The organism is Pseudoalteromonas sp. NZS37 (assembly GCF_015864265.1).
GTDB classification, from domain to species: Bacteria; Pseudomonadota; Gammaproteobacteria; order Enterobacterales; family Alteromonadaceae; genus Pseudoalteromonas; species Pseudoalteromonas arctica.
In genome coordinates this window covers 1-461,373 of record NZ_JADYXL010000002.1, presented here as the reverse complement: position 1 = coordinate 461,373, position 461,373 = coordinate 1, and the positions used below count along the sequence as shown (strand labels likewise).

Genomic DNA, 461,373 nt, shown 5'->3' with positions numbered 1-461,373 from the left:
TCAAAAAGAGTTAACAGCCGCATTTGCTGAGGCAAAGTTACCGCATCGGTTAGATTTGGGTACATCGGGCATTATGATTGTTGGATTAAACGCCAAAGCATCAAAGCATCTTAATAAACAGTTTCAGGCGCGTACTATCCAAAAGCGTTATGTAGCCATGTTAGAGGGTAGCTTAGCTGTTGATGAGGGGGAAATTACTGCACCAATAGCAAAAGATAAACTGCTTTTTCCGCGAGTTAAAATTTGCCAAACGACGGGCAAAGTAGCGGTGAGTGAATATAGTGTGCTTGAGCGGCTTAAACAACCGTGCAGAACCTTAGTGCAATTTACGCCCGTTACCGGACGTCCCCATCAATTACGAATACACAGCCAGTTTATAGGGCACCCAATTTTAGGCTGTGATTTATATAAAAGTGCGCAAAGTGAGTACATGGCGGGACGCTTACAATTACATGCCAGCGATTTATATTTTGAACATCCAACAACAGGTGAAAAGATTCATATTAATTGTCCGCACCCATTTTAGATAAACGAGATATTCTATTTTTTCGTTTCACCTTTTTTTGATTTTTCCCTTGAAGTTCTAACACCTCACCCCATATTAAGTGCATAACGCAGACACTTTGCAAATTGGAGATATATAAATGACTGCAGCACAAAAAGAAACATTAGGCTTTCAAACAGAAGTAAAACAATTATTAAACTTAATGATTCATTCTCTTTATTCTAATAAAGAAATATTTTTACGCGAACTTGTGTCAAACGCATCAGATGCGGCAGACAAGTTACGCTTTTTAGCGCTATCTCAAGGCGACCTTTACCAAGGTGATGCCGATTTACGTGTTCGTATTAGCGCAGATAAAGAAGCAAATACAATTACCATTTCTGATAATGGTATTGGTATGACACGTGATGAAGTAATAAGCTCATTGGGTACTATTGCAAAGTCGGGTACTGCTGAGTTTTTCAAAAACTTAACGGGTGATCAAAGTAAAGATTCACAATTAATTGGTCAATTTGGTGTTGGTTTTTACTCAGCATTTATTGTTGCTGATTTAGTAACTGTTCGTACACGTAAAGCGGGTGAAACAACCGCTTACGAGTGGGAATCTCAAGGTGAAGGCGAATACACGCTTCAAGAAATTGAAAAAGAAGGCCGTGGGACCGACATTATTTTACATCTTCGTGATGAAGAAAAAGAATTTGCTGACGATTACCGCTTACGTGGCATTGTTACAAAATACTCAGACCATATTTCAACACCTGTACAAATGTTTAAAGCAGAAGTACCAGAGTCTGAAGGCGAAGACGGCGAAAAAATTCCAGCAGTACCAGGTGAGTGGGAAAGCATTAACCGTGCAACTGCATTGTGGACGCGTGATAAGTCAGAGCTTTCTGATGAAGAATACAAAGAGTTTTACAAGCACGTAAGCCACGACTGGGAAGATCCACTTAGCTGGGCACATAATAAGGTTGAAGGTAAAACTGAATACACGAGCCTTTTATACATCCCTAAAAAAGCACCTTTCGATTTATGGAACCGTGAACGTCAAAGTGGCTTAAAACTTTACGTACAACGTGTATTTGTAATGGATGATGCTGAGCAGTTCATGCCAAGCTACCTTCGCTTTGTAAAAGGGTTACTAGATTCAAACGATTTACCTCTAAACGTATCTCGTGAAATTCTACAAGACAACAAAGTAACGCAAGCTATTCGTAAAGGGTGTACATCGCGCATTATTAAAATGCTTGAGCGTATGGCTAAAAACAAAGCTGACGATTACCAAGTATTTTGGAATGAGTTTGGCCAAGTAATGAAAGAAGGCCCAGCTGAAGATGCGGCAAATAAAGAAGCCGTATGTAAGCTACTACGTTTTTCGTCTACTCATACCGATTCAGAAACGCAAGATGTGTCGCTTGAGCAATATGTTGAACGTATGAACGAAGACCAAGACAAAATTTACTATGTAGTAGCTGATACATTTACTTCTGCGAAAAATTCTCCTCATTTAGAGATTTTCCGCAAAAAAGGGATTGAAGTATTGTTACTAAGTGACCGTGTTGACGAGTGGATGATGAGCCACTTAACTGAATTTGCTGATAAGCAACTACAGTCAATCACACGTGGTGATTTAGATTTAGGTAAGCTGGACGACGAAGAAACTAAAAAAGCACAAGAAGAGTCTGAAAAAGAAATGGCAGGCCTTGTTGAGCGTATTAAAACAGCACTAGGTGATGACGTTAAAGAAGTGCGCTTTACGCACCGCTTAACAGATTCTCCAGCATGTGTTGTAAGCGACGACAACGACATGAGCTCACAAATGCAAAAGCTAATGGAATCTGTTGGTCAAGCAGCCCCTGAAGCAAAGCCTGTGTTTGAGCTAAACCCAGAGCATCAACTTGTTAAGCATTTGAATGACGAACAAGATGAAGATAAATTTTCACAGTGGTCACATGTTTTATTAGACCAAGCATTACTTGCAGAGCGCGGTACACTTAAAGATCCAACAGGATTTGTTACTCGCCTAAACAAACTAATGCTTGAACTAAGCAAGTAGTCAGTTAACTATTTAGTTAATAAAAGTATAAATTATATACTTTAAATAAAAGGGAACGTATGTTCCCTTTTTTAATGCGCTGTAAATACATCAACAACTCATCAATTAGTATAAGTTGCTTGAGTATCGGCGGCGCTTGTGGAAGAATTCAGGCTTTAAAATAAATATCCATACTAGGGGACAATAATATGCGCATTATTCTTTTGGGCGCGCCGGGTGCAGGCAAAGGTACTCAAGCTCAGTTTTTAATGGACAAATACGGTATTCCACAAATTTCTACTGGCGACATGTTACGTGCAGCAATTAAAGAGGGCACGCCATTAGGCTTAGAAGCAAAAAAAGTAATGGATGCTGGTCAACTAATTTCTGACGATATTATTATTGGTTTAGTAAAAGAGCGTATTACTAAAGCTGATTGTGAGAAAGGTTTTTTACTTGATGGCTTCCCACGCACAATTCCTCAAGCTGATGCGATGAAAGAAAATGGCGTAGTGGTTGATCACGTTATTGAATTTGACGTGGCTGACGAAGTGATTGTTGAACGTATGGGCGGACGTCGCGTTCATCCTGGTTCTGGTCGTGTTTACCATATTGTATATAATCCACCAAAAGTGGAAGGTAAAGACAACGAAACTGGGGAAGACTTAATTGTTCGCGCTGATGATACTGAAGAAACAGTACGTAAACGTTTAGGTATTTATCACGAGCAAACTATGCCATTAGTTGATTACTACCAAGCAGAAGCTGCTGCTGGTAATACTCAATACCACAAACTAGATGGTACACAAGCTGTTGAAGCTGTAAGTTCACAACTTGGTGAGCTTTTAGGTTAATTATAAAAGCACATTAAAAAACCGCCAATTGGCGGTTTTTTGTTTTAAGGCTGTTTAGCATTGCTTAATCAGAGCTATTTAATCGGCTTTACAACGTTTCAAGTTTCTCAATTACGCTGTTGTATTCTGGTTCAGTTGAAAGGCTACTAACTAATTGTTTATAAATGACGTTATGGCTTTCATCTAAAATAAATACAGTTCGCGTTAATAAGCCCATATCTTTAATAATCAATCCGTATTTTTGGCCAAAATCGCGCCAAACAGAATCTGATAACGTAGTGATTTTATCGATATTTTCAGCTTTGCAAAAACGCTTTTGAGCAAATGGTAAATCAGCACTAATTGTTAGCATTACAACACTTGGAAATTGCGAGGCTACTTTTTCATTAAAATGCTTAGTTTGCAGGCTACAAATACCTGTATCAAGACTTGGCACTACACTTATCAATACAGCTTGGCCTTTGTAATCCTCAAGTGTCACAGGGATGAAGTTGTCATCAACTACTTTGAAATTTGGCGCGCTATCTCCAACAGAGATCCCTTTGCCTAATAAAGTGACTGGTTTGCCTTGTGCAGATACTTTTCCTATGTCTAGCGTGTTTTCTGGGTAATCGGCTGCAATAGCCACAGAGCAAAATGCGCTCAAAGCAAAGGTAAGTGAACGTAACATAAGGTATTTCCTTTTAAATTAACGCAATGGGCGTCAGTGTATTATACTGCGCTATAGTAACCAAGAGATTATACCGCCCTGATGAAGTTGGGATTAGTTCTGCAATATAAAAATTGTAACTGTGCTAAACTTTGATTAACATGAAGTTACAAAATATATCTTCAATAATAAAAATAAAAACCATCATAAAATGATTTTAATGCTCATTACTGGTTTAGAAACAGAGAGATAATATGTCAACATCGGTACTAATATGTGATGACTCAAAATTAGCTAGGCGTCAGCTAGCTCGTTCATTACCTGAAGATTGGGATATTAAAGTTGAATTTGCACTCGACGGCGTTGATTGCATAAAGCAAATAAAGTTAATTGAACCAGAAATACTTTTTCTCGATTTAAACATGCCTGAAATGGATGGGTATGAAGTATTAATCGCTATGAAAGAACAGGGGCTAAACATACTCACTGTTGTTGTCTCTGGTGATATACAGCCAAGTGCACATCAAAGAGTGCTTGAACTGGGTGCTATCGATTTCATTCAAAAACCATGTTCCCCCGAAAAACTAGCCAGCATAATTGAACACCATGGGATTAAAGATAAAGCCATGCGTGAGCGTCTCTCTCATTCGCTTGGAGAGCAAGTCGACCCTGATGTTCGGGATATATACCAAGAACTCACTAACGTTGCTATGGGACAGGCTGGGGATTTACTTGCACGTCTTCTTAATGTGTTTGTAGAGCTACCAATTCCTAATGTGAATATTTTGGAAGTTAATGAACTCGATATGGCGCTGCAGTCTATAGATAATAATGCAGCTACATCGGGTGTGTGCCAGGGCTTTATTGGCGGTGGCATTTCGGGCGAGGCACTATTACTTTTAAATGATTCAAGCTTTAAAGAAATAGCTTCTTTGATGAATTATGACGGCGAGTTAAACGATAAAATTGAACTTGAGCTGCTTATGGATATTAGTAATATTTTGATAGGCGCTATTTTAACGGGTCTTTCAAAACAGCTCGATATGTCATTTAGCCAAGGGCACCCAATAGTACTTGGCCAACACAGAGATGTATCTGAGCTGGTTAAATCAAACAAGTCACGTTGGCAACGCACCCTTGCTATAGAGATTAGTTACGGTATTGAAAACCATGATATAAATTGCGACCTCATGCTGTTATTTACTGAAGATTCACTTAAAACTTTGAAGTATAAAGTTGCTTACCTATTAGAAGATTAAGTTATGGCTGCAGATTTAGAAATGAATGAGATCCATTGGCTTATGGATATGTTTAATACCGTTGATGTAGGCCTTGTAGTACTTGATAGAGATTATAAGGTGTGTGTATGGAATGGTTTTATGGAAAACCATTCAGGGCTTCTACCAAGCGCAGTAAAAGATAAAGACCTATTTGATTTATTTCCAGCAATAGACGAAAAATGGTTTAGAAGTAAATCAGAATCGGTTTTTGTTTTAAAAAACCGCTCTTTTACGATTTGGGAGCAGCAGCCATACATTTTTAGGTTTAAAAATTATAGACCTATTACTGGTAAAGCTGATTACATGTATCAAAATGCGACATTTATCCCTCTTACAAATACGATGGGCGAAGTTAGCCATATTTGTATTATTTTGTATGATGTAACAGATGTCGCGGTAAATAAAAAAGAGCTTGAAGAGTTAAACAAAAAATTAGAACAAGTAAGTCAAACAGATAGCTTAACGCAGCTTGCAAACCGTGGACACTGGGAAGGTACGCTACGCCAAGAGTTTTTGAGAGTTAAGCGAAGTGGTGGCTGTAGTACATTATTAATGTTTGATATTGACCACTTTAAAAAAATAAATGATGAATATGGCCATAGCTGTGGTGATGAATCGCTTCGTCATTTATCTAACTTACTACGTACGACGCTGCGCGAAACTGATGTTGCAGGGCGTTATGGCGGTGAAGAGTTTGCAGTAACATTACTTGATACAGATAAAGAAGGCGCTTTTGTATTTGCTGAGCGTTTAAGGGTATTGATTGAAACTAACCCTGTTAAGTATAAACACTTTGAAATAACAATGACGGTAAGTATAGGGCTGGCTGGTAGCAGTAATGATTTTAAAAATCATGAGCGCTGGATAGAGGCTGCAGATAAAGCACTGTACCAATCTAAAAATACAGGGCGAAATAAAGTAATAGCCTACGAAGATATAAAAAATGACGCTTAAGCGTCATTTTTTATATCCAGAATTTAGGGTTAAATAATACCGTGTTTTTATAACCTGCTGAGCAAACCCAATCAGTATGAAAATTTTATTGCTCTTCATTATTGTGTTGTGTGTCGAGAGTCATCTATTGGGCATTGACCAATCATTGAAACCTCACCAGAATTTGACTCTTGCTCTAGTTTTACTTTAAAGCCCCATAATCTGTAAAGATGCTTAAGCACTTCCTCGTGCGAGTTTGCTAAAGGAATGTTGTTATGAGGTACGTAGCGTAGGGTTAGTGAACGGTCACCTCTAATATCAACGTCATATACTTGAATGTTAGGCTCATGATTACTCAAGTTGTACTGTGCTGAGAGCGCTTCTCTTACTGCTTTATAGCCGTTGTCGTTATGTATTGCGCCAATTTCTAAATGGGGATTATTAGTATGGTCAATAATAGTAAATAATTTAAAATCACGAATTAACTTTGGCGATAAAAACTGGCTAATAAAACTCTCATCTTTAAAGTTTTCCATTGCAAAATGCAGTGTATCTAGCCAATTACTGCCTGCATATTCAGGAAACCAGCGTTTATCTTCTTCAGTTGGGTGCTCACATATTCTGCGAATATCAACCATCATATTAAAGCCTAAAGCATATGGGTTAATGCCTGAATAATACTTACTGTTATAAGGTGGCTGATAAACTACGTTGGTGTGGCTTTGTAAAAATTCTAACATAAACGAGTCGGTGAGTTTTCCCTCATCATATAAGTGATTAAGGATGGTGTAATGCCAAAAAGTTGCCCAACCTTCATTCATTACTTGAGTTTGTTTTTGTGGGTAAAAGTATTGCGAAATTTTACGAACAATACGTATCACTTCACGTTGCCAAGAGTCGAGTAATGGGGCATTTTTTTCAATAAAATACAAAATATTTTCTTGGGGTTCAGAAGGGAAATGGCGTACTTTCTTTTTGGTTTCTTGCTGTTGCTCAGGAATAGTCCGCCATAATTCATTTACTTGCGATTGAAGGTAGTCTTCACGCTCTTGTTGACGTTTTTGCTCTTCAAATAACGATATTTGTTGTGGACGTTTGTAGCGATCGACTCCGTAATTCATTAATGCATGACATGAGTCGAGTAGGGCTTCTACTTGTGTAATACCGTGCTTTTCTTCACAGCGACTTATGTAGTTTTTAGCAAATACCAAGTAATCAATAATTGAGCCAGCATCGGTCCAGGTTTTAAATAAATAGTTACCTTTAAAAAATGAGTTATGTCCGTAACATGCATGTGCCATTACAAGCGCTTGCATAGGTAGGGTATTTTCTTCCATTAAGTACGCAATACAAGGGTCTGAATTTATCACTATTTCGTAAGCGAGACCCATTTGTCCGCGCTTATAATTTTGCTCTGTTTGAATGAACTTTTTACCGTAAGACCAATGGCTGTAGCCAATAGGCATGCCAACGCTTGAATAAGCATCCATCATCTGCTCTGCGGTTATCACTTCAATTTGATTAGGGTAGGTGTCTAACCTGTAGTGAGCTGCAACACGGGCAATTTCACCTTGGTACTCATCTAATAAATCAAAGGTCCAATCTGGGCCATCACTCAATCGTTTATCATTCATAATGCTACCTCGCTTTTGGCTATGCAGAGTTTTGCTGTTGACGACCTTTTTTAAATAGCTCCCTAAAAATTGGGTAAATATCTTCAACGCTTTGAATATGCTGTATGGCGAAATTATTATGGCTGTGTGTTATAGATTCATATTCGCGCCATAGGCTTTGATGAGCACGAGTGGTTATTTCAATATAAGCAAAATAGCGTACTGCGCTTAAGAGCTTATTACGCAAAATTTCACCACACTGCGGAGTGTCGTCTGCCCAGTTATCGCCATCAGAGGCTTGTGCGGCGTATACATTCCACTCATTTGCGTGGTAACGCTCTTTTATTATTTCGTTCATTAATTTAAGAGCGCTTGAAACAATAGTGCCGCCAGTTTCTTGGGAATAAAAAAACTCTTGCTCGTCTACTTCTTTTGCTTGTGTGTGGTGGCGAATATAAACAACTTCTATGTCTTTATAGCTGCGCGTTAAAAATTGATAGAGCAAAATATAAAAACGCTTTGCCATGTCTTTTGTTGGCTGATCCATTGAGCCTGACACATCCATAATACAAAACATCACGGCTTTGCTGGTGGGGTGAGGGCGCTTTTCGTAATTACGAAAACGTAAATCGTAGTTATCAATAAACGGGACCGATTTAATTTGTAGTTTTAATGCTGCAATTTCTTTTTGTAATAAAGCAATTGCCGCTTTATCGTTATGTGGACCAGCAAGCAGCAGAGCAAGTTGTTCTTCGAGCTCTTTTAAACGGCGTTTTTTACCTGCACTCATGGCAACACGCCGTGCAAGCGAGCCTTGTAATGAGCGGACAATATCAATATTGCTAGGCATACCATCACTACAAAACCCTGCGCGATGGGTTTTCATTTGCACTAACTTATCAAGCTGGTTCTCTTGTAAGTTAGGAAGTTCTAAATCTTCAAACAGTAAATCAAGGTATTCATCTTTTGATATCGAAAATACAAATTCATCTTGCCCTTCGCCCGAATCGCTGGCGTCACCTTCACCGGCACCGCCGCTTTGTCGGCCTGTAGGGCGCTCAATTTTATCACCTGTAGAAAACTGATCGTTACCAGGGTGAATTTGTTCTCTATTCCCGCCTTGCCCTTGATGAAACGTGGGTTCGCTGATATCGCGCTGTGGAATAGAAATACTCTCACCAGAGCTTGAATCGGTAACGCTGCGCTTGTTAATCGCATCTGAAACCGCTTCTTTAATTTGCTTTTTATAGCGCCTAATAAAGCGCTGGCGATTAAGCGTACTTTTATTTTTTCCGTTTAAACGCCTATCTATAAAATGCGCCATATTGACCTCCTATATACTACGACTATGAAGGTTATTGCGATTTTCTAACCCGTAAATACCACTCAGAAAGCAAGCGAACTTGTTTTTGTGTATAGCCTTTTTCGACCATACGGTTCACAAAGTCTTCGTGCTTTTGCTGATCCTCTGCAGACGTTTTAGTATTAAACGAAATTACGGGGAGCAAATCTTCGGTATTAGAGAACATTTTTTTCTCAATAACCGTGCGTAGTTTTTCGTAGCTTGTCCATAGTGGGTTTTTACCGTTGTTGTGCGCACGGGCACGCAGTACAAAGTTCACTATTTCATTTCGGAAATCTTTAGGGTTAGAAATACCCGCCGGCTTTTCTATTTTTTCAAGTTCGGCATTAAGTGCCTCACGGTCAAATAGTTGTCCTGTATCAGGGTCGCGATATTCTTGGTCTTGTATCCAAAAGTCTGCATAAATAACATAACGGTCAAAAATATTTTGCCCGTATTCTGAATACGATTCTAAATAGGCGGTTTGCAGCTCTTTGCCTATAAACTCAACATACTGTGGAATTAAATAGCCTTTTAGAAAGCTTAAATAACGCTCTTCTATTTCGCTTGAAAATTGTTCGCGCTCTATTTGTTGCTCAAGTACATAGAACAAGTGCACCGGATTTGCGGCAACCTCAGTGGTATCAAAGTTAAACACACGAGATAAAATTTTAAACGCAAAGCGAGTAGAGAGCCCCGTCATGCCTTCATCAACACCTGCGTAATCACGATACTCTTGATACGATTTTGCTTTAGGGTCGGTGTCTTTTAGAGTTTCGCCATCGTATACCCGCATTTTTGAATAGATACTTGAATTTTCTGGCTCTTTTAAACGTGATAGCGTCGTAAATTGCGCCAATGTTTTAAGTGTACCTGGTGCGCATGGCGCGTTGTATAGCTCGCTGTGCTCAAGTAATTTGTCGTAAATTTTAATTTCTTCAGTTACACGTAAGCAGTAAGGTACTTTTACAATATAAACACGGTCTAAAAATGCTTCGTTGTTTTTATTGTTTTTAAAAGTTTGCCACTCAGACTCATTAGAGTGAGCGAGGATCATGCCATTAAAGGGCAGAGCACTAATGCCTTCTGTGCCGTTGTAGTTACCCTCTTGTGTTGCGGTAAGTAAAGGATGCAGCACTTTAATAGGTGCTTTAAACATTTCTACAAATTCCATCAGCCCTTGGTTAGCTAAACATAAAGAGCCAGAGTAGGCGTATGCATCAGGATCGTTTTGGGCAAAGTGCTCAAGCTGGCGAATATCGACCTTACCCACTAGCGCCGAAATATCTTGGTTGTTTTCATCTCCTGGTTCGGTTTTGGCAATGCCTATTTGGTTTAAAATTGAGGGGTAGCGCTTAACCACTCTAAACTGGCTAATATCACCATTGAATTCTTTTAAGCGTTTGCCAGCCCAAGGGGACATAATGGTTTTTAAGTAGCGCGGTTTAATACCGTATTCTTGCTTAAGTACGTCGGCGTCCTCTATTGGGTCAAATAATGCAAGAGGATGGTCGTTTACCGGAGAGCCTTTAATTGAATAAATAGGCACTTGTTGCATTAAATATTTTAGTTTTTCAGCAATGGATGATTTACCCCCACCAACAGGTCCAAGTAAATAAAGCACTTGTTTGCATTCTTCAAGCCCTTGGGCGGCGTGTTTTAAATAAGAGACTATTTGCTCAATGGCGTCTTCCATACCATAAAAATCAGCAAAGGCAGGGTAGCGCGCAACTACTCTATTAGAAAATAACCGGCTTAGTCGTGCATCCGTTGCGGTATCTACCATGTTTGGTTCGCCAATTGCCATGAGTAGGCGTTCTGGTGCGCTGGCGTAGGCAGACTTATCGGTTTTACAAATCTCAAGAAATTCAGCGATACTGTATTCTTCTTCCTGTGCCGCTTCGTATCGTGCTTGGTAATGCTCAAAAATCGTCATAATAACCTCCGAAACCCGCTGTAAAAAGGTGCTTACCTTTTAAAGTCTAGTCACGAATGTGTATTTTTGTGCAATAAAATTAAAAATTTAAGTGAATTAGCTCTTCTTGATTTCCAATTTGCTTAAGTAACTATAGAGTTAGACTACATTCACTTATTCAAATTATAATTTGAATCATAAGCTGCAAAAACCTAGCTAAATAAGGGAGAGGGCTTATGAGATGCTCATTCATTAGAATGGTATTTCTTCTGGAAAATCGGCACAAGGGTTGTTCTCATTAATAAACTTGATTCTAACCGGTTGTATTTGTTTTTCTATTTCTATCATTAACTCACTAACAAACATAGTAAGTTTAATTATGTCATCTTGAGTAATTTCATGTGAAAAACCATCAATAGTTTTACCATTACGATGAACACAATCATGTCGAATAGAAATAGATTTTTCTAGATAGCTGCGCTTATTAGTTAGAATTTTTGATAGTTTGATTTGAAAAACATTTTCATAAATATCTATGACCGCAGCCAAATTATGGTACAAAATCTCATTAAGCCGACCTTTAACTTTATCGTATATAAAGTTTGGATTCATAATGTAGTTTTGCAGGGTATATTTTTCATTTTTTAGCTTATCTGAATTTATAATGAATGATTTAAGCAGTAAGTCAGAGTTAAGAATGCAATGCTTTATAGTGTCAGAAAAGTAAGTTTCTAAATTAACTATAGACTGTGTAAATAGCAACCTATTGATGAAGGCGCTTTTGTTAGTTACCTCAGATATCGCGGTGTTGAGTAACTGCTCCTGATTAAATATAACACTGTTAATATATGATTTATATTCAGCCTCATAATCACTTGTTTTATATGCATTCTGAATGTTGTAATCATAATTTGAAGAGTGATTACTAGACCAAATATGAATGTTATGACTATTTTGACAGTTAGAGCAGTCGATTGTGATTAAATCGTTAGTCGAATCTAATGGGGAAGTATAGTTATAGGTGTTTTCATCACCGCATTTATCACAATAAAAAGCTATCAAAGTTATATTCCTTTATTCAGTATATTCTCATAAGGGTTTATTCAAGTGTAAGCGTACTAAAGTATATTCGTGATTCCTATTCCCCTCAGAGTTATAAATTTATAATTATATATTACCTAGATTCAGATTTTTATTTTTTTATTATCTAGAGGTGGGGTTTATTCAAACTCACAGCAATAAAATTAAAAATTTAAGTGAAAAAAGATCATGTTACTAAAAGCGTTTTATTAAATGATGAGGCGCTTAGGTGTGATAAACAACAAACAAAAAAAGACGCCTAAGCGTCTTTTTTACATTAGCGTTTAAAGGCTAATTAAGCGAAGTTAGCGTTCGCGAATTCCCAGTTAACAAGCGACCAAAAACCTTTAAGGTAATCTGGACGAACGTTACGGTAATCAATGTAGTAAGCGTGTTCCCATAAATCCACTGTAAGGATTGGAGTAACTCCATCATCAGTTAATGGTGTAGCAGCGTTAGATGTATTAACGATGTCTAGTGAACCATCAGCAAGCTTAACTAACCACGTCCAGCTTGAACCAAAGTTATTTACTGCTTTGTCATTTAATGCATCTTTAAACGCATCAAAAGAACCCCATTTAGCGTTGATTGCATCAGCAACTGCGCCAGTAGGCTCGCCGCCGCCGTTTGGAGATAAGCTGTTCCAGTAAAAAGTATGGTTCCAGATTTGTGCTGCGTTGTTAAATACGCCGCCTTCTGATGAACATACGATCTCTTCTAGAGATTTGTTTTCAAACTCAGTACCAGGGATTAAACCATTAAGCTTAACCACGTAAGTGTTGTGGTGTTTGCCATGGTGAAACTCTAGTGTTTCTTTTGAAATATGTGGCTCAAGTGCGTCGATTGCATATGGTAGTGACGGTAGTTCAAATGCCATTTTTTTATCTCCATCTTCTTTGGTTGATAGTCCATTTGGTAATACGTAATGCCTGTTGAAACAGAGCAGTTACCTATACCAAGCGGTAATATAGTGTTACTATAATTGTTGAGTATTTTACTCAAGTTTAAGCAAACAGCAATGCTATTGCGAAAGACTATTTCAATTGCGGCTTTATTTGCCCATATTAAGTTATATATTTGTGGTCACGATGAGTTATTTTCAAGACCTAAATATATTTAGCTATCGTTACTTTGAGGTTGTAGATGGAAACCATTGATAAAATTAAACAGCAAATTTCAGAAAACCCAATAATCCTTTTCATGAAAGGGTCACCAAAATTACCAAATTGTGGTTTTTCTTCACAAGCATCGCAAGCGTTAATGTCATGTGGTGAACCATTTGCATACGTTGATATTTTACTTAATCCAGACATTCGTGCTGAGCTTCCAGCATACGCAAATTGGCCAACATTCCCGCAATTATGGGTAGATGGCGAATTAGTTGGTGGTTGTGACATTATTATCGAAATGTTTCAACGCGGTGAATTACAGCCGTTAATTACAGAAACTGCTGCTAAATATAAAGAAGCTGACGCAGAGTAATTTATTACTCAACCTGCTATCAGGTTATTAAGCCCTTTAAACACAAAGCCACTTTTTAAGTGGCTTTGTTGTTTTTAATTTTTGTGAATTTACGAATAGGGAAGGCTCACTTGTACGTTTAAACCGCCCTCGATTTTGTTATGTAAACTTATATGCCCCTGGTGCGCTTCTGCGATTTCTCTGCATAAGGCCAACCCTAAACCACTCCCCGTACTTTTCGTTGAATAAAAGGGCACTAAAGCATTTGCCATTACTTGCTCGCTCATTCCTTTGCCGCAGTCACTCACATTTATAACACAAGCTTGGGGTACAAACTCGACCTGAATATGTATTTCATTGGAATTGGAACCTGACTCGTGTGAATTTTTTAATAAGTTTATGAGCAGCTGCTCGAGTTGGGCTTGATCAGCTTGTAATTCATTGTGTGAATTTTTTATTTCGTAGCTAAATTGCCAGTGATTTTTTAAATTATTGAGTGTGTTTTGCCAGTTAATCCGTGTTTTTTGTGGCTGAGGTAATTTAGCAAACTTGCCATAGCCTTGTACAAATTCAGTTAAATGACTAATTCGCTCATCAATAGTTGCAAATACACGGGCAAGGCGGGGCTCATCGACTTTATTTGCGAGCAATTGTGCGCTGTGTAACATGGACGACATAGGGCCGAGTGAATTATTTAATTCGTGGCTAATAATGCGTATTACTTTTTTCCACACCGCAACTTCTTGACGACTAAGTTCACGGGTTAACTGTTTAAATATATATAAATGATGCTTTTGATTATTAAGTAAAAACTCCCCAGTGGCTAAATGCCAAGTTTGCGAGTCTTGATTCTCTATTTCTATATTAAAGAGGCCATCAATACCGTGCTCTATAGCTGCTACTAATTGCAGAGGCGAATTTTCGAGTAATTTACTTAGCTGCATACCTTCAAGGCGAGTTGCGCTATTAAATAAACTACGGCTAATTAAATTACTAAATACCACCGTATTATTATCATTGACCAGCAATAACGCTTGCGGCGAGCTTTGCAAAACTTTATCAAGCATTAACTCGCGCTGGTAAATCCATTGTTTTTCTTGGCGAAGCTGTTTTGCGGTTTGATTATAAAGTTGGCATAGTTTTCCAAGTTCATCATTACTTTTATACGCAAGCAAACTCGAGAGCTCACCATCTTTAAAATTAAGTAATCCGGTTTCAAGCGATTGCATGCCAAGCTTTATTGGCTTGGTGAGAGCTCTTGAAAGCAGAGTGCTAAATGTAAGCGTTAGTAATATTAAAAACAGAGTGTAGTAAATATCAAAGCCACTTAGCGCGGCAATAATAACAACAGGCAGCGCGCTACAAAGCCCGCAAATTAATACAACCTTTTGGCTTAGGGTAAAGTTGCTAATAATGTTTGGCATTAATAATCAATACCCATTTTTTGTAATCGACGATAAAGAGCTTGTCGGCTTAAACCAAATTCACGGGCCACTTTGGCTATAACACCTTGATGAGCGCGCATTGCGTGTTCTATTTCCTGTTTGGTAGGCTCTGCTTTTGCTTCTTGTTGAGCAGTAACCGGTGACGATAGTGCAAAGTCATCGACTTTAAGCGCACCTGTAGGTTTTAGTACCGCTACACGCTTACAAGCGTTTTCTAGCTCTCGAACGTTACCCGGCCATTTGTAGTGTTGAAGTGCTTGCTCTGTGTTTATAGTCAGCTCTCGGTGAGGTAAAAAATGGCTAATAAGTGCTAAAACATCATCTTGCCTTTCGCTAAGGGCAGGCACATTGAGCTCAATTACATTAAGACGATAATATAAGTCTTCCCTAAATCGACCTTGTTGAATTGCTTGTAGTAAGTTTTCGTTAGTAGCCGATATAACCCGCACATTTACCTTTCGTGTTTGTGTTGAGCCTAAACGTTCAAACTCGCCGGTTTGTAGTACGCGTAGTAATTTTATTTGTCCTGAAAGTGGTAAATTACCAATTTCATCTAAAAATAACGTACCGCCATCAGCTGCTTCAAATCGACCAATACGTTGTTTGGTTATCCCCGTATATGCTCCGGCTTCAGCGCCAAAAAGTTCGGCCTCTATAAGTTCTTGCGGTAGTGCACCTGCGTTTACCTTAATAAAAGGCTGCGATACAAGCGGGGAGTTTTTTTGAATAATATGCGCAATACACTCTTTGCCACTCCCATTAGGGCCTGTAATTAATGCAGATATATCAGATTTAGCCACTTGAAGCGCCATAGTAACCAGTCGTTCCATCGCAGTACTTTTAAATATTAGCCCAGCAAGGTCTGCGCTTTTAAATGTACCTTCACGTTCTTGTTGATGGCGATTATGTGTCGCCACTATTTTTTTAGCACTGCCTAGCTCTATTAAGTTACCGATACAAACTAGTAGTTTTGCATCATCCCAGGGTTTTGGTAAGTAATCAGCAGCACCGGCTTTTACAAGCTCAATGGCGGTGGCAAGTTCGGTCCAGGCTGTAATAAGTATAATAGGTAGGTGTGGGTTTATTTCTCGTAGTTCATAAAACAACGCTTTACCTTCTTCGCCAGAGGTGGTGTCGCTGGTAAAGTTCATGTCTTGAATTACAAGCTCAATTCGCTGATAGCGAACTATTTGCAAAGCATCAAATGGATTTGTTGCAGTGACTACCGAAAAATCGTGGATCTCGAGCAACAATGAAAGTGCGTCGAGTACTGCTTGGTTATCATCAACAATGAGTATTTTATGAGTCATAAGTTATTTTTATAATTTTTTAATGGCTACACTGCCTTACTAAGCAGTGTAGCATAGTGATTTACATATTATTAAATAGTGCGAGTTGCGATACTGGGCGAAATATTGGCAGCGCGTTTAGCCGGCGCTAATACTGCAAGTAAACTCATTAAAAATACGGCAATGGCGGTAACGGCTATATAACTTGGCGGTAGTGCGGCTACAGAAAAATACTGCATTAACATTTTCCCAAGTAGTATTGCTGTTACTACACCTAAGGCTAAACCTAGGCTACAAATTAATGCATTTTCTACTAAAAAGTAGCTAACAATAGCTGACTTTCTTGCGCCAAGTGCTCTGCGTGTACCAATTTGCTTAGTACGTTTGCTAATATTAAATAAGGTTAAGCCAAAAATACCGAGAGCGGTTATAAGCACTAAAATAGTGATTAATACTATGAGCATGCGCATCATAAGGCGATCTTGAGCGGTATACTCATTTTTTAATTCATCAAGCCCTTTAATGTTGTTAATAACGCGTTTGCTGTAATTTTCGAGCATAGCATTTTCTATTTCTTTCATTACAGCTGCTCGCTGACCAGGCTTAGTACGAACGGCAACTTGTGCATAACTTGCTGCTTTAATATAAGGAATAAACGCAAGATTATCGGGTTTACTGTCTTTGAGCCACGGGCCTTTCATTTTTCCGATCACGCCAATAACTTTAAGTGGTAGGTCACCAAAATAAACTATTTTCCCTAAACCATCTCCATCAGGGTAGAGCTCATCAAGTAAGGCTTTAGTGACTATAGTGACGTTGGTACGCTTTTGTGTAATTTCGTTTGTAACGAGCACTTCATCTTCGGTAAAGTTTCGCCCTGCAATTAAGTTAACGCCGTAGGTATTAATTGCGTGGTCATCTATAAAAATATAAGCGGTCCTGACACTTAGGCCTTCTTGTGGAGCAGGTTTTAAATTAAAGCTCGAAGCGCTGCCACCCCCTGATAGCGGAATACTACTGCTTAATGCGGCATCAACTACGCCTGGCATTTTTCTAAGCATGCTTTCATCAAGCTCAAACTGCTGGCTTAAGTTAATATCAGTACCAAAGGTCATTACATTAAACTTAAATATATCTTGCTCAGGGTAGCCCGTTTCTTGGTTTAAATAACTAATTCTATCTTGAATGATAAATGCAGCATTACTGACTATAGCTGTGGTAATTGCAATTTGAATTAGCAGTAATACAGCCCCCACCTTTGAGCGGCATAAGGCGTTAAATATAGGTTTTATTTCTAACATTGTGACATTCCTTATTGGCTCTTAAGATAAATAGCAGGATTGGTTTTACATACTAACCAAGCTGGGTACAAACCAGCTAAAATGCAGGTTGTAATTGCAATCAATGGGGCGCTCAATAGCATGGTTAAATCCATTGTCGCTAAGTTTTCATAGTAGTCGTAGCTTTGCCCTACGCCCATTAAGCCAAGTTGTGCTAGTACAATTCCTAGCATGCCACCTATAAAGCCAAGCATGGCGACCTCAACTAAGTGCTGTAAAAATATTTGCCTTTTACTAGCACCTAATGCGCGTCTTACACCTACTTCTGGCGCTCTGCGTAAAAACTTAGCTAAAAGTAAACCTAAAATATTGGCTAAGCAGACACCTAAAAACATAAAGCTCAGGCCCACTAAAATTTTATTGTCTTCGGTGACGACGTTGTTGTATTGCATCCATTGGTTTACATCGCGAAGTTTATACTCAAGTTCTTTACGATTAAATCGACCACGTTTTTGTTGTTCTTGCATATAGGCTAATAAGTAATTTTGATAGGCTTGTTTTTGTTCAAGCGTATTTAGCTCTGCCCAAAACTGGATCCATACTTGTTCAGATTGCAGTTTATCTGCAAAGGTTGGTGTGTTTTCGTGTTTCCATCCATTGCTATTGCCCCAACTTACTAGCTCTTTTGTCTTTATTAAGCTAAAGGGCATAAATAACTCTTCTACTTGATTAAATGCACCGTTATTTAAATCATAATATTTAATATTGAGAGGCCAATGGTTAATAACACCAACTACTTGATAGCTTGCATCATCTAAGTAAATCAGTTCTCCGACAGAGTTTTTTCCTGCAAATAGTTTATCGTTTATCTCTTGGGTAATAACAACCACAGGTGCGGCTGAGTTTTCTTGCTCTTTGCTCCAAGCCCCTCCGTATAAAAATGACAAATTAAACATGCTAAAAAAGTCAGGCGTTGTCATGCGAGCATTACCTATAAAAGGTTTTATTTTGTCGGAGTCTAAATAAACTGAAAAGCCGGTACGCATCATAGCCACTTTTTTCTCTGACGTGGGTGCGTTTAATAAGTTCTCAGCATCTTGATAGGTCAGTTGCAGTGGCATGTTATCTTCTGTCCACCACGTACTACCATCGTCCATTGTTTGTAATTGCACACTGTAAAGTTGGCTGCTTTTTTCTGGGATAGGATCGGCCGACATCATGTGATAAACACTAAGGCTGGTCATTGTTATGCCTATACCTATCGCAATGGCAAGTACCATTAAAAAGCTAACCAGTGGGGTGCGCTTGAAGCTGCGCCAACTTAAATCTAAATAATGAATAAACATTAGTTAAACCCCCGATGCTGTTTTTATAGTTTGCGCGCCTTGATAAAGTGTAAAGTCGGCAAGTTGCCCATCAACTACTTGAATATTACGCGGAGCACGGCGGGCTAATTCGCTATCATGCGTTACCATTACAATAGTGGCACCGTCGCGATTTATTTGCTCAAGTAACTCCATAACTTGGCGAGCCATTAAGCTGTCAAGGTTACCTGTTGGCTCATCGGCAAGTAAAAAACGAGGTTCACCGGCAAGCGCACGGGCTATTGCCACACGTTGTTGCTGGCCACCAGAGAGTTGTTGAGGTAAGTGTTTAGCGCGAGATGCTAAACCAACTTGTTCAAGGCATTGTTCAATTCGACGTTTTCGCTCATTTGCTTTAATCCCTCTGTAGCGAAGAGGAACTTCTATGTTTTCATATAAATTTAAATCGGGGATCAAATTAAAGCCTTGGAATATAAAGCCAATTTTTTGATTACGTAAATCAGCACGTTGGTTATCGTTTAGGCTGCCAACATTAACGCCATCTAACAGGTACTCACCTTCGTTAAAAGGCTCGAGCATACCTGCAATATTTAAAAAGGTTGTTTTTCCTGAGCCGCTAGGACCGGTAACAGCAATAAATTCGCCTTCGTTTACTTGCAGGTTAAAGTCTCGAAGCGCATGGGTCTGTACCATTTCTGTTTGGTATACTTTACTTACATTGTTCATTTGTAACATGGTTGTTCCTAATTATTTTTAGCGTTGGTTGAGAGCGTCTGTTTAATTTAATAAAATCGTGTTGGCTTGCTTAAAGTCGCTGTAGCTTGAAATAATAATTTCATCGTTTTCTTTAACACCGCTTAAAAGCTCAACCGCATTAATGCTGGTGGCGCCTATTGTAATAGGAATGCGCTTTGCAATATTGCCTTCTACCTTGTAAGCAAAAATTCCGCCTTGCTGCATAAAAGCGCCGCGTTTTACCTGCATTACACCTTCTCGGTTGTCGAGTAAAATACGTGCAGTTAAGCGTTGGTTTTGACGGATGTTGTTAGTAACAGCTTTAAATCGGACGCGTGCTGTTACTTCACGATTATTAACTTCTGGTGATATGGCGGATAAATTCCCCATCACTGTTTCATTGCCTAACTTAAGCTCTACTTCCATACCGAGCCCTAATTCGTTTGCGTAACTTTCAGGAACTTGGAGTTCGGCTTCAAAATTACTTAAGTCGACGAGAGTCATAAGAGGTTGGCTTTGCGTCACAGCGGCTTTTTGTTGCACTAATAGGTTACCCACGATCCCTGTAACGGTAGCCTTAATAGATAGGTTGCTTACTTTTCGGATTAAGTCATCAACAATAAGTTGTTGGCGGGTCACATCACTTTTAGCAGCTTGTAGTTCAAAAGCGAGCGTGTCTTTGGCAAGCAATACCTCTTGCTGCGCATGCTTATAGGAGAGTCTTGCACGTGATAAATCATCAACTGCTTTTTCTAGATCAATTTGGCTAATTAAGTGCTTTTGTATTGATAACTGTGCGCGACGATTTTCGCGCTCAGCGGCGTTAAGCTCGACTTGTGCCATATCGAGTGTTTTATTTAAGGTGAGTGTTTGGCGTCTTGCTTGCAAATGTTGCCTTTGCTGTTCGCCTTCAAGTCTTTTAAGTACAGACTCCTGTTGCTTTAATTCATTAGTTAACTCAGGGCTTTGCAGCAGGGCAAGTGTGTTGTCTTGCTTTACTGTATCGCCGGCCTTTACTTTTAAATCTATAAATCCACGTTCTGGACTGTAGATTTTAGGAGCATTAGCAGCAACAATTTTACCACTGGCGGCAATGTCTCGAATGAGCGCCTTAACATGTACTTTTGCAATCTGTACTTTTGAGCGGCTAATAGAGCTTTTAGCGCTATGGCTCGTTAAAAAAATATAAGCAATTGCAGAGACCACAATGAAAACAATCGCAGTGATTATCGCGTATTTTTTATAGCTTATAGGTGCCTTTACTTGTACGTCTTGTGCGCTGGTATCTTTAATCATTTAATTTCCCCTAAATTGCTTTTATGTATTTTTCGCACAGCAGCAATAAAGCTGCTGTGCAAATAGCGGCAATAGGAGAGAGTAAAAATAAGCTTAGAGTAAACATAGTAATTCCAATTAGCGATTATATATAAAGTTATACGATTAATATGCCAACTATTATAGCCTTGATATTTAAGTGATTTTATTTTTTTGTTATTGAAATTTATGTCCGCGGACAGTTTATGTGTCCGCATCGGACATAGTTTTAAATAAAAATTCACTATTAACGTACAAAAAATGACATGAACTTTCATAACTATACTAATGAGCAGCAATAATCGGGGATGTTAAGCCATTAAAGTAATGAAATGGCATAAAACTATCTAAATGTTAACTGAATAGCCTCTCTAGCGCTGAATACTTATTCACTTTCGGTTGCCTTTACGTTTACGTAAGCTGGCGCGCTGAAGGCTCATGTTTTTTACAATATGTTAAACTTGACACCAGTGTCATGAAAAAATAGTGGTTAAAATAACGCTAAATGTTAAAAATAATGATAAAAAGAAATCTTGCTATGAAGTGAGAAATATTCAAGAATGTGAATATGTATTCAAAGTGCTATTGACTCTATTTAAGATAGAGGCTAGTTTTGTCCGTCTGTTAGCAAATCGTCGAGCAGTTCATCCACGCTAACAGTGCAGCAAGGGGAGGGGTCTATGTTATACGACTCAAAGTTAGAAAAAGAAAATTGTGGCTTTGGCTTAATAGCCCAAGTTAATGGTCAAGCTAGTCATAGGCTTATTCGTACTGCTATTACGGGGCTTGATCGCATGCAGCACCGTGGTGGTATATCTGCCGATGGTAAAACAGGTGATGGCTGTGGTTTATTATTACAAAAACCAGATAGCTTTTTCCGTGCTATTGCTAGTGAACATAACTGGCACTTAGGCAAAAACTACGCAGTGGGTATGATATTTTTAAATTCAGACCCTGTTTTAGCGCAAGCTGCAAAACAAATACTTAGCGAAGAATTAGAAAAAGAAACGTTAAATATTTTAGGTTGGCGCGTTGTGCCAACCGACCCATCTATGTTGGGTCCTATTGCTGTACAGCAATTACCAGGTTTTGAACAAATTTTTGTTAGCGCGCCAGAAGGTTGGCGTTCTAAAGACTTAGAGCGTCGCTTATATGTAGCACGCCGCCGCGCTGAAAAGCGCATTGTTGATGACGAAGCTTTCTATATCGCAAGTCTATCTGGTTTGGTAACTATCTATAAAGGCTTAATGATGCCTGCAGATTTACCAAATTTTTACCTAGATTTAGCTGATATTCGTATGACGAGTGCGATTTGTGTTTTCCATCAGCGCTTTTCTACTAATACTCAGCCGCGTTGGCCTTTAGCTCAACCTTTCCGCTATTTAGCACACAATGGTGAAATTAATACTATTGAAGGTAACCGCCAGTGGGCACGCGCACGTTCATATAAGTTTGCGTCACCGCTTATTCCTGATTTACAAAGCGCAGCGCCGTTTGTAAACGAAACCGGCTCTGATTCATCAAGCCTAGATAATATGCTTGAGCTATTTTTAGCTGGTGGCATGGATTTATTCCGCGCTATGCGTATGCTCGTACCACCTGCATGGCAGAAAAACCGTGCAATGGACGACGATTTACGTGCATTTTACGACTTTAACTCTATGCATATGGAACCATGGGATGGCCCGGCAGGTATTGTTATGTCGGATGGTCGTTTTGCGGCGTGTAACCTTGACCGTAATGGACTTCGCCCAGCGCGTTATGTAATTACACAAGATGGCTTTATTACGCTTGCATCAGAAGTGGGTATTTGGGATTACACTGCCGATGAAGTAGTTGAAAAAGGCCGTGTTGGACCAGGTGAATTATTAGTTATTGATACTAAGCTTGGCAAAATTTGGCACTCAGATGAAATCGATCAAGATTTAAAGTCTCGCCATCCTTACAAGTCATGGCTTGAGGAGAACGTTAAGCGTTTAGTTCCATTTGAAGAGCTTACTGAACAAGACGCCGGTAATCGCTCATTTGATGACGAAACGCTAGCTAAATATCAAAAAATGTTTGGTTATACCAACGAAGAGCTTGATAGTGTTATTCGTGTAATGGGTGAAAACGGCCAAGAAGCAACCGGCTCAATGGGTGATGACACGCCATTTGCAGTGCTTAGTGAAGGGCATCGTTCGCTTTATGATTACTTCCGCCAAAAATTTGCGCAAGTAACAAATCCACCTATCGATCCACTGCGTGAAAATCATGTAATGTCACTTGCGACATGTATTGGTAGTGAGCAAAACGTATTTAACGAAACAACAGGCCATGCTAAGCGCCTACAGTTTGATACGCCAATTTTAATGTACGCAGACATGCAGCAGCTATTAAATGCTGATGAAGCGCATTACAGCTACTGTAAAATTGATATTACCTACACAGTTGAAGAAGGTTTAGAAAATGCGGTAACGCGTATTTGTGACCAAGCACAAGAAAAAGCAGCCGCTGGTTGTATCATGCTTATTTTAACTGACCGTAACTTTAATGAAGCAAATTTGCCGATTCCAGCAGCTATGGCTGTAGGTGCGGTACAAAAACGATTAGTTGATAACAATCTTCGCTGTGAATCAAACATTATCATTGAAACCGGTAGCGTGCGTGATGCGCATCAGTTTGCTGTGTTATTAGGCTTTGGTGCTACGGCAATTTATCCATACCTTGCGTATGAATCGTTAGTTGCGATGAGCGACAGCAAAATTATTAATAAGTCGTATTGCGAAGTAACTCTTGCTTACCGTAAAGCCATTAACAAGGGCTTATACAAAATCATGTCTAAAATGGGCATAAGTACGGTTGCGTCATATCGCTGCTCAATGTTGTTTGAAGCGGTTGGTTTATCTGACGCTATTGTACAAATGTGCTTTAAAGGTGTGGCAAGTCGCATACAGGGCGCATGCTTTACCGACTTTGATGACGATCAGCAAAGCTTACACAAACTCGCTCTAAGTAAGCGTAAATTATTAAGCCACGGCGGCTTGTTTAAGTACGTACATGGCGGCGAGTATCATGCTTATAATCCTGATGTAATCCAAACCCTGCAAAAAGCAGTTCGTTCTGGTGAATATAGTGATTACAGTGAATATGCAAAACTTGTTAATACGCGTCCTATTGCCACTTTACGTGACATGCTTGCGCTTAAAATTCCAGAGCAAGGCATTAGCATCGATGATGTAGAGCCTGCAGAAAACCTATACAAGCGTTTCGATTCAGCAGCAATGAGTATTGGTGCATTATCGCCAGAAGCGCATGAGGCTCTAGCAATTGCAATGAACCGCTTAGGTGGTTGTTCAAACTCTGGTGAAGGCGGTGAAGATAAGCTGCGTTATGGTACCGAGAAAAACTCGCGTATTAAGCAAGTTGCTTCAGGTCGATTTGGCGTAACGCCGCATTACTTACGCAGTGCTGACGTTATTCAAATTAAAGTAGCGCAAGGTGCAAAACCAGGCGAAGGCGGTCAATTACCGGGTGAAAAAGTAACCCCATATATTGCTAAGCTTCGTTATTCTGTTCCAGGTGTTACATTAATTTCGCCACCACCACATCACGATATTTACTCAATTGAAGATTTAGCACAGCTAATTTTCGATTTGAAACAAGTAAACCCTAAAGCACTTATTTCTGTAAAACTGGTTTCAGAACCAGGCGTAGGAACCATTGCGACAGGTGTTGCTAAAGCGTATGCCGATTTAATTACTATTTCTGGCTATGATGGCGGTACAGGCGCAAGCCCACTTACTTCAGTTAAATATGCAGGTAGCCCATGGGAGCTAGGACTTGCTGAAACGCAGCAAGCCCTTGTTGAAAATGGACTGCGTCATCGCATTCGTTTGCAAACAGATGGTGGCTTAAAAACAGGTTTAGATATAATTAAAGCGGCAATTTTAGGTGCAGAAAGCTTTGGCTTTGGTACCGGCCCAATGGTTGCGCTTGGTTGTAAATACTTACGAATTTGCCACTTAAACAACTGTGCAACCGGTGTTGCAACACAAGACGAAACACTTCGTCAAAAGCATTACCACGGCTTACCAGAAATGGCGATGAACTACTTTAAGTTTATAGCGCAAGAAGCACGTGAAATCATGGCAAGCTTGGGGGTTGTAAACTTAACTGATTTAATCGGTCGTTTAGATTTGCTTGAAGCCATTGAAGGCAAAACAGCAAAACAGAAGAAAATTGATTTATCTTCCGTAATTGCTCAGCCTAATAACCCAACTGGCGAAACACTTTATTGTAGTGCGCCTAATAGCTCACATTATTTAGGAAAACTTAATGAGAGCCTACTTGCTAAGGCGCAAGACGCAATTGATGCTTCAAGCGGTATCTCACTAGTAAGTCGTATTTGTAATACGGACAGATCGGTAGGTGCAATGCTTTCTGGCTATATTGCCGATAAATATGGCAACCAAGGTATGGCGGCAGATCCTGTAGCAATTGAGCTACACGGTACTGCCGGTCAATCATTTGGTGTGTGGAATGCCGGTGGCCTTGAAATGACACTGGTTGGCGATGCAAACGATTACGTAGGTAAAGGCATGGCGGGCGGTAAGCTAGTTATTCGTCCACCACTTGGCTCTTCGTTCGAAAGTCACAAAGCCACAATTGCAGGCAACACATGTTTATACGGTGCAACAGGCGGCAAACTGTTTGCTGCAGGTTGTGCAGGCGAGCGCTTTGCAGTTCGTAACTCAGGTGTGCAAGCGGTTGTTGAAGGTGTAGGTGACAACTGTTGTGAATACATGACGGGCGGCGTTGTATGTGTACTGGGCAATGTAGGCGTTAACTTTGGCGCGGGTATGACAGGTGGTTTTGCTTATATATTAGATGAGCGAAATGATTTTGAAAAACGCATTAATCCAGAGCTTGTCGAAATAGTAACACTAGACGAATTAACGTCGCATCAAGAACATTTACGCGGCTTAATTGCTGAGCATTTAGAGCTTACGGGTTCGTGCAGAGCAGAAAGTATTTTGGCTAACTTTGAATTGTACTTACCGATGTTCAAATTAGTAAAACCAATATCAAGTGACGTAAAAAGTTTACTCGGGCATCGCGCTCGCAGTAGTGCCGAACTACGTGTTCAGGCGCAATAAGGGGGCAGTATGAGCGAAAATGTATATCAATTTATAGACGTGCAGCGTGTAGACCCACGCAAAAAACCAATCTCGTCACGTAAAAAATCTTTCGTAGAAATTTACGAACCCTTTTCAGAGAATCAGGTTAACTCACAAGCTGACCGTTGTTTAGATTGTGGTAACCCATACTGTGAGTGGAAATGTCCAGTACATAACTACATTCCACAATGGTTAAAGTTAATACGCACGGGCCGTATTATAGAGGCGGCTGAGCTTTCTCATCGTACAAATAGCTTACCAGAGGTTTGTGGGCGTGTTTGCCCACAAGACCGATTGTGTGAAGGCTCGTGTACGCTCGATGAAGAGTTTGGTGCGGTTACAATTGGTAATATTGAAAAATACATTACTGATGAGGCATTTAAAATGGGCTGGAAGCCTGATATGTCTTATGTAACATGGACTGACAAAAAAGTAGCCATTATTGGTGCAGGCCCTGCAGGTTTAGGGTGTGCTGATATTTTGGTGCGTAACGGCGTTAAACCAGTGGTGTTTGATCGTCACCCAGAAATAGGTGGACTACTCACATTTGGTATTCCTTCTTTTAAACTTGAAAAATCAGTAATGCAAAAGCGCCGTGAAATTTTCACTGAAATGGGCGTAGAATTTAAGTTAAATGTTGAAGTAGGTGTTGATATTACACTTGATCAAATTTTAGCTGATTACGACGCTGTGTTTTTAGGGGTTGGTACGTATCAGAGTATGCGTGCAGGTCTTGAAAATGAAGATGCAGCGGGTGTTCACGATGCATTGCCGTTTTTGATTGGTAACACGAACCGTGTAATGGGCTACGACGAGACAAAACAACCGTGTATTGATATGGCTAATCAAAAAGTAGTTGTACTTGGCGGTGGTGATACAGCGATGGACTGTGTGCGTACGTCTATTCGACAAAATGCTGCAAAAGTAACGTGTGCTTATCGTCGTGATAAAGAAAATATGCCAGGCTCTAAACGTGAAGTTAAAAACGCGAAAGAAGAAGGCGTTATATTTACGTATAACGTTCAGCCTAAAGGCATTGTACTGAACGATAAAGGTAAAGTGACCGGCGTTAAAATGGTTAAAACTAAATTAGGTGAACCTGACGCAAAAGGCAGAAGCCGTGCTGAAGAAGTACCTGGTTCAGAACATGTCATTGAAGCTGATCAAGTTATTATGGCGTTTGGTTTCCAACCTCACAAAATGGATTGGTTAGAAAAATACGATGTAGAAATAAACAACTGGGGCGGCATTAACGCACCAGAGCAAGGTGAGTTTACACATCAAACTACTAACCCTAAAATATTTGCTGGTGGCGACATTGTACGTGGTTCAGATTTAGTGGTAACTGCTATTTTTGAAGGACGTAACGCTGCAGAAGGTATTATGGATTACTTAAAAGTTTAATTTTTCGTTTTAAAATAACGATATTTAAAGCAAGCCAAGTGGCTTGCTTTTTTTATTTTTTTTATCCAAATGTAATGTCAACGTAATTAGCGACAAATGGGGCTATATTTATACCACCTTTTGTATGGCTTTCTTGAACAACACCTTTTGTTAGTAACTTCATGTAGAAACCTTATATAGTAACTTTCAGAGAAACTGCTTTGTTATTATGGGTTGTTCTTTCTAAGCCAAATGCGATTTCTTTGGGTATCTACTAAGCGGCTTTCAGGGCTCGTTTCATATATATAAACGTTATCGACACTTCTTTCTTCTATGTCGTTTATATACTCTAATACCAATTCGCTTAATTAAGTGATCTATTTTGAGATAACAAAATTATGTCGATAATGAGGCTAAAGTTTCGCTACTTAGGTGTTCTTGGCAATTACCTCTACATTGCTTTGTATTCATGCAGTCGTATCTCGAAAGTTTTAACGCAGTTAGCGCCAAGTTCAATCCTTGAAATTGATTGAGTATTATCGCGGATTGGTATATTGCGTGTATTTTTTTGTAGCGGCACTTTTATTGATTAATGTGTTGTTTACTCGGTCCAAGCACAATTCATAGAATAGTTACTACCATCTTTAACTATGCAGGTTTAAATTATTTTTTGACTACCAGTCAGTTCGATTATTGCAGGAATAAAAGGGCGTACTTATATAATTTAGCAAATGGTATTAGTGCCAAGCAATTTAATATCGTAAAAAAGGTACTTACCTGAGATAAATGCAAGAGGCTAAAAATAAGTGCACAATTGTCAGTGCTAATTACTAACCTTAATAGTTGATTTAAATATAAAGTAGGTTCATTATTGCACGCTGTTTACGGTTTGCTTACTTTATATCTATAAGTTTGCTTTTATACATTAATAAATAAATAGAAATTATGTACGAATATTCAAACAATTTAGAAAGGAAGCTCATTGTTCGGTTCTTTTCCTCAATAGGCTTTATAGCAACGTTTTCGATGGCTAGCTTAGCATTTATTAACAGTAGCTATTTATTAGCATTTACTTTGGTTGTTTCTTCGTTTGTTTACTTATCTGCGTTTAATATAGGTAGAGGTGTAGAGAAGTCTGCAACTGTAATTTTATATAACCTGTATGCACTGATGTTTTATCTTGTACTTACAGGAGGAGCACAAGGTACAGGGCCTATATGGATATTTATAGTGTCTCCTGTTACTTATTCAATTCGAGGGCTTAAACGAGGGACGTTTGATATTGTTTTATTTTTATCGGCAATTGTTCTCGGTTTCTATTGCGCTGATACATTTAATATATATGACTACAATCCTGAGCAGTTTCCAGTCAGAATCATACTCGCTTTTATAATTGTTGCATCGCTGAGTGGTTATTACGAATTTTCAAGAGAAAAATACAGCAGTAAATTAATTGCTTTAAGCCAAAAAAATGAATTTTTAGCAACTATAGATCCACTCACTAATCTGCCAAACCGTCGTTTCACTATGAATAAGCTTATAGCTTTTAAAAATGAGCTTAAAAATAATAATATTCCGTTTGTAATATTATTAGCTGATGTAGATAATTTTAAAAAAATTAATGATCAATTCGGCCATGATTTTGGCGATGAAGCTCTTATCCATTTAGCCAAAACATTTGAAAATAATATTCCGCAAAATGCGATTGCTTCACGTTGGGGCGGTGAGGAGTTTTTAATTGTGATTCCAAATGTAACCATTGATGATGGCGAGCTCGTTGCAGAAAAAATCCATAATGCCCTTAAAGCTTCAGCTGTAAGCTTATTTTCAGATAGTGTAAATATAACGCTAAGTATTGGCATCACAGCTGCAAACGCTGAGCGCTCAATTGACCTAGATATTAAGCATGCTGATGAACTACTTTATAAAGCAAAAGAGCAAGGTAAAAACAGAACGTGCTCTTTTTAAATGTTTATTTACTTTAATCCATTGAAAACGAATCAAGGGATGGCCTTATTTTAGCCTTTCTGCGTTTTAAGCTCATGTAGCATATTACAATACACGCAATCTGCATTGTAATTAAAACCCAATAACTAACACCTAAATCACTTAGTCCATTTATTTTTTCGCTAGTAAAGTAATAGGCCACAACGATTAGTTGAAAAACTAAAAAGCTATTTAAAAACTTAAATAAACGTTGTTTAAAACAAGTATGTTTATATTTACTAAATATAATTAAACAGGTACTTAGTACTAATAACAACCAACTTAAAATTATACAAAAATCAACTAAAGTACTGTGCATTATTTAATCCTTGAAGACGTTATTTACTAACACATTAGGCATGAGCCATTATTAGTTCTTTAGCATTTGCTTTAGCTGTTTTGCTTATGTTATCGCCGCCAAGTAAACGGGCTATTTCATTAATACGGCCATCTTTATTTAAAGGCAGCATATGAGTAAACGTTTCGCCTTGTGCTATTTCTTTAGCTACAAAAAATTGCTGATGTGCACTACTGGCAACTTGCGGTAAATGAGTAACACAAATTACTTGAGTTGATTTACCTAATTGGCGTAATAACTTACCTACAGCAGATGCCGTTGGGCCAGAAATACCTACATCAACTTCATCAAAAATAAGTGTTGGGGTTGTTACTTTTTGGGCAATAATTACCTGTATAGCAAGACTTATACGAGAAAGCTCACCACCTGATGCTACTTTAGCTAATGGCTGAAGTGGTTGTCCCGGATTAGTTGATACTAAAAACGAGACATTATCAAAACCTAGGCTATTCGGTGTACGATTACTCTCTTGAGTTAAGGCTATTTCAAAAACACCGTTTTCCATTGATAAATTAGCCATGCTTTCACTTATTAGTGTGTTAAGTGTATTAGCATACTCGCAGCGGCTTTTACTTAATTCATCAGCAGTTTGCTTGTAACTAAGTAACGCGCTTTCTATTTCTGACTCAAGCTGCTCCAGACGATTACTATTATTACTTATTGACTCAAGTTCTTGAGCAATCGATTGATGAAACTCAACTAACTGCTGTGGTTTTATATGATGCTTACGCGCTAAATCCATCGCTCCACTTAGCCTATTTTCTACTTCAACTAAGCGTGCCGGGTCTAAATCTGCTTGCTCAGTGTAATTGCGCACTTCGCGGCTTGCTTCTTCAACTTGTACAGCGGCTTCGCTAAGCATAGCAGCTACGCTTGCTAAACTTTCGTCATATTGAGCCAGTTCGGTAAATTGTTGAGCGCTGTGCTGTAGTAATGAGCAAGCGTTTTGCTCATCACTTTCATATAAGTGTTGTAACTCACGTTGGCACGATTCTAATATTGTTTGGCTATTGCTTAGTTTGTAATGCTCAGCCTCAATTAAATCAAACTCATTTTCTTGTAATGCAAATTCATCAAGCTCAGCAACTTGATACTCTAACAATTGTTTTTGCGCTGCTTGTTGCTGCTGTTGTTGTTCTAAGTGTTTAAATTCTTTTTGTAAGTTAGCAAACTGTTTATAGTTTTTATTTACTGAGTTTACTAAGTGGTGATGCCCTGCATAGGCATCTAAAAGCTGTAACTGATGCTCAGCTTTTAATAAATATTGGTGGGCATGTTGTCCATGAATAGATATTAAATATTGACCAAGTTCTTTTAATTGTGATGCGGTAACTGCACTACCATTAATATAGCTTTTACTACGGCCATTTTTACAAACAACACGACGTAATAAGCACTCGTTGTCAGAAGTGCTTAGCATATGTTGCTCTAAAAATGCTTGAGCAAGCGGTAGATCTGTTAAGTCAAATTGTGCACATACTTCCGCTTTATCAGAGCTTGGGCGAACTGCTGATGCTTCAGCGCGCTCACCTAAGCATAGCGATAGGGCATCAATAGCAATAGATTTACCAGCACCTGTCTCACCTGTGATCGCAGTCATACCGCTGCGCCATTCGGTGCTTAAATTACTTACGATTGCAAAATTTTTAACTTCTAAACCAATTAACATACTGTTTATCCATCCAGTCAATTAACTGTTAATTTATACAGTGTTTTGGTTTTTTGCAAATTAATTTTTTATTATTTAAGCAACACTTACATCTTGAGTAAACTGTGTATCGGAAGTTTGGGAAGATGCATCAATTTGATCATCAACAATATCAGTAGGTTGTATACTCTCTTCGGTTTTAAGCAGAGCAATGAGGGGAGGTAATGTATTAATATAAAAACTCTTATTGTACAAAATTCCTTGCTGGGGCAACTCAGATACAAAGTACTGTATATTATCAATCAATGGTTGAATTATATTTGTTTGATTGATTTTAATTAACTCGTTGGACAACGTATTAATTAGTAGGTCGGCGGTATCTTCAAGCTGTTGCAAGTTCTCGTCTGTATGTGATTGAACAACAAAAAAATTATTTACAATAGCTTGAATGCGAGGAACGTATTTTGGGCGAATTATTTTAGCATCAAGTAGATCATTAAGCTTTGCTTTAAGGCGCGTATTTACATGCGAAACACGTTCATTAAATAGCTTTTTTCTAGCTTCTATCGCTTTTTTACGGTTACTCTCAATTTTGAGGTAACTGTATAAAAGTGTAATTAATAGCAGTAAAGCAAAGAATACTACATAAGTCATTGCTACTCGTTCCTAAATTAGTTGATTATTATTTTAAGTCGCCATTTTGCTTTATAGTACTAAATTTGGCAATAAGAATAGGGCGTGTTTACCTTTCAGGATTAAGATTTGTTCAATCTAGGGGGGATTTAATCGCGGCGCGAGGTTTGAAACCTAGTGGGCTAAGTAAAAACCGAGCAACAAAGAGTCAATCGCCCCTAGAAAGAACCCTGAGGGCAGCGCATGTTTGGCCTTTATGTTGCGTTATCGCCTATTTATGGGGAATAACCACACAACACAGGCTCTGCCTTGTCTAAATACCAAATATGCAGCTGCAAATTTAACCTCGAAAGATAAACAGGCCCTAGTACAAACGACTACCCCAATTCAGTTTTGTACGTAAAACGTTGTAGTAAGAGTAATTTTTTGGATGAATTAAGCGCAATTGTTTATCGGCTTTTTTAATTACTACCTCATCGCCGGGTAATACGGCTAGCACTACGTGGCTGTCGCAGCTTACCTGTAGGCTATCTGTATTTTCTAGGCTTAGCTTTAAACGAACTTCATTATCGGCATCTACCACTAAAGGTCTGCTAGATAAGGTATGAGGAAACATAGGTACTAACGATATAGCATTTAGTTCTGGCGTTAATATTGGACCGCCACCTGAAAGTGAATACGCCGTAGAGCCTGTCGGGGTTGATACTATTAAACCATCGGAGCGCTGAGAAAACACAAAGTCATTATTTATAAAAGCTTCAAATTCAATCATGTGCGCTACTTTATCGGCATGAAGTACCGCTTCGTTAACGGCTGAGTTTGCACTTTTTAATTCGTTGTGGCGATATACTTCTACTTCTAATAAAAAACGTTTTTCTTCAAGATACTCACCACTGAGCACTTGCTCCAAGCTCGCTTCAAACCCTTCGGGGTTTAAATCAGTTAAAAAACCAAGGTTGCCTCTATTTACACCAATTACAGCAATGTTAAAGCGCGCAAGTACGCGTGCTGCGCCAAGCATGTTACCGTCACCGCCTACAACAATGGCTAAATCGGCTTGTTCACCTAAGTCGACTAACTTAACAAGTTTGTCATGCGGAATATCGTCTAACTGACTCCCTGTGCGTTTTTCTACTATTACCTCAAAGCCAAGCGCAAGTAAAAAGGTATGTAAACGCTGAAGGGTAGCAGCGGCTCCTGGGTGATTAGGTTTGCCAATTAGGCCTATGGTGTTAAAAGGAGAGTCCATAATGTACGCACAAAGAGATTTAATAATAGTAGAGTAACTCAAAACAGAAGTGTTTGAAAATACAGATTATAGCAATATTATAAACCTTCAATTTTATTCGTAGTGAGTTAGCTGCACGACTTGAAAAAGAACTAAACGCCCCGATATCTCTTTCATGCAACAAGATGTAGATACCATGAAACTAAACCCACGAGATCAGCAAATTTTTTCAGCTGTTATGAACATGTACTGTAATGGTGAAGGCTTGCCTGTTCCATCAACAAAAATTGCCAAGCTCAAAGGCATGGCAGTGTGTTCGGCTACGGTTCGTAATGCTATGGCTCGCTTAGAAAAAGTGGGCTTATTGTATTCACCTCATACATCCGCAGGGCGAGTGCCGACAAATGAAGGGTTTGATTATTGGTTTGACGAATTTTTTGTGCTTGCTGATATTGCTAATTATTGGCAACCACAGCAGTCACAACTCGTTGAGCTAGCGCATGGTTTAAGCCAAAAATATCAAGTATGTTGTTGTGTTGGTTTACCTCAAGCCAGTTCACAGCAAGTGTTTAGAGTAGAAGTGCTTGATTTTGATTCTACCGACTGGCTTATTTTATTAATAGATAGGGCAGGGCAGAGTCACAATATTTGTATTGATAAACCTCATGATTCGTCAGACTCTGTTCGTTATCAATTTGCCACGTGGTTGAATACTGTATTTAGCCAACAAACCTTAATGGAAGGTTTGTACCGTATGCAAGCTATGGCAAATACAGCGCCTCGAAATTGTCATGATTCGCTTAATCAATGGACGCGACAACTAAGCCAAAAATTAGGCTCAGATAATAGTATTGTTGTTGGTGAAAATTACCTCTACAAACAAATAGACTGCGAACAAAGTTTAAATATTGGTGTTTCGTTTTTAAATTATGTAGAAGATAAGCTTGCTTTTAAAAATGGTGTATCGGTACTTAATAGCGAAAAATTACCTTTTACTGAGTGCGATGAATTAATTGTAATAAGCGTGCCGTACTTTAAAAATCAAGAATATCAAAGCCGTTTTTGTATCATTTGTCCTAAATCAGCGCAGATTGAAGAAATAATTCAAGAATTTAAATTAATTGAGGCATCTAACTCTTGAATCTTTTTATTCAATCCCCATAATTACCGCAGTTGTAAAGAATTGGAGCACGTATTTTATGTCTGAGCAGACACAAAACCCTGAGCAAGAAGTAGAATTAAACGAAGAAATTTCTAAAATGCAGGCTGATGTAGAAGCAGCAGTAGAAGCCGCTGATCAGCATGCAGAACAAGAACAAAGCCCTGAAGCAGAAATTGCGATGTTATATGCAGAGCTTGAAGCTGCAAAGCAAACAATTGCTGATCAAAAAGACGGTGTTGTTCGTGCCGCAGCAGATGTAGATAATATTCGTCGTCGTGCAGCACAAGATGTAGAAAAAGCGCATAAATTTGCACTAGAAAAATTTGCTAACGAATTACTACCTGTAATTGATAACCTTGAACGTGCTATTGAATTTTCTGATAAAGAAAATGAGACACTAAAGCCGTTGCTTGAAGGTATCGATATGACGGTTAAGAGCTTTAATGACGCTGTTTCTAAATTTGGTGTTGAAATTGTAAACCCACAAGGTGAGCAGTTTAATCCAGATTTTCATCAAGCAATGTCAATTCAACCAAGTAACGATGTAACACCTAATACAGTACTTGCTGTTATGCAAAAAGGTTACACATTGAATGGTCGTTTATTACGCCCTGCAATGGTTATGGTTTCTAAAGCTGCTGACGCTTAATTAATTTAAGGTTATTAGCTTTGATAAAAATGCCTCATATTGAGGCATTTTTTTTGTCTTTTTTATAGTGAATTAGCTGTACGAGCATAGTGAGTAATACAGCACTAAACATTAAACTTGAAAATGGCACTGCGCTTTTTGCGTGCATAATGGCGAGTAGCGGGCCAACTAATGCACCACTACCAAAACGAAGTGTGCCAATTACGGCCGTTGCTGTACCTGTGTTTCTTTCAAACTTCATCAATATTAGCGAATCAGCATTACTTGCAGTGACACCTAAACTCATCATTAATGGCGCAATAGCAGCCACAATATAATAAAGTGATAAGTGCAATAAGCTAAATGTTAACAGCGAAAGGCCCGATACAAACCCACATACAAGCCCAATATAGAGCATTTTTCGAGAGCCCAGCCTTGGTACAATTCGCGTATTTAAAAAGTTACCAAACATCAGCGCCATTACATTAAACGCAAATAACACACCAAATAATTGTTCTGATACTTCATATAAATCCAAATATATAAAAGGTACTGAGGTTAAAAAGCAAAAAAATCCAAACGATACAAACATAGAACTGAGTATATCCGCACGTGCGTCTTTATTACTCAGTACAGTCTTATAGCTGTCAAAAAACAGAGCGAGGCCTTTCTTCTCATTTTTATGAATAGGTATATCTATTAAATACACTTGTACAAACGCTAATATTAAAAAGCTATATCCAGCAAGAACCAAGAATATGGTTGACCAAACAGAAAATCCTAAAATAAACGAACCAACAGAGGGGGCTACTAACGGTGCTACCATCATGATCATCGACACATACGACATTCCCTTGGCTGTATTTTGCTGATAAATATGGCGAATAATACCCGGTACGACTACGGTAGCTGCCGCTCCCGTAAATGCTTGCACTGCTCTAAGAGTCCAAAACGCATGGATTTCGGTTGTAAATGCGAGTGCAAGTGAGCTTGCGCCAAATAGGGTTAAGCCAATACGTGCGAGCTTACGGCGGCCAATTTGATCGGCAATAGGGCCAAAAAATAACATCCCCAATGAATAACCCGCTAAGTAAATACTCAACGATATTTGTACATTTGGCATATTAGTTTGTAAATCGCTTGCAATTACTAGCATGGCAGGCAAATACATATCAATAGCCAAAGGAGTAATCGCCACGATACTGGCTAATAAAGGCAATAAAATACGGGTATTAAAAGACGAGGCTGAGGCGTCCATGTGTAAACTCAACAATCACTAAAAACAAGGGCTATAGTGTAACAGGGCATTGTATTTGGATAAACTTAGTTTGCCTGCTAAGTTTATCGTCTTATCGCATCCTTTTAATATAAAGGTATATAAAGCAAATATTTTAAATTGGTACTGTGTTTGCTATTCTACAAGCAATAAAAAATTCATTACTAAAGAGAATTATCATGAAAAAACTAGTACTTGCAGTATTAGCGACAGCCGTTTTAGTCGGTTGTAAAACGTCACCAACAGGACGCACTCAAATAGCGCTTTACTCAGATCAACAAATGAGTGAAATGGGCACTGCTAGTTTTGCAGATATGAAAAAAAGCCAACCAATTAATAAAGATGCAAAAACAAATGCATATGTAAATTGCATTGCTGAAAAAGTAGTGGCTGTATTACCAAAAGAATACGCGTCGCAAAATTGGGAAGTAGTTGTATTTGAAGATGAATCTGCTAACGCTTTTGCACTACCTGGTGGTTACATTGGGGTTCATACGGGCTTATTAAAAATAGCCACCAATCAAGACCAATTAGCAACAGTGCTAGGGCACGAAGTAGGGCACGTAATTGCTGAGCATTCTAATGAACGTGTTTCACAAAGCTCTATTTTAGATACCGGTATGCAACTTGGTAGTGCAGCACTTGAAATGGGTAACATTCAATACCGTAATGAAATTATGCAGGGTCTAGGCTTAGGCGCACAGTATGGTGTTGTTTTGCCATTTAGCCGTTCGCACGAGTCAGAAGCTGATGAAATTGGTTTAGATTTAATGGCTGAAGCAGGCTTTAATCCACAAGAATCAGTAACCCTTTGGCAAAATATGAGTGCAGCAGGTAGTGGTACAACACCTGAGTTTTTATCAACTCACCCAGCGCCAAGCAGTCGTATTAAAGACTTACAAGCACAAATGAGTAAAGCACTTAGCGAGCAAAGTACAGCTAAAGCACAGGGTAAAAACCCACAATGTAAGTTGTAATACCAACCTGCATAAATCTTTGATCAATTTAACGAATTAAATTGCACTATAACGTCGTTAAAAATTTTTATTTAGAACAACTAGATACAAAAATTTTTGCCTAGTTCTAGCGTAATTTTCTTAACGTTAAATAGACCCCATATATAAGCAGATTGGTATAATTTAGTTTAATTACTAAATAAAAACCCCTGTGAGTAATTACTTACAGGGGTTTTTGTATTCAGTACTCACCTTTATTTAGTTGTAAGCGCTTTTTGTAATACATTTTTAAAGCGTTCAAAATCTTCAATGTGCGGCAGGTGCCCTAAGTTATCTAGTTCGAATAATTGTGCGTCAGGAATAAGTGTTGCAGCGTGTTTGCCTAATTTATCGTATCGACCAAGCTCGTAATCAACATCATCTTTTTTCCAGTTACGGCCTGGACCGGTTCTATCGCGTGTACCAATAATTAATTTAACTGGCACAGTTAAATCTTTAAATTCGGTTATTACAGGTTGAGTGAAAATCATATCGTATGTTTTTGCATTCACCCATGCCATTTGTTCTTTATCTGGGCCTTGTATTTGCCCTGTTATAAAGTCAGTTAAGGCTGAATATGTTGTATTCCACTTACCATCGTAGTAATTTTTTTGCTGATAAAGTTTAACGCCTTCCGGTGTTTTTGAAAGCTCGTTTTTATAGAAAAAATTAGTATCTTTGTAATCAACATACTGCAAGTAGTTTTCAAGCCCAATAGGGTTTAATAAAATTAGCTTTTTAGTGGCGTTTGGGTACATTAATGCAAAACGACTCGCTAGCATCCCGCCCATAGAGTGCCCAAGTACAATCGACTCTTTAATATTAAGTGAATCTATTAACGCGTGAGTATGATGAGCAAGCGTCGCAAACGAATACTGGTAATTAGTTGGCTTAGACGACTTGCCAAAACCAATTTGATCAGGGATTAATACCCCATAACCTAAAGATTGCAGGTATTGCGCAGTTGTAGTCCAGTAGTCGGCGTTAAAATTTTTGCCATGCATAAGTGTAACTGTAGGCATATCGGCTTTAGTTGGCTTTAAGTAAATATAAGCCATTTTTAATGATTGTTTTTGTGACTCAAGTGCAAAGTAATTTACCTTAAAATCGTATTCGTAATTGCTTAATAGTGCATCATAAGAAAGGGCGGATGTATCTTGAGAAGGGCCAGCTAAGGCATTGTTTGTTAGTACTAATAAAGTAGAGAAACAAATAACTTTAATCGACGACATTCAGTTACTCCTATTAAAGGCGAGCGCTTGGCTTAAAAAGAAGTACAACAATAACTAAGTATTTAAACCTGTTCAATTAAATGTTTTACGTGGACGAAAAAAAGCGAAGCTAAAATAGTGCTTCGCTTATTATTACTGAGTAAAGAGCTGATTGTTGAAGCTTAAAATGTCCACTCAATATGGATTTGTGGTACAGATTCAGTGACTTCAGTACCTAATTTGTTGTGCCAGTATTGTAATTCCATTCCCAGCAGTAGTGTGTTTTCTTTCATTTGAAGGGCGTGACCCATATCCCACACTAAAATAGGCTGTGCTAGTATCCAAGCTTGTACATCGTTACCAAATTCATCTTCACGCTCTGCGATGTATTCAGCGTGGCCTTTAAAGCTAAACTTTTGTGAGCCAATAGTGAAAGGATATTCAAAAGCTACATCAAGCATCCAACTATTAGTTTCAATAGGTGCGCCGCCTTTTGCTACACCTTCACTATCGTCAATGTAGGCTGTGAACAGCGTTTGAAAAAAGTTAAACCCAGGTACATCCCAGCTTAATTTAACACCTGGTAGATACTTCATTACTTTTGCATCACCAGCAACGTTAATACCGCCCGTTAGGCCAACATCTAATAATGCGCCAGAGCCAATTTGCTTACCAGTGATGGCAGATAAACTAACCGTTGAGTACCACTCACCATAAAAATCAGCATCTTGGTAACCGTCATCTATATCGTCTTTACTGTAATCAATAAAAAAGAAATTATCGCCGTAGTCATAGCCCGATGCATGTTGAAGCGAGTAAACAGTGGTGTCTGACTCTTGCTTAGAAAATGGATTTTTTTGGCTGCCATTATTTATATGTACTGCTGTACTGCTCCAATTGGCAGCGAAAGCCGACGATGATAAAGCGAGAGAAGTAAGGGTAATAAAAGGGAGTAATTTTTTAAATTTCATAACTGTTTATAACTATAATTTTAGTGACACGCGGAAGCGGCAATTATAGCAGAAGAGATTGATTTGTTGATCGCTAATTTAACACATGTTGCAGCCTACTTAATAAGCTGCAACATGTAATGACTCAATTTATTACGCTTTATTACGGCGTAAACAAATAATAGTAATCGCCGTAAATGCTAAAATAAAACAGTAATAAGAAGACGTTGATACTTCCCACGGGCTAATTTTAAACGTAGCGCCTAACAGTAGCGCTTGTGCGCCATAAGGCAATGAACCCTGTGTTACACAAGCAAATATATCAAGCAAACTTGCAGAGCGTTTACCGCTTATTTCACCATCATCTGCCAGCTTTTTAGCAATAGGGCCAGCAACAATAATAGATACGGTATTATTAGCAATACACATATTACTTGTCATAACCAATGCTGCAATACCTAATTGATCGGCCACTTTACGGTGCCATTTTGCGATGATTTTAGTTATGGCTTGAATTTTTTGGGCAATGAAATCAAGGCCACCGTTAATACGAATAAATTCAGATAAGCCACCAATAAACATTGATAGTAAAAATATTTCCTGCATATCGGTAAAGCCTTTGTAAATATCTTTTACAAAGCTTGCGCCTTCATAACTTCCTGTAAAGCCCATTAATGCAGCAAAAATAATACCGCTAAACAACACGACAAATACGTTCAAGCCAGCAACTGCTAACACTAAAATAAAGGCATAAGGAAGTACTAACCAAATATCGTAATCTTTGGTCTCAACTACTTGTGCTGCAGGTGTTAAGTAAAACAACAAGCCAATAGTTAGTATTGCAGCAGGGACTGCAATTTTAAGATTCTCTTTAAACTTGTCTTTCATTTCACAGCCCTGCGTTCGCGTAGCTGCAATAGTGGTGTCGGAAATAATTGATAGGTTATCGCCAAACATAGCGCCAGATACAATCGTACCTGCCATTAATGCTGGATCTATACCTGTTTTAATTGATACCGCATAAGCAATAGGACCAATCGCACCAATCGTTCCCATCGACGTACCCATTGCAGTAGATACAACCGCTGCAATTAAAAATAAGCCAGGGAGCAATAACGCAGGTGGAATAAGAGATAAGCCTGCATTTACTACCGCATCTACACCACCGGTTGCACTGGCAACAGCAGAAAACGCACCTGCAAGTAAGTAGATTAAACACATGGTAATAATATTGTTGTGTCCGGCACCTTTAATAAAGGTCTCTACACACTCGTTTACTGTGCCTTTATTTAAAATAAACGCAAGCATAATGGCGGGTAATATAGCCACTGGAGCAGGAAGTTGATAAAAAGCGTAGTCAACCCCTTGCGATTGTAAATATAAACCAGAGCCCAAAAATAGTGCTACAAAGGTTAAAAGGGGTAGTAAAGAAAGTATTGCTTTATTTTTGTTAAATGATGGCTGCATCATAATCCTCGAAACCAGTTAATTTACAACAGCCAAAAATTCCTCTTTTAGCTGAATTTAGCAAATCTACCTACTATGTTAATCATTAACAAAATTAGGAGAGTGCAGCGCCCGCAAGCCAAAGACCAAATCGACGCGAAAGAGAAGTTTAAATGTATAGATGGCTAAAGTAAACTGGTATTGTTATTATTATTAAATTAAAAGGTCACCTGACTATTGCATGACTTTTAGATAATATCTACAAAGTAACGCTATTTTCAGCGATTAATATTTGTCCAACTGCATAAAAATACCTAAGCGCGTATTTGTAATGCAACGGATATATACTTAGATTAGTAAAAAACGGATCCAAATTTAAATTAGGTAAAAACAATGACTACAAATCGAATAGGCGTTTTTGGTGCTAATGGCAGAATGGGCTTAGCTTTATTAGAAGCAGCGACAATTAAAGAGCAAACACAACTTACAGGTGCATACGTTCGTAGCAGTTCATCGTTATTAGGTATTAATGTAAATCAAGTAAATAGCGCCGCCGATAACAGTGTTAGCTTTAGCGAAGAAACCACAATAGATAATGTAGATGTTTTAATCGACTTTACGCTTCCCGCTGGTATGAAAAACCATTTAAAAACCGCTGTAGCACAAAAAATTCCTATGGTTATTGGTACAACGGGCTTAACAAGCGACGATATGGCACTTTTACACGATGCCGCTAAGCATATTCCTATTGTATTTGCGCGAAACTACAGTGTAGGAGTCAATGTACTACTGAACCTTGTGCAAACCGCAGCGACCAAATTTGGTGACGATTTAGATATTGAAATATTTGAAGCGCATCATCGTCATAAAATCGATGCGCCATCGGGCACAGCATTAGCCATTGGCGAATCAATTGCACAGGCTAAAGGCTGGGACCACGACGAGGTTGCTGTATATGACCGCAGCCAAGTGGAGACCGCTAAATCGCAAAATGAAATTGGTTATTCGGTACTAAGAGGGGGCGATATAGTAGGTGAACACACCGCATACTTCGCCACAATGGGCGAAAGACTCGAATTAACCCATAAAGCAAGTTCAAGAATGACATTCGCTCTAGGTGCTGTAAGGGCTGCAAGCTGGTTGAAAAATAAACCTGTAGGACTTTATGATATGCAAGATGTACTAGATCTGAAGTAGTTTAGTTACTTTTTTAACTGTTTGGGTCTAATTTTGCCTACAGTGACTTGTTTGTAACAATTTACTAAATAATATTAGACCTAAAAGCTAACTTAATGTAATATGCAGCCAATTTGCCAAAAATTACTAAATGCGTGTTTCCAATTATACCCAAGTGGCTAGTAAATCCGGGGTTTCAGTGGGAATAAAAATAGTTTTAGGCAAGAAAAAATGATTGAAGGTTGAATGCTTTACATCTGCATCATTTAAGACTGCGTAAAACAATTTAAGCTCACAGAAATCTGGTTTTGACGATCCCTCTGGGTATTGGCGGGGTGTTAAGCAATTGCTTACTCCCGTTTTTTACTGTTAGGAGGTTTAACTTGACTAAATCCGCTCTGTTAGTCCTAGAAGACGGCACAGTGTTTCGCGGTACTGCAATCGGCGCTGACGGCATGTCAGTCGGTGAAGTAGTATTCAATACGTCTATGACTGGTTATCAAGAAATTTTGACTGATCCATCATACGCGGAACAAATCGTAACTTTGACGTACCCACATATCGGTAATACGGGTACCAACAGCGAAGACGAAGAAGCGAATCAAATTTGGGCTAAAGGCCTAGTGATCCGTGATTTGCCACTGCTAGCAAGTAATTTTCGTAACGAGCAATCGTTAGATGATTACTTAAAAGAACGTAATATTTTAGGTATTGCGGACATCGACACCAGAAAGTTAACTCGAATTTTGCGTGATAAAGGCGCACAAAACGGGTGTATTATTGCTGGCGACGAGCTAGACGAAAATAAAGCGCTACAAGCCGCGCAAGCCTTCCCAGGCTTAAAAGGTATGGATTTAGCAAAAGTTGTCTCAACCAAGGAAAATTTTGAGTGGCGCGAATCAAGCTGGACATTAGGCGAAGGATTTAAAACCCTTGATGCTGCTGATGAAAAGTTTCATGTTGTTGCCTACGACTTCGGTGTAAAGCGTAATATTTTACGTATGCTTGTAGACCGTGGCTGTAAACTTACAGTAGTACCAGCGCAAACCTCTGCCGCTGACGTACTGGCTTTAAACCCTGATGGTATCTTCCTATCTAATGGCCCTGGCGATCCTGAGCCATGTACTTACGCTATTGATGCAATTAAAACCTTTTTAGAAACCGACACACCAATTTTTGGTATCTGTTTAGGTCATCAGTTATTAGCCCTTGCCTCAGGTGCTAAAACAGAAAAAATGAAATTTGGCCACCACGGCGCTAACCACCCAGTTAAAGACCTAGACCGCGATGTAGTTATGATCACAGCTCAAAACCATGGTTTTGCAGCTCAAGAGTCAAGCCTGCCAAGTACGCTTCGTGCTACGCACAAATCGTTATTTGACGGAACGCTTCAAGGTATTCATCGTACAGATAAACCTGCGTTTAGCTTCCAGGGTCACCCTGAAGCAAGCCCTGGTCCGCACGATGCAGCCCCATTATTTGACCACTTCATCGATTTGATGCAAGCGCGTAAACACTAATTTAACTGGAGTAATAATGCCAAAACGTACCGACATAAAAAGCATTCTTATCTTAGGCGCAGGCCCAATTGTAATTGGTCAAGCTTGTGAATTTGACTACTCTGGTGCTCAAGCGTGTAAAGCACTTAGAGAAGAAGGCTACAGAGTTATATTAGTTAACTCAAACCCTGCAACTATCATGACCGACCCTGATATGGCTGATGCAACATACATCGAACCAATTCACTGGGAAGTGGTAGAAAAAATTATTGAAAAAGAAAAGCCAGATGCAGTACTGCCTACAATGGGTGGTCAAACGGCATTAAACTGTGCGCTTGAACTAGACAAGCACGGTGTATTGGCTAAACATGGTGTTGAACTAATTGGTGCAACGGCTGATGCAATCGACAAAGCAGAAAACCGTGAACGCTTTGACGTAGCAATGAAAAATATTGGTCTTGAATGCCCTCGTGCTGAGATTGCTCACTCTATGGATGAAGCCAAAGACATCATAACGCGCATTGGTTTACCATGTATTATCAGGCCTTCTTTTACTATGGGCGGCACCGGCGGCGGTGTAGCGTATAACTTAGAAGAGTTTGAAGAAATTTGTGAACGTGGCTTAGATTTATCGCCAACGAACGAATTACTAATTGATGAATCACTGATTGGTTGGAAAGAGTACGAAACAGAAGTTGTACGTGATAAAAACGACAACTGTATTATTGTTTGTACCATTGAAAACTTTGACCCTATGGGTGTTCACACTGGCGATTCAATCACCGTTGCACCAGCGCAAACGCTAACCGACAAAGAATACCAAATTATGCGTAACGCCTCTATGGCAGTATTACGTGAAATTGGTGTAGAAACTGGCGGTTCTAACGTGCAGTTTGGTATTAATCCTGAAGATGGCCGTATGGTTATCATTGAGATGAACCCACGTGTATCACGTTCATCTGCATTAGCATCAAAAGCAACGGGTTTCCCAATTGCTAAAATTGCAGCAAAACTAGCAGTAGGTTATACGCTTGACGAGCTTCAAAACGACATTACTGGTGGCAAAACTCCCGCGTCTTTTGAGCCTTCAATCGATTACGTTGTTACAAAAATTCCTCGCTTTAACTTTGAAAAATTTGCCGGTGCAAACGACCGTTTAACTACGCAAATGAAATCAGTTGGCGAAGTAATGGCAATTGGTCGTAACCAACAAGAATCATTACACAAAGCATTACGTGGTCTTGAAGTGGGTGCAACGGGATTTAACCCGATAGTTGCGCTTGATGATCCTAAAGCAAAAGAAAAAATAATTCGTGAACTACGCGAGCCAGGCGCTGAGCGTATTTGGTACATTGCCGATGCAATGCGCCATGGCATGAGTGTTGATGATGTTTACGAACTGACTAAAGTTAACCGCTGGTTCTTAGTACAAATAGAAGACATTTTAAAAGACGAAGCAAAAATAGCGAAAGTAGGCATGGCGGGTTTAAATGCTGACTTCCTACGTAAACTAAAACGCAAAGGCTTTGCAGATCCGCGTATAGCAGAAATTGCAGGTGTATCTGAAGCTGAAATTCGTAAAAAACGTCATTTATTAAACATCGTGCCAGTATACAAACGTGTTGATACGTGTGCAGCAGAATTTAGCTCAGACACTGCTTACATGTACTCAACTTACGATGAAGAGTGTGAAGCTAACCCAACAGATCGTGATAAAATCATGGTTATTGGTGGTGGTCCAAACCGTATCGGTCAAGGTATTGAGTTTGATTACTGTTGTGTACATGCCTCGCTTGCGCTTCGCGAAGACGGTTACGAAACTATTATGGTTAACTGTAACCCTGAAACGGTATCTACCGATTACGATACATCTGACAGGTTATACTTTGAACCAATTACGCTTGAAGACGTACTCGAAATCGTACGTGTTGAAAAGCCAAAAGGCGTTATCGTACAGTACGGTGGTCAAACACCACTTAAGCTAGCGCGTGAGCTTGAAGCCAATGGCGTACCAGTGATTGGTACTTCACCTGATGCGATTGACCGTGCAGAAGACCGCGAACGTTTCCAACAACTTGTTGAGCGTTTAAACTTACTTCAGCCAGAAAATGCAACAGTAACTTCAACCGAAGAAGCCTTACTTAAGTCAGTTGAAATTGGCTTCCCATTAGTTGTACGCCCGTCGTACGTACTAGGTGGTCGTGCAATGGAAATTGTATACGACGAAGATGATTTACGTCGCTACATGACCGAAGCTGTACAAGCATCAAACGAAGCACCTGTATTACTGGACCGTTTTTTAGATAACGCGATTGAAGTTGACGTTGACGCAATTTGCGACGGCGAGCAAGTAATTATCGGCGGTATCATGGAGCACATTGAGCAAGCGGGTGTTCACTCGGGTGACTCAGCCTGTTCATTACCAGCACATTCTTTATCACAAGAAGTGCAAGATGTAATGCGCAAGCAAGTAACCGACATGGCGCTTGAACTTGGTGTTGTTGGCTTGATGAATACACAGTTTGCAGTAAAAGAAGACAAAGTGTACTTAATCGAAGTTAACCCACGTGCTGCACGTACTGTACCGTTTGTATCTAAAGCAACCGGTGTGGCGCTTGCAAAAGTAGCTGCACGTTGTATGGCTGGTCAGTCTTTAGCAAGCCAAGGTATTACTAAAGAAGTGATCCCTCCTTACTACAGCGTTAAAGAAGTTGTTTTACCATTTGCTAAGTTTCAGGGTGTGGATCCAATCCGTGGTCCTGAGATGCGTTCAACAGGTGAAGTGATGGGTGTTGGTGATACTTTCGCCGAAGCATTCGCAAAAGCACAATTAGGTGCAAGCAACACTTTACCACGCGGTGGTCGCGCGCTATTATCTGTTCGTAATAGCGATAAGCCACGTATTGTTGAATTAGCCAAAATCATGACCGACTTAGGTTTTGAACTTGACGCAACTGGTGGCACGGCACAAGCTCTTGAAGAAGCTGGCATTGAAGTACGACGTGTAAACAAAGTATATGAAGGCCGCCCGCATATTCTTGATTATATCAAGAATAAAGAGTACAGCTATATCGTTAATACCACCGAAGGTCGCCAAGCGATCGAAGATTCGAAGGTGTTACGTCGTGGTGCATTGCAAAATAAAACCAACTATACGACAACCTTGAACGCGGCATTCGCTAACTGTACTGCTAATAAAGCAGATGACCGCAGCAAAGTGACGTCAGTTCAAGAGCTACATCTGCGATTGAACTAAGGAAATGTGCCAAGGCCAACTAGGGCCTTGGTGTTAAGTGAGAAAAGTATGCAATCAATTCCGATGACAGTTCGTGGCGCAGATTTACTGCGTAAAGAGCTTAACGAATTAAAAACAGTTACCCGTCCTAAAATCGTAAGTGATATTGCGGTTGCACGTGAACATGGTGACTTAAAAGAAAACGCTGAATACCACGCTGCGCGTGAGCAACAGGGTTTTTGTGAAGGGCGTATTCAAGAAATTGAAGCTAAACTTTCAAATGTTCAAATTATCGACGTAACTAAAATGCCAAATACCGGTAGAGTTATTTTTGGCACTACGGTAACTATTGTAAATATAGAAACCGATGCTGAAGTAAAATACCGTATTGTGGGCGATGACGAAGCAAATATTAAAAACAACTTAATATCTGTTAACTCACCGATTGCACGTGGCTTAATTGGTAAACAAATGGACGACGCAGTGTCTATTCAAACGCCAAAAGGTATTGTTGAGTTCGAAATCATTGAAGTTGAGTATCTTTAACGCATAACTCACTTTAACGTTTTTAAATAAAAACCGATGTAATTACATCGGTTTTTTTATGTCTGTAATTTAACCTTTAATGGTAGGCGCGTTTGTACAGTATTCATATTCTATAAATATGGTCTATGTTGGTATAGTAGGTACTTATATCAATTTACTAAAAACATGAGCATTTAGCGCATCAAATAACTCGCTGATTTAATGTAATTGGTATTAACGTATTCTCTAAAAAGGAAAATATATGCCTAATATACTTTACCCAGCGCCTTTAAAAGTAGGATCAAAAATAGCAATTTGTTCACTTTCATCAGGCCTTAAAGAAAAGTACCATGCACGGTTAGACATTGTTATTAATGGATTAAAACATCGAGGGTATGATGTTGTTGAAGGAGAGTTTTTACGTCAAAGCAAACCGCATGGACAGCTTAACGCTAAAGCGCATGCTCAGCAGTTAATGGGTTTTTTATTAGATGATGAGATAGATGCAATTATGCCTCCATTTGGTGGCGAGCTTGCAATGGAAATACTGCCCCTACTTGATTTTAATGCAATTAAAGAAGCAAAGCCTAAATGGTTAGTTGGGTTCTCTGATGTAAGCACCATTGCATGCGCACTCACGGCAAAATGCCAATGGGCAACACTACACAGCGCTAATCTTATGCAGTTACATCCTGACGAAAAAAGTCCTTATTGCCTGCAAATATTTGAAACACTAAGTTATGAAGCAGGTAGCAAATTTGAGCAAGCCCCGTCATCGCATTATCAAAAAAATAGACCTGATTACGTACAAAACCCAAATGCATTGTTTGAACACTCAGAAGTTACTCAGTGGCAGTGTTTAAATTACTTTGATGCACGCACTATTGAAATGTCGGGTCGTTTATTTGGTGGGTGCTTAGATACAGTCGGCTTATTACTCGACTCTCCATTTTTGGCACTACATGAATTTAAAAAACACAGTGCACCCGAAGGGCTTATTTTATACCTAGAAAACTCAGAGCTGACGCCAACAACCGTTGCACGGTTTTTACTTTCATTAAAATTAGCAGGTATATTTGACGATATAAACGGTATTATTATTGGTCGCAGCGTGATCACTCAAGGTCAAGATGCTTCTTTTGATTACCGCCACGCGCTTGATGTTGCACTAGGTGGGTGTTTATTTCCTGTGATTATTGATGCCGATATTGGTCATGCTCCACCTAACTTAAATTTAGTAAACGGCGCTACTTGTACAATCACCGCTGACATAAATGAAGGTAAAGTAGTCAAAGCCTCATTAAATACCGAGCTTTGTTAGAAGTTTATTCACTTACCTTTGATAAGTAATTAAGTTAAAGGGTATAATAAGCCCGCTTTTATAGCGCTTTAGTTATAAAAGTACATTCTCAGGGCGGGGCGAAATTCCCCACCGGCGGTATGTTTAATGTTATTTATAACTTAAACGAGCCCGCGAGCGCTTTATTTAACTTATTTTTTAACTAGGTTAAGTAAAGGTCAAGCAGATCTGGTGAGATGCCAGAGCCGACGGTTACAGTCCGGATGAAAGAGAATATGGCTTATTATACTAATATCAATTTTATTAAAGACACGATCATTGTATCGCGTTAAGTGAGCTATTTTTCTAGCGTTATAATAGGTCACTAATTTAATGCCGTTGGTATAACAGTGTGCGCTGCTTTTTGCTGCGTGCTTTTTGTTATTTTATTTAAGCTATTTTGGTAGTGATCGTTTTAAATTTAAAGCGATATATTACTGATCCTTTCACAGTCCTGAATCTATTATTTTTTATTTGGAATATAATGATGATTCAGTCTCTACTTACTCAATTCGGCGAAAGCCATATCCGCGTACAAAGCGCAATTACTGCACTACAGCAAGGGCAAGGCGTACTTGTTGTTGATGATGAAAACCGTGAAAATGAAGGCGACTTTGTATTTTCAGCTGAGCATTTAACGGCTTCTCAAATGGCCGAAATGATCCGCGAAGGCAGCGGTATTGTTTGCTTATGCATGGGGGAGGAGCGCATTAAACAGCTCGACTTACCGCAAATGGTAACCCACAACACAAGTCAAAATAACACCGCTTATACAGTCACTATTGAAGCTAAGCATGGCGTTACAACAGGCGTGTCTGCTGCTGATAGAGTAACTACTATAAAAGCAGCGACAGCCGATAACGCTAAACCAAGTGATTTATCGCGCCCTGGGCATGTATTTGGTTTAAAAGCACAAACGGGCGGCGTATTAGTTCGTCGTGGTCATACCGAAGCATCCGTTGATTTAATGCAGCTTGCCGGCTTAAAACCATTTGGCGTAATTTGCGAACTAACAAATCCAGATGGTTCAATGGCGCGCTTACCTGAGGTGAGTGATTATGCTAATAAACATAATATGACCGTGGTTTCTATTGAAGATTTAGTGCAATACATTCAGGCTGCACAGCTTCAAGTAAGTTAAACTGCTTTAAAGCAAAAAACCACTTATTTAAATAAGTGGTTTTTTAATATTGTTATCATTTAAGTTTATAACGTATTACTTATAAAACCTGAATAACTTGCTCTTTTGCCAAGCGAGATTTAGGTAATTTAGCATTATAGTCTTCTGCGCTATCGTGATAGCCAAGTACTAATGCTACGTCGCACACGTAACCATCAAGTTCTTTTTCAAAAACTTCGCCAATCAGCTCGGCATCTACGCCTTCCATTGGAGTAGAGTCAACACCTAAGCGTGCAGCTGCATGCATAGTGTTACCCAGTGCAATGTAAGTTTGTGCTTTAGTCCACTCTTCATTAACGCCTTGCTCATCAGTATTCATATCAACAAACGCGTAAGCACCAAAAGCTTGTTCGCGATTTTCTGCTTTAGTACGACCATTTTTAATATCTGCATCAATGATTTGTGCGTAATCATCGCGGGTATATTTAGGGTTGTGAGCAAATAATATTATATGCGAAGCTGTTTTAATGTGTGGCTGGTTAAACGCAAATTTATTAGCAAATGTACTATGCATACGCTCTTTAGCCTCATCTGATTCAATTACGATGAATTTCCAAGGCTGCGAGTTAATAGATGAAGGAGACAGGCGCATCGCTTCGTAAATAACGGCTAAATCGTCTTGAGATACACGTTTCGTTGCATCATAACGTTTTGCTGTGTAGCGCTTTTCTAAGTCATTAATAATAGGGTGAGTCATTAGTTTTTCCATTGAGTAGGTGTTTTACCAGTATTTACTATGTTGAGTCAGTTTTAGTAAAAACAAACCCTTTTAAAAATTTATTACAAAAATAATATCGTGCTTTTAAATCACTCTACTTACTTAATACAATCGATATATCTACGTAACGTAAGGCTTATCAATATAGCTATGTGCGGATAGTAGAGGATTATTACAATATGATAAACAGGTATATGGTTGAATCATTATCAAATATTATTAGGCAATAGTTTCTTTAATAAATATAAATACAGCAAAAGCCACCCCGAAATATTGGCTGGAGACGCCAATTGCATTGGCGCCTTTAATCAATTCAGGTATAAATAAGGCGTGTAATATTTATAGAATTAAAAAACCTTCCAACACTATTTTGCCAATAGAGCGACCTTCTTCAAGTTCTGTGTGTGCAATACGCAGGTTAGCCGCATTTATAGTGCCTAAGTTTTTACCAATCGTGGTTTGAATGTAGCCTTGGTCAATCAAATCGGCAACATGATTTAATAACTTACTTTGCTCAATTAAATCTTTGGCATTAAACATTGAGCGGGCAAACATAAATTCCCAATGTAGCGATAAGCTCTTCATTTTTAATTTGCTAACATCTAATGACTCAGGATCGTCAATCATTGCAATTTTACCAAATGGTGCAAGTACCTCTGTATACGCTTCAAAGTAAGTATCAGTACTATGCAGGCTTGCTACATGTGTTACCGAGCCAATGTTTAATGCGTCAATTTGAGCAGGTAATGGTTTTGTATGGTCAACGACATAATCTGCGCCTAGTTTTTTAACCCATGCTTGAGAGCTTTCGCGCGATGCAGTGGCAATCACCGTTGCGCCAGTAATCGCTTTAGCAAGTTGAATAAAAATAGAGCCAACGCCGCCTGCGGCACCTGTTACTAAAATAACCTCGTCTGATTTTGTTGTTGCATCAGCAGCTTGTTTTACAATGTTTAAATGCTCAAATAATAATTCGTACGCTGTTATTGCAGTAAGTGGTAATGCAGCCGCTTCAGCATCGTTTAAGCTCTGCGGTTTAAAACCTACAATGCGCTCATCCACTAATTGAAATTCTGCATTACTACCTGGGCGGGTAATGTCACCTGCGTAATAAACCGCATCACCGAGTTTAAATGCCGTTACAGCATCGCCGATTGCAACAACTTCACCAACTGCATCCCAACCAATAACTTTTACTTCACCCTCAGCAGGGGGTATAGATGCACGCACTTTGTAATCTGCTGGGTTAACTGCAATTGCTTTAACTTTAATTAATAAGTCGCGACCTGTTGCAACTGGCTGTGGTAATTCAACATCAATTAACGATTCAGGATTAGAAACAGGAAGAGATTTTTTATAACCAATGGCTTTCATAATAAATGTCCTAATTTGTTTACGTATAAGGTGCAAGCCATGCTTTGGCTAGCTGATGGATATATAGTAGACCTTGCTTTAATGTAGATAAACCGCATAATCGTTGAATCATTATCAAATATAAATAGATAATATGAACATAGAAGATTTAAAACTTATTTTAAAAGTCGCTGAGTTTAGAAGTATTACGCTAGCAGCTGCTAAGTTAGATATGCGTACAGCCACAGCAAGCGCCGCTATTAAACGCGTGGAGTTAGCGCTTGGTAGCGAGCTGTTTGTTCGTACCACACGTCATTTGAGGTTGTCGGCTGCTGGGGAGCGCTACATACCACAATGTGAACAGGCTCTAGCAGTGCTTGAGCTCGCAAAACAAAACCTTAAAGGTGAACACGACGAAATAGAAGGCGAATTGCGTGTTGCACTTTCATCTGACTTAGGGCGTAACTTGGTGATCCCATGGATTGATGAACTCATGGACACTTATCCAAAGCTAAGTTTAAGAACCCATATAAGTGATAGTAATATCGACTTTTATCGTGACTCAGTTGATATAGCACTTCGTTATGGCTCGCCTAATGATGCAAGTGTTTATGGTTTTAAAATTTGTAACGTACCGCGCTTATTATGTGCAACTCACGAATACCTCTTACAAAACGGGACTCCCGTGCATCCTGATGATTTAGCGTCGCATCAAGGTTTGTTTTATCAGTTGCAGGATATTATAAATAATACGTGGGAATTCAGTGATGGTGAGTCAAAATATAAAGTTAAAATGGATGGCAGGCGCGCCTCAAACGATGGCGATTTAGTCAGGCGCTGGTGCGTTGCAGGTAAGGGCTTAGCTGTAAAGTCGGCTCTTGATATGGCCGACGATTTACTCAATGACAGAGTGGTTACTGTAATGCCAAATTATCAACATGTTAATGGTGAACTTTGGCTTATTTGCCCAAGTAGGCAGTCAATAACCCCTGCGGTGCGTTTACTACGTGATGTATGCAGAGCAAAATCCCAAGCTATTTTGCAGCAGTTGGTCAATAAAGGAATTATTGATAAAAGCGTATTAAAGGATTAATACGCAATCAGATCAACTTAGCTTTTTATTAAAAAACTCAACGGTACGTTGCCATGCAAGCTCGGCATTGTCTTTATCATATCGACCTGTCGAGTCGTTATGAAATCCATGATTTGCCCCTTTATACATATGCATAGTGTATTCAACATTATTAGCTTTTAAATCTTGTTCGTACTGTGGCCACGACGCGTTTACACGTTTATCCAGCTCGCCCAATTGAATCATTAATGGTGCTTTAATGTTTTTACGTAAACTTTCGCTGGCGGGAGTACCGTAAAAAGGCACGCCGGCGCTGATTAAATTACTATCTACTGCCGCTAAATAATTAACAATGTAGCCACCAAAACAAAAGCCCACAGCGCCGAGTTTACCGTTACTGTTATCATGCGATTTTAAAAAGTGTGCTGCGGCTACAAAATCGTTTTGAATTTTAGCGCGGTCCATGATTTTTTGCATAGCGCGTCCTTCATCATCGTTACCAGGATAGCCACCCAGTGGAAAGAGCGCATCGGGTGCAAATGCAATAAAACCTACCTTTGCTAAGCGTCTTGCTACATCTTTTACGTATGGGTTTAATCCACGATTTTCGTGTATCACAAGCACAACAGGAAGTTTACCTTCTATGTTTTTAGGGGTTGCTAAGTAACCTTTGCCTTTACCGTGCCCGTTTGGCGAATCGAATTCTTCGTACGTTGCCGTTATATCGTCATCGTTAAACGACACTTGTTCAGCCAGCGCGTAATTAGGTAATAATGCTGATGTAAGTACAGCCATTGAAAAACCAAGTGCAGCAAGCCCTCCGAGTTTTTTCATAAAAGTACGACGGTCCATTAAACCGTGGGCGTATTCGTCATACCAATCAAAGGCTTCTTGAGGAATGTGATCAGAGGGAGATGTATTCATGGCTGTTCCTTAATTTTATTATGTTATTTAAATACCATAACGTATTAGGAATAAAAAACGAGCAATATTTTCTCTCTTTTTATCGAATTATTAATAAAGCCCAAATACTTATTCTCTTGAAGATATTTCTTTATTATCAAAATTTAATATGTCCTTTATCGTTAGTTCACTCAAGTTTCTACCATCTTTTAATTTAATTTCTACAGTAGTTAGGATATAAACTTGAATACTTAAAACAAGCATAAATGCTGGCATTAAAATATAGAATAGATGCCCTACATTGTTAGCTTTATATTCTCTTTTAACTGTTTTATAAAAAGAGCTAATATTCAAGTAATATAAGTAGAATGATAACAACAATAAAATAATGCTAATTGATAAGTAGATGTAGCTAAGTGATTCAGATGAATTAGCTCTTAAAAAGCTAATTGTAGATGTATAAAAAATTAGACCGACTAATCCAAAATTTCTAATTGCATCAAAGATATCTTTGATTTTTGTTTTCTCATCGTGCCATTGTGCCATCTTAATAAAGTCTTTTTTGAATGCGAAATAATAACTTACACTTGGTTCATAGTTATTTCAAATAAAAAACTCGGCATAGTATGCCGAGCCTTTTTGGTTGGGATGTTACTTAATTTAGCTATTTGTAGGCGCTGGTTGGGCATCTACTAGTGGTGGCTTGCCACGCATTTTACGTACTAATCGCTTAGTATCTTCTAGTGCAACATACTGGCACGGTATAAGTATTAGTGTAATTACTGTGGCAAATAACACACCAAAAGCAAGTGATACAGCCATTGGGATAACAATTTTAGCTTGTAAACTCGTTTCAAAAATAATTGGCATTACACCAATAAAGGTAGTGATTGAGGTAAGTAATATCGCTCTAAAGCGACGAGCACCGGCTTGCATTACAGCATCCTTAATCGAAACACCTTCAGCGCGGGCTTTGTTTACAAAATCGACCATAACGAGGGAGTCATTTACGACCACACCCGCTACAGCAATAATGCCAAACATAGATAAGCTACTCATGGTCATACCTAAAATCATATGCCCAAACATCGCGCCAACTACACCAAACGGAATAACCGACATTATAATAAGTGGCTGCGAGTAAGAGCGAAGCGGAATGGCTAACAAGGCAAATATAATCATCATTGATATACCAAAATCACGAAGCTGCTCTGAAGCGCTATCCATCTCTTCTTGAATGCGCCCAGCTACATCACTTGTAACGCCAGGGTAGCTTTTAAGTAATGTTGGTAAGTATTCATCACGAATTTCTTCTGCAATCGCAAATGGTTCGGCTTGGTCGGTATTTACCGCAGCCCATACGTTTACAGTACGTTTAGAGTTTTCGCGGCGAATACGGTTTACACCGTCAACCAGCTTAACTTCGGCTACTTCACTTAGCGGTACTTCAGCGCCTGTAGGCGTAATAATACGCACACTTGCTATGTCACTTATTGAGTTACGTTCGTCTTCTGGATAGCGGATCATGACTTTAATTTCTTCGCCTTCACGCAATATTCGCTGCGCTTCTAAGCCGTAGTAACTAAAGCTAACTTGCGATGCGACATCAGCAAGCGTTAAACCCATGCTGTAAGCGAGTGGTTTTAAATCAAGTTGCACTTCGTCGGTAGCGCTTTGCATTGAATCGTTTACGTCGCCAACGCCTTCCATTGTTTGTAATTTGGCTTTTAATTTACCAGCCACTTCTTTTAGCTCGTCAGCATTTTTGCCTTCAAGTTTAAAGCTAACGTCGCCATCATCTCGTCCGCCATTCATTATACTGTCTTGAATGGTCATGGTTTTAATGCCTGGTAAAGCGGGCATTTGCTCACGCCATAATGCACTTAGGGCAAAGGTGTCGATAGGGCGTAAGTCAGGCTCTACCAAAATGGCCATAATATTTGCTTGCGTTCGTCCGCGCAGGCTTACCGATAAATCGCGGATCATCGGTTTACCGTATTGCTCTTGTAGTTGCTGATCGACCTTTAACAACACGCTTTCTATTTTACGTGCAGTTTCAAGCGTTGCTTGCTCAGATGAAGCAAGGTTCATCTCTATATCAATACGGGGAAAGTCGTGCGGTATTTTAGGGTTGGGTACAAACTTAACTAAACCACCTGCAAACATACCTGCGCTTACAATAAGCAAACACATAAAGCCAACAATTACGGTATAGCGGTAGTGAATACAGCGGCTAACAAAAGGAAGGTAGTAGTTATTCACAAAGCCTTTTAAACCACTATCAATTACCATACGTAAGCGATGTAATAGGTTTTTAGGATTTGGTTTACGCGGGTTCATTGCTGCAATATGCGCAGGTAAAATAAGTTTTGATTCAATGAGTGAAAAAATCAAACATAAAATAATCACGCCACCAATTGCCTTAGAAAAAGCAGCGCCAGGGCCTGTTGCGAGTGTTTGAGGTAAAAATGCCGCAATGGTTGTTAGCACACCAAAGGTTGCTGGCATCGCAACGCGTTTTACACCGCGTACAACGTTATCAAGTGTGTGGCCGTATTTTTCTATTTCGGCACTGGCTGACTCGCCCACAACTATGGCGTCATCAACAACAATCCCGAGTACAAGTATAAAGGCAAAAAGAGAGGCTAGGTTAATTGTTACATCTAAAAAGCCAATAGGCATAAACAAAAAGGCACCCAGAAAAGACACCGGTAAGCCCATCATTACCCAAAATGCCAAGCGTAGCGGTAAAAATAGTGCCAGTACTATCATTACTAACAAGCCACCCCAAATCATGTTATCGACCATCATATCGAGTCGACCTTCAAGGTAGTAAGTTAAATCAACAATAGGAGATAGCTTAACACCTGCAGGTAAAAGCGGCTCTTTAGCCGCCATGTAGCTTTTAAGAACTTTTGCTACATCGGTAATATCTTGATCTTTTGATGCGTTTACTTCAAACGAGAGTGAATTTTTACCATTGTATTTTGAATATTGTAGACCTTCTTCAAAGCCATCATTAATAGTTGCAACATCGCCTAAATAAATTTGTGCGCCATCAGCAAGGGTAATAAGGGGGAGTTTTTCAAACTCAAAACCACGGTAGGCTTGTTTTTCAACACGCATCGAAATATAACCGTTTTCAGAGCGTATTTGCCCCGCCGACATATTGGCCGAAAAGTTTTGCACAGCGCCTGCAATATCTCTAAATGTTAAGCCGTACTCGCGCAGTTTATCAGGGCTGACTTCTATACCAATTTCGTATTCTAAGCCGCCGTTAAAATTAACAAGATTCACGTGAGGCAGTGCTTGTAACTCGTCTTTTATATCGTTGCCAAGCTCTTTTAACTGGTAGTTACTCATGTCGCCATAAAGCGCGAGTATCATTACTTCTTGCTCAAACTTATCGCGGCGAACAACAGGGCGCTCCATTCCCGCAGGAAAGGTGTTTATTGAATCAACTTGTACTTTAATTTCATCAAGTACTTCTTGTGGATTGTATTGTTCTTCTATTTCAATCCACGCTTGTGAAAAACCACGGTTAGAGTAAGTAATTAGGCGTTTAATGCCTTCAATACCTTCGAGGTTTTCCTCAACTTTTATGGTTATTCCTTCTTCAACTTCTTGCGGGGCTGCACCTGGGTAAACCGCTTGTACGCTTATCCAGTTACTTTCAAACTGTGGGAACATTTGTTTGCGAATGGTCATCGCCATTAAAATACCGCCCACTAATATAAATATCATTAGTAGGTTGGCAGCAACGGGATTTCGGGCAAACCATGCTATTAACCCTGTTTCACGAGTGTTCATGATTATTCCTCTTTCAGCGCAAGTTGAGTTACATCAGTTTTATCAGGCGCAATATCTTCAACTTTTACTGCCATACCTTCAGTTGGATACTCAAGCGCTGAGGTAACAATTTGCTCGCCATTTTTTAGCCCTTGGCTGGCTATAATCATGCCGTTTTTTTCGCGTATAATATTGAGAGTTTTAAACGATAATGTTAAATCGTCATTTAAAATTACAATTTTATTATCTTTAACTAAATGATGCGCAACAATAATTGCGTTATCAAGCGGGCGACCTTCAATGGTAGCGTTAATATATGAACCAAAACGAAGAGGGCGTGTTTTATCGCCATAAGGTGTTGCAAGTTGTGCAACCAAGTAGCTCATACGGCTTGTTTGATCAACCACACCTTCGGTGCGAATTACTTTGGCTTGCCACATTGTTTGCTTACCCGCGTATTCTGCGTTAAATGTAACATTTGAGCCTACGCCGCCATTTTTTAAATATTGTAGTTCTTGGTCGGCAACGGGTAAACGTACCTCTGCAACTGAGGTTGCACTCAATGCACCAAAACTATTACCTGGGTTTACTACTGAACCCAAGCTAATTGTGCGTTCATTAATAATGGCATCGTATGGGGCTTTAATATAAGTACGTTCAAGATTGCGGCTAGCACGTTTAACACTTGCTTGAGCAGAGCGGTAACGCGCTAGTTTTTCGGCCAGTTGTGGTTTACGTAAATAAAGTTCTGAGGCAATAGCTTCGCTTGAGTCCGATTTAATACGCTCCCATTCAGCTTTTGCTACATGTGCTTGTGCGCGTTCTATTTCAAGTGCTGAGCTTGCTTGTGCTAAACCTGCTTGCGCTTCAATAAAGTCTGCCTCGTAATCATTTGCATCAATTCGTGCTAAAATATCGCCTTGCTTTACAAACGCGCCTTCAACAAATTGATCTGATACCGAAATAACTTGCCCACTAACTTGTGCTATCAGCTCGGTACGGTCCTTTGGTTTAACAATGCCGTACGATTTAACATCGAGCGTTATAGAATCTAAAAGTATGCTTTGTGTTGCAACTAAAGGGCGTAAATCTTGCTCTGGCTTTTCTTCGGGTGGTTTTTTCATTGCCATAAAGGCGAAAGCTAAAGCAATACCGCCTGCTAAAACAGCAATTGGGAGTATTATTTGTTTTGTAGTAGCCACAAGGCATTCCTTCATAATTGGTGGTGACAGAGCAATAATACGCAATAAAGTGTTTACAAGGCGTTTTAAGATGTAACAAGGCATTACATATGTACATTACAACTCAACATGCGGCTAATTACGTTCCTAAAAAGGAATTAAAGTAAGTGTGTTTTATTCAGAGGATATTATGAAAACCGAATCGATGAGTTGCAGGCTAGGCTGCGGCGCATGTTGTATTGCGCCAAGTATTAGTTCGCCTATTCCAGGTATGCCAAATGGTAAAAAGGCCGGAGAGCGCTGTATTCAGCTGGACGAACGTAATTTATGTAAGTTATTTGGTGATTCAAGCCGACCTAAAGTATGTAGTGATTTTAGCGCCACATTTGATGTGTGCGGGTCAACAAATGCACAAGCTTTAGCACTTATTACAGAGCTTGAAGAGCTAACTTAATCCTCGTTTTTAATACACATCTATTTACAATATATTATTAATAAAAATCTTCATAAGGTTAATAAAAGCAGTCGTTAATTTATTTAATGGCGAAATATTAGACATATTTAACTTTGTTGCTAATATAGGAAATTGTAAGATACTTTTTATAAATCTCATTTATAGGTGATTTCGTTCAATCTTAATTTTTAAAAGGAAAGAAAAATGAAAAATTTACTTACAGCATTTACATTAGGTGTGACTTTATTAGGTTGTTCAAACTTACCCATTAAAACCGATATTAAAGAAGGCCACTTTAGACTCGAAAACTTTAAAAGAGAGCAGGGAGTAGATCTAGAATATGTCCACTTGATGTGCTTTAACAAAAAACCTACACAATGGGCTGAACCAAAGCAGTATATCAGTGGTGATCATGATTTATGGGTAAAGGCGAGTGTTTCAAACCCTGATGTTTTAAATAGTCAAAAAGAAGCTTTTGTTAATTTTAACGTTAATTTAGATTCTGATAAAAGCTACATGCTAAATAGAAAAAGGGAAGGGGATAAAATATCAATCTGGATACAAGAAGTTGAAACCGGTACGGTTGTTTCGCAGGTTCTTACAGATGAGCTTAGTCGCCCTTTACAAATTGATAATGAGCTAAGAAAAAGACAATGTCGTTCTGGTTCAATATAAGCTGAGTAATCAAAGCTCTTAATATTTAGTATGCCGTTTATTTTTTGCTGAATATTTATTCAAAGACCTGTCTTAAATAAACAGGTCTTTGAATGTGATAGCTCAATTCTACCAACTATACGTTGCGCTTAACGTATATTGCTCACCTCGCCCTGGTGTACCAGGTATCTCTTCAAACGATTCACCCCATAAGTTATCTGCTGCTAAAGTAATAAATAAGTTTTTTAGCATTGGCGGCGTAATTTTTAACGTTAAATGGGTAAATAAAGCATCGTCGTCACTACCGCGCAGCGCATTTTCGTGCTGTTTGCGCCACTCGTTATCTATTCTAAACTGCAATATATCAGTAGGATTCCACACTGCGCCGAGTGTTAGGCGGTGATCAGGAAAGTTTAATGCGTAAAAACTAGCGTCAATATCTGCCGCACCGTAATTTTCTGATTTATGAAGGTAGGTGTAACTCGCTACAATTTCGGTGGTTTCAAAGTGTTTAGTTGCTAAGAACTCAATGCCCGTCGTATTTATATCTACAGGGTTTGCAAAGCGCGCAGAGCTTGAATCAAAATTAAACGTCCAATCGGTTAAGTTGTCATCTTTGCGATAAAAAATAGCCGAATTAAGTTGCCAAGTTTGCTCATCAACTAATAAACCTAGCTCTAGGCTTTTAGTCGTTTCGCGCTCAAGATTGTAATTACTTCTAAATAACCCGCCTGAATCACTTCCGCCAATGGCGGTATAGCCTGCTACTTGGCTTGCCTCTGCGTACGATAAATAAAACGTGCGCTCAAAACCTTTGCTGTTTTGTGTATTAAGCGTTATATCACCAATAAGTGACAGTTCAGAGTCGTCTCTATTTGTATCGTCAAACGCAGCGCCTAAACGAAATGTAAGTTGTTTATTATCCTCAAGCGCCATTTTGTATTCAGGCAATACGCTTAATTTATAATACTTACGAGAGGTAAAGTTGTTTTCAAGCGTGGTAGATTCAATTGAGTCGTCAATAAACTGTGCTGAATAATTTACAGCAAATACATCGCTTTGAGCATGATGCCCCGATAGCGCTAACGACTTCACTTCACTTTTGTGAAACGCTTCAAAAGAGCTTGGATTTTCGCGAGAGTAAATATAATGATCGTCGTGTGTGCGGTAATAAGCCGACACTTCAAAGTTACTGTCCTGCGCATAACTTTGCTTATGGTTTAGCATTAATAAGCGGGTTTCTAGCTCTTCTGTTTCGTTAACGCCAAATGGTGTGTACAAATTTGGCCAGCCAAAAAACTTATCTTGTGAGCCAAAAAACAAATCTGTTTGAGAATCAGCGCCAGCTAATTGAACGCGACCCGATGCACGCGTAAAGTCGTGATCGCCGTTATCAATAGTGCCATCGCTTTGTGAGTGAGAAATCTCACCTTCAAAACCAAGCTTCCAATCCTTTGCGCCTTCAAGGGGCATACTTACAGCTGCATGTAAGCTTTGTAAGTTAAAATCGTTTGTGCCAGTACCTACCGATACACTGCCGCCCGTGCTAATTGGTTTCCAGCCAAACGATACAGTGCCTACAGAGCTATTAGCACCATTAAGTGCATTGTCTGCGCCTGTTAAAATATAAGGGCCGGTAAGCATTTGCGGTGCAATAGGAATTTCAGCAAAGTAATGCCCAGACTGTGGGTCAAGTAAAGTAGCACTACCAACTCTAAAGCCGGTATTTTCAAAAATACCGCCACGTATAGTTACATCGGCTTGCGCTTCAGCCATATTACGTGATTGTAAATCAACACGTGGGTCATACTCTAAATTAGATACTGGAGAGTCAAATGTACCTACAGGTAATGTGTTTGCAGTGGGCGATGCCTCAACCGTTATTTTTTCGATTGCCGGTGATGCTTCAGTTTTATCAGTTACAGCTTCGCCGTAGGCAAAACTGCTCGCGCTGCATAGCAGTGCAGGGAGTATAAAGTGCGGTGACCATTTCATGTTGTGTGTCTCATTTTTTATATGCAATTACGGTAACAATTAAATTCAGAACACACTTTTAAGGCGTGATAAAATAATTCAATTAAACAACTGCGATTTTGGCGCGATTGTACATTAATTCATTAAAAACTGCATTTGATTATCATTTGCAACGTTAATGCATCTAACAAACTTGGTCACATTTATTATGAATATAAAACAGCAAGATACTATTTACTTTTCAGGTGGCTGCCTGTGGGGCGTGCAAGAGTTTTTAAAGCACTTACCTGGTGTAATAAGTACTGAAGCAGGGCGGGCTAATGGAAAAAATGATAACACACAAGGCGAATACGACGGTTATGCTGAGTGTGTAAAAGTAATATTTAGTACAAAAGAGGTTAACTTAAACGAGCTGTTTGGCTTCTTTTTTGAGATTATTGATCCGTATAGCGTTAACAAACAAGGGGATGACGTAGGCCCTAAATATCGCACTGCCATTTATAGCAAAAGCCAAGATCATTTAAAGGTTGCTAGCAATTATATAAGCCAGCGAAGTGATGCCGATAAAATTGTGGTAGGGGTAGAGCTGCTAACTAACTACGTGCCAAGCGATCCTGAGCATCAAGACCGCTTAACTAATCACCCTGATGATTACTGTCATATACCGCTTGAGTTACTGCATAAGTATAAATCGTAAATTTAACGCGGTGTTTTTGTAGACGTGCAGCTTGCTGACGTGACGAGCGCAGCTCGTAATTTAAGGTTGAATATAGCGTTAGGTAAAGGTAAGTGATTAGAAGCTATCGCTTCTCGCGCAAGCAAGCTTAGCGCCTACAGGTAAAGTTTAATCCGGTGTTTATTTTGTTGACGTGCAGCTTGCTGACGTGACGGGCGTAGCTCGTAATTACTTTATTTTAAAAGTTCCAAAAATACACACCTACAAAAAAGCTCACATACTGTGAGCTTTTTCAAAATTTACTTATAGCTAATTTTAACTTACTGCTGCTTTTGCGGCGGGAAGTTACTTAAAATTTCGCTCACTGTTTTGTTAATTGATGCTTCACGCTTTTCTGGCGATTGATTTTTCTTTAATCGACCTTCTTTTGCGCCGCGCCATACTAGCTGGTTAGATTCACGATCTACAATATCGATAATCAGTGTACCCACTTCGTATTCACGCGCAGTTGTATCGCGTTGAAAACCAGTACCCCAATAACCCCAATGCGGGCGGTAGTTTATATTGAAGTTATCTACTTCAAGCTCTTTATCTACCGATGCATGATAGTTAACAAGTACATCAGCTTGCGCTGCATCAACTAAACTCATACCTAGTGTTTGGCTCAATTCTGCATTAACGGCAGTGCGAACACGCTTTTCCATTAGGCCATTAATTTGATAGTTATTTGTGTCTTTAGTTAGGCTGGCGTTTTCTACCCAAGCAAATGTTTTAAAATTACTAAAGTTAGCTGATTTATCGTAATCCCAATCTGGGGTTTGTGTACAGGCTGTAAGAAGTGCTAGCGCTGCAACAATAAGTATATTTTTCATTACGTTTGCTCCAATAAAATGCATTAATTTAAAATAACACACATAGTTTAAATGTGTATTATTTAAACGTCCTAAATATTAGTCTAATTGTCAGGGCGTGTTGACCTTTCGTGGTTGAATTTGCAGCAGTATGTTTGGTATTTGGGCAAGGCAGAGCCTATGTAGTGTGGTTATTCCCCATAAATAGGTGATAACGCAGCATAAATGCCAAACATGCGCTGCCCGAAGGGTTCTGCCTAGGGGCAATTAACTCTTTGTTGCTCGGTTTTTACTTAGCCCACTAGGTTACAAACCTCACGCCGCGATTAAATTGCCCCTAAATTGAACAAATTTCAATCCACAAAGGTCAACACGCCCTAAGGCTGAACGACTAATTAACCTCTGTTAATTAGTCATCAGTAAAAGTTTAATGTTCAACTTCAATCCAATCTTTTTCATCTACCCAGTTTTGTGCACCGTCTTTTACCGAGCGAATAGGCACAATGTAGTCACAACTTATTTGTGGTTTAACTGAGGCAAATATAGGCACAAAACCAAAGCTTAGTGCGGTTTCTATAATTGCTTTTTGATTTTGTGGGTCAATGTCGGCCGCTTCATCTATGTAAATAGGTATACGGTATAGGTTTTGTTCCTGGTCACTTAATAAGTAACGAATAAACAACATGCCACACAATAACTTAATCGTAATACGTGTGCCGTTTGAACCCGCCGAATCTATTTTTTCAAAGTGCTCTGTTTCACCTGCGCGGTTAACCACTTCAAATCGAATATCAAATAAATCGGTAAGTGTTAAGCCCGCTTTATCTGAGGCGAGTTTAATTAAGTGATCTTTCGCTTCGTTTACCGCATTTTCGCTGTACGGTTCTTGGCTAAGTAAATCAAGCGTGTCGCCTTGCTCAAACTGATGCGACGTGCTGATAATTGTATCTATACTATCAACCAGCATTTTGCGCGGTATGACGTTAATTTTAAACGCTTGCAGGTTTGAAATACGGTGCTGGCTTATGCCTTTATTAAAGCTATTCATTTCGCGGCGAAGGCGGTCTAAATCTTCTCGCAAGCCTTTAATAGTTGCGGCCACCTCGGTAAGCGCAACGCGTGCTTGGCGCTCAACAGCGTCGCGTTCGTTATCAATATTATGAAAGGCGCTTATTAGCTTTTGGTATTTAGTGTATTCGTCATTTTCGTTATCGAATTTAGTAATACCTGCGTTATACACATGCAAATAGGTGTTGCGCACGTTTATGTCAAAATTACGCAGCTCTTGGCAGTCTTTATTAAAATGATGAACAAGGTCGCTTAAGTTATCAAAGTCGACCGTAATATCAATCATGTACGGGGTCACTTTGCCGCTGTATAAATCAAGCGTGTGGTCAATTCGCTCGCTTTTAACTTGGCGTAAGCGCTCAGTTTGGCGATTAATTTGCTCTTGTTTCGATTTAATTAACGAGCGACGATCGGCAATTGAGCCACTATTTTTTTGAATATCTTGCAAGTAGTCGTCAACTTGTTCACGCTCAGCTAATAATTGCTCTTTTAGCGTGGCTTGCGCTTCAACCGACTGTTGCATTATATCAAACTGCTCTAAGCGTTTTAGGGCGCTCTCAGCGCTCATAAGCTCATCGTATAGCGCGTCTTTTTCTTTTTGCTTGTCGGCAACGTTTGCTGCAACATCGCGTTGTTGTTTAAATTCTTTAAGTGAATGCTCAAGTGCATTTAGCTGAGCGGTTAATTGCTCCTTGTTTTCGCCGCTTTGCATTTGCACCGGCGAGAGCTTTTTAAGCTTAATGCTCGCACCTGGCAGAGTTAGTACACCGCCTTTAACGTTTTCGCTAAGTAGCGATAAAAATTCACCAAACGCATCTTCGTCATCAATGGTTATATCGCCATTAGTGGTGGTTGCAAACGAGAGAATATCTGGGTTTAAAATCCGCGATATTTCTTCTACTTCTTTTAACGAGAGGTCTTCGCGCATGCGGGTAAACAAATTAAACTCAAGGTTTTTAAGTTGCAGCTTTAAGCTCTTAATTTGTTTTTGTGTTTCGCTAATGCGGTAGTCAAGCGTATGTAGGCTTTGCCCTTGTGCGCTGGTTATAGAGTGCGAAAGCGACTCGTAATCTTGCTTTAACTGAGTCAGGCTGGTTTTAAGCGTGGCTTTATTTACCAGTTCAAATTCGCTTTTAAGCGCATCGTAATCTAAAAACCACTGCTCAATTTGAGTTTGTCTGCGCTCTATATCACGCGATTGCTGTACGTATAGGCTTTGCTTTTGCTCAAACTCGTGTTTTTCGTGCTCTATATCTTCAAGCGCTATACCCAGCTCATTAAGTTGCGATTCTTGATAGGTATCAAAATCAATCAGTGCTTGGTCAATTTTAGGCGCATACGCGGCTAATTTACCTTTAAGCACGGTTTGGTTTTCAAGCATTGATTCAAGCGCGGCTATTGGCTCTTGCATTGACTCAAGGGCTTTTAATTCGCGTTTTGAGCGATTTACTTTATCAAACGAGCGACGCCATACTTCATAAAAATCGACCTTAGAGTTCGACATATGGCGTTCAAACACGCGTAGCATAAAGCGTTTTACGTCGCTTGCGCCTAATTTGTGTAAGTTAAGAATACGTCTAAATATTTCTTTATAAATAGAAGAGTCTTGCACATTATTAAGCGGGATCATTTTTAGGTTAATGTCGCCGTCAAAAGGCGTTGCGCCGCCAGTAAGTAGCGCGTTGAGCTCTTGTGCTTTAAGCTCAATAGGATTGTAATTAAGCGATTTTAAATGGTTGAACAGCTTGGTAAATTTAATAATAGTTTTACCTTGCGTGTACTGCTCTAAATCAAGCTTTCCTTGATAACAAAAGTACTGATGCGCGTAACCGGCAATTTTACCAAGTCCCGCAACGCCTATTACTACCGAGCCATGAGGCAAGTTAGCTTCTAGTAAAATGTACGACTGATCGGATGAAAAATAAAACTTACGGGTTTCATCTAAATCGTGTCCGTCCCATTCTGTTAAGCGTAAATCGTTAATAAGTGGAAACTGCAGGGCGTTAATAACCGAGCTTTTACCTGTGTTATTTGGCGCGCAAATAGAGCTGCTTTTATCAAGCGGGATCACACATTTTGCATAGCCTGCGGTGTTAAGTAGGGCGAGTTTACTTAGTCCGTATAGATTTTTCATTCCTCGTCCTCTGTAATATAGGTTTCTTCGTTTACTTCCATGAGTGCATCTATGTAGCGGTGAATTGGCGCTTGTAGCATAAAGCCGCCTTCTACTTCACGGGCTAAACCTAAGCGCACCATGCGCAGGTAAACGTCTTTGCGCAAATCAGATCCCGAAAATATCTCAAGCTGATCAAACAAATGTTTGTTAATTTGCACCAGCGTTTGCATAAGCTCTAAATCGTTTACGCCGTCAAACAATGCGCGCATTGGGTCTTTACCCGTATTGGCGTAGTGCTCAATTAAAATGTAAATAGTGAGCGCGATAGCGCGAGATATTTTGCCCATATTGGGTGTGCTTTCGTCGCTACCAAAATAATAAAAGCCACGGCTGTCGCGTTTTAAATCGTTACCTAAAGCGGTAAATAGGGCGGTGTAGTCTTCTATGTGTTGGTCAAGCTCTTGCCACATTACGTTGTCTTGCTCGCAAATGTGATAACCCGCTACTAATTTTTTATTAATGGCTTGTAGGTGGGTTAGCTCGTCTAAGTTTATGTGTGTCATGGTTTATTTACCTGCCTTTGAATCTGGCTGAGGCTCTGAATTAAATGGATATAAAGAAAAGTGCTGACCGGCAATTTTTACGCGGGCTTTTTCATCGCTTTGAATTATTTTAATATCGCTGTCGCTGACTAATTTTTGATACAAAAATAGCATTTCGTCGGCATCGAGATTTGGGTAGCTTTCGTCTAAAAATTGCAGCAAGGGCTGAGCCTTTTTGCGTTTTTTATTAAAGCGCTTAGCAAAGCTGGTTTTAACATCGTTGTAGTCAGGAATATTAGGCGTAACAAATGCAGGCACGTCTTGTTGATCTGGCAATTGGTATTCTTCGTGTTCAAATTCAACCAAGCTTGCCATGTAAGCCACAATATGACGTTGCTGACCAAGCGAATATCGCTGTGCGTCGCTCACAAAATGTGGCTGTACAGCACTTAGCATGTTGTCTACGCCATTTTTGCGCACAAGCCCAAGTACTTTGGCTGCTTGGCGAGTAATTAAGTTATTACGGCGTAACTCTTCGCGTAGCGGCATAAGCATGTCGGCACTTTTACGTAAGCTTTCTCTACCCACTAAATGCATTTCGAGTATACGGGTACGTAATTGCTCAAGCATGCGTTTGTCGTTGTACGCTTTACCTGAGCGCTCAATGTGCAGTATTTGCTTACTTATTTGCTCCTCAATGAGGGTAAAACATGCATGAAATTCACCGCGAATATCAACCATTTCAAGCATTGGCTCTATGTATTCGTCAAACGCTTCTATTACCGCTTTATAACGCTTTTGCAGCGATTGCACCGCATTATTTGATTTAGCTTGTTCAACAATATTTAAAATAGCGTTTTCGTTGTGCGTATAGAGCTTCATTATTTTACGCACCCGATCATCCATAATGCGGCTGTAGCGGCGTAAATCGTCAAAGTCTTCTATTTCGCCAGCGTTATCTAGGCGGTTACCTAAACGTGCTAGGTCGTCTACTAATACGCTAATTTCTTGCGCTAAGCCTAAATGCTCTTCTTGCAGTAAAAACGTAGCAAAATCGGCAATGGCACGATTTATTTCAAGCTGAGAAGATTTAGCCAGTGGAATTAAAATATCTTGGTTTAACAAACGATTTGTTTCTTTATAAATGCGTTCGTTTGACCACGTAGGCTGCTTTTGCTTAATCGCGTTTTGTACGTCTTTTAGGCTAAAGTCAGCCATTTTAAAACGTTTAAATAATAGCTCTAATACACCCCAATGTTCGGTTATGGTGTTTAGCAGCTTTTTAGCTGGGATCATAAGAGGTTACAACATCCTAGTATTTTATTATTGAGTTCTTTTAGAAGACTCATTATTACGTATTTTTAATTAACCTTGTCTGTATATAGTATTCGTTTTTAAGACCATTTAATAATAGTTTTTGCATAGAGGCAGTGCTAAAATTCGCGCCGAAAATAGGCACATGAAATGGAATGTTATTTGTGTGTTCTTTAAAACTATATCAAAGGTTGTTTAACTACCATGGTTTCCTCGATTATTCTAACCCTGATAGCGATTGCATTTTTACTGATCGTTATAGAAGATATAATCCATGTAAATAAAGCTAAAACCACGCTGTTTTTTGGTACGCTTTGCTGGATTCTTCTTTTTATATACCCTCTACACGGGCAAAGCCCCGATACAATTCAACATCTTTTAAATGAAAATATTTTAGAAATTGCCTCATTATGGCTGTTTTTAATGGCTGCAATGACCTTTGTAGCGTATTTAAATTCAAAGGGGTTTATAGAAAATATTGTGCACCGCGTTATGCCAAAAAGTATTAGCGAAAAAAAGCTCATGTTTTTGGTGGGTGGTTTTGCGTTTTTGTTTTCGTCGATTTCAGATAACGTAACAGCGACGCTTATATCGCTCGCGGTTGTTATGTCGTTAAAACTTGAACCTAAAAAACTCATTAAATACGCCACGCTTATTGTGTTTGGGGTTAACTCAGGTGGGGTATCGCTAATAACAGGTGACGTAACCACACTAATGATATTTTTAGATGGCAAAGTAACCATTGCTCATTTATTACTACTTATAGCGCCAGCACTTGCAAGCGTTATGCTGCTAGCCGCGTTACTGTCTATAGGTATGAAAGGGCGAGTTGAGTTTGCTGGTGCAGGTAAAACCCGCATTGAAAAAACCGACATAACCATTGCTGTTATATTTTTATCTACCGTAGTGAGCACACTTATGCTGAGTGTAGTTTACAGCGTACCGCCTTTACTCACCTTTTTGTTTGGCTTATCAGTGATGTTTTTAGTCGCGCAATTTTTAATGCGCAAAAAAGACATAAACAAAGACATAATCGACTTTGTTCGCGATATAGAATACGACACATTATTGTTTTTTGTAGGTGTACTTTTACTTGTAGGCGCACTTAAAGAAATTGGTATGTTGAGTAAATTTACCGACCTATATACGGTAATGGCACCCGAGTACGCAAACTACTTAATGGGCATATTATCAGCAGGGGTCGATAACGTACCGCTTACTGCTGCTTTATTAAAAGCCGATATAGTAATGAGCCAACAGCACTGGTTGTCGTTTACGTATGCAACGGGCGTGGGCGGTTCAATGCTTATCATTGGGTCGGCTGCGGGCATTATTGCCATGAGCAAAGTTAAAGCGCTTACCTTTATGAGCTACTTGCGTTTATCGCTGCATTTATTAATTTGTTACACGGTTGGGTATGCGGGCTCGTATTACATGGGCAGTTTTATTTAACTCATAAATTATTAAATGCTTGACAGCTAGACGTCTAAACGATAACTTTCAAAGCCCCGCTACTTAGTGGGGTTTTGTTTTATTGGCCATTGGTTAATAAAGCATTCAGAAGAGGTGCGATACTTAGGTACTTAATGTTAGGCGACGAAAGCCGATGATCATTAAGGAGGGAAGTACTCGCCGAGGAAAATAATGATACGTCGTCATTGTTTTTCGGTTTATGGGGCTGAATCCTCAAAACTGTCACCAATATAGGTGGAGAGCTTCTGGCAGTGGACTTATCTTCAAGCATTCCTTTGCCAAGTTCTTCTTGTTTTATTGCGATTTGGATATCGCGAAAGGAGACTAAATGACTACCCAATCAGCGCCACAAACAGTGCCTAAAACAGAGTTAAGCGCAAAATCAGATTACATCGTTGCCAAATTTGGCGGAACCAGTGTTGCAAACTTTGAAGCGATGAGTCGCTGTAGCGAAATTATTGTTGCAGATAAAAGCGTACGTATTGTTGCCGTGAGCGCTAGTGCCGGCGTAACTAACCACTTAGTTGCACTGTGTAAATCAAGTATTACCTCAAGTGAGCGCCAAGAACACATAAACGGCGTGCTTGCTATTCAACACGCTATTTTAGATGAGTTATCGCTAGATGCCGATTTAGCGGTTGGCTTTAACGAAACCCTAAAAGCATTTCAAACGTTGGCTCAAGAGTCACTAACAACCGATCAGCAACACGACGAGCTACTTAGCTTTGGTGAGCGTTTGTCGTCGTATTTATTTGCTCAGGTGCTGCGTTTACAAGGTTTAAACGCCGATCGCTTTGATGTGCGCAAGGTACTTAAAACCGACAGCCAATTTGGTAAAGCAACGCCCAATGTTGCAGCTACAGCGCAAGCCGCTAAAGAACATTTAATCCCGTTATTAGATGAGCAGGTAATTGTGACTCAGGGCTTTATTGGCAGCGACGAGTACGGTCAAACAACAACGCTTGGACGTGGTGGGTCTGATTACAGCGCCGCATTATTAGCTGAAGCAATTAACGCTAAAAGCGTGCATATTTGGACCGACGTAGTGGGTATTTTTAGCACCGACCCGCGTTTGTGCGCAAAAGCGACACCCATTGCACGTTTAAGTTTTGACGAAGCCGCCGAAATGGCGACCTTTGGCGCAAAAGTATTGCACCCAGCAACTATATTACCAGCAAGCCGAAGCCACATTAATGTGTTTGTTGGATCTAGCCGAGAGCCAGAGCGTGGCGGTACGTGGATTGAGCGCGAAAAGTCGCAGCAACCAGGTATACGCGCAGTAACGCAACGTAAAAACCAAATATTGCTTACGCTTAAAAGCCCAGAAATGCTACTAGCAAGCGGCTTTTTAGCACGCGTATTTACACTATTAAGTGAATACAATATATCGGTAGATCTGGTAACCACATCAGAAATCAGCGTAGCTATAACCCTTGATAACGCGCAAAACGCATCGCGCCCAGAGCTTGATCAAGAATGCCTAGATAAGCTTGCAGAGTTTTGCCATGTTTCGGTAGAAAACAACCTAACACTGGTAGCACTTATTGGCTCTGAGATTCAATTACGCCAACACGAAATGAACTTAATGAGTGTACTAAAAGACTTTAACATTCGATTAATTTGTCACGGTGCTAGTAAGCACAACTTGTGCTTTTTAGTAGAGCAAACTGAGTCAGATAACGTAGTGCAGTCTATTCATAGCCGTTTATTAGAAAACGATTTTGCTGCGTAAGTAATCGTTATTCAGGAAAAGCACCTAGTAAAGTTACCTAGTAAAACTACCTAGTAAAGTTACTTAACAAAGTCGGTTAATAAAAAGCATCGCCAGTCGGTGCTTTTTTTATGCACCACACTCACATCAAAACAAACATTGTTGTCACTGCTATCAGCTACAGTAATGCTATTACTGCAAGCGCTAAGCTTTGCACTATGTAATTCGTCAAACACATTGGGGCTAAGTAATTTTGCAATAGGGCGGCTGGTGGCTTTAGCAAGTGACTCTTTTAATGTCCAAATTCTAAAAAACGTATCTGCTTGGGCTTGGGTATTAGTAGGCTCAGTGATAAGTGTAATTTCATCATTATGATAAAAATGCTTAGCGAGCTTTTCAAACGGGCGCTTTAGGCTTACTTTTTCAATATCAAACCCAAACTCACTTTTATCAAAATTTAGCGCAACCCCAACTAAACCATGCGAGTGCGAAATACAGGTATTAATAACATCATCACCCACGTGTATTTGCAGTTTTGAGCTTGCCTCGTCAAATTCGGTACTCATTTTATTAAGCGCTACGTGCGCATATTGCGGCTGCGCTATTTTAATAAGGTGTTTTAACAATAACCGCGTAGCTAAATACTCTTGCTTAGCTTGCGGACTTTTACGGCGGTTTATAATAGTTAACTCAAATGGGCTTAAGCAATCGGGCAAATTAAAGTCACTAAGCTCAAGTGTTTTAGCATTAAATAATAAAATACTGTTACTCGCTAAAGACAAGTTTGCCAATTGAGTTGAAGTAATACTCAAGGCATTTTTAAAATAGTGTTCAGTCATAAAAGCCCTAAAGCAAAAGAAGTCGCTGATATTGTGAGCGGTTAGTGCCACTAATAAAGGCTGGGTACAATTTTATTACTCAGCTGGCATGAAATATGGTTTAATTCACAATAATCAAAATAATAACAGATTTGTAGATGTATGGCACAAGTGCGTGATGGGTTTCAAAGCCGACTTGGTTTTGTTTTAGCCGCTGCTGGCGCAGCAGTGGGTTTAGGTAATATTTGGGGTTTTCCTACGCAAGCGGCCAACCATGGTGGCGGTGCATTTTTACTGGTTTACTTTATTGTTATATTTTTACTTGCGCTTCCTGCGCTGTATACCGAACTTTATTTAGGTCACAAAGCACAAGCTAATCCTGTAAAAGCATTGGGCGATGCATGGCAAAACACTAACCGTAAAGTAGGTGCGGCAGCAGGTTATATTGGCCTTGCGGGCGCAGTTGTTATGCTAAGTTTTTATTCAATAGTGGCAGGGTGGATGCTCTCGTACGCTATTGAACCCATAACCACCTTTTTTGGGTTTACAGGCGCAAGCGAGTTTTTACATAGCGACTCAGTGCTGCGTAATTTTGTATTTACGCCGCTTATGCTTATTTTAACTGCCAGTATTATTTTAAAAGGTGTTAAATCGGGAATCGAAACCTGGTCGCGCCGTTTAATGCCACTGCTACTCGTATTGCTTGTTGGTTTAATTGCCTACATTGCAACACTTGATGGCGCAAGCGAAGGCTTTGCCGCGTATTTAATTCCTGATTTTAGCCAAATACTCGACCCTAATTTAATTATTGCTGCAATGGGGCAAGCGTTCTTTTCGCTCTCACTAGGAGTGGGTTGTATGATGATTTACGGCTCGTATTTACAACCAGATGCTAATTTACCAAAGCTTACAGTAGGTGTTGCCTTACTTGATACTGGCGTTGCTTTTTTAGCGGGGTTACTTATTATTCCTGCTATTTATGTGGCGCAGCACAACGGTGTTGAAGTATTTAGTGGTGGTAAACTGATTGGCGAAGGGCAGCTTATTTTTGCTATTTTACCTGAGCTATTTAGCACCATGGGTGAAATTGGTTTATTAGTCGGTTTATTGTTTTTTGTATTAATGTCTATCGCATCGGTTACGTCAACTATATCGACCACCGAAATTCCGGTAGCGTTTTTAGTTGAAAATCACAACGTTAGCCGCACCAAAGCAACATGGGCAGTAAGCGCCGTTGTACTTGTGTGTGCAAGCGCAATTATACTAAATTTTGATTGGTTATTTGGCTTAGTTATTATGCTATTTACCCAATACCAATTGCCGCTTATGGGCTTGTTTTACTTTATTACGGTAGGTTGGATGTGGCAGCGTGGTAATAAATTACATCAAGCAACAACCGGCGTACATTACTGGTTTGCTCAGTATATTCGTTTTGTTTGCCCAATATTAATGACCTTGGTATTTGCAAACGTTGCCTTTGGTTAATTTTATCTAAGCCCTAAAATAAATTAATAAAGCGAAGTGAGTTTAAAACGCACTTCGCTTTTTTTGTGCCTGTTATTTAGGTGTAGCCAAGGTCTTTATAAAACCTCATTAGTCAGAGGCCTACCTTCATTTACTTCAAGCGCGTTAAGTAGGGTTGTGTTTGCTATTTCGGTGAGTGCTTCTTGGGTAAAAAAGCCCTGATGGCCTGTTACTAAAACATTTTTAAAGCTCACTAAGCGAGAAAATATATCGTCTTGGTTTATTTCGTCACTATGGTTTTTAAAAAACAGCTCCGACTCTTGCTCGTAAACGTCGAGCCCTAAATACCCTAGTTTTTTAGTTTTAAGTGCATTAATGCACGCTTTGCTGTTAAGCAGTGCACCGCGAGAGGTGTTAATAAGCATAACGCCGGTTTTCATTTTACTAAATGCCTCATCATCTATTAAATGATGAGTTTGCTCCGTTAGGGGGCAATGCAAAGAAATCACATCGCTTTGGCTAAGTAAGGTATCTATATCGGTAATTGTATAATTGCCAGGTTGTGCGTAGGGGTCGCACACTAATACTTTAGCGCCAAAGCCATTTAAAATGTTGCACAGCGCAAGGCCAATTTTACCGCAACCTACAATACCCACGGTTTTATTGTGCAAGTTAAAGCCTAGTAATCCGTTTAAATCAAAATTGTCTTCGCGTACGCGGTTATACGCTTTATGGGTTTTACGGCTAAGCGTTAGCATAAGTGCAATACAATGCTCGGCTACTGCTTCTGGGCTGTATGCTGGTACGCGTAATACTTTAATTTTATGTGCTTTTGCTGCAGGTAAATCAACATTATTAAATCCTGCACAGCGTAGCAAAATAGTATTTATGCCTTGGCTTGCCAGTTGCTCAATAACGGCGGCGTTTACGGTGTCGTTAACAAACACGCATATGGCATCAAACCCGTTTGTTAAAATGGCCGTTTGTTCGCTCAGGGCTTGTTCAAAATACGTTATTTTTATATCGCGGTGACCGCGTGTACTTTGTTCAAAAAAAGGCAGTTCGTACTTTTGAGTACTAAAAAAAGCAATGTTCATGGTAATAGCCTCGACGCTTAAGGAGTATTATTTATTACTAATACAATAAACTACTTTATAAACCTGTGCTTTAGTAACACGCATTTTATTGATTTAAATTAAGCCCTAATTTATGCCTTAGCCGACGTAAACAAAGGTATTTTTGACGATACTTTTTTACCACCTCTGGCAGCGCTTAACTTTGCGGCTTGCAGTAGGTTGCTTTCTATTACTTGTTTAAGTGTTTCGGGCTTAGTACGTGGTGCATAGCGTGCAACAAGTTGCCCTTGTGAGTTAATTAAAAACTTAGTGAAATTCCACTTAATTGCACGATTTTGCGAAATACCCCGCGTATGCGACTTTAAATAATTAAACAACGGATGTGTTTCTGGCCCATTTACCATTACCTTACCAAATACCTCAAACGAGGTATTAAATTGATCTTGGTAAAAGTCTTTAATGGCTAAATTATCAAGCGGCTCATTTTGGCCAAACTGGTTACACGGAAACGCAAGCACAGTAAAACCATTGCTTTTGTATTGCTGATAGAGCTTTTCGAGCGCATTTAATTGCACCGAAAAATTACACTTACTCGCTGTATTAACAATAAGGACGGTTTTGCCCTGTAATTGGCTAAGAGAAAAATTTTCGCTGTTAAAAAGTGGTGCATTAAATTGATAAATATTATCCATAGGTTACCTACTTACCTTTCCCGCTAAGGAAATTTTATAAAGACTTTCATTCGCTTTTTTATCGACCGGTTGACATAATCGAGGTCTAGTTTCTAAGTTATCAGTTAAATAGGTCATTTTTATGTCAATGAAAGTCGCATTTATAGGTTTAGGCGTAATGGGTTACCCAATGGCGGGGCATTTAGCAAAAGCAGGGCACAGCGTATGCGTTTATAACCGTACTCAAGCTAAAGCTCAAACGTGGACTGCAGAATTCTCAGGAAGCTTTGCATCAACCCCGCGCGAAGCTGCCAGCAATGCCGACATTGTATTTATGTGTGTTGGTAACGATGACGATTTACGCTCAGTAGTGTATGGCGACGACGGCGTGTTAGCGGGCATGTTACCGCACACTGTTTTGGTTGATCACACCACAACTTCTGCCGAAGTAGCACGTGAAGTCGCTGCAAAAGCGGCTCTGCAAAATATCGACTTTATAGATGCGCCTGTATCGGGCGGACAAGCTGGCGCCGAAAACGGCGTATTAACGGTTATGGCGGGTGGTAGTGAAGCTGTATTTGCTAAAGTACAGCCAGTTATGGCGGCGTTTAGTCGTTTTAGCCAATTACTAGGCGGCGTTGGCTCGGGACAACTTTGTAAAATGGTTAATCAAATTTGTATTGCTGGTGTAGTGCAAGGTTTAGCCGAAGGCTTACATTTTGCCAAGCAAGCTGGGCTTGATGGCGAAAAAGTTATAGAAACCATTTCTAAAGGTGCTGCCGGTTCGTGGCAAATGGAAAACCGTTATAAAACAATGTGGGCAGGGGAATATGAGTTTGGTTTTGCCGTAGATTGGATGCGTAAAGATTTAGGCATTGCACTCGATGAAGCTAAAAACAACGGCGCTACTTTACCAATGACCGCAACGGTCGATCAATACTACGCCGATGTACAAGCACTCGGCGGCGGCAGATACGACACCTCAAGTTTACTAGCACGCATTGAAGCACTGCATAAAAAGTAACGCTGTAGACGCGAAGCTTGCTTGCGTGACGGGCAAAGCCCGTAAAGTGATTTATTCACAAAGAGGTTTAGAGGCGCTGCGCTTTTAGAGGAAGTAATAAGTCTAAAACGGTTGTTGCTTTTATGTTTACTTATTTATTTCTCATTCGCTTCTCTTTGTGAATAGAGTTTTATTTAAGTAATTAAAAGCTGTGCTTTTCACGTGAGCAAGCTCTACGTCAAAGTGTAGATATCAGTTTTACTTTGTAGACGCGAAGCTTGCTTGCGTGACGGGAAAAGCCCGTAAGATTTATTCACAAAGAGGTTATGAGGCGCTGCGCTTTTAGAGGAAGTAATAGATCTAAAAAACTATTGTTTTTATGTCTTCTCATTTACTCCTCATTCGCTTCTCTTTGTGAATAGAGTTTTATTTAAGTAATTAAAAGCTGCGCTTTTCACGTGAGCAAGCTCGACGTCTACCGCCAAAGTGTCGATATGAGTTTTACTTTGTAGACGCGAAGCTTGCTTGCGTGACGGGCAAAGCCCGTAAAAGTGACTTACTCACAAAGAGGTTATGAGGCGCTGCGCTTTTAGAGGAAGTAATAGATCTAAAAAAGATTGTTTTTTATGTCTTCTCATTTACTCCTCATTCGCTTCTCTTTGTGAATAGTGTTTTATTTAAGCAATTAAAAGCTGTGCTTTTCACGTGAGCAAGCTCACCATCCACCGTTAAAGTGTAGATATCAGTTTTACTTTGTAGACGCGAAGCTTGCTTGCGTGACGGGCAAAGCCCGTAAAGTAATTTATTCACAAAGAGGTTATGAGGCGCTGCGCTTTTAGAGGAAGTGATAGATCTAAAAAGATTGTTGTTGGTCTTTATGTTTTCTCATTTACTCCTCATGCTTTTCTCTTTGTGAATAGTGTTTTATTTAAGTAATTAAAAGCTACGCTTTTCACGTGAGCAAGCTCAACGTCTACACCGAATTACATGCTTTGTGCGTAGTTATACAGCGCCTTTAAAATTGTAAGATTTTTTTCGCTGTCGTCATGCTCATGCGCTAGGTTCTCAAGGGTGATCATAAAATCTTGCGCATTAATCGATGGTTGATCTTCCCCGTGCATTAACTTGTTTTGGCAATACTGGCGCCATTGGTCAAGCTCTTGCTGGTTTAGCGTTTCAGGCCAGTTACGGGCGCGGTATCTAAACAACAATGTATTAAACTTTTTATCTTCAAAGTCTAACTTCAATCCAGCCAATTCATCTGGTTTTGCATCACGAATAATCGCAAATTTAGCTTTATCAGCATGGCTTGTAAACCCATCGTAAAGTAAGTAGTCAACGTTAGTGGTTGCGCTGTAATCGCCTTGTTCGTTAAACACTTCCGTTACTTTATCGCGAAGGTCGGTATTGGCTTTTAAAATAGCTAAGTTAGCTAAGCACTGCTCGCGGTCAATGCCTAAACGGGCTGCGTTTTCAGGTAATAATGTTTTAGCTGGGGCTAAAATAGGGCACTTGTTTAAATGCACTAGTTTTAAGCCAACAGGTAAATCGTCCTCGGCTAAATCTACACGTTTGGTGTATAAGCGTTTGCGTAACTCTTCTACGTTTAAATCAATGAGTACTTGCGGGTTTTGGGTTAAATCAAAACAAATAACCGCGTTTTTATTAACCGGATGAAAGCTCATTGGTGCAACCCAGCTTGTACAGCCTTGTGTTGCAGGTATGCGCGACGTGGTATGCACTAGCGGCGTCATGTTAAATACATCAACCAATTCAGCAAGGGCTTTTTTATTACGCAAACCAAAAAAGAAGTTATACAGCTTTGGTTGTTTTTCTTTTATTAGTTTAGCCAGTGCAATAGTGGCGGTTACATCGCTTAGCGCATCGTGCGCTGCGGCGTGTTCAATACCATTAGCTACGGTTAAATGCTCTAGCTTAAAGCTTGGGCTGCCGTCTTCTTTTAACGGCCATTCAATACCTTCAGGGCGCAGTGCGTAACACGCACGTACTAAATCAATAATATCCCAGCGGCTATTGTTATTTTTGTATTCACGCTCGTATGGGTCATAAAAGTTACGGTAAAAGCTATAACGGCTTACTTCGTCATCAAATCGAATACTGTTATAACCGGCAACACAGGTGTTTGGTACACTAAATTCGGCATGAATTTTTGCTATAAACTCAGCCTCAATCAGGCCTTTTTTCATCGCCACTTGTGGTGTAATACCCGTAATTAAACACGCCTCAGGGTGAGGTAAGTAATCCGCTTGCGGCTTACAATATTCAATAAGTGGCTCGCCAATAATATTTAAATCAAGATCGGTACGAATACCCGCAAACTGGCTCGGCTTATCCTTTTGAGGGCTCGCTCCCCAAGTCTCGTAGTCGTGCCAATAGATTGTTGCTTGATTTTGCTCTTGATATGCCATGCTGAAAACCCTGAGTAGTTAACTTTAAAGCGCCTAAATACGCGCCAAGTTACTAAAATAATGAATTATTTAGATTATGGCATATGGGCGAGGGAGTTTATAGGTTTGGGTGAGGATTTAAAAGAAAGAGAAATATTGTGTTTAACGGCATTAGTATTTATTACAAGACTAATTTAACAACCAGAATGAATTTTATTAAATATATATTGCTTTATTCTTCGTAATTAAATTACTTTGATATTATTTAAGGACATAGAGGTTTAAAATGGATCTAATATTTAGGAAATTAAAAGAGGTGAGTTCCTTCATCTCAGAGCAGTTGAATAGAGATTTTTTAAACTTGAAGAAAATCATCAAAAATCATTACTTGCTAGTAACTAGTATCGGAGGATTAATTTTTACGCTTATATGCTATTCATATACGGTTATATTTTATAGAGGCTTTGGTATTAATATATTTGAATTCTCCGATATAACGGAGATTTATAGGTTAAGTGCAAATGGAGATATTACTACTGTTTTAATTGCTACATTTTTTTTGCTTATACAATGCTACTTTGCATTTTTAATGTTTCACAATAAGAAAATTAATTATTTTGGTATAGCTATCTCTATGATGCTTTTTATCATTTATATGTTACCGATCATTAAAGTTATTGACTTGCATGAGCAAAGAAAGAACTTCGCTAGATATGATATAAAAAATAAGTGGTCAACTGACTTAAAGTGCGTGTCAATATTATCATCTACAGATAAATTTATGCTTCTATGGGAGCATACAGACGATAAATTTTTAGCCGTAAATATAAATAATGTGATGACGGTGAAAAAACGATTAGCATCGAAACCTGAATTTTCTTATAAATCCGACATAGCAAAGCCATCCCTGAATAACAACGTAAAATCATTGCTGACAGAAAAAAGCATACTTGAACAAAAACTTTGGAGTAGTAATTTAAAGAACAAATGTAATCTTGACTTAGATCCATTCCAAGTTAATTAATAAGCGGGCATTAGACTAAAGTCTATAAGTTAATTTTCTTCACTTATTAGGTTTGTTTTAATCGTTTGTAGGTTTTGTGTTAATTCTCTAAAGTTCAATTGTCGGCAACAAGTACGACTTAACCAACAGGACTACGACCATGAAACTTACTCTTATCAAAACTATCGCTCTTAGCTCACTACTTACATGTTCAGCTGCTGCAATGGCTGATCAAAGTGATTACAAATTAATGGTTATTGAAACTGCAACAGCGCCACAGCCACTTGAGCAATCATTTAATAGCTGCGCACTGAATGTTAAGTCAAAAAATTACGCTGAAGCTGAAGCAATTTGTACTAAAGCAATCGCACTTTTAAAAGACGCAGATGGCCCTAAATTTAAAGTACGCCAACTTACATCGTTTGCATTAAGCAACCGTGGTGTTGCACGTTTAAAAGCGAATAACGACACTGCTGGCCTTGCTGATTTATACGAAGCAAACCAAATGTCTAAAAGTGCAATGGTATCGCATAACTTAACTCGCGCTAAAGAAGACTTATCTTTGATAAGCGCTTTATAAAATACTTAAAAAAGTATGATATAAAATAGCGAGAGTAAAAAAGCCCATGTTAGGTTAATTCCTAACATGGGCTTTTTTGTTTTATTTTACGCGTGAGTTAATACTTTAAATACGTTAATTGAGTAGGGTGTGTATTTATAATTAATATTTTGGGTATGCTTGTTTAGGCTACACGAATATAATACGAGATAACCGTATAAAAAATAATAACCCTTCTGCTTTGCTTGTTTTGAGCAAGGCATCATTAAATAAATATTGAGATTTAAACCATGGCACCAGGAACCAGCCTAAGCGTACTTGAAATAAGTGCGATATTTTTATCAATTACCGCGTTACTCACCTATGTAAACCATCGCTTTATTGGCTTGCCAACAACCATTGGCGTTATGGTTATTTCGATGCTTTTGTCTATCGGCGCTATATTTTTGGGCTTTTTAGGGTTTGATGACCTTATAGATTACGAAGTGAGCTTGCTCGATCAGTTAGATTTTACTGAAGTTTTGCTTGATGGCATGCTCTCTATGCTACTTTTTGCTGGGGCGCTGCATGTAAATGTTAGCGATTTAAGGCGCTATAAATTACCAATAGGTATTTTGGCCTGCGTTGGTACGTTGCTATCAACGGTTATTATTGCTGGTGCACTTTATTTAGTTCTTCCTTTGCTTGGTTTTGATTTAGCGTTTATTTGGTGTTTACTGTTTGGCGCATTAATTTCGCCAACCGATCCGATTGCGGTAATGGGTATTTTACAATCTGCGGGTGCGCCTAAAAGTATTGAAACCGTGATTGCCGGTGAATCGTTGTTTAACGATGGTATAGGCGTGGTTATTTTTGTGCTTTTATTGGGTGTTTTATCAAGTGGTGATATTCCTACAACCTATTATGTAGCGCACACGCTGGCGGTTGAAGCCGGTGGCGGTATTGTTTTTGGTTTGGTATTAGGTGGTATTTTATATTACTTACTTAAAAGTATTGATAGTTATCAAGAAGAAGTACTACTAACTCTAGCGGGCGTTATTGGTGGTTATGCACTTGCTAGCCATTGGCATTTGTCGGGCCCACTTGCAATGGTAATGATGGGGTTAATGGTGGGTAATCATGGTCGTAGTATGGCTATGAGCGACAAAACACGCCATTACGTTGATTTGTTTTGGGAGCTGATTGACGAAATTTTAAATGCCATTTTATTTGTACTCATAGGGCTTGAAGTCGTCATGATTGCATTTTCGAGTAATTTGTTTATTGCTGGTGGCTTAACTATTTTAATAGCATTACTCGCACGTTTAATCGTTGTGGGTATAACAACCACTACATTTAATAAGCAATTAGAGTTGCCATCTGGCGCATGGAAAGTTTTAACCTGGGGTGGCTTGCGTGGTGGTATTTCGGTTGCATTGGTATTGCAGTTACCTGATGGGAACGAGCGGGATATTTTATTGGCTCTTACTTATGCGGTTGTGGTGTTTTCTATTTTAATTCAGGGTTTGAGTATTGGTAAAGTAGCCAAAACTATCCGTTAGAAATAAATTGGTTAGACTAAACCTGTTAAATGTAATTTTTTAAAAAGCGTGTGAAATAGCTGTATTTCACACGCTTTTTATTTTTCTTATAAAACAAAAGGGCAATTAAAACGTAAAGCTGAGCTGCACACCGCTGTAAATATGTTCTTGTGCTTCCCAGTAGTCGCCATCTATTTGGCGCGCACGGGTAAATACTTCTATTTTAAATGGCTTAAAGTGATAACCCGCACCTATACCTGCGTAACCGTCTATGTCGTTGTTCGATTTTTCTATTTGGTAGGTGTTATCGCCTCTATCGTTTTTAAAGGCAAGTTCGAACAGATCTAAGCCAAGCTCGGCGTATATAAAAAAGTCATTAAAATAACCAAGCTTCATTCCGTTGTCCCACGTTATAAATTCTTCTTGCTCGCCTTGTTTATTATCGATTACTGCCGCGCCAATTGCGCTGGTAAAAACAACACCAAAGTTACTGTAATTTTGCTTAACCATCATTTCTACACCTGCAGATGTAATGCTGCTATCACCATTAAATTCTGATTTTATAAACATACCGGTGTTAGGCATGTTGTTACCGAGCAAAAGCCTTGCGTTAGCATTTTGGCTAAATGATAAAAGCGTGCTTAATAAAACAAAAAGAGGAAGTGTGTGTTTCAAAAAAGTTAACCCATTAATGATGAAAAGTTACCAGAGCTACAATTATAAATACATAACTTAGTATTGCATGTAATTAAATGTATAAATTTGTTTGATTGTTACTCAGCTATGCAAAAACAAGGTGCTTAAAATAAAACCGACTAAATAAAAGCATAAATAATTATATGTATTTTAAAATGCAAAGTAGCGATTTTAGGCACGGAAGATGGTGCGTAAGTTATTTAAATATATAGAAAAAGTTTAAACGTATTAGACTAAGGTCTATAGGTTAATTTTTCTCACTTATTAGGTTTGTTTTAATCGTTTGTCGGGGTTGTGGTAATTCACTAAAGTTCAGTTGTCGGCAACAAGCACGGCTTAACTAATCAGGAATATGACCATGAAAACACTTATCAAAACTATCGCTCTTAGCTCACTATTAACATGTTCAGCTGCTGCAGTAGCTGATGCAAGTGATTACAAATTAATGGTTATTGAAACTGCAACAGCGCCACAGCCACTTGAGCAATCATTTAATAGCTGCGCACTGAATGTTAAGTCAAAAAATTACGCTGAGGCGGAAGCAATTTGTACTAAAGCAATCGCGCTTTTAAAAGACGCAGATGGCCCTAAATTTAAAGTACGCCAACTTACGTCATTCGCATTAAGCAACCGTGGTGTTGCACGTTTAAAAGCGCATAACGACACTGCTGCACTTGCTGATTTATATGAAGCATCAAAATTGTCTAACAGCTCAATGGTATCGCACAACTTAACTCGCGCTAAAGAAGAGTTATCGTTATAAAAAACCTTTATAACGCGTTTTATAAAGTGCTTACTACAGCATGATATAAAATAGCGAGAGTAAAAAAGCCGATGTTGGGTTAAACCCCAACATCGGCTTTTTCGTGTTTATTAACTTTGTATAGTGTTATACCAATCCGCAATAATACTTAATCATTTTGCGGGGCTAAACGTGTCGCTACCTGCGTTAAAAAATTCTCATTTAGAACAACCAAATAGCGAATTTTTTGCCTAGCTATCAACACGTTTTTCCATCCTCAAAATAGATCACTTAATTAAGCGAATTGGTATTATTAAAAAATAAAAAAATGTATTTTGCTATTTATTGTTTAGTGATTTGCGTGGTTTTTAACTAATTGTAATTACTAAGTATTTTTATAGGTGTTAGACTAAAGTCTATAGGTTAGATTTATTCACTTATTAGGTTTTTTTTTATCGTTTGTGGTAATTGAGCTAACACTCTAAAGTTTAGTTGTCGGCAACAAGTACGACTAACAAATACCAATTTTATTAAAACATGATTATTTTAGCGAATTAAATAACTCACTAACGGCGTTAAAAAATTACTTATATAGAACGACTATATTTCATAATTTTTGCCTTGTTATTAAGCTATTTACTTGACGCTAAAAAAGATCACTAGTTTAAACAATTGCCATAACAGGAATATAATCATGAAATTTACACTTTTAAAAACCATCGCTCTTGGCTCATTATTAACTTGCTCAGCTGCTGCAATGGCTAAACAAGGTGACTATAAATTAATGGTTATTGAAGACTCTGTAACTGCAGCACCCGCATTTGAAAAATCATTTAATAGCTGTGCTTTAAATGTTGAATCAAGAAACTACGAAGAAGCAGAAGCTATTTGTACACAAGCAATTGCATTACTTAAGCAAAGCCATGGTCCGCGTTTAAAAGTACGTGAACTTACATCGTTTGCATTAAGTAACCGTGGTGTAGCGCGTATTAAGGCTCAAAAAGACACTGCTGGTATTTCTGATTTATATGAAGCGGTTCAAATTTCTAAAAACTCACTTGTAACACATAACTTAACTCGCGCTAAAAAAGAGTTATCTTTATAAGAATGCTTGCATAAAGCGCTTATAATTTAGCGAGAGTATAAAAGCCCATATTAGGTAGCACCTAATATGGGCTTTTTTTGTATGTTTGAATAACCGTAGTTACCTATTAAATACACTCTTTTTAATAAAGCAGCTTTACTGAATAATAGTGCTTTTAAGAGTGATTTTTAAAACTTTGTTTTACTAATTTATAGTAGTAAGTACTTGTTACCTAAAACATAGATCTATAAATATAAAAGTATAGGTAAAAACATTATTTTTTGACGTGACTTAACTATTCAGTAAAACGGGATTATTTTATTTAAGTTATTGTTTTTAATTGACAATAAAGCCTAATATCTTTGACTTTAGTCTGTTTTTATTTAAAAATCGAAATGATATATATTTTATAGTATTAACGACACGTGAATGCTAATCACTGTTTTGTGATAAATAGCTAGATATTACCTTTGTTTTAATTTTTAGTCCCACCTCCACATTACTAATAATTAAACACGGAATAGAGTAGTTATTAACTTGCGCAATAAAAATAAAAAGCGCAAATAAAGGGATTTAAAAATGCAATTCAAACTAAAAAAAATAGCTGCCTTGTTATTCGGGGTGGGTATTAGCCTTTCTGTATTTGCCGAAGATATAGAGCTATACGTAAACCATAATGTTAAAACCGATGAAAACCCTCGTGTACTTATTGTGTTTGATACTTCAGGAAGTATGAAGACTAAGTTGCCTAATGGGGGACCTAGAAAAATCGATGCTGGTATAAGCGCTATGACCCAATTAGTAAATGATAACAGCTCGATTGATTTTGGTTTAATGCGTTTTAATGGCAATGATGGTGGTTATGTTATGGCTGGCCTAGGCTCCTCACATGATAAAATATTGGGTCAAATAAAAAAGCTGCCAGCTAGCGGGAATACACCTATCACTGAGACCTTATGGGAAGCTTACCTATATATGACGGGGCAGACGGTTTGGTATGGGCAAAATACGGACAAACGCGATACTACGATTGAGAGAGAGCAAAGTGGTAGTGATATACCTCGTTATGTTTCTCCTTTTCAACAGGCTGTTGGTGCAGATGAGCGTTGTGATAACTCAATTAGCTTAATATTAATGACTGATGGTGATCCGACACAAGATATTACCCGAAATGATGATATAAGAGCTTTATACAAATCTACTTTTGGTTCATATCCTAGTACTACAAGTAATAGTTATTTAGCCGCTTTAGCTCAGATAATACATGGCACAAGAGATGTTGAAGTTGACTTGTACGAGACCACGCCAGAGGTTGCTGATACCGGACGCGTTTTTACTATCGGTTTTGGTAGTGGCATGAGTACAAATGGTAAAAAGCTATTAGAAAAAACCGCTTTATTGGGAGGAGGCGAGTACTTACATGCAGATACATCGACTGAACTTTCTGAAGCGCTTAATAATACAATATCGAAAATACGCGAAGTTAACGATAGTTTTTCATCTCCTACGGTAGCAAGTAATAATGTTGACCAAACACGTAGCCGAGAGTCAATTTACTTTGCGATGTTTTACCCTGAAACAGGCGCACGTTGGAGCGGAAATTTAAAAAAGCTTAAAGTGTCTGGTGCAAATATAGTCGATTCAACTGATAAAATAGCTCTTGATGAAAATGGGTTAATTGATGAGAAAGCGCGAACTTTTTGGCTGCCAACTAATAAGCCTGCAGATGGGAATTTAGTAGCTCAGGGTGGCGTAAATTTACTTTTATCAACTTTAGACCCTGATAGCCGTAAAATTTACATAGATAAAACGGGCAGTATTATTGATTTTACTTTTGATAAAGTACAAACCATTTTAAATTTAGCGACAAGTACAGTTACCGATCTTGCCCCTGATTTGATTCCTAATATCGGGTTAACTTTACAGGAGAGTGATATTAACTGGGCACGAGGGGTTGATGTTGATAATGAAGATGGTGATGACTCATCAGTAGATCAGAGAATCAATATTTTTGGCGACCCTTTGCATTCAAAACCGGTATCTATAGATTACGGCGATGGAAGTATTCATATACTTGTTGGTACCAATGCCGGCTTTTTACATATGTTCGAAGACAAAGGCGATACTGTTGAAGAAAAGTGGGCTTTTACACCTGCTGCCTTATTAAAAAACATTCCGGCTTTGCGAAGTAATCTTGCAAATACAAAAGTGTATGGCATGGATGGCCCTATAAGTGTGTTCTTTAATAATAAAAGTTTAAACACTGATGGTTTAAATGATGGCGTTGTTAAAGCAAGTGAGGGCGATGAAGTTTGGGCATTTACAGGCATGCGCAGAGGCGGTAAAAATTACTATGCGCTGGACATAAGTGACCCCAAAAAACCTAAAAAATTATGGAATAAGCCAATTGTTGGTGGCTCAGAAGAGTTTAAATATTTAGCACAAACATGGTCTAAGCCCCAAATTGCGTATATTAAAGCGTTTGGTGAGGATCCATTGCTGATATTTGGCGCAGGCTACGATACAAACAAAGATAATGCGATTAGAACAACAGATGAAACCGGGCTAGGTATTTACATTGTTAATGCTAAAACTGGCGAAAAGCTATGGGCGCTGACTCCAGATGAACATGGTTTTACCGGAGAGCACAGTATTGCAGCGGATGTAACTACGCTTGACTCAGATTACGACGGGTATATTGACCGAATTTATGCAACCGATACTGGCGGTAATATTTGGCGTGTAGATATTCCTAGTGACGATGAAAGTGATATAACTCATTTTAAGCTTGCGGAGCTTGGCAGTACATTAGCGTCGCAAGACAGACGTTTTTTTTACAAACCATTAGTTGCTAGAACGCTGTTTAGTAAAGTTACTAAAACCAATTATGATGGTGAAATGATCACGACTCGTTTAGACACCCCGTACGACGCAATTGTGATAGGCAGCGGAAATCGCTCAAACCCACTTGCTACTAATGAGCAAGATCAGCTGTATATGATCCGTGATGAAAACACCCTAACAAAAATATTTACTGAATTTCCAGCCCCAATAGTGCCAGATGATTTAATGAAAATGAATGAAGACCCATTTGGTAACGCACTTGATGACGTTGATAAATTTGTTAACCTTGAAGTTAAGTTAGCCGAATTTAAAGGATGGCGATATGAATTAGGGACGGGCGAAAAGTCCCTTGCTGCAGCAACAGTCGTTGGTGGGGTTGCTTACTTTACTTCCTTTACGCCTGCATCTTCATCATCAACTCAAAACCAATGTTCGTTAACGGGTGGCGGTGGTTCGCTTTATGCCTTTCATTTGCATTATGGAACGAAGGTTTATGACGATGTGAAATTTGCAACAAGTAATGATGTACCAGATACACCGAAACTATTTTTTGGGGAAGGCCCGTCGTGTGCAGATAATGATGCGGATGGTAAGTGCGATTGGGATGATGCAACGGATGTAACGCAAGTTAGTCAGTTTTATTTAATAGGCCCTGGGGTTAAAGGTTCTGATAAGCCGATAAAAGCTATTGAAATACTTGGGCCAAATTTAAATGTTGAAGGTGGAAAAGTTAAGCTAGTAAATGGCGCCGAACCAATTGGTTTTGGCTTTAAAACCCAACAAACATATATTTATAAACGCGAAGAAAACGATAGTCAGGCACATTAAAAACACGATGTTATAGACATAAGCCACCTTAATTAGGTGGCTTTTTAATTTTAAGAGCGAATCAAAAATGCTGATGGTTTGCTTATATAATTGTTTTATAGTTATCGAAGCGCTCTAAATCAACCCATGTATGATACACATTCGTTTACAAAATACTGCCTATCACTCAAGCCCTTTATTTTAGGTACCTGTAGTCCATATTAGTCAACAATAGCTGGTCTTAGTTATATTTAATTAACAAATGTAAGAGCAAAATTTAACATGACGTGTCACCATATAGGTACAGGGCATGTTAACTTGTTGCCATCCCCCCATAAATATTCAATAAATTTCTGTTGTTTAAATTTACTTGTTATTTATTAAAGTAACCAATTCAATTTATAACAATATGATTTTTAATAATAATTAAAGTGCAAAAAAGGAAGTCTTTGTATGTTTTTTAAAAAAAGTCAGTTAGCTATTTCATTAGCGTTTACGCTAGGCCTTGTTGGATGTGGCGGCGGTGGCGATGATAAAGTGGTCGTTGTAGAGCCAGTTGTAGCTAAGCCTGACCCTATAAAAGTAGACCCCGTAGAAGTTAACACTATCTCTCTTACTGGAAAGGTTATTGATGGCTATGTATCTGGTGCAATAGTATGGCTAGATATTGATGGCGATGGTACTTTTGATGAGCAAACAGAACCTTCTGTAGTCTCTGAAGAATCGGGTAATTATAGTTTTAATTTTACAGAAGAGCAGGCGCTGTGTGTGCCGTATTCAACTATGTATGTTGATGTACCGGTTGGTGCAATTGACGAGGACTTAGGAGAGGTAACACAAGCGTATCAAATGTCATTTCCGCCCTCAATTGAGGCTTTGACTGATGAAGATATTCGAAATATATCCCCTTTAACAACCGTTATTTGGGAGCAGTTGAGCCTTCAATTACAAAAAAGTGGTAACAATAATTTAAGTTGTGATGCACTTAAAGAAAATACTGAGCTACTTGCAAACCTTCAAAGCGAAATAACAAATGTTATGCAAAACTTGGTTGCGCATTATAATTTGTCGACAGAGCAAATTTACTCAGATTTTATCGCTACTAACGACAGCGACGCTTACGACAGAGCACAAGCAATTGTTAAGGGACTAAAAGCGGCCTATAAATTCAAGCAAGAGCTAGATGCTCAGTATCCTGATGCAGAAGAAGTAAGAGCAGTGATTTACCAGGACACAGCAAAAGATGCAGAGTATGGATTTGAAAATGCATGGTACCGCGATAAAGTTATTTTTGCAGGCGCTGAACTTATTTATGAGCAAGTAAAGCTTCAAAATACAGACGAACTCGACAAAATTGACGTTATTTTGTCTCGATTGGATTCAACAGATACGCCTTGGGGCGAAGAATCGTTAAATGGAAAATTAACAGTTAGAGACGATGTTTACATTAACGCCGATCGTACTTACCGATGCTCTAGCATTGAGAACGTTAGTTTTGAGCAAAGCAATGTGCTTTATGGCGTTGATAATACAAGCCCATCGGTTAACTTCCCAACAGCAGATGAATGCGTTAGTGCTAATTTAGATACACCGTTCGAGCGAGGTTTTAGCATTAGCTATACTGAGTCGGGATCGTTTTACCAAACTGACTTTGCCTTTAGAGAGGAAAATGCTGACTTTCAAACATTATCTAATTGGGTAAATGTTAAAGACAAAGCTGCTGATTTAAAAACTCAAGATTTAGTTACTGTACTCGCTGCTATGCCTTATAAGTTTGATGACGAAACATCTATTGATGCTAGCTTTTGGCGTAAATATAAAACCACAGATAATGTACGTATTACAAAAACGATTGAAGGGAAATGGTTTAGAGATACCCGCCGAGAAGATGGAACAATGCTGCATGAGTGCGGTGAAAATGGTGTTGACTGGGTGCAATGCGAATAATTTAAAAAGCACTTCAATAAATATTAGCTTAATGCCAGTCAGTTAATAACTGACTGGCATTTTTTTGTTTGAAAAAGCTTACTTTTATGTGCGGTTATAACTATATACCTGATGAACACTATTTTTAATCTGTTTTTCACTTGGGTTTACTGTAAAATTACTGGGTTAACATTTGTTAAGTAATACTTACAATTGTTATTGCTCATTAAGTATTTAAACTAATTTAAGTAGAGCTTATGATTTTTTATATTATAGGGTTAAGTTTACTTGTTATTATTTTATGCGTTGCGCTTTATGTAATTTACAGCAATGTACATAAAAGTCGGGTAAGAAAATCCAAGGAATACAACGTACTGTTTGATAAAGACACGATAGTGGATGATTTAATCACTCAACTAACAGAAAAAAATCAAACACAAGAAAACCAAGATAAAACAGCTAAAGGTAAAGAAGAAATCCTTGCAACATTTGTTGAGTTACATCGCTCTGGTAGCTTTTGCGCACATTTGAGTGAACAGGAAATTATTTACTTTGTTAAAAAGAAATTAAACATGGAGAGTAGTAAAAATGGATAGCGAAAAAGCAGTCCCAGCAGTAAAAAGTGGCTCATTTATGAGTCGATTTGGTCGTCGTAATGTAATTGTTGTTTCATCAATTGTTGTTGTATTAGCGGTAATTGCAACGCTGACATCGCAAGTTGTTTCATGGAATGAAGCTGATGAGCGTTTAGTCCATCAATCGGCTTTTACAGGTAACTTAACCGTAATAAATCAAGCCGGCCCTTATTTAAAAGCGTTTGGTACTACATCGGCTTATAAAAAAGTAATTTCGATTAATTTTACGGGCGATGCCGGTGCAACAGCAAGCGCAATTGTACCGCTAATACCCATTCGATTTTTAGATACGACAACGGGTGGCGCACGCGGTGTTTCTCGTTTTAGATTGCCAGGCAATGTACCAGCAGCAGAGTCGGGTGCTCTACGTGGTTTACTTAAAATACACGAAGAGTTTGGTTCACAAGAAACATTAATATCTAATTTATTAATGCGTGCAACCACTGAAAATGTAAAAGCGTCGGCGCGTATGATGTCGGTAGAGCAGCATTACTCTGGTGGTAATGGTCAATTAAGCCAAGATTTTGCTGATCAATTAACAAACGGTATTTTTGTTACTGAACAAATTATTAGTACGGGTGAGCGCGATAAATCTGACGATTTAGGTAATTTAAGTAAACAGCAGCGCGTCACTATTAATATTAAAATGGATGATGAGGGTAATACACTGCGTAACGCACCTATTTTAGGCGCTTACGGTATTACAGTAGTTGATGCCAGCATTATTGATATTGACTACGAAAGCAAAGTAAATGCTCGTCTTGAAGCCCAAAAGCAAGCTGCTGCTGATGAAGCGCTAGCGCGTCAAAACCTTAAAAAAGCTGAGCAACAAGCACGTACCGAAGTGGCTTTAGGTGAACAAGCAATTGCTAAGCAACGTGCTGAATCTGAAAAGCTAAAAATTAAAGAGCAAATTGATGCTGAGCGAATTAAGGCAAATGCTATTATTTCTGCGCAGCAACGAGTGGCTGTAAAAGCGGAGCTTGCAAAAGAGCAAGAAGAGATTTTAAAGCAACAACGCTTAGAAGCATTAGGTATGGACGTTTTAGCTGAAGCTCGTTTAAGAGCTAAGTCTGCGGCACTTGATCCAAAGTATGTATTTGATGAAACGTTAAAAGCAGAAGTTAAAATTCAAACTGCTTTATTTACAAGCTTAGGTAATAGCCGTTTAGTGCCTGAAATTGTAATAGGCGCAGGCCAAGGCGAGCAAAGCAATGGCTCTGAATTTATGCGTTTATTAGCCGCTGACGCTGCATTAAGCCTTAAGAAACGTTTAGAAAAAGATAAAAAATAAATAATTACTAAATATATAAACAATATTGAGGCTTAGCCTTTAAATATTATATAAACAATAAAAACGCTGGCCAATAAGCATTGGTCAGCGTTTTTTATTGTGCGTATTTTGCTATTGTACTGTTTAGGTAAGCTTTGTGGCTTATTAAACATGTATTTAGGTAATAAAAGGTAAATAGTGAGCAGTTATGGATTCGAACAGTAATCAGTTTATTTTAGATTTAGGGCAAGAGCATATTACTATTCAGCGTCGATATGAAGCGCTGGGAGCGTTTAACGATTTTTTAATTGCAGTGTGGTTTTTAATTGGCAGTTTTTTCTTTTTAAATGATGCATTAGTGCAAAGTGGCACATGGTTGTTTATAGCGGGCAGTGCTCAATTACTTATAAAACCTGTTTTGAAATTGATCAGCTTAGTGCATGTTAGTCGGGTATTTCATTCAAATAAAACTCCATAAATAAAACATAAATACGACTCATGATGAGTTCAGTTATTATGGCTAATAATTTACCGGTATAAGTTATTTAAATATCAAGGATTGAAAAGTGAAAGTACTTAAGTGGATTGCAATTGGAATAGCTACTTTATTAATTATAGGCTTACTAATTCCCGAAAAAATAATGATTCCGGTACAAGGTGCTACAAGTAAAGATTGGAACCATAATACATTTTGGTATGAACCTTGGGGTAGGTCGGGTGTGCACAAAGGGATTGATATTTTTGGCAAAAAAAATACTCCCGTAGTTGCCTCAACAAGCGGTGTTGTTATATTTGCAGGTGAGTTAACTCGCGGTGGTAAAGTGGTTGCGGTGCTTGGGCCTAAATGGCGCGTGCATTATTTTGCACATTTAAATGACTACTCGGTAAGTACAGGTGATGTGGTAAGCATAAACAGTCAAATTGGCTTACTGGGCGATACCGGAAATGCCGCAGGAAAACAGCCTCATGTGCATTATTCTATTTTATCGTTAGTGCCTATGCCGTGGCTTTTTACAACGCAAAACCAAGGGTGGAAAAAGATGTTTTTTTTAAGCCCACATAAAAAACTCACTGCTAAATAATAATTTTAGCTGTTAAATCAAGATGTTTAACAGCTAAAATCCGTTAATAAACAAGCGTGTATTTAAGCTAAAAATTAGCCTGCAACTGGGGTTTTACCCGCGCGAATATTTTTAATGCTTTTAATAAACATATAAATACAGGTCGTGATTAAACAGCCTGCTAAATAAAACACAATACCGTTGGGTGCATCAGATAAATTTGCAGCGAGCATAGGGCCAAATACCGAACCAATACTGTAACTCAAAAGCATTACCTCAGTTGCCGATACTATTTTTGCCATTGGCAATGAGTCGCACGCAAGTGTTATAGCAATCGGGTAAAGTGCAAAGCTGCATGCGCCTAGTATTAAGTAGCTTACTATTAATCCTGCTAAAGTGTTTGCTTGTAATATACCCACAGCACCGGCTGCGCCTACTAAACAAAACATACCCATCAATAAGCTTTTTTCAAGCCGAGTAGATAAGTAACTCACAAGCGGCTGCACGACCATGCCGCCTAAAATAATAACCGCCATAAGTGTCCCTGTGTACTGAGCTTGATCAGCCTGCGCTGAAATATAAACCGGCATTAAGCCGTAAATAGGGCCGAGTAATAAGCCCGATGCTAAGCATCCGAGCATTGCAGGGTGGCTTAGTGTTTTTATTTCTTTTAGTGGTAGTTTTTCAAGGTGCTGTTTTTCGGGCTGACCTTTGGTTATTAATAAAGGGGCTAAAATAGCTAAAAATAATAGCGAGGCTACAAATAAATAAGGCGTTGAACCTTCGGTGCCAAGCGGCCCTATAGCAAGCTGGCCTACGGCGCTGCCCCCATAAAGTGAGGTCATGTATAAGCCCAAACGTTTAGCACGCGACTTTGCTGTGTTGGTCATTAATAACCAAGACTCAACAACGACAAACACACCGGCAACAGCAAAACCTGCTACAAATCGTGCAATTAACCAGTTAACGGTATTTGGCAGTGCAAGTTGTGCAAGCACGCTTGCTATTAATAGGCTTAAAAATAATATAAATGCGAAGCGATGACCAATTTTTACCACAATGCGCTCTATTGTGGTTGCGCCAATAAGTAAGCCAAAGTAAAAAATGCTCGCAAGCCAAGGCGCTAGGTTTTCATCGAGTTTAAATGCGGGTAACGACAGCGGAATAAGGCTCATTAAAAAGCCGGATGCGATAGCAAAAAATGACAGCCCGATAACGGGTGCTAAAGGGTTATTAGAGGTGCTTGTGGCGGCTGATTCGGCCATTTGTGTTTATCGACTCTTGAAGGTAAATAACCACTGTTTTAAAGTTTGAGAGGTTACTTTAATAATAAAATTTGCGCGAATTTAGAGCCAAATTAAAAATAAGTAAAGTGATATTTTATTAAACAATATAAATAAACTTTAAAACGATCGTTTTGGTAAATTATCGGATCTATTATGCTTTTTATTGTAGTGTTTTTATGTAGATATTGTTTTATATTTGTGAGCATTTATTAGGGCGTGTTGATCTTTGTGGATTGAAATTTGTTCAATCTAGGGGCGATTTAATCGCGGCGCGAGGTTTGTAACCTAGCGGGCTAAGTAAAAACCGAGCAACAAAGAGTTAATCGTCCCTAGAAAGAACCCAAAGGGCAGCGCATGTTTGGCATTTATGCTGCGTTATCGCCTATTTATGGGGAATAACCACACTACATAGGCTCTGCCTTGCTTAAATACCAGACAGTCTGCTGCAAAATCAATCACGAAAGGTCAACACGCCCTAATGTTAAACCCTATGTAAAATAGGGTTTAACCGTTTTTTAAAGTGATAAAATTAGCACTTATTTGTTTATTGCATTACTAGTGCAAGGTGGTGATATAAACCAATACCAACAATCACATTAAACGGAAAAGTTACACCGAGAGAGCTCAGCATAGCAAGACCAATATCGGCTTTAGGAATTGCCGCTTTTATTGCAGCGGGCGCGGCTATGTAAGAGGCGCTGGCTACTAAACTTCCCAATATAACTACCGAGCCTAATTCTAAATTTAAAAGTGTGCCTACTGCTGTGCCAATCGTGCCTAAAAATAGCGGGGTCACAATAGCAAATACCGCTAGTTTCCAATGTTTCCAGGGGATAGGGCGAAGAGTTTGCGCGGCTACTAAACCCATTTCTAGTAAAAATAATGCCAACACAACCTTAAAGCTACTTGTTAAAAGACTCGTTACTTGGCTACCTTGCACCGTGCCGTACATCATACCGATAACCACACCGCCAACGAGTAAAATCACACTTTTGTTCGTGAGAGTCTCGTGCCAAAGCGCTTTTAATGATAGCTCACTGCTTTGGCTGTTTTCTTTATCAAGCTTTCGGTAAAGCAATAAACCAACAATGATTGCAGGAAGTTCTAGCATCACTAAATACAAGGTGACTTCTGCGCCTACTACCAACTTAGCTGACTCGGCATAGGCGAGTGCAACAGCAAATGTACCTGCACTCACTGAGCCGTAATGCGCGGCAATACTGGCGCTATCAGCAACAGAGAGTTTAATCACGTATTTTAAAATAGGGTAAAGCATGAGGGGTATAAATGCACCAAGCAGCATTACCGACCCCATTTCGGGCAGTAGTTGCCAGCTTAAGTTACCGTGCAGTACCATCCCGCCTTTTAAGCCTATGGTTAACATGAGTAATAAACTTAATGTGTCGTAGGTGGCTTTTGGAATGGCTAAGTCCGAGCGTAAAATACCCGCTACTAATCCTAAAATAAAAAACATAACAACAATATCTGGCACTGGCTTTCCTTACTAGGTGGTAAATTAAGTGGCGCTATTGTAGATAAAATTTTGTATAGTAAATAATAAAATAAATGCGAGTTATGTATAGATAAATATCTATAGCTGATTTATTAAGTGCAGTTTGTTAGGTTTATGAGGTAGGTATGGATTTACGACATATATCGTTTAGGTTGCTTGAAGTATTTATGAGCGTGGTTAAAACGGGTTCTATAAGCGAAACCGCAAGGCGCTTACACTTAACGCAGCCAACGGTATCGCTACAAATAAAGCGATTACAAGAAGCGGTAGGCGAGCCGTTATTACTTATGCAACAGCAAAAGCTACACGTAACCGATGCCGGGCTTGAGCTATTTAAAACCTGCCAGCAGGTATTTGGTCATTTTGAAGACTACCAAGATTATTTAACCGAGCTTAATGGTGGAGCACGGGGTCGGTGTAAAATTGCCATGGTTAATACAGCGCAATATATTTTACCAAAATTACTTGGCCCCTATAGTAATTTACATCCCCACGTTGAACTTCCGCTTGAGATTGGTAACAGGGCAGAGGTGCTTGATAGGTTTGAGCGAGGAGAGGACGATATTTATGTATTTAGCCACCCGCCGTCGCTTGAACACGCACAAGCTGCGCGCTTTTTGCATAATCCACTTGAATTTATAGTGCCGTTAAACCACCCGCTAGCTCACGTAAAAGCCGTTAAATTAACTGATTTAATGCAGTATCGCTTTTTACTCCGAGAAAATGGCTCAGCGACCCGTATGTTATTTGAAAGCGAGTTACAAAGCCGAGGCTTAGTGCTGAGCGATAGCGTACAAATGGCGAGTAATGAAGCAATACGCGTTGCAGTTGCATCGGGGATGGGCATTGCGGTTTTATCACGCCATGTACTTGCAACAGACGATACAAGTTTTAAAATTTTAAACGTAACCGATACCCATTTAGCGAGTCATTGGTATTTTGTAATGCGAACAGATAGGCACATATCGCATGCTGCACGTAACTTTTTAAAGTTTGCGCAGCAGCACGTAGAGCAATATTTAGATACGCAGTGGGTGCGTAATGAGTTACATAACTTACACTTAGATTAATCTTAAATTTTATTAATTAATATCGGGTGTTGAGTCTCTTAAAATAAGCTTTGGCTGAAACACGTGCTTTACTGTTATGCCGCTTTTTTTATAAATGTCTTTAAGTACTAAGTTAGCCGCAGCTCGGCCCATTTCGGGAACTGGGTTATCTATTGTAGTAAGCGTTGGGTAGAGGTAATTGGTAAAAATTACGTTATCGAACCCAATAATGGCTAAATCTTTTGGTAGGTTAAAACCGTGTTCGCGGGCGTATTTCATAGCACCCGATGCCATTTCGTCATTGGCACATACAAGAGCAGTTATTTGCGCTTTATTTTGAATAAAATGCCTTAAGCCGTCGCTGCCACCAGTTTCTTTAAAGTCACCTACATAATATAAGTTTTCGTCAAAGGTGATGTTGTATTCTGCTAGTGCTTGTTTGTGACCTTTTAAACGATTTGACGCATCTTCTTTAAACTGCGGGCCTGCTATGTACGCAATGTTTTTATGACCTTTGTTGATCATGGCTTTAGTGGCTAAATAGCCGCCCATTACGTTGTCGAGGCTAATGCAGTTTTCTTCAATTTCTTTAACGTAGCGGCTCATTAAGTAAATAGGGGTTTTGCCTTTACTTAACTCAATTAGATACTCGTTTGATACCGCTTCTACGTGGGCAATAATAGCGTCGCAATTACGGCCTATTAAAAATTCAAAGCCGCTTTTTTCTTTTTTCTCGTCACTGTGCCCAGGGGTAATAATAACGTGTTTACCCGCAATACGAAGGTGCTCTTCAATGGCTGACATCATTTGACCAAAAAACGGACCATCCAACTCAGAAACTAAAATACCGACGCTGTTTGTAGTGCTAGACGCCAAAGAGCGAGCAATAGAACTTGGCTGATAGCCTAGCTCTTTCATTGCTTCTAATACCTTTTTTTTAGTTTTTTTGCTTACGTAGTCGTTGTCGTTAAGCACCCTTGAAACAGTTGATAAAGACACACCTGCCATTTCTGATACTTGATAAATTGTCGCCATTGATGTCCTAGCTTATATGTGTTTTTACTCGCGCTTTATAAAAATATAAAGCGCGAAGAATCATTAAAAGTTAATTTACACATTACTGCGTCTAATTGCTAAGTCTTCTGTTATTTTTTGCGTCATCGCTGAGGTAAGCGGATAAATAAGCATCAATGCGGCGCCTAAAAAAGCAAATGCGGCAGGTATCCAGCTCATAAGTAACTGCATACCAGGTAGGGCTTGGGTAATTGTTAGCTCATCCATGCCGTTATAGCCGTAGCCTGCAAGTACCACTAATACTAATGCACCTGCAAAACCACCACCGGTTTTTTGTACAAACGTACCCGCAGAATAAATAAGCCCTGTTGCGCGGCGTTTATTTTTCCACTCTGAATAATCGGCTGAATCGCCAAGCATACTAAAGAACAATGTCGGCATCATGGCGGCAAAAAATTCAGCAGCGCAACCAAAGGTAAATACTGCAACTAGGTTATCGCTAGGTACCCAGTAAAATGCAGTAGTGAGTAACCCGCTTAGCATTAATGATGCAATAAAGAGGTTTCGTTTACCCATTATTTCGGCCAGTTTACCTGTGGCAAGTGCGCCTAATATAGATACAATCAATAAGGCAATAAAGTATTGCCCAGCCATGAGTTCATTAGCTACGTGGTATTTAAAGTAATATGCAATTACGCCGTATTTTATGCCATTAAACATCATGGTTAAAAAACCAATACCGAGTAATACCAGCCAGGGTTTGTTGGTCAGAAGATCAACCATGTCGCGCTGTGATCCCGTTAAGCTTTGCTTATCTTTATTGAGTAATTTTTTAATAACGAATGTCATTGCAGCCATAACAAGGGCAAAAAATACGCCGCTGTATAAATCGCGGTAATAAAAAAACAAGGTAGTAGCAAGCAAAGGTAGGATTATAAATGGCAAGCTTTTGGTTAAATCAAATAACTCTGATTTTAAATTCCCTTCATTTGAGGCGTGCGGTGTTACACGCTCTTTAGTGGTCGCAAACGTTATAATCATTAAAATAATAAGTAAGCTGGCAAATAAGTACATAGTAAGCTGATAGCCTTTAGCGTTGTCGCCGCCACCAAAAAATGCCACTAGCTCAGGTAAAAAACCCATAACCAATAAACCACCAGTAAACGCACCTGCAAACCTAAAACCAGAGAGCTTTGTGCGCTCTGTGTCGTCTGGTGTCATAACGCCCATAAGTGCCGAATAGGGCACGTTACTTACGGTGTAGGCAAGCGTTAAACCTATGTAGGTTACGTAGGCATAAATAAGTTTGTTGGTGGTGCTAAAGTCGGGTGTAGTAAAACACAACACCATAAACAAGCCCAAAAATGGTGCCGAGTAGAGTATCCATGGGCGAAATTTACCAAAGCGCGACTGCGTTCTGTCGGCAATCATACCCATAATAATATCGGTTACGCCATCAGATAGCCTTACCACTAAAAACAACATGGCAGCGGCAGCCGCCGATATGCCAAATGTATCGGTGTAAAACACCGCTAAATAAGCAAGCGCGCCGCGCCACACTAAGTTAGCGCCGGCATCGCCCATGGCGTAACCGACTTTTTCGTATAAAGGGAGTTTGTTCACAGTGTGTGTTCTTATTGTTATAAGCCGATAATTTATCGGCTTGTTATGAGTTTAGTGTACGCTTTACCGCTGGCTTTAACAGTTCGTTTTTGTGTGTTGTAGTCTACGTGTACTATACCAAAACGTTTTAAATATCCTTCAGCCCATTCAAAGTTATCCATTAGGCTCCAAGCAAAGTAGCCATCTACTTTTACGCCTTGCTCAGCTGCATTATGTAGGGCATTTAAATGCTCGTGGTAATATTCAATACGGTCGTTATCTTTTACTTCACCGTCTTTAAATTCGTCAGCCATGGCTGCGCCGTTTTCGGTAATGTAAATAGGTGGTAGGGTGTATTTTTCGTTTAACGATACAAGTAACTCTGTCAGTGCTTTAGGATAAATTTCCCAGCCTATATCGGTCATTGGCGCTTTATGTGGCAGCTCATGGTAAAAGTCGGTTTCGCTTGCTTGATAATGCATGCGGGTATAAAAGTTAACCCCTAGGTAATCTAGTGGTTGAGCAATTATTTCCATGTCGCCATCCAAAATGTCAGGGCGGTGGGCTTTAGGTAACTGATTAATAATATCAGGGTATTTACCTTGCATTACAGGCTGCATGTACCATTGGTTTATGTAGTCATCAGCAAATGCAGTCGCTTTTAAATCTTCTTCGCATTGGGTAACTGAGTAACAAGGCGTAAAGTTAAGTACAATACCGTTTAATGTATTTGGGCTATTTTTAGCAAGTACTTGCATAGCCAATCCGTGGCCTAGCAATAAGTGGTGCGCAGCTTTACGACCAAACTCGCGACCTACAATACCCGGCGCATGTACGCCTATTTCGTAACCTAAGTAAGAGCTACAAAACGGCTCGTTTAAGGTGGCGTAAGAGTGCACACGATCACCAAATGCTTTTGTAATTAAATCTGTGTAATGCGCAAATTCGTAAGCGGTGTTACGGTTTAGCCAACCGCCTTCGTCTTCAATATGTTGTGGTAAATCCCAGTGGTACAGCGTTACAAAAGCTTTAATGTTACGGCGTTTTAATTCATCTAAAATGTCGGTATAAAACTTAACGCCTGTCGGGTTTAGGTGGCCATTTTTAGTCATTACGCGCGGCCATGAAATAGAAAGTCTGTAAGCGTCTACACCTAATGACTCAATTAAGTTTATATCGTCTTTCCAGCGAGTGTAGTGCTCGCAGGCTACATCGCCATTTGAATTATCGACTATTTTGCCTTCTTTACTGCAAAAGGTATCCCAAATACATGGCAAGCGATCGGTTGCGCCGCCTTCAATTTGAAATGAGGCCGTAGCTACACCATAGGTAAAATTTTTGGCTAAAAGGGGTGAGCCACTAGGTAAAGATAATTGTTTCATTAAGAGAAAACCTCTGCTTCTTTTTTGGTAAAGGTTGCTTTGTATAGAGCGTGTATTAAATTCAATGTTGGAAGCGCTTCCATATTTAATTTGATTAATCACTAAGGATGGTATTTAATAACTTTAAGGAAGCGCTTCCATATTTAGGTTAGTGGCTATTGCTAAGTAGGTCAATAGTTAAATTTAAATAACAAATAGGTGCTGCACAAAAACACACTGACACAACACAGGGCTATAAAAATGAAAAAAAGCTTAAACACTAATAGGTTACGAATGCTCCCTATTTTAATAGGCGGATTATGCGTTTTAAGTGCGTGTAATAAACAAGAGGTTAACGCTAATAATAGCCAAGGCGCCGTAGCCAAAAATACTGAGCATGAGCAAGGTAATTTATCACTTTGGCCAACGCTTAAAAGCAAAGTAGTGAAAACGCCTGAAATTGAAAATACGATTGCACAATATTTAAAAATAATGACGCTTGAGCAAAAAGTAGCGCAGATGATCCAACCTGAAATTCGCGATATAACCGCTGCAGACATGCGCAAATATGGCTTTGGTTCTTATTTAAATGGCGGTGGCTCGTTCCCGAATGCTGATAAGCATGCAACGCCAGCCGATTGGATAACACTTGCTGAAAGTATGTATCAAGCATCGGTTGATGACTCAATTGATGGCAGTAAAATTCCAACTATGTGGGGCACTGATGCGGTACATGGTCATAATAATGTGATTGGCGCGACGTTATTTCCGCACAATATTGGTTTAGGTGCAGCAAATAATCCTGCATTAATTGAGCAAATTGCAGCAGCTACGGCAATAGAAGTAATGGCAACAGGGATAGATTGGGTATTTGCACCAACAGTTGCTGTAGTGCGCGATGACCGATGGGGCAGAACGTACGAAGGCTACTCAGAAGACCCTGCAATTGTACGTGAATATTCAGCCGCAATTGTAAACGGATTACAAGGCAGAGCTGGTGATGATTTTTTAAGTGACAAACGCGTAATTAGTACTGTTAAGCACTTTTTAGGCGATGGCGGCACGGTAGATGGCGACGATCAAGGTGACAACATTGATAGCGAAGAAACGTTATATAACATTCATGCGCAAGGTTATATAGGAGGCTTAACCGCAGGTAGCCAGTCGGTTATGGCATCGTTTAATAGCTGGAATGGTAAAAAAAATCACGGCAATCAATACTTACTTACCGATGTACTAAAAACAAAAATGGGTTTTGATGGCTTTGTTGTAGGCGATTGGAACGGGCACGGACAAGTTGCCGGCTGTACAAATGAAAGCTGCCCGCAAGCTGTTAATGCCGGGCTTGATATTTTTATGGTGCCAACGGGTGCTTGGAAACCACTTTATGAAAATACAATTAAACAAGTAAAAGCGGGCACAATAACAATGGCGCGAATAGATGACGCCGTGGCACGTATTTTACGCGTTAAATTACGCGCGGGTTTATTTGATAAACCAAGCCCCGCAAATCGAAAATATTCAGGTAAGTTAGAACTAATAGGTGCACCTGCACATCGCGATATTGCCCGCCAAGCGGTACAAGAGTCGTTAGTACTGCTTAAAAACAACAACCATTTATTACCGCTTAACCCATCAAGTAACATACTAATTGCAGGCGATGCGGCCGATAACATAGGCAAGCAATCGGGTGGTTGGAGTATTACGTGGCAGGGAACTAATAATCAAAATGCAGATTTCCCTGGGGCAACGTCTATTTATGCCGGATTAAAAACGCAAATAGACTCTGCTGGCGGTAATGCTATTTTAAGCCCAACGGGTGAATTTAATACCAAACCCGATGTAGCCATTGTTGTATTTGGTGAAGAACCATACGCAGAGGGGCATGGCGATAAAGACAACCTTGAGTTTGAACGTAACAATAAACGCTCTCTTAAAATATTAAAAACATTAAAGCAGCAAAATATACCGGTTGTTTCTGTGTTTATATCGGGCAGACCAATGTGGGTTAACAGCGAGCTAAACGCGTCAGATGCATTTGTAGCAGCATGGCTTCCTGGCACTGAAGGACAAGGCATTGCAGATGTTTTATTAGCGGATGCAAGTGGGCAGGTACAGTACGACTTTAAAGGTAAATTGTCTTTCTCATGGCCTAAATCGCCACTACAAACCGCAGTAAATAAGGGCGATGCTGATTACTCACCATTATTACCCTATGGCTTTGGTTTAACATATAAAGATGAAAGTACGCTTGCCAATAATCTAAATGAAGACTCAGGTGTTGATATTAGTAACCTTGCGCCGTTGTCTATATTTAATGGCAGTTTTAAAACGCCGTGGCGTTTGTTTTTAAATTCAAACAGCGAGCAGCACCAAGTAGCAAGTAACAGTGTAAAGCTCGGTGGCATTACTTATCGCACTGAAGACAAAGCGATTCAAGAAGATGCGATGCAATTTAACTTTGATGGCACTGCATCCAGCTACATCGAAATTAATAGTAACTTTACCGAAGACAAAGTGGCCTACATTGAAGCAAATTCGGCCCTTAGTTTTAGCTATAAAGTAAACCAAATACCTAGCTCACATACATACCTTGCAATGAAGTGCGAACAAGGTTGTGGCGGCGAGCTTGATATTACTAATGAGCTTGAAAATGCTGATTTAAATACATGGCAAACCATGAGTATAGATTTAACCTGTTTTGCTAAAAAGGGCGTTGATTTTGCCAGAATAACCAGCCCTTTTATTATTAAAACGGCAGGAGAGCTTAGCGTTTCAGTTGCAGATATTAGCTTTGAACCACAAAGCGCTAAAAGCGCCGTGGTTAAGTGTGAATAATAAAACGTAAAAGTTGTTGTGTGTACCCAAAGCCCTAAGGGCGTGTTTATCTTTGTGGATTGAAATTTGTTCAATCTAGGGGTAATTTAATCGCGGCGCGAGGTTTGTAACCTAGTGGGCTAAGTAAAAACCGAGCAACAAAGAGTAAATTGCCCCTAGGCAGAACCCTACGGGCAGCGCATGTTTGGCATTTATGCTACGTTATCGCCTATTTATGGGGAATAACCACACTACATAGGCTCTGCCTTGCCTAAAAACCAAACATACTGCTGCAAATTCAACCACCAAAGAACAACACGCCCTAATAAGGGCTTTTTTTATGCTGGGCAATATTGTTTTAAAAACTCATGATGAGGCGGTAATTGGCTAACGCGCTGTTCTATTTGCTGTTTAATACCGTGTAAAAAACGGGTGAGTTCTTCATCACTCATCATGCTGGCTATTAAGTGATGTTGATTAGGCTCAATACCTTGACCAAGCATTACTTGCACCCACGAGTCGACTCTAAAAATGTCGCCATCGTCTAAAAATACACGGCCGGTTTGTTTAAACAAATCAATTTTATGTTGAAGTGTTTTTGGCACCTCCATGGCGCTACAGTGTTGCCAAAACTCACTGTCATCGCGATTAGTTACTTTGTAGTGCAGCACAATAAAGTCGCGAATATTTTCTATTTCACTTTTAAGCTGTTTGTTGTATTCGTCAATGGCGTGATTGGTAATGCCATTAAACGGAAATAAACGCATAAAGCGAATAATACCCGACATAATTAAGTGAATGCTGGTGGACTCAAGTGGCTCTACAAAACCGCTAGCAAGGCCAAGTGCTAGGCAGTTTTTGTTCCAGCCTTTTAAGCGCCGGCCTGTTTTAAATTTAATAATACGCGGCTCTGTAATAGCCTCACCTTCAATGTTATTTAATAGTAGCGCTTTGGCTTGTTCGTCATCCATATATTGGCTGCAATATACTAATCCGTTACCTACACGGTTTTGCAGCGGTATACGCCACTGCCAGCCGCTTTTGTGGGCAATAGATCGGGTAAGTGGCAATACGGTATCGCTGGTGGATTTTGTTTGCACGGCAATGGCGCTGTTACACGATAATAAGTGCGACCAGTCTTCGTAGCCAGTATGCAATGCTTGCTCTATTAATAAGCCTCTAAAGCCGGTGCAATCAATAAAAAAGTCGCCATTAATATACTCGCCACTATTTAAAGTTAATGACTCTATATGGCCTGTTTTAGTGTTTTTTACTACTTTTTGTATTTTACCTTCAATACGTTTTACACCTAATGGCTCTGAAAATTCACGTAAAAACTGCGCGTAACGCGTGGCATCCATATGGTAGGCATAGTTAATGGGGTTTTGCTGGTTAAACGCAAATTTACCGGCTTTAGCCGCTTGCAGCTCGTAGCAGTAATCGCCAAATGGGTTGTTTATTCCAAGTGCTTTACCTTGCAGCCAAAAGTGATGAAATTCACCCGCCCAACATTCTTTGCCCGTTGCGCCAAATGAGTGAATATAATGCGTGTTTTCATCGCCCCAGTTTTCAAAGCTAATACCTAATTTAAAACTAGCTTGAGTGGCTTTCATAAATGCTTGCTCGTTTATACCCAGCAATTTATGAAATGTACGAATAGGCGGAATTGTTGCTTCGCCAACGCCCACAGTGCCAATATCGTCAGATTCAACAAGGGTTATGTTTATATTGCTGCCAACTAATTTAGCAAGTGCTGCTGCAGCCATCCAACCTGCAGTGCCGCCCCCAGCAATTACTACGTTTTTAACAGCGTTTGTTTTAGTCATTATGTGGCTGCCCATTATTTGATAAAAGATGATTTAAAAGCGCGCGATTACTTGGCAGTCCATTTAAGTACTGCGCTATTTTTTCGCGGTTTTGCTGATAATAGTAATCCCCAGCACGTGGGTCGTTAAATGCATTTTGTGCAGATACTGTTTGTGTATTAAAGCCCATGCCATATAAAACGTATTGGTAACTGCTTGATGAAAACACTTCTTCGTTTTCAATAAAATCAAAGCGGCTAGGGGGTTGAAATTGCCAAAGTTTAAGTAAGTTTTGCAGGCGCTCGGGCGCGGTATTTAAATTACTAATATCTTGCCAATAAGGAGTGTCGTTGCGCTCGCTTAGCACATAATGAAGTTTTAAAAACTCAATAACGCGCTGCCAACGAGTACTAAAACGGTCATTAAAACGCGTTTCAAGCTGGCTCATGTGGGTGCGGTTTTGCGGTAGCTGCTCGCTTATCATGCTAATTGAAAGCTCAACCATGGCAAGTGCTGACGCTTCAAGAGGCTCTAAAAAGCCAGCAGACATACCCACGGCAACACAGTTTTTAATCCAAAATTTTTGCCTGTAACCAGGGCTGAATTTTAATACGCGGTAGTTAAGTTGCTCAGCTCGTTGCTCACTGGTGCTTTTGGCTATGTAGCTTTTTAGTGTACTTGTTGCGCTTTCATCGCTTTGATATTTACTACTAAATACATAACCTGTACCACGGCGCGTTGGCAGGGCTATATCCCAAATCCAACCGTTACTTTGCGCTGTAGATAGCGTAGCAGAGGCGATTGGTTGATCGGCGTGTGCATTAGGTATTTGCGCCGCAACAGCGCTGTTATTAAATAAAATATGATCTTGCGCTATAAACTCACTATTAAAATGCTCACCAATTAAACGAGCGCAAGAGCCTGAGCAATCTATAAATAAATCACCCGTTATATCGCCATTATTATTTGTTTTTAATGAGGCAATATAGCCATGATCGTCGTTAATAACCTCGGTTACATCGTCAATAATATGCGTAACGTTTAGGTTTTTAACACAGTGATTTTTTAAAAATTCAGCAAATTTACCCGCATCTAAATGATAACCATAGTTGGTAACTGCTGCATATTCAGGTGTTTGTAATTGCTTTGGTGCAAGTGCTGCTTGGCTTACAAAGCTTTGCATATTAACAACGTCGGCAAATTTTTGGTTAGGTGCAATGCGTTGCCAGCTGGCGTGTAAATTAGTGTGCTCGTAGCCTTGTGGATTCATAAAAGGGTGGTAGTAGTTTTCTCCCTCACTGAGGTTGCGCCAATTTATAAATTTAGAACCTTGCTTAAATGACGCGTCGCACTGGGTTATAAAATCACTTTCTTTAATGCCAATACGTTGTAGCGTGTTACGCATTGACGGCCACGTACCTTCGCCCACGCCCAATATAGGCACATTTGCCGACTCCACTAACGTTACATTAAGGTGCGGGTGTTCGGCGGCTAATAAGCCTGCGCTTAGCCAGCCGGCAGTACCACCACCTAAAACGACTATTTTTGTTACTGGTTTGGTCATGAGTTAACACCCTAAAGTTGATAACAATTAAACTAGCATCAATACTGTTTTAAATACAAAAAAGCCGCTAGTAAAAACTAACGGCTTTACTTTGTATTACCTTTAGAAGTTGTAACGCATACCAATATTGTAACGTGCACCTAGCTGTTGTAGGTTCCACAATTGTACTGACGTACGGCCATGTTCGCGGCTGTTTTGTTCAGTAATATTAAGGCCTTCAACAAAAAACGATAGTTGCTCGCTGTAGTTGTACGCAACATTAAAGTCGATTTGATAATATTCTTCAGTAAAGCCTGGCTCATTTACGTATCGAGCTGCGCTATTTAAAAACTTATCACGCCAGTTGTAAGCAATACGTGCTTGAAAATCGTCGTTTTCGTACATTGCAATAAAGTTAGCTGTATCGCTTAAACCCACTAGTGCAAATTGTGTTGTAGTAGGGTCGGCGTTTACATCAAAGTCGATGTCGCCATTAACTGTGGTGTAGTTTGCTTGCACACCAAAACCGCTTTCACCAAAAAAGTGTTGAAAGGCAATTTCAAAACCATCAATGGTGGCATTTTTATTGTTGGTAGGTACTTGCGCTGTAAATTCTAGTAATGGGTCATCGCTGTTAGCAATTACATCGTAAGCGGCTTCAAACTCTTCGTAGGTCATAGAGTCAAAATCAACGTTGTTTTCTGTAGCGGCAACCATTTGAAATAAGTTTGAATCGGTTAGGGCAAGTCCGCGAGATTCTAGTTCAGCAATGGCAGCTTGTGCGCGAGGACCCGCTGTTGCATCGCGTAATCCGTAGTAGTTTTGCGTCATTGGTGTTAAACCAATAAAGTTTTCGATGTCTTTAGTGTAATAACCTACCGACACATAACTTGTTTCTGCAAAGTACCACTCAGCCGATACATCAATATTGTCTGATTCAAGCGGCACTAAGCCAGGGTTACCCGTTGACGCTGTAGCCGGTGAAGAACCCGCTAAAAGAGTAGGGGCACCCGGTACACCAACAGTCGCTGCTGAACTTAAGTTGTCGTAAGTTGGGCGAGCAATTGTTGTGCTATAAGAAAAACGCGCTTTCACGTTTTCGATTACTTCTATGTCAAAGTCAAAGCTTGGTAAAAAGTGATCGTAGCTAGATTTAAGCGTGAAATCTTCTTTATCTGAGCCAAAGCGAACGTTAAAGTCGTTATTACCTTCCCATGCTACTGCGTTAGGTAAGTCGATATTAGCCGTTGAGGTAATGTCAGTAGACTCTTGGCGTGCGCCAATAACAATGTTGTATGGCATATCGCCAATGTAACCATTGTAAGTAAATTGCACAAACGCTGCGGTTATATCTTCTTCAATGGTGCGGTTAGTTGCAAATGCGCCATCGGCTGCAAAATTAAAGCCGTATTCTTCACCTGCCCAGTAACCAATTTGCGATGCGCTGCCGGTATAACCTTGGTTGAACGAGCCCGATGTATCGTAGTCGTCAAACTCAGCTAAAAAGTTTGTTGGGTTTAGGTAGCCATCAGGTAGTTCGCCTGGGTTTTCTATACCCCAGTTACCCATTGTATTACGTGTAAGTGATTGCAGTGAATGGCTTTCCATAGAGCGAGACTCTATACCAAAGTCAATTGCGCCGTTTTCAATTTCGTATTTACCATGGATTCTAAATTCTGTGATTTCAGACTCTTGGCGAGCAAAGTTAGAATCTAAAATAGACGTACCCACATCAGAGGCATCTAACGTGTTATTACAATTTAGGTTGTCTCGGCGGCAATCATCAAAATCGATACTCATTGATGGCAGTTCGCGGCTAAAATCAACTTCTTGTGCGTTAACTACGTTTGCGCCCAAGCCTGCGTTTACCCAGCTGCCGTAAGGTGCATCTGGTTTGCTAGTGGCTTTTGAATTGTGCGCATCAAACATAAAGCTCAATTCTGAATTAAAATAGTATTCAACGTTTAAACCAATAGAGTCGTTTTGATTAACTTGGTTTAGCTCTTGAAACGCTAAGCCTAAATCGCGTGTTTGCTGATCGCGACGTTCTTCTCGGTAGTAAATAGGGGTTTTTACCGTGTTGTCGTCAAATGTTAGCGCGCTTTTGTAGTTATCCATCCATATTGATTGCTCAGCACGGGCTTCGAATAAATCTTGCTTAGAATATGTGTAATCAAGCGTGGCTGTTAAATCGTCAATTGGGCTGTACTGCAGCGTTAATTGTGCGTTTGTACGAGTGCGTTCTCTGTCGGCAATGGTGTAGCGCAAATCTGATGGCATTGAATAAAGCTGGCCAACGGCGGGTGCATTAGTTAAAACAATATCGTCTGCTGCTTGTGGGATTGTGCCGTCAAAAGCAGATGTATTCCATTGATTTACAAACGCACCTGTTGATGAGCTATCGCGCTGTTGCATGCTTGCAGTTAACGAGGCACCAAATTTAGCTTCACTGTCGGTCCAGCTAATTAAGCCTGAAAGCTCTGGTGTTATGTCATCACCAACACGGTTTGTTGAGTCGTGTAATGCTTTTACGCCAATGCTTGAAACAAAGCCTGGATTGTCGAGTGGGCGAGCGGTATTAATATTAATTGTTGCGCCAATACCACCTGATGCAATGCTAGCTTTACCCGTTTTATATACTTCAACCGATTTAACGCTATCAGACGCTAAGTTTGCAAAGTCAAATGCACGAGAGCTGGGTGTACCACCGCCTGCAGGCAAAGATGCCGCCGGCATTGTACGCCCGTTTAGGGTTACCATATTGTAGTCGGGGCCAAAACCACGAACCGTTACTTTAGAGCCTTCACCATTTGAACGATCAATCGACACACCCGTAATACGCTGTAGCGACTCGGCTAAGTTGGTATCGGGGAATTTACCAATATCTTCAGCTGATATAGCATCTACAACACCTGCGGCGTCGCGTTTTAGCCGAGTTGACTCTTTAATACTGCTTTTAAAACCAGTAACTTGAATTACTTCAACATCTGTATTTGCTTCTTGTGCATATACAGGTAAAGAGATTGATGCGCCTAAAATCAGAGATAGGCTGGTCGCTATCTTTGTTTTTCTTACAATATGGTTGGACATTCGGTTTCCCTCGCACTTTTATCATTATTATTAACAGCTGTATGGGGCTGTTATTGTGTAATTATAAACATTGTCAAATGTATGGAAGCGCTTCCAGAAAGGTTTATTTAACTGAGCTTTGTGGAAGCGCTTCCAGAAATGCTAGTTTAAATTTTAAATAGGGTCAACTATTGTTTTAATAAAATGAGACTAAATTGTTTTTAAAATGTATGTTTTTTAGATTTAATTTTATTTAAATTATAAATTACAAGTGGTTATAAAAAACTGTTTGAAATAGTGCTGTAACAACATTTTATTATAAGAAAACCAATTATTGATTAATTTAGTTATTTACACACTTTTATAAGGTGTTTAAATCAGCTTTTAATACAAGCTAAAATTAATAAATTGGCCGTTGGTCACTCAACTAAAAAATAGGCACATTTACTGACTTTGCTAAAAATGCCGATGTAGTGGTTATGCACAACGCAATTGATGAAAACGCATCAGACGGGGCTAAAAATTTACACATTACCCCAAGTCAAATCACTAAGGTACTAATTGAGGCTGCACCTAAAACGGCGGTTCTATCTCATTTTATGAATCGGTCATTAAAAAATCAGCAATTGTTTAAAAAATCGTTAATTAAATCACTAAAAAGTAACGTAGTTTTTGCAGAAGATGGTTTAAAAATAAACTTATAAAGTATTGCGCATAAGAGTGTTGCGGGTCGCTAGTTTTATCGCTATTTTAAAGGCTCTCTCATAGATGGATTTTATTATGCGCATTAAATTTTTAGCGAGCTTTTATTCTTTCTTCTTGTTTGCACTGTTTGGTTGTGACGATCAAAGCATGGCAATGCAAGATAGCCCTCAGCTAAATAGTAATGCAAGTAACTTACCCTCTGATCTCAAAGTAAACACACCTCCAGCAGCTCAAACAAACGAACCCGCTTTAGTGGTCGGTATGCTAGCAACACATTGTAAAAGTAATGAAGCAGCCTACATTAACGCAAAAATGCATAAAGTTGTGCGTAACCCAGATGAAAGTACAGCCTACAAGTTAGAACCTACCGATAAAGTGCTTTCTATTTGTGTTGCAAAAGATGACTCATCGCTTAGTTATCGATTTGGTAGAGTTAATGACATAGGGCTTGAAAAAGAAGCAACACCGGATGCTCCATTTGGTAGTTACTACAGGCAAGTAGGGCGTATTGGCGAGAGTATTTTATTTTTTAGTAACGGCGAATATCATTATTATATTATTAACTCAGGCGGTATGGGCAGCGGTGTAACCGTTAATGTTTATAAAAACGATACATTAATAACTGAGCTGTTTTCGGGTAATGATCCTTACGATGATTTTGTTATAGCAACCGATTTAAATTTCCCTAAAAAATTGGTTATCGAAAAACAGCCATTTAATAAGCAAATGCAGTAAATAATGACTCCACAGCAGCAAAACGTAATAGAGCAAGGGCATTGGTTTAAAAACCGTAGCGCTTATTTAAAAAGCTTTTTATTAACGCAGGGCAAAACGCTCTCGCTAAAAGCTCAGCAATCATTATTTTTGCGAGGTGATAAGCACGATGGAATTTATGCCGTGCTTAGCGGCGTGGTGCGTATTAGTGGCGTAAGTAACGAAGGCAAAGAAGCCGTATTGAGCTTTATTGATTCATCACTGTGGTTTGGCGAAGTTACCTTGTTTGATGGTGGCCTGCGCACTCATGATGTATATGCACAAACTGATGTTGTGCTTTTTTACGTGCCCCAACGCGCGCTTGAACAGCTATTAAACGAACAGCCACAATATTGGCAAGAGTTTGGTTTATTGCTGGCACAAAAGTTACGCCTAATGTTTACCTCAATGGAAGATCACGCCCTGTTAAGCGCTGAGCAAAAAGTATGCAATCGGCTTTTAATGCTAAGTGAGCATACAGAGCACTTAACACCGCTTGTTTTATCTCAACAGCAACTTGCTGATATGACCTACCTAACGCGCCAAACTATTAATCAAATACTGCAACAGCTTGTTAGTTTAAAAGCTATTAGTTTGGGGTATCAACGCATAACTGTTTTAGATAAACAAAAGTTACAGGCCCGAGCTACACAAGCTTAAATAGAAGCTGCTTTATTTAGTTGGAACCAAAATTGCTACATAATATGTAATGCAACAATGGATTTGAGCTAATGACTACAATAACCTTTAAAAATCAATATAGTAATTATAACTCTCCAACAGTAAATAAAGCGGCAGGTTCAAGCGAAGTTGCGGCAACTAATACCCTCCCTAATGAAAAACCAAATGATGCTAAAGGCATAATCTCAACGCCAAAAGATCAAACGTTTTTAGAAAGTGCCCAAGAAGCGCTGGTTTATCAGCGCTTAGGTGTAAACAAAAACAAAATAGACGAGCTAAAAGCGACAATAGAAGAGCTCATTAAAGAACAGCAAAGTGAGGGCGCAGACCCTAGCGCAATTGCTGATAAAATAGAGGAACTTCAAAAAATGCTTGAGCAAGAGTATCAAAAAGGGCGCGAGCGAACGGATATGAAAGGTGAGTATGAGCCGGGTAAAATAATTTCTGCATTTGTTTAATTTACAAAGTGTCGGATACCTGACATTGTTGTTGTGTCTACTTTTGCTAAAGTAAGTTTTATATATAAAAATAAAGGCAAAACAATGAAAACACTTCAACAGCAGCTTGGTAAATATGGTTTGTATCATCGTTCTAAACGTAATGTACTAACGCATTTTTTTGGTATTCCGCTCATTGTATTTGCAGCGTTGTGTTTACTAGCGCGCATTCAAATTCCCCTTGGTAGTGTAGTAATTGATGGCGCACAACTTTTTGTATTAGCGTCGGTTGTTTATTATTTTATGCTGAGCTTTTCGCTTGGCTTTATTATGGCCGTGATATTCACCTTACTCCTTGTTGCTGCTCAGCCCATTGCAGCAATGGCTTTTTGGCCTTGGTTGAGTATTGGCGTAGGTGTGTTTGTATTTGGCTGGGTATTACAGTTTATTGGGCATTATTACGAAGGTAAAAAACCGGCGTTTGTAGATGACCTAATTGGTTTAATTATAGGCCCTTTGTACGTAACTGTTGAACTACTATTTTTAATGGGTTTTTACAAAACATTAGAAGATGAAGTAAACGCAATAGCTGGCCCTACAAAGGCTTAACTAATAAAAATTAATTACGGGTGCTTATGCAATATAATAATAAAACCGTGTGGATCACCGGCGCATCATCAGGCATTGGTAAAGAGCTTGCTATACAATTTGCTGAGCTTGGAGCGCGTGTTATTTTATCGGCGCGCAATGTAGATAAACTAAACGATTTAAAAGCAACGCTTAAAGGCGAAGGGCACTTAGTTATATCGCTTGATTTAGCCCAGCCAGAACACGTACTGAGCACAATAACAGCAAAAATGAACGAGCTTCCTGCAATTGATATTTTAATTAATAACGGCGGCGTATCGCAGCGTAGCTTATTTTTAGAAAACGACTTTAACGTGTATCGCCAATTAATGGAGGTTAATTACTTTGGCTTAATTGCACTTACTAAAGCTTTACTGCCTGCTATGGTGGCAAAGCGCAGTGGCTCAATTGTGTCTATTAGTAGTGTGGCGGGTAAAGTAGGTTCAAAATTTAGAACGGGTTATTCGGGTTCTAAATATGCGGTTGTTGGTTTTATGGATTGCCTACGTGCAGAAGTAGCACAACATAACATTCATTGTTTAACAATTTGCCCTGGCTCTATTAAAACAGCAATTGCGCATAATTCACTAAACGAGCAAGGCATAGCGCAAAATAAACCAGAAGAGTCGATAGAGAATGGCATGGATGTAAGCGTAGCTGCTACAAAAATGATTCGTGCCATAAGTAATAAAAAAGACGAAGTGATTATTGGCAAAGGTTTAAGTGGTTGGGCGCCTACAATTAAGCGCTTTTTTCCTACTTTGTTTAATCGCATTACTGCAAAAACAAACTATAGGTAGCGTCGTTTATTTCAAAGGCGTAAAATGCCGTAAATTTGATCAATTTAGAAAAGGATTCTAAATGAAGTATTTATGGTTGAGCCTGTTTTTTATTGTATTAATTTGGTCTGGTATTAACCCAAAAGATCAATTTACATGGCTGCTTGAAGTTATCCCCGCAATTATTGGTTTAGTGCTGCTAGCAAGTACCTATAGCCACTTTAAACTTACCCCTATTTTATATACATTTATTTTAGCGCATTGCATAGTGCTGATGATTGGCGGGCATTACACCTACGCCGAAGTCCCTTTTTTCGATAACCTATTTGGTAGCGAGCGTAATAACTACGACAAAGTAGGGCACTTTTTTCAAGGGTTTGTACCTGCACTACTAGCACGCGAAATTTTACTGCGCAAAAAAGTAGTAAATGGTCGAGGCTGGTTAATCACCTTTGTTATTTCGGTATGTTTAGCATTTAGTGCTTTTTATGAATTAATAGAATGGTGGGTTGCAGTATTAAGCGGCGAAAACGCAGAAGCATTTTTAGGCACGCAAGGTTACGTGTGGGATACCCAATCAGATATGGGACTGGCGTTATTTGGGGCTATTTGCTCATTGTTAGTACTTTCAAAAGTACACGACAAACAGCTAAAAAACGTTAAAGATTATTTATAGGCTATAGGAACGTTCTATAGAAATGTTTATAAAAACATTGATAAAAAAGACTATTAACTTATGAGCGCAAACATTAGTAACTACTCAATAAGCACAGACAAAAGCAAACTTAACTTTAACGTTATTTATAACTTTATTGCTAATAGCTATTGGGCCAAAGGCATTCCTAAAAGCGTAATGCAATCAGCAATTGATAACTCAATGTGCTTTGGTGTTTACAGCGCTCATAACGAACAAGTTGGCTTTGCCCGAGTAGTGACCGATAAAGCAACCTTTGCCTATTTAGCCGATGTATTTATTACCACGCACTTGCAAGGTAATGGGCTGAGTAAGTTACTTATTAAAACAATAGTAGAGCATCCTGAGCTACAAGGGCTCAGGCGCTTTTTATTAGCGACTTCTGATGCGCATGGCCTTTATGCACAATACGGGTTTAAATCAATAGACAACCCCGCACTACTAATGCAAATAAGTCCTGAGAATGTGTATGGTAAAAACAATCGTGATACCTATTAAATGGGGGAAGAGTAAATTCCGTCTAATGTTCTTGTTAGCTGTGCATTACACCCAAACATCATCTTCTGCTGTAAGTTCGCTACCTGAATCACCAGTATTAACAACACCTTTAGGTTCAACTATCATGATTTTACATTCTGAAGTTGCTATAGGTTTATGTTCAATGCCTTTAGGGATTACAAACATTTCACCTGATTCTAATGTAACGACTCCATCGCGAAATTCAATGTTAAGGCACCCTTCAATTACAATGAAAACTTCGTCAGTATCCGGGTGATCATGCCATACAAATTCACCTTCTACTTTGACCAATTTAAACTGATAGTCATTCATTTCTGCAATTACACGAGGAGACCAATGATCTGTAAACTTAGTAAACTTTTCTTTAAAATTGATTGCATTCTGTTTCATGAAAAATTCTCTATAGCTAGTACTGCTAGCGCCCGCATAAAATGCGGATAATGCTTGGCTAAAATTAGCGAAGAATGAGCGTCAGCCAAGCGTTTGACGTCATTTTTGATGCGCTTGTTAAGTTACCTATTTAGACGGTATAAGCCACATTCATTAGCCCATTTTTCAATTTTTTCTGCGTGTTTAGGATTACGTAAATAGAAAACATTAGTGTCGTCCCAGCTTTCAAAATATACAGCCTCCAACTCAGGCAGCATCACTTTATAAAAATGACTACTATCTACATTATGTGGAGCGCACATTAGGTAAGCTTCTTTAGCTGCGTCCGAGGTGAATTTGCGAAACTGTGGTTTAGCTGAACTCCAACGACCTTTAAATGTAAAGTTTAGAACCTCAGTGTTGTCGATTAATTTTTTCGCAAATTTAACGAATTTTGCATCTCTACTTTGTTGCTCCTCATCAGCAACATCAGATAAGTATTTAATTGAGTCTTCTGCTCCCAACCAACGATCGAAAACCGAAACCGCCATGTAAGTATATGCATCTGTATCTTCTGCAGCATACAACTTATCAAGATCTGGATACTTTTCTCGCAAGTCTATTTGAGATTTTATATCCAATGCCAGAAATTTACGCATATCTTCCTTGGTAACTTAACGAGCCTGTAGATTAACTCGTTTTTAAATTTTTTTATTGATAAATAAACCATAGCTGAGTTCCTATTTTGGTTCAATTGATTACTGTATTTTTACGTAGAATATTGAAGTGTTTGATATTGTTTTAATTAGCGTTTTGGAAGGGGGGGACGGGTGTTTGAGTGGCTTTTATTTAGGGTAAAATGGCTTATCCTTCTTAATGCATCGTGTTTTACAGCTTTTCTATATTATGAACAAGGCAATACAGTTGCCGCAGCGTGAAGTAAGGTATTCACTTTCATTTGACCCCGTAAGGTCAATTTATTCATACCTTTGTTCACTGTAATGTACCGCTTTTTATTTAAAGGAAAGTCCGTTCAAGGTAATTAGGATGGGTGTCATCCTAATTTTGCATGAAGCGGGACCGAGCAGACTGTTTTAGTCCTCCTTGATTGGATTGTTAGCAATACATTGCACGCGCTTCATGAAACCACCTTTAGTTAAAACCTGTGAGCCTGATGGAAAACTATTAATGAGTAAATCACCATTTTCTAGTAACCAAGACGATTTAGGCTTACCAACCAAACTGTATAACTTTTGAATTTTGAAATCATTAGAGATTAAATGCAAATCTCCGTAGTTTGACATCATATGTGCTAAGCCTGACGTTACTACCAAACCAAACGGCATTTCGTAAATATCTTCAACATTCATTTCTTTGATTAGTGTAACTTTATCACTTTCATCAATTAACAGTAATTCACCGCCAAACTCACCACGATTACTACCAGTGATAATATTATTGCCTAAATTTATAATTATTTCTGGCTGTATGATTTGATTCTCAATTACTGCTTTATTTTCTGAATTATGTGATCTACTAGGAAAAGATTTTTTGTATTTACCCGTTGTTCTATCAATTAATTCAAATAACCATGGCTTTTGAGATAAGTCTGTTGTCCCTAGTTTATCAAAAAATTCTTTTACGCCAACTTCTGATACTTCTCTCTCTGCACTTCCTTTAAACTCTGTTTTATTTGGATACTTTGATGCGTCATAGCCGCATGTAATATCCTCAAAGATATTCGCAGAAATAGAGAATGAGCAAAAAAGTAAAATAAATATGAATATTTGCAACTGACTCTCCTTGTATTGCTAACGAGCCTGTAGATTAACTCGTTTTTTATTTATTTTTATTGATAAATAAACCATAGCTGAGTTCCTATTTTGGTTCAATCGATTACTGTATTTTTACGCAGAATATTGAAGTGTTTGATATTGTTTTAATTGGCGTTTTGGAAGGGATTATGGATGCTTTAGTCGCTTTATTTTAGGTTAAAAGGGCTTACCCTCATTAATGCATCGTGTTTTTCAGCTTTTCTATATTATGAACAAGGCAATACAGTTGCCGCAGCGTGAAGTAAGGTATTCACTTTCATTTGACCCCGTAAGGTCAATTTATTCATACCTTTGTTCACTGTAATGTTCCGCTTTTTATTTAAAGGAAAGTCGGTTCAAGGTAATTAGGATGGGTGCCATCCTAATTTTTTTGATGGCGTAGACCACGCACCAAAGTACGCAGTTTAATAAAACTGGGGGCAGCGTACGACTCGTCATAGCCTGTGGTATCACCAGTAAAGGCTCTTGCAGAAGCTCAAAAACAAAAGGAATAAACATTGCCTTAGGCAATGACTATTTAGCGTCACAAGGTTTAGTGTCATTGAGAGATATTTGGATCAATATTCATTACGGGATATGAACCGCCCATTGCGGACCCGCATGATGGGTGGTGTGGGGGCTGGAGGTTAGAGACCTCCGGCTGCCCGATTATCACTCTATTTATCCGTCGCTATAAATGTCTAATAACTTAACACGATTGGTATTATTTAGCTTTTTTTGCCTCTAGAGTTTCTATTTCACTCCAGATTTTTTCGGCTTCGGCACTTAACATGGCAAAGCTTTTAATGTCGCCTTTTCTTTGTGCCTGCATGCCTTGCTCTAGTTTTACGTCGTATTCTTTACGCAGTTTTTTTACGGGATCAGGCTTTAAAAATGAAAACATTAGTATTCTCTTAATTTATTAAATTATATGTATTTAGTGTACGCATTAATTGGCTTAATAGTTCTTTGTTTGGTGAAAATGTTTACTTTGCGCTTTAAAAGCGCAAAGTAAACACGGTGTAGTTATTAACGTACTGTGTGCTAGTTCTGGTTCTAATGCTTACGTTTCTGGCTCTAGGCGTTTAATACCTTGGCCATCAATACCTAAATAAATAAAACCATCACTGCCTTGAGCTAGGCTACGTACTCTGCCTATTCCATCGAGTATTTTATATTGCTTAACAACCTTGCCCTTTGAGAGTTCCAGCGCGCTAATAAAAGCAAACTTCATGGAGGCTAGTAATAGCTTACCTTTAAGCTTTGGGTATTTATCACTCGTTACATACAATATATCGGAAGGGGCTATAGAAGGGGTCCAGTGTAATACGGGCGATTGCATGCCGTCTTTTTCTTTAAGGTCGGTAAACTTGGTACCGCTGTAGTTAACGCCATAGCTTACTAGAGGCCATCCGTAGTTAGCGCCTTTATTTATTATATTAAGTTCATCGCCGCCGCGCGGCCCGTGCTCGTGGGACCATAAAATATTATTTTGATTATCAAACCACATGCCTTGTGGATTACGGTGCCCATAAGACCATGTCGCATGTTTTGCATCTTTTTGTTTAACAAACGGATTGTCGCTTGGGATACGGCCATCATCGTGTAAGCGATAAATTTTACCGCCGTCACGGGTGAGATCTTGCGGGTTTATGTCGCGCGAGCCGCGATCGCCAATTGAAAAATAAACATAACCTTCATTATCAAACACAATACGGCTGCCGTAGTGTTGGCCTTTGGTACTATTATGCTCGCCTTTGTATAGCAATTGCTGATCAGACAACTGCGTATGATCGCTACTTAGCTTGGCGCGCATTAAGGCGGTGTTACTTCCGCTCCCTTTGCCCTCACTACTTGAGTAACTAAAGTACAGCCATTGGTTTTGCTTACTATCGGTGTGTAGTGATAAATCAAGTAATCCACCTTGGCCATTAGCGTCAATGTCGGGCAGCCCAGAGACTTTAGTTAACGTAGTGGTATTTTTAGGTAATAAAAATAACGTTCCACTGCGCTCAGATATTAATAAATCACCATTAGCTAAAGGCTCAATAGCCCAAGGTACAACCACACCTTCTGCCGCTGTTACTGCGTTAACGTTAAGCGATAAAGTATCGAGCTGTTTATAGTTTTTTACGTAATCGCTTTTTGCATGCGCGGGTGCGTTAATAGCAAATATAGCAACGGCTAAGCCTGCACTTATTAGTTTAGGGAGTGTGTTATGTGACATTAAATTTATCATTATGGCTTCCAAAATTAATCCAATCTTACATAACCTTAACATGGCATAAATAAATTTGTTAAGCGTTGAGTTGAATGAAAAACACACACTTATATTTTTATACGATGACCTTTTAACAGAAAATTGTTTGTAATTAGCGCTAATAAAAAATTGAATAATTACTCTATTGGGGTTGAAAACTAAAAATTTCAGCGTACACTTGTGCGCTGAAGTTTGAGCGTACACGTGTAAGTTCAAACGTTAAGTATTTTACGACCCAAGAGATTAATAGTGATGATAATTAAAGTATTAAACCAATTTTCAAAATGGTTTTTACACCATCAAAGTTTTGCAGGCTACATAGAGCCAATAATGCAGGTGTTTAAACCTGCGTGGCGTGCAGGGCAGTTTAGAGCGCAAGTAGTTAATACAGTTGTGCTTGATGGCGGCTTTTTAAGTGTGCAACTTAAGCCTAGTAAACAATGGCGGGCGCATACATCAGGGCAGCATATAAGTTTAACGCTTGAAATTAATGGGCGATTATTAACACGCGTTTTTACCGTGGCCTCAAGCGCTAAGCAATTTAAAAATACTGGGTTAGTGCGTTTACTAATCAAAACAAATACGCAAGGGCGCTTTACTGGCTTACTCAGCAGCGCATTAAAAGCGGGTTTGTGGTGCAATATTTCTGCGCCAAACGGCGACTTTGTATTTAAAAATACACATACACCGGCTACTTTTGTTGCCGGTGGGTCGGGTATAACACCTATGCTGGCTATGCTTGATGATTACTTAAGCCAAACTACGCAAAAAGTGTCGTTGGTGTATTACGCAAAAGCTACTGAGCATCAATGTGTTGATGAGCTGAGTGAGTTTGTGGCGCAATTTGAGCATTTTTCGTTTTTATTATTAACGCGTGAGCAATCAAGCGATATAACCAGCAATATTAAGCCGTGGGAAAATCCAGACATTTACTGCTGTGGTCCTGCAGCATTTATGCAAACGGTGGGCGATTTTGCTAAAACGCATAAGCTAAATTACTACCAAGAGGCCTTTGGTTTGGCGCTGCCTACCTTAAACGACGACAGCCAATTTAATGTAAAAATTAACGCCAGTGCCCATGTTGTATCGGGCAACGATGTTTTACTGACTCAGTTTGAAGAAAAAAAGCTACCCGTTAAACGCGGTTGCGGTATTGGTATTTGTCATCAATGCCAATGTATTAAAAAGTCAGGCGTGGTACGTAATTTAAAAACAGGTGAATTGAGTGACAACGGCGAGCAATTAATACAACTTTGCGTAAGCCAACCTGTTAGTGATTTGGAGTTACAATTATGAAAAACATTAACTATGACATGCTCGCAAGCGAGCTAGATGCCATTAAAATGGACACCCTTGGCAAAGTAGGCCAACAAGATGCTGACTACATTCGCTCTGTTGTGCGCAAACAGCGAGTGTGTGAATGGAGCGGGCGAATTTTGCTAATGCTTGGTTTTATTCAGCCTTTATTGTGGGTTGCAGGTGTATTGCTATTAGCACTTGCTAAAATTTTAGACAATATGGAAATTGGCCACAATGTAATGCATGGTCAATACGATTGGATGAACGACAAGCAACTTAACTCACAGCATTATGAATGGGACATAGCGTGCGACGGGCAAAGTTGGCACCGCGTTCATAACTTTGAGCACCATACGTATACTAATATTATTGGTAAAGACAGAGACTTTGGTTATGGCTTGTTGCGCCTGAGCGATGATTTTAAGTGGCGTTTTAAAAATGTATGGCAGTTTTTTACGTATATTAATTTAAGTGTGCTATTTCAGTGGGGCGTGTCGTATCACGAGTTGGCTGCAGAGCGTGTTTTTATTGGTAAAAAGAAAGAAAACCGTGAAGGGCTTGTTTCACACTCTACATTAAAGCAGCGCTTTTTTAGTAAAGGCGCTCGCCAATTAATTAAAGATTATGCGATATTTCCGTTACTTGCAGGGCCTTTATTTTTATGGGTATTGGCCGGTAATTTAGTAGCAAACTTAATCCGTAATTTATGGACATCAACCATAATATTTTGTGGTCACTTTACTGAAGAAACCGAAACTTTTAAACAAGAAGACTGCGTAAACGAAGCCCAAGGGCAGTGGTATTACCGCCAAGTACTGGGCTCGTCTAATATTAAAGGACCGCATTGGTTTCATGTTTTAACAGGGCATTTGAGCTGCCAAATAGAGCATCATTTATTTCCTGATATGCCGTCTTCGCGCTACCAAGAAGTTGCACCTCAAGTACAAGCTGTTTTGAAAAAACACGGTATTGATTATCATACAGGTGGTTTTTTTAGACAGTATACGTCGGTGTTAAAACGTATTATTAAATATTCGTTTAAATAAACATGTTTTAATTAACGAATGAAAAAATCGGTCTGTGTAACTACACTGACCGATTTTTTTGTTTATTGCACTCAATACGGTTGATTAGTAAACAGCACTTGCAAAAAATTCTCATAGTTAATTAAAAAAGCCTTACTTTAGCTATGGTTAAATAGCGTGTGATTGTCATACAATGGAGGGAAATAGACCACACAAGAGAGATTAAAATGGCCGCATTTGGTACCGTGTTTATGCCGCAGATGATTCAAGCTCGTTTTTCTGATAATAAATGGAGCGAGAGCTCAATTGTCCCTTCCGATAAACTTGAACTTCATGCTGGTGCGCACGTTCTTCATTATTCAAGTACATGTTTTGAAGGCTTAAAAGCCTTTCGCCATGAAGATGGTTCTGTTTATCTTTTTAGAATGGATGCAAACATTGCACGCATGCAACAAAGCTCAGCGCTATTAAGCTTACCGAGTTTTGACAGCGATATGCTAAAAACGATGATTATCGATATTATGCGCGAATACGCAGATGAAACGCCATTACCACCGGGCTCTATGTATATTCGCCCAACGCACATTGGTACTGAGGCTGCAATTGGTAAAGCGGCTGCGCCATCAATGAGCTCACTTTTATATACGTTACTATCGCCAGTAGGTGATTACTTTGCCGGTGGTGCAACTGCACTGCGTGTATTGCTTGAAGAAGATGGTATGCGCTGCGCTCCGCACATGGGTATGGTAAAAAGTGGTGGTAACTACGCCAGTGCACTAGCACCTATTAGTGCTGCACGAACTAAGTATCAAGCAGATCAAATTTTATTTTGCCCAGGTGGCGACGTACAAGAAACCGGTGCTGCTAACTTTATACTTATTGATGGCAACGAAATTATTACTAAAGCGCTTGATAGCACGTTTTTACACGGTGTAACGCGTAATAGTATTTTAACCATAGCCAAAGATTTAGGTATGACGGTAAGCGAGCGTAACTTTAGCGTTACTGAGCTACTAGAGCGTGCTGCTAAACCAGGTACTGAAGCGGCGCTTTCGGGCACTGCAGCTGTACTAACTGCTGTGGGTACGTTTATTCATAACGATAAAGAATACAAAGTAGGTACTGGCGAGCCGGGCCCTACTACAGCGCGCCTTCGCCAAGCATTGAACGATATTCAATGGGGTAAAAGTGAAGACAAGCACGGCTGGTTAACTAAAATCTAATTATAGATTTAATCGCAACTCGCATTAAAAAGCCACCTAATCGGTGGCTTTTGTGTGTTTGGTTACTTTAAGCTGTGCTTATTAGAACTTCATTTCTATTTTACCGTACACGTAGCGTCCGTTAAATCCATACGGCGAGAAGCTAGAGTAAGCAAATAAACGTGAGAAGGTGGTTACATCGTCAACATTTTCACGGGTTGCATCTGGGTAAACATCAAAAATGTTATTAGCACCTAAGCTAAGCGATACGTTTTCACTAAGCGAGTAGGCGACATCTAAGTCGGTTATCCATTTAGGCTTAAGCACTTCGTTACGTTCAGGGTTGTCTGAAGGGTCTTGAGTTTCTCCGTAACGCGTTGTTCTAAGAGTGGTACGTATGTCGTCGTTAGTCCACGTAGCGCTTAAGTTGTACTTATTACGCGGTGTACTTACTTCAAAACGACGCAGCTCAGTGCCTGAGAACAAGTTGTCTTGATCAAACCCTGCACCTTGAAGCTCTGCTGGTGGGTCAATAATATTTGTTACTTCATTTTTGCCGTAGTTATAACCTAGGTTAAAGGCTAAATCGCCGTAACCATCAGTTGCTACATTATATGAGGCAACCACATCCACACCACGGGTTTTACTGTCAATTGCATTTAAGAAGAAACGACCTTGGTTAGCGCCTGTGCCTTGAAGTAGATCGGCAATAGCATCGCCCGATAAGTTGTTTGATAGCACAATGCGGTCATCAATTAATATTTGGTAGTAATCAACCGATAAGCTGAAATTAAAGTCGGTAGACCATGTAAAACCAACGCCGTAGTTTGTTGCTTCTTCAGCATCAAGACCTGGTGAGCCCAGTGCTTTTGCTACATCGCTGCTTGGTGCGAACGTACCTGTTTCGGTTGGTTCGCCATCAACAAATACAGTGGCCACTGAGGTAAAGTATTGTTGCTGCAATGAAGGTGCTCTAAAACCAGTAGATACTGAGGCGCGTAGTGCTAAGTCTTCAGTTAATGAATAACGAGTCGCAATTTTACCGTTAAGTGTATCGCCAAAGTCTGAGTAATCTTCATAACGGGCGGCAACCGCTAAATTCCAATCGTCGGTTAGGTAGGTTTCAAGGTCTATATATAAGCTCACGTTGTGGCGGCTGTTATCGCCCTCTGATTCGGGTGTAAACCCCGGGAATACTTGTGCGCCCGCTGCGCCAAATGGGCCATCAACTGGGTCGGTTACTGCGCCTCCTGGGCCAAATGTGCCTTGTGCATATGATGCTTCTTCGCCTGCATCTATTTGGTATCCTTCGCGGCGATACTCAGCACCTACAGCTACGTTTACAGAGCTTTCTAAAAAGCTGACGTCTACTTCGCGGCTAAAATCAACGTTTAAAGTAAGTTGATCGTAGGTAAGTGTTCCTGCATCAAAGCTTGTTTGGCTAGTAGGGCCATATGAGGTATTTAAGCTATTTATAACACCAAACTCAAATGCATCTTGACCATATACGGCCGATACATCGTAATTCCATTCACTTACAAAACCTTTAGCGCCAAGTGCCAGTGAAAAGTCATCTATGTCTGAGGTAATAACAGGTAAAAAGCCATCAGGGTATACTTCTTCTATATTACGGCTATCGCTTGCACGGCGATAAAACCCGCCGCCTTCGCCTTCACGTTTGCTGTAAGAGCCAAACGAATATAAATCAACTTCGTTTGTTAACTGGTAACCTGCGTTATAAAACATTGAAAAATCTTCAACATCGCCATTACCAAAGTTATGGTTGTAACGATTTACGGTAAGTTCACGTGGGTCTAGCGCACCATCTACTGAACCGTCATCTATGCGTGCGTAGTTTTCACGGTTATCGTAGTCTGAGCGGTTAGTTGAATGGCGGTCGCGGTATTCTGTTGAGATGTTTAAAAAGCCATTATCGCCAAGCTCAAAACCCATATTACCTTGCAGCGTTAATGTTTGACCATCGGTTAAAGAGCGATCGCCTCCTTCGGTAAATGCTAAATTACCATCACTGCCTTCAGATACAGATTTTAGCTGTGGTACACCGTCCATTTCGGTTACGTTAGCACCATATATAGCCGCAACTGAACCACCGCTGCTGGCACTTTTAAGTACAATATTAATAACACCAGCTATCGCATCAGAGCCATATTGCGCTGCTGCACCATCGCGTAATACTTCAATACGGGCAATAGCATTTGCAGGTATCGCATTTAAGTCAACCGATGATGAACCACGACCCGTTGAGCCATTTAAGTTAAGTAATGCGTTGCTGTGGCGGCGCTTACCATTAACAAGCACTAAGGTGTGATCGGGTGCTAAGCCACGAAGCTGAGCGGGACGTACATGGTCGCTGCCATCAGTAAGTGATGCTTGTGGGAAGTTAAAGCTGGGTAATAAACTGCTAAGCAGGGCATTCGTTTCAGTAAAGCCTGAATTTTTAAGTGCATCTGCACCAATTATATCGATGGGTACTGCGCTGTCTTCTACTGTACGGCCTAATCGGCGAGAGCCAATTACGCTTATTTGTTCGATGTTTTCTTCTGCTTTAATGTCTTGCTCTGCAGCATTTACGCAGAGCGAACCAAGTAGTGCAGCAGACGCGCTCATTGCGAGTAATATTTGTGGTACCGATTGCTGTAATTTAAATAACGGTTTTCTATTCATGCTGTATTTCCCCATACCCATTGAATTATTTTAGTTTTGTACAAAAAGCTCAAACCTCTTTGTTACCTTGAACATATACTTAATTAACAAAGTCAGTCAATTGAATAACATTCAATTAATTTAAGGGTTTTTATAATTACATTTGGTTGTTTTTTATAATGATCATTGTTTTAGTTATATAGCGGAGGTAATTGCTAAGTAATTGATGGATAATGAATTATATTTAAAAGTTAAATTTAACGTTTAATTAACTGGTAAGATGAGATGGGTGGTTTAAATTAATTATGGGTAGGGAACCATTTTTATTGGGCTGGCAATAAATAGCTGTTGAGCTATAAATATTTTTTAAAATTTAAAATACAAATAAACCCAATAAATGTTAACTAAATTAACATTTAATGGGTGTACTATAAATTATGTACTACTTATTAGAACCTATACTTTAAAGCATGAAGCAATTTTGTTTTTATAAGTAATTGGTATAAAAAAAGAGTGCTAAAAATAGTGTTAAAATTTAATTTTTCCAACAAGCATATCTTTAAACATTACCCAATCTCCCCATAAACTGTAAAAAGGGTGTTTAAAAGTAGCAGGGCGGTTTTTTTCAAAAAAGAAATGTCCGACCCACGCAAACCCATATCCAATAACAGGTAATAGCCATAATAAACTGTAGTGTTGTTTTAATAATGCTATTGCGATTACAGCAAGAACGAGGGTGCTTCCTATAAAATGTAAGCGGCGGCAAATCACATTGCGATGCTCTTTTAAATAATAAGGGTAGAAGGCTTTAAAGCTTTTAAACGTGGGGTTTGTACTTTGCATAGTGTGCTCTTTTATTGTTTTTTATTTTAATGAGGGTCGTGCTATTAAAGCGTAAGTTTACATTTGTTTACAGCGATAAATGGCGCTTAACGCATCTAAATAGACAAAAGGGCTAAAAGTTAATAACTTAGGCGCACTATTAATAAATAAGAATGGAACTCAGGATGTTTAAACACACTCTAGCATGTGCTGTAATTGTAGCGCTTAGCGGCTGTTCAGAGCCAACTAATACGGTAACTCAAGAAGAAGTAAAAGCACCAATGAAGCAAGTTAACGCAGTTATATACCCAGAAACAAAAAAAGGCGATATCGTAGATACCTACTTTGAAGAAGCCGTTAGCGACCCATATCGTTGGCTTGAAGATGACATGAGCAGCGAAACTGCCGATTGGGTTAAAACGCAAAACAATTTAACGTTTTCTTATTTAGAACAAATCCCTTATCGCGATAAGTTAAAGCAGCGCCTTGAAAAACTAATGAATTACGAAAAAATAGGCGCTCCTTTTACTGAAGGCGATTACACCTATTTTTATAAAAACGATGGCCTGCAAAATCAATATGTTTTGTACCGCAGTAAAGATGGCGGCGACGTTGAAGTATTTTTAGATCCAAACAAGTTTAGTGAAGATGGTACGACGTCTATGTCGGGTTTATCGTTTTCAAAAGATGGCTCATTACTCGCGTATCAAATATCTGAAGGTGGCAGCGATTGGCGCAAAATTATAGTTATTGATGCACGTACCAAAGAGCAAGTTGAAGAAGCGCTTGTTGACGTTAAATTTAGTGGCATTGATTGGTTAGGCAACGAAGGTTTTTATTATTCAAGTTACGAAAAACCTAAAGGGAGTGAACTTTCGGCTAAAACAGATCAGCATAAAGCGTATTACCATAAGCTAGGTACTGCACAGTCTGCTGATAGTGTTGTATTTGGTGAAACTGATGAGCAAAAACATCGCTATGTAGGCGCTGATGTAACTCATGACGGCCGTTACCTACTTATTTCAGCTAGTACGTCTACGTCAGGCAATAAGTTGTTTATAAAAGATCTAACAAAAGAAAACAGTGAGTTTGTAACGGTTGTTGGAAATACTGATTCAGATACATCAGTTATTGATAACGAAGGCAGCAAGCTGTTTTTAGTTACTAACCTCAATGCACCAAACAAAAAAGTAGTGACGGTTGATGCAAGTAATCCAAGCCCAGAAAATTGGGTTGATTTAATTCCAGAAACCAAAAACGTACTAAATCTTACAAAAGGTGGCGATACCTTTTTTGCCAACTACATGGTTGATGCTATTTCACAGGTAAAACAGTACAACAAAAAAGGTGAGTTAATTCGCGAAATTACATTACCAGGCGTGGGTACTGCACGTGGTTTTGGCGGTAAAAAAGATCAAACAACGCTTTATTATTCGTTCACTAACTACAAAACACCAGGTACTACTTATACGTTTGACGTAACTACGGGTGAATCGGGTGTTTATCGTAAATCGGCTATTGATTTTAATAGCGATGATTACACGTCTGAGCAAGTGTTTTACACCTCAAAAGACGGTACTAAAATACCGATGGTAATTACCTATAAAACAGGCATTAAGCTTGATGGTTCAAACCCTACTATTTTATACGGTTACGGTGGTTTTAATATTAGTTTAACGCCAAGCTTTAGCCCCGTTAATGCAGTATGGCTTGAGCAAGGTGGTGTGTACGCCGTTGCTAATATTCGCGGTGGTGGTGAGTACGGTAAAGACTGGCACAATGCCGGCACTAAATTGCAAAAGCAAAATGTGTTTGACGACTTTATTGCCGCAGCTGAGTATTTAAAAGATAAAAAGTACACGTCTAAAAAGCGCTTAGCACTTCGCGGTGGATCTAATGGTGGTTTGTTAGTTGGCGCAGTAATGACGCAGCGCCCAGACTTATTTCAGGTTGCTCTACCTGCTGTAGGTGTACTTGATATGCTGCGCTACCATACATTTACTGCCGGCGCTGGCTGGGCATACGACTACGGTACCAGTGAGCAAAGCAAAGAAATGTTTGAATACATTAAAGGTTATTCACCACTTCATAATGTAAAAGCAGGTGTTGAGTATCCAGCGACTATGATTACAACCGGCGATCATGATGACCGCGTTGTCCCTTCGCATTCGTTTAAGTTTGCAGCTGAGCTTCAAGCAAAGCAAACGGGTAATAACCCAACGCTTATTCGCATAGAAACCAATGCGGGGCATGGTGCAGGTACACCAACGAGTAAAACAATTGAGCAGTATGCTGATATATTTGGTTTTACGCTATATAACATGGGCGTAGAGTCGTTATAAAAGCGCTTTAACAAAATAGCTAACTTTAATAGCTGAGCAAAAAGGCCGAGTAAATTTAATTTACTCGGCCTTTTCAATGAAATTGGTATTACTACTGCATAGGTGAAAACAATCGTTGGTATGTTTTATAGGCGTACTCGTCGGTCATTCCGCTCAAATAATCGCAAATTATACGCATCCCTTGGTTTTGCTTTTGTGCTTCTATGTATTGTGCTTGTGTTGTTTCGGGCAATAAACGCAGCGGATCGCTAGCAAACGCGGTAAATAACTCTATTAGTAAGTTTTGACCTTTGAACTCTATTTGCTGCATTTCGGGGTCACGTATTAAACGTTGAAACACAAAATGCTTAAATATTTGCAATACATTGTCGTATTGGGCATCTAATTTAGCGGTGTACTTTAAAATAGGGCATTCAAAGTCATCGTTTTGAATATCTAAATGTATATGAATAATAAAGGTATTAACCAGCTCACCTATGGCATCTTTTCGCTCATAATCATTTTTTGAAAACAAACGCTTGGTGAGTGACTCAAGCATGCTGTTTAACCAGTCAAAATTTAGTGCTTTTAAATGGGGCAGAGCATGGGTTTGCCAATCGTCTAACGTAAGTACATGGGTTGCAATGGCATCTTCTAAGTCATGAACGGCGTATGCTATATCGTCGGCATGTTCCATTATGGCGCTGTCGAGCGATTTATACGTTGTTTTAGCGCGGTACTTATCAATAGCGGCATGATTACCCAGCAACGTTTTATCGTTTTGACTCAGTGGTTCTACTATCCAATTGAATATGGCTGCATCGTCGTTGTATAACCCTTTGGCAGGTCGCCAATCATCTGCTTTTATAAATGCACGACCGGTTGCGGCATCGGGAATGGTATGCCATAGCGTGTTAATAAATGCGGGGTATTTTATAAAACCTAATAAAGTACGACGAGTTAGGTTCATACCGTGCCCGTTACTGTAGGGCTCAAGTTTTGCAACTATGCGCAGTGTTTGTGCGTTACCTTCAAAACCACCGTGATCGCGCATCATGTAATTTAGCGCTATTTCACCACCATGACCAAAAGGCGGATGGCCAATATCGTGCGCTAAACACAGTGTTTCGAGCAGTCCGGTTGATGGAAAGTGCGTAAAGTCGCCATGTTGCGCTTTTAAATGGCGCAATATACCAGTACCAATTTGCGATACTTCTAAAGAGTGGGTAAGGCGAGTGCGGTAAAAGTCGTTAAGGCCAATGCCCATAATTTGGGTTTTAGCTTGCAAACGCCTAAATGCAGCTGCATGAATAATACGCGAACGGTCGACCTGCCACGGCGAGCGGTTATCGTTAGGACGATGTTTATATTGCTCTATTATTCGGCTTTGCCATTGTTTATCCATACTGCTTACTCACACATAGTTAATATTATTAAACTTTGCCCAGTATACCCATGGACTTATAAATTGCGAATGAACAAATGCACTACATAGGCTCCGTTTTATCTAAAATTCAAGTACACTGCTGAAAATTCAACCGTAAAAGGTCACCAAACCCCAGTTATTCGCGTTTATAAAGTGGCTTAGGTATAATGCGCCTTCGTATGCTTGTGTATAAACCATGCATAACTAAGTTTAATAGAGAGAATAGATGTTAAAAACGATTTTTAAGCTTTTACTAACTGTATTTTTTGTTTGGGCGCTTGCATACCCGTTTATACAAAGTGACGATGTTGAACTAGATGAACAAACGTCAGAACAACCAAAAAAAGTGAAGAAAAAAGAAAAACCATTACATAATGTAAAACTGCCAAAGTTTTCAGAATTTAGTGATGTTAAAGAAAAAAAACATGCATTTTTTAGCTTTATTCGTCCGCACGTTGAAGCCGAAAATAAAAAAATATTACAGCAACGCGCTAAGCTTCAAATTGCACGATTAATGCTTGAGGATAACGAGCCACTGCAATCTAAGCAAAGCAAAGATATTATCAAAATTTTAGAGTCGTACGATTTACCAACAACGCTTGATACTTTAACGCTTAGTCTTGCATTGCGCCGTGTTGATATAATTCCTAAAGAATTAGCGCTTATGCAAGCTGCAAACGAATCTGCATGGGGCACTTCGCGTTTTGCACGTATTGGCCTTAACTTTTTTGGTCAGTGGTGCTACACAAAAGGTTGTGGCATGGTGCCAAAACGCCGTAATACCGGGGCTGCGCACGAAGTTGCTGCGTTTAAATCGGTAAGAGCTGCTATAAACTCTTACTTTAAAAACATAAATACGCATCCTGCTTATAAAGATTTGCGCGCAATACGTGAAAACTTACGTCTTGAGCAAAAACCAATTTTAGCGACTGAACTTACACAAGGTTTAATGTCTTACTCTGAGCGCGGTGAAGCGTATATAGAAGAGTTAAACACGATGATTAGCCAAAATAGAGCCTACTTTGATGAATAAATACATTTTTAATTGTACCAACGCTATTGTGTTAGTACTGCTGAGCATTAGTGCGTTTAATGTAAATGCGAGAGAATTTGTGATGTCGTATGACGGTTTTTACGACCGCTTAAAAATTGTTAACAAAGGCGATTTTCAATATGCGCGAGTTAACTTTTACATTAGTGATATTGGTACTAATGAAACATGTGCGATTAAAAGCGGTACTATTTTAACCGAAAGAAACGAGTATCCACTTAACTTTACCGATAAAGCACAATTACTATTGCCGTTCGATAAGCAGCTTGATACCGATAAAGCGGTTATTGTAGTAGAGCCGCTCAATCCTGTACACGATTGCCAATTAAAGCTACAAATAGAAGCAAACGAACTTGAAGGTTTAGCATTTTCAAAGCAGTCGTTATATACCATTAACGAAGAACTTGATGAGCTGTTAACTGATTTGTCGGGCTTTTTTGTAAGTAAATTAATGTGGTTTTTATTACCAGAGCAAAAGGGCGTAGCAGTTACATTTAAAAGCCCAATGCAATTTGATGATAAGAGCATAACGTGTGAAAAGTCAGTGTGTTATTTTGCAGTTGAAGATAGCTGGGAAGATGATAGCGCAGTGCTTGGCGATATATCGAACGTTATTAAAGTAACGCCTTGGATTGTTAAGTAGCTCACATACAAAAAGCGGCATTTAGCCGCTTTTTTTGTACCAAAATCAGTACTCTTTTTTAGTCTTTGGTTTTTATTTAATAAGTGGTGCTGATGAATCGCGCTGCATTAAAGTAGGTTCAAAAAAGCGATTTATAACAAGGTTTTTATTTTGATATACGTCTTTAAGTACTAATTTAGCAGCCATTTCGCCCATTTTCCCGACCGGATTATCTATGGTCGTGAGTGTAGGGTATAGGTAGTTTGCAAAAATAACGTTATCAAATCCAACAATCGATAAATCAATTGGTAAGTTATAACCGTGCTCTCGTGCATACTTCATGGCACCGGAGGCCATTTCGTCATTGGCGCATACCAGTGCAGTAAAGCTAAGTTTTTCATCAATAAAATGTTTTAAGCCTTTACTACCGCCAGTTTCGTTAAAGTCGCCAATATAAAAAAGCGTAGGATCAAATTTAACACCAGCCTCTGTAAGCGCTTGTTTGTGACCTTCTAAGCGGTTAAATGCATCGGCTTTAAACTGCGGGCCTGCAATGTACGCTATTTGTGTATGGCCTTGATTTAATATCGATTTAGTGGCTAGGTAGCCACCTAGTTGGTTATCTAGACTGATACAGTTGTCTTTTAGTTGCTCTACGTAACGGCTCATTAAATAAACGGGTGTAGAGCCTTGGCTTAGTTTTATTAGGTAGTCGTCTGAGACGGCTTCTACGTGCAAAATAATGGCATCGCAGCGTCTGCTAATTAAAAACTCAATGCCTTCTTGTTCTTTGTCTTCTTCACTGTGTCCGGTGGTAATAATAACGTGTTTACCCGCAGCACGAAGCTCTGACTCAATACCTGCCATCATTTGGGCAAAGAAAGGACCATGTAACTCAGACACTAAAATACCGACACTGTTAGTACAGTTAGAGGCTAAAGATTGCGCTATTGAATTAGGCTTGTAGCCAAGCTGCGCCATAGCATCAAGCACTTTTTGTTTAGTTTTATCGCTTACACGGGTATTTTTGTTCATCACGCGAGAAACGGTGGCTAACGATACGCCCGCAAGCTCTGAGACTTGATAAATTGTTGCCATGTTATTTGTTCACTCGCTTATCCTTAACTACTTCGGCTAAATAATACCTTAGAGTATATATCTTAACTAGCTGTTAGTTTAGATTGAATATTTTCAACAACCTGATTAGTCAGTGTATATTTTTTCATTATGTAGGCAACAAATAATGAGCCAAAAGCAGGTAGTACAGTGAATGACAGTAAAATACCGTGTTGGGTATCAATAGTTTGTACTGCATCGGCCTGATAACTGTAAAAAGATAACAACCAGCCTGCAATTGCGCCGCCTACAGCCACGCCCATCTTAATAAAAAATATAACGCCTGAATAAACCAAACCCGTAATGCGTACACCTGTTTTTTCATGCCCGTAATCTATGGTGTCGGCCATTTTTGCCCACAACAACGGGGTTGCCATATCTAAAAAGAATTTCCATAAAATAAAGGCAGTAAATGCGAGTACTAATTGATCTTTACTAACAAAGTAACTAAAACCACAAATAGCGGCGGCAATAACTTGTAAGCTTATATAGGCCTTTATTTTGCAAAAGCGTTTTGCAAGTGGTTGAGCTAAAGCACAACCTACCATGCTGGCTGCAACACCTAGCGTCATAAATAAGGTGATTAAATCGTCTCGACCTAAATAGTATTTTACGTAGTAAACAGCAAGCGTAAGCCTTAATACTTGCCCGGTAAGTAAAAAGAATGCAGCTAAGCAAAGTGTTCGCCATTGATCGTTTTTAATTAATGCTTTAACACTTTGGGCAAAAGGAATGTTTTGCTCTTTAGGCTGTTGTATACGCTCTTTTGTGCCTAAAAAACAAAGTAAAAACAGTACAAAGCCCAAAATGCTCATTGCAGTCATTGTGTATTGATAGCCCTTGGCAGCATCGCCTTGGCCAAAATACTCAACCATTGGCATAGTACAACCCGCTACTATTACGCCGCCTAACATACCAAATACAAACCGGTAAGACTGAATAGTCACGCGCTCTTTTACATCAGCCGTAAGTACGCCGCCCAATGCACAATAAGGAATATTGATAGCGGTGTAGACAACCATAAGCAGAGTGTAAGTAGTAAAGGCATAAATTATTTTATCGGTGCCTTCTAAATCGGGCGTAGTGAACGCTAAAATACTAATAATGGCAAAGGGAAGGGCAAGCCACAGTAAATAGGGGCGAAAGTGCCCCCAGCGCGTATGTGTTTTATCAGCAAGGTTGCCCATTAACGGGTCGGTTACGGCATCAAAAATACGCACTGCTAAAAACATAGTACCTACAACAGCAGGCGATAAACCCACTACGTCTGTGTAGTACAGCATTAAAAACATCATAACTGTTTGAAAAATAATATTACTGGCGGTGTCGCCTAAGCCATACGCTATTTTTTCTTTTACACTGACCATGATTGTTTATCCCGCTTTATACTTGTTTTTAGTTGTGGGTATACTCTTATCTTTTAGAGATGAGTTCTTTATAAGCTAAGCCACTATTTTTAATGGTGCGTTGCTGCGTCTTATAATCTACATACACAATACCAAAACGTTTTAAATAACCTTCTGCCCACTCAAAGTTATCCATTAAGCTCCAAGCAAAGTAGCCATCTATAACAACACCTTGTTCAATCGCATTATGAACCGCATTTAAGTGATCATTATAGTAATTTAAACGATCTAAGTCGTTAACTTCACCATTATTATATGTATCGGGCATGGCTGCGCCATTTTCTGTTATATAAATAGGCGGTAGGGTGTATGTTTTATTTAGCGATACGAGCAAGTCGGTGAACGATTGCGGATAAATTTCCCATCCCATATCAGTTAACGGACCTGTAGGTGCAATGGGTTCATAAATGTCAGTAGGGTGCGCTTTATAAATTTGGCGGGTATAAAAGTTAATGCCTAAGTAATCAATTGGCTGAGAAATTAATTCCATATCACCAGGGTGTATGTCTGGTAAATGATTGCTTGGTAATTGGTTTATTATATCGGGGTATTTACCATCCATTATTGGTTTCATGTACCACTGATTTAAGTAGTCATCAGCGTATTTGGCACTGTCTATGTCTTGCTGAGCATCAGTAAGTGGATATGCGGGTGTAAAGTTAAGCACAATGCCGTTTTGAGTATTAGGCGATGTTTTATTTAGCACGTTCATGGCCAGACCATGAGCGAGTAATAAGTGATGAGCTGCTTTTTTACCATACTGCTTACCGACCAGGCCCGGGGCATGTATGCCAATTTCGTAACCCAAAAACGCGCTGCAAAAGGGTTCGTTTAATGTAGCGTAAGAATACACTCGTGTTCCAAATGCGTTAGTAATTAGTTCTACGTATTGCTCAAATGCATAAGCTGTTTTTCTGTTGAGCCAGCCGCCTTCATCTTCAAGGTGTTGCGGTAAATCCCAGTGGTACAAAGTAACAAAGGCTTTTATATTTTTTCGTTTTAGCTCATCTAAAATATCAGTATAAAACTTAACGCCTACAGGATTTAACTTTCCGTCTTGAGTCATCACGCGAGGCCATGAAATAGAAAGCCTGTAAGCATCAACACCTAGAGACTCTATTAAATCTATGTCTTGTTGCCAATTGTTGTAATGATCGCAGGCAATATGACCATGTGAATTGTCAGCAATTTTACCTGCAGTACTACAAAAGGTATCCCAAATACACGGTAAGCGATGCTCATACCCGCCCTCTATCTGAAATGATGCTGTAGCTACACCATAAACAAAGTCTTTTGTTAATAGAGGTGAATTAAATGGTAATGATATTTTTGTCATTGGTTACAAACCTTTTTGAGAACTTAATTGCACGCTTAGCGCTTATTTTTACTGACTTTCAGCGGGTACAAAACATTATTAAAAATAAAAGTTGTTGAAATATGTAACATGTTCGTATTTAATTAGCCGTGAAAGCGCTTACATTTTTAGATTAATGTTAATTAATCTTCAGGTCAACTCTTAAATACTGCGCCTTAGCGGGGGTTGTATTAATTACTTACTGAAGATCAATTTATAATAATAAATTGCGGAGAGCACATGGCTAGTTCAGCACCACTGACATCACACACACAGTCGCAAAACCACCAAGATAAAAACTATGGTTTTGCACTTACATCTTTAACTTCACTGTTTTTTATGTGGGGTTTTATTACTTGCTTAAATGATATTTTGATTCCGCATTTAAAAGCGGTTTTCGATTTAACGTATGTACAAGCAATGCTTGTGCAGTTTTGCTTTTTTGGCGCTTACTTTTTAATGTCACTCCCTAGTGGACACATTGTTAAAAAGCTTGGTTATAAAAAAGGAATCGTGGTTGGGCTTTTAATTGCGGCAGTAGGGTGTGTCTTATTTTACCCAGCAGCGTCTTTACATAGTTATCCTGTATTTTTATTCGCTTTATTTGTACTTGCCAGTGGCATAACGTTATTACAAGTATCTGCAAATCCTTATGTAAGTTTGTTGGGTTCAGCAAAAACAGCGTCGTCTCGTTTAACGCTTACTCAAGCTTTTAACGCGTTAGGTACTACGGTTGCACCATCATTTGGTGCTCTGTTAATTCTGGACTCAGCGTCAGATGCCTTTTTAACACCGGCACAAAATGCAGAATCAGTACAACTTCCTTACCTCCTTTTAGCTGCAATGCTTATTTTACTAGCTGGTATTTTTGCATGGCTTAAATTGCCAGACATTATGAGTGAACAAAAAGAAGCGGCTAAAAACTCAGAAAAAATTGAAGGCAGTGCATGGCAATACCGTCACCTAACATTAGGTGCTGTGGGTATATTTATGTATGTTGGCGCAGAAGTGGCAATTGGTAGCTTTTTAGTAAGCTTTTTAGCGCAAGAACATATTGCAGGACTAAAAGAGCATGCTGCAGCTCATTACATCACTTATTATTTTGGTGGTGCTATGGTTGGGCGTTTTATTGGTGCTGCTGTAATGCAAAAATTACCCGCTGGTAAAGTACTTGGCTTTAACGCAACCATGGCTATTATTTTAGTCGTTATTGCCATGAGCACGTCGGGTCAATTAGCAATGTGGTCAATACTATTGGTTGGTTTATTCAATTCTATTATGTTCCCCACTATTTTTAGTTTAGCGTTAAATGGGCTTGGTAAGCATACAGCTCAAGGCTCTGGTATTTTGTGTTTGGCGATTGTGGGTGGTGCAATAGTGCCACTTTTACAAGGTGCACTTGCTGATAGTGTGGGTGTTCAACTTTCGTATGTTTTACCTATTTTATGTTACATATTTATCGTGTTCTATGGTTTAAGCGGTAGCAAACCAGTTCAAGCGCAGGAGACTCTATAATGAAAACCCCTTTTACACTTAATAAAATAGCCTTAGCAACATTAATTGCATCAGTAGGTACTTTATCGGCTTGTTCAAACGACGCAGTAACATCGGTTGAAACTAATGAAACGTTATCTAAAACAGCGCAAATTTGGCCAAAACTTAATATTGCCGTTAAAAAAGATGCCGATATTGAAGCTAAAATAGTTAACTATTTAAAAGCCATGACACTTGAGCAAAAGGTTGCTCAAATGATTCAGCCAGAAATTCGTGATATTACCGTTGAAGACATGCGTAAATATGGCTTTGGTTCATATCTTAATGGCGGTGGTGCATTCCCTAATGGTGACAAACATGCAACACCAATGGACTGGGTAGCCTTAGCAGAGAGCTTTTATCAAGCTTCTGTCGATGACTCAGTTGATGGCAGTAGTATCCCAACTATGTGGGGCACCGATGCAGTACATGGCCATAATAATGTAATTGGTGCCACGTTATTTCCGCACAACATTGGTTTAGGCGCGGCGAATAATCCTGATTTAATCGAGCAAATAGCGTCTATTACCGCAGTAGAGGTAATGGCTACGGGGATAGATTGGGTATTTGCACCCACAGTTGCCGTAGTGCGCGACGATCGCTGGGGCAGAACGTACGAAGGCTACTCAGAAGATCCAAAAATTGTACATGATTACTCAGCAGCCATAGTAAATGGCTTACAAGGTAAAGCCGATGGCGACTTTTTAAGTGACAAGCGTGTAATTAGTACCGTTAAACACTTTATTGGCGACGGTGGCACGGTTGATGGGGATGATCAGGGAAATAATATAGATAGCGAACAGTCGCTATTTGATATTCATGCCCAAGGTTATGTAGGTGGCTTGTCTGCAGGTAGCCAATCGGTTATGGCATCGTTCAATAGCTGGAATGGCGTTAAAAATCACGGCAATAAATATTTACTTACTGATGTATTAAAAACACGAATGGGTTTTGATGGATTCGTAGTAGGCGATTGGAATGGCCATGGGCAAATTGAAGGCTGTACTAACGAAAGTTGTGCACAAGCCGTTAATGCTGGCCTTGATATTTTCATGGTCCCAACAGGTGCCTGGAAGCCTCTTTATAACAACACAATTGCGCAAGTTAAGTCAGGCGAAATTAGTATGTCGCGTATTGATGACGCAGTGAGCAGAATATTACGCGTAAAACTTCGCGCTGGTTTATTTGATAAACCAAGCCCGGCTAAGCGTCTTTACTCTGGAAAAACAGAGCTAATTGGTGCCCAAGAGCACCGCGAAGTAGCACGTCAAGCTGTGCGCGAATCGCTTGTATTACTCAAAAATAAAAATAACCTATTGCCTATCGCAGCTAATCAACGCGTACTTGTTGCAGGTGATGGTGCTGATAATATAGGTAAACAGTCGGGTGGTTGGAGTATTACGTGGCAGGGGACTAATAATAAAAATGCTGATTTCCCTGGTGCTACTTCGATATATAAAGGGCTTGAAGAGCAAATATCTGCAGCAGGTGGAAGTGTTACTTTAAGTGCTGATGGCACGTTTGAACAACGTCCTGATGTTGCTATTGTTGTATTTGGTGAAGAACCTTACGCAGAAGGGCACGGCGATAAAGATAACCTTGAGTTTGAGCGCGGAAATAAAAAGTCATTAGCACTTTTAAACTCGCTAAAAGAGCAAGGCATTCCTGTTGTATCGGTGTTTATATCAGGTCGACCTATGTGGGTTAACAGCGAACTTAACGCATCTGACGCGTTTGTAGCTGCATGGTTACCAGGTACAGAAGGCGCAGGTATTGCTGATGTTTTATTAAAAGCGGCAGACGGCACCATTCAAAATAACTTTAAAGGTAAATTATCGTTTTCTTGGCCTAAATCAGCGGTACAAACTGCGGTTAATAAAGGCGATGAAAATTACGACCCATTACTCCCTTATGGTTTTGGTTTAACGTACGGCGATAAAAACGTGTTAGCTGACGACCTTGATGAAGACTCTAAACTTGATAACTCAGGGCTTACGAGTATGGATATACTTGTTGGTGCACCTGTAGCACCATGGCGCTTATTGTTAAAATCGGGCAATGAGCTTTTAGATGTATCGAGTAGTACTCATGAATTTGGTGCAATTAAATACCGAACTGAGGACAAAATAGTACAAGAAGACGCGCGCCAATTTAACTTTAGCGGTGCAGAAAAAGCCAGTGCTGAAATAGTAACAAGCTTTGCAGAAGATACCATTGCCTACGTTGAAGCCGATAGTGTGATTAGCTTTGATATTAAATTAAACGAAGCACTAACGAGCGATATAGCACTTGCTATGACTTGCTCGGGCGAATGTGGTGCAAGCATTGATTTAGCAAACGTTGTAGATAAAAGCATTGAGAATAAATGGCAGTCAGTATCAATCGATTTAGGTTGTTTTGCTGATAAGGGTGTTAATTTTGCAAACCTAACAAGCCCATTTAGCTTACGCAGCAATGGTAAAGCGTCAATTTCTGTGGCTAATATTCAGTTTGTGCCAAATAAGGCAGGCGAAGCTACACTGTCTTGTAAGTAGTTTATTAACTCTATTGTGTGTATACCAAAGCCCTTCGAATGAAGGGCTTTTTTTATGTAGAGGATTAATACTAACCTGCATAAATACTTGAGCTAATTGATATAACTAAATAGGAACAAGTCGCTATAAATACAAAGGGTTACCACGTTTTTATAGGAGGAACCTTTTTTATAATAGCTTGTAAAATAATTAGCACTGCATTAAGAGGTTTTTTTCGTCAAAGCTAACTACTTTATCTCTGCCGGTTTCTTTAGCAAGATAAAGGCGTTTATCAGCCAACGACAGTAAGTCTTTTACACTCATTTTACCATTTACAGAGTGACTCACTCCCGCGCTCACAGATAGTTTTATATGCGCGTTTTGATAATAAAACGGATGCTTAGAAATATTTTCACGTAAGTGCTCTGCATATTCTTTAGCTGCTCGTAGGGAATAGTCTGGTAGTAATATTGCAAATTCTTCACCGCCTATTCTGGCGCAAATACCCTCATCAATAAATTGCTCTTTTATGTGCTGCGCAATCCATTTAATTGCTTGATCGCCCGTGTCGTGGCCGTACTTATCGTTTACATGCTTAAAAAAGTCAATATCTAGAATAATTATAGATACATTTATATCATTGTTATTAGGTTGTTTAAGGACTGCTTTGGCGTTATTAAAGAAACCTCTGCGATTAAATAACTGTGTAAGAGAGTCGGTATTGGCAAGGTTCGATAGCGTATATTCACTATTAGAAAATAACAAAAATGGCAGTATAAGAGCACTCAGTGTGGCTAATAGTAAATGACTAATAAGCACAATTTGCAAAGGGGTTGCTACATCTTGAATACTCGAACTAAGTACCGGTATTGATAGAAATATAGCATTTAAAAACATAACTCCACTGTGCACTAAAAAGCAGGTAATTAACGCCTTTTTCTGGGCTTTAGCAACAAAGCTCATGCTTTTGATTAAATACGCTGTGTAAATAAATAATCCGGCAATTACTAAACTCGTTAGCATTTTTGCTGCACCGAAAGGATAAATTGCCAATAACAATAAGCTAGAAAAACCAAATATGCAGTAAAGAGGCATTAAGCTAATATTTTGTACGTTTTTGTATTTATATAGTCCAACAATAATTAAAAGTGGGCTAGTAATCATTGAAACACTAGCTAAATAGTGGGTTATTAAAGGAAGATCTATGAATAAGCGCAAACATGCTAGTATTTCGGCTAATGCGAATGTGGCACAGGCTAAACCAAATAATAAAAAAGATGTTTGTTTTTTATATTTATAAATTGAGAGAAAAAATAAGCTTATGAATAAGTTAAGGATAAAAGAGAAGAAGATCACAGTAGGCAAATGAAACATGATTTATTCTCTTTATTATAAAATGATGAAATATATATTTAACTAACTGTTGTAATTATTATGTATTAATAAGAAAAGGTCAATTCAGTTAAAAGGATTGCTTTTTCAATTTTCATATTTTACCTCAAGAATTATTAACGCCCGCTAAACCAAACTCTCTAAAGCTGATTTAATATCAGGATGATGAAAACGATAATTATGAACGAGTGCCTTTTTAGGGACTACAAATTGCCCGGTTGTTAGTAAGTCTGACATTTCGCCCATTAAGAGTTTAAGCACTGCCGTTGGCATGGGGATAAATGCAGGGCGTGATAATGCCTCGCCTAAGCTTTCACTAAATTGAGCGTTGCTTACCGGATTTGGTGCAGTTGCGTTAACTGGGCCAGATATTTCTGGATGCTTAATAATAAAGAGTATTAGCTGAATCATATCGTCGATGTGTATCCACGACATTCCTTGCTCGCCATTACCAATTGGGCCGCCTAAACACAATTTAAAAGCGGGTAGCATTTTACTTAATGCTCCACCTTTTTTAGCTAAAACAATACCCGTGCGCAAAAGGCACACTCTGGTGTGTTCTGATTGCGCGAGTAGCGCTGCATTTTCCCAGTCTTTACAAAGCTGGTGGCTAAATTCGTCGTGTGGGTTTTCAAAAGTTTCATCAATAGGGTTACTATTTTGTCGACCATAAAATCCAACGGCGCTTCCAGATATATAAGTATGCGGGGCAGTGCTACAAGCTTTAATAGCTTCACTAATTTGTTGTGTAACACCAATACGGCTGTCGCGTATTATTTGCTTTTGTTTGTCGCTCCAGCGTTTATTTACAATAGGTTCGCCAGCTAGATTAATAACAATATCAACAGTGTTAAAATCTACTGCATTGACATTGCTTACGGCTTTAACTTTATGGCCTAATAATACGTTTGCTTTAGTCGGATTTCGGCTAAGCACAGAAACAGTATTATGATGAAGTAAAAAAGGGCATAAGTGCTTACCAATTAATCCCGTCGCGCCAGTAATAAATATATGCATTATTAATCCTTACAATAAAATAGTAGCAAGTGATTAAAAAACATACTCGCTAGCAAACAGCTTTGCAAATTTATACGTAAAACAGGCTTTTATGATCACTTCGTAATTATTTCATTTAATTACCTTTTGCCTTACACTAAAGCCATATCATTAATAAAAGGGTTAATAAATTGGCAAGTTTAACTGGAGTAAATAAAAGCTTAATAGTTTTTGCTTCCTTAGTGGTCGTACTCGCGGGGATAAAAGCGGCAAGTGTAATTATTATTCCGTTTATTTTGGCGGCGTTTATTGCCATTATTTGTAATCCGCTTATCAAGTTTTTTGCGCGCTACCGAATTCCTAAAGGTATTGCTGTTATGTTGGTAGTGCTTATTATAGTTGGCTTAGGTGTAAGCCTTGGCGGGCTTGTAGGGCAATCAATAAACGATTTTTCGCAGCAACTTCCTGAGTATAAAACACAACTCAAAGAAGAATTTGTATGGCTTGTAGATTTAGCATCTCAATACAACATACTGATTAATAAAGAACAGTTAATCAATATGTTCGACCCAGGTAAAATGGTTGATGTAGCCACTAATATGCTCACCGGTTTAGGTGGCGTAATGGCAAACATGTTTTTAATTATTTTAACCGTTGTTTTTATGTTGTTTGAAGGGCCAATGCTGAGCAAAAAAATACACATGGCACTTGAAGATCCCGATAGCAAAATGAAGCAAATTGACCGCTTTTTAGAGTCTATTAATTCATATCTGGCAATTAAAACACTAGTAAGTTTAGGTACGGGTATTATTGCTGCGTTTTACTTATGGATTTTAGACGTTGACTACTTTGTGCTGTGGGGGGTATTGGCATTTATGTTCAATTACATTCCTAATATTGGGTCAATTATTGCGGCTGTACCGGCTGTATTACTTGCGCTTATTACTCAAGGTCCGTTAATTGCGGGATTGGTTGCTGCAGGTTATTTAACAATAAATACGGTGATGGGCAATATTGTAGAGCCTAAGTTTTTGGGCAAAGGGCTGGGTCTTTCAACGCTAGTGGTATTTTTATCATTAATATTTTGGGGCTGGTTATTAGGTACTGTGGGTATGCTTTTATCTGTGCCCTTAACTATGATTGTAAAAATAGGCTTAGAAGCCAGTGCTGAAGGTAAGTGGGTTGCCACTCTACTAGGCAGTGGCGAAGACGTTGCTAAAAATAACTAACATCTATAACTATCAAGGGCTGTAAAATTAAAGCCCTTGATGGTGAAGTTATCAGTAAATACAGGGCTATTAATTAACAAACAATTTAATAGCGTCATCCACCGCGTTTATTGCGCCTTCTAAATATCCTGCTTCTTGTTTTGCAAACTCACTCGCTACAAAATGAATGTTCAAGTTATTTAATTGCCCATCTAAGCCTGAAAAATCAAATTCTGGGTGCTGCGAAGGCTGAGTTTGATCGTCTCTATTAGCTACAAACTTATCGTCTGCCCAGTCTTTAATAAAATACCCCGTTGCCTTTTCAGCATCTTTACCATAAAAGTAGCTAAGCTGCTGGGCACAGGCTTGAATTAATTGCTCTTTAGTTACTTGGTTTCGTGATAAGTAGGGCACACCTATAAAGCCAAATAATGCGGCGTAATTGCCATCTTCAGCACTGGCATCGTGAATTTCGACCATTGGGCCTACGCGACTAAAGCATTGCCCTGATAAGTTTTTATCACGCCAAAATGCATGTTCAAAAGTAGCTATAAATTTGGCTTGTCCTGCCATCCATGTAGGTACACTACTAAGGCGGTTTATGAGCGTTGGAGTAGCCCATAGTTCAGGTGTTAAGTGTGTTGTAACCATACGAGCAGGAATAGCTGAAATTAGTTTTTCAGTAGTAAAGTGCTTTATATTACCTAAGTGATTAACTGTAATTTGCCAGTTATTATCACCTTTTTTAAGCTCAGTGACATTGTGTTCTAATAACACTGAATCAGGATTAAGTTGCTCGTATAAGGCAGTTATTAGGGTATTCATGCCGTGCTTAAGCCTAAATAACTGCATATCTCCAGCACCTGCAATTTGTTGAGGCTGCTTGGAGTTAGGTGCTTGATATAACACATCACCTTTGTTGTATTGCTCAAATATACTTAAGTGGAGTGACTTTACTAAAGCTTGGATTTTTGGTTGGTGAGGAAATATCCACGTAGGACCCAAATCAAAACTAACATCGTTATTTATTGGTGATTGCGCAGCAAAAATTCGGCCGCCTAATTGCGATTTAGCTTCCAGTAATAAGTACTCAATATTAAGCAGTTGTAATTTATACGCACTGTATAAGCCGGCCAGTCCGCCACCTATAATTATTACTGGTTTAGTCATTTGTTTACCTATTAGCTATTTAGCAATCTACTAGTAGGTAGTTTGTTTTGATATGAATAAATTGTCAAGTAGGCTAAAGGGAACGAGTAGATAAACGTAACTAGTTTAGTGTGCTTAAGTTACGTTAAAATGGGTGTTTTAGTGATTCTGTAAATTGATTTATAAGCTCTATTTCACAGAGTTTATAGCTAATGGCCGCTGTTGTCGCATTAGGAAGTTTTATTAAGTAACGCCATTGGCAGGCGCTCTCAAGGTACTTTTCGTTATTTTTAATGCTGCGCATAAATAACGGCAGTACTTGCGTATTACCTGTGCTTTCTTGTGATTTAGTTAGCTCATATTTGCGCTTTTGTATCCAACTGCCTTGTGCTTGCTTTGCTTTATCAATCTGGCTATCTAGGCATTGAATATACCGCTTAGCTTCATCGGTTGTTGCTTTAGCGGCTAAAGTACATGCTTCATTTGCAAAGCTGTACTGGCTTGTAGCTAATAGCACAATGGCAGTTAGTTTTAATAAATAGTTACTTTTTGTCATTGTAATTAAACTCTAAGATAAATTGAGCGCCGGCTAAGTTATCAGCATCGGTAATGGTAAGCGTCCCGTTATACGACTTAACTAAATCAGATACAATCGCCATGCCTACGCCGTGTCCGCTTTCGTATGTATCGAGGCGAGTACCACGTGTAAGTAAAGATTCACGTTTATCCTCTGGCACACCAGGGCCATCATCGCTAATTCCAATACACAGAGTTTTACTTTGGATTACTTGTATTTCTACTTGCGAGCGGCACGCTTTACAGGCGTTATCAATCAAGTTACCGAGTAATTCCATTAAATCTGTTTGGTCACCTAAAAAGTAATCTTTTTCGGTTACGGTGCAGGTAAAAATAATATCTTTATCACGGTATACTTTTGCCATAGCACTGAGTATTGAATCGAGTACTGGCTTAATAGGTGTTTGCTTTTTCCACGTGTCTGATGCACCGGTTGCAGCACGCTTTAATTGGTGCTCGATCATCACATTAATTCGGTCGAGTTGTTCTTGTGCATCTGCATCGTTTGCCAATGGACTTGATTTAAGTACTGCAAGCGGTGTTTTAAGTGCATGAGCAAGGTCGCTCAATGAGGCTCTATAGCGCTCTTTTTGGCGCTGTTGCGACTCAAGTAGCAAGTTTAGGTCTGCTTTTATTGTTTGCAGCTCTACAGGGTAGAGGCCTTTAATTTCTTGAATATCACCCGATTCAATCGCTTTTATTTCTTTATCGAGTCGTTGGAGTGGGCGAGCGCTCCAAATGAAACCAATCGCCATTAGGCCTGCAATTGCAATCCCCATGATAAACATCCAATCTACTAGGGTTTGCTTAAAGCCATCCATTATACGAAGTAGAGCGTCGTTACGTTTGACTAATATAAAGCGAGCTTGTTCTGATTGATCTATGTTGTTTAAAATTACAGTCAGGCTAAGTTGCCAGTACGCGGTATTATTATACTCCACACGCCTGAAGTCGGCGGCACCGGCTTTGGTCTCTATTTGTTGAGGTACATAGTTTAAATTTACAGCCGATTCTGAGTTCCAAACAGGGTCATCATCGCGGTAAATCATTGCGTAGGTGTCTGAATTTAATCTGTTTAACTCAGGCGCTAAAATAGTGCTGGGCATAATAATACCATGCTCAGTAAAGTCGACTTCAGATATTAGCGAGTAGAGCTGTGCCTCGAGGGTTTTTTCTGTCGCATCAACCAGTGAAGCGTAATACGCTTTGCCAATTGAATAAAATAAGATAGGGAGTGCGACTAATAAAACAAAGACAAGGATAAATCCTTGCCTTATTTTTAACGATATTTGCGGTATTACCACTGGCTTTTAAGCCTGTAACCACGCCCACGTAGTGTTTCTACTGGGTTTAGTACGCCTTCAGGGTCAAGCTTTTTACGCAAACGTAGTACAAATACTTCAATTACGTTTGAATCAAGGTCGAAATCTTGGTCGTAAATATGCTCAGTAAGTTCTGATTTAGAAATTACTTTTTGCGGATTTACCATTAAGTATTCAAGTACTTTATATTCGTAAGCTGTAAGGCTAAGTTCTTTATCATCAACCCATACTTGTTGTGAACGTGTATGAATTTTAATTGGACCCGCAGTCATTTCTGGATTTGCTTTACCAGCACTACGGCGAATTAATGCATTACAACGTGCAATAAGTTCTTCAACATGAAATGGTTTTGTAAGGTAGTCATCTGCACCTGCATCTAAACCTTCTACTTTATCCTGCCAGCGATCGCGCGCTGTTAAGATTAAAATAGGGATGGTAATGCCTTGTGCTCGTGCTTTATTGATTAGCTCAATACCGTCTATTTTAGGTAAACCTAAATCAACTACGGCCATATCAAGCGGGTATTCTGTAATGTGGAAAAGACCTGCTTCACCATCGTGACATAAATCCACGCTGTAACGTTCTTTTTCTAAAGCATTACGTAGGTTATCTGCTAAATGTAAATCGTCTTCAATAACTAAAATTCGCATTTGTTAATCCTTTTTCACTTCGCCGGTTTTTTTATTTATATGTAAATCAACGACGTGGCCGTCAGATTTGAGTATTCGTACGGTATAAAAATCTGTTTTTTCGGTAATTTTTAAGGTCTTACCGCCTATTGTTTTCTTTGCAAGTATTACGGCTTTCTTTTTGTCCACCTCAGCATGAGATGCTTGGGTGGCCGTCGCTGCTTGAGCAAAGTTAGCTAAGCTAACACAAGCAATAAAACCGAGGCTTAATAATACGCGCATAATGGAAAACTCCTAGACCAGACCCACTTAGTTTAATTAACTAAGTTACTAAAATTCAAGTAAAAACGCTAAATTCGCTTTTATCTCAGTAATTTTAATTAAAATCTTGTGAACAAACCCTGAATTACAGTGCAACACACGCTCTTAGGGTTTAATACACTTTTAAGCAGGGAACACTTTTTTGAAAGGTTTAACAATTGTATTTTCATAGATGCCAGCGGCAACGTAAGGGTCAGCTGCTGCCCACTCTCGAGCTGCTTCTATTGACTCAAACTCAGCAACAACTAATGAACCGGTAAAACCTGCTTCTTGAGGATCTTCACTATCGACTGCCGGAAATGGACCCGCAGTTAATAAACGGTTTTGTGAATCAAGCTCACTAAGGCGTGCTAAATGTGCCGGGCGTGCTGCTTTTCTAAGCTCTAAGCTGTTTTCAACGTCTGTTGAGTGAATCATGTACAACATAAGGAATCTCATAAAAATTGTTAAATTTGATTAACGCAATACTACCACAGCGTTGAAAATTGGTGAATTAAAAGCGTATTTACACAGGTTTACACTTCGATTTTATTTTTAAGCTGTAATTGCTTGAAAATCTCTGTGTAACACTGGTAGAGTCGCTGAAATATACAAAATAATAAAAAGGTTTTATGCATGAGCGAAAATAGAGAACGATTTAGTTCCCGTCTCGGATTCATAATGGCAGCGGCAGGTTCGGCTGTTGGTATTGGCAATTTAGTTGGTTTTCCGGTTTCTGCTACCAAAAATGGTGGTGGCGCATTCTTATTAATTTACGCTTTATTTGTCGTATTTATTTGTTTACCAGTCATGATGGCTGAAATGGCAATGGGTCGTAATGCTCAAAAAGATCCACTTGGTTCGTACAAGCTATTATCTAATAACGATAAAAAATGGAAGCTAGCAGGTTTTTTAGCGGTGCTTACACCATTTATGATTGCTGTGTTTTATATGGTAATTACAGTTTGGATTTTTGGTTACTTAACGCAAACAGGCCTCGGTAATTTAGATTTACTTGCAGATCCTGGCCACTTTGGTGTTTTTATTAATAGTTACACTGTGTTTGGTTATATGGCCGTTGTGGTTATTATTGTTAACTTAATTTTATTAGGGGGTGTTAAACAAGGCATAGAAAAAGCCGCTAAATTTTTAATGCCAGCCTTACTTTTCATGCTACTTGCTTTAGTTACTTATGTATTAACGCTTGATAACGCAATGGCCGGTGTTAAATACTACATTATTCCTGATTTTTCTAAGATGAGTGCAAGTGTACTTAATGGCGCATTAAGCCAAGCGTTTTTCTCGCTATCGCTGGGTATGGGTATATTAATGACTTACGCGTCGTACATTTCTAAAAAGGATGACATTGTAAGTAGCGCTAAAATGGTCGCTATTACAGACTCACTCGTTGCGTTTGTAGCGGGCCTAATGGTGTTGCCCGCTATATTTAGCTTTGATCCAAACACAGACCCATCAGCACTTTCTGACTCGTCTGTATCAATGATTTTTGTATACCTACCTAAAATATTATTAGCACTGCAAAATGATATTGGTTATGTAGGTGCGTCTATTGTTGCGTTCTCATTCTTTTTATTAGTATTTTTTGCAGCGATTACTTCACTTGTTTCAATAGTAGAAGTACCGACAGCAACACTAAGTGACCGTAAAGGTATTAGCCGTAAAAAAGCATTGGGCATCCTTACACTTTCAACCGGTGTACTTACTATTTTATGTACAATGTCGTTTGGTATGATTGACAGCCTTACTTCGTTCACCAGTTATGGCGGCGTTAATAAGAGCTTTTTTGATATTATTGTTGATGTATTTTACGACACAATTTTACCGCTTAATGGCTTAATGGTGTGTTTGTTTGTAATGTACCGCTGGAAAAAAGCACGCTTAACACAAGAGCTAAGCTTAGGTTCGCCTAATTATGCGGGAAGCTTGATGGAAAAGTACGTTAACTTTTCACTTTCAACGTTTATTCCTGTCATTCTAGCTGTGATATTTATAAATACAGTGGCGACTAAGTTTTTTGATTTAAAAATATTTGGTTTTTAAATAGACCTCTTTAAAAGCTTATTGAATAATAAAATGCCGCTCAGTTAAGCTTAGCGGCATTTTTTATAGGCGTTTTTAATTATTAAAGGGATTTAAAATGAATAAAATTATTATTGGGTTTGCTTTTGCTATTTCATCATTTGGCGCATTTGCACAAAGCGCTGATGGTTGGCCAGAAGGCGGTGCAATGCACACGGGCAATACTTATAATTTAGAGGGCAATAGATACAAAACTAAAATCAGTAAAATGATGGATGAAATCTACCCACAACTAAATGACGATTACCAAGTAGATGCAGTTAAAGCACAAATAAAAGCATGGGAGCAGTATATAGATGCTACATGTAACGTTGTTGGCATAGCAACGGGTGCCGGTGGCTCTTGGCCCTCAACGTATAGTGTTAAATGCGAAAGAAGCCTAAGTTATGATAGATACTTTGCGACTAAAAATGCGCTAAAGTGTGTTAATAGATTAAGCAAAGAAGAGTTTGTAGGACATAGCGAAAAGTTAAATTGTTTAATTCAAACATTAAATATAAAAATATTTTAAGACCTACATAGCGCTACAGCTAAATTATACAGTTAGCTGTAGCATTTTAGGCTTTATAGCAACTCAATACTTACTGTTGCGCCTTTTTCGATATTGCCGCTTTGTGCTGGCACTACAATTAAGCAGTTAGCTTTACTAAGCGACGAAAGTACACCCGAGCCCTGTTTATTAAACGGGGCAACCACTAAGTCACCTTGCTCGTTAATTGTTGCAGTACCGCGTTGAAAGTCAGCTCTGCCAGGGCGCTTTTTAATAACGGATGTAGTAACCGCGTTAAATCGCATTTTAGGGTTTACTTCACCAAGCCCCGACAGCTTTTGCAGTGCAGGCTCTACTAACTGATTAAACGTAACAGCAGCCGACACAGGGTTACCTGGCAAGCCAAAAAAGTAACTGTTAGCTAGTTTACCAAAGGCAAAAGGTTTGCCTGGTTTCATGGCTATTTTCCAAAAGTGTATTTCGCCAATTTCGTTGAGCACTTCTTTAGTAAAGTCGGCTTCACCAACCGATACACCGCCTGAGCTTATTACGGCATCGGCAAGTTCGTTCGCTTTCAAAAATGCATTAGTGATGAGTTCTTTGTCATCAGGGATAATTCCTAAATCAAGCACGTCTATATTTTTTTGTTGCAGCGCACTAATAATAACAGCGCGGTTGCTTTCAAAAATAGCGCCTTGCTTAAGCGGCTGACCAGGTTCTATTAGCTCATCGCCTGTAGAAAGTACGGCTATTTTTAAGTTTCTTACTACGTCTATATTGGCAATTCCCAAAGATGCAAGTAACCCCACATCAACGGCTTTTAATTTATCGCCTGCTTTTAAAATAACATCGTCAATTGCAATATCTTCACCAGCAAAACGCACGTTTTCATTTAGCTCAGGTTGCGCAGTAAACGTAATTTTATCGCCATCAACCGAGGCGTTTTCTTGCATTACAACGCCGTTAGCGCCTGGTGCAATGGCGGCGCCGGTCATTATTCTTACGCATTGCCCTGGGGTAAGCGTTTCTTCAAAAACTTGCCCCGCAAACACGCTACCTACTTGTGTATAGGTTAAGCTTTTATCTGAAATACATAGCGCATAGCCATCCATTGCAGAGTTGTTATGAGCTGGTACGTTTATAGTTGATTTAACATCGCTTGCTAAAACGCGATCAACGCTTTGCATTATAGTGATGGTTTCAACGTCTTTAACAGGCGTTATCGAGCCAAGTATATTTTGTATTGCAGTTTCAATTGGCAATAAACCGGGTGCATTGCAAACATCGTTCATATATATTGCTTACTTAAATCATTTTATTTTGAAACAATACTTATAATGTCAAAGCTTTACAATACATGGTTGGGTTATTTTTTGCTTATAGCATGCATGCTTTCGTGCGGCGTAAACGCAAAAGAAACGCTGCAAGTAGCCGTAGCGAGTAATTTTAAAACTGTATTGCAAACCCTACTAAAAAAATCCCCATTACCTAATGTTGACGTGAAAATATCAGCCGCTTCTAGCGGTGTTTTATATTCGCAAATAGTGCATGGTGCGCCATTTGATGTGTTTTTATCGGCTGACGATTTTCGACCGCAATCACTTATTAAAGAAGGTTATGCCGAGCAAAGTAGCTTAATCACTTACGCGTTAGGCGAACTTGCTTTGTGGCAACCCAAAGCTGAAAAAGTAAATGATAAAGTAGCCATTGCTAATCCACGTTTTTCACCATACGGGCGTGCCTCAGAGCACTACGCTAATAACCATTTTAAAATGCCAGTAAATTATGTGTACGGTAATAACATTACGCATGCTTTTCAGTTTGTTGAAAGCGGTAATGTAGGAGTAGGGCTGGTGGCTGTTTCATCGCTAAAGGCGGCTTACAGTAACACGCAAGATCAAAAATATTTAGATTATACCGTGCTGCCTACCAATCAATATCCCGATATAATTCAACAAGGCGTTATTATTAGCTCGACTAAAAAGCGTGCTAGCGCTAAGCAACTCATGCAATTTTTAATGACGCAGGCTACGCAGCAGCAGTTAATTGAATTAGGTTACAGAATAAAGGACAACAATGCTTCAAAGTGATTTAACCGCGCTGTGGTTAACTATAAAACTTGCCTTTATAACCGCAGTGCTCCTTCTTGTTTTTTGTATTCCGGTGGCTTACAAGCTCGCTGGCTATAATGGTAAATTTAAACCATTTTTAGAGGCATTAATTGCAATGCCTTTAGTGCTGCCGCCTACGTTATTAGGGTTTTACTTACTTGTTTTATTTTCGCCTGATCACGCTTTTGGGCAGTTTTGGTTTTGGCTAACGGGTACACAGCTTGCGTTTAGTTTTCAGGGTGTGGTTATTGGTTCGCTTTTTTATTCGCTGCCTTTTGTAATGCAGCCTCTTGTGGCTGGGTTTAAGCATATTAATCAAACCTATAACGAAGCTGCCATTGCGCTTGGGTTAAGCCCGTTTAAACGCTTTGTGCATTTAATTATTCCGCTTTTAAAACCCAGTATTGGTAGCGCATTTGCTTTAGGCTTTGCGCACACATTGGGTGAGTTTGGTTTGGTATTAATGATTGGCGGTAATATTCAGGGGCAAACACAGGTGGTGTCTATTGCGCTTTACGACCATGTTGAATCGTTAAATTATACGGCGGCACATCAGCTTTCACTTATTTTACTGGCTATTTCGTTTGCCTGTTTAGTGCTGTTATTTAAGTTTAATAAAAGCATTGTAGGGGTTAAGCAATAACATGATTAAGTTAAGCCTTTTTAAAGCACTCAATAATTTTGATTTAGATATAAACCTTGAGCTTGAGTCGTTTAATGTACTCGGTGTTTACGGGCCTTCTGGCTCGGGTAAGTCAACATTACTGCGTTGTATTAGCGGTTTAGAGCCGGCAAAAAATGTTTATGTAAACAATCAGCCAGTGCATGAGCTGCCAAGCGATAAACGCGGTATAACGCTTCAGTTGCAATCGTGCCCGTTGTTTCCTCATTTAGATGTGGCAGGTAATTTAGCGTTTACACAAAAACACTGCGGGAATAAGCAAACCAGCTTAACGCTAGAATACGTTGTTAAAACACTTGAATTACAAGACTTACTAAACCGTGATGTACAAAGCTTATCGGGTGGCGAACGCCAACGTGTAGTATTTGCGCGTACGCTGTTAGCAGGTCAAAAATTTATAATGCTTGATGAGCCTTTTAGTGCGCTTGATTGGTCATTGCGTTTTAAAACGCTCACTAAACTTAGCGAGTTTGCAGTTAAGTTTAATATTAAATTTATAATAGTAAGTCACTCATTAAAAGAGCTGCTATTTTGCTGCGATACCCTTATTCAGCTTGATAAAGGTAAGGTGATAAACCAAGGTGCAAGTGCACACGTTGCAAAAGCTATTTATGCAAACGACAGGCAAACACCGCTGAGCTTAATTAATTACAATGTGGTTAAATTTGATGAAGACTACGGGCTATATCAACTACAATTACAGCAAAGTGAGCAGCCGCTTTTTGTGCTTCCTGCACTTGTAGATAGCAGTAATAAGCTAATTATAGAAAGTGAGCAAATGTCGTTTAGTGCGTTAAAGCCTGAGCAAACAACGCATAGCAATGTTTTAAAGTCGGTATTAACTCAGGCTGAGCTTATTAATAATAAATGGCAGTTAACGCTTAATGTAGATGGGCAAACATTGTATTGCTTGGCATCAAGACGAGTGTGGGACAAAAACGACTTTAAAGTGGGCGATGTGCTTTATACAACAATCAGTAATCTAGAATAACTAAATGCTGCACACCGCACATTGACTGTTTTTAGCTATTTTAAAACGATTAAACTCCATGCTTAAACCATCCACCAGCAATAAATGTTTGTCTAAGCCACTTGGCAAACCAGCAAGCATTTTTAGCGCTTCAGTAGCCTGAATACTGCCTATTAGCCCCACAATTGGGGAAAGCACGCCGGATTCAGAGCAGCTTTGTGTTTGTTCACTAAAAAATTGTGATAAACAGCCATAACAATGGCTGTTTTCATCCATAGTAAAACACGCGACTTGTCCTTCCATACGTATTGCAGAGCCTGACACTAGCGGAACTTTAGCGTTAAAACAGGCGCTATTAAGTGCATTGCGCGTTGCTAGGTTATCTGAGCAATCAATCACTATATCAATGTTATTAAATAATTGTTCTGTAGAGGTACTTGCATCAAAAAATGCCTCAATGGTGTTTATGTCTATTTCACTATTAAGCGCGTTAAGCTGTTTTTTAGCAGCACTGCATTTTGAACTACCAATATCACTTTCTTTATACAGTATTTGCCTTTGCAGGTTGGTCACGTCTATTTCATCGTTATCAACTAAGGTAAGCGTGCCAACGCCAGATGCCGCTAAGTATTGACCTACCGCACAACCAAGCCCACCCACACCAATAATTAAAGCATGCGATTGCCATAGTCGCTCTTGTCCGTCTATATCAAGCTGCGGGAGCATAATGTGCCGTGAATAGCGCAGTTGCTGCTGGTAAGTTAGCGGTGTTTTTTGCATTTTCAAACTTCTCATACTTTTTTTGAACAATACCAAGTTGTTAAATCCAAGAGCAAGTAGTAACGCTTTTTATTTGCACTCTAACAACCCAGAGCCCTTCACTCATATAGTGCAACTATAACGTATAAAAACAGCTGTTGCATGTAACCATATGAAATTTATAGTTTTTAATTAGTGGCTTAGTAATTGCTATATCGGGTTAACTTAAATTTAACAAAAATTGGGCTGCTACTCGTATAAAAGGGTGGGGCATTAATAAAACAATAATACGTTTACGAGGAAAATAAACATGCAACCGAGTTCTGGGTTTAACCTAATATCGTTTAGCGGAAAAATGAAAGTATTACATCTGAGTTGGATGGTCTTTTTTGTGTCATTTTTTGTATGGTTTAACCATGCTCCTTTATTAGGTGCCATAGCGGGTTCACTTGGTATTACCATGGCACAGGTTAAAACATTACTAATTTTAAATGTAGCGTTAACTATTCCAGCGCGTGTTGTGGTGGGTATGCTAACCGATAAATTTGGTCCCCGTATTGTTTACGCGGCACTACTTATTAGCTGTAGTATTCCATGTTTTATGTTTGCTATGGCAACTACATTTGAGCAAGCAGCAATAGCGCGTTTTGCTTTAGGCTTTATTGGTGCTGGCTTTGTTGTAGGCATTAGAATGGTGAGTGAATGGTTTCCTGCTAACGAGTTGGGTATAGCAGAAGGTATTTATGGCGGCTGGGGTAATTTTGGTTCAGCAGCTGCGGCTATGTTATTGCCAATTATTGCACTAATGTTTGGCGGCGAAGATGGCTGGCGTTATGCAGTAGGTTTAACCGGTGTATTAAGCGTTATATTTGGTGTTATTTGGTACTTAAATGTAACCGATACACCAAAAGGCGGTACATACTTTAAGCCTAAAAAAGTAGGCGCAATGGAAGTTACCAGTAAAGGCGACTTTGTATTACTGCTTATTATGAAAATCCCTATGTACGGCGCATTAGCATTACTTACTTGGAAGCTTTCGCCAACCGGTGCTAACTTAATTTCGGCTAATTTTGTACTTGCTGTGTATGCTTTTTTAGTCCTACTTTATATTTACGAAGTGTATAAAACCTTTGACGTAAATGGTCATATTTTTAAAGAGCCTGTACCTGAGTCGCATCGTTATGAGTTTAAGCAAGTGGCTGTTTTAAATATTTTATATTTTACAACTTTTGGTTCTGAGCTTGCGGTTGTTTCTATGTTGCCGCTGTTTTTTATGGATGTGTTTGCGCTTGATATGGTGTATGCCGGTATTTTAGCCTCTGCTTATGCATTTATGAACTTAGCATCTCGCCCAGGTGGTGGTTGGATTTCAGATAAATTGGGTCGCCGTATAACACTTATCGTACTTACGATGGGTCTTGCTGTTGGTTATTTTGTAATGGGCTTGGTTGATGCATCGTGGCCTTTATGGCTTGCTGTAGTAGCTGCTATGGCATGTTCGTTCTTTGTGCAAGCCGGTGAAGGCGCCGTATTTGCGGCAGTACCACTAATTAAGCGTCGTTTAACTGGGCAAATTGCTGGTATGACAGGGGCTTATGGTAATGTTGGTGCAGTAGTTTACTTAACGGCATTGTCACTTGTTGATTATCAAACCTTCTTTTTCATTATTGCGGGTAGTGCATTACTTGGCTTAGGCGCACTATTTTTTATGAAAGAACCTGATGGCCATATTACCGAAGTAAATGAAGACGGCACCGTTGAACTTATTTCAGTGACTTAAGGCATTATTGACTATGTTTGATGAAACACACCACGCTAAAGCGCTTGAAAATGAACTCAATGTTTCATTTGGCGGCCACAGCGCTAAAGGGTTAAAAGCAGAAAACCAAGATGCGTTTGCTGCTCTTAATACCAAAGCGCAAGAAAAAGAGTCTAAAGGCGTTATTGCCTGCTTAGCCGATGGGTGTTCATCAGCAAAAAATGCGAAACAAGCGTCTCAACTTTCGGTTACTCATTTTATAAATGAGTATTTAAATACCCCCGAAAGTTGGGCGGTTAAAAAGTCAGTGTCGAAGGTGTTAGCAAGTTTAAATCAGTGGCTTTATTCGCAATCAGTTAATTACAATCACCTTGGTCAACGCCAAGCCGATTGGATGACCACTTTTACAGCACTTATTTTAAAGTCGGCAACGGGTTATATATTTCACTTAGGTGATACGCGTATTACCCGCCTACGAGGAAATAAAATAGAGGCAATAACACGGGATCACAAAGTAAATGATACGCTAACACGTGCACTTGGCGCACAACTTCATCAAGAAATAGATGTATACGAGGTTGACCTAAAAGCAGACGATATTTATATATTAACCTGTGATGGCGTACACGATGTGCTCCCAAGTAGTGATATAGCTAAATTAATTAATGAGCACACTAATTTAGAAAATGCAGCTAAAGCAATTACCGAACTTGCATTAGCGCGAGGCAGTGACGACAACGTAAGTTGCTTACTGGTAAAAGTAGAAAATATTGCCGAGCAAAAGTTAGATGAACTTTATCATTCGCTAACACGACGAAAAATTCCACCTGCGCTTAATGTTGGGCAAAAAATTGATGACTACACGGTTATCCGTAAATTGCATGCCAGTAGTCGCTCGCATATTTATTTAGTGCAACAAGCGCCCGATATACCGCCAGTGGTTTTAAAAGCACCTTCGGTTAATTTTGAAGACGATGTGCACTACCTTCAAGGCTTTATAAGAGAAGGCTGGGTTGGGCAACGCATAAACCATTTAAATGTGATGAAAGTACTGAGTACGCAATCGCAAAGTCGTTTTTTGTATCATATTTGTGAGTATATGGACGGACAAACACTGAGTGATTGGAAGCACGACGTGCCGCACCCAGAAATAACCCAAGTACGCAGTATTGTTGAACAAATAGTACATGCACTAAGGGCGTTTCAGCGACTCGATATGGTACATCGTGATTTAAAACTCGATAACGTAATGATAGATGCGCACGGCAAAGTAACGCTCATTGATTACGGCACAGTAAGTGTTGCGGCTATGGACGAGTCGGTTAAACAAATTGCGGATGATTGCCCGCAAGGCACTGCCGACTACACCGCACCCGAAACACTTATTACTATGCACGCCGATTTTAAAAGTGATTTGTTTTCACTTGGCGTTATTGCATACGAGTTATTGTGCTCAAAATTACCTTACAAACCACTGCCACTTAACCACGTAGCGCCAAAAGATTACAGCCATTGGCACTACACAAGTATTCGTAAATACAGAGCCGATATTCCGTTTTGGTTAGATCAAGCCCTTATGAAAGCGCTTGCCCCTAAACCTGAGCTCAGATACCAAGCTTTTTCTGAGTTTATAAACGATATCAACAAACCTAATCCTTATTTAGAAAGTACCGCTAATAAAAGCTCAATAATGAAACGCGATCCAGTTATGGTGTGGAAATGTATTTCGCTGTGTTTATTTATTGCTTTGGTATGTGTATTAATAATTAAAACTTAGAGAACCAAAATGCTTAACTATAAGAACAACTTACCTATTATTTTTATACTGGGTTGCTTCACTGCGCCTTCAATAAGCCAAGCTTCGCAAACTGATCTTGATTTTAGACTGCGTTTTGAAAGCGTTGATCAAGAAAATGCCTTAAAAGATGCAAGCGGCTTAACACTTAGAACCCGCTTAACGCATCAAACAGACGAGGTGAATGGTTTTTCAGCCCTTATTGAAGTAGAAGACATTCGCAGCCTATTGGGCGTAGATGATTACAACAATACGGTGGGGAAAAATACTAATTACTCTGTTATTGCAGACCCAGAAAACACTGAGATAGACCAAGGTTTTGTTAAATATGTACGCGATGGTTTATCGCTAAAAGTAGGGCGCCAAGTAATAGCCCTTGATGGGCAGCGATTTGTTGGGCACGTAGGTTGGCGCCAAGACAGGCAAACCTTTGATGCAGCAACCGTTAATTACGCATTTAATAACATAGATTTACAATACAGTTATTTAAATAAGCGTAACCGCATATTTGCTGACGATAAAGACATTGAGTCGTCCGATCATCTAATTAATGCAAGCTTTAAAACAGACTACGGTAAAGTGGTTTTATACAGTTATTTATTAAGTGACGATGCTATACAAGACCACAGTTTAGACACTTATGGCGTTTCTTTTAACGGTAATAAAACCCTAAACGACATAAAGTTTTATTACAAAGCGGAGTATGCAACGCAGTCTGCCTCAACAAGCGTGAGTGATTTTGATGCCGATTACTATGCACTTGAAGGCGCTGTTGATTTAAATGGTTTGGGCACTAAAACAGTAACATTAAAAGTCGGCATAGAGTCACTTGGCTCTGACAATGGCGATTACGGCTTTGCAACACCACTTGCCACGCTGCATAAATTTAATGGTTGGGCAGATACATTTTTAAATACACCCACACAAGGCTTGGACGACACCTACATAAGCTTAAATGGTAAAGCGTTTGACGGAAAATGGCTGGTGGCTTATCACAGTTTTGATGCTAATGAGCAATCAAATGGGGTTGACGATTTGGGTACTGAACTAAACGTACAATACGTTAAACCTATTAATAAACAATACGCAGTGGGTGTTAAATATGCTGATTACTCAGCGGGCGATACTGCAGCTAATAAAGTCGATACTCAAAAATTGTGGGTATGGATGAGCGCTAAATTTTAATCCTCTTTATCTTCTAATATTTACTTGTAATTTTTAGCGACACAAGATGGTGCAATTGCACCATCTTGTTGAGCTTTATGCTTTTCACCTCTGCACCAATGTAGCCAACTTGCTGATTTTAAATGCTTATATATTTGGCTTACATATTGCTATAACAAACCTATAACAAATTATTCGATTTCAATTTTAGTCAATTACTAAAATAGGTATCACTTTAAGGTGGGTAAATGCTAAGCAAGCAGCGTGTTGTAGTGGTAGGAAACGGAATGGTGGGGCACCATTTTGTGCAGCAGCTAGTTTCTCAAAATCAGGCTGATGAGCAATTTGAGATTACGGTACTCAGCGGTGAAGACCGTTTAGCGTATGACCGCGTACAACTATCGTCTTTTTTTAAAGGTAAAACCGCAGACGACCTCGCACTTACATGCAATAAAACCTATGACGATTGGCAAGTACGCTTTCATACTCATTCTAAAGTGGTTGACATAAATCGTGATGCGCAAACTGTAACGACCGCTAAAGGGGAGTCGTTTGAATACGACAAGCTTGTGCTTGCTACAGGTTCATTTCCATTTGTACCTCCTATACCGGGTAAAGATCGTGAGCATTGCCTTGTTTATCGCACCATTAACGATTTACACGCAATAAAAAACTCAGCCCACGGAAGCAAAGTAGGCGTGGTAATTGGTGGCGGTTTACTGGGGCTTGAGGCTGCAAACGCATTAAAGCAACTGGGTCTGCATACTCACGTAATAGAATTTGCACCGCAACTTATGGGCGTACAAGTTGATGCGGGTGGCGGTCGGTTACTAAAAAACAAAATTACAGATTTAGGCGTTACTGTGCATACATCGGTAGCAACCGAGGAAATAGTAGAGGGTGAGAACTGCCGTTACAAAATGTGTTTTAAAGGCGGTAAAACCCTTGAAACCGACATGATTGTATTTTCGGCGGGTATTCGCCCTTATGATAATTTAGCCCGCGAGTTTAATTTAGAAATAGGTGAGCGCGGCGGTATTGTTATTAATAACCACTGCCAAACTAGCGACAAAAACATATACGCGATTGGCGAATGTGCACTATGGAATAACTTTATTTTTGGCTTAGTGGCACCCGGTTACGCTATGGCTAAAATAGCAGTTGGGCATATTTTACAAGATACGCAGCAAGGTACTTTGCAAAGTACTGGCTTAGACAATAAAGCCGATGAATTTAGCGGTGCCGATATGAGCACCAAGCTTAAATTAATGGGTGTTGAAGTGGGCTCTATTGGCGATGCACATGCACGCAGCGAAGGCGCAATAAGCTATTACTTTGAAGACCAACCCAATGGCATTTATAAAAAAGTAGTCACTAATTCACAAAGTAATAAGCTGATTGGCGCGGTACTTGTTGGCGATACCAGCGATTACGATAATTTACTGCAATATCATTTAAACGACATTGAACTTACCACCGCCCCCGAAGCGCTCATTATGCCCCTTGCTGGCGACATAGCAGAGCTAAGCGCCGACGACCTGCCTGATGACGCTATTATTTGCGCTTGTCATAAAGTAACTAAACACACCATTGAACAAACAGTCGCTAAAGGCTGCATAGATTTGGCAAGTGTGCAGCAAAGCACCAAAGCCAGTACAGGCTGTGGAGGTTGTGAAAAACTCGTTCAAAACGTAATAAGCAGCGCACTCGCTAAAGCAAGTAACACTATTAACGTAGTTACCCTTAATGAGCCTGTAAAACAGCCCGCATAAATTAAAGCACACTAAAAGAGAGCAGTATGGCAACCGCAAACACGTCACCAACTATAAATAAAACGAGTTTAAAACAAACAACATGTGCTTACTGTGGTGTAGGGTGTGGTGTTGATATTTCACTTTTTAATAATGTGCCAACCAAGCTTGAAGGCATGCGAGAGCATCCCGCAAACTTTGGTCGTTTATGTGTAAAAGGCACCCATTTGCTCGACACCACAGGCAGTGATAACCGCTTAACGTCACCCCTTATTAATAATCAAGCTGTTACGTGGGATGAAGCAACCGACCACGTTGCCAATAAATTTAACGACATAATACAAAAGCACGGACCCGATGCTGTGGCTTTTTATGTATCAGGGCAGTTACTTACTGAAGATTACTACATCGCGAATAAATTAATGAAAGGCTACATAGGCTCAGGCAATATTGATACAAATTCGCGCCTGTGTATGTCATCTGCTGTGGCAGGTTATAAACGCGCTTTTGGTGAAGACGTAGTGCCGTGTACCTACGAGGATTTAGAGCAAACTGAGCTGCTTATTTTAATTGGCTCTAATGCAGCGTGGACTCATCCGGTTTTGTATCAGCGAATGGAGCGTGCAAAGCAACTTAACCCAAATATGAAAGTGGTGGTTATTGATCCGCGAAAAACTGACACCGCTGAGCTTGCCGACACATTTTTAAATATAAAACCAGGCAGTGACGCCGCGCTTTATAACGGCTTACTTAATTATTTACATGAGCATAACCACCTCGATACGCAATTTATTGCTCAGCACACAAACGGCTTTGAAAGCGCGCTGCAAGAGGCACAAAAGTGGAGCTGTGAGGCAGTTAGCGACTTTTGCGATATAGCAATTGAGCAAGTAACTGAGTTTTACGCGCTATTTGCTAACAGCCCAAGTGCGATTAGCTTTTACTCAATGGGTATAAATCAATCAAGTTCGGGTGTAGATAAATGCAACGCTATTATTAATGCGCATTTAGCCTCAGGTAAATTACTTAAACCAGGCAACGGTCCGTTTTCGATTACGGGGCAACCCAATGCGATGGGCGGGCGCGAAGTAGGTGGTTTGGCTAATCAGTTAGCGGCGCATTTAGATATTGAAAACGAAGCACATCAATCACTTGTACAACGCTTTTGGCTCTCGCCAACGATCGCTAAAAAAGCAGGCAGCAATGCCATCGATATGTTTGATGAAATAGCCGCAGGAAAAATAAAAGCAGTGTGGGTAATGGCAACAAACCCAATGGTGAGCTTGCCCAATAACGCCGCTATTAAAAAGGCATTAGAGACCTGCGAGCTGGTGGTTGTATCTGACTGTATTGCAAAAAGTGATACGTTAAAATTTGCCGATGTTGCTTTTCCATCAACCGGATGGGGTGAAAAAAACGGCACAGTAACTAACTCAGAGCGCAGAATATCAAGGCAGCGCCCTTTAGTAGCGCCTTATTCGGGAGCTAAAAACGATTGGCAAATTATGTGCGAAGTCGCTAAAAAAATGGGCTTTGAAGGGTTTGATTTTACAGACCCAAGTGGCATTTTTGAAGAATGGGCACAATTAACTGACTTTGAAAATAATGGCAGCCGATTATTAAACCTCTCTGGTTTAGTTGGGCTCACAAAAAGCCAGTACGATAACTTAAAACCCATTATGTGGCCTGTTGTTAAAAATCAGCCTTATAAAAACGGTCAGGTTTTTACAGATAACCAATTTAGCACCGCTGATAAAAAGGCGCGCTTTATACCTATAACGCCTCAATTACCGGTACAACAAACATCAAGTGATTATCCGTTTGTAATGAACTCAGGACGTATACGCGACCAATGGCATACCATGAGCCGCACGGGTAAAAGCACTGCGCTTTCATCGCATATTACACGCCCGTATATTGAAATTAATCCGCTTGATGCCAGTAAATTAGCAATTAAGCAAAACGATTTAATAAGTGCGATTGCCCAAACGGGGCAGGTTACCGCGCATGCAAAAGTAACCGATTCCGTGCGAAAAGGTGAATGCTTTATGCCTATTCATTGGAACAAGCAATTTGCGTCATCAGCAACAGTAAGTGGGTTGTATCAATCGGTAGTTGACCCTCTATCTGGTCAGGCTGAGTGCAAACACGGCGCTGTTAATATAGTTAAGGCACCCTTTGTGCAATATATGCAGCTGTTTGCTAAAAACGAGCTTGTTATAAACAGTGATTTTTGGCTCAAAGTTAATGCTAGTAATTGCTTTAATTACCAATTGGCGCTTAATGAGCCACAAAGTGATTTACTGTATTACTGCCAAACCTTAACCGGTTTACAAGGGCAGTGGTCGGCTATGAATTCGGCAAAAGCCATGCATGTGCAGTGTATTCAAAACGATCAATTAGCGTTTGTTGGTGTTATTTCTAATGAGCAAAAAGAAATATCACTTGAGTGGATAAACCATTTATTTGCAGAGCCATTACTGACCTTTACACAGTTACAGTCTTTGCTTTATGCAACCCCCGATGAAGAATTTACCCAAGGCATGCAAGTGTGTAGCTGCTTTAAAGTAAGAGAGCAGCCAATTATAAACGCCATTAAAAACGGTGCAAACACAGTCGAGCAATTGGGGTCTGAACTTAAATGTGGGACGAACTGCGGTTCGTGTAAAACACAATTAAGCCAATTAATTAAGCAACATGCTACGCAAAAAGCGAACAGTATTAATGTTGCGGTTGTAATGTAAAGAAAAAAGGAAGCATATGCTTAATGATCAATTTGGTCGGCAGTTTAACTATTTGCGCCTCTCAATAACCGATGTATGTAATTTTAGTTGTAGTTATTGTTTACCAAACGGGTATCAGTGCGATACGCCGCGTAATTTTTTAAATAAAAACGAAATAAACACCTTAGTAAATGCGTTTGCAGAGCTAGGTACTAAAAAAGTGCGTATTACAGGTGGCGAACCATGCTTACGAAACGACGTAACCGATATTATAAAGCTTTGTAAAAACACGCCCGGCATAGAAAAAGTAGCCATTACTACCAACGGCTTTAATTTATTAAAGAAAATTGATGAATTTGCAGAAGCAGGGCTTGATGCGCTCAACGTCAGTATTGATAGTTTAAATCCGAGTATGTTTAAACTCATAACAGGGCACGACAAACTTAACCTTATTTTAAAAGGAATTGAACGCGCGGTAGAGCTGGGCATAAAAGACATAAAAATAAATGCAGTGCTTGCCAAGCAGTTTAATAAAAACCAATTGAAGGATTTTTTAGCGTGGGTAAAGCACCACAAAGTTACAGTGCGCTTTATAGAATTAATGGAAACCGGTGACGGCGCAACCTTTTTTGAAGAAAACCACTTAAGTGGGCAAACGGTTAAAGCCCAATTACTCAACCAAGGTTGGTTACAAGTCGTTAGGGGAAAATTAAATGGACCCGCTGAGGAATTTTGTCATCCTGATTACGATGGTCGTATTGGTTTAATAATGCCGTACAGTAAAGACTTTTGTAAAAGTTGTAATCGCTTAAGGGTGTCGGCACTGGGTAAATTACACTTATGCTTGTTTGCCGAGCAAGGTATAGATTTACGCGAGCTACTAAACGAGGATGATACTGCAGCAACCGTAAAGGCTATTCGAGCTGCTATGGGCAATAAAGAAATAAGCCATGAGCTAGATAAACGCTTAACAGGTGCGACAACTCACTTAGCCATGTTAGGTGGCTAACATGGGAGCTGATGTGAATACTCATATAAAAGCTAATATGAAAGTTAAGCGAGATTTTACAGGCGTTGTGCTTGCTGGTGGTAAGTCATCAAGAATGGGCACAGACAAAGCCGATTTAGTTTTAAAAAATAAAACACTATTGCACAATGCGTATGATTTATTAAAAGACGCAGGTGCTAAAAATATACTAATAAGCCGCAATGTTATAAATCCGGTCAAATCATTGAACCATTATTCGCCGAGCGATTATCCCTCAGAAAAGTACGTTAAAGATGTATACCCCAATAGTGGACCCCTTGGTGGAATTTATTCCACATTATTAGCCACCGAGCACGATTTACTTATTACTGCGGTAGATATGCCACTACTTACAAGTAGTTTGTTAAACACAATAGTGCTGGCTTCTCAGTCAAATAACGTACAAAGTGTGAGCAATCAATTAAATGAGTCACAAATACATGCTTGGCACTTTGAAAATGAACCTCTACCGCTGTATATTCGTAATACAAGCAGTGTAAAAAATCATTTAAAACACATACTCACAAACGCAAACAGTCATAAATCAATAAAACAGTTTACCCAAAGCATTGGTGTGCAAACGCTTTTATGTAATAAAGCGCATGCATTAATAAACACCAATACACCGGCGCAATTTAAAGCTGTAAATGAGCATTTTGACAAAAGCATTAACCAATTGAGAAAAACATTATGAGCCACACAACTGAGTCACAAATAGCCTTAAACATTGCCGTGCTTACAGTAAGCGACACGCGCGATGCGATTACCGATACTTCTGGTCATTACTTAATTAAAGCGCTAACTGAGGCGGGTCATCACTTAGCGGATAAAGAAATTGTAAAAGATGATGTTTACCAAATGCGCGCTATTGCATCGCAGTGGATAGCCGATGACACCATTCACGCTATTTTAGTGACTGGTGGTACAGGATTTACTGAACGTGATTCAACACCTGAGGCATTTGCGCCGTTGTTTGATAAAAGCGTAGACGGCTTTGGTGAGCTATTTAGACATATATCGTACGGTGAAATTGGTAACTCAACTATTCAATCTCGTGCATTGGCAGGGCTTGCTAACAACACCGTTATTTTTTGTATGCCAGGCTCTACAGGCGCATGTAAAACAGCGTGGACAGGCATTATAAAAGATCAACTTAACTCAATGCATAAACCGTGTAACTTTGTACCGCACATTACCATTGGTAAAAAGTGTGAATCGCGTGAGCAATAGTATGCTAAGCCACGTAGACGAAAACGGCCAAGCTAATATGGTTGATGTATCGCTCAAAGACGTAACCCTGCGCGATGCCTCAGCTGAAGCATTTATTAGCATGAGCAAGCTTGCCTTTGAACAAGTAATGCTTAATCAAAACAAAAAGGGCGATGTGTTAGGAGTGGCACGTATTGCGGGTATTCAAGGCGCTAAAAAGTGCGCTGATTTAATCCCGCTTTGTCATCCGCTTGCACTTACTAAAGTAGCTGTTGATTTTGAACTTGATGAAGCAAACAGCCAAATTAAAATAACCAGCTACTGCAAACTTGCCGGTAAAACTGGGGTCGAAATGGAAGCGTTAACAGCGGTATCTGTTGCTGCGCTTACTTTGTTTGATATGTGTAAAGCAGCCGACCCACTAATGGAAATTAGCGGCATGCGCGTTACTCAAAAAGCTGGGGGCAAAAATGGCAGTTGGCAGCGAGATTAATCCAAACGATGCTATATCTAGCGCCCAAAATGTAGAGTTATTGTTTTTTGGGCAACTAAAAGAGCGCTTGAAGTGCAGTAAATTAAGCCTTGAGATTACGCAGCCGCTTAGTATTTCAGAGCTTAAATTAAGATTAGTTAGCCAATACCCGCATTGGCAACCGTGGCTGGAGGAGCGTGAGCTACTTGCAGCGCTTAACCAAACTATGTCATCAAGCGACGAAATAGTGAAAGCCGGGGATGAGCTTGCCTTTTTCCCGCCGGTTACAGGTGGGTAATGAGCATACATATTCAAGTACAAACCGATGATTTTAATGTAGGTGACGAGCACAATATGCTTTGTAGTAATAATAAAAGCGATGGCGCTGTTGTCACCTTTACAGGTTTGGTAAGAGAGTTCAGCAGTGGCGATAACGTTATTGCACTTGAGCTTGAGCACTACCCAGGTATGACCGAGCAACTTCTTCAATCTATTGCAGAGCAAGCACAAACTCGCTGGCAACTAGCGCGAATATGTATTATTCACCGCGTTGGTTATTTAGCACTTGGTGAGCAAATTGTATTTGTTGGCGTAACCTCCCGCCACCGCCAAGCCGCGTTCGAAGGTGCACAATTTATAATGGATTATTTAAAAAACCACGCCACGTTTTGGAAGAAAGAGCACTTTAAAGACTCATCAAATTGGGTTGAGTTTAAACAAAGTGACAAACAAGCGCTGGGTAAATGGGAAGAGTGATGCAGATATTTCATTACTTGTGCTCTACAGAGGTTATATAGCTCTCAGTTTGCGTGTGAAGTCTGCGTTTTTCGTGTTATAAATCAGCAATGTTAGATTGTTAGCTCGACCCAAGTCTGGAAGACATATGCGCACATCAAAAATGTTATATTTTACAATATTATTACTTGTTCTACTTTCAGCTTTTCTTGCTGTATGGGTATATGATTTAAAAGAAGGTAAAGATTTACTAAGCTTTACCATATCAACAGTAAGCTTTTGTATAGCCGTATTAGCTTTATTTATTACTGTTAGAACATATACATCAATTGATAGTGTAAATAATATTAGCAAAATGGAAGGTAACATTTTAGATAATGAAAATTACGTAACCTCACTTCCAGAGTTAATTAATCAGTTTAAATCCCAAGATGAAAATACACTAGAGAAAGAAATTTTTGACTCTATTGAGCATAAACTAAAAAAAGAGTCAGAAACCGCCGTTCTTTTTGCCGATACCCTTCAGTATATAATTGACCTAATTGTTTTATTTCCAGCTGTTTTTAATGCATCAGAAACTAACAAAGTGCTTTATAAAAAGCGTATGGATACAATTTTGTCAGAAGTTGATAGGCGCTGTGAAATATTGCACTCGGTGAGTAAAGGTAATTCAATTCAAATAACGGAAACAATAAAGCTATTTAAAGCTGTTGTGTCTTACCAAAGTTTTGTAGCTGATGATAATTTTAATATTCATGCAGACTTACTTCATGTGAGAGGTCCAATTCTTCGTAACCCAGTGACAAAAACCATTTACCATAATTACCTAGGTTTGTATTACAACAAAAAAGGCATGCATTTGTTACGAGAGTCGCTAAATATGAACTCTGTAGATATTTTGTCGATTGATGGTTTAGAGCTGGCTCAAAAAAATATTAATACTATAGAGCCATCAATACTTGAAGAAGTAAGTATGTATCTTAAATCTGCCGCTGAGCAGTTTGATAAAGCACTTAGAGTATCTAGCGAAGATGTTATGTGGCCTGGTTTTATTAATTACAATAAAGCACGTACGGTATATTTTTTAGCTTTACTATCAAATAGCGAACTTAATTGGTTAGATATTCTCGACGAAGCAATAGAGTCTCGCAGCAGGTTAAATCGACTAATTGACGAAATTTTAATGATAGACAGATCAAAACCAGCCAATATTGTTAGCACACATTTAAGAGAATTTTTTCTGTATCAAGAAGAGTTAGCACGTACAGTAAAATTGAATATTTTACTGTCGAATAAGCTAACCAGACAAAATAATGCACCTATTATATATAAAGGGATTAATATCTCTGATATATCAAACGAAAAACTAACTGACTTATTTGTTTCAATACAAAAGTTTTCTACAGTTAGTATTTACCAAGAAAAAATCATAAGTCGACTTAAGAATAACCTCGCTGTGACAAACTAACAAAGCTTCAGCGAGAAAGTAGGGGATATACTATTTTTACGGCTTTTGCTCATCATAAAAAAGCCACCTACCTATGCATGAAAAGTCATAGCAAGAATAAATGGCTCTTTATTAAAATGTTTTTTGGACTGAGCTTATTTTATTACACTTTTCCAATGCTCAAATCAGGCATTAAATTGAGCCTGTTATGGATAGCATGATGGATGAAAGATAACTTAGTTCGCACCGCTTGAGTAAGTACAAATGGGTAGGCATCGGCAAGTCCCATGCTGCGATTTAGTGAATTTAGAATGATCGAAAATTCCATCCAAGTATCTAAAATAGCATCAATCGATGTTTGTGAATTAAAGTAATAAGCACTTTGTGGCAATCGAAGCTCGTCTGCTTCATCTAATTCAAACTCATTACCCGTTGTTGAGCCTGTAATTGAAAAGTTTTTGGCTGTTTCTAAAGTATCGATAATATGCATGTAATGCGCCCATGTTTCTGCCCAGTCTTCATAAGGGTGCATAGTAGCGTATTCACTAATAAAGGTTTCATGCCAGTTAGCTGGCGCACCTTGCTTGTAATGAGTATCGAGCGCTTGCTGGTAATCTAATTCGTCATCACCAAAATATTGCTTACATAAAGTATGTTTTTTTGGTGAATTTGCGATTAGTTGATCAAAATAATAATGACCAAGTTCATGGCGAAAATGACCAAGTAAAGTCCGATAACGCTCACCCATTGCTATTTTAGCTTGAGAGCGTGCTACGTCGTCTGCTTCAGCTAGGTTTATAGTGATATGCCCGCAATCGTGTCCTGTAAATACAACGTCCTGACCTATAATAGGGCTTACAAAGTGATCGCTTACGTTACGGTCTGCTATAAAATCGAAGCTTAATCCGCTTTCAGGTTCTTGAATCGTTGTATTTAAAGGGAGTGATAATGATTTTAATGTATACAAAGCGCGACGTTTTGCTGTCTCCATTTTTTTCCATAATGGAATATGTTCAACAATACTTAAATCGGGCACCGTTTCATTAAAGCGGCACGAAAAACACAGCACTTCGTCTTTATCGGCAACAGGTATAAATGTGTCTAAATTAACCATACCATTGCATACGTGATACTGAGCGTTGTTATCACATTTTTTATAAAAAACGTCAGGCGCTTCTGCTTTGTAAAATAACCCCGATTGCTCATCAATTTCATAGGGTTCAACTTGGTCGAACTCATCATCAATACCCACGGTTCTACCGCAAGCCAAACAATGGCTGCTTTCAAAAAATAAAATAAGTTGATCTGTGCAATTACATTTAAATGTTTTCATATGTTACCGAATAAAAAAGAGACCGTATAAACCACTTTTACTTAGCGCTATGCTATTGGAGGATAGTGGTTAAATCCTTTTTAAAAGTTCAGACTTTTTAATATTAAATTCATCATCACTCAACGCATTAGAGTCGCGAAGTTGTGCTAACTTTTCAATTATTTGAAGCGTTTCGTCTACCGAGTATTGCCCCACAGTATTATTAGCCGGTGCTTCAACTTGGTTTGGTGTTAACGATGCAAAATTCGGCTGCGTTACTTGCTGCGTAAAGTCTTTTTGTGGTTCTGGAGGCGTTGGCGTTTGCCCTGAAATTAATGGCAGGGTATTTACATTAATTGTCCCCCACTGACTGTTAAATGTAAGAGAGGTATTATTGCCTTGCTGTTGGCTTACACCACCAATATTATGATCTAACGTGTCGTATACGCTCACTTGTCCATTTAATTCAACGGCTAAGCGATTAGGGAATATAGCGTAGCGAATATTATTTTGCGCACCACTGCTAAATGGGCTGCCTAGATTACCTGGCCACCATTGATTGCTGCCAGGCGTTCCTGCAGGAATAACCGGGAATATTTGGTTATTGCTCAATATATTAGCAAGTTCGTTGCACAAGTTATCAACGGTTGATTTTAAGCCGTTGTTAAACATGTCGCCAACCATTGTCATTCCGCCACGCATCCATTGACCAGAACCACCAAGTTCTGGGCAATTAAACTGTGCCATTGAGCAACCGCCGTTATTAACGCTAACTAACATGTGAATTACTGCATCGTGACTGAGGTTATAACGAGATGCTATACCATTAACTAAGTTTTCACCGACATCTGTTAGCTTTTGCATAAGAAAATATCCTATTAGGTAGATTGGGTTGATTTAAAAAATCTGAAAATATGCTAGGCCGTGTTGATTTTTGGGATTGAAATTTGTTCAATCTAGGGGCGATTTAATCGCGGCGCGAGGTTTGTAACCTAGTGGGCTAAGTAAAAACCGAGCAACAAAGAGTCAATCGTCCCTAGAAAGAACCCAGGGGCAGCGCATGTTTGGCATTTATGCTGCGTTATCGCCTATGTATGGGGAACAACCACACATCATAGACTCTGCCTTGCTTAAATACCAAACACACTGCTGCAAATTCAACCACCAAAGAACAACACGCCCTAGTGCTGCATTACCTTTAGCATTGATGATAATGAAAAATTAACAGGTTAGTGAGGTGTGCTGGTTTTTCAAATTGGACGTGTTCTGTTTTGTTTGAAATTAAAACACACCACTGCAAAACTAATCTTTAAAGTAAGCATCTATGTATTAAAAGTTGCTTGTTTTATCTCATCGAGATTGTTAGTTTTACTGTAACGTAAGCGGTTAAAAATCGATCTAGTATAGCACCGTTACTTACTTTAACAGCAGCTTTATTGTGAACTATTTCTTACTATTTAATGATTATTTTTAATGATTTTTAAACTCTAAATAAATACTTTTAATTATAACCGTTTAGCGTTATAAATAACGGAGTAAGTATTTTGAAAAATTAACTTTATTTGTTTTATTTCAATATTTTAAATTAATTAGCTTTAATTGTAAGTTATTTTAAAGCACTATTTTGGTGCATTTTCTGCACCATTAAAAATCTAAAATTGATGGTTTAAATTACACTAAGTTTACTATTTATTGAATTGGTGTGTTTTTCCTATTAATTAGGTCAAAACCTTTATGCATAACGTTGCTTTGTGCAAGAGCCGCGAGTGGATGAACAGTACTACTTAAGCAAGTCTTTTGGTATAAAAATTGCACAAGTGAATTAGTCCAAATAATATTTTCAGCGTTATATTGTGGCCATACATTATTAAAGGGGAATTAATAGATGACAATTACAGTTGGGATTTCGCACCATACTCAGTATAAATACGATCGGTCAGTTAATATGGGGCCGCATATATTCCGATTACGTCCAGCGCCACATAGCCGTACAAAAATTAAAAGTTATTCTTTAAAAATAGTTCCAGAAGATCATTATATAAATTGGCAACAAGACCCTTTTGGTAATTACCAAGCGAGGGTGGTGTTTAACAAGCCAACTACCGAATTTAGTTTTACAGTTGATTTGGTCGCCGAACTAACGGTTATTAATCCTTTTGATTTCTTTTTAGAAGATTACGCCGAAAACTTCCCGTTTGTTTACGATGCTATTTCAAAATCAGAACTCACTCCTTATTTAAAAAAACGTAAAGCCAGTCCAAAATTTAAAGAATTAATTGAATCTTTAAATCCTAAAGAGCCGCTTAGAAGCGTTGATTTTTTAGTGGCTGTTAATCAAGCTATTTATGAATTAGTAGGTTATGGCATTCGTTTAGAACCCGGTGTGCAAACGGCAAACGAAACAATAAGTAAAAAAACAGGTTCGTGTCGTGATTCTGCTTGGTTGTTAGTACAATTGTTTCGTCATTTAGGGTTGGCATCTCGATTTGTATCGGGTTACCTAGTACAGCTAACCTCAGATCAAAAATCACTAGATGGCCCAAGCGGTCCAGAAGAAGACTTTACCGATTTGCATGCATGGACCGAGGTGTATATTCCGGGTGCAGGTTGGATAGGGCTTGATCCTACCTCGGGTTTATTTGCTGGTGAAGGTCATATTCCATTGGCGTGTACGCCAGAGCCAAGCTCGGCAGCGCCGGTAACAGGCGGTATAGACGACTGTAAATCTGAGTTTAGCTTTTATAATAAAGTAACGCGTGTACACGAAGACCCACGTGTTACTAAGCCGTATTCTGAGGCGCAGTGGGCGGCAATTAACCGCTTAGGTCAGCACGTTGATAATGTTTACAATGAAGAAAACATCCATTTAACCATGGGCGGCGAACCTACGTTTATTTCTATTGACGATATGGAACATCCTCAGTGGAACACTGATGCCGATGGTAAAGAAAAAAGAATATTAGCTCAAAATTTATTTGTAGAAATGAATAAAGTATACACAAAAGGTGGCTTTACTCATTACGGACAAGGTAAATGGTATCCGGGTGAGCCATTACCACGTTGGCAATATGCGTGCTATTGGCGCAAAGATGGTGAGCCTTTATGGCAAGATGCTGCACTATTAGCCGATCCTAATAAAGATTATAAATTTGATCATACCGATACTAAAAAGTTTGCTGATAAACTGTGTGACTCACTTGGTCTTGAAACCAAGGCACTTACTACGGCTTATGAAGATATTTTATATCACATGTGGCAAGAAGCTTCATTACCTACCGAAATAAAGCCTGATCAACCAGAACTTCTTCATGCAATGAGCCGAAAAGGCTTTTTAGCTAAAATGGATAAAGGCATAGAAAAGCCTGTTGGCTATGTTCTACCTTTAAAATGGAACGATAGTAAAAACTGTTGGCAGTCGTGTACGTGGGAGTTTAAACGGGGTCATTGTTTTTTATTACCGGGTGAATCACCACTTGGTTATCGCCTACCTTTAGACAGCCTTGAGTGGAGCGGCAATATTATTGACCGCGACCCGTTTGATATTCCAGAAAATTTTACCAAAGCTAAAAAGCTTAAAAAGGGCTTTATTGGTAAAGAAATGGTTAAAACTGCGCTTGTAATGGAAGTGAGAGAGGGGCGTTTATATATATTTATGCCACCAACAAGTCATTTTGAACATTACATGGGTTTAATAAGTAGTATAGAGAGTGTAGCAAAAGAACTTAAAATGCCGCTTGTTATTGAAGGCTATAGCCCACCTAAAGATAGCCGCGTAGAAAAATACGCTGTAACGCCAGATCCAGGTGTTATTGAAGTAAACATTCATCCTTCAACATCGTGGGATCAATTAGTCAGTCGAACTACAACGTTATACGGTTTAGCAAAAGAATGCCGATTAGGTACTGATAAGTTTATGGCAGATGGTCGCCATACTGGTACTGGTGGTGGTAACCACGTAACGCTTGGTGGCGAAACACCTGAGCAAAGCCCATTTTTACGCAGACCTGATATTTTAAGAAGTTTTATTACCTATTGGCAGCATCATCCTGGTTTGTCGTATTTATTTTCGGGGCTTTTTATTGGTCCTACAAGCCAAGCGCCGCGAGTGGATGAAGCCCGTGATGAAGTTTTATACGAGTTAGAAATTGCCTTTTCGCATATGCCCGAAGGTGAGGTGCCTGAACCTTGGTTAGTTGATAGGTTACTTCGTAATTTATTGGTGGATTTAACGGGTAATACACACAGAGCAGAATTTTGTATAGATAAGCTCTATTCACCCGACTCAGCCACAGGTCGTTTAGGGATTGTAGAATTTAGAGGCTTTGAAATGCCTCCACATTCACAAATGAGCTTAGTGCAAATGCTACTGTTGCGTACTTTACTTGCTTGGTTTTGGAAAAAACCTTACCACAAGCCATTAATACGTTGGGGTACAGAGTTACACGACAAGTTTTTATTACCACAATATGTAGAAAACGATTTAGCTGAAGTAAGCCGCGATTTACAACAAGCAGGTTTTCAATTTCAGTTAAGTTGGTTAAATCCATTTTTTGAATTTAGGTTTCCGGTATGTGGAACGCGAGAACTTGATAACGTTACACTTGAGCTTAGAACCGCAATCGAGCCTTGGCATGTACTAGGCGAAGAGGCAAGTGCGTCGGGTACGGCGCGCTATGTAGATTCGTCATTAGAAAGAGTGCAAATAAAAGTACAAGGAACAATGAGCGATCGCTATGTTGTAACGTGTAATGGTCGAAGAGTGCCGCTTAAACCGGTTAAAGGTAAAGCAAAAGATGAAATGGTCGCGGGTATACGATACAGAGCTTGGCAACCACCTACAGCGCTTCACCCAACTATTGGCGTACATGCTCCATTAGTTTTTGATTTAATCGATACGTGGGAAGGTCGTTCAGTTGGAGGCTTTGTATATCATGTGAGCCATGCTGGGGGTCGTAATCCTGAAACGCTACCGGTTAATGCATTTGAAGCTGAAGGGCGCAGAGTTGCAAGATTTTGGGAGCATGGGCATACACCATCGTTACTTGCATCAGCAGAACCAAGCTGGAGCCCATCGGCGGTTACGCATAGTTTTCAATCGGCGCAAAGTGCAAGTGAATACGTGGTACCTGATGAAGAAAGTAGTAATCCTGATTATCCAAATACCTTGGATTTACGCAGGCAGCCTAACTTTAAATAATAATTGATAGTTGTGTCATTCCACTTTGAAATTATTTAAAGTGGAATGACTAAATATTTTTAAAGCATCATTATGAACACGGCTATTTACTATAAATTGGAGCACTTTCAGCTTGTATATTAACAATAACGCGATGCCGGAATTGCCTGAGTGGTTGTCTTTATACCTTGATAAATCACATGGACATGATGAATTAGCAAACCACAGTGGTTTAAACCCAGAACATTGGGATACTTTATTTAAGCGTTTAGCTAGCCTAACAGCAGACGATGTTAGTAGCCGCGCTACAGAAATTAGCCAATTACTACAAAATGGCAATATTAAAAATGAAAGTAATAAGCAATGGCACTTCGACCCGTTGCCTTTTATGTTATCAAAAGCTGATTGGACGTTGCTTGAAGAGGGAATAAAGCAAAGAACCCTTTTATTAAATAAAATTCAGCAAGATATTTACGGTGATCAAACTCTTTTAGTTGATGGTCACATTCCTGCAAAGCAGCTTTTTCAAGACCCTAATTACTTACGCGAAGGTTTTAGTTTACCTAGTAACGAATTAACACTTTTTTTTACTGCATTAGATGTTTACCGCACGCCTACAGGCGAATTTAAAGTATTAAGCGATCATTGTCAGTGCCCTTTAGGCTTAGGGCTATTAATTAAAAGCCGTATTATTGCAAGGCGTGTAATGGCTGAAGAATTTGCAGAATGTAATGTTCAGCAAATTAAAGAATTTCTAAATCTATTCCAAGAGGGTATTAATGAATATACCCATTATATGGATGACCCACGAATTGTAATTCTAACCCAAGGAATTGATGATCCTAACTACAACGAGCATGCATTTCTATCTACCTACTTTGGCTATACATTAGTACAAAGCGCCGACTTAACCGTACGTGGTGGTGACGTTTGTTTAAAATCGTTACAAGGCTTGGGTAAGATTAATGTCATTTTACGCTGGGTTTCTGATCGTTGTATTGATTCTTTAGAGCAAACTGAATATTCACTTCATGGTATTCCGGGCTTATTACAATCGGTACGACAAGGGTCTGTTAAGGTTTTAAACCCGTTTGGTAGTGGTGTGCTCTCGTCACCTTCAATAAAGTGCAACTTAGAAAAGTTATCGCAGCAAATTTTAAAACAGCCGCTGTTGTTGGGTGAGCCAAATTACTTAAATGTAAAAGAAGCGCAAGCCGTTGATTGGAATAACCTCGAACTACTATCAGCTATAGACCCTACACTCAAGTTAGATGGAGTGTTGGACGAGCAAGAAATAAAGCTACTTATTAGCAAAGAACCCGATAATTACTTTTTCCAAGAAAAGCCTTCTTTTAGCAGTGCACCATTTTGGCATGACGGGCAATTAATCTCCAAGCCAGTGGTGTTTAGGTGTTATGCATTAACCACAGAAAATGGTGTAGAAGTACTTCCTTCAGCACTGTGTTTTTCAAACGAAAAAAGTAACAACCCAAGAGTATCTGGTTGGATCAAAGATACATGGATAAATACAGCCGATAGAGTTGATTTAGGCGAGCATAATCCACCAGTACCCATTAGAAAAAGAATGGATGTGACGCTACTCGAAGGGGTTATTTCGAGCCGCACGGCTGAGCACCTTTTTTGGTTAGGTCGATACTTAGAGCGCTGCGAAAACACCATACGTATTTTGCGTATTTTTATAGACAAGTACACCGAGTTTTCTGTTTACCCAGATTCAATACGAAAAAGTATAGTTGCACGGCTTTCAAATGCTATTAAGTCGCAATATATTGTTTATCCATATGTAGAACCTGATTTAAAACTAGATGGCATTGATGTAAACCTGTCGAAAGAAACCGCTTTTCAACTGCTTGCAGACGAGCAATGCGCTGGCAGTATTATTAATACATTAAAATATATTGCGAATGCGTCGGTGCAAATTCAAGAATTACTGTCCCATGATAGTCGCCGAATAATTGATGATATTAGTGAGCAAATTAAGATATTTAAAAATGTAAATATTAATATTCCAACGCGTGCAATGCAAAGCAGCCTAGATAGAGTTATAGGCTCAATTATGGCTTTTAATGGCTCGATTACAGATTGTATGCCAAATAGTAACGGCTGGTTTTTACTCGAAATGGGTAGAAGAGTAGAGCGTAGCTTACAAATTACATCACTAAGTGCGGCTTTATTAACCAAAGAGTTAGACGAGCCCGAAGAGCTTGGCTTACTTGAAGCCGTGCTAAGTTGCCAAGTTAGTTTAGTTACGCATAAGCGCCGATACAGAATGTATCAAACCATTGGTACAGGGCTTGAGTTATTACTTTTAGATGCTGAATACCCACGTTCTTTATTATTTCAGTTAGAGGAAATTAATAAGTTGTGTAAGCATTTACCCACAAAACGCAGACAAGGCGTAATTGCGGCACACGAAAAAGCAATTTTACTGTCTAAAACAAGTTGTTATGTAACTGAGAAAGATTACCTACAAAAAAGTGAAAATGGACAACGTAACCAGTTAATCGAATTTAACCATAATACGCGTATGAACTTAGATACATTTTGTGATGTATTATTACTACAGTATTTTTCTCATACCCAAACGGCAAATAAATTGAACTGGACTAATATTGAGCAAGCTCAATCGTGAAATATAAAATAAAGCACTCGACTACATACAACTATTCAGACTTTGTTAGTTTGTGTCAAAACCAAGCGCGATTAACGCCAAAAACGAATCGCGGGCAAATATGCCACAGTAGTCGTGTAGAAATTGAACCTACACCGACTTACTTACAAACATTTACTGATTATTTTAATAATCAGGTAACAGCGTTTGAAATAGCAATACAGCATAAAAAACTTAAAGTAACGATGATCAGCGAGGTAGAACTGTTAGTCGGCGCTAATAGTAATTTAGAGAGCGTTGATATTGCTTGGCGAAAAGTACGTGATTTATTGGTTAAACCAAATACAGCGGAATTATTAAAAACGTCTGAATTTGTACTACCTTCACAGCTTATTCCAATAGATAAAGGAATTAAGGAATACGCATTAATTTCGTTTGATGCACACAAAAATATAATTTCTGCATGCAAAGATTTAATGGCACGAATTTTTCATGAATTTCATTATGATCCTGGTTTTACAACGATTAGTACGCCTCTGAGTACTGTTTTTGCACAAAAAAGGGGCGTTTGCCAAGACTTTGCACACTTTGCGCTTGCATGCTTACGCAGCGTAGGGTTAGCAGGTCGATACGTAAGTGGGTACATAGAAACCATGCCGCCAGAAGGCGAAGAAAAGCTAGAAGGTGCAGATGCAACTCATGCATGGTTTGCGGTATTTGTGCCAGACTTTGGTTGGGTTGATTTTGATCCTACAAATAATGTTTTACCACGCGATCAGCATATTACTCTAGCCGTAGGGCGAGACTTTTCTGACGTAACTCCTTTAAAAGGCGTGGTATTTGGTGGCGGTAGTCAATTGCTTGATGTAGCGGTTGATATGATTCGAATGGAATAGGCAGTTTAACTACGTCATATATTATGATGGATAAGGTGAAAGAGTGTATGAAAATTGATTGGAAAGCGTACCAAACAAATGGTTTCTTTGATGAATTAATTGATGCACAAGGAAACGTTAGATCGCATGGTAAACAATTAGCACAATTTTTTGCTAATTTATCAGCAGAAGAATTAGTAAAGGCCAGAGCGGTTGCTGATTTAGCAATTAAAGAAATGGGTATTACCTTCACGGTTTACAACGAAGGTAATATGATTGATAGAGCCTGGCCATTTGATATTATTCCGCGAACTATTGGTAAAAAAGAATGGCAAAGCGTAGAGGTTGGTTTAAAGCAACGTGTTGAAGCGCTTAACCTTTTTATAGATGATTTATACCACGACCAAAAAATAATAAAAGATGGTGTTTTTCCAAAAGGGTTGCTAGAAAAATCAGTTAACTTTCGTCAGCAATGCGTGGGAATAAACCCGCCAAATAAAATATGGGCGCATATTTGTGGCTCAGATTTAGTACGCGATGGTAGCGGTACAATGTATGTGCTTGAGGATAACCTGCGTGTTCCTTCTGGTGTATCTTATATGCTTGAAAATCGCTCTGTAATGAAGCGTGTATTCCCTGAATTATTTGAGCAAGTGTCTATTTTACCTGTTGATGATTACCCCTCACAATTATTTGATATGCTAGCGGCAATGTCGCCTCGTCCACAAGATAAACCAGAAGTTGTGGTACTTACGCCAGGGGTATTTAACTCCGCTTATTTTGAACATTGTTATCTTGCCCAAGAAATGGGTTGCGAACTGGTAGAAGGACGGGACTTAGTTGTTGAAAAAGATGATTGTGTATACATGAGAACAATCACAGGGCTACAACGAGTTGATGTTATTTATCGTCGTATTGATGATTTATTTTTAGACCCAGAAGTCTTTTTACCTGACTCTCAACTGGGCGTTCCTGGTTTAATGCGTGCTTGGTCTAAAGGCAACGTTGCTTTGGTTAATGCACCAGGCGCAGGTGTTGCTGATGACAAAGTAGTTTACGCTTACGTACCTGAGATGATTAAGTACTACTTAGGCGAGGAAGCTAAGCTTGCTAATGTCCCAACGTTCAAATGTTTAGACCCGAAAGAATGCGACCATGTGATTAAAAATATCGATAAGCTTGTTGTTAAACCAGCAAATGAATCTGGTGGATATGGATTATTAATTGGACCTAAATCGACTAAAAAAGAACAAGAAGCGTGTATTGCTCAAATTAAAGCGGACCCACGAAACTGGGTAGCTCAACCAACATTAGATTTATCAACAGTACCAACATTTGATGGTAATAAACCAGATGGTCGACATACCGATTTAAGACCGTTTATTTTATCATCAGGTAAAGATACGCAAGTTACCACTGGCGGATTAACGCGTGTTGCTATGGTTAAAGGCTCTTTGGTGGTTAATTCATCACAAGGTGGTGGCAGTAAAGATACTTGGATTGTTGACGAAGAGGCTAAATAATATGTTATCAAGAGTAGGCGAAACTTTATATTGGGTATCTCGATACATTGAGCGTGCGGAAAATGTAGCTCGTTTAATCAACGTTAACAATTTACTGATGATGGACTTACCCAAAGGCGTATGTACCGGCTGGGAGCCATTAATTGATATTATTGGTGTGCGTAAAGCGTATTCAGAAAACCATACTGATTTTACTGAACAAAAAGCATTAAGGTATTTACTTGTTGGTAGTGATAACAGCTCGTCAATTTTAAACTCTATTACTTCGGCACGAGAAAGCGCGCGTACAATCCGCGATGTAATACCTCGAGATGTATGGGAAGAAATTAACTCTCTTTATTATTATGTAAAAGATAATCAAAAAGAAGGGATAACAAAGCGCGGACGTTTTGATTATTTAAAAAAGATTATAGATTCAGCCCATCAAATATTTGGGGCGTTAGATGCCACAATTAATCATGATCAGGGCTATGTTTTTATCCGCTTTGGTTCGATTATAGAGCGCGCAGACATGACATCGCGAATTTTAGATATTCGCTCTGCTACGTTAATTACTAATGAAGAAGAAGTGAAGCCGTTTGATAATATTCAGTGGATCAGCTTATTGCGCTCATTAAGTGCTTATCAAATGTATCGCCAAGAAATGGGCGTTAGAGTACAGCGTGCAGATGTAATAGAATTTGTGATGCACAGCAAAGTATTCCCACGATCTATTTTATTTTGTATGAATGAATTAAAAGCATTGGTTTTACCTTTGCCAAACTCAACAGAAATTATTAAATCAATTGATAATGCAATTGTTGAGTTAGAAAATAAAGACGTACGAGTACTTAAAAATGGTCTGTTGCATGACTTTATCGATGAAATACAAATAGACTTAGCTGGAATACATAACGGACTAGCCGAGACGTATTTTTTAAAGCAAGCAGAATAATAAAAGCTGTATATTGTGAAATGACTGCTTAGGGCGTGTTGAACTTTGGTGGTTGAATTTGCAGCAGTATGTTTGGTTTTTAGGCAAGGCAGAGCCTATGTAGTGTGGTTATTCCCCATTAATGGGCGATAACGCAGCATAAAGACCAAACATGCGCTGCCCTCTGGGTTCTTTCTAGGGACGATTAACTCTTTGTTGCTCGGTTTTTACTTAGCCCACTAGGTTACAAACCTCGCGCCGCGATTTAATCGCCCCTAGATTGAATAAATTTCAATCCACAAAGATAAACACGCCCTAGTCTTGAGCGGTCATTTTTTTGCTTAAATTTATTTATAATAATTTTAAAACCTGCATAATTAATCTTTACTTCCTCATCCGTTGGTATCGCAATGAAAATCATCTCGACTAATATCTCTAAAATTAAAACTCTTATTCATAATGGTAAAGAGGTGAAAACGGGAATATTCAAAACCCCAACTAACGAACCTGTTGTTATTGAAAAACTAAACATTATAGGTGACGAGCAAGCTGATTTAGTTAATCACGGCGGGGTAGATAAAGCGGTATATGCTTTTTCGCACAATCATTATGAGTATTGGAAACAAACCCTCGAGAATGATGATTTAGCAGTAGGTGCCTTTGGCGAAAACTTCACGATTTCTGACCTTAATGAAGCGAATATACACATAGGTGACCATATTCGAATTGGTACTGCACTGCTTGAAGTAAGCCAGCCTCGTGTACCCTGTTTTAAACTCGCTATCGCCCTTAATAATAAAAACAGCCTTAAATTGTTTACGCAGCATTACTGCACTGGCGTTTATTTTAGGGTACTAGAGCAAGGCGTTGCAAAAACGGGTGATAGTGTTGTTATCGAGAAGAAAGCCTCGCACGACATATCAGTTAAAAAACTGTTCCAGGCATTTTTTGATAAAAAATACGTAGGTTATGAAGACATACTTTTAGAAGCATTAACTTTGCCAGAGCTTGCTGTAGAGTGGCAAGAAAAGCTAAAGAAGAAGCTTGCTATTAAAAGTGAATAAAGCAGTTTAAAACTGTTTTATTCCCGCGCTATCATTCTTTAAAAAGTGTTGCTGCAACCTATTTATTAAACTTTGAAGAACAGGTCCTGTTGATTGGCTTCTTGAAACAACGCATCCCACAGGAGTAAGCCAACCGCCTTGTTCATGAGTAACGGGTAGCGTTACCACTTCAGCTTGGTTTATATACCTCTTAATAGCAAGCTCGGGTACAAGCGCCCAACCAATACCCTGAACTACTAAGTCGATAAGGGTTTGATGTATATTTGCGTACCAAATTCTAGAGCTAATTGCGTAGCTAAACCATAACTCTTTTTGGCTAAGGCTGCGATGAACACATTGCCTATGGGCTTTTAAATCATTGCTTGTTACAGCCTTTAGCTTTGCAAGCGGGTGTTCTGGTGATGAAATCGTTAAAAATCGAGCTTGACCTAATAGAAAAAAATCCATATCAACTTTTAGTTCCCCATCACTATAAATGATACCTACTTGTGCTTTTCCTATTTTTACTAAGTTTTCTACATCGTCAGTTGTTGTCGATATTATTTCGAAATTAGTAATCGGGAACTGATCAGCAAGTGGGGCAATCACTTTTAAAATATCTTGATTATTTAGGCTTTCATCAATAGCTATAATTACCTCATGCTCATAATTTTTTGCTAATGCATCCACTTTTTGGTCAAAATATTTTTGCTGATGAAGTATAGAGTATGCGACAGGTAACAATGCCTTGCCGCTAATCGTTAAGCTGGGTATATTTTTATTACGCGTAAACAATGTTTGATTAATCGCTATTTCAAGATTAGAAATAGCTTGGCTAATTCCCGATTGTGCACGGTTAAGCTTTCGGGCTGTTGCCGAAAAAGATCCTGTTTCTACCACGGTTACAAAAATTTTTAGTTGCTCAAAACTATACATATCATTCAACTTAAAGGTGAGTACTTATTTGCTCATCTTATCACTAAAGGTGATGGCTACTAACTTTGCAAATAATTAAATTATGTCACTATTATTTTCTTTAATTATTTGGCGTAAAAGGGGTTAATTATGGATGCAAAAATGGGGTCGCTAGAGAGGATGTTTCAGGCTGTTTTGTTTGAAGTATTAGCGGTAACGCTGTCGATTATTGGTTTGGCTGTATTTACAGAGCATGCAATATCGGCTTTATCTGGCACTATGATTATAATTGCAACGATTGCGATGTGTTGGAATTTTGTTTTTAATTGGTTTTTTGACAAAGTAGCTACCGGTGCAAAAGAGCAACGTTCTGTATTATTCCGTATTTTTCACGTAATTTTATTTCAAGGCGGGTTACTTGTTTTTACTATTCCCGTAATGGCGAGCATTTTAAACGTAGGCTTATGGGAAGCATTAATAATGGATATCGGCGTAACTTTTTTTATAACCCTTTACGCTTTTACTTTTAACCTAGTGTACGACCACACACGAGCCTATATTTTTCATTCAAAAAATGCTGCATGTTAATACACTTTTTAAATATGGGATGACTTAACAAAGTTTTGTATTTAGCTGCTGATGTATTTGCCAATGCACCAGCACTTTTAGAGGCGTAATATTACCCAAGTTTGCTTTATAGTGGCAAAAAACTAATAAAGGATCTTTTTATTAAAAGTGAATAAAGCTAAATATCAATTGTTATTTATAGAAGAGCTAGTAAAAAAGATAAAATCTGCTATACCTAAGGTTATAAATACTATCATTATTATAGTGTTATTTAAAAATTGTTGGGTTAGTAGCTAAAATAGGTGTCGTATATGAATATCTCAAGAAAACTGATGCTTATTGTAGTATTAACTGCAGCAGAGATAAGTATTACTGTCTACTCAGCTTTTGAAATAGCTAAAGGAGCTAAGTTTCATCAACTTAACTTTCTTCATTTAAAGTATACACATCAACTTACCAAGTCAGTTAAAAAAATAGAAAATGATATCCCCATAGATATAAATACCATTGAGTCGGATATATTGTTAATTAGGCAGCAACCAATTGAATGTATTGAACAAATAAACCCGTTAAATTATGCTGTTATGAAGGTTATTAACACAGAACATACATTAACAATCTGTGAAAACGATATTGAAATTGCTGATAAAGCCTTATTGTCAGTTAATCAGTATAAAAAGGGGGAACTTAGTAGAGACGCTTTTTTACTAAATCTTAATACTTCGCTAAGTGGCTTTAATAAAAACACGGAGCTGTTTGAGGAACCAATTAGAAAAACAGTATCGTTTATACTAATGACGTTAATTCCACTTGTTATAATCATATCTTTTTTTAATATTCTTTTTATAAGTTATCTTTCTCGCACAATATCGAGCTCTATTCGAAATCTAACTCTACTTTTATCAAGTAAGCCCGAAAACAATATTAATCTAGACGATGAACTTGATATAAAAACGTCGGGTGAATTAAAAGCACTCGTTATCGCGGCCAGACAGCGAATTAAAAATGATCTTTTAAATATTGAAAACAGTATTGAACTCAAAGAGATTATAAACAGCCAGACAGCTTCCCTGCAGCAAGCAAATGATGAGCTTGCCCAGTTTGCTTATCGGGCTTCCCATGACCTGAAGTCACCGCTGTCAGGGGCTAAATCCTTAGCGCATTTTGTTATTGAAGATATAAAAGCGGGAGACACAGAGGAAGCAAGCCGAAATGCACTGGTTATTTATCAACAAATGGAAAAGTTAGAAACACTTGTTGTTGATATTTTATTGTTAGCCAAAGCTGAAATTGGTAATGAGGATAAAGATTTAATTGACTTTAGTCAGTTAATTATTGATATGAAAGAACGACTGTCTTGGCTCATGAAAGATAACCCTTGTACGCTCGAAACAACAATTAATTTATCAGTACCTATAAGGTCGGAAAAAGCGCGTTTTGCTCAAATTATTGAAAACTTAATTTCAAACGGGTTGAAGTATTACGATAGAAATAAAGACTCGCCTTATGTCCGCTGTGATATTTTTAATGAGCAAGAGACGTTTTTTATTACTGTTACAGATAACGGAATGGGAATACCACAAAAGCATCAAAGTGAAGTGTTTGATATGTTTAAGCGATTTCATGCACAGACAAGTACGGGGTCTGGTTTAGGGATGGCGCTGGTTAAAAAACATATTGAGTATTTAAATGGTGAAGTATCACTGCAAAGCTCTGATGAAGGTACGACGTTTAAAATAATAATACCAATGGATAAGCTAACATGACAAAAATTAAACCCCCTATATTAATTGTCGATGACAATGAAGTTGACCGGTATATTCTTAAAAGATTAATTAAAGAGGCTGAATTAGATCTTACAATTTTTGAAAAAAAAGATGGCCAGGAAGCATTAGAATTTCTAGAAAATTATGAAGCTAACAGAAAAGAGTACCCTGATGGATTTCCTCCAATACTCATATTTTTGGACATCAATATGCCAAGAGTCAATGGTATTCAGTTTTTAGAAGAGTTTTCTAAACTGAGGAAGATGATAGAAATCAGCTCTTGTGTGGTTATGATGTTTAGCTCATCAGAAAGAGAAGAAGAAAAAAAGATTATAATGTCACACGATTTTGTTAAAGGTTACCTTGTAAAAGGAAGCTTTCAGGCAGCAGAGTTAAAAGAAAAAGTATTGGCTGTCATCGGTCAGCATTTGAAAAAACACAGCTGATTTGCATGTGTTTTAGGTTTTAACCCGCTAGGCTGTGCCAATTGGAGAGCCTTTAGTTTGAGTATGTGGCACAAACCAAAGGTTTTTAGCTTAAGGTTACACAGGTGTTTGATTTAAGCTTCAATTTTACAAAGGCTCAAAATAACCTATTTATTAAAGGCTTATTTTTTTACTATAGTCATCGAGCAGCAAATTAATTTCGTTTACAGGCATAGGCTTTGAAAAGAGAAAACCTTGCAAGTAGTCTATATTTAATTTTTTACACAGCTGATGCTGGGTTTCAGTTTCGATTCCTTCAGCTACCACAGAAAAATCTAGTTTCTTCAGCATTAAAGATAAGCTCTCGATTATTTTTAATCGCTTATTATTTTCTCCACCTAACGATTGCATGCTTTTGTCTAATTTTACTATATCAATAGGGTAGGAAATAAGGTGAGATATGGATGAATAACCCATACCAAAATCGTCCAAAGCAATCCTAAACCCTTTATTAGACAGAGAAGTTAATATCTCAATCACTTCTTTACTGTTTTCCATAAAAGCTGTTTCTGTTATTTCCAGAATAATACTACTGGTTTTTAAATTGTATTTTTCGACCGTCTCTAATAGATACGTTTGTAAAACTTCTCTTTGCAGCTGTATCGGTGAAATATTAATAGATAGAGTTAACGGCGTTTGATAGTCTTTCTGCCACAAAGATAACTGCTTTAAAGCGCTCGCAATTATCCATTTTCCAAGAGGGGCTATTAATCGGCACTCTTCAGCAATAGGAATAAACTCATCGGGGGTATAATTAACGGTTGTATCTGGCCAACGGATAAGGGCTTCGACACCTGTCATTATTTGTGTTTTTGAACAATAAACAGGTTGATAAAATAGCCTAAAGTTTTTTTCCTCTATATGCTCTTTTATACTATTTTGAATATCTACCCGACGACTAAATTCATATTGATATTGTTCTTTGTAAAAGCTTATTCTACTTTTACCACTTTGCTTTGAGCGATACATTGCAATATCAGCACATTTTAGCAGTTCATGAGATTCAGTAGCATCATTTGGGTATATGGCGCTTCCAATGCTAACACTGCAATTTAAAGTTCTGCCTTCATGCAAAAAGGGTTTAGAAACTTCTGCTAAAATTCTATTTGCTATCATACCTATTTGATTAATATTGCAAATTCCACCTATTATAACTGCAAATTCATCGCCTCCTAAGCGTGCAAATCCTTCATTTTGCCTCAGGCAACTATGAATCCTTTCTACTGTTTGTATTAAAATTTCGTCGCCGACACTATGCCCAAGCGTATCATTAATATTTTTGAAGTTATCTAAATCTAAAGCAAGTAATGCCACGCAGTTTTTAGCACGTTTATTGTTAGCTATCATTACTTTTAGTATTTCTTCAAAATGATATCGATTAGACAAACCAGTAAGCTGATCCCGTTCTGCCATATGCTTTACAGCAAGATAACTGTTGTGCATACGTTGTTCTGCCTCGAAGCGTTTTTTGGCATATATAAGCGCTTTATTTAAACTATCCCTCGTTATATCACCTTTTGGTAAAAAGTCTTGAGCGCCTGCTTCTATACACTCAATAGCCAAAGCTGAGTTCTCTGAGGAGCTAATCATGATAATTGCGGTGTTACCGAGTTTAGGCTTTGCACGCATTTCAATTAGCATTTCAATGCCATCTTCTTTAGGCATATTATAATCGAGTAGTATTATATCAAAGTGCGTGTCTTCAATGGCTTTCAAGCCCTCGGATACGCACGTTACCTCGGTAATGTCATGATGATGAGAGCCATCAGAAATAAGCATTTTTTTAATTAATTTGCGATCAACTAAGTCATCATCAACAATTAAAATATTCATAAGTTCCTTCTAAGAGCAGCATCTACATGATGCTCGTTTATAATTGATAATTTCATAGTTAAACTTTGGGCCAATAAATAGTGAATGTACTGCCAAGTTCCCCATCGGAGGCTACTTCAATTTTGCCCCCATAATTAATAATGAGCTTATTGGCAATACAGAGTCCAATGCCGCTCCCTTCAACATCATCTCGAGATTGCAATGTCTGAAATAACTTAAATATGAGTGAAAAATATTTAGGGTCAATTCCAGGGCCATTATCTGTTATCTCAATAATGTAATATTGATTAGAGGGGATAAGTGAAATATCGATAACCGGGTGCTCTTTATTGTTATGTTTTATTGCATTACTAATAAGATTTTGAAAAACAGTTTTAAAAGGGATCAGCGGTATATCGAGTACTTCGTTATTGGCGTGTATATCAACAGTGACAGCTTGTGGAACTTCTAAAATTTGTTCTATATCTTGGTAAATACTTTCTAAAGATATGTTTGCATGAGTTGAATCACAGCTATTTATTCTCGAGTAGCTTAGTAAATCTTCTAGCAGTACTTGCATTCTATTAGCCCGGCTGAGCACAAGCTGAAAGTTTTCTAGGTGCTCTTGAGGGAGTAAATCTTTACAGTCATCATAAATCCACTCTAATAAACGTTTTATAGCATTTAATGGTGACTTTAGATCGTGTGAAGCAATACTGGTAAATTCATCTAGTTCATCGCTCATTTTTTGTAATTTTTTGATTAGGCGATCTTTTTCAGTTTCGTCTTTTTTTAGCTCGCTAATTGTTGAGTGAAACTTAGAACTGTTTATTTTATCTAATGAATTTTTACGTTGGACTAACTGATTAACAAAGTTTTTTTGTAAACTATTTAAGATTAATTTTTCTTTTTCGGTAAGTAGTGAATCACTTGCTCGGTCAAATATAAACCATCCAAATTTAAGGTTTGAGGGCAAAATAATAGGTGATACCACTCTAAATATTTTAGGAGCATGCTCGATAATCGATTCATTAAAAACGTCATCAGATAGTTGCTCTTTAGCTACTGTTATTTTTGAACCTGATTTATATAGCTCGACAGCACGTTGAGGCAGGTTAGCAACAATAGAGAATGAGCTTGCATCAAAAATGTTTAAAATTAGCTCAGCAAAGCTTTTTAAGCTTGTTTGAATGTCATTATCAAGAGAAGTCGTTAATTGCTGCTCATCTATTAATGATACACCTTCTAAATAACTCTCTACATTGGGCATTCAAACTCCTACAACAGTATTAAATAAATATGCCTCATTAAAATGAGATGCAACAAATGATTAACTTATTGTAGTTGATTATTTTGAATGTGTTGAATTATTCACTTTATAAATTAACGCCAAATTAAAGCCTTACCTTATTATAGTCAGTAGCTTATGAATCTATTTTCTAATAAGGTAAAACTAAGTCTGATCGTGAAATTTATGACTGAATAAATAAGTATTATGTTGGGTAGTGTTCTTACTAAAGATCAACATGCCCAAGTAAAAACAGCATATTTAATCGCTCATTTGTATAATTGTTTGCGCTACGCTAAATAAGGTTTTATGCGTATCCATTGCTTGTTTTTGTAGCTGTTTATGGGCTTGCTCTTCAGTGAGCTTTAACTGCTCAATAAGTATGTACTTGGCTTGGTGAATTACCTTTTGCTCACTAATTACTTTTTTAGCATCAAGTAACGCTTGGTTTATTTGTTTAATATGCTGGCTTTGCTCGATAATTAAATCGTACATACTTTTATTACTATTGAGCTTATCGGCCGCTATGTTTTGGCTCACTTCTGGCTCTGGTTGCTTAACGGCTAATTGGCCAAAAGTAGGGGCTATGTGTTGCTCTACCATATTGTTAAGTACCTGCTTATTTGTATTTAAGCTACGTTGAGCACAGGCTATTTGCATTGCTGCGGTATCAATTAACTGATCTGCTATATTTTGTTCAATTTTGTGCATTATATCTATGCGCGTAGTGGTTACTTCGTACCATACTTCGCTCAGTTGTGAGAGCGGTTGAGCGTTCTCGTCATCGAGCTTTTGCAGTAAACTTCTAAGTTGCTCTACCTGATTATTAACCTGATGCGTTGTTAGTGTGCCAAAACATTTTAAAAGGTGCGCATCGGCGTACTCATTAAAAAAGTCAAAGCTGTGGTTTTGCTCTTGTACAAAATGCGCGAGTTGTTGTTTTTGTTCTGTGGTAAATTTACTCGCTGCAAATGCTTGTGCACCACAGGCACGCTCTTGTCCTGCGTATTCTTTACCTTGCATAAAATTAAAAAATGCGACTAATAAGCGCGTTATTTTGGGATCGCTTGCGCCATCAGCTGCCTCTAAAATAATATTGAGTAAACTAGCAATTAACTGAGTGAATGACTGCGTAGCATGTACCGCACTAATGTTTTGTTGTGCTATTTGCTTGCGCAATACCGGTAATGCATCGAGTGCTTGTAAGCTATAGGTAATTAAATTAAATAACCGAGTATGGCCAGTATCGGCGTTGTCGTTTATAAATGTTTGCTTAAGTGAATCATAAAAATCAGTTTGTGCGCTGTTGCTTAAAGGGATCTGCTCTTGTAATTGGCTTTTGAATCGCTCGCGATTTGAGGCCAAAAATATATTACTCATCGCGCGCTCTTTTTGTAACTGGTGTACAAAATCGCCTAATTTAGTAAGCGAGGCACAACTGTTTTGTAATTGCTTTAGGGCATGTATTTCTTGATATTTAGCCGCTAATAAAAACTGTTTTGTGAGAGGATTGCTTGTCGCCATTGGTATTATTCCACACTTTTTTGTTTTTAAAGTGCAACCACTGTTCCAATCATTAATAAATTTCATCATTGAATTTAAAATCAAGCTAATACAATTGCTTAAAGTGTAATTTTTGTTTATCACTGTATTTCTATAATTTAAATTGCCATTACTTTTAACTTATTTGGTGCATTTAAACATGTTATTGCACACAACTTGAACCCAAATTAAAAACAAAAAATGCGCCTACTCCTGGGGAGGTAGTAAGCGCGAAAAGTGCATTATTCATTATCTATCATGCGTTAACATTAATACTGTTTAGTAACTCTGGGCTGATAGCCATTTTATGATTTATTACTTCGCCAATCATAATTAGGGTAGGGCCTTGAAGGTTGTGTTTATCATGCTCACTTACAACATGCTCAAGCGTACTGGTAATTACTTTTTGCTTAGTGGTAGTGGCATTCTCTATTAGTGCAATGGGTGTATTACTTGGCCAGCCCACTGATTGCAAACCGTTGCTTAGCGCTTGTAAGCGCGAAAGCCCCATATAAACCACTAAAGTAGGGTTGTTGTTTCCTGGCATAAACGCGTAATTTTGCCAATGAGGTTGCTTGTTAGGATCGGCAAACTGCGCCGTTAAAAATGTAACACTACGCGCTACATCGCGTGCTGTTAGCGGAATACCTGTATAAGCAGAAGTCGCACAAGCCGTTGTTACACCCGGAACAATCGCAAAATTAATATTATGCTTAGTTAGCGCATCGGCTTCTTCGTTAATACGTGCAAATATACTCGGATCACCGCCTTTTAAACGCACTACGTTTAAGCCTTGTTGTCCGTATTTAACCAGTAGTTCGCAAATGTTAGCTTGGGTCATCGAATGCTTACCAGCACGTTTACCTACAAATACCCGCAGGGCTTTATTAGGAAGCGTTTTTAATAAATCATCGCTTACTAACCAATCGTATAAAACAATATCGGCGGTATTAATTAATCGCTGCGCTTTTACCGTAATTAGCTCAGCGTCTCCTGGGCCCGCACCAATTATATAAACATTGCCGCTTTTAGCACTGCGACTATTTGAGCTCGTTAGCTTAGCAACAAGCTTATTTAGCCACACGTTTTCAATACCCGAAAAATAAGACAATACACTCATACTATTCCCCTAAGCCACAGCTGTTGTAACTTTTGGTTCAGAGCTTATAAATACACTGCCGTCTTCAATTTTTGCATTAAAAACCGGTAAGTGTATTGCTTCTGCTTCTAAGCATTCGCCTGTTTCTAGGCAAAAGTGTTGCTTATATAAAGGCGATGCGACAACTAATTTATTGTCGATTGAGCCAATAATGCCACGTGATAATACATTAGCTTTGCCAATCGGGTCGTAGTTACTAATAGCAAACACAGCCGTTGGATTTTGTGGAATGTAAAAAATAGCCACTTGCTGATTATTAACTAATGCGCATACGCCGCTATTAGCCACTAGGTTGTCGATTGTTCCAATATTATGCCAAGACATCAGCTTGCTCCTCTTCAACTTCCATTACTGGAATACGGTTTTGTTTATTACGTTGCTCACGTTTTTCGGCTTCTGTAGCAGGGCGAATTTGGTTACGCTCTTGCACAAATAAAATGTTGTCGTCGGTTTCGGGGCTATTAACAAACTGGCGGAATCGTTTGGCAGAATCTGGGCTTTCAATTGCTTTTTTCCACTCACACGCATAGGTTTGTGTAATTAATTCCATTTGCGCTTCTAACTCGTCGCAAATACCTAAGCTGTCGTCAATAACTACGCTTTTAAGGTAGTCTAAACCGCCTTCAAGATTTTCCATCCATACCGACGTACGTTGTAATTTGTCAGCTGTTTTAATGTAAAACATAATCACGCGGTCAATGTATTTAATCAGTGTTGGCGTGTCTAAATCGGTCGCAAATAAATCAGCATGGCGAGGGCGCATACCGCCATTACCACACACGTATAAGTTCCAGCCGTTTTCGGTAGCTATAATGCCAATATCTTTACTTTGTGCTTCGGCGCATTCGCGGGTACAACCCGATACCGCCATTTTAAATTTATGCGGTGCACGTAACCCTTTGTAGCGGTTTTCTATTTCTATTGCGTGTCCAACGCTGTCTTGCACACCATAACGACACCACGTACTACCCACGCATGATTTAACGGTTCTAAGAGACTTACCATAAGCATGACCTGTCTCAAATCCAGCTTCTATAAGTCGCTCCCAAATAACAGGAAGTTCTTCTAAGCGCGCACCAAATAAATCAATACGTTGACCACCAGTGACTTTGCAGTACAGGTTAAAGTCTTTTGCTACTTGTCCAATTACAATGAGTTTGTCGGGGGTTATTTCGCCACCAGCAATACGCGGTACTACAGAGTACGAACCATCTTTTTGCATATTTGCTAGGTACGTATCGTTAGTGTCTTGTAAGCCAACATGGGCGGGTTCTAAAATGAAGTCGTTCCATGTTGAGGCTAAAATAGAGCCAATGGCAGGTTTACATATTTCACAGCCATGACCGCTGCCGTGTTTAGTTAGTAAGTCATCAAAGCTTTTAATGCTTTCTACTTTTACCATATGCAGTAGTTCTTGGCGTGAATACGCAAAGTGCTCACATACATGGTTGTTAACTTCAACTCCGCGACTTGCTAATTCGTTATCAACAACTGATTTTAGTAACGCAGCACAACCGCCACAGCCGCTTGCTGCTTTAGTGCATGATTTTACCGATGCTAAATCGCATGAGCCGCCATCAATCGCGCCTACAATGTCGCCTTTACTCACATTGTGACACGAACAAATAGTGGCGGTGTCGGGTAGGGCACTGCCAGATAACGACGGCGCGCCGCTGCTGTCTGGTAAAATTAAACACTCAGGGTTTTCAGGTAAGTCCATGTCGTTAAGCATGTACTGCAATAAAGTATCGTAATCGCTGGTATCGCCAACAAGTACAGCGCCCAGTAATTTATCGCCTTTTTCACTTAGTATTATTTTTTTATAACAGCCGCGAATAGCATCTTGATATATAAGTTCTTTGCAGTCTGGCGTTTTTGCATGAGCGTCGCCAATTGAGCCTACTTCTACGCCTAATAGCTTAAGTTTGGTGCTCATATCGGCACCTAAAAACTCAAGCTCGCCACCACTTAATTGACTCGCTGCAACGCGCGCCATGTTGTAACCCGGCGCTACTAAGCCAAATAGTTTTTTGTCCCACAGGGCACATTCACCAATGGCTAAAATATCAGGATCTGACGTTTGGCATTGATTATTAATGATAATACCGCCGCGCTCACCGAGTTCTAAATCAGCAATTTTACCTAGCTGATCATACGGGCGAATACCGGCAGAGAACAAAATCAGATCTGTTTCTAAAAATGACTCGTCCGAAAAATTTAATCTAAAGCGACTGGTTTCGCCTTTTACTATTTCGCTGGTTGCTTTTGATGTATGTACTGTTACGCCAAGTTTTTCTATTTTATTTTTTAGTAGCGTACCGCCTTGTCCATCAAGTTGAACAGCCATAAGTTGTGGCGCAAATTCAACTACGTGGGTATCAAGCCCTAGTTGCTTAATGGCGTTTGCGGCTTCAAGCCCCAACAAACCACCACCAATAACAACACCGCTTTTACTTACAGCGGCACTGGCTTTTATTTGTTCTAAATCTTCTAATGTGCGATACACCAAACAATGGGGTTGGTCGTTACCTTTTATAGGCGGCACAAACGGAAATGAGCCTGTCGCGAGTATAAGTTTGTCGTACGGGTATTGCTCACCGGTTAATGTGGTCACTATTTTTGCTGATCTATCAATGCCCTCAACCCACTGGCTGGTATGCACATTAATATTGAGTTGTTTATAGTTGTCGTGAGTGGTAAGTGCTAAATCGGCGGCGGTTTTGCCATCAAATACACTTGATAAGTACACGCGATCGTATGCAAGATTTGCTTCTCCGCAAAGTACAGTAATGTCTGCGTTGGCATCGCTTTGGCGCATTTGCTCAACAAAGTGGTGTCCGACCATACCATTACCAATAATGAGTATTTTTTGCGAGGTTTGCATAGGGCATTCCTTAAAGTGACGGTTTAAATACAAATAACAAAAAAGCCCGCCACAAATACGCAATATGCATAACTGTGTGCGGGCTTCTTTGCCGATGGTTGCTAATAGCTATTGTGCTCACAACCTAAATTTTTGCCGTAAGTAAAACGGGCTTGTTAATAGAATGTTTGCAAAAATACAGCCAGTTTTTTAAGTTATTGTTTAAATAGTATTTAATGTGTTTTTAGAGTGAGGATAAAACTTGCTTTGTTATATGTTGGTGCGCGTCTGGCACTAAGAGGGTGCAAGTATTGTCATTGTTTTGTGCATTATCAGTCAATAAAACACCCATTATCATTGATTGTGTATTGAGTTAAATTTAACCCATGAAATACGCACACGAATTACGAGCAAAATGACTAACACAAACTCAATAGATGCTTCACCTTTTCACGAAGGCGAGCTGGCAATACAAGACAAACTCGGTAAACGAGAAATAATGGCAACATTTGGCAAACGTGCCGTGCGCTCATTTATGCCAAAGCAGCATCAAGCCTTTTTTGAGCAGTTACCATTTGTGGTTGCAGGCAGTGTTGATGAAAACGCCGATGTGTGGGTATCTATTGTTTCAGGGCAGCCAGGTTTTTTAAACTCCCCCACACCCACGTCGTTATTAATGACCCACGCGGTTGATAAAAACGATCCCTTACATGGCACGTTAAATATTGCCGGCTCGCCAATTGGTTTATTAGGCATTGAGCTAGGCACGCGTAGGCGTAACCGTTTAAATGTGCGCGTAGGTGAGGCAATTAGTAATAATAAAGTGAGTTTTAATGTTGATCAATCCTTTGGAAATTGCCCGCAGTATATTCAAACGCGCGACTTAACGTTTAATAGAGATCCTTTACTTAAAAGTAATGCGGTACAAAAAGTTGAATTTAATACACTTGATAACGCAGCTAGTGCGTTAATTGACACCGCCGATACATTTTTTGTTTCGAGTTTTATAACCGCTAAAAACAATCCAAAAATTGAAGGGGTTGATGTTTCTCACCGTGGTGGGTTGCCGGGCTTTGTAAAGCGCGAAGGTAACACATTAACGATTCCTGATTACGCAGGTAACAATTTTTTTAATACCTTGGGTAACTTTTTATTAAACCCAAAAGCGGGTTTGTTATTTCCTGATTTCGACACGGGCAATGTATTGATGCTTACCGGCAGCGTTGAAATTTTATGGGACGGGCACCCAGCGCTTGAAGGCTTTATTGGCGCAGACCGAGGCTGGAAATTTACCCTCACCAAAGGAATGTGGCTTAAAAATTTACTCCCGTTTAGTGCCAAATTTGATGCTTATTCCCCTAACACTAAAATGACAGGCACATGGCTTGAAGCTGATAAAAATAAACAAGCAGAAAAACTAAAACATACGTGGCAGCCTTTAAAAGTAACTAAAATAATTAAAGAAAGTAATGTAATTACCTCCTTTTATTTAGAAGGGCATAACAATACAACCTTGTTACCGTTTAAAGCTGGGCAGCACTTAACGGTCCAAATACCAAGTAAAAATAGTAGCAATAACAGTAATAGCAAACCTGTTATTAGAACCTACACCGTGTCATCAAGCCCTCATGAACTATTTTATCGGTTATCTATTAAAAAAGAACTCAGTGGCGAGGTGTCTAACTACTTTCATAATAACGTAAATGTAGGCGACGTTATTTTAGCTAAATACCCACAAGGGCAGTTTTTTATTGACCCAACCAGTACCAAACCAGCGGTATTGATTGGTGGCGGAATAGGCATTACACCGATGATCTCAATGGCTAAACATATTGCACACGAAGGGTTAAGAACCCGCTATACACGCCCGTTGCATATTTTTCACAGTGCTAAAAATGCCCAGCAGCGTGCGTTTTATAACGAGATGAAAACACTTGCAGATACGAGTGGCGGGGCAATTGATTACTACTCACTTTTATCTCAGCCTGAGCTTAATGAAAAACAAGGCGATGGCTTTAATTTAAAAGATGAGAGCTTTAATTTAAAAGACAAAAGCTTTGATTTAAAAGGGCGCATAAATGCGGATGTGTTTAGATACTATTTACCACTTGATGATTACGAGTTCTTTTTATGCGGACCTGCTGCGTTTATGCAGCACGTATATAACGAACTGTTATTGCTCGGTGTGCAGGATAAAAACATATTTGCGGAAGCATTTGGACCCTCCAGTATTAAGCGCAAAGTACTTAACACAAACGAAGCGCCTAATAAAAGCAAAGAGATGAGCGTTGAAGAAGCAGACAACACTGTAATTAAATTTAGCAAATCGGGCTTTGAGCAGCGCTGGAATAAAGGCGATAACACTATACTTAATGTAGCCGAATCCCATGGTTTAGAACCTGAATTTGGCTGTCGAAATGGCAGCTGCGGCAGTTGCGCCGTAAAAATAAACGCAGGCGCTGTAGTGTATCGCAATAACGTAAGCTACCCAGTAGAGGCAGGGCAGGCGCTAATTTGCTGCGCCGTACCGGCTAAAGGCGTTGAGGAGCTTGATTTAGAGCTATAGTTATCAATATAGAGCTTGAACTTTAAAAGCATATGGTGGGTGCTGGAGGTTAGAGACCTCCATTTTACCCTTTTATATGTATAGTTCGCGTTTAACGCAGCTACGAAATAGTTTATATTTTTCTAACAGGTCATCAGTTAAATTTATGATTTCAAGTGCATGCTTATTATACTTCCCAATATTATCCTCTTCCCCACCACGATCAGGATTAAGCTCGGGATAAAGGCAATATATTTGATTTTCCATAGCGACATGTGAGGGGTGATGGAAAAAATGGAGTGCCGTCCAGTTCATGATTTTTGATAAGGATTGACCAAATTCAGTAAATTTTACATTTAATTCTGCATTGAGAAAATCGTACTCAGTTTCTTGTGAATAATAGATAAAGTCTTGCAATCTTACTTTATCACTCCTGCTATATGAATGATCGCTCGTTAGCGAGGATATATATTCTGTTAGATAGAATTCTTCGAAGCCTTTAGTTATTTTTTGATAAAGCTTAACATCATGTTCTCGTGATAATGTTTTCTTCTCTATTTCATTATCAAATATTCCATTTACTTCTATTTTTGTTTTTTCTCTTTGTAAAAGTATATTATGAATTAATCCCAAAGTGATAAGTGCTAACCCTACTAGAGAATCATAATTTCCAATAATTCTAATATTAAATTCTTTTGTGAAAATTTCATTTAAAATATTTTGTAGAATTGAAGATGAGGTTAAACCAAGTCCTGCAATAATGACAGCCCAAGTAACCTTGTTGGAAAATTCGGGGAAAAACAACCGAAATACTTTTTCTATTTTGACCCAGTTGATAGATTGAACTCCTTGTAGATGTACGTATATTCGTATTTACTTAATCGACTAACAATTACACGATTCACTTAAAGCTGATATAAGAATTATACTTCCATTGCCTACTAAAATAATACTAAACCAAGGTTGTCCTGAAAAGTATTTCCTAAGTTTTATTAGGCTTATTTTGAATATAGCGTACCAAAATACATTTGCAGCTGGCTCTACACATTATTAATGTAAGTTATTGGCAATCATAAATATCATTAAAGAAAGAGTTAACCTATACAAAAAAAGAGGCTTAATAGCCTCTTATAAAACAGTATTAAAAACTTAAAACTAAGCGAGTAAACCTGCTTTTGTTTCAGGCATTGCTATAAAACCATCAAGTTTACGAACGTTGTTTAGCCATCTTAAAATATTGGGATATTGCTCAAGTGATACGCCGCCCTCTGGTGCGTGCGCTATGTACGAAAAGTTGGCAATGTCGGCAATAGTTGGCTGAGTGCCTACTAAGTACTCGCGATTTTGTAAATACGCATCCATTGTTTTAAATAATGTGTGGGCAATGTTTATCGCGTTTTGATGATCAAGCTCTGCGCCAAATACAGTAACTAAACGCGCCGAACACGGACCTGAAGCCACAAGCCCTGCAGCAACGCTCAACCAGCGCTGAATGTGCGCTTGAACAGTTACATCTTCAGGGTACCAGGTTCTGTTAGCATCAAATTTTTGTGCCAAATACAGCAAAATAGCGTTTGAATCGTTAATTACGTCATCGTTATGTTTAAGTACGGGTACTTGCCCAAAAATATTCATTTTTAGAAAGTCAGCTTGCTTTTGTGCGCCGTTTTGCAATGCAACATCAACCATATTTACATCAAGATTTAAAAGCGATGTAAATAGCTCTGCACGATGTGAATGACCAGATAAAGTAAAACGGTATAGCGTTAGGTTGCTCATGGGTTGTCCTGTTTTTTAATTTTGAATAGTGGTTTTTAATAACGCTATTCTTTCACTATTATCAGTTTTGAAAAACCAAGCTAGTAAGGAATTAATGTCAATGCTATATTGACAATCATGGATACTATTATTGGCATTAAAACAATCATCGCGGTTGTTGAAACAGGCTCTTTTACAGCCGCAGGCGACAGGCTAGGGCTTTCAAAGGCACTGGTTAGTAAATACGTGGGCATTGTAGAGCAAGACTTAGGGGTTAGATTATTTAACCGCTCTACGCGCAGAATTTCGATTACCGAAGCGGGGCAAAGTTATTACGCAAGCGTAGTGCCTGTAATTGAAAGCTACAGCGAAATGCTCGATAACTTATCGGGTCAAACAGCGCTTGCTAGCGGCAAGCTTAGGGTGAGTGCGCCGGTGTCGTTTGGCGAATCAAATCTTGCGCCGTTAATGCCTGAGTTACTGAGCCGCTACCCTGATTTAAGTATTGATTTAGTGCTTTCAGACAAAACAATCGATTTGCTAGAAGAGGGGGTTGATTTAGCAATAAGAATTGGCAGTGTGTCTGACTCTAATTTAATTGCGCGGCAAATTACCAGTTACCCTTTAATTTTATGTGCATCAGCCGAATACATTCAGCGCTTTGGCGCACCAGCGAGTGTTGATGAGCTTGAACAACACGCCACAGTGATTGATAGCAACTTTAAAATAGGTCGCCATTGGCCTCTAGTTTCACCTAGTGGTGAGGCATTAACGGCAAGCGTAAACTCGCGTGTTTCGGTTAATAATCCACAAGCTGTAAAAGAGGTGGTTGTAGCGGGTGGCGGTATTGGCTTAATCCCTGAAATAGTGGTGAGAGACGATATTGCATCAGGTAAGCTTGTACAGGTTATGCGGGACTATAAAACCTTTGAGTTTGGCTTATTTGCTATTTATCCGCATAGAAAGTTTGTGGCTCAAAAGGTTACGTCGTTTATTCAGTTTTTATTTGAAAAGTTTGAAGCTAAGCCAAAAACAAAAAAGCCTAAAATCAGTTAAGTGATTTTAGGCTTTTTAAAGTGGGTCATTAAAATATAATTTAAAACAGTTGCTTACTTAAAAGTGGTGCTTACTTAAAACAACCACTTACTTTAATATAATAACTGGCACATCGTTGTTTTCGAGCATTTTAATGGTATTACTGCCCACAAAAAACTGCCTTAACTTAGAGTGCCCAAAAGCCCCCATAACAATCAAATCAATGTTATTTTGCTCTTTGTATTGCATTAACGAGTCAAAAATATTGCCCTCTAAAAAGCTTGCAGACACTTCAAAACCCATACTACTAAGCTTAAACTGAGCGTTAAGAAACTTCTCTTCTAAGTTCTTCTCATTATTATTAATACTCACTAAATGACAATGAAGCCCATGTAATAAACCGCCATCAATGACTTGTTGCAGTGCTTTGTCGGCTGTTTCGCGACCATCGTACGCAATCATAAATGATTTAGGCTGCTTAAACTTTCTAGAAATAAGCAATATTGGTTGCGAGGCGCTACGCACGAGCGTTTCGATGTGTGAACCAAGTGCATTTAAATCAACACGATGATCAACACCATTTCGACCAATAACGATTAAGCGAGTATCATCTTTAAAATCAATAATAGCGTCGATTACATCACCGTGACGTTTAATTAATTCATAGTTTTGAATATGAGCAATTTTTGCTTGTACAGCAACCGAGTCGAGTAATTCATCTGCTAGTTTTAAAGAAACTTTACTACGGTGTTCATCGAGTTTTGTCATTTCTTCAAGCAAAGCCGATTGGGCACCTAAACCAATTGTACCGGTGTAGTTACCTACATTAGTTTGTTGTATTTTTTCAAGCATATGTATAAAGCTAATTGATTTATCTAACTTTTTTGAAGCCCAAATAGCAGCTTCGGTTACAGCGTGTGTAATGACAGAGCCATCGATACAGGTAATTATTTTTTTCATTACATTCTCCTTAATGACCGCCAAGTAGTTTATCTACTTCTTTAGGGTCGTTATGTACGCCAAACTTATCAACAACTGTTTCGGTTGCGCTATTCATACCAACAATATTAACTGTTGCGCCTTCGCGTCTAAATTTAATAACCACCTTATCGAGTGACGATACGCCGGTTATATCCCAAAAATGTGCATGGGTTAAATCTATAACAACATTTGTTACCGCACTTTTAAAATCGAACGAAGCAATAAATTGCTCTGCTGAGGCAAAAAATACCTGGCCTACAACTTCATAAGTTACTAGATTTTTAGTTTCATCGTGCTTAGTTGTAACAACCATAAAGCGACCAATTTTGTTCGCAAAAAACAACGTAGCTAACAACACGCCAACTAAAACGCCAATGGCTAGATTATGCGTGGCAACAACCACAATAACGGTGGAAATCATCACTACATTTGACGAAAGCGGGTTCTTTTTTAAATCTTTAACGGATGTCCAAGAGAATGTACCAATCGACACCATAATCATTACTGCAACTAATGCCGCCATAGGAATTAAACGCAGCCACTCATCTAAAAACACCACCATGATGATTAAAAATAAACCAGCAATAAAGGTTGAAAGTCGTCCACGACCGCCCGATTTAACGTTAATGATTGACTGTCCAATCATGGCGCAACCCGCCATACCACCAAATAAACCTGCGCCAATATTGGCAATACCTTGACCTTTACACTCTTTATTACGATCGCTCGTTGTATCAGTTAAGTCATCAACAATAGTGGCGGTCATCATTGATTCAAGTAAGCCCACAACCGCAAGACCAATCGAATACGGTAAAACAATTTGCAGCGTTTCGAGTGTTAGCGGTACATCGGGCCATAAAAATATAGGTAGGGTGTCTGGCAGTTCGCCCATATCGCCAACGGTTCTTATATCAAGCCCTAAAAACAGTGAAACCAGCGTAATAACAACAATACACACTAAAGGAGAGGGAAGTATTTTGCCAATAGTTGGAATATACGGAAATAAGTAAATAATACCCAAACCCGCTGCGGTCATCGAATAAACATGCCAAGTAACATTGGTAAGCTCAGGTAACTGTGCCATAAATATTAAAATCGCCAGCGCATTTACAAACCCTGTTACAACAGAACGCGATACAAACCGCATTAATTCACCGAGCTTTAAAAAGCCTGCAAATATTTGTAGTACACCAGTAAGTAAGGTAGCAACCAGTAAGTATTCCAGACCATGATCTTTAACCAGCGTCACCATTAACAGCGCCATTGCACCGGTAGCAGCCGATATCATGCCAGGGCGTCCGCCTACAAAGGCAATAATAACCGCAATACAAAATGAGGCGTATAAACCCACTTTAGGATCAACACCCGCAATAATAGAAAAGGCAATAGCTTCCGGTATTAGGGCAAGCGCCACAACAATACCAGCAAGCACATCACCACGAACATTAGAGAGCCAATCTCTTTTTACGTGATCAAACATGTAATAAACCTAATTAGTTAGTTTCCCAAAGTATAGGGGAGTATTTTATTTAAATAACAATGATTCTCGCGCAGATGGCGATTAAGGGTGCACGCAACGTGCTGATGAAAAAGGGAGTGGTTGCCTAGGGCGGCGTAAGTTTCAAGTAAAAAGCTCCTTTTTGATTAATTAATTTACTAGCTACGTGAAAATAACATAAGAAAAAGTTTGTTTCTAGCGAATAGAAAAATAGAAGGTTACGGCTGATGAATAAAAGCCTAGTTACATTTTAGAAACATATACAATAAATAAGTTATTAATTATATAAAATAACTTAGTATATTAACAGTGAGCTATTAAGGTAATTATAATACTATGTTATTTAAAACACTCGTTATTTGCACTGTTTTAGTGCACTTAAACGTTTTTTTATTTAATCTGGTGCGTAACTGGAGTTAAATAAATGCTTCTGTATATTCTAACGTTATATTGTTGACAAGATGTAACTTGTCGCTATTATACATTCTTCAAAAAACTCCAAATTACTTTTTATTTTACGTAAAAATAAAACATGTTTGATATAAATAATGGAAATTAAATAAGTGAAAACGGAGCAATTAAGGATACCTTACGGTTTTACCCTTATTGAATTAATGATAGTAATTGCTATTATCGGGATTTTATATGCAATTGCACTTCCAAGTTATACGAGTTACATACAACAAAGTCGAAGAGCTGATATCCAACAGGTTTTACTACAGCAAACAGCTGTTTTAGAAAGGCAATACACTCGTGTTGGTGGTTACCCAAATACATTTACTTTTCCTACCTCAGATTATTACTCCTTTAGCTATACAACCGATGCAACTACAGGCGCTTCAAATGGGTCTGAATTTACAATACAAGTTATACCTAAAGGTGCTCAGAAAAGTGATGAGTGTGGCAAGTTGTCTGTAAATCAAAGTGGTACTAAGTCAGCAGATAAATCTAAATGCTGGTAAAAAAAAGCCTTGGTTTTACTTTACTCGAAGTTTTAATCACGATGACCATTATTGGTATTTTAACTGCAGTTGCGACTCCTTCGTTTATTACTTTTATAAAGCGGGATAGATTAGTTACAAATTCGAATCAACTGCACAGTGTTTTTAAATTTGCGCGTAGTGAAGCCATTAAAAGAGATCAAAGTGTTTCTATCAAAACGTTGAATAAACAATGGCTAGTAAAAACTGCTATTAATTCGACGCAAACCACGTTAAATATTTTTGAAACTACACATAGCAGCATTTCTGTAGATTTAAAGAATATTAATATTTCAAGTACGGGTGAATTAGGCCAAATGTATCAAATCTTGGTGAGCGATAAGGACAGTACAACTGGCGACTTTACTTTATGTATTTTACAAAGTGGACAAAGTTGGTTAGTTGAGGCCCCAGAGACATGCTAATAAATTACAGCAAAGGGTTTTCTCTTTTAGAAGTTATGGTTGCTTTAATTGTCGCGACGGTTGCATTGTTAGGGCTTGCTTCAGGTCAACTAAAATCATTGCAATATATTACAAACAGCTTTAATTATACGGTGTCAATAATTGAGGCTAATAATGTTTTAGAGCGTATTTGGCCTCATTTATGCGAGCTACAACAAACAGATCCAAGTTTGTACAACGATACTGACTTTAGAAATTATTTATCCCCACAAATTGATGCATATACACTCACTCTACCTGCTAACTTTTCAAATGATTTATCGGTTGAAGTAACCTGGCAAGATAAGCGTTTGACTGACAACTTAGAAAATCGCGTTGTAATTACAGGAAGCTTCCCAACACTACCTGATGGTTGCACGCCATGAAACATCTAATAAATAAACATAAAGGCTTTACTTTAATAGAGCTTATGGTTGCACTTGCTGCAGGTATGTTTCTATTAGGCGGTGTGAGTCTGGCTTATTCTTCAATTAATAGCAGTACCAGCACAGCAAAAGATTTAGAAAATGCATTAGATGTAATCCGATTTAGCAGTAAAGTATTTACACGAAGTCTAAAACAAACCAACTCAGTCCCTACTTACACAAATAATATTCTAAGTGTTGAGCAAGAGATGGGGTCATCTGCTTGTACTGGCTTAACTATTAGTGCGCCATTTATCGAAAAATATAGCCATGAAGATGACTCATTATTTTGTGATGTAGGGAATGGAAAAGTAAAAATATTAAAAGGTGTTAATGCAATTAGCTACGTAATTGATAACAACGTAGTGAGTGTCCTTGTAGAACCTACAAACTTACCAAGCCAATTCAATAACAGCTTAGTGATTGATATATCTTTGTCGCAAATGGTAATGAATAAGGCATTTCAATAAATGAAAAATACATCTGGTTTTACACTTGTTACTGTACTTATTTTAACATCTATGGCTTCAATTGTTGTACTTAGTACTCTTAGAGATAGTGTGATCCAGGAGCGCTTGAGTGGTAATTTTCAGAAAAAATTGAACGCAAGGTTGATGTCTGAGAAAGGGGTATTTTCAAGTATTGAAAAACTAGAAACAGCAATGCTTGCAGATCCGACTATAAATATTAACGATTTAATAGCCCATAATAGTGAAGTTTCTGGTACAAGTTCGCTTGAATCTAGTATATACAATGCAACCATTGAGATTGACAGTAATGGCGATATTTTAATTTCTAGCGAAGGTACTCGCTTTGAAGGTGAGAACCAAATGCAAGCTATATTCGAATATGTAGCTGGTGGGGGCGGAACGACCAGCAGTGCCTCAGTTTTTTCTAATGGAATTACAGGGTGTTCTGGTGTTGCAATTAGCGGAAGTGGCTTAATTGATAGCTATGATTCGTCTTTAGGGGATTATAACGACACACTAGCTGATGGCAATAAAAATACATCAGAGGAATCTTTTGTTAATACAGTTAACGATTCTGGTGATATTACGCTCAATGGTAGCGGTACAATTGAAGGTAATGTTCTATCCTCTAGTAATTTATCAATTATTCAAGGCGCTGATATTACAGGCAATATTCATAGTAATGGAAATTTAATACTCTCTGGTGGCGTGGTCGTTGGAGGGGATGCATCGGCATATCTAAGTTTCACACAAAGTAGTGGTACTGTTTCAGGTAGTATTTCAGCAAACCAATCTATATCAGTAAAGCAAACTCCAGTTGGTGGTGATATTAGTTCATCAGGTCCAATTTCTATTACAGGTAATGCAGTCCAAGGAACAATTCGTTCATATGATTTAGTCGCTCTTAATCAAACAACAATACGGCACGGCGTTTATACCTCCGGGAATTATGAGCAAACAGGGGGAAGTGTATACGGTGGAGTGCGTGTTCAAGGTAATGTGACGCTTAAACAGTGGGGCAGTACTATTGATAGTAAAGACCTTAGATACGCAGGTAATGGCTCTTTTAAGGGCGACACACCAGAGTATGCTTTTTCACCTTATAAAGTATCAAGTCCAGACATATCAATACCAACTATTGAGCCAGTTGAAAAAATAACACCAGAAAGTGAAAATAATAGAGGGTTAACTGCGTGTGATCCACTTGATATTGCAACAGCAATTGATAGCGTGTCAGTTAATACGACAAGCCCTGATCTTTTTATAAACAATAATAGCAGTGCAGGTGACTTACTCGAATTAGAAACTAATGAGGCTAACTTTTTAGTAGACTTTGGAAGCACTCCAGATGGTGATATTAACGCTCAAGCCGCGACTTTTCTTGATTCAGCAACGCAAATGTTTTATTTTGATGATGTAACAATTAAAGGGCGAATGCAGGTGAAAAGTAATCACAATGCAGTTATGTTTGTAGATGGCGATTTTACAATGAATGGCGCAAGTTCGCTAACGATCCCTGATAACAGCAGCTTAACTATCATAATTAAAGGAAAGCTTAAGATAGGAAATGGGGCACAAGTTTACGCACCTGACAATGGGATTACAAATGAAGGCCGACCCGTTTTTAGTATTTATAGCTCTTACAGTGGAAATGATACTGGAATAGAGTTTTCAGGTGGTACACGAGAGCTTTATGCCGTTATATACGCACCACTTTCACAAGTTAAAGTTACTTCAGCTGTTGGTTTTAAAGGGTCTATTTTAGGAGATACTGTTATTGTAAGCGGCGCTGGTGGTATTCACTTTGACACTGCATTAAATGAGGCCAGTTTTGGTGGTTCTTCATCTGGTGGTAATGGATCTGCAAGCAAGTTAGTTTTCAAATGGTGGCGATTTACCCCCGTTGAACAAAGCAATGAACAACAAAGCTATTAGGTCGTTATACAAAGCTCATCTCTATAAGTGAACATATTAGGATTATTAAATTGATTACTTTGTTCAAGGTTCGCTTATTTAAAACTCAAACGTAAAACCAAACTCTCTTAATTTTTCGTACACGTTTATGTCAAAACGATAAAGCGTTGCGGCTCTGTGAGCTACATTTGTTTGTTTTTCTTTGCAGTTTATCAATAAGTTCATTTTTTGAAACTTACGTCTAAAGTTAGGCTTATCGAGTGATTTATTTAAAATCGACTCGTAAATTCCTTGTAGCTCAAGCAGGGTAAATTTTTCTGGGAGTAGGCTAAAACCAATAGGCTCGTGTCTTACTTTATAGCGTAAATAATCTAAGCCGCTTTTTAAAATGTCGGCGTGGTCAAACATTAAAGCCGGCACATTATTTACATCAAACCATTCACACTCTAAAGCATTGTCGCCACTCACAAGGTTGGTTTCTTCAAAGCGAACGAGCGAATAATAAACAATAGTAATAATACGTCTAGCAGGGTAGCGGTCTACGTTACCAAATGCACCTAACTGATCTAAATACAGGTTTTCAACACCGGTTGTACTTTTAACGACACGAAGTGCGGCTGAATCTAGGTTTTCATTCTTTCGAACCCAATGACCAATTAAACCCCACTGGCTTGTTGCAAGGCCGCGGTTATATTTAACCAGCAACACCTTTAATTTACCTTCATGAATAGCAAATACAATATTATCTACGGTTAGATTACTAATACAGTCATCAGGAATCGATTCTTCGTCGATGTTGTTAGAAATGTTTGATGTTTTATAGTGCATAAATTACTCAGCCAAAGCTATACGTAGATATTGTTATAAAGACTATTAAGGGTATATAAAAGGTGGGTAAAGCGCAAATAAAAAGCTTTTATAATTCCTATTTAAAACAATCACATCTATTTAATTACTCACTTTATAAACTGTACCTGTTTTTACGCGTACACGCCGATATTCGACTTTGGTTTGGTATTGGTTTTTTATTGAACGAATAATACCTTTGTATGTTAGTAAATTTAACGGCTAATTAGCGTCGTGTATTAAATACATTACTAGCAAATTAAAAATGTAACATAAATGTTTACATGCGCTAAAAATGCATATAGTATTTTTGACTATATCGATTTGCATTGAAAATTGAGCACACATGAACAACACAAAACACACACTCACAATTAAAGAAAAAATAGGGTACGGCCTTGGTGATACAGCCAGTAATATTGTATTTCAAATGGTCGCTAACTTTATGTTGATATTTTATACCGATGTTTACGGTTTATCTGCAGCCGCTGCGGGTACCTTATTATTAGCGGTTCGTTTATTTGATGGAATTACCGACCCAATAATGGGCAGTATTGCCGATAGAACGCGCAGCCGTTGGGGCTCTTACCGACCATATATATTATTTTTAGCCGTGCCTTACGGTGTGTTTGCTTGCTTAGCATTCATAACTCCAGATTTTGATTCTACGGGCAAGCTTATATATGCTTACTTTACTTACGGGCTTTTAATGACGTGTTATACCGCCATTAATATACCGTACGGCGCACTTGGCGCAGTAATGACAAACGACCCTAAAGAGCGTGCATCGCTTCAGTCATATCGGTTTGCAATGGCAATGGCTGCACTGCTTGTAATTGTATGGGCACTGCCTAAGCTAGTTGCTTTTTTTGGCGACGGCGACGATGTAGTAGGCTACCCGCTAGCCATGGTGTTTTTAGGCGGACTTGCAGCGGCTTGTTTTTTACTGTGTTTTAAAATGACCAAAGAAACCAAACAAGTTAAACCCGCGCAAAGTAAAAAGAATGCCTTTCTTGAGTTTTTAAGCTTATTTAAAAACGATCAATGGGTTGTAATAGCCGTTATAAGTCTAGCAACTTTAATATTAATTGGCGTTAGAGCCTCAGTAGCACCGCATTATATTAAGTACTACGTAGGAGAAGCCTCACTTACTTCTAACTTTTTAACACTCTCAGCAATTGGCTCAGTACTAGGCGCTGTGTCTACCAACTTTTTAACCAAATTTATTGAAAAGAAAACACTATTTATAGTCGCTTTAGTGGTCGTAATTATTTCTCACAGCATGTTTTACGTACTTGAGCGCGACGCCATAGTCACCATTTTTATCGTCTACTTTATTGCTAACTTTGCCCACATGATAATTACCCCAATTATGTTTTCGATGGTGGCAGATACGGTTGACTACGGCGCATTAAAAATTGGTCGCCGATTAACCGCTGTTACGTTTTCGGGTCATTTATTAGCAATAAAACTAGGCTTTGCAATTGGCGGTGCTATTGCAGGGTGGATATTATCTGGCTATGCATACGTGCCTAATCAAGAGCAATCAGAACACACGTTATCAGGCATTTTACTCGCCTTTGCTGGCATTCCAGTAATTTGTACCGTGGCATGTTTAATTTTTATAACACGTTACAAACTTACCGAGCCTGAGGTAAAGCGCATTCAAACGCAGCTGGCTGATAACAAAACCATAAACTAATTTAGCAGCCCACTTTGCACCTTTTAAAAGTGCAAAGTGGGCAGGCAATACTAGGAGTGAAAATGCAAAATACAGCACAAGCAGCACCCCCATCTAATGGATTAAGTGACGCTGAACTTAAACAGTTAAAAGACTTACAACGAGCCAACTCGTTAATACAAAATCATAATGTATTAGTTGATCACATGTATACCGCCGATCCGTCTGCGCATGTGTTTAACGGCAAAGTGTATATTTATCCATCGCATGACATTGAATCAAAAAATGAAATTAATGATAACGGCGACCACTTTGCAATGCGCGACTACCATGTGTTTTCCCTTGACGAAAGCTCAGGCAAAGCCATTGACCATGGCGTAGCACTTTGTGTAGATGACGTAAAATGGGCAAGCAAGCAAATGTGGGCACCCGATGCAGCGCATAAACTTGGTCAGTATTACCTTTATTTTCCGGCGCGCGATCAGCAAGGTATTTTCAGAATTGGCGTTGCAAAAAGTGACAGCCCAACAGGTCCATTCAAAGCAGAAGATGATTACATTCAAGGGACGTTTAGTATCGACCCAGCTGTATTTGAAGATGACGACTCAAGCCATTATTTGTATTTTGGTGGCTTGTGGGGCGGGCAATTACAAAATTGGCAAACCAGCGAATTTAACAATGAAGACACCTATCCCAAAAATGGTGAACCTGCAATCCCTGCGCGTGTAGCAAGATTATCTGAAGATATGATCAGCCTAAGCGAAGACGTAAAAGAAGTTGCTGTACTCGATGAAAGCGGCTCGCCAATTACAGTGTGCGATAATAACCGCCGCTTTTTTGAAGGCCCTTGGGTACACAAACACAATGGTGTTTATTACTTTTCGTATTCAACGGGTGATACGCACAAAATTGTATACGCAACAGGCGATAACCCATACGGACCATTTACCTATCAGGGCGTTATTTTAAACCCAGTACTAGGTTGGACCACGCATCACTCAATTGTTAAACACAATGGTGATTGGTTTTTATTTTATCACGACAGCACGTTGTCGGGCGGGCAAACCCATTTACGCAGTATGAAAATGGCTAAGCTCGAACACGACTCAAACGGAAAAATTCAAACAATAAGCCCATATGAACACGCTTAGTAAAAATAGTTACAAACATTGCAAATTATCTGCGTAAGCACCGCTACGGCTTTTATTTGCGTAAAAAAGTTATAGTCAATATGACCATTAATTTTTATTGTTAATGGTCAAAATAAGAGGAAGCTGAGGACATATGACAAAATGAAAATATTTTAAAGCAAAAAATTAGCACAAAGAATTAGCATAAACGTGCTGTTATTTAACGGTTTTTAGTTAAGTAACACATGTTTAAAACTGGTTGTGGTCTTTGTAAAACGTTTAAAACATACACACACAATAATTATTTATTGACCGTAAAATGAAACAAATAGTTTACAATTATGTTTCGAGTAATTCTTAAAGTCTTGCAGTACGTCAATAATAATTAAATAAGAAAAAGGCATCATGATGTTTAAGAAAAAGATAATTTCAACAGCCATACTCGCTGCAATGGGTACCGTTACGCTTCCTCACCAAAGCTACGCTGCCGAAACTGTTGCCGATGAAGATGTAGAAATAATACAAGTAACCGGCATTAGAGGTTCATTGCAACGCTCTATGGATGTTAAACGCGACTCTTCTGGTATTGTCGATGCAATTTCGGCTGAGGATATGGGGAAATTTCCTGATACCAATCTTGCTGAATCGCTACAACGTATTACCGGCGTATCAATTGATAGAGCGGGCGGTGAAGGTAGCCGCGTAACAGTACGTGGATTTGGACCTGCTAATAACTTAATTACTATTAATGGCCGCCAACTTCCAAATACAACAGGTGACCGCACATTTGATTTTGCAAATGTCGCATCTGAAAGCGTATCGGGCGTGCAAGTTTATAAAACATCAGACGCAAGTGTTACCTCAGGTGGCATTGGCGCAACTATAAACTTAACAACAAACAGACCTTTAAATAGCCCAGGTATAAAAGCATCGTTTGGCGTAAAAGCTGTAGACGATCAATCAACCGACGAGGGTAGCATTACACCAGAGGTAAGCGGTTTATATTCGCAAACATTTGGGGATGACAAGTTTGGTATTTCGATTTCAGGTAGCTACCAAGACCGTGAAAGCGGTATGCAGCAGTTTATTCAAGATCAAGGCTACAGAGCATCTGATTACACAAATACAGGATGGGGCGGTGTACCTGCAGGCGCAGAAGGCGGAGCAAACAGACCTACATCAGGCATTTACTCAAACCCGCAACAACCACGTTATGTGTTTGAAGAACGTCAACGTGAACGTGTAAATGGTCAGTTGGTATTTCAATATCAACCTGTTGAAAATATTACAGCAACCCTTGATTACACGGGCTTTAAAACAACCGTTGAAGAGCAGCACACTGACGCCTCAGTTTGGTTTAACTACGCTGGCGACAGAAGTGAATCTGTTTGGGCGGGCGAGCCTAACGCGTACCCACTCATTTACTCAGAAATTTATGACATCCAAAGTGATGCCGATTTCCGCGATACGTCGCTTACGGTAGGTTCTTGGGGTCGCGAAGAAAAAACAGATTCATTAGGCTTTAATTTAGAGTGGACAGTGTCTGATCAACTTAACCTAGAGTTTGATCACCACAGTTCAAAAGCCTCAATGAAAGCAACTGATCCACGCCACGGTACACGTAACAATATTCAGTTACCATCGTACACACGTTCACGTACCGGGCTTGATTTAACCGGCGACTTACCCGGTATTGCTATTGGTAACATTGAAAATTTTACCCCAGAAACCATGCGTTTATCGGGTAGCTGGTTTGCAAACGACAAATACGATTCAGAAATTGATCAAACGCAAATTTCAGGTAAGTACTTTTTTGACGACAGTTTAAGTATTGATTTTGGTGTTGCAGTTAATAAAGTAAACAACCATTATCGTCATACACAAGTGCAGCGCCCAGATTGGGGTGGGGTTGGTGTTGAGGGCGACTTTGCTGATATCGATTGGCGCCAAGATACTATTTTAGATAAGTTTCAAGCTAAAGCGGGTAACTTTGAAGGCACTGCAACACAAGGCGAATACGATTTATTTAATACAATCTTTTTTGCCGATTTTGATGCGATTGTAAATGCAGCAGAGTACGCAGATCCTATTGCCAACGTAGATAACCTTTATGGTGATTGTAAAGCAGCCGACGGCGCAGCGGCAGGACCAAACGGCGAAGGACAATTTTGTGCTTCAACCGATTGGGATGCAGCAACAAACCGCTTTACTGAAGAAAAAACGCAGTCTGCTTTTGCACAAGTAAACTACAAAGGCGAATTGAGCGGCATGTTCTTCGACCTGCAAATTGGCTTACGCTACGAAAAAACAGACGTATTTTCTAAAGCAACCGCACCAGGTTACAGCCGCGTAGAGTGGAACGAAGATACAGCCACATCAGTAACCGGTGTTACCGGTATTGAAACGCTAAGCCAATCGGCAGATTACAGTCAATTCCTACCTAATATTAACTTTAATATTGAAGTTGTTGAAGATGTAATGATACGTGCAGCAGCGAGTAAAACTATTTCAAGAGCGGGCTACGGTCAGCTACAAGGCGGTACAACTATTAATACCGGGGGTAGTTTAAGTGGTTATTCGGGTGGCTCTGGTAATCCAGGTCTTAAACCGCTTGAATCAATTAACTACGATTTATCAAGTGAATGGTATTACGACGAAGGAAGTTATATTTCGTTTGGTTACTTTAAAAAAGACGTAACAAATTGGATCACTACAGGCACTATCGACTCAAATATATTTAACTTATATGACCCATTAAATGGTGAAAAATTTAGAGCTGCATCAAGTGCACTAGGTGGTAATGCATCTAACGAAGACATCAGAAATTACATTTTTGAAAACTTTGCTGATGATCCAAATGTGCAGCCTAATTTTGATGAAGATGGTGAATTAGACGGTGGCACAATTGTTGGTGACCCAGACTCAGATGATCCAATTAACTTTAGAATAAACGTGCCTGTAAATGGCGACCAAGAATACACCATTGATGGCTTTGAATTTAATATTCAGCATTTATTTGGTGAGTCAGGCTTTGGCGGTATTTTTAACTACACCATGGTTGACTCAGGTCTTGAATACGACAACGACTCATTAGAGGATACAGAAGCACTAGTAGGGTTAAGTGATACAGCAAACGTGGTGTTCTTTTACGATAAAGAAGGCTTACAAGCACGTATTGCGTATAACTGGCGCGACTCGTTTTTAAATGAGCGTCGTGTAAATGGCGATTTAACCGCACCAATTTACACCGATGAGTATTACCAAATAGACTTTAACGTAAGTTACGAAGTACCGGCAGTAGAGGGACTTACCGTATTTATTGAAGGTATAAACATTACTGACGAGTACGTAACATCGTACGGGCGCAAGCAAGAGCTGATTTATAATATCACTCAAACTGGCTCTCGTTACGGTTTAGGTGTTCGTTATAATTTTTAATAAATTAACACCTATTTAAAGCCGCATTTTGCGGCTTTTTATTTGCCTAAATTAACCTAGTAATAATAATACCCAACTGTTATAGTCAATGTGAATTTAACCTATTTGTTACATTTAACTCGTAGCAGTAGGTAAAGGCACACAACAACAATTGGAGCACACAATCCATGACCAATCATGCATTATTAAATAATGTTGAGCATCAGCATTTAAAAATAAACCCTGCACGCAGCGCACACTTAGGTGACGGGGTTTGGTACAGCGATACATTTGTGAGCGAATTTAGAGTCGCTCAAGCACATTACCCAATATTTTTTACCAAAGATGACGCAACAAATACATTTTTGCCGGTGTGTTTATACGGCATAAACAAAGACGAAAACTTATTTTTAGTAAACCAGCAATGGCAAGCACACTACATTCCGTTAAGTATGCAGCGACTGCCTTTTGCTATCGCGACTCAAAATACAATGCAAAACGGTGTAGCAACGCAAGAGCACATGCTTAGTATTGATTTAGACTCACCAAAAGTATCAACAAAGCAGGGTATTAACTTATTTTTAGAACACGGCGGGAACAGCGATTACCTCGAAAACGTAATAAATGTGCTCGATAATCTGCATCATGGTTTACAACAAAACCAGCCCTTTATTAAAGCCTTAATTAAACATGGTTTACTTGAATCGGTATCCCTAGAGCTTGATTTAGTAAACGGGCTTAAACATAACTTACTCGGTTTTTACACCATAAACGAAGACACGCTTAACCAACTAAGTAGCGATGCAATTGCGCAGCTGCACTCACAAGGGTATTTAGCGTGTATATACATGGTCATTGCCTCGCAAGTACATGTACGTGATTTAGTCGCGCTTAAAAACGAGCAGCTTATGCTACAAAAGCACGCTGTGTAAGTGCTTAACTATGGAAAATTTAGAAAATAAAATTCAAACGCTTAATGGCTTAACTCCCAGCACCTTGCCCAAGGAGCTTTTAAACTCGTCTGTGCCTATTGTACTAAAAGGGTTTGTAAGCGATTGGCCCCTCGTTATTGCCGCTAAAAAATCTGATGCAGCTGCGATTGATTATTTAACACCGTTTTACGAAGGTTTTTTAGTTAACACTTGCACAATACCTGCCAGTCAAAGCGGGGTTGTAGGGTATAACCCCGATATGAGCGGTTTTAACTTTACTAATCAACAAGCGGCATTTATTAGTGCGCTTGAACAAATAACGCAAAGTGTAAATAACCCACAAGCCGACACTTTATACATTGGCTCTACTAGCATTGCACAGTGCTTACCTGGTTTGGTTAATCACTGCCAAGTTAACGCATTAAACGAAGGCTGTTTATTTAATGTATGGGTAGGCGGAAAAGTTACCGTACCAGCACATTACGACGTAGCGCAAAATTTAGCATGTTGCGTTGCAGGTAAAAGGCGTTTTACTTTATTTGCCCCCGATCAAATAGACAATTTATACATAGGCCCGCTTGATAAAGCACCCGGTGGTCAGCCAATAAGCTTAACCACCACAACAGCACCCAACTTTAAGCAGTTTCCTAAGTTTGAACAGGCAATAAAAGCGGCAATTACCGTTGACTTAGAGGCGGGCGATGCGCTTATTTTACCCAGCATGTGGTGGCACCAAGTACAGGGACTTGGCAGTTTAAATATTCTGTTTAATTATTGGTTTAAAAATACGCCAGCGGTTTATGGTCAGCCGACTAATGCACTGCACCTTGCTATTTTAAACATACGTAATTTACCAAAGCATGAGCGCGCCGCATGGCAACGTTTGTTTAATTACTACGTATTTGCCGATAACGAATTTACCCACATACCAACGCCTGCACAGTCTATTTTAGCAAAGCCAATGGATGAGCTTACAGCGCGTAAATTAAGAGCCGAATTACAAAATAAATTAAGACGCTAAGCGTACTTGTAAGGTTTGAAATATGAATCAAAATGCAATTAAAAAAATCGTAATAGCAGGTGGCGGCACCGCCGGTTGGATGTGCAGCGCTGCAATGGCAAAGTTACTAGGTAAAAATATTGAAGTGTGCTTAGTTGAATCTGATTTAATACCGACCGTAGGGGTCGGGGAATCAACTATTCCTACGCTGCATATATTTCATGATTTACTAAAAATTAGTGAATCAGAATTTATGGCAGCCACTAACGCCACGTTTAAATTAGGTATATCGTTTGAGGGCTGGAAACAAAACCAGCAAAGCTACTTTCACTCATTTGGTTATGTTGGGCAAGGCTGTTGGGCTGCAGGTTTTCAGCACTTTTGGCTAAAAGGTATGCAACAAGGTGTTGCAGCCGATATTGGCGACTATTGCACAGAGCACGTAGCAAGTCGCTTGGGTAAATTTGCCGTAGTACCGAATCAAGACCGTAACCATGCTTATCAGTTAGATGCCGGTTTGTACGCTAAATTTTTACGAAATTTTGCAGAGCAAAACGGCGCTAAACGTATAGAAGGCATGATAAGCAAAGTTAATTTAGAGCCCACCAATGGCTTTATAAAATCGCTTACTTTAGGTGACGGGCAAATTATTGAGGGCGATTTATTTATAGATTGCACCGGCTTTAAAGGTTTATTAATAGAGCAAGCGCTACACACCGGATACGAAGATTGGAGCCATTGGCTCCCGTGCGACAGCGCAGTAGCAGTGCAAACAGAATTAGTAAGCCCAATTGTGCCATACACACGTGCAATGGCACATAAATGTGGTTGGCAGTGGCAAATACCCCTACAAAGCCGCCGTGGTAATGGCTTAGTGTTTTGTAGTAAATACATGAGCGATGATGAGGCAAAAATAGCGCTACTCAATAACGTAGAAGGGAAACCTATTAATGAGCCGCGCGTTATTAAATACCGCACCGGTACACGGCGTAAACATTGGAACAAAAACTGTGTGGCTATTGGCTTAGCAAGCGGTTTTATTGAACCGCTGGAGTCAACCAGTATTCATTTAATTCAGCAAAGCATTATTAGATTAATGCAAAACATGCCAACCAAAGCAATCGAGTCGTGCTATCAAGATGACTTTAATAACAAAATGCGCTTTGAAGCCGAAAATATTCGCGACTTTATTGTGCTGCATTACCATGTGACGCAGCGCACCGACAGCGACTTTTGGCGCTACTGTAAAAACATGCCAATACCAGAGTCACTCGCCAAGCGCATTGAGCTATTTAAGCAAAGCGGGCATGTATATAAAGCAGAGCAAGAGCTATTTGGCGAAGCATCGTGGTTACAAGTGATGTTAGGGCAAGGGCTAATGCCGCAAAATTATCACCCAATTGTTGATAGCATGAGCGATGATGAGCTTAAACGATTTTTAGAATCAATAAAAAATCATGTGGCTAAAAAAGCAAATAGCTTACCGAGTCACATTGATTTTATTAATCATTATTGCAAAGCTAAGTAAGTATTATGCTAACACTTGGCAATAACTTACAGCCGCAATATGAGTTTATTGGGCAAGAGCAAACGCCAATTATTATAATTGACGACTACCTTAGTGAGCCGCAAAAACTTATAAACTTAGCGCAAAGTGCTGATGAAAATCATGCGCAAAATCAGGGAGAGTTTAAGCCTGACAAACTCACTCAATACCCAGGTTTACGCATGCCGCTGCCAAAGCAATGTGTGGTTGATTACTTAAAGCCGCTTATACAGGGGTTTTATAACGTATTTAATATTGGGCAAACACTTACCCCATGCCCAAAAGATAATACCTTATCGTTAATTACTAAAACGGAGCAGCAGCTATCACCAATACAAACCTTGCCACACTTTGATACCAACGATCCTAACCTAATTGCCATTATTCATTACCTTGGAGAGGGAGCGCACGGCGGCACTGGATTTTTTAGACATAAAAAAACAGGGTTTGAAACAATAAGCTCAAAGCGCAAAAACACGTATTTAACATATGCTCAGAAGTACCTTGAATCAGATAATGCAAAGCCTAGTTATTGCACCACGCAGCACAGTGAATTTGAGTGCTACAAGCACATAGAATATAAGCCAAATAGGCTTATTGTGTTTCCTGGATATTTGCTGCACACCAGTTTACTTAATACATCTACCGATATTTCGTCGTGTCCACAAACAGGGCGGCTAACGGCCAATATGTTTGTTCATTTTAAATAGGATTACTATGTCTTTTTCTTTACCTCGATTCGCATATAAAGGTTGGCTATTAAGCTTTGTTGTATTGGCGCTGAGTATGGCAACAGTGCAAAAAAGTCATGCTACAGGGTTTGATACCCTCCCTAAAAAGCAATTTAATGTGCTGCTATTTACAAAAACCGCAGGGTGGCACCATAAGTCGCAAACCGAAGGCGTTAAAGCGCTAGAAGGCTTAGCCGATAAGCACTTTTTTAACTTAATTTGGCACGAAGAAAGCCATTATTTTAACGACGATTACTTAAAAAATGTTGATGTAGTGGTATTTTTATCAACCACGGGCGATATTTTAAACCTAAAAGAGCAAGCCGCGCTTGAGCGATTTGTAAAAGCAGGCAAAGGCTTTGTTGGCATTCATAGCGCATCAGATACCGAATACGATTGGTCTTGGTACCAAAAGCTGGTGGGGCGCACCTTTAATATTCATCCTGTTATTCAAACTGGTGTATTAAGTAAAGTGCCTAATACTAACTTTATTGGCTTAAATCACATGCCGCAGCAGATGCTTTGGACCGACGAGTGGTACGAATTTGGGCCCGAGCTGACTAAATTAAACTACTTACTCACGGTTGATGAGCAAACTTACAACCCAAATGCCGATTGGGGTAATAACAAAACAGGCTCGGGTATGGGGGCGTTTCATCCTATTTCGTGGTATCACAATTACGATGGCGGACGCTCGTTTTATACAGCCCTTGGGCATACTAATGCGGTGTATAGCAGTGAGTTTTTAGCCGAGCATATTTATGGCGGAATTTATTGGGCTGCAACGGGTAAAGGATTAAAAAAGTAGTAATTAATAAATAACTAATAAATACGCTTTTTAGCACAATTCATGTCGATTCAGGCTACTTTTTTAAGCGGCCTTTTATATTTAAGCATTTCTTAAGCACCTCACACATTTCTCTTAGTTTATAAAACAGATAAATAGTTTTGAGAACCTCTTGATCAAATGGTCAAAAAGACTATATTAAATTGCACGCTGTTATAATTCAAATAAAGAGGATAAACATGAAAGTATTTTTTAAAATAACAACTTTATTGTTAACACTAATAAGCTATCAATCACTTGCTGCATTTAATAATAACCCATCGAGTGTAGGCGCCGACAGTTCAGGAGCATACCGTAACCTCGCACAAGAAATGGGTAAAACAAATATACAGCAAAAAGTGAATAGTACTTTTGACAATATGTTTGGCTATAACAACACACAACAACTTTACTACCCGTACACCGAAAACGGTGTTTATAAAGCACACTACATAAAAGCAATTAACCCTGACGAGGGTGATGATATAAGAACAGAAGGGCAATCGTGGGGAATGACCGCCGCTGTCATGCTTAATAAACAAGAAGAATTTGATAACCTATGGCGCTTTGCAAAAGCGTATCAAAAAAATCCAGACAACCACCCTGATGCTAAAAAACAAGGCGTTTACGCGTGGAAACTAAAGCTTAATCAAAACGGCTTTGTTTATAAAGTAGATGAAGGCCCCGCTCCGGATGGCGAAGAGTACTTTGCTTTTGCACTACTTAATGCGTCAGCTCGTTGGGGTAATTCGGGGGAGTTTAACTACTACAACGATGCTATTATCATGTTAAATACAATTAAAAATAAGCTGATGGAAAACCAAATAATCCGCTTTTCGCCTTACATTGATAACTTAACAGACCCTTCTTACCATATACCTGCGTTTTACGACTACTTTGCTAATAACGTAACTAACCAAGCAGACAAAAATTACTGGCGACAAGTAGCCACAAAAAGTAGAACCTTACTTAAAAACCATTTTACGAAAGTAAGTGATAATCCGCATTGGAATTTACCTACATTTTTATCGCGCTTAGATGGCAGCCCTGTTATTGGCTACATTTTTAACGGCCAAGCAAACCCAGGTCAATGGTATGAATTTGATGCATGGCGCGTAATTATGAATGTGGGTTTAGACGCGCATTTAATGGGTGCTCAAGCATGGCATAAAAGTGCAGTAAATAAAGCATTAGGCTTTTTAAGTTATGCAAAAACAAACAATAGTAAAAACTGTTACGAGCAAGTGTATTCGTACGGTGGAGCGCAAAACAAAGGTTGTGCAGGCGAAGGTCAAAAAGCCGCGAATGCAGTAGCGTTACTTGCTTCAACAAATGCTGGGCAAGCAAATGAATTTTTTAACGAGTTTTGGTCTTTATCGCAACCAACCGGTAGCTACCGTTACTACAATGGTTCGCTGTATATGTTAGCTATGCTGCATGTATCGGGCAATTTTAAGTTTTATAACAACACGTTTAATTAAAATAACAATACCTAAGCAGCAAAAGCTTAGGCAGCAAAAAAAACCGGTGTAACCAAGTTACACCGGTTTTTGTGCTTAACTAATAAACTTAACTTCCTCTTTAATAAGTTGCTTAACTAATTTAACTAATTTAACCAATTTAACTAATTTAACTAATTTAACTAATTTAACTAATTTAACTAATTAGCCAAACCAGCTATTTTTACATCAAGTGTAAATAACCCCTTAGCGGTAGTTATTAATAACGTTTTTCGGTTTTTACCACCAAAGGCAAGGTTGGTTACATTAGGGCCCAGTTCAATTTTATCGATAAATGCACCTTCTGGCGTATAAATATTAATAACGCCTTTTTTGTGGCTGCTAACGTAAATATTGCCAGCGGAGTCTACTTTTATGCCATCGGGCGAGGTTACTTTAATAAAGTCTTCGCGTGGTGAAATATCACCGTTTTCATCAATGGTGTATTTGCTTACGCGGTTGCTAAAGTCGCCAATATAAAGGGTATGCTGATCTGGGGATAGTGCAACACCGTTGGGCTTTTCAAGCGTAGCGTCAATTAAACTAAGTGTGCCCGTATTGCTTAACTTATACACACCGGTATAAGACATTTGCTGAGTGCGTTCGCCTAGTTGCCAATTAGGATCGGTAAAAAATATATCGCCATTTTTATGCATAGTCATATCGTTTGGCGAGCTAAAGCTTAGCCCATCAAATTTATTGACTATTACGGTATTGGTCTTACTTTTTATATTAATTTTAGAAAGCGATTGCGTACTATGATTAAGCGTATAGAGGCTCTCTCCTTTGGCATACAAGCCGTTTGTACCACTGTGTTTTAAATAAGTGGTGAGGGTATTGGGAAGCACTAATTTATAAATGGTCGAATCAGGGCCAAGTGCTTGCGAGCTAGCAAAGTTCATTTCTGAAAAATAAAACGCATTGTCTTGGCTTGACCACGTTGGGCCTTCTAAAAATAATAAATTGTCACTAACAAGTGTGGGTGTTACGCCCTTTATTAATGGCGACTGCTCATTGCTTTGGCTGTTTACAGTGTTTAACAAAGGTGTATTTTCAGGTTGTTGTGCCAGCGCTGCTTTATTAAAACAGAGCATTAATACAACTAAGCTTAGCGTTTTTTTGTGTGTTTTTAGCATAGACGTTTACTCAGGTTTGTTTAATTTATAATTAATGGTCATTTTGACTATATCATTTATTTTTTTCGTTGTATGATATTTATCGAAAATAATAACGATTCAACGGAGCACACACATGCATAAAAAACACACACTCAGCCTGCTTTTACTTGCAGGGTCATTAAGCGTAAACGCTGCACAAGACCAAGCTCTTAAAAACACCTTTGCAGACTCATTCAAAATGGGGGTTGCTGTAAATCAAGATATAGTGACAGGCAAAAACGCAGCCGCGCAGTCAATTATTGCTAAGCAATTTAATACAGTCACCCTAGAAAACGCCATGAAAGCAGAAGTAATTTACCCACAGCAAGGTAAGGTCGATTTTAGTGGTGCAGATGCGTTTATAGATTTTGCCAAGCAAAATAACATGTTTACCGTAGCCCACACCTTAGTGTGGCATAACCAAACGCCTGACTGGTTTTTTACAAATAGCAAAAATGAGCCAAATACCCCAGCAGAGCAATTAGAGCAAATGCGTAAACACATAGAGCTTGTAGCAGGGCGCTATAAAAACAAAGTAGATGCGTGGGATGTAGTTAACGAAGTGATTGCTGATGATGGCTCTTATCGCCCAACTGTGTGGGTTAACCGCGTAGGCGATGGCGATACTATGGTAAAAGCCGCGTTTAAATACGCCCAGCAGTATTCACCTAGTACCGAGCTTTACTACAACGATTTTAATGCATGGCGACCAGAAAAAAGAGACGGCATTATACGCATGATCAAAATGCTGCAAAAAGAGGGTATTCGAATCGACGGCATTGGCATACAAGCGCATTGGGGGCTTAACTTTCCTAAAATGCAATATATTGAACAAGCCATTGACGCCTACGCCGGGCTGGGTATAAAAGTGATGATCACCGAGCTTGATATAGACGTGCTGCCTTTAACAAAAGAAGGGCAAATTACCGGCACCGATATGATGAAACCACAGTTTCAGTTAGAAGAGTTTGAAACCTACCTCGACCCATACAAAAATGGCTTGCCAAGCGACGTAGAGGCGCAATTAAACGCCCGTTATAAAGCCTTGTTTGAACTGTTTTACGCAAAACGCGACAAGATAGACCGCGTAACCTTTTGGGGATTACACGATGGTATGTCGTGGAAAAACGACTACCCAATCCCAAACAGAACAAACTACCCGTTGTTATGGGATCGTAATTTAAACCCTAAGCCGATTATTAAAACAATTGCTGATGTAGTTCAGTAAGCAATTTAATGTGTAAAATGTAAAGCCGAGTGTTTTTAAATACTCGGCTTTTTGTGTTTGAAGTTGTTACAAAGAAAAATAATGAGCAACCGCTTCACTAGCTTAGCTAGTTAGTGATTTTAAATATCCTGATTTTACGCAAGTGTTATATGTTCAGATACCACTATGCCTTTTATAAAAGTATTCATCTTACGATTTAACCACCTAGGCAAATATAAAAGTAGAACAAATTTTAATCTTGATACTTATTGTTAATTAGACTATAACATTGTTGGTTTTAGGTTAATTTTATGATTGCATATTCACACACACGATATAAAACAATGAATTTTAATTTAAACCTTAACTATAACTTTATGATTTTAAATTTATATTTGTACCTTTGTACAAAATAAATATTAACGTTTGAAGAGATATTTAAATAATAAATATAAATGACCGTCTATTTTTACTAGTAAGTTGTAGTCATATTGAATAATAGATAGTTTGAAAGTGTTGTAAAAAACACTTTGAGCATATTTATTCACTCAAATGGCTTTACTGCACCCAGTTTAAAAACGACTCATTTATTGCTTTAGTCTAAGGAATAAAAAATGAATAAATCGATTTTTCGTAATACCGTATTAGTGACCTTAGTATCACTATTAATGGCGTGCGGGGGGGATAATAAAGATACACCGGTGCCTGAACCCATACCGGAAGTAGTAGCCCCTGATACTCCAGCGCCTGAAGCGCCAATAGCAGCTGAAATAGCAAATGGTGGGTTTGAAGAAGACACCGCAGGGCAAACAACACCCGTCGGAAATTGGGTATTTAGGCCAGATCAAGAATCAAGCGCTACTTCTACTATAGAAGTAATAGAATCCGAAGAAGGCGTTAATACTTACAAAGGCACAAAAGCAGTTGAGGTTAACGTTAATACATTGGGTGACAACCCGTGGGGTATTGAAATAGCTTATGAAGACCTTCCTATCACCGGAGGTAAAAATTACGAGTTTAGTGTTTGGGCCAAAGGTGAAGAGGGAACCAGTGCCGATTTTTGGATTCAAACGCCCGCACCAGATTACGGTCAACTTAGCCTGGTAAAAAAAACACTCACAGGCGAGTGGCAAAAAATTACATTAACAGCAGCAACTGCCGAAGCTGACTCATTAGTTAGATTAGCAATTCACTTTTCAAAAGAAGAAAACATTAACAAATCTATATATATTGACGAATTTTCAGGCTTTATTTTAGACGATGTACCAGCAGAAGAAATACCTGATGTTCAATACAGCGAAGTGACAGCACAAAGTTTAAAAGCATTAGCACCTAATTTTAATATTGGTGTAGCTGTTCCTGCGGGTGGATTTGGTAACAGCATAATAGACAGACCAGAGATTAAAACGATTATTGAACAGCACTTTAATCAGCTCTCTGCTGAAAACATTATGAAGCCTACCTATTTACAACCAACCCAAGGTGAATTTTTTTACGATGATTCTGATGAGCTAGTTAACTACGCCAAAGACAACTCACTCACGGTACATGGCCATGTTTTTGTTTGGCACTCGCAAATTGCGCCTTGGATGCAGAGTTTTCAAGGTGATAAAGCCGCGTGGATAACCATGATGGAAAACCACATCACTCAAGTTGCCACTCACTTTGAAGAAGAAGGCGATAACGATACCGTAGTGAGTTGGGATGTAGTTAACGAAGCGTTTATGGAAAATGGCAAATACCGTGGTGAAAAAACGACAAACGACAGTGCCGACGAATCTGTATGGTTTGAAAATATAGGAGCCGAATTTTTACCGTTAGCCTATAAATCAGCAAGAGCTGCCGACCCCGATGCAGACTTATACTACAACGATTACAACCTGATTTGGAATGCCGATAAATTAGATGCCGTTATATCTATGGTTAACGATTTTCAAAACAATGGCGTGCCTATTGATGGCATAGGTTTTCAATCTCATATTTCACTCAACAGCCCTGATATTTCAACCATTCAGGCACATCTTCAAAAAGTGGTCGATATTCGCCCTAAAATTAAAGTAAAAATTACCGAGCTAGATGTTCGTATGAACAACGAAGGCGGCGTACCTTTAACTTACCTAACCAGTGAAAGAGCGGATGAACAAAAGCAGTACTATTACGATATTGTTAAAACATACCTAGAAACTGTACCTGAAGATCAACGCGGTGGCATAACTATTTGGGGCGTAATTGACGAGGATAGCTGGTTACAAAACTGGCCAGAGCCAACAACAGAATGGCCACTGTTATTTTTTAATGACTTTACTGCAAAACCTGCCTTACAAGGATTTGCTAATGCATTAAAAGAGCTAATTGAAGTAGCTGAACCAGCACCTTCATCAGAGCTGCTAACTAATGGCGACTTTGAAGCCGGACTTGATTCATGGCAAGCGCGAGGCAGTGCAAGCATAACCTTAGAGTCAACCCAAGCCCATAGCGGTAATAATAGCGCTTTAGTACAAGGTCGAACTGAAACGTGGAATGGGTTACAAAAGGATGTAAAAGGCTTATTTACAGCAGATAAAACCTATAACGTATCTGCATGGGTTAAGTTATCTGACGATACCAGCACCGTTTCACCAGATATAAAACTCACACTACAAATAGAGCACACTAGCACTGAATACCTTGAGTTGACGCCTGTTACAACCATTGCAGCAGGTGACTGGGTACAGTTATCAGGTACTTATACTCATTCAATTACAACGCAGGAAAGCGCCGCTTTACTTTATGTTGAGTCAAACGAACTCACGGCAGACTTTTATGTGGATGATATATCGGTGACTTTGGTCGAATAATAAATCTAACTAAAAGTAATTAACCCCAAATTAAATAGTCTGTATTTTTATACAGACTATTTTTTTGCGCGGGCTTTAATTTTTTTAAGCAAAGCGCAGTAGGGGAGCTCTCGTTATTGTTTGATCTTATTACTTGGTAAAACAATTACTGAAATAGCTCAGTAAACCGCATTTTGTTGCCAAAGCTGAGTATTTTTAAATACTTTGCTTTTTTGTGTTTGGGGGATTTTATTAATGACTAGTCATAAAGTTTAAACCTGAATTCATGAGTTTTATAATTATGTTATCGGGCTGTTTTTTAATTAGAAACAAATTGCTTTTATTTGGTACTATCGTTTCGATTTTATAAAAAATAAATATGGATGTTTAAGTGAGTAAGAATGTATTTAATAGCAAAAACTTAGGTGATTATTACTTTTTTTTGCATTATATCGAGTTAAATGATGAAGTGATGATGATTCCAGCTCAACGAGCTAGTCAGGTTGTATTACAGCAAACAAACGACTTAAGCGAAGCAGAAATATTATTCTTGAAGACATACCTGCATGAGGCGACACATCTACTTGATTCATCTGCCTCAATATGGGGGCTTGAGTATAGTATCAGGCTTATTAACTGCCTAAATGATATGAGCAATACAAAATCTATAGACGTATTTGCAACTAACCACTCAGAAATAGAATTGCATACCGATTTGCTATTGTCTAACGAAAAAGAGTATTTTGAATATAGAGAAATGCGTTCTGTTCTTTCTTATGATACTAGTCATGGTACTCACTTACAGTTCCATTATTACAATAATAAACATATTGTTTCTCATAAAACGCCTGTGAGCATGCTATCAGTATTAGAAGGTCATGCTTTTTCTGTTGAGCAATTAAAAGAAATTGAAATATATGAAAATCAAAATGATATTGTCTCGTTAAAATTATTAGAAAAAGCCTATTTAAAAACATTACATAATCCTCTTAGAACAGAATATACATGCCTGTTAGCTTTTTCGGAGCAGATTTATCCAAGTAAAACTATTAAAGAAAAGCTGATTATTTTGGACTTTACATGTCGCTTTTGTCTCAATATACCAAACATTGGATTCCCTTTCCCCAGTGTTTATATTGATGGGTTATTTAGAAGCTCTGATGCAAAATTGGTCAGTTCATTAAAGATGGAGCTAAGTAGGGGAATGAATCGTTCTTCATTGTTGTGTCTTATTTTAATTGTTCTCAAATACTCATTTGATGAAATACAGATAAATGAAGAAGATACGTTTGAAAATCAGGTTGAAGATAGAGTTTTTGATATCTTTCGACGTGGAGATCAAACGTTGAAACAGTGCAAGGAGTCACTCCTGTCATTATGGGAGATAGAATATGATTTGGGATGTAAATTACTTGACGAAAAAGGATTTGAACTAGCTAATAAGTTAGCAATATTAAATAAAGACTATTCTTGGAATAAGTTTGATCATATAACTGCAGCACTTCCAGAAGTTGGGTTAGTTAGTGGTCCTTTTATTAATGCTAAGAACCCAATAGAGTTTAATATGGAAGAGCATTTTTTTAAATACTCGGATGCTGCTGATCAATTGATAGAAGCACTTAAAAACATTAATAAAAAGAAGAAACATTTAAATCCGAATACCGCACATGCTTGGCTAAATGATATTAACGAAGGGAAAGATTCTTTTATAAAATTTTATGATGAATAACTCAAAACAGCCTGATCTAATGTCAGGCTGTTTTATCTCCTCTAAAAGCGAAGCGCCTCTTAACCTCTTTGTGCATAATTCACTTAATCTATTTCACTAAAAACTAAAAAATCAAACCTACTTAGCCTGATACCTCACTACCACAAACTTAAGTGGCACATCGCCGTTGTTATAAATCCCGTGTAGGTCATTAGGGGCTGCAAATAAAATATCTCCAGTATGAGCTGGCTGACTTTTGCCATTAAGCGTCCACGTGCCAGAACCTTCAAGAATCATTAGGTATTCTTCATCAGGGTGCTGGTGGGCAGGGTGTATTTCGTTATTAGGTTTAATAACCGCAACGCCCGTAATAGCGTCTTTGGTGAGTGGTGTATCGCCATAAAAGTAAGTATGAAAATCGCCGCCTTCGTAGTGAGTAATGTGCGCATCTTTTTGACTCACAATAGCTGATGTAAGTTGTGTGGGTTTATCTGCTGCGTTTACAGGCAATGCTATGGTGGCTGCGGCTGTAAGTAATACGCCGGTTACACAATGTTTAACTGTTAAATGGTTCATGGTTGTAATCCTTATTATTTAACGCTTAGGTTAATTAAATAAACCCAGTCGTTGTTAGGTGTGTTGGGTGGTGTTGCCAGTTGTGTACTCGTTGCGGTATTTACACAAAAGCGTTTGCCGTTTATGTAGTTGTTAGTTCGTGGGTTAAACCAGTCGAGTGTATAGCAGGCATTTGGTAATGTGACCTGAGCTTGGCTTGCGTTACTAAAATAAAATAAGTAAAACGTTGAGTTATCACTTAACGCCCAGCCTGTTTTTGTAAGCTCTGGGGCTGGTGTAAGTTTTTTAAATGGCACGTATTTTTGAAAAAACGCAACGGCGTTGGTCATCGCTAAATAGTAATCTTTGTATGGTGTTAAATCTTGCTCTGTTAGGTCGCCGCCACCGCCTAAGTAAAACTCAATGCCTGCGCCGCCAGCCATAAAAGTTGCCCACACGTTACTTTTACGCCACGTATCTACATTGTTTGCATACTCGTAAATATAGGCCTCGTCCATGGTGATCACCCACGGGTGAGGATTGTTTTGAGTAAGCTGGCGGTACTTTAAAACATCGCCGTAAGTGGTGTTAGTTTTAAGTTCACCTTGTAAGCTTGCCCCTGTGTAGGCGGGGTAGCCCAAAATGTTGTCGTTTGGTTTATCGTAAATGTGGTAGTCGAGCGACGGGCCGTTATGTATCACAATATGCTCTGGGTAGTAGGTGAGTGATTGAAAGTAATCGGCAAATTGCTTTCTTTGTTTGGTGGTATTGGCTTTTTGTTGTTTATCGTCGCCGCTTGGGTCTTGCCAGCCGTTTTCTTCGCCTATATTCCACGTGGTTGCTAAATGATAGCCAAAGCGGGAAAATAACTCGCGATAGTAAATTTTACGACTAACAGCAAAGTCGTTTTTAAGCTGGCTTTCGTTCCATTCAAACAGTGATTCGTTTTCGGTTTCGCTCATTACAAAGTGAGTCATTATGCCTTTTTGCTGCATGTGGCTAAATACAATATCCCACTGAGCTAATTTAGATACATCGTAGCGTGTGGTTTGGGTTTTGCTAAGCCATGGCCAAACTTGGTCGCCATCGCCGTAGGCGTTCATGGTTAAAAAGTAATACGCGTTGATGTTAAGCGACGCTAAATAATTTATTAGCCCAATAATGCCTTTAGAAGATTGATGAATACTGTTATCAGTCTCTGTATTGGTTGTTTGCCAAGTAGGGTCGCTATTTTGCCAATGCTTTATATGCGCTTGGTAGTTACGCTTTGTGGGAGTGGCATCAAACCCTGAAAAGCCAAGCAGCACTTCGGGGCTGTTAGCCCCTGCTTTTAAAAAGTACTCTTTTGAGCCATTAAACTGCAAATAGGGTTTATTAACGTATTCAAGCTTACCTTTGCTTTTAAAGTCCTTACTGCTGGATGACTTAGTGGCGGTGGTAACATTAAACTCGCCTGTTTGTTTATCAAAAAATCCGGCTGATTGCTCATTTGTAACAGTATTTAATGGCACGCTTGCGATATTACTGCCTTTAACAAATGAGAGTGTATAGCGCCATTTGCCAAGCTCGTTGGGCGAAAACAAAACCTGCCATTTGTTACCTGCTGTTGCATGTGTTTGAGCAGTGTTTGCATCGGCCGCATAATATCCAGGTACTGTATATTGCTTATTAGTGGGGCTGGTAAATGTGGCATCTAAGCGGTATTCGGTAAAAGGGTTAGGCGTGGCAAGCTCGCTGGTGTGCGGGCCTTCAAGGGTTAAGCTTAATTTATGCCAGATAGGCACGTGAGTGCTGGTTTGCTCTGCGCGAATTAGGGCGCTGAATATAAATGAGGCGAAAAATGCGCTAATTAACAGAAGCCGTTTTATTGTTATTTTTTTCATGTGTATCCTTGCTAATTTTGTTGCTAGTAAAGTGTGTGATTAAGGAATGTGTACTGTGTTATTTTTGTTCAGTCTATTTTAATAAAACGTTGTTGTCAAAAGGACTATATGGTGTTAAGTTTACGTTGCACACTAAAAAACACACAACAGGTACATCATGCATAAAAATAAACTTACGATTGCTATTTTATTAGGAATGTCGAGCCTTGCACTTGGCTGTAATGGTGCAGCAGAGCAAAGTAAACCGACATTAAAATCGCAAAAAGCGCCGGAGCAATTAACGCTTAAAGCGCAATTTAAAGACCACTTTAAAATAGGTACAGCGATTAGCCGCGACCAAGTGTTAGGGGCTTTGCCTGAAGATTTAAACGTAGCTAAAGCGCAATTTAATACCTTTACGCCAGAAAACTCAATGAAGTGGGAGCGTATACACCCAGAGCTTGAAACCTATGATTTTGAAGCTGCTGATGCGTTAGTTGAGTACGCACAAGAGAACAACCAAGAGTTAGTTGGGCATACATTAGTTTGGCATTCGCAAACTCCTGACTGGGTTTTTGAAGACGACCAAGGCGAACCACTTACTCGTGACGCATTACTTAAGCGTATGCAAAACCATATTAATGCTGTTGCAGGGCGCTATAAAAACCGCATTTTTGCATGGGACGTGGTAAACGAAGCACTTAACGAAGACGGCACACTGCGTGAATCTAAATGGAGCACCATTATTGGTGACGACTTTATAGAATACGCGTTTAAATACGCTAAACAGGCAGCACCTAATGCCAAGTTATATTACAACGATTACAACTTGTATAAGCCAGAAAAAAGAGCCGGTGCAATTGCGCTTATTAAAAATTTGCAAAGCAAAGGTATTCAAATTGATGGTATTGGTATGCAAGCGCATTACTCGCTTGATAACCCAGAGCTTTCGTTAATGGAAGACTCTATTTTGGCATACGCAGCCACTGGCATTGATGTGATGATAACCGAGCTTGATATTTCGGTATTACCGTTCCCTGAAGGTGAAGAGCAAGGCGCTGACATTTCGTTAGATATTGCCTTGCAAGAGCGCTTTAATCCATACCCAGATGGTTTACCTAGTGAAGTAAACACCCAGTTAGGTGAGCGCTATAAAGCCGTGTTTAACATACTTAAAAAGCATGACGATAAAGTAAGCCGCGTTACATTTTGGGGCATAAGCGATGCACGCACTTGGCGAAACGATTGGCCAATGCAAGGGCGCACCGATTACCCATTATTAATTGACCGTGAGTTAAAACTTAAAAGCTTTGTAAGCGATTTATAATCGCACTAAGTATTTAACCTCCCGCAAAGGATCGCTTAATAGCGATCCTTTTTTGGTTTTAAGCGCTTAAAATAGCTATTTTTGATAGGTTTATTATTAAGATTTCAAGTTAGTTAAGCAGTAACTAATATGCGTTTGCAAAGGCACTTGTGGTGTTAAATAGCTAAATGGGAAGTGTGGGTTATTAGGGCTGTCGGGGAAAAATTGGGGTTCTAGGCATATACCGTCGTATGCATTAAACGGAGTTTTTAAATGCTGCCCTGTATAAACCTGAATGGCAGGGTAGTTAGAGAATACACTCAGCACTAGTTTTGTATCGGCGCTTGTAAGCTCTGCGTGTTGCTTATTGGTTTGCAGGTTAAGTGTTTGTTCGGTTACAAAGTTATGATCGAGCTTATCGGTTTTATTAAGCACCCGCGCATTTGTGTAGTCAAAAGTGGTATTTGCTACAGGCGTTATTAAACCTGTGGGAATGGCGTTTGTATCTGCGGGGGTATAATACGCGCCGGCCAGTTTTAATGCATGCCCTTGTGCGCTGTAAGTAATGCCATTTAAATTAAAGTACGGGTGTGCTGTTGGCCCTGCAATGGTTTTTTTATTACTGGTAATTGTAAATTTAATATCAAGATTACTGTGGCTTTTACTGTTAGTGGTAAAGGTATACAGCACGTTAAATGTAGTTTTACCTGGGTAGCCGTTGTATCCATCGGGTAGGGTAATACTTAAACTTAATGCATTTTTGTGATGATAATCGAGCTGCCAAAACAAGTCGCTTAATGCTTTTTGGCCGCCGTGAAGTTGGTTTACTCCTTCGTTTTTATTAAGTGCATAGGCTTTATCATCAATGTTTATTCGGGCGTTACTTAGCCTGTTTGCATAAGGACCGGCTATAGCGCCTAAGTAAAACGTGTCGTTTAAATAGTCATTAATATTAGAATAGCCAAGTACAATATTTCGTTTTTTATTATCAATATGGGTAACCCAGCTGGTAAGCCGGGCACCGTAGTTAATAATAGAAATAGTGTCGTTTACCTCATTACTTAGTGTGTATTGAATAAGTGAAGTTGTCATTGTGGTTACTCTTTTAATTGTTCTTTCTAGCTTTTTTAATTTCTTCTTTTACGATTGGGTACAGATCGTAAGTTGGGTAAAACTCAGTGCTGTAAGCTTTCCAACCATAACGTTCAATCGATAAGTTTACTTTAGGTAACAACGCTGCCGGAAAGCGCAAAGTGACTACTTGCCCTATGCCCATCATTACTTTCCAAGATTCTACCGTTGCGCCCTCTGGCGGAAAATGTTTGTAGAAGTTAGCGTTGTTGAGTATTTCTTTTATTTCAGAGAGGTTTTTTGATTGGTCGTGTTTTAAAAAAATCGTTAGCATTAGTTCATCATTTTGCTCGTCACTTGCCCATGCGTTAAAGCTAGTACTTGCACTAAAAAGCATAATTAATAGTAAATATTTCATAGTTCACCTTTGTTAGTTAATTATAAAAATGCGCCGAGCTTTGGGAGGCTTAGCGCATTAATTGGATAAAGTTTGGATTATTTAGCGCATTACGCGTACTAAATATATTAAGTGTTGGCTTTAATTAACGCCTGCGCGGTGCTCACTACATTTTTGGTGGTAAAGCCAAAATGCTCTAATAACACGTTACCTGGCGCCGACTCACCAAAAGTGCTCATACCAATTACTTTGCCTTGTAAGCCTACATATTTTAGCCAGTAATCTTGGTGTGATGTTTCAATTGCAATACGGTTTGCTACCGAGTTTGGCAATACACTTTGCTTGTAATCGTCTGATTGTAGATCAAACAATGTGGTGCTTGGCATTGATACCACACGCACTGCAACACCTTGTGCTGTCAGCTCTTTTGCGGCTTGCATTGCTAAATCAACTTCAGAACCCGTTGCAATTAAAATAAGCTCAGGTGCTTTATTGCTTTCGCTAAGAATATAGCCGCCTTTTTCTATATCGCTAATTTGCTGAGCACTACGTGGCTGGTGGTTGAGCCCTTGGCGACTAAAAATAAGCGCAGTAGGTTGCTGCTGATTTTGTATCGCGTTTTTCCACGATACTGCGGTTTCTACTGCGTCACATGGGCGCCATGTGACTAGGTTTGGGGTCATACGTAGGTTGGCTAGTTGCTCAATAGGTTGGTGAGTTGGACCGTCTTCACCTTGGCCTATAGAGTCGTGGGTATACACAAATATATTTTGAATACCCATAAGTGCCGACATTCTGACTGCGTTACGGGCATATTCCATAAACATTAAAAATGTAGCGCCGTAATTAATAAAACCACTGTGCAGTGATATGCCATTCATAATGCCGCTCATACCAAACTCGCGCACGCCATAAAACAGGTAATTACCGCTGGCGTCATCTGCGCTTATGCCTTTAGAGCCAGACCACAGCGTTAAATTAGAACCAGCTAAATCGGCAGAGCCACCCAATAACTCTGGTAAATGCGGGGCAAAGGCTTCAATAGTGTTTTGCGAGGCTTTTCGGCTTGCAATGTTGGCAGCGTCTTTGTTGCACTGTGCAATGTAGTTGTTTGCAATAGCTTCAAAACTTTCAGGCAGGGTGCGTTTAATTACGCGGCGTTCAAATTCTTTGGCAAGCTCTGGGTGGTTTTTGGTGTAGTCGCTAAACAGTTGCTGCCATTGTTTTTGTTTTTTATCACCGCTTTGTTTAGCGTCCCAATGGGCGTAAATATCATCACTGATACTAAATGCTTCATTTGGGAGGTTTAAAAATTTGCGCGCCGCAGTTATTTCGTCATTACCTAATGGCGAGCCATGGCAGTCGTGCGAGCCTGATTTATTTGGCGAGCCAAAACCAATTACGGTTTTACAACAAAGTAGAGTAGGTTTATCGCTCACTTGTTTTGCTTGTGCAATGGCGCTGGCAATTTGTTCTGGGTCGTGGCCGTCTATATCTTTTATTACATGCCAGCCGTAAGAGTCAAAGCGTTTAGCGGTGTCGTCGGTAAACCAGCCCTCAACGTGTCCGTCGATAGATATGCCGTTATCGTCCCAAAAAGCAATAAGTTTACCCAGGCCTAGTGTGCCTGCAAGCGAACATGCTTCGTGCGATATGCCTTCCATTAAACAGCCATCACCCATAAAACAGTAAGTGTAATGATCTACAATATCAAAACTCTCTTTGTTAAATTGTGCTGCTAGGGCTTTTTCGGCAATGGCCATACCTACAGCGTTTGATAAACCTGCGCCAAGCGGGCCTGTTGTTGTTTCAACACCTGGGGTATAACCGTATTCAGGGTGTCCTGGGGTTTTTGAATGCATTTGTCTAAATTGTTTAAGCTCGCTTAGTGGTAGTTCGTACCCGCTTAAATGCAATAAAGAATAAATAAGCATAGAGCCGTGCCCGTTACTGAGTACAAAGCGGTCTCGGTTTGCCCAATTTGGATCGTTTGGATTATGGTTTAAAAAATCGTTCCACAGTACTTCGGCTATATCGGCCATACCCATAGGTGCGCCCGGATGCCCTGAATTTGCTTGCTGTACCGCATCCATGCTAAGTGCGCGAATAGCATTTGCAAAAGGCGCACGAGAAGAAAGCTGAGTCATGTATTACCTCAAATAAAATTAAAAAAGCCTGCACATAATATGGCAGGCTTGAGGGAAATTAGTTTAGTAAGTCTTCAACCAATTTAGCCAAAATACGCTGATCTTTGGCAAAGTTACGAATACCTTCACCGAGCTTTTCGCTGGCCATTGCATCTTCGTTGTGCTGCCATAAAAATTGCTCGTGGGTGAGTGGGGTTATGTCACTTTGCGGTGCTTTGGCAATATTTGCAGCGTCAAGCTTAGTAACCAGTTTACCTTCTTGGCTTTGTAAATCATTGAGTAATGATGGCGAGATAGTCAGTAAATCGCAGCCAGCAAGTTCGATTATTTCTTCAGTGTTTCTAAAGCTTGCGCCCATTACCACTGTTTTATAATCGTACTTTTTGTAGTACTGATAAATACCTGTAACCGACTGTACACCAGGATCTTCGCTTGGAGTGTATTCTTTGTTTTCAGCCGCTTTGTACCAATCAAGAATACGCCCAACAAACGGAGATATAAGCGTTACGTTAGCTTGTGCGCATGCAATGGCTTGAGCCATCGAAAAAAGCAGGGTTAAGTTACACTTAATACCTTCTTTTTCTAACTGCTCGGCGGCTTTAATGCCTTCCCATGTTGAAGCAAGTTTAATAAGTACGCGGTCTTTTGAAATACCCGCTTGCTCGTAAAGCGAAATAAGCTTACGCCCTTTGGCAATACTTGCTTTGGTGTCAAACGATAAACGCGCATCTACTTCGCTTGATATACGCCCAGGTATTACCTTTAGTATTTCACAGCCAAAGTTAACAATAAGTTGGTCGCAAATAGCGTCAACGTCGTTGCCAGCTTTGCTTATAGCATCACTAATTAAATGTTTATACTGAGGTAATTTTGCAGCTTGTAAAATTAACGAAGGATTGGTTGTTGCATCAACCGGTTGTAGGGCTTTGATTGACTCTACATCGCCACTGTCGGCAACGACCGTGGTTACTTTTTTGAGTTGTTCTAACAAGTTCATAATGATGTACGCCTCGGCTTTAAAACCGAGGCGATGTCCTTATACGTAGCGGTTAACAATATTCTCAAGCAGTTCTTGGCGACCAGAAACTTGCTTAGGATCGATGTTGTTCTCGTGTACTAAGGCTGAAAGGCTTTCAAGTGATTGCTCACCATTTAGAATGCTTTGACCTAGGTCTTCTTTCCAACCAGCGTAACGTTTTTCAACAAAATCAGTCAGCTCGCCGCCTTCAATCATTGCTGCTGCATTGAGTAATGCTTTAGCCATCGTATCCATACCGCCAATGTGACCAATGAATAAGTCATCACGCTCACAAGATTGACGACGAAGTTTAGTGTCAAAGTTAAAGCCGCCCGTTGTAAAACCACCCATTTTTAAAATTTCGTAAACAACAAGTGTGCACTCAGCTACGTCGTTAGGAAATTGGTCTGTATCCCAACCGTTTTGCATGTCGCCACGGTTAGCATCAATACTACCCATAATGCCCTCAGCGCAAGCAACTGCAATTTCGTGGTGGAAACTATGACCCGCAAGTGTTGCGTGGTTTGCTTCAATGTTTACTTTAATTTCGTCTTGTAAGCCGTGCTTGTATAAAAAGCCTGCAACCGTTGCTGTATCGTAATCGTACTGGTGCTTAGTTGGCTCTTGTGGTTTTGGCTCAATTAATAATGTGCCTTTAAAACCAATTTTTTTCTTGTGCTCTACAACCATTTTCAAAAAGCGTGCGTACTGTTCGCTTTCTTGTGCAAGGTCTGTATTTAGTAGCGTGTCGTAACCTTCACGACCACCCCAAAGTACGTAGTTTTCGCCGCCTAAACGATGTGTAATTTCCATTGCATGTTTAACTTGTGCTGCTGCATATGCATACGTATTAGGATTAGGGTTTGTTGCACCACCGGCACAAAAACGCTGATTTGAGAATAAGTTAGCAGTACCCCACAGTAGTTTTACACCTGTGCGCTGCATTTCTTTTTCGATAATGTTAGCTATGTGCGTTACGTTATCGTGGCTTTCTTGTAGTGTTTTGCCTTCAGGGGCAATATCAACATCATGAAAACAAAAGTAAGGAACGCCTAATTTTTCATAAAATTCAAAAGCTACTTTTACTTTTTGTTCAGCAAGTTCTAATTGGTTGCCCACAGGTTGGATCCAAGGACGGTCAAACGTACCTTCACCAAAAATATCAAACCCTGTAGAACAAAAGTTATGCCAGTAACAAGCTGCAAAACGAAGGTGCTCTTTCATTGTTTTGCCAAGCACTACTTGGTTTTCGTCGTAGTAACGAAATGCAAATGGGTTTTTAGAGTTTTCACCCTCAAATTTAATTTTTTCAACGTTTGTAAAAAATTGCTCGCTCATATTGTGCTCCATTAATTTTATAATAGTGTATTAAAAGTATGTTTTTACACTTTGATAAAGTGCTTTGTATGTTGTGTATTGCTGTGCGTAAAAGTCATGCATGATTGGGTCTGGCTCAATGGTTTGCGTTACTTTGCCGTTAACACACACTTGTTGTGCAGGGAGTTGTGTTACTGCTATTCGGGCAAGTCTTGCAGCGCCAAATGCGGGACCAACTTCTGAGCCTTCTCGGTAAATTAGGGGGCGGTTAAGTACGCTTGCGATGATTTTTCCCCACAGTGGGCTTTTAGCGCCACCACCAATAACGGTTACATCGTCAATTTGTGCGCCGGCATCAAGCAGTACTTGTTGGCCATCGGCAAAGGCAAAAGCAACGCCCTCGAGTACTGCGCGGCCAAGGGCTGCTGCATCGGTATCACTGTCTAAACCAAAAAACACGCCTTTGGCATCGGGGTTATTATGCGGTGTACGTTCGCCAGTTAAATAAGGCAAAAATATCACAGAGCTTGGTTTGCTAAAGTCGCATTTACTTACTTGTTCAAGCAATGCACCTTCGTTTTCAAAACCAGTTAATTTAGTGACCCAGGTTAAACAGCTTGCTGCGCTTAACACCACTGACATTTGGTGCCAGGTGTTTTCAATGCAATGACAAAAAGTATGTACAGCACCTTCTGGGTTAGGCAGGTATTTTTCGTTGGCAACAAAGTAAACGCCCGAAGTACCTAATGATAAAAACGCTTGTTTTGGCTTTACTACGCCTACACCGGCAGCGCCTGCGGCATTATCGCCACCGCCTGCAACAACAGGTACTTGCTCCATTCCCCATTTAGCAGCAACTTGGGCTGTTAATTTGCCTGTAATTTGTGTGCCTTCAAAAAGAGTAGGCATGTGTTGCTCTGTTAAGTCGCAAGCACTAAGCATTTTTTGCGACCATGCTCTTTTTTCTACGTCTAGCCATAATGTGCCTGCAGAGTCAGACATATCTGATGCAAAATCGCCGGTCATTAAAAAGCGTAGGTAGTCTTTTGGTAATAATACTTTGGCTACTTTTGCAAAATTTTCTGGCTCAAACTCTTTTAACCACACCAATTTAGGTGCAGTAAAACCAGGCATTGCTATGTTGCCGGTAATATTACGAGAATTTGGTTCGCGTTTTTCAAGCTCTACACATTGTGCAGCACTACGCCCGTCGTTCCATAAAATGGCTGGGCGAATAATATTATTGTTTTTATCAAGCAGCGTAGCGCCATGCATTTGCCCAGAAAGGCCCACAGCCTTTACCGATTTTAGTAATGCAGGGTGAGTCTTTTTAAGATCCTCGATTGCACTACAGGTAGCAAGCCACCAATCTGAAGGGTTTTGCTCAGAAAAAAGTGGTGCTGGGCGTGAAACGCTTAAAGATCCACTTGCTTGAGCAAGCAATTGGTCTTGCTCGTCTAAAATAATTACTTTTACACCTGAAGTGCCTAAATCGATACCAAGGAACATAAATGTGATACTTAATGTTGTTTTAGTGTTAGCGCTAACATTAATGATTTGATATTGTTAAGTCAAGCTAGTTTTAAACTATGTTTAACAATTAATTTGCAAGTTTATTGCTTGGTTGTTGGAGTTCACTTAAATTTCTTTTTAAGATCATAAGGAAACACTATGAAAAAAATAAACTGGGGTATTGTTGGTTGTGGCCGAATTGCTGCACAATTTTGTGAAGACTTAGTACATACCAATAATGGTGTTGCGTACGCGGTTGCAGCAAGAAGTGGGGAAGATGCAAGCGCCTTTGCGAGCAAGTATGGCGCGGCAAATGCCTACGAAGGGTATCAAGCATTATTTGACGATAAAAACGTTGATGTAGTTTACATTGCGACCCCGCATAACTTTCACTTTAAAAATGCCAGCGATGCTATTAAAGCAGGTAAGCATGTATTGTGCGAAAAGCCTATTACGGTCTCAGCTGAAGAGTGTAAGCAGTTGTCTTTACTGGCTAAAAAGCACGACGTATTTTTAATGGAAGCCATGTGGACGTACTTTTTACCTGCAATACAAAAAGCAAAACAATGGGTAGAGCAAGGGCGAATTGGCACTATTAAACATGTTAAAGCTGACTTTGGCTACCCTGTGCCTTTTAATCCCGATGGGCGTGAATACAACCCAGATTTAGCGGGCGGTTGTTTACTTGATATGGGAATTTATCCGCTTGCCATTGCCAATTACTTTTTAAATAACGACCTTGAAAACTTACACGTAAGAGCAAATATTCGCTACAAAGGCGTGGAAGACGATGTACTTATTACTGCTAATTGTGGCGATGTAATGGTGAGCTTAGCAACGTCATTTCAATGCCGGTTAGGGAATGGTGCGTATATTATTGGTGACAAAGGCTATATAAAAATACCCGATGCATTTAGAGCTTATGAGTGCTCTTTGTATGAGCTTGATGACTTAATTGAGCGTTTTGAAGATGGCAGGCAGTCACAAGGTTACAGTTTTGAAGCGCAAGAAGTAGGGCGCTTACTGAGCGAAAATAAACGAGAGAGTGACATTATGAGCCACTCTCAAAGTTTACTTTTACAATCGCAAATGGAGCGTATTAAAGCCCTGTTTTAATAGAACTTTAAATGAGCTTTTAAAAGCTTTTAAATGGTTTTATATCAGCTCTAAATCAACTAATAGACTTAACTGGCGGCGACTTATTCGCCGCTAGGTTCGTCATAGTTAAAAAATGAAAAGTGAGCTTCTTTATTTTGTCCCGATAAGTCTTGGCACGCCATACCAATAAAAGCACCGGTAAAACACGGTCGATACCCTTGCGGTGATTGCTGCACGTAATCATCAGATAAAATGCTGCCATCGAGCACTGGGCCAAACTCTATCCAGCGGTTTTTTTCGGTGGCGTAGTAAAACTGCAGCTGAGCGCCATCAAAATCAGCTTTTAAGTAAACAGGCTTGTTTGTTTTAAGCAAAAGCGGTGCAACAGGCGTGCTTGTTTGGTATTTATCACAGCTTATTACATTTAAATAACGTGGTGTGGTTTCATCGCCTACATCGCCGCCGCTTATATGTAAATAGTAGTAATGAGCGGTGTTGTAATAACATACAAGCCCCGCCATTTGCTGAAAACTGCTCGGCGCAAAATCAACGCATGTGCTGCTAACAGTATGATGAGCTTGTACACGCCTGGCAATAAAACTTTGCTGATGCAATGAGCTTAAAGACTCTTTCCCCACTAGGGTGAGCGATGATTTTTGGGTGTTCTTATACACCCAATTTTTGCACATAGGTATGCGCAATGACTGAAAATCAACAGTAAGCCCATCGTTACTAAAATCAATATGTGTTGTGGGTTGCGGCTGTGGGTTTAGCGTTAAACCTTCAACGGGTACGTGTATTCTGGGGGCTTTATTTGTGTGTTTTGCATAAGGCCAGCCATCGTCTTTCCAGATTATTTGCTCAATCCCTGTTTCACGCCCAGTAATGCAGCGGCCGCGCTCAGACAGTGGCCTTGATGTTAAAAATACCGTGTACCAATCACCGGTTTGTGTTTGAAAAAAATCTCCATGGCCACATTTTTGTAGCGCATTACTCGGCTCGTGGGCTGCTGTAATAACGGGGTTGTATGGGTGTACTTGGTAAGGGCCAAATACGTTTTTAGAGCGCGCAATACTAATGCAGTGTTCATACCCTGTGCCACCTTCAGCGGTAATTAAATAGTAGTAATCGCCGCGTTTTAAAATATGCGGGCCTTCAGTGCAACCAAGCTCTGTGCCTGCAAATATAGGTTTAACATCGCCTATTAACTTATTGGTTTTTAGGCAAAGCTCTTGCATTACTATGCCACCAAAGAGTTTGTTGTCGCGGTGATCAACCAGCATGTTTAGCAAATAACTTTTACCGTCATCATCGTGAAAAATAGACGGATCAAAACCGCTAGAATTTAAGTAAGTCGCTTGTGACCAGTTGCCGGTAATATCAGTGGTTGATACAAAATAATTTGGCGTGTCTTTCCATGGGCCATCAAAGCTTTTTACATTGGTATACACCAAATAAAAACGCCCATTGTTGTAGCTAAGTTGCGGTGCCCATACACCGCAAGAGTCGGGCACTCCTCGCATATCAAGTTGCTCTACGGTATTAAGTGCTTGGCCTATAACTCGCCAATTAACTAAATCGGTAGAGTGGTGAATTTGTACACCGCCAAACCATTCAAAAGTTGAGGTGGCTATGTAGTAGTCGTTATTAACTCTGACAATGTTTGGGTCTGGGTTAAAGCCTCTTAGAATTGGGTTTTGCAGCATGCTCATAATATAGGCCTTTTTAAGTTTTTTATATTATTGGGTGTGAATACTATAAATTTGTTGTTAGCGCTAACATTTTCGGTGTAGTATAAGACTTTGTCAATAAGTAATCATTTAAAACGCGCTGTAAACAATATCAAGCTTTACAATTATGTATAATGAAAATTAAGAAAGTTAATTATAACAATCCACTGATTGTGAGTAGGTAATAACAGTAATGGCCGATCCTAAAAGAGCAAGAATACAAGATGTAGCCGAGCAGGCTGGTGTATCAATGATGACAGTTTCGCGCGTGCTCAACCAAGACAAAAAAGTAAGCGACAAAACCCGCGAAAAAGTAATGGCTGTTGTTGAGCAATTAAATTACAGGCCAAATGTGTCTGCTAGGCGCCTTGCTAGTACTAAGTCATTCTTTTTAGGGCTTTTATACGATAACCCAAGTGACTCTTACATAAGCCAATTTTTATTGGCAGCGCTTAAAAAATGCCGCGCACTGGGCTACCACCTTGTTGTTGACGAAGCGCATAGCGATATTGACAAAACAATTGAATCGGTAAAGCAACTTATTGATGTTACACAGGTTGATGGCATGATTTTACTGCCTCCTATGTGCGACAACGAACAGGTTTTAGATGTGCTTACTAAAGCACAAGTACCATTTGTAAGAATAACGCCAGATACAAAATTAAATCGATCCCCTTATATATGCATGGACGATTACCAAGCAGCGTTTGATGTTACAGAGCATTTAATAAATCAAGGGCATAGCAAAATTGCACATATTATTGGCGACACTAAACAAGGTGTTAGCCGTTTGCGTTACCAAGGTTATTTAGATGCACTGCGCTCTAATAAAATAATAACGCCACCTGAGTATATAGAGCAGGGCAGTTTTACTTATCAATCGGGCATGGAAGCGGCAATAAAATTACTTTCACTTGATGATAAGCCTACAGCTATTTTTGCAGCTAACGATGACATGGCAGCCGCTGTAATCTCAATAGCTCAAAAACAAGGTATTAATATTCCAAGCGAACTGTCGGTTGTCGGCTTTGATGACACGCAACTTGCAACCATAGTTTGGCCAAATATTTCTACGGTAAAACAGCCCATTAATGAAATGGCTGAGCTTGCCATCACTTTACTTGCATCGGGTCAGTATAACGATTTAAGCAATGTAAAAAGCTTAGACTTAAGACATATTTTAGATTTTGAATTAATAGAAAGAGAATCAAGCTCAACCAATAAAAACAACTAAATAAGCACACCCTTTTGAGCTTCAAAATCTATATAAAATAACAACAACACACAATATGGATACTTATGAACGAGAAAGAAAATGTACTTTTAATAGTACTGGTTTGCTTTGTTGCGACCATTGGCGGTTTTTTATTTGGTTTTGACAGCGGTGTAATTAACGGCACTGTTGATGGACTCCAAACAGCGTTTGGCTCCAGTAGTGCGGGTACGGGATTTAACGTATCGAGCATGCTAATTGGTTGTGCAATTGGTGCGTTTTGCGCAGGTCGATTGGCTGATAAATTTGGACGTCGTCCAATTTTACTTTTTGCTGCAGCCTTATTTATTATAAGTGCTTGGGGTTCGGGTGTGTCAGTCACATCGTTTGAATTTGTGATTTATCGAATTTTAGGCGGCTTAGCGGTAGGGGCTGCATCGGTTATGACCCCAGCTTATATTAGCGAAATTGCCTCCGCACGATACAGAGGAACGCTCTCTACACTGCAACAAGTGGCTATAATTTTTGGTTTGTTTAGCGCATTTGTAAGTAACTACTTTTTAGCAAATACGGCTGGCGGCTCTACGGCTATATTTTGGCTCGACTTTGAAACATGGCGTTGGATGTTTTGGGTTGAATTATTACCTGCATGCTTGTTTTTAAGTGCTTTATTTTTTATCCCCGAAAGCCCGCGATACCTAATTATGGCTGGTAAAAAAGACGCTGCTGCACGTGTTTTATCGTCATTATATGGTGCTGAAACTGCCGCTCTTAAATTAAATGAAATAGCAGAGTCTCTTGCTGGCGATAAACACCACCCTAAATTATCTGATCTTATTGATAAACCTAAAAAACGTTTACGCCCCATTGTTTGGATAGGAATTGGCTTAGCTACATTTCAGCAATTAGTAGGCATTAACGTTGTTTTTTACTACGGCGCGGTACTTTGGCAAGCAGCAGGCTTTACTGAATCTGACGCGTTACTCATTAATATAATAAGCGGATTTGTAAGTATTTTAGCGGTGTTTATTACCATGTGTTTTATAGACAAAATTGGCAGAAAACCTTTTTTGTTAACCGGCTCAATTGGTATGACGGTGACGCTTTCGGTTATTGTTTATGCCTTTTTAAACGCAGATATTGGCTCAACAGGTAACTTAGAATTAGGAGAGCAGGGCATAGTTGCTTTAATAGCCGCTAATGCGTATGTGTTCTTTTTTAACTTATCGTGGGGCCCTGTAATGTGGGTTATGTTAGGCGAAATGTTCCCTAACCAAATTCGCGGCTCTGGCCTTGCAGTTACCGGCTTTGCCCAGTGGATAGCTAACTTTTTAATTACATGGTCGTTCCCTGTCATGCTCACTGGTATAGGTTTAGCAGGTGCGTATGGTTTTTACGCATTTTGCGCGTTTGTTTCAGTCATATTTGTATTTAAGTTTTTACACGAAACCAAAGGTAAAGAGCTTGAACAAATGAAAGGGTAAATATTACCCCTTTAATAAGCGCCAAAACTAAAGCAACAGAACTAGAATAATAGAACTAAAGCAATAGTTTTGGCGTTGTTAGACTGCTTCACTCGTTAAGCTTTCTTTTTACTAAACCCAAACATTTTATAAACTCGCAGCAACTATCTCATTTCTCAATAGTTAAATTATTAATGCATTTAAGTAAAGTGTAAGTCGCTTGTTCAATATCACGATTTGCAATAGCGTTTAACATCATTTTTTAAACTTTTATTATTTCGATTTAAGCTGCCTCGATCGCCGTTTTCCCTTAGTTGTTAACTGGGTCATCAACCTTCGGCCATGTTTAAAAATGAATAATATTAGACGTGACGTAGCTTTTTTAACAAGACGTAGTTGCGCAGTTTGTGTAATAAGCAACTAAAAAGCAAATACAGCTGATAGTCTGCAGTGAGCGATAAGCAGTCAGTCGTATTTTTTACATTGTATGACTGCTTCAAGCTCATTGCTGCCGTTGATATTTAGATAGTGAACGTTAATAAATTGCCAGTAGAAAATTTAGAACCCATCAATTTAAATAATAAAATTCATGGGTGATGTCCCACTGTTCACTGTTCATAGAGTATTAACCTTTTCAACCTGTTGTAGATATAATGGGGGACATCCTCCATTATTCGTTCTATAGTGAAATTCGTATAACAGCGAGGGTGATATTTTGTTGCCTAGCGGAGCAAAAAAATAGTCACAATTGATATTTTTGAGCATTTCTGCAATAAGTTAACCTCTATACACTTCATTCGCATTTGAATGTACTTACCTCTTGATATTTAATGAATTGACTTTATTACCATTTGGTTGAGTAGAAATAATTACATTAAATATGTCAAAATTGGATTGGACTAATTAGTAGATGGAAATAATGATTTATGGCTAGGCATGATTTTACTCCAGCAGATAAAAGGTTATTAGCAGAACGAGTCGGTTTTCATTGCTCAAACCCTTCTTGTGGTGTTTCCACAATTGGACCATCTATTATTCCAAATGAAAAGGAATATGTAGGTGTCGCTGCTCATATTTATTCTGCCTCCATTGATAATGGACCAAGAGCCAATCCTAGCCTTTCAGAAGAGGAACGGAGTCATATTTCTAATGCTATTCACCTATGTAACAAATGTTCAACAATAATTGATAAAAACAAAGGTACGGGATATTCGGCAGAAGTTTTGTTTGGTTGGAAGTCATATTCTGAAGACGTAGCAAAGTCAAGGATATATATTGAGAAGCCTTTTGTATTGTTTAAAACAGTGAACTTTCAATTTCTAGAAAGTGACTATTCAACAGCGTTATCTTGCACTGGGCTTAATGAGAAAAATGTTGAATCTTGCCCATCAAGCAAAGCAATCATTTCGGATATTACTAATAAACTTCAATTAGCAAATAAATGCATTATTAAAGGGTGTAGTGGAAGTGGAAAATCATTATTAACTTACCAAGTTGCATATAACTTTTATAAGCAGGGTTACGCAGTATTTAACATCCACAAAGAATTATTTACAAATAACTTTACTCTTGCTCCACCTCAGGACAATTCTGTCTTAGTGATAGATGATGCACAAATACTTGACCCTAATTTTCTTGAGGTTATTTTAAGTAGTGCATATAAAAACTGCTTAATACTTGCTAATTGGAACTCAAGTACATCAATTGACGATCGCTTCTTAAGAAATTACCCTTTTGTTGAAATTTCACCAATATCTCAGGTCAAGATGTTGGAAAAGTATTGTTTAGAGAATAAAGATCAAATTTCAGAAACTTTAAAACTTATTGGTTTGAAAACTAACAAAAAAGACCATCACGATAGAATCGATGCTAGGATTTTTAGGGCTTCGAGAGAAAGTACGCCTTGGTTATTTAATTACTCTTTAACTGAGGGGTGGAATGCTGCTAAACAAGATTTAGATTTATTAGAAAATGATCAAAAACTTAGCATGGCTATTGTAACAGTCGCTATTTTTCAGTTTGCGACGTTAGATAATGGAGTTAGTAAGCAAATTATATTGACTGCACTGAAACAGTTCAATAATGATAATCAATGGCTTCAAAAAGCCGAGACTGCATTAAACAAATATTGTGTGTCTATCGAAGGTAACATTAAGAACAAACACTACGAATACTCACGGCGAGTTTTGAAACTATTTTTGTCACAAAACAATTCCGCTGACGAATTAGAGTATCTTTTAAACCTTATAGCCTTGATTCTGAAAACAGATGCATACCTCACAGGTCATTCTAATTTGATTGAGTTTGTCATGTTTGATTTTAGAAGAGGAAAGTACGAATTAAATACACGAGGTATAACCGAAGAGGTTACTTCAAACCTTCTTGCTAGCACAATTAAAATACAAGATGCACCAGCAATAGTAACTAAATTAAACTCATTAATTCGACTTAATAAAGATGTTTTAAGCCTGTTGAAAAAAGATAATTCCATTCTTGAAAAATGGCTTCTAGATGTTTGCCGAAAAACTGCGTATCAATTAGGAAATTTGATTAACACTCTGTGCAATGAAGATAATAAATTTCTGACAGTATCTGAAAAGCATATTAAAGTTGTTTTCGACGCAATGGTTAACGCCCACATTGAAGATAGGCCTAGGTTTGCATATCTATTAAACCGAATGCAGTTCTTTGTTGATGAACAATGTAAGGACTACCAAAAAAAACTATTTGAGACATCTACGTTTGAAATAAATATATCTGCGTTTTCTAATGACACTGCTTGTTATCAGTTTTCAAAATTAATTGACCAGTTAGCCTGCATAAATAGTGATTGGGCTGATGAACAGGTAAAACACAACATAAAAGGAATAAGCGAATTACTGAACAAAGATTTAATGAGTGCTTATAGTTCTTTAAGTGACCTAATTAGCCACTACTTCGGTGTAACTCATGCAATTCTAGGAATAGAAAGAACTGACTCGAGGCTCAAGAAAAGGGCAAAGTGCTTAGCAAGAGAGCTTTCAATAGAATCAATTTTACAAGCCTTTGAAAGTCTAGAAGCCGTAGATGTACAAAGTTATTGCGATATATTGATATTTTTAGCCTTATATGATGAGGGAAAATTAAAAGAAATATCTAATAAATTTAATTACAACAAATTATATAAAATTTATGAAAGCGATGAGAAATTAGATCATTTTCACAAATGTATAATTTCCATTTTACAAAATCGAGAAAACACTAATTACCAAAACCATATTGCCAAAATAGTAAATAAATACAATTACGTTAATGAACTATTTGTAGTGATATCACCTGAATTTTCTTTTGAAAAAATAAAAAGTGGCATGAGATATCAAATGGATTTTGATGGCCGTTCAGAATGTAAAAATGAACTCATAATATTAAAAGCAATTATGGACGAAGAAAATGATGAGACATTGGTAAAAAGAATACTCCAAGAAAATATTGCCAAAATAGCAGATTCGATTTTCAATAAAGCAATAAACGTTGATAATAAAAAAGCCAAATTTGATCTTTTAGTTTTTATACATAAAAACTTGCCAAGTATATTTAACCAAATTGTTAAAGACCAAGAAAATGTTCTTGTATTGATAGAAAAAATTCGCCGGTTAATCAAAGGAAAAAAACAAGAAAAGATGTTTGCTCAATTTTACGTATTCCTGCTAAAAAACTACTCTAGTCAGCATGTACCGCAAATAGCAGAAATCGAAAAGCAATATCCAAGCATTACTAGGTTTGATATTACTCAATATGAATAAAAGCCGATTATTACACTAGTTCTACAGCATTAAGGTGGGTTGCAGATGAAGTAGCCAAATAATGAGCCGTAGCTTGAATTGATTTATGACCTGCTAATTCCTTGATAACATGAACACCAACTCAGCTATCACAAAGTTTTAAAGTTTAGGACACCCATCAATTGAAAAATAAAATTCATGGCTTTCCAAAGTTTTAGCATTAGGCTAACTTTGTGCACAAAGTGATCATTAACCATTATATGATGAATGACGGCTATGGTGGTTTTGCGACCATCAGTATAGACTTAAATTCCAATACTGAATGTCCGTAAATGGCACTCTCCAGCCACTCGACAACATAAAATGTTGATAATAATTGGCAAGGTATTTTACTGTGTCGGATGGCGCTTCGCTTATCCAACCTACACTGGCACATAGCCGAAGTTGGCGTTAAAGACAAACGTTCAGCTAGCCCAATACAAAGCTCATCAAATCTGTTCTACAAAGTAAATCATTAAGTTAAAACCTCAGTAATTAGCGAGTACTCCCTTTATTTCAGTTTGAGATACCCAAGTTAGTAATACTTATTTCTGATATACTCAGTTAGCACTTTTACTCAAAAGGTAATAGTCTTCAGCTTGCAACTCAATGCAAGTTAACTCACTGCTCTTCATTATTTATTGTCAAAATTACACCTTTGTAAATTAGAGTTGGTTCATCCGAGCCACAAACGTACAGAAAAAACACCGCCTAAGTTTATTGGCGAAGTATGATGATTCGTTGGTGAACTCAAGCGTACTTACTTTATAAACAGGACTTAGCATGAGTGAATTAACTATCGGCGTTATCGGAACATCCCGCAAGACAGATGAAAGACGGTATCCTATTCACCCAGAGCATTTATTACGAATTCCCGAAAATCTTAGAAAACAAATGGTGTTTGAACAAGGCTATGGCACCGCTTTTAATGTTAGCGATGAATATATTGCAACGTTAACGGGTGGCATTGCATCTCGCAGCGAAATACTTACCCATATTGGCACGGCCATTATTGCAAAGCCTGTACTTGCTGACTTAGAAGAAATGCGCGAAGGAGGCACTATTTGGGGCTATGCCCACTGCGTTCAACAGCATGAAATAACACAAGCGGCGATAGAACGTAAACTTACCTTAATTGCTTTTGAAGATATGTATGTGTGGTCACCACAAGGAAATGCAGGGCGCCATACTTTTTATAAAAACAATGAAATGGCAGGGTATTGCGCTGTAATACATGCTTTGCAACTTAAGGGTATTGATGGTCATTATGGCGATCAACGTAAAACGATTATATTTAGTTTTGGTGCAGTGAGTAGAGGCGCTATTTATGCTCTTAAAGCGCATGGCTTTAGAGATATTACAATTTGTATTCAGCGACCTGATCATGAAGTGCGTGAAGAAATATTAGATTGTCATTATGTTAAGGTACGAGAAGGTCTTGAAGGAGAGGCTCGCATGATGGTTGTTGAACATGATGGGACTAATCGACCACTTAGCGATCTTATTAGCGAAGCCGATATTATCGTGAACGGGACTTATCAAGAAACAGCTCATCCGGTTAACTTTGTAATTGAATCAGAAGCCGACTGCTTAAAACCAAACAGCTTAATTATTGATGTTAGCTGTGATGAGGGGATGGGATTCTTTTTTGCAAAGCCGACAACGTTTAAAAACCCTTTATTTAGATATAACAACACGGATTATTATGGCGTTGATCATACACCGAGTTATTTATGGGAAAGCGCGACGCGTTCAATTTCTGCGGCGCTCATTGTATATTTACAAACGATACTTAAAGGTGCTTTGCAGTGGCAAAAAGATGAAACCATTCGCCGTGCAATAAACATTGAGCAAGGAATAATTAAAAATACAGCTATTTTGGCATTCCAAAACCGCGAAAATATTTACCCTTATAACGTAATAACACAATGATTAAATTTATCTCTAATCTAATTTTACATTAGATTAATTAGGGGTGTGCACTTCGTCTTAATGCTAGTAATTTTAAGGCGAAGTGTTTGTTGACTGATAGTAAAACTGGAGAACTTAAATCTTAAAAGTTTTGATAAAACGAACACCCACAATTTATAAGGCTACCTGATATGCCTAACGATTCTAAAAATATACTAAATCGTGGCTTAGACTATATGCACGACCCATTTTCTAATTTTATGCGTGCTCAAACCACCTCTAGTCTGTTTCTTCTGGTATCTACGATCATTGCACTATGGTGGGCAAATTCAGCTTATTCAGCTACCTATCTGAACTTAGTACACACGCCTATTGGAGTCTCATTAGGAGACTTTGAGCTACAAACCTCGCTTAAACACATTATTAATGATGGTTTGATGGTGATATTTTTCTTATTGCTTGGGCTTGAAATAAAACGAGAGGTACTTGCTGGAGATTTAGCTGAGCCCAAAAATAGACACATGCTCATTTTTTGCGCCATAGGCGGTATGGTCGTGCCTGCTGGTATTTATTCGCTGTTTAACTGGGGGCAAGATTCACTGATTGGTTGGGGTATACCCATGGCAACCGACACTGCGTTTGCATTAGGTGTGCTTACAATTGTAAGAAAACATATACCCACAAGCTTGTTGGCTTTTATTGTAGGTCTTGCGATTGTTGACGATGTGGGGGCAATACTCGTTATTGCCGTGTTTTATACCCAAGAAATATCGGTGATGTATTTGTCATGCGCCGTTGTTCTATTTGCTTTTTTAGTAGCCGCCAATTATGCCGGAATAAGGCAGCCGCTTTTTTACATTATCATTGGTCTTGCCACCTGGTGGATGATGCTACAGTCAGGTGTGCATCCTACTGTAGCAGGTGTTGCTATTGCTTTAACGGCTCCTGCACGCTCAATGTTGGGCTCAGGAAGGTCGCTTGAAAAGGCAAAAACAACCATTACCTCTATGCAAAAAGAAATAGAGAAAGTAGATGTTCTGGCTAGCAGACAGGATCATAAACAGGTACTCGAAATTCGTGATTTAGCCGAAAATGCGGGTACACCTTTGCGTCGATGGGAAGATGTGCTGCACCTGCCTGTCGCACTGTTTATTTTACCGCTATTTGCTTTAGTTAATGCGGGTGTGGTTTTTAACTTTAGTTCATTTGTTGAGAGTCTCAGTGATCCCGTTGGCTTAGGTATTATTAGTGGTCTTGTTGTTGGTAAGTTTATTGGTATTTCGGGTGCGTGTTGGCTTGCTTTACGCTACAAAATAGGTTGCTTGCCTGAGGGCATTAATCTTCAGCATGTTATTGGTGCTTCACTTATCGCTGGGATTGGATTCACCATGTCTACCTTTATTGCTACGTTGGGGTTTGATGGGCAAGCCGAGCATCTTCATAACGCAAAAACATCGGTTTTAGTGGCTTCGGTTCTTTCTGCAATACTTGGGGTTTTATATATTCGAGTGGTTGCCTCAAAAAAGAGCAATAAACCAATTAATTCAACGCCATAATAGGGCGTGAAGGGGCTAATGGGTATTCAATAATGTGTACTCATTAGTTGTACTTAACCCTTTATTTATCAATTAAACCTATTGTTTAAAACACGCTATGTGTTGTAGCGAACAGACCAATTAAAATAAATACGCTAATGTCTTACTAAGGTTTTTTGGCTTTAAATTAATGCTTAAGTATATGAATTTAAATCTTAAAACGATTCCTTAAATCATTACCCCTAAATTATTACCCTTAAATTATACAGAGGAAGTTATCACCTAGATTGCGAAGCACGTTGGCGCTTATGACAATCTAAAGTAGTAATAAGGCTCCATATTTTTGGTTTCTTAAAAAGGAGAATATTATTTCTACACAAAACGAAAATAGTCCAAATTCTAAAAGTAAAAGCGGTCCGCCAGATATCGATAAAGTGATGAGCGGTGCGTTTAAAAAGTATAAGAAGTTGCTGAGTGGAAAATTTAGCACAAGTTTAACCATAGTACTGTTTTTGGGATTGATTGCTACAGGCTATAGCGCAGTCTATACCGTTCCCAGTGATTCAGTTGCTTTGGTATTAAGGTTTGGTAAGTTTCAAGAAATTCTACCTGCGGGCTTACATGTAAAAATCCCATTAGGTGTTGATCACGTCACAATAGTGCCTACTAAGCGGCAATTAAAGCAGGAGTTTGGTTTTTCTACTCCTGGAGCCTCCGACCCAGATCAAAATATTAATCCTGAAAATAATATTCGCTCATTTGCGCCAAAAATTTCACCTGCAACAAATCAACGCGAAGAAACCCAAATGGTAACTGGCGATTTAAACACTGCGCTGATTGAATGGGTAATTCAATATCGGATAGCCGATCCCCAAAAGTACTTATTTGAGGTGCGCGACCCGGCAGGCACTTTACGATATGTGTCTGAATCAGTTATGCGTGAAGTTGTAGGCGATAGAACTGTAGATGAAGTAATTACCATTGGCAGGCAAGGGATTGAAATTGAGGCATTACAAAAAATGCAGGCATTGGCAACCAAATATGTAATGGGGATTAGTATTGATCAGGTTCAACTAAAAAACATTAACCCACCCGTACCAGTACAAGGGTCGTTCAATGAAGTTAATCAGGCTCAACAAGAAAAAGAAAAGTTGATTAACGAAGCGCGTCGCGAATATAACCGCGTTATTCCGCTTGCTGAGGGGGAGCGCGACCAACGAATTAGAGAAGCCGACGGTTATCGCCTTAAGCGAGTTAATGAAGCTGAAGGCGACGCTCTGCGTTTTAATGCGCTGTTTGCACAGTACCAACTGGCACCTGAGGTAACACGCAGACGAATATATATAGAAACAATGACAGATGTTATGCCAACGATAAAAAATAAAATTATTATCGATAGCGAAGCACGGGGTGTATTACCTTTACTCAATTTAACTTCACTAAAAGGACAGCAGCCATGAAATCTTATTTAATCGTTGGCAGCAGTATTTTAGCTGCACTTGTAGGGGTTACTTTGTATAGCGCTTTATATACGGTTAACGAAGTAGAGCAGGTGGTTATTACTCAGTTTGGTAAACCGGTTGGAGAGCCAATTAGAGAGGCGGGTATTCAACTCAAAATGCCTTTTGTTCAGCAAGTTAATTTTATTGATAAGCGCGTGCTGGAATGGGAAGGAACACCTTCTGATATGCCGACCAAAGATAAGCTTTATATTTCTGTAAGTCTTTATGCGCGGTGGCAGGTTACCGATCCGTTGCAGTATTTTTTACGCTTAGGTGATGAGCGAAGCGCACAATCTAGGCTCGATGATATTTTTGGTAGTGAAACGCGTAATGCAGTAGCGACACACGAATTAATCGAAATTATTCGTACAACAAAAGATCGCCAACCTTTGCGTGACTCGTCACTCACCGAGGCTGAAAAAGAGCAGAATATTGGTAGTTTAGTGCCTATAAGCATGGGACGTTTAGTTGTCGAGCAAGATATATTTAATGAGGCGGCAAAAAAAGTAAAAGTATTTGGTATTGAGCTTATGGATATTCGCTTTAAACGTATTAATTATAATGAAAGTGTACGCCCTAAAATCTATGAACGTATGATCAGCGAACGTCGTCAAATAGCAGAACGCTTTTTGTCAGAAGGAAAAGGCGAAGCTGCCCGTATACAAGGTAACAGAGAGCGAGACTTAGATAAAATTCAATCTGAAGCCTACCGAGCAGTAACAGAAATTAGAGGTAAAGCTGATGCTAAAGCAGCCGCTATTTACGCCTCAGCCTATAACAAAAATGATCAAGCAGTCGCATTTTATGCATTTACCCGTTCGTTGCAGGCGCTTGAACTTGCCCTTAGCCAAAACACAACATTGGTATTATCGACCGACAGTGAGCTATTTCAGTATTTACAACACACTCAGGTGAGTGAGCCTAATCCTAAAAATTAGCATGCTTCATATTAAAATATTGTATAGATATCATTAAACTTAGGAGCAATAAATGCAAATTGAAACAATTAGAGATGTACTCAATTGGACCGTTTTATTTCACAAAAACTTAAAAGATAGCCTAAACAAGAGCTCTAAACAAAATAAGGATGAGGGAGCACGAATGATGCTTCGCTACCTATCTGAGCATGAGGAGAGTTTAGAGAATATTGTACAAGGATTTGAAAATACGGCAGACGTAAAAGCGCTAAACACCTGGTGTTTTGATTACATCGAAAAGCACTCAATTATTGAGCGCGTTGATTGCAACTCACTCTTTGAAGAGCTAGATATCTCAGACATTATGGAGAAAATAGTAAACCATCATGAACAAGTTATTGAGTTATACATTCATATATATTCTCGTGTAGATATCGAAAGCGCAAAAACGTTGCTTGATACAATAAAAGATATTGAAGAAAATGAGATAAAAAGAATTGTGCAATCGGCTAACCGATTTTCAGATATGTAATCGACTGATTGAACTGGCAATATTAGTGTATTACTAAGGTGTCAGTTCAATCAAATGTATGTGATATCAATTTATATCAAGGATTTTTTCTTTTAATCGAGTTAAGTAAAATGATTCGGTGTGCTCAACATATCCGGACAGTCAATCCTAGTTACTAAGTTATACCAATTTGCTTATACGGGGTCTATTTAACAACGTTATAGAGTGATTTAATTTGTTTTAATTGTTCAAATATTTATGCAGGTTGGTATTAAAATGAGAAGCAGATGATATGGCATGACTATGAATCTACTTACTTTTCATTAGATTATTCCCTCAATTTAATATCTAGCTATAAAGGCTGTATCCTTTTATTTAATATAATACAAAATAATTAAATTTGACTGTACTAATACGGCAGTTGCTTTACAGTTTAAGATCTTGGCGACTCAAATTAGAAGGTTACAACAGACTCATGCGGTTATCTCTAACTCAATCAGCAGCAAGTATTTTATATTTAGGCTTTATTCAGTTTTTTGTTGTTGTAGTAATTTTGGGTGGGTTGGAGAGTATTTTACTTGAAGCACCTCTGATGCCTATCATTTCTATTAGTACCGCTTTAATATCGCTAGTTTTAGGCTCAATCTTAACTTTATTATTTAATTTTAAATTTACAAAAAAAGTTAAATATGTGACTCCTGTATTAGGCATTCTAGGGTGTGCTTTTTTCTTAAATTTTCAATTGAGCTTATGGGGAGTCGTTGACGAAAAGTTTTTTTTAATTAGTGATAATCCATTTATTACTGCTTTAAATGCCGTTATGGTTTTTTCTTTTTTCTCAGCGCTCATTATTAAAATTTTATGTTCTGCAACGATAACTAAAGGGGCTAAGTTTACCAAAGCAGTCATGTTTTTAGTTATCTTTACGGGTGTGTCTTTATGGTACGCTAGTGCAGTAAAAACAGTGAGTAGTGAAGAAGAAAAAGCACGAGAAAAAATAAGCTTAGTGGGGACAATGCTTAATAAAAACCTTGATGAGCATAAAAAGTCATTATCTCGGATTAAGTCGAGATTAGAAAAAGTGAGTCATGATATTTTTTTAAAGCTTGCCGCTGTTGATATGAAAAATTATGCGAGGGATTATAAAATCATCAAAGGGATGCTTATTCTTGATGAAAATCTTACGTTAGTTGAAGGTGACATATTTTCTAAGCAATTTATTTCCAGTGGATTTCTATCAAGTGATTCTGTAGTGAACTGGTTAAATACAACTACGGATGAAGTTAGATTTGCAGCTAATTCATTAACGTTGAAAACGAGTACGCCGACTATTATGTTTTCGATACCTATAAATTCAGTTACTGGCAGTAAGTATCAAGTTTTAGCTTTACTAGACATGAATTTATTAATTGAGAACAGATACATAGATTATCTAAATACGTTTGATGTATTTATTGAATTGACGCCTCAAGTTTACTTTTCTGTTAATGCTAAAAAGCAAAACGTATACAATTTAAATATACTATTGAGTTTATACAGTGACTATATTGTAGAAAAAGTCGATGTAATGGGCATTTTAAAGCACAATGTATATAGTTTTATTAATAACTACTCCGCATTAAAAGAAAGGGCAAAAGTCGAACAAATTATAATTTGGCTTACTTTCATCTTTATCTATATTTTTATACTTGCTTCAGACTCTTCATACCTACTAAAACAACAATCAAAAAAGCTGTTTAAAATGGCTAAATATGATGAGTTAACAGGGCTAATTCGCCGAGATGCGCTAGATGATGAAATAAACGCTAAACAGTCTAAGCAGGCCAAAGCGTTAAACTCACCGTGTGCAATGGTTTTTATAAACCTAGATGGCTTTAGTTCTATAAATAATAGTTTAGGGCATGCCATAGGCGATAAAGTTCTCAAGCTAGTTGCAAGAAGACTTAAAAATAACGCGCTGACAGCCGACTCAATAGCACGCTTTGGTAATGATGAGTTTATTCTTTATTACAGTAATATAAGTAAAGATAAACTAAGAGAAGAAATATCAGTATTAATAAGCTCTTTAGCAAACGTTTATTATTTAGAGGACGTTGATATTTATCTTACAGCCAGCGCTGGTATATCGATGTCTAAAGAAAGAGTAGGAAATTCAAAAGTACTATTACAGCATGCAGATATTGCTATGGACAGTGCGAAAACCCTTGGAGGGAATCAGCTTTGTTTTTATCATAAGCTAATGGATGATAAGCATAAAGAAATAGTCCACATTAGAGGAGAGCTTCAAAAAGCGCTTAAAAATGGTGACTTAGAAGTGTATTACCAACCAATCCATAGTTTATCTGATAACAAAGTGATTAGTGTTGAGAGTTTGGTGCGATGGAAAAGTAATGGTGCGTATATTTCCCCGGCTATTTTTATACCTATAGCAGAGCAAACGGGGCAAATATTAGAAGTTGGCAAACAAGTACTAGCACAGGTACTTAAAGATATGAGTAATACTGCGCAGTTAAAAAATATTACTGTGGCTGTTAATTTTTCACCCCAGCAATTACAGCTGCAAGGGTTTGTTGCATATATTTGCCAATTAGTCTCTGATAAATGTATAGAGCCGCATCGGCTCACCGTTGAAGTGACTGAAACAGTCATGTCAGAAAAAGGGGTTATCGAAGGCGTTCTTAGAAAGCTGATGGCTAAGGGCTTTAACGTTGCGATTGATGACTTTGGCGCTGGATATTCTAGCCTTTCTTACTTGTCGAGGCAGCCTGCTAATATTATAAAAATAGATCGGGAGTTCACGATTGGTGCTGAGCATGAGGGCCAAGAACGCGCTTTATTAGAAGGTATCATCAAGATTTGTACAGAGCTTAAAAAAATAGTGGTCATTGAAGGTGTTGAAAATGCTGAGCTGATCGCCTATTTATCTCAATTCAGCAGTATAAGGGTTCAAGGCTATTATTTTTCCAAACCAATACCTTTAAATAATCTTATTGATTATATTAATAGCCTAAATAAAACAAGTCATCATAAGTAAAACGAGAACAATCAATTATTACCTTACAACATGGATTAACTCGCCAGCTATGGAGTAATAACATAGCCACGAGCGTCTATTTTTTTACGGGAATATCATTTAATAGCTTTATGATAGCGCTGTTATTACCGAGTTTAGCTAAGTCTAACAGGTAGCTTTTTTCTAGCTCTTGCATTGACTGATCTGCTAATAATTCTTTTACCGATTGTTCTTCCCCATTTGCTATTGAAGTTTCTAAGGCTGCAAAGTTTGCAATTGAGTGTTTAATTTCATTAGTCATAATAAGTCCCGTTTGCTGTGTTTTGTTAAAGCTTCGTTTTAAAAAATATTTATATAAAACAATTGTATATTATAAGCTCGCTTTGTTAGTGAGCTATTTTATTACCTAAAAATAGCTCACTTAATTAAGTGAATTGGTATTACAGTATCACCGTACATACTGCAATTTAACTTATTGAATAACAAATAAGTCCATAAAGCTGTTTACTGGCGTATTTTCAAGCTTGGCTTGATCTTTACAAAGGGTAAATATGGTTTGGCATTGTTGGGTTGCAAGGCGTGTTGCTAAATTAGATTTGAATTTAAGCTCTAATAATGGAATGCCTTTCTCACGACGACGGCGATGACCCAAAGGGTACTGAACAACCACTTCTTCTGTTTTACTACCATCGTTAAAGAAAACTTGAATTGCATTGGCAATAGAGCGTTTGTCCGCCTCTAAGTATTCAGCTGTAAAGCGTTTATCTTCTAACACCTCCATTTTGTCGCGTAGTTTATCGATGATAGGGTGCGTGTTGTGAAAGTCGTCCTCATAATGATCGCTAGTTAAGTTCCCAAATGCCAAGGGAACAGCAATCATATATTGTAAGCAATGGTCGCGGTCAGCTGCGTTGGCAAGCGGTCCTGTTTTAGAAATAATGCGTATGGCTGACTCGTGGGTGCGGATCATTATTTTCTCAATATCGTCTAAACGCGACTTTACTTGAGGGTGCAAAATAACGGAGGCTTCTGCTGCTGTTTGCGCATGAAACTCTGCTGGAAAAGAAATTTTAAACAAAATGTTTTCCATTACATATGAACCGTAACCTTGGGAGAACGAAAACGTGCGCTCCGCTTCAGGCTTTAGTGCTTGGTCTTTATTAGTTTTGGAGAAAGAGACATCATAAAACCCCCATTGCGCAGCTGTTAATGCACTGGGTATACCCATTTCACCGCGCATTGCCATATCAGCTAAATAAACTGCTCTGGAAGTTGCATCGCCCGCAGCCCAAGATTTACGAGACCCAGTGTTTGGCGCATGACGATAAGTACGCAGTGCAGAACCATCAACCCATGCTTGAGATATGGCTGCCATTATTTGCTCTCTACTGCCCCCCATCATTTTTGTGACAACAGCCGTTGAGGCTACACGCACCAATAATACATGGCATAAGCCAACACGATTAAAAGAATTTTCTAATGCGATAACGCCTTGAATTTCATGCGCCATAATCATGGCTTCAAGTACGTCTCGCATAGTCAGGGGAGGCTGTGAATTTGCGATTCTGACTTGAGACAAGTGATCGGCTACAGCTAAAATAGCACCTAAGTTATCAGAAGGGTGCCCCCATTCAGCAGCTAACCACGTATCGTTGTAATCGAGCCAGCGGATGGTACAACCAATGTCCCACGCTGCTTTAACAGGGTCGAGTATGAGCGAGGTCCCTGGTACTCGTGCGCCATTAGGAACAACGGTCCCTTTGACAATTGGACCAAGAAGTTTGGTACATTGTGAAAACTTTAAAGCGAGCAGTCCACAGCCTAAGGTATCCATTAGACAATTACGTGCAGTGTTTAGTGCTTCTGCGCTTGATACTTCAAACGTTAATACATAATCAGCGATACCCTGGATAACACTGTCGTAATCTGGGCGAGTGTTATTATCTGTATTACTACTCATTTTGTATCCTTAATTCGTTTGTTTATATTTTACTTGGTTTCAATTTATTAGAATTCACTGAGTAAACGCTTAGGTGAACTTCATGCTTTTGCTTATCGTTTTCAAGTGGAATATAAGTTGATTCAAGTGCCATACCGTCAAGTATTAGCTCACTTTTATTATGTTTTTCATCCCCTATAATTTGCTCAATTGTAATATGGTAATAGGTGCTCTCGAAGCGATAGTCGATTGAGTAGGTGCTCCAATCCTCTGGAATACACGGTGAAATGGTTAGCTTATTTCCTGTTCGTGTTACACCTAATAAAGATTCTATTATTAGTCGGTATAACCAACCCGCAGATCCGGTATACCACGTCCAACCGCCTCGTCCAATATGCGGAGCAACGGCATAAACATCGGCGGCTACGACATAAGGTTCGCCTTTATAGGTTTCAACTTGTTCGGCGTTTTTAGCATGATTTAATGGATTGATTATATTCATCAATTCCCACGCTCTTTTTTTGTCGCCTTGTTGAGCAAATGCCATGCTTGCCCAAATAGCGGCATGCGTATACTGCCCGCCATTTTCGCGCACGCCCGGGACGTAACCTTTTATATAACCAGGGTTCATTTTTGATTTATCAAAAGGCGGATTGAGTAATTGGATTAATTTATCATCGCTATTGACCAAATGCTGATACAAAGACGACATTGCTTGCGTAGAGCGCTCATTATTAGCTGCACCAGAGAGCACTGACCAACTTTGCGCTATTGAGTCAATAGTGCACTCTGGGCTTTGTGATGAGCCCAGCGCGGTTCCGTCGTCAAACCATGCGCGACGATACCAAGCTCCGTCCCATGCGTGTTTAGCTAGGTTACCTTGTAGTTTTTGTGCTTCATCGTCACAACGAGTAGCAAACTCTATATCGCCATGTAATGCAGCAATAGGAGAAAATTCTTGTAGTATTTTATATAAAAAGAACCCCAGCCAAACGCTTTCGCCTTTGCCGTGTATTCCAACAAGGCTCATACCGTCATTCCAATCTCCTGAGCCCATTAACGGTAAACCTTTTTCTCCAAAGTGTAAACCATGCTCAATTGCCAACACGCAATGCTTGTAAAGGCTCGACCTTGCTGCACTCACAGAGGGTAAGTCGTAATAGGATTCTTCGTCGTCTTTAAGGGGGCGACCTTCAATAAAGGGCATTAGCTCATCTAAAATAGTTATGTCATCAGTGCCTTTTATGTAACGACACGTAGCTAATGGTAGCCATAAATAATCGTCTGAACAGCGTGTTCTTACACCGCGCCCTGATGGTGGGTGCCACCAATGTTGCACATCACCTTCGCTATACTGACGTGTGGCGCAGTACAGTATGTGATCCCTTAGTAATGCAGGCGAAGCATGTATTAATGCCATGGCATCTTGTAACTGATCGCGAAAGCCAAACGCGCCACCACTTTGATAAAACCCACTGCGAGCCCAAAAACGACATGCTAAAGTTTGGTACACAAGCCAGCCATTTGCTAATACATTCAATGCAGGGTCGGGGGTGTTAACCTGCACACTGCCGAGTGTTTGCTGCCAAAAATCAGTGACTTTTTCGAGTGCAATGCGTGCTGTACCGGGTTTTCTGAGTTTTAAAGCAAGCGTACTTGCTTGCTCTTTATTTTGCGCAGCACCGAGCCTAAAAATAATTGTGCGCTCTTGTTCACTTTGCAGTTCAAAAGGGACTTGAATTGCACCGCACGGATCGAGTGCCGCTCCTAAGTTGCCAGATAAATGAGTACGAGTCATTGCCTGGGGGTCGTGTAATGTTTTATTGCGACCAATAAACTCGCTACGGTCTCCTGTTAGTGTTCGTGACATATCATCAACGTCAAAAAAAGCAACTCTGCCACCAAACTCTGAGTTATAGGCATTAGAGGCAACCAATGCACCGCTCTTAGCATCAATTTCTGTTACAAGGTGTAGCGCTGTTTTAGAACGAAGATCGCCAAGTACCCATTCAACATAACCTGTTGCACTTAGGCGCCTGGTAGTTAATGAGTTGTTTTTAATTTTTAATACCGAGTATTTTACGGCGTCGAGTGTATCTACATACACACAAAGAGAGGATTCGATACCGGTTTCACTGTGCTCAAAGGTACTATAACCAAAGCCATGGCGGGTTATATAGGGATTAGCCCCACGTTTTGGCATCGCACAAGGTGACCAAAATTTACCTGTATCTTCATCACGTAAATAAAAGGCTTCGCCACCAGATGAGCCTGTAGTGTCTGCACTCCACGGCGTTAAACGAAACTCATGGGCGTTTTCGCTCCACGTATAAGCAAAACCATTTTCGTCAATAACGCTGCCAAAATGTGCGTTTGCTAGCACATTAACCCAAGGCAGAGGAGTTGGATTCGCTTCGGTGGTGGTAATAATATATTCGCGACCATCTTCACTAAACCCACCCAGTCCATTATTTAAAAGTAAGTTTTCTTGAGTATTGCCAAGCGCTTGATTGATTTTGGGATGTAATGCTTGAGTTGGGATTAGTCCCTTTACGTTTTTCTCTGCAAGCGTTCGACGGTTTACTTGCTCTGCCAATGTGCCACTTTGATCAATAATAATCCGCGAAACGGCTTGTAACAGTATGCGGTCTTCATTCGAAATTTGTTCTGCTGAGCGAACGAATATCCCGCCAGGGCGATCAATATAATGAGACTCAGTACCCGTTGCGATTAGCCCCATAATTTGGTCTTGCAAACCTTGTCGGTAACCAACTTGTTCTTCATTCCAAATGACTAAATCAGCGACAAGCCCTTTTAAGCGCCAATATGCATGGCATTGAATAAGTTGGCGGGCAATTTCAATATTATTACCGCTGGCTACTTTTAATAATATGATAGGTAAGTCGCCAGAAATTGAGTAGCCCCATAGTCCAGATTGTCCTCGACGATTTTGTATTAATACAGATGCGTTAGCCCGAAGAGTTGCATTGGCATACAAAATATACCCAGCCAACTGCCGGTAGAGTTGAGCATCTGCTTCATTGGCGTTAATTTGGCGTAAGGTCACATCGCTATGAGTCCATGCTAAATCAAGTGCTCGATCGGTAATGTGATGATCTTGATATTTAGCAATTAGCGCAAGGCAAGCCTGTCTACTTTGTGCCATACCCGTTATTACATCGAGTGTTACTACACTGCCAGCAAGTAAAGTCACAGGGGCGCGAATAGCAACAATAGGATCAAGCACAGACCCTTGTTTAGCGTCAAGTTCGCCCATTTCTAGCATTGCTTGTGGTGAAACCAAAGAGCGACCTCTACCAATAAATTGCATGCGATCAGTTGTACAAGACAGGGGTCCGACTTTTGTTGTACTGCTATTGACGCGTGTTGAAAGTAAATGAAACATCCAAGGTGTTTTTTCATCAGCAGAGCGTGCACGACGAGTACATAAAATGGCATTGCCACATGGAAGTATTTCAGTTTGTACAAACAAATTACTAAATGACGGTTGCATAAGGTCGGCTGCAGGGTTTGCCATTACAACTTCTGCATAAGTGGTTATATCAATTGTACGGGTATCGGGTGAGTGATTACTTAAGCGTATACGACGAAGTTCAATATCGTCCTCCGGAGAGACAACGATTTCAGTGTAAGTTTCTATATGCTGATCGCTTCGGCGAAACTCAGCGCGACCTTCAGAAAATGATGCGCTATACGACTGGGCTGGTTTTAGCGTTGGCTGGTGGGCTGCCGACCAAAAGTCGCCTGTGGCTGTATCTCTAATATAGACAAATGTTCCCCAATTGTCGCAAGTAGGATCCTCACGCCACCGTGTAACGGCTAAGTCGGTCCAGCGGCTGTAGCCACCTCCTGCATTTGTAAGCATTACATGGTAACGACCATTTGAAAGTAGCTGTACTTGGGGTGTTGGGGTAATAGCTGGAATAGGTGGATTAACCTTTATTTTTGCATGTTCAAATAACGCCCCGCTCTCTGCGTATTGGTCTATATGAGGTTGGAATATAGATGTTTTAGGCACGCGCTCTTGTAGTAATAGCAAAGCTGATTGCAGTAAAGGGTCTGATTCAAAGCGTTTTTGCATAGGCTGGTCAAGTAAATGATATGCCAATGCAAGTAAGCTCATACCTTGATGGTGAGCCATAAAGGAGCGAATGACTGCGCTTTTTTGATCTCTGGATAAACGGGCAGGGGTGTAATCTATTGCCTCATACAATCCGTAATGTCCCTCAAGTCCACTATCAGCTAACAGTTGAAGATTTTCGCACGCGGCTTGTGGGTTAACCATTAATGCCAATGCAGACGCGTAGGGAGCGATGACGAGGTCTTCTGATAAGCCTCGTTTTAGCCCTAAACCCGGTACGCCAAAGGCATGATATTGAAAATTAAGAGAAGCATCTACCGTATTGTATGCCGACTCAGATATGCCCCACGGTACGTTTTGTCTTTTTCCATAATCAATTTGTCGGGTAACCGCTGCACGGCAAGTTTGTTCGAGCAATGTACCGTCGTAGCTAGGCATAACTAACATGGGCATAAGATACTCAAACATAGAGCCACTCCACGACACCAGCACCGGCTCGGCGCCAGCGCTGGTTAGTAGGCGACTTAGAGCGAACCAGGTTTGCTGTGGCAATTTACCTTGTGCTATAGCAATAAAACTGGCTAAACGTGCTTCAGATGCCAGTAAATCGTAAAAACTGGTGTCACGTCGATGCTCATCTACGTTATAACCAATAGCCAATAAATGGCGAGACTCATCATATAAAAATGCATATTCCATTTGTGCAAATTCAATCGCTCTGTTGGCTAATTTGTCACATTGCGAAATGCAATCTTTGGCAAGCTGTGTACTGGCTAAAGTATGAATACGTAATGAAGAAAGCCACTGAGTTTCGTCGGATGGTAATACCGATGATAAAAGCGCATCAATTGCGTTAATAGTGTCGGGGCAACGTTTAACTAATTGCTGCATTGTCAAAATATTAGAATCAAGAAATAGCAGTTTTAAGCTAACTGGCGGATTAGTTAGTTTGAGCCATGGCGAAAATAAATAGAGTTCGTTTAGGGTACGCTGGCATTGCCTGTGTAAGTCTTGAGTCCATACTTTATGCTCTTGCGACTTTGTATCTAAATCATTAGTAGCGTCTTGCTTTATATTCTCTAACAATATTCGCGCATTATTATTGAGTGTAATTAAGTGCTGTTCAACGTCATATAGATTTGTAGGCGCAGTGATACGAACAGCGTTAAGTATTGAGCTCATGGCATTAATAGCGGTATCGATAATATTGTTTTTATTTTGCTCTGAGTCTAATTGCAATGTTTTAAACAAGTTTGCCACAATAGCCAAAGTGATACTTATGCCTTCAAACATTTGTGGGTGAACAATAGGTTTAGAAGGGAGTTCTTTTAATGCTATTTGTAAAGTTAAAAGGTGACCGGCTAAGTTACCGCTATCTACTGATGAAATATAGCGCGGTGGCAAAGGTTGCAATGTTTGTGTGTCGTACCAGTTATAAAAATGCCCTTCGTGGCGCTCGAGTTTATCGAGGGTATTAAAGCAATCTTGCGTGCGTTGAATTAAATCACTTTGTACAATAAAACCAAAATCATAGGCGCTAACGTTAGCCAGTAAAGACAGACCAATATTAGTAGGCGATGTACGGTGCGCAATAACAGGACCGGCTTCCTCTTGATAGTTATCGGGAATTAACCAATGATCGTCTGCAGTGTTAAAGTGGTCGAAAAAAGCCCATGTTTTACGGGCAATAGTTTGTAAAAATAATTGTTGCTTGTCGCTCAGTGGCGCTAAATTATCGAGTTTAGGCTCACTAAACCACCATGTTATAGCCGGTGATAAAAGCCATAATAAAAGTAGAGGAAATACAGCTAATATATTTGTAAAAGTTAAGTGTAAAGGGGCAAAGTAAAGTAGCGAAGCGATTAAAGTAATCGCAATAAATGGCGCAGTCCACATAGTGTAATAACTATTTATTAAGGCATTTACTACATGATTAGATTTATGATCTGTGACATGCCACTCTAATAAACGACGTTGAGTAAACAGCATTCGACCCGCACTACGTAATATTGCGGTTAAGTTAAACACAGCCTCAAAAGGTAAACATGCTAAACGAAAACCGATTTGAATAAGTTGACGAACAAAGCACTGTAAAACATCATGCAAATGGTGGGATATCAGCATTTCTGCGGGTTTGCGCATCGACGAAATTAGCGCGCTCAGCAATGGGGGTAATAAATAAATAGCACTTATGGCAAGGGTCCATTTCAATGGATTAGCTGCTGTAAACCAACCTACCGTAAGTAATAAAAAGATTGCGAGTGGTTCGACACTTCGACGTAAATTATCAAGAATTTTCCAACGTGATAAAGGTGACAAAGGATTTTGACATTTATCGCTTCGAGTGTTTAAAACACGAGGAAGTAACCAGCGCACAATTTGCCAATCTCCTCTGATCCAGCGCTCACGCCGACACATATCAGTGTTGTAACGTGTAGGGTATTCTTCGTACAAGTGCACATCACTAATCAACCCTGATCGAGCATAGCAACCTTCGAGTAAATCATGGCTGAGTATTTGGTTTTGTGGTAAACGGTTACCAAGTGTTTGTTCAAATGCATCTATATCGTATATACCTTTACCGATAAATGAGCCTTGTGAAAAGAGGTCTTGGTATACATCGGATATTGAACGCGTATATGGGTCGATACCCGGTTCTTCACCAAATAATTGCGAGTAACGAGAAGGGTTATGTCCCGATAGACTTGCTGCCATACGTGGTTGTAAAATGCCGTAGCCGCCTACAATACATTGTCTTTTTTCATCAAATCTTGGTTGATTTAAAGGGTGCGCCATGGTCGCAACTAACTGACGGGCACAATCTCGTGGAAGTTGTGTATCGGTATCTAAAGTAATGACATATTTAACTTTTTGTATAGCGTTAATATCACCGACGATAAGTTCAAATGCATGTTCTATTGGGTTTCGAAGTAGTGAGTTTAGATCTGATAATTTTCCGCGTTTACGTTCAAACCCCATCCAAATTTGCTCTTTTGGATTCCAGGTTCGTGGGCGATGCAGTAAAAAAAAGCGACTTTCTTGCTGTAAAAGAGAAGGCTCTGCATATTTGGCATTAAGGTTTTCTATACCAAGGCGTACTTGCGATAACAACGCTTCGTCTGTGGGGAGTGTTTGTTGCTCTGCATCAGTAAAGTCGGTCAGTAGAGCAAAGTGTATATGTTGATCGCGATTACCTAAAAATCTAACTTCGAGTACTTCTAATAACTGCTCAATACCTATAGAGCTGGTAAGCATTGTAGGGATTACTACGAATGTTTTATTTTGCGCTGGCAACCCTTTTGAATAGTCCATTCTGGGTAATCGTTGTGGGTCGACTAGCAAGGTAACTATCCAGTTTACGAGTGCTGAGGCTAATTGACTTGCTCCGAATAAAGTTAAAATTATTAAAAGAATAAACTGCCAGTGAGGTATGTTATTAGGAACGACCATAGCCATAAAAGAGGCACTAATTAGGGCTGTTAAGGATATAATTGCCCCTAAATAAAGTACTAATGTTATACGCTTGGCTTGCGAAAATAACGTTTTAAAAATAGGCGTTTTTACTGTTATGCGCTGCTTTAATTGCGTAATACCTTTATCAATTAAATAGTAGCCTACATGGTTAGGCGCAAGCGTTGTGTTTGATATTGTTTGGGCTTGATCAGCCTGCTGGGCTAATTTTATTGCTTTTTTAGCTATATCGACTTCTGAAAATGAGCTTCGCTTAGCGAGTTGATCTATGATTTTTCTGTAACTATCTCGCGTGATAAAGTCCATATAACCATACACACCCTCTATATCTTGGCGCAAAATGTGTTCTACAGCGCTATGATCTTCTACAAAATCCGCCCAGTTCATCGCGGTCAACCAGCGTAAGCTACTAATGTTATTGCTAATTGAGACTTGATCAGCGGCTTGTTGCTGATTCTCTTTTTGTACTAGTTGCTCTATGGTTAAACTCGAATCAGCTAGTTGTTGTTCAATCCAAGTAAGGGGAAGTGCTAATGCCGAACCATGCCCTTGTAATAAACGAGTTAGCTCTGCTACAAAAGCGCTTTCCATAGGAGGCTTTGAGCGTGCCATGTCGGCAATAACTAAAATTAAACTATTAGGGTCTTGCTCAGCAATTTCTAACATTTGATTAGCCCACTGTTGGGCTAGATTTAGGTGCTGGCGTGCGATTATGATACGTGTACTTACGCGTTGCAGGTTTTCAATTAAGGCTAACCTTAGCATAATTGGAATGGCCCAGAGTTCACCAAGGTTAAGCGTTGTTACTGTTTGATACGCGGCTAAAAATTGCGCTAAAATTTCGCTATCTACACGCCCGTCGCCATGGGAAATTACATTTAACGCAATATCATAAACTCGGGGCATACCTAAAGAGGCACCTTGCTCTAAACGTGGCAGTTCCTGACTATAGTGCTTAGGTAAATGAAGCCGAGCGGTACGAATTTGCTCTTCAATAAGATAAAAATTATCGAGTAACCACTCACCAGAGGGCACTATAGGCTGCTTTGCTTTAACGGCAATGGTTAATAAACTATTGGCTTTAATCAGTACTTTTTCGTTTTCGTCTAGGCGCTCAAGTAGCTGATCTTGAGTGTTTTTAGCATCTAAAATATGACTTTTTGCTAGTGATTTTGCATGTTTTTCCATTTGTTCAGCACTTAAGAGCTCTGATCGAATGGGGATTTGTTCTTTTTGGGGAGCTGATTTAAGCCAAGGGAAAAATGGCGAAAGGATGTTGATAAGCTTATTTTTATTCATCGTGGTAAATACTTGAGACTAAACGTCGTAGTGAAGATATTGACGGTTAAATTTATCACTGGATTTAAAAAAAGATGTTTTAAATTATTTTGGTTATTAGAGGTGAGCAAGTAATCATTAAAAATATTCATAAAGTTTATCTTATTGTTGAATACATACATCAACATATAACAAGCTTCGTTAAGGGTCGGTTCGTCAACACACATAGTCTAATAGTAGAGTTCTATTTTGTGTTTTATAACAGTGAGTTGTCGCCATGTTATGGTGTGGATTATCTTTAAATTTCATCAACCATTATGCATATATATCAACTAAAGGCAGATAAATTTAGACTATGTGTGTTAGCGTACATATTCGCCTTGTTATATTGAGTATCTTATTATTTCAGTGAAGTACAGCTGGGAGTGTCGGCTTATATTTAAAGTGAATAAACGTATATAAAATAATTAAAGGCACCTTAAAATTCTTTAATAAAAATAGAACAATTTTTATTATCAAAAAGCAACGACCTTTCATTTCTAGCGCCTAATAACTGTATAAACAAATCCGAGTTTATTATTAAAATATCCTGACTTACATACTTTCAAAGCCATTACTTTTAGGTTTTATTAGTTATAAGTTGGGCATATAAAAAGGAAATTCACATTAGATGGGTCAATTGAAGAACAAACTGCTTAATGCTTTATCTACTGACGCACAACACCTCATGTTTCCGCTTTTAAAGCGAGTCAATTTATCCCTTGGAGAAGTTATTTATGAAACAAGTGAAAAGCTCGATTACGTTTATTTTCCAATAGATAGTATTGTTTCATTATTGTATGTGATGATTGATGGCTCATCTGCTGAAATATCAGTTATCGGTAATGAAGGGGTGGTAGGTATAGCTGTATTTATGGGGGGAGAAAGCACTCCTAACCGGGCTATTGTGCAAAGTGCTGGTACTGCTTATCGCTTACCCGCTTGTGAATTACGCAGGCAATTTAATAGCGAGCCTGATATGCGTATGCTCATGTTACGTTACACGCAATCATTAATTACCCAAACAGCGCAAACCGCAGTTTGTAATCGTCATCATAGTATAGTGCAACAACTAAGCCGCTGGCTTTTACTATCGATTGACCGTTTACCGAGTAACAATTTAATAATGACTCAAGAGCTAATAGCAAATATGTTAGGCGTAAGACGTGAGGGAGTAACTGAGGCCGCTGGTAAACTACAAAAGCTGGGTATTATCACTTATAAACGTGGTCATATTAGTGTGATAGACCGACCTCAATTAGAATCTCAGTCATGCGAGTGCTATGAGGTTGTAAAAAGAGAAACAGACAGGTTGGAGTCTTATATGGAAAAAAAACCTAGCGTTAGAAAACTATCCATTATCAGTTAATATATTTTGGTATCTAATAAGTTTATTTACATAAAAATAAAATCCGGTAATAGCTTCAAAACAGCCCAGCAAGTTGCTCATTGAGCCTGGGCTTTAAAATTTGTGTATGTTCTGCTGTTAGTGGGCTTTTTACATTTAACTTACTTTGGTAGTTGTCCGTCTACTTCCTTTTCAGCCTCAAGCCAATCATTTAAGTGATTGTCACCGGTAAAGTCACGATCACTGGCTAATGAGTAAGCTTTAGCTTCAATCATGTCATGTCGGCTGAGACCTTCTTTATTCAAATTAGATTTAGTTTTTGATACTGAATTACTTGAGATGTTATTACTCATGTGATTATTCCTAAAATATTACTCGATAAAATAAAAAACTTAATACCAAATTAAAACATTGAGTGTAGTTACATTATTCTCAATCTTAAGTGGAATGTAAGCTCGATTTATCATAGTAATACCAATGTGCAATAATACTTGATCAATTTGAGGGCTTAAACTTGACGCTAACTGTGTTAAAAATTTCTGAAAAAGAACAACTAAATAACGAAATTTTTGCCTTGTTATCGACACGGTTTTCTTACCTCAAAATAGCTCACTTAATTAAGCAAATTGGTATAAAAGCAGTACTACGTATAGCTTAAAAGACTATTCTACAATTTGTATGACCGCTTTATCCTAATGGCTTTGCAATTTTGAGTCTGTGCCACAGCGAACATAAATCACCCATTATCTGTATTTATAGTAATTTTGAGAAGGTAACGAGCGTTGAATATATGAGCTTTAATAATCATTGTTTGGCGCGATACCGTACAGAGTCAATATTAATAAACTCATATAATAAAATATAAAGTACTTAAATTATTTTAAGGACAGCGCGTGCAAACAGTTCCCGATATCGTATTTTTACTGGATGTTGATAATACATTGCTCGATAGCGATACTATTTTAAGCCATTTGAAAGATTTTTTAGAAGGTGAATTTGGTTGTGAAAATAGTGACCATTACTGGTCTATTTTTGAAAAACTTCGTAAAGAACTCGGTTATGCCGACTATTTGGGCGCACTACAGTGTTATCGAATGGAACATTCTGATGATCCGAGACTGCATCTGATTTCTTCTTTTTTAATTAATTATCCATATAAAGAAAGGCTTTACCCTAACGCACTTGCTGTGATTGAACATTTACAACAATTTGGCCCCACCGTTATTTTGTCTGATGGCGATATTGTATTACAACCACTTAAAATTTTACGCTCCGGTTTATGGGATGCAGTGGAGGGAAGGGTGTTGATATATGTTCACAAAGAGCAAATGCTTGCAGCAATAAAAGAGCAGTACCCCGCTAAACATTATGTAATGGTAGATGATAAGTTACGTATTTTAGCTGCTATGAAAGCGCAGTGGAAAAATGAATTAACAACTATATTTCCACGTCAAGGACATTATGCCCACGATATTAAGCAGCTACTTACCTATCGAAAGGCAGATACGAGTATTGATAGTATAAGTGATTTACTCAACTACGGTTTTTCTTATAAAGAGGATTTAATTGAATACAATTTAAATCCAAATAAAACATTGTTTTATATTGATGTGTATTGATGTGTATTGATGTGTATTGCTCTTATCTTATTTGAATTTTACCTGGGTTTTACAAATAGCATTTTGAGGAAACGTTTTTAAGTATAAAAGCAAATATCGTCCTTGAATATTTGCTTGGTAAGAGTGTTATAAAAGGCAGATTAAGACACGCTTGTTTTGGAATTTGTGCCTGTTTTAACTTTGTTTATTTTACTGTTTTAGCAATTTTCTCCCAATATGCAGCAAGTTCATAGTGATGAAAAACAGCTGCTTCAAAGTCCTGAGTTATCTCTTTATTTGACTCATATACCGGCGCATCTTTTATCGCTTTACGAACTAAATCAGTTGAAATTGAGTTGTCGAGCCATTGCACTTCGTAAATCCATGCTGACGGGATAAGTGCTTGATGTCCTCCCCACCAATTGCTCGTCTCAACAATTAGGTAACGAACCGCCCATGTATTTTCTTCAACTAAAAATCCTGATACATGGCCAATGTCTCCGTCTTTAGCGTGTATGTTATAGCCAATAATAGCTTTGCAACTACGAAGATTAGGATCCCCTTTTTGATCATGCTGACTTTTTATACTTTTATGAATTAGATTTGCGCTGCGGGCACCTTCGACACTATGTTCAAAAATGTCATTGCCAGGATATAAGGAGTAGGGATATATCCCGCTTCCCCAAAAATTAGTACCGATCCAGTAATACGGGTATCCATAGTAGTTTAGGTAATCCATTTCATGTTGTCGTGAAACGGGTTTATTAGTATCAATACCAGGACTATTTTTAACTTGGTCTTTACTGATTAAAACAGGGAAAATCTTTTCATCCCAATTTGGGTTTTGCACCGCAATAGGGGAAATTAAAACTTTGCGACTCGATAGCCACGTGCCTGTTTCTACAACAAAATAACGTATCACCCATGCTAGGTCATCAAATAAAAAATCTTTTTCTTTGCCTACAATACCGTCACTAGCAGCGATTGCACAACCTTCTAAGTCTTTCATACTACGTAACATAATAACGATCCTTTTTAGTGGGTTATTTGCATTTGTAATGCATTATTTTTGCAGTTTTTAACGCGCTTTTGCTTATCAAGTGCTTTCTTCTTATTTAGGGCACGTTTATCTTTTGAGGTTAAACATGCGCAGCCCTTTGGGTTAATTCTAGAGCGTGAGCTGGATGCGGAAGCTTTGCTCGGTTTTTACCGAGCCCGCTAGGTTGCAAACCTTGCGCCGCGATTAAATAGCCCCTAGATAGAACAAATTTCTATCTTAAAAGGTCAACAGACCCTAATGCTTATCTATAAAAAACCATGCTTTTATAAGCTGTAAAGTACAAACGATAAGTAGATTAATATTTCCAGTTTCGGCTTTTGAAAAACAAAGGTCTGTGCGCTGACGAACAAGCAATGTTATTTTTCATTGATTTTTAGGTAACGCTATAACAAGAATAATTAGAACGTGCGAAGTGTATTTTTAAAACTGACATTATATTTGAGTGTTAGCGCACGGACTCTATGCTTATTTTTGAGTAGCGTGGCTTTGTGACTGACTTTTATTCGCGCTGTAAGTGTTGATAATACTCACTTTATTCAGCTAACTTTAAATAAAGTAATCGAGCATATAATGTTAATACATAATAAAAAGAGAAAGTTGGGTGCTCCAGCATTGGGGCTATATAATGTGCGCAAGTCGAGAAAACATAAATATAACACTATTTCTGGGCCGTCACCCAAAGTTGAATACGTTGCTGGTGTTTTAGCGCCAACAAGATCAAACAATGCTGTTATACGTTATATAGATTATTCAGCTAGCCGTATAGAAGCCAAAGAGGTTAGTGATATTGATGAGTTTTTAAAAACTCCTCAACCCGAGTGGGCAACAGTGAGGTGGATCCACGTGAGTAATACAGACTCTTATATTGTTGGTTTACTTCAACATCATTTCGCATTTCATACGCTCACCGCAGAAGATATTTTACATGTACCTCAGCGACCTCGTATCGAATTTTTTGACGATCATTTATTTGTTGTATTAAGCATGTTGAAGCTAGAGACGCATGAGCCCAATAATACAATCCTTGATATTGAGCAAGTTAGCTTACTTTTATATGACAATGTTTTACTGAGTTTTCAAGAAAAACCAGGAGACGTGTGGCAATCCGTTCGCGGTCGTTTGCATACAGAAAATCGTCGTATTCGCAAAAATGGTACTGGTTATTTACTTTATGCATTACTTGATGAACTGGTTGATAAATGTTTTCCGGTACTTGAACAATATGGCGATATCCTTGAGGAACTTGAAGTAACAACACTTGAAAATCCAACTCCCCACGTACTGCATCATATCCATAGTATTAAACGAGAATTGGCATTATTAAGAAGAATTGTTTGGCCTATGCGAGAGGTTATCGACCATTTGTATCGCGAGGAAGGAGGCAGAATAGATGACTCTACGCGCCCTTACCTTAGAGATGTGTATGAGCATAATATTCAAATTGTTGAAATTATTGAGTCATACCGTGAAATGGTAAGCGGTTTAAGTGAGCTATACATGTCAGCTATTTCAAATCGTATGAATGAAATTATGAAAGTGCTTACTATTATATCTTCTGTTTTTATACCGTTAACATTTATAGCTGGAATTTATGGAATGAACTTTAAATACATGCCAGAGCTAAACTGGACTTGGGCATATCCCGTTTTGTGGTGTGTTTTTATTTTGATAACGGCAGCAATGATATTTATTTTTTGGCGTAAAGGTTGGCTTAATAGAAATTAACTTTAATAGAAACAAAATTTAATAGAAACAGCAAGTAAATGCTCAATAAAACAACTACTTATGATTAACAATAATAAATGCGTACGCTAGCGAACAGAACCAATAATATCACTCACTTACACTCATTGTATTAATTGGGGTGTAAGTGTTTTGCGCTCCATATTTTAAGTGGAGATTAAAATGGGTCATGAATTTTGGAGTGAGTGGTACTCAGGTTGGGGTTGGTTTTTATGGTTTGGTATGTGGTTATTGCTCATATCGAGTTTAAGCCATTGGGGTTATAGCTACCGAACCCATAGACGCTATGGGTTAGAGTCTAATAAAACAGCAATTGATATTCTTAATGAAAGATACGCCAGCGGCGATATTGACAAAAAAGAATTCGAGCAAAAAAAACAGGACATAACTACCACTGCGTAGTTAGTGCGCTGGCTAATCCTCGCCATGCTCTTATATAGAGCATGGCTTAAGCATTTTTGGATGCGACAAGATGGAAACCCTGCATATGATTCTTCCTTCATTAACATCAAAAGAATTAGAGTTAATTGACGCATATTGGCGTGCCACGAATTACCTGTCGGTAGGTCAAATTTATTTATGCGATAACCCACTTTTAGAGCGCCCACTGATACTAAGTGATATTAAAAATATGTTGCTTGGGCACTGGGGAACAACACCCGGGCAAAATTTTATTTACGCGCATTTAAATCGCGTTATTAAAATACACGATCTAAATATGATTTATGTATCTGGCCCAGGGCATGGCGGGCAAGCTATGGTTGCTAATACCTATCTTGAGGGCACCTACAGTGAAATTTACCCTGATATAAGCCAAGATAAAGCAGGTATGCAAAAACTGTTTTTGCAGTTTTCGTTTCCCGGTGGCATTCCTAGTCATGTGTCGCCCGAGTGTCCGGGCTCGATTCATGAAGGTGGCGAGCTGGGCTATTCTTTGAGTCATTCGTTTGGAGCTGTATTTGATAATCCAGACTTAATAGTTGCTTGTGTGGTGGGTGATGGTGAGGCAGAAACAGGGCCTATTGCAACTGCATGGCATTCTAATAAGTTTCTTAATCCTATCAGTGACGGTGCTGTCCTCCCTATATTGCATTTGAATGGGTATAAAATTGCGAATCCTACCGTTTTAGCGCGTATTACCCGTGAAGAATTAGAGCAATTAATGTTCGGTTATGGCTGGAGCCCTATTTTTGTTGAAGGACATGAGCCTGAGCTAATGCATCAGGCTATGGCTAAAGCACTTGATGTCGCAATACATCAAATAAAAAAAATAAAAAAAGATGCTTTCGATAATAACGATCCAACTCGTCCACGTTGGCCAATGATTATCCTCATTTCACCTAAAGGGTGGACGGGTCCAAAGCTCGTAGATGGTTTTCAGATAGAGGGAACATCGCGTGCGCATCAGGTTCCTATTTCTAGCCCATCAGCTCATCCAGATCATTTGCAATTATTAGAAAGCTGGCTGCGTAGCTATCATCCAGAAACACTTTTCGATTCACAAGGGCGTTTATTACCAGAGCTTGCTGAATTGGCCCCAACGGGGAATCGCCGTATGGGGGCAAATCCTCATGCGAATGGTGGGTTGCTGCTAGAAGATTTGCATATGCCTGATTTTCGCGATTATGCATGCGAAGTAATCTCTCCCGGTATACGCGGAATTGGTGATACCAGAGTTTTAGGTCCATTTTTGAGAGATATAGTTGAGCTTAATGACGAGCAACGTAATTTTAGAGTATTTGGACCCGACGAAACAGTATCCAATGGTTTAGGTGCACTGCTAGAGGTAACCGATAGACAGTGGAATGCAGCAACCCATAGCAACGATGAGCAGCTTTCGCCTAGTGGCAGAGTAATGGAAATGCTGAGTGAACATCAATGCGAAGGTTGGCTTGAAGGATATTTATTAACCGGCCGCCATGGTTTGTTTAATAGTTATGAAGCGTTTATTCATATTATTGACTCGATGTTTAATCAACATGCTAAATGGTTAAAAGTGGCGGCAGGTTTACCATGGCGTAAAAAAATCGCTTCACTTAATTATTTACTGGCATCGCATGTATGGCGACAAGATCACAACGGTTTTACCCATCAAGATCCGGGTTTTATCGATCATGTTATTAATAAAAAAGCTGAAATTGTGCGCGTTTATTTACCGCCTGATGCTAACTGCTTGCTGTCGGTAATGGATCATTGTTTGCGAAGTCGTCATTACGTTAATGTCGTTATTGCAGGCAAGCATCCTGCGCCGCAATGGTTAGATATGGTGGCAGCTGTTAAACATTGTGAGGCAGGGATTGGCATTTGGCAATGGGCGGGTAATAGCGTAGATGCAACACCTGATGTGGTGATGGCTTGTTGTGGTGATGTGCCTACATTGGAAACGATGGCAGCCGTTATGATTTTACGCGAGCATTTTAGTAATCTTAGAATCCGGGTTGTTAACGTGGTTGATTTGATGCGTTTACAGCCTAATACCGAACATCCTCACGGGTTAATCGCAGAGGATTTTGACACTCTGTTTACTATTAATAAGCCGGTTATTTTTGCATTTCATGGCTACCCAACGCTTATTCATAGGCTTACGTACAAGCGTAATAATCATCATAATATTCATGTTCGCGGGTATAAAGAAGAAGGCACTATTACAACTGCTTTTGATATGACGGTATTAAACGAGATTGATCGTTTTCATTTAGTGTTAGACACACTGGAACGCCTGCCAAACTTGGGTACAAAAAGAGACGCACTAAAAAAACAGCTTGAAGAAAAGCTTATTGAGCATAAAAAATATATTAATAAGCATGGGCAAGATCTCCCTGAAATTCGTAATTGGCAGTGGCAGGCGCATCAATGAATTTTGTAGCTCAATCCACGATTAGTAAATTTGAAAATCTCGGTACAATTACCGCTATACGCGGCAGCGTAATTGACGTGCGTTTTGACACAAAGCTACCTGCGATTAATTCAATGCTTAGTGCTGGCGAAAATAAACAGTGTATTTTTGAAGTGCTAGAGCAGCGCAATGAGCATCATGTAAGAGCAATTGCGCTCACGCCTACACAAGGACTTGCGCGTGGCATGGAAGTTGTTGACAGTGGTGGACCGTTACTTACCCCTGTTGGTAAAGGAACCTTATCGAGAATGTTTGATGTGTTTGGTAACACGCTTGATGGCGGTGGTGAGCTTAAAGATGTTCAGTGGCGCTCTGTACATAATAAGCCAGTGCCATTAACCGAACGGTCAACTCAATCAGAGATTTTTGAAACCGGTATAAAAGTAATTGATGTGCTGGTGCCGTTAGAACGTGGTGGCAAAGCGGGATTGTTTGGCGGTGCAGGTGTTGGAAAAACAGTGTTATTGACTGAAATGATTCACAATATGGTGGGCAAGCACAAAGGTGTTAGCCTATTTTGTGGCATAGGTGAGCGCTGCCGTGAAGGCGAAGAGCTTTATCGCGAAATGAAAGACGCGGGCGTTTTGCCAAACATGGCGATGATTTTTGGGCAAATGAACGAGCCACCTGGGAGTCGTTTTAGGGTGGGGCATGCAGCTTTAACTATGGCTGAGTATTTTCGTGATGATGAGCAGCGAGATGTGCTGTTGCTAATCGACAATATATTTCGTTTTATTCAGGCAGGCTCTGAGGTATCGGGCTTAATGGGGCAAATGCCTTCAAGGCTTGGTTATCAGCCTACTATGGGCACAGAGCTTGCCGGCTTAGAAGAGCGAATTGCCAATACACAAAATGGTGCTATTACTTCTATTCAAGCGGTGTATGTACCTGCCGATGATTTTACCGATCCGGCCGCAGTTCATACATTTTCTCATTTATCGGCTTCTATTGTGCTCTCTCGTAAACGCGCTAGCGAAGGATTATTTCCGGCTATAGATCCCCTGCAATCTAATTCAAAAATGGCGAGCCCCGGGGTTGTGGGAGAGCGCCACTACTTACTTGCACAAAAGGTACGTAGCACCTTAGCGCAATACAATGAACTCAAAGATATTATTGCTATGTTAGGGCTTGAACAGTTATCAGTTGAGGACCGCAACATTGTTGGACGCGCAAGGCGTTTAGAGCGTTTTCTTACTCAGCCATTTTTTACAACAGAGCAATTTACTAGTTATAAAGGCAAACTTGTTAGCCTTGATGATGCGCTAGATGGGTGTGAACGCATTTTAAATGATGAATTTAAAAACGTGCCAGAGAGTGCACTTTATATGATAGGTGCCATAAGTGAGGTCAAAATAAAATCCACAGTAAATAATAATGAGGATACAAGCGGTGACGCAAACTCAGATACACCTTAAATTATTGCTGCCATATGAGATATTTTTCGACAGGCATGATGTGACTCATGTTGTTGCCGAAACAAGCGAAGGATCGTACGGATTTTTACCCAATCGCCTTGACTGTGTTGCGCCACTAACCCCAGGTATTTTGACATTTAATTGCGAAAAAGACGGTGAGATATTTGTAGCCGTAGATGAGGGCGTATTAATTAAAACAGGAAACACTGTGCTGGTATCGGTGCGAAGTGCCATATTAGGTACTGATCTGGCGACACTTCGCAGCGCTGTAGATAAAGAGTTTTTGGCACTCAATGAACAAGCACAACAAGTAAGAACAGTGATGGCTAAATTAGAAAGTAGCTTTTTAAATCGTTTTCGACTTTAACCACTAAAAGCTATTTATTTATGACAAACAAAAAAGACGACCTAGGTTCAAAAGACTCACAAAGCAGTTCATCAACACTTGCAGAACAAGTAGAAATAAAAGCCCAGCGTAAGCTAAAAGCAAGGCTTAACTCTCATCAAAAAATATGGTTTGGTTTAGGAATGATGGGCCTTATTGGTTGGTCGGTTGCAGTGCCTACCATACTTGGTGCAAGTTTAGGTGTGTATATCGACTCGCATTATGCCACTGAGCGGTCATGGACATTGGCTTTATTGGTGGCAGGTTTGGCGCTTGGGTGCTTTAACGCGTGGCACTGGATGAGCAAAGAAGACAGCGCGATACATCAAGATCAACACGGTGATAATCAGCAAAAGGATGACGAAGATGCATGAGCTAGTCGGCGTATTAATTATTGTTAGTGTAGGTCTAATGCTTGGTGCCTTATTTTTTGGAGGCCTGTGGTGGACGGTGCAAAAAAGTATGGTATCGACTCACCCAGCGCTATGGGTTGTGCTGAGTTTATTTATACGCATGGCAATTACTTTAAGTGGCTTTTATAGTGTAATGACGAGTGACTTATTATCAAGATCTTGGTTGCAATTACCACTGTGTTTATTTAGCTTTTTGATAGCCCGTTTTATTACCACTTATGTTACCCGTACTGCATCAACCTCTCATTTAGCAAAGGTGACACATCATGCACCTGAGTCCTGATACGGTTATTTATTGGCAAAATGGTTTTTTAAAACTCAATGCAACCATCGTTTTCACTTGGGTTTTAATGTTGGTTTTGGTGATTAGTTCGATATTGATAACCCGTAAGCTTTCAACCACGTTAAAGCGTTCTCGTTGGCAAAATTTTTTAGAAATTATAGTAACGGGGATCACACAACAAATTGAAGACGTAGGCTTGAATGACGCTAAAAAATACCTTGGCTTTTTAGGCACACTGTTTTTATTTTTAGTAACCGCGAGCATGTTTACCATTGTTCCGGGTTATGAGCCACCCACGGCATCGTTATCGACTACAGCAGCACTGGCGCTCACCGTATTTATTGCAGTGCCTTTATTTGGTATCAGTGAACAAGGGCTTGGCAATTACTTAAAATCTTATATGGCTCCTACTTTTATTATGTTGCCATTTAATATTATTAGCGAATTATCACGGACACTTGCTCTGGCTGTGCGGTTATTTGGCAACATGATGAGCGGGGCAATGATCATTGGCATTTTGTTAACCATTACACCCTTTATATTCCCAATCGTAATGACGGCACTGGGTTTGCTTACAGGCTTAGTACAGGCTTATATTTTTACTATTTTAGCCGCCGTTTATATTGCTGCGGCTACGCGCTCAGTAAAACCAGCCAAACAACGAGTTAATTAATCACGTATTTCTACACATCATACTTGGAGAGAACATGGATAGCATGACAATGATAGCAATGGCATCAATCGTTATTTCAGGAATTACAATTAGTTTTGGTTGTTTAGGTCCATCGCTTGGCGAAGGTAAAGCAGTAGCAACGGCATTGAGTGCATTAGCACAGCAACCTGATGCATCAGCAACTATTACGCGCACGCTCTTTGTAGGCCTTGCGATGATTGAATCGACCGCAATATACTGTTTTGTCGTGTCGATGATTCTTATTTTTGCCAATCCGTTTTGGAACTACGCTATCGCACAAGCTGCAGGAAGTTAAACCATGCTAATTGATTGGTTTACAGTTGCAGCCCAAGTGGTTAATTTTTTAATTTTGGTGTGGTTACTAAAACGCTATTTATATAAACCAATTTTGCACGCTATTGATAAGCGAGAAGAGCGCATAGCCGCTGAGTTAGACGATGCTGAAACAGACCAAAATGAAGCACTGGCGGAGCGTGAAAAGTTTTTTCTGAAAAATGAAGAGTTTGAACAACAACGTACACAAAAGATGCAACAAGTAAGCGTGAGTGCTAAGCAAGCAGAGCAAACACTTATGTTAGAGGCGCAAAAAAGAGTCCAAAGCTGGGGCACTAAATATCAACAAAATATAGTAAAAGAGACTGATAATTTAAAGGAGTCTTTAAGTCGAAAAGTTAAGCAAGAGGTATTTGCTATTAGTCGCAAAACCTTAACTGAACTGGCATCAACAACTTTAGAACAACAAATATGTGAGGTGTTTACAGCCCGCTTATATAAGCTTGATGACGACAAAAAAACTACTTTAGCGCAGGCGCTAAATACAAATAGTGAATTTGTACCTGCCTTAATTCAAAGTGCGTTTGAGCTAACTGAACCTCAGCGTTTAGCACTTAAGAATGCTATTAATACTGTGTTTTCAAAAGATATTACCATTAAATTCACCACCGATGAGAGCCTTATCAGCGGGATTGAGTTATGTGTCAATGGACAAAAGCTGGTGTGGAGTATTGACGATTACTTACAATCAATCGAGCAGGAAGTTGATATGCTACTAAAACAAAAAACAGCTCAGCCTACAACTTCTCAACCTGTTGATAAGTGATGAGTAACCTTAGCGAAAACACTCAAAATAAAAACACAAAAATACACAGTTTAACAAACGCGTTTGGTGATGTGTTTAAGCACATTCAGCAAGGGCTAAAAATAGTTAACTCACAATTGAACTTACATGAAGTTGGTATTATTACCAGTGTATCAACGGGTATTGCGAAGGTGTCGGGATTACCTGGCGTTGGCTTTGAGGAACTAATTATATTTCCCGGTAATGTGCTTGGAATTGCGTTTAATATTGATGAAAAAGAAGTTGGTGTTGTGCTTTTAGGTGAATACGCCCACTTACAAGCTGGGGATGAAGTGCGCCGCAGTGGTCGTGTAATGGATGTAGCGGTTGGCAATGCGCTATTAGGGCGAGTGATAAACCCACTTGGCGAGGCACTAGACGGTGGAAGCGTTATACAAACTGAGCAGCGTTTACCAATAGAGCGTCCAGCTGCACCAATTATGGACCGCTCTCCTGTTACTACGCCTTTGCAAACCGGACTTATTGTAATCGATGCAATGATTCCAATAGGGCGAGGACAACGAGAGCTTATTTTAGGTGACAGGCAAACAGGTAAAACAGCTATAGCCATAGACACGATTTTAAATCAGCGAGAACAAAATGTAATTTGTATTTATTGCGCTATTGGTCAGCGGGCATCAACGGTTGCTAAATCAATAGCAATATTACGCGCGCAAAATGCAATGGCTTATACGGTTGTTGTTGCAACAGAGGGTAATGAGCCACCGGGCTTACAGTATATAGCGCCTTACGCTGCAACCAGTATTGCAGAATATTTTATGGAGCAAGGACGTGATGTACTTATTGTATATGACGATTTAACTAAGCACGCAAGAGCTTACCGCGAGTTGTCTTTGTTGTTACGACGACCACCCGGACGAGAAGCATTTCCTGGGGATATTTTTTATATTCATTCACGATTACTAGAGCGTGCGACCCATTTAAATAAAGAACGTGGCGGTGGTTCCTTAACTGCACTCCCCATTATAGAAACCGAAGCTCAAAATATTTCAGCCTATATTCCAACTAATTTAATTTCGATTACCGACGGACAAATTTATTTATCACCCTCATTATTTGCTCTAGGTGTATTACCAGCCGTTGACGTTGGTAAGTCGGTTTCTCGTGTGGGCGGTAAAGCACAGCGTGCTGCATTTCGTGCAGTTGCAGGCGATTTAAAGCTTGCATATGCTCAATTTGAAGAGCTAGAAACCTTTGCTCGTTTTGGCGCCCGACTCGATGATGATACACGGCGTATAATTGAACATGGACGGCGTATTCGAGCGAGCTTACATCAATCTGAATCATCACCTATGCCAGTGCCTGAGCAAATTATGCTATTACTCGCACTCAGTAATGGCTTTTTAGATTCGATTGAGCTGCTAAAAATAAACGACGCAAAAAATATTCTTAAAAAAGCAGTTGCGCAGTTAGACCCTGCTTTGTGTGATAGATTTGATACTGCTAAAAGCTTAAGTGATGACGATCGACAAACAATTGTTGAATTGGCTAAGCGCGTACTTGTTGATTTTGAGTCTGAAAACAAGGCAATAACAACATGAGCAATAGTGCCGCTAATTTACGCCATAAAATAGCCAGTGCAAGTGATTTACAAGGCGTGGTAAAAACGATGAAGGCACTTGCTGCCTCGAGTATTGGGCAATATGAAAAATCGATTAGCTCATTGACCGATTACTACCGGGCAGTTGAGTTAGGATTAAGTGCTAGTTTGCGTGATGACATGTCATTTCAATTTTCACCACAACCCAAAAATATAAATGAAAGCAGAGTGGGTGTGATCATATTCGGCTCAGATCAAGGGTTGGTAGGGCAATTTAATGAAAGTATCACTGACTTTACAATTAAAGCGCTAAGTAACGAGACCCAGCCACCTCTAATTTGGGTAGTAGGCGCACGTGCTGCATCTCGACTTACCGATGCCGGCTTTAATTTAGTAAAAGTATACACAGTGCCAGTGAGTGTTCACGATATAGATACCTTAGTTAGGCAAATTCAAATAGACAGTGAATCAAGCTTAGTTCTTAATCCTGGTTGCCGTGTATTGGTGTTTTATAATCAACCTAAACAAGGCGCGCTTTATGAATGTGTGTCTCAGCGATTACTCCCACTTGACGAGCAATGGCGAGATAATTTTAAAAATATTTTATGGCCAACTAAAGCTTTGCCAGAAGTACTCTGTAAGCACTCTACAACAATAAGGGCATTGATCCGCGAGTATATTTTTATTTCTCTTTATCGTGCATGTGCCGAGTCGTTGGTCAGCGAAAATAGCAGCCGTCTTGGCGCAATGCAACGCGCTGAAAAAAATATTGAAGAGCTACTTGATAAGCTTTCGAGTGAGTTTAATACTCTGCGTCAAAGTACCATTGACGAAGAGTTGAGTGATGTACTTGCAGGTTATGAATTACTAAATAAAATAGACTAGGGGCTGTTGATCTTAGAGGTTGAATTTGAAGCTCTATGTGTTTTTTTAATCAAAACATCGCCTATACAGTGCGGTTATTGACTCTTTGTAACTCGATTTTTACTTATTCTTACAAAAATGTAAGCCATTAGAGTAACGCAGAAGCCGCTACCGAGCCCAATAGGTTACAAATCGCGCACGATTACCCCCCTGTAAATTGAATGAATTTTAATCATGAAATGTCAACAAAACTCACAAGGATAATTTACAAGAAATAAAGCTACAACCTGATTGTAAGTGATTGTTAATTAATGATTAACTGTTGAAGTTGAGTGTTCAAGAGTGGGTAGTGCTTTTTCTTTGGTTTTTTTATTACTTTGAATTGGTACGACTGAGTGGATTCGAACTGCTGGCCCTTGGACAGGGTGATCAAGAGTGGGTAGTGCTTTTTCTTAGGTTTTTTTCATTACTTTGAAGTGGTACGACTGAGTGGATTCGAACTGCTGACCCTTGGACCGGGTGATCAAGAGTGGGTAGTGCTTTTTCTTTTATTTTTTTTATTGCTTTGAATTGGTACGACTGAGTGGATTCGAACTGCTGACCCTTGGACCGGGTGATCAAGAGTGGGTAGTGCTTTTTCTTAGGTTTTTTTTCATTACTTTTAAGTGGTACGACTGAGTGGATTCGAACCACTGACCCTTGGACCGGGTGATCAAGAGTAGGTAGTGCTTTTTCTTTGGATTTTTATTGCTTTGAATTGGTACGACTGAGTGGATTCGAACTGCTGACCCTTGGACCGGGTGATCAAGAGTGGGTAGTGCTTTTTCTTTTGGTTTTTTATTACTTTGAATTGGTACGACTGAGTGGATTCGAACCACTGACCCTTGGACCGGGTGATTAAGAGTAGGTAGTGCTTTTACTTAGGTTTTTTTCATTACTTTGAAGTGGTACGACTGAGTGGATTCGAACTGCTGGCCATTGGACCGGGTGATCAAGAGTGGGTAGTGCTTTTACTTAGGTTTTTTTCATTACTTTGAAGTGGTACGACTGAGTGGATTCGAACCACCGACCCCTACCATGTCAAGGTAGTGCTCTAACCAACTGAGCTACAGTCGTACAATTTTTGAATTCTTAAATAAATTTATTCTGTGATATTAGAATAAATTTGGTACGACTGAGTGGATTCGAACTACTGACCTTTGGACCGGGTGATCAAGAGTAGGTAGTGCTTTTTCCTTCAGATGTACTTTTATTTATTTTACTTAAATTTTGGTACGAATGAGTGGATTCGAACTACTGACCTTTGGACCGGGTGATCAAGAGTAGGTAGTGCTTTTTCCTTCAGATGTACTTTTATTTATTTTACTTAAATGTTGGTACGACTGAGTGGATTCGAACCACCGACCCCTACCATGTCAAGGTAGTGCTCTAACCAACTGAGCTACAGTCGTATTACTTTATTTAAGTAGGTGTTAATTGCTTAACAACGGCGGCTAATATATAGCGTGGCGGTTGGTGAATCAAGCAAGTTTGTTGTTTTTGAGTTTATTTGCCGTTTTTTTATTCATATTGGGCTTATTTCACACGTTTTATAAAATACTTGCCACCAAACCACATGTTTTTTAGCTGAGCTTTTTAGTAAGTTCAGTAAGTTACTTGTCGAGTCCGTTTTGACTAAGTTATTAATTTGAGGGCTTGAGATACTTTCGTTAAACCAAAGCTCATTATAAAGCGGTTGTAGTGCCTCTAGATAACCAGTTAACTGCGCTTGATAGGGCTGAATTTCTTTTAGGTAAAACTTTTGAAATACGTTGCTTATGATTTTTGCGTTTTTATTATTTTTATCCTGTGGGCACAGCGTATTAAAGTTTAATGTTTTTACAAACTGCGTGGCGTTGTTATTTAACACTACCTGCTTGCGGACCGATTGAATGAGTGCCTGGTTAAATTGAAATTTATTAAGCTGCTCGAGTGCACTAAAAATAGAATTGCTATTAATTTCACTAAATTCTTTAGCCTTAATTTGTTGCTTAATGAGTACAAGTTGCTTTAGCGCAAGTACGGTATCACTAAAACCAGCAGGTTCAGTAGTAAGCTCGTTTGAAGTGAGTTGCCAAGTACGATTTAGCTCAGGCTCTTTAAATAGCATGGTGTTAAAAAAGTGCATTAGGTGTGTTTCTTTGTAGTTTTTGGCTGCGAGTATTTTTGTGTAACTAGGACTATTTTTATCAAGCGTGTTTAAGCAAACCTGTGCACTTTTAATAAAGTTTATTTGATATTTTAATTGCCCAGCAGCGCTGGCGGTTTTTCCTAATTGGTTATTGTGCTCACTTATAAGCACGTTAAGCTTACATTGGCTAATGCCTGCAAGCTCAGCAATGCTAAGTGTTAAGTCACTTTGTGCTATTGGGGTAGGCTGCAGTAAGGGGAGTTGCTTGAGTGGCGCAGGCTGTGTTGGGCTTGTATCAACTGTGCTACTTAAGCGTTCAATATAAGTAACGTTTATACTACTTTGTGGTTTGTTGCAGCCAGTAAGCGTTAAAAAACACATTACCAGCAAAGTAGCTGGTAATGTTTTAAGGCTGAGTTTATTAGTTTTGATTGAGTGCATCAATTTTAAGAAATTCATATTTTAGACGTTTTTTTACCGTTAGCATTAATAAAATAGCAGCGACACTAAGTCCCACTATTATCCCAGTCCAGAAACCGTGTGGCCCCATAGCTGGCACAATTATGTCTGTTCTTGCCAATACGTAACCTAAACAAAAGCCGATTAACCAATACGATATAAACGTAATATACGATATAGGCGTGGTGTATTTTAACCCACGGAGTATGCCATTTGCTGCAACTTGAAGTGCATCAGGTAATTGGTAAATACACGCTAAAATCATAATTGATGAAGCCAATGCCATAACAGCGGGGCTGTCGGTATACAGTTGGCTAATTAAATCACGACCGGCAAACGTAATAAGCGCTAAAAATAACGCCACAGCAATGGCTAAAATATAGCTGGTAGAAACCGCAACTTTTAATTGAGTCATGTTCTTTTGGCCGTATAAGTTACCTATACGAATGCTGATAGCGATTGATAGGCTCAGCGGCATCATAAATAGCAATGTAGTTACACTGGCTGCTATTTGATGCCCCGATATAGCTACTGCACCTAAATGCGCTATAAATAGCGGTATACACGCAAATAAAGTAACTTCAAAAAAGGTGGCGAGTGAAATTGGTATACCTAACTTAGTAATAATACCAATGGTAGTGAAATTAGGTTTTTCGAATGATGAAAGCAGGCCTTTAGCATCTACTTTTTTACTCATTTGGCAGTAAGTGACTTGTGCTATTGCCATAACAGTTAAAACAATGGCTGTTGCAATACCACAGCCCGCGCCGCCATAAGCAGGAAAACCAAATAAGCCATTTATGAAAATATAATTTACCGGAATATTAACAGCTAAACCTAATAGGCTTATGTAAAACGCGGGCTTGGTCATTCCCATACCTTCGGTAACGTTTCTGTATACCGTAAAAATTAAAAATCCAAATACACCCCATTTCACAAAGTGAATGTAGTCAATGGCAAGGTTTGCAATTGCAGGCGTTGTATCGAGCTTAAAAATAATAGCATCTGCTAAATGGGCAATTCCAAAGCCTGTAAAGCTCAAAATAGCGGTTAAATAAAGCGCTTGTTGAAAATAGTGGCTAATGCCTTTGCGGTCATCACTGCCAGAAAACTGCGCAATAATACCGGTAAGCGCTAATAAAATTCCTTGAAGGCCAAGTAATAATGGGTTCCATATTCCTGTTGCAATAGACAGTGCAGCTAAGTCAGTAGGGCTAACTTGGCCTGCCATAATTGTGTCGACGACCGACATTAAAATAAGTGTAACTTGCGCTAAAAAAACAGGTAAAGCGAGGGAAAGTAAACGCTTGGCTTCCCAATTGCAAAAGGTCATAAAAACAGCTAGTTGATAAAATAGGGCGTAATTGTAATCTATTGGAGTTTAAATAAAAATCACAGTAGTGAATGATTTTATGAGTTGATACGTTAAACTAGCACTTTGTAATAATTTAAAGTGATTTTATGTTTACAGGAATAGTGCAAACGCAAGCTACGGTGGTCTCTAAGACTCAAACAGACGGTGTTTTACGCTTAGTTGTATCGGTGAGCGATGAGTACGTTAAGCATTTAGATTTAGGCGCAAGTATTGCTATTAATGGCTGTTGTTTAACAGTTGTGCAAGTTGAGCTAAGTAATCACGATGTGGTAGCGCAAGTGCATTTTGATGTGATTGACGAAACCCTAAAGTTAACTAATTTAGGGCTGCTTGAGCTAGGTAGTTTAGTTAATTACGAACGCTCTGTTACGTTTGGTACTGAGCTAGGTGGGCATATAGTGTCTGGGCATATTCATTGTACGTCACAAATTTCTCAAATAGTGAAGCGTGAGAACAACTGCAAAATACAACTCAGTTTGCCAAAAGAGTGGCAAAAGTATGTGTTATATAAAGGGTTTGTTGCGATAAATGGCGCAAGCTTAACCGTGGGCGAAGTTGATGAACAAGGTTTTTGGTTACACCTAATTCCGGAAACGCTCGCCATTACAAACATTGGTGCAGCGCAAGTGGGTGACAAGTTTAATATTGAAGTTGATCAGCAAACTTACACTATTGTAAATACGGTAGAAAACTACTTACGCCATCAGGCTTAAGTTAAAATATTTGTTCGTCGTCACTGTCTACGTGTAGCTCTAATTTATTGTTAGCATGATCTATATGCATATTTAAATGAATTGGGTTACAGCAGGCAGTGCAATCTTCTATGTAGTCTTGATCGCCCATGCTTGCGTCTAAGTCTAAATGTATGTGGTGTCCGCAGTGTGGGCACGTTATTCGTTGTGATAAAAAATCTTTCATAATCACTCCAGTTATAAATAATTAAGTTAGATTCAACTTAATCGCTTACAGATGAACGCCTACTTACTCATTAAATATAGTGCTGAAATGCAGCTTATGACACTTATTTTATACCTTCAAATACCAGCTTTTCTATATGTTGTTTAGCTTCAATAAGATAGTGACCGGCAAAGATGTTAGCGTGATTTAAAATAGGGTATAGCTGGTATATTAACTTACGTTTTTCGTAATCTTGAGAAAGCGGGTAGTGCTGGTTATAGGCGCTATAAAAGTCTTTTGGAAGTGGCGCAAATAGTTCGCTCATTGCAATATCCACTTCCCGATCACCATAATAACAAGCCGGGTTAAATACCGTTGGCTCTGCTTTTAAAAAGCCCATATTTCCTCGCCAAAAATCGCCATGCAGTAATGAGGGCTCAACTTGATGACTATGCAGCTGTTCTTTAACGGCATTAATTAAGCGCTCGGGTTCAATAAAGTTAATGCCTTTTTCAGCGAGTAACTGTAATTGCCACCCTATACGTTCTTCGGCGTAAAATACATCCCATTTTTTATGCCAGCGATTAGGTTGTATGGTAGTGGCTATGTAGTTGTCTACATCAAAACCAAACATGGCTTGGTCGTGTTTTTGATGCATTTTAGCGAGGCTGCTTCCCATAGTTTCCCATGTGTTGTGGGGTTGTTTATCTAAAACAAGCCACTGTAAAACAATAAACGAAAACTCTATATTTGCACCGGTTGTAATGCATTCAGGGACTTTAAAATTACTATTTTGCGCTAAAAGCTTTAAGCCAATAAATTCACTTTCTAAACGCTCGAGTTCGCTTTTTAATGCTATTTTAACGAAGAAGTTATGCGTACCATTGGTAATATGAAATAGTTTGTCGGTATTTGTACTTTGTAATTGGCGTTTATAGGTGTGTTTAAAGTCAAAATTAATGGCTTGGCTGATGTGCTCATTTACTGTTTTCCACATAACAATTGCTCGCCTTTTAAACAGATACTTAAACTATGGCAAAAAGGTATTAATTTAACAATCTAAACGTTGTAAAATTAATGACTATATTGCATAAAAATTACACTTACTGTAATGGAGTAAAAATGAACAAAAGTTTAATAACCAATTTGCTAGCGGGTTTATGTGTTGTTGTAGGTTTTATGTTTAACCAAGCAATTGTGTTATCAGTTGGTTTATTTGCACTTTCTGGCGCGGTAACTAATTTATTAGCGATTCATATGTTGTTCGAAAAAGTCCCTTTTTTATATGGCTCAGGCGTTATAGCGCTTAAGTTTGAAAGCTTTAAAATCGCAATTAGAAACTTAATATTAACGGAGTTTTTTTCAGAGCAAAAAATTAATAATTTACTTAATAAAGCGCAGCCCAATATCGACTTTGAGCCAATAATTAGCAATGTTGATTTAAACCCTGCATTCGACAATTTGTTAGAGGTAATAGAGCAATCTCAGTTTGGTAGCATGCTTGGGATGTTTGGCGGCACAGCAGCAATAGAGCCAATGCGTGAAAAGTTTATTGAAAAAATGCAATTGTCGCTTAGTGAGATTTCCCAAACTGACGACTTTAAAGCATTAGTAAGCCAAACACTTTCACAAGGTAATAGCGCAGAGAGCCTACATAAAACGGTGCTTAAACTAGTTGATGAGCGCTTAGATGAGCTTACCCCAAAAATGGTTAAAGAGATTATTCAAACCATGATCCGCGAGCACTTAGGCTGGCTTGTTGTGTGGGGTGGTGTGTTTGGTGGCTTGTTTGGTTTAATAGCGGCCGTGATTTAAATATAACTACTGATACCAATTAAAAAAATAATCATTTTATCGCATTAAATAGCGCACTTACTGCGTTAAAAATTGTTCGTGTACGAGTGCATGGATGCAAGAGATAGAGCAATGCAGGGAGTAATTAGTGATAGCAACTACACGTTATAATTTCGCCTTGTTATTGCGCTACTTTATTAGCGCAATAATAGATTACTAATTTAATGTAATTGGTATGACTTATTTTTTCAGGCTGTTATTATCGCCCCCATAATTTAGTCGTGTTTTTTAGGAGCAACGGTGAGCAAAACGTTAGCCAGTTATTATCAGCAAGCATACGCTTGCGATCAGCAGCATTTTAACCAGTGTTTTTATTGTGGCTGTGAAGCGACAGAGCGCGACCATTGTCCGCCCCTGCATATGCTGCAAAGCATTGTTGATTTAGGTGAAGAGGCTGACTTTATATCTATTGCGGCTTGTTATGAGTGCCATGCACTTTTACATAACGAAAGGCTGATGACGATTGATGAGCGCTTTACTAAAATGAAAAAAAAGCTTGCCACTAAATATGCAAAACCACTGCGTGTTTATAACATGTGGGAAGAAAACGAACTTGGCGACATGAGCGATGAGTTTGCCCATAGTATTCAAGCGGGTATGAAATTAGGAAAAGAAGCCGCTGAGCGTTTAGCGTTTACTGGTTTTAGCTATGCCACAGAAGATGCCAAAGTAGCAGTACGTGAAAAAACAAAAGAGTTTGATGTAGAAGGCATGATATTTACCGACTTTAAAGAGGCGCTAAATTACTGCATTAATGATTTAAACGTACAAAAAAGTGACTTTTATAAAATTTTGGTTGAAGACTACCAAGGGGATTTTAATAAAGCGCTAAGCCAGTATCGTCATCGTCATGACAAAGTGACAGCGGCTAAAGACGGTAATACAATTATTAAAGATTTTTCTAAGTTACATAAGCAAAACTCTGATTTTGTAACGCGTACGGTTAAGCACTTTATTAGTAAAGATCCATCGCTTACAACCGAAGGTGCGCTTGAAAAGTTGTATAACAATTATATAAAGAAATAATTACAGATATTCATCTTAATTAACTGCGTTTTCACCTGTTTTTTTGGCTTTATTCCTTAGCTTTCGCTAAAGTAGCAAAAAAACAGGAGATCCAAACAACATGCAAAAATTTGCACCTTCTTTATTAGCAGTTGGCTTAGCTGCTGCACTTGTAGGTTGCCAAGAAAACGGCCCGCAAGACGATAAAATAACAATCAACAAAAATCCTTATCCAAGCACTTATCAACCCGTTTCTACATCAAGCACACTTATTACAAATGCAACAGTACTTACAGGTACTGGTGAGCGTTTAGATGAGGCTGATGTATTACTTGTTGACGGCAAAGTACAACAAGTTGGTAAAGACTTAACTGCTACTGCTGATATTACAATTGATGCACAAGGCAAATGGGTAACACCGGGTATTATTGACGTACATTCACATTTAGGTGCATACCCAAGCCCGTCGGTTGAGTCGCATCAAGATGGTAACGAAATGACCAGCCCTAACACTGCAGAAGTGTGGGTTGAGCATTCTGTTTGGCCACAAGATCCAGGCTTTAATCGTGCACGCGAAGGCGGCATTACTTCTCTGCAAATTTTACCAGGCTCAGCTAACTTATTTGGTGGACGCGGCGTTACGCTTAAAAACGTCCCTGCACACACTATGCAAGGTATGAAATTTCCAGAAGCACCCTATGGTTTAAAAATGGCGTGTGGTGAAAACCCTAAACGTGTTTATGGTCGTCAAGGTGTATTGCCTTCAACCCGAATGGGTAATATGGCAGGTTATCGTATGGCGTGGGCTGAAGCCGCTGAATACAAACGTGCATGGGATAAGTACGATGCCGATTATGAAGCAGGTTTAAACCCAGAAGCACCAGTACGTGATATTAAACACGATACGCTTCGTGGTGTGCTTGAAGGCGAAGTACGTATTCATAATCATTGTTATAAAGCTGAAGAAATGGCAATGATGATTGACCTGTCAAAAGAATTTAATTACGACGCGGGTACATTCCATCACGGTGTAGAAGCATATAAAATTGCTGACCTACTTGCCCAAAATGGTTCGTGTGCTGCACTTTGGCCAGACTGGTGGGGCTTTAAAATGGAAGCCTACGACATGGTTCAAGAAAACGTAGCTATTGTTGATGCTGTTAAAAATTCATGTGCAGTTGTTCACTCAGATTCAGATACTACTATTCAGCGCTTAAACCAAGAAGCTGGCAAGGTTATGTACCGTGCTAACGAAAATGGTTTTGATATTTCTGAGCAACACGCTATTAAATGGATCACTGCTAACGCTGCTAAGTCGTTAGGTATTGATGACAAAACAGGTTCACTAGAAGCGGGTAAGCAGGGCGATGTGGTTATTTGGAATCAAAGCCCATTTAGTATTTATGCTAAAGCTGAACAAGTGTTTGTTGATGGTGCAAAAGTTTACGATAGAAACGACAGCGCGTATCAAGCAACAAGTGATTTTATGTTAGGTCAACAATAAGGAGCACCCAGAATGAAAAATTTATCACGTTCGTTTTCGCTTTCTCTGGTTGCTGCAGGATTATTAGCATCTGGTGCTGTAAGCGCACAATCGCTAGCAATTATTAATGCAACATTGCATACGTCATCTGATCAAGGTGTATTAGAAGCGGCAAGCATTGTAATGACAGATGGTAAAATCACAGCGATTAACCCAACTGAAATTAAAGTAGATCAAATTATTGATGCAAAGGGCCAAATTGTGACCCCTGGCTTTATTGCAAGTATTAATCAACTTGGTTTAGTTGAAGTAAGTGCAGTTGCGGGCTCTCGCGATGCAGGCGAGGAAAAAGCCAGTATTGATTTTGACGTAAGTCTTGCTTACAACGCACATTCAAGCTTAATACCTTACGCTCGTAAAGGCGGTGTAACACGCGATGTCATTACCCCTCATGGCGGCGATAGCATTTTTTCAGGCCTTGCAAGTGTTGTTGATTTAAGTGGTAGTTTTGACAGCGACATGCAAAAACAAGCGGCTTTAATTGTTTACTTAGGTGAGCGCAGTAAAGGCTCTCGTGCTTTTACTTTGCAAACACTGATTAATAAACTTGATGAGCACAAAACTAAAGCTGGTAAAAAAGCTAAAAAAGATGACGACAAGCCAAGTACTGAAGACAAAGTAATGGCAAAAGTACTCAGTGGCGAAATGCCATTAGTGGTTGGCGTATCACGTGCGGCAGATATTATTGAGCTTATTAAAGTAAAAGAGCAATTTGGTATTAACTTAGTACTTAACGGCGCACAAGACGCTGTTGTAGTAAAAGAGCGCGTTGCTAAAGCAAATATCCCAGTAATTATTAGTGCAATGGACAGCTTACCAGCAAGTTTTGATTCGCTTCATGCGAGTTTAGATAATGCAGGTGTGCTAGAAAAAGCAGGCGTTAAAGTATTATTAACGGTAGGTGGTGATGCAAGTCACAACATTTATCAGCTGCGTTTTGATGCTGGTAATGCAGTATCGTATGGTATGAGCCAAGAAGGTGCGTTAAAAGCGGTTACATCAAACGTTGCTGATGTATTTGGCATTAATGCAGGTAGTCTTGAAGTAGGTAAAGCTGCTGATGTAGTAATGTGGAGTAATGACCCGTTTGAACTAAGCAGCCACGTGAGCAAAATGTTTATTAATGGGGTTGAGGTATCTACACAATCTCGCCAAGATAAACTGCGTGACCGTTATATGACAGATTCAAAAATGCCACGTGCATATACTAAATAATTAATAAATTAATTATTCAAAGGCCGCTATTTTATAAATAGCGGCCTTTTTGTTTGTAAAATTTAGACATAAAAAAGCCGCTTACTTTTACAAGTAAGCGGCTTTTAAATTTAAACCAATATTTATACTAATTTAGCAAGAATATCGTTAAATGTAGTGCTTGGACGCATCGCTTTAAAGGCTGCATCATCGTTAGGCTGGAAGTAACCGCCTAAATCAACTGCAGGGCCTTGCGCATCGTTAAGTTCACTTACGATTTGTTCTTTATTAGACTCAAGGTCGCTAGCAATTTGAGTAAACTGTGCTTTAAGTTCACTGTCATCATTTTGCTTAGCAAGTTCTTGTGCCCAGAATAAAGATAGGAAGAAATGAGAACCACGGTTATCAATTTCTTTCACTTTACGTGAAGGAGACTTGTTTTCTGCTAAGAAAGTACCAGTCGCTTTATCTAGTGTATCAGCAAGAACTTGTGCCTTGTTGTTACCCGTAGTTACGCTTAGGTGCTCAAGAGATGCAGCAAGTGCTAAAAATTCACCTAAAGAATCCCAACGTAAGTGGTTTTCTTTTTCGAATTGTTGAACATGCTTAGGTGCAGAACCACCTGCGCCAGTTTCAAATAATCCACCACCGTTCATAAGTGGAACAATTGAAAGCATTTTAGCACTCGTACCTAGCTCTAAAATTGGGAATAAATCTGTAAGGTAATCACGTAAAACGTTACCTGTTACAGAAATAGTGTCTTTACCTTCTTTAATACGCGCTAGTGAGAACAATGTTGCTTCAAGCGGTGCTAAAATTTGAATATCTAGGCCAGCTGTATCGTGATCTGGTAGGTATTTATTTACTTTTTTGATTAGCTCTGCATCATGTGCACGGTTTTCGTCTAACCAGAAAATAGCTGGAACGCCTGTTGCGCGTGCACGATTTACTGCAAGCTTAACCCAATCTTGGATTGGTGCGTCTTTAACCTGACACATGCGCCAAATATCGCCTTGCTCAACACTGTGCTCAAGTAATGTATTACCATTTGCATCAACAACACGGATAGAACCATCTGCTTTAGCTTCAAACGTTTTATCGTGTGAACCGTATTCTTCAGCTTTTTGAGCCATAAGGCCAACGTTAGGTACGCTACCCATAGTTGTTGGATCAAACGCGCCATTCACTTTACAAAAATCAATAGTTGCTTGGTAAATACCTGAGTAACAACGATCTGGAATTACAAAGCTAGTGTCTTGTAATTTACCATCGTTATTCCACATTTGACCGCTTGAACGGATTGCAGCAGGCATAGACGCATCGATGATCACGTCACTTGGTACGTGTAGGTTTGTAATGCCGCGGTCAGAATCAACCATAGCAATAGCAGGGCGGCTAGCGTAAACAGCTTGAATGTCTGCTTCAATTTCTTCGCGCTTAGCATCGTCTAATGTTTGAATTTTAGAATATACATCGCCTAAACCATTATTTACATCAACACCTAGCTCTTCAAAAAGCTTACCGTGTTTAGCAAATACATCTTTGTAGAATACTTTTACAGCGTGACCAAAGATAATTGGATCAGATACTTTCATCATTGTCGCTTTCATGTGAAGCGAGAATAAAACACCTTTTTCTTTAGCAGCGTCAATTTCAGCAGCTAAGAAAGCTTGAAGCTTAGAAGCGCTGATGCTTGATGCATCAATAACTTCGCCAGCTAAAAGAGGCGTGCTTTGTTTAAGTACAGAAACGTCGCCGTTAGTTGCAACATGTTCAATACGTACATCAGTGGCTGTATCAACAGTTACTGATTTTTCTGAACCAAAGAAGTCGCCTTCGCTCATGCTTGCAACATAAGACTCTGAATCTTTGCTCCACGCACCCATTGAATGCGGGTTGTTACGTGCATATTCTTTTACAGAACCTGGTGCGCGACGATCTGAGTTACCTTCACGTAGTACTGGGTTTACTGCACTGCCTTTGATTTTGTCGTAAGCAGCTTGAATTGCTTTTTCTTCATCATTTTTAGGTTCAACAGGGTATTCTGGAAGAGCGTAACCTTTTGCTTGAAGCTCTTTAATTACAGCGCGAAGCTGTGGTACAGATGCACTGATGTTTGGTAATTTGATGATGTTTGCTTCTGGTGTTTTAGCAAGCTCGCCAAGTTCAGCAAGTGCATCACCAATGCGTTGTTCTTGTGTTAAATAATCAGGGAAGCTAGCAATTACACGACCTGCTAATGAGATATCGCGAGTTTCAACTTCAACACCGGCCGCATTTGTATATGCTTGGATGATCGGTAGCAACGAGTAAGTTGCTAGTGCCGGAGCTTCGTCCGTTTTTGTATAGATAATTTTTGATGTCATCATCATTCCTAGATAGTAGACCGAAAAGGTCTTATTCAACAATGCAAAGAAAATCATTACTAATGAGTGAGTACATATTATTAAACAAGTTAATGAATACATACGCTCGTAATGAATAGTTTGTTAGGTGTTGGTACTCAGCGTTGCTCTTTTATAAAAGCAGAATAGTCACACCTGACGAACTGGAATTGTATTTATAGCTAAAAAATTAACAAAAATAAATCAGCCTTTAGCCTAGTACATATAAAAGAGGCGACAAGTTGGATTAGTTGCTGCGTTAATACGCAATTTTTAGCACCAAGAGTGTAACAAGCTTAAATAAAAAGGGCTAGAGGTTGAGCATGCCCAATAAGCAGTTAAACAATCAACTCTTAGAACATTGGGGTATATAAAATAAATTCAAGGAAAAGGGTTGAATTTGAATGAAAAGAGGCAATAAATAGGGGAGAAGAGATAAGTTAGTATGCTTAAGGAATTAAGCGAGGATCTTAAAAGGTCACTCGCTTTAGTCGAACAAAACAATAGTCACTCAATAATGTCACCATCTGGGGCTATATTTTTAGCGTGTAGACCTTTAGGTCCTTGTTCTAATTCGAATGTTACATCTTGACCAGCTTTAAGCGTTTTATAACCGTCCATTACAATTGTTGAGTAATGAGCGAAAATATCATTCTCGCAGCCGTCTTCTACGATGAAACCAAAACCTTTAGCGTTGTTGAACCATTTAACTTTACCGCAAGCCATACTTCTACATCCTTCAATAAGTTGACTAATTTAGTTATTCTAAATTGTATTATTTGCTAGACTGACTAAGGTTTAATCAATCTACGTTTGACTGTAGTTTATTTAGCCAACCAGTCAAGTGTTTTGAGTTATTTTTTTAACATTTTATTTATTTTTTATTCAAGTTTGCTTGAGTTACAAAGACAAGACTATATTTAATTATGAGTGGTATGAAAGATTCAGGTGTTATCGATACAGTTCGCGACAGCGAAAAGCAAAAGCTACAGCCGCCGCGAAAATATAAAGTTGTTTTAAATAACGACGATTACACGCCGATGGACTTTGTAATAGAAGTTTTAACGACGTTTTTTAATATGGATAGCGATAGAGCAACCGACGTGATGCTTCAGGTTCATGAAAAAGGTAAGGGTATATGTGGTGTTTACAGCGCCGACGTAGCCCACACCAAAGCTGAACAAGTTAACCGCTACGCGCGTGATAACGAGCATCCACTGCTTTGTAGTTGTGAGCAGGAATAAATACCAATTTAATACAATTGGTATAAATACCAATTAGGGTGATCAAACATCCGATTGTTGTGGTATAAATTATTATCTCAGTAAGGGGTTGCCAATGCTAAACAAAGACTTAGAACTCACATTAAATGCCGCGTTTCGTGAAGCGCGCACTCGCCGTCATGAGTTTATGACCGTAGAGCACCTTTTACTTGCGCTGTTAGATAATCCTTCTGCAGGAGAAGCCCTAAATGCGTGTGGTGTTAATATTTCTGGTTTAAAAACCGAATTATTAGAATTTATTGACGAAACAACACCCGTCATTCCAGATTTAGAAGAAGAGCGTGAAACTCAGCCAACACTTGGCTTTCAACGTGTATTACAACGCGCTGTGTTCCATGTGCAATCGTCAGGTAAAAATGAAGTCACTGGCGTGAATGTGCTAGTTGCTATTTTTTCTGAGCAAGAAAGCCAAGCTGTATATTTACTTAAAAAGCATGATGTATCGCGTTTAGACATCGTTAACTTTATTTCGCATGGTATTTCTAAAGCAGATGATGAATTAGGCAACGACAGCGACGATATTCATGATGAAGTGCAAGAAGTTCAAAATGAAGAAGCAAGCAAGCTAGACAGCTTTACAACTAACTTAAACGTTCAAGCTCGTGAAGGTAACATTGATCCACTGATCGGACGCGACAGCGAAGTAGAGCGCACGGTACAAGTATTGTGTCGTCGTAAAAAGAATAACCCATTACTTGTTGGTGAAGCGGGCGTTGGTAAAACAGCAATTGCTGAAGGCCTTGCGTATCGCATTGTTAATAAGCAAGTACCAGAAGTAATTGCAGATGCTGTTGTGTACTCGCTAGATATGGGTGCATTGCTTGCGGGTACTAAATACCGTGGCGACTTTGAAAAGCGCTTTAAAAGCTTACTAAAAGAGCTGCAAGCTGAGCCAGGCTCTATTTTATTTATTGATGAAATACATACCATAATCGGTGCCGGCGCGGCGTCTGGTGGTGTTATGGACGCATCAAACTTGCTTAAACCACTCCTTTCAAGTGGTAAGCTACGTTGTATGGGTTCAACAACTTACAACGAGTATAAAAATATTTTTGAGAAAGACCGTGCATTAGTACGTCGCTTTCAAAAAATTGATGTACTTGAGCCAAGTGTTGCCGATACCACTAAAATATTAAATGGATTAAAAGAGCGTTACGAAGAGCACCATGGTATTCGTTACACTCAAAAAGCATTAAAAGCAGCTGCAGAACTCAGTGCTAAATACATTAATGAGCGTCACTTGCCAGATAAAGCAATTGATGTAATTGATGAAGCCGGTGCAAGTCAGCGCCTGCAACCTAGCTCTAAACGTAAAAAAACCATTGGCGTGGCAGATATAGAACTAATTATATCTAAAATGGCACGTATTCCTGCGCAAAGCGTCTCGTCGACAGATAAAGAAACGCTTAAAAACCTAGACCGTAATCTTAAAATGCTCGTGTTTGGGCAAGATCAATCTATTGACGCACTTACATCAGCTATTCGTTTATCTCGCTCTGGTTTATCGAGCGAAGAAAAGCCAGTAGGTTCGTTTTTGTTTGCAGGGCCTACCGGTGTGGGTAAAACAGAAGTAACTAAGCAACTTGCTAAATGTATGGGTGTTGAGTTTATTCGTTTTGATATGTCGGAATATGTAGAGCGCCATGCAATAAGTCGACTAATTGGTGCTCCACCAGGGTATGTTGGTTTTGAGCAAGGTGGTTTATTAACAGAAGCGGTTATTAAAAACCCACATGCTGTTGTACTTTTAGATGAGATTGAAAAAGCGCATCCAGACATTTACAACATTTTGCTACAGGTTATGGATCACGGTACGTTAACCGATAATAACGGCCGTAAAGCTGACTTTAGAAATGTAGTGGTTGTAATGACTACCAATGCGGGCGTTCAAGAAACTACGCGTAAGTCGATTGGTTTTACAGAGCAAGATCATACGCACGATGCAATGGGTGCAATTAATAAAGTATTTTCACCAGAATTTAGAAACCGTTTAGATAACATCATTTGGTTTAATCACCTTGAACGTGAAGTTATTTTACTGGTGGTTGATAAGTTTATTGTGGAACTGCAAGCGCAGCTTGATAAAAAATCAGTTAACCTTGAGCTTACGTCTAAAGCACGTGAGTGGTTGGCAGATAAAGGCTACGATAAAGCAATGGGTGCACGTCCAATGGCACGTGTTATTCAAGAAGAGCTTAAAAAGCAATTAGCTAACGAAATACTGTTTGGTGAACTTGTTGATGGCGGTACGGTTAAAGTATCAGTTAAAGACAAGAAGATTCGCTTTGATTACGAGAGTAATTTAACACCAGCGTAAAACGTTAATTAAATAATTTAGTTAAATAAAATGGCCCGCTACATAATAGCGGGCCATTTTTTTGCCCTTTTTATAGGCAACAAAAAACCCAGCAAAAACTGGGCTTTTTGTTTATTAAATGTAATTGCTAGTCAATGTCTATCAATTACATTTAATAAACGCTTAAAGCTAGTAAAACACTAGCCAAAAACTAAATCTCGTTTACGCACTTACTTAGCGAGCACGGAATACGATACGACCCTTTGATAAATCGTAAGGAGTCATTTCTACCGTTACTTTATCGCCGGTTAAAATACGGATATAGTTTTTGCGCATTTTGCCTGAAATATGAGCCACAACTACGTGACCATTTTCTAGCTCAACTCGGAACATTGTATTTGGTAAAGTATCAAGGACTGTCCCTTGCATTTCGATTACGTCTTCTTTCGCCATGTTTAGCGTAACACCTCTTTAATAGTTAAACGCTGCAGATTTTGCCCAAAATACTCCAATAAGTAAAGGCGCAGGGGCTATATTTGCAAATTAAATAGCCACCCACTCATCATTGAGCTGTTTTTGAGCAGGTAAAAACTGAGTTTTGTACTTCATTTTGTCGCATTCATCAATTTGATAGCCCAAGTACACGTATTGCTTATTTTGCTCTTTAGCAAACTTTAGCTGCTCTAATATCATCACAGAGCCTAAACTATAGTGTTCAAAGTCGGGATCAAAAAAGGTATAAATTGCAGAAATAGCGCTATTCATACAATCAGTTACGGCAACTGCGACTAAGGTATCTTGGTACCACAGTTCAATAAATGTGATCTTGAGCCAACTACAAAGCAAAAAACTTTGAAACTGTTCTTTTTCAGGAGGATACATACTTCCATCCTGATGGCGCATCGTTATGTACTTGCTATAAAGTGGATAGTACTCAGGTCGCTCTTGCGTTGAATATTTTACCTCAAACTGTGTTTTTGCTTTGTTTAGTTTACGTTTTTGCGATTTTGAGGGCATAAAGTCTTGTGCTAATACACGTACAGAACTACATGCGCTGCATATTGGGCAGTGCGGACGGTATATTTGGTTACCACTGCGACGAAATCCCAAGCCTAATAATGACTCAAATTTGTCGGTGCTGTAGCAACTGGGATCAAGAATAACTAAAAGTTGCTCTTGTCTGTTGGGTAAATAGCTACAGTCAAACTCTTGGGTTAAACCAACACGTGCAGGAAGTTGCTCATTCATAGATTGCGTCAAGTTCTTGTGGCTCCCACATAATAGGGTTAACAGTATAGTTATGTGCCGCTTTTAGTTTAGTCAAAAATGTGGAACGGGGGATTACTTTTGCACCTAGGGTCATTAAATAAGGGTTTTCTAACTGGCAATCAATAAAATGTGCATTATGGCGTTTAAGCCAATTTACCAGTGCCCACATAGCAAGCTTAGAGCAATTGGTTTGATGATGAAACATGGACTCGCCACAAAAAACACCATTTTGCATAATGCCGTATAAGCCACCTGCAAGCTCTCCGTTACTCCACACCTCTAAACTATGTGCAATGCCAGCATTGTGTGCATTAACGTAAGCGTCGAGCATGTCAGAGGTGATCCAGGTGCCATCGGTATCAAGGCGTTGATCGCGACAGGCTTCTATCACCTCTTCAAAGGCATTATTAATGGTTACTCTTACAGGGTGCTTTTTTAAATGCTTACGCAAGCTCTTACTTATATGAAAATCATTAAGCTCAAAAATGCCTCGCTCGCTGGGAGACCACCACATAATAGGCTCATCTTCACTAAACCAAGGGAATACTCCGCTTTTGTAGGCATTACTTAGGCGAGGTAAACTCAAATCTCCGCCAATTGCTAACAAGCCATCAGGGGATTCTAATGCGTATTCCGGATTGGGGAATGCTATATCGTTTTCGCTTAATTGGTATAGCTGATTTCTCATACAGTACTTATTTTATAATTGATCGTAAAAGTGTAACTATATTTTAGGCATAAAAAAAGGGCTGAATAATCAGCCCTATAATAATTTATTTAATTGCTTATAAATTATCTAAGAAACGCTCTGCATCAAGGGCAGCCATACAGCCTGTACCCGCAGATGTGATTGCTTGACGATAAATGTGGTCAGACACATCACCTGCAGCAAAAACGCCTTCTACGCTTGTTTGAGTTGCGTTACCGTGAAGACCAGACTCTACAACTAAGTAGCCATCTTTCATTTCTAGTTGACCAACAAACATATCAGTATTTGGCTTGTGGCCAATAGCAATAAATACGCCTGCTAAATCTAGCTCTTCAGTTGCATCAGAGTGTGCATCTTTAATACGAACGCCGGTTACGCCCATTTGGTCGCCTAATACTTCGTCAAGCGTGCGGTTGTAATGCATTACAACGTTACCGTTTGCTGCTTTTTCAGCAAGGCGGTCAGCAAGTATTTTTTCACTGCGGAAACTATCACGACGATGAATAACATGTACTTCGTCAGCAATGTTAGATAAGTAAAGCGCTTCTTCAACCGCTGTATTACCACCACCAACAACCGCTACTTTTTGACCTTTATAGAAAAAGCCGTCACACGTAGCACATGCCGAAACACCACGGCCTTGGAAGTTAGTTTCAGACTCTAGGCCTAAGTATTTAGCAGAAGCACCCGTTGCAATGATTAATGCATCACATGTGTAAGTACCTTGGTCGCCAGTTAGTGTGAAAGGGCGCTTAGATACATCTACTTTATTGATGTGATCGAATATGATTTCAGTTTCAAAGCGCTCAGCGTGCTCTTTCATACGATCCATTAACGCAGGACCTGTTAAACCGTGTGCATCACCAGGCCAGTTTTCAACTTCAGTGGTGGTTGTTAATTGGCCACCTTGTTGAATGCCTGTAATTAAAACAGGGTTTAAATTTGCACGTGCTGCATATACTGCGGCAGTATAACCAGCTGGGCCAGAGCCTAAAATTAGTAGCTTACAATGTTTTGCTTCAGTCATTATTTTTCCTAAACGTTTAATACGGTGTTCAATATGCTCATTAATGCGCTTGATTCTAAGAAAAACAAGGCAGATGTAAACAAAATCCGCGATTATTTTTTTTATCAAATCGAAAAGCTGTGCAGTATTGTGTACTAGAGCTCTGTGCTTTTACAGTTAAAATGCCTAAGTAGCTCAATAAATAGACTAACAGGCAACAAAACAGCGTTATTTCATGACCCCTTTGATTTTTTTTGTTATGTTTTACCTAATTTTATTTGTCACTTATAGATTATGTGACCTAAGCAAATAGGCAACTATGTTATTTTGGCAGGAAAAACCCGCATTCGGGTTGACTTCAAAAGACGTTAACGTCTTAACCAATGCGCAAGATTACCGAACGCAATTGCTACGTTTGATAGCGAACGCAAAAAAACGAATTTATATTACTGCGTTGTATTTACAGGATGACGAAGCAGGTCGCGAAATTTTAGAAGCGCTGCACCGTGTGTCATTGGCAAACCCGGCACTTGAGATAAAAGTGCTGGTGGATTTTCATCGTGCGCAACGTGGATTAATTGGCGCTGATAAATCAGACGGTAACGCAAGTTTATACTGTGACGATTTAGAAAAGTTTAAATCGAACGTACAAGTTTATGGCGTACCTGTAAAAGCTAAAGAATTATTTGGCGTATTGCATTTAAAAGGTTTTGTAATTGACGACACCTTACTTTACAGCGGCGCAAGCTTAAATAACGTGTACTTGCAATACAACGAGCGCTACAGGCTCGATCGTTACTTTTTAATAACGCAGAGCGAACTGTGTGACTCAGTAGTTGATTTTATTGAGACAAAGCTACTTTCATCAGTGGCTGTGCCACGTATAGACACGCGACCGCTTAAGCGTTTGCACGACTTTAAGCTTGATCAAAAGCAATTAATGCGTGATTTAAAAGTCGCAAGTTATAACGCAGCAGAGCAGCTAAATACGCAAGCATTAGGTATTCGTTTGTTTTTAGGACTCGGGCGTCGTAATAACGAGTTAAATCGTTTAATAAAAGCGTTATTTGATACAACAGAGCAAGAGCTTGTGTTGTATACGCCATACTTTAATTTTCCGGCACCGCTTATGCGATCACTGCGCCGATTATTAAAGCAAGGCAAGCAAGTGACTATTGTTGTAGGCGATAAAACAGCAAATGACTTTTATTTACCGCCAAGCGAGCCGTTTAGTAAAATAGGGGCATTACCTTATTTATACGAAACTATTTTGCATAAATTTGTAAAAACGCAAAAGCGCCATATCGATAACGGTAATTTAAATGTGTATCTGTGGAAAGATGGAAGTAATTCGTTTCATTTAAAAGGTATTTGTTCAGATAGAACAAAACATTTATTGAGCGGGCATAACTTAAATCCGCGTGCATGGGGTCTTGATATCGAAAACGGTATTTTAATAGAAGATCCAGAGCAAACAATTATGGATGCTATTGATAACGAAAAGCAGGAAATTTTACAGCACTGCCGACGTTTAACAGGCCCAGATGATTTAGAAACGATGGATGATTACCCGCAGCCAGTTAAAAAACTCCTTGGCCAAGCTAAGCGCGTAAAAGTAGATTTTATAATTAAGCGTTTTATCTAAATAAGTTTATCTAAATAAGCTTATATAAATCTGAAATTTAAATACAAAAAAAGCAGCTAATTAGCTGCTTTTTTATGGGTTGTAGTTAGGTAGCTACATAACTTAATACCAACCTAACTACAAAACGCTAAATTATGCGTTTTCTACCGCTGTGCGTGGGTCAACATATTCCATGTTGAACGCTTCTGCTACTTCTTTGTAAGTTACTTGGCCTTTAATTACGTTTAAGCCTTTTAAGAAGTGAGCGTCATCTAGTAACGCCTTTTTATAACCTTTGTTTGCAAGATTAATGATGAAAGGCAATGTTGCATTGTTAAGTGCAAACGTAGATGTGCGTGGAACAGCACCTGGCATGTTAGCAACACAGTAGTGAACAACTTCATCAACGATGAAAGTAGGATCAGCATGCGTAGTTGCTTTAGAAGTAGCAATACAGCCACCTTGGTCGATTGCAACGTCAACAATTGCAGAACCAGGTTTCATTGCTTTAATGTGCTCAGCAGTTACTAGTTTAGGTGCAGCTGCACCTGGGATTAGTACGCCACCAATTACTAAATCAGCTTCTAGTACGTGTTTTTCTAGTGCATCAGCAGTTGAGTAAATAGCTTTAACTTTATTACCAAATTGCGCGTCTAGTGCACGTAATACGTCGATGTTACGGTCAAGAACGACAACTTCAGCACCAAGGCCAACAGCCATTTGCGCTGCACTTCGACCAACCATGCCGCCGCCAATGATAACAACTTTAGCAGCTTCAACGCCTGGTACGCCACCTAGTAGCATGCCACGACCGTGGTTAGATTTTTCTAGCGCTTGTGCACCAGCTTGAATAGACATACGACCAGCAACTTCGCTCATAGGAGCAAGAAGCGGTAAACCACCGCGAGAGTCAGTTACAGTTTCGTATGCAATACAAATAGCTTTGCTTTTTACAAGGTCTTCAGTTTGTGGGAGATCAGGTGCAAGGTGTAAGTAAGTGAAAAGAATTTGGTCTTCACGTAACATTGCACGTTCAACAGCTTGTGGCTCTTTTACTTTTACAATCATGTCTGCTTTAGCGAAAACGTCAGCAGCAGTTGCTAAAATTTCAGCACCCGCTAGCGTGTAATCTTCGTTAGTAAATCCAATACCCATGCCTGCATCAGTTTCTACAATCACTTGATGACCGTGGTTTACTAATTCACGAACACTCGCAGGAACCATACCTACACGGTATTCATGGTTTTTAATTTCTTTAGGAACACCAATAATCATATCATTTGCCTTATTAAGAACGGATTAACATTTTTCACTATTATATTCATCATAAGCCCGTGTGTCTCACCTTTTTTAAAGTCAAATCTAGTGTTATCATCTATATAACAAAAATAAACAGCATAAAAAACTAGTTGGCACTATGCATCAGTTATTAGATAGAATTGACCGTAAAATTTTAATGGAATTACAGCACGATGGACGCCTTTCAAATGTTGAACTGGCCAGACGAGTTGGCCTAAGCGCCACGCCCTGTCTGGAGCGAGTGAAAAAGCTAGAACGAGAAGGCTACATACTTGGCTATAAAGCAGTGGTCGATCCAGCTAAGCTTGGGCAAGGTTTATCGGTGTATGTAGAAGTAACAATTACTAAAACATCTCCCGACGTATTTGATGAGTTTAGTGCGGCCGTTAAAAAGCACGAAGAAATTATCGAATGTCATTTAGTATCGGGTAATTTTGATTTTTTACTTAAAACGCGCGTAAATGATATGTCAGAATACCGTGGTGTATTAGGTGACATATTATTAAAATTGCCTAACGTTAGTGAAAGCCGAACTTATGTAGTAATGGAAGAAGTAAAAGGTGAAGAAGGCGTAATTATTCGTCCTTATATTACTTAAGGTTATTTATATTAGCTGCGTCATTTGCTTATATCAGCTCAAATTATAAAAACTTGTTCATAATCAGGCCATCAAGGTTAAGATAAAGTGCAACAAATTGCATTTCCTGCTAAGGTATTTCACTGCTAAGTAAGTGTGAATAAAAATAGAATAATAAAGAGGAATAGGGAACTATGCGCCTAAACGGTGTGCAAAGACTATTAGAAGCAGGGCTGATTATCAGCACCTTTACGGCAATATTTATTTTATGTGCCTTGATCAGCTTTGATCCAGCAGATGCTGCATGGTCGCAAACTAGTTTTAGCGAAGTAAGCAACATCACAGGAGCAGCCGGTGCATGGATAGCCGACATTTTATTACTCACCTTTGGTTGGTTGGCTTACTTAGTGCCAGCGGCCATTCAGCTATTTGGCTACTTGCTATTTAAACAACCTCACCGCATTTTACAGCTTGATTACACCACCTTAGCGCTGCGTGTTATTGGTTTTGCTTTGTTTATCACCTCAGCTACCGCTATTAGTAGTATCAATTTTGACGATATTTATAACTTTTCCTCTGGTGGGGTAGTGGGCGATGTTATTGCATCAGCCATGATGCCTGCGTTTAACTTTACCGGTACATCTATATTATTGCTGTGTTTCTTTTTTGCCGGGCTTACCTTATTAACGGGTGTATCGTGGGTTGATTTTGTAGATTACCTTGGCGATTTAATGGTTAGGTTTTACCGCTTTATTGTATCGTACGCAAAAGGTTGGATGCACCGAGAACACGCTGCGGGCAAAGCAAATAATCACGATGAAATAGACGCCCATTTTGAAGACGATATAAAAGAGCAAATAGAGCTGCCTACATCAGCTAAAAAAGCAGATAAACAAAAAGCAATTAATAAACCGCAAACACCGTTTAATGAGCCACAAATTAGTGACGATTTTATGCCGTTTGACGAGCTTGACGACATACTCGATCAAGAAATTGGCTTTAGCGCCATAGACGACGAACCAATGGACACGGCCGCTGCATTAAACGCGCTTGACCAAAGCCCAGTTGTAGAGCCAGAAAAACCAGTTACAACAGTGGTATCGCCAGCAAGACCAATGCCTAAATCAAAAGCGCAATATCAACCACCGCCAACGGCTAAAGAAAAGTTTGAGCAATTATTGACGCAAGAACCACCACCGGGGCCATTACCGTCGCTCGATTTACTCGACAGACCGGACAAAGCTAAAAACCCAATTTCGCAAGAAGAGCTCGATACAGTATCGCGCCTAGTAGAGACAAAACTACTCGACTTTAACGTACAAGCTAAAGTTGTAGCGGTATACCCAGGCCCTGTTGTTACACGCTTTGAGCTAGATTTAGCGCCAGGTATTAAAGTGTCAAAAATTACAGGTTTAGCAAAAGATTTAGCCCGTTCGCTTTCGGCAATTAGTGTGCGTGTTGTAGAAGTTATACCGGGTAAAACATATGTTGGTATTGAGCTTCCTAATAAACACCGCGAAATAGTACGTTTGTCAGAAGTAATAAACGCGCCTAAATTTGAGCAAAATCCATCGCCACTTACCATGGTGCTAGGTAAAGACATTGCCGGTCAGCCGGTATGTGCTGATTTAGGTAAAATGCCACACTTATTGGTAGCCGGTACAACCGGTTCAGGTAAATCAGTGGGCGTTAATGTCATGATAGTAAGCTTGCTTTACAAATCGGGTCCTGACGATGTACGTATGATTATGATTGACCCTAAAATGCTTGAGCTATCAGTATACGAAGGCATTCCGCATTTATTGTGTGAAGTAGTCACCGACATGAAAGAAGCCGCTAACGCATTGCGTTGGTGTGTGGGCGAAATGGAACGTCGTTATAAATTAATGTCAGCATTGGGTGTGCGTAACTTAAAAGGTTATAACCAAAAAGTGCTTGAAGCCAATGAAGCGGGTTACCCGATTCTTGATCCATTATTTAAAGACACCGATGGCATGAAAGAAGGCCCAGACGAGCTAGGTAAATTACCCAGTATTGTTGTAGTAATTGACGAATTTGCCGACATGATGATGATTGTTGGTAAAAAAGTAGAAGAGCTGATTGCCCGCATAGCCCAAAAAGCACGTGCGGCAGGTATTCATTTAATACTGGCAACGCAGCGCCCTTCGGTAGATGTAATAACCGGTTTAATTAAAGCAAATATACCAACACGTATGGCGTTTCAGGTATCAAGTAAAATAGACTCGCGTACCATACTTGACCAACAAGGCGCAGAAAACTTACTAGGTATGGGCGATATGCTTTATTTACCGCCAGGCACTAGTGTACCAGAGCGTGTACATGGCGCGTTTGTAGACGATCACGAAGTACATGCCGTTGTAAACGATTGGAAAGCGCGTGCTAAGCCAAATTACGTTGATGAAATACTCAATGGTGATGCCAGTGAAGATATTTTATTGCCAGGTGAAGCAAACGAAAATACAGACGAAGAGAACGATCCGTTATACGACGAAGCCGTATCGTTTGTAATTGAAACCGGCAAGGTATCAGTATCGTCAGTGCAACGTAAACTGCGTGTTGGCTATAACCGCGCAGCACGTTTAGTAGAACAAATGGAAACATCGGGTATCGTGAGTTCACCAGGTCATAACGGCGCTCGCGATGTATTAGTACCTAATGGAGCAAATTAATGAAAAAATTTAACGCCTTATTATTAGTGTTAGGCAGCGTACTTGCCGCACCAAGCTTTGCTGATGACAGCCAAGCATTACAAGACAGACTTGCTACTTTAAAAAGCTTTAAAGCGCAGTTTGCACAAAAAGTAACAGACAAAGAAGGCCAAGCTGTTATGCAAGGCGAGGGCACAATAGCGCTTCAACAGCCTATGATGATTCGCTGGCAGCAAACAAACCCAGACGATACATTATTTGTATCAAACGGCGATAAAACCTATTACTTCGACAGCTTTGCTGAGCAAGTAACAATTATGAAAACCAGCAGCCTAATCGACTCAACACCATTTGTGCTACTTACATCAAAAGACCCAGCACAGTGGGAAAAATACAGCGTACTTGCAACAAATACAGGCTTTAGTGTAACGCCAAATAAAGGCGTAGAAAGCCAAGTAGAACAACTTGATATAGCGTTTGCGGGTAACGAGCAAGGCCTTGCTAAACTAGTCGTTACCGACAACTCAGGGCAGCTATCGTCATTTACGTTTAACAATGCCCAAGTTAATACGCCGCTTGATAAAAGCACTTTTGAATTTACGCCTCCTGAAGGTGTTGAAATAGACGATCAGAGTAACGGTGAGTAATTTAGGATTTAATTTTGGGCCCGATGTACGGCCACTTGCTGCGCGTATGCGCCCCACAACGCTTGACGAGTACATTGGTCAGCAACACTTATTAAGTACTGATAAACCACTGCATCAAGCCATTGTCGCGGGGCGATGCCATAGTTTAATTTTATGGGGCCCGCCGGGTGTAGGTAAAACAACACTTGCGCAAATAATTGCCAACCATGCTGATGCCTCACTTATTCAAATGTCGGCGGTAACCGCAGGCGTAAAAGATATACGTGACAGCGTAACGCAAGCGCGCGATAACCTAGAAAGCCGTGGCCAACGCACCCTTATGTTTGTTGACGAGGTTCATCGCTTTAATAAGTCTCAGCAAGATGCGTTTTTACCGCACATAGAAGACGGCACCTTTATATTTGTAGGTGCAACCACCGAAAACCCATCGTTTGCCCTTAATAACGCTATATTGTCGCGTGCACGCGTGTATGTTTTAAAATCGCTTGCCGATACCGACTTATATACCGTAATAGAACGTGCACTTAAACAAGACGAGCAGCTAAGCCAAAAGCATATTACTATTGCCGACAACGCTAAAAAGGCACTATGCCAAGCAAGTGGCGGCGATGCGCGTAAAGTACTTAATTTACTTGAACAAGCGGTTGATTTAACAACCGAGCAAAACGGTCAATACAACGTAGACGAGCACGTACTTAGCCAAGTTTTACCTACTCATTTAGCTAAATACGATAAAGGCGGCGATGAATTTTACGATTTAATATCAGCCTTTCATAAATCAGTACGTGGTAGCTCTCCCGATGGTGCGCTGTATTGGTATTGCCGAATTTTAGCCGGTGGTGGCGACCCTTTGTATGTAGCAAGGCGTTTACTTGCCATTGCTACAGAGGATATAGGTAACGCCGATCCGCGTGCGATGGAAGTGGCCTTAAATGCGTGGGATATATTTCAGCGAGTAGGGCCCGGCGAAGGCGAACGTGCAATTGCACAAGCCACATTGTATTTAGCCAGTGCACCCAAAAGTAATGCGGTGTATATGGCGTTTAATCAAGCCAAAGCAGACGCTCAAAACGAGCCAAGTTACCCCGTGCCAGAGCATTTACGTAATGCCCCAACTAATTTAATGAAAGACTTAGGGTATGGCGCTGAGTACCGTTATGCGCATAATGAAGAAGGTGCATTTGCCGCAGGAGAAAAATACTTACCACCTGAAATGGAAGGCAAAGAATATTACTTACCGAGCGAGCGCGGTCTTGAGCAAAAAATTAAACAAAAACTCGATTACCTAAAAGAGCGCGATGCGCAAAGCCCACTTAAACGATACGAAAATGATTAAACTTTATATGATGATCGCCCTTGGCGGAGCCTCAGGTGCGTGTTTACGGTTTTTTATTAGCGAAAGCATGCTAAAACTCCTCGGTAGGGGATTCCCTTTTGGCACGTTGACGGTTAATATTCTGGGTTCATTGTTAATGGGCATTTTGTACGGTTTGATAGATAAAGAAATTATCACCGCAAGCCCCGCCAAAACCCTTATAGGTATTGGCTTTTTAGGTGCATTAACCACCTTTTCAACATTCTCAATGGACTCGTTGTTGTTATTACAACAAGGTCACTTTATTAAAATGGCCCTCAATATCATCTTAAACGTGATGGTGTGTATTTTTATGGCTTGGCTGGGCCTTCAGCTAGTAATGCAAAAAGGTTAAAAAACTAACATGTTAGATTCTAAATTTTTACGTCAAGACATCGAACAAACTGCAGAACGTTTAGCGGCTCGCGGTTACGAACTCGATGTAGCAACGGTAACGGCACTTGAAGAAAAACGCAAAACATTACAAGTAAAAACGCAAGAACTTCAAAGTCAACGTAATGCAAGCGCAAAAGCAATTGGTCAAGCCAAAGCTAAAGGCGAAGACGCACAGCCACTACTTGATGCAGTGGCTAACTTAGGCAGTGAGCTAGACGCCGCTAAAACTGAGCAAGATGAAGTATTAGCCGCAATTAACGACATTGCTTTAGCAATTCCAAACTTGCCAGACGAGTCAGTACCCGCCGGTAAAGACGAAGACGACAACGTTGAAATTTTAACGTGGGGCACACCTAAAAAGTTTGATTTTGAAGTTAAAGACCACGTAGATGTAGGGCAAGACCTAAACGGCTTAGACTTTGAAATGGGCGTTAAAATTAGTGGCGCACGCTTTACTGTAATGCGCGGCCAAGTAGCGCGTATGCACCGTGCACTAACGCAATTTATGCTAGATACACATGCTGATAAAAACGGCTATACAGAAATGTATGTACCGTACTTAGTAAATAGTGCAAGCCTTTACGGCACGAGCCAACTACCTAAATTTGCGGGCGATTTATTCCACACATTAGGCCTTGTAAACGACGACGGCGAACAACAAGCCGGCTTTAGCTTAATTCCTACAGCTGAAGTACCGCTTACAAACAGCGCACGCGACGAAATTTACGATGAAAGCGATTTACCAATTCGCTTAGTTGCCCACACTCCGTGTTTCAGAAGTGAAGCAGGCAGCTATGGCCGCGATACACGTGGCTTAATTCGTCAGCATCAGTTTGATAAAGTTGAACTTGTACAGCTTGTAAAACCTGAAGACTCAATGGCAACGCTTGAAGAGTTAACAGGTCACGCAGAGCAAATACTACAAGCATTAGAACTTCCGTACCGTAAAGTAATTTTATGTATGGGCGACATGGGCTTTGGCTCAGCTAAAACATACGATTTAGAAGTATGGTTACCTGCGCAAGACACATACCGCGAAATTTCATCATGTTCAAACATGGCTGACTTTCAGGCGCGTCGTATGCAAGCACGTTTTCGCCGTGAAGGTGTTAAAAAGCCAGAGTTACTTCATACACTAAATGGTTCAGGCTTAGCCGTTGGCCGTACACTAGTAGCGATACTAGAAAACTACCAACAAGCCGATGGCACAGTAGTAGTACCAGAAGTATTACGCCCATACATGGGTGGACTTGAAGTAATTGGTAAGCAATAAAATCAAGTTTAAGTTAAGCAAGCTTTAAGCTTGTAAGTCTTAAGACGAAAGCCGCTGTTTGCAATGAACAGCGGCTTTTTTGTTTTAGGTTAAAGGCAAAAGCTTAAAAAAATTTAAGTTATCTTATTAATAATATCGCTTACACCTATTTTTATAGCTCATTACTTTTTGTCCAATATTACTGATCTCTACCATTTTGGGGTATTTCTACATCAAGGAAACTTAAATATCGGCTAACTATTTGTTTACAAGTCCTTATTAGCTGGTTAAATTAGATCCTTTGTAATACTTGGACATTTGTCGGATACAAATTTGTTAGGCATAAACTCATAAGAAAGGTTAAATTAATGTTGAATAGAGTTATTAGAACGTACTCCCCGAAAGCGGTTGTTCTTCAGATTATTGCAGTAAGTGTTCTTTTGGGTATTGTTCATTATTTTCTATTTTCAGCTCTTAATCCCGATGCCCTAGCGTCATTCATTTATTCGATAAAATTTGTTGCCGTACTGCTCGGCGGATACTCCTTGGTTCAAGGGTGGGGGCGTAGATTTGAGTTCAACCTCCGGAGACAAGAGCTAGCGTCAGCGAATGGAGACCCGAAGAAGATTAAAAAGGTCCAAAGTCAATTGGACAATATCAAAAAGGATAAAGAGACAGGCGAGATGTTTATGATCGTGGCGTTCTTTATCACGATAGTTTTATCCTTGTTTGGAAAAGCCTAACAAATTGCTGCACGCGGACACATACTGCTACGCTCGTTTTGTGTCAGTCGCGGAGCTCCATTTTTACACAAAAACGCTCTCCGCAGTATGTGCCGGTGAGCAAGGCGTTGAGGTTGTAGAATTACTCAAAAGTGGAAAGTAACGGATGATTTTTGTGTTCATACAGCCTTTAAAATTCACTTTCTAGTGGATTATTCCCTCAGATTTCACGTAGCAACGCAATTTGAGGCTAAATTTTTAATAAATTCTGAGGTTGTTATTTCTAAAATAGAAAATCTACAGGCTCGTTATACGTAAATAAAAGGTTTGGTATAATCTAAATGGAAAATAAACCAGAAGCATTTAACTACGTAAAAGAAATGTACATAGAAGAATTAGGGCGATTTACTCTAATTGAAAATAAATGTACGGTTTTTCTTACATTATTAACAATAATGATCGGTACTTTCGGGATGCTTGTTGGTTTCAATAATCAAAAAATGTTTAAGCCCAACTCTATGTTTGAGTATCTTGAATTACTTTTCTTCGGGCTTGCTGTTTTTTCAATGATTTGCTCTTGGGGGCATTTCTTACTTGCTTTAAAAATTAGTAAATCACCAGTTGCCGCACGAAATATAGAAACGTCAAATTGGTTTAAAATCGCAAAAAAAGACGAATGTATCAATCATATTTATAATTGCTACGCTGATACAACCCCGAAAATAACAGCAGCAATAACTAAAAAAATTAAAATTATCGATGTCGCATACAATGAGTTAGCATTAACTGCATGGTTTGTATCTGGCTTTTCATTAATAAAAATATATTTGGAGTATTCATCATGACTGACAATAAAACGCCGCCGCCGCCACCGACAACTGATTATCTAAAAAAAGAGAATGTTCCCGCGACCCCTGATAAAAGGAAATAATTACGTATAACAAACCATTAAAGTAGGGCAAATAACAGTTGGGTTTTGCTCGCTAGATTAGTTTACAATTGGGGTGGCTGTCTAATTTAATGTCATGTCGTTGTTTATAAATAATGAATCACGCAAAAAGCTAAGCTATATCGACAAAATGAAAGTTAAAATAGACAGCCCCATAGGTTGACGATAGCTGATTATTAAAGAATAGCAAACGACTCGGCTGTATCGAATCGGCTTTCCTTTAAATAAAAAGCGGAACATTACAGTGAATAAAGGCATGAATAAATTGACCTTACGGGGTCAAACAAAAGTGAATGCGCAATGGCAACTGTATTGCCTTGTTCATAATATAGAAAGGCTGCAAAACACGATGCATTAAGAAGGGTAAGCCCTCTTACTCTAAATAAAAGCCACTCAACCACCCTTAATCCCTTCCAAAACGCCAATTAAAACAATATCAAACACTTCTATATTCTGCGTAAAAATACAGTAATCAATTGAACCAAAATAGGAACTCAGCTATGGTTTGTTTATCAATAAAAACAAATTTAAAAACGAGTTAATCTACAGGCTCGTTAGGCACTACGGAGAACTGAGCATTGAATGAAATAGTGGCTCAACTGGGAGACAAGAAATCTCCTAAGCGTCGTTCTGCTGCGAAGAAATTACGGAAGCTAAAAAATGTTGATGCAGGCCTGTCTCTATTGGCTGCGCTTGAGACTGAACTCAAAGATGTTCGGACTTGGGAAACTCAGTATCAGATGATCATGGCTATCGGTGAATGTGGTTATAAGCCAGCATTGCCATTTCTAAATGAACTTGCAAAACAAGATTTCGAAGCAACTATGGTTTACGTTGCTATTGGAGATGCAATAGTCAGACTTTCTATAGAAAACGACAGAGATACTAATCCAATATTCGAGCTCCTTGAAACTGGCAACGAGATGCTCGTTGACGGCGCACTTCGAGCAATGGCTATGCTCAAAATGGTGCCGAGTGATAGTCACATTGAAAAAATCATCAGTTACGTTGCTGCAAGAGAGTTGAACCATGGTATTCATTTCTGGGTTGTGGCAGCAGCCCCGGGGTGGTCTAGAACGAAAGTAGAAGAATACTTAGATTATTGTGCAAAGTCTCCGCGAGAGGAAATCACCAGTGCTGTTGCTCTGGCGCGTAAGAATAAGTACAAGAAATGGAGTCCACTATAAAATGGATAACAATCGCAGGCTGTCGGAACGCCTTTCCGCTTCTTCGTCGCTACAAGCCGCCCGCAGCTACGGGCGTTATGTACTATTTAGCAGAACTTTTTGAGCACCCCAGATATTGCAGCTTGAGTTACTCCAAACATTTGCGAAAGCTGAACCTGGGTATAATTTCCAGTCTTGTAGTAATGGTAAATTTGGCTTTTTTCATTATCACTTAATTGCCCCCTTTTAACTCCTTGATCTTGGTTAAACAATGTAATTTGCGCCTCTATTTCTTTAATGCGCGACAGCATATCGCTGAGCTTACGTTGTTCATCAAAAAAATCTTGTTGTGAAATTTCTCGAGACATACACCTTAGATTTAGGTTGTTAAAATGCTCATTGTAAAAATTTTGCAGCTCTAAATGAGCAGTTTTAAGGGAGCGTAAGCTGCTTTGTGAGTATTCTGCACGTTGGTTGTATATATATTTCATATTGCTTATAAAACTTATAATATAACATTTGACACTTATTATAAGTTTCTATAAGTTACAATGCAAGAGGCCAAATTGGTTGGCTTCAATTTATCTGAAAGGTGATGGTTATGGGTCATATTCGTGGGTTTGTTTTAGATTCTGCTCTTCATGGATTAGCTAGAGATCTTATTGAGCTAGAAAAAACTACTGGTGTTGCACCTGATGTTGATAAAACGGTAGCTAACTGGAATGAAAAGCATAAGCTGGCAGAAAATACAGCTCAATTACAAAATGATGTTGCTCTTTTTATAAATGTTGAGAAAAATAGGCAGTTAAGCTCTATGAGTTCACGTGGATTAGTAAAATATAAGGCAGCTCCATATATTGAGCAAGCAGAAAAGTTAATGTCTGGTTCTAAATTAGATACGGAATTAAAAACTGAATAATATTAGGCATTGGCGTACATAACAAGCAGTTCAACACGGAAGCGTAAACGGTTGCCATTGTTTTTGCAAAAAGACAAAGGCGCAAAAACAATATCAACCTACGCTCCGGTTAACTGGGCGTTGAGGTTGTAGAATTACTCTTTTTAGGAACGTATTCTACTATTTCAAATTGATTGCTTTTTAACCTTGAACCCATCCGTTCGCTGTGATCTAATAGATATTATTCACCCACGGTAAATCGTTATGGCCAACTACAAGCCTGACTTATCCTGCCAAAATAAATTCATTCCTATCAATTTCGCTGAGCAAATTTTGCCTGGCACCTTTGAATATGCCCTTTGTTATATCGTCGAAAATAAACTCGATTTATCGGGATTTGACGCGTGGTATAACAACGACAAAACGGGCGCTGCTGCGTATCCACCTTCGGTAATGCTAAAGATTATTTTACTGGGCTATGCACATGGTTTTATCAGTAGCCGTCGGATTGCAAAGGCTTGCGAGCATAATATTTTATTTATGAGTGTGTCGGGTGATATCCAGCCACATTACACATCTATAGCAGGCTTCGTGGCTAAAATGCATGAACAAATTGAGCCGCTTTTTACACAAGTGCTGATGATATGTGATGAGGAAGACTTGATAGGCCGCAACATGTTTGCCATTGATGGGTGTAAATTAAAGTCCAATGCGAGTAAGGAGTGGAGCGGCACATTCGATGAGCTAGGGCGTAAAAAAGCAAAACTAGAACGCGCAAGCAAACGTATTATTGAACGCCACCAATCACAAGATGGACTGGGCGAAGAATTGATAACTCAGGACTTAAAACAAAAAGAAAAGCTGGATAAAAGTGCAGATAAAATCACCGAGTTTTTAGCCACTCACGAAGAGAAAACAGGCAGTAAAGGCAAGCCTGTTAAAAGTAATATCACTGACCCAGATAGTGCGAAGATGACGACCTCAAAAGGGACAATTCAAGGCTACAACGGCATCGCGATAAACGATGATAAACATCAAATCATCCTGCAAGCACAAGCGTGGGGCTCAGTGGGCGAACAACAAACTTTACAGCCAGCCGTTGCACAATTAAAACAGCAGCTTGCTAAACTCAATACAGAAAAAATGGCAGATAAACACACCATCAAATTCACCGCAGACAGTGGGTTTAACAGCGAAGTAAATCTTGAGTTTATGGCGCAAAGTGGGTTCGATACCTACATTGCGGATAACCAATTTAGAAAACGAAATCCGCTATTTAAAGCCAGCGAAACATACGAAACTGAGCAAGAAAAGCGCCGACTAAAACGCAGCAAAGGCAAGCCTCGGTTATTTACCTCAGACGATTTTCATTATGATGAGGCAACGCAAACATGCCGCTGCCCTGCAGGCAATGCCATGTGGCGAAGCGGGGTCAATGTAAACAGCCATAACCAACAATACACACGATTCTGCGGTTACTTAAAAGATTGCAAAGTATGTCCACTACAACAGCAATGTATGCGAAAGCCACCCATTAAAACGGGGCGACAAGTACAGTTTATAAATAATGAATCACGCAAAAAGCTAAGCTATATCGACAAAATGAAAGTAAAAATAGACAGCCCCATAGGTCGACGACAATACAGCAAACGACTCGGGTGTATCGAACCGGTGTTCGGGAATATTACGGTGAATAAAGGCATGAATAAATTGACCTTACGGGGTCAAACGAAAGTGAATGCGCAATGGCAACTGTATTGTCTTGTTCATAATATAGAAAAGCTGCAAAACACGATGCATTAAGAAGGGTAAGCCCTTTCACCCTAAATAAAAGCCACTCAACCACCTTTAATCCCTTCCAAAACGCCAATTAAAACAATATCAAACACTTCTATATTCTGCGTAAAAATACATTAATCAATTGAACCTAAATAGGAACTCAGCTATGGTTTGTTTATCAATAAAAACAAATTTAAAAACGAGTTAATCTACAGGCTTTTTAGTTGCCTTAGGAGTCACAGTTGAATTTTGATGATTTGAAATCGATTATCGATACTGAAAATGACCAAGAATTAAAACTTACTTCTAATTTTTGGGAAATCACTAAAAACTCCAATTCAGAATTGAAGCCTTGGTTATCTGAAGATCAATTTAATCAGATTTTCTCAAACCTATTAGAGTATCAAAATAACGAGACTGTGTTTGTCTTTGAGTCTTTCGAACGCATATACAAAGATTCAGGTTTAACTAAAAGGTTAACTGAACAGCTAGATTTAAACTGGGCTAGCTTTAATGCTTTTCAAAGCGATACCGAAATTCTTTATTTCTATATGGTGCCAAAAAGTTTAAATTGGGTTTTATATGCAAACAGAGACTTTTGGCAGTTTGCAAAAGGCAACTAACAAGCCCATCAAGCTGATTCGCAACGCTGTTGCAAAGAACAAAGGCGCAACAAATTGTGCCAGCACAGCTCACGGCTTATGGGAGCGTTAGCTGTATTGTCGTACTGTTGTGATTATATAATGTTACAGATTTGCCCTTGCTCAAAAAATATTCTGCACATATATTTAATTGGTACTTAATTGTTTTAATAAGAGGGATTTATGAAAATATTACACAAATGGATAATTTTGGCGGGTTTATTATTAGCCGCTCTTATTTCGTATGGCTACGGATTTTCTCAAGGCATAGTTATCTTTGTTGTTTTAGGTGTGGCTTTGGAACTTACATTTTGGTTTGGTGTTTTTGGTAAAAAGCAGCAATGTAACGAACACCCCCGCAACTAATCTACAGCTAACAACACGCCCTGAGGTGGACAGCAAGCGCTAAAGCTCACTTTCCACCGCAAATTTTAACAGCGGTTAAGTAAGTTGATTCATCGTAGGGCGTATGTGTTTTCCAGCACCTAAATAGTATTCGTGTCCACTTAAACGTCAATGATTTGATGATGGTATTATGAGGTTTTCCTTTGGCCATTAGCTTTATTGTTGGTTATTTCATGTAAATTAATTCGGTATCACCAACATAAGCTTTGAATCTTCCCCATCGGTTAATATAGCTATATTTTCCTCAGTTGTTACAAACACATCTCTTAATCGTCCTGCGGTCTCTGGGAATATGTGAGACTGCGTAAACTCACCATTAGCGCCAGATTAATTTACAATTGGAGTGGCTGTCTAGTTTAATGCGAGCTTTGATATCACGCGTAAACATTCAACAATCGATTGTACCCAGGTAGAAACCCGGCTATGGTTTGTTTATCAAGATAAATAAACCAGTTAATTTACAGGTTCGTTATGTCTCACGGAGGTTTTATCGCTCTATGAATGTTTTTCTAATAATTGCAGGTACATTAAGTGCTGTTGTAGCAACTTTGCATTTGGGTTGTATCTATTTTGGAGGTTCTTGGTATCGGTTCTTCGGTGCAGGAGAGCAAATGGCATTACTTTCTGAGCAAGGAAGTATTAAACCAACTCTTATTACTAGTGTAATTGTTCTGATTCTATCAACTTGGTCATTGTATGCATTTTCAGCCGCAGGTGTTATTTTTAAACTTCCATTCATCCGCCTAGCTCTTGTATTAATAACTTTTATTTATTTAGCTCGTGGGATTACTGGATTCTTTCTAATAAATAACCCTATGGGGCGTTCGCCTGAATTTTGGGTTTGGAGTTCTATTATTTGTTTATCTTTTGGTATTGTTCACCTTGTTGGTTTAAAACAGCAATGGGCAAGCTTGTGAGTAAAGTGTAATCTAATAAAGAATCAAACAAGGGCTATTACAATTGGCTTTTGGTAAAGCATTATATTTATAGTTAACTACTTCTCACCAATAATTGACGGAACAAGGAATATTAAAATGGATAAAATGTCAGTTCACATAACCTCTAAACCTTTAGAAACTTACCCGCAAAAACAAATTTTAAAGGTGGTAGCCGATGAAGTAACCGAAAAAGCGACTGTGCACAAAGCAGCGGTTCAAAGTGACCAAGTAGATATATCCGAAGAAGGAAAAGAAAAAAGTCTGGAAGATCAAAATCGTGAAGCGTTACGTAAATTATCAGGCAATGAAGATGCAAGTCAGGCATCACAATCTGAAGAAGATCCTATTGATGAACAGATTGCTGAAATACAAGAAAAGATAGAAAAACTATTACAGGAAACTGCATTATTACGCAGTAAAGATGATGAAGAGTCGCAGGCTAAAGTGAAAGTGCTAGAAGCCGAAATTACCGGGCTTAACACTCAACTTATTGAATTATTGAGACAGCAATTAGAATCGGGTAAATAACAAGCACAGTAAGTATATGCAAAGGCAATTGGAGACAAGAACGTTATTAATAACATAATAAAGACGCTCACTTTAATCTTAAAACTAAAGGGGTTAAACCCTGATCTTACAAATCAAATTACTTAATTAACCAAAGTGGCTTATTTAAAGCCGCTACTTACTTTTAAAGCGCAGCGGCTTTTATTTGCTTTATGAATTAGTTTGCTGTCATCAACATTAGCTTTGCCTCTTTACCGTCTGTTAATACTGCGACGTTACCCTTATTAGTTATAAACACATCTCTCAACCTGCCTGCGGCCTTAGGAAATATGTGAGACTGGGTAAATTCACCACTTACCAGATTAACGCTGTAGAGCTTTTTATCAACAAGAGTAGTGATAAGCACATGTTGTTGTAACGAGGGAAAAGCTGCATGTTTAGAGCCGTAATACGCCATGCCTGACGGCGCTATTGATGGCGTCCAATTAACACTTGGTTTTTGCATGCCTTTATATTCGGTAAAGGGTGAAATACGCGCTTGCGAGTAATCTTTGCCATAGGTGATTACCGGCCAGCCGTAATTAGTCCCAGCGGTTAAGTAGTTTAGCTCGTCACCGCCTGCAGGGCCGTGCTCGTGGCTAACAATTTGCTGCGTATCGTAATCATAAACCAAGCCTTGAGGGTTACGATGACCAAGTGAGTAAACAGCATGTGCACTTAGGTTTTTGTGATTAATAAATGGGTTATCTGTTGGAATGGTACCATCTAGGTTTATACGTAATATTTTACCAAGTTGGCTGGTGATAACTTGTGCTTGCTCTCTAAAGTCAAACCCATCGCCCGTTGAAATTAATAACGTATTGTCGGGTAGGACAAGGGCGCGTCCTGCGTAATGTTGCGGTGTGTTTTTATCAGTCGCTACTTTATAAATAACGTTAGGCTTTGAAAAGTCAGCGCCATTAAACGTGGCTTTGGCAACAACAAGCCTGTTTTCGCTTGCATCACCTTGGGCATAAGTAAAAATAATTTCTTTGGAGTTGTTATAATCTGGTGATAATACAATGTCGAGTAAACCACCTTGGCCTGCAACGTATAAACCTGTTAGGTTTAATTTTACTCTTGATTGCACATTGTTTTTAACTATAACTACGTGACCATCACGCTCTGTAATTAACCATGTGCCGTTTGGTAGTTCAACCATGCTCCACGGAGACTGTAATTGCGTAGCCAGTGTTTTTGTACTGTATTGCTCCTTTGGTAACGTAGCATCTGCATTAACAGAAAACGAAAAAAGCGAAAGCAAAGTAAAAAAAGAGATACATTGTTTACGGAGCAAGCCTTTGCTAGCATAACTAGTATAAGAGAAAAGCTTTATTTTAAGTTGAGATAACCATGTCGTTTTTAACACGTATATTGCCTTCATTTTTAGTTTCTTGGTTACTTACATTCACACTTGCTAGCTTGTTTCATAGCCAATACGTTGTCAATCAATTAGTTAATGTAGGTGTAGTGGTGGGCTTTAGTGATCGCGTTAGTTTAACGCTTGATGATTGGTTAGGCCTATTACCTACCTACGGCGCTATTATTGCCGTAGCACTTGCCATCGCTTTTTTTGTTACCGTAAAGCTTAATAAAAAGGTTCAAAAATACAGTACTCAGCTATTTGTAATTGCGGGCATTGTGGCATTTACTATTGTGTTAATTGCCATTGAATCAATTATGAATATTCATATTATAGCGGGCGCAAGAGGCTGGGGTTTTTATGCTCAACTGCTTGCAGGCGCGGTAGGTGGTTTGGCGTTTTCGCAATTAGTTAAGGCAACTAAAACCCAAAAAGCGTGTTAGCTGTGTGAATATAAATACGGCTTATACGTTATTTAGTGTTTAATAAATAAAGGCCGCTGTATATTGTAAACAGGGGCCTTTGAATATGACCTTTAGAATTTAATTAAAAAATTAAACTAATTAGTTTGTAGCTACTTAGCCCAAAAATTAGGATTAAAACGGGTAGGGTTACCAGGTTTAACACCAAAGAGTTAGTGTAGTTTCCCATAACCCCTTTTTGATTAACCAGCCATACAAGGTAGGTGCTAACAATAGGGAGTAATAACCCGTTAGCCGCTTGCGCGAATATAATCACCGCGACAGGGTCTAAACCGAGTGACGCCACCGCAGCACCAAACAATAAAATAACAATAGCAACGCCTTTAAAACGTGAGTTACCCATATCGTTTGACCAACCTAACATGCCACACACGGCGTAAGCACCTGCAAGTGGCGCTGTAATAGCACTTGTTAAACCTGCAGCAAATAAACCAATAGCAAAAAAGTAATGAGCGGCGTCACCAAGCAATGGCTCTAGCTGCACGGCCATATTGGCCGCACTAATTTGCCCCGCATCGGTGCCATAAAATGCAACTGAAGCTGTAGATAAAATAGCTAAAGTGATCACACCGCCTAAAGTGATTGATAGGCTTGTATCAACATTTGTTTGTTTAATCACTTTTTGCATATCGCTGTTACTGTCGTGTCTAGCAGCGAGTACGCCGGAGTGTAAAAATAAGTTATACGGCACAATGGTAGTGCCAACTAAAGCGAGTATGGTTGTAATCGAACCCTCAGGCATACTAGGAATAAAACCTGCAAATACATCACCCAGTGAAGGGGCTGCCATTACAAGTGTTGAGATAAACACTAAGCTCATTAAAATAACGAGTAAAATTAGCGCGTTTTCAACCACTTTATGTTTACCGCTATACAGTAAAGCTGCACTTAAAAAAGCAATAAGTGGTGTCCATAGTTGGGAGTTAACTTGTGGGAATATTTCAATTAACCCCATGCTAGCGCCACTTAAGTTACCCGCTTCATAAGCTGCACTGCCCACACCAATGGCGCTAATGACTAAAAATATAGCTAAAGATTTAAATAAGGGCGTTTGAATATGTGCTCTGAGCGCTTGAGCTAAATCTTGCCCGGTAGCAACGCCAAGGCGCGCCGCCATAGATTGTAATAATATAGTGGCAACTACTGAAAACAGTAATGTCCATATAAGTGCAAAACCAAAGTTTGCACCTGCCACGCTGGCGGTAGTAATGGTCCCTGGTCCAATGAAGGCAGCGGTGACAAGTAGTCCTGGTCCTAATCGCATAATTGACCTTAATAGTGTTATTGCATGTTGCTATTTAAAGTTACATCTAACGTTTAAAACCAATATTTATACGCGATGCCTGTAGTGTTATTGCTGCCACTTTAATTAAGTGCCCTGCAGCGATAATCGCCCCTTGGCTGGTTCTTTTTTAATAAGCATATGTTATACCAATCCGCAATAATACTTAATCAATTTGAGGGATTAAATCTGACGCTAACTGCGTTAAAAATTTCTGATATAGAACAACTAAATAACGAAATTTTTGCCTGGTTATCGACACGATTTTCTCACCTCAGAATAGATCACTTAATTAAGCGAATTACTATTAAAAAAGGTCGAGTAGGATACCAACTTGTATATAAATTTAAAGGGGATACAGTGCGTTTACATGAATTTTAAACGAATATATAAGCGAGTTAAATGACTGATGCCGATATTAATATCGGCATCAGTATATTTACTTTATTAGGTTTTTAATCGCTTCTAAGCCTTTTTTTAGGGTATCTGCATCGGTAGCATAGTTAATACGAATACACTCGTGCTTGTGCGCCCAGCTATCGTCAATGCCGATAAAAAAGTTGTGACCTGGGATCACATACACGTCTTGCTCTTTAAGCTTTTGATACAACACCTCGCTTGTCATTTTTGCATCTTTAAACCACAGCCACATAAAAAATGCGCCTTCAACTTTGTGCAAATAAACAGGCAGTTCGGCAAATACTTCATCAAACAATTCAATCGCTATGTGTGCTTTATTACGATAAAAAGGCAGTACAACATTGCGGCACAGTGGCAGTAGTTCGTTGTCGTTAATTAAGCGTGTCACTAAGCTTGGGCCAATACTATTTGGCGATAAAACCATACTGCCATTTACGCGGCCAATTGCTTTAATAATCTCATTGTTTGCAACCACAATACCGCTGCGTAAACCTGGTAGGCCAAGTTTTGAAAGTGACATACATAAAATAATGTTTGAGTTCCACGTTAGGTTTGCGTCGGTGTAAATACAACCTGGGAACGGATCGCCGTACGCGTTATCAATAATGAGTGGAATACCATATTGCTTAGCAAGCAAATCAAGGTGTTTTACTTCATCGTCGGTAATTACATTACCTGTTGGATTGGTAGGGCGTGATACGCACAGTGCGCTTATGCTGCTGTCGTTTGCTAGTGTTTTTTCAACTGCTTTAAAATCAATGACGTATTTAAACTGTTTTGATGTGCTGCCTGTATTTAAAATTTCGATATCAGGCTTTATGGCAACAAACATATCAGCCGATAAACCTTGATCGGCATAACCTATATACTCTGGCGCAAGGGGAAATAAAATCTTTTTGCGGCTGCCATCAGGCATTTCGCCTGCCAACATATTAAACAGCACAAAAAAGTTAGCTTGACTGCCATTACCAAGTGCTATGTTATCGGCGCTAATATCCCATGCATACTCTTTACTTAGCTGGCCTGCTAATGCAGCTCTAAACTCGTCGTTACCGGTAGGGCCATCGTAAAGGCCAAATACTTGCGATACCTTGTTACTGGCAACGAGTTTTTGTAATTCACTTAAAAAAACCTCATTTACTTGTGGTACTAGTGCGGGGTTACCGCCACCGAGCATAACAATATTAGGATTATTGCTGTTTTTAGCACCGCCTAAATCTTCCATTAACTGAGTAATGCCGTTGGGTTGTGTGAATTTAGTGCCAAAGTTTGAGTAGTTCATAATGCATAGCGTTTGTTAGTAATGGGGAGGGCATTATAGCGTAAATAAAGGGCTTAAATTCGATGATGAGAATAATTCAATGCTTAGCTTTGTAGCTAGCTATGACAATGTAATTTCTATAAAACAAAGGCTAAGTTAAGATTTTTTAACGCCGTATAAAAACTCTTCGCCGCAGTCCATATACAAATCAAATTTGGTCATAACTTTGGTAAACATGGGGGCGTGCAAAAACTCGTTTAACCATGCGCTTACATGCGTGTATTCACTTTGTAAGTACCAGTGTTTATCTACGCGGGCAAACTGTCTAATAAATGGCAGCAGAGCATAATCGGCTAGACTTTTTTCATCGCCCATTAAGTATTTATGTGTGGTTAGTTTTGCTTCAAATTGCTTAATAAACTCTTCACAGGCTTTTTGGTAATAAATTTGTGCCATGTCTTTTGTGCGAGCATAAAATTTGTACTTTTCGAGCACCGGTTTAAATTGCGTGTCGTTTAGCTTAATTAATTCAAGCATGCGCTCAAGTGCTAATGGGTCTCGAGTATGCAGTAAATTATGCGGATCGTTTTGCTTTAAAGCCCACAGCATAATGTCTAGGCTTTCATCTATAACTTGATTATTCGGCAGTAATAAAACAGGCACCGTGCCTTTAGGTGATATTTGCAAAAGATGCGGTGGCTTATTTTTAGTTTTTATAGCGCGTAGAAGCACGTGTTGCTCTGCCATTAAAATACCCATTCGTGCACGCATTGCGTATGGGCAGTGTTGTAATGAATATAATAATGGCAATGTCATTTTAATACTTACCTTAGCTGTTTAAGCCTTCAACATATTGCTGACGTGTTTTTACTTTCACCATGTGATTTAACTGATCAGCTGCTTGTGTTTGCCCGCTAATTAAATCTTGAAAATGCGCAAGTAACACGGCTTTATCGAGTTTTTCTTTATCGCCTGAGCCAATGTCGGTTAAATCAATCATAAACTCGTCAAACTTGTCAGCGTAATCAGTCACAATATCCATATTTAAAAATTGCTCGTGGTTATAAATGCTCGGGTAGCCGCCTTTTTGTTTATCAATGGCAAAGCTAATGCCTTTAACATTGGTAACGGTTGTTTCCTTTTTACAGCTCAGCATACAGCTGGCATCAATACGTGGTTTTTTACAGCCTACGGTTTGCTGGAAAAAGCATTGTCGGCTGGTCATCATTAGTATTGGATGATAAATGCTGTACATCATTTTAAAGTTGTTAGGGCGTTTAATACTGCGCATTTGCTGCTTGTTTATTTCATTTGAAATAAACGCGCCTTTAGCATTTAAATCCTCTTGTAGCGTTAATAACGCATAAGAGTTTGTGGTGTTTAGTAACGGGCCTGCAATCCAGTCAATACCCATTTGCACTGCTTTGTATGCTACGCCTGTGTTATTACTAATAATAAGTTTAGGTTTTACAACCTCGAGTAAACGTACAGCTTCTTCAAAATCTTTACCAATTAGTACAGCTGGAAACCACGGAATTAACTGCGGATGTTCTAAAAATACATTTATGTATTTATCGTTATCGGTTCTAAAGCTCTCAGGTAATTTAAAGTAAACGTCACCATCTGTTAAATTACATAAGTGAGCGTCTTTTATGTCCGATATTAAAATAGAAAGTGTAGTTATATTTTCGGCTTTTTCGTGATTCACTAGTTTAGGTAATTCAACTGGCGCTATAACGTCTTTCCCTTCGTTTAATAAAAAAGCGACTTGCTTTTTAATACGCGCTAGCTCTTTAAACGGAATGCTTAAGTTGTCGCCGAGGTTTGTGTAATCCATATTTTTAATTTCAAAATTGGCATTACTAAACGTTTTAAAGCGCTTATCAATGGCTGCAATATCAACAACTGATTTATCAGCGGTATGCATAACCATTTGCGATTGAACTTCAAAGCGTAGAGGTTCTTTTGCGTTTTTATTTGAAAGCGTAATATCGTTTTTATCTTCAATAATTATGTTTACAGTGAATGGCTGATTTAATTGCCCTGTAAATTCTAATGAAAGCTCGCGTTTTGAAATATCTAAAAACTCAATTTTCTTTTTAACTAACGAATCAATTTCACTTTTTTGGGTAGAAAGCTCTTGTTGCGCATCGTAAATTTGCACTACCGAAATCGCGTTGTTTTTTTCGTTAGCGTGATCAAAGCTATGGTCTCGCGGATTGTCGGTAAACATATTTTTGGTCATGTCGCCGGTTAAAAACTTATTAGTAAAGTTACGGTTAAACACTTTATATAAGCTTGAATCATCTTCAATTAGGTTACCGGTTTGCACAAACGTGTCTATTTGTTTGCGCCAGCTATCAATAACCGTATGTACGTAGTTAGCGCCTTTAATACGGCCTTCTACCTTTAACGAATCAACACCTGCGGCTACAAGCTCTGGTAAATCAAAATAAGCTGAATTGTCTTTTAAGTTTAACGGATGTTTGTTACCCATCGCCGTTGGCTCGTATTCATCACGACAGGCTTGCGAGCAGCGACCACGATTTCCCGAGTTACCCACACTTACTGAGCTTGAATAACATTGCCCTGAAAACGCAATACATAATGCGCCGTGCACAAATACTTCGGTTAATACGTCGCACTTATGCGCTACGTCGGTCAGTATTTTAATTTCAGTTAAGTTAAGCTCGCGTGATAAATTTACACGTGTAGCGCCAATGCGCGCTAAAAATTCAACCTGTGATTCGTTATGCGTAGTTAACTGCGTTGATGCGTGAATATGTAAAGTAGGGAAGTGCTTTTTAACTATATTGAATAACCCTAAATCTTGCACAATAATACCGTCGAGCGTGGTATTTACTAGCTGATTTAATAGCTTAAATAGCGCACCCATTTCGTGCTCTAATATAACTACGTTTAGCGTTAAAAAAATCTCACAGCCGTATTCATGGGCTAGGCGAAGTGCGCCGTTAAGCTCATCAAACGAAAGATTAGACGCTCGGTTACGTGCATTAAAGGTATCTAACCCACAATAAACCGCATTAGCACCGGCTACAATGGCGGCTTTTACCGCGTTTACATCACCGCCTGGGGCTAATAGTTCAATCTTTCTACTCATGACAACTTCACTGTGCTCATATTTAATTGCCGCGAATTTTATCTGGTTAAGCACGTTAATGCTATTTATTGAGGGATATAATAAAGACTAAAATAAAAGAGTGTATAAAATTACAATTAAGCAGGCTGATTTATTACGTAAACATGTAATAAAATGATAGTTTATAAGCAAGCAACACTTTCAACTTTACTTAGGCGATACCCATCAGTAATCAAGATCTTAAACAGTTAGATACAGATTTAAACCGTGATGAATCTGTAATTATTAACACCCAACTAAAAATAGCAACATTTAACCTGTTTAACTATCTTGAGCCACCCAATGCATATTATGAGTTTGAGAAAATTTATACCGCGCAGCAGTGGGCTAAAAAGCAGCGTTGGATTGTTGATTACTTAACAGATCATGCCCCTGATGTGATTGGTTTTCAGGAAGTGTTTAGTATTGATTCGTTAAAAGAGCTAGTTGCTGAGCAAGGCTATAATTACTTTGCGGTGGTAGATACACCAGAGGTGATTGATGATTTTATTTATAAACGTCCCGTGGTAGCAATTGCCTCTAAATATCCCATAGTTGAGGTAGCAGCGGTTGAACACGATAGTGAGCTTGCAAGTACGCTTGGCCTTAATAGTGAGTTTACTTTTAGTCGTAAGGTATTGAGAGCGACCGTTACTTTACCGCACATAGGCAATACTGATTGTTATGTGGTGCATTTTAAATCTAAGCGCCCGATGATTAATGTTGATGAGCATAATAAAGAGCTTACGCCCGAGCAAAACATAATTGAGATTTTAAAAGCGAATGTAGCGGGTGGTTGGGGCTCAACTATTCAGCGTGGCAGTGAAGCTACATTGCTAATGATACAAATGATTACTCGCCGCGAAGCTACGCAACAACCCATGCTATTAATGGGGGACTTTAATAATGAACTAGCGGATGGCGTATTAAGCCATTTACTGACGAGTACGCTGCGCTTTGCACCTGCGTTTGACGCTAAAACCTACTTAGCAAAATATTGTTTAAATGATTCATGGGATTTGTTTGTTAAGTCGCAGCTAAGTATTGATGAGGTTTCTAGCGATGAAGCAATAACAAACGATGTACAAAGTGATTGTGATAGCAGTAACAGCGAGATTGTTGATTCAGCGGATAAAAGCCAAGTAAAAAATATAAACATAACAAAGCCAGCACCGTTAAGGCGGTCAACACATTATTATGGCGCGAGCAGCTCTGTGCTTGATTACATTTTATTGTCGTGTGAGTTTGACGCTAGTTACGATGACAGCTTTTTTGAAGTCAGTGGTTATAACACTTACGACAGGCACTTAATAAACCCCGAGTATGAGCGTGATGATTTAACTACCGACCACGGTGTTGTATTGGTTACCCTTAAACTAAGAAGCTAGGTTTTCTCATTTAATAACTTACAGCGTACGATTAAGCTAAAAAAGAATTAAGCTGCAATATGCATAATTATGCTAAAATCATAAACTACCCATATTGCAGCGAAACTTGACCTGCAGTCTTTATGTGTATATTTTATCGCCAGAATTTTTGCATTAAATTAATAACAAATCACTAAAATGGTAAATATGGAATTTTACACTTACTCGTATCACACGCGAAAGATGGACTTAACTTCGCAAGTACACACTTTCTTCGTAAATCGAATTTATAATTCTAAATTGTTAGTGAAAGCTTTGCTTTTTGCTTTGTTTATTAGTTTAAGTAGCGCTTACGCGCAAGAAACTACCTCATACAGTTTAATCAATGAATCTAATACAGGGCTGCTAAAAAGAGCCGAATTACTTATGGATACTGACGTTATAACAAGTATCGAACTAAGTAAGGCGTTGTTGTTACAAGCGCAAAGTGCTGATGACACGTTACTCAGCGCAAAATTACATAACTTATTAGGTAAAGCGAATAAAAAAAATAACAATATTAATGAATCGCTTCATCACTTTTCACAATCCTCGGCTTATTACAGTAAATTAAATGATCCACGCAACCAAATAAAGGCGTCTATTAATTATATAAAAATATTATCAGATGAAAAACGTTATGACGAACTTGCTAACCGCATTGAAACTTTATTACCAACAACGCTTGTGTATGGCGATGAGTTTTTTATAGCACAAGTACTCCTAACAAAGGGGGATTCGTTTTATGAACAAAAAAAATACAATGACGCGATCACGCAATATTCATCTGCTTTAAAATACCTTGTAAATAAAGACGAACAAATACAAAAACAGTTAGGTGAAACGTATAAAAAATTAGCTCAGTCGTATAAGCGCCTTGAAAATAGAGAGCAAACAGCTCATTTTTATACCAAAGCTTTAGAGATATATACTAATTTAGATGATTTAAAGTTGATGGCGCGTACATTAAATACACTAGCAGAAGCGCAGCGCTATTTAGACAACTTAGTTTTAGCCCTTGATTACTCCACTCGTGCATTAGAAATACATAAAGACATTGACGATCCTGTGGGCTTAGCTAAAGCATTATTAGGTGCTGGTATTATTTATCGCCATATCAACCTTTATGAAAAATCACTTAAGCATATAAATGAGGCATATTTATATTATAAAAAAGTAAATAACGTGCTTGGGATTGCTAAAACATCCAATCAAATGGGGCTGCTATACACACGATTAAAGCAGTTTGATCAGGCCGAGATTTTCTATCAAATAACCATTGATTTACCAAAAGGTGTGGTCGAGGAAAAAACGCTCGCGTCGGCCTTAAGAGAAATGGCTGTTATTAACTATGAGTCTGGCGACTTAGAATCAGCGATGAAATTTGCTCAGAAAGCTTACGTAACTTATAAAACCAAAAATCTTACATCCTACATTTCTATAACAGCGCGTATTATTGCTAATATTTATCGTGCCCAAGGGAATAAAAACAAGGCTATAGAGTATTACAAAGAGTCGTTGTCGTTCGCCAGAGAAACGGGCAGTAAGCTTTATGAGATAAAGTCGCTAACAGCGCTTGCGGCGATTTTAATTGGTATTGATACAAATGAGGCGATTTCTTTACTAAAAAGGTCACTCGCTTTATCAACCGAAATAGATGATAAGTTACATATGCTATACGCTTATCGTGAAATTCGAATAGCAGAAAAACAGCGTGGACGAATAAATGAATCACTACGTTACGCGGAAGAAGAAATAGCCCTGACCGGAATCATTCAATACGAAAGAGACGAAAGTAAGCTTGCTCTTGAAAAAGCACATTTGCATTCTCACAAAATGGAAATAGAGCTGGAAACGTTAAGAGAAAAAGAAAAACTCCATCAACTTGAGCTTGAAAAGAAAAACAATGAAATTGAAATATCAGGCCAAGCTAGGGTTATATCAGAGCTAGAGCTTGCAAAAAACAAATACGCGAGTATTGCGCTCGCATTTTTATTAGCCGCTTGTTTAGCTATTGTTTTATTGGTTTATCGAAGCTTTATTGCCTCTAAAAAACGTAATGAAGAGTTAGACTATTTGGCCGCGCGAGACCCTTTAACCAATTGTTATAACCGCCGCATTTTATTTGAGATTATGAATCGCGACTTTTTGGATTTACCTCAGATTGAAGAATATTGTATTTTAATGGTCGATATTGACCATTTTAAAAGTGTTAACGATACTTATGGGCACAGCATTGGAGACACCGTACTTTGTGGTGTTGCCAGTCTTTTACAAGCCAATATACGTACGAGCGATAGCGTTGCCCGTTTTGGTGGCGAAGAATTTTGTATTATTTTACCCAATACGACTCAAGAGCAAGCAATACGTATTGCTGAGGCTATTCGTATTAAAGTAGAAAAAGCGATATTTGATGATATTCCTGTTACGTGTAGTTTTGGGGTTACGTCTATTAAATTTAAAGCCAGAACACCTTCTGAGTTAATTGAACAGGCCGATTTAGCACTTTATGAGGCTAAGTCTTTGGGTCGTAATCAAGTTGTGTTGTGGGATTGTGCGTTTGAAGAGTTTAAGCTTTTTAGATCGGAGTAAACCTAGCAGTATACAGCTCAGTTTTGATGTTATTTTTAAAATCATAACAAGTAAACTTTATACAACGTCGTGAGTTACTTACACATGTAATCAGGCTTATTAAATTAACCCTTTAAATATCAGTGTATTAACTTAGGCTTTAAAATTGCATTCTAAACTAAGTTAAAAAACAAAATAAGGGATTTAGTAATGACTGAAGTTGCACTTTCGGCCTATTTGGCTTTTTACCTCTATTTAATTATGTTGCTTGTACAGTGGGCTGTGGCTACGTTTAGCAAAGCTAAAGAGCCAAATGCTGTGCCAGGTAAAATTGACGAGGATTTATCGCACGATAGCTTTATATTTAGAGCGCATCGTACGTTTCATAATACGCTTGAAAACAGCGCATTATTTATAGGTACGGTGTTATTTGCGTTTGTAATTAATTATCAAAGCCCGATTTTTGCAATGTGTATTTGGGTGTACTTAATTGCGCGTTTAATTCACATGGCGCTGTACTACGCTATAGCAACAGAGAAAAACCCAAGCCCACGTAGTTACTTCTTTTTAATTGGTGTGCTTGCTAATGTGGTTATGCTGATAATGATAGGGTTAAGACTAATCTTTTAATTTATAAAAAAGTTATAAACTCTATTTATAACTTTAAACAAAAAAGCGAAGAGCCTTTAAGGCATCTTCGCTTTTTTGTTTAGGTAGCAGCAGAATATAAACCACGTCTACAGTAAGGTAATATTAATGGCTAATCGACGCCTATAAATCCACCCGTTTGGTGAGTCCAAAGAGCGGCGTAAATCCCGCCTTTAGCGATTAGTTCTTCATGAGTGCCTTGCTCAACTACGCCGCCGTCATCAAGTACAATTAATCTATCCATTTGTGCAATGGTTGAGAGCCTATGCGCTATCGCGATTACTGTTTTGCCTGTCATTAAGTCATCAAGGCTTGCCTGAATTGCCGCTTCTACTTCAGAGTCGAGTGCGCTGGTGGCTTCGTCTAGTATAAGTATGGGTGCATTTTTAAGTAGCACACGTGCAATAGCAATACGTTGGCGCTGACCGCCCGAAAGAGTAACACCGCGTTCGCCCACTTGAGCATCAAAGCCTTTGTTGCCTTTGCTATCTACCAAGTCGTTTATAAACTCAAGTGCTTTAGCTTGTTTGGTGGCGTTGATCATCTCAGCTTGCGTTGCATCGGGGCGACCGTACAAAATATTGTCTTTTACTGAGCGATGAAGCAGGGAAGTGTCTTGCGTAACCATCGCTATGTAGCGGCGTAGGCTTTCTTGGCTAACGTCAGTGATGTTTTGCCCATCAATTTTTATTGTTCCTGAGTCGGTATCGTAAAAACGCAGTAATAAGTTAACAAGCGTTGATTTACCTGCACCAGAGCGGCCGACTAAACCAATTTTTTCGCCAGGTTTAATGTTTAAGTTTAAACCGTCCATTACTGGGCTGCGATTAGTCTCGTTTGCTGCTTTACCGTAATTAAAGTGTACGTTGTTAAACTCAATGGCACCTTGGCTTACGTTAAGCGTATCAGCATTTGGTTTATCGGCAACTTCAATAGGGTTAGACAGTGTTTTCATACCATCGGCTACGGTGCCAATATTTTCGAACAAGCTGCTTATTTCCCACATGATCCATTGCGCCATACCGTTTAATCTAAGCGCTAAACTAACAGCAACTGCAATGGCACCTGCGCTAATTGCACTAAGCGACCATAAATAAAGTGATACAGCGGTAACCGAAAATACTAATAAATAATTTAAGCTTTGAATAACAAAGTTTAAGCTGGTTACCAAGCGCATTTGTTTGTACACAGGCTGTAAAAATACATCCATGCTTTGTTTTGCGTATTGCTCTTCACGCTGGGTATACGAAAACAATTTAATAGTAGAAATATTTGTGTAGCTGTCAACAATTCGGCCGGTCATTTCTGAGCGCGCATCGGCTTGTGAGCTGGCAATTCTTTTAAGGCGCGGTACAAAATAAAGCTGTACGCAAATGTATAAAACTAACCAAACCAGTAAAGGGATCATTAAGCGCCAATCAGCTTCGGCAACTAAAAATACCATTGAGCCAAAATAAACCACTATATACATTAATACATCGAGTAGTTTGGTCACTGTTTCGCGAACGGCTAAAGAGGTTTGCAATACTTTGGTGGCTATTCTTCCTGCAAACTCATTTTGATAAAAACTCACACTTTGGCGCAGTAAATAACGATGCGCTAACCAGCGAATCGACATAGGGTAATTGCCCAGTAATGCTTGGTGCAAAATAGCAGAATGAAAAAATACGACTACGGGCAATACCAGTAATAGCACTACAGCCATTTTGATAAGCTCTGACTTTTGCTCTACAAATAGGGTTTCGGGTGTGTAGGCCGTTAACCAATCAACAAGCTGCCCCATATAGCTAAATAAAGAGACTTCTAAAATAGCGAGCATGGCGGCACTGATTGACATTAGCACCAACGACAATTCCATTCCTTTGGTGTAGTGACGGCAAAAAGCAAATAAAGTAGAAGGCGGCTGAGTGGGTTGGTCCTCAGGGAATGCTTTTGTCATTTTTTCAAATAATCGATACATTTTAAAAACTTAAATGGCAAATAATGGTGGCTATCATACCATTTAAGTATTTTTAAATGCAGGTTTGTAAGGTATTAATTGTGAATATGGTAGAGCGTTATTAATATAATTTAATACTTTTAAAAGTGCTTTATTTGTTTTTATAGCATTGGATTATTTAGGTTTGTACCTTTGCTCATATATAAATCGTCATATCTGAGACCACCATTACCATAAGGTTTTTTAATTGGGCCTGTATTACAGTTTGCTAAAAAATATATAAGAGGTTGTTCGCGCTTCATTCTAAATTGTGCATTTTTATACACCAGTGTTTGCTTGCTAAATTCACCGCCTTTTACGTAAACATCATATTGCTGACCTTGCTCTGAGGCTGCTGCGTTATTAACAACATACCATACGTCGTACCAGGTATTTGTTTGCAGTGGCTTGGCCGATTGTTTGGTAGTGTAGTTTTGAATGTTGCTATACCCGCTGTCGGTTTTAACCATTAATGCGCCATCGTTTACAAGCCCGTTTGATTCTGTTTTATCGGTTACGCGAAGTGTTGGTTCAAACGCATCGTACGCATGTTTATTAATTAGCTCTGGCGTAAGGTTGCTTAATCCAAAAGCATGGTTATTAGGAAAAGCAGCCACGTTTATACGCATATAAAATGTGTAGGTTTGACCAACTTCAACCGCTTGTGGAAGTTTTGTATAAGAAAGCGCTTTACGATTTCCTACAATGCTCTCAGCCGCAGGCTTTTTTAGTAAATAATGATTTGTTGATGAGTTTGCTTGTTCTGATTGTATAACTGTTATTTGTGGGTTTTTAACCTGTGGCTTAGTTTCATTTTGCGTATCGACACTTTGCCACTTGCTAAGTGAATTTTCAAAGTCATCAATAAGTAGCCAATCGCTTGACGTGTTTTTAGAAATGGTTGAACACGACGCTAACGCGCTTAACAAACATAAAAGTGACATGTGTTTACAATGCATAATTGGCTCTCAGTAAGTTTAGGTTTTTTGGTTAACCAATTATTGTTTTGGCTATAACTTTAAAGTAAAGGTTATGTAACCAATTTAATGTTTTTATGTCAATCATTAAAGCAATAGGTATGGTTTGATAGAGCTTGAAAATGTAATATAACCTTTGCATTCAATCAGCTCGGCAAGCTTTAGCTGAGTTTAAATTATTAGGACGTTTTATGTATACGGGTTCGTGTTTGTGTGGTGAGGTAAATGTTGAGGTGTCGGGTAGTATAACCAGCATTATCCATTGTCATTGTTCACTGTGCAGAAAAAACAGCGGGACTGCATTTGCAACCAATGGCTTTGTAAATACAGATGACTTTACAATAAGCAAAGGGCAGGCACTACTTAGCGAGTATAGTTTTAAAGTAGGGCGTACTCGTTACTTTTGTAAATGTTGTGGCTCGCCGGTTTATAGTAGCAATAATGATGACAAAAGCAGAATACGAATTCGTTTAGGAATATTTGATAGCGATATTACTGAGCAGGTTTTATCGCATAATTTTGTTACGTCTAAAGCTAACTGGGAGAAGTTAGAAACAAGCTTACCGTGCTATGAAAAACATGAACCTGGTCGGTAACGCGTTTTATTCAATGTGGTAAATGCTGTTAATACTTTTATAAAGGTCTGGCGCAAAGTTTATAAACACCGGTGAGTTTTGTATTTCATCAACGTTTATATGCATTAATGTTTGCTGGCTTAGTATGATCACTATATTTTTGTATTCGTTAAACTCTATTATCGCTAAGCACTGAAAATGTTGCCTTAAAAGTACTAAAAGCATTTGCAGCTCTTGGCCTGTTTGTGGGTTTAAATTAATGATTACTTGCGTATTTTGCTCACTGCAGCTATTTATATTTTGCCAAAAGCTATCGCTGGTTAAAAAAGGCTGGTGATATTCACCACTAAAAATATCGATAGTGATTACGTTAAAGTGATCAGTGCATTGGGTAATATATTGTTCGGCGCATTGTAAATAGGTGCTGTGCTTAATTGGTAACTTAAAGTGCTGGGCAGCAATTAAGGCAATGTTTGGGTTTATTTCTACCGTGTTAAATGTATTGATGGTGTTTATGTAAGGCGTACTACTTTGCAAGTGATACATAATTCGCTCAAACCCTGCAGTGCCTAAACCTAGATTTAATATATTTAGTGTATCTACCGGTTTAAGTAAAAATAACATCATACACTGGTTTACCGGTACTATTACTTGCTCAGGGTGTATAAGGTTCATAACGCCTTGAATTGTAATGTCTTCATTGGCTTTTTGTGCAAGCGTTAACCACCGGTATTCTTTATTTTGATACACGCATACGGGGCCGTATGCACTTTGCTGCGACTCAATAAGGTTACTTTTAACTGTATCTTCTTTTAGCTGACGCATAACTTAAACTATTAATATATAAACAATGACAGTGTGCCACGAAAAACACATTTTTTAATAGATTATTGTGTAACAAGGTTTGTAATTTAACCTCAAAATATAATATTGTATTAGCAATTAATTAGTTAGACGTTATTCAAGGATTGAAAATGAGAACATTTATTTGCGCTGTTCATTTTGTGTGTGCTCAGTGGATGAAAAAATTAGACTCAAGAAATAAAAATACGGCCATCAATGCTGCAGCATTGTTAGCCATGATATCTACTGTATATAGTTTTCTTTTAGCTATGACGTTTGACATTCACTACTTAGATAAAATAATCAGTACTTTTAAGCAAAACCCTTTACTTATTGGTGCTTTATTTTACGCAATCGTAATTGGAATTGTGTTTTTAATTTTGGGTGATTTTAACGGTTATAGAAGTAGAGTTAGATCTTGTATAAATAAAGGGAGCTTTAAAAAATATATTTTAGGAATAAAGCTGTGGATGTTTGGGTTAATTCCTATGACCGGTATTATGTTGATTGTACGACTCAATTAACTCTCTAAGTATTACTATAACTGCGCTTTAGCGTGCTCCTTTCTACATCTACCTCAAATGTATTGCCATAAAATCTTAGTTAAGTAATGGTTACACTATAATAATTAGGAGCTAATAGATGCTTAAAACACCTTTAAAAATCACAACAACGTTACTCAAATTTACTGCAATTGCAGGCGCTTGCTCACTTGCATTATCAGCACATGGTGAAACGCAATTACAATATACCGACCAACAAAAGTTACACGATATAGCAAGTGAAGTGTCGGCTACCCGTATCGGTAGTGACATTCAAACGCTGGTGGATTTTGGTACTCGCCATACGCTTTCAGAGACTAAATCGGATACGCGAGGTATTGGTGCGGCTAGGCGCTGGATAAAAAAAGAATTTGAAAAAATATCTGTGCAGTGTGGTGGTTGTCTGGAAATTATTGAAGTAAAGGACACTATATCGGGCGAAAAACGCATTCCTAATCCTGTTGAAGTGGTTAATATAGTGGCTATTCAACGTGGGTCGAGCGAGCCGAATCGCATGGTGATGATGTCGGGTGATATAGATTCACGTGTAAGTGATGTTATGGACTTTACGAGTGATTCACCGGGTGCTAACGATAATGCATCGGGCGTGGCAGGAGTAATAGAAGCAGCTCGTGTTTTAAGTAAATACAAATTTAATGGTTCGGTAGTTTACGCGGCGCTTTCGGGCGAAGAGCAAGGTTTGTTTGGCGGTAAAATATTAACGGCTTATGCACAAAAGCATAACTGGCAAGTTCATGGCGTTTTAAATAACGATATGATTGGCAATATTACCGGTATTAATGGGGTAACTAATAACACGACTGCACGTATATTTTCAGAAGGCACCCGTGTTGTAGAAACAAAAGAGCAAGCTAATACTCGGCGCTTTACAGGTGGTGAAGTCGATTCTGCGAGTCGTAATTTAGCTCGCTACATAGATACTATTGCTGACAGATACATTCCTAATTTAGATACAATGCTTGTATATCGATTAGATAGATTTGGTCGTGGTGGGCATCATCGCCCATTTAATGATGCAGGTTTTGCAGCAGTGCGTATTATGGAAACTAACGAGCACTACGATCGTCAGCATCAAGATTTACGCACTGAAAATGGTGTTGAGTATGGCGATACTATTGAAGGTGTTGATTTTGATTATACGGCTAAGTTAACTTCACTTAATGCGGTAACGATGGCGTCTATGGCGTGGGCACCCGCACCGCCAAAAGAAGTTAAAATAAAGGGCGCTGTTACAGCTGATACTTCATTTTCGTGGCAAGAAAGCAGTGATGAAAATATTGCTGGCTATAAAATTTATTGGCGCTACACGAGCGAGCCGCAATGGCAGTTTAGTAAATACGTTGGTAAGGTTTCACAGTACACACTTAAAAACGTAGTGATTGATAATTATTACTTTGGTGTAGCCTCTGTTAGTAAAGACGGTATTGAGTCTCCAGTAGTTTTTCCGGGTGATGTAGGTTCGTTTGATCACAATATAAAATAATAGTTTGGCTAAAAACACAGCAAACAGAGAGCTTTAAGGTGCAAACGACCTTTTTATACTTGCACCTTATTTACTAAGCCCTTAGAGTGTTAAAAAAGAAGTAAAAGGTTATTAAAAATGCAACAACAAGAAAAAAAGCCGTTAACAGCAAAAGAGCAAGTTATAACTGATGAGCAAAGAATGCAGTGGCAACGCGAATGTTTTCAAGCAGCGCAAAAACATTTAGCCGAAAAGGGCATTATGCCAAAATCAGTAGTTGATAAAGACAGCCGATTTTTAGCACCACTTTGTGCAATGTGGAAATTTAAAGCCCAAAACGGTAAAACATATTGGGTAGTAACAGGGCGCTTACCTACAGATCATGCTGAAGTAAGTGCAGCTACAGATGCTCGCGATGCAATGCGTTATTTTTCTTTGCAGTGGCAATTAAAAGCGGATCAAATTATGAGTACAGGCGCGCGTGATAAAACGCAGGTAGATTTTGCTAACTTACTTATAAATAGAGCACATGGCTTATACGAAATGTATGATAATGAACCACTGTGGGCTAATGAACCCAAGTAGTTTAGGTAAATTAAGTTTAGTTTAAAATAATAATGTGGAGGGCGGTAGTTTATTTATTGCCCTTTTCTTTATCTAATGAACAAGTGTGAAGGGGGTTGTTTTAAACGCTGAAACAGGGCATTGCATGCGTTGCCTAGGTATTCCCGCTTCCATAAAAACATTTCCTTGTTGAATAAAGCCATTTCGCTTAAAACGCTCTACCTCATTTAAAATACAATTAATGCTTACTTCTTCTATACCTTGGTTGGAAGCTAATTCAACAATAAAGTTGAGAAGCGATTTATATACTTTGCGATTACGGTGCTCAGGTAATACAGCTATTCTGCCGATTAAGCCATCTTTACATAATCTACCCGTTGCTATTGGGCAGTTTGCATCGTCTGTTACAAGTACATGTAATGCAATTTTATCTAGGCTATCAAATTCGATATGCTTGGGGATATGTAACTCGTAAACAAAAACTCGCTCTCGAATTTTTTGTAGCATATCTTTTTTTATATCCCACTCAACCTTATCAACCAGATAGCCCATTGCAAACTCCTATTGATAGCCAATTAAAATGAGTAAGCAATCACAGCAAAATTATTTAAGCCAATATCAGATGAAAATTAAAATTTTTAACTAACCTGTATACATAATATTTTACGCTGCAAAATGCTCACCATTATTAATAAAATTGGTATTATTACTCTTGGTCTATATTAAACCAAAGCCCCTCATTAACAAGTGTAGTAAAAGTTTGAGTAAAAACTAAACTTGGGTTTGTTAAATTTAATGCTGAACTTTCAAATTCAGTATTATCGGTAAGTAGTTTTACCGCCGCTAAGTCAGTTAATGGCATAGCGTAATTTTCACCGTTTACACTTAATAACACTTCGGTATCGAGTTGCTGATAAATAGCACGCGTGCCACCTAAACGCTCAAACACAGTTTCTTCATCACTTAAATCATCGCTTATTTGCTCAGGTGTAAATGGAGGTTCTACTGGTGCTAAATCCATTTCATGTTTGGGCTGACTAAGCGTTGAGCCTAACCATTGTTTAAATAAATCGTCATTTTCTAAAAGTGCCGCCATCAGTGTTTTAACTTTATCAACTTCAAGGTTTGTAAGTTCACCTTTTGATTTTCTTAGTGTGATGTTGTGATCGGTATAACGTTTTTGTCCGCTTTCGGTATCAATAATATGATCGGCAAAGCTCGACAATAAATCTTGTTGATTTGGCGCCCTAAAACCAACTGAATAATTTAGTGCGTTTTCTACAGCGTAACCTTCGTGAGGGCACCCTGGTGGAATATACAAAATATCGCCTGGTTCTAATATGCAATCAATTACGGCTTCAAAAGGTTCAACTTGCAGTAACTTTTTGTTTTGAGCAAACTGTTTAAGTGTTGGATCAGGGAGGCCTACACGCCAATGACGTTTACCTTCGCCTTGAATAATAAATACGTCGTATTGGTCTAAGTGTGGACCAACACCACCATTAGGCGTTGAATAGCTGATCATTAAATCATCTATACGCCAGTTGGGAATAAACCTAAATGGTTCTAGCAGTTGTGCAGCATCGCTATGCCAGTGATCAACTGCTTGCACGAGTAAAGTAGAGTGATCGTCGGTTAACTGCTCAAAGTCTTCAAATGGACCTTGGTGCGTTTGCCAGTCATTTTTATGATTGGTGATAATACGTGACTCTATGCTTTCTTCCATTGCTAGGCCGGCCAATTCATTAGCATCAAGCGGGTCTTGAAAATCAGCAAAACCTTGTTTGATTAAAAGCGGCTTTTTTTGCCAAAAATGGCTTAAAAACTCTTGCTCAGACAAATTATTTATTTTTAATTGATACATACATTATGCCTACTAGTTAGTGCAATGGGGTTAAAACAAAAAAAGCGAAAGGATGATCCTTTCGCTTTTTAAAAGAGCAATTTAGTTTTTAAACTAAATCATCAATAAACTCAACAGCACGACCAATGTAATTAGCAGGTGTTAGTTTTTTCATTTCTACTTTAGCGTGCTCTGGAAGGTCTAAACCATCGATGAAGTCAGCCATTATTTCTTTGTTTACACGTTTACCGCGTGTTAAATCTTTAAGTTTTTCGTATGGTTTTTCAATGCCATATTTACGCATAACCGTTTGAATCGGCTCGGCTAGTAATTCCCAGTTTTGATCAAGCTCGTCAGCTAAACGTTGCTCGTTTACTTCAAGCTTACTTACACCTTTAAGTGTTGATTGGTATGCAATAATTGCATAACCCATACCTACACCTAGGTTACGTAATACGGTTGAATCAGTAAGGTCACGCTGCCAGCGAGAAACTGGTAATTTTTGTGCAAGATGAGCAAAAATAGCATTTGCTAAGCCTAAGTTACCTTCTGAGTTTTCAAAATCAATTGGGTTAACTTTATGTGGCATTGTTGATGAGCCAATTTCGCCAGCAATTGTTTTTTGCTTAAAGTGATTAAGGGCAATGTAACCCCACATGTCACGGTCAAAATCTAACAATATAGTGTTAAAACGTGCAATTGCGTCAAACAACTCTGCAATATAGTCATGCGGTTCAATTTGTGTAGTAAATGGGTTTAGTGTTAAGCCTAAACTTGATACAAATTTATCTGCATGTGTGTGCCAGTCGTAATCTGGGTATGCGCTAAGGTGAGCGTTGTAGTTACCAACAGCACCATTAACTTTACCTAGCATCTCTACTTGTGCAATTTGCCCGCGTTGACGCTTTAAACGCATATATACGTTAGCAAACTCTTTACCCATAGTTGATGGTGTGGCTGGTTGTCCGTGCGTACGAGTCATCATTGGGATTGTTTTGTATTCAATTGCTTTAGCTTTAATTGCGCTTAAAAGTTCGTCGCAATAAGGAAGTAAAACATTTTTACGCGCTTCGCTTAGCATTAAACCATGAGATAGATTGTTAATATCTTCTGAAGTACAAGCAAAGTGAATAAATTCGTTTATTGCATGAAGCTCACTGTTATCGGCTACTTTTTCTTTTAGTAGGTATTCAACCGCTTTAACATCGTGATTTGTAGTGCGTTCTATATCTTTAACGCGTTGTGCATCAGCTTCACTGAAGTTATCTACAATGGCGTTTAGAAGTGCATTAGCTTCTTCGCTAAATGCAGGTACTTCTTTAATATCGCTTGCTGCAGCTAACGCTTGCAACCAACGCACTTCAACAATTACGCGGTATTTGATTAAGCCAAATTCGCTGAAAATACTGCGTAGTTCAGTGGTTTTGCTGCCGTAGCGACCATCCACTGGAGAGATAGCCGTTAACGCTGAAAGCTCCATAATAACTCCTAAATTTTAGTTTGAACGATAGTTAAATTTTTGTTTTAGCAATAGCGAGTATTTTTCTTTTTGCAAAGAAAAAGTGACGGCGTTTACCGCCCATTTGTCGCCATAATACTGCACTTCTAATGCCGGCTAATAATAACGCACGGATTTTATTTTGAGTGAGCTGCTGTTTTAATAACTCGGGTTTGCCATAAACCTGTATTCGGTGCCCAAGGGGGCTCAGCACCGACGAGTATATATCTGCTAAACCGGCAACAACGCTCTCATCGGTAATAGCAAAGTGGTCTAAACGACGATGAATATCATCAATTCGTTTACCTAATTCGTTTAAGCTTTTGCCGTTTGCACTTAGTGCTCGCTCAAGCTGCATTAAACCACCTACGTACTTTACAATTTCAACATCTTTTTGAGCGCCTGCGGTTAGCTGCGCCATTAATGTTTTGTAACCATCACGTAAGTTGTCAGTACCTTGGTAAACATCTTCTGGCGATGCCGGAGATGTTTGAATAATACTTGAAAGTAAGATTTCTAAATCATGTTCGTTATTGTTGCCGTACTGGGCAATTTTTTGAACTTGTTTAGCAGCCTGGCACATGGCGGCAAGCGCCATGACTTGGTGTTCATTCATTACTTAATCACCGAATCAATAATACCGCCACCTAAACAGATATCTTCTGCGTAAAATACGGCAGATTGACCAGGCGTCACTGCTTTTTGTGGCTCGTCGAACAATACGCGGGCCATGCCGTCTTCACCTACAAGTAGGGTACAGCTTAAGTCTTCTTGGCGGTAACGCGTTTTTACTGTGCAGCGAGTTGTGCCTTTAGGGCCAATACGGTCTACCCAGTGAAGTTGGTTTGCGTTAAGACCGTTGCTGTATAGGCGAGGGTGATCTTTACCTTGGCCCACAATAAGTACATTTCGCTCAAGGTCTTTATCTACTACGTACCAAGGCTCACCAGAACCTTCTTTCATACCACCAATTAACAAGCCTTTGCGTTGTCCAAGTGTGTGGTACATTAAGCCTTCGTGCTCACCTACGTTGTTACCGTCTGTGTCTTCGATAACGCCAGGTTGTGCTGGTAAGAACTTTTGTAAAAAGTCTTTAAATTTACGCTCACCAATAAAGCATATACCTGTACTGTCTTTTTTATCGTGAGTGATTAGGTCTTGTTCTTCTGCTATGCGGCGTACTTCTGGTTTTTCGATATCGCCTACAGGGAATAACGTTTGGCCAATATGTTCATGGCTTAGAGTATATAAGAAGTAGCTTTGATCTTTATTGTTATCAAGTCCGCGACACATTACGTATTTGTCATCGCGAAGCTCACGGCGAACATAGTGACCCGTTGCAATAAAGTCAGCACCGAGTGCTTGAGCAGCAAATTCTAAAAAGGCTTTAAATTTAATTTCTTTGTTACACATTATATCTGGGTTAGGTGTACGACCTGCTTTGTACTCAGCTAAAAAGTACTCAAATACGTTGTCCCAGTATTCTGCTGCAAAGTTAACAGTGTGAAGCTCAATGCCTAACTTATCACACACTGCTTGTGCATCTTTTAAGTCATCAGCAGCAGCACAGTATTCATCATTGTCGTCTTCTTCCCAGTTCTTCATAAACAGGCCTTCTACTTGGTAGCCCTGTTGTTGTAATAAATATGCAGATACAGAAGAATCAACACCGCCGGACATGCCAACAATGACTTTAATGTGACTATTTTCGCTCATGAATAATTTCGCTTATACAGATTGCTGTTAACTTGGAAAGGCCGCGATTATAGCATGTATTTTGTTTGTGCTTAAAGAGACTAAGGGCGCAAAGAGGGGAATTAGTCAGTATTTTATTTATATAACAAATAGCAAACTAGACTTAAGCGCGTTATCAGGCTGTAACTTTAGTAATATTAAAGTGATCTTTACTAATAAATTAAGACTATAGAATAATTCATGTAGTTATTGAGTTTTATTAATAGTATTTTCTTTTAAAACTACTAGAGTAAATATACACTTAATAAAATAAAAATAGTGGTGAGTATATGAATGTAAACCACTTTAAGTCGCTTGATATATAGTCAATGGAATGAATATATGAATTACGCCTATCAAATAAACAAGATAAATTCTTTAGTTGAACACTACACAAACGAATCTGATTTTGTGGATAGTGAATTACTCTCCAGTAAAACGACAGAGTTTAAAAAGTCAGCCTATCACCTTTTTTATGAGTTAATAAAACTCAAAAACCCTCACATTTTCCAAGAACCAAATCATGTACATGAGTTATTTAGCTTAATTAAGGGCTCAACCGCTAAAAAGAACATTGAGCTAAAGGTGCTTGAGCGTGTAGAGCATTGGTGGCTTGAATGGTATTTTGCTTTAGAAATGGACGAAAAGCTTAGTATTGAAAAAAGTGATATGCCAATGAGTTACTTACCTCAAAGTACGCTCAACCCTATGCGCAAGCATGAGATAAGTCATTACGCTAGGTTATTTACCGTTTTGCCAATGCCGGTATGTAATGTGTGTGCTAAAACGGGTGATATTTTAAAAGTTAATCAACGCTTTGTAGATGTTTTTGGTTATACGGTAGAGGATGTACCTAATCTTAAATCGTGGTGGGAAAAAGCGTATCCAGATCCGCAATATAGAGCACTTGTAAAAGATCTGTGGCAAGACTCACTTGAAAAGGCGCTAAATAATAATAACGATATACCCGCAAATAACTATCGAGTTTCTTGTCGTGATGGTTCACAAGTGATGATGGAAATTTCAGGAATTGATATAGGTGAAGAGTTTTTAGCTGTTTTTAATGATGCTACAGAGCGTTTAGAAGCAGAGGATATACTTAGGGATATGGCCTTTTTGGATGCATTAACCAAAATTGCAAATAGGCGTCGGTTTGATGAAAAACTAACGCATGAGTACGAACGAGCAAAAGAATGCGAAGGCATGCTATCGATGATTATTATCGATATTGACCATTTTAAACAATTTAATGACCGGTATGGGCATGTAGCGGGCGATACGTGTTTATATGATGTGGCTCAAACAATTGCTTCAACGGTTAGTCGCCCAGAAGATTTTGTTGCTCGCTATGGGGGAGAGGAATTTGTTGTTTTATTACCTCAAACCGATAGGCAAGGGGCGTTGTTTATAGCTGAGCAAATACAAAAAGCTGTAGAAAATTTAGCTATTGCACACCAGGATAGCTTTACCGGATTTTTATCTATAAGTATGGGTATTAATACCATCAGTGACTATACAAATAGTGATGAAATTAGCTTTGTTAAAGCCGCTGATAACGCCCTGTATTATGCTAAAAAACAAGGGCGTAACTGCATAGCGCTAAGCTCCGAGTAAATAAAATAGAGTTAATTATTTTATTTAAGCTACTCCCCAATATAGCTAATTATAAATAGTTTCTAGGCTTAATACTGGTCGATTCAGGCTGTCGTTAATACACTTCAATACTAAAGGGCTTCTAAGCGGTAGTGATTTTATTTGCTCTAATGTGTACCAGTTAGCGCTGATAATGTCGGTATCTATTGGTGTTGGCGCTTTTATATTATCAGGCGCTTCAAATAAAAAGCAGAATCGTAAATAGTGCACTCCATTTTCGGCATGCAAATTATACACACCTAAAAAGCCGACTGGCTCAAGCGCTAAGCCTGTTTCTTCAAGTAGTTCTCTGCTTGCAGCTTGTGCAAGAGTTTCGTTTTGCTCTAAATGACCCGCAGGTTGATTGTAACAAACCTGCTGTGTAAATTTATCGCGCTCTTTTACAAGTAAAAACTCATTTTGCTTTTTTACTATTGCCGCAACTGTTACATGCGGTTTATGCATCAACTACGCCCTTAATTACTTTGTATTCACCACAATTAATATCATCCAAGGTATAGTTGCCAATGCTATAACGAATGAGGCGAAGTGTAGGGTGTCCAATATGCGCGGTCATTCGGCGAACTTGTCTGTTTTTACCCTCGTTAATGGTAATACTTAACCAAGTAGTCGGGATTGCTTTTCGCTCTCGTACAGGCGGATTACGCGTCCAAATTGTAGGTTCATCAATTATTTTAACGTTAGCGGGGAGTGTAAGCCCGTCTTTAAGTTCTACGCCATTACATAAATCATTAATTGATTCACTTGTTGGTTCACCTTCAACTTGTGCCCAGTATGTTTTATTCGTTTTTTTATCAGGTGCAGTTAAGCTGTTTTGCAATTTCCCACAGTTTGTTAAAAGTAATAAACCTTCACTGTCTCTGTCTAATCTTCCTGCTGCGTAAACCTCTTTAATAGGGATGAACTCAGCGAGAGTTTTTCTGTCTGCGTCATCCGTAAATTGGCATAGCACATCAAATGGTTTATTGAATAACACAATTTTTCTGTCTTTAGATGCTATTTGCGGCTTTATCTCTCTTTTACCTGAAGGCGTTTTGTTAAGTGCACTGCGTGAATAAGTACGCCCTGTACTTCTTTTTGGCTTGGATTCAGTTACTTGATTATTGCCTGATTTAGATCTCATTATATGCACCTAGCTGGTTTTGGTAATCCGGCGATTTTTGTTGCTTGCTTAGCAGGACCTTTAGGGAATAATTTATATAAATAAAGGCTGTTTCCTTTATCTTCACCGAGTGCTTTAGCCATTGCTTTTACAAGCATCCGAATTGCTGGGCTGGTGTTATATTCAATATAAAAATCACGAACAAAGTTAATGACTTCCCAGTGTTGAACGCTAAGGGTAATGTTTTCTTGGATAGCAATTACAGGTGCAAGCTCCTTTGACCACAAAGTATGGTCAAGCAAGTAGCCTTGTTTGTCGGTTTCAATCTGTTGGTTGTTAAATTCAAGCATGAGTTACCACGTAATTGATTGATTAGTTGATAAAGTGAGTGCTACAAAGTCTTCATAGCTAATGGCTTTATCGTTATCTGTTAATTTTATTGCACGTACTTGCGCGTCTTGTTCAAGTATTAACAGTGTATCTGCAAATTGCCTAAATTGTTTTTTTGCAAAGCAGGCATCACCAACAAGTAGCACGTTATCGTCTGATAAAATTAAGTTCTCTAGCTGATTAGCCGAATAATAGTTAAGCGGCTTAGAAAAAATATGTAATGTACTCATAAATTCACCACATGTTGCTGCGCTTTGATTAATGTTTGTTGTTGGCTAAAGTTGAGTGCTTTTGCCTCTATGAGTAAATCATGTTTATTTAAACCATAATCAAGCAATGACTTTTCACACACGTAGATGTTTTCAACATCATAGATTTCGAGTGTTTTAATGTTTTTAAAAAAATCTTTTAAGCCAATATTGTTTGGTTGTTGATGTTTTTTTAAAGCCAAAACGGCGGGGCCGCTAAACAACCAACTCACATTTTGGTCAACGGCAGCAAATATCAATGTCATATCAAGTGCATCACGAATATTTAAATCGTCAAATGGACTGCACTGACTCATTACTAATACGTTTATCATTTAAATTGCACCCATTTATCAGCGTCGCTTGCAAGCATTGCAAATTCAGCTAGCCCTGCGACTGCAAATACACCTGTGTTTTTAATATCTAACCCGCGTTTTTCAGCGGCGGTAACACACAGCATTAAATTTAGTTTTTGATCGGCGAGTTCCTGCCAAAGTGCTGAAATTTGAAGTTCGTCTGAGGATAAATCAAAGTGGGTAGATGCATGATAAATACCTTGCTGGTATAAAAAAACAGCATCAATGGTGTGCCCTTGGGCTAAACATGCATTCGCAAACTTAACTAACCTTTGCGTTGTATCGTGATCGGATGGTGGTGTATGTAATGAAAGAACGAAACGTGACAAAACAATTCCAATAAAAAAGCCCCAATTAAGGGGCTATTTTAACAGAACTATTTAATTAGTCATCACTTGCGCCAAGTAGAGCAAGTAAAGACGTAAATAAGTTATATACGCTTAGGTATAAAGACACTGTTGCGCGAATGTAGTTGGTTTCGCCACCATTAATGATTCGGCTTGTATCGAATAAAATCAAACCAGACATGATCAATACAACTGCCGCATTAAGCACCATAAACATAAGTGAACTGCCAACAAAAATATTAACAATGCTAGCTACAATCACAACGATTAAGCCAACCGTTAAAAAGCCACCCATGAATGAGAAGTCTTTTTTAGTGTTCAGTGCATAAGCAGATAAACCAAAAAAGATAAGCGCCGTAGAACCTAACGCTTGCATAATAAGCATTGGGCCATTAGGCATTGCAGCATAATGGTTAAGCAATGGACCTAAGCCTGCCCCCATTAAACCTGTGAAAGCAAACACCCAAAATACACCAGATGCTGTATCTGCTTTTTTATTTACAACAAATAATAAACCGAACGAAACAAGTGTAAACACAATTCCCATAAAGTAAGGTAATTGTAGTGCCATTGAAATACCGGCTGTAACAGCACTGAAAGCAAGTGTCATAGCTAGTAAAAAGTAGGTGTTTTTAAGTACCTTGTTTGTTTCAATGGTAGACATTACCGGTTTCGCGGTATTGTACGATTGATTAAACGCCATTGTAGAGCTCCTTTAAGTGAAACGTGTGTGTTTCGATAATTTAACTAAAATTAGATTACCAACTCTTATATGTTTGGGCAAACCTTTGTAGATCAATAGAGTTAAATATTTAAATAAAAGAGTATTGATGGCTAAATTAAAAACACTTTGTTCTAACTTTAGACAAATTAATTGTTTTTTAAGCACTTAAACAATTAATTCAAAAAAAAGCTTCACAAAAGGGATGGGTTTCCCTATTATGCAGGCCGTGCGGAGAGATGGCAGAGTGGTCGAATGCACCGGTCTTGAAAACCGGCATGGGTTTATAGCCCATCTAGGGTTCAAATCCCTATCTCTCCACCACTTATTTAATAAGTGTGTGGTAATTAAAGTATCATTCATTTAAATAGTTATTAGTACACTCTTACTTTTAACTTAGCAGTATCGGAGAGATGGCAGAGTGGTCGAATGCACCGGTCTTGAAAACCGGCATGGGTTTATAGCCCATCTAGGGTTCAAATCCCTATCTCTCCACCATATAACAAAATAGCCCGCTAATTTAGCGGGCTTTTTTGTGTTTGGAACAAAATCAGTGCACTTATACCAATCCGCAATAATACTTAATCATTTTGCGGGGCTAAACGTGTCGCTCCCTGCGTTAAAAAATTCTCATTTAGAACAACTAATAGCGGATTTTTTGCCTAGCTATCAACACGTTTTTCCGCCCTCAAAATAGACCACTTAATTAAGCGAATTGGTATTACATGTTTTATCTCTCATTAGTAAAATCTTAAAATCAGATAGAATTGCTCACACACCATCTTCTGCTGTTAAATAACGTTGATGTTCTCTTCCTTTTTTTGTTTTTAATAAAACTACCATCACAAAAATTTTAAATGAGTTGGAATGCACATATTAATGTGTGCTATTTTTAAACATTGGTGGATTAAAGGTATGCAAAATAGGATGTTGTGGCTCAAAGATGATCTAGATTCGAGAAAGTTAGTTGTATATCGTGCCGTCATGTTTTCGTTTATAGCGCTTTTTGTACTTTTTGTATTTCAACCTTTTGGCACTTCAAGCGATACCGAGTCTTACAAGTTTCTGCGGCTTTTTGGCTATGGGTTAGTAACCTTTTGTGCTTTGCTATTGTCAGGATTCATAGAAATAGTGTTACTTAAGTTTAAGCTAAGTAAATTAAGCCGTTTAATTATTATTCCTGTCACATATATTTTAATTACTGCGTTATTCAATCATGGGTATTTTGTGGTTGCTGTACTTGGGTCTTGGCATTGGCAGAATCAATTACTTTTTGTAGGGTATATTTTTTGTATTGGTGTATTTCCTCTTATTTTTTTACTTGTGGTAAATAGGCATGTAATAGATTTAACTAAGCCAAGTACAGTTAGCGTCGTTCAAGAGCAGTTGAGAGAAGTTGAATTAAAGACAATTACTCTTAAAGGCGATAATAAAAACGACGAAATTAACACGGCTCATCACCATATTTTATTTATTAAATCTTCAGACAACTATTGTGAAATAACAATACAGGAAGGAGCTTCAACTTCACGTAAACTATTACGTGTATCTCTTAGCGGTTTATTAAAGCAGCTTCCAGAAAATACAATTATATTACGATGCCACCGTTCTTATGCGGTCAACCTGCAAAACATTCAGCACTACAGTGGTAATGCTGGAGGGTTGCAATTATCGCTGCATACAATTGATATTAAAATACCGGTGTCTCGTTCTTATGTAAAAGTAATAAAAGATGCTTTGTCATTAATCCCAAAAACATGTTAATCCCCCCTAAAACATGGGCTTTATACCTCGTCTTGTAATTGAGACCTAATAAGTCGCTTTGTATTTTTACTATTGCGAAGATTAAGTTGAAATTTACAACTTAACGAGGAAAGTAGATATGAAATACGCTATCAAGGCACTTGTAATAATTTCTATATTTGTATTTTGCCACTATGTAATGAGGCAGTTTTGGGGAGAAGGTTGGTCTAGCTGGTTGTCTGAACTTGATAATCTAACTGGCATTTTATTTACCCCCGCTAAATATACTTTTTTATATGGACCGTTAGTTATTGCGGCTATTATTTTGTTTAAACAAAGTGAGCCTTTTGAATCTATAGGGCTTAATTCTTCTGGTTTTATTAACTATGCACTCGCAGCAATTATTTGTTGTGCTCCTATGGCAATAGGTTATGGATTTTTGAGTGATGAACTTAACCTATCAATACCAGCAATAATCACCGGCTCAGTTTATGCGGGTTTTTTTGAAGAGCTAATTTTTAGGGCTGCATTGTTTGGTGTTTTATTTAAATATTGTAGATGGGGCTTTGTGCCTGCGGCATTGATTAGTTCAGTAATATTTGGCCTGGGCCATATTTATCAAGGTAATGATGCGATTTCTGCATTGATGGCGGTTACGATCACTACTGTAGCAGGTACATGGTTTGCGTGGCTATATTGTGAATGTGGTTATCGTATTTGGTTTCCTATGTGGATGCATATTTTTATGAATGCAGCTTACGGAATATTTGGTATGTCGGGCGGCGCAGTAGGTGATCTACAAGGTAACTTATTTAAAGCAACAGCCATTGTGTTAAGTATTGTGTATGTTGAGATGCTAATTCGACGAGGAAAGCAGCGCGAAGTTACATTATCAAAATTATTTCAATGCACTAAAAGTGGCCTTTATACGCAACAAGCTTACTTAAATTGATTGGGAAACGACCATGCTAGAACTATTTATTGTAATAATTATATTTAGCTCACCCTTTTTGATTCTTACTATTACTAAACGTTATTTCACCTATAAAACTACAATAATGGCAGCGCAAGTAAAATTTAATGGACTGAATAATAATAAGATAACAAAATTAGAGGAACAAAGAGCGATGTTGAACAAAAGATTGGCAGTGCTAGAGGAAATAGTAACATCTCGCCACTTTGAGTTATCAAATAAAATAGCTCAGTTATAAGCACTTTGATAAGTATGACCCAAACGTATGAGCCTATTAATTTATTAATAGGCTCATACTGCAATAAGGTTTATTTTTAATCATAAATTACGACCATAGTCTCTATTTCTAAGCTTTAGATCTTGGTGCATGCTTAATACATTAAAATTTATACTCTGTATTAAGGATTATTAGATGAAACATCAACTCGCAAAAAGCGTCGCGCTTTCATTATTGTCCCCGGTAATTATTGGCAGCTTGTTAGGATTGTATTATGCACTAACGCTACAGGGTGATTTCTTATCCGTATTTTTTCAACTGTTGATGACTGCTATCTCAAATGCACATATTGTAGGCTTAACGATGGCGGCCTTTGTTGTGCCAGGGTATTTACTAATGTTTAAGTATTCTAAAGTTAATTATTCAGGTGTATTAACGCTTGGTTTGTTAGGTGGCGCTATATTTAGTTACTTATTAAGTGCCTCAACTGGCGAGATATTTTTGATTAATAGTGTTATGTCAGCATTTGCAGCCGGACTGTTTTTATTTGGTCTTCGCAAATCGGTAAAAAAATAATCGCAGCATTATTAACCAAGCACGCTGATAAACGGTGCGATTTCCTTTTTTTTACCTCCAAAAGGTTCCAATTTTTCACGACAAAGAGTACCTTTAGCTACTGTATGTTTAATAAGAAGTAGTTTGGTATGCAAAAGCACGATTTTTACCAGTCATTAGTTAAGCAAACTGAATCGCTGATAGCTGGTGAATCTAATGTAATTGCCAATTTGGCAAACATAAGCGCGCTGTTATTTACCTCTTTAGAAGATGTAAATTGGGCGGGCTTTTACTTTATGGATTCTCCTACTGAATTAGTACTTGGTCCGTTTCAAGGTAATCCTGCATGCATCCGTATTCCCGTTGGGAAAGGGGTATGTGGAACAGCTGCGGCAACCGCTGAAACACAATTAATTGAAGATGTTCACGCTTTTGACGGGCATATAGCCTGCGATGCAGCGTCTAACTCTGAAGTAGTTGTACCTATCATGAAACATGGTAAAGTATTCGCAGTACTAGACATTGATAGTCCAAGTATTGGCCGATTTGATGCTGATGATAAAGCTGGCCTTGTAGCATTAGTGAAATGCTTAGAGGCGAGCCTGTAATGAAAGATTTGCTAAATGTTCAAGACTACCTATTTGCTGTGCAAGATGTTGGCGACTGGGAAGGCGAAGAAGAGCATGTAGCGGAAACGCTCAATGATTTAATTCATATTGCATGGGATCGTCTTCCAGATGATTCAGAATGTGAATTTATTGATGAAACAATTAATGGTATTTGGGAACACCTTCGGGGTGATATGGCTGTAATAGAAGCCGATTTCGAAGAGTTGGTCGACTGGGTAACACACTACGTCGATTCGTCCCTTGATGAAAAGATGTGAAAAATAGGTTCTAAAATGGAAACCACAAACAAGCTAAAAGATATTAATGAAGTGTTGGAATTTTTATATCAAGAATTCCCACAATGTTTTAAACAAAAAGATGGCATCAAGCCGCTTAAAGTAGGTATTTTTAAAGATATTGCTGAGCGTATTGAAGGGTCTGAAAAAGTAAGTAAGACTCAAGTTCGTCAAGCGCTTAGAAAATACACGTCTAATTGGCGTTATTTAGAAGCTGTGACAAAGTCAGAGTTTCGTATTGATCTTGATGGTAATCAAGGTGAAAAAGTTGAGCAAGAGCATATCGACCATGCACAAAAAGCATTGGAAGAAAGCCGCGCTAAAATGGCAAAACGCAAAAAACAACAGCGTCCTCGCCAAGATTCTGATTCTAAATCTTTCAAGAAAAAACCAGCTCATGCTAGCAAAGCAGGCGATAAAAACGCACCTGCAGCTAACAAACCTGCTAAAGCAGCGCCAGTTAAACGTTCAGGAAAAATTGAACCTTTACCAGCAACTGAGGTCAAGGTTAATAATAAGGTTAAGGTTAAACTTGGCCAAGCACTTGTAAATGCAGTAATCACTGAAGTGAACAAAGATGACGTTCATGTTGAATTAGTGACAGGTATGCAAGTTAAAACCAAAGCTGACAGCTTATACATCGTTTAAGTTGTAAATAAATTAAGGAGTTGTGTATGAGTAAAAAGTTTACGCTCATTCCGTTAGTTGCTGCCCTGTTTTCAGGTTCATTATTTGCTGCTGTAGAAGCCGTTACAATTGACGATTTACCCCAGCTTAAGCAAGAGAGTCAACATGGTACTGCTAGCAAACGAGTGGCCAGCTTATTTGCTCGTTCACACTATACACCGGTTCGATTTAACGATGAGCTTTCTAGTAAAGTGTACGATCGTTATATCGAATCCCTTGATTTTAATAAAAGCGTTTTCTTAGCCAGCGATATTGCTTCTTTTGAGCAATATCGTGATGACTTTGATAACGCTATTACTACCGGTAAATTAGACTTTACGTTTGATATTTTTAACTTAAGTCTTAAACGCCGTTTTGAACGTTACGAGTATTCACTTACTTTACTTGAAAAAGAAATGACGTTTGATAAAGAAGATGAATACTTTTTTGACCGTGAAGATTCAGCATGGCCTGTGTCACAAGCTGAGCTTGATGAAATTTGGCGTGAGCGTGTAAAGTACGACGCACTGCGTTTAAAAATGACGGGTAAAGATTGGGAAGGCATTAAAGAAGTGCTGACCAAACGCTATAAAAATGCAGAAAAACGTTTAGTACAATCTAATTCAGAAGATGCTTTTCAAATTGTTATGAATTCGCTAGCACGTAGTATTGAGGCGCATACATCTTATTTATCGCCACGTCGTGCAGAGCAATTCAAAATGGATATGGATTTAGAGCTTGAGGGCATTGGTGCCGTACTAAGCCCTGATGAAGACTACACTGTTATTCGCAGCTTAGTGCCGGGAGGCCCTGCAGATAAAACAGATCAAATTAAAGCTGATGACCGCATTATTGGTGTTGCCCAAGATGGCGAAGAATTTGTAGACGTAATTGGCTGGCGTTTAGATGACGTAGTTGATTTAATTAAAGGTCCTAAAGGGACTAAAGTACGTCTACAGTATTTAAAAGGTGTTGACGCTCACGGCGCACCTAAAGTTGTTGAAATCACGCGTGATAAAATTCGACTTGAAGATAGAGCGGCTAAATCAGAAGTATTTGAAGCCAAATACTCTGATTTAACAAGTAAAGTTGGCGTGATTGAAATTCCAGGCTTTTACAATAATCTTTCGAAAGATGTAAAAGTTGAGCTGGCTAAGCTTAAAGAAGAAAAAGTTGATGGTATTATTATCGACTTACGCCAAAATGGTGGTGGTTCTTTATATGAAGCAACACAACTGTCTGGTTTGTTTTTTGACCAAGGTCCAGTTGTTCAAATTCATACCTTAAATAACCGTATTGAAGAGCAAAAAGATCGTGATGGTATAACTTATTACGACGGTCCTTTAACTGTTTTAGTTGACCGTTACAGTGCCTCTGCTTCTGAAATATTTGCAGCAGCTATGCAAGATTATGGTCGTGCAGTTATTATTGGCGAGCAAACTTTTGGTAAAGGTACAGTACAGCAGCACAAAGGCTTAGGCCGCGCTTACGATTTATACGATAATGCGCTGGGTAGCGTACAATATACGATTGCTAAGTTTTATCGTATTAACGGTGGTAGTACGCAACATAAAGGTGTGATCCCTGATATTTCGTTTCCATCAGCAATCGATCCTGCAGAGTGGGGCGAAAGTAAGCAAGATAATGCACTTCCTTGGGACAGCATTGTTAAAGCGAAATACAAAAAATTAGGTAATTTAACACCTATTATTACGTACCTTGAGAAACAACACGAAGTACGAATTAAATCAGAACCAGAATTTGGTTATGTATTTAATGACATTACCTTATACAACGAAGAGAAAGACCGTAAAACTATCTCTTTAGTTGAAGCTACGCGTATTAAAGAAAAAGATGAAGGTGAAGCACGTGCACTTGTACGTACTAACGAACGTCTTAAGCGTTTAGGTAAAGATCCGGTAGAAAACTTAGACGATTTACCTGAAGTAATTGAAGAGCTTGACCCATTTTTGGAAGAAGCTGCATTAATTACTCAAGATTATATTAATTATGGTCGTATAGCTAAGAAGTAACAACTGGTTTTACCTCTATAAAAAAGGCGCATTAGCGCCTTTTTTACTACCTAAAATTTACTAAATTGTTATAATATTTGATTACATAAAGTTGAGCTAGATCAATCATGCTCAATTAATGCGCTTTACGTGCTAAAAATAATAATTAAACACACAGTAAGTGTGTCTAGGAGTCTCTACTTTGAAGCTATTGGATGACAAACCAATCAAGCCCGCCTCGTTTTTTGATGCATTAATTCCTATCTCTGTATTAATTTGTTTACTTGGTGCTGCAGTTTACTTATTTGGTGATAACTCTTCATCAGGCCCTAACCAAATTGCACTTTTATTTGCTACTTTTGCAGCGGCTTTAATTGGGCTTAAAAACGGTTATACATGGAAAAAATTAGAACAAGCCATGATCGAAGGTATAACGCTTTCACTTGGCGCTATCCTAATTTTACTTATGGTAGGTGCGTTAATTGGCACTTGGCTACTTTCTGGAACTGTACCAACTTTAATTTATTATGGCTTGCAAGTTATAAACCCAAGTTGGTTTTATGCAGCGAGTTGTTTAATTTGTGGCATTGTAGCTATGAGTATAGGTAGTTCTTGGACTACTGCCGCTACGATAGGTGTTGCTTTATTAGGCGTTGCAACGGGTCTTGGACTTGAACAAACAGTTACAGCAGGCGCTGTTATATCTGGTGCGTACTTTGGTGATAAGTTAAGCCCGCTGTCAGAAACAACCAATCTAGCGCCAGCAGTTGTAGGCGCTGATTTATTTGAGCATATTCAACATATGCTGTGGACGACAGTACCAAGTTTTGTAATTGCACTGATTATATTTATATTCATGGGCTTTAACGCAACTGCTTCAAGCGAAGCGGGGCGCATTGATGAAATAACGGCTATTTTACAGCAAAACTTTAATATTGGTTTTGAAATGCTAATCCCGCTAATTGTACTTTTAGTTTTAGCGATTAAAAAAATGCCAGCCTTTCCTGCTATCTCTATCGGTGCTGTTGTGGGCGCTGTTTGGGCCATGTTGTTTCAATCTGATTTAATTGCTAGCCAAATTGATGTTTCTCAAGGGCAGCTAGTTGGCTATTTTAAGCTTGTTTGGACGACGTTTTTTGATGGTTTTAGCATAAGTACAGGCGATGACAAAATGGACTCCCTACTCAGTGGTGGCGGTATGTCCGGAATGCTTACAACCACATGGCTTATTATGACTGCACTGATGTTTGGTGCCATTATGGAAAAAACAGGCCTTTTGGATATTTTTGTTAAAAGCATACTTAAAATAGCTAAAAGTACGGGATCGTTAATTGCGGCAACAATAGCAACGTGTATTGGTACTAACGTGATAGCGGCCGATCAATATATTGCAATTGTTGTACCTGGTCGTATGTTTAAAGATGAATATGAAAAACGTGGTTTGAAGCCTGTTAACTTATCTCGTACATTGGAAGATGGCGGTACAATTACCAGCCCACTAATTCCATGGAACACGTGTGGCGCATATATGCAAAGCGTTTTACTAATAAATCCTTTTGATTATGCACTCTATGCTTTCTTTAACTTAATTAACCCTGTTTTAGCGGTGGTTTATGCCTACTTGGGCATTAAAATTTTACGTATTAAGCCAAAACAATCCGCCTAATTTTAAACTGCTCCTTTTAACTTAAAAGGAGCTGTTTTGGAGTATCTATGACTGAATCAAGTAAACCTCAAGCACAATATCTTAAAGACTATAAAGCTCCTGATTTTTTAATTGACCACACAGAGCTAACCTTTGACTTACAGCCATTATCAACCAAAGTAAGCTCTTTGCTAACGCTTACGCGTGTTGGTGATAAAAAAGCACCTTTAGTGCTTGATGGTATTGATTTACGCTTACTGTCTTTATCTATTGATACGGTTGATATAACTGATTATGAAATTATTGGCGAGCAGCTAATAATTAATAACCTACCGGATAGTTGCCAATTAAGTATTGTGACCGAGATATCGCCTGAGACGAATACTTCTTTAGAGGGTTTGTATTTATCTGGCGGTGCGTATTGTACACAGTGTGAAGCGCAGGGTTTTAGAAAGATCACCTATTACATGGATCGCCCTGATGTACTTGCCACGTTTGATGTAACTATTATTGCCGATAAAAAGTATCTACAACTTCTTTCTAATGGTAATCAAGTAGACAGTGGTGAAACACAAGATGGTCGTCATTTTGTGAAATGGCAAGACCCATTTAAAAAGCCGAGCTATTTATTTGCACTTGTAGCGGGCGATTTTGATGTTTTAAAAGATACGTACACGACTAAAAGCGGCAGAGATGTAGAATTAGCATTGTTTGTTGATAAAGGTAATTTATCTAAAACACCCCATGCTATTGCCTCACTCAAAAAGGCAATGCAGTGGGATGAAGAACGCTTTAATTTAGAGTATGACCTTGATATTTATATGATTGTAGCCGTCGATTTTTTCAACATGGGCGCGATGGAAAATAAAGGGCTAAACGTTTTTAACAGTAAATGCGTATTAGCTAATCAAGAAACAGCCACAGATAAAGACTACCATACGATTGAATCCATTGTAGGGCATGAGTACTTTCATAACTGGACAGGTAACCGAGTTACTTGTAGAGATTGGTTTCAGTTATCGCTAAAAGAAGGGTTAACTGTATTTAGAGACCAAGAGTTCAGTAGTGATTTAGGCTCTCGTGCACTTAACCGAATTGATGCGGTCAAAGTTATGCGTACGCATCAGTTTAGCGAAGATGCAGGCCCTATGGCTCACCCAATTCGCCCTGAGAAAGTTATTGAAATGAATAACTTTTATACAGTAACTGTATACGATAAAGGTGCTGAAGTTATCCGTATGATGCACACATTACTGGGTGAAACTAACTTTCAAAAAGGGATGACGCTTTACTTTGAGCGCCACGATGGGCAAGCAGTTACATGTGATGACTTTGTAAGTGCGATGAGCGATGCATCAGGTGTTGATTTAGAGCAATTTAAACAATGGTACAGCCAATCAGGTACACCGCGTTTAAATGCAATTCAAGAATTTGATAGCAGCTCAAATACATACACTTTGACAATCGAGCAAACAGCGCCAGCTAATCAGCCAGAGAATAAAAAGCTTCATATACCTTTTGCTATTGAACTACTTGATGCCAATGGACAAAGTATTGCTCTGCAATATAAAGGTAAAAAGCTAGATCATGTACTCGATGTAACTAATGCGACTCAAACATTTAGCTTTGATAATATTTTAGAAAAGCCTGTTGCGGTTTTACTCGAAGACTTTTCTGCTCCTTGTATTTTAAACCAGCAAACAACAGAGCCCGAACTATTGCATATTATGCGTTTTGCGCGCAGTGATTTTTCACGTTGGGATGCACAACAGCAGCTATTCATTAAGGCGATTAAATCTCAAATCACCGATGCAACGAATAGCGTATTAAGCAGCGAAATTATAAATGCGCTACGTGTACTTATAAACACCAAAGAGGGCGATTTAGCTTTAATTGCAGAGCTGTTTAAATTGCCGAGTTTTGACACGTTAGCTGCTGAATTTGATGTAATACCTGTAGATGACATTATTGAAATAACAGAAAAGTTTGAGCAACAAATTGCTGATGAACTTGCTGATGAGCTGCTTAGTTGTTACGAATCTCTTGAAGATGATGGCAGTATAAGTGCAAGCGCTGTTGCGAATCGTGCTTTAAAGCAAATATGTCTGCACTACCTTGCTAAAACACAAAGTCCAGAAGCTGTAACCTTTATTAAAGAAGCTGCAAGCTCGACTAATATGACTAATGTACTTGGTGCCCTAAGCGCTGTGGTAAAAGCTTCACACCCTGTTAGAGATGAGCTTTTGAGTCATTTTGATAGTCAGTGGCGTCATGATGTTTTAGTCATGGATAAGTGGTTTGCACTGCAAGCTATGCAATCAGGCAGTACTGCTATAGATGATATTAAGGCACTTTACGAACACCCGTGTTTTGATTTTTCAAATCCTAACCGTGTACGTGCACTTGTAGGAAGTTTTAGCCACTTTAATACAGCACAATTTCATCGAGCAGATGCTCAAGGCTATGCGTTATTAGGTGATTTATTAATAAAACTTAATGCAATTAATCCACAAAATGCATCTCGTATGTTAACACCGTTTATGTCGTGGAAGCGTTACGATGATGTACGCTCACAAGCAATGAAGCTGCAATTACAACGCTTAGCCAACTTAGATGGCCTAAGTGCTGACTTGTATGAAAAGGTTGAAAAAGCGCTCGCATAAATGATTGAGTATTATTTTACCTTAAGATTGAGCTATAACGAGTGCATGGATTACTACCATGGCCGTTTTAGCTCTTTACAAGTTGTAGAGGATGGCGGTAAAACAATTCGTTTTGCTGCTACGCATTTGAGGCCCTTCATTTCGAGCTTGGGTGTACGTGGCCGTTTTAGACTCTTATTAACCCCCGAAAACAAGTTCATCCGCCTAGAGCGAGTGGCCTGACACTCGGTTTTTATGTTATATATACATAAAAATATTGTATTTTTGTTAATTTCAATTTGTCCTATTGTTAAATTACGTGTATAAATTATCTGGTACGACGTCTTACCAATACGTAAGCGTTAACCAGAATAAGAAGTATATGACAGATTAGAGCGAGTATTTGTAATTTTACTGATTCGCTTCTATCGTTATGATTACACTAAAAACAATAACTTGATCACACAAAATGACCCGCGACAGGGGGGAACCAAAATGATAAGAAGATCGCTTTTTGTTAAAAATAGAATCGCTATAGGTTTAGCAGCCGCTAGTTTAGGTTTATCTGCAGCAAGTACTCAAGCTGTAACATTTGAAGCTGGAGGTTTTGATATTACCTTCGATTCAACCTTTTCATATGGGCAAAGTGTTCGCGTAGAAGACAGAGACTTTAACCTAATTGGCAAAAGTAATAACCCAGCATTTGATTGGACAGGATACAACCCAGCGCTAAGTAATACTATTTACTCATCACAAGATGTATGGGCACAACCGGGCTCTTACTCAAACAATGGTGATGCGGGTAATTTAAATTTTGATAGTGGTGACTCCTTCTCAAAACTATTGAAGGGCACACACGACCTTTCAATAAACAAAGATAACTACGGTTTGTTCACTCGCTTCATGTATTTTTATGACTTTGCGTTGATGGATGGCAATCATGCATATTCAAATCCTACATCAGGGCAGGGTGTTGATCCATGTGACGATAAAGACACCAAAGCACAAAGTTGTGCCGACATACGTTTATTAGACGCGTTTGTATGGGCCGATTTTGATTTAAATGATGGTAATAACCCTTTATCTGTCCGTTTAGGCCAGCAAGTAGTTAACTGGGGTGAAAGTACGCTTATATCTCATGGTATTAACGTAAACCCAGTTGATATAGATCGATTAAAAGCACCTGGCGCTGAGCTAAAAGAAGCATTTATACCAATCGGTATGCTTTGGGCATCGCTCGGAATTACTGAGAACATTACGCTTGAAGGTTTCTACCAATATCAATGGCAAGAAACACGTTTACCAGCAGCAGGTACATACTTTTCTACTAATGACTTTGCAGCAGAAAATGGTTATCAGCAGAATGTTCAATTAGGCTTTACGTCTAATCCTGATATTGATGTTGCTTTTTTAACGGATAGTTTAAATAACCTAACATCTGATTTTGCATTAGCAGCAGCTGCTCAAGGTATTGATCCTTCAAGTGCTGAAGGAAGCGCTTTATTAGCCCAAATGTATCTTGCTTACCCAACTAAGGTTGCATTAAAAGGCAAAGGGGATAATGGTAAAACAGAACCTGAAGATGGCGGCCAGTATGGTTTACGTTTAGGTGTGTTTTTACCTGAATTTAATGATACTGAAATTGCACTCTATCATGTGAATTACCATAGCCGTCGTCCGCTTATATCTGGTCGCGTATCAAACTTTTCACAAGCTGCAATTGCCCAAGATTTAGCGATGATCATGACGACAGAAATTACGTCAGATAATGTTGCTGATTTAACCGCTTTTTCTAAAGCTGAAAACGACTACCCAGAAGATATTAAACTATATGGTTTAAGTTTTAACACCACTATTGGTGAAACAGCCTTTGCGGGTGAGTTTGCGTTTCGTCAAGATGAACCACTGCAAATTGATGACGTAGAGTTACTTTACACAGCTATGCCTGAGCAATTGGCGCTTGCCGGTATTCGTCCTGATTTTGCGGGTATTTCGCAAATGAGTTTTGGCGATGCTATAAGCTCTGTTGGAGCGGGTGAAGTTGCTCAAGGCTATATAGAACGTGATACATCACAAATTCAATTCACGGCTACTCACTTATTTGGACCTTCATTAGGGGCTGATAGTTGGGCTGTTGTTGGTGAAGTGGGTGCTGTAAAAATTCATAACATGCCAGAATATGACGAAATGCGTTTAAATGTATCCGGTACTGGCCGTAGTGGCACAATTACAGGCCCAGGTACTAATGATTATTCAACATTGCAACTTGGTTTATCAAATGGCGCTGAAGAAAAATCATTCGCCACAGCATCTTCTTGGGGTTACCGCCTAATTGCTAAAGGTGATTATTTTAACCTTTACAAAGGTATTAACTTCTCTCCACGTTTTGTATTTTCTCATGACGTAAATGGTAATACACCAGATCCTATGTTCTTATTTATTGAAGATCGTAAATCTTTAGGTGCAACCATGAACTTTAACTACCAAAATGCGTGGTCACTTGATGTGAGCTATAACTCGTTTTGGGGCGGCGGCGATATTAATACTTTCTCGGATCGCGATTACGTTTCTTTTAACTTAAAATATTCTATTTAGGGGTAACATTATTATGATTAAAAAACCTACCCTCATCGCTACAGCTTTTTGTAGCTTGTTTGCAAGCAGCGCAGCTTTAGCTAAATTAAACGCTGATGAAGTTGCTCAATTAGGTCAAAATTTAACGCCAATGGGCGCAGAAAAAGCAGCTAATGCTGATGGCTCTATTCCAGAATGGAATAATGGCATTACAACAGCCCCAGCAGGTTATGAAGCTGGTATGCATCACCTTGACCCATTTACAGCTGATAAAGTGCTTTTCACTATTGATAAAAGTAATATTGAAAAGTACAAAGCTAATTTAAGTCCGGGTCAAATCGCTTTATTTGAAGCATATCCAGACACATTTAAAATGCCTGTGTATGAAACACGTCGTTCTGCGTCTTACCCTCAGTTTGTGTATGATGCGACTAAAAAGTTTGCACCGACTGCTGAATTAATCGAAGGCGGTAACGGTATTAAAAATACGGCGATTGGTATTCCTTTCCCTATTCCTAAAACGGGTTTAGAGGCAATTTGGAATCACTTATTACGTTACCGTGGCCAGTCTATTGAGCGTTTTGGTGGTCAAGCTGCACCGACTGCATCTGGTTCTTATAACTATGTTGGCTTTGATGAGCAGTTATTAGTTAAATACTCAGACCCTAGTGCAACACCAGCAGAGCTGCAAGACTCAAATATTTTGTTTAAGTTTAAACAAAGCGTTACAGAACCGGCTCGTTTAGCGGGTACTGCATTATTAGTTCATGAAACAATGGATCAAATATTAACGCCGCGTCAAGCATGGACTTATAACTCGGGACAACGTCGTGTTCGTCGTGCACCTAATGTTGCATATGATGCACCAGGCACAGCTGCAGATAGCCTGCGTACTACCGATGATTTTGATATGTTTAATGGCTCGCCAAATCGTTACAACTGGACACTAAAAGGCAAGCAAGAGTTATATATACCTTACAACAGCTATAAACTTCATAGTGATAAGCTAGAGTACGATGATATTTTAATGCCTGGCCATATTAACCCAGAACATACACGTTACGAAAAACACCGTGTTTGGGTTGTTGAAGCTAACTTAAAAAATGATACACGTCATATCTATAAAAAACGTGTGTTTTACATCGATGAAGATAGCTGGCAAGTACAGGTTACTGATATTTATGATAACCGCGACCAACTTTACCGTGTAGCAATGGCTTATGGCCTTAACTACTACGAAGTACCTACACAGTGGAGTACGCTTGAGGTTTATCATGATTTGAATTCTCGTCGTTATTTAGCAATTGGTTTAGATAACCAAGAAAAAATGTACGATTTTTCACAGTCATTTAACGATAACGAATTTACTTCAAGCGCTTTACGTCGCGCAGGTAGATAGTATTAAACTAGGCATTTAACAATTTGTTAAGTGCCTTTTCCTTTCTCATCGCGTTTGTCTTACAGCGCGCAACGCTTTCCCCAGTAAAAAGACAAACAACTCTCTCGTACAAGGCGATTAAAATTTATGAAGTATTTGGTATATGCCAGCCTGATAATAAGCGGTGCGAGTGTTGCACAAGAAGCCCCTAACAATGCAATCAGTGCAACAAATGCAGCTAAAACCTTACTCACCGACATAACCAACACAGGCAATAGTCTAATTGCAGTAGGTAAACACGGTACTGTTATTAAAAGTATCTCGGGTGATAAATGGCAACAAGCTGAGCTAGTCCCAACTCAAGTGCTATTAACTGCCGTTGATTTTAGTAATGAAAATAATGGATGGGCGTGTGGCCACGATGCAACAATAATAAATACTACTGACGGTGGTATTAATTGGCAACTACAACAAGCACAACCAAAATTAGACAAACCATGTTTAGATATTCTATTTGAAGATGATTTAAAAGGTTTTGCAGTGGGCGCATATGGCATGTTTTATCAAACCACCGATGGTGGTAAACATTGGCAAAAACGCTTTTTAGATTCGCTATTATTTAGTGATGATCGTGATTACTTGAACGATTTAAAAGAAAATGACCCCGAAGGATACGAAGCCGAAACTGCTTCAATTTTACCGCACTTTAATCGAATCGAAAAAACAGATAATGGTTTAATGCTGGTTGGTGAGATGGGCTTGATGGCCAGAAGCATTGATGATGGTCAAACTTGGCAAAGGATAGAAGAAATTTATCCTGGTTCATTCTTTGCAGTTGCATCAGATAGCACACAAGAAATTGTGGCAGGGCTTCGAGGTAATGTTTTTGCAAAGCAAAATGGTGAACAGCAGTGGCAGCATTTCGAAAATGTAAAAACAGCGACGATTAACAACATTATTAATTATAATAACAAACAATGGCTTATGCTTGCCAACAGTGGCGTTATTTTTCATCTTCAAGATGGGTTACTCACCCACGAGCAGCTTGCTGACGGTAAAGCGATTCTTGATGGTGTAATTTTAGATAACAGGCTGATCATGGCTACAGAAGATGGCATTAAAGTGAAGGAGTTAACCCCTTAATGCATAAACTACTCGATTTTATTGAAAAGGCGATTTTTAGACATCGCTTAATTATGCTTATAAGTTTTGCACTTATAACCTGTTTACTTGTATTCAAAGCGACTCAAATTCAATTAGATGCATCGTTTAATAAAAATATCCCGTTAAACCACGATTATATGAAAGTGTATACCAAGCATGAAAAGCAGTTTGGTGGTGCAAACAGTATTTTGATTTCAGTGTGTGATGACAGTGGTGATATATTTAATCCAGAGTTCTTTACTCAATTAAAAGCGGTTCACGATCAGCTTTATTTCATTCCTGGCGTAAATCGTCCATTAGTTAACTCAATATTTTCACCCAGTGCTCGTTTTGTTGAAGTAGTGGAGGATGGCTTTGCCGGTGGCCCAATTATTCCTGCTAACTTTAAAGCAGATAAGCGTGGTTTAGGTGTAGTAAAGGAAAACATTGAAAAAGCAAAAGTTGTAGGACGTATGATTGCCAGCGATTATTCGTGTGCAATGGTAACTGCTCAACTTTTAGAAACTGATCCTCAAACACAACAAAAATTAGACACATTAGCTTTTGCGCAAAAGCTAGAAAGTGATTTAAGAGAGCCTTTAAGTACGGACAAAGTAAGTATTCATATTATTGGCTTTGCAAAAATGGCTGGTGATATAGCTGAAGGTGCAAAAGGGGTGGTTGTATTTTTTGCCATTGCTATCGCTTTTACCTTTATTATGGTTTGGCTATTTTGTGGCAGTTTAAAGCTGACTATTTTGCCTATTGCATGTTCCATTATTGCTGTTATTTGGCAATTAGGCCTGCTTTCAAGTTTAGGTTTTGGCCTAGACCCTATGTCTATTTTGGTACCGTTTTTAGTATTTGCTATTGGTGTAAGCCATGGTGTGCAGATGATAAATGCGATTGGTAAAAAAGTAGGTGAAGGTAAAACAACACGTATTTGTTGTCAGTCAAGTTTTAGGGCTTTATTAGTGCCAGGCGGTATTGCACTGCTTTCAGACACAGTAGGCTTCTTAACATTACTTACCATCGATATTGGTATTATCCGTGAACTTGCCATTACAGCGAGTTTAGGTGTAGCAGTAATTATATTTACAAATTTAATCTTATTGCCAGTTTGGGCTTCGTACATGAACTTTGAAAACAGTGTACATATTCAATCTGGTGATGCAGCAAAACCAAACATGCTCGATAAAATCCGCGACTTACTTGTTAAAGCGACTGATCCTAAAGTAGCTAAAATGATTATTGGTTTTACACTTGTTCTATTTGCTTTAGGTTACTGGCAAGCAGATAAAATGCGTATAGGTGACTTACATGCAGGCGCGCCATCACTGCATCAAGATGCCCGTTATAATCAGGATACATTCTTAATATCTGATAAATATACTATCTCGTCTGATATCTTAAAGGTAATTGTAGAAGCATATCCTGCAGCATGTACTGAGCATGATGTGATGGATCGTATAAGCCGTTTTCAATACAAAGTAGAGAATGTAGCAGGTGTGCAGTCTGCTGTAAGTTTGAGCTCTGTAGCTCAATCGGTTAACGCAGGCTACAACGAAGGCAATTTGAAATGGCAAAGCTTGCCACGAAATTCAGCAAGTTTAGTTCAGTCAACGTCTCGAGTTGAAACTAGTACAGGTTTACTTAACGGTGATTGTTCAGTTATGCCAGTGATTATATTTTTAGATGATCATAAAGCACAAACTATCGATACTGTGATTAAAAGTGTTAAGCAATTTGCACAAGAAGAGGGCACTGATAAATTAGCATTTAAACTAGCGTCAGGACCTGTTGGCGTAATGGCAGCGACTAATGAGTCAGTTGCAGAAGCGCAAATACCAATGATGCTTTATGTTTATGGTGCCGTTATCATCTTATGTTTAATGAGCTTTAGAAGCGTAAAAGCAACGATTGCTGTGGTATTGCCGCTTTATATCGTATCAACACTTGCACAAGCACTTATGGTGCAATTAGAAATAGGCTTAACCGTTTCTACTTTGCCAGTTATTGCTCTAGGAGTAGGTATTGGGGTCGATTACGGTATTTATATACTGTCGTCGATGATGGGGCAGCTTAAGCAAAATGTACCATTAAGTGTTGCTTATCGAAATGCGCTTGTTGAACGTGGAAGTGCGGTTCTATTTACCGGTATTACACTTGCGATTGGTGTGAGTACGTGGATATTCTCAGATCTTAAATTCCAAGTTGATATGGGTATACTGTTAACCTTCATGTTTTTAGTAAATATGTTAGGTGCAGTGTTGTTATTACCCGCTATTGGTAGCCTTCTCTGGACTGACCAGAAAAAATAATGTGAATAATTTTGCTCCTAAATGGCCTGTAAAGGCCATTTATATCTACAATTTGTGAATAGATGACCAAATAGCTGAAATGCTTAAAATGTTTTCATCGAAAAGGCTGTTTATTAGCTGTAAAAGGGTTAGAATTTAATTGACTCCACGCTAATGAATAGCTGTACAAATTCCTGCTCCTGAGCAGTAATAGATTAAGGAACATACAATGACACGAAATGAAGGCCAAGCCTCGGTTATCCTAGATAATGTCTGCAAGCTGATCCAGAAAAAAGTTCGCGCTGATAATGTGTTACTCGTTGAGAAATTCGCCAAAGCCTTGTACAGCAATATGTCTAAAGAGGATTTGGCAAACCGCAACGATAGTGACCTATATGGCGCAGCATTAAGCCTTTGGAACTCGCTAGAAAAAAATACTACCGACGACGCTGTTATCCGCGTTTTCAACCCTGAAGTGGCAAAAGATGGCTGGCAGTCATCACATACAATCGTAGAGATTATTACTAAAGACATGCCGTTTTTAGTTGATTCTGTTCGTATGGCCATGACTCGTGAAAATATCGCCTCTCACTTATTACTTCACTGCCCATTAAAAATTAAGCGCGATGAAAACGCTAAAATTTCTGGATTATCAAATTTAAAAGCAGAGCAAGAATCCTCATCTACTAAAACAGTATTTTTTATTGAAATTGACCGTCAAACAGATTCTTCTGTGATTGAGTCTTTCAAGAAAGAGTTAGAGTCGGTTCTTGTTGATGTGTCAGTTGCTGTTGATGATTGGCAGCCAATTCGTAAAAAATTGATTGCAGTAACCAAAGAGTTACCTAAACGTCATCATAATAAAACGACAGAAGAAGTTTCAGAAACAACTGAGTTTTTAGATTGGTTAGCGAAAGATAACTTTACCCTAATGGGTTACCGTGAATATGAGCTAAGCCCAGTTCAAGGTGATTACCAATTAAAAGGTAAAATGGAATCAAGCCTTGGCTTGATGAAAAACTCTACTGAAGAACACACACGATTATTATCAGAATTACCAGAAGTTGCTCGCCAAGAAGCACGCAGCAGCAACCTACTGATCTTGACAAAAACAAACTCTGTTTCTCGCGTTCACCGTCCAGCCTACATTGATTACGTAGGTATTAAGCGTTTTGACGATGAAGGCAATGTAATTGGTGAAGACCGCTTTATTGGTTTGTTCTCATCAAGCTTTTACAATAATAGTGCTACTGATGTGCCTGTTTTAAAAAGTAAAATTAACCGCATTATGGAAATGTGTGATTTTGCTAAAGGTACACACGCTTACAAAGCTGTTTTAAATATTTTAGAAACCTACCCACGTGATGAGCTAGTTCAAGCGCGCGAAAGTGAGCTACTTGAAGTTGCTATGGGTGTTTTACAAGTACAAGAGCGCGATATGTGTCGCTTGTTTGTACGTAAAGATGCGTATGGTCGCTTTTTATCTTGCATGGTTTATGTTCCTCGCGAACGCTATAACACGGCTCTTCGTCGTGAAACGCAAGATATATTAGCTAATGCATTTAATTCTGACGATAAAGTCGAATTTACTACTTATTTCTCTGAGTCAACACTGGCGCGTACTCATTACACCGTTCGTGTGACCGACAACAAGATCGAATATAACGTGAAAGACATCGAAAACAATTTAGTAGAAGCTGCACGTACGTGGGAAGATAAACTTCAATCTGCACTTTTAGAGTCTGCGGGTGAAGCACGTGGTAACGATTTAAATCGTAAATACTGTAATGCGTTTGCACGCTCATACAAAGATGAAGTGCTTCCAAGTGCTGCGGTTGTTGATATTGAAAAGTTAGAACTACTTAGCGATGAAAACAAGCTAGAAATGCTGTTCTACCGTCCTCAAGAAGAAGCAAACAGTAATATTGTACGATTAAGCTTATTCCATAAAGATGAGCCAATTCACTTATCTGATGTTATGCCAATGCTTGAAAACTTTGGTCTGCGCGTTGTTGGTGAAACACCATATTCAGTTAAAACTAGCGATGGTCGTATTAACTGGATCATGGACTTCTCGATGCTTATTGACAGCAAAGGGATGGCAGACTTTGATAAAATTTCAGCACGTTTTCGCGCTGCATTAACAAATGTGTGGGGCAACCGCCTTGAAAATGATGGTTTTAACCGTTTAGTGTTAATGGGTGGCCTAACTGGCCGCGAAGCCTCTATTTTACGTGCTTACGCTAAGTACATGCGTCAAATTGGTGTAACGTTCTCACAAAGTTACATTGAAAGCACATTTGCAAATTATCCAAACATTGCAGCGCAAATTGTTAATTTATTTGCTAAAAAGTTCTCAGTTAAGAGCCCAGCAAGTGCTAAAACACTTGAAAAGTTAAGTACGCAAATTTACTTAGAACTTGAAAATGTAGCAAACCTTGATGATGACCGCATTATACGTTTATACGTAGATATGATTGTTGCGACGCTACGAACTAACTATTTCCAAAAAGATGATGCAGGTCAGTTTAAGTCTTATGTCTCGTTTAAAATACAGCCTAGCTTAATTCCTGATGTACCACTTCCACTTCCTGCGTTTGAGATTTTTGTATACTCTCCGCGCGTTGAAGGTGTGCATTTACGTTACGGTAAAGTAGCGCGTGGTGGTCTGCGTTGGTCTGACCGTCGTGAAGATTTCCGTACTGAAGTACTTGGCTTAGTTAAAGCTCAACAAGTTAAAAATACAGTAATTGTACCTGTTGGTTCTAAAGGTGGTTTTGTATGTAAACAATTACCTAGTGAGCGCGAAGCGTTTATAAAAGAAGGCCAAGAGTGTTACAAAATCTTTATCCGTGGTCTTCTAGATATTACAGATAACATAGAGCGCGGTGAAGTAGTCCCAGCTCGCGATGTTGTTCGCCACGATGAAGATGATGCTTACTTAGTGGTTGCAGCCGATAAAGGAACCGCTACTTTCTCTGATATCGCAAACGGCATAGCTAATGAATACAATTTCTGGCTAGGTGATGCATTCGCATCAGGTGGCTCGGTTGGTTACGATCATAAGAAAATGGGTATTACAGCTAAAGGCGCATGGGAGTCAGTTAAACGACATTTCCGTGAAATGGATATCGATTGTCAAACTACCGACTTTACGGTAGTTGCAATTGGCGATATGGCTGGTGATGTATTTGGTAATGGTATGTTGTTATCTAAGCATATTCGTTTACAAGTTGCCTTTAACCATATGCACATTTTTGTTGATCCTAACCCAGATGCTACTACTTCTTACCCAGAGCGCGAACGTTTATTTAATATGCCGCGTTCATCGTGGGAAGATTACAATAAAGAGTTAATTTCTGCCGGTGGTGGTGTTTTCTCTCGTGCTGCTAAATCAATTACGCTCAGCCCAGAAATGAAAAAAATGTTGGGTACTAAAAAAGCAAGTATGACCCCAAATGAGTTAATGAAAGCTTCATTGATGATGGAGTTCGATTTACTGTGGAATGGCGGTATTGGTACGTACATTAAAAACTCTAAAGAAACTGATGCAGATGTAGGGGATCGTGCAAACGATGCACTACGTATCAATGGTAGAGATTTAGGCGCTAAAATAATTGGTGAGGGCGGTAACTTAGGTGCAACTCAATTAGGTCGTGTTGAATTTGCAGCTAAGGGTGGTCGTGTTAATACTGACTTTATTGATAACGTAGGGGGCGTTGCCTGTTCAGATAACGAAGTTAACATTAAGATTTTACTTAATGGCTTGGTTGCTGAAGGTGACTTAACACGTAAACAACGTGATGAGCTACTTTATTCAATGACAGATGAAGTATCTGAATTAGTATTAAAAGACTGTTACCGTCAAACACATACTATTTCAATTACGCAGTCTAAAGGTACTTCAACGCTTAAAGAAAAGATTCGTTTTATTCATGCACTTGAAAAAGATGGCAAGTTAAACCGTGCTATTGAGTTTATTCCAAGCGATGAAGAATTGGCAGAACGTGCAGCCGCAGGTAAAGACTTAACTCGCCCTGAGCTTTCAGTGCTAGTGTCTTACGCAAAAATGGTATTAAAAGAGTCTTTAGTAAGTGATGAAATTACTGAAAACCCTTACTATCGTCAATTGCTTGTGAAGTCATTCCCACGTCCTCTACGTGAGAAGTTTAACGATGCGATGAACAACCATCCACTTCGTAAAGAAATTATTGCAACCAAACTTGCTAACAGCATTGTTAACGATATGGGTTTAAACTTCATGGTACGTATGCATGAAGAAACCGGTGCCAACGAAGCTGAAATTGCAATGTGTTACTCAATTGCTAGCGAAATATTTGAAATGCGCGATACATGGTCGTCTATCAGCGCACTGGATAATAAAATACCAGCAGCGGTACAAACTGAAATGCTTTACCAACTTCGTCGTACTGTTCGTCGTACTACGCGTTGGTTCTTACGTCATCGTAATAAGTCACAAACGATTGAACAAGGAATTGAATTCTTTGCGCCAACATTTAAAGATTTAAGCGATAATTTAAATACGTACATGATTGAAAAAGAAAATGACCGTATTGTAATTGAAGCTAATAAGTTAATTGATGCCGGCGTTCCTGCAGATATAGCTAAGCGTATTGTTTCGTTATCAAGCTTATTCTCTGTGATGGATTTAGCTGAAGTTGCTAATAATTCAGGTAAGAGTATTTCGATGGTATCGAATACTTACTTTAAACTAGGCGCGAGAATGGGTCTGCATTGGTTCTTAGAGCAAATAACTAAGCAACCAGTAGCAAATCATTGGCAAGCACTTGCTCGTTCATCTTACCGTGAAGAGCTTGATTGGCAGCAACGTACGTTATCTGAAGTGGTGCTAAATAGCTTTGAAGGTGACGAGAGCGATGTTGATAGTCAAATAGATGAGTGGATGGATAGCCAAGATTTATTACTTCAGCGTTGGAAACAAATGTTGGCTGAGTTTAAAACATCACAAAGCCATGACTTTGCTAAGTTCTCAGTTGCACTTCGTGAACTTATGTTATTAAGTCACAACTGTGATACATCAGGAAAATAATTTAGCTTTAATCAGTTATTTGTTTAGTAAATAAATAACTGATTGTTAAAATTGTTATACAATACCTTAGCCTTGTCTGAGGTATTTTTTTGTCTGAAATTTAAAAAGAGGATTATATTGATGTTTTATGATTTAGCTCGCCGTTTTATGTTTACCCGTGATGCGGAGTGGGCGCATGAGTTTGCACTTAATAATCTTCGTCGTTTTGCTAATACGCCTCTAAATATAGCTTGGTCACAAAGTGTTTCAGATAAACCCGTAAACTTTTTAGGTCTTGAATTTAAAAACCCAGTAGGGCTTGCCGCTGGCCTGGATAAAAATGCAGAATGTATAGATGCATTTAGCCAAATGGGATTTGGTTTTATTGAAGTTGGAACGGTTACACCGCGTCCTCAAGTTGGTAATGATAAGCCACGTATTTTTAGACTTCCAGAGTCAAACGCAATTATTAACCGTATGGGTTTTAATAATAAAGGTGTTGATAATTTAGTCGAAAATGTAAAAGCAGCAAAGTACAGTGGCATACTCGGTATCAATATTGGTAAAAATAAAGATACACCTAACGAGCAAGGTAAAGATGACTATATTCATTGTATGCGTAAAGTATTTGAGCATGCCTCATACATTACGGTAAATATTTCATCACCAAATACCCCAGGGCTTCGTGATTTACAATATGGTGCTGCACTTGACGATTTGTTGCAAAGTCTTAAAAATGAACAGTTAGATTTAATTGCAAAGCATAATAAGCAAGTTCCTATGCTTGTAAAAATTGCACCGGATCTCGATCAAATACAAATAGAGCAAGTAAGTGAATCACTTTTAAATAATAAAATTGATGGTGTAATTGCCACAAACACAACGCTTGAACGAGCCGCAGTCATGGGGCAGCAATATGCACAAGAGGCGGGCGGTTTATCAGGTCACCCTGTTAGAATGCGCTCTACAGAGGTAGTAAGTGAACTAAAACGCTTAACACAAGGTAAGCTACCAATCATCGGAGTCGGCGGTATTGATGATGCTACATCTGCAAAAGAAAAGTTAGATGCAGGCGCAAATTTAGTTCAGGTTTATACTGGGTTCATCTACAAAGGTCCACAATTGGTAAAGTCGATCGTTAACGGCTTATAAGGATCAGTTATCTAAGCTTTTGATCGTTAGCTAAATGTTCTAAGCAAACATTTTAAAAGTGGTCAAAAGCGGTTATACTCTGAGCAATAATTATTCAATATACCCAAGGAGGAGTAAATGTTACAAGCATCAAAGCAATGGCAGTGGATTACTTGTCCTGATAAAAATCGTTTGTTACTTGATTTAAATGACGACATGCAATTATGCACGCCTTATAAGTTAAGACAGCTCACCGATTCTGTTTTTAAAAATCCACGTTTTAGTCTCGAAGATGCTGCATTTTACGAACAAGTTTATAATTATCTGGATGGATTTGAATTGTGGTCTGCGGCTCAAATTTGTCAAATATCATTAAATGCAACTGCTGTTAAGTATCACTTAAAACCCGTTTTAGCAAAAAGTTGGTTTTTTGAAGAATACACAGGGACAGAGCCAAGCGTAGAGGCAATAGTAAAATTAACATCTAAAGCGCAGTCAGGTGATTTTTTAATTGTAGAGCATTGTCCTGATGCATCTATTTGTTTGAATTTAAGTGAAACCTTTAAATTAGACGAAAACTTATCTTTAGCGCAATTTGAAGTAATCCGTATTTTGAATAATCGAGTACACCCCATTCTAAATCAGCAATATCAAAGTCAAACCGCCTAACCAAATTTAAGCCTTAAGCGTGTCTTTATGGCGTGTTTGTCGCCCAACCTATGTTATAATCCTGCGCAATTAGCTATTAAGGGTTATTACTTTGCAATTTATCGCACTTACTTCTATCGGAATCGAAAATTTATTGGTTGATGAACTAACAGAACTTGGCGCAACCGTGTCTAAGCAAACTGTTGGTTCTGTTCGTTTTGAGGCTGACTCATTACTTGCGCAAAAGGTTTGTTTATCAACTCGTTTTGCAACGCGTGTGCTTATGCTTATTGAAGAAAAAGAAGGCGTAGATGACAAAAATAGCCTGTATAATTTTGCGCGCTCGCAACCTTGGCAAGAATGGTTTGGACCTACGCAAACATTCGCTGTCGACTTCAACGGTACCAATGACTCATTAAAAAACACGCAATTTTCGGGTCTTGTAATCAAAGATGCGATTGTTGACTATTTTAATGATTTATACGAGCAACGTCCTAACGTTGATAAGCAAGATGCTAACGTGCGCGTAGTTGCACGATTAAATCGTTACGGCGTATCGATGTATATTGACTATTCAGGTCCTCGTTTGTCAGAACGTGGTTACCGCCAAGGCCAAGGTAAAGCGCCAATTAAAGAGCACTTAGCTGCTGCATTAATTAAGCGAAGTGGCTGGCTTGAAAATGTAAAACAGCCTTTATTCGATCCATGTTGTGGTGCGGGTACTATTTTGATAGAAGCTGCCGGTATGGCGCGAAACGAAGCGCCAGGATTATTCCGTGAAGGTTTTGCTTTTGAGCGTTTACCCAGTTTTAGAGCCGCTAAGTTTAAAGAGCTTAAAGAAGAGTTACTCGCTAATATTACTGATCCTAAATTGTGGTTAATTGGCCACGATTACGATGAGCAAGTATTAAGTAAAGCAATTGATAATGCTAAACGAGCCGAGCTTGACGACGTGATTAAGTTTAAGCAAAGTGATGCAACTAAACTTACAGCTGTTGCAAAATTACCGGGTGTTGTAATTTCAAACTTACCTTATGGTGAGCGTATTGGCTCTATGGCTGAGCTTGTTGATTTACACCGTAATTTAGGCGTTGGCTTTAAAAAGCACTTCAATCACTGGAAACTTGCCTTATTGGGTATGGACGAGAGCTTATTTAAACTTTTAAAACTTGTGCGCCTCAAGCGTTATAAATTTAAAAATGGCCCGCTTGATGTAGAACTTAACTTATATCAATTAGATGATAAGCAAGTAAGTTTGACCACAGATGACAAAAAAGCACTCAATTTTGAAGGCTCAACGTCATTCGCAAATAGATTGAAAAAAAATAAGCAAGGCTTAAAAAACTGGCTTAAACAAAATAAAATAGATGCTTATCGCGTCTATGAAGCAGATATCCCTGAATACAATGTTGCTGTAGATATTTATGGTGACTCTGCTGTAATTTTTGAATATGCAGCGCCTAAAGAAATTGATGAAAAAACATCAGAAAAACGCCTGCAAGACGTAATAAGTTTAACGGCTCAACAGCTTGAGATTTCACCTGAAAACATTGCTGTAAAAGTACGTAAAAAGCAGAAGGGCGAAGATCAATACACCGCTATGTCTAAACAAAACCGTACTATGGTTGTTGAAGAGTTTGGTGCTAAGTTCAAAGTTAATTTATTTGACTACTTAGACACAGGCTTGTTTTTAGACCATCGCTTAATGCGCCGTTATATTCAAGAAAATGCTAAAGATAAACGTTTCTTAAACCTTTTTGCATACACAGGTACAGCTTCTGTACATGCTGCTCTTGGTGGTGCTAAAGCCATTACTACAGTCGATTTATCAAAGACCTACTTAAAATGGGGCCAAGATAACTTTGATTTAAATGGTATTAGTAATACACGATACCGTTTTGAACAAGCTGATTGTTTAAAATGGTTAGAGCACGCGACAGCACAATATGATTTGATATTTTTAGATCCTCCAACGTTTTCAAACTCAAAACGTATGAAAGACGCGTTTGATGTACAGAGCGATCACATTAAATTATTAACGTGGGTTAAAAAGATTTTAAGCCCATCAGGTACCTTAATTTTCTCTAATAACAAACGTGGCTTTGTGATAGATGAAGTTGGTCTGATTGGTTTAGGTTTAAAAGCCATTAATATTTCAGATAAAACGTTATCACCAGACTTTAAACGTAATAAAAAAATCCATAATAGCTGGTTAATCACACATGGCTAAATGGGTTTTATACCACACTGATGGTTGCCACTTGTGCGAGCAAGCTGAGCAACTTATCACTGAGGTACTTAGTAATACGAGTGAGTTATTACTAATCGATATTATGACTGATGAGCAGCTTATAGCTGAGTATCAAATTACTATTCCTGTATTAAAAAGTGAAAAAGGCGAGCAATTATTTTGGCCTTTTACTTTACACACTGTGCGCGAATTTTTAGCACAAGCAGAATAAGAGCAAATAAGAACTATGGATTTAATTAGAATTTTAAAAGCACAACTTGCTTTTGGTACGCATGCTTTGCTTAACAAAGCAGATGCCGTTATAGAAAGTGGCGAAAGAGTGTGTGTTGTTGGTCGAAATGGCGCGGGTAAGTCAACTCTATTAAAAGTGCTTGATGGCGAAGTTGTTTTAGATGATGGTGAAATAAATCAGCTAGGCGGGATTAGAATTTCTCGTTTAGAACAAGATCCACCAAAAGGCGCAAATGGCACTGTATTTGATTATGTTGCGCAAGGTATGCCTGAGATTGCAAACTTACTCATTGATTTTCATCATGTAAGTAATGAGCTTCAAACAGAGTGTAACGATAAGTTATTAAACAAACTTGAACGTTTATCAAATCAACTAGAGGCGGCTGATGGCTGGCGCTTTGATAGCCGAATTCAATTAGTGCTAACACAATTAGAATTAACGCCAGAAGCTAAACTTGAGTCTCTTTCTGGTGGTTGGTTACGTAAAGTAGCACTTGCACGTGCACTTGTTAGTGAGCCTGATTTATTATTACTTGATGAGCCAACAAACCATTTAGACATGGCAAGCGTCATGTGGCTTGAGCAATTTTTAAAAGAGTTTAAGGGCGGAATCGTATTTATATCGCATGACCGTGCGTTTATTCGCGCTGTTGCTACGCGTATTTTAGATTTAGACCGTGGTAAGCTTATTTCGTACCCTGGTGATTACGCTACGTACTTAGAGCAAAAAGCCCATGATTTAAAAGTAGAAGAAAGCCAAAATGCATTGTTCGATAAGCGTTTAGCCGAAGAAGAAACATGGATCCGCCAAGGTGTTAAAGCGCGTAGAACGCGTAACGAAGGTAGAGTTCGTGAGTTAAAGCAGCTTCGTACAGAGCGTAAGCAACGTGTTGACCAAGTTGGTAAAACTGATTTCAATATTGAAACAGCAGATCGCTCTGGTAAGTTAGTATTTGAAGCTAAGAATCTTTGTCATGCATTTAAAGACAAAGTTATTGCTGATGATTTTTCTACACTGGTAATGCGCGGTGACAGAATCGGTCTAGTAGGCCCAAATGGTATTGGTAAAACAACACTATTAAAGCTAATGTTTGGTGATTTAGAACCAGATAGCGGCATAACTAAGCAAGGTGTTAATTTAGAGTTTGCTTACTTTGACCAATATCGTGAAAAGCTTGATGAAGAAGCAACAGTTCAAGATAACGTTGCCGAAGGTAAACAAGAAGTGATGATGGGCGGCCGCTCACGTCATGTTTTAGGTTATTTACAAGACTTTTTATTCCCGCCAGCACGTGCTCGAACCCCTGTTAAAGCACTCTCTGGTGGTGAAAAAAACAGATTACTATTAGCTAAATTGTTTTTAAAACCGTCTAATATCCTTGTTCTCGATGAGCCAACAAATGACTTAGACATTGAAACGTTAGAGTTACTAGAGGACATCATTAATCAATACCAAGGTACAGTGCTGATTGTAAGCCATGACCGTGAATTTATTGATAATACATGTTCAAGTGTATGGGCGTTTGAAGGTAACGGTAAAGTTACAGATATTGTAGGTGGCTATAGCGACTATGAGGCTTACGTTAACTATTTAGCTGAACAAGAAAAAAAAACGCAGCAGCAACCAGTAAAAAAAGTTGAAAAAGTAGTCGCTCCAGTTGCTAAACCTGCAGCTAAAACAAATAAACTCTCTTACAAATTAAAACTTGAATTAGAGCAACTACCGAATAAAATGGAAAAACTAGAAGCTGAAATTGAAGCTCAACAAGCTGTAGTTAGTGACTCAGACTTTTTTAAACAAGAGAGTGATGTAACAACTAAAGCATTGAACCATTTGGCACAACTTGAGTCTGACCTTGAAGCTGCGCTTGAGCGCTGGGAAGAACTTGAAGAATTACAGAATCAGTAGTAAGGACTAAAATGAAATATAAATTACTCGCTGCCAGTATTTTAGCGACATTAAGCACTTCAGCAACAAGTGCTACGTACCAGTTAAGTGAATTAGGGACTCTTGAAGACGCTAAATATTCTTATGTAACAGATGTAAGCGAAAGCGGGCATATTATTGGTTTCGCAAATGGTTTATACAATTTACCTATTGATATCAGCTATATAGATTTTACTGAAAATATTATTGAAAATAGCTACGATAATACAGAGGCTGCATTTGATTTAAGTGATAAAGAGATTACCTTTACACTTGATGACATTGAAAATAATGATGCAGTACTTACTAATTCTGATGCACATACTTTCATGGTTAGTTTTTTATCTTCAATTTCTACAAATTTTGAATATCAAAAATTAAGCTCATTAGTTGGCATAAAGTACAATGACACACAAGTAACAGAGCAACCGTTATTTGATGTTGCATCTGTTGATTATGATGGCTTAACGCGTTCAACTATTAACCTTTTTAATGCTGTAAGTGAAGACGGCGTTACTGTTGGTTGGGGCGGTGCTCCTTACGATAAAGTGTCTTTTACACCTGATGGTGAAGATGATGCAGAAACGTGGTTCACACATGAGTTCATAGAACGTGGGATTGTAATAAGTGCTGATGGCAGTATAAGTGTTGAGTTAGAGCCTGAGTTTAATGAATACGGCGGCACAAGCCGCGCTAACGATATAGTCAAAACAAATAGTGGTTACACTGTTGTAGGTAATATCTCTACAAGTATTCCTGATGACAGACAAGATAATATTGATGATAACTGTGATAATGAAGACGAACCAACATCAGTGTGTATCAACTTATTAAATTCTAATATTTCACGAGGCTTATTTAATAAGCGTGCTGTTAAATGGGAACTTGATGAATCGTTAAATATTATTTCTGTTGAAGAGCTTGGTATGGCACTTACACCTGATGAAGGTGAAACGGAAGATGACGCATTTACGAGTACTGCTTTAGCAGTGAACAACAACGGTACAATTGTAGGTTCATCAAATACGCGTTATTACAAAAATGATGATACGATTCTTACAATGCCAGTCTATTTTAAAGACGGTGCAGTCACTGACTTTATTAATCAAGAAGACGATTGGCAGGCTGGTAAATCAATCGCTATTAATGATAATGATGTAATTACAGGTTATGCGACAAAGCGTATTGAAGGTACTCTTCGTAATAAATTCTTCTATCATGACATCGAAACAGGTAATACAGTTTTTCCAACTGATTATTTTTCAAGTTCAAGTTCTTATGGCAACGATATAAATAATCAAGGATATATTGTAGGCGAAGGTGAAGTGGGTGTATCTGATAGCTCACGACTTAAAGAAGCCTTTATTTACAAAATTGGTGAAGATAAAATCACTAATTTGAATGATTTACTGCCTTGTTATGACACTGATGGCGAAACTGACTACGCTTACTCAATGGTTGAAGCAACAGCTATCAATGAAAATAATGAAATATTTGGTACTGCGACTAAGACAGTTGAAAAACTTGATTCTTTAGGCGGTGTTGTAACTGATATCAATGGTGAAATTGAATACGAAAGTATTGCAGTTGCAGTTAAGTTAACGCCAATTGCAAATGGTGAAGTAGAAAACTGTGCTCCAGTAGAAGCAGAAGTGTATGAGCGTAACTCTGCTAGCTTTCCTTGGTATACATTATTGCTATTACCATTAGTTGGCTTAAGACGTATATTTCGCTTTTAAAGTTTACTAATATTGATTATAAAAAAAACCAACTTAATAAAGTTGGTTTTTTTTCGTCTATAATATTTTATAAGATTAGGATTGCCATGAATCTTATAATTATTATTTAGCTTTAACGCTACTAATTATTTCGCGATAACCATGCCTTTTTAACAGAACGGCGCCAAATAATATCAATACCAAAATAGCCGATAATTGATGCAATAGAAGCACATACTAACGAACCTAGTAAAAATGCAGGACCAATAGTTTCTATGCTCTCTAGAAACCAAGACCAACTAGCTTCAAATACAAAGTGTTGCTCAGGCTGATTAAGTATTAATGTACCCACTAAGTATGAGCCATAAAAAATAGGGGGCATAGTTAGAGGGTTTGTAAGCCATACTAATGCTACTGAGATAGGTAAATTAACTCTAAATAATATAGCGCCGGCTGCTGCTAAAACCATTTGAAAAGGAACAGGGATGAAAGCAAAAAATAACCCGACTGCAAATGCACCTCGAGCAGAACGTCTATTTAAATGCCAAAGATTTGCATCTTGTAAAAGGCGTCCAAATATTCTTAGTGATTTATGATGTCTAATTTTATTTGGATCAGGTAAAAATCTTTGGATCGTTTTTTTAGCCATTTAAAGCAACCATTTACATCAGTGTGGATAAGTCTTGGGTTTGTAATTGGCTGTATAGCAACCGTATTTTATTATCAAACTCTCGAATTTACAGTATTCACAATTTTCATTGTTATAGTGAGCGCTTATTTTAAGCCGTTTTTAAATGTATTGTTAGGCTTTATTTGTGCAATTTGCTTCGTTGGTCTGCATTTTTACGTTTTTTATAGTTTTGAAATACCAAAACCGGATGAAAAGTATGCACTTGATTCTACATTAATTGTTGAAGAGGTTATTTCTGACAAAAAACCTCAATATATTAAAGTTAAAATAGTGGCATTAGAAGGGAGTAATTTTTCGGATTTTAGAACACCCAAAGCAATGCTCAGTGTTAATTCTGCACAGCCTTTAATAGTAGGTGATGAATTTTCTGCTTTAATTCATTTAAAACATTTTCGTAGTAATAAAAATTTTAATGTATTTGATAATGAGCGTTATGCTTTTATAAGTAGAATATTATTTAAAGGTAAAGTGCTTAATAAAAATCTTAATATTATAAATAGCGACAAACAAAGCATAATTTTAGATTATCAACACTTCCTTAAAAACACTTATACGGATACAAAACTACAGTGGCTCTATTATGCATTGCTTAGCGGTGAAAAATCTTTGATGAGCTACGCTGATAAACAATTAATGCAATCTCTTGGGCTAAGTCATTTACTTGCTATATCGGGGTTACATATTGGTTTGATTTTTAGCTTCGGTTATCTATTTACTCGATTCATTTTTGCAAAAATTAATTCTTCGATCGGGCAATCATTCAACCTGACTCTTTATTATAGTTCATGCGGATTTTTAGTAGCCTTGGTTTATGTGTACTTAAGTGACTTTTTAGTATCGGCAACGCGAGCGCTTATCATGCTGGGTTGTTATTTATTATTGTATTTTCTTGCTAAGCAGCCGCTGCGTTGGCGGAGCATTTTATTTGCCTTGGTTATTGTTCTTATTGTTAACCCATTTAATTTACTCAATCCAGGTCTCTACTTTTCATTTTTAGCGGTTGCTATCATTTTTACAGTTATTAATAAATTACCATTATTAAACACTCGCATAAAAAACAAAGTTATTTCACTGTTTGTTATTCAAATAGCGTTATTTATTGGTTTATTGCCACTTTCACTCTATTTTTTTAATGGGGTAAGTATTGCAGGTTTGATAATAAATTTGATTGCTATACCGCTGCTTTCAATCATTATCTTACCTTTTTTAATTGTTTTTACATTACTGAGTATTTTCTTAGATGTAAGTATTTTAATAAACCTGTTTGATACTGGCTTATATGCGCTATTTAAATTGCTTAATGAAATACCAGAATCGTTAAGGTGGATAACGACTGGCAGAATTGACTCAATATTTGTCGTTTTTACTTATATTATTATGTTGATGGTTTATTTCCTTCCTTATAAATGGCTCGCTTTTATTCCAGCAATAACGCTTTTATTAAATTATTGGTTAACAGAAAAGTCTAAGTGGCAACTACATGTATTTGATGTAGGGCATGGACTTATGGCATTAATTGAAAAAGATAATCAAGTGCTTATTTATGATTTTGGCCCCAGTTATTTCAATCGCTTTAGCCGTACGCGAAGTATTTTATTGCCTTATATTAAAGCAAATAATTTAACAGTGAAAACGGCGATTCTAAGTCATGAAGATAATGATCACGCTGGAGGATTACAACATTTCATAGATGCTGGCTTTGGTGAAACATTACAACAATTTCATCCTAAAAATACACATAATGTATGTGAAGTCATAAACATTGATTTTGCTGGATTAAAAGTACAAAGCTTTAGTACAAAAGGGTTTGGAAATGAAAATGATGATTCATGCGTTGTTAGGGTATCAGATAATACTCATAGCGTGTTACTTACCGGTGATATATCAAAGGCGCGTGAAGCATCGCTATTAGCGGATAATAAATCGTTGAAAAGTACAGTAATGTTAAGCCCGCATCATGGCAGCGATACATCCTCAAGTGTTAATTTTATAAATAACGTTGCTCCCCAAGTAGTCATTCATTCAAGTGCCTATAAAGGGCAATGGGAATTCCCTAAGCCTCTTGTCGTCGAACGTTATAACCAAATAAACGCTCAGCAATTTACGACAGGCGTTGAAGGGCAAATTAGTATTAAATTTTATGCAAAGAATTTGGCTATAGAAACAGCAAGAGGGCAGGAAAGTTACTGGTTTATCAAAGATTGACGTTTAGTTTTATCTCATCGGAGGATACAATACAGATTGTTACTGTATTTAGAGAGTGTTATGGATCAAAGTACTACACAAATTTATAAACGTCTTGTCTCATATGTTGGCACCTACAAAAGCGTCGCATTTGTCGCAATTATTGGGATGATAGGCTATTCAGCAATGGATGCTTTATTTATTCAATTAATGAAGCCGTTTATTGATCAAGGTTTGAACCAGCGTAATACAGAAGTTTTAAAGTACGCTCCTTTTGTCGTTATCGCGTTAGTTCTAGGGCGTGGTGTTTTTAACTTTATGTCTTCCTACTGCTTAAGTTATGTAGGCTCCCAAGTTGTACGTTCTTTACGCCAAGAGTTATTTGAGCACATATTGCACTTACCCGTTTCTTTTCATGACAAAAACTCAACGGGAGATTTAATTTCAAAAATCACATTTGATACAGAACAAGTTCAACAAGCGATTACTAAAGCCTTGCTAATCGTGGTTCGAGAAGGTGCATTTGTTGTATTTTTACTTGCGGTAATGTTCTATACCAGTTGGCAACTATCACTGATATTTTTAGTGATCATCCCACTTGTTGCTATTATTGTCGCCGTCGTCTCTAAACGTTTTCGCCACATTTCTAAAAACATTCAATCTGCCATGGGGCAAGTTACCCGTAGCTCAGAACAAATGCTGAGCGGACATAAAGTTATTCATGGTTTTGGTGGTCAAGATCAAGAGATTAATCACTTCTCGAAAATTAATAATCATAATCGTCAGCAACGTATCAAAATGGATGCAACTAAAGCGCTTAGTGTGTCTATAATTCAAATTTTAGCGGCAAGTGCCATGGCAGTTATTTTGTGGGCGGTGTCGTTGCCATCAATGATTGATACGATTACATCTGGTGACTTCATGGCATTAATTGCCTCAATGATGATGTTATTACGTCCGCTAAAACAACTTGCCAATGTGAATAGTGATATGCAACGTGGTATCTCTGCAGCGCAAAGTATATTTTTAGTTTTAGACGAAGAAATGGAAAAAGATACAGGCACTGTTTCGGTTGATAAAGTTAAAGGTTTAATTGAAGTTAAGAACGTAACCTTTAAGTACCCAACTAAAGATGAAGCCGTATTAAACGATTTGTCGCTAACGATTGAGGCGGGTGAAAGTATTGCTTTAGTAGGGCGCTCAGGCTCTGGTAAGTCGACAATTTCTAACTTGTTACCACGCTACTATGACTTAGAGTTACCGAGTGAAATATTACTCGATGGTATAGCCCTGCAGGATTATAAATTAACAGATTTGCGTCGCCAATTTGCTTTAGTGTCTCAGCAGGTCGTGTTATTTAACGATACGATTGCTAACAATATTTGTTATGGCATAAAACATGATGTCTCTGAGGAAGAATTAGAACAAGTTGCCAAACAAGCGCACGTGTGGGAATTTGTTAAAGACTTGCCAGAGCAATTAAACACCATGGTAGGCGAAAATGGCGTAATGCTCTCCGGTGGTCAACGCCAGCGAATAGCGATAGCGCGTGCAATATTAAAAGATGCACCTATTTTGATTTTAGATGAGGCAACGTCAGCACTTGATACCGAATCTGAAAAGCTTATTCAGCAAGCATTAGAAACGTTAATGAAAGATAAAACCTCTATTGTTATAGCACATCGCTTATCTACTATTGAAAACAGTGACCGAATTTATGTTATTGATAACGGTCGTGTGATAGAAAGTGGCGATCATAGTAGCTTATTAGCAAATGACGGTACTTATTCAGCACTTTGCAAAATGCAGTTTGGTGATCAGGCGTGAGCAAAATAGAGCAAAGCTGGTATAAACCATTTGGTCTAATTACTTTATTGTTATTACCATTAAGTGCTTTGTTTTGGGTTGTATCGTCATTTCGAAAACTCTTGTACAGCGCTAAAATACTTAAACCTTTTGAGTGCAAAACGCCTGTTATTGTAGTCGGTAATATAAGTGTAGGCGGCAATGGTAAAACACCTTTTGTTTTGTGGTTGTATGAGTATTTGACCGAGCAAGATTTATCAGTAGGTATTATTAGTAGAGGTTATGGTGGGCAATCAGATAATTACCCGCTGTTAGTCACTGAGCTTGTAGATGCTCAGCAGGCTGGAGATGAGCCTGTGCTTTTATACCATCGTTTAAAGTGCCCAATAGCAGTTGGCCCTAATAGACAACACAATATCGATTTGTTAGAAAAAAATTATACGCTAGATGTCATTATTTCTGATGATGGGATGCAGCATTATAAAATGCCTCGTAGCATTGAGTGTTGTATTGTTGATAGTGAACGCCGCTTTGGTAATGGTTTTGTTATGCCCGCAGGGCCACTACGCGAAACAACTAAACGCTTACAAAGTGTTGATATAGTAATTGAAAATGGCGGTGAGGCTAATAATAGCTACGTGCTGCAAGTAAGTAACCTTCGCTTAGTTAATTCAAGTGATGACGCAAAAAGTAACGTAAGCGAGGCACATGCAATAAGTGCAATTGGGAACCCTAAACGGTTTGAAAACTCATTAGAAGCACAAAATATTAAGCTATTGTCGACTCATCACTTTAGAGATCATTATGCTTATACAGCAGATGATTTTATTCAGTTTGGTGATGATTGCATTATAATGACCGAAAAAGACGCGGTTAAATGTAAGTCCTTTGCAAAACCTAATTGGTATTATTTACCTGTAGATGCAGAGCCTTCCGATAGCGTAATAAACACATTAAATTCATTATTAAAAGAAAAAGGAATACTCAATGGCCTTTGATACAAAATTACTCGAGATAATTGCCTGCCCAGTTTGTAAGGGTAAATTACGCTTTGATAGAGAAAACAACGAACTAATTAGTACTGCAGCTAAGCTTGCTTACCCCGTTCAAGATGATATTCCAGTATTGCTTGAAAACGAAGCACGTGAGTTATCTTTAGAAGAGGTTGAAAAGTGGAATTCGTAGTTGTAATTCCTGCACGTTTTGCATCAACCCGACTACCTGGTAAGCCGCTTGCTGATATTTGCGGTAAGCCAATGGTTCAACATGTTTACGAAAAAGCATGTTTATCAGGTGCAAGTAAAGTGGTTATAGCAACCGATCATCAAAAAGTGTTTGATGCAGTAAGTTTATTTACTAGTGATGTTGTAATGACTCGCGAAGATCACCAATCGGGTACTGAGCGTTTAGCCGAAGTAGTTGATTTACTTGATCTCGACAGCAATACAATTGTGGTTAATGTACAAGGCGATGAGCCCTTACTTGCGCCAGAAAACGTATCTCAAGTTGCTGCACTATTAAGTGATTCAACAGCACCAATGGCAACGTTAAGTGTTGCTATTGAAGAGCGGGATGAAGTATTTAATCCTAATGCCGTTAAAGTGGTTAGCGATATAAATAAAAATGCGCTGTATTTTTCTCGTGCAAGTATCCCGTTTGATAGAAGCACAATGATGAATGACAGCAGTGCTCTTAATTTAGCGCCATTTCAGCGCCACGTAGGTATTTATGCGTACAGAGCGGGTTTTATTAAACAATATATAGAATTGAGCGTATCGCCACTTGAGCTACTTGAATCGCTTGAGCAGTTACGTGTGTTGTATCATGGTTATAAAATCAAAATAGAACAAGCTCAAATAGCCCCTCATGCAGGTGTCGATACGCCCGATGACTTAGCGAAAGTGATAGCGCATATTAAAAGTACAAGCGCGTGAGTGAACAAGTAAGTAAAATATTAAAAATCGTTTTTACACATAACGATTTTTATATTTTAGAAAAGCCAGCGGGTCTTAATTTTCATTCGGAAGAGGGCCCCGGCTTTGTTGTGTTAGCCGAACAACAATTAGCGCAAAAGCTTTATGCCGTTCATCGTTTAGATAAAGTGACATCAGGGCTGATTATTTTAGCGCGAAACAAAGCCGCTGCGGCCAGCTTTACTGTTATGTTTACTGAGCATGCGATTGCTAAATTTTATTTAGCGATTAGTGACGCTAAACCAAAAAAGAAGCAAGGTTGGATTAAAGGCGATATGGCTAAATCTCGCCGTGGCTCGTTTAAGTTACTAACGAGTAAGCTTAACCCTGCAATCACCCGATTTTATTCGCTAAGTTATAAGCCGGGATTTAGAGGGTATATTTTAAAGCCTTATTCAGGAAAGACGCATCAATTAAGAGTGGCACTAAAAAGTATTGGCTCTGCTATTTTAGGCGATGCAATGTATTCAGGCACGCCATCAAATCGTACCTATTTACATGCATATGCATTGAGCTTTTTATGGCTAGGTGAACAAATACAGCTAACTTTATTACCCGATAATGGTGATGAGTATTTGGCGTTAATTAAACATCAAGATTTTCAAGCATGGCAATCGCCATGGCAACTGGATTGGTAAATGAGCGAAAAAGTTACAGATATACGTTTTGGTGGTATTAAACGTTTATATGGTCATCAACAGTTTGATTGGCTTCAAGAAGCACATTTTTGTGTAGTAGGGATTGGTGGTGTAGGGAGCTGGACAGCAGAAGCACTTGCACGTACTGGTGTTGGTAAAATAACATTGATTGATTTGGATGATATTTGCGCGACTAACGTCAATAGACAAATTCATGCGTTAACGGGCACTATTGGTCAAGCTAAAGTAGATGCAATGAAAGCGCGCTGCGAGCTTATTAATCCAGAGTGCCAAATTAATGTAATAGATGACTTTATTACGCTTGATAATATTCAAGAGCATATTCAAGGTTTTGATTATGTAATTGATTGTATTGATGCAGTTAAAGAAAAAGCAGCATTAATTGCTCACTGTAAACGTAATAAACTACCTATAATTACAACTGGTGGTGCTGGCGGGCAAACAGATCCTAGCCAAATAACGTTTGGTGATGTAGCCAAAACTACGCAAGACCCATTGCTTGCAAAAGTACGTTATATTTTGCGTAAGCAATATAATTTTAGTAATAATCCTAAACGTAAATTTAATATTGATTGTGTTTACTCAACAGAGCAATTGGTTTACCCAGGAAGCGATGGCAGCGTATGTCATGCAAAGCAAAGTGCTGATGGCTCGATGAATATGGATTGTAATAATGGTTTTGGATCTGTGACTATGATCACAGGAAGCTTTGGCTTTTTTGTTGCGGCAAAAGCGGTGCGTAAATATCTAGATAAAAAACAACGCTCGCAAGCTTAGTTTTTGCTAACTAAGCTTTTGTTGTGCCATGGTTTGTATTTTATCAACCATGGCTTTAATACCATTACCACGTGATGCGCTTAAGTGGCTTATAAGGCCGAGCTTTTCAAATTCTTCATACGCATTTTTATTCACTACTTGCTCTGGTGTGAGGCCATTGTAAAGCGCTAAAATAATGGCTAATAATCCTTTTACTATACGTGTATCTGAGTCACCAATTACAACAAGTGTATTTTCTGTTAAATCAAATTCAACAAACATCCATACTTTGCTTTCACAGCCTTGTACAAGTGCATCATCAGTCTTCAAAACATCAGCTAAAACAGGTAAAGTTTTTCCTAAAAGCATTATCTCACGATATTTTTGCTGCCAAGCGGGCGCATTTTTTATAGATTCTGTGACTTTGTTAAACGTATTTGTCATGAGTTATCCTAATTAATTCTATTAAAGTGACGTTTAGTCCAGTAAAGCGATACATTTTTTAAGTGAATCAATGAATATATCTACATCTTCATAGGTATTATAAAAACAAAAGCTCGCTCTTAGCGTTCCATTAAGCCCTAAATGTGTCATTAATGGCTGTGTACAATGGTGTCCACTCCTTACTGCAACCCCGTACCCGTCAAGTAAAGTTGCCAAATCATAAGGATGTTCATCATTTAAGTTGAAGCAGAGTGTACCAATATTGTCAGATAGGTTGCTATATATTGTAATACCATCAACCTTTACCAATTTTTGAGCGGCATAACTAAACAATTTTTGCTCATATTGCTGGATTTTTGCGTGATCTAATTCATTTAAATAGTCTAATGCGGCACCAAAGCCTAAAACTCCAGAGATATTTGGTGTTCCAGTTTCAAATTTTGCAGGCGCAGGACGATAAGTACTGTGAGTTAAGTACACTTTATCGATCATTTCCCCACCTGATTGGTAAATCTCAAGGGTATTTAATTGCTCATATCGACCATAAAGTACACCTAATCCTGTTGGACCGAGCATTTTATGGCTTGAGCAGACATAAAAGTCACAGTTTAATTCACGTAAATCGGGTTTTAAATGCAGTGCACCCTGTGCACCATCCACTAGAACAAGAGAATTGACGTCTTTTGCAGCTCTAATAAGTGGTTTTAAATCGGTGATATTACCCAGTGTGTTAGATGCTTGTGTAATAGCTAATAGGGTAGGTTTTGTTTCTTTTATAAATTCACAGCATTCTTTGGTGTTCAGCGTGCCATTTTTATTTAGTGGAAGCGCTATTAATTTAGCACCCGTTTGTTGACTCACTATTTGCCAAGGCACTATGTTTGCATGATGCTCAAGCGGAGATATCATTATGGTATGACTTTCATTTAAGCGCTTTTTTAATCCGTTAGCGACCAAGTTAATGGCTTCTGTAGCGCCTTTAGTCCATACAATCTCTTTACTAAATACATTGAAATACTCTGCAGTTTTATCCCGTACTTGTTCATATGCATAAGTTGCTTGCTCGCTAAGTGTATGGCGTCCACGGTGTACATTAGCGTTTTGAAACGTATAGAATTCAGTAATTGTATCTATAACTGATTGAGGCTTTTGTGAGGTTGCTGCTGAGTCTAAATAAACAAGCGGGCAGCCGTTTATTGTTTGATTTAATGTTGGGAAGTCGTTTCTAATTTTATTTATATCAAACTTTAAAGCAAGCATGGCTCATCTACATAGTGTTTTTAAGGCAGGAATTGTAATCGGTTTATGATAATTCTCAAGTGTTGTTAATAAAAAAGGCCGCAAAATGCGGCCTTTTTAAACTAACCAACGTTAATTAACGCTTGTCAGTTGATACGTAGTCACGTTGAGTGTAACCAGTATAAAGTTGACGAGGACGGCTGATCTTATGACCAGGTTGAGATAGCATCTCATCCCAGTGAGTGATCCAACCAACAGTACGTGCCATTGCAAAGATTACAGTGAACATGCTTGTTGGAATACCAATCGCTTTTAAGATAATACCAGAGTAGAAATCTACATTAGGGTATAGTTTTTTCTCTACAAAGTATGGGTCTTCAAGCGCAATTTGCTCAAGCTTCATAGCAATATCAAGAAGTGGATCTTGGATATTCAGCTCAGCTAAAACTTCGTGACACGTTTGACGCATTACTGTAGCGCGTGGGTCAAAGTTTTTGTAAACACGGTGTCCAAAGCCCATAAGGCGGAACGGGTCAGCTTTATCTTTAGCTTTAGCTACGTATTCATCAATACGGTCAACAGAGCCAATCTCTTCTAACATGTTTAAACATGCTTCATTAGCGCCGCCGTGAGCAGGGCCCCATAAAGATGCAATACCAGCTGCAATACATGCATACGGGTTAGCACCAGATGAACCAGCAAGACGAACTGTTGAAGTTGATGCATTTTGTTCATGATCTGCATGAAGCATAAAGATTTTATCCATCGCTTTTGCAGTTACTGGATTAACTTTATATTCTTCAGCAGGTACAGAGAACATCATGTGTAAGAAGTTTTCTGCGTAGCTTAAATCGTTACGTGGGTATACAAACGGTTGGCCGATATTTGTTTTATAAGCCATTGCCGCGATTGTTGGTAACTTAGCAACAAGCTTAACTGCGCTTGTTTTACGTTGTTCAGCATCAGTAATATCAAGGTCTTCATGATAGAAAGATGATAATGCACCTACTACGCCACAAAGCATTGCCATTGGGTGAGCGTCAAAGCGGAAACCTTGGAAAAAGTTAGCAATCTTCTCGTCAAGCATAGTGCTTGTAGTGATTTCATTCTTAAAAACTTCATATTGTTCTTTAGAAGGTAACTCACCATTTAAAAGTAAGTAACAAAGTTCAATGTAATTTGAGTCTTCAGCTAATTGCTCAATTGGGTAACCACGGTGAAGTAGTACACCTTTACCACCATCAATATAGGTGATTGCAGATTCACAAGAACCAGTCGACATGAAACCTGGGTCATAAGTAAAGTGACCGTGTGAACCTAACGTACGTACGTCGATTACATCTTGGCCAGCAGTGCCTTGATAAATTGGAAGTTCGATTGGATCTAGTCCATCAATTTGGACTGTGGCTTTTTTATCTGCCATCGTTATGTATCTCCTATTAAGATATCTATTCTGATTTTTAGATTTTAAAGTTCTGAAATCTGTTTTAAGCACATCTTCTCATTTTAACGTGAAAGAGGGGGTTAAAGTCAATTTTTATAAACATTATGCATATATGTATAATAAATATTCGGTATTAATTAAATATAATACTATTGGCTAATTCGCAAACATCTCTAAATAAACAAGAATTGTAAAAAGCCCTGTGGGTATATATACTAACGGTGGTTTTAAACCGTATTGTATTTGGGTAAACATATTCTTAACAGCTTAAAATTTACAGGTTTGTGAACTTTAATTGTTTTGGTACGTTTATTTTGATAGTTCCATCAGTAATATTTGGTGGGTTTTTAGAAAAACAAGTAGATGAGCTCCACTGTGAGCAAAGATGGGCAAGTAACTGTGAAAAAGCAAAGACCTGTAAATCTAGATCTAACAACTATATCTATGCCGGCAACGGCTAAAGCTTCAATTTTTCACCGCGTCACCGGTGTTGCATTATTTTTTGCTTTAACGTTTGTCATTTGGGCTTGGTCTGAGTCTCTCTCTTCAGCTGAAAGTTTTGAATTCGTCAAGGGTCTGTTTAACGGATTCATTGCCAAATTTATAGCTTGGGGCACTGTTTCTGTATTAGGTTATCACCTTATTGGTGGTATCCGTCATATGATTATGGATATGGGACATTGGGAAGAACTTGAATCAGGTAACCTCAGCGCTAAAGTTTCAATGGCTCTTGGTGTTGTGTTTGCCGTATTGGCAGGGGTGTGGATATGGTTTTAAATCAAGCAACTCTAAAACGTGATGGTGTACAAGATTTCGTATCTTTACGTACCACGGCATTAATAATCAGCGCTTACGCGATTTTTATTATAGGCTATTTTTTAGCGACGCCAGAAGTCACTTTCGAAGCCTGGACAGGCCTCTTCTCTAACCTAGCAATGAAAGGGTTTACGTTAATTACCCTTGTTTGCATTATGGTTCATACCCGCATTGGCCTTTGGCAAGTTCTTACAGACTATGTTAAGTGCGCAAAGCTTCGTGCAGTTTTAGGTTTTGTATTAAACCTGATGGCCGTTGCTTACGTAGCTATTGGTCTAATCGTATTATGGGGTGTTTAAGTGAAATATTCTGTTCGTGAATTTGACGCCGTAGTAATTGGTGCAGGTGGTGCAGGTATGCGCGCTGCTTTAGCAATTACAGAATCTGGCAAAACGTGTGCATTAATATCTAAAGTATTCCCAACGCGCTCACACACTGTATCTGCTCAAGGCGGTATTACGGTTGCGCTTGGTAATTCACACGAAGATAACTGGGAATGGCATATGTACGATACCGTTAAAGGTTCCGATTTTATCGGTGACCAAGACGCTATTGAATACATGTGTCAAACTGGCCCAGAAGCTATTACCGAATTAGAAAACATGGGTTTACCATTTTCTCGTTTTGAAAATGGCCGTGTTTACCAACGTCCTTTCGGTGGTCAATCGAAAAACTTTGGTGGTGAACAAGCCGCGCGTACTGCAGCAGCTGCTGACCGTACTGGTCATGCTTTATTACACCTTCTATATCAACAAAACGTTAAAAACAAAACAAATGTATTCTCTGAATGGTATGCACTTGATTTAGTTAAAAACGATAATGGTGATGTAGTAGGGTGTACTGCAATTGAGATTGAGACAGGTGAAGTTACCTTCTTCAAATCTAAAGCTGTTGTATTAGCTACTGGTGGTGCAGGTCGTATATTTGCATCAACCACTAATGCTCACATTAACACTGGTGACGGTGTTGGTATGGCAACACGTGCTGGTATTTCTATGCAAGACATGGAAATGTGGCAGTTCCACCCAACGGGTATCGCAGGTGCTGGTACGCTAGTAACTGAAGGTTGTCGTGGTGAAGGCGGTTATCTTTTAAATAAAGATGGCGAACGCTTCATGGAACGTTACGCACCAAACGCAAAAGACTTAGCGTCTCGCGACGTTGTTGCACGTTCAATGATGACTGAAATCCGTGAAGGTCGTGGTTGTGATGGTCCTTGGGGTCCACATCTTAAGTTAAAACTTGACCACTTAGGTGAAGAAACACTTAACTTACGTCTTCCTGGCGTATGTGACCTTGCTAAAACATTTGCTCACGTTGACCCTGCAAAAGAGCCAATTCCAGTAATTCCAACTTGTCATTATATGATGGGTGGTGTTCCTACTAATGTAAATGGACAAGCGCTACAAATCGATGCTCAAGGCAACGAAACAGTAGTTCAAGGTTTATTTGCAGTAGGTGAGATTGCCTGTGTATCTGTACACGGTGCAAACCGCTTAGGTGGTAACTCATTACTTGATTTAGTTGTGTTTGGTCGTGCTGCGGGTAACTTCTTAGGTAAGTACCTAAATGACGTTGAAATATCTAAAGCTGCTTCAGAATCAGACTTAGAAGCGTCTCTTGCACGTTACAATCGTTGGGAAAATTCAACGGCTGGCCAAGGTGAAGATCCAGTTCAAATCAAAAAAGACCTACAACAATGTATGCAGCTTAACTTCTCGGTATTCCGTGAAGGTGACTCAATGGCTGCAGGTCTTCAAGAACTTAAAGAAATTCGCGAACGTCTGCAACATGCTCGTCTTGATGATAAATCATCAGACTTCAATACGCAGCGTATCGAATGTCTTGAACTAGACAACTTAATGGAAACAGCTTACTCAACTGCAGTAGCTGCAAACTTCCGTACAGAAAGCCGTGGTGCACATTCTCGCTTTGACTACCCAGATCGTGATGACGAAAACTGGTTATGTCACTCAGTATTCAATCCTGTAACGGATGAAATGAGCAAGCGTGATGTAAACTATGCGCCTAAAACGCGTGAAGCTTTCCCACCTAAAGCACGTGTTTACTAGGAGATAGACGATGGCACAAGTACAATTTTCAGTTTATCGTTATAATCCAGATGTTGACAACGCTCCTCGTATGCAAGAATACACCTTGCAAACAGAGGAAGGTCACGACATGATGGTGTTGGATGCACTTATTCTTCTAAAAGAACAAGATCCTACATTATCTTTCCGTCGTTCATGCCGTGAAGGTGTGTGTGGATCTGATGGTGTTAACATGAATGGTAAAAATGGTTTAGCATGTATTACTCCTTTATCTACGCTACAAAAAAATGGCAAAGGTAAAATCGTAGTACGTCCATTACCAGGTTTACCTGTGGTTCGTGACCTTGTTATTGACATGAGTCAGTTCTACACTCAGTACGAAAAAGTTAAACCTTATTTAATTAATGATCAGCCTGCAGCAGGCGAACGTCTTCAAACTATTGAAGAACGTGATAAATTAGATGGGCTTTATGAGTGTATTTTGTGTGCATGTTGTTCAACATCGTGTCCTTCGTTCTGGTGGAATCCAGACAAGTTCATTGGTCCAGCAGGCCTTCTTCATGCTTACCGTTTCTTGGCTGATAGCCGAGATACAGCAACTGAAGAACGTTTAGCGGATTTAGACGATGCGTTCAGTGTGTTCCGTTGTCACAGTATCATGAACTGTGTTAGCGTTTGTCCTAAGGGTCTTAATCCGACCAAAGCAATTGGACAAATCAAATCTATGTTACTAAACCGAGCGGTTTGATAGCTTAGTAAAGGTAAGATGGCTAATATTAAATTATATTAGCCATCTTGTTATAATAACTATTAATTTCTGCGCTAAAAAAAAGGGCTTATAAATGCACGAAGGTGTGATGAAGGCATGGCTAGAATCTTCACATTTAAACGGCGGCAACGTTGCTTATGTAGAAGAGCTTTATGAAGCGTATTTAGACGATGCGACTTCTGTGCCAGACGAATGGCGAGAAGTGTTTGAACAATTACCTAAAGTTGATGGTGTGGATGTTGAAGTAAAACATTCAGAGGTTCGAGCACAGTTTGCACAGCTTGCAAAAAACAAGCATAGAGAAGTAGTGGTAGCAGAGGGTAGTGGCGGTGACCTTAAACAGGTTAAAGTTCTACAACTTATTAATGCTTTCCGTTTTCGTGGGCACCAAAATGCAAACCTAGATCCATTAGGTATTTGGCAACGAGAGCGTGTACGAGATTTAGAGCTAGAGTACCACGACCTATCTTCAAGTGATTTTGACCGCGAGTTTAACGTAGGATCGTTTGCCGTAGGGCGCGATACTATGCCTTTAGGTGAACTATACCAAGCACTAAAAACTACATATTGTGGTTCAATTGGCGCTGAGTATATGCACATCACATCAACAGAGGAAAAACGTTGGTTACAACAACGTCTAGAATCTGTCCAGTCTAGGCCTAAATTCTCAAAAGATGAAAAGCTACGTATCCTTAAAGGGCTTACTGCAGCAGATGGTCTAGAAAAATATTTAGGGTCTAAGTTCCCTGGTGCTAAGCGCTTTTCACTTGAAGGTGGCGATGCGTTAGTTCCAATGCTTAAAGAGCTTATTCACCGCGCTGGTGAAAGCGGCCAACAAGAAGCTGTTATTGGTATGGCTCACCGTGGTCGTTTAAACGTTTTAGTTAATGTACTTGGTAAAAACCCATCAGAATTATTTGATGAATTTGCTGGTATACATAAAGAAACGTTAGGTTCTGGTGATGTTAAATATCACATGGGTTATTCGTCTGACTTTGCTACCAAAGGTGGCAATGTACACATGGCGCTTGCGTTTAACCCATCTCACCTAGAAATCGTAAACCCTGTTGTAATGGGCTCTGTGCGTGGTCGTCTCGACCGTTTAGGTGATAAGTCAGGCATTAAAGCACTTCCTATTACCATCCATGGTGATTCTGCTATTGCTGGACAAGGTGTTGTTCAAGAAACGTTTAACATGTCACAAACTAATGCGTTTAGTTGTGGTGGTAGTATTCGTATTGTTGTCAACAACCAAGTAGGTTTTACAACCTCTAAGCAAGATGACGTTCGCTCAACGCCATACTGTACTGACATTGCTAAAATGGTTCAGTCTCCAATATTCCATGTTAATTCTGATGATCCTGAAGCCGTTGCATTTGTTACTCAACTTGCTCTTGATTTTAGAAATCAGTTTAAGCGTGACGTAGTAATTGATTTAGTTTGTTACCGTCGCCATGGTCACAATGAAGCTGATGAGCCTAATGCAACTCAGCCTGTCATGTACCAAAAAATTAAAAAGCATCCAGTGCCGCGTTTAATCTATGCAGACCAACTGATTGCTGAAGGCTCTTTTTCTGAACAAGAAGTTAAAGCCTTAGCTGATGAGTACCGTGATGCACTAGATGAAGGCAGCTGTGTTGTTTCAGAAATACAGCCAGAGACGTCGCATTCTTCTGAGTGGGCCAAATATATTGGTCATGAATGGAATGTTGACTACGATGCTAGCGTATCTGTAGAGAAGCTAAAAGCTCTTGGTGAGAAAGTAGCTTCTTACCCAGAACAACATAAAGCTCAATCTCGCGTTAAAAAGATTTATGACGATCGTAAGCTAATGGCCACAGGTGAAAAACCACTTGATTGGGGTATGGCAGAGACTCTTGCCTATGCAACAATTGCGTCTGAAGGTACTGACATTCGTTTAACAGGACAAGACACAGGTCGAGGAACATTCTTTCATCGTCATGCTGTTGTTCATGGTCAATCTGATGGTACAACTTACACTCCTTTAGAGCATTTAAGTGAAGATCAAGGCACATTTGAAGTCTTTGATTCTGTTTTATCTGAGGAAGCTGTCGTTGCGTTCGAATATGGATATGCTACCGCTGAACCTAAGTCTCTCGTAATATGGGAAGCGCAATTTGGTGACTTCGCCAATGGTGCACAAGTTGTATTTGACCAGTTCTTAAGTTCTGGTGAGCAAAAGTGGGGCCGTTTATGTGGGCTTACAATTTTGTTACCTCATGGCTACGAAGGTCAAGGGCCAGAGCATAGTTCAGCGCGCTTAGAGCGTTTCTTGCAACTATGTGCTGATCACAACATGCAAGTATGTGTTCCTTCAACGCCGGCGCAAGTTTACGCTATGCTTCGTCGTCAATCAGTTCGACCACTTCGTCGTCCTCTGATTGTTATGACGCCTAAGTCGCTACTTCGTCACCCGCTTGCAACTTCATCACTTGAAGAGCTTTCACACGGTGTTTACCATAATATGATCGACGAAGTTGATGATATTAACCCTGAGAAAGTAGAGCGCGTTGTATTTTGTAGCGGTAAAGTTTACTACGAGTTACTACAAGAGCGTCGTAAGCTTGAGCAAGATAATATTGCAATTGTACGTGTTGAACAGTTATACCCGTTCCCACACGATGAAATGCAAACAATTATAGAGCGCTACCAACACGTAACTGATTTTGTATGGTGTCAAGAAGAGCCACAAAACCAAGGTGCATGGTACTGTTCACAACATCACTTTATTGATGCAATCCCACAAGGTGCTAAATTAAAATATGCAGGACGTAAAGCGTCTGCATCACCAGCGTGTGGTTACATGTCAGTACATACTAAAGAACAACAAGCGCTCGTTGCCGACGCGCTTACTATAGAAAATAAAGGATAAGCAATGAGCACAGAAATTAAAGTTCCTGTTCTTCCTGAGTCGGTTGCAGATGCTACCGTTGCTACATGGCATGTAAGTGTTGGCGACAAAGTAACTCGCGATCAAAACTTAGTAGACATTGAAACAGATAAAGTGGTTTTAGAAGTTGTTGCACAGCATGACGGTGTAATAACAGAAATATCACAAGAAGAAGGTGCAACCGTACTTGGCGATCAAGTTATGGGTTTACTTGGTGATGCTGATGCAGCGCCAGCAAGTGAAGGTTCAACTAAAGAAGAATCAGCACCAGCTAAATCAGAAGACGCGCCAGTGGCGCAATCAGCACCAGCATCAGAAGGTAAAGAAGTGGATATTAAAGTACCTGTACTTCCAGAATCAGTTGCAGACGCAACAATTGCTACATGGCATGTACAACCAGGTGACGCGGTAACACGCGACCAAAACTTGGTAGATATTGAAACAGATAAAGTTGTTCTTGAAGTAGTAGCTCAAGAAGATGGCATCATGGGTGATATCATTCACGGCGAAGGCGATACTGTATTAGGCGAGCAAGTAATTGGTTCGGTTAAAGCAGGCGGTGCACCAGCGGCTCCAGCTGCAAAAGCAGACGCAGCGCCAGCAGCAGATTCAAGCGAAAGTTCAGATGTGTTAACACCATCAGTTCGTCGTTTAATTGCTGAGAAAGGCCTAGACGCTTCTAAAATTAAAGGCACGGGTAAAAATGGTCGTGTAACTAAAGAAGACGTTGATACCTTCTTAAAAGCACCAGCACCAGCGGCTAAAAAAGCAGAAGCTTCTGCTCCAGCTGCACCAATGGGCGATCGTACTCAAAAACGCGTACCTATGACTCGTTTACGTAAAACGATTGCGACACGCCTTCTTGAAGCTAAAAACTCAACTGCAATGTTAACTACATTCAACGAAGTGAACATGGGACCAATCATGAGCCTTCGTAAGCAGTACCAAGAAACGTTTGAAAAGCGTCACGGCATTCGTTTAGGTTTCATGTCTTTCTATGTGAAAGCTGTAACTGAAGCTCTTAAGCGTTTCCCAGATGTAAATGCTTCAATTGATGGTGACGATATTGTTTACCATAACTATTTCGATATCAGCATTGCAGTATCTACTCCACGTGGCTTAGTTACTCCAGTACTTAAAGATTGTGACAAACTATCTGTTGCTGAAATCGAAAAAGGTATTCGTGAGTTAGCACTTAAAGGTCGTGATGGTAAGCTTACGCTTGCTGATATGACGGGTGGTAATTTCACTATTACTAATGGTGGCGTATTTGGTTCATTGCTATCTACACCTATCATTAACTTGCCACAGTCTTCAATCTTGGGTATGCATAAAATTCAAGACCGTCCGATGGCTGTAAATGGTAAAGTTGAAATACTACCTATGATGTATTTAGCACTTTCTTATGACCACCGTATCATTGATGGTAAAGAATCTGTTGGTTTCTTAGTAACTATTAAAGAGTTACTTGAAGATCCAACTCGCTTATTGCTAGATGTTTAATCTAGTTGTATGAAATGTAAGCTGTGAATGAACATTCACAGCTTTTTTTTTGCGCCTTTGGTCGTACTGGGGTTTTCATGTTAAGCCTTGGGATCTATACTAGGTGCGCAATTTGGGATAGTTGTTTATTTGAAAAAATATTCAGCTCTTTTAGTATAAAAAATTGGATAAAGCATCATGAATTTGCATGAGTATCAGGCAAAACAACTTTTTGCCGAATATGGTTTACCCGTTTCTACAGGTTACGCTTGCGATACACCTGAAGAAGCTGCTGCAGCTGCTGAAAAAATTGGCGGCGATATGTGGGTTGTTAAAACTCAGGTTCACGCAGGTGGACGTGGTAAAGCTGGCGGTGTAAAGCTAGTTAAAACTATCGAAGAAGTAAAAGCGTTTGCAGCTAACTGGTTAGGTAAAAACCTAGTTACTTACCAAACAGACGAGAAAGGCCAGCCAGTAGCTAAAATTTTAGTAGAAAGCTGTACTGACATTGCTAACGAATTGTACCTAGGTGCAGTAGTTGACCGTGCATCTCGTAAAGTAGTTTTCATGGCGTCTACTGAAGGCGGCGTTGAAATTGAAACTGTTGCTGAAGAAACACCAGAGCTTATACACAAAGCAGAGATCGACCCGTTAGTAGGTCCTCAAGCTTACCAAGCACGTGAACTAGGTTTCAAATTGGGTCTTAACCCAGTACAAATGAAACAGTTTGTTAAGATCTTTATGGGTCTTGGTAAAATGTTCACTGATTTTGATTTCGCACTACTTGAAATCAACCCGTTAGTAATTACAGATGAAGGCAACCTTCACTGTCTTGACGGCAAAATCGGTATTGATGGTAATGCACTTTACCGTCAACCTAAAATCCGTGAATTCCACGATCCATCTCAAGAAGATGCTCGTGAAGCACACGCAGCAAGCTTCGAGCTTAACTACGTTGCTCTAGACGGTAATGTTGGTTGTATGGTTAACGGTGCAGGCCTAGCAATGGGTACTATGGACATCGTAAACCTACACGGCGGCAAGCCGGCTAACTTCTTGGATGTTGGTGGCGGTGCTACTAAAGAACGTGTTTCTGAAGCATTCAAAATCATTCTTTCTGACGACAATGTTAAAGCTGTTTTAGTGAACATCTTTGGCGGCATCGTTCGTTGTGACATGATTGCTGAAGGCATCATTGGCGCAGTTAAAGAAGTTGGCGTAACCGTACCAGTAGTTGTACGTTTAGAAGGTACTAATGCTGAATTAGGTCGTGAAGTTCTTAAGAACTCTGGTCTAGATATCATTGCTGCTGAATCACTAACAGACGCTGCTGAAAAAGTTGTTGCTGCTGCGGAGGGCAAATAATGTCTGTATTAATCAATAAAGATACAAAAGTTATCTGTCAAGGTTTCACTGGTGGCCAAGGTACTTTCCACTCAGAGCAAGCGCTTGAGTACGGTACACAAATGGTTGGTGGTGTTAGCCCAGGTAAAGGCGGTCAAACGCACCTTGGTCTTCCTGTATTCAACACCGTTCGTGATGCTGTAAAAGAAACTGGCGCAACTGCTTCAGTTATCTACGTACCGGCACCTTTTTGTAAAGATGCAATCTTAGAAGCTATCGATGCTGGCATCGAGCTAATAGTTTGTATTACTGAAGGTATCCCTACACTTGATATGGTTGATGTTAAAATCAAACTAGATCAAACAGGTACTCGTATGATCGGTCCTAACTGCCCAGGTGTTATTACTCCTGGTCAAACTAAGATTGGTATTATGCCTGGTCATATCCACAAACCTGGTAAAGTAGGTATTGTTTCTCGCTCTGGTACTTTAACGTACGAAGCAGTTAAGCAAACTACTGATGCTGGTTTTGGTCAGTCTACGTGTGTTGGTATTGGTGGTGATCCAATTCCAGGTACTAACTTTATCGACGTTCTAGAAATGTTCGAAAAAGATCCACAAACTGAAGCAATCGTAATGATTGGTGAAATTGGTGGTACTGCAGAAGAAGAAGCTGCAGAGTACATCAAAGCTCACGTAACTAAACCTGTAGTATCTTACATTGCTGGTGTTACTGCACCAGAAGGTAAGCGTATGGGTCACGCTGGCGCAATCATTGCCGGCGGTAAAGGTACTGCTGATGAGAAATTTGCTGCATTAGAAGCTGCGGGCGTAAAAACTGTACGTTCACTTGCTGATATCGGTAAAGCACTTAAAGAGAAAACAGGCTGGTAATCGCTTGTTTTTCTTTGAAAAGGCCCGCATATGCGGGCCTTTTTGTTATTAGATGAAAATTTAGAACGGGTAACTAATATGCTGGAAAAAACGTACAGATAAGTCTTGGCGTTGTTTATTTATAGCCAGCTCATTACACAGAGTATAGATTGTTTTTTCTACTTGGTTCATAAATCGACCGTAGCCCATTTCATGTTTATCCTGCTGCGTTGCGACTACTACAAAATGCAGCGTTTCTACCAATTTACTTGCTTCATAAAAGTGCTTAATTTGATTTTCATTAGATTCAATATCAAAACTTAACTTTTGAAGTTCATCATTACCTTCACTTTTATCTATTTTACTGTTGCGTATAATAGGCGTTGCACCGTTAGCAACCATAGCGCCATGGTTTAAGTTATTATTTTGACACGCACGTATAAATGCATAAGCAAAGTAGTCATAAAATTTAGCATAATCGTTTGTGTTCATTAGTGTTTGAAACTGCGTTTTAATAGCGCGCGAAACCGGTATAGTAAAAGTGGCGTAAGTCATCTCTGCATAATCATTGGGTATGCTGCATTGTCTTGATTGGTAGCGAGGGTAGAGACTTCTTAATTTGTAACCATAGCTTTCCTTGTTGCCTTTTTCTTTAGCAAAGAGGTCATACGTTAAGTGTTGATGGTCGCGTAGTTTAAACTGGGGCTGATTTATTAAGAGTTGTACTTGTAAAGTGTCTAACACTTTTTGGACTTTATTATGAAATTCTGCAGAATTGGCTCGTAAATCATCGCCTGTTGCTAAAAATAGAATGCGTATTTTTTTACTTGGTGTACCTTCAGTGTAATAAATCTTATGCGCTTCGTGATAACGGGGATTATAAAAAAAGAGCATTTGTTTATCTGTTTCTAATTGATAAGACTCATCATTAAATCTTACAACGGGTAGTTTATCATTCGCTAATAAGTGCACATTATAAAGCTCGTACTCATCACAAGAAGCAAACAGTTGGCGTGCAATACGTTCATAGCAGCAATTTATATCACTAAAGCTTTTATAAAAATCGTGATTAGGGGTTATTTCAGCTAAAAGGTAGTGGTTAGCGCGTGCATTAGTTGGAATATATACACGATGTTGATTAAGTGTCGCCATCTTTAAATCCTTATAATGTAGGTTATTTACCTACTATAAACTGTTTAGATGACTTAAATATTGCGTTAAAACAAATTTTATTCATAAACAATGGTTCAGCTGAATTAAAGTTAAGCAATATCAAAAATAAACCTTAATCTAGTGCTGTATGTTAGTGTATGTTTTTGTAATAATGCATTAGTTTTGTTATTACGTAATATTTAGAGGACTGCACTCCTATGGCGGAAATTGAGAATCGCCCAAGTAACTTTATTAGAACCCGAATTGATGAAGACTTAGCAAGTAAAAAGCATGCAACAACGCATACACGTTTTCCACCTGAACCAAATGGCTTTTTGCATATTGGTCATGCCAAATCAATTTGTTTAAATTTTGGCATCGCAAAAGATTATAACGGTTTATGTAACTTACGTTTTGACGATACAAACCCAGAAAAAGAAGACATTAACTACGTTAATTCTATAAAAGAAGACGTACAGTGGTTAGGTTTTAACTGGGATGGCGATATAAAGTATTCTTCTAACTATTTTGATACTTTATATGGTTACGCTGTTGAGCTTATAAATAAAGGCTTAGCGTACGTTTGCTTTTTAACAGCAGACGAAGCACGCCAATACCGTGGTACATTGAAAGAGCCAGGTAAAAATAGCCCGTACAGAGATACATCAGTTGAAGAAAACCTAGCGTTATTTGAAAAAATGCGTGCTGGCGAATTCAAAGAAGGCGAATGTGTCCTGCGTGCTAAAATTGATATGGCTAGCTCATTTATGGTGCTTCGCGATCCAATTATTTATCGCGTACGTTTTGCTCATCATCATCAAACAGCAGACAAGTGGTGCATTTACCCAATGTATGACTTCACGCACTGTATTTCTGATGCACTTGAAGGTATTACACATTCATTATGCACACTCGAGTTTCAAGATAACCGTCGTTTGTACGACTGGGTACTTGATAACATTAGTTTAGAGTGTCACCCACAGCAAATTGAGTTTTCACGTTTAAATCTTGAATACACAATTATGTCTAAGCGTAAGCTAAGCGATTTAGTGGTAAATAACCATGTAGAAGGGTGGGATGACCCACGCATGCCTACAATTGCAGGCCTACGTCGCCGTGGTTATACACCAGGTTCAATCCGTGAGTTTTGTTTGCGTATTGGTGTAACAAAACAAGAGAATATGGTTGAAATGGGTATGCTTGAAGCATGTATCCGTGAAGATCTAAACGAAAATGCACCACGTGCAATGGCCGTACTCGATCCTGTTAAAGTTGTTATTGAAAACTACGATGCAGACAAGGTTGAGGTTTTATCTGTGGCTAACCACCCAAATAAAGAAGAAATGGGTCGTCGTGATGTACCGTTTACTCGCGAAATTTACATCGAACGAGAAGACTTTAAAGAAGAAGCAAATAACAAGTTTAAACGTTTAGTGCTTGATAAAGAAGTACGTTTGCGTGGCGCTTATGTTATTAAAGCACAGCGTGTTGAGAAAGACGAAAATGGCGAAATTACAACTATATTCTGTACTTACGATACTGAAACACTTGGTAAAAATCCAAGTGATGGACGTAAAGTAAAAGGTGTTATTCACTGGGTTTCAGCACCAGAGTGTATTACGGCAGAAGTTCGTTTATACGATCGTTTGTTTAGTGTTCCAAACCCAGCAGCCGCTGATGAGTTTGAAACAACATTAAATCCAGAGTCACTGGTTGTTTTATCAAACGCTAAATTAGAGCCATCGCTTGCTAATTCACAAGCAGAGCAGGGCTTTCAGTTTGAGCGTACGGGTTATTTCTCTCGTGATTCTAAATCAGAGAACGTTGTATTTAACCAAACAGTGGGTCTTCGTGATTCTTGGTCTAAAACTCAATAAATAATATCTAAAAAACCTGAACTCTGGATAATAAATCTATCTCGAGCAGCTATTTTCAGCGCTAACTGCGTTGAATTTACTTGCAATAGGCCAGCTATTGACGCGTGAATTCGCCTTGTTTTCACTTAAAATCTCTGGCTAGAGAAAATAAATTTAAATATCACCATGATTCAATACGTTGGTAAATCTCTTAACCAGAGTTCAGGTTTAATATCCCCAGTACTTACTGGGTATGTTTATTAAAACCGTATTTTAGACACAAAAAAACCTGCACTTAGCAGGTTTTTTATTGCTTTAAAAAGCGGTATTAGCTATTAGCGTCGCTAAATTCTTTACACGCCTCTTTATCATTACACTCACCGTATAAATATAAAGAATGGTTTGTAAGTGTAATACCATTTTCTTCAGAAATTTCAAGTTGACGACGTTCAATCATCTCATCTTCAAACTCTACAACTTTGCCACACTTCAAACATACTAAATGATCGTGGTGTGTGCTTCCTGAAAGTTCAAATACTGATTTGCCACCTTCAAAGTGATGACGGCTTACAATACCCGCATCATCAAATTGGTTAAGTACGCGATATACAGTTGCAAGACCAATTTCTTCACCTAGATCCAAAAGAATTTTGTAAACATCTTCAGCACTGATGTGTTGGTTATCTGGAGATTGTAAAATCTCTAATATTTTAATACGCGGTAAAGTTACTTTTAAACCGGCTTTTTTAAGTTCCAAGTTATGATCAGTCATTAAATCTGTCTCAATTTTATTTGGTTATACTAGACATCTTGCAAAGATGTACACGACACATTAGCAACAAACAGGATAACGTGCCTAAGCGTTAAGTGCAAAGAACAATTGATTTATATTGCCACTAAAGCTTAAAACGCTAACTGTTTGATAATTATTTAAACAGCTAGCGATATATGCAGTAAATTAGTCAGCTAATTCACTTAAACACATTTCTTCATATACTTGAGCAGACCATGCTTTAACACGTTGTTCTGTAAGCTCTGGTTGACGGTCTTCGTCGATACCCAAACCTACAAAATGCTTATCATCAGCCATGCCTTTAGATGCTTCAAAGTCATAGCTTTCGCTCGGCCAATGACCAACAACAATAGCGCCACGTTCAGTAACGATATCGTTGATCATGCCCATCGCATCTAAAAAGTACTCAGCGTAATCTTCTTGGTCTCCACAACCAAAAATAGCAACAAGTTTACCTTCAAAGTCTACTTCTTCAAGTTCTGGAAAAAAGTCATCCCAGTCACATTGTGCTTCGCCGTAGTACCAAGTAGGGATACCGAATAAGATTAAATCAAATTCAGCAATCTCTTCTTTAGAGCTTTTTGCAATATCATGAACAGCCACTAGCTTTTTACCCAATTCTTTTTGGATCATTTTTGCTACGTGTTCTGTGTTACCTGTGTCACTTCCGAAAAAAATGCCTACACTTGCCATGGATTTAAAACCTTTTATGTATCAATAGCCAATCTTTCTTGTAAAATCGTTTCAATCAGCGCACTGCGGCTAATATTTTGTGCATCTGCCATATCACTCAATGCTTGATATAACTGCGATGAAACTTTAAATTCAACACGCTTTAAGCCACGTGCTTTATCTCTTTTTATTTGATTACGTTTATTTACCTTTAACTGCATATCCCGTGAAAGGGGATTGGTTTTAGGTCTGCCTGGGCGTTTTTCGTATTCAAATAAATCGAGTGTAGTTCTATCTGTTTCTGACTTCGCCATGCTTAACCTACACCTGCGCCTTGCCAAAATACTTGAATAAGACCTTTAGCAATAAAGCCTGAACAACCTAAAAAGAGCACGCCCCAGACAATGTATTGTCCGAACTTAGGCACATTGCCACTTTTTAGTACGTCTTTAATTGCCATGCCGATGAATATGAAAATACCGGCTAAGCCAAAATACAACCCTAGGGTATCAAATTCGTTAATTAACTGACTGACCATCAACGTATAACCTTTAAATTAAACGGCGCGTACTATAGCATATAATTATTCATATATTTAGTGCGCAAAATCAAAAACACGCGATTAAAATTGCTTTAAACCGCAGTTAAAAAGTCGTTTATCGCTTTATTTACGGCAAGTGGCTTTTGAGCATGAAGCCAATGGCCTGCGCCATGAATTATTTTAGCCTTGGTATTTTTAAAGCGAGCTTTAATTGCAGTACGATGCTCGGGCAAAATATAGTCAGAATCATTACCTTTAATGAAAAGAGTATCGCATAAACAAGAATTGTTTTCATTAACATTGGATGTGATTGTAGAATATTTTTCGTCAAGCACATTTAAGTTAAATCGCCATACAAAATGACCTTCCTCATTTTTAGCGAGGCTTTTTAGTAGAAACTGTCGAACTCCCAGTTCTTCTATATAAGGCTGCATAATTGCATCAGCTTGTTTTCTATCGTCTATTGATTGTGCTGAAACCGCTTTTAATGCCTGTAATATTTTTGTGTGCCGAGCAGGGTAACTAACAGGTGCTATATCAAGTACAACAAGCTTATTTACAAGTTCAGGATGTGTAAGCGCTAATTCCATTGCCACTTTACCACCCATAGAATGCCCAACTAAATGTGCTTTATCTATATTCAAATGTGCTAATAACTCAACAATATCTTGTGCCATTGCAGGGTAGTTCATCTCATCACTATGAGGAGAAAGCCCGTGGTTACGTAAATCAACGTTAATAACAGTAAAGTGTTCACTTAATGGTTTTGCTATTACATTTAGGTTTTCTAATGATCCAAAAAGCCCATGTATCAAAATAACATTAGGACCTTGCCCTTGTTGCTTGTAATTTAACTGCATACCCGCCTCCTGAAAATTTCGCCATAGTTTGCCGAGCATTGCTCTAAAAAGCAAAAAATACAGCGACTATTTATTAAATTGGGCTTTTGTTTGTTAAATCAACAACAATGAGGTAAATATTAATATGTTTACGGGAGTGCTTGTTGTAACTCGCATTTCTGATTGGTTTGGGTATAATCACACGGGAGAAAAAATGTGACCCGTAATGACAGGAAGAACATGAAACAAATCGACATAGACGACGAGTTATATCAATATATTGCTAGCAATACGCAAAGTATTGGTGAAAGTGCATCCACTATTTTACGTCGTTTATTAAATCTGAGCGGCGAAAAAATTCAAACCGCAAACGTAGAACTAACTCAAAATAATCAAACTGCGACTACGTCTACCGCCACATTAAAAAGCTCAGAGCCATCTGCTACTGAGACTTCGAAAAAACAAACGCCTTCTGCTGTCACACCAGTGAAGCAAAAAAGCGATAATGTTTTTAATGTATTAAATAAAGAAGAGCTGGCAATGCAAAAAGGTGTTGTTGGACGCTTTTTGTTTATTTTAAGTGCATTTTACCGCACACATAAAACTGATTTTTCTGCGGTATTAGACATAAAAGGGCGTGACCGTGTTTACTTTGCTACTAGTAAAGAAGCTTTAGTAAATAGCGGGAGTAGTATGAATCCTAAAAACATAACCGATAGTGAATATTGGGTTATGACTAATTCTAATACAACGCGTAAAAAAATGATGCTTCATGAAGTTGCTCTTTGCCTTGGATATAGTGCAGAGCAAGCTGAAAAAATTCGCGATTACCTGTAAGGAAATATAATGGCTATTCACTCAGGCGCAGGCAAAACTGCTCCACAATCGGCACTGGTTAACGTACCTAAATTAGTATCTGCGTATTACTTAAATGAACCTGATCTTGAACAAAATCCAGAGCATTGTGTTGCCTTTGGTACCTCAGGGCACCGTGGTTGTTCTTACGATGTTAAATTTAACGAGTCACACATTTTAGCGATTACTCAGGCTATTTGTGATTACAGAAAACAAAATGACATATTTGGTCCGTTATTTTTAGGCAAAGACACACACGCATTGAGTGAAGCCGCATTTAACTCGGCTATTGAAGTATTAGTTGCTAACGAAGTGCAAGTGATAACGCAAGAAGATGGTGATTTTACGCCAACGCCAGTTATCAGCCATGCCATAGTGAGCCACAATAAGCTACACCCAAATGAATTAGCAGACGGGATTGTTGTTACGCCTTCGCATAACCCTCCTGAAGATGGTGGCTTTAAATACAACCCACCTAATGGCGGGCCAGCTGATACCGACGTCACTAAATGGATTGAAGACAGAGCTAATCAACTTTTATTAGAAGATTTAGTTGAAGTTGAGTTATTCCCATTCGCTAAAGCATCGCGTTCTGGCTTTATCCGATACGAAGATTTAATGACTCCTTATATTGATGACCTAGCAAATATCGTTAATTTAAAAGCAATCAGCGATGCAGGTATTAAAATTGGTATCGATCCACTAGGTGGTTCAGGTATTAATTTTTGGCCAGTCATTGCAAAAAAATATAATTTAGATTTAACCGTAGTTAATGATGTTGTTGATCCACGTTTTGCTTTTATGCCACTTGATAAAGACGGCAAAATTCGTATGGATTGTTCATCACCTTATTCAATGGCAAATCTTATTGCACTAAAAGATGATTTTGATGTGTCTATTGGTAACGACCCTGACTACGATCGTCACGGGATTGTAACGCCAGATGGTTTAATGAATCCAAACCACTTTTTAGCAGTGGCAATCGATTACTTACTTAAACACCGTGATTGGAATGAAACCGTAGAAATTGGTAAAACATTGGTTTCTAGCTCTATGATCGACAAAGTAGCTGCTCGTAACAACCGTAAAGTTAAAGAAGTACCAGTAGGCTTTAAATGGTTTGTTGAAGGCTTAAGCAAAGGCAAGCTTGCCTTTGGTGGCGAAGAAAGCGCTGGTGCTGCATTCTTACGTTTTGATGGCTCTGTATGGTGTACAGATAAAGACGGCTTCATTATGGGTCTACTCGCTGCAGAAATACTTGCTGTGACAGGTAAAACGCCGTCAGCGCTTTATAAAGAATTAGAACAAGAGTTTGGTTCTCCAATTTATAAACGCCTAGATGCACCAGCCACAAGCGGTCAAAAATCACGTTTAAAAGCATTGAGTGCTTCTGATGTTAAAGCAGATACACTTGCTGGCGAGCCTATTTTGCAAAAATTGACTCATGCACCAGGTAACGATGCCGCCATTGGTGGTTTAAAAGTGGTTACTGAAAATGGCTGGTTTGCTGCGCGTCCATCAGGTACTGAAGATATTTATAAAATATACCTTGAATCATTTAAAGGTGAAGCGCATTTAGCGTTACTTGAAAAAGAAGCTAAAAAGCTTGTAGATTCAGTTATAAGCTAACTTAATCTAATAATTTTAAAACGGCTGATTTATTCAGCCGTTTTCGTTTCTATACCTTGTGTATTTATAAAAATATATGCATAAGAGTCTACTCTCACATTATTTTTAAAGGGCTTATCATATGTCAGCCAATCCATCTTACTTAAATGAATTAAAACACACTGGCGACTTTTTAACGCTTAGTCGTGACAACGAATGGCATTTAGATGCAGGTGAGTTTGTTTTAGATAATGGGACTCGTGTAAATATACACGATACCGGAGTCATTGAGTTTCAACCTGCTGTTATAACGTCAAAAGATGTAGTTTATTCAAGCGCTGTACACGGTAACGAAACTGCGCCAATTGAAATCTGTGATGCACTTATTAAACAAATTATAAAAGGCGAGCTGATACTTAAGCAGCGCGCTTTGTTTATTTACGGTAATCCACAATCAATTAATATTGGCCTGCGTTTTGTAGAAGAAAACTTAAATAGATTATTTAATGGTCACCATACAGTTGAAGGTGTACCAATGAATAATGAGCGAAACCGCGCTGCAAAGCTTGAGCAGTACGTAAGCGATTTTTATACACGTGGCGAGCAAGGCAGTAGCCGATGTCATTACGACTTACACACTGCAATTAGAGGCTCTAAAAACGAAAAATTTGCTGTGTATCCATTTTTACATGGTAAGCCATGGAAAAAGTCGCAGCTACAATTTTTATTGAGTTGTGGTGTAAATACCGTGCTTATGATGAAATCTCCTGCAACAACATTTAGCTATTATTCGTCATTTATACACGGTGCTGATTCTTTTACGGTAGAGCTGGGTCAAGTTAAGCCATTTGGTCAAAACGATATGGCTCGCTTTGAAAAAACAAAGCAAACCTTAACTGCATTAATTAGTCAAAATGAAGTTAAATATCCTGAATTTAATGCAAACGATTTTGAATTATTTGCTGTCCATCGCACAATTAATAGAACGCAGAACGATTTTAGCTTTCCTTTTTCTGACGATGCCGAGAACTTTACTGGCTTTGCGAAAGGTGAGCTACTTGCAACCGACGGTGATACAGCGATTTACGCTGACGTTGAAGGAGAGGCTATTATTTTTCCAAATGCGAGCGTAGCATTAGGGCAAAGAGCACTCCTTACTGTTATTCCAATGGATATTGATAGCAATTTCGTCTAATTAAACTCATCAGACCACTGGTGTCTTCAAGTTAACTATATGATTACTATTAATTAAAGCAACCGTATCGTTAACTTGCCACTTATTTAACCTGTATTTGCTTTTGTTTCGTCCCAGATCTGTTGAATAACACTTTACGTTAACGTAAAGTGTTGGCAGCTTTAATTAAAGATAGTGCAGATGTTGCAAAGTTTAACCAGCAGCAATCACCCATAATAATAATTTAAAGGGGCACTGTTTTACCGACAACAAAAGAAGGTAGGTTATGAGTAATCCAAATAACGTATCGCTGAATATTAACCACGAGCTTGAATTTATTGATGGTCAAGCGCTTAATATTCCAACCCTTAGTATTTTAACTGAGGACGGCGACATTCATCCTAGTGCAACCGCACCTGATATTTTAAAACATACCGCCATTAAGTTATATGAAACAATGCGTTTTATACGTTTGTTAGATGAACGTATGCAAGGCGCGCAGCGCCAAGGCCGTGTTAGTTTTTATATGCAATGCCTAGGCGAAGAAGCCGCAGTTACAGCCTCTGCTGCTGCACTTGATCAAGACGATATGATCATGGCTCAATATCGTGAACAGGCAGCACTGCATTATCGTGGCTTTACGCTTGATCAATTTATGAACCAAATGTTTTCAAATGAATTGGATTTAGGTAAAGGTCGTCAAATGCCAATTCATTATGGGTCTAAAGCGCTAAACTACATGACAATTTCATCGCCATTGGGCACGCAAATACCACAGGCAACAGGTTATGCATATGGCCAAAAAATAAAACACATCGACGCTAAAACAGGCGAGCTTGCCAGCACAATTGATAATGTAACCATTTGTTATTTTGGTGAAGGTGCAGCGTCTGAAGGTGACTTTCATGCCGGTTTAAATATGGCAGCGGTTCACAGAGCGCCGGTTATATTTTTTGCACGTAATAACGGCTATGCAATATCAACCCCTGCTGATGAGCAGTTTAAAGGCGACGGTATTGCATCGCGTGGTGTGGGTTATGGCATTAAAACAATTCGTGTTGATGGCACCGATGCACTTGCAGTGTATGCGGCGACTAAAAAAGCACGCGAAATAGCTTCAACACAAGGTGAGCCTGTACTTATTGAATCGATTGCTTATCGTTTGGGTGCGCACTCTACGTCAGACGATCCAAGTGGTTATCGTTCTAAAGATGAAGAAGCGAATCATCAAACGTGTCCTATTGATAAATTTAGAAAATGGCTGGTCAAGCAAGACTGGTTAAACGAAGAAGACGATATAAAAGCAAAAGAGTCGATTCGTGAAGAAATTTTAGCCGCGCTTAAACGTGCTGAAGTTGTTGCAAAGCCCGCTTTAGAAGAACTGGTATCAGACGTTTACGATACACCAATTCCATTATTGCAACGCCAGTACGAGCAACTAAAAGAACATATAAAACAGCATCCAGATGCTTACCCAGTAACCGCAGGGAGAATTAAGTAATGGCTAAAATGAACATGCTCCACGCAATTAACTCTGCTCTCGATATTACGATGAATGAACACCCTCAAGCCTGTATTTTTGGTGAAGATGTTGGTTACTTTGGTGGTGTATTTAGAGCAACATCGGGCTTGCAAGAGAAGTACGGTAAACATCGTGTTTTTAATACGCCTTTAACCGAGCAAGGTATTTTAGGTTTTGCTAATGGTTTAGCTGCTTTTGGTGCGCCTGCATTGGCAGAAATTCAATTTGCGGATTATATTTTCCCAGCGTTTGATCAAATAGTAAATGAAGCCGCTAAATTTCGTTATCGCAGTGGTAATGAATTTAATGTCGGTAACTTAACTATTCGTACACCTTATGGTGGCGGTATTGCTGGTGGTTTATACCATTCACAATCACCCGAAGCCTATTTTGCGCACACACCGGGTTTGAAAGTAGTTGTACCGCGTAACCCTTATCAAGCTAAAGGTTTATTACGTGCATCAATTAAAGATGATAACCCAGTTATCTTTTTTGAACCTAAACGACTATATCGTGCATCAATTGGCGAAGTGCCAGAAGAAGATTACAGCATTGAATTAGGCACGGCTGAAGTAGTGCAAGAGGGTGCCGATATTACGCTTTTAGCGTGGGGTGCTCAAATGGAGATTATTGAAGATGCAGCAAAGCAAGCAAGTGAGCAAGGTATAAGCTGTGAAGTTATTGACCTTCGTAGTATTTTACCATGGGATGTTGAAACGATTGCTAAATCGGTTATTAAAACCGGCCGTTTAATCGTGAGTCATGAAGCGCCTATAACCAATGGCTTTGGTGCAGAGATAGCCGCGACAATACAACAAGAGTGTTTCTTGCATTTAGAGTCGCCAATTTTTCGTGTATGTGGCTTAGATACGCCATACCCATTGGCACTTGAAAAAGAATACGTACCGGACGCACTAAAAGTGTTAGCTGCAATTAAACAATCAATGGATTTTTAGGGGTTACCATGGCTAAAGATTTTATATTACCCGATATTGGCGAAGGCATTGTTGAATGCGAAGTGGTTGATTGGTTAGTTAAAGAGGGCGATATTGTGTCTGAAGATCAACCAATTTGTGATGTGATGACTGATAAAGCATTGGTACAAATACCAGCGGTACATGATGGCGTAATTACAAAGCTATACTATTTAAAAGGTGAAATTGCCAAAGTACATGCACCTTTATTCGCGATGGATGTAGCGGGTGAGAGCCCAAGTAATGGATCAGCACAAGAAATAGTACAAACAGCACCTCAAACTAATAACGGTGCAGCTGATTTAGTTGAGGACTTTATACTCCCCGATATTGGTGAAGGTATTGTTGAGTGTGAAATTGTTGATTGGTTAGTTGCTGAAGGCGACGAAATAGAAGAAGACCAAGCGGTTTGTGACGTAATGACCGACAAAGCATTAGTACAAATTCCGGCAAAATATACAGGCACAGTAAAAAAACTATATTACCAGAAAGGTGAAATAGCAAAAGTACATAGCCCGTTGTTTCAAATGACAATTGCAGGCAGTGCAGCAAAACCAAATGTTGATATAAACCAAGCGGTCGTAAAGGCTCAAACTAATGCCGTCGCGGAAAAAGTTGCCCCTGTTAAAACACAGCAAACTGCTAAAGTTATCAATCAAAAAGCGGTTGCATCCCCCGCGGTTCGTCGTAAAGCTCGTGAGCTAGATGTTGATTTAACCTGTGTACCAGGTAGTGGTAAAAATGGCCGTATTTACAAGCAAGATATTGAAGAGTATGTAAAAGGCGAAGTGCCAAATACTATTGATACTTCACCGCTTAATAGCGATGCTTCTCAAAGTGCAGTGCAAAACCAAACACAGAATCAAAGCGGTGGCGTACGAGTAGAGCAAATTAAAGGCATTAAAGCGGCCATGGCCAAGCAAATGGTAGCTTCGGTTTCAACTATTCCGCACTTTACGTTTAGTGATGAAATAGACTTAACACAGCTTATAGCTTTGCGTAGCGCTTTAAAAGAGCAGTACAAAGCACAAGGCGTTAAGCTCACCATGATGCCATTTTTTGTAAAAGCACTCTCGCTAGCAATGAAAGAGTACCCTGTACTTAATTCTAAAGTGAACGATGAATGCTCAGAGCTTACCTATTATAACGATCATAATATCGGTATAGCGGTTGATTCAAAAATTGGCTTGTTAGTGCCTAATATTAAATCGTGCCAGAGTAAGAGCATTGTTGATGTGGCAAATGATTTAACCCGTTTAACTCATTCAGCGCGAGAAGGCCGTGTTGCACCCGATGATTTAAAAGGTGGGACAATTAGCATCTCTAACATTGGTGCTATTGGCGGCACTATTGCGACCCCTATAATTAATAAACCAGAAGTGGCTATTGTTGCGTTAGGTAAACTGCAGCATCTACCGCGTTTTGATGAAAGTGGGCAGGTTGTGAGTAAAGCTATTATGCAAGTGAGCTGGTCTGGCGATCATCGCGTTATTGATGGGGGCACTATTGCTCGCTTTAATAACCTATGGAAATCGTACTTAGAAAACCCATCGGCAATGATGATGGCTATGAGTTAATAGCTAAATTGTTAATATGTAATAAAAACCAGCTTTTAGCTGGTTTTTTGTTTTAATATCAGCTGTTTTTAATTAAGATACAAATGTTACTAAAAAGTAATTGGATTAACCCCGTTAGGGAATATAAAAAATAACACTAAGGAAATTTTATGGAACACTATATGAACGCGTTGCGTAGCTACGCAGATTTTTCAGGCCGTAATCGTCGTAAAGCATTTTGGATGTTTATGCTAATTAATTTTATTTTTTCGCTTTTGACAGGTGTTATAGATGGTATTACAGACACAATGTTCGTAAGCTCTATTTATAGCTTAGCGCTATTTATTCCTGGCTTAAGTATTGGTGCTCGTCGTCTACATGACACAGGCCGTTCAGGCTGGTGGCAGCTACTTTGGTTAGTGCCAGTAATCGGCTGGATTGTATTAATTGTTTTCCTTGCTCAAGATTCACACGAAGGCGAAAATGATTTTGGTCCAAATCCAAAAGAATTAGCAGTAGAACCAACTACTGTATAAGTAAGAATAACTTAACATGTTAAAAGCTCAGGAATTGCTGAGCTTTTTTGTTTTTTTATTTCTCATTCTTTTAAATTTCAGCAAAAAAATACAACCCATAACCAACTATTAATGCGGGAATAGACGTATAAAGTGTAGCTATAACTGCAGCTTTGGGCGCCATTGCTATTGCTGGAAATAACGCATCACCATCGTTAGAAATTGCGTTTCCTGCTAAAGCACTAAAGGGAATAATGCCTTGAATATAAAGTGTTGTAACAATTATTTGCGGGCCACAGCCGGGTAAAAATCCAATAAGCACTGCAATTAATGGGGCTAAATAGGCGTAATGTACAAACCACGTTTTTAAATCAAGTCCTGCAATGTTAACCAAAATCTCAAATAGCATAAAAGAGGCTACAACCCATGCCGTTACAAAATGGGTATCTTGTAATACTTTTATTATTTTAGAAGGGGGGTTACATGCATCGTCTTCTGACGTTACTTCTTGATAGCTTTCACCTCTTGACGAAAGCGCCCAAATACTAACAATAAATAAAGCCATTACCGCACCAAATAGCGTAATTACAGTGCTTGTGCTTGAACCAAACTGTGAAAAATCAACATTAAACGCAATCAAAAAGGCAATTATAAGGCTTGGGATAATTGCTACCATCCAAACCGGTCTACTGATTTTAATAATGTTAGTTGAAAGTATTTTAATTTGGTGCTTTTGTTCTTGCGCTGTTGGGCGTAAAAAGTCTTTTTTGTGTATTGTATTAACCAGTAAACCACTGAATGTACCCACAACTAACCCTATCCCCATAATTAACAAGCCTTCAGTAGGGCGGGTAGCAAGTAATAAAAATGCTGCATCTCCCATTGTAGCTGTTAGCACCGCAACAATAGCACCAAAGCTTGCTTGGCCTTTTGTAAATTGAGTAACCACAATAATAGCCCCACCACAGCCAGGTAATGCACCTAAAACCGCTGCAAAGCTAATTTCTAAAATAGGGGACTTGGCACTTAAATAACTAAGCTCTAATTGAGGTAAGTGTTCTATAGCGTAGTAATAAATTAAAAGGGTAGCAGCAACAAACACACTCACTTGAAAAAATGCATCACTTAGTGCGGTCATTGTTATTTCGCGTAATTGCGGTATTGCAAGGCAAGTTAAAATAAATAAAGGCAGCAGTAAGCGTTTATTTTGGCTCAAAAATCGTTTTGAGGCAGGAGTAATAAAACCAATGTGAGGGAGTGAAATCATACAATGCGACCTAATAAATTAACTAGGTCACACTGTATATTTTAATTAAATGATAATCAATATCATTTGCATCTATTTAAATCGATTACTCTGTTTGAGTTTTTCGATAGCCAAATCTAAGTTAGTTTAAATTTGAATTAAAGGCTGTGATTAAATTGGGCTACTTACGCTGAAATTCAGAGTTTGTATTCCACGTTGGCCACTGTTCTGTTTCAGAAATATCAAAACCTACTTTATAAAATAATTGTAAGTCTTGAACAGCACCCGATAAATCCCATTCATCACGGTAACGGTCACATGGTTGATGGTAACAACCGCGAAGTACTAAACTCATACGTTTACGGTAATTAGCCGTTTCTTCATCAGCAGCCACTGTGCCGCCACCTGCATACATTGCCGGAATACCCATATTCGCAAATGCAAAGTGATCAGAGCGATAATAGCCACCAGATGACGGTTTAGGATCACCTGATATTGTTCTGCCTTGCTCTTTAGCCGCAGTTTCTAAAAACTCATCCATTTGTGATTTACCAATACCAACCACATTCATGTCTTTTACTTTGCCTAATAAATTTAAGCTATCCATGTTTATGTTAGCGACTGTTTTATTCGCTGCAATCACGGGATTTGCCGCATAGTATTTAGACCCTAATAAGCCTTGCTCTTCAGCAGTTACTGCTAAAAATGTCATTGAGCGGCTAGGGTGCTTTGGTAATTTAGTAAAGGCTTCGGCTACTTCAATTAGCCCAGCGGTACCCGTTGCATTGTCGTGAGCACCGTTATAAATTTGATCGCCTTTACGTGTTTTGTCTGTACCTAAGTGATCCCAATGAGCCGAGTAAATAACATGCTCATCTGGTTGCTCGCTTCCTGGTAACGTAGCGATAAAGTTATACGACACCGATTTTTTAATCGTGTTTTTAATACTAACAGAAGCAGTTAAATCGCCCATATCAACATGGTAAGCACCTTTAGCAGCATTCGTTTTAACGGTATCAAAATCTAAACCTGCTTTAGTAAAAAGCTCTTTTGCTACGTCAGTTGTAACCCAGCCTTCAACGGCTACGCGGTCCATATTGTTGTTTTCTTTTTGAAAACCAAACTGCTCGCCGCTCCACGAGTTTTCAACAACCGACCACGGATAAGATGCAGGTGCTGTTTCATGAATAATAATTGCACCTGCGGCACCACGGCGACTCGCTTCTTCGTATTTGTATGTCCAACGCCCATAATAGGTCATTGCGTCGCCAGTAAATAAAGCAGGGTCTTTTGTTGCAAAACCCGGATCGTTAACCAGCATTACAACCGTTTTGCCCTTTACGTCTAAACCTTCGTAATCATTCCAATTGTATTCAGGTGCGTTAACGCCGTAGCCCACAAATACAAGTTCAGAATTTTCTATGCCTTCTTGAGCACTTATCCGACTGCTACCCATAACCATGTCTTTTTTGTATTGGTAGTCTTTACCGCCAATACTAAGCACCATGTTCGAATCAGCTTCTAAAGAAACTAATGGCACTTCTTGTAAGTAACTGTCGCCATTACCTGGTTTTAAACCTAAAGCTTTAAACTGCGCAGTTAAATAATCAAGCGTTAGCTTTTCGCCTGGTGATGAAGGAGCACGACCACCAAATTCGTCCGATGCGAGTACTTTTACATGTTTAGCCAGTTCATCAGCTTGAATACTGTTATAACCATTTGTTACATCAGTAGGTGTAATACTTGTTGTTGCGCAACCTGCTAAAACAGCAGTGGCAAGGAGTGTGAGAGAGAAATAATGTTTCATGTCAGCTCTTTTTTTGTTTTAAGTTGTGATTAGTATATTAACTTCTATTAAGTAGAACCAGTTTTTGCGGTAAACTTCTCGTAAATTATAGGCATAAATAGTTAAAGGTTTAAATGAAGCGTTTTACTCCCCCCGAGCAGTGGCAAATCAGTAGTTTAGAAACAGGTGCATTTGCGCATTTACGTGAGCTGTTTAAAGTTAACGAACTAACAGATTGGCCGGTGCCGCAGTGGTTTTCTCCATTTTTAAACGCTATTAATGCGAATAATATACCTATTACTTTTAAAGATGATGCAAAAGTAGATTTTGGCGATCGTTATTACGAACAAGTTATTTTTGAAACGGGTGTTGTACCTACACGCAGTGAGAATTGGCATGACTTATTTGGAGGCTTTATTTGGTGTTTATTTCCTAAAACCAAAGCACTTATAAACCAGCGGCATGTACAAGATATAGCTGAACATGGTTTGCAAAAGCGTACCAAACATCGTAATGCACTAACGCTCTTTGATGAATGTGGTGTTGTATTAGCTATAAGTGAAAGTAAATGGCAGCAGTGGCTTTGCGATCATCAATGGAAAACAGCATTTGTTGAGCATAAAAGCGAATGGGGAAAAAGCATTAAAGCGTTTATGTTTGGCCATGCTAATTATGAAATGCTCACCAAACCTTATATAGGCTTAACAGGTAAAGCGTTATTTGTTTGTGTACCTAATGAAATATTTTGTAAAGATTTAGTAACTCAATACCAGTACCTTGACCAAGCCCTTTATGAGATGATTAATACAGATAACTGCTTAGCTGATAACAAACAGCTTTCACCACTGCCTTTATTAGGTGTGCCTGGCTGGCATGACGAAAACAAAGACGACTCTTTTTACAACAATACAGATTATTTTAGAGCGAAACGAAGGATACGAACATGATAGAAGTTGCTGGGCTTAAAAAGAAATTTAAGCTAACTAAAGATCACAAAAAAAATAAAATAGACGACATCGACCCTCGTGAAGATAAAGATTACTTTCACTCAGTACGAGATGTGAGTTTTAGCTGCGCAAAGGGTGAAGTACTTGGGTTGCTAGGCCCAAATGGTGCGGGTAAAACAACTACACTTAGAATGATTTCAACCGCGTTAAAGCCCGATGAAGGTTCAATAACAATTGCCGGAAACGACATTGTAAAAAAACCGCTACTGGGGCGTAAGTCTATCGGTTTTTTATCGGGCTCTACCGGTTTGTATGGCCGCTTAACTGTAAAAGAAAACATAGAGTATTTTGCAAAGCTCCACGGTATGAGCAAAAGCGATATTGCATCGCGTTGTGATGAGCTATTTACATTGCTTGATATGCATAAGTTTGTAGATAAACGCGCAGAAAACCTATCAACAGGTATGAAGCAAAAAGCAAATATTGCGCGTGCTGTTGTTCATCGCCCAGCAGTTGTTGTGCTTGATGAGCCAACAACGGGTCTGGATATAATGACCACGCAAACCGTTATTCAATTTATTAAGGGTTTAAAGGCGCAAGGTACTCCTGTTATTTTTTCGACCCATCATTTAGATGAAGTTGCACTTTTATGTGACCGAGTCGCTGTAATTAACGAAGGTATTAGCTGCTTCGACGGAACAGTAGATGAATTTAAACAAGCAGGTAATAGTGATGAGCTTAATCAAGCGTTTATGAACATATTAACGGAGAAACATGATGTTTGAGGTATTTAAAAAGGAATTAAGAGAGTTATTACGCGACAAAAAAACGCTATTATTTGTTGTTGCGCTTCCTGTCGCTATATTTCCGTTATTGTTTGCCGTAATGGCATTTATAAGCTCACAAGCAGCAATGGACGCAGAACAAAAAGTAAATACGTATGCCATTATTAATGGTGAATATGCACAAGAATTTACTGATAAAGTGTTTTATCACAAAAGTTTTGAGCTTTATAAAGGTGCTAAAACCTTTAATAACATTGAAGAGCTTAAAGCTGGCGTTATAGCTGGCGATATTGATATGGGTATTTATTTACCAAGCCATGCTGAGCAAACACTAGATAATGGTGAACAAAGTCAGTGGCAGGTTGTTTTTAACGATTCAAAATCTATTAACTTTTTATTCGAACGCGTTAAAGAGCTAGCAAAAGAATACAGTGACGTACTGCAAACTCAAAAGCTAATCAGTTTTGGTATTGAAGAGTCTGTTCAAAAATCCATTCTTAATCCAATTGAAGTCATTAAAGTAGATACAGCCGATAAACGCGAAAACCTTGGCGAAAAAATTGGCGGGTTTTTACCTTACTTACTTATACCATTAGTACTAATGGGGGCTACTTATCCCGCTATTGATTTAGGCGCGGGCGAAAAAGAACGCGGCACACTAGAAACACTCCTACTTACACCTATTACGCGTACAGAGCTGGTGCTTGGTAAATTTATAACTTTGTTAACTACATCCATTGCCTCCACAACCATAACGGTCTTGAGTATGGGTTGCTGGATAGCACTGGCGTTAGCATTTGCCGATCTAGATTTTATTAAAGCGGCATTTAGTACATTAGCGGTAACCGATTTACTGATGATATTTGTATTGCTACTGCCTGTGGCTGCTATATTTTCGGCTTTGGCACTGGCTATATCTATTTATGCACGTACGTTTAAAGAAGCACAAAACTATATGGCCCCCTTAAGTATGGGCGTGTTTTTCCCTATTATTATTTCAATAATGCCAAATATGGAGCTTACTGCTAAAACAGCATTCATTCCTGTTACAAACGTGGCTTTAGCAATTAAAGAAATAGTAAAAGGGACTGTTGATTACACATTTGTAGGCTTAATATTTTTAGCAACTGCAATCATTGCAGCCGGACTACTGGCATTTTGCGTTAAATGGTTTAACAGAGAAGATGTGCTGTTTAGATAATAATATAGATTTAGCACTCTAAAAATATATAAAAGGTAGCATTGGCTACCTTTTATATTTTAAAGGAATGATTGGTTGAAACAACTATTTTATAATCTGTGTAAGTCGATATGGGTACTCTCATTCATTTATAATTCATATAGAGAGTGTGCTCTAAATAAAACTAATGATTTAGTCTTTTTATTATAAAAATTATAACGATAACCGATTAGTTAGATGGTCCAATTCTTTCGTTAATGCTCTATACTAATAACAATAAAAATTTATGGTGAAGGTAAATGTTGAAAAAGAATAATTTTTTGAATGTGACAAAAAATAATAGACTAATGCTCGTTGCAACAATAATATTTGTTCTTATAGCTTTACCATCTCTGTATTTGTTTGACCAAAAAGTAAGAAGTGATGTTTATAATTCAGCCCAAATAGAATTAAAACGTGAGCTTGAAACAAAAAGCCTTTCACTAAAAAACCATCTTAAAGATAGTGTTACCGCTATTCGCTTTTTAGACGCAACGCCCCCGATTAAAGGCATTACTCGCGCCACTGAAAACAAGAAAATAGATCCCTTGTTAGGCACGCACATTGACGTTTGGGAAGAGCGCTTAGCGAGTATTTTTAGTGGTTTTATGCGCACAGACGACAGCATACTTCAGGCTCGCTATATTATTCTCGCAGATGGTGGGCAAGAAGTTGTCAGGGTTGATAGAAACCAACTCGGAGAAATTAATCGACTGCAAGGCCTGCAATTACAAAAGAAAGGCCAACGCGATTACATGATAAAAGCGAGTATGCTCGATAATAAAAGTGTTTATATTTCTCCTATTAACTACAACCGTGAAAATGGGCAGATACAAGAACCTTATATAAGTACTTTTCGTGTAGCTAAGCCTGTTTTTGATGAAAAAAATAAAATTTTTGCAATATTAGTCACTAACTACTTTGCTGATAAATTAATAAAAAGTTTAACGGTTGAATCTCCACAAGGAACACAAATTTACCTAATGAATAATGAAGGTGAATTTTTATATCATCCAAACTCTCAATTACGCTTCGGTTTTGAATTTAATAAAGCAAAAACATGGACTGAAGAATTTTCCACTGCAAGCACAATGGCAGAGCAAGGCACTTTACCGCTAAGTAATTACCCAATTGCTTACACGTTAAAAAAGCGTATTTCGCTTGATGGTGATATTGCGATGTTACCTTTAGAGCTTGGTGTAAGTGTTGATACTAAAACGTTGTTTGCAAAGGTGAACGAAAGGCGTCAAAACTTTATTGCAATGCTAGTGGTATTCTTTAGCGTATTTTTAGTTATTGCCTTTTTATACCAACGTTTTATAAACCGTAAGTTGTTAATTAATTCTCTAAAAGAGCAAAACAATAAAGTAATAGAAAATTCTTTGGATGCTATTTTTACAATTGAGCAAAACGGCGAAATTGTTCACTTTAATAATACAGCTAAAGAGGTTTTCGGTAATTCAATCTCAGGCACTAGCCCTGATTTTGTTTCTTTATTTAACTTAAATGAAGCCGATAATAACTGTATAGAAGAGACTATTTCAAACGGATCAAAAATGCCGTTTGAAGCTATCTACACAGATGGTTATGGCAACAAACAATACTTTTCAATTACACTCAGTAGTATTTTTGATGTCTACAATAACCGTTATCAGGTAGCGGCTATTTTAAGAAATATTAGCTCATTAAAAAATACTCAATCAGAGCTTGAAGGCTTAAACAGTACTTTAGAGCTAAAAGTCTCACAAAGGACTGTTGAGCTAGAGCGAGCAATTGATCAAGCATTAGCAGCGAGCCAAGCAAAAAGTGACTTTGTAGCAAATATATCTCACGAAATACGCACACCGATGAATGGCGTTTTGGGTATGCTTGAAATGCTCAAAGAAGATGGCTTAAGTGAACAACAATACCATTACTTAAAATTAGCTAATAGTAGTGCTAACTCTCTGATGAATTTGATTAACGATATTCTCGATTTTTCTAAAATAGAAGCGGGTAAGCTTGATATTGATAATCATACATTTGATGTTGTTACAGTATGTAGCGATATGATTAGCTCTTTAGCGTTACAGGGCCAGCGCAAAGGTCTTGAAGTATTCTTAGATACAAAAGATGTAGTAGATAGAATGGTTATTGGCGACAGCCATCGACTAAAACAAATTTTAATTAACTTAGTTAATAATGCATTTAAATTTACCCACCGAGGTGAAGTAAGTTTAACTGTCGGCTCCAAGTACATTACCGACTCAAAGTTATTAATGAGCTTTACAATAAAAGATACCGGAATTGGTATAGCGCCAGAGAACATAGACAAACTATTTGAAGTGTTTACACAAGAAGATTCAAGTACAACCCGTCATTTTGGTGGTACAGGCTTAGGCTTATCTATATGTAAAAAACTTGCTCAGTTAATGGGTGGTAATATTACGGTTATAAGTGAAAAGGGTGCTGGTAGTACCTTTACCGCAACAGTTGAGCTACATGTAGCACAAGAGAAAAAACTAAACACAGGTATTGAGCTTGCTACAAGTATTAACGTAGCGGCATTAATAGCGCGCGATAACGTTTATAAAAACGTGTGCGATTTATTGCTACTAACCTGTAAAGTAAATGCAGAAAACATTGTAAGACTCGACTACTTTAGTGAGCATAAAGAGTTTGAGGCTGACTTATTATTGATTGATGATGAGCATCCTCAAATTGATGCGTTAATTGATTACTGTAAACAGTTTAATAAAAAGTACGTCTTAATTTTACGCGACATGGTGACCGATAAACCGACTAAAATGATATTACCTGAGGGTAGCCACATTCTAAATAAACCGCTTACCCAAGATCAATTTAGCTATAAGTTAGCCAGCTTATTTGGTGCTAGTAATGATTGTATTATAGCGCCACCCAAGGGCTTAACAGAAGAACAAGTAGAGCCTGACTTTTCTGCTTATCATATATTATTAGTAGACGATAATATGATAAACATTGAAGTAGCTAAGGCGATTTTAAAACGTACAAAAGTAAAAATCACCTGTGCATCAGACGGTGTAGAAGCATTAGAAGCATTGAGAGAAAACACAGAGCAAGCTTTTGATGTTATTTTAATGGATTGCCAAATGCCTAATTTAAACGGCTACGATACAACAAGTGAAATCAGAAATAGTAAGGCCGGGGTAGACTACACTTACATACCTATTATTGCTATGACAGCAAGCGCGATGGAAGGTGATAGAGAACGTTGTTTAACTGCAGGCATGAACGACTATATTACTAAACCAATCAAGCCAAGAACGCTAAAAGATAAGTTAATCACCTGGCTAAGTTAATAGTTATTAATTGAGAATCAGCTGCTTATGCAGCTGATTTTTTTGGTTTAGCATCCGTTGATATATTTAACTTTGTTATGTCGGCGCTATCGAGTACGGATTGTGTGTCTGACCAATGTAGTAATTCAATTTTTCCATCTTGCTGCTCTACCAGCGCTGTACAGCTCTCAATCCAATCTCCATCGTTACAATACATAATTCCGTCACCTACTTTTATTTTGGGATGATGAATGTGTCCACAAATAATACCGTCTACGTTTTGCTTTTTAGCTTCATGAATTGCGGCATCTTCGAAGGCTTTAATTGCTTCACGTGCTTTGTGTACGCGAGCTTTTATCCATGATGCAAGCGAGTAGTAATTACCACCAAATAGCTTTCGAATACGATTGGTCCAGCGGTTTAAAAATAATAAAAAGTCGTATCCTGCATCGCCCGCGATACTAATAAGTTTGTTATAGCGTGTCGCGGAATCAAAATCATCACCGTGTACGAGTAAAAAACGTTTATTAGCTTTAGTGGTGTGAATAAACTGCTGGTGGATTTCAATACCAAATAACGTTTGATTTATATAGTTCCTAAACGTTTCGTCATGATTACCGGGTATATAAATGACGCGTGTACCGTTAACTGCTTTTTGTTGTATACAGCTCAATACTTGATAATGCGAAGGGTGCCAATAAAACTGTCTTTTCATTGACCATAAATCAATAATATCACCCACTAAATAAAGTGTGTCGGATTCTACCGAGTTTAAAAAATCGAGTAAGTAATCTGCTTTACAGTCTTTGTAACCTAAATGAACATCTGATATCCAAATAGTAGGGTAGTGTTGCTTCTTAGTGTTTGCGCCATTACTCATTTTCATTCCCTAAAGTATCGAGTGTAATAGTTAAATAACCAGAACTCTGGTTAAGAGATTTACTAAGGTATTGAATCATGGTGATATTTAAATTTATTTTCTCTAGCCAGAGATTTTCAGTGAAAACAAGGCGAATTTACGCGTCAATAGCGAGCCTATTGCAAGTAAATTCAACGCAGTTAGCGCTGAAAATAGCTGCTCGAGATAGATTTATTATCCAGAGTTCAGGTTAAATATTTTAGGGAATAAAAATGACAATTATACGACAGTAATACTAAAGCCAAATAACACACATAAAATTTAGGTATAAAAAAACCGCTTTTAAAAAGCGGTTTTAAAATTACTTATAAGTATTTTTAGCTTAACCTTTAACGGCTGCTTTAATTGCATCAATTGCTGTATCGATATCAATCATTAGCTTTTCACCTGTACGGCGGTTTTTAAGCTCAACTTTGTTTTCGTCAAGGTTACGCTCACCAATTACTAGCGTAAATGGCACACCAATGAGTTCCATATCGTTAAACATAACACCAGGGCGCTCTTTACGGTCATCAAATAACACATCAAGACCAGCATCTTTTAAACCTTGGTAAAGGTTATTTGCAATATCAGGAATACGATGCGATTTGTGCATGTTCATTGGAACAATTGCTAAATCGAATGGCGCGATTGATTTTGGCCAAATGATCCCGTATTGATCGTTGTTCTGCTCAATAGCAGCAGCAACAATACGTGAAACACCAATACCGTAACAACCCATAGTCATGGTTTGGTTTTTACCACCTTCGTTTAATACACCCGCTTTCATCGCTTCTGAGTATTTAGTGCCAAGTTGGAAAATATGACCTACTTCAATACCACGTTTAATTTGTAAAACGCCTTGGCCACATGGGCTCATATCGCCTTCAACAATATTACGAATATCAGCAACTTCGTAATCAGTTACGTCACGATCCCAGTTAATACCGCTGTAATGCTCGTCGTCTTTATTTGCACCGGCAACAAAATCAGCAAGTATGTTAGCTGCTCTATCAACAATAATAGGCATTGATAAGCCGACAGGACCTAATGAGCCAGGTTTTGCGCCAATAGCAGCAACAATATCTGCCTCTGTTGCCATTTCAAGCGGAGAGTCTACTAATGGGTGCTTTTCAGCTTTTAGTTCATTTAATTCGTGATCGCCACGCAGTACTAAGGCTACTAAACCGCGTACTTCGTTTTCATCAGGCGTACCATAAACAATTAACGTTTTAACACCGCGATGTGGCTTAACACCGTAGTGTTTTTTAAGCTCGTTAATCGTTTTAGCGTCAGGCGTTGGAAACGCTTTAAGCTCTTTTGATGCTTCAGGGCGAGGCTCGCTTGGTGCCAGTGCTTCTGCTTTTTCAATATTAGCGGCGTAATCACTGCCATCACTAAACGCGATTGCATCTTCGCCCGACTCAGCAAGTACATGAAACTCGTGCGATACGCTACCACCAATAGAGCCTGTATCGGCTATAACAGGGCGGTAATCAAGGCCTAAACGCTCAAAAATATTACAATATGCTTTGTGCATCGCTTGATAAGTCGCATCTAAACACTCTTCACTTAAGTGAAAAGAGTAGGCATCTTTCATTGTAAATTCACGAGCACGCATTACACCAAAACGAGGACGACGTTCGTCGCGTACTTTAGTTTGTACTTGGTATAAAGTAACTGGTAATTGCTTGTAGCTGCTTATTTCTTTACGTACGAAATCAGTTATTACTTCTTCGTGTGTTGGGCCAAGTGCAAATGTACGGTTATGACGGTCTGTAAAGCGCATAAGCTCAGGACCAAATTCATTCCAACGGCCAGACTCTTCCCACAAATCAGCAGGTTGAATAACAGGCATTAGCATTTCAATTGCACCCGCTTTGTCCATCTCTTCACGTACAATGTTTTCTACTTTACGTAGCACGCGTAAACCAGAGGGTAACCAAGTGTATAAACCCGAAGCGACGCGACGGATCATACCGGCTCTAAGCATTAACTGATGCGATACGATTTCAGCATCTGATGGCGTTTCTTTAAGTGTTGCGAGTATATATTGGCTTGTACGCATGTTTTTTCCGAAATAGAGTAATTATATTCTTTTAATAGAGCTTAAGTTTACCAGCGGATGCTTTTACACTAAAGCGCTAACTGAGTTATTTAGTTTTTTTCTATGCTTGTTACTACGTTATGCTCGCCATTGACTTGCCAGCGAATATTATAATTATACAGAGTCATACCATAGCTCTGCTCGCCGTCTTTTTGTTTTTTATATGCAGGGCGAGGATCTTGTTTTAAAACATTGGCAATAAAATCATGTAAATCTGGGTATTGTGTTTGCGCATTAACAAACTCAATTGCTTGAGGGCTAAATTCAACCGTCATTTGTGTTTCTGGGCGCGTGTCAGCAAATCCAGCACTTGCATCCGGCATAGAGTCTGAATACGGCAAATACGGTTTTATGTCAATAATCGGTGTGCCATCAAGTAAATCAATACCAGCGAGTAATAAGCTAAGTTGTCCGTTTTTATATTCAATACCTTCAAGTTTTACGGCGCTCATTCCAATTGCGTTTGGTCTGAATGTAGCGCGGGTCGCAAATACACCTTTTCGCTCATTGCCACCCAAACGAGGCGGGCGCACCATGGCAGAATAACCTTTATCGGCTGTTTCATGAAAACGAAATAATAACCAAATATGAGTAAATTCATCTAAACCACGTACAAACTCTTCGCGATTAAAATCGGGGGCAAATATAAGCTTTGCTTTAGCTTGTGGCACTAAACGTGGTTGCCTAGGTATAGCAAACTTTTGTTTATAAGGAGATTGAATGTGGCCAATAGCCGAAATGGTGTAATCGCTCATAGTACTCGGGTACAAATAAAATAGAGCGCTATTCTACCCGCATTTAGCATTTATGGCATTAATGTAAGCAAGTTTATTGCGTATACCAATTTTATTAAAAATATGATTATTCTACTGCATTAAATAGCGCACTTACTTTGTTAGGAATTATTCATAGCTGACTGCATGGATGCAGGAGGTAGAGCAATGCAGGGAGCAATTTGTGATAACAACTATATATTATAATTTTGCCTTGTTATTGCGCTATTTTCTTAGTGCTATAATAGAATACTTATTTAATGCACTTGGCATTATAGACCAAACGGTTTAAAATTTTTTATTAGACTGATTGGTTTATATTAATATATTTAAAGAGGGCCTAAAACAAAAAAGGTAAGCCCTAAGGCTTACCCTTTATACATGCTAAAAACTAATTAAAACATGTATTGAACTGATACAGACGCTACATCCATATCTGGGTCAATATCGTCATCAAGTTTATAGCGTTCGTACTCTAAACGAAACTGTACATTTGTTGTAAGCGCGTATTCAATACCAGCGCCGTAAAATGCATCACCACCATCTGTAGACGCTGATACGCCACCTACTGGTAAATCTTGTGTGTAATCTGCATCCCATTCAAGCCAACCGCCTTTTGCATACACAGAAAAGCTTTCTGTTATAGGGTAGCCCAAACGTGCGGCAAGCGATACGCCATCAATTTCAGCTTTGCTGTCTATATCACTTACTTCATCAAAGTTTTGATAAGCAAGCTCTAAGCTTAAGTACTCGTTAAATTGTGCACCAACGTAACCCTTAAGCATTTGTGCATCGTCGTCAAAGTCAGTGTCGTTGTCACTGTCTTCAAATTCAAAAGAATATTGACCGTAACCGATACCAGTATAAATACGTGGAGAATCGAAATCAGAAATGTCAGCGTGTGCTGCAGAGTTAAACCCCAGTGTTGCTAGTGCAATAGCTGAAAGAGAAAGTGTTTTAATCATTGAATAGCTCCTTTACAAAAAATAATCAAATGCTTGATTTCATTAATCAAACTTCAATTATCTACTTGCAGCGAGCGTGCCAATATTAAAATGGATTAAAAACACGCCTTAATTAATTCTTTTGTATTGGTTTTTACGGTGTTTAGCGTGTTTTATAATCAAAGTGAACTTTTGTGTAATTGTGTACTCTAAAATAAGTTGTATGTTTTACAAAGTATAATGAGTTTTTTACATAGCCTGACTTTATTTAAACTAGTAATTACACTGTATGAAGTAAGTTTTCTGTTTCAATTGCTATTTCTTTCATTTTTATAGCGTAATTTTCTAATTTAATATCTTCTTCTGTTACAGCTTTAAAAGAAGGCACTTCTATAGGGTAGCCCGTTTCATCCATTGCAATAAAGCTGATAACACAATGATTTGTTTCAACCATATTTTGTGTTTTTGGATCGCCACAACGCACTTGTATAAATATTTGCATGCTACTTCTACCCGTATGGGCAATTTTAGCTTCTACTTCGACTATTTGACCCACTAAAATTGGGCGTCTAAATTTAACACCCGCAACCGAAACCGTTACGCAGTAGTGACCACTCCAACCCGCAGCACATGCATAGCCTGCTTGGTCAATCCATTTCATGACGGCCCCACCATGAACTTTACCACCAAAATTAACATCGGTAGGCTCTGCTAAAAAACGAAAAACAACTTTTGACGACGGCATAGATAACACTCTTATTATTAAAACTACTATTAGCATAACGTAAAAAAGGGGCCGAAGCCCCTGCAATTTAGGATATGTTTATAATTTATATGTAAAAAAAGTGACTATATGTGTATATAACGCATAATTTAGTTACATATTTGGGTAGTTTGGCCCACCAGCACCTTCTGGAGTTACCCAGGTAATGTTTTGGCTTGGGTCTTTAATATCGCAGGTTTTACAATGCACACAGTTTTGAGCGTTAATAACAAACTCTTTATTGCCTGCTATTTCTTGTACTTCGTAAACGCCTGCTGGGCAATAACGCTGTGCGGGTTCATCAAATTTAACTAGATTTACGTTAATAGGAATTGACGCATCTTTGAGCTTTAAATGACAAGGCTGTGATTCTTCGTGGTTAGTATTTGATAAAAACACACTTGAGAGTTTATCAAAGCTAAGCTGCCCATCTGGTTTTGGGTACGCTATTTTGTCAGCGGCGTTAGCATCAACAAGGGTTGAATGATCGGGCGTATTATCTTTAAACGTAAATGGTAAACCACCATTAAAAATGTTTTGATCAAGCGTGTTATACGCACCACCTATAAATTTACCTAATTTGTGCATAGCAGGGCCAAAGTTACGAGATTGATATAACTCTTTATATGCCCAAGATTGCTCAAACGCAGTTTGATAATGAGCTAAATCGGTATTTGCCAACTCATTTTGCAATGCTTCAAAAATAACCTCAGCGGCAATCATTCCTGATTTCATTGCGGTGTGATTACCTTTAATTTTTGCAAAATTAAGTGTGCCTGCATCGCACCCTATAATTAAGCCACCAGCAAAATGCATTTTTGGTAATGAATGTAAACCGCCCTTAGCAATAGCACGCGCACCGTAAGCAATGCGTTCTGCGCCTTCAAGTACGTTTTTAAATACTGGATGGTGCTTCATACGCTGAAACTCATCGAACGGGCTTAAATGTGGGTTTGAGTAATTTAAGTCAACAATTAAACCTACAACGACTTGGTTGTTTTCACTGTGATACATAAATGCACCACCATTAGTATCGCCGCTAAGTGGCCAACCTGTACCATGAACAACTTTGCCAAGCTCATGCTTACTTTCATCAATTTGCCAAATTTCTTTAAAGCCTAAACCGTAATGCTGCGGCGATGAATCTGCATCAAGTGCAAACTCATTAATTAGCTGCTTACCTAAATGACCTCGGCAGCCTTCTGCAAATATAGTGTATTTTGCACGAAGCTCCATGCCAGGCATGTAACCGTCTTTTTCATTACCGTCTTTGTCGACACCCATATCGCCAGTAATAATGCCTTTTACTGCTTTATCTTCAATTATTAAAGAGTGTGCGCTAAATCCTGGAAAAATCTCTACGCCTAAGCTTTCAGCTTGCTCTGCTAGCCATCGACATACATTACCCATAGATACAATGTAGTTACCGTCATTATGAAATGTTTTTGGCGTAGCAAAGTGGGGGATTGATGTCGCTTTTTGCTCGTTATTAAACCAATAAATTTCATCGTTAGTTACTTTGGTTGTAACCGGTGCACCAAGCTCTTGCCAATTTGGTAGTAGCTCATCCAAAGCTTTGGTTTCAAAAACAGCACCAGAGAGTACATGCGCACCTACTTCGGAACCTTTTTCGACTACGCAAATCATGCACTCTTGTTGTTTTTCTTGTGCTAATTGCGCGAGTTTAATTGCACTTGAAAGCCCCGCAGGGCCTGCGCCAACAATTACTACATCAAATTCCATGGTTTCACGTTCGACCATAATAACCTCTTTATATATGACGGACTTATTCGAATGTTTACTACGCATTTAAATAAGGTGTACAGCCTATTTTTAACCTTGCAAATTAAACGTTACAGACTGTGAATAGTTAAAGGTTATTTTAGGTTGACGTTTACGTCAACAGGAAGTAGTCTAATTTCATAAAATAAATAGGTTGACGTGCACGTTACCTTGTAGGTTTAAATAATTATGGAGTTCCTATGAAAGTTCTCGTACCAATAAAAAGAGTGATTGATTACAACGTAAAAGCACGCGTTAAAAGTGATAACAGCGACGTTGATTTAACCAACGTAAAAATGGCAATGAATCCGTTTTGTGAAATTGCCATAGAAGAAGCCGTTCGCCTTAAAGAAGCCGGTACAGCCAGTGAAGTTGTTGCTGTTACTATTGGTCCTAAAGCATCGCAAGAGCAATTGCGCACAGCATTAGCACTGGGTGCCGACAAAGCCATTCACATCGAAACCGATGAAAAGCTCGAGTCACTCCATATTGCAAAGCTACTCGCTAAAATTGTAGAGCAAGAAACGCCTGAACTTGTAATTTTAGGTAAACAGTCAATCGATTCAGATAATAACCAGACAGGTCAAATGCTAGCGGCTTTAACTAAACGTGGCCAAGGCACATTTGCATCCAAGGTTGTTATTGAAAATGGCAAAGTAAACGTGACCCGCGAAGTTGATGGGGGCCTGCAAACGGTAGCACTTAACTTACCAGCGGTTGTTACAACTGATTTACGCTTAAACGAGCCTCGTTACGCATCACTGCCAAATATTATGAAAGCCAAACGTAAGCCGCTTGAAGTAATAGCAGCTGATTCGCTTGGTGTTGATTTAACACCGCGTATTCAATTAATAAGTGTAGAAGAGCCAGCTAAACGTACCGCAGGAATTATTGTTGAAGACGTTGCACAGCTTGTAGAAAAATTAAAAACAGAGGCAAAGGTGATTTAAATGAAAACACTCGTAATTGCAGAGCACGACAACGGTGCCTTAAAACCAGAAACCTCAAAAACTATTAACGCTGCAGTAAAAATGGGTTTTCCTGTTGATGTGCTTATTGCAGGGAACAGCCTAAGCGCAATGAGCTCACAAGTGGCCAGCATTGATGGCGTAGCTAATGTTTTAGTTGCCGATAATAGCGTTTATGAACATCAGTTAGCTGAGAGCATGACCGATTTAGTTTTATCGCTTAGCGACAACTACAGCCACATTGTTGCAAGTGCAACGACAACAGGTAAAAACTTTATGCCACGTGTTGCTGCGTTATTAGATGTTGCGCAAATTTCTGAAATTATCGCAGTAGTGGACGCCGATACATTTAAACGTCCAATTTATGCAGGTAATGCAATCGCAACGGTTAAATCACTCGACAGTAAAAAAGTAATTACCGTACGTGCCAGTAGCTTTGATTTACAAGGCGAGCAATCAGCAGCGGCTATAACAAGCATTGATACAGTGTCTGATTCGCAATTAAGTAGCTTTGTAAGTGTTGAACAAACAGAGTCTGAACGACCTGAACTTACGGCTGCCACTGTCGTTATATCGGGTGGTCGCGGTATGCAAAACGGTGAAAACTTTGCACTACTTAATGGTATTGCCGATAAACTCGGTGCTGCGATTGGTGCGTCGCGCGCAGCGGTTGATGCAGGCTTTGTACCTAACGACATGCAAGTAGGCCAAACAGGTAAAATTGTAGCGCCTAATTTATACATTGCAGTAGGGATTAGCGGTGCTATTCAGCATTTAGCCGGTATGAAAGACTCAAAAGTAATTGTCGCGATTAATAAAGACCCCGATGCACCTATTTTTCAAGTTGCAGATTACGGACTAGTGGCTGATTTGTTTGAAGTACTGCCACAGTTAGAGAGTGCTTTATAGCGCTTAATTAAGCAAAATTTATTCTGGTTGAAAGCCGTGGTGCTCTTTGAGTGCTGCGGCTTTTTTATTCGGTAAATTAAAGACACAAAAAAACCAGCCAATTGGCTGGTTTTTAGTATTTATAAACGGCTAACTTAGTATTAGTAAGTTGCGCTGCCTTTAGTACGAGGGAAGGCAATAACGTCACGTACGTTGCCCATACCTGTTACATAAGCAACTAAGCGTTCAAAGCCCAAACCAAAGCCTGAGTGCGGCACGCTACCGTATTTACGTAAATCGCGGTACCAGCTGTAATCTTCTTTGTTTAAGCCCATTTCTTCTAAGCGTGCATCAAGTACATCAAGGCGTTCTTCACGTTGTGAACCACCAATGATCTCACCAATACCTGGTGCTACAATGTCCATTGCGGCAACGGTTTTACCGTCTTCGTTTTGGCGCATGTAGAATGCTTTAATGTCACGTGGGTAGTTTTTAATAACTACCGGTGCTTTAAAGTGTTCTTCAGCTAAGTAACGCTCGTGCTCAGATTGTAAATCTACACCCCATTCAACAGCGTACTCAAACTTTTTACCACAGTTTTTAAGGATCTCTACTGCTTCAGTGTAATTTACTTGCGCGAAGTCTTTTTCTACAAATTCTTCTAAACGCGTAATTGCGGTTTTTTCTACACGTTGTGCAAAAAATTCCATGTCATCACGGCGCTCTTCAAGTACGGCTTTAAACACATACTTAAGCATATTTTCAGCAAGTTTTGCGATGTCTTCTAAATCAGCAAACGCAACTTCAGGCTCTACCATCCAAAACTCTGCAAGGTGGCGAGATGTATTTGAATTTTCTGCACGGAATGTTGGGCCAAACGTGTAAATTTTTGACATTGCAGACGCGTAAGTTTCGCCGTTTAACTGGCCAGATACAGTAAGGAATGCTTCTTTACCGAAGAAATCTTCGCTGTAATCAACTTCGCCTTTATCTGTAAGCGGTAAGTTTTGCATATCAAGCGTAGACACACGGAACATTTCGCCAGCACCTTCACAGTCACTTGCCGTAATAATTGGCGTGCTGATCCAGTAAAAGCCTTGCTCGTGGTAAAAACGGTGAATAGCTTGTGCTAAACAGTTACGTACACGAGTTACCGCGCCAATCATATTTGTACGAGGGCGAAGGTGAGCGTGCTCACGTAAGTACTCAATGCTGTGGCGCTTTGCCGACATTGGGTATGAATCTGGGTTTTCTACCCAACCTAACACAGTCACAGTGTTAGCTTGAATTTCGAAAGACTGACCTTGGCCAGCAGATTGCACTAAAACACCAGTAACTGATACAGAACAACCGGCTGTTAAGCTAGTAACTTCATCATAATTATTCAGTGAATTAGGAACTACCGCTTGAATAGGATCAAAACACGAACCGTCATGAACGGCTAAAAATGAAATTCCTGCTTTTGAATCGCGGCGAGTACGGATCCAGCCCTTAATTGTTACTTGGCTGTCTACCGCAACATTGCCTTTTAATAGCTCTGAAATCGCTAAATGGCTCATCTTCACTCCAATGATATAAGTTGCCTAACTATTTTATTTTAACTGTGCGCAGCCTCGGGCATAAATTGCACATAAACGGCGCTGCACTTGAACCCTGTATCTTACCTAGTAAAGTTGAATAAAAAAACTATTGTGGGCAACTCTTTAAAAGTTTTTATGCATGCGGTTTATTTTTAAACAGTTTTTAGAGTTTAATTGCTACTATTATGATTTGTTGCTCTTAAATTTAATGATTTTGTGGCATTATTAACAAACAAATCAAATTAATATTTATTCACACTTAAAAAATCGATGCTATGAAACAAGTTTTTATTTTACGAGGACTACCAGGAAGCGGTAAGTCTTACTACGCGCAAAGCCTTGCTGACGAATTAGGTGGAGTTGACGAAAGCCAATACCTAATCTGCTCAACTGATGATTACTTTATTAATGAGCAGGGCGAATATCATTTCGATAAATTTAAATTGTCGCAATTTCATAATTTAAATTTAGCGCGCTTTATAAATGCACTTGCTCAAGGTATGCCATTGGTAATTGTAGATAACACCAATATTAAAAAGTGGGAATTTATAGCTTACACTCAAGCTGCTGTTGCTTTAGGTTATCAAGTAAAAGAAGTGATAGTGGGTGAAGTGAAAGACAAATCAATGCAGCACTTATATGCTAAACGTAACTCGCATAATGTGCCGCTTAAAACCATAAGCAAAATGGCCTACATGTTTGAGTGGTAGTGCTTCGAATTTAGTTAGTAACATACATAGTAATACCTATTAAAAAGCCCATATATATGGGCTTTTTGGTTTATGTAAGTAAAAAAGTAGTTAAGCTTCTTGTTTATAAACCGCTAGTGGGTGCGAGGTACTTAGTGATACATGCACTTCGTCGCCAGGGTTTACCACAACTTCATGGCTTACTCGACTAGTTACAACAGTAGAGCACGCAAGTTTTACAGCGCACAAGCGGCTGCCACCTTCAAAACGTACCCAAATTACTTCGCCGTTATTGCCAACACTGCTTTGTACAAGTAACACATCGTCTGGTCGAAGTAGTACATCAACGTCGCCACTTTCACAGTCAACGCCATGAGCTGGCGCATTACCAATTGAGGTAGTGGCTTGTCCTTGGCTAAATTGGCCGCTAATAAAGCTGGCTTCACCTAAAAAGCGTGCCACAAAGCGATTATTTGGGGTACTAAAGCAGCGCTCGGGTGTATCGATTTGCTGAATTTTACCGCCTTTAAGCACACCAACACGATCGCCAACTGAGAGTGCTTCTTCTTGGTCGTGTGTTACCCAAATCGCCGGTACGCCAGCTGCTTTAAGTGCGTTTCTAATATCCCAACGAAGCATGTCTTTAAGGGCGGCATCTAAGTTTGAAAGCGGCTCATCAAGCAATACAAAATCAGGTTGGTGGGCAAGGGTGCGCGCAAGTGCAACACGTTGCTTTTGTCCGCCAGAAAGCGTTGCTGGTTTTTTATCTCTAAAATCGCTCAGTCCAAGTAGGTTTATCCAATACTCAGCAGGGGCTGTATCTTTTAATCTAAAGCAAATGTTTTGCTGTACGGTTAAGTGCGGAAATAACGCAAAATCTTGAAAAACCATACCTACACTGCGTTTTTCAGGAGGTATTGTTAATTTGGGTGTAGCGCGCCATTTACCTGTGTTTATTTCGCCTTCGCTAATAGGTATAAGGCCAGCAAGGGCTTGTAAAATTGTACTTTTACCACAACCTGTTGGCCCTACAAGCATAAGGATTTCGTTTTCACCCAGCGATAAGTTTAAATCGCTTACTACGCGGTTACTGCCATAATCTATAGACAACTGACTTACAGATAGCATTGTTTCTTAAATCCTTAATGTTCAAACTGGTTGCGTTTTTCGCCAGACATCATAATAGCTAACCCGCAGGCAGATATCACTACTAACAATAATCCAGGAATAGCAGCGCGACCAAAATAGCCCGCTTCGTATACACGCCATAAATATGTAGAGAGGGTTTCAAACCCTGTTGGGCCAAGTAGTAGTGTGGCTTCGAGTTCGCGCATTGACTCTAAAAACACCAGTGCTGCACCGGCAATAATACCGCGCATAGTTAAAGGCAGTGTTATACGAGTAAATACTTCACGTGGGCTTGCCCCTAATACGCGCGCAGACTTTACTAAGCTTGGATCTAAGTGTTCGGTGCTTGTTCTAACAGAGCCCACAGCAAGTGGTAAAAATCGCAGCATATAAGCAATAATAAGCAATCCCAGTGTTTGATATAAAAACGGTAACTGCAAACCACCGTAAACAAGCGCTGTGCCCATTACTATACCCGGAATACCAAAACCAAAGTAAGTAACACGCTCCATTATACGACCCGCTTTTCCACTCAGTGCGGCATGTGCAACGGGGATCGCAACGATAACGGCTACAATTGCCGCAATACCCGATGCATACGTAGAGTTCCACGCAATATTAAAATCAAATGAGCTAAAACCATCACGAGCTAACCAAAGCGAAAATATAGCCAAAGGCAAGCCAATAGCGAGTAGTAAAACAGGTGCAAACGTAATAAATATTGCACTTAACTGTAGTCTGCTTGGGAATAAAATTAACGGGCGACCTTGGCGCTCAGGGGCTGTTTTTATTTGTGATTCAACTAAAAGTAAAAAGCCAACAATAACCATGAGTTGAAGTGAAAGCATGGCTGCGCGCCCTAACGCAAAAGCGTTGTATTCAACGTAAATTACGCGGGTAAACGTATCTAAGCGCATCATTGCGGGCGTGCCAAAGTCTGATAACGTATAAAGCGCTACTAACAAAGAGCCTGCTGCAATACCGTTAACTACGCGCGGTAATATAACTTTAAATATACTTTGCGTCATCGACATACCTAGCGTTCGTGCAGCATTAACCATGCTCGCGTCAAGGCTCAGTAGGGATGAGCGAGTTGTCATCATTACAAACGGGAAAGTATAAAGCGTCATCACAATGGCGGCACCTGTTAGGCCATACATTGATGGTGTTTCTATTCCTGTTAAGGTGTTTATTTCGCCACCGGGGCCAAAAGCAGCATAAAGTGTAAACGCGCCAATATAACTGGGGATTGCCAGCGGCGCCGCAAATACAACCAGCCAGAGTTTTTTAAATGGCAAATGCACATACGCGCTAATAAACGCCAGTGGCACACCAATTAAAATAGATCCGAGTACCGTTAAACCCATTAACGATAACGTGTTACCTAAAATCTGAAGATTGTGGGTGTCAAACACTGAGCTTGCATCGCTTGCAAGCACTATTAATACATAAACAGGGGTAAGCGCAACAAGCGCTGCAAGCAGCGCCATTGGATAAGAGGCAGGTATTCTCATTACAATACGCCGCTGCTACGCATCAAATCTATAGTAGGGCGTAAATCAGCAAGCTGTGTTAAATCTACTTTAGGTGGAGAAATATTAGCAAGTGATGGTAAACCCTCAGGTTGGGTAATACCATTTACTAACGGAATTTCGTACGCTTCACTGGCTAAGTAACCTTGTACTTCTTTACTAAGTAAGTAACGCATAAAGTTAGTAGCAAGCGGATCGTCGTTAAGGGCTAATACACCCGATGCATTAACTAAACAGCCCGCATCATTTTGTGTAAATGCTAAATCAAGCTTGGCATCAGGCTTGCCTGATTTTAAACGCAATGTGTAATAATGATTAGCAAAACCAATATCAACTTCACCGCGTTCAACGCCCATAACAACACCTAATTCACCAGCGTATGTTTTAGCACGTTTTTTAATCTTTTTAAGCCACTTAGCAGTTTTGTCGTCGCCTTCTAAAATTCGCATTGCGGTTACAAATGATTGAAAAGAAGCGTAGGCGGGCGCCCAACCAATACTTAAATCGCTGTCGGCAATTTCCATAATACTTGTTGGAATTTGATCTTTGGTCAAACGCGACGTGTTATATGGCAATGTACGAATACGGCCAGTTACTGGTGCCCACTCTTTATATCTAAATTGTGGTTGTAACTGAGCAGATAAATCACTAGGGATAGGTTGTGCAAGGCCTGCATCGGTTACTAAACCAATTGCGCCTGAGTCAACCGCCCAAAATAAATCAGCGCGGCGAACGCCGGCTTTAGCTTCTGCAACAATGGTATTTGCTAAAGCAGCAGTAGGACCTCGTCGTATACCGAGTTTAAAGTCTGGATTTTTTTTCTGGATTGCTTGTAATACATTTTCATACAAACCACCTTCGCCTCGGCCTAAATAAAGGGTTAACTCACCTTTAAGCTTTGGTAAATCATCAACAGAAACAGGGTTTGCTATATCAGCGGCTAGCGCACGAGAAAGAGGTAGTGGCAATGAGCCAACCACCCCTAACGCAGCTAGGCCTTGAATAAAGGTCCTACGCTTCACTTAAAATACATCCTTACGGGCTTTTTCTGCTTTTTCTATAAGCGTTTTAGCGCGGTCTAATTTTGTTTGCATATCACTGATCACATCGCGTACTTCATCTACGCTTTTGCTGTTTTTAATTGCTAGTGGCAGTGTTACGTTAAAGTCTTTTTCCAGCACTTCAACTAGGTTAGCGTCTTGCTCAATAAGTGTACCTTCAACGCCTTCAAACAGGTGTAGGTAAGTGTCATGAACAATTTCAGTTGCTTCGTCTTGTAAACGCTCAGCAAATTTAGCTACTACACGGTCTAATTTGTGCTTAATTTCATCAATTGTGGCACTTTGTGTCATTTCTTTTGTAGCGGTTGCTTTTACAGTGTCTAACAAGCCTTTTTGCTGGAATTTTGCAGCAAGCTTAACAGCCCCAAGGCCTTGCCACAAGGCTATGTTCATCGCTTTTTGCTGTTTACGAACTTCCTCAGCAGGCTGTTTATTATCAATGGCCATTTTTACGCCATAAAGACCCTGCCAAATAGAAGCGTATACCGGTACAAAGTTAGTTTCTATTGCGCTGTGAAACTTAACTGATTCCCAATATTCAATTAAATCATCAGTTTTTACAGATTTTGCGCCTTTAGTATCGTAGTCGCTTACCATGGTATCAACTTTGCCTACCATCCATTCTACTTCTTCTGCATAACTTTTAAGGTTAGCTTGAAGATGATTAACATGCTCGCCAATAGGGCCGTTAGCTAATACTGGTTGAGCCATAAACGCCGAGGCTAGTAAAAGGCTTGCACCTAAAGTTTTGGCTGGTTTAAATAGTAATTTCATAGCAAAGAAGTCCAAAAGGTAATTGTAAATGATAGCCATTATCATATAGTTTATGCTTAACGAGATCAATAACCACAAACTCGCTTAATAGATAAAAACACTAAATGTAGCGGTAGGTTACAGTAAATAGCGCTATAACCTGTATTAAGGCTAGTAATTGAGACCGGCTATTAAGCGTAATGCTTGCCTTTAATGGCATTGTAAATGGCATCACACAGTGTTTTTATACTGGTGTCGTCACTTATATACGGTGGCATAAGGTAAATTAGTTTACCGAATGGACGTATCCATACGCCTTGCTCTACAAAATAAGCCTGAATTTTAGCAACATCAACATTGCCAGCAGCCTCGTTTAGCTCAACAACACCAATAGCACCTAAGGTACGTACATTGGCAACCGCATCTAGTTCACTGCATTTATTAAGTTGTTGTAGTTGGGTATTTATTTGCTTTATTCGTTGTTGCCAGTTTTGCTCAAGTAATAAATCAATACTTGCGCAGGCCGCAGCACAGGCAAGCGGGTTGCCCATAAACGTAGGGCCGTGCATTAAAACACCTGCTTCACCTTCGCTTATGCCAATGGCTATTTTATTGCTAGTGATAGTGGCCGATAGCGTCATTGATCCGCCAGTTAATGCTTTACCAATACACATTATATCGGGCTCTATATTAGCGTGCTCTACCGCAAATAACTTACCTGTACGGCCAAAGCCTGTGGCAATTTCGTCGCAAATTAGCAATACGTTATATTGCGTACATAACTTACGCACGCAGGCTAAATAATCGGGGTGATAAAAGTTCATACCACCCGCGTTTTGTACAATAGGCTCAATGATAAAGGCGGCTACTTGGCTGTGGTTTGCTTTAAAATATTCTTCAAGCTCTTGGGCTTCTGCCTGGTCAAACTCGCTTCCAAACTTACTTACTGGTGCGGGTACAAAAACGTGCTCAGGTAAAAAGCCTGAATATAAATTATGCATTGAGTTAACGGGGTCGCATACGCTCATGGCTGCAAAGGTGTCGCCATGGTAGCCCTTGTAAGGCGTCATTAATTTTTGTTTTGTTGTAATGCCTTGGCTTAACCAATATTGCAGCGCCATTTTTATTGCCACTTCAACACTTACCGATCCGCTGTCGGCTAAAAATACTTTAGTTAAACTAGGCGGCGTTATATTTACTATTTTTTTGCACAGCTCTACCGCGCTGCTATGCGTAATACCGCCAAACATAATGTGGCTCATACTATTAATTTGCTCAATCATGGCATTATTTATAACAGGGTGGTTATAGCCATGAATTGCGCTCCACCACGAGGCCATGCCATCGATTAATTGCTCGCCAGTTTCTAGGTGAATAATATTGTGATTAGCATGTGTAACGGGATATACCGGAATTGGCTTAGTCATAGATGTATATGGGTGCCAAATGTGCTCACGATCAAAATCAAGGTCAATCGTATTCTTTTTAATCATATGTAAACTTTAACTTGATGGGCTTCGTTGACAATGTTACTTCAACTCGTAGACTAAGCCAATATCACCGCTGAGAAAAAAATAAGAGAGTATTATGGAACTTGCACCTGTTCGTCACGATTGGACCCACGCTGAAGTTAAAGCATTATTTGAAATGCCATTTAACGATTTACTTTTTAAAGCCGCATCGGTTCACCGTGCTAACTTCAACCCAAATGAAGTGCAAATTTCTACGTTGTTATCAATTAAAACAGGCGCTTGCCCAGAAGATTGTAAGTATTGCCCGCAGTCGGGGCATTACCGAACTGATTTAGAACGCGAACGCTTAATAGAAGTAGAAAAAGTAGTAGAGCAAGCGCGCCTTGCAAAACAAAAAGGCGCGACCCGTTTTTGTATGGGCGCTGCATGGTCAGATCCAAAAGACAGAGACATGCCATACATTTCGCAAATGGTTAAAGAAGTAAAAGAGCTAGGGTTAGAAACCTGCATGACGCTGGGTAAACTCACTAACGAAAAAGCTCATGAGCTTCGCGACGCTGGGCTTGATTACTATAATCACAACCTTGACACGTCACCTGAGTATTACGAGCAAATTATATCAACCCGTACTTTTCAAGATAGATTAAATACCATTGACCACGTACGCGATGCTGGTATGAAAGTATGCTCGGGCGGAATAGTCGGTATGGGCGAGCAAGCAAGCGACCGTTATGGGTTACTGATGCAGCTAGCTAATTTGCCACAACAGCCAGAAAGCGTGCCTATTAATATGCTCGTTAAAGTTAAAGGCACACCGCTTGAAAACGCAGACGATTTAGACCACTTTGAATTTGTACGTACCATTGCAACAGCGCGCATTATGATGCCACACAGTTATGTGCGTTTATCGGCAGGGCGTAACGCCATGAACGAGCAAATGCAGTCAATGTGCTTTTTTGCAGGCGCTAACTCAATATTTTATGGCGACAAACTTCTTACCACCGAAAACCCAGACGCTGATGCCGATATGAACCTAATTAAAAAATTAGGCATGAACCCAGAAAAGCGTCACGACTATTCAGACGAAGCAGTAGAAGCCTCGCTTTCATCGCAAGTAGCCGACAAAGCAACGTCTGAATTGTTTTACGAAGCGTAGGCTTATATCAATGCCTTTTGATTTTATAAACACGCATCTGCAGGCTCGCCAGCAAGATGCGTTACTTCGTAAACGCCACGTAGTGCAACATGCAACAGCGCGCACCATAACGGTTAATAATAAAGCCTACCTTAACTTTGCCAGTAACGACTACTTAGGCTTTGGTGATGTAGCTGTTAACCTTAATAACTCTCACGCATTAGGGAGTCACAGCTCTGCATTGGTTACGGGTTATCAGGCACAGCAAAAAGCGCTTGAACAATATTTATGCGAGCAATTTGGTTATGGTGCAGGGATGCTGTTTAACTCAGGGTTTAGCGCTAATAGCAGCGTAATTAAAGCGTTATTTCAAGATAAAGCGGCTGCGCAAAGCAGCGCTATTTTTCAAGATAAGTTAAATCATGCAAGCTTGATTGACGGTGCTTTGCATTCTAACGCGGCTTTAGTGCGTTTTAATCACAACGACATGAATCATTTACGCTCACGGCTCGAAAAATCAAAAGCGCAAAACAAGCTTATTATAAGCGAAGGCGTATTTTCGATGGATGGCGATACCGCGCCTCTTAAAGAATTACTCGCACTTGCAAAACAACACAACGCATGGCTAATGATTGACGACGCACACGGCTTTGGTGCATTAGGTAAAACCGGTTTGGGCGGTTGCGAAGCGTTTATTACTCAAACGCTGCCAGATATATTAGTCATTACCTTTGGTAAAGCAGTGGCTAGTAGTGGCGCGTGTGTATTAGGCAGTAAACAGTTTATTGATTACATGCTGCAATTTAATCGCGATTACACGTATTCAACCGCTATGTCGCCGCTTATGGCAAGCCACACACTTGGGCGTATTAAAAGCATAAAAACAGCTGATGATAAACGCGATAAGCTAAATGCCAATATTGCATTATTTAAGCAACTCGCTAAAACCCATAATATTGCAGTTATGGAGTCAAACACAGCCATACAGCCCATTGTATTAGGCTGCGCTGAGCAAACTTTGCAAGCGGCAGATAAACTTAAACAACAGGGTATTTGGCTCACTGCAATTAGACCGCCGACGGTTGCACATAACACCTCTCGTTTGCGCATTACTTTAACAGCCGCACATACCGAGCAAGACATAACGCACTTAGTTAAGCATTTAGTAGGTGCAATAGCATGACTGCTCAGCCAGTATTAAAAACAGACCTAGTGCAAACACAACTTGTAAAACCGTGCCTAGTAAGTAGCGAATTGGATATAGAGTTAAACAAGGATTTAAGCAAGGAGCTTAAAAAGTCTACACAAAGTAAGTTTTCAAAGGCGGCAGCGCGTTATAACACCCATGCAAATGTACAAAAACACGCAGCAAGCGATTTACTTGCTCTTATAAAACCAGGCATTAATAAAAATAAGCTTTGTGTTGATTTAGGCGCAGGCCCGCTTGTTAATACACACACATTACAAAGCGTATTTAGCAGTGTTATTGCAATGGATTTGAGCTTAAACATGCTACAAAGTAGTGATTTAACCGCACCAAAAATATGCGCCGATATGGATAACTTACCGCTACAAGCAAACAGTGTTGATGTTATTTACAGTAACTTTGCAGTGCAGTGGTCTGCTAATTTTTCGGCTTTAATGCAATCGCTTTACAGTATATTAAAACCAGGCGGGCAGGCGTACATAAGCACTGTGATAGAGGGCTCACTTAACGAAATAAAAACGGCCTTTGCCGCGCTTGATTCAAATAGCCACATAAATACCTTTAATAGTGAGCTGTATATAAACCAATCAGTCCAAAATGCAGGGTTTACTATTAACAGCGCTAAAAAACGTATTTACACCGATGAATATACAACACCTTTAAAAGCTATTACTTCAATTAAGGCTATTGGTGCAACTACGCAAAATCATACTAATACGCGTCAAGGGCTACTTACAAAATCGGCGCTACAAAAAGTATGCAGTGCGTATCCGCTTATAAATAACAAAGCATGTGTGTCTTATCATGTGGTGCTGTTATCATTAGAAAAACACTAAATAAGCCCAAAGACATTAAAGGCAACGCATGAAAGAATTTTTTATAACAGGCACCGACACCGATGCCGGAAAAACCCACGTTACCAGTTTGCTATTAAAGTTACTTGCCCAACACAAAAAACAAGCCATTGGTTTTAAACCGCTGGCTGCTGGCTGCGAAATGGCATTTGATCAACTAGTAAACGCTGATGCCCTCATACTAATGGAAAGCGCAACAGTGAGCGCTAAATACGATGTAGTAAATCCGTTTGCGTTTGCACCCCCTATTGCGCCGCATATAGCCGCTGAGCAAGTTGGAGTTAGTATTACTATTGATAAACTAAGTGATGCTTATAAAGATGTAAAACAACAGGGCGCTAATTATATACTTACCGAAGGCGCGGGTGGTTGGGCGTTACCTATTAACAATACGGAGTATTTATACGACTGGGTTAAAGCAGAGCAACTGCCGGTAATACTCGTTGTTGGTATGAAATTAGGTTGCTTAAATCATGCGTTACTAACCGCTGCGCATATGCAAAGTATGGGTATAAACTGCGTTGGCTGGATTGCAAACCAAGTCGATAAAAACATGGACGAGTATCAAGCAAACCTTGATTCACTCAAAGCACGTTTACCGTTTCCAATACTTGCTATAAGCCCATACAGCGAGCAAACTCCTAAGTTACAAATATACAAAAGCTTGCTTAGTGCGTTATCTATAAACACTTAAGTGGTTTTAAAAAAGTTACTTTTTTAGGTAAATCTTGAAATAGTCAGCCTTAGTACACATATAAACGTTTATAAATACATAGCTTGCTTAAAGACAGTGTTACTAAGGACATAACGACTATATGACGCACCCATTTATTGAAAACTACGCCCCAGATGCGCACGTAAGCGCTGAGCCAAAAGCACTAAACTATGGCTTACCTAAAAAACGCGTAGGCATAATAGGTGGGGGCACAGCTGGCGCCACAATAGCCATTAGGCTTGCTGCGTTAGGGTTAGAAACTTATGTACTTGAAAAGAAAAAGTCGTTAATTGATGGCCCTCCAATGTGCCATTTGCACGCAGGTGGCAATTTATATCGCGAAATACCCGACGAAGACTGCATAGATTTACTCAAGCAATGTATAGATATTGCTCGCCTTTATCCTCACACCATCGATGTTCGCCCCACAGTATTTGCAGTGCCTAAACGAGATGACGACTCACCAGAGGACTTATTTCCGCGTTTAAATAAATTAGTAAAATCCTACAGCGAGCTTGTTGAACAAGACAGCGCTAATAAAGTATTAGGCGAGCCAGAGCATTATTATCAGTTATATAGTTATGAGCAAATGCTAAAGCTTGCTAAACAAAAACAAGTAGCCAAGCCCACGTCGTTAGATGAGTGGATGATACCCGTTGCTAAGCATTTAGATTTAGACAAGTTAAAGTTTCCGCTTATTGTTGCACAAGAATATGGTTGGAATATATTTCGTTTATCGGCCAGTGCACAACTCGCCCTTGCACAGTACAAACACGCTCACGTTTTAACAAGCACCAGTGTTAAAAGTGTATCGCCAGTTATAAATACCAATAATGATAAGCAAACACTTAAGTGGCGCATTGAATACCAATCAGATCCAAGCCTTGATGAACAACCTGATACTCAAACCGATACACAAGTCGATACACAAACGATTGAGGTAGATTACCTTATTAATGCGTGTGGTTTTCAAACCGGTATTATTGACGACCTGGTTGGGGTAGATGTAAAGCGCATGGTCGAATTTAAAGCCTCTTACATCACTCATTGGCAAGGTGCTGGTGGGCAAATACCCGAAATTATTATTTACGGTAACCGTGGCACACCAGAGGGCATGGCGCAGCTAACGCCTTACCCAAATGGATATTTTCAAATACACGGCATGACCAACGACATTACGCTATTTAATGATGGCTTAGCTGATGCAACACCAATGAGTGCTCAACCTAAACTCCCCGATAAATACCTGCACTATATTAAAGATGGGTGGGACAAAGCCGCATTGCAAACACGCAACCAAACAGCAATAGATTATGTAGCCGAGTTTGTACCCGCGTTTAAAAGTGCTAACACACAAAATAATGCCTTGTTTGGCGGGCAACAAATCCCAGGTGATGACGACACTTTGCGCGTAGCCGATGTAAGTTTATATTCGCATATTAGTTATGCCCGGGCCGAAAATGTTAAAGCATCGTCAACGTTAATCGCTGCCGATCAAATAGTGTCTGAGTTTATAAAATTAGGAATAATAAGCAGCGATCCTGCTGTAAATTATCACCGCAGTTCCCACCAATGGTCGTATCTTAAACATAATAGCTGTGAAAATATTGGCGAAGTTGCACGCATATTAGCAGGTGAACGTGGTTTTCCAATTGATATGGCAGAGCTAAATCATAGCTTGTAATAAGCTGATTTATAAAGAAACTTCAGTTTTAAATTTGCTGTAAAACTCTTCCTAAAAAAATTATCAATAAACACATAAATAACACTTGTGTTATGACATAGTTTGTCACAGAATAGCGCTAACGTTATGACATAGTGTGTCATAACGCAGTGATTGCTTTAACCTAATTTAATTTTATGTTCGGTGATCAAACCTATTTTTGTGAGGACAATATGAAACGTGTATTTTTGTTTTTATTAACTAACCTAGCGGTTATGTTGGTATTAGGTGTAGTGCTTTCAATAATAATGAGTGCGCTGGGCTTAAGCCATCGTAGCCTTGGCGGAATTTTACTTATAGCCACCGTATTTGGTTTTGGTGGATCGTTTATTTCGTTATTTATGTCGAAATGGATCGCTAAAAAATCAACAGGCGCGCATGTAATTACGCAGCCTCGAAACGAAACCGAACATTGGCTTGTACAAACGGTATCTGCGCAAGCACAAAAAGCAGGTATTAAAATGCCAGAAGTGGCTATTTACGACAGCCCAGAAATGAACGCATTTGCAACAGGTCCAAGTAAAAACAACTCGTTAGTGGCAGTAAGCACAGGCTTAATGCACAACATGACCAAAGATCAAGCCGAAGCCGTGCTTGCCCATGAAGTATCGCACGTGGCTAACGGCGACATGGTAACGCTTACGCTAATACAAGGCGTGGTAAACACCTTTGTAATATTTGCCGCAAAAGTACTGGCTGGCATAGTAGATAACTTTATTAATAGCGATGAAGAAGAGGGTGGCAGTAGCTGGACATACTTCTTATTCGATATGTTATTCCAAGTATTATTTGGTGTACTAGCAAGCATAGTAGTTGCAAGTTACAGCCGTAAACGTGAGTTTGCAGCCGACAGCGGCGCAGCAAAACTAGTTGGTGCTGACAAAATGCGATCAGCCCTTGAGCGATTAAAGCAAAACCATCCTTCGCAATTAGAAGGCTCAATGATGGCCTTTGGTATTGCAAGTGGCAAAGGCATGGCTGAATTGTTTTCATCGCACCCACCGCTTGATGCGCGAATCGACGCACTTCGTAAGTAATTATGTAAAATAGTTAATATACTAAGCCAGCTTAATCGCTGGCTTTTTTATGTTTACGTTAAAATACCAAAACCGTATGTACTGTATTTATATACAGCACTCTGTATTGCTTTATAAAATCGTTACTTTTTTAAGCTATATGTGTTTACGGGGTTCTTTAGCATGAGTAAACTAAAATACCTTAAAGCCAGCAATACTACTGGTTTTAATACTTAACATTTAATACTTAACATTTAATACTTAACAAGGATGCTTATTGTAGTGGAAAAGATGCAGCAAACTAAAGAATGCATTATGTGTTTTAGCGCCATAGATTCACGGGCTAAAAAATGCCCGCAATGCACCTCACTTCAAGCTAAATATTCTAACTTAGAAAACAATCCCATTATTATTGGTGCATTGGCCTTAATTATTGTTGGTATTTTTGGGTTTATTTTTTATCAAAATATATATGTAGCAGGGCTTGAAGAACAAGCACAAAAAAACCTAACTGCTAATGTAAACCAAATAAGCACTAAAAATGAAACCGATGGTTTGTATGTTGCCTGTATAGGGAAAATAAAAAATGAATCAGATTTTTCGTTTAAAAATTTAAAGTTTAAGGTCGATTTTTTAACAGATCAAAACACTCTATTCGATACGCTATCAATAACCGACGAAGACCTAATTCTACTGCCTAATGACTCAACCAACTTTAGAGTAAGAGGTATTGCGCAAAAACAGGCGGCTAGTTATAACAATTGCCAAGTAACAATAACGGATGCTTGGGCTTATAAATAAAAATAAATTTTTACGATTAAAAAAACCAGCTAAAAAGCTGGTTTTTAATATAAATAAATCGTTATTACTGAGAAAGGATAATTTCAGTAATACCCTCAGCAGAGAGTATTTCAATCCAGTAGCCGTCAGGATCTTTAATAAAGGCTAAGCCTTTCATTGAACCATCATCTGGTTTTTTTACAAACTCTACATCGTATTTTGCAAAGCGCTCACTGGCTGCGTAAACATCCGGCACGCTAATACCAATATGGCCAAAGCCTTTAGGCTCTTGATTACCGCTGTGGTAGCCCTCAAAACTGTCATCGTTTTCAGTGCCCCAATTATGGGTTAACTCAATTAACGCAGGGCGACGAAACACCCATTCAGCTTTTTCCTTATCATCGCCTTCTGGCAACTCTTGTTCGTAGCCTAAAAAGTAAAGCGTAAACTTCATACCAGGAAAGTCATACTTACCTAAAAGCTTCATACCCAATACATTTTCATAAAATTCTAAAGACGGCTTTGGATCTTTAATACGCAACATAGTTTGCTGCATCACATAGCCTTGCGTGGCTTGTTCAATTTGCTCTGGAGATTCGTTATAGCTAGACATGGTGATCCTTACTGAAAATAATAAAGCGAAAGCATAGATATAGTACTTAATTTATCATAATCAACCGTATGATAAATTTAAACCACTGCTTTACTTATTAACCATTAATAGTGGAATTGACTGTCAAAACGGAGCTTTATAAATAGCACGTGTTATTTTCTAAGCCATTTTCCTAGGTTGATTAGGAATATGGATGATTTTTTACTTTCATAATTGCTAATAAACTATTGAAAACTGGGACGTTAAGATACAAATATGACTTTATTAGATGAAAGTACAAAAGAATTTGGCAGCATGAGCGTATTACTTCATAACACCAATACAGCAAGTTATTGTATTGAGTGGTTTAGTAAAATGACCGGAGCGTCGATTACCTTAGCAAGAGTTGAAGCTGGCAAGTATTTAGTTACCCGAAAGTGGGCAGCAGGGCGCGAACTAGATGATGTTACCAGTGACTTTAACCGCGCTAACCAAGCTATTATTCATTTTTTGAATAATGTTGATATAGCTAAGATGAACGAGCAAAGAGTCGCCGCAGCTAAACTTTACTGTATAAATTTATTTGTAAAAGCAGAAGGTTTGAGGCCTGTTACTAACCCTAATTTACCAAAACCAAGGCTGCAAGACGCTATAGGCAAAAAGGTGATAGTAAAGTCAACCCTAGGCAATTGCCAAATAGCTACCGGACTATTGCTACAGCTGGTGGGTAATCAAGTTGAAATTCAGGTAAACCCAGATAGCGCATTTGATGATCAACCAAGGCAAAAATTTTACACTAAGCAAGTATCAATTTGTTAAAGTGTTTAACGGCCAATGCTTATAGGCAGTTTTACCTTAATGGTAAAGCCGCCTTGATTAGTTACCTTAAAGCTACCACCTAGCGCAATAGCTCGCTCTTGTATAAAAGCTAAACCATAGTGACCTGAGTTTTCTGTTGGTTTTACTTCGCTTCCGTTATCACTAATTTCTAATTTTATAAACTGACTATCCGTTTTAATATTTATAATAAGTTTGGTCGCGTTACTATGCTTAATACAATTGGTAACAGCTTCTTGGCAAATCCTGTACACGGCAATTTCATGCTCTTTAGTGAGCGTATCATCTACGTTAAAATTAACCTCATAGCCTATACTTGCTTTTGTAAGTAAACTTTTTAATCGCCCTTGAGCCATCGCATTTTGTAGCCCTAACTCGTCTAATTCACGAGGGCGAAGATAGTGCATTAATTGGTAAACAGAATCGTACATAGAGTTAGCATTGCTTTTTAACGTAGCCACAAACGATTGCGTTTTTTCGTCACAAAGGTGCGATAAAATAGCCAAGTCGGTTTTTAAAGCCGTTAAGTTTTGCCCAAGTTCGTCGTGTAACTCTTGTGAAAGGTGCTTACGCTCGTTTTCTTGCACGCTCACCATTTTAGCCCCAAGTAGGGTATTTTGATTAAGCTGCTTAGTTAGTGCGCGGTTAATCTTTTTTAATTCAGTATTTTTACGTTTAAGCTCTGTAATTGCCGCGCCTAACACCATGCTGGTAATCGCATTAGCCAAAATAAACAACTGGCTAATATAGGTATTGCTAGGCTCATGGGTCATGCTTGCTTCAACTATTATTAGTGCATTTATAAGTGTTGCACTACTTACTGCGCCTAATACGCCAAAGCGATACGAAAACCAAATAATAGGTAATAACGATGCAAGGCGTAGTAATGGGTAGGTATCGGGCCGTATAAGGTATACAAGCATCGCAACAAGTAAAACAGTAGCTAACGTAACCGTTAAATTAGTTACTTTAAGTAATGCCGGGCGCTTTAACGAAAGATTTAAAGAGTGAAGTAGCATAATAAACGGCGCAACTAATAACGAGCCTGTTATATCGCCAAGGCACATATTTAACTGATACTGTAATAGCTCTTTAGCAACCAATATGTTTGTAAATTCAAACGCACTAGAAAACAAAAACCACTTTATTGAGGTGCTCGCAACACACAATAAAATCAACGAAAGTATACCTAAACTATTATTAATACTTGGTGGCCAGCGGCTATGTTTAAACACATACACAAGGGCAAAAAAGCAAAGCTCCTGCCAAAAACCATGCAGTAAATTAAACTCCCAAACCCCGGTCATTGTATAACCTAAGTGAGCAGCCAAAGCACGAGACGATATCCACAACGTAATCCAATACCGAGTTGGCGAAAGCAAATAAAAAGCAATTTTTATCCCTGCAGGAATAAATATAGCGCTACTTTCGGGCACAGTTTCTAAATTAGCTCCAACCCAAAAAGCAGCAATACAGGCAATAAAATAAATTACGCCAACTACAAACTGCTTTGTAATTTCTTTAGCGGTTGCTGCAATAGAAAAATTAAAAGCAGGTAATGTACTAGGTAAGTTCATCTAACTGAATTACTCCTGCATCAATCGCTATTTTTAGCAGTTCAAACGATGTTGTTACATTAAGCTTGCTGTAAATATTAGCCTTATGCACATGCGCTGTTTTAGGCATTATTTCTAATTTTTGTGCTATTTGCTTTGCATTAAAGCCCTTTGCTAACAGTGGTAAAGCTTCGAGCTCTCGGTTAGTTAAAATAGTTAACGCTGAGTTTGGCGTATTTAAAGCAAAATTTACATCTTCACTTATATAGCGTTTACCTAATGCAACCGATTTAACTGCATCAATTAACTCCTCCGACGCAGAGCGTTTAGACACGTAACCAAGTGCGCCTAATCGTAGCGCATTACTTACATAAGGTTCGTAATCGTGCATGGAGGCAACAATGGTTTTAATTTCAGGGAAATTTTCGTTAAGGTAGGTTAAAAATGTAAGGCCGGTTTCTGATTCATTAAGTGATATATCAACAATAAATATATCGGGTTGTTCAAGCTCAACAGCCAGTTTTGCTTGGCTAACATTGCAGGCTTCTATTATTACTTCCCAGTCTGCTTGTAGCTCTAGTAGTTTTTTAAAACTGTCGCGTACTAATTGATGATCTTCAATTATTCCAATGTGCATGTATTTCTCCCTTTAAATTTATTATACATTGAAACAGATAACCAATAGCCAAAAAATTTATTAAAGTTAACTACCTAGCAAAAAAATGTACACTGTAAATGCTAAAGGAGCAATCACGTGCGGTATTTAACTATTTTAAAAGGGGAAGGTATGAAAACACTAAATATTATTTTTGGACTCGCATTACTCTTTGCTATTACAAATGCTAACGCAGTAGAGGGACTAATTTCAGTAAAAAGCCCTCTAAGCGCTAAAGCTACTATGGATAAGTTTGAGAATTTAGCAAAACAAAAAGGGCTAAATATATTTGCACGAATAGATCACGCAGCTGGTGCTAAAAAAGTAGAGCAACAACTACGCCCAACAGAGGTTCTTATATTTGGTAACCCCAAAGGCGGCACACCTCTTATGCAGTGCGCACAAACAATAGGTATTGATTTACCGCTAAAAGCACTGGTATGGGAAGACGCACAATCGCAAGTGTGGTTAAGCTATAACGATCCTACTTATATAGCTGAGCGCCATAACGTACCAAACTGTTTAGTTGCTACAAAATTAAGTAAAGTATTAGCTGCACTGTCAGATAAAACCGTTGGGCCATAAAACTAAATTTAAACAATTCATTAGCTAAATTAAGGATGATTTTGAAACAATCTTCAATCGTATTTTTAGCCGTAGTAAGCCTGTTTTTACAGGCTTTTTTGCTAATCTCGCTAACTAGTTTTTTTACAGGTATTTACAATGCTTATGTAGCATTTGCTGGTGGCGATCCTAAATTAATAGCAGGGCATATTTCATCAGGTATTGTAATTTCGTTAATACAAATTGCACCAGCAATAGTTGGCTATTTTATAAATTATATATTGCTTAAAAATAAACGTGTAAATGACTTTGCATTGCTTAAATCTGCTTTAAAATTTTATGCGTATCTATGGCTTTTATTTATCCCCATTGGTACGATTTTAGGTGCAAAGCTATTAACTCAATTAAAGAAGGGTTAAATTTAATAGCGGCTTTAAAAATAAAGGAGTAAGCATGTTTTTTGATGATGTTCAGGGTTTAGTACGCGTACTTATTATTGGTGTACTGGGGTATGTAGCGCTAGTGTTTTGGTTGCGTGTATCGGGCAAGCGAACACTATCTAAATGGAACGTGTTCGATTTTGTAGTCACCATTGCGCTGGGCTCTATTCTTGCCTCGGTAATTATTTCAAAAAGTGTCGCGTTGCTTGAGGGTATATTGGCATTTGTTGTTTTAATAGCGCTGCAATATTTAATTACCTGGCTCAGTGTGCGCTCGTCAAAATTTGCAGCTTTAGTAAAAGCTGAGCCCACGTTGTTACTGAGTGATGGTGAATATTGCACGGCAGCCCTTAAATCACAGCGCGTAACAAAATCAGAAATTCGCGCTGCTATTCGTGGTGCGGGTATATTGGCCATAGAAGATGTAGCCGCCGTAGTGCTAGAAACCGATGGCAGTTTTAGTGTACTAAAGCAAAATAACAGTGGGTTAAAAACCGCGTTAAGTGATGTAAGCGAGCAATAAAGTAAATCGCTACTACTTATATTATTTAAGGCAGGTTTAATACCTGCCTTAATTTGTATTAAAGCCTAATTTATTTAGCGTGCTGCTCTAATAAACTAAAGGTAGGTAAGCGCCACTTAAAGCGTATTGATGCCATACGTATTAAGTACCCCGCAACCAAGCTCACAATAATGCTTATGTTGTCGTCAATATTGTAATGGTGCAATCCTAGGTATAAGCACGCTACAATTAACGATACGCTGGCATACAACTCGTTATGCAGTACCAACGGTGCTTGGCGACATATTAAATCGCGCAGTAACCCACCAAATACGCCAGTAACAACGGCGGCCACTACACAAATACCGTAATGTAATCCCATATTTAGTCCCACTTGGCAGCCAATAATACTAAAGGCAGCTAAACCAAGGGCGTCTAAGCGCATAAATATACCTTTAAATTTAACCACCCATTTAGCAAGCCAGGTAGTGACAATACCGGCAATACAGGTAATTAATAAATACTCTGGGTGTTGTACCCATGTAAGCGGGTAATTGCCTAGTAATATATCTCGTACGCTGCCACCACCAATTGCGGTCGCACTGGCTACTAGCACTACGCCAAACCAATCCATTTTCATTCGTCCTGCGCTAAGTGCGCCGGTCATGGCTTCTGCGGTAATACCAATAATATAAACAACGGTTAGTAACATGAGATAATCACTTAAAATACGTGCGTAAAAATAAGGTGTGGATTGTATAGATAAATTAAGTAAATAACGAATGAAAAATCATACTAAAAAAGCATCATTCAGATAGAAATAACTAATAACAAAAACCAGTGTAAACAAGGTGTTAAGCTAATGAGTGAGTACGCAGTGGTTGTAATGAATTAAAGGACATATGGCCGCAAAGTATAAATAAAACAGGTTGGATTTAGTTGTTTTTAGCGCGTTTTTTTTCAGCTAAGTTTAATAGATAATACGTGAAAATTAACGCAATATGAATAATTGGTTGCATGGTTTTAATTTAGGAACGTATAATAACAAATGTTAACTAAATGGAATTTTCGTAAAACGCAGCTTAAGCATAACAGGCGGATATATGCACAAAGGATTGTTAAAGACGTGGAAAACCGACAAAGGTTTTGGTTTTATTAAATCAGACACCCTAGAGCACGACACGTTTATTCACATATCAGCGCTCAAACACATGAGCCGTAAGCCTAAAGTTGGCGACACTATTTGTTTTGAAGTAGCGACTCAGCCCGACGGTAAAACCAAAGCAATTAACTGCCGCATAGAAGGCGTTGCAGAGCTTAAAGCACCTTATCAAAAACACAATCAACAGCCGTACCGTATGGCTAAATCTAATTTTGCCAGTAGCTTTTTAGGTAAAGTTGCCTCAATTGCGCTAATTGCTGCACTTTGCTTTTATGCGATTAATAAATACAACACTCACTCAAGCAGCCAAACACCTGTTATTACTAATGACGATTTAGCCACCTTTGATGAAAAATACCCAAAACTCGTTATTCCTAAAAGCACGCAAAATTTTACGTGTGATGGCAGGCAATATTGTACTGAAATGCGCTCACGCGAAGAGGCGGTATTTTTTATTAATAATTGCCCGAATACAAAAATGGATGGTGATGGCGATGGAAAACCTTGCGAGAGTGATACAAGGTTTTAAAGGCTAGGGCTATAAAGCCTTAAATAAAAATAGAATTAATTGCTGTGTATAGGTACAGTAATTTGAGTTTTGTCCCATAACATTATTAAAAGTCGTTTTGGGGTTAAATAACAAAGGTTACTGAATAGCAATTGTAATTACCTGTTTATAAATGAGTTGTTTGGTGTAATTATTGAACAACGTAATATACGGCGTTTAGGGGGGTTATAACCCACTAAATTGGAGTTCATAAGTTGTTAGGCTTTCGATAAGTATCCGATAGCAAAATATTCAACAATAGGAGGAGGTTAAGTGACAAAGGACTTTTGGTATGTTTTCGAGTGTGACTACGGGGCTAGAACCCAAGAAAAACCATTTATAAAAGCCATTCTTAATGCTTTTGATAAAGATAATGCTACCCATGTTGGAATAGCCATCAACAACAACCCTTATTGCTTAGAGTTTTACGTGAGTGTAAATATCCAAGGTGATCCTATACACTTTGAAAAATGGCTAAAATCAAATTTTCCAGAAAAATCTCGCAGGGTAAATATTTTCTTGCAAAATATGTTTACTGGAAATGTTATTACATTTGTTGAAGAATCAATGGTAGATCTAATTATCACTGAAGAATCAATGGATAAAGTTTTCATCTTACCGGAAAGAGAGCTGTTTGAAACAGCTAAACCACAGTACAAACCTATGTTTAAAAATGATTCTAGAGTTTTCATAAGTCACTCATCAAAAGACAAAGAAAAAATCGTTAACCCAATTAATGCATACCTTCAGGCTAATAATATAGGAACATGGCTTGATAGTTACGAGATAGATTATGGGGAAAATATCTACCTGAAAGTAAATGAAGGTATTGATAATTCAGAGCTTGGTCTTTTTATTTTAACGGATAACTTTTTTGACTCTTCTAGTGGGTGGCCAATAACCGAGTTTTCTGCATTTTTCATGGAGCTAATGAAATCAAATAAAAAGGTATTGCTAGTCAATGCTGGTGTTGATGATTCTAAAATTCATACACTAATGAAAGTATATAAGTACATCATGTGGGATAACGGAAATGGCTTACCTGAAATTGCAAATGCCATTAATCGACAATTAAAAGCCTAACAAGTGACTATGGTGTCAATTCCTAATTTTAAACCATTTTAGGATCCCACATGACACCATCTCTTACCATAGAATTAATGATTACTATAAGCTTTCTTATACAGGAAATAATAGCCACTTTTTTAGGTTTCCCTGCCGTGACTAGCCGATGATAAATAGCTTTAAATTTAGGGTTACATTGGATAGCTGACATCATTGCCATATACATTGCGGTTCTAATTTTTGGCCGTCCACCTCGTATCATCCGTTTACCTAGATAAGCACCACTTTCTCGATTAAATGGTGCAACACCAACTAGTGATGCAGCCTCTTTATTGTTTACACACCCAAGCTCAGGCATGTCACTAAGTAAGTTAAACGCGACAACATTACCAACGCCAGGCACACTTTGAATAATGTCATTCTTGATCTTATATTCGTTACATTCTTTGATGAGTTTTTGTAGTTTCAAATCTACTTTTTCAATCTGATTTTTTAATGCCGTTAGGATAGGTTTTATTAGTGATGATAGTTTTTTTGGCATTATCTGTGAACGATTTTTCTCCATCGTTTGCATATCCATTAACTGCCTTCTTCTAGAAAGTAAATCACTCATCAAGCGCATCTGCTCTGTAGTGGTCAATAAAATTTGGCCACAGTTTTAGAATCTTGATATCTAACCTCCGATTCATTTGGCGCTAAACCGGCATTATAATGATGCGGCCTAACGTTGTTGTAATATCCGTTGATATAATCACTAACGCTATATTTAGCATCTATAAAATTTCCATATCCAACCTTTGGCATCCATTCCGTTTTAAAGCTTCTAAAAAATCGCTCCATTGGTGCATTATCCCAACAGTTTCCACGCCTACTCATACTTTGTTTGATTTTATAGCGCCATAAACGTTGGCGATATTTTAAACTTGTATAATGACTACCCTGGTCTGAATGAAACATCAGTCCTGTCGGTTTTCCTCTGCTTTCATACGCGAGTTCAAGCGCTTTTAGCGTTAAATTAGTATCTGGCGACAACGACATGGCCCAGCCAACTACTTTACGTGCAAATAAATCAACAACAACGGCTAAATAAGCCCAGCGATTACCTACCCAAATATACGTCACATCACCGCACCACACGGTATCTGGCTCAACAACATCAAATTGTCTATCAAGCAGGTTTGGAATTTCAAGGTGTTCATTACCGCCGCGTTTATATGAATGTTGAGGTGAGAGATTAACAGTGACACCCATTCTAAATTTTGTTCTTTTAAAAATTTAGGACTACGTTTTAGTTAGTGCAAAAAATGAGCAGGGTGTCTTATGGCAATTGCAAGAAAGCGTCAAATAAGTTTGGTTGATACAAAATACTATCACTGTATTTCACGCTGTGTTCGTCGTGCATTTTTATGTGGAGAAGACCGTTTTACTGGTCAATCTTACGAGCATCGACGAGGGTGGGTTGAAGATAAGCTGCTTGAATTAGCAAAGGTATTTTGTATTGATGTGTGTGCTTATTGAGGATTAACAGTGACACCCATTCTAAATTTTGTTCTTTTAAAAATTTAGGACTACGTTTTAGTTAGTGCAAAAAATGAGCAGGGTGTCTTATGGCAATTGCAAGAAAGCGTCAAATAAGTTTG

At 39.0% G+C, this 461,373-nt stretch carries 376 protein-coding genes, 4 tRNA genes, 7 pseudogenes and 2 riboswitches (1 of these 389 only partly in view); of the genes and pseudogenes, 227 read left to right on the top strand and 160 right to left on the bottom strand.

The features are described from left to right. The 3 genes from I6F47_RS05350 to adk form a co-directional block, all read left to right on the top strand. Positions 1 to 526: the 3' portion of an RluA family pseudouridine synthase gene (locus tag I6F47_RS05350; RefSeq protein WP_197183477.1), read on the top strand. 200 nt of this gene lie to the left of the window's left edge; 526 of the gene's 726 nt are visible here — the last part of the coding sequence; its start codon lies off the left edge, out of view; it ends in the stop codon at positions 524 to 526. 118 nt (positions 527 to 644) lie between these two features. Then, a complete protein-coding gene (htpG, locus tag I6F47_RS05345; protein WP_024592695.1) occupies positions 645 to 2,558 on the top strand; it encodes a molecular chaperone HtpG in 1,914 nt (637 codons plus the stop codon). 188 nt (positions 2,559 to 2,746) lie between these two features. Further along, a complete protein-coding gene (gene adk / locus I6F47_RS05340; RefSeq protein ID WP_010553395.1) occupies positions 2,747 to 3,391 on the top strand; it encodes an adenylate kinase in 645 nt (214 codons plus the stop codon). 88 nt (positions 3,392 to 3,479) lie between these two features. On the opposite strand, the gene tpx is transcribed toward adk, so the two are convergent. Beyond that, positions 3,480 to 4,061: a thiol peroxidase gene (gene tpx / locus I6F47_RS05335; protein ID WP_101216785.1), complete on the bottom strand. Its 582-nt coding sequence runs from the start codon at positions 4,059 to 4,061 to the stop codon at positions 3,480 to 3,482. 233 nt (positions 4,062 to 4,294) lie between these two features. On the opposite strand from tpx, the gene I6F47_RS05330 reads away from it, so the two are divergent. Then, entirely contained in the window at positions 4,295 to 5,299 is a 1,005-nt protein-coding gene (locus I6F47_RS05330) for a response regulator (RefSeq protein WP_007584074.1), read from the top strand. A gap of 3 nt (positions 5,300 to 5,302) precedes the next feature. Continuing rightward, entirely contained in the window at positions 5,303 to 6,274 is a 972-nt protein-coding gene (locus tag I6F47_RS05325) for a sensor domain-containing diguanylate cyclase (RefSeq protein ID WP_024592692.1), read from the top strand. A gap of 98 nt (positions 6,275 to 6,372) precedes the next feature. Here the strand turns inward: I6F47_RS05325 and I6F47_RS05320 are convergent, their stop codons facing one another. From I6F47_RS05320 to I6F47_RS05300, 5 genes are all read right to left on the bottom strand, one after another. Next, entirely contained in the window at positions 6,373 to 7,887 is a 1,515-nt protein-coding gene (locus tag I6F47_RS05320; protein ID WP_182671670.1) for a SpoVR family protein, read from the bottom strand. Between the two features lie 19 nt (positions 7,888 to 7,906). Next, complete coding sequence (locus I6F47_RS05315; protein WP_165722491.1) at positions 7,907 to 9,190, bottom strand: YeaH/YhbH family protein; 1,284 nt, start codon at positions 9,188 to 9,190, stop codon at positions 7,907 to 7,909. Positions 9,191 to 9,221: 31 nt separating this feature from the next. Next, positions 9,222 to 11,144, bottom strand: coding sequence for a PrkA family serine protein kinase (locus I6F47_RS05310; RefSeq protein ID WP_010553401.1), 1,923 nt, complete (start codon positions 11,142 to 11,144; stop codon positions 9,222 to 9,224). Positions 11,145 to 11,375: 231 nt separating this feature from the next. After that, entirely contained in the window at positions 11,376 to 12,185 is an 810-nt protein-coding gene (locus I6F47_RS05305) for a hypothetical protein (protein ID WP_197183476.1), read from the bottom strand. A gap of 313 nt (positions 12,186 to 12,498) precedes the next feature. Then, entirely contained in the window at positions 12,499 to 13,080 is a 582-nt protein-coding gene (locus tag I6F47_RS05300) for a superoxide dismutase (protein ID WP_002960323.1), read from the bottom strand. A gap of 266 nt (positions 13,081 to 13,346) precedes the next feature. On the opposite strand from I6F47_RS05300, the gene I6F47_RS05295 reads away from it, so the two are divergent. Then, positions 13,347 to 13,685, top strand: coding sequence for a Grx4 family monothiol glutaredoxin (locus I6F47_RS05295; RefSeq protein WP_004335359.1), 339 nt, complete (start codon positions 13,347 to 13,349; stop codon positions 13,683 to 13,685). 89 nt (positions 13,686 to 13,774) lie between these two features. Here the strand turns inward: I6F47_RS05295 and I6F47_RS05290 are convergent, their stop codons facing one another. The 6 genes from I6F47_RS05290 to I6F47_RS05265 all read right to left on the bottom strand — a co-directional run bounded on the left by I6F47_RS05290 (position 13,775) and on the right by I6F47_RS05265 (position 21,034). Continuing rightward, positions 13,775 to 15,088, bottom strand: coding sequence for a sensor histidine kinase (locus I6F47_RS05290; RefSeq protein ID WP_197183475.1), 1,314 nt, complete (start codon positions 15,086 to 15,088; stop codon positions 13,775 to 13,777). Then, positions 15,088 to 16,419, bottom strand: a complete 1,332-nt coding sequence (locus I6F47_RS05285) for a sigma-54-dependent transcriptional regulator (protein WP_197183474.1) — start codon at positions 16,417 to 16,419, stop codon at positions 15,088 to 15,090. Before I6F47_RS05285 ends, I6F47_RS05290 begins: the two co-directional genes overlap by 1 nt. Before the next feature lie 71 nt (positions 16,420 to 16,490). Next, positions 16,491 to 17,699, bottom strand: coding sequence for an ABC transporter permease (locus tag I6F47_RS05280; RefSeq protein WP_182673517.1), 1,209 nt, complete (start codon positions 17,697 to 17,699; stop codon positions 16,491 to 16,493). 11 nt (positions 17,700 to 17,710) lie between these two features. Then, positions 17,711 to 19,024, bottom strand: a complete 1,314-nt coding sequence (locus I6F47_RS05275; protein ID WP_197111478.1) for an ABC transporter permease — start codon at positions 19,022 to 19,024, stop codon at positions 17,711 to 17,713. 3 nt (positions 19,025 to 19,027) lie between these two features. Next, positions 19,028 to 19,738 (bottom strand): ABC transporter ATP-binding protein, encoded by a 711-nt coding sequence (locus tag I6F47_RS05270; RefSeq protein ID WP_004335374.1) that lies wholly within the window; start codon positions 19,736 to 19,738, stop codon positions 19,028 to 19,030. Between the two features lie 42 nt (positions 19,739 to 19,780). Continuing rightward, positions 19,781 to 21,034, bottom strand: coding sequence for an efflux RND transporter periplasmic adaptor subunit (locus I6F47_RS05265; protein WP_197183473.1), 1,254 nt, complete (start codon positions 21,032 to 21,034; stop codon positions 19,781 to 19,783). 698 nt (positions 21,035 to 21,732) lie between these two features. Between I6F47_RS05265 and gltB the strand changes: the two genes are divergently transcribed. From gltB to I6F47_RS05250, 3 genes are all read left to right on the top strand, one after another. Next, positions 21,733 to 26,190, top strand: a complete 4,458-nt coding sequence (gene gltB / locus I6F47_RS05260) for a glutamate synthase large subunit (RefSeq protein WP_101163759.1) — start codon at positions 21,733 to 21,735, stop codon at positions 26,188 to 26,190. Between the two features lie 9 nt (positions 26,191 to 26,199). Then, positions 26,200 to 27,615 (top strand): FAD-dependent oxidoreductase, encoded by a 1,416-nt coding sequence (locus I6F47_RS05255; RefSeq protein ID WP_007584567.1) that lies wholly within the window; start codon positions 26,200 to 26,202, stop codon positions 27,613 to 27,615. A 924-nt stretch (positions 27,616 to 28,539) separates the two neighbouring features. Next, complete coding sequence (locus I6F47_RS05250) at positions 28,540 to 29,562, top strand: GGDEF domain-containing protein (protein WP_331458551.1); 1,023 nt, start codon at positions 28,540 to 28,542, stop codon at positions 29,560 to 29,562. 371 nt (positions 29,563 to 29,933) lie between these two features. On the opposite strand, the gene recN is transcribed toward I6F47_RS05250, so the two are convergent. From recN to nadK, 3 genes are all read right to left on the bottom strand, one after another. Further along, complete coding sequence (gene recN / locus I6F47_RS05245) at positions 29,934 to 31,607, bottom strand: DNA repair protein RecN (RefSeq protein ID WP_007584560.1); 1,674 nt, start codon at positions 31,605 to 31,607, stop codon at positions 29,934 to 29,936. Positions 31,608 to 31,682: 75 nt separating this feature from the next. Continuing rightward, the gene (locus I6F47_RS05240) at positions 31,683 to 32,240 is read right to left on the bottom strand and encodes a hypothetical protein (protein ID WP_007584558.1); all 558 of its coding nucleotides are present in this window, start codon (positions 32,238 to 32,240) and stop codon (positions 31,683 to 31,685) included. A 343-nt stretch (positions 32,241 to 32,583) separates the two neighbouring features. Beyond that, positions 32,584 to 33,468: an NAD(+) kinase gene (gene nadK, locus I6F47_RS05235; protein ID WP_004335384.1), complete on the bottom strand. Its 885-nt coding sequence runs from the start codon at positions 33,466 to 33,468 to the stop codon at positions 32,584 to 32,586. 154 nt (positions 33,469 to 33,622) lie between these two features. Between nadK and I6F47_RS05230 the strand changes: the two genes are divergently transcribed. Together I6F47_RS05230 and grpE are read left to right on the top strand one after the other, a co-directional pair. Beyond that, on the top strand, positions 33,623 to 34,588 hold the full coding sequence (locus I6F47_RS05230; protein WP_024590838.1) for an HrcA family transcriptional regulator: 966 nt from the start codon (positions 33,623 to 33,625) through the stop codon (positions 34,586 to 34,588). Positions 34,589 to 34,646: 58 nt separating this feature from the next. Beyond that, positions 34,647 to 35,258, top strand: a complete 612-nt coding sequence (gene grpE / locus I6F47_RS05225) for a nucleotide exchange factor GrpE (RefSeq protein ID WP_007375833.1) — start codon at positions 34,647 to 34,649, stop codon at positions 35,256 to 35,258. 34 nt (positions 35,259 to 35,292) lie between these two features. Here grpE and I6F47_RS05220 read toward each other — a convergent pair whose 3' ends face one another. Continuing rightward, on the bottom strand, positions 35,293 to 36,495 hold the full coding sequence (locus I6F47_RS05220) for a Bcr/CflA family efflux MFS transporter (protein WP_165725904.1): 1,203 nt from the start codon (positions 36,493 to 36,495) through the stop codon (positions 35,293 to 35,295). 197 nt (positions 36,496 to 36,692) lie between these two features. Between I6F47_RS05220 and I6F47_RS05215 the strand changes: the two genes are divergently transcribed. Next, positions 36,693 to 37,490: a M48 family metallopeptidase gene (locus I6F47_RS05215; RefSeq protein WP_010553413.1), complete on the top strand. Its 798-nt coding sequence runs from the start codon at positions 36,693 to 36,695 to the stop codon at positions 37,488 to 37,490. A 233-nt stretch (positions 37,491 to 37,723) separates the two neighbouring features. On the opposite strand, the gene I6F47_RS05210 is transcribed toward I6F47_RS05215, so the two are convergent. From I6F47_RS05210 to I6F47_RS05200, 3 genes are all read right to left on the bottom strand, one after another. After that, complete coding sequence (locus I6F47_RS05210) at positions 37,724 to 38,740, bottom strand: alpha/beta fold hydrolase (RefSeq protein WP_197183471.1); 1,017 nt, start codon at positions 38,738 to 38,740, stop codon at positions 37,724 to 37,726. A 161-nt stretch (positions 38,741 to 38,901) separates the two neighbouring features. Beyond that, complete coding sequence (locus I6F47_RS05205; RefSeq protein WP_010553415.1) at positions 38,902 to 39,690, bottom strand: hypothetical protein; 789 nt, start codon at positions 39,688 to 39,690, stop codon at positions 38,902 to 38,904. 132 nt (positions 39,691 to 39,822) lie between these two features. Further along, positions 39,823 to 41,136: a Na+/H+ antiporter NhaC family protein gene (locus tag I6F47_RS05200; protein WP_024590843.1), complete on the bottom strand. Its 1,314-nt coding sequence runs from the start codon at positions 41,134 to 41,136 to the stop codon at positions 39,823 to 39,825. A 372-nt stretch (positions 41,137 to 41,508) separates the two neighbouring features. Between I6F47_RS05200 and dapB the strand changes: the two genes are divergently transcribed. The 6 genes from dapB to ribB all read left to right on the top strand — a co-directional run bounded on the left by dapB (position 41,509) and on the right by ribB (position 50,030). After that, positions 41,509 to 42,312: a 4-hydroxy-tetrahydrodipicolinate reductase gene (gene dapB, locus I6F47_RS05195; RefSeq protein ID WP_024592675.1), complete on the top strand. Its 804-nt coding sequence runs from the start codon at positions 41,509 to 41,511 to the stop codon at positions 42,310 to 42,312. A gap of 362 nt (positions 42,313 to 42,674) precedes the next feature. Next, the gene (carA, locus tag I6F47_RS05190; RefSeq protein WP_007375827.1) at positions 42,675 to 43,811 is read left to right on the top strand and encodes a glutamine-hydrolyzing carbamoyl-phosphate synthase small subunit; all 1,137 of its coding nucleotides are present in this window, start codon (positions 42,675 to 42,677) and stop codon (positions 43,809 to 43,811) included. A 16-nt stretch (positions 43,812 to 43,827) separates the two neighbouring features. After that, positions 43,828 to 47,046, top strand: a complete 3,219-nt coding sequence (gene carB / locus I6F47_RS05185) for a carbamoyl-phosphate synthase large subunit (protein ID WP_121955296.1) — start codon at positions 43,828 to 43,830, stop codon at positions 47,044 to 47,046. 48 nt (positions 47,047 to 47,094) lie between these two features. Beyond that, complete coding sequence (gene greA / locus I6F47_RS05180) at positions 47,095 to 47,571, top strand: transcription elongation factor GreA (protein ID WP_010553419.1); 477 nt, start codon at positions 47,095 to 47,097, stop codon at positions 47,569 to 47,571. 241 nt (positions 47,572 to 47,812) lie between these two features. Continuing rightward, entirely contained in the window at positions 47,813 to 48,871 is a 1,059-nt protein-coding gene (locus I6F47_RS05175; RefSeq protein WP_007584524.1) for a S66 family peptidase, read from the top strand. A gap of 80 nt (positions 48,872 to 48,951) precedes the next feature. Next, positions 48,952 to 49,129: riboswitch (FMN riboswitch) on the top strand. 247 nt (positions 49,130 to 49,376) lie between these two features. Then, positions 49,377 to 50,030, top strand: coding sequence for a 3,4-dihydroxy-2-butanone-4-phosphate synthase (ribB, locus tag I6F47_RS05170; protein WP_197183515.1), 654 nt, complete (start codon positions 49,377 to 49,379; stop codon positions 50,028 to 50,030). A 79-nt stretch (positions 50,031 to 50,109) separates the two neighbouring features. Here the strand turns inward: ribB and I6F47_RS05165 are convergent, their stop codons facing one another. After that, positions 50,110 to 50,766: a nitroreductase family protein gene (locus tag I6F47_RS05165; RefSeq protein WP_165734949.1), complete on the bottom strand. Its 657-nt coding sequence runs from the start codon at positions 50,764 to 50,766 to the stop codon at positions 50,110 to 50,112. A gap of 360 nt (positions 50,767 to 51,126) precedes the next feature. Continuing rightward, positions 51,127 to 52,161 (bottom strand): zinc-binding alcohol dehydrogenase family protein, encoded by a 1,035-nt coding sequence (locus I6F47_RS05160; protein WP_197183470.1) that lies wholly within the window; start codon positions 52,159 to 52,161, stop codon positions 51,127 to 51,129. A gap of 133 nt (positions 52,162 to 52,294) precedes the next feature. Between I6F47_RS05160 and I6F47_RS05155 the strand changes: the two genes are divergently transcribed. Then, a complete protein-coding gene (locus I6F47_RS05155) occupies positions 52,295 to 53,233 on the top strand; it encodes a LysR family transcriptional regulator (RefSeq protein WP_197183469.1) in 939 nt (312 codons plus the stop codon). Positions 53,234 to 53,245: 12 nt separating this feature from the next. Here I6F47_RS05155 and I6F47_RS05150 read toward each other — a convergent pair whose 3' ends face one another. From I6F47_RS05150 to I6F47_RS05135, 4 genes are all read right to left on the bottom strand, one after another. Continuing rightward, complete coding sequence (locus I6F47_RS05150) at positions 53,246 to 54,136, bottom strand: dienelactone hydrolase family protein (RefSeq protein WP_197183468.1); 891 nt, start codon at positions 54,134 to 54,136, stop codon at positions 53,246 to 53,248. A 108-nt stretch (positions 54,137 to 54,244) separates the two neighbouring features. Beyond that, a complete protein-coding gene (locus tag I6F47_RS05145; protein ID WP_007581892.1) occupies positions 54,245 to 54,661 on the bottom strand; it encodes a hypothetical protein in 417 nt (138 codons plus the stop codon). A gap of 114 nt (positions 54,662 to 54,775) precedes the next feature. After that, positions 54,776 to 57,925 carry an efflux RND transporter permease subunit gene (locus I6F47_RS05140; protein WP_197183467.1) on the bottom strand — a complete coding sequence of 1,050 codons (3,150 nt, stop codon included), beginning with the start codon at positions 57,923 to 57,925 and terminating at the stop codon, positions 54,776 to 54,778. Positions 57,926 to 57,927: 2 nt separating this feature from the next. Then, positions 57,928 to 59,106 (bottom strand): efflux RND transporter periplasmic adaptor subunit, encoded by a 1,179-nt coding sequence (locus I6F47_RS05135; RefSeq protein ID WP_197183466.1) that lies wholly within the window; start codon positions 59,104 to 59,106, stop codon positions 57,928 to 57,930. 169 nt (positions 59,107 to 59,275) lie between these two features. On the opposite strand from I6F47_RS05135, the gene I6F47_RS05130 reads away from it, so the two are divergent. Continuing rightward, the gene (locus tag I6F47_RS05130) at positions 59,276 to 59,539 is read left to right on the top strand and encodes a YkgJ family cysteine cluster protein (protein ID WP_024612699.1); all 264 of its coding nucleotides are present in this window, start codon (positions 59,276 to 59,278) and stop codon (positions 59,537 to 59,539) included. A gap of 204 nt (positions 59,540 to 59,743) precedes the next feature. After that, positions 59,744 to 60,214 carry a hypothetical protein gene (locus tag I6F47_RS05125; protein WP_197103238.1) on the top strand — a complete coding sequence of 157 codons (471 nt, stop codon included), beginning with the start codon at positions 59,744 to 59,746 and terminating at the stop codon, positions 60,212 to 60,214. A 108-nt stretch (positions 60,215 to 60,322) separates the two neighbouring features. On the opposite strand, the gene I6F47_RS05120 is transcribed toward I6F47_RS05125, so the two are convergent. Beyond that, positions 60,323 to 62,188, bottom strand: a complete 1,866-nt coding sequence (locus I6F47_RS05120) for a TonB-dependent receptor plug domain-containing protein (protein WP_197183465.1) — start codon at positions 62,186 to 62,188, stop codon at positions 60,323 to 60,325. 187 nt (positions 62,189 to 62,375) lie between these two features. Here I6F47_RS05120 and I6F47_RS05115 point away from each other — a divergent pair, with 187 nt between their 5' ends. Continuing rightward, positions 62,376 to 62,864 (top strand): peptide-methionine (S)-S-oxide reductase, encoded by a 489-nt coding sequence (locus I6F47_RS05115; RefSeq protein ID WP_197183464.1) that lies wholly within the window; start codon positions 62,376 to 62,378, stop codon positions 62,862 to 62,864. Positions 62,865 to 63,163: 299 nt separating this feature from the next. Here the strand turns inward: I6F47_RS05115 and I6F47_RS05110 are convergent, their stop codons facing one another. The 4 genes from I6F47_RS05110 to I6F47_RS05095 form a co-directional block, all read right to left on the bottom strand. Beyond that, a complete protein-coding gene (locus tag I6F47_RS05110; protein WP_007581899.1) occupies positions 63,164 to 63,715 on the bottom strand; it encodes a DUF4136 domain-containing protein in 552 nt (183 codons plus the stop codon). A 406-nt stretch (positions 63,716 to 64,121) separates the two neighbouring features. Continuing rightward, on the bottom strand, positions 64,122 to 66,896 hold the full coding sequence (locus tag I6F47_RS05105; protein WP_197183463.1) for an ATPase: 2,775 nt from the start codon (positions 66,894 to 66,896) through the stop codon (positions 64,122 to 64,124). Then, positions 66,893 to 67,441, bottom strand: a complete 549-nt coding sequence (locus I6F47_RS05100; RefSeq protein WP_197183462.1) for a condensin complex protein MksE — start codon at positions 67,439 to 67,441, stop codon at positions 66,893 to 66,895. The genes I6F47_RS05105 and I6F47_RS05100 overlap by 4 nt, the downstream gene beginning before the upstream one ends. Positions 67,442 to 67,444: 3 nt before the next feature. Then, on the bottom strand, positions 67,445 to 68,716 hold the full coding sequence (locus I6F47_RS05095) for a hypothetical protein (RefSeq protein WP_197183461.1): 1,272 nt from the start codon (positions 68,714 to 68,716) through the stop codon (positions 67,445 to 67,447). A gap of 222 nt (positions 68,717 to 68,938) precedes the next feature. Between I6F47_RS05095 and nhaD the strand changes: the two genes are divergently transcribed. After that, a complete protein-coding gene (gene nhaD / locus I6F47_RS05090) occupies positions 68,939 to 70,186 on the top strand; it encodes a sodium:proton antiporter NhaD (RefSeq protein WP_007375803.1) in 1,248 nt (415 codons plus the stop codon). A gap of 101 nt (positions 70,187 to 70,287) precedes the next feature. After that, positions 70,288 to 70,460: riboswitch (Lysine riboswitch) on the top strand. Positions 70,461 to 70,535: 75 nt separating this feature from the next. Continuing rightward, positions 70,536 to 71,939 carry a lysine-sensitive aspartokinase 3 gene (gene lysC / locus I6F47_RS05085; RefSeq protein ID WP_197183460.1) on the top strand — a complete coding sequence of 468 codons (1,404 nt, stop codon included), beginning with the start codon at positions 70,536 to 70,538 and terminating at the stop codon, positions 71,937 to 71,939. Between the two features lie 59 nt (positions 71,940 to 71,998). On the opposite strand, the gene I6F47_RS05080 is transcribed toward lysC, so the two are convergent. Then, positions 71,999 to 72,757 carry a 4'-phosphopantetheinyl transferase family protein gene (locus I6F47_RS05080; protein ID WP_197183459.1) on the bottom strand — a complete coding sequence of 253 codons (759 nt, stop codon included), beginning with the start codon at positions 72,755 to 72,757 and terminating at the stop codon, positions 71,999 to 72,001. A 141-nt stretch (positions 72,758 to 72,898) separates the two neighbouring features. Here I6F47_RS05080 and I6F47_RS05075 point away from each other — a divergent pair, with 141 nt between their 5' ends. Then, positions 72,899 to 74,221 carry a sodium-dependent transporter gene (locus tag I6F47_RS05075; RefSeq protein ID WP_197183458.1) on the top strand — a complete coding sequence of 441 codons (1,323 nt, stop codon included), beginning with the start codon at positions 72,899 to 72,901 and terminating at the stop codon, positions 74,219 to 74,221. A gap of 95 nt (positions 74,222 to 74,316) precedes the next feature. Here the strand turns inward: I6F47_RS05075 and I6F47_RS05070 are convergent, their stop codons facing one another. Beyond that, entirely contained in the window at positions 74,317 to 75,297 is a 981-nt protein-coding gene (locus tag I6F47_RS05070; protein WP_197183457.1) for a 2-hydroxyacid dehydrogenase, read from the bottom strand. A 110-nt stretch (positions 75,298 to 75,407) separates the two neighbouring features. Beyond that, on the bottom strand, positions 75,408 to 75,968 hold the full coding sequence (locus tag I6F47_RS05065) for a glutathione peroxidase (RefSeq protein ID WP_197183456.1): 561 nt from the start codon (positions 75,966 to 75,968) through the stop codon (positions 75,408 to 75,410). A 121-nt stretch (positions 75,969 to 76,089) separates the two neighbouring features. Here I6F47_RS05065 and I6F47_RS05060 point away from each other — a divergent pair, with 121 nt between their 5' ends. Continuing rightward, on the top strand, positions 76,090 to 76,971 hold the full coding sequence (locus tag I6F47_RS05060) for an NAD(P)-dependent oxidoreductase (RefSeq protein ID WP_197183455.1): 882 nt from the start codon (positions 76,090 to 76,092) through the stop codon (positions 76,969 to 76,971). 962 nt (positions 76,972 to 77,933) lie between these two features. Here I6F47_RS05060 and sbcB read toward each other — a convergent pair. Further along, positions 77,934 to 79,379, bottom strand: coding sequence for an exodeoxyribonuclease I (gene sbcB, locus I6F47_RS05055; RefSeq protein WP_197183454.1), 1,446 nt, complete (start codon positions 79,377 to 79,379; stop codon positions 77,934 to 77,936). A 265-nt stretch (positions 79,380 to 79,644) separates the two neighbouring features. On the opposite strand from sbcB, the gene I6F47_RS05050 reads away from it, so the two are divergent. The 3 genes from I6F47_RS05050 (at position 79,645) to I6F47_RS05040 (ending at position 82,461) form a co-directional block, all read left to right on the top strand. After that, positions 79,645 to 80,382 (top strand): hypothetical protein, encoded by a 738-nt coding sequence (locus I6F47_RS05050; RefSeq protein ID WP_165734933.1) that lies wholly within the window; start codon positions 79,645 to 79,647, stop codon positions 80,380 to 80,382. Positions 80,383 to 80,521: 139 nt separating this feature from the next. After that, positions 80,522 to 80,941 (top strand): hypothetical protein, encoded by a 420-nt coding sequence (locus tag I6F47_RS05045; RefSeq protein ID WP_197183453.1) that lies wholly within the window; start codon positions 80,522 to 80,524, stop codon positions 80,939 to 80,941. A gap of 269 nt (positions 80,942 to 81,210) precedes the next feature. Further along, entirely contained in the window at positions 81,211 to 82,461 is a 1,251-nt protein-coding gene (locus I6F47_RS05040; protein ID WP_024590868.1) for a cation:proton antiporter, read from the top strand. 105 nt (positions 82,462 to 82,566) lie between these two features. On the opposite strand, the gene I6F47_RS05035 is transcribed toward I6F47_RS05040, so the two are convergent. Beyond that, on the bottom strand, positions 82,567 to 83,115 hold the full coding sequence (locus I6F47_RS05035; RefSeq protein ID WP_024600635.1) for a hypothetical protein: 549 nt from the start codon (positions 83,113 to 83,115) through the stop codon (positions 82,567 to 82,569). Positions 83,116 to 83,494: 379 nt separating this feature from the next. On the opposite strand from I6F47_RS05035, the gene I6F47_RS05030 reads away from it, so the two are divergent. The 8 genes from I6F47_RS05030 to I6F47_RS04995 all read left to right on the top strand — a co-directional run bounded on the left by I6F47_RS05030 (position 83,495) and on the right by I6F47_RS04995 (position 93,529). Beyond that, positions 83,495 to 83,899, top strand: a complete 405-nt coding sequence (locus I6F47_RS05030) for a hypothetical protein (protein ID WP_197183452.1) — start codon at positions 83,495 to 83,497, stop codon at positions 83,897 to 83,899. Positions 83,900 to 84,572: 673 nt separating this feature from the next. Further along, positions 84,573 to 84,983 carry a hypothetical protein gene (locus I6F47_RS05025; RefSeq protein ID WP_024600637.1) on the top strand — a complete coding sequence of 137 codons (411 nt, stop codon included), beginning with the start codon at positions 84,573 to 84,575 and terminating at the stop codon, positions 84,981 to 84,983. 558 nt (positions 84,984 to 85,541) lie between these two features. Further along, positions 85,542 to 88,634, top strand: a complete 3,093-nt coding sequence (locus I6F47_RS05020; protein WP_197183451.1) for a pilus assembly protein — start codon at positions 85,542 to 85,544, stop codon at positions 88,632 to 88,634. Between the two features lie 432 nt (positions 88,635 to 89,066). After that, positions 89,067 to 90,560, top strand: a complete 1,494-nt coding sequence (locus tag I6F47_RS05015) for a hypothetical protein (protein ID WP_197183450.1) — start codon at positions 89,067 to 89,069, stop codon at positions 90,558 to 90,560. Between the two features lie 236 nt (positions 90,561 to 90,796). Then, positions 90,797 to 91,135, top strand: coding sequence for a hypothetical protein (locus tag I6F47_RS05010; protein ID WP_024600640.1), 339 nt, complete (start codon positions 90,797 to 90,799; stop codon positions 91,133 to 91,135). Next, on the top strand, positions 91,128 to 92,468 hold the full coding sequence (locus tag I6F47_RS05005; protein WP_197183449.1) for an SPFH domain-containing protein: 1,341 nt from the start codon (positions 91,128 to 91,130) through the stop codon (positions 92,466 to 92,468). The genes I6F47_RS05010 and I6F47_RS05005 overlap by 8 nt, the downstream gene beginning before the upstream one ends. Positions 92,469 to 92,655: 187 nt before the next feature. Beyond that, positions 92,656 to 92,925 (top strand): YrhK family protein, encoded by a 270-nt coding sequence (locus I6F47_RS05000; protein WP_007583304.1) that lies wholly within the window; start codon positions 92,656 to 92,658, stop codon positions 92,923 to 92,925. Between the two features lie 88 nt (positions 92,926 to 93,013). Next, positions 93,014 to 93,529 (top strand): M23 family metallopeptidase, encoded by a 516-nt coding sequence (locus I6F47_RS04995; protein WP_197183448.1) that lies wholly within the window; start codon positions 93,014 to 93,016, stop codon positions 93,527 to 93,529. A gap of 74 nt (positions 93,530 to 93,603) precedes the next feature. Here I6F47_RS04995 and I6F47_RS04990 read toward each other — a convergent pair whose 3' ends face one another. Together I6F47_RS04990 and I6F47_RS04985 are read right to left on the bottom strand one after the other, a co-directional pair. Next, positions 93,604 to 94,773, bottom strand: coding sequence for an MFS transporter (locus tag I6F47_RS04990; protein ID WP_169060318.1), 1,170 nt, complete (start codon positions 94,771 to 94,773; stop codon positions 93,604 to 93,606). Positions 94,774 to 95,338: 565 nt separating this feature from the next. Further along, positions 95,339 to 96,286: a sodium-dependent bicarbonate transport family permease gene (locus I6F47_RS04985; protein WP_197183447.1), complete on the bottom strand. Its 948-nt coding sequence runs from the start codon at positions 96,284 to 96,286 to the stop codon at positions 95,339 to 95,341. Between the two features lie 146 nt (positions 96,287 to 96,432). On the opposite strand from I6F47_RS04985, the gene I6F47_RS04980 reads away from it, so the two are divergent. Then, positions 96,433 to 97,377 (top strand): LysR family transcriptional regulator, encoded by a 945-nt coding sequence (locus I6F47_RS04980; RefSeq protein ID WP_165723004.1) that lies wholly within the window; start codon positions 96,433 to 96,435, stop codon positions 97,375 to 97,377. A gap of 12 nt (positions 97,378 to 97,389) precedes the next feature. Here the strand turns inward: I6F47_RS04980 and I6F47_RS04975 are convergent, their stop codons facing one another. From I6F47_RS04975 to I6F47_RS04965, 3 genes are all read right to left on the bottom strand, one after another. Further along, the gene (locus tag I6F47_RS04975) at positions 97,390 to 98,391 is read right to left on the bottom strand and encodes a LacI family DNA-binding transcriptional regulator (protein WP_024594396.1); all 1,002 of its coding nucleotides are present in this window, start codon (positions 98,389 to 98,391) and stop codon (positions 97,390 to 97,392) included. Positions 98,392 to 98,466: 75 nt separating this feature from the next. Continuing rightward, complete coding sequence (locus I6F47_RS04970; RefSeq protein ID WP_197111431.1) at positions 98,467 to 99,993, bottom strand: MFS transporter; 1,527 nt, start codon at positions 99,991 to 99,993, stop codon at positions 98,467 to 98,469. Positions 99,994 to 100,025: 32 nt separating this feature from the next. Next, positions 100,026 to 101,354, bottom strand: a complete 1,329-nt coding sequence (locus tag I6F47_RS04965) for a GH1 family beta-glucosidase (protein ID WP_197183446.1) — start codon at positions 101,352 to 101,354, stop codon at positions 100,026 to 100,028. 240 nt (positions 101,355 to 101,594) lie between these two features. On the opposite strand from I6F47_RS04965, the gene I6F47_RS04960 reads away from it, so the two are divergent. Beyond that, a complete protein-coding gene (locus tag I6F47_RS04960) occupies positions 101,595 to 104,171 on the top strand; it encodes a glycoside hydrolase family 3 protein (RefSeq protein ID WP_197183445.1) in 2,577 nt (858 codons plus the stop codon). A gap of 317 nt (positions 104,172 to 104,488) precedes the next feature. Here the strand turns inward: I6F47_RS04960 and I6F47_RS04955 are convergent, their stop codons facing one another. The 3 genes from I6F47_RS04955 to I6F47_RS04945 all read right to left on the bottom strand — a co-directional run bounded on the left by I6F47_RS04955 (position 104,489) and on the right by I6F47_RS04945 (position 110,588). Beyond that, entirely contained in the window at positions 104,489 to 105,976 is a 1,488-nt protein-coding gene (locus I6F47_RS04955; protein WP_197183444.1) for a tryptophan halogenase family protein, read from the bottom strand. Then, positions 105,969 to 107,519, bottom strand: a complete 1,551-nt coding sequence (locus I6F47_RS04950; RefSeq protein ID WP_197183443.1) for a tryptophan halogenase family protein — start codon at positions 107,517 to 107,519, stop codon at positions 105,969 to 105,971. Before I6F47_RS04950 ends, I6F47_RS04955 begins: the two co-directional genes overlap by 8 nt. Positions 107,520 to 107,621: 102 nt before the next feature. Then, a complete protein-coding gene (locus I6F47_RS04945; RefSeq protein WP_197183442.1) occupies positions 107,622 to 110,588 on the bottom strand; it encodes a TonB-dependent receptor in 2,967 nt (988 codons plus the stop codon). A gap of 458 nt (positions 110,589 to 111,046) precedes the next feature. On the opposite strand from I6F47_RS04945, the gene I6F47_RS04940 reads away from it, so the two are divergent. The 8 genes from I6F47_RS04940 (at position 111,047) to I6F47_RS04905 (ending at position 115,741) form a co-directional block, all read left to right on the top strand. Continuing rightward, entirely contained in the window at positions 111,047 to 111,271 is a 225-nt protein-coding gene (locus I6F47_RS04940; protein WP_231609163.1) for a hypothetical protein, read from the top strand. A 64-nt stretch (positions 111,272 to 111,335) separates the two neighbouring features. Then, positions 111,336 to 112,007 (top strand): hypothetical protein, encoded by a 672-nt coding sequence (locus I6F47_RS04935; protein WP_007583329.1) that lies wholly within the window; start codon positions 111,336 to 111,338, stop codon positions 112,005 to 112,007. A gap of 3 nt (positions 112,008 to 112,010) precedes the next feature. Beyond that, the gene (locus I6F47_RS04930) at positions 112,011 to 112,685 is read left to right on the top strand and encodes a Crp/Fnr family transcriptional regulator (RefSeq protein ID WP_197183441.1); all 675 of its coding nucleotides are present in this window, start codon (positions 112,011 to 112,013) and stop codon (positions 112,683 to 112,685) included. A gap of 71 nt (positions 112,686 to 112,756) precedes the next feature. Next, entirely contained in the window at positions 112,757 to 113,164 is a 408-nt protein-coding gene (locus tag I6F47_RS04925; protein ID WP_197183440.1) for a hypothetical protein, read from the top strand. A gap of 84 nt (positions 113,165 to 113,248) precedes the next feature. Then, positions 113,249 to 113,752: an Mpo1 family 2-hydroxy fatty acid dioxygenase gene (locus I6F47_RS04920; protein ID WP_024597905.1), complete on the top strand. Its 504-nt coding sequence runs from the start codon at positions 113,249 to 113,251 to the stop codon at positions 113,750 to 113,752. Between the two features lie 26 nt (positions 113,753 to 113,778). Beyond that, complete coding sequence (locus I6F47_RS04915) at positions 113,779 to 114,570, top strand: SDR family oxidoreductase (protein ID WP_197102409.1); 792 nt, start codon at positions 113,779 to 113,781, stop codon at positions 114,568 to 114,570. Between the two features lie 61 nt (positions 114,571 to 114,631). Then, complete coding sequence (locus I6F47_RS04910) at positions 114,632 to 115,225, top strand: DUF2238 domain-containing protein (RefSeq protein WP_007583339.1); 594 nt, start codon at positions 114,632 to 114,634, stop codon at positions 115,223 to 115,225. A gap of 60 nt (positions 115,226 to 115,285) precedes the next feature. Continuing rightward, positions 115,286 to 115,741, top strand: a complete 456-nt coding sequence (locus tag I6F47_RS04905) for a GNAT family N-acetyltransferase (RefSeq protein ID WP_197183439.1) — start codon at positions 115,286 to 115,288, stop codon at positions 115,739 to 115,741. A 45-nt stretch (positions 115,742 to 115,786) separates the two neighbouring features. Here I6F47_RS04905 and I6F47_RS04900 read toward each other — a convergent pair whose 3' ends face one another. From I6F47_RS04900 to I6F47_RS04880, 6 genes and pseudogenes are all read right to left on the bottom strand, one after another. After that, on the bottom strand, positions 115,787 to 116,152 hold the full coding sequence (locus tag I6F47_RS04900; protein ID WP_165722991.1) for a cupin domain-containing protein: 366 nt from the start codon (positions 116,150 to 116,152) through the stop codon (positions 115,787 to 115,789). Between the two features lie 122 nt (positions 116,153 to 116,274). Next, positions 116,275 to 116,790 carry a hypothetical protein gene (locus tag I6F47_RS04895; RefSeq protein WP_182780850.1) on the bottom strand — a complete coding sequence of 172 codons (516 nt, stop codon included), beginning with the start codon at positions 116,788 to 116,790 and terminating at the stop codon, positions 116,275 to 116,277. Positions 116,791 to 117,225: 435 nt separating this feature from the next. After that, positions 117,226 to 117,924, bottom strand: coding sequence for a hypothetical protein (locus I6F47_RS04890; protein WP_197183438.1), 699 nt, complete (start codon positions 117,922 to 117,924; stop codon positions 117,226 to 117,228). 217 nt (positions 117,925 to 118,141) lie between these two features. Beyond that, positions 118,142 to 118,274 (bottom strand): annotated as a pseudogene (locus I6F47_RS20745) (transposase); the annotation flags it as partial. A 395-nt stretch (positions 118,275 to 118,669) separates the two neighbouring features. Then, positions 118,670 to 118,849: a DUF6435 family protein gene (locus I6F47_RS04885; RefSeq protein ID WP_007375469.1), complete on the bottom strand. Its 180-nt coding sequence runs from the start codon at positions 118,847 to 118,849 to the stop codon at positions 118,670 to 118,672. A 159-nt stretch (positions 118,850 to 119,008) separates the two neighbouring features. Continuing rightward, complete coding sequence (locus tag I6F47_RS04880; protein WP_197183437.1) at positions 119,009 to 120,184, bottom strand: PQQ-dependent sugar dehydrogenase; 1,176 nt, start codon at positions 120,182 to 120,184, stop codon at positions 119,009 to 119,011. 273 nt (positions 120,185 to 120,457) lie between these two features. On the opposite strand from I6F47_RS04880, the gene I6F47_RS04875 reads away from it, so the two are divergent. The 3 genes from I6F47_RS04875 to I6F47_RS04865 all read left to right on the top strand — a co-directional run bounded on the left by I6F47_RS04875 (position 120,458) and on the right by I6F47_RS04865 (position 123,752). Next, complete coding sequence (locus I6F47_RS04875; RefSeq protein WP_197183514.1) at positions 120,458 to 121,501, top strand: flavin reductase family protein; 1,044 nt, start codon at positions 120,458 to 120,460, stop codon at positions 121,499 to 121,501. Next, positions 121,498 to 122,550, top strand: coding sequence for a fatty acid desaturase family protein (locus I6F47_RS04870; RefSeq protein WP_197183436.1), 1,053 nt, complete (start codon positions 121,498 to 121,500; stop codon positions 122,548 to 122,550). Before I6F47_RS04875 ends, I6F47_RS04870 begins: the two co-directional genes overlap by 4 nt. 200 nt (positions 122,551 to 122,750) lie before the next feature. Continuing rightward, a complete protein-coding gene (locus I6F47_RS04865; protein ID WP_257983256.1) occupies positions 122,751 to 123,752 on the top strand; it encodes a branched-chain amino acid aminotransferase in 1,002 nt (333 codons plus the stop codon). A gap of 81 nt (positions 123,753 to 123,833) precedes the next feature. Here the strand turns inward: I6F47_RS04865 and I6F47_RS04860 are convergent, their stop codons facing one another. Next, entirely contained in the window at positions 123,834 to 126,416 is a 2,583-nt protein-coding gene (locus tag I6F47_RS04860; protein ID WP_197183435.1) for a TonB-dependent receptor plug domain-containing protein, read from the bottom strand. Between the two features lie 507 nt (positions 126,417 to 126,923). Continuing rightward, entirely contained in the window at positions 126,924 to 127,238 is a 315-nt protein-coding gene (locus tag I6F47_RS04855; RefSeq protein ID WP_010552524.1) for a DUF962 domain-containing protein, read from the bottom strand. Between the two features lie 164 nt (positions 127,239 to 127,402). On the opposite strand from I6F47_RS04855, the gene I6F47_RS04850 reads away from it, so the two are divergent. Next, entirely contained in the window at positions 127,403 to 129,559 is a 2,157-nt protein-coding gene (locus tag I6F47_RS04850; RefSeq protein ID WP_197174173.1) for a prolyl oligopeptidase family serine peptidase, read from the top strand. Between the two features lie 91 nt (positions 129,560 to 129,650). Here I6F47_RS04850 and I6F47_RS04845 read toward each other — a convergent pair whose 3' ends face one another. Next, positions 129,651 to 130,943 (bottom strand): anti-phage deoxyguanosine triphosphatase, encoded by a 1,293-nt coding sequence (locus I6F47_RS04845; protein ID WP_197183434.1) that lies wholly within the window; start codon positions 130,941 to 130,943, stop codon positions 129,651 to 129,653. Positions 130,944 to 131,190: 247 nt separating this feature from the next. Between I6F47_RS04845 and I6F47_RS04840 the strand changes: the two genes are divergently transcribed. Then, complete coding sequence (locus tag I6F47_RS04840) at positions 131,191 to 131,997, top strand: glucosaminidase domain-containing protein (RefSeq protein ID WP_197183433.1); 807 nt, start codon at positions 131,191 to 131,193, stop codon at positions 131,995 to 131,997. Further along, positions 131,990 to 132,658 carry a DUF2987 domain-containing protein gene (locus tag I6F47_RS04835; RefSeq protein WP_101162854.1) on the top strand — a complete coding sequence of 223 codons (669 nt, stop codon included), beginning with the start codon at positions 131,990 to 131,992 and terminating at the stop codon, positions 132,656 to 132,658. Before I6F47_RS04840 ends, I6F47_RS04835 begins: the two co-directional genes overlap by 8 nt. A gap of 72 nt (positions 132,659 to 132,730) precedes the next feature. On the opposite strand, the gene I6F47_RS04830 is transcribed toward I6F47_RS04835, so the two are convergent. From I6F47_RS04830 to I6F47_RS04820, 3 genes are all read right to left on the bottom strand, one after another. Then, positions 132,731 to 133,735 (bottom strand): LacI family DNA-binding transcriptional regulator, encoded by a 1,005-nt coding sequence (locus tag I6F47_RS04830; RefSeq protein WP_165726368.1) that lies wholly within the window; start codon positions 133,733 to 133,735, stop codon positions 132,731 to 132,733. 62 nt (positions 133,736 to 133,797) lie between these two features. Then, positions 133,798 to 135,120, bottom strand: coding sequence for a glycoside-pentoside-hexuronide (GPH):cation symporter (locus tag I6F47_RS04825; protein ID WP_197183432.1), 1,323 nt, complete (start codon positions 135,118 to 135,120; stop codon positions 133,798 to 133,800). Positions 135,121 to 135,166: 46 nt separating this feature from the next. Then, entirely contained in the window at positions 135,167 to 136,495 is a 1,329-nt protein-coding gene (locus tag I6F47_RS04820; RefSeq protein WP_197183431.1) for a GH1 family beta-glucosidase, read from the bottom strand. Positions 136,496 to 136,753: 258 nt separating this feature from the next. Here I6F47_RS04820 and I6F47_RS04815 point away from each other — a divergent pair, with 258 nt between their 5' ends. Beyond that, positions 136,754 to 138,028 (top strand): sugar MFS transporter, encoded by a 1,275-nt coding sequence (locus tag I6F47_RS04815; RefSeq protein WP_010552530.1) that lies wholly within the window; start codon positions 136,754 to 136,756, stop codon positions 138,026 to 138,028. Next, positions 138,028 to 140,580 (top strand): glycoside hydrolase family 3 protein, encoded by a 2,553-nt coding sequence (locus tag I6F47_RS04810; RefSeq protein WP_197102386.1) that lies wholly within the window; start codon positions 138,028 to 138,030, stop codon positions 140,578 to 140,580. The genes I6F47_RS04815 and I6F47_RS04810 overlap by 1 nt, the downstream gene beginning before the upstream one ends. Positions 140,581 to 140,769: 189 nt before the next feature. Here the strand turns inward: I6F47_RS04810 and I6F47_RS04805 are convergent, their stop codons facing one another. Then, a complete protein-coding gene (locus I6F47_RS04805; protein WP_002959792.1) occupies positions 140,770 to 141,723 on the bottom strand; it encodes a GGDEF domain-containing protein in 954 nt (317 codons plus the stop codon). Between the two features lie 354 nt (positions 141,724 to 142,077). Then, positions 142,078 to 142,968 (bottom strand): TIGR01777 family oxidoreductase, encoded by an 891-nt coding sequence (locus I6F47_RS04800; protein ID WP_165734902.1) that lies wholly within the window; start codon positions 142,966 to 142,968, stop codon positions 142,078 to 142,080. 170 nt (positions 142,969 to 143,138) lie between these two features. Here I6F47_RS04800 and I6F47_RS04795 point away from each other — a divergent pair, with 170 nt between their 5' ends. Then, positions 143,139 to 144,176: an AI-2E family transporter gene (locus tag I6F47_RS04795; protein ID WP_007585280.1), complete on the top strand. Its 1,038-nt coding sequence runs from the start codon at positions 143,139 to 143,141 to the stop codon at positions 144,174 to 144,176. Positions 144,177 to 144,245: 69 nt separating this feature from the next. Here I6F47_RS04795 and I6F47_RS04790 read toward each other — a convergent pair whose 3' ends face one another. The 6 genes from I6F47_RS04790 to I6F47_RS04765 form a co-directional block, all read right to left on the bottom strand. Next, positions 144,246 to 145,325, bottom strand: coding sequence for a flavin monoamine oxidase family protein (locus I6F47_RS04790; RefSeq protein ID WP_197111394.1), 1,080 nt, complete (start codon positions 145,323 to 145,325; stop codon positions 144,246 to 144,248). A 124-nt stretch (positions 145,326 to 145,449) separates the two neighbouring features. Continuing rightward, positions 145,450 to 145,860: a hypothetical protein gene (locus tag I6F47_RS04785; RefSeq protein ID WP_101163078.1), complete on the bottom strand. Its 411-nt coding sequence runs from the start codon at positions 145,858 to 145,860 to the stop codon at positions 145,450 to 145,452. Further along, positions 145,847 to 147,184, bottom strand: coding sequence for an ATP-binding protein (locus I6F47_RS04780; protein ID WP_010552535.1), 1,338 nt, complete (start codon positions 147,182 to 147,184; stop codon positions 145,847 to 145,849). Before I6F47_RS04780 ends, I6F47_RS04785 begins: the two co-directional genes overlap by 14 nt. After that, positions 147,178 to 147,852, bottom strand: coding sequence for a response regulator transcription factor (locus tag I6F47_RS04775; protein WP_007375447.1), 675 nt, complete (start codon positions 147,850 to 147,852; stop codon positions 147,178 to 147,180). Before I6F47_RS04775 ends, I6F47_RS04780 begins: the two co-directional genes overlap by 7 nt. Before the next feature lie 3 nt (positions 147,853 to 147,855). Continuing rightward, positions 147,856 to 148,113 (bottom strand): PepSY domain-containing protein, encoded by a 258-nt coding sequence (locus I6F47_RS04770; protein ID WP_002959808.1) that lies wholly within the window; start codon positions 148,111 to 148,113, stop codon positions 147,856 to 147,858. 162 nt (positions 148,114 to 148,275) lie between these two features. Beyond that, positions 148,276 to 148,578, bottom strand: coding sequence for a YciI family protein (locus I6F47_RS04765; protein ID WP_010552536.1), 303 nt, complete (start codon positions 148,576 to 148,578; stop codon positions 148,276 to 148,278). A 189-nt stretch (positions 148,579 to 148,767) separates the two neighbouring features. Here I6F47_RS04765 and I6F47_RS04760 point away from each other — a divergent pair, with 189 nt between their 5' ends. Together I6F47_RS04760 and I6F47_RS04755 are read left to right on the top strand one after the other, a co-directional pair. Next, complete coding sequence (locus I6F47_RS04760) at positions 148,768 to 150,192, top strand: sodium-dependent transporter (RefSeq protein ID WP_010552537.1); 1,425 nt, start codon at positions 148,768 to 148,770, stop codon at positions 150,190 to 150,192. Positions 150,193 to 150,289: 97 nt separating this feature from the next. Further along, positions 150,290 to 150,742, top strand: a complete 453-nt coding sequence (locus I6F47_RS04755) for a DUF1311 domain-containing protein (RefSeq protein ID WP_165726361.1) — start codon at positions 150,290 to 150,292, stop codon at positions 150,740 to 150,742. 53 nt (positions 150,743 to 150,795) lie between these two features. Here the strand turns inward: I6F47_RS04755 and moeA are convergent, their stop codons facing one another. Further along, the gene (moeA, locus tag I6F47_RS04750; protein ID WP_197111393.1) at positions 150,796 to 152,013 is read right to left on the bottom strand and encodes a molybdopterin molybdotransferase MoeA; all 1,218 of its coding nucleotides are present in this window, start codon (positions 152,011 to 152,013) and stop codon (positions 150,796 to 150,798) included. A 45-nt stretch (positions 152,014 to 152,058) separates the two neighbouring features. Between moeA and modA the strand changes: the two genes are divergently transcribed. From modA to I6F47_RS04735, 3 genes are read left to right on the top strand one after another with little or no spacing between them, the layout of a single operon-like run. Next, positions 152,059 to 152,811, top strand: a complete 753-nt coding sequence (modA, locus tag I6F47_RS04745) for a molybdate ABC transporter substrate-binding protein (RefSeq protein ID WP_197183430.1) — start codon at positions 152,059 to 152,061, stop codon at positions 152,809 to 152,811. Continuing rightward, positions 152,798 to 153,475: a molybdate ABC transporter permease subunit gene (modB, locus tag I6F47_RS04740; protein ID WP_024609792.1), complete on the top strand. Its 678-nt coding sequence runs from the start codon at positions 152,798 to 152,800 to the stop codon at positions 153,473 to 153,475. Before modA ends, modB begins: the two co-directional genes overlap by 14 nt. A gap of 1 nt (position 153,476) precedes the next feature. Beyond that, positions 153,477 to 154,505 (top strand): ATP-binding cassette domain-containing protein, encoded by a 1,029-nt coding sequence (locus tag I6F47_RS04735; RefSeq protein ID WP_197183429.1) that lies wholly within the window; start codon positions 153,477 to 153,479, stop codon positions 154,503 to 154,505. Here the strand turns inward: I6F47_RS04735 and moeB are convergent, their stop codons facing one another. Continuing rightward, the gene (gene moeB, locus I6F47_RS04730; RefSeq protein WP_197183428.1) at positions 154,506 to 155,264 is read right to left on the bottom strand and encodes a molybdopterin-synthase adenylyltransferase MoeB; all 759 of its coding nucleotides are present in this window, start codon (positions 155,262 to 155,264) and stop codon (positions 154,506 to 154,508) included. Between the two features lie 289 nt (positions 155,265 to 155,553). Between moeB and I6F47_RS04725 the strand changes: the two genes are divergently transcribed. The 12 genes from I6F47_RS04725 to I6F47_RS04670 all read left to right on the top strand — a co-directional run bounded on the left by I6F47_RS04725 (position 155,554) and on the right by I6F47_RS04670 (position 169,346). Next, on the top strand, positions 155,554 to 157,023 hold the full coding sequence (locus I6F47_RS04725) for a NarK family nitrate/nitrite MFS transporter (RefSeq protein WP_007585259.1): 1,470 nt from the start codon (positions 155,554 to 155,556) through the stop codon (positions 157,021 to 157,023). Positions 157,024 to 157,036: 13 nt separating this feature from the next. Next, complete coding sequence (locus I6F47_RS04720; RefSeq protein WP_197183427.1) at positions 157,037 to 158,779, top strand: bifunctional protein-serine/threonine kinase/phosphatase; 1,743 nt, start codon at positions 157,037 to 157,039, stop codon at positions 158,777 to 158,779. A 9-nt stretch (positions 158,780 to 158,788) separates the two neighbouring features. Continuing rightward, a complete protein-coding gene (locus I6F47_RS04715) occupies positions 158,789 to 159,982 on the top strand; it encodes an alginate export family protein (RefSeq protein ID WP_197183426.1) in 1,194 nt (397 codons plus the stop codon). A 227-nt stretch (positions 159,983 to 160,209) separates the two neighbouring features. After that, positions 160,210 to 161,733 carry an FAD-dependent oxidoreductase gene (locus I6F47_RS04710; RefSeq protein WP_165721840.1) on the top strand — a complete coding sequence of 508 codons (1,524 nt, stop codon included), beginning with the start codon at positions 160,210 to 160,212 and terminating at the stop codon, positions 161,731 to 161,733. A gap of 26 nt (positions 161,734 to 161,759) precedes the next feature. Continuing rightward, positions 161,760 to 164,456: a nitrate reductase gene (locus I6F47_RS04705; RefSeq protein WP_197183425.1), complete on the top strand. Its 2,697-nt coding sequence runs from the start codon at positions 161,760 to 161,762 to the stop codon at positions 164,454 to 164,456. 16 nt (positions 164,457 to 164,472) lie between these two features. Next, positions 164,473 to 165,444 carry a GTP 3',8-cyclase MoaA gene (moaA, locus tag I6F47_RS04700; protein ID WP_165721838.1) on the top strand — a complete coding sequence of 324 codons (972 nt, stop codon included), beginning with the start codon at positions 164,473 to 164,475 and terminating at the stop codon, positions 165,442 to 165,444. A 37-nt stretch (positions 165,445 to 165,481) separates the two neighbouring features. Further along, the gene (locus tag I6F47_RS04695; protein WP_442960275.1) at positions 165,482 to 166,156 is read left to right on the top strand and encodes a molybdenum cofactor guanylyltransferase; all 675 of its coding nucleotides are present in this window, start codon (positions 165,482 to 165,484) and stop codon (positions 166,154 to 166,156) included. Next, on the top strand, positions 166,153 to 166,692 hold the full coding sequence (moaB, locus tag I6F47_RS04690) for a molybdenum cofactor biosynthesis protein B (RefSeq protein WP_165721837.1): 540 nt from the start codon (positions 166,153 to 166,155) through the stop codon (positions 166,690 to 166,692). Before I6F47_RS04695 ends, moaB begins: the two co-directional genes overlap by 4 nt. Position 166,693: 1 nt before the next feature. Next, entirely contained in the window at positions 166,694 to 167,164 is a 471-nt protein-coding gene (gene moaC, locus I6F47_RS04685; protein ID WP_024593775.1) for a cyclic pyranopterin monophosphate synthase MoaC, read from the top strand. Then, entirely contained in the window at positions 167,142 to 167,441 is a 300-nt protein-coding gene (locus I6F47_RS04680) for a MoaD/ThiS family protein (RefSeq protein ID WP_165721836.1), read from the top strand. The genes moaC and I6F47_RS04680 overlap by 23 nt, the downstream gene beginning before the upstream one ends. Next, a complete protein-coding gene (gene moaE, locus I6F47_RS04675; protein ID WP_197183423.1) occupies positions 167,441 to 167,899 on the top strand; it encodes a molybdopterin synthase catalytic subunit MoaE in 459 nt (152 codons plus the stop codon). Before I6F47_RS04680 ends, moaE begins: the two co-directional genes overlap by 1 nt. Positions 167,900 to 168,026: 127 nt before the next feature. Beyond that, positions 168,027 to 169,346: a hypothetical protein gene (locus I6F47_RS04670; RefSeq protein WP_165721834.1), complete on the top strand. Its 1,320-nt coding sequence runs from the start codon at positions 168,027 to 168,029 to the stop codon at positions 169,344 to 169,346. 142 nt (positions 169,347 to 169,488) lie between these two features. Here the strand turns inward: I6F47_RS04670 and I6F47_RS04665 are convergent, their stop codons facing one another. Further along, the gene (locus tag I6F47_RS04665; RefSeq protein ID WP_197111380.1) at positions 169,489 to 170,658 is read right to left on the bottom strand and encodes a zinc-binding metallopeptidase family protein; all 1,170 of its coding nucleotides are present in this window, start codon (positions 170,656 to 170,658) and stop codon (positions 169,489 to 169,491) included. Between the two features lie 69 nt (positions 170,659 to 170,727). Next, the gene (locus tag I6F47_RS04660; RefSeq protein WP_007585227.1) at positions 170,728 to 171,501 is read right to left on the bottom strand and encodes an SHOCT domain-containing protein; all 774 of its coding nucleotides are present in this window, start codon (positions 171,499 to 171,501) and stop codon (positions 170,728 to 170,730) included. Between the two features lie 1,021 nt (positions 171,502 to 172,522). On the opposite strand from I6F47_RS04660, the gene I6F47_RS04655 reads away from it, so the two are divergent. From I6F47_RS04655 to I6F47_RS04630, 6 genes are all read left to right on the top strand, one after another. Then, positions 172,523 to 175,834 carry a transglutaminase family protein gene (locus I6F47_RS04655; RefSeq protein WP_024611322.1) on the top strand — a complete coding sequence of 1,104 codons (3,312 nt, stop codon included), beginning with the start codon at positions 172,523 to 172,525 and terminating at the stop codon, positions 175,832 to 175,834. A gap of 112 nt (positions 175,835 to 175,946) precedes the next feature. Beyond that, positions 175,947 to 178,466 carry a circularly permuted type 2 ATP-grasp protein gene (locus I6F47_RS04650; RefSeq protein WP_197183422.1) on the top strand — a complete coding sequence of 840 codons (2,520 nt, stop codon included), beginning with the start codon at positions 175,947 to 175,949 and terminating at the stop codon, positions 178,464 to 178,466. Next, positions 178,463 to 179,341, top strand: a complete 879-nt coding sequence (locus tag I6F47_RS04645; protein ID WP_197183421.1) for a transglutaminase family protein — start codon at positions 178,463 to 178,465, stop codon at positions 179,339 to 179,341. The genes I6F47_RS04650 and I6F47_RS04645 overlap by 4 nt, the downstream gene beginning before the upstream one ends. A 47-nt stretch (positions 179,342 to 179,388) precedes the next feature. Then, a complete protein-coding gene (locus I6F47_RS04640) occupies positions 179,389 to 180,843 on the top strand; it encodes a circularly permuted type 2 ATP-grasp protein (protein WP_197183420.1) in 1,455 nt (484 codons plus the stop codon). A 1-nt stretch (position 180,844) separates the two neighbouring features. Beyond that, positions 180,845 to 181,777 carry an alpha-E domain-containing protein gene (locus I6F47_RS04635; RefSeq protein ID WP_165721829.1) on the top strand — a complete coding sequence of 311 codons (933 nt, stop codon included), beginning with the start codon at positions 180,845 to 180,847 and terminating at the stop codon, positions 181,775 to 181,777. 389 nt (positions 181,778 to 182,166) lie between these two features. Then, positions 182,167 to 182,820, top strand: coding sequence for an MOSC domain-containing protein (locus tag I6F47_RS04630; RefSeq protein ID WP_101216456.1), 654 nt, complete (start codon positions 182,167 to 182,169; stop codon positions 182,818 to 182,820). A 6-nt stretch (positions 182,821 to 182,826) separates the two neighbouring features. Here I6F47_RS04630 and I6F47_RS04625 read toward each other — a convergent pair whose 3' ends face one another. Next, complete coding sequence (locus I6F47_RS04625) at positions 182,827 to 183,735, bottom strand: LysR family transcriptional regulator (RefSeq protein ID WP_165721828.1); 909 nt, start codon at positions 183,733 to 183,735, stop codon at positions 182,827 to 182,829. Between the two features lie 129 nt (positions 183,736 to 183,864). Between I6F47_RS04625 and I6F47_RS04620 the strand changes: the two genes are divergently transcribed. From I6F47_RS04620 to I6F47_RS04610, 3 genes are all read left to right on the top strand, one after another. After that, on the top strand, positions 183,865 to 184,302 hold the full coding sequence (locus I6F47_RS04620; protein ID WP_007585216.1) for a PACE efflux transporter: 438 nt from the start codon (positions 183,865 to 183,867) through the stop codon (positions 184,300 to 184,302). 290 nt (positions 184,303 to 184,592) lie between these two features. Next, positions 184,593 to 186,047, top strand: coding sequence for a sensor histidine kinase (locus I6F47_RS04615; protein WP_165721827.1), 1,455 nt, complete (start codon positions 184,593 to 184,595; stop codon positions 186,045 to 186,047). Further along, positions 186,044 to 186,493: a response regulator gene (locus I6F47_RS04610; RefSeq protein ID WP_165721826.1), complete on the top strand. Its 450-nt coding sequence runs from the start codon at positions 186,044 to 186,046 to the stop codon at positions 186,491 to 186,493. The genes I6F47_RS04615 and I6F47_RS04610 overlap by 4 nt, the downstream gene beginning before the upstream one ends. A 153-nt stretch (positions 186,494 to 186,646) precedes the next feature. Here the strand turns inward: I6F47_RS04610 and I6F47_RS04605 are convergent, their stop codons facing one another. From I6F47_RS04605 to nirB, 6 genes are all read right to left on the bottom strand, one after another. Further along, entirely contained in the window at positions 186,647 to 188,365 is a 1,719-nt protein-coding gene (locus tag I6F47_RS04605; RefSeq protein ID WP_007585212.1) for a two-component system response regulator, read from the bottom strand. 58 nt (positions 188,366 to 188,423) lie between these two features. After that, positions 188,424 to 189,614, bottom strand: coding sequence for a sensor histidine kinase (locus I6F47_RS04600; protein WP_165721825.1), 1,191 nt, complete (start codon positions 189,612 to 189,614; stop codon positions 188,424 to 188,426). Between the two features lie 279 nt (positions 189,615 to 189,893). Continuing rightward, positions 189,894 to 191,156, bottom strand: a complete 1,263-nt coding sequence (locus I6F47_RS04595; RefSeq protein ID WP_165721824.1) for a nitrate regulatory protein — start codon at positions 191,154 to 191,156, stop codon at positions 189,894 to 189,896. 274 nt (positions 191,157 to 191,430) lie between these two features. Further along, positions 191,431 to 192,294, bottom strand: a complete 864-nt coding sequence (gene cobA, locus I6F47_RS04590; protein WP_197183419.1) for a uroporphyrinogen-III C-methyltransferase — start codon at positions 192,292 to 192,294, stop codon at positions 191,431 to 191,433. A gap of 9 nt (positions 192,295 to 192,303) precedes the next feature. Beyond that, a complete protein-coding gene (gene nirD, locus I6F47_RS04585; protein WP_002959861.1) occupies positions 192,304 to 192,657 on the bottom strand; it encodes a nitrite reductase small subunit NirD in 354 nt (117 codons plus the stop codon). Then, positions 192,644 to 195,217: a nitrite reductase large subunit NirB gene (nirB, locus tag I6F47_RS04580; RefSeq protein WP_197183418.1), complete on the bottom strand. Its 2,574-nt coding sequence runs from the start codon at positions 195,215 to 195,217 to the stop codon at positions 192,644 to 192,646. The genes nirD and nirB overlap by 14 nt, the downstream gene beginning before the upstream one ends. A 394-nt stretch (positions 195,218 to 195,611) precedes the next feature. On the opposite strand from nirB, the gene I6F47_RS04575 reads away from it, so the two are divergent. Next, positions 195,612 to 197,762, top strand: a complete 2,151-nt coding sequence (locus tag I6F47_RS04575; RefSeq protein ID WP_197183417.1) for a 2Fe-2S iron-sulfur cluster-binding protein — start codon at positions 195,612 to 195,614, stop codon at positions 197,760 to 197,762. Positions 197,763 to 197,834: 72 nt separating this feature from the next. Here I6F47_RS04575 and I6F47_RS04570 read toward each other — a convergent pair whose 3' ends face one another. Both I6F47_RS04570 and I6F47_RS04565 read right to left on the bottom strand, forming a co-directional pair. Continuing rightward, the gene (locus I6F47_RS04570; protein WP_197150884.1) at positions 197,835 to 198,545 is read right to left on the bottom strand and encodes a hypothetical protein; all 711 of its coding nucleotides are present in this window, start codon (positions 198,543 to 198,545) and stop codon (positions 197,835 to 197,837) included. 351 nt (positions 198,546 to 198,896) lie between these two features. Continuing rightward, complete coding sequence (locus tag I6F47_RS04565) at positions 198,897 to 199,520, bottom strand: glutathione S-transferase (RefSeq protein WP_197150885.1); 624 nt, start codon at positions 199,518 to 199,520, stop codon at positions 198,897 to 198,899. A gap of 117 nt (positions 199,521 to 199,637) precedes the next feature. Here I6F47_RS04565 and I6F47_RS04560 point away from each other — a divergent pair, with 117 nt between their 5' ends. Next, complete coding sequence (locus I6F47_RS04560; RefSeq protein ID WP_197183416.1) at positions 199,638 to 200,555, top strand: LysR family transcriptional regulator; 918 nt, start codon at positions 199,638 to 199,640, stop codon at positions 200,553 to 200,555. An 87-nt stretch (positions 200,556 to 200,642) separates the two neighbouring features. Here I6F47_RS04560 and I6F47_RS04555 read toward each other — a convergent pair whose 3' ends face one another. Further along, positions 200,643 to 201,494: a universal stress protein gene (locus I6F47_RS04555; RefSeq protein ID WP_197183415.1), complete on the bottom strand. Its 852-nt coding sequence runs from the start codon at positions 201,492 to 201,494 to the stop codon at positions 200,643 to 200,645. A gap of 10 nt (positions 201,495 to 201,504) precedes the next feature. Then, positions 201,505 to 202,995, bottom strand: coding sequence for a SulP family inorganic anion transporter (locus tag I6F47_RS04550; RefSeq protein ID WP_197183414.1), 1,491 nt, complete (start codon positions 202,993 to 202,995; stop codon positions 201,505 to 201,507). 581 nt (positions 202,996 to 203,576) lie between these two features. On the opposite strand from I6F47_RS04550, the gene I6F47_RS04545 reads away from it, so the two are divergent. The 5 genes from I6F47_RS04545 to I6F47_RS04525 are packed head-to-tail and all read left to right on the top strand — an operon-like array spanning position 203,577 to position 207,266. Next, complete coding sequence (locus tag I6F47_RS04545) at positions 203,577 to 203,975, top strand: type IV pilin protein (RefSeq protein WP_197183413.1); 399 nt, start codon at positions 203,577 to 203,579, stop codon at positions 203,973 to 203,975. Next, positions 203,966 to 204,418 (top strand): GspH/FimT family pseudopilin, encoded by a 453-nt coding sequence (locus tag I6F47_RS04540; RefSeq protein WP_007585191.1) that lies wholly within the window; start codon positions 203,966 to 203,968, stop codon positions 204,416 to 204,418. Before I6F47_RS04545 ends, I6F47_RS04540 begins: the two co-directional genes overlap by 10 nt. Continuing rightward, entirely contained in the window at positions 204,412 to 204,822 is a 411-nt protein-coding gene (locus I6F47_RS04535; RefSeq protein ID WP_007585189.1) for a type IV pilus modification PilV family protein, read from the top strand. The genes I6F47_RS04540 and I6F47_RS04535 overlap by 7 nt, the downstream gene beginning before the upstream one ends. Further along, positions 204,819 to 205,331, top strand: a complete 513-nt coding sequence (locus tag I6F47_RS04530) for a PilW family protein (protein WP_007585188.1) — start codon at positions 204,819 to 204,821, stop codon at positions 205,329 to 205,331. Before I6F47_RS04535 ends, I6F47_RS04530 begins: the two co-directional genes overlap by 4 nt. Continuing rightward, a complete protein-coding gene (locus I6F47_RS04525; RefSeq protein WP_197183412.1) occupies positions 205,332 to 207,266 on the top strand; it encodes a DUF7305 domain-containing protein in 1,935 nt (644 codons plus the stop codon). A 78-nt stretch (positions 207,267 to 207,344) separates the two neighbouring features. Here the strand turns inward: I6F47_RS04525 and I6F47_RS04520 are convergent, their stop codons facing one another. Continuing rightward, on the bottom strand, positions 207,345 to 208,073 hold the full coding sequence (locus tag I6F47_RS04520) for an NUDIX hydrolase (RefSeq protein WP_165721811.1): 729 nt from the start codon (positions 208,071 to 208,073) through the stop codon (positions 207,345 to 207,347). Positions 208,074 to 208,437: 364 nt separating this feature from the next. Between I6F47_RS04520 and I6F47_RS04515 the strand changes: the two genes are divergently transcribed. From I6F47_RS04515 to I6F47_RS04475, 9 genes are all read left to right on the top strand, one after another. Beyond that, the gene (locus I6F47_RS04515) at positions 208,438 to 209,793 is read left to right on the top strand and encodes an MFS transporter (protein WP_165721810.1); all 1,356 of its coding nucleotides are present in this window, start codon (positions 208,438 to 208,440) and stop codon (positions 209,791 to 209,793) included. A gap of 62 nt (positions 209,794 to 209,855) precedes the next feature. Further along, positions 209,856 to 210,923, top strand: a complete 1,068-nt coding sequence (locus tag I6F47_RS04510; RefSeq protein WP_197183411.1) for a glycoside hydrolase family 43 protein — start codon at positions 209,856 to 209,858, stop codon at positions 210,921 to 210,923. Positions 210,924 to 211,310: 387 nt separating this feature from the next. Continuing rightward, on the top strand, positions 211,311 to 214,340 hold the full coding sequence (locus I6F47_RS04505; RefSeq protein WP_197173589.1) for a TonB-dependent receptor: 3,030 nt from the start codon (positions 211,311 to 211,313) through the stop codon (positions 214,338 to 214,340). 167 nt (positions 214,341 to 214,507) lie between these two features. Next, the gene (locus I6F47_RS04500) at positions 214,508 to 215,251 is read left to right on the top strand and encodes a SapC family protein (protein ID WP_197183410.1); all 744 of its coding nucleotides are present in this window, start codon (positions 214,508 to 214,510) and stop codon (positions 215,249 to 215,251) included. 10 nt (positions 215,252 to 215,261) lie between these two features. Then, entirely contained in the window at positions 215,262 to 216,272 is a 1,011-nt protein-coding gene (locus tag I6F47_RS04495; RefSeq protein WP_197183409.1) for a cupin-like domain-containing protein, read from the top strand. A 22-nt stretch (positions 216,273 to 216,294) separates the two neighbouring features. Beyond that, the gene (locus I6F47_RS04490; RefSeq protein ID WP_197102307.1) at positions 216,295 to 217,779 is read left to right on the top strand and encodes a tryptophan halogenase family protein; all 1,485 of its coding nucleotides are present in this window, start codon (positions 216,295 to 216,297) and stop codon (positions 217,777 to 217,779) included. A 5-nt stretch (positions 217,780 to 217,784) separates the two neighbouring features. Continuing rightward, positions 217,785 to 218,507, top strand: a complete 723-nt coding sequence (locus I6F47_RS04485) for a DUF6445 family protein (protein ID WP_197173585.1) — start codon at positions 217,785 to 217,787, stop codon at positions 218,505 to 218,507. A gap of 7 nt (positions 218,508 to 218,514) precedes the next feature. Beyond that, positions 218,515 to 219,336, top strand: a complete 822-nt coding sequence (locus I6F47_RS04480) for a ThuA domain-containing protein (protein WP_197173584.1) — start codon at positions 218,515 to 218,517, stop codon at positions 219,334 to 219,336. A 218-nt stretch (positions 219,337 to 219,554) separates the two neighbouring features. Next, a complete protein-coding gene (locus I6F47_RS04475) occupies positions 219,555 to 220,835 on the top strand; it encodes a glycosyl hydrolase family 8 (RefSeq protein WP_197183408.1) in 1,281 nt (426 codons plus the stop codon). Positions 220,836 to 221,014: 179 nt separating this feature from the next. Here I6F47_RS04475 and I6F47_RS04470 read toward each other — a convergent pair whose 3' ends face one another. Beyond that, the gene (locus I6F47_RS04470; RefSeq protein ID WP_197102299.1) at positions 221,015 to 221,989 is read right to left on the bottom strand and encodes an SMP-30/gluconolactonase/LRE family protein; all 975 of its coding nucleotides are present in this window, start codon (positions 221,987 to 221,989) and stop codon (positions 221,015 to 221,017) included. A gap of 115 nt (positions 221,990 to 222,104) precedes the next feature. Here I6F47_RS04470 and I6F47_RS04465 point away from each other — a divergent pair, with 115 nt between their 5' ends. The 3 genes from I6F47_RS04465 (at position 222,105) to I6F47_RS04455 (ending at position 227,762) form a co-directional block, all read left to right on the top strand. After that, positions 222,105 to 223,238, top strand: a complete 1,134-nt coding sequence (locus I6F47_RS04465; RefSeq protein ID WP_197183407.1) for an endo-1,4-beta-xylanase — start codon at positions 222,105 to 222,107, stop codon at positions 223,236 to 223,238. Between the two features lie 593 nt (positions 223,239 to 223,831). Next, entirely contained in the window at positions 223,832 to 226,054 is a 2,223-nt protein-coding gene (locus I6F47_RS04460) for an endo-1,4-beta-xylanase (RefSeq protein ID WP_197183406.1), read from the top strand. A 370-nt stretch (positions 226,055 to 226,424) separates the two neighbouring features. Then, positions 226,425 to 227,762, top strand: coding sequence for a hypothetical protein (locus I6F47_RS04455; protein WP_197183405.1), 1,338 nt, complete (start codon positions 226,425 to 226,427; stop codon positions 227,760 to 227,762). Between the two features lie 117 nt (positions 227,763 to 227,879). Here the strand turns inward: I6F47_RS04455 and I6F47_RS04450 are convergent, their stop codons facing one another. Continuing rightward, complete coding sequence (locus I6F47_RS04450) at positions 227,880 to 228,317, bottom strand: cupin domain-containing protein (RefSeq protein ID WP_197183404.1); 438 nt, start codon at positions 228,315 to 228,317, stop codon at positions 227,880 to 227,882. Between the two features lie 14 nt (positions 228,318 to 228,331). Continuing rightward, positions 228,332 to 230,179: a DUF5060 domain-containing protein gene (locus I6F47_RS04445; protein WP_197183403.1), complete on the bottom strand. Its 1,848-nt coding sequence runs from the start codon at positions 230,177 to 230,179 to the stop codon at positions 228,332 to 228,334. Between the two features lie 157 nt (positions 230,180 to 230,336). On the opposite strand from I6F47_RS04445, the gene I6F47_RS04440 reads away from it, so the two are divergent. Next, entirely contained in the window at positions 230,337 to 231,485 is a 1,149-nt protein-coding gene (locus I6F47_RS04440; protein WP_197183402.1) for an endo-1,4-beta-xylanase, read from the top strand. 96 nt (positions 231,486 to 231,581) lie between these two features. Here the strand turns inward: I6F47_RS04440 and I6F47_RS04435 are convergent, their stop codons facing one another. The 6 genes from I6F47_RS04435 to xylB form a co-directional block, all read right to left on the bottom strand. Continuing rightward, positions 231,582 to 232,556 (bottom strand): aldose epimerase family protein, encoded by a 975-nt coding sequence (locus I6F47_RS04435; protein WP_197183401.1) that lies wholly within the window; start codon positions 232,554 to 232,556, stop codon positions 231,582 to 231,584. A gap of 13 nt (positions 232,557 to 232,569) precedes the next feature. Beyond that, positions 232,570 to 232,953, bottom strand: coding sequence for a hypothetical protein (locus I6F47_RS04430; RefSeq protein WP_197183400.1), 384 nt, complete (start codon positions 232,951 to 232,953; stop codon positions 232,570 to 232,572). A 107-nt stretch (positions 232,954 to 233,060) separates the two neighbouring features. Continuing rightward, positions 233,061 to 235,079 (bottom strand): transketolase, encoded by a 2,019-nt coding sequence (gene tkt / locus I6F47_RS04425; protein WP_197183399.1) that lies wholly within the window; start codon positions 235,077 to 235,079, stop codon positions 233,061 to 233,063. A gap of 58 nt (positions 235,080 to 235,137) precedes the next feature. Further along, positions 235,138 to 236,076, bottom strand: coding sequence for a transaldolase (gene tal, locus I6F47_RS04420; protein WP_197183398.1), 939 nt, complete (start codon positions 236,074 to 236,076; stop codon positions 235,138 to 235,140). Positions 236,077 to 236,115: 39 nt separating this feature from the next. Then, a complete protein-coding gene (gene xylA, locus I6F47_RS04415; protein ID WP_007375167.1) occupies positions 236,116 to 237,435 on the bottom strand; it encodes a xylose isomerase in 1,320 nt (439 codons plus the stop codon). A gap of 30 nt (positions 237,436 to 237,465) precedes the next feature. Further along, positions 237,466 to 238,923: a xylulokinase gene (xylB, locus tag I6F47_RS04410; RefSeq protein ID WP_165721791.1), complete on the bottom strand. Its 1,458-nt coding sequence runs from the start codon at positions 238,921 to 238,923 to the stop codon at positions 237,466 to 237,468. 162 nt (positions 238,924 to 239,085) lie between these two features. On the opposite strand from xylB, the gene I6F47_RS04405 reads away from it, so the two are divergent. Continuing rightward, positions 239,086 to 240,042, top strand: coding sequence for a Gfo/Idh/MocA family protein (locus tag I6F47_RS04405; protein ID WP_165721790.1), 957 nt, complete (start codon positions 239,086 to 239,088; stop codon positions 240,040 to 240,042). Between the two features lie 83 nt (positions 240,043 to 240,125). Here I6F47_RS04405 and I6F47_RS04400 read toward each other — a convergent pair whose 3' ends face one another. Continuing rightward, positions 240,126 to 241,736: a glycoside hydrolase family 43 protein gene (locus I6F47_RS04400; protein WP_165721789.1), complete on the bottom strand. Its 1,611-nt coding sequence runs from the start codon at positions 241,734 to 241,736 to the stop codon at positions 240,126 to 240,128. Between the two features lie 211 nt (positions 241,737 to 241,947). On the opposite strand from I6F47_RS04400, the gene I6F47_RS04395 reads away from it, so the two are divergent. The 9 genes from I6F47_RS04395 to I6F47_RS04355 all read left to right on the top strand — a co-directional run bounded on the left by I6F47_RS04395 (position 241,948) and on the right by I6F47_RS04355 (position 257,640). Next, positions 241,948 to 242,988: a LacI family DNA-binding transcriptional regulator gene (locus tag I6F47_RS04395; RefSeq protein WP_101163905.1), complete on the top strand. Its 1,041-nt coding sequence runs from the start codon at positions 241,948 to 241,950 to the stop codon at positions 242,986 to 242,988. A gap of 59 nt (positions 242,989 to 243,047) precedes the next feature. Next, the gene (locus I6F47_RS04390; RefSeq protein ID WP_442960274.1) at positions 243,048 to 244,451 is read left to right on the top strand and encodes a sugar porter family MFS transporter; all 1,404 of its coding nucleotides are present in this window, start codon (positions 243,048 to 243,050) and stop codon (positions 244,449 to 244,451) included. 905 nt (positions 244,452 to 245,356) lie between these two features. Continuing rightward, on the top strand, positions 245,357 to 248,212 hold the full coding sequence (locus I6F47_RS04385; protein ID WP_165721787.1) for a hypothetical protein: 2,856 nt from the start codon (positions 245,357 to 245,359) through the stop codon (positions 248,210 to 248,212). Positions 248,213 to 249,013: 801 nt separating this feature from the next. After that, positions 249,014 to 250,162: a N(5)-(carboxyethyl)ornithine synthase gene (locus I6F47_RS04380; protein ID WP_165721786.1), complete on the top strand. Its 1,149-nt coding sequence runs from the start codon at positions 249,014 to 249,016 to the stop codon at positions 250,160 to 250,162. 170 nt (positions 250,163 to 250,332) lie between these two features. Continuing rightward, positions 250,333 to 251,697 (top strand): Na+/H+ antiporter NhaA, encoded by a 1,365-nt coding sequence (gene nhaA / locus I6F47_RS04375; protein WP_197111299.1) that lies wholly within the window; start codon positions 250,333 to 250,335, stop codon positions 251,695 to 251,697. A 497-nt stretch (positions 251,698 to 252,194) separates the two neighbouring features. After that, positions 252,195 to 253,136, top strand: a complete 942-nt coding sequence (gene hflK / locus I6F47_RS04370) for an FtsH protease activity modulator HflK (RefSeq protein ID WP_002962612.1) — start codon at positions 252,195 to 252,197, stop codon at positions 253,134 to 253,136. Further along, positions 253,133 to 254,116 carry a protease modulator HflC gene (gene hflC, locus I6F47_RS04365; protein ID WP_010552588.1) on the top strand — a complete coding sequence of 328 codons (984 nt, stop codon included), beginning with the start codon at positions 253,133 to 253,135 and terminating at the stop codon, positions 254,114 to 254,116. The genes hflK and hflC overlap by 4 nt, the downstream gene beginning before the upstream one ends. 163 nt (positions 254,117 to 254,279) lie before the next feature. Then, positions 254,280 to 254,627 carry an ATPase gene (locus tag I6F47_RS04360; RefSeq protein ID WP_231609162.1) on the top strand — a complete coding sequence of 116 codons (348 nt, stop codon included), beginning with the start codon at positions 254,280 to 254,282 and terminating at the stop codon, positions 254,625 to 254,627. Between the two features lie 454 nt (positions 254,628 to 255,081). After that, positions 255,082 to 257,640, top strand: coding sequence for a putative bifunctional diguanylate cyclase/phosphodiesterase (locus I6F47_RS04355; RefSeq protein WP_197183396.1), 2,559 nt, complete (start codon positions 255,082 to 255,084; stop codon positions 257,638 to 257,640). A gap of 76 nt (positions 257,641 to 257,716) precedes the next feature. On the opposite strand, the gene I6F47_RS04350 is transcribed toward I6F47_RS04355, so the two are convergent. From I6F47_RS04350 to I6F47_RS04340, 3 genes are all read right to left on the bottom strand, one after another. Next, a complete protein-coding gene (locus tag I6F47_RS04350) occupies positions 257,717 to 257,920 on the bottom strand; it encodes a hypothetical protein (protein WP_024590352.1) in 204 nt (67 codons plus the stop codon). 171 nt (positions 257,921 to 258,091) lie between these two features. Continuing rightward, positions 258,092 to 259,579, bottom strand: a complete 1,488-nt coding sequence (locus tag I6F47_RS04345; protein ID WP_197183395.1) for a bifunctional 2-methylcitrate dehydratase/aconitate hydratase — start codon at positions 259,577 to 259,579, stop codon at positions 258,092 to 258,094. 22 nt (positions 259,580 to 259,601) lie between these two features. Further along, on the bottom strand, positions 259,602 to 268,430 hold the full coding sequence (locus I6F47_RS04340; RefSeq protein ID WP_197183394.1) for a GH36-type glycosyl hydrolase domain-containing protein: 8,829 nt from the start codon (positions 268,428 to 268,430) through the stop codon (positions 259,602 to 259,604). A 649-nt stretch (positions 268,431 to 269,079) separates the two neighbouring features. Here I6F47_RS04340 and I6F47_RS04335 point away from each other — a divergent pair. Next, positions 269,080 to 269,817: a Crp/Fnr family transcriptional regulator gene (locus I6F47_RS04335; RefSeq protein WP_197183393.1), complete on the top strand. Its 738-nt coding sequence runs from the start codon at positions 269,080 to 269,082 to the stop codon at positions 269,815 to 269,817. Between the two features lie 140 nt (positions 269,818 to 269,957). Here I6F47_RS04335 and I6F47_RS04330 read toward each other — a convergent pair whose 3' ends face one another. After that, positions 269,958 to 270,149 carry a DUF2934 domain-containing protein gene (locus tag I6F47_RS04330; RefSeq protein WP_010552595.1) on the bottom strand — a complete coding sequence of 64 codons (192 nt, stop codon included), beginning with the start codon at positions 270,147 to 270,149 and terminating at the stop codon, positions 269,958 to 269,960. A gap of 540 nt (positions 270,150 to 270,689) precedes the next feature. On the opposite strand from I6F47_RS04330, the gene I6F47_RS04325 reads away from it, so the two are divergent. Beyond that, complete coding sequence (locus tag I6F47_RS04325) at positions 270,690 to 271,415, top strand: HAD family hydrolase (protein ID WP_197183392.1); 726 nt, start codon at positions 270,690 to 270,692, stop codon at positions 271,413 to 271,415. Positions 271,416 to 271,599: 184 nt separating this feature from the next. Here I6F47_RS04325 and I6F47_RS04320 read toward each other — a convergent pair whose 3' ends face one another. Further along, the gene (locus I6F47_RS04320) at positions 271,600 to 272,415 is read right to left on the bottom strand and encodes a PRC-barrel domain-containing protein (RefSeq protein WP_101163438.1); all 816 of its coding nucleotides are present in this window, start codon (positions 272,413 to 272,415) and stop codon (positions 271,600 to 271,602) included. Positions 272,416 to 273,081: 666 nt separating this feature from the next. On the opposite strand from I6F47_RS04320, the gene corA reads away from it, so the two are divergent. The 12 genes from corA to I6F47_RS04260 all read left to right on the top strand — a co-directional run bounded on the left by corA (position 273,082) and on the right by I6F47_RS04260 (position 283,846). After that, on the top strand, positions 273,082 to 274,179 hold the full coding sequence (corA, locus tag I6F47_RS04315) for a magnesium/cobalt transporter CorA (protein WP_225305725.1): 1,098 nt from the start codon (positions 273,082 to 273,084) through the stop codon (positions 274,177 to 274,179). A 180-nt stretch (positions 274,180 to 274,359) separates the two neighbouring features. After that, positions 274,360 to 274,599 carry an SHOCT domain-containing protein gene (locus tag I6F47_RS04310; protein WP_008168384.1) on the top strand — a complete coding sequence of 80 codons (240 nt, stop codon included), beginning with the start codon at positions 274,360 to 274,362 and terminating at the stop codon, positions 274,597 to 274,599. A gap of 70 nt (positions 274,600 to 274,669) precedes the next feature. After that, positions 274,670 to 277,054, top strand: a complete 2,385-nt coding sequence (locus tag I6F47_RS04305) for a phosphoketolase family protein (protein ID WP_197183391.1) — start codon at positions 274,670 to 274,672, stop codon at positions 277,052 to 277,054. Continuing rightward, positions 277,051 to 278,508: a F0F1 ATP synthase subunit beta gene (gene atpD / locus I6F47_RS04300; RefSeq protein WP_101163439.1), complete on the top strand. Its 1,458-nt coding sequence runs from the start codon at positions 277,051 to 277,053 to the stop codon at positions 278,506 to 278,508. Before I6F47_RS04305 ends, atpD begins: the two co-directional genes overlap by 4 nt. Continuing rightward, on the top strand, positions 278,483 to 278,875 hold the full coding sequence (locus tag I6F47_RS04295) for a F0F1 ATP synthase subunit epsilon (RefSeq protein ID WP_024590342.1): 393 nt from the start codon (positions 278,483 to 278,485) through the stop codon (positions 278,873 to 278,875). The genes atpD and I6F47_RS04295 overlap by 26 nt, the downstream gene beginning before the upstream one ends. A 20-nt stretch (positions 278,876 to 278,895) precedes the next feature. Further along, positions 278,896 to 279,267: an AtpZ/AtpI family protein gene (locus tag I6F47_RS04290; RefSeq protein WP_197183390.1), complete on the top strand. Its 372-nt coding sequence runs from the start codon at positions 278,896 to 278,898 to the stop codon at positions 279,265 to 279,267. Next, complete coding sequence (locus I6F47_RS04285; protein ID WP_197117602.1) at positions 279,260 to 279,589, top strand: ATP synthase subunit I; 330 nt, start codon at positions 279,260 to 279,262, stop codon at positions 279,587 to 279,589. The genes I6F47_RS04290 and I6F47_RS04285 overlap by 8 nt, the downstream gene beginning before the upstream one ends. Continuing rightward, positions 279,573 to 280,262: a F0F1 ATP synthase subunit A gene (locus I6F47_RS04280; protein ID WP_010552605.1), complete on the top strand. Its 690-nt coding sequence runs from the start codon at positions 279,573 to 279,575 to the stop codon at positions 280,260 to 280,262. Before I6F47_RS04285 ends, I6F47_RS04280 begins: the two co-directional genes overlap by 17 nt. A 34-nt stretch (positions 280,263 to 280,296) precedes the next feature. Then, a complete protein-coding gene (locus I6F47_RS04275) occupies positions 280,297 to 280,578 on the top strand; it encodes a F0F1 ATP synthase subunit C (protein WP_010552606.1) in 282 nt (93 codons plus the stop codon). A gap of 3 nt (positions 280,579 to 280,581) precedes the next feature. Further along, positions 280,582 to 281,382 carry a F0F1 ATP synthase subunit delta gene (locus I6F47_RS04270; protein WP_197183389.1) on the top strand — a complete coding sequence of 267 codons (801 nt, stop codon included), beginning with the start codon at positions 280,582 to 280,584 and terminating at the stop codon, positions 281,380 to 281,382. After that, positions 281,382 to 282,962 (top strand): alternate F1F0 ATPase, F1 subunit alpha, encoded by a 1,581-nt coding sequence (locus tag I6F47_RS04265; protein WP_197183388.1) that lies wholly within the window; start codon positions 281,382 to 281,384, stop codon positions 282,960 to 282,962. The genes I6F47_RS04270 and I6F47_RS04265 overlap by 1 nt, the downstream gene beginning before the upstream one ends. After that, positions 282,959 to 283,846: a F0F1 ATP synthase subunit gamma gene (locus I6F47_RS04260; protein ID WP_024594207.1), complete on the top strand. Its 888-nt coding sequence runs from the start codon at positions 282,959 to 282,961 to the stop codon at positions 283,844 to 283,846. Before I6F47_RS04265 ends, I6F47_RS04260 begins: the two co-directional genes overlap by 4 nt. 1,018 nt (positions 283,847 to 284,864) lie before the next feature. On the opposite strand, the gene I6F47_RS04255 is transcribed toward I6F47_RS04260, so the two are convergent. From I6F47_RS04255 to I6F47_RS04240, 4 genes are all read right to left on the bottom strand, one after another. Continuing rightward, positions 284,865 to 284,941, bottom strand: a tRNA-Val gene (locus I6F47_RS04255). Positions 284,942 to 285,199: 258 nt separating this feature from the next. Then, positions 285,200 to 285,276 (bottom strand) — tRNA-Val (locus tag I6F47_RS04250). A gap of 113 nt (positions 285,277 to 285,389) precedes the next feature. Then, positions 285,390 to 286,436, bottom strand: coding sequence for a DUF3080 family protein (locus tag I6F47_RS04245; protein WP_442960273.1), 1,047 nt, complete (start codon positions 286,434 to 286,436; stop codon positions 285,390 to 285,392). Then, a complete protein-coding gene (locus tag I6F47_RS04240; RefSeq protein ID WP_007585131.1) occupies positions 286,417 to 287,787 on the bottom strand; it encodes an MATE family efflux transporter in 1,371 nt (456 codons plus the stop codon). The genes I6F47_RS04245 and I6F47_RS04240 overlap by 20 nt, the downstream gene beginning before the upstream one ends. Before the next feature lie 128 nt (positions 287,788 to 287,915). Here I6F47_RS04240 and I6F47_RS04235 point away from each other — a divergent pair, with 128 nt between their 5' ends. Then, positions 287,916 to 288,542: a riboflavin synthase subunit alpha gene (locus I6F47_RS04235; protein ID WP_101217813.1), complete on the top strand. Its 627-nt coding sequence runs from the start codon at positions 287,916 to 287,918 to the stop codon at positions 288,540 to 288,542. 1 nt (position 288,543) lies between these two features. Here I6F47_RS04235 and I6F47_RS04230 read toward each other — a convergent pair whose 3' ends face one another. After that, a complete protein-coding gene (locus I6F47_RS04230; protein WP_008166246.1) occupies positions 288,544 to 288,747 on the bottom strand; it encodes a CPXCG motif-containing cysteine-rich protein in 204 nt (67 codons plus the stop codon). A 103-nt stretch (positions 288,748 to 288,850) separates the two neighbouring features. Then, the gene (locus tag I6F47_RS04225; RefSeq protein ID WP_197183386.1) at positions 288,851 to 289,723 is read right to left on the bottom strand and encodes a fructosamine kinase family protein; all 873 of its coding nucleotides are present in this window, start codon (positions 289,721 to 289,723) and stop codon (positions 288,851 to 288,853) included. 125 nt (positions 289,724 to 289,848) lie between these two features. Between I6F47_RS04225 and I6F47_RS04220 the strand changes: the two genes are divergently transcribed. From I6F47_RS04220 to I6F47_RS04205, 4 genes are all read left to right on the top strand, one after another. Beyond that, positions 289,849 to 290,541 (top strand): hypothetical protein, encoded by a 693-nt coding sequence (locus tag I6F47_RS04220; RefSeq protein ID WP_024607611.1) that lies wholly within the window; start codon positions 289,849 to 289,851, stop codon positions 290,539 to 290,541. A 279-nt stretch (positions 290,542 to 290,820) separates the two neighbouring features. Next, on the top strand, positions 290,821 to 291,606 hold the full coding sequence (locus tag I6F47_RS04215; RefSeq protein ID WP_024590332.1) for a hypothetical protein: 786 nt from the start codon (positions 290,821 to 290,823) through the stop codon (positions 291,604 to 291,606). Between the two features lie 100 nt (positions 291,607 to 291,706). After that, a complete protein-coding gene (locus I6F47_RS04210; RefSeq protein WP_197183385.1) occupies positions 291,707 to 293,089 on the top strand; it encodes an amidohydrolase in 1,383 nt (460 codons plus the stop codon). Positions 293,090 to 293,101: 12 nt separating this feature from the next. Next, positions 293,102 to 294,343: an amidohydrolase family protein gene (locus I6F47_RS04205; protein ID WP_197183384.1), complete on the top strand. Its 1,242-nt coding sequence runs from the start codon at positions 293,102 to 293,104 to the stop codon at positions 294,341 to 294,343. A 122-nt stretch (positions 294,344 to 294,465) separates the two neighbouring features. On the opposite strand, the gene I6F47_RS04200 is transcribed toward I6F47_RS04205, so the two are convergent. Next, a complete protein-coding gene (locus I6F47_RS04200; RefSeq protein ID WP_197183383.1) occupies positions 294,466 to 296,688 on the bottom strand; it encodes an NADP-dependent isocitrate dehydrogenase in 2,223 nt (740 codons plus the stop codon). A 525-nt stretch (positions 296,689 to 297,213) separates the two neighbouring features. Next, complete coding sequence (gene cspD / locus I6F47_RS04195) at positions 297,214 to 297,432, bottom strand: cold shock domain-containing protein CspD (protein WP_002962500.1); 219 nt, start codon at positions 297,430 to 297,432, stop codon at positions 297,214 to 297,216. A 209-nt stretch (positions 297,433 to 297,641) separates the two neighbouring features. Between cspD and clpS the strand changes: the two genes are divergently transcribed. Next, on the top strand, positions 297,642 to 297,950 hold the full coding sequence (clpS, locus tag I6F47_RS04190; protein ID WP_007585109.1) for an ATP-dependent Clp protease adapter ClpS: 309 nt from the start codon (positions 297,642 to 297,644) through the stop codon (positions 297,948 to 297,950). A gap of 94 nt (positions 297,951 to 298,044) precedes the next feature. Next, complete coding sequence (gene clpA / locus I6F47_RS04185; RefSeq protein WP_007585108.1) at positions 298,045 to 300,306, top strand: ATP-dependent Clp protease ATP-binding subunit ClpA; 2,262 nt, start codon at positions 298,045 to 298,047, stop codon at positions 300,304 to 300,306. A gap of 213 nt (positions 300,307 to 300,519) precedes the next feature. On the opposite strand, the gene infA is transcribed toward clpA, so the two are convergent. The 4 genes from infA to trxB all read right to left on the bottom strand — a co-directional run bounded on the left by infA (position 300,520) and on the right by trxB (position 303,290). After that, positions 300,520 to 300,738 (bottom strand): translation initiation factor IF-1, encoded by a 219-nt coding sequence (infA, locus tag I6F47_RS04180; protein ID WP_002962494.1) that lies wholly within the window; start codon positions 300,736 to 300,738, stop codon positions 300,520 to 300,522. A 90-nt stretch (positions 300,739 to 300,828) separates the two neighbouring features. Next, positions 300,829 to 301,533: an arginyltransferase gene (locus I6F47_RS04175; RefSeq protein ID WP_197183513.1), complete on the bottom strand. Its 705-nt coding sequence runs from the start codon at positions 301,531 to 301,533 to the stop codon at positions 300,829 to 300,831. Further along, positions 301,526 to 302,242, bottom strand: coding sequence for a leucyl/phenylalanyl-tRNA--protein transferase (gene aat / locus I6F47_RS04170; RefSeq protein WP_024594164.1), 717 nt, complete (start codon positions 302,240 to 302,242; stop codon positions 301,526 to 301,528). Before aat ends, I6F47_RS04175 begins: the two co-directional genes overlap by 8 nt. Before the next feature lie 97 nt (positions 302,243 to 302,339). Beyond that, positions 302,340 to 303,290: a thioredoxin-disulfide reductase gene (gene trxB / locus I6F47_RS04165; RefSeq protein WP_008168643.1), complete on the bottom strand. Its 951-nt coding sequence runs from the start codon at positions 303,288 to 303,290 to the stop codon at positions 302,340 to 302,342. Positions 303,291 to 303,588: 298 nt separating this feature from the next. Here trxB and pssA point away from each other — a divergent pair, with 298 nt between their 5' ends. Beyond that, a complete protein-coding gene (gene pssA / locus I6F47_RS04160; RefSeq protein ID WP_197183382.1) occupies positions 303,589 to 304,914 on the top strand; it encodes a CDP-diacylglycerol--serine O-phosphatidyltransferase in 1,326 nt (441 codons plus the stop codon). Between the two features lie 132 nt (positions 304,915 to 305,046). Here pssA and ald read toward each other — a convergent pair whose 3' ends face one another. Next, the gene (gene ald / locus I6F47_RS04155; RefSeq protein ID WP_010552621.1) at positions 305,047 to 306,168 is read right to left on the bottom strand and encodes an alanine dehydrogenase; all 1,122 of its coding nucleotides are present in this window, start codon (positions 306,166 to 306,168) and stop codon (positions 305,047 to 305,049) included. Between the two features lie 142 nt (positions 306,169 to 306,310). On the opposite strand from ald, the gene lrp reads away from it, so the two are divergent. From lrp to I6F47_RS04105, 10 genes and pseudogenes are all read left to right on the top strand, one after another. Beyond that, a complete protein-coding gene (gene lrp / locus I6F47_RS04150; RefSeq protein ID WP_007582985.1) occupies positions 306,311 to 306,790 on the top strand; it encodes a leucine-responsive transcriptional regulator Lrp in 480 nt (159 codons plus the stop codon). 173 nt (positions 306,791 to 306,963) lie between these two features. Then, entirely contained in the window at positions 306,964 to 309,459 is a 2,496-nt protein-coding gene (locus I6F47_RS04145) for a DNA translocase FtsK (protein ID WP_197183381.1), read from the top strand. Continuing rightward, positions 309,459 to 310,085 carry an outer membrane lipoprotein chaperone LolA gene (lolA, locus tag I6F47_RS04140; RefSeq protein ID WP_007582981.1) on the top strand — a complete coding sequence of 209 codons (627 nt, stop codon included), beginning with the start codon at positions 309,459 to 309,461 and terminating at the stop codon, positions 310,083 to 310,085. The genes I6F47_RS04145 and lolA overlap by 1 nt, the downstream gene beginning before the upstream one ends. Then, on the top strand, positions 310,078 to 311,421 hold the full coding sequence (locus I6F47_RS04135; protein WP_197183380.1) for a replication-associated recombination protein A: 1,344 nt from the start codon (positions 310,078 to 310,080) through the stop codon (positions 311,419 to 311,421). The genes lolA and I6F47_RS04135 overlap by 8 nt, the downstream gene beginning before the upstream one ends. Then, a complete protein-coding gene (gene crcB / locus I6F47_RS04130; protein WP_021032117.1) occupies positions 311,414 to 311,794 on the top strand; it encodes a fluoride efflux transporter CrcB in 381 nt (126 codons plus the stop codon). Before I6F47_RS04135 ends, crcB begins: the two co-directional genes overlap by 8 nt. A gap of 9 nt (positions 311,795 to 311,803) precedes the next feature. Further along, positions 311,804 to 313,108: a serine--tRNA ligase gene (gene serS / locus I6F47_RS04125; RefSeq protein ID WP_197183379.1), complete on the top strand. Its 1,305-nt coding sequence runs from the start codon at positions 311,804 to 311,806 to the stop codon at positions 313,106 to 313,108. A 347-nt stretch (positions 313,109 to 313,455) separates the two neighbouring features. Then, positions 313,456 to 313,830, top strand: a complete 375-nt coding sequence (locus tag I6F47_RS04120) for a hypothetical protein (protein WP_197183378.1) — start codon at positions 313,456 to 313,458, stop codon at positions 313,828 to 313,830. A gap of 320 nt (positions 313,831 to 314,150) precedes the next feature. After that, entirely contained in the window at positions 314,151 to 314,654 is a 504-nt protein-coding gene (locus I6F47_RS04115; protein WP_197183377.1) for a hypothetical protein, read from the top strand. A gap of 189 nt (positions 314,655 to 314,843) precedes the next feature. Continuing rightward, positions 314,844 to 315,116 (top strand): annotated as a pseudogene (locus I6F47_RS20740) (transposase); the annotation flags it as partial. A 220-nt stretch (positions 315,117 to 315,336) separates the two neighbouring features. Beyond that, a complete protein-coding gene (locus I6F47_RS04105) occupies positions 315,337 to 315,945 on the top strand; it encodes a hypothetical protein (RefSeq protein WP_197183376.1) in 609 nt (202 codons plus the stop codon). 86 nt (positions 315,946 to 316,031) lie between these two features. On the opposite strand, the gene I6F47_RS04100 is transcribed toward I6F47_RS04105, so the two are convergent. After that, complete coding sequence (locus tag I6F47_RS04100; protein WP_197183375.1) at positions 316,032 to 316,415, bottom strand: hypothetical protein; 384 nt, start codon at positions 316,413 to 316,415, stop codon at positions 316,032 to 316,034. A gap of 110 nt (positions 316,416 to 316,525) precedes the next feature. On the opposite strand from I6F47_RS04100, the gene I6F47_RS04095 reads away from it, so the two are divergent. From I6F47_RS04095 to I6F47_RS04080, 4 genes are all read left to right on the top strand, one after another. Then, the gene (locus I6F47_RS04095) at positions 316,526 to 316,843 is read left to right on the top strand and encodes a hypothetical protein (RefSeq protein ID WP_197183374.1); all 318 of its coding nucleotides are present in this window, start codon (positions 316,526 to 316,528) and stop codon (positions 316,841 to 316,843) included. Between the two features lie 243 nt (positions 316,844 to 317,086). Next, the gene (locus tag I6F47_RS04090; RefSeq protein ID WP_197183373.1) at positions 317,087 to 318,625 is read left to right on the top strand and encodes a transposase; all 1,539 of its coding nucleotides are present in this window, start codon (positions 317,087 to 317,089) and stop codon (positions 318,623 to 318,625) included. A gap of 218 nt (positions 318,626 to 318,843) precedes the next feature. Continuing rightward, positions 318,844 to 319,224, top strand: coding sequence for a hypothetical protein (locus I6F47_RS04085; protein ID WP_007580161.1), 381 nt, complete (start codon positions 318,844 to 318,846; stop codon positions 319,222 to 319,224). Between the two features lie 201 nt (positions 319,225 to 319,425). Continuing rightward, the gene (locus tag I6F47_RS04080; RefSeq protein WP_010552629.1) at positions 319,426 to 319,608 is read left to right on the top strand and encodes a hypothetical protein; all 183 of its coding nucleotides are present in this window, start codon (positions 319,426 to 319,428) and stop codon (positions 319,606 to 319,608) included. Between the two features lie 46 nt (positions 319,609 to 319,654). Here I6F47_RS04080 and I6F47_RS20735 read toward each other — a convergent pair. Together I6F47_RS20735 and I6F47_RS20545 are read right to left on the bottom strand one after the other, a co-directional pair. Beyond that, positions 319,655 to 319,795, bottom strand: a pseudogene (locus tag I6F47_RS20735) (IS110 family transposase); the annotation flags it as partial. A gap of 32 nt (positions 319,796 to 319,827) precedes the next feature. After that, a pseudogene (locus I6F47_RS20545) lies at positions 319,828 to 319,968 on the bottom strand (PQQ-dependent sugar dehydrogenase); the annotation flags it as partial. A 176-nt stretch (positions 319,969 to 320,144) separates the two neighbouring features. Between I6F47_RS20545 and I6F47_RS04075 the strand changes: the two are divergent. Continuing rightward, entirely contained in the window at positions 320,145 to 320,564 is a 420-nt protein-coding gene (locus tag I6F47_RS04075) for a hypothetical protein (protein WP_182681223.1), read from the top strand. 117 nt (positions 320,565 to 320,681) lie between these two features. Continuing rightward, positions 320,682 to 321,113 (top strand): hypothetical protein, encoded by a 432-nt coding sequence (locus I6F47_RS04070; RefSeq protein WP_010552631.1) that lies wholly within the window; start codon positions 320,682 to 320,684, stop codon positions 321,111 to 321,113. Positions 321,114 to 321,309: 196 nt separating this feature from the next. Here the strand turns inward: I6F47_RS04070 and I6F47_RS04065 are convergent, their stop codons facing one another. Next, positions 321,310 to 322,500 (bottom strand): PQQ-dependent sugar dehydrogenase, encoded by a 1,191-nt coding sequence (locus I6F47_RS04065; RefSeq protein ID WP_197183372.1) that lies wholly within the window; start codon positions 322,498 to 322,500, stop codon positions 321,310 to 321,312. On the opposite strand from I6F47_RS04065, the gene I6F47_RS04060 reads away from it, so the two are divergent. After that, the gene (locus I6F47_RS04060) at positions 322,485 to 322,937 is read left to right on the top strand and encodes a hypothetical protein (RefSeq protein WP_024589154.1); all 453 of its coding nucleotides are present in this window, start codon (positions 322,485 to 322,487) and stop codon (positions 322,935 to 322,937) included. The two genes, I6F47_RS04065 and I6F47_RS04060, sit on opposite strands and share 16 nt — an antisense overlap. A 103-nt stretch (positions 322,938 to 323,040) precedes the next feature. On the opposite strand, the gene I6F47_RS04055 is transcribed toward I6F47_RS04060, so the two are convergent. The 4 genes from I6F47_RS04055 to I6F47_RS04040 form a co-directional block, all read right to left on the bottom strand. After that, positions 323,041 to 324,240, bottom strand: a complete 1,200-nt coding sequence (locus I6F47_RS04055; protein WP_024589155.1) for an Nramp family divalent metal transporter — start codon at positions 324,238 to 324,240, stop codon at positions 323,041 to 323,043. Between the two features lie 457 nt (positions 324,241 to 324,697). Next, entirely contained in the window at positions 324,698 to 325,960 is a 1,263-nt protein-coding gene (locus I6F47_RS04050; protein WP_197183371.1) for a valine--pyruvate transaminase, read from the bottom strand. Positions 325,961 to 326,095: 135 nt separating this feature from the next. Then, positions 326,096 to 326,755, bottom strand: a complete 660-nt coding sequence (locus tag I6F47_RS04045; protein WP_197183370.1) for a glutathione S-transferase — start codon at positions 326,753 to 326,755, stop codon at positions 326,096 to 326,098. A 13-nt stretch (positions 326,756 to 326,768) separates the two neighbouring features. Then, on the bottom strand, positions 326,769 to 329,060 hold the full coding sequence (locus I6F47_RS04040) for a peptidase U32 family protein (protein ID WP_197183369.1): 2,292 nt from the start codon (positions 329,058 to 329,060) through the stop codon (positions 326,769 to 326,771). Between the two features lie 296 nt (positions 329,061 to 329,356). Between I6F47_RS04040 and I6F47_RS04035 the strand changes: the two genes are divergently transcribed. The 3 genes from I6F47_RS04035 (at position 329,357) to I6F47_RS04025 (ending at position 333,685) form a co-directional block, all read left to right on the top strand. Next, complete coding sequence (locus tag I6F47_RS04035; protein ID WP_197183512.1) at positions 329,357 to 330,466, top strand: endonuclease/exonuclease/phosphatase family protein; 1,110 nt, start codon at positions 329,357 to 329,359, stop codon at positions 330,464 to 330,466. 405 nt (positions 330,467 to 330,871) lie between these two features. Then, a complete protein-coding gene (locus I6F47_RS04030) occupies positions 330,872 to 333,076 on the top strand; it encodes a tetratricopeptide repeat-containing diguanylate cyclase (RefSeq protein WP_231609160.1) in 2,205 nt (734 codons plus the stop codon). 189 nt (positions 333,077 to 333,265) lie between these two features. Continuing rightward, positions 333,266 to 333,685: an MAPEG family protein gene (locus tag I6F47_RS04025; RefSeq protein WP_024589162.1), complete on the top strand. Its 420-nt coding sequence runs from the start codon at positions 333,266 to 333,268 to the stop codon at positions 333,683 to 333,685. Positions 333,686 to 333,815: 130 nt separating this feature from the next. Here I6F47_RS04025 and I6F47_RS04020 read toward each other — a convergent pair whose 3' ends face one another. Then, on the bottom strand, positions 333,816 to 335,663 hold the full coding sequence (locus I6F47_RS04020) for an ABC transporter ATP-binding protein (RefSeq protein WP_197183367.1): 1,848 nt from the start codon (positions 335,661 to 335,663) through the stop codon (positions 333,816 to 333,818). A 140-nt stretch (positions 335,664 to 335,803) separates the two neighbouring features. Then, positions 335,804 to 336,640, bottom strand: a complete 837-nt coding sequence (locus I6F47_RS04015) for a hypothetical protein (RefSeq protein ID WP_197183366.1) — start codon at positions 336,638 to 336,640, stop codon at positions 335,804 to 335,806. 209 nt (positions 336,641 to 336,849) lie between these two features. Between I6F47_RS04015 and I6F47_RS04010 the strand changes: the two genes are divergently transcribed. Beyond that, complete coding sequence (locus tag I6F47_RS04010) at positions 336,850 to 337,254, top strand: GFA family protein (RefSeq protein WP_197183365.1); 405 nt, start codon at positions 336,850 to 336,852, stop codon at positions 337,252 to 337,254. Positions 337,255 to 337,260: 6 nt separating this feature from the next. On the opposite strand, the gene I6F47_RS04005 is transcribed toward I6F47_RS04010, so the two are convergent. Then, complete coding sequence (locus I6F47_RS04005) at positions 337,261 to 338,058, bottom strand: hypothetical protein (RefSeq protein ID WP_197183364.1); 798 nt, start codon at positions 338,056 to 338,058, stop codon at positions 337,261 to 337,263. Between the two features lie 149 nt (positions 338,059 to 338,207). Here I6F47_RS04005 and I6F47_RS04000 point away from each other — a divergent pair, with 149 nt between their 5' ends. The 3 genes from I6F47_RS04000 (at position 338,208) to I6F47_RS03990 (ending at position 340,686) form a co-directional block, all read left to right on the top strand. Next, positions 338,208 to 338,600, top strand: a complete 393-nt coding sequence (locus tag I6F47_RS04000) for a hypothetical protein (protein WP_024589167.1) — start codon at positions 338,208 to 338,210, stop codon at positions 338,598 to 338,600. A 118-nt stretch (positions 338,601 to 338,718) separates the two neighbouring features. Next, positions 338,719 to 340,122: a M28 family peptidase gene (locus I6F47_RS03995; RefSeq protein ID WP_197183363.1), complete on the top strand. Its 1,404-nt coding sequence runs from the start codon at positions 338,719 to 338,721 to the stop codon at positions 340,120 to 340,122. 117 nt (positions 340,123 to 340,239) lie between these two features. Next, positions 340,240 to 340,686, top strand: a complete 447-nt coding sequence (locus I6F47_RS03990; RefSeq protein ID WP_007580192.1) for a DUF4826 family protein — start codon at positions 340,240 to 340,242, stop codon at positions 340,684 to 340,686. A gap of 72 nt (positions 340,687 to 340,758) precedes the next feature. Here I6F47_RS03990 and I6F47_RS03985 read toward each other — a convergent pair whose 3' ends face one another. The 5 genes from I6F47_RS03985 to mnmA all read right to left on the bottom strand — a co-directional run bounded on the left by I6F47_RS03985 (position 340,759) and on the right by mnmA (position 345,722). Continuing rightward, positions 340,759 to 341,217: a GNAT family N-acetyltransferase gene (locus I6F47_RS03985; protein ID WP_197183362.1), complete on the bottom strand. Its 459-nt coding sequence runs from the start codon at positions 341,215 to 341,217 to the stop codon at positions 340,759 to 340,761. 154 nt (positions 341,218 to 341,371) lie between these two features. Beyond that, a complete protein-coding gene (locus I6F47_RS03980) occupies positions 341,372 to 342,529 on the bottom strand; it encodes a ribosomal protein uL16 3-hydroxylase (protein ID WP_197117647.1) in 1,158 nt (385 codons plus the stop codon). Positions 342,530 to 342,617: 88 nt separating this feature from the next. Beyond that, positions 342,618 to 343,988, bottom strand: coding sequence for an adenylosuccinate lyase (purB, locus tag I6F47_RS03975; protein ID WP_024589170.1), 1,371 nt, complete (start codon positions 343,986 to 343,988; stop codon positions 342,618 to 342,620). A gap of 31 nt (positions 343,989 to 344,019) precedes the next feature. Further along, positions 344,020 to 344,622: a high frequency lysogenization protein HflD gene (gene hflD, locus I6F47_RS03970; RefSeq protein ID WP_101216242.1), complete on the bottom strand. Its 603-nt coding sequence runs from the start codon at positions 344,620 to 344,622 to the stop codon at positions 344,020 to 344,022. Continuing rightward, positions 344,622 to 345,722 carry a tRNA 2-thiouridine(34) synthase MnmA gene (gene mnmA / locus I6F47_RS03965; RefSeq protein WP_007580201.1) on the bottom strand — a complete coding sequence of 367 codons (1,101 nt, stop codon included), beginning with the start codon at positions 345,720 to 345,722 and terminating at the stop codon, positions 344,622 to 344,624. The genes hflD and mnmA overlap by 1 nt, the downstream gene beginning before the upstream one ends. Before the next feature lie 360 nt (positions 345,723 to 346,082). On the opposite strand from mnmA, the gene I6F47_RS03960 reads away from it, so the two are divergent. Then, complete coding sequence (locus I6F47_RS03960) at positions 346,083 to 347,354, top strand: sensor domain-containing diguanylate cyclase (protein WP_101216243.1); 1,272 nt, start codon at positions 346,083 to 346,085, stop codon at positions 347,352 to 347,354. A gap of 45 nt (positions 347,355 to 347,399) precedes the next feature. Here I6F47_RS03960 and I6F47_RS03955 read toward each other — a convergent pair whose 3' ends face one another. Genes I6F47_RS03955 through I6F47_RS03925 form a run of 7 tightly spaced genes read right to left on the bottom strand, consistent with a single transcriptional unit; the run spans position 347,400 to position 350,539 of the window. Then, positions 347,400 to 347,837: an NUDIX hydrolase gene (locus I6F47_RS03955; protein WP_024592558.1), complete on the bottom strand. Its 438-nt coding sequence runs from the start codon at positions 347,835 to 347,837 to the stop codon at positions 347,400 to 347,402. After that, positions 347,830 to 348,516 carry a pseudouridine synthase gene (locus tag I6F47_RS03950; protein ID WP_101163788.1) on the bottom strand — a complete coding sequence of 229 codons (687 nt, stop codon included), beginning with the start codon at positions 348,514 to 348,516 and terminating at the stop codon, positions 347,830 to 347,832. The genes I6F47_RS03955 and I6F47_RS03950 overlap by 8 nt, the downstream gene beginning before the upstream one ends. Next, positions 348,516 to 348,845 (bottom strand): TusE/DsrC/DsvC family sulfur relay protein, encoded by a 330-nt coding sequence (locus I6F47_RS03945; RefSeq protein WP_007580207.1) that lies wholly within the window; start codon positions 348,843 to 348,845, stop codon positions 348,516 to 348,518. Before I6F47_RS03945 ends, I6F47_RS03950 begins: the two co-directional genes overlap by 1 nt. A 3-nt stretch (positions 348,846 to 348,848) precedes the next feature. Continuing rightward, on the bottom strand, positions 348,849 to 349,115 hold the full coding sequence (locus I6F47_RS03940; RefSeq protein ID WP_007580209.1) for a DsrH/TusB family sulfur metabolism protein: 267 nt from the start codon (positions 349,113 to 349,115) through the stop codon (positions 348,849 to 348,851). Continuing rightward, positions 349,112 to 349,468 carry a sulfurtransferase complex subunit TusC gene (tusC, locus tag I6F47_RS03935; RefSeq protein WP_007580210.1) on the bottom strand — a complete coding sequence of 119 codons (357 nt, stop codon included), beginning with the start codon at positions 349,466 to 349,468 and terminating at the stop codon, positions 349,112 to 349,114. The genes I6F47_RS03940 and tusC overlap by 4 nt, the downstream gene beginning before the upstream one ends. Further along, complete coding sequence (tusD, locus tag I6F47_RS03930; RefSeq protein WP_101216245.1) at positions 349,465 to 349,818, bottom strand: sulfurtransferase complex subunit TusD; 354 nt, start codon at positions 349,816 to 349,818, stop codon at positions 349,465 to 349,467. The genes tusC and tusD overlap by 4 nt, the downstream gene beginning before the upstream one ends. Before the next feature lie 55 nt (positions 349,819 to 349,873). Further along, entirely contained in the window at positions 349,874 to 350,539 is a 666-nt protein-coding gene (locus tag I6F47_RS03925; protein WP_007580214.1) for a Bax inhibitor-1/YccA family protein, read from the bottom strand. A 251-nt stretch (positions 350,540 to 350,790) separates the two neighbouring features. Between I6F47_RS03925 and I6F47_RS03920 the strand changes: the two genes are divergently transcribed. The 24 genes from I6F47_RS03920 to I6F47_RS03805 all read left to right on the top strand — a co-directional run bounded on the left by I6F47_RS03920 (position 350,791) and on the right by I6F47_RS03805 (position 382,286). Continuing rightward, positions 350,791 to 350,881, top strand: a tRNA-Ser gene (locus tag I6F47_RS03920). Positions 350,882 to 350,964: 83 nt separating this feature from the next. After that, positions 350,965 to 351,055 (top strand) — tRNA-Ser (locus I6F47_RS03915). A gap of 369 nt (positions 351,056 to 351,424) precedes the next feature. Next, positions 351,425 to 352,321, top strand: a complete 897-nt coding sequence (locus I6F47_RS03910; protein ID WP_231609159.1) for a LytR/AlgR family response regulator transcription factor — start codon at positions 351,425 to 351,427, stop codon at positions 352,319 to 352,321. Between the two features lie 118 nt (positions 352,322 to 352,439). Then, on the top strand, positions 352,440 to 353,252 hold the full coding sequence (locus tag I6F47_RS03905) for a CPBP family intramembrane glutamic endopeptidase (protein WP_197183361.1): 813 nt from the start codon (positions 352,440 to 352,442) through the stop codon (positions 353,250 to 353,252). Between the two features lie 13 nt (positions 353,253 to 353,265). Further along, positions 353,266 to 353,511: a hypothetical protein gene (locus I6F47_RS03900; RefSeq protein WP_101216248.1), complete on the top strand. Its 246-nt coding sequence runs from the start codon at positions 353,266 to 353,268 to the stop codon at positions 353,509 to 353,511. 174 nt (positions 353,512 to 353,685) lie between these two features. Beyond that, on the top strand, positions 353,686 to 354,066 hold the full coding sequence (locus I6F47_RS03895; protein WP_007586920.1) for a hypothetical protein: 381 nt from the start codon (positions 353,686 to 353,688) through the stop codon (positions 354,064 to 354,066). 128 nt (positions 354,067 to 354,194) lie between these two features. Beyond that, positions 354,195 to 354,653, top strand: a complete 459-nt coding sequence (locus I6F47_RS03890; RefSeq protein ID WP_197183360.1) for a GAF domain-containing protein — start codon at positions 354,195 to 354,197, stop codon at positions 354,651 to 354,653. After that, complete coding sequence (locus tag I6F47_RS03885; protein ID WP_002961910.1) at positions 354,653 to 354,931, top strand: hypothetical protein; 279 nt, start codon at positions 354,653 to 354,655, stop codon at positions 354,929 to 354,931. Before I6F47_RS03890 ends, I6F47_RS03885 begins: the two co-directional genes overlap by 1 nt. Positions 354,932 to 354,946: 15 nt before the next feature. Next, positions 354,947 to 355,597, top strand: coding sequence for an RNA chaperone ProQ (proQ, locus tag I6F47_RS03880; RefSeq protein ID WP_007586916.1), 651 nt, complete (start codon positions 354,947 to 354,949; stop codon positions 355,595 to 355,597). A 26-nt stretch (positions 355,598 to 355,623) separates the two neighbouring features. Continuing rightward, positions 355,624 to 357,648, top strand: coding sequence for a carboxy terminal-processing peptidase (prc, locus tag I6F47_RS03875; protein WP_007586913.1), 2,025 nt, complete (start codon positions 355,624 to 355,626; stop codon positions 357,646 to 357,648). 181 nt (positions 357,649 to 357,829) lie between these two features. Further along, on the top strand, positions 357,830 to 359,293 hold the full coding sequence (gene nhaC / locus I6F47_RS03870; RefSeq protein WP_007586912.1) for a Na+/H+ antiporter NhaC: 1,464 nt from the start codon (positions 357,830 to 357,832) through the stop codon (positions 359,291 to 359,293). A gap of 47 nt (positions 359,294 to 359,340) precedes the next feature. Then, positions 359,341 to 361,935 carry an aminopeptidase N gene (gene pepN, locus I6F47_RS03865; RefSeq protein WP_101216250.1) on the top strand — a complete coding sequence of 865 codons (2,595 nt, stop codon included), beginning with the start codon at positions 359,341 to 359,343 and terminating at the stop codon, positions 361,933 to 361,935. Next, positions 361,936 to 362,157 (top strand): DUF2835 family protein, encoded by a 222-nt coding sequence (locus tag I6F47_RS03860; protein WP_010552655.1) that lies wholly within the window; start codon positions 361,936 to 361,938, stop codon positions 362,155 to 362,157. Between the two features lie 252 nt (positions 362,158 to 362,409). Further along, on the top strand, positions 362,410 to 364,509 hold the full coding sequence (locus I6F47_RS03855) for a DUF1302 domain-containing protein (RefSeq protein WP_197102968.1): 2,100 nt from the start codon (positions 362,410 to 362,412) through the stop codon (positions 364,507 to 364,509). 13 nt (positions 364,510 to 364,522) lie between these two features. Then, positions 364,523 to 365,887, top strand: a complete 1,365-nt coding sequence (locus I6F47_RS03850) for a DUF1329 domain-containing protein (protein ID WP_197183359.1) — start codon at positions 364,523 to 364,525, stop codon at positions 365,885 to 365,887. 126 nt (positions 365,888 to 366,013) lie between these two features. Further along, on the top strand, positions 366,014 to 367,009 hold the full coding sequence (locus I6F47_RS03845; RefSeq protein WP_165721953.1) for a WD40/YVTN/BNR-like repeat-containing protein: 996 nt from the start codon (positions 366,014 to 366,016) through the stop codon (positions 367,007 to 367,009). Next, positions 367,009 to 369,330: an efflux RND transporter permease subunit gene (locus I6F47_RS03840; RefSeq protein ID WP_197183358.1), complete on the top strand. Its 2,322-nt coding sequence runs from the start codon at positions 367,009 to 367,011 to the stop codon at positions 369,328 to 369,330. Before I6F47_RS03845 ends, I6F47_RS03840 begins: the two co-directional genes overlap by 1 nt. Before the next feature lie 208 nt (positions 369,331 to 369,538). Beyond that, positions 369,539 to 374,380: an NAD-glutamate dehydrogenase gene (locus tag I6F47_RS03835; RefSeq protein ID WP_197117654.1), complete on the top strand. Its 4,842-nt coding sequence runs from the start codon at positions 369,539 to 369,541 to the stop codon at positions 374,378 to 374,380. Between the two features lie 120 nt (positions 374,381 to 374,500). Continuing rightward, a complete protein-coding gene (gene pyrD / locus I6F47_RS03830) occupies positions 374,501 to 375,511 on the top strand; it encodes a quinone-dependent dihydroorotate dehydrogenase (protein ID WP_010552659.1) in 1,011 nt (336 codons plus the stop codon). Positions 375,512 to 375,628: 117 nt separating this feature from the next. After that, positions 375,629 to 376,159, top strand: coding sequence for a cell division protein ZapC (locus I6F47_RS03825; protein ID WP_007586900.1), 531 nt, complete (start codon positions 375,629 to 375,631; stop codon positions 376,157 to 376,159). A 91-nt stretch (positions 376,160 to 376,250) separates the two neighbouring features. Further along, a complete protein-coding gene (gene rlmKL, locus I6F47_RS03820) occupies positions 376,251 to 378,368 on the top strand; it encodes a bifunctional 23S rRNA (guanine(2069)-N(7))-methyltransferase RlmK/23S rRNA (guanine(2445)-N(2))-methyltransferase RlmL (protein ID WP_007586899.1) in 2,118 nt (705 codons plus the stop codon). Beyond that, positions 378,361 to 378,600 carry a glutaredoxin family protein gene (locus I6F47_RS03815; RefSeq protein WP_007586898.1) on the top strand — a complete coding sequence of 80 codons (240 nt, stop codon included), beginning with the start codon at positions 378,361 to 378,363 and terminating at the stop codon, positions 378,598 to 378,600. The genes rlmKL and I6F47_RS03815 overlap by 8 nt, the downstream gene beginning before the upstream one ends. 15 nt (positions 378,601 to 378,615) lie before the next feature. Beyond that, positions 378,616 to 380,529: an ATP-binding cassette ATPase Uup gene (uup, locus tag I6F47_RS03810; RefSeq protein WP_197102975.1), complete on the top strand. Its 1,914-nt coding sequence runs from the start codon at positions 378,616 to 378,618 to the stop codon at positions 380,527 to 380,529. 11 nt (positions 380,530 to 380,540) lie between these two features. After that, positions 380,541 to 382,286, top strand: a complete 1,746-nt coding sequence (locus I6F47_RS03805) for a DUF3466 family protein (protein ID WP_024589193.1) — start codon at positions 380,541 to 380,543, stop codon at positions 382,284 to 382,286. 121 nt (positions 382,287 to 382,407) lie between these two features. On the opposite strand, the gene I6F47_RS03800 is transcribed toward I6F47_RS03805, so the two are convergent. Next, the gene (locus tag I6F47_RS03800) at positions 382,408 to 382,914 is read right to left on the bottom strand and encodes a DUF2062 domain-containing protein (RefSeq protein WP_007586895.1); all 507 of its coding nucleotides are present in this window, start codon (positions 382,912 to 382,914) and stop codon (positions 382,408 to 382,410) included. Between I6F47_RS03800 and I6F47_RS03795 the strand changes: the two genes are divergently transcribed. The 7 genes from I6F47_RS03795 to tcdA are packed head-to-tail and all read left to right on the top strand — an operon-like array spanning position 382,894 to position 390,355. Beyond that, entirely contained in the window at positions 382,894 to 385,161 is a 2,268-nt protein-coding gene (locus tag I6F47_RS03795) for a DNA internalization-related competence protein ComEC/Rec2 (RefSeq protein WP_197183357.1), read from the top strand. The genes I6F47_RS03800 and I6F47_RS03795 overlap by 21 nt on opposite strands. Positions 385,162 to 385,221: 60 nt before the next feature. Continuing rightward, complete coding sequence (gene msbA / locus I6F47_RS03790) at positions 385,222 to 386,967, top strand: lipid A export permease/ATP-binding protein MsbA (protein WP_169060891.1); 1,746 nt, start codon at positions 385,222 to 385,224, stop codon at positions 386,965 to 386,967. Beyond that, positions 386,964 to 387,944 (top strand): tetraacyldisaccharide 4'-kinase, encoded by a 981-nt coding sequence (gene lpxK, locus I6F47_RS03785; protein WP_197183356.1) that lies wholly within the window; start codon positions 386,964 to 386,966, stop codon positions 387,942 to 387,944. The genes msbA and lpxK overlap by 4 nt, the downstream gene beginning before the upstream one ends. Continuing rightward, the gene (locus tag I6F47_RS03780) at positions 387,934 to 388,131 is read left to right on the top strand and encodes a Trm112 family protein (RefSeq protein WP_002961789.1); all 198 of its coding nucleotides are present in this window, start codon (positions 387,934 to 387,936) and stop codon (positions 388,129 to 388,131) included. The genes lpxK and I6F47_RS03780 overlap by 11 nt, the downstream gene beginning before the upstream one ends. Beyond that, positions 388,119 to 388,880, top strand: a complete 762-nt coding sequence (gene kdsB / locus I6F47_RS03775; RefSeq protein ID WP_197102985.1) for a 3-deoxy-manno-octulosonate cytidylyltransferase — start codon at positions 388,119 to 388,121, stop codon at positions 388,878 to 388,880. Before I6F47_RS03780 ends, kdsB begins: the two co-directional genes overlap by 13 nt. Beyond that, the gene (locus I6F47_RS03770; protein ID WP_024604817.1) at positions 388,877 to 389,557 is read left to right on the top strand and encodes a TIGR01621 family pseudouridine synthase; all 681 of its coding nucleotides are present in this window, start codon (positions 388,877 to 388,879) and stop codon (positions 389,555 to 389,557) included. The genes kdsB and I6F47_RS03770 overlap by 4 nt, the downstream gene beginning before the upstream one ends. Beyond that, positions 389,558 to 390,355, top strand: coding sequence for a tRNA cyclic N6-threonylcarbamoyladenosine(37) synthase TcdA (gene tcdA, locus I6F47_RS03765; protein ID WP_024603405.1), 798 nt, complete (start codon positions 389,558 to 389,560; stop codon positions 390,353 to 390,355). A 6-nt stretch (positions 390,356 to 390,361) separates the two neighbouring features. On the opposite strand, the gene I6F47_RS03760 is transcribed toward tcdA, so the two are convergent. The 3 genes from I6F47_RS03760 to I6F47_RS03750 form a co-directional block, all read right to left on the bottom strand. Then, positions 390,362 to 390,778 carry a SufE family protein gene (locus I6F47_RS03760; RefSeq protein WP_197183355.1) on the bottom strand — a complete coding sequence of 139 codons (417 nt, stop codon included), beginning with the start codon at positions 390,776 to 390,778 and terminating at the stop codon, positions 390,362 to 390,364. 33 nt (positions 390,779 to 390,811) lie between these two features. Next, a complete protein-coding gene (locus tag I6F47_RS03755) occupies positions 390,812 to 392,038 on the bottom strand; it encodes a SufS family cysteine desulfurase (protein ID WP_010552671.1) in 1,227 nt (408 codons plus the stop codon). A gap of 115 nt (positions 392,039 to 392,153) precedes the next feature. Further along, positions 392,154 to 393,440, bottom strand: a complete 1,287-nt coding sequence (locus I6F47_RS03750) for a citrate synthase (RefSeq protein ID WP_007586875.1) — start codon at positions 393,438 to 393,440, stop codon at positions 392,154 to 392,156. 420 nt (positions 393,441 to 393,860) lie between these two features. Here I6F47_RS03750 and sdhC point away from each other — a divergent pair, with 420 nt between their 5' ends. From sdhC to sucD, 8 genes are all read left to right on the top strand, one after another. Then, complete coding sequence (gene sdhC, locus I6F47_RS03745; RefSeq protein ID WP_076914908.1) at positions 393,861 to 394,238, top strand: succinate dehydrogenase, cytochrome b556 subunit; 378 nt, start codon at positions 393,861 to 393,863, stop codon at positions 394,236 to 394,238. Continuing rightward, positions 394,229 to 394,576 (top strand): succinate dehydrogenase, hydrophobic membrane anchor protein, encoded by a 348-nt coding sequence (gene sdhD / locus I6F47_RS03740; RefSeq protein WP_007586873.1) that lies wholly within the window; start codon positions 394,229 to 394,231, stop codon positions 394,574 to 394,576. The genes sdhC and sdhD overlap by 10 nt, the downstream gene beginning before the upstream one ends. Next, a complete protein-coding gene (gene sdhA / locus I6F47_RS03735; RefSeq protein ID WP_007375750.1) occupies positions 394,577 to 396,349 on the top strand; it encodes a succinate dehydrogenase flavoprotein subunit in 1,773 nt (590 codons plus the stop codon). 10 nt (positions 396,350 to 396,359) lie between these two features. Continuing rightward, complete coding sequence (locus tag I6F47_RS03730) at positions 396,360 to 397,076, top strand: succinate dehydrogenase iron-sulfur subunit (RefSeq protein WP_007375751.1); 717 nt, start codon at positions 396,360 to 396,362, stop codon at positions 397,074 to 397,076. Positions 397,077 to 397,170: 94 nt separating this feature from the next. Next, positions 397,171 to 399,990, top strand: a complete 2,820-nt coding sequence (sucA, locus tag I6F47_RS03725) for a 2-oxoglutarate dehydrogenase E1 component (RefSeq protein ID WP_010552673.1) — start codon at positions 397,171 to 397,173, stop codon at positions 399,988 to 399,990. A gap of 3 nt (positions 399,991 to 399,993) precedes the next feature. Beyond that, positions 399,994 to 401,511, top strand: coding sequence for a 2-oxoglutarate dehydrogenase complex dihydrolipoyllysine-residue succinyltransferase (odhB, locus tag I6F47_RS03720; protein ID WP_007586871.1), 1,518 nt, complete (start codon positions 399,994 to 399,996; stop codon positions 401,509 to 401,511). A gap of 177 nt (positions 401,512 to 401,688) precedes the next feature. Then, complete coding sequence (sucC, locus tag I6F47_RS03715) at positions 401,689 to 402,855, top strand: ADP-forming succinate--CoA ligase subunit beta (protein ID WP_007586870.1); 1,167 nt, start codon at positions 401,689 to 401,691, stop codon at positions 402,853 to 402,855. Next, positions 402,855 to 403,727 (top strand): succinate--CoA ligase subunit alpha, encoded by an 873-nt coding sequence (gene sucD, locus I6F47_RS03710; protein WP_010552674.1) that lies wholly within the window; start codon positions 402,855 to 402,857, stop codon positions 403,725 to 403,727. The genes sucC and sucD overlap by 1 nt, the downstream gene beginning before the upstream one ends. Before the next feature lie 60 nt (positions 403,728 to 403,787). Here sucD and I6F47_RS03705 read toward each other — a convergent pair whose 3' ends face one another. Further along, entirely contained in the window at positions 403,788 to 404,858 is a 1,071-nt protein-coding gene (locus I6F47_RS03705; RefSeq protein ID WP_197183354.1) for a DUF3083 family protein, read from the bottom strand. A 218-nt stretch (positions 404,859 to 405,076) separates the two neighbouring features. Between I6F47_RS03705 and glnS the strand changes: the two genes are divergently transcribed. Further along, entirely contained in the window at positions 405,077 to 406,735 is a 1,659-nt protein-coding gene (gene glnS, locus I6F47_RS03700; RefSeq protein ID WP_165721945.1) for a glutamine--tRNA ligase, read from the top strand. Positions 406,736 to 407,042: 307 nt separating this feature from the next. Here the strand turns inward: glnS and fur are convergent, their stop codons facing one another. The 5 genes from fur to I6F47_RS03675 form a co-directional block, all read right to left on the bottom strand. Continuing rightward, positions 407,043 to 407,486, bottom strand: coding sequence for a ferric iron uptake transcriptional regulator (gene fur, locus I6F47_RS03695; RefSeq protein WP_197183353.1), 444 nt, complete (start codon positions 407,484 to 407,486; stop codon positions 407,043 to 407,045). 186 nt (positions 407,487 to 407,672) lie between these two features. After that, positions 407,673 to 408,200 carry a flavodoxin FldA gene (gene fldA / locus I6F47_RS03690; protein WP_007586856.1) on the bottom strand — a complete coding sequence of 176 codons (528 nt, stop codon included), beginning with the start codon at positions 408,198 to 408,200 and terminating at the stop codon, positions 407,673 to 407,675. A gap of 14 nt (positions 408,201 to 408,214) precedes the next feature. Next, positions 408,215 to 408,493, bottom strand: coding sequence for a LexA regulated protein (gene ybfE / locus I6F47_RS03685; RefSeq protein ID WP_002962928.1), 279 nt, complete (start codon positions 408,491 to 408,493; stop codon positions 408,215 to 408,217). 2 nt (positions 408,494 to 408,495) lie between these two features. Beyond that, the gene (locus I6F47_RS03680) at positions 408,496 to 408,717 is read right to left on the bottom strand and encodes a DUF2788 domain-containing protein (protein WP_002962930.1); all 222 of its coding nucleotides are present in this window, start codon (positions 408,715 to 408,717) and stop codon (positions 408,496 to 408,498) included. Between the two features lie 95 nt (positions 408,718 to 408,812). Then, positions 408,813 to 409,580, bottom strand: a complete 768-nt coding sequence (locus I6F47_RS03675; RefSeq protein WP_197183352.1) for an alpha/beta fold hydrolase — start codon at positions 409,578 to 409,580, stop codon at positions 408,813 to 408,815. A gap of 219 nt (positions 409,581 to 409,799) precedes the next feature. On the opposite strand from I6F47_RS03675, the gene seqA reads away from it, so the two are divergent. From seqA to I6F47_RS03640, 7 genes are all read left to right on the top strand, one after another. Further along, on the top strand, positions 409,800 to 410,396 hold the full coding sequence (seqA, locus tag I6F47_RS03670) for a replication initiation negative regulator SeqA (RefSeq protein ID WP_197183351.1): 597 nt from the start codon (positions 409,800 to 409,802) through the stop codon (positions 410,394 to 410,396). A gap of 9 nt (positions 410,397 to 410,405) precedes the next feature. Further along, the gene (pgm, locus tag I6F47_RS03665; protein ID WP_197183350.1) at positions 410,406 to 412,043 is read left to right on the top strand and encodes a phosphoglucomutase (alpha-D-glucose-1,6-bisphosphate-dependent); all 1,638 of its coding nucleotides are present in this window, start codon (positions 410,406 to 410,408) and stop codon (positions 412,041 to 412,043) included. Positions 412,044 to 412,164: 121 nt separating this feature from the next. Then, entirely contained in the window at positions 412,165 to 413,217 is a 1,053-nt protein-coding gene (gene astE, locus I6F47_RS03660) for a succinylglutamate desuccinylase (RefSeq protein ID WP_197183349.1), read from the top strand. A 265-nt stretch (positions 413,218 to 413,482) separates the two neighbouring features. Further along, complete coding sequence (locus I6F47_RS03655) at positions 413,483 to 414,697, top strand: thiamine pyrophosphate-dependent dehydrogenase E1 component subunit alpha (protein ID WP_197102999.1); 1,215 nt, start codon at positions 413,483 to 413,485, stop codon at positions 414,695 to 414,697. Continuing rightward, on the top strand, positions 414,697 to 415,674 hold the full coding sequence (locus tag I6F47_RS03650; RefSeq protein ID WP_197183348.1) for an alpha-ketoacid dehydrogenase subunit beta: 978 nt from the start codon (positions 414,697 to 414,699) through the stop codon (positions 415,672 to 415,674). The genes I6F47_RS03655 and I6F47_RS03650 overlap by 1 nt, the downstream gene beginning before the upstream one ends. Positions 415,675 to 415,682: 8 nt before the next feature. Further along, a complete protein-coding gene (locus tag I6F47_RS03645; RefSeq protein WP_197183347.1) occupies positions 415,683 to 417,269 on the top strand; it encodes a dihydrolipoyllysine-residue acetyltransferase in 1,587 nt (528 codons plus the stop codon). A gap of 149 nt (positions 417,270 to 417,418) precedes the next feature. Further along, a complete protein-coding gene (locus I6F47_RS03640) occupies positions 417,419 to 417,784 on the top strand; it encodes a DUF805 domain-containing protein (protein ID WP_007586837.1) in 366 nt (121 codons plus the stop codon). 70 nt (positions 417,785 to 417,854) lie between these two features. Here the strand turns inward: I6F47_RS03640 and I6F47_RS03635 are convergent, their stop codons facing one another. Continuing rightward, on the bottom strand, positions 417,855 to 419,030 hold the full coding sequence (locus I6F47_RS03635) for a putative manganese transporter (protein ID WP_007586835.1): 1,176 nt from the start codon (positions 419,028 to 419,030) through the stop codon (positions 417,855 to 417,857). A gap of 160 nt (positions 419,031 to 419,190) precedes the next feature. Further along, positions 419,191 to 420,816, bottom strand: a complete 1,626-nt coding sequence (locus I6F47_RS03630) for a M28 family metallopeptidase (RefSeq protein WP_197183346.1) — start codon at positions 420,814 to 420,816, stop codon at positions 419,191 to 419,193. Positions 420,817 to 420,929: 113 nt separating this feature from the next. Here I6F47_RS03630 and I6F47_RS03625 point away from each other — a divergent pair, with 113 nt between their 5' ends. From I6F47_RS03625 to I6F47_RS03610, 4 genes are all read left to right on the top strand, one after another. Then, positions 420,930 to 421,742, top strand: coding sequence for a DUF3025 domain-containing protein (locus I6F47_RS03625; RefSeq protein WP_197183345.1), 813 nt, complete (start codon positions 420,930 to 420,932; stop codon positions 421,740 to 421,742). Continuing rightward, entirely contained in the window at positions 421,739 to 422,527 is a 789-nt protein-coding gene (locus tag I6F47_RS03620; protein WP_007586825.1) for an ABC transporter ATP-binding protein, read from the top strand. Before I6F47_RS03625 ends, I6F47_RS03620 begins: the two co-directional genes overlap by 4 nt. After that, positions 422,520 to 423,728, top strand: coding sequence for an ABC transporter permease (locus tag I6F47_RS03615; protein ID WP_008171197.1), 1,209 nt, complete (start codon positions 422,520 to 422,522; stop codon positions 423,726 to 423,728). Before I6F47_RS03620 ends, I6F47_RS03615 begins: the two co-directional genes overlap by 8 nt. A gap of 326 nt (positions 423,729 to 424,054) precedes the next feature. Next, positions 424,055 to 427,066, top strand: coding sequence for an ATP-binding protein (locus tag I6F47_RS03610; RefSeq protein ID WP_442960272.1), 3,012 nt, complete (start codon positions 424,055 to 424,057; stop codon positions 427,064 to 427,066). A 25-nt stretch (positions 427,067 to 427,091) separates the two neighbouring features. Here the strand turns inward: I6F47_RS03610 and I6F47_RS03605 are convergent, their stop codons facing one another. From I6F47_RS03605 to I6F47_RS03580, 6 genes are all read right to left on the bottom strand, one after another. Further along, positions 427,092 to 427,925 carry a UDP-2,3-diacylglucosamine diphosphatase gene (locus I6F47_RS03605; RefSeq protein WP_197183343.1) on the bottom strand — a complete coding sequence of 278 codons (834 nt, stop codon included), beginning with the start codon at positions 427,923 to 427,925 and terminating at the stop codon, positions 427,092 to 427,094. Between the two features lie 361 nt (positions 427,926 to 428,286). Then, positions 428,287 to 430,011 carry a proline--tRNA ligase gene (locus I6F47_RS03600; RefSeq protein WP_024589214.1) on the bottom strand — a complete coding sequence of 575 codons (1,725 nt, stop codon included), beginning with the start codon at positions 430,009 to 430,011 and terminating at the stop codon, positions 428,287 to 428,289. A gap of 89 nt (positions 430,012 to 430,100) precedes the next feature. Then, positions 430,101 to 430,805, bottom strand: a complete 705-nt coding sequence (tsaA, locus tag I6F47_RS03595) for a tRNA (N6-threonylcarbamoyladenosine(37)-N6)-methyltransferase TrmO (protein WP_007586811.1) — start codon at positions 430,803 to 430,805, stop codon at positions 430,101 to 430,103. Positions 430,806 to 431,218: 413 nt separating this feature from the next. Continuing rightward, positions 431,219 to 431,788 carry an outer membrane beta-barrel protein gene (locus I6F47_RS03590; protein ID WP_007586810.1) on the bottom strand — a complete coding sequence of 190 codons (570 nt, stop codon included), beginning with the start codon at positions 431,786 to 431,788 and terminating at the stop codon, positions 431,219 to 431,221. A 259-nt stretch (positions 431,789 to 432,047) separates the two neighbouring features. After that, positions 432,048 to 432,512: an acyl-CoA thioesterase gene (locus I6F47_RS03585; protein ID WP_007586808.1), complete on the bottom strand. Its 465-nt coding sequence runs from the start codon at positions 432,510 to 432,512 to the stop codon at positions 432,048 to 432,050. A gap of 132 nt (positions 432,513 to 432,644) precedes the next feature. Continuing rightward, a complete protein-coding gene (locus I6F47_RS03580) occupies positions 432,645 to 434,291 on the bottom strand; it encodes an electron transfer flavoprotein-ubiquinone oxidoreductase (RefSeq protein WP_197183342.1) in 1,647 nt (548 codons plus the stop codon). Between the two features lie 221 nt (positions 434,292 to 434,512). Here I6F47_RS03580 and I6F47_RS03575 point away from each other — a divergent pair, with 221 nt between their 5' ends. Together I6F47_RS03575 and I6F47_RS03570 are read left to right on the top strand one after the other, a co-directional pair. Beyond that, entirely contained in the window at positions 434,513 to 435,262 is a 750-nt protein-coding gene (locus I6F47_RS03575) for an electron transfer flavoprotein subunit beta/FixA family protein (protein ID WP_197183341.1), read from the top strand. Continuing rightward, positions 435,263 to 436,189, top strand: a complete 927-nt coding sequence (locus I6F47_RS03570) for an electron transfer flavoprotein subunit alpha/FixB family protein (RefSeq protein WP_166376864.1) — start codon at positions 435,263 to 435,265, stop codon at positions 436,187 to 436,189. A 140-nt stretch (positions 436,190 to 436,329) separates the two neighbouring features. On the opposite strand, the gene asnS is transcribed toward I6F47_RS03570, so the two are convergent. Next, complete coding sequence (gene asnS, locus I6F47_RS03565; RefSeq protein WP_024612616.1) at positions 436,330 to 437,727, bottom strand: asparagine--tRNA ligase; 1,398 nt, start codon at positions 437,725 to 437,727, stop codon at positions 436,330 to 436,332. Positions 437,728 to 438,023: 296 nt separating this feature from the next. Between asnS and I6F47_RS03560 the strand changes: the two genes are divergently transcribed. Beyond that, positions 438,024 to 438,458, top strand: coding sequence for an ATP-binding protein (locus I6F47_RS03560; protein ID WP_007586798.1), 435 nt, complete (start codon positions 438,024 to 438,026; stop codon positions 438,456 to 438,458). Between the two features lie 90 nt (positions 438,459 to 438,548). Here the strand turns inward: I6F47_RS03560 and I6F47_RS03555 are convergent, their stop codons facing one another. From I6F47_RS03555 to bioA, 5 genes are all read right to left on the bottom strand, one after another. Next, positions 438,549 to 439,565 (bottom strand): ABC transporter ATP-binding protein, encoded by a 1,017-nt coding sequence (locus tag I6F47_RS03555; protein WP_101216640.1) that lies wholly within the window; start codon positions 439,563 to 439,565, stop codon positions 438,549 to 438,551. Between the two features lie 14 nt (positions 439,566 to 439,579). After that, the gene (locus I6F47_RS03550; RefSeq protein ID WP_007586792.1) at positions 439,580 to 441,079 is read right to left on the bottom strand and encodes an ABC transporter permease; all 1,500 of its coding nucleotides are present in this window, start codon (positions 441,077 to 441,079) and stop codon (positions 439,580 to 439,582) included. Further along, on the bottom strand, positions 441,079 to 442,119 hold the full coding sequence (locus I6F47_RS03545) for an extracellular solute-binding protein (RefSeq protein ID WP_197159436.1): 1,041 nt from the start codon (positions 442,117 to 442,119) through the stop codon (positions 441,079 to 441,081). The genes I6F47_RS03550 and I6F47_RS03545 overlap by 1 nt, the downstream gene beginning before the upstream one ends. Beyond that, the gene (locus tag I6F47_RS03540; RefSeq protein WP_024599542.1) at positions 442,120 to 442,932 is read right to left on the bottom strand and encodes a hypothetical protein; all 813 of its coding nucleotides are present in this window, start codon (positions 442,930 to 442,932) and stop codon (positions 442,120 to 442,122) included. It abuts the gene before it with no gap. 170 nt (positions 442,933 to 443,102) lie between these two features. Beyond that, entirely contained in the window at positions 443,103 to 444,404 is a 1,302-nt protein-coding gene (gene bioA / locus I6F47_RS03535) for an adenosylmethionine--8-amino-7-oxononanoate transaminase (protein ID WP_197183340.1), read from the bottom strand. A gap of 94 nt (positions 444,405 to 444,498) precedes the next feature. Here bioA and bioB point away from each other — a divergent pair, with 94 nt between their 5' ends. The 7 genes from bioB to I6F47_RS03500 all read left to right on the top strand — a co-directional run bounded on the left by bioB (position 444,499) and on the right by I6F47_RS03500 (position 451,834). Continuing rightward, positions 444,499 to 445,539 (top strand): biotin synthase BioB, encoded by a 1,041-nt coding sequence (bioB, locus tag I6F47_RS03530; protein ID WP_010552743.1) that lies wholly within the window; start codon positions 444,499 to 444,501, stop codon positions 445,537 to 445,539. Between the two features lie 10 nt (positions 445,540 to 445,549). Further along, positions 445,550 to 446,701, top strand: coding sequence for an aminotransferase class I/II-fold pyridoxal phosphate-dependent enzyme (locus I6F47_RS03525; protein WP_197183339.1), 1,152 nt, complete (start codon positions 445,550 to 445,552; stop codon positions 446,699 to 446,701). Next, positions 446,698 to 447,561: a methyltransferase domain-containing protein gene (locus I6F47_RS03520; protein WP_197183338.1), complete on the top strand. Its 864-nt coding sequence runs from the start codon at positions 446,698 to 446,700 to the stop codon at positions 447,559 to 447,561. The genes I6F47_RS03525 and I6F47_RS03520 overlap by 4 nt, the downstream gene beginning before the upstream one ends. 28 nt (positions 447,562 to 447,589) lie before the next feature. After that, entirely contained in the window at positions 447,590 to 448,273 is a 684-nt protein-coding gene (bioD, locus tag I6F47_RS03515) for a dethiobiotin synthase (RefSeq protein ID WP_197112872.1), read from the top strand. Between the two features lie 121 nt (positions 448,274 to 448,394). Next, positions 448,395 to 449,978: an FAD-dependent oxidoreductase gene (locus I6F47_RS03510; RefSeq protein ID WP_197183337.1), complete on the top strand. Its 1,584-nt coding sequence runs from the start codon at positions 448,395 to 448,397 to the stop codon at positions 449,976 to 449,978. Between the two features lie 212 nt (positions 449,979 to 450,190). Further along, positions 450,191 to 451,054 carry a protease HtpX gene (gene htpX / locus I6F47_RS03505; RefSeq protein WP_165721922.1) on the top strand — a complete coding sequence of 288 codons (864 nt, stop codon included), beginning with the start codon at positions 450,191 to 450,193 and terminating at the stop codon, positions 451,052 to 451,054. Positions 451,055 to 451,324: 270 nt separating this feature from the next. Beyond that, entirely contained in the window at positions 451,325 to 451,834 is a 510-nt protein-coding gene (locus I6F47_RS03500; protein WP_231609166.1) for a hypothetical protein, read from the top strand. A gap of 64 nt (positions 451,835 to 451,898) precedes the next feature. Here I6F47_RS03500 and gloA read toward each other — a convergent pair whose 3' ends face one another. Further along, positions 451,899 to 452,426, bottom strand: coding sequence for a lactoylglutathione lyase (gene gloA, locus I6F47_RS03495; RefSeq protein ID WP_024599602.1), 528 nt, complete (start codon positions 452,424 to 452,426; stop codon positions 451,899 to 451,901). Between the two features lie 255 nt (positions 452,427 to 452,681). Between gloA and I6F47_RS03490 the strand changes: the two genes are divergently transcribed. Then, complete coding sequence (locus I6F47_RS03490; protein ID WP_165735173.1) at positions 452,682 to 453,224, top strand: hypothetical protein; 543 nt, start codon at positions 452,682 to 452,684, stop codon at positions 453,222 to 453,224. A 5-nt stretch (positions 453,225 to 453,229) separates the two neighbouring features. Here I6F47_RS03490 and I6F47_RS03485 read toward each other — a convergent pair whose 3' ends face one another. Both I6F47_RS03485 and I6F47_RS03480 read right to left on the bottom strand, forming a co-directional pair. Next, positions 453,230 to 454,819, bottom strand: a complete 1,590-nt coding sequence (locus tag I6F47_RS03485) for an MASE1 domain-containing protein (protein WP_197183336.1) — start codon at positions 454,817 to 454,819, stop codon at positions 453,230 to 453,232. Next, the gene (locus I6F47_RS03480; RefSeq protein WP_024599605.1) at positions 454,806 to 455,435 is read right to left on the bottom strand and encodes a response regulator transcription factor; all 630 of its coding nucleotides are present in this window, start codon (positions 455,433 to 455,435) and stop codon (positions 454,806 to 454,808) included. The genes I6F47_RS03485 and I6F47_RS03480 overlap by 14 nt, the downstream gene beginning before the upstream one ends. Before the next feature lie 150 nt (positions 455,436 to 455,585). Between I6F47_RS03480 and I6F47_RS03475 the strand changes: the two genes are divergently transcribed. The 3 genes from I6F47_RS03475 to I6F47_RS03465 are packed head-to-tail and all read left to right on the top strand — an operon-like array spanning position 455,586 to position 456,980. Next, positions 455,586 to 456,038: a DUF302 domain-containing protein gene (locus tag I6F47_RS03475; protein ID WP_024608655.1), complete on the top strand. Its 453-nt coding sequence runs from the start codon at positions 455,586 to 455,588 to the stop codon at positions 456,036 to 456,038. 41 nt (positions 456,039 to 456,079) lie between these two features. After that, entirely contained in the window at positions 456,080 to 456,436 is a 357-nt protein-coding gene (locus tag I6F47_RS03470) for a hypothetical protein (protein WP_231609158.1), read from the top strand. A gap of 34 nt (positions 456,437 to 456,470) precedes the next feature. Further along, complete coding sequence (locus I6F47_RS03465) at positions 456,471 to 456,980, top strand: DUF421 domain-containing protein (RefSeq protein WP_197183334.1); 510 nt, start codon at positions 456,471 to 456,473, stop codon at positions 456,978 to 456,980. A gap of 70 nt (positions 456,981 to 457,050) precedes the next feature. Here I6F47_RS03465 and I6F47_RS03460 read toward each other — a convergent pair whose 3' ends face one another. Further along, complete coding sequence (locus I6F47_RS03460; protein ID WP_197183333.1) at positions 457,051 to 457,671, bottom strand: trimeric intracellular cation channel family protein; 621 nt, start codon at positions 457,669 to 457,671, stop codon at positions 457,051 to 457,053. Between the two features lie 391 nt (positions 457,672 to 458,062). Here I6F47_RS03460 and I6F47_RS03455 point away from each other — a divergent pair, with 391 nt between their 5' ends. Continuing rightward, positions 458,063 to 458,650: a cold shock domain-containing protein gene (locus I6F47_RS03455; protein WP_197183332.1), complete on the top strand. Its 588-nt coding sequence runs from the start codon at positions 458,063 to 458,065 to the stop codon at positions 458,648 to 458,650. Positions 458,651 to 458,941: 291 nt separating this feature from the next. Beyond that, the gene (locus tag I6F47_RS20710) at positions 458,942 to 459,751 is read left to right on the top strand and encodes a toll/interleukin-1 receptor domain-containing protein (RefSeq protein ID WP_197183331.1); all 810 of its coding nucleotides are present in this window, start codon (positions 458,942 to 458,944) and stop codon (positions 459,749 to 459,751) included. Between the two features lie 28 nt (positions 459,752 to 459,779). On the opposite strand, the pseudogene I6F47_RS03445 reads toward I6F47_RS20710, so the two are convergent. Continuing rightward, a pseudogene (locus I6F47_RS03445) lies at positions 459,780 to 460,361 on the bottom strand (transposase); the annotation flags it as partial. Between the two features lie 8 nt (positions 460,362 to 460,369). Then, positions 460,370 to 460,960: pseudogene (locus I6F47_RS03440) on the bottom strand (IS3 family transposase); the annotation flags it as partial. Positions 460,961 to 461,053: 93 nt separating this feature from the next. On the opposite strand from I6F47_RS03440, the pseudogene I6F47_RS03435 reads away from it, so the two are divergent. After that, a pseudogene (locus tag I6F47_RS03435) lies at positions 461,054 to 461,248 on the top strand (transposase); the annotation flags it as partial. Between the last annotated feature and the right edge of the window lie 125 nt (positions 461,249 to 461,373).

Coding starts and splice junctions, on each gene's coding strand:
- I6F47_RS03855 (WP_197102968.1), top strand. CDS start 362,410: ATGATAAGAAGATCGCTTTTTGTTAAAAATAGAATCGCTATAGGTTTA.
- I6F47_RS03955 (WP_024592558.1), bottom strand. CDS start 347,837: ATGCATAAACCGCATGTAACAGTTGCGGCAATAGTAAAAAAGCAAAAT.
- I6F47_RS05210 (WP_197183471.1), bottom strand. CDS start 38,740: ATGTCGTCGATTAAAGTTATTTGTTTCTCTACTTTATTAGTACTAACA.
- I6F47_RS03890 (WP_197183360.1), top strand. CDS start 354,195: ATGCAAAAGCACGATTTTTACCAGTCATTAGTTAAGCAAACTGAATCG.
- I6F47_RS04220 (WP_024607611.1), top strand. CDS start 289,849: ATGAACAAAAGTTTAATAACCAATTTGCTAGCGGGTTTATGTGTTGTT.
- I6F47_RS05100 (WP_197183462.1), bottom strand. CDS start 67,441: ATGACACACATAAACTTAGACGAGCTAACCCACCTACAAGCCATTAAT.
- I6F47_RS03500 (WP_231609166.1), top strand. CDS start 451,325: ATGCAGCAAACTAAAGAATGCATTATGTGTTTTAGCGCCATAGATTCA.
- I6F47_RS03760 (WP_197183355.1), bottom strand. CDS start 390,778: ATGACAAATACGTTTAACAAAGTCACAGAATCTATAAAAAATGCGCCC.
- astE (WP_197183349.1), top strand. CDS start 412,165: ATGTCAGCCAATCCATCTTACTTAAATGAATTAAAACACACTGGCGAC.
- crcB (WP_021032117.1), top strand. CDS start 311,414: ATGATTAAACTTTATATGATGATCGCCCTTGGCGGAGCCTCAGGTGCG.
- I6F47_RS03985 (WP_197183362.1), bottom strand. CDS start 341,217: ATGGGCTATCTGGTTGATAAGGTTGAGTGGGATATAAAAAAAGATATG.
- I6F47_RS05320 (WP_182671670.1), bottom strand. CDS start 7,887: ATGAATGATAAACGATTGAGTGATGGCCCAGATTGGACCTTTGATTTA.
- I6F47_RS04805 (WP_002959792.1), bottom strand. CDS start 141,723: ATGATTACTAGCCCACTTTTAATTATTGTTGGACTATATAAATACAAA.
- I6F47_RS04520 (WP_165721811.1), bottom strand. CDS start 208,073: ATGCACTATAAAACATCAAACATTTCTAACAACATCGACGAAGAATCG.
- I6F47_RS03825 (WP_007586900.1), top strand. CDS start 375,629: ATGTTACAAGCATCAAAGCAATGGCAGTGGATTACTTGTCCTGATAAA.
- moeA (WP_197111393.1), bottom strand. CDS start 152,013: ATGAACGATGTTTGCAATGCACCCGGTTTATTGCCAATTGAAACTGCA.
- I6F47_RS05165 (WP_165734949.1), bottom strand. CDS start 50,766: ATGACTCACCCTATTATTAATGACTTAGAAAAGCGCTACACAGCAAAA.
- sucC (WP_007586870.1), top strand. CDS start 401,689: ATGAATTTGCATGAGTATCAGGCAAAACAACTTTTTGCCGAATATGGT.
- I6F47_RS05200 (WP_024590843.1), bottom strand. CDS start 41,136: ATGCAGCCATCATTTAACAAAAATAAAGCAATACTTTCTTTACTACCC.
- I6F47_RS04815 (WP_010552530.1), top strand. CDS start 136,754: ATGGCTAGTTCAGCACCACTGACATCACACACACAGTCGCAAAACCAC.
- I6F47_RS04945 (WP_197183442.1), bottom strand. CDS start 110,588: ATGTCCAACCATATTGTAAGAAAAACAAAGATAGCGACCAGCCTATCT.
- I6F47_RS04145 (WP_197183381.1), top strand. CDS start 306,964: ATGCGCCTAAACGGTGTGCAAAGACTATTAGAAGCAGGGCTGATTATC.
- I6F47_RS04040 (WP_197183369.1), bottom strand. CDS start 329,060: ATGAGTAGAAAGATTGAACTATTAGCCCCAGGCGGTGATGTAAACGCG.
- moaC (WP_024593775.1), top strand. CDS start 166,694: ATGCTAAGCCACGTAGACGAAAACGGCCAAGCTAATATGGTTGATGTA.
- I6F47_RS04820 (WP_197183431.1), bottom strand. CDS start 136,495: ATGACAAAAATATCATTACCATTTAATTCACCTCTATTAACAAAAGAC.
- I6F47_RS03615 (WP_008171197.1), top strand. CDS start 422,520: ATGTTTGAGGTATTTAAAAAGGAATTAAGAGAGTTATTACGCGACAAA.
- I6F47_RS03605 (WP_197183343.1), bottom strand. CDS start 427,925: ATGAGTAATGGCGCAAACACTAAGAAGCAACACTACCCTACTATTTGG.
- I6F47_RS05240 (WP_007584558.1), bottom strand. CDS start 32,240: ATGACTTATGTAGTATTCTTTGCTTTACTGCTATTAATTACACTTTTA.
- serS (WP_197183379.1), top strand. CDS start 311,804: ATGTTAGATTCTAAATTTTTACGTCAAGACATCGAACAAACTGCAGAA.
- I6F47_RS04060 (WP_024589154.1), top strand. CDS start 322,485: ATGTCGTTTTTAACACGTATATTGCCTTCATTTTTAGTTTCTTGGTTA.
- bioB (WP_010552743.1), top strand. CDS start 444,499: ATGGAACTTGCACCTGTTCGTCACGATTGGACCCACGCTGAAGTTAAA.
- cspD (WP_002962500.1), bottom strand. CDS start 297,432: ATGGCTTGCGGTAAAGTTAAATGGTTCAACAACGCTAAAGGTTTTGGT.
- I6F47_RS04980 (WP_165723004.1), top strand. CDS start 96,433: ATGGATTTACGACATATATCGTTTAGGTTGCTTGAAGTATTTATGAGC.
- I6F47_RS04010 (WP_197183365.1), top strand. CDS start 336,850: ATGTATACGGGTTCGTGTTTGTGTGGTGAGGTAAATGTTGAGGTGTCG.
- I6F47_RS03560 (WP_007586798.1), top strand. CDS start 438,024: ATGAAACAAGTTTTTATTTTACGAGGACTACCAGGAAGCGGTAAGTCT.
- I6F47_RS04495 (WP_197183409.1), top strand. CDS start 215,262: ATGGAAAATTTAGAAAATAAAATTCAAACGCTTAATGGCTTAACTCCC.
- moaA (WP_165721838.1), top strand. CDS start 164,473: ATGCTTAATGATCAATTTGGTCGGCAGTTTAACTATTTGCGCCTCTCA.
- I6F47_RS04000 (WP_024589167.1), top strand. CDS start 338,208: ATGAGAACATTTATTTGCGCTGTTCATTTTGTGTGTGCTCAGTGGATG.
- lrp (WP_007582985.1), top strand. CDS start 306,311: ATGCATCAGTTATTAGATAGAATTGACCGTAAAATTTTAATGGAATTA.
- I6F47_RS04200 (WP_197183383.1), bottom strand. CDS start 296,688: ATGACATCAAAAATTATCTATACAAAAACGGACGAAGCTCCGGCACTA.
- glnS (WP_165721945.1), top strand. CDS start 405,077: ATGGCGGAAATTGAGAATCGCCCAAGTAACTTTATTAGAACCCGAATT.
- I6F47_RS04655 (WP_024611322.1), top strand. CDS start 172,523: ATGACAATTACAGTTGGGATTTCGCACCATACTCAGTATAAATACGAT.
- I6F47_RS03650 (WP_197183348.1), top strand. CDS start 414,697: ATGGCTAAAATGAACATGCTCCACGCAATTAACTCTGCTCTCGATATT.
- xylA (WP_007375167.1), bottom strand. CDS start 237,435: ATGAGCGAGCAATTTTTTACAAACGTTGAAAAAATTAAATTTGAGGGT.
- I6F47_RS03655 (WP_197102999.1), top strand. CDS start 413,483: ATGAGTAATCCAAATAACGTATCGCTGAATATTAACCACGAGCTTGAA.
- I6F47_RS03980 (WP_197117647.1), bottom strand. CDS start 342,529: ATGTATCAATTAAAAATAAATAATTTGTCTGAGCAAGAGTTTTTAAGC.
- I6F47_RS03480 (WP_024599605.1), bottom strand. CDS start 455,435: ATGCACATTGGAATAATTGAAGATCATCAATTAGTACGCGACAGTTTT.
- I6F47_RS03990 (WP_007580192.1), top strand. CDS start 340,240: ATGCAACAACAAGAAAAAAAGCCGTTAACAGCAAAAGAGCAAGTTATA.
- I6F47_RS04505 (WP_197173589.1), top strand. CDS start 211,311: ATGTTTAAGAAAAAGATAATTTCAACAGCCATACTCGCTGCAATGGGT.
- I6F47_RS05250 (WP_331458551.1), top strand. CDS start 28,540: ATGTACGAATATTCAAACAATTTAGAAAGGAAGCTCATTGTTCGGTTC.
- sucA (WP_010552673.1), top strand. CDS start 397,171: ATGCACGAAGGTGTGATGAAGGCATGGCTAGAATCTTCACATTTAAAC.
- I6F47_RS03475 (WP_024608655.1), top strand. CDS start 455,586: ATGAAAACACTAAATATTATTTTTGGACTCGCATTACTCTTTGCTATT.
- I6F47_RS05290 (WP_197183475.1), bottom strand. CDS start 15,088: ATGCCAAACATTATTAGCAACTTTACCCTAAGCCAAAAGGTTGTATTA.
- I6F47_RS04395 (WP_101163905.1), top strand. CDS start 241,948: ATGGCCGATCCTAAAAGAGCAAGAATACAAGATGTAGCCGAGCAGGCT.
- modB (WP_024609792.1), top strand. CDS start 152,798: ATGCTTCAAAGTGATTTAACCGCGCTGTGGTTAACTATAAAACTTGCC.
- I6F47_RS04555 (WP_197183415.1), bottom strand. CDS start 201,494: ATGAAAAAAATAATTACCTGTATCGATGGCTCTGTCATTACACACGCT.
- I6F47_RS04610 (WP_165721826.1), top strand. CDS start 186,044: ATGACAAAAATTAAACCCCCTATATTAATTGTCGATGACAATGAAGTT.
- I6F47_RS04630 (WP_101216456.1), top strand. CDS start 182,167: ATGAAAATCATCTCGACTAATATCTCTAAAATTAAAACTCTTATTCAT.
- I6F47_RS04530 (WP_007585188.1), top strand. CDS start 204,819: ATGAAACATCTAATAAATAAACATAAAGGCTTTACTTTAATAGAGCTT.
- I6F47_RS04280 (WP_010552605.1), top strand. CDS start 279,573: ATGCACCTGAGTCCTGATACGGTTATTTATTGGCAAAATGGTTTTTTA.
- I6F47_RS04710 (WP_165721840.1), top strand. CDS start 160,210: ATGCTAAGCAAGCAGCGTGTTGTAGTGGTAGGAAACGGAATGGTGGGG.
- tkt (WP_197183399.1), bottom strand. CDS start 235,079: ATGACTCAGCTTTCTTCTCGTGCGCCTTTTGCAAATGCTATTCGCGCA.
- modA (WP_197183430.1), top strand. CDS start 152,059: ATGTCAAAGCTTTACAATACATGGTTGGGTTATTTTTTGCTTATAGCA.
- I6F47_RS05105 (WP_197183463.1), bottom strand. CDS start 66,896: ATGAAAAATCTATACGGACTAAGTAAACTCGCCCTACTTAACACCGCA.
- I6F47_RS04430 (WP_197183400.1), bottom strand. CDS start 232,953: ATGAAATATTTACTATTAATTATGCTTTTTAGTGCAAGTACTAGCTTT.
- I6F47_RS03590 (WP_007586810.1), bottom strand. CDS start 431,788: ATGATTAAAACACTTTCTCTTTCAGCTATTGCACTAGCAACACTGGGG.
- I6F47_RS04735 (WP_197183429.1), top strand. CDS start 153,477: ATGATTAAGTTAAGCCTTTTTAAAGCACTCAATAATTTTGATTTAGAT.
- asnS (WP_024612616.1), bottom strand. CDS start 437,727: ATGAGCCATTTAGCGATTTCAGAGCTATTAAAAGGCAATGTTGCGGTA.
- I6F47_RS05155 (WP_197183469.1), top strand. CDS start 52,295: ATGAACATAGAAGATTTAAAACTTATTTTAAAAGTCGCTGAGTTTAGA.
- I6F47_RS04440 (WP_197183402.1), top strand. CDS start 230,337: ATGCATAAAAATAAACTTACGATTGCTATTTTATTAGGAATGTCGAGC.
- moeB (WP_197183428.1), bottom strand. CDS start 155,264: ATGCAAAAAACACCGCTAACTTACCAGCAGCAACTGCGCTATTCACGG.
- I6F47_RS03575 (WP_197183341.1), top strand. CDS start 434,513: ATGAAAGTTCTCGTACCAATAAAAAGAGTGATTGATTACAACGTAAAA.
- I6F47_RS05275 (WP_197111478.1), bottom strand. CDS start 19,024: ATGTTTATTCATTATTTAGATTTAAGTTGGCGCAGCTTCAAGCGCACC.
- I6F47_RS04450 (WP_197183404.1), bottom strand. CDS start 228,317: ATGAACCATTTAACAGTTAAACATTGTGTAACCGGCGTATTACTTACA.
- I6F47_RS04915 (WP_197102409.1), top strand. CDS start 113,779: ATGCAATATAATAATAAAACCGTGTGGATCACCGGCGCATCATCAGGC.
- I6F47_RS05025 (WP_024600637.1), top strand. CDS start 84,573: ATGAAATTTACACTTTTAAAAACCATCGCTCTTGGCTCATTATTAACT.
- trxB (WP_008168643.1), bottom strand. CDS start 303,290: ATGACTGAAGCAAAACATTGTAAGCTACTAATTTTAGGCTCTGGCCCA.
- I6F47_RS05120 (WP_197183465.1), bottom strand. CDS start 62,188: ATGAAATGGTCACCGCACTTTATACTCCCTGCACTGCTATGCAGCGCG.
- I6F47_RS04900 (WP_165722991.1), bottom strand. CDS start 116,152: ATGAAACAGAATGCAATCAATTTTAAAGAAAAGTTTACTAAGTTTACA.
- I6F47_RS04245 (WP_442960273.1), bottom strand. CDS start 286,436: ATGCACTCAATCAAAACTAATAAACTCAGCCTTAAAACATTACCAGCT.
- I6F47_RS03550 (WP_007586792.1), bottom strand. CDS start 441,079: ATGAGAATACCTGCCTCTTATCCAATGGCGCTGCTTGCAGCGCTTGTT.
- xylB (WP_165721791.1), bottom strand. CDS start 238,923: ATGTTCCTTGGTATCGATTTAGGCACTTCAGGTGTAAAAGTAATTATT.
- nadK (WP_004335384.1), bottom strand. CDS start 33,468: ATGGACTCTCCTTTTAACACCATAGGCCTAATTGGCAAACCTAATCAC.
- greA (WP_010553419.1), top strand. CDS start 47,095: ATGCAATCAATTCCGATGACAGTTCGTGGCGCAGATTTACTGCGTAAA.
- I6F47_RS03635 (WP_007586835.1), bottom strand. CDS start 419,030: ATGATTTCACTCCCTCACATTGGTTTTATTACTCCTGCCTCAAAACGA.
- I6F47_RS03645 (WP_197183347.1), top strand. CDS start 415,683: ATGGCTAAAGATTTTATATTACCCGATATTGGCGAAGGCATTGTTGAA.
- grpE (WP_007375833.1), top strand. CDS start 34,647: ATGTCTGAGCAGACACAAAACCCTGAGCAAGAAGTAGAATTAAACGAA.
- I6F47_RS04840 (WP_197183433.1), top strand. CDS start 131,191: ATGTTAAAAACGATTTTTAAGCTTTTACTAACTGTATTTTTTGTTTGG.
- nhaD (WP_007375803.1), top strand. CDS start 68,939: ATGGTTTCCTCGATTATTCTAACCCTGATAGCGATTGCATTTTTACTG.
- I6F47_RS04755 (WP_165726361.1), top strand. CDS start 150,290: ATGAATAAAATTATTATTGGGTTTGCTTTTGCTATTTCATCATTTGGC.
- I6F47_RS03620 (WP_007586825.1), top strand. CDS start 421,739: ATGATAGAAGTTGCTGGGCTTAAAAAGAAATTTAAGCTAACTAAAGAT.
- I6F47_RS04510 (WP_197183411.1), top strand. CDS start 209,856: ATGCAAAATACAGCACAAGCAGCACCCCCATCTAATGGATTAAGTGAC.
- I6F47_RS04045 (WP_197183370.1), bottom strand. CDS start 326,755: ATGACATTGCCATTATTATATTCATTACAACACTGCCCATACGCAATG.
- I6F47_RS03805 (WP_024589193.1), top strand. CDS start 380,541: ATGAAATATAAATTACTCGCTGCCAGTATTTTAGCGACATTAAGCACT.
- I6F47_RS04490 (WP_197102307.1), top strand. CDS start 216,295: ATGAATCAAAATGCAATTAAAAAAATCGTAATAGCAGGTGGCGGCACC.
- I6F47_RS04205 (WP_197183384.1), top strand. CDS start 293,102: ATGAAAAATTTATCACGTTCGTTTTCGCTTTCTCTGGTTGCTGCAGGA.
- I6F47_RS04810 (WP_197102386.1), top strand. CDS start 138,028: ATGAAAACCCCTTTTACACTTAATAAAATAGCCTTAGCAACATTAATT.
- I6F47_RS03510 (WP_197183337.1), top strand. CDS start 448,395: ATGACGCACCCATTTATTGAAAACTACGCCCCAGATGCGCACGTAAGC.
- pepN (WP_101216250.1), top strand. CDS start 359,341: ATGACTGAATCAAGTAAACCTCAAGCACAATATCTTAAAGACTATAAA.
- tusC (WP_007580210.1), bottom strand. CDS start 349,468: ATGATAAACGTATTAGTAATGAGTCAGTGCAGTCCATTTGACGATTTA.
- I6F47_RS04270 (WP_197183389.1), top strand. CDS start 280,582: ATGCTAATTGATTGGTTTACAGTTGCAGCCCAAGTGGTTAATTTTTTA.
- hflC (WP_010552588.1), top strand. CDS start 253,133: ATGAAATCTTATTTAATCGTTGGCAGCAGTATTTTAGCTGCACTTGTA.
- I6F47_RS05280 (WP_182673517.1), bottom strand. CDS start 17,699: ATGTTAGAAATAAAACCTATATTTAACGCCTTATGCCGCTCAAAGGTG.
- I6F47_RS03860 (WP_010552655.1), top strand. CDS start 361,936: ATGATTGAGTATTATTTTACCTTAAGATTGAGCTATAACGAGTGCATG.
- I6F47_RS05255 (WP_007584567.1), top strand. CDS start 26,200: ATGAGCGAAAATGTATATCAATTTATAGACGTGCAGCGTGTAGACCCA.
- I6F47_RS05110 (WP_007581899.1), bottom strand. CDS start 63,715: ATGAAAAATATACTTATTGTTGCAGCGCTAGCACTTCTTACAGCCTGT.
- I6F47_RS05150 (WP_197183468.1), bottom strand. CDS start 54,136: ATGAATACATCTCCCTCTGATCACATTCCTCAAGAAGCCTTTGATTGG.
- cobA (WP_197183419.1), bottom strand. CDS start 192,294: ATGAGTGTATTGTCTTATTTTTCGGGTATTGAAAACGTGTGGCTAAAT.
- I6F47_RS04240 (WP_007585131.1), bottom strand. CDS start 287,787: ATGACCTTTTGCAATTGGGAAGCCAAGCGTTTACTTTCCCTCGCTTTA.
- I6F47_RS04720 (WP_197183427.1), top strand. CDS start 157,037: ATGTTTGATGAAACACACCACGCTAAAGCGCTTGAAAATGAACTCAAT.
- I6F47_RS04850 (WP_197174173.1), top strand. CDS start 127,403: ATGTTTAAACACACTCTAGCATGTGCTGTAATTGTAGCGCTTAGCGGC.
- atpD (WP_101163439.1), top strand. CDS start 277,051: ATGAATTTTGTAGCTCAATCCACGATTAGTAAATTTGAAAATCTCGGT.
- I6F47_RS04445 (WP_197183403.1), bottom strand. CDS start 230,179: ATGAAAAAAATAACAATAAAACGGCTTCTGTTAATTAGCGCATTTTTC.
- I6F47_RS04760 (WP_010552537.1), top strand. CDS start 148,768: ATGAGCGAAAATAGAGAACGATTTAGTTCCCGTCTCGGATTCATAATG.
- I6F47_RS04595 (WP_165721824.1), bottom strand. CDS start 191,156: ATGGCGACAAGCAATCCTCTCACAAAACAGTTTTTATTAGCGGCTAAA.
- sdhD (WP_007586873.1), top strand. CDS start 394,229: ATGGTTTTAAATCAAGCAACTCTAAAACGTGATGGTGTACAAGATTTC.
- I6F47_RS03845 (WP_165721953.1), top strand. CDS start 366,014: ATGAAGTATTTGGTATATGCCAGCCTGATAATAAGCGGTGCGAGTGTT.
- I6F47_RS03540 (WP_024599542.1), bottom strand. CDS start 442,932: ATGAAATTACTATTTAAACCAGCCAAAACTTTAGGTGCAAGCCTTTTA.
- tsaA (WP_007586811.1), bottom strand. CDS start 430,805: ATGAGCGATTACACCATTTCGGCTATTGGCCACATTCAATCTCCTTAT.
- sbcB (WP_197183454.1), bottom strand. CDS start 79,379: ATGGCATATCAAGAGCAAAATCAAGCAACAATCTATTGGCACGACTAC.
- I6F47_RS03750 (WP_007586875.1), bottom strand. CDS start 393,440: ATGGCAGATAAAAAAGCCACAGTCCAAATTGATGGACTAGATCCAATC.
- I6F47_RS04670 (WP_165721834.1), top strand. CDS start 168,027: ATGCGCACATCAAAAATGTTATATTTTACAATATTATTACTTGTTCTA.
- I6F47_RS04435 (WP_197183401.1), bottom strand. CDS start 232,556: ATGACAACTTCACTTATTCAATACACACTAAGTAATGAGGTAAACGAC.
- I6F47_RS04830 (WP_165726368.1), bottom strand. CDS start 133,735: ATGGCAACAATTTATCAAGTCTCAGAGCTTGCGGGCGTATCGTTAGCC.
- I6F47_RS04500 (WP_197183410.1), top strand. CDS start 214,508: ATGACCAATCATGCATTATTAAATAATGTTGAGCATCAGCATTTAAAA.
- I6F47_RS04540 (WP_007585191.1), top strand. CDS start 203,966: ATGCTGGTAAAAAAAAGCCTTGGTTTTACTTTACTCGAAGTTTTAATC.
- I6F47_RS04875 (WP_197183514.1), top strand. CDS start 120,458: ATGATAATTAAAGTATTAAACCAATTTTCAAAATGGTTTTTACACCAT.
- I6F47_RS05040 (WP_024590868.1), top strand. CDS start 81,211: ATGGCACCAGGAACCAGCCTAAGCGTACTTGAAATAAGTGCGATATTT.
- seqA (WP_197183351.1), top strand. CDS start 409,800: ATGAAACAAATCGACATAGACGACGAGTTATATCAATATATTGCTAGC.
- I6F47_RS04950 (WP_197183443.1), bottom strand. CDS start 107,519: ATGACCAAACCAGTAACAAAAATAGTCGTTTTAGGTGGTGGTACTGCC.
- htpG (WP_024592695.1), top strand. CDS start 645: ATGACTGCAGCACAAAAAGAAACATTAGGCTTTCAAACAGAAGTAAAA.
- I6F47_RS05315 (WP_165722491.1), bottom strand. CDS start 9,190: ATGGCGCATTTTATAGATAGGCGTTTAAACGGAAAAAATAAAAGTACG.
- I6F47_RS04475 (WP_197183408.1), top strand. CDS start 219,555: ATGAAAGTATTTTTTAAAATAACAACTTTATTGTTAACACTAATAAGC.
- I6F47_RS05115 (WP_197183464.1), top strand. CDS start 62,376: ATGAATATAAAACAGCAAGATACTATTTACTTTTCAGGTGGCTGCCTG.
- I6F47_RS05060 (WP_197183455.1), top strand. CDS start 76,090: ATGTCAATGAAAGTCGCATTTATAGGTTTAGGCGTAATGGGTTACCCA.
- I6F47_RS05145 (WP_007581892.1), bottom strand. CDS start 54,661: ATGGCACAATGGCACGATGAGAAAACAAAAATCAAAGATATCTTTGAT.
- I6F47_RS04910 (WP_007583339.1), top strand. CDS start 114,632: ATGAAGTATTTATGGTTGAGCCTGTTTTTTATTGTATTAATTTGGTCT.
- I6F47_RS04715 (WP_197183426.1), top strand. CDS start 158,789: ATGCTTAACTATAAGAACAACTTACCTATTATTTTTATACTGGGTTGC.
- I6F47_RS05205 (WP_010553415.1), bottom strand. CDS start 39,690: ATGAAATTTAAAAAATTACTCCCTTTTATTACCCTTACTTCTCTCGCT.
- bioA (WP_197183340.1), bottom strand. CDS start 444,404: ATGATTAAAAAGAATACGATTGACCTTGATTTTGATCGTGAGCACATT.
- I6F47_RS04525 (WP_197183412.1), top strand. CDS start 205,332: ATGAAAAATACATCTGGTTTTACACTTGTTACTGTACTTATTTTAACA.
- htpX (WP_165721922.1), top strand. CDS start 450,191: ATGAAACGTGTATTTTTGTTTTTATTAACTAACCTAGCGGTTATGTTG.
- I6F47_RS04665 (WP_197111380.1), bottom strand. CDS start 170,658: ATGAAAACATTTAAATGTAATTGCACAGATCAACTTATTTTATTTTTT.
- I6F47_RS04310 (WP_008168384.1), top strand. CDS start 274,360: ATGGGTCATGAATTTTGGAGTGAGTGGTACTCAGGTTGGGGTTGGTTT.
- I6F47_RS05075 (WP_197183458.1), top strand. CDS start 72,899: ATGGCACAAGTGCGTGATGGGTTTCAAAGCCGACTTGGTTTTGTTTTA.
- I6F47_RS04260 (WP_024594207.1), top strand. CDS start 282,959: ATGAGCAATAGTGCCGCTAATTTACGCCATAAAATAGCCAGTGCAAGT.
- I6F47_RS05160 (WP_197183470.1), bottom strand. CDS start 52,161: ATGAAAGCCATTGGTTATAAAAAATCTCTTCCTGTTTCTAATCCTGAA.
- I6F47_RS05070 (WP_197183457.1), bottom strand. CDS start 75,297: ATGAACATTGCTTTTTTTAGTACTCAAAAGTACGAACTGCCTTTTTTT.
- I6F47_RS03455 (WP_197183332.1), top strand. CDS start 458,063: ATGCACAAAGGATTGTTAAAGACGTGGAAAACCGACAAAGGTTTTGGT.
- I6F47_RS03900 (WP_101216248.1), top strand. CDS start 353,266: ATGCTAGAACTATTTATTGTAATAATTATATTTAGCTCACCCTTTTTG.
- I6F47_RS04680 (WP_165721836.1), top strand. CDS start 167,142: ATGGCAGTTGGCAGCGAGATTAATCCAAACGATGCTATATCTAGCGCC.
- aat (WP_024594164.1), bottom strand. CDS start 302,242: ATGAGAAATCAGCTATACCAATTAAGCGAAAACGATATAGCATTCCCC.
- prc (WP_007586913.1), top strand. CDS start 355,624: ATGAGTAAAAAGTTTACGCTCATTCCGTTAGTTGCTGCCCTGTTTTCA.
- ribB (WP_197183515.1), top strand. CDS start 49,377: ATGATTCAGTCTCTACTTACTCAATTCGGCGAAAGCCATATCCGCGTA.
- mnmA (WP_007580201.1), bottom strand. CDS start 345,722: ATGAGCGAAAATAGTCACATTAAAGTCATTGTTGGCATGTCCGGCGGT.
- I6F47_RS04405 (WP_165721790.1), top strand. CDS start 239,086: ATGAAAAAAATAAACTGGGGTATTGTTGGTTGTGGCCGAATTGCTGCA.
- I6F47_RS04285 (WP_197117602.1), top strand. CDS start 279,260: ATGCATGAGCTAGTCGGCGTATTAATTATTGTTAGTGTAGGTCTAATG.
- I6F47_RS04535 (WP_007585189.1), top strand. CDS start 204,412: ATGCTAATAAATTACAGCAAAGGGTTTTCTCTTTTAGAAGTTATGGTT.
- ybfE (WP_002962928.1), bottom strand. CDS start 408,493: ATGGCGAAGTCAGAAACAGATAGAACTACACTCGATTTATTTGAATAC.
- bioD (WP_197112872.1), top strand. CDS start 447,590: ATGAAAGAATTTTTTATAACAGGCACCGACACCGATGCCGGAAAAACC.
- I6F47_RS04340 (WP_197183394.1), bottom strand. CDS start 268,430: ATGAATAAAAATAAGCTTATCAACATCCTTTCGCCATTTTTCCCTTGG.
- I6F47_RS03815 (WP_007586898.1), top strand. CDS start 378,361: ATGGCTAAATGGGTTTTATACCACACTGATGGTTGCCACTTGTGCGAG.
- recN (WP_007584560.1), bottom strand. CDS start 31,607: ATGTTAATTGGTTTAGAAGTTAAAAATTTTGCAATCGTAAGTAATTTA.
- lysC (WP_197183460.1), top strand. CDS start 70,536: ATGACTACCCAATCAGCGCCACAAACAGTGCCTAAAACAGAGTTAAGC.
- I6F47_RS04055 (WP_024589155.1), bottom strand. CDS start 324,240: ATGCGATTAGGACCAGGACTACTTGTCACCGCTGCCTTCATTGGACCA.
- I6F47_RS03850 (WP_197183359.1), top strand. CDS start 364,523: ATGATTAAAAAACCTACCCTCATCGCTACAGCTTTTTGTAGCTTGTTT.
- I6F47_RS03885 (WP_002961910.1), top strand. CDS start 354,653: ATGAAAGATTTGCTAAATGTTCAAGACTACCTATTTGCTGTGCAAGAT.
- I6F47_RS04345 (WP_197183395.1), bottom strand. CDS start 259,579: ATGAGTAGTAATACAGATAATAACACTCGCCCAGATTACGACAGTGTT.
- lolA (WP_007582981.1), top strand. CDS start 309,459: ATGAAAAAATTTAACGCCTTATTATTAGTGTTAGGCAGCGTACTTGCC.
- purB (WP_024589170.1), bottom strand. CDS start 343,988: ATGGAGCTTTCAGCGTTAACGGCTATCTCTCCAGTGGATGGTCGCTAC.
- I6F47_RS04770 (WP_002959808.1), bottom strand. CDS start 148,113: ATGCGCGTATTATTAAGCCTCGGTTTTATTGCTTGTGTTAGCTTAGCT.
- I6F47_RS04075 (WP_182681223.1), top strand. CDS start 320,145: ATGAATGTTTTTCTAATAATTGCAGGTACATTAAGTGCTGTTGTAGCA.
- I6F47_RS03755 (WP_010552671.1), bottom strand. CDS start 392,038: ATGCTTGCTTTAAAGTTTGATATAAATAAAATTAGAAACGACTTCCCA.
- I6F47_RS04695 (WP_442960275.1), top strand. CDS start 165,482: ATGAAAGTTAAGCGAGATTTTACAGGCGTTGTGCTTGCTGGTGGTAAG.
- I6F47_RS04870 (WP_197183436.1), top strand. CDS start 121,498: ATGAAAAACATTAACTATGACATGCTCGCAAGCGAGCTAGATGCCATT.
- ald (WP_010552621.1), bottom strand. CDS start 306,168: ATGATTATTGGTGTTCCTAAAGAAATTAAAAACCATGAATACCGTGTA.
- I6F47_RS03940 (WP_007580209.1), bottom strand. CDS start 349,115: ATGAGTACATTACATATTTTTTCTAAGCCGCTTAACTATTATTCGGCT.
- I6F47_RS04800 (WP_165734902.1), bottom strand. CDS start 142,968: ATGCATATATTTATTACTGGCGCGACGGGATTAATTGGTAAGCACTTA.
- I6F47_RS05065 (WP_197183456.1), bottom strand. CDS start 75,968: ATGGATAATATTTATCAATTTAATGCACCACTTTTTAACAGCGAAAAT.
- I6F47_RS04785 (WP_101163078.1), bottom strand. CDS start 145,860: ATGACAAAAAGTAACTATTTATTAAAACTAACTGCCATTGTGCTATTA.
- moaE (WP_197183423.1), top strand. CDS start 167,441: ATGAGCATACATATTCAAGTACAAACCGATGATTTTAATGTAGGTGAC.
- I6F47_RS04640 (WP_197183420.1), top strand. CDS start 179,389: ATGAAAATTGATTGGAAAGCGTACCAAACAAATGGTTTCTTTGATGAA.
- I6F47_RS04880 (WP_197183437.1), bottom strand. CDS start 120,184: ATGATAAATTTAATGTCACATAACACACTCCCTAAACTAATAAGTGCA.
- msbA (WP_169060891.1), top strand. CDS start 385,222: ATGGATCAAAGTACTACACAAATTTATAAACGTCTTGTCTCATATGTT.
- I6F47_RS03995 (WP_197183363.1), top strand. CDS start 338,719: ATGCTTAAAACACCTTTAAAAATCACAACAACGTTACTCAAATTTACT.
- nhaA (WP_197111299.1), top strand. CDS start 250,333: ATGCCTAACGATTCTAAAAATATACTAAATCGTGGCTTAGACTATATG.
- I6F47_RS03780 (WP_002961789.1), top strand. CDS start 387,934: ATGGCCTTTGATACAAAATTACTCGAGATAATTGCCTGCCCAGTTTGT.
- I6F47_RS04070 (WP_010552631.1), top strand. CDS start 320,682: ATGGATAAAATGTCAGTTCACATAACCTCTAAACCTTTAGAAACTTAC.
- I6F47_RS04560 (WP_197183416.1), top strand. CDS start 199,638: ATGGATACTATTATTGGCATTAAAACAATCATCGCGGTTGTTGAAACA.
- I6F47_RS04835 (WP_101162854.1), top strand. CDS start 131,990: ATGAATAAATACATTTTTAATTGTACCAACGCTATTGTGTTAGTACTG.
- I6F47_RS03630 (WP_197183346.1), bottom strand. CDS start 420,816: ATGAAACATTATTTCTCTCTCACACTCCTTGCCACTGCTGTTTTAGCA.
- I6F47_RS04605 (WP_007585212.1), bottom strand. CDS start 188,365: ATGAATATTTTAATTGTTGATGATGACTTAGTTGATCGCAAATTAATT.
- I6F47_RS05080 (WP_197183459.1), bottom strand. CDS start 72,757: ATGACTGAACACTATTTTAAAAATGCCTTGAGTATTACTTCAACTCAA.
- I6F47_RS05010 (WP_024600640.1), top strand. CDS start 90,797: ATGATTTTTTATATTATAGGGTTAAGTTTACTTGTTATTATTTTATGC.
- adk (WP_010553395.1), top strand. CDS start 2,747: ATGCGCATTATTCTTTTGGGCGCGCCGGGTGCAGGCAAAGGTACTCAA.
- I6F47_RS04360 (WP_231609162.1), top strand. CDS start 254,280: ATGATGCTTCGCTACCTATCTGAGCATGAGGAGAGTTTAGAGAATATT.
- I6F47_RS04020 (WP_197183367.1), bottom strand. CDS start 335,663: ATGTATCGATTATTTGAAAAAATGACAAAAGCATTCCCTGAGGACCAA.
- I6F47_RS05285 (WP_197183474.1), bottom strand. CDS start 16,419: ATGACTCATAAAATACTCATTGTTGATGATAACCAAGCAGTACTCGAC.
- I6F47_RS05020 (WP_197183451.1), top strand. CDS start 85,542: ATGCAATTCAAACTAAAAAAAATAGCTGCCTTGTTATTCGGGGTGGGT.
- I6F47_RS04080 (WP_010552629.1), top strand. CDS start 319,426: ATGAAAATATTACACAAATGGATAATTTTGGCGGGTTTATTATTAGCC.
- I6F47_RS05215 (WP_010553413.1), top strand. CDS start 36,693: ATGAAAAAACTAGTACTTGCAGTATTAGCGACAGCCGTTTTAGTCGGT.
- I6F47_RS04725 (WP_007585259.1), top strand. CDS start 155,554: ATGCAACCGAGTTCTGGGTTTAACCTAATATCGTTTAGCGGAAAAATG.
- I6F47_RS04025 (WP_024589162.1), top strand. CDS start 333,266: ATGACTGAAGTTGCACTTTCGGCCTATTTGGCTTTTTACCTCTATTTA.
- pgm (WP_197183350.1), top strand. CDS start 410,406: ATGGCTATTCACTCAGGCGCAGGCAAAACTGCTCCACAATCGGCACTG.
- I6F47_RS04320 (WP_101163438.1), bottom strand. CDS start 272,415: ATGTTACGTAGTATGAAAGACTTAGAAGGTTGTGCAATCGCTGCTAGT.
- hflD (WP_101216242.1), bottom strand. CDS start 344,622: ATGAATGAACACCAAGTCATGGCGCTTGCCGCCATGTGCCAGGCTGCT.
- I6F47_RS05265 (WP_197183473.1), bottom strand. CDS start 21,034: ATGATTAAAGATACCAGCGCACAAGACGTACAAGTAAAGGCACCTATA.
- I6F47_RS04575 (WP_197183417.1), top strand. CDS start 195,612: ATGACTAACACAAACTCAATAGATGCTTCACCTTTTCACGAAGGCGAG.
- I6F47_RS04635 (WP_165721829.1), top strand. CDS start 180,845: ATGTTATCAAGAGTAGGCGAAACTTTATATTGGGTATCTCGATACATT.
- I6F47_RS03730 (WP_007375751.1), top strand. CDS start 396,360: ATGGCACAAGTACAATTTTCAGTTTATCGTTATAATCCAGATGTTGAC.
- I6F47_RS03910 (WP_231609159.1), top strand. CDS start 351,425: ATGCACATATTAATGTGTGCTATTTTTAAACATTGGTGGATTAAAGGT.
- I6F47_RS04955 (WP_197183444.1), bottom strand. CDS start 105,976: ATGACTAAAACAAACGCTGTTAAAAACGTAGTAATTGCTGGGGGCGGC.
- I6F47_RS03925 (WP_007580214.1), bottom strand. CDS start 350,539: ATGGCGTTTAATCAATCGTACAATACCGCGAAACCGGTAATGTCTACC.
- I6F47_RS04400 (WP_165721789.1), bottom strand. CDS start 241,736: ATGAGCATGCTGCAAAACCCAATTCTAAGAGGCTTTAACCCAGACCCA.
- I6F47_RS04885 (WP_007375469.1), bottom strand. CDS start 118,849: ATGTTTTCATTTTTAAAGCCTGATCCCGTAAAAAAACTGCGTAAAGAA.
- I6F47_RS03460 (WP_197183333.1), bottom strand. CDS start 457,671: ATGTTACTAACCGTTGTTTATATTATTGGTATTACCGCAGAAGCCATG.
- I6F47_RS03705 (WP_197183354.1), bottom strand. CDS start 404,858: ATGGCGACACTTAATCAACATCGTGTATATATTCCAACTAATGCACGC.
- I6F47_RS03520 (WP_197183338.1), top strand. CDS start 446,698: ATGACTGCTCAGCCAGTATTAAAAACAGACCTAGTGCAAACACAACTT.
- I6F47_RS05330 (WP_007584074.1), top strand. CDS start 4,295: ATGTCAACATCGGTACTAATATGTGATGACTCAAAATTAGCTAGGCGT.
- I6F47_RS04275 (WP_010552606.1), top strand. CDS start 280,297: ATGGATAGCATGACAATGATAGCAATGGCATCAATCGTTATTTCAGGA.
- I6F47_RS04790 (WP_197111394.1), bottom strand. CDS start 145,325: ATGACTAAACCAGTAATAATTATAGGTGGCGGACTGGCCGGCTTATAC.
- I6F47_RS04705 (WP_197183425.1), top strand. CDS start 161,760: ATGGCAACCGCAAACACGTCACCAACTATAAATAAAACGAGTTTAAAA.
- I6F47_RS04565 (WP_197150885.1), bottom strand. CDS start 199,520: ATGAGCAACCTAACGCTATACCGTTTTACTTTATCTGGTCATTCACAT.
- I6F47_RS04225 (WP_197183386.1), bottom strand. CDS start 289,723: ATGTGGAAAACAGTAAATGAGCACATCAGCCAAGCCATTAATTTTGAC.
- I6F47_RS04265 (WP_197183388.1), top strand. CDS start 281,382: ATGAGTAACCTTAGCGAAAACACTCAAAATAAAAACACAAAAATACAC.
- I6F47_RS03580 (WP_197183342.1), bottom strand. CDS start 434,291: ATGGTCGAACGTGAAACCATGGAATTTGATGTAGTAATTGTTGGCGCA.
- I6F47_RS04290 (WP_197183390.1), top strand. CDS start 278,896: ATGACAAACAAAAAAGACGACCTAGGTTCAAAAGACTCACAAAGCAGT.
- clpS (WP_007585109.1), top strand. CDS start 297,642: ATGAAAGATTCAGGTGTTATCGATACAGTTCGCGACAGCGAAAAGCAA.
- I6F47_RS04965 (WP_197183446.1), bottom strand. CDS start 101,354: ATGAAACAATTATCTTTACCTAGTGGCTCACCCCTTTTAGCCAAAAAT.
- gltB (WP_101163759.1), top strand. CDS start 21,733: ATGTTATACGACTCAAAGTTAGAAAAAGAAAATTGTGGCTTTGGCTTA.
- I6F47_RS04030 (WP_231609160.1), top strand. CDS start 330,872: ATGGATACTGACGTTATAACAAGTATCGAACTAAGTAAGGCGTTGTTG.
- I6F47_RS04990 (WP_169060318.1), bottom strand. CDS start 94,773: ATGGCCGAATCAGCCGCCACAAGCACCTCTAATAACCCTTTAGCACCC.
- tpx (WP_101216785.1), bottom strand. CDS start 4,061: ATGTTACGTTCACTTACCTTTGCTTTGAGCGCATTTTGCTCTGTGGCT.
- I6F47_RS04350 (WP_024590352.1), bottom strand. CDS start 257,920: ATGACTAATGAAATTAAACACTCAATTGCAAACTTTGCAGCCTTAGAA.
- clpA (WP_007585108.1), top strand. CDS start 298,045: ATGCTAAACAAAGACTTAGAACTCACATTAAATGCCGCGTTTCGTGAA.
- I6F47_RS05175 (WP_007584524.1), top strand. CDS start 47,813: ATGCCTAATATACTTTACCCAGCGCCTTTAAAAGTAGGATCAAAAATA.
- I6F47_RS04385 (WP_165721787.1), top strand. CDS start 245,357: ATGGCTAGGCATGATTTTACTCCAGCAGATAAAAGGTTATTAGCAGAA.
- I6F47_RS03800 (WP_007586895.1), bottom strand. CDS start 382,914: ATGGCTAAAAAAACGATCCAAAGATTTTTACCTGATCCAAATAAAATT.
- infA (WP_002962494.1), bottom strand. CDS start 300,738: ATGGCGAAAGAAGACGTAATCGAAATGCAAGGGACAGTCCTTGATACT.
- I6F47_RS05230 (WP_024590838.1), top strand. CDS start 33,623: ATGCAACAAGATGTAGATACCATGAAACTAAACCCACGAGATCAGCAA.
- I6F47_RS04620 (WP_007585216.1), top strand. CDS start 183,865: ATGGATGCAAAAATGGGGTCGCTAGAGAGGATGTTTCAGGCTGTTTTG.
- fldA (WP_007586856.1), bottom strand. CDS start 408,200: ATGGCAAGTGTAGGCATTTTTTTCGGAAGTGACACAGGTAACACAGAA.
- I6F47_RS03675 (WP_197183352.1), bottom strand. CDS start 409,580: ATGCAGTTAAATTACAAGCAACAAGGGCAAGGTCCTAATGTTATTTTG.
- pssA (WP_197183382.1), top strand. CDS start 303,589: ATGTTATTTTGGCAGGAAAAACCCGCATTCGGGTTGACTTCAAAAGAC.
- I6F47_RS04600 (WP_165721825.1), bottom strand. CDS start 189,614: ATGCCCAATGTAGAGAGTTATTTAGAAGGTGTATCATTAATAGATGAG.
- sucD (WP_010552674.1), top strand. CDS start 402,855: ATGTCTGTATTAATCAATAAAGATACAAAAGTTATCTGTCAAGGTTTC.
- I6F47_RS05125 (WP_197103238.1), top strand. CDS start 59,744: ATGAAAAATTTACTTACAGCATTTACATTAGGTGTGACTTTATTAGGT.
- I6F47_RS04005 (WP_197183364.1), bottom strand. CDS start 338,058: ATGCGTCAGCTAAAAGAAGATACAGTTAAAAGTAACCTTATTGAGTCG.
- I6F47_RS03555 (WP_101216640.1), bottom strand. CDS start 439,565: ATGCTATCTGTAAGTCAGTTGTCTATAGATTATGGCAGTAACCGCGTA.
- I6F47_RS05000 (WP_007583304.1), top strand. CDS start 92,656: ATGGATTCGAACAGTAATCAGTTTATTTTAGATTTAGGGCAAGAGCAT.
- I6F47_RS04550 (WP_197183414.1), bottom strand. CDS start 202,995: ATGTTTGATCACGTAAAAAGAGATTGGCTCTCTAATGTTCGTGGTGAT.
- tcdA (WP_024603405.1), top strand. CDS start 389,558: ATGAGCGAAAAAGTTACAGATATACGTTTTGGTGGTATTAAACGTTTA.
- I6F47_RS04050 (WP_197183371.1), bottom strand. CDS start 325,960: ATGAACTACTCAAACTTTGGCACTAAATTCACACAACCCAACGGCATT.
- I6F47_RS04930 (WP_197183441.1), top strand. CDS start 112,011: ATGACTCCACAGCAGCAAAACGTAATAGAGCAAGGGCATTGGTTTAAA.
- tal (WP_197183398.1), bottom strand. CDS start 236,076: ATGAACTTGTTAGAACAACTCAAAAAAGTAACCACGGTCGTTGCCGAC.
- I6F47_RS04935 (WP_007583329.1), top strand. CDS start 111,336: ATGGATTTTATTATGCGCATTAAATTTTTAGCGAGCTTTTATTCTTTC.
- I6F47_RS04100 (WP_197183375.1), bottom strand. CDS start 316,415: ATGAAATATATATACAACCAACGTGCAGAATACTCACAAAGCAGCTTA.
- I6F47_RS04460 (WP_197183406.1), top strand. CDS start 223,832: ATGAATAAATCGATTTTTCGTAATACCGTATTAGTGACCTTAGTATCA.
- proQ (WP_007586916.1), top strand. CDS start 354,947: ATGGAAACCACAAACAAGCTAAAAGATATTAATGAAGTGTTGGAATTT.
- I6F47_RS04895 (WP_182780850.1), bottom strand. CDS start 116,790: ATGCGTAAATTTCTGGCATTGGATATAAAATCTCAAATAGACTTGCGA.
- I6F47_RS04905 (WP_197183439.1), top strand. CDS start 115,286: ATGAGCGCAAACATTAGTAACTACTCAATAAGCACAGACAAAAGCAAA.
- I6F47_RS04380 (WP_165721786.1), top strand. CDS start 249,014: ATGAGTGAATTAACTATCGGCGTTATCGGAACATCCCGCAAGACAGAT.
- I6F47_RS04335 (WP_197183393.1), top strand. CDS start 269,080: ATGGGTCAATTGAAGAACAAACTGCTTAATGCTTTATCTACTGACGCA.
- I6F47_RS05300 (WP_002960323.1), bottom strand. CDS start 13,080: ATGGCATTTGAACTACCGTCACTACCATATGCAATCGACGCACTTGAG.
- I6F47_RS04120 (WP_197183378.1), top strand. CDS start 313,456: ATGTTGAATAGAGTTATTAGAACGTACTCCCCGAAAGCGGTTGTTCTT.
- I6F47_RS04015 (WP_197183366.1), bottom strand. CDS start 336,640: ATGCATTGTAAACACATGTCACTTTTATGTTTGTTAAGCGCGTTAGCG.
- I6F47_RS03905 (WP_197183361.1), top strand. CDS start 352,440: ATGAAATACGCTATCAAGGCACTTGTAATAATTTCTATATTTGTATTT.
- nirB (WP_197183418.1), bottom strand. CDS start 195,217: ATGCAAACCTCGCAAAAAATACTCATTATTGGTAATGGTATGGTCGGA.
- I6F47_RS05005 (WP_197183449.1), top strand. CDS start 91,128: ATGGATAGCGAAAAAGCAGTCCCAGCAGTAAAAAGTGGCTCATTTATG.
- I6F47_RS03835 (WP_197117654.1), top strand. CDS start 369,539: ATGACACGAAATGAAGGCCAAGCCTCGGTTATCCTAGATAATGTCTGC.
- I6F47_RS03945 (WP_007580207.1), bottom strand. CDS start 348,845: ATGCTTGAATTTAACAACCAACAGATTGAAACCGACAAACAAGGCTAC.
- moaB (WP_165721837.1), top strand. CDS start 166,153: ATGAGCCACACAACTGAGTCACAAATAGCCTTAAACATTGCCGTGCTT.
- I6F47_RS03625 (WP_197183345.1), top strand. CDS start 420,930: ATGAAGCGTTTTACTCCCCCCGAGCAGTGGCAAATCAGTAGTTTAGAA.
- I6F47_RS04960 (WP_197183445.1), top strand. CDS start 101,595: ATGAAAAAAAGCTTAAACACTAATAGGTTACGAATGCTCCCTATTTTA.
- fur (WP_197183353.1), bottom strand. CDS start 407,486: ATGACTGATCATAACTTGGAACTTAAAAAAGCCGGTTTAAAAGTAACT.
- I6F47_RS04765 (WP_010552536.1), bottom strand. CDS start 148,578: ATGTTGTACATGATTCACTCAACAGACGTTGAAAACAGCTTAGAGCTT.
- I6F47_RS05045 (WP_197183453.1), top strand. CDS start 80,522: ATGAAACTTACTCTTATCAAAACTATCGCTCTTAGCTCACTACTTACA.
- I6F47_RS05095 (WP_197183461.1), bottom strand. CDS start 68,716: ATGATCCCAGCTAAAAAGCTGCTAAACACCATAACCGAACATTGGGGT.
- I6F47_RS04860 (WP_197183435.1), bottom strand. CDS start 126,416: ATGAATAGAAAACCGTTATTTAAATTACAGCAATCGGTACCACAAATA.
- I6F47_RS05030 (WP_197183452.1), top strand. CDS start 83,495: ATGAAAACACTTATCAAAACTATCGCTCTTAGCTCACTATTAACATGT.
- I6F47_RS05295 (WP_004335359.1), top strand. CDS start 13,347: ATGGAAACCATTGATAAAATTAAACAGCAAATTTCAGAAAACCCAATA.
- I6F47_RS04090 (WP_197183373.1), top strand. CDS start 317,087: ATGGCCAACTACAAGCCTGACTTATCCTGCCAAAATAAATTCATTCCT.
- I6F47_RS03680 (WP_002962930.1), bottom strand. CDS start 408,717: ATGGTCAGTCAGTTAATTAACGAATTTGATACCCTAGGGTTGTATTTT.
- I6F47_RS04775 (WP_007375447.1), bottom strand. CDS start 147,852: ATGCGAATTTTAGTTATTGAAGACGATTTACATTTAGCAGATAACCTA.
- carB (WP_121955296.1), top strand. CDS start 43,828: ATGCCAAAACGTACCGACATAAAAAGCATTCTTATCTTAGGCGCAGGC.
- I6F47_RS03960 (WP_101216243.1), top strand. CDS start 346,083: ATGAATTACGCCTATCAAATAAACAAGATAAATTCTTTAGTTGAACAC.
- I6F47_RS04920 (WP_024597905.1), top strand. CDS start 113,249: ATGAAAACACTTCAACAGCAGCTTGGTAAATATGGTTTGTATCATCGT.
- I6F47_RS03610 (WP_442960272.1), top strand. CDS start 424,055: ATGCTCGTTGCAACAATAATATTTGTTCTTATAGCTTTACCATCTCTG.
- I6F47_RS05130 (WP_024612699.1), top strand. CDS start 59,276: ATGAAAACCGAATCGATGAGTTGCAGGCTAGGCTGCGGCGCATGTTGT.
- I6F47_RS04855 (WP_010552524.1), bottom strand. CDS start 127,238: ATGCAAAGTACAAACCCCACGTTTAAAAGCTTTAAAGCCTTCTACCCT.
- I6F47_RS03950 (WP_101163788.1), bottom strand. CDS start 348,516: ATGAGATCTAAATCAGGCAATAATCAAGTAACTGAATCCAAGCCAAAA.
- I6F47_RS04660 (WP_007585227.1), bottom strand. CDS start 171,501: ATGCAAAAGCTAACAGATGTCGGTGAAAACTTAGTTAATGGTATAGCA.
- odhB (WP_007586871.1), top strand. CDS start 399,994: ATGAGCACAGAAATTAAAGTTCCTGTTCTTCCTGAGTCGGTTGCAGAT.
- I6F47_RS04925 (WP_197183440.1), top strand. CDS start 112,757: ATGACTACAATAACCTTTAAAAATCAATATAGTAATTATAACTCTCCA.
- I6F47_RS04210 (WP_197183385.1), top strand. CDS start 291,707: ATGCAAAAATTTGCACCTTCTTTATTAGCAGTTGGCTTAGCTGCTGCA.
- I6F47_RS04940 (WP_231609163.1), top strand. CDS start 111,047: ATGCACAACGCAATTGATGAAAACGCATCAGACGGGGCTAAAAATTTA.
- I6F47_RS04480 (WP_197173584.1), top strand. CDS start 218,515: ATGTCTTTTTCTTTACCTCGATTCGCATATAAAGGTTGGCTATTAAGC.
- I6F47_RS04485 (WP_197173585.1), top strand. CDS start 217,785: ATGCTAACACTTGGCAATAACTTACAGCCGCAATATGAGTTTATTGGG.
- I6F47_RS03485 (WP_197183336.1), bottom strand. CDS start 454,819: ATGAACTTACCTAGTACATTACCTGCTTTTAATTTTTCTATTGCAGCA.
- I6F47_RS04845 (WP_197183434.1), bottom strand. CDS start 130,943: ATGGATAAACAATGGCAAAGCCGAATAATAGAGCAATATAAACATCGT.
- I6F47_RS04625 (WP_165721828.1), bottom strand. CDS start 183,735: ATGTATAGTTTTGAGCAACTAAAAATTTTTGTAACCGTGGTAGAAACA.
- I6F47_RS04230 (WP_008166246.1), bottom strand. CDS start 288,747: ATGAAAGATTTTTTATCACAACGAATAACGTGCCCACACTGCGGACAC.
- I6F47_RS05050 (WP_165734933.1), top strand. CDS start 79,645: ATGGATCTAATATTTAGGAAATTAAAAGAGGTGAGTTCCTTCATCTCA.
- I6F47_RS05310 (WP_010553401.1), bottom strand. CDS start 11,144: ATGACGATTTTTGAGCATTACCAAGCACGATACGAAGCGGCACAGGAA.
- I6F47_RS04330 (WP_010552595.1), bottom strand. CDS start 270,149: ATGAGTAATAACATCTCAAGTAATTCAGTATCAAAAACTAAATCTAAT.
- I6F47_RS04355 (WP_197183396.1), top strand. CDS start 255,082: ATGCGGTTATCTCTAACTCAATCAGCAGCAAGTATTTTATATTTAGGC.
- I6F47_RS04825 (WP_197183432.1), bottom strand. CDS start 135,120: ATGGTCAGTGTAAAAGAAAAAATAGCGTATGGCTTAGGCGACACCGCC.
- I6F47_RS05015 (WP_197183450.1), top strand. CDS start 89,067: ATGTTTTTTAAAAAAAGTCAGTTAGCTATTTCATTAGCGTTTACGCTA.
- I6F47_RS04095 (WP_197183374.1), top strand. CDS start 316,526: ATGGGTCATATTCGTGGGTTTGTTTTAGATTCTGCTCTTCATGGATTA.
- gloA (WP_024599602.1), bottom strand. CDS start 452,426: ATGTCTAGCTATAACGAATCTCCAGAGCAAATTGAACAAGCCACGCAA.
- I6F47_RS04115 (WP_197183377.1), top strand. CDS start 314,151: ATGGAAAATAAACCAGAAGCATTTAACTACGTAAAAGAAATGTACATA.
- I6F47_RS03585 (WP_007586808.1), bottom strand. CDS start 432,512: ATGCCGTCGTCAAAAGTTGTTTTTCGTTTTTTAGCAGAGCCTACCGAT.
- I6F47_RS05325 (WP_024592692.1), top strand. CDS start 5,303: ATGGCTGCAGATTTAGAAATGAATGAGATCCATTGGCTTATGGATATG.
- I6F47_RS03600 (WP_024589214.1), bottom strand. CDS start 430,011: ATGCGTACAAGCCAATATATACTCGCAACACTTAAAGAAACGCCATCA.
- I6F47_RS05140 (WP_197183467.1), bottom strand. CDS start 57,925: ATGAACACTCGTGAAACAGGGTTAATAGCATGGTTTGCCCGAAATCCC.
- I6F47_RS03640 (WP_007586837.1), top strand. CDS start 417,419: ATGGAACACTATATGAACGCGTTGCGTAGCTACGCAGATTTTTCAGGC.
- I6F47_RS03840 (WP_197183358.1), top strand. CDS start 367,009: ATGCATAAACTACTCGATTTTATTGAAAAGGCGATTTTTAGACATCGC.
- I6F47_RS05220 (WP_165725904.1), bottom strand. CDS start 36,495: ATGGACGCCTCAGCCTCGTCTTTTAATACCCGTATTTTATTGCCTTTA.
- I6F47_RS04615 (WP_165721827.1), top strand. CDS start 184,593: ATGAATATCTCAAGAAAACTGATGCTTATTGTAGTATTAACTGCAGCA.
- I6F47_RS04975 (WP_024594396.1), bottom strand. CDS start 98,391: ATGGCGACAATTTATCAAGTATCAGAAATGGCAGGTGTGTCTTTATCA.
- uup (WP_197102975.1), top strand. CDS start 378,616: ATGGATTTAATTAGAATTTTAAAAGCACAACTTGCTTTTGGTACGCAT.
- I6F47_RS04470 (WP_197102299.1), bottom strand. CDS start 221,989: ATGCTAAAAACACACAAAAAAACGCTAAGCTTAGTTGTATTAATGCTC.
- I6F47_RS03490 (WP_165735173.1), top strand. CDS start 452,682: ATGACTTTATTAGATGAAAGTACAAAAGAATTTGGCAGCATGAGCGTA.
- I6F47_RS03895 (WP_007586920.1), top strand. CDS start 353,686: ATGAAACATCAACTCGCAAAAAGCGTCGCGCTTTCATTATTGTCCCCG.
- I6F47_RS04305 (WP_197183391.1), top strand. CDS start 274,670: ATGGAAACCCTGCATATGATTCTTCCTTCATTAACATCAAAAGAATTA.
- I6F47_RS03465 (WP_197183334.1), top strand. CDS start 456,471: ATGTTTTTTGATGATGTTCAGGGTTTAGTACGCGTACTTATTATTGGT.
- dapB (WP_024592675.1), top strand. CDS start 41,509: ATGACTACAAATCGAATAGGCGTTTTTGGTGCTAATGGCAGAATGGGC.
- nirD (WP_002959861.1), bottom strand. CDS start 192,657: ATGTCTTGGCATAATATTGGAACAATCGACAACCTAGTGGCTAATAGC.
- I6F47_RS04465 (WP_197183407.1), top strand. CDS start 222,105: ATGCATAAAAAACACACACTCAGCCTGCTTTTACTTGCAGGGTCATTA.
- I6F47_RS04515 (WP_165721810.1), top strand. CDS start 208,438: ATGAACAACACAAAACACACACTCACAATTAAAGAAAAAATAGGGTAC.
- I6F47_RS03525 (WP_197183339.1), top strand. CDS start 445,550: ATGCCTTTTGATTTTATAAACACGCATCTGCAGGCTCGCCAGCAAGAT.
- I6F47_RS05270 (WP_004335374.1), bottom strand. CDS start 19,738: ATGTTACAAATGAACAATGTAAGTAAAGTATACCAAACAGAAATGGTA.
- I6F47_RS04175 (WP_197183513.1), bottom strand. CDS start 301,533: ATGAATGAGCAACTTCCTGCACGTGTTGGTTTAACCCAAGAGTTTGAC.
- I6F47_RS04235 (WP_101217813.1), top strand. CDS start 287,916: ATGTTTACAGGAATAGTGCAAACGCAAGCTACGGTGGTCTCTAAGACT.
- pyrD (WP_010552659.1), top strand. CDS start 374,501: ATGTTTTATGATTTAGCTCGCCGTTTTATGTTTACCCGTGATGCGGAG.
- I6F47_RS03570 (WP_166376864.1), top strand. CDS start 435,263: ATGAAAACACTCGTAATTGCAGAGCACGACAACGGTGCCTTAAAACCA.